Annotated in this window: 463 protein-coding genes, 11 tRNA genes and 1 riboswitch (2 of these 475 cut by a window edge); of the genes, 241 read left to right on the forward strand and 233 right to left on the reverse strand. The window is 64.3% G+C overall.

All coding sequences use genetic code 11. The features are described from left to right. The 3 genes from U1702_RS02910 to U1702_RS02920 form a co-directional block, all read left to right on the forward strand. Positions 1-1,810: the 3' portion of a TonB-dependent receptor plug domain-containing protein gene (locus U1702_RS02910; protein ID WP_332721892.1), read on the forward strand. Its footprint begins 869 nt before the window's first position; the window shows 1,810 of its 2,679 coding nt (coding positions 870-2,679); the start codon falls outside the window, past its left edge; it ends in the stop codon at positions 1,808-1,810. Then, the gene (locus U1702_RS02915) at positions 1,810-3,330 is read left to right on the forward strand and encodes a tannase/feruloyl esterase family alpha/beta hydrolase (RefSeq protein WP_332721894.1); all 1,521 of its coding nucleotides are present in this window, start codon (positions 1,810-1,812) and stop codon (positions 3,328-3,330) included. The genes U1702_RS02910 and U1702_RS02915 overlap by 1 nt, the downstream gene beginning before the upstream one ends. A gap of 74 nt (positions 3,331-3,404) precedes the next feature. After that, complete coding sequence (locus tag U1702_RS02920) at positions 3,405-4,550, forward strand: lipase family protein (protein ID WP_332721896.1); 1,146 nt, start codon at positions 3,405-3,407, stop codon at positions 4,548-4,550. Positions 4,551-4,553: 3 nt separating this feature from the next. Here the strand turns inward: U1702_RS02920 and U1702_RS02925 are convergent, their stop codons facing one another. Genes U1702_RS02925 through U1702_RS02935 form a run of 3 tightly spaced genes read right to left on the reverse strand, consistent with a single transcriptional unit; the run spans position 4,554 to position 8,079 of the window. Further along, positions 4,554-5,330, reverse strand: a complete 777-nt coding sequence (locus U1702_RS02925) for a hypothetical protein (protein ID WP_332721897.1) — start codon at positions 5,328-5,330, stop codon at positions 4,554-4,556. Next, complete coding sequence (locus U1702_RS02930) at positions 5,330-6,811, reverse strand: hypothetical protein (protein WP_332721899.1); 1,482 nt, start codon at positions 6,809-6,811, stop codon at positions 5,330-5,332. Before U1702_RS02930 ends, U1702_RS02925 begins: the two co-directional genes overlap by 1 nt. Further along, positions 6,808-8,079, reverse strand: a complete 1,272-nt coding sequence (locus U1702_RS02935) for an MFS transporter (RefSeq protein ID WP_332721900.1) — start codon at positions 8,077-8,079, stop codon at positions 6,808-6,810. Before U1702_RS02935 ends, U1702_RS02930 begins: the two co-directional genes overlap by 4 nt. An 85-nt stretch (positions 8,080-8,164) precedes the next feature. On the opposite strand from U1702_RS02935, the gene U1702_RS02940 reads away from it, so the two are divergent. Beyond that, positions 8,165-9,358 carry a cytochrome P450 gene (locus U1702_RS02940; protein WP_332721901.1) on the forward strand — a complete coding sequence of 398 codons (1,194 nt, stop codon included), beginning with the start codon at positions 8,165-8,167 and terminating at the stop codon, positions 9,356-9,358. Positions 9,359-9,507: 149 nt separating this feature from the next. Here U1702_RS02940 and U1702_RS02945 read toward each other — a convergent pair whose 3' ends face one another. From U1702_RS02945 to U1702_RS02975, 7 genes are all read right to left on the reverse strand, one after another. After that, entirely contained in the window at positions 9,508-11,826 is a 2,319-nt protein-coding gene (locus U1702_RS02945) for a TonB-dependent receptor (RefSeq protein WP_332721903.1), read from the reverse strand. Between the two features lie 263 nt (positions 11,827-12,089). Further along, the gene (locus tag U1702_RS02950; protein WP_332721904.1) at positions 12,090-12,755 is read right to left on the reverse strand and encodes a GntR family transcriptional regulator; all 666 of its coding nucleotides are present in this window, start codon (positions 12,753-12,755) and stop codon (positions 12,090-12,092) included. A gap of 32 nt (positions 12,756-12,787) precedes the next feature. Further along, entirely contained in the window at positions 12,788-14,074 is a 1,287-nt protein-coding gene (locus U1702_RS02955) for an MFS transporter (RefSeq protein ID WP_332721906.1), read from the reverse strand. 99 nt (positions 14,075-14,173) lie between these two features. Further along, positions 14,174-16,450: a TonB-dependent receptor gene (locus tag U1702_RS02960; protein ID WP_332721908.1), complete on the reverse strand. Its 2,277-nt coding sequence runs from the start codon at positions 16,448-16,450 to the stop codon at positions 14,174-14,176. Then, a complete protein-coding gene (locus U1702_RS02965) occupies positions 16,447-16,938 on the reverse strand; it encodes a MarR family winged helix-turn-helix transcriptional regulator (RefSeq protein ID WP_332721910.1) in 492 nt (163 codons plus the stop codon). The genes U1702_RS02960 and U1702_RS02965 overlap by 4 nt, the downstream gene beginning before the upstream one ends. Before the next feature lie 74 nt (positions 16,939-17,012). Beyond that, a complete protein-coding gene (locus U1702_RS02970; RefSeq protein ID WP_332721912.1) occupies positions 17,013-17,441 on the reverse strand; it encodes a Saro_0803 family transcriptional regulator in 429 nt (142 codons plus the stop codon). Then, complete coding sequence (locus U1702_RS02975) at positions 17,428-18,474, reverse strand: Rieske 2Fe-2S domain-containing protein (protein WP_332721914.1); 1,047 nt, start codon at positions 18,472-18,474, stop codon at positions 17,428-17,430. Before U1702_RS02975 ends, U1702_RS02970 begins: the two co-directional genes overlap by 14 nt. A gap of 80 nt (positions 18,475-18,554) precedes the next feature. Here U1702_RS02975 and U1702_RS02980 point away from each other — a divergent pair, with 80 nt between their 5' ends. Then, a complete protein-coding gene (locus tag U1702_RS02980; protein ID WP_332721915.1) occupies positions 18,555-19,661 on the forward strand; it encodes a 5-methyltetrahydropteroyltriglutamate--homocysteine S-methyltransferase in 1,107 nt (368 codons plus the stop codon). Here U1702_RS02980 and U1702_RS02985 read toward each other — a convergent pair. The 4 genes from U1702_RS02985 to U1702_RS03000 form a co-directional block, all read right to left on the reverse strand. Next, a complete protein-coding gene (locus U1702_RS02985) occupies positions 19,658-20,908 on the reverse strand; it encodes an MFS transporter (RefSeq protein WP_332724549.1) in 1,251 nt (416 codons plus the stop codon). The genes U1702_RS02980 and U1702_RS02985 overlap by 4 nt on opposite strands. Further along, positions 20,841-21,731: an amidohydrolase family protein gene (locus U1702_RS02990; RefSeq protein ID WP_332721917.1), complete on the reverse strand. Its 891-nt coding sequence runs from the start codon at positions 21,729-21,731 to the stop codon at positions 20,841-20,843. Before U1702_RS02990 ends, U1702_RS02985 begins: the two co-directional genes overlap by 68 nt. Further along, on the reverse strand, positions 21,728-22,762 hold the full coding sequence (locus tag U1702_RS02995) for a 4-oxalomesaconate tautomerase (protein ID WP_332721919.1): 1,035 nt from the start codon (positions 22,760-22,762) through the stop codon (positions 21,728-21,730). The genes U1702_RS02990 and U1702_RS02995 overlap by 4 nt, the downstream gene beginning before the upstream one ends. 73 nt (positions 22,763-22,835) lie before the next feature. Continuing rightward, on the reverse strand, positions 22,836-23,510 hold the full coding sequence (locus U1702_RS03000; protein WP_332721920.1) for a 4-carboxy-4-hydroxy-2-oxoadipate aldolase/oxaloacetate decarboxylase: 675 nt from the start codon (positions 23,508-23,510) through the stop codon (positions 22,836-22,838). A gap of 115 nt (positions 23,511-23,625) precedes the next feature. Here U1702_RS03000 and U1702_RS03005 point away from each other — a divergent pair, with 115 nt between their 5' ends. From U1702_RS03005 to U1702_RS03040, 8 genes are all read left to right on the forward strand, one after another. Next, entirely contained in the window at positions 23,626-24,825 is a 1,200-nt protein-coding gene (locus U1702_RS03005) for a LysR family transcriptional regulator (protein WP_332721922.1), read from the forward strand. A gap of 53 nt (positions 24,826-24,878) precedes the next feature. After that, positions 24,879-25,742, forward strand: a complete 864-nt coding sequence (locus U1702_RS03010) for an NAD(P)-dependent oxidoreductase (protein WP_332721924.1) — start codon at positions 24,879-24,881, stop codon at positions 25,740-25,742. After that, complete coding sequence (locus tag U1702_RS03015; protein WP_332721926.1) at positions 25,739-26,758, forward strand: amidohydrolase family protein; 1,020 nt, start codon at positions 25,739-25,741, stop codon at positions 26,756-26,758. The genes U1702_RS03010 and U1702_RS03015 overlap by 4 nt, the downstream gene beginning before the upstream one ends. A 136-nt stretch (positions 26,759-26,894) precedes the next feature. Beyond that, a complete protein-coding gene (gene ligA / locus U1702_RS03020; RefSeq protein ID WP_332721927.1) occupies positions 26,895-27,320 on the forward strand; it encodes a protocatechuate 4,5-dioxygenase subunit alpha in 426 nt (141 codons plus the stop codon). After that, positions 27,320-28,162 carry a class III extradiol dioxygenase subunit beta gene (locus U1702_RS03025; RefSeq protein WP_332721929.1) on the forward strand — a complete coding sequence of 281 codons (843 nt, stop codon included), beginning with the start codon at positions 27,320-27,322 and terminating at the stop codon, positions 28,160-28,162. Before ligA ends, U1702_RS03025 begins: the two co-directional genes overlap by 1 nt. Positions 28,163-28,193: 31 nt before the next feature. Then, positions 28,194-29,141 (forward strand): Gfo/Idh/MocA family oxidoreductase, encoded by a 948-nt coding sequence (locus U1702_RS03030; RefSeq protein ID WP_332721931.1) that lies wholly within the window; start codon positions 28,194-28,196, stop codon positions 29,139-29,141. Continuing rightward, entirely contained in the window at positions 29,138-30,307 is a 1,170-nt protein-coding gene (pobA, locus tag U1702_RS03035) for a 4-hydroxybenzoate 3-monooxygenase (RefSeq protein ID WP_332721933.1), read from the forward strand. Before U1702_RS03030 ends, pobA begins: the two co-directional genes overlap by 4 nt. Next, on the forward strand, positions 30,307-31,311 hold the full coding sequence (locus U1702_RS03040) for an aldo/keto reductase (protein ID WP_332721935.1): 1,005 nt from the start codon (positions 30,307-30,309) through the stop codon (positions 31,309-31,311). Before pobA ends, U1702_RS03040 begins: the two co-directional genes overlap by 1 nt. Positions 31,312-31,467: 156 nt before the next feature. Here U1702_RS03040 and U1702_RS03045 read toward each other — a convergent pair. The 3 genes from U1702_RS03045 to rpsA all read right to left on the reverse strand — a co-directional run bounded on the left by U1702_RS03045 (position 31,468) and on the right by rpsA (position 33,825). Continuing rightward, positions 31,468-31,553, reverse strand: a tRNA-Leu gene (locus U1702_RS03045). Positions 31,554-31,617: 64 nt separating this feature from the next. After that, on the reverse strand, positions 31,618-31,896 hold the full coding sequence (locus U1702_RS03050) for an integration host factor subunit beta (protein WP_332721937.1): 279 nt from the start codon (positions 31,894-31,896) through the stop codon (positions 31,618-31,620). Positions 31,897-32,103: 207 nt separating this feature from the next. Further along, positions 32,104-33,825, reverse strand: coding sequence for a 30S ribosomal protein S1 (rpsA, locus tag U1702_RS03055; protein ID WP_332721939.1), 1,722 nt, complete (start codon positions 33,823-33,825; stop codon positions 32,104-32,106). Positions 33,826-34,055: 230 nt separating this feature from the next. On the opposite strand from rpsA, the gene U1702_RS03060 reads away from it, so the two are divergent. Further along, entirely contained in the window at positions 34,056-35,447 is a 1,392-nt protein-coding gene (locus U1702_RS03060) for a tetratricopeptide repeat protein (protein WP_332721940.1), read from the forward strand. A gap of 54 nt (positions 35,448-35,501) precedes the next feature. On the opposite strand, the gene ald is transcribed toward U1702_RS03060, so the two are convergent. Continuing rightward, positions 35,502-36,608 carry an alanine dehydrogenase gene (ald, locus tag U1702_RS03065; RefSeq protein WP_332721942.1) on the reverse strand — a complete coding sequence of 369 codons (1,107 nt, stop codon included), beginning with the start codon at positions 36,606-36,608 and terminating at the stop codon, positions 35,502-35,504. 136 nt (positions 36,609-36,744) lie between these two features. On the opposite strand from ald, the gene U1702_RS03070 reads away from it, so the two are divergent. The 5 genes from U1702_RS03070 (at position 36,745) to U1702_RS03090 (ending at position 40,321) form a co-directional block, all read left to right on the forward strand. Further along, positions 36,745-37,215, forward strand: coding sequence for an Lrp/AsnC family transcriptional regulator (locus U1702_RS03070; protein WP_332721944.1), 471 nt, complete (start codon positions 36,745-36,747; stop codon positions 37,213-37,215). Between the two features lie 128 nt (positions 37,216-37,343). Next, entirely contained in the window at positions 37,344-39,281 is a 1,938-nt protein-coding gene (locus tag U1702_RS03075; RefSeq protein WP_332721945.1) for a potassium transporter Kup, read from the forward strand. Positions 39,282-39,313: 32 nt separating this feature from the next. Further along, positions 39,314-39,787, forward strand: coding sequence for a 2'-5' RNA ligase family protein (locus U1702_RS03080; RefSeq protein ID WP_332724551.1), 474 nt, complete (start codon positions 39,314-39,316; stop codon positions 39,785-39,787). A 65-nt stretch (positions 39,788-39,852) separates the two neighbouring features. Further along, positions 39,853-39,929 (forward strand) — tRNA-Met (locus U1702_RS03085). A gap of 77 nt (positions 39,930-40,006) precedes the next feature. Then, entirely contained in the window at positions 40,007-40,321 is a 315-nt protein-coding gene (locus U1702_RS03090; protein ID WP_332721947.1) for a hypothetical protein, read from the forward strand. Positions 40,322-40,338: 17 nt separating this feature from the next. Here U1702_RS03090 and U1702_RS03095 read toward each other — a convergent pair whose 3' ends face one another. The 3 genes from U1702_RS03095 to U1702_RS03105 all read right to left on the reverse strand — a co-directional run bounded on the left by U1702_RS03095 (position 40,339) and on the right by U1702_RS03105 (position 41,473). Continuing rightward, positions 40,339-40,536 carry a hypothetical protein gene (locus U1702_RS03095; RefSeq protein WP_332721948.1) on the reverse strand — a complete coding sequence of 66 codons (198 nt, stop codon included), beginning with the start codon at positions 40,534-40,536 and terminating at the stop codon, positions 40,339-40,341. A 71-nt stretch (positions 40,537-40,607) separates the two neighbouring features. After that, positions 40,608-40,817 carry a cold-shock protein gene (locus U1702_RS03100; protein WP_332721950.1) on the reverse strand — a complete coding sequence of 70 codons (210 nt, stop codon included), beginning with the start codon at positions 40,815-40,817 and terminating at the stop codon, positions 40,608-40,610. A 182-nt stretch (positions 40,818-40,999) separates the two neighbouring features. After that, the gene (locus U1702_RS03105) at positions 41,000-41,473 is read right to left on the reverse strand and encodes an Lrp/AsnC family transcriptional regulator (protein WP_332721952.1); all 474 of its coding nucleotides are present in this window, start codon (positions 41,471-41,473) and stop codon (positions 41,000-41,002) included. A gap of 119 nt (positions 41,474-41,592) precedes the next feature. Here U1702_RS03105 and putA point away from each other — a divergent pair, with 119 nt between their 5' ends. Further along, positions 41,593-45,198: a trifunctional transcriptional regulator/proline dehydrogenase/L-glutamate gamma-semialdehyde dehydrogenase gene (putA, locus tag U1702_RS03110; RefSeq protein ID WP_332721954.1), complete on the forward strand. Its 3,606-nt coding sequence runs from the start codon at positions 41,593-41,595 to the stop codon at positions 45,196-45,198. 223 nt (positions 45,199-45,421) lie between these two features. Further along, positions 45,422-46,642 (forward strand): NAD(P)/FAD-dependent oxidoreductase, encoded by a 1,221-nt coding sequence (locus U1702_RS03115; protein WP_332721956.1) that lies wholly within the window; start codon positions 45,422-45,424, stop codon positions 46,640-46,642. Here U1702_RS03115 and U1702_RS03120 read toward each other — a convergent pair whose 3' ends face one another. Further along, entirely contained in the window at positions 46,643-47,770 is a 1,128-nt protein-coding gene (locus U1702_RS03120; RefSeq protein WP_332721958.1) for a zinc-binding dehydrogenase, read from the reverse strand. It abuts the gene before it with no gap. Between the two features lie 152 nt (positions 47,771-47,922). Between U1702_RS03120 and U1702_RS03125 the strand changes: the two genes are divergently transcribed. Genes U1702_RS03125 through U1702_RS03140 form a run of 4 tightly spaced genes read left to right on the forward strand, consistent with a single transcriptional unit; the run spans position 47,923 to position 52,770 of the window. Continuing rightward, positions 47,923-49,302, forward strand: a complete 1,380-nt coding sequence (locus U1702_RS03125) for a TolC family protein (protein WP_332721960.1) — start codon at positions 47,923-47,925, stop codon at positions 49,300-49,302. Beyond that, positions 49,299-51,026, forward strand: coding sequence for a type I secretion system permease/ATPase (locus U1702_RS03130; RefSeq protein WP_332721962.1), 1,728 nt, complete (start codon positions 49,299-49,301; stop codon positions 51,024-51,026). Before U1702_RS03125 ends, U1702_RS03130 begins: the two co-directional genes overlap by 4 nt. Further along, the gene (locus U1702_RS03135) at positions 51,026-52,318 is read left to right on the forward strand and encodes an HlyD family type I secretion periplasmic adaptor subunit (protein WP_332721964.1); all 1,293 of its coding nucleotides are present in this window, start codon (positions 51,026-51,028) and stop codon (positions 52,316-52,318) included. The genes U1702_RS03130 and U1702_RS03135 overlap by 1 nt, the downstream gene beginning before the upstream one ends. A gap of 41 nt (positions 52,319-52,359) precedes the next feature. After that, the gene (locus U1702_RS03140) at positions 52,360-52,770 is read left to right on the forward strand and encodes an acyl-CoA thioesterase (protein ID WP_332721966.1); all 411 of its coding nucleotides are present in this window, start codon (positions 52,360-52,362) and stop codon (positions 52,768-52,770) included. 31 nt (positions 52,771-52,801) lie between these two features. Here U1702_RS03140 and U1702_RS03145 read toward each other — a convergent pair whose 3' ends face one another. Genes U1702_RS03145 through U1702_RS03180 form a run of 8 tightly spaced genes read right to left on the reverse strand, consistent with a single transcriptional unit; the run spans position 52,802 to position 59,579 of the window. Then, a complete protein-coding gene (locus U1702_RS03145) occupies positions 52,802-53,089 on the reverse strand; it encodes a barstar family protein (RefSeq protein ID WP_332721968.1) in 288 nt (95 codons plus the stop codon). 5 nt (positions 53,090-53,094) lie between these two features. Then, positions 53,095-53,586: a methyltransferase family protein gene (locus tag U1702_RS03150; RefSeq protein WP_332721970.1), complete on the reverse strand. Its 492-nt coding sequence runs from the start codon at positions 53,584-53,586 to the stop codon at positions 53,095-53,097. A 9-nt stretch (positions 53,587-53,595) separates the two neighbouring features. Then, the gene (locus U1702_RS03155) at positions 53,596-54,471 is read right to left on the reverse strand and encodes an RDD family protein (protein WP_332721972.1); all 876 of its coding nucleotides are present in this window, start codon (positions 54,469-54,471) and stop codon (positions 53,596-53,598) included. Then, positions 54,464-55,465 (reverse strand): stage II sporulation protein M, encoded by a 1,002-nt coding sequence (locus tag U1702_RS03160; protein ID WP_332721973.1) that lies wholly within the window; start codon positions 55,463-55,465, stop codon positions 54,464-54,466. Before U1702_RS03160 ends, U1702_RS03155 begins: the two co-directional genes overlap by 8 nt. After that, positions 55,462-56,709, reverse strand: a complete 1,248-nt coding sequence (locus tag U1702_RS03165; protein ID WP_332721975.1) for a DUF58 domain-containing protein — start codon at positions 56,707-56,709, stop codon at positions 55,462-55,464. The genes U1702_RS03160 and U1702_RS03165 overlap by 4 nt, the downstream gene beginning before the upstream one ends. 37 nt (positions 56,710-56,746) lie before the next feature. After that, entirely contained in the window at positions 56,747-57,703 is a 957-nt protein-coding gene (locus tag U1702_RS03170; protein WP_332721978.1) for an AAA family ATPase, read from the reverse strand. Further along, complete coding sequence (locus U1702_RS03175; protein ID WP_332721980.1) at positions 57,700-58,896, reverse strand: hypothetical protein; 1,197 nt, start codon at positions 58,894-58,896, stop codon at positions 57,700-57,702. Before U1702_RS03175 ends, U1702_RS03170 begins: the two co-directional genes overlap by 4 nt. Further along, complete coding sequence (locus U1702_RS03180; RefSeq protein WP_332721981.1) at positions 58,893-59,579, reverse strand: hypothetical protein; 687 nt, start codon at positions 59,577-59,579, stop codon at positions 58,893-58,895. Before U1702_RS03180 ends, U1702_RS03175 begins: the two co-directional genes overlap by 4 nt. A gap of 124 nt (positions 59,580-59,703) precedes the next feature. On the opposite strand from U1702_RS03180, the gene U1702_RS03185 reads away from it, so the two are divergent. The 5 genes from U1702_RS03185 to U1702_RS03205 are packed head-to-tail and all read left to right on the forward strand — an operon-like array spanning position 59,704 to position 64,051. Further along, positions 59,704-61,116 (forward strand): amidohydrolase, encoded by a 1,413-nt coding sequence (locus U1702_RS03185; protein WP_443026827.1) that lies wholly within the window; start codon positions 59,704-59,706, stop codon positions 61,114-61,116. Then, entirely contained in the window at positions 61,113-62,414 is a 1,302-nt protein-coding gene (locus tag U1702_RS03190) for an amidohydrolase family protein (protein WP_332721985.1), read from the forward strand. Before U1702_RS03185 ends, U1702_RS03190 begins: the two co-directional genes overlap by 4 nt. Further along, positions 62,411-63,070, forward strand: a complete 660-nt coding sequence (locus U1702_RS03195) for a TetR/AcrR family transcriptional regulator (RefSeq protein ID WP_332721987.1) — start codon at positions 62,411-62,413, stop codon at positions 63,068-63,070. Before U1702_RS03190 ends, U1702_RS03195 begins: the two co-directional genes overlap by 4 nt. A 44-nt stretch (positions 63,071-63,114) precedes the next feature. Further along, positions 63,115-63,459, forward strand: a complete 345-nt coding sequence (locus tag U1702_RS03200) for a hypothetical protein (RefSeq protein WP_332721989.1) — start codon at positions 63,115-63,117, stop codon at positions 63,457-63,459. Between the two features lie 40 nt (positions 63,460-63,499). Then, positions 63,500-64,051, forward strand: a complete 552-nt coding sequence (locus U1702_RS03205) for a hypothetical protein (RefSeq protein WP_332721990.1) — start codon at positions 63,500-63,502, stop codon at positions 64,049-64,051. 55 nt (positions 64,052-64,106) lie between these two features. Here the strand turns inward: U1702_RS03205 and U1702_RS03210 are convergent, their stop codons facing one another. Continuing rightward, positions 64,107-66,590 (reverse strand): PhoX family protein, encoded by a 2,484-nt coding sequence (locus U1702_RS03210; RefSeq protein WP_332721992.1) that lies wholly within the window; start codon positions 66,588-66,590, stop codon positions 64,107-64,109. Positions 66,591-66,758: 168 nt separating this feature from the next. Here U1702_RS03210 and U1702_RS03215 point away from each other — a divergent pair, with 168 nt between their 5' ends. From U1702_RS03215 to U1702_RS03225, 3 genes are read left to right on the forward strand one after another with little or no spacing between them, the layout of a single operon-like run. Next, entirely contained in the window at positions 66,759-67,274 is a 516-nt protein-coding gene (locus U1702_RS03215) for a hypothetical protein (RefSeq protein ID WP_332721994.1), read from the forward strand. Then, positions 67,271-67,738: a hypothetical protein gene (locus U1702_RS03220; RefSeq protein WP_332721996.1), complete on the forward strand. Its 468-nt coding sequence runs from the start codon at positions 67,271-67,273 to the stop codon at positions 67,736-67,738. Before U1702_RS03215 ends, U1702_RS03220 begins: the two co-directional genes overlap by 4 nt. Further along, complete coding sequence (locus U1702_RS03225; protein WP_332721998.1) at positions 67,735-68,184, forward strand: hypothetical protein; 450 nt, start codon at positions 67,735-67,737, stop codon at positions 68,182-68,184. Before U1702_RS03220 ends, U1702_RS03225 begins: the two co-directional genes overlap by 4 nt. 63 nt (positions 68,185-68,247) lie before the next feature. On the opposite strand, the gene gspD is transcribed toward U1702_RS03225, so the two are convergent. From gspD to gspG, 5 genes are read right to left on the reverse strand one after another with little or no spacing between them, the layout of a single operon-like run. After that, the gene (gene gspD, locus U1702_RS03230; protein ID WP_332722000.1) at positions 68,248-70,290 is read right to left on the reverse strand and encodes a type II secretion system secretin GspD; all 2,043 of its coding nucleotides are present in this window, start codon (positions 70,288-70,290) and stop codon (positions 68,248-68,250) included. 9 nt (positions 70,291-70,299) lie between these two features. Continuing rightward, positions 70,300-71,076, reverse strand: coding sequence for a type II secretion system protein N (locus U1702_RS03235; protein WP_332722001.1), 777 nt, complete (start codon positions 71,074-71,076; stop codon positions 70,300-70,302). Beyond that, positions 71,073-71,429 carry a type II secretion system minor pseudopilin GspI gene (gene gspI / locus U1702_RS03240; protein WP_332722003.1) on the reverse strand — a complete coding sequence of 119 codons (357 nt, stop codon included), beginning with the start codon at positions 71,427-71,429 and terminating at the stop codon, positions 71,073-71,075. The genes U1702_RS03235 and gspI overlap by 4 nt, the downstream gene beginning before the upstream one ends. Further along, on the reverse strand, positions 71,426-71,893 hold the full coding sequence (locus tag U1702_RS03245; protein WP_443026798.1) for a prepilin-type N-terminal cleavage/methylation domain-containing protein: 468 nt from the start codon (positions 71,891-71,893) through the stop codon (positions 71,426-71,428). The genes gspI and U1702_RS03245 overlap by 4 nt, the downstream gene beginning before the upstream one ends. A gap of 3 nt (positions 71,894-71,896) precedes the next feature. Continuing rightward, positions 71,897-72,340: a type II secretion system major pseudopilin GspG gene (gene gspG, locus U1702_RS03250; protein WP_332722007.1), complete on the reverse strand. Its 444-nt coding sequence runs from the start codon at positions 72,338-72,340 to the stop codon at positions 71,897-71,899. A gap of 78 nt (positions 72,341-72,418) precedes the next feature. On the opposite strand from gspG, the gene gspL reads away from it, so the two are divergent. Genes gspL through U1702_RS03270 form a run of 4 tightly spaced genes read left to right on the forward strand, consistent with a single transcriptional unit; the run spans position 72,419 to position 76,750 of the window. Then, positions 72,419-73,543, forward strand: a complete 1,125-nt coding sequence (gene gspL / locus U1702_RS03255; RefSeq protein WP_332722009.1) for a type II secretion system protein GspL — start codon at positions 72,419-72,421, stop codon at positions 73,541-73,543. Next, complete coding sequence (locus U1702_RS03260; protein ID WP_332722010.1) at positions 73,540-74,046, forward strand: type II secretion system protein M; 507 nt, start codon at positions 73,540-73,542, stop codon at positions 74,044-74,046. The genes gspL and U1702_RS03260 overlap by 4 nt, the downstream gene beginning before the upstream one ends. After that, positions 74,043-75,527 carry a GspE/PulE family protein gene (locus U1702_RS03265; RefSeq protein ID WP_332722012.1) on the forward strand — a complete coding sequence of 495 codons (1,485 nt, stop codon included), beginning with the start codon at positions 74,043-74,045 and terminating at the stop codon, positions 75,525-75,527. Before U1702_RS03260 ends, U1702_RS03265 begins: the two co-directional genes overlap by 4 nt. Beyond that, the gene (locus tag U1702_RS03270; RefSeq protein WP_332722013.1) at positions 75,527-76,750 is read left to right on the forward strand and encodes a type II secretion system F family protein; all 1,224 of its coding nucleotides are present in this window, start codon (positions 75,527-75,529) and stop codon (positions 76,748-76,750) included. Before U1702_RS03265 ends, U1702_RS03270 begins: the two co-directional genes overlap by 1 nt. A 96-nt stretch (positions 76,751-76,846) precedes the next feature. On the opposite strand, the gene U1702_RS03275 is transcribed toward U1702_RS03270, so the two are convergent. From U1702_RS03275 to gspN, 3 genes are read right to left on the reverse strand one after another with little or no spacing between them, the layout of a single operon-like run. Beyond that, entirely contained in the window at positions 76,847-77,071 is a 225-nt protein-coding gene (locus U1702_RS03275; RefSeq protein ID WP_332722015.1) for a type II toxin-antitoxin system RelE/ParE family toxin, read from the reverse strand. Further along, on the reverse strand, positions 77,064-77,342 hold the full coding sequence (locus U1702_RS03280; RefSeq protein WP_332722017.1) for a ribbon-helix-helix domain-containing protein: 279 nt from the start codon (positions 77,340-77,342) through the stop codon (positions 77,064-77,066). Before U1702_RS03280 ends, U1702_RS03275 begins: the two co-directional genes overlap by 8 nt. Before the next feature lie 53 nt (positions 77,343-77,395). Further along, entirely contained in the window at positions 77,396-78,058 is a 663-nt protein-coding gene (gene gspN, locus U1702_RS03285; protein WP_332722019.1) for a type II secretion system protein N, read from the reverse strand. A 47-nt stretch (positions 78,059-78,105) separates the two neighbouring features. Here gspN and U1702_RS03290 point away from each other — a divergent pair, with 47 nt between their 5' ends. The 4 genes from U1702_RS03290 (at position 78,106) to U1702_RS03305 (ending at position 81,178) form a co-directional block, all read left to right on the forward strand. Continuing rightward, positions 78,106-79,158, forward strand: coding sequence for a penicillin-binding protein activator (locus U1702_RS03290; RefSeq protein ID WP_332722021.1), 1,053 nt, complete (start codon positions 78,106-78,108; stop codon positions 79,156-79,158). Beyond that, a complete protein-coding gene (locus U1702_RS03295; protein WP_332722022.1) occupies positions 79,155-79,694 on the forward strand; it encodes a type II secretion system protein GspJ in 540 nt (179 codons plus the stop codon). The genes U1702_RS03290 and U1702_RS03295 overlap by 4 nt, the downstream gene beginning before the upstream one ends. Continuing rightward, positions 79,691-80,563 (forward strand): type II secretion system minor pseudopilin, encoded by an 873-nt coding sequence (locus U1702_RS03300; protein ID WP_332722024.1) that lies wholly within the window; start codon positions 79,691-79,693, stop codon positions 80,561-80,563. The genes U1702_RS03295 and U1702_RS03300 overlap by 4 nt, the downstream gene beginning before the upstream one ends. 231 nt (positions 80,564-80,794) lie before the next feature. Then, positions 80,795-81,178, forward strand: coding sequence for a MerC domain-containing protein (locus U1702_RS03305; protein ID WP_332722025.1), 384 nt, complete (start codon positions 80,795-80,797; stop codon positions 81,176-81,178). On the opposite strand, the gene U1702_RS03310 is transcribed toward U1702_RS03305, so the two are convergent. The 5 genes from U1702_RS03310 to hutI all read right to left on the reverse strand — a co-directional run bounded on the left by U1702_RS03310 (position 81,175) and on the right by hutI (position 86,708). Then, positions 81,175-81,477 carry a hypothetical protein gene (locus U1702_RS03310; RefSeq protein ID WP_332722027.1) on the reverse strand — a complete coding sequence of 101 codons (303 nt, stop codon included), beginning with the start codon at positions 81,475-81,477 and terminating at the stop codon, positions 81,175-81,177. The two genes, U1702_RS03305 and U1702_RS03310, sit on opposite strands and share 4 nt — an antisense overlap. Before the next feature lie 98 nt (positions 81,478-81,575). Continuing rightward, positions 81,576-83,234, reverse strand: a complete 1,659-nt coding sequence (gene hutU, locus U1702_RS03315) for a urocanate hydratase (protein WP_332722029.1) — start codon at positions 83,232-83,234, stop codon at positions 81,576-81,578. Continuing rightward, positions 83,231-84,031 carry an N-formylglutamate deformylase gene (hutG, locus tag U1702_RS03320; RefSeq protein WP_332722031.1) on the reverse strand — a complete coding sequence of 267 codons (801 nt, stop codon included), beginning with the start codon at positions 84,029-84,031 and terminating at the stop codon, positions 83,231-83,233. The genes hutU and hutG overlap by 4 nt, the downstream gene beginning before the upstream one ends. After that, the gene (gene hutH / locus U1702_RS03325; RefSeq protein WP_332722033.1) at positions 84,028-85,521 is read right to left on the reverse strand and encodes a histidine ammonia-lyase; all 1,494 of its coding nucleotides are present in this window, start codon (positions 85,519-85,521) and stop codon (positions 84,028-84,030) included. The genes hutG and hutH overlap by 4 nt, the downstream gene beginning before the upstream one ends. Beyond that, the gene (gene hutI / locus U1702_RS03330; RefSeq protein WP_332722035.1) at positions 85,518-86,708 is read right to left on the reverse strand and encodes an imidazolonepropionase; all 1,191 of its coding nucleotides are present in this window, start codon (positions 86,706-86,708) and stop codon (positions 85,518-85,520) included. Before hutI ends, hutH begins: the two co-directional genes overlap by 4 nt. Before the next feature lie 47 nt (positions 86,709-86,755). On the opposite strand from hutI, the gene U1702_RS03335 reads away from it, so the two are divergent. The 4 genes from U1702_RS03335 to U1702_RS03350 all read left to right on the forward strand — a co-directional run bounded on the left by U1702_RS03335 (position 86,756) and on the right by U1702_RS03350 (position 90,423). Continuing rightward, positions 86,756-88,093 carry a formimidoylglutamate deiminase gene (locus U1702_RS03335; RefSeq protein ID WP_332722037.1) on the forward strand — a complete coding sequence of 446 codons (1,338 nt, stop codon included), beginning with the start codon at positions 86,756-86,758 and terminating at the stop codon, positions 88,091-88,093. Next, positions 88,090-88,800 (forward strand): histidine utilization transcriptional repressor HutC, encoded by a 711-nt coding sequence (gene hutC, locus U1702_RS03340; protein WP_332722039.1) that lies wholly within the window; start codon positions 88,090-88,092, stop codon positions 88,798-88,800. Before U1702_RS03335 ends, hutC begins: the two co-directional genes overlap by 4 nt. Next, a complete protein-coding gene (locus tag U1702_RS03345; RefSeq protein ID WP_332722040.1) occupies positions 88,797-88,985 on the forward strand; it encodes a DUF6356 family protein in 189 nt (62 codons plus the stop codon). The genes hutC and U1702_RS03345 overlap by 4 nt, the downstream gene beginning before the upstream one ends. A 79-nt stretch (positions 88,986-89,064) precedes the next feature. Continuing rightward, complete coding sequence (locus tag U1702_RS03350; RefSeq protein ID WP_332722042.1) at positions 89,065-90,423, forward strand: FAD/NAD(P)-binding protein; 1,359 nt, start codon at positions 89,065-89,067, stop codon at positions 90,421-90,423. Positions 90,424-90,458: 35 nt separating this feature from the next. On the opposite strand, the gene U1702_RS03355 is transcribed toward U1702_RS03350, so the two are convergent. The 4 genes from U1702_RS03355 to U1702_RS03370 all read right to left on the reverse strand — a co-directional run bounded on the left by U1702_RS03355 (position 90,459) and on the right by U1702_RS03370 (position 93,574). Beyond that, a complete protein-coding gene (locus tag U1702_RS03355) occupies positions 90,459-91,235 on the reverse strand; it encodes a transglutaminase-like domain-containing protein (protein ID WP_332722044.1) in 777 nt (258 codons plus the stop codon). Between the two features lie 75 nt (positions 91,236-91,310). Then, the gene (locus tag U1702_RS03360) at positions 91,311-91,907 is read right to left on the reverse strand and encodes an alpha/beta hydrolase (protein WP_332722046.1); all 597 of its coding nucleotides are present in this window, start codon (positions 91,905-91,907) and stop codon (positions 91,311-91,313) included. Between the two features lie 110 nt (positions 91,908-92,017). Continuing rightward, positions 92,018-92,094, reverse strand: a tRNA-Pro gene (locus tag U1702_RS03365). Between the two features lie 181 nt (positions 92,095-92,275). Then, on the reverse strand, positions 92,276-93,574 hold the full coding sequence (locus U1702_RS03370) for an FAD-dependent oxidoreductase (RefSeq protein ID WP_332722048.1): 1,299 nt from the start codon (positions 93,572-93,574) through the stop codon (positions 92,276-92,278). Positions 93,575-93,794: 220 nt separating this feature from the next. On the opposite strand from U1702_RS03370, the gene pnuC reads away from it, so the two are divergent. Together pnuC and U1702_RS03380 are read left to right on the forward strand one after the other, a co-directional pair. Continuing rightward, positions 93,795-94,364 carry a nicotinamide riboside transporter PnuC gene (gene pnuC, locus U1702_RS03375; protein ID WP_332722050.1) on the forward strand — a complete coding sequence of 190 codons (570 nt, stop codon included), beginning with the start codon at positions 93,795-93,797 and terminating at the stop codon, positions 94,362-94,364. Continuing rightward, positions 94,361-94,867, forward strand: a complete 507-nt coding sequence (locus U1702_RS03380; RefSeq protein WP_332722051.1) for an AAA family ATPase — start codon at positions 94,361-94,363, stop codon at positions 94,865-94,867. Before pnuC ends, U1702_RS03380 begins: the two co-directional genes overlap by 4 nt. Here the strand turns inward: U1702_RS03380 and U1702_RS03385 are convergent. The 3 genes from U1702_RS03385 to U1702_RS03395 form a co-directional block, all read right to left on the reverse strand. Further along, entirely contained in the window at positions 94,859-95,809 is a 951-nt protein-coding gene (locus U1702_RS03385) for a YncE family protein (protein ID WP_332722053.1), read from the reverse strand. The genes U1702_RS03380 and U1702_RS03385 overlap by 9 nt on opposite strands. Before the next feature lie 155 nt (positions 95,810-95,964). After that, positions 95,965-96,807: a CsgG/HfaB family protein gene (locus tag U1702_RS03390; protein ID WP_332722055.1), complete on the reverse strand. Its 843-nt coding sequence runs from the start codon at positions 96,805-96,807 to the stop codon at positions 95,965-95,967. 168 nt (positions 96,808-96,975) lie between these two features. Then, on the reverse strand, positions 96,976-97,443 hold the full coding sequence (locus U1702_RS03395; RefSeq protein WP_332722057.1) for a SixA phosphatase family protein: 468 nt from the start codon (positions 97,441-97,443) through the stop codon (positions 96,976-96,978). 13 nt (positions 97,444-97,456) lie between these two features. Here U1702_RS03395 and U1702_RS03400 point away from each other — a divergent pair, with 13 nt between their 5' ends. Both U1702_RS03400 and lepA read left to right on the forward strand, forming a co-directional pair. After that, positions 97,457-99,694, forward strand: coding sequence for a hypothetical protein (locus U1702_RS03400; RefSeq protein WP_332722059.1), 2,238 nt, complete (start codon positions 97,457-97,459; stop codon positions 99,692-99,694). 12 nt (positions 99,695-99,706) lie between these two features. Continuing rightward, positions 99,707-101,515, forward strand: a complete 1,809-nt coding sequence (lepA, locus tag U1702_RS03405) for a translation elongation factor 4 (RefSeq protein WP_332722061.1) — start codon at positions 99,707-99,709, stop codon at positions 101,513-101,515. Positions 101,516-101,519: 4 nt separating this feature from the next. Here lepA and U1702_RS03410 read toward each other — a convergent pair whose 3' ends face one another. Both U1702_RS03410 and U1702_RS03415 read right to left on the reverse strand, forming a co-directional pair. After that, positions 101,520-103,820: a putative bifunctional diguanylate cyclase/phosphodiesterase gene (locus U1702_RS03410; protein WP_332722063.1), complete on the reverse strand. Its 2,301-nt coding sequence runs from the start codon at positions 103,818-103,820 to the stop codon at positions 101,520-101,522. Then, a complete protein-coding gene (locus U1702_RS03415) occupies positions 103,817-104,380 on the reverse strand; it encodes a methylamine utilization protein (RefSeq protein WP_332722064.1) in 564 nt (187 codons plus the stop codon). The genes U1702_RS03410 and U1702_RS03415 overlap by 4 nt, the downstream gene beginning before the upstream one ends. A 125-nt stretch (positions 104,381-104,505) precedes the next feature. Here U1702_RS03415 and U1702_RS03420 point away from each other — a divergent pair, with 125 nt between their 5' ends. The 5 genes from U1702_RS03420 to U1702_RS03440 all read left to right on the forward strand — a co-directional run bounded on the left by U1702_RS03420 (position 104,506) and on the right by U1702_RS03440 (position 110,570). Next, positions 104,506-105,375 carry a DUF3034 family protein gene (locus U1702_RS03420; protein ID WP_332722065.1) on the forward strand — a complete coding sequence of 290 codons (870 nt, stop codon included), beginning with the start codon at positions 104,506-104,508 and terminating at the stop codon, positions 105,373-105,375. A 21-nt stretch (positions 105,376-105,396) separates the two neighbouring features. Next, the gene (locus tag U1702_RS03425; protein WP_332722067.1) at positions 105,397-105,894 is read left to right on the forward strand and encodes a group I truncated hemoglobin; all 498 of its coding nucleotides are present in this window, start codon (positions 105,397-105,399) and stop codon (positions 105,892-105,894) included. Between the two features lie 246 nt (positions 105,895-106,140). Then, positions 106,141-107,988: a two-component system response regulator gene (locus tag U1702_RS03430; protein ID WP_332724553.1), complete on the forward strand. Its 1,848-nt coding sequence runs from the start codon at positions 106,141-106,143 to the stop codon at positions 107,986-107,988. Further along, positions 107,988-109,853: a sensor histidine kinase gene (locus U1702_RS03435; protein ID WP_332722069.1), complete on the forward strand. Its 1,866-nt coding sequence runs from the start codon at positions 107,988-107,990 to the stop codon at positions 109,851-109,853. The genes U1702_RS03430 and U1702_RS03435 overlap by 1 nt, the downstream gene beginning before the upstream one ends. A gap of 129 nt (positions 109,854-109,982) precedes the next feature. After that, on the forward strand, positions 109,983-110,570 hold the full coding sequence (locus U1702_RS03440) for a hypothetical protein (protein ID WP_332722070.1): 588 nt from the start codon (positions 109,983-109,985) through the stop codon (positions 110,568-110,570). On the opposite strand, the gene U1702_RS03445 is transcribed toward U1702_RS03440, so the two are convergent. From U1702_RS03445 to U1702_RS03470, 6 genes are all read right to left on the reverse strand, one after another. Then, a complete protein-coding gene (locus U1702_RS03445; protein WP_332722072.1) occupies positions 110,567-111,715 on the reverse strand; it encodes an SET domain-containing protein-lysine N-methyltransferase in 1,149 nt (382 codons plus the stop codon). The two genes, U1702_RS03440 and U1702_RS03445, sit on opposite strands and share 4 nt — an antisense overlap. Before the next feature lie 87 nt (positions 111,716-111,802). Beyond that, the gene (locus U1702_RS03450) at positions 111,803-112,531 is read right to left on the reverse strand and encodes a 3'(2'),5'-bisphosphate nucleotidase CysQ (protein WP_332722074.1); all 729 of its coding nucleotides are present in this window, start codon (positions 112,529-112,531) and stop codon (positions 111,803-111,805) included. Further along, on the reverse strand, positions 112,528-114,438 hold the full coding sequence (gene cysN / locus U1702_RS03455) for a sulfate adenylyltransferase subunit CysN (protein WP_332722076.1): 1,911 nt from the start codon (positions 114,436-114,438) through the stop codon (positions 112,528-112,530). Before cysN ends, U1702_RS03450 begins: the two co-directional genes overlap by 4 nt. After that, positions 114,438-115,334 carry a sulfate adenylyltransferase subunit CysD gene (gene cysD / locus U1702_RS03460; RefSeq protein ID WP_332722078.1) on the reverse strand — a complete coding sequence of 299 codons (897 nt, stop codon included), beginning with the start codon at positions 115,332-115,334 and terminating at the stop codon, positions 114,438-114,440. Before cysD ends, cysN begins: the two co-directional genes overlap by 1 nt. Positions 115,335-115,431: 97 nt before the next feature. After that, positions 115,432-115,596 carry a hypothetical protein gene (locus U1702_RS03465; protein ID WP_332722079.1) on the reverse strand — a complete coding sequence of 55 codons (165 nt, stop codon included), beginning with the start codon at positions 115,594-115,596 and terminating at the stop codon, positions 115,432-115,434. Between the two features lie 76 nt (positions 115,597-115,672). Beyond that, positions 115,673-116,998 (reverse strand): UDP-glucose dehydrogenase family protein, encoded by a 1,326-nt coding sequence (locus U1702_RS03470; RefSeq protein ID WP_332722080.1) that lies wholly within the window; start codon positions 116,996-116,998, stop codon positions 115,673-115,675. 517 nt (positions 116,999-117,515) lie between these two features. On the opposite strand from U1702_RS03470, the gene U1702_RS03475 reads away from it, so the two are divergent. The 3 genes from U1702_RS03475 to U1702_RS03485 all read left to right on the forward strand — a co-directional run bounded on the left by U1702_RS03475 (position 117,516) and on the right by U1702_RS03485 (position 121,698). Then, on the forward strand, positions 117,516-118,811 hold the full coding sequence (locus tag U1702_RS03475) for a putative bifunctional diguanylate cyclase/phosphodiesterase (RefSeq protein ID WP_443026799.1): 1,296 nt from the start codon (positions 117,516-117,518) through the stop codon (positions 118,809-118,811). Further along, positions 118,811-121,243 carry an ATP-binding protein gene (locus tag U1702_RS03480; RefSeq protein WP_332722084.1) on the forward strand — a complete coding sequence of 811 codons (2,433 nt, stop codon included), beginning with the start codon at positions 118,811-118,813 and terminating at the stop codon, positions 121,241-121,243. The genes U1702_RS03475 and U1702_RS03480 overlap by 1 nt, the downstream gene beginning before the upstream one ends. A 62-nt stretch (positions 121,244-121,305) precedes the next feature. Further along, on the forward strand, positions 121,306-121,698 hold the full coding sequence (locus U1702_RS03485; RefSeq protein WP_332722085.1) for a response regulator: 393 nt from the start codon (positions 121,306-121,308) through the stop codon (positions 121,696-121,698). Positions 121,699-121,917: 219 nt separating this feature from the next. Here U1702_RS03485 and U1702_RS03490 read toward each other — a convergent pair whose 3' ends face one another. The 8 genes from U1702_RS03490 to U1702_RS03525 all read right to left on the reverse strand — a co-directional run bounded on the left by U1702_RS03490 (position 121,918) and on the right by U1702_RS03525 (position 128,084). Continuing rightward, positions 121,918-122,616, reverse strand: coding sequence for a 2OG-Fe(II) oxygenase (locus U1702_RS03490; protein WP_332722087.1), 699 nt, complete (start codon positions 122,614-122,616; stop codon positions 121,918-121,920). Between the two features lie 100 nt (positions 122,617-122,716). Further along, positions 122,717-123,613, reverse strand: coding sequence for an RcnB family protein (locus tag U1702_RS03495; protein WP_332722088.1), 897 nt, complete (start codon positions 123,611-123,613; stop codon positions 122,717-122,719). 105 nt (positions 123,614-123,718) lie between these two features. Continuing rightward, a complete protein-coding gene (locus U1702_RS03500) occupies positions 123,719-124,258 on the reverse strand; it encodes a (2Fe-2S)-binding protein (protein WP_332722090.1) in 540 nt (179 codons plus the stop codon). Between the two features lie 44 nt (positions 124,259-124,302). Continuing rightward, entirely contained in the window at positions 124,303-124,545 is a 243-nt protein-coding gene (locus tag U1702_RS03505; RefSeq protein ID WP_332722091.1) for a hypothetical protein, read from the reverse strand. 14 nt (positions 124,546-124,559) lie between these two features. Continuing rightward, entirely contained in the window at positions 124,560-126,164 is a 1,605-nt protein-coding gene (locus U1702_RS03510; protein WP_332722093.1) for a pilus assembly protein TadG-related protein, read from the reverse strand. Beyond that, positions 126,161-126,571, reverse strand: coding sequence for a TadE/TadG family type IV pilus assembly protein (locus tag U1702_RS03515; RefSeq protein ID WP_332722095.1), 411 nt, complete (start codon positions 126,569-126,571; stop codon positions 126,161-126,163). The genes U1702_RS03510 and U1702_RS03515 overlap by 4 nt, the downstream gene beginning before the upstream one ends. Before the next feature lie 148 nt (positions 126,572-126,719). Next, the gene (locus U1702_RS03520) at positions 126,720-127,169 is read right to left on the reverse strand and encodes a MaoC family dehydratase (protein WP_332722097.1); all 450 of its coding nucleotides are present in this window, start codon (positions 127,167-127,169) and stop codon (positions 126,720-126,722) included. A 45-nt stretch (positions 127,170-127,214) separates the two neighbouring features. Next, positions 127,215-128,084 carry a LysR family transcriptional regulator gene (locus U1702_RS03525; protein ID WP_332722099.1) on the reverse strand — a complete coding sequence of 290 codons (870 nt, stop codon included), beginning with the start codon at positions 128,082-128,084 and terminating at the stop codon, positions 127,215-127,217. Positions 128,085-128,273: 189 nt separating this feature from the next. Between U1702_RS03525 and U1702_RS03530 the strand changes: the two genes are divergently transcribed. Next, a complete protein-coding gene (locus U1702_RS03530; protein WP_332722100.1) occupies positions 128,274-129,431 on the forward strand; it encodes an isovaleryl-CoA dehydrogenase in 1,158 nt (385 codons plus the stop codon). Further along, positions 129,428-131,044: an AbgT family transporter gene (locus tag U1702_RS03535; protein ID WP_332722102.1), complete on the forward strand. Its 1,617-nt coding sequence runs from the start codon at positions 129,428-129,430 to the stop codon at positions 131,042-131,044. The genes U1702_RS03530 and U1702_RS03535 overlap by 4 nt, the downstream gene beginning before the upstream one ends. 1 nt (position 131,045) lies before the next feature. Here U1702_RS03535 and U1702_RS03540 read toward each other — a convergent pair whose 3' ends face one another. Beyond that, on the reverse strand, positions 131,046-131,384 hold the full coding sequence (locus tag U1702_RS03540) for a DMT family protein (protein ID WP_332722104.1): 339 nt from the start codon (positions 131,382-131,384) through the stop codon (positions 131,046-131,048). 48 nt (positions 131,385-131,432) lie between these two features. Between U1702_RS03540 and U1702_RS03545 the strand changes: the two genes are divergently transcribed. Genes U1702_RS03545 through U1702_RS03560 form a run of 4 tightly spaced genes read left to right on the forward strand, consistent with a single transcriptional unit; the run spans position 131,433 to position 135,574 of the window. Next, a complete protein-coding gene (locus U1702_RS03545; RefSeq protein ID WP_332722106.1) occupies positions 131,433-133,034 on the forward strand; it encodes a carboxyl transferase domain-containing protein in 1,602 nt (533 codons plus the stop codon). Further along, positions 133,034-133,291 (forward strand): hypothetical protein, encoded by a 258-nt coding sequence (locus tag U1702_RS03550; protein ID WP_332722108.1) that lies wholly within the window; start codon positions 133,034-133,036, stop codon positions 133,289-133,291. The genes U1702_RS03545 and U1702_RS03550 overlap by 1 nt, the downstream gene beginning before the upstream one ends. Continuing rightward, the gene (locus tag U1702_RS03555; RefSeq protein ID WP_332722109.1) at positions 133,288-135,219 is read left to right on the forward strand and encodes an acetyl/propionyl/methylcrotonyl-CoA carboxylase subunit alpha; all 1,932 of its coding nucleotides are present in this window, start codon (positions 133,288-133,290) and stop codon (positions 135,217-135,219) included. The genes U1702_RS03550 and U1702_RS03555 overlap by 4 nt, the downstream gene beginning before the upstream one ends. A 4-nt stretch (positions 135,220-135,223) precedes the next feature. Next, entirely contained in the window at positions 135,224-135,574 is a 351-nt protein-coding gene (locus U1702_RS03560; RefSeq protein ID WP_332722111.1) for an iron chaperone, read from the forward strand. 10 nt (positions 135,575-135,584) lie between these two features. On the opposite strand, the gene U1702_RS03565 is transcribed toward U1702_RS03560, so the two are convergent. Continuing rightward, positions 135,585-136,346, reverse strand: coding sequence for a class II aldolase/adducin family protein (locus U1702_RS03565; RefSeq protein ID WP_332722113.1), 762 nt, complete (start codon positions 136,344-136,346; stop codon positions 135,585-135,587). An 88-nt stretch (positions 136,347-136,434) separates the two neighbouring features. Beyond that, positions 136,435-136,637, forward strand: a riboswitch (yybP-ykoY riboswitch). 11 nt (positions 136,638-136,648) lie between these two features. On the opposite strand from U1702_RS03565, the gene U1702_RS03570 reads away from it, so the two are divergent. Together U1702_RS03570 and U1702_RS03575 are read left to right on the forward strand one after the other, a co-directional pair. Further along, positions 136,649-137,218: a TMEM165/GDT1 family protein gene (locus tag U1702_RS03570; RefSeq protein ID WP_332724555.1), complete on the forward strand. Its 570-nt coding sequence runs from the start codon at positions 136,649-136,651 to the stop codon at positions 137,216-137,218. A gap of 10 nt (positions 137,219-137,228) precedes the next feature. Next, positions 137,229-138,101, forward strand: coding sequence for an ROK family protein (locus tag U1702_RS03575; RefSeq protein WP_332722114.1), 873 nt, complete (start codon positions 137,229-137,231; stop codon positions 138,099-138,101). Here the strand turns inward: U1702_RS03575 and U1702_RS03580 are convergent. From U1702_RS03580 to U1702_RS03615, 8 genes are all read right to left on the reverse strand, one after another. Beyond that, complete coding sequence (locus U1702_RS03580) at positions 138,098-138,352, reverse strand: hypothetical protein (protein WP_332722116.1); 255 nt, start codon at positions 138,350-138,352, stop codon at positions 138,098-138,100. The two genes, U1702_RS03575 and U1702_RS03580, sit on opposite strands and share 4 nt — an antisense overlap. A 99-nt stretch (positions 138,353-138,451) precedes the next feature. After that, positions 138,452-139,147, reverse strand: a complete 696-nt coding sequence (locus tag U1702_RS03585; protein ID WP_332722118.1) for a response regulator — start codon at positions 139,145-139,147, stop codon at positions 138,452-138,454. Continuing rightward, positions 139,144-141,819, reverse strand: a complete 2,676-nt coding sequence (locus U1702_RS03590) for a DUF4118 domain-containing protein (protein WP_332722119.1) — start codon at positions 141,817-141,819, stop codon at positions 139,144-139,146. The genes U1702_RS03585 and U1702_RS03590 overlap by 4 nt, the downstream gene beginning before the upstream one ends. Continuing rightward, positions 141,816-142,406 (reverse strand): potassium-transporting ATPase subunit KdpC, encoded by a 591-nt coding sequence (gene kdpC / locus U1702_RS03595; RefSeq protein ID WP_332722121.1) that lies wholly within the window; start codon positions 142,404-142,406, stop codon positions 141,816-141,818. Before kdpC ends, U1702_RS03590 begins: the two co-directional genes overlap by 4 nt. 11 nt (positions 142,407-142,417) lie before the next feature. Further along, positions 142,418-144,454 carry a potassium-transporting ATPase subunit KdpB gene (gene kdpB / locus U1702_RS03600; RefSeq protein ID WP_332722123.1) on the reverse strand — a complete coding sequence of 679 codons (2,037 nt, stop codon included), beginning with the start codon at positions 144,452-144,454 and terminating at the stop codon, positions 142,418-142,420. Positions 144,455-144,468: 14 nt separating this feature from the next. Beyond that, complete coding sequence (kdpA, locus tag U1702_RS03605; protein WP_332722125.1) at positions 144,469-146,172, reverse strand: potassium-transporting ATPase subunit KdpA; 1,704 nt, start codon at positions 146,170-146,172, stop codon at positions 144,469-144,471. Positions 146,173-146,184: 12 nt separating this feature from the next. Continuing rightward, entirely contained in the window at positions 146,185-146,274 is a 90-nt protein-coding gene (gene kdpF / locus U1702_RS03610) for a K(+)-transporting ATPase subunit F (protein ID WP_332722127.1), read from the reverse strand. A 245-nt stretch (positions 146,275-146,519) separates the two neighbouring features. Beyond that, positions 146,520-146,594: transfer RNA gene (locus tag U1702_RS03615), tRNA-Glu, on the reverse strand. Positions 146,595-146,704: 110 nt separating this feature from the next. Between U1702_RS03615 and U1702_RS03620 the strand changes: the two genes are divergently transcribed. From U1702_RS03620 to U1702_RS03640, 5 genes are all read left to right on the forward strand, one after another. Continuing rightward, positions 146,705-147,241 (forward strand): J domain-containing protein, encoded by a 537-nt coding sequence (locus U1702_RS03620; protein WP_332722129.1) that lies wholly within the window; start codon positions 146,705-146,707, stop codon positions 147,239-147,241. Next, complete coding sequence (locus tag U1702_RS03625; RefSeq protein WP_332722131.1) at positions 147,238-147,540, forward strand: (2Fe-2S) ferredoxin domain-containing protein; 303 nt, start codon at positions 147,238-147,240, stop codon at positions 147,538-147,540. Before U1702_RS03620 ends, U1702_RS03625 begins: the two co-directional genes overlap by 4 nt. 42 nt (positions 147,541-147,582) lie before the next feature. Next, a complete protein-coding gene (locus tag U1702_RS03630) occupies positions 147,583-148,155 on the forward strand; it encodes a sigma-70 family RNA polymerase sigma factor (protein WP_332722133.1) in 573 nt (190 codons plus the stop codon). Next, the gene (locus U1702_RS03635) at positions 148,148-148,867 is read left to right on the forward strand and encodes an anti-sigma factor (RefSeq protein ID WP_332722135.1); all 720 of its coding nucleotides are present in this window, start codon (positions 148,148-148,150) and stop codon (positions 148,865-148,867) included. The genes U1702_RS03630 and U1702_RS03635 overlap by 8 nt, the downstream gene beginning before the upstream one ends. 88 nt (positions 148,868-148,955) lie before the next feature. Beyond that, the gene (locus U1702_RS03640; RefSeq protein WP_332724557.1) at positions 148,956-149,489 is read left to right on the forward strand and encodes a fasciclin domain-containing protein; all 534 of its coding nucleotides are present in this window, start codon (positions 148,956-148,958) and stop codon (positions 149,487-149,489) included. Positions 149,490-149,591: 102 nt separating this feature from the next. Here the strand turns inward: U1702_RS03640 and U1702_RS03645 are convergent, their stop codons facing one another. From U1702_RS03645 to U1702_RS03700, 12 genes are all read right to left on the reverse strand, one after another. Then, on the reverse strand, positions 149,592-150,929 hold the full coding sequence (locus U1702_RS03645; RefSeq protein ID WP_332722137.1) for a PepSY-associated TM helix domain-containing protein: 1,338 nt from the start codon (positions 150,927-150,929) through the stop codon (positions 149,592-149,594). Further along, positions 150,926-151,363: a SufE family protein gene (locus U1702_RS03650; protein WP_332722139.1), complete on the reverse strand. Its 438-nt coding sequence runs from the start codon at positions 151,361-151,363 to the stop codon at positions 150,926-150,928. The genes U1702_RS03645 and U1702_RS03650 overlap by 4 nt, the downstream gene beginning before the upstream one ends. Positions 151,364-151,521: 158 nt before the next feature. Beyond that, on the reverse strand, positions 151,522-151,767 hold the full coding sequence (locus U1702_RS03655) for a hypothetical protein (RefSeq protein WP_332722141.1): 246 nt from the start codon (positions 151,765-151,767) through the stop codon (positions 151,522-151,524). Positions 151,768-151,813: 46 nt separating this feature from the next. Then, positions 151,814-152,080, reverse strand: a complete 267-nt coding sequence (locus tag U1702_RS03660; RefSeq protein WP_332722143.1) for a hypothetical protein — start codon at positions 152,078-152,080, stop codon at positions 151,814-151,816. A 31-nt stretch (positions 152,081-152,111) separates the two neighbouring features. Then, on the reverse strand, positions 152,112-152,240 hold the full coding sequence (locus U1702_RS03665; RefSeq protein WP_332722144.1) for a hypothetical protein: 129 nt from the start codon (positions 152,238-152,240) through the stop codon (positions 152,112-152,114). A gap of 11 nt (positions 152,241-152,251) precedes the next feature. Then, on the reverse strand, positions 152,252-152,524 hold the full coding sequence (locus U1702_RS03670) for a hypothetical protein (protein WP_332722146.1): 273 nt from the start codon (positions 152,522-152,524) through the stop codon (positions 152,252-152,254). A gap of 11 nt (positions 152,525-152,535) precedes the next feature. Further along, positions 152,536-152,856: a hypothetical protein gene (locus U1702_RS03675; protein ID WP_332722148.1), complete on the reverse strand. Its 321-nt coding sequence runs from the start codon at positions 152,854-152,856 to the stop codon at positions 152,536-152,538. A gap of 21 nt (positions 152,857-152,877) precedes the next feature. Next, positions 152,878-153,168, reverse strand: coding sequence for a hypothetical protein (locus tag U1702_RS03680; RefSeq protein WP_332722150.1), 291 nt, complete (start codon positions 153,166-153,168; stop codon positions 152,878-152,880). Between the two features lie 28 nt (positions 153,169-153,196). Beyond that, positions 153,197-153,574: an envelope stress response membrane protein PspC gene (pspC, locus tag U1702_RS03685; RefSeq protein WP_332722152.1), complete on the reverse strand. Its 378-nt coding sequence runs from the start codon at positions 153,572-153,574 to the stop codon at positions 153,197-153,199. A gap of 1 nt (position 153,575) precedes the next feature. After that, on the reverse strand, positions 153,576-153,857 hold the full coding sequence (gene pspB, locus U1702_RS03690) for an envelope stress response membrane protein PspB (protein WP_332722154.1): 282 nt from the start codon (positions 153,855-153,857) through the stop codon (positions 153,576-153,578). Positions 153,858-153,861: 4 nt separating this feature from the next. Continuing rightward, positions 153,862-154,530, reverse strand: coding sequence for a phage shock protein PspA (gene pspA, locus U1702_RS03695; protein WP_332722156.1), 669 nt, complete (start codon positions 154,528-154,530; stop codon positions 153,862-153,864). Positions 154,531-154,599: 69 nt separating this feature from the next. Next, complete coding sequence (locus U1702_RS03700) at positions 154,600-154,737, reverse strand: hypothetical protein (protein ID WP_332722157.1); 138 nt, start codon at positions 154,735-154,737, stop codon at positions 154,600-154,602. A 174-nt stretch (positions 154,738-154,911) separates the two neighbouring features. Here U1702_RS03700 and pspF point away from each other — a divergent pair, with 174 nt between their 5' ends. Next, positions 154,912-155,946 carry a phage shock protein operon transcriptional activator gene (gene pspF / locus U1702_RS03705; protein ID WP_332722158.1) on the forward strand — a complete coding sequence of 345 codons (1,035 nt, stop codon included), beginning with the start codon at positions 154,912-154,914 and terminating at the stop codon, positions 155,944-155,946. Between the two features lie 144 nt (positions 155,947-156,090). On the opposite strand, the gene U1702_RS03710 is transcribed toward pspF, so the two are convergent. Beyond that, positions 156,091-156,651, reverse strand: coding sequence for a urate hydroxylase PuuD (locus U1702_RS03710; protein WP_332722160.1), 561 nt, complete (start codon positions 156,649-156,651; stop codon positions 156,091-156,093). A gap of 197 nt (positions 156,652-156,848) precedes the next feature. Between U1702_RS03710 and U1702_RS03715 the strand changes: the two genes are divergently transcribed. Then, positions 156,849-157,466 (forward strand): superoxide dismutase, encoded by a 618-nt coding sequence (locus tag U1702_RS03715; RefSeq protein WP_332722162.1) that lies wholly within the window; start codon positions 156,849-156,851, stop codon positions 157,464-157,466. Between the two features lie 106 nt (positions 157,467-157,572). Then, on the forward strand, positions 157,573-158,271 hold the full coding sequence (locus tag U1702_RS03720) for a DUF899 family protein (RefSeq protein ID WP_332722164.1): 699 nt from the start codon (positions 157,573-157,575) through the stop codon (positions 158,269-158,271). A 3-nt stretch (positions 158,272-158,274) separates the two neighbouring features. On the opposite strand, the gene U1702_RS03725 is transcribed toward U1702_RS03720, so the two are convergent. From U1702_RS03725 to mtaB, 3 genes are read right to left on the reverse strand one after another with little or no spacing between them, the layout of a single operon-like run. Continuing rightward, entirely contained in the window at positions 158,275-158,904 is a 630-nt protein-coding gene (locus tag U1702_RS03725; protein WP_332722167.1) for a septation protein A, read from the reverse strand. A gap of 31 nt (positions 158,905-158,935) precedes the next feature. Then, positions 158,936-159,865, reverse strand: a complete 930-nt coding sequence (gene ftsY, locus U1702_RS03730; RefSeq protein WP_332722170.1) for a signal recognition particle-docking protein FtsY — start codon at positions 159,863-159,865, stop codon at positions 158,936-158,938. Further along, positions 159,862-161,100: a tRNA (N(6)-L-threonylcarbamoyladenosine(37)-C(2))-methylthiotransferase MtaB gene (gene mtaB, locus U1702_RS03735; RefSeq protein WP_332722172.1), complete on the reverse strand. Its 1,239-nt coding sequence runs from the start codon at positions 161,098-161,100 to the stop codon at positions 159,862-159,864. The genes ftsY and mtaB overlap by 4 nt, the downstream gene beginning before the upstream one ends. On the opposite strand from mtaB, the gene U1702_RS03740 reads away from it, so the two are divergent. After that, the gene (locus tag U1702_RS03740) at positions 161,099-161,677 is read left to right on the forward strand and encodes a DUF924 family protein (protein WP_332722174.1); all 579 of its coding nucleotides are present in this window, start codon (positions 161,099-161,101) and stop codon (positions 161,675-161,677) included. The two genes, mtaB and U1702_RS03740, sit on opposite strands and share 2 nt — an antisense overlap. 3 nt (positions 161,678-161,680) lie before the next feature. Here the strand turns inward: U1702_RS03740 and U1702_RS03745 are convergent, their stop codons facing one another. Then, positions 161,681-163,324 carry a putative bifunctional diguanylate cyclase/phosphodiesterase gene (locus U1702_RS03745; protein WP_332722175.1) on the reverse strand — a complete coding sequence of 548 codons (1,644 nt, stop codon included), beginning with the start codon at positions 163,322-163,324 and terminating at the stop codon, positions 161,681-161,683. Positions 163,325-163,454: 130 nt separating this feature from the next. Here U1702_RS03745 and U1702_RS03750 point away from each other — a divergent pair, with 130 nt between their 5' ends. From U1702_RS03750 to U1702_RS03785, 8 genes are all read left to right on the forward strand, one after another. Beyond that, positions 163,455-163,721: a type II toxin-antitoxin system ParD family antitoxin gene (locus U1702_RS03750; RefSeq protein ID WP_332722177.1), complete on the forward strand. Its 267-nt coding sequence runs from the start codon at positions 163,455-163,457 to the stop codon at positions 163,719-163,721. Positions 163,722-163,800: 79 nt separating this feature from the next. Beyond that, on the forward strand, positions 163,801-164,016 hold the full coding sequence (locus U1702_RS03755) for a type II toxin-antitoxin system RelE/ParE family toxin (protein ID WP_332722178.1): 216 nt from the start codon (positions 163,801-163,803) through the stop codon (positions 164,014-164,016). 155 nt (positions 164,017-164,171) lie between these two features. After that, entirely contained in the window at positions 164,172-165,656 is a 1,485-nt protein-coding gene (ffh, locus tag U1702_RS03760) for a signal recognition particle protein (RefSeq protein ID WP_332722179.1), read from the forward strand. Between the two features lie 37 nt (positions 165,657-165,693). After that, the gene (gene rpsP / locus U1702_RS03765) at positions 165,694-166,281 is read left to right on the forward strand and encodes a 30S ribosomal protein S16 (RefSeq protein ID WP_332722181.1); all 588 of its coding nucleotides are present in this window, start codon (positions 165,694-165,696) and stop codon (positions 166,279-166,281) included. Further along, the gene (gene rimM, locus U1702_RS03770) at positions 166,281-166,757 is read left to right on the forward strand and encodes a ribosome maturation factor RimM (RefSeq protein ID WP_332722183.1); all 477 of its coding nucleotides are present in this window, start codon (positions 166,281-166,283) and stop codon (positions 166,755-166,757) included. The genes rpsP and rimM overlap by 1 nt, the downstream gene beginning before the upstream one ends. A gap of 45 nt (positions 166,758-166,802) precedes the next feature. Further along, on the forward strand, positions 166,803-167,138 hold the full coding sequence (locus tag U1702_RS03775; protein WP_332722184.1) for an ArsR/SmtB family transcription factor: 336 nt from the start codon (positions 166,803-166,805) through the stop codon (positions 167,136-167,138). Then, the gene (locus U1702_RS03780) at positions 167,131-167,631 is read left to right on the forward strand and encodes an SRPBCC family protein (RefSeq protein WP_332722186.1); all 501 of its coding nucleotides are present in this window, start codon (positions 167,131-167,133) and stop codon (positions 167,629-167,631) included. The genes U1702_RS03775 and U1702_RS03780 overlap by 8 nt, the downstream gene beginning before the upstream one ends. Positions 167,632-167,749: 118 nt before the next feature. After that, positions 167,750-169,279, forward strand: a complete 1,530-nt coding sequence (locus tag U1702_RS03785; RefSeq protein WP_332722188.1) for a serine hydrolase domain-containing protein — start codon at positions 167,750-167,752, stop codon at positions 169,277-169,279. On the opposite strand, the gene U1702_RS03790 is transcribed toward U1702_RS03785, so the two are convergent. Beyond that, a complete protein-coding gene (locus U1702_RS03790; RefSeq protein WP_332722190.1) occupies positions 169,276-170,181 on the reverse strand; it encodes an NAD(P)/FAD-dependent oxidoreductase in 906 nt (301 codons plus the stop codon). The genes U1702_RS03785 and U1702_RS03790 overlap by 4 nt on opposite strands. A gap of 86 nt (positions 170,182-170,267) precedes the next feature. Between U1702_RS03790 and U1702_RS03795 the strand changes: the two genes are divergently transcribed. The 8 genes from U1702_RS03795 to U1702_RS03830 all read left to right on the forward strand — a co-directional run bounded on the left by U1702_RS03795 (position 170,268) and on the right by U1702_RS03830 (position 175,560). Continuing rightward, complete coding sequence (locus tag U1702_RS03795) at positions 170,268-170,558, forward strand: AbrB/MazE/SpoVT family DNA-binding domain-containing protein (protein ID WP_332722192.1); 291 nt, start codon at positions 170,268-170,270, stop codon at positions 170,556-170,558. Further along, positions 170,555-170,932, forward strand: coding sequence for a type II toxin-antitoxin system VapC family toxin (locus U1702_RS03800; protein WP_332722194.1), 378 nt, complete (start codon positions 170,555-170,557; stop codon positions 170,930-170,932). The genes U1702_RS03795 and U1702_RS03800 overlap by 4 nt, the downstream gene beginning before the upstream one ends. After that, positions 170,929-171,657: a tRNA (guanosine(37)-N1)-methyltransferase TrmD gene (gene trmD, locus U1702_RS03805; RefSeq protein ID WP_332722195.1), complete on the forward strand. Its 729-nt coding sequence runs from the start codon at positions 170,929-170,931 to the stop codon at positions 171,655-171,657. Before U1702_RS03800 ends, trmD begins: the two co-directional genes overlap by 4 nt. A gap of 1 nt (position 171,658) precedes the next feature. Continuing rightward, positions 171,659-172,051: a 50S ribosomal protein L19 gene (rplS, locus tag U1702_RS03810; RefSeq protein WP_332722198.1), complete on the forward strand. Its 393-nt coding sequence runs from the start codon at positions 171,659-171,661 to the stop codon at positions 172,049-172,051. A gap of 114 nt (positions 172,052-172,165) precedes the next feature. Further along, the gene (locus U1702_RS03815) at positions 172,166-172,708 is read left to right on the forward strand and encodes a hypothetical protein (RefSeq protein ID WP_332722200.1); all 543 of its coding nucleotides are present in this window, start codon (positions 172,166-172,168) and stop codon (positions 172,706-172,708) included. 17 nt (positions 172,709-172,725) lie between these two features. Beyond that, positions 172,726-173,268 (forward strand): OmpA family protein, encoded by a 543-nt coding sequence (locus tag U1702_RS03820; protein ID WP_332722202.1) that lies wholly within the window; start codon positions 172,726-172,728, stop codon positions 173,266-173,268. Between the two features lie 51 nt (positions 173,269-173,319). Further along, entirely contained in the window at positions 173,320-173,718 is a 399-nt protein-coding gene (locus tag U1702_RS03825) for a hypothetical protein (protein WP_332722204.1), read from the forward strand. Positions 173,719-173,922: 204 nt separating this feature from the next. Continuing rightward, complete coding sequence (locus tag U1702_RS03830; RefSeq protein WP_332722206.1) at positions 173,923-175,560, forward strand: cation:proton antiporter domain-containing protein; 1,638 nt, start codon at positions 173,923-173,925, stop codon at positions 175,558-175,560. A 144-nt stretch (positions 175,561-175,704) separates the two neighbouring features. Here the strand turns inward: U1702_RS03830 and U1702_RS03835 are convergent, their stop codons facing one another. After that, positions 175,705-176,079, reverse strand: coding sequence for a VOC family protein (locus U1702_RS03835; protein WP_332722208.1), 375 nt, complete (start codon positions 176,077-176,079; stop codon positions 175,705-175,707). Positions 176,080-176,159: 80 nt separating this feature from the next. Here U1702_RS03835 and soxR point away from each other — a divergent pair, with 80 nt between their 5' ends. The 8 genes from soxR to rplQ all read left to right on the forward strand — a co-directional run bounded on the left by soxR (position 176,160) and on the right by rplQ (position 183,532). Then, positions 176,160-176,630 carry a redox-sensitive transcriptional activator SoxR gene (gene soxR, locus U1702_RS03840; RefSeq protein WP_332722210.1) on the forward strand — a complete coding sequence of 157 codons (471 nt, stop codon included), beginning with the start codon at positions 176,160-176,162 and terminating at the stop codon, positions 176,628-176,630. A gap of 81 nt (positions 176,631-176,711) precedes the next feature. Next, a complete protein-coding gene (locus U1702_RS03845) occupies positions 176,712-178,889 on the forward strand; it encodes a S9 family peptidase (protein ID WP_332722212.1) in 2,178 nt (725 codons plus the stop codon). Between the two features lie 61 nt (positions 178,890-178,950). Then, a complete protein-coding gene (locus tag U1702_RS03850; RefSeq protein ID WP_332722214.1) occupies positions 178,951-180,273 on the forward strand; it encodes a DUF418 domain-containing protein in 1,323 nt (440 codons plus the stop codon). A gap of 11 nt (positions 180,274-180,284) precedes the next feature. After that, positions 180,285-180,803: an SRPBCC family protein gene (locus tag U1702_RS03855; protein ID WP_332722215.1), complete on the forward strand. Its 519-nt coding sequence runs from the start codon at positions 180,285-180,287 to the stop codon at positions 180,801-180,803. A 231-nt stretch (positions 180,804-181,034) separates the two neighbouring features. Then, complete coding sequence (rpsM, locus tag U1702_RS03860) at positions 181,035-181,403, forward strand: 30S ribosomal protein S13 (RefSeq protein WP_332722217.1); 369 nt, start codon at positions 181,035-181,037, stop codon at positions 181,401-181,403. Positions 181,404-181,454: 51 nt separating this feature from the next. Next, positions 181,455-181,844 (forward strand): 30S ribosomal protein S11, encoded by a 390-nt coding sequence (rpsK, locus tag U1702_RS03865; RefSeq protein ID WP_332722219.1) that lies wholly within the window; start codon positions 181,455-181,457, stop codon positions 181,842-181,844. Between the two features lie 106 nt (positions 181,845-181,950). Next, the gene (locus U1702_RS03870; RefSeq protein WP_332722221.1) at positions 181,951-183,012 is read left to right on the forward strand and encodes a DNA-directed RNA polymerase subunit alpha; all 1,062 of its coding nucleotides are present in this window, start codon (positions 181,951-181,953) and stop codon (positions 183,010-183,012) included. 97 nt (positions 183,013-183,109) lie between these two features. Continuing rightward, on the forward strand, positions 183,110-183,532 hold the full coding sequence (gene rplQ, locus U1702_RS03875) for a 50S ribosomal protein L17 (RefSeq protein WP_332722222.1): 423 nt from the start codon (positions 183,110-183,112) through the stop codon (positions 183,530-183,532). 55 nt (positions 183,533-183,587) lie between these two features. Here the strand turns inward: rplQ and U1702_RS03880 are convergent, their stop codons facing one another. Together U1702_RS03880 and U1702_RS03885 are read right to left on the reverse strand one after the other, a co-directional pair. Then, positions 183,588-183,953, reverse strand: a complete 366-nt coding sequence (locus tag U1702_RS03880) for a hypothetical protein (RefSeq protein WP_332722224.1) — start codon at positions 183,951-183,953, stop codon at positions 183,588-183,590. A 4-nt stretch (positions 183,954-183,957) separates the two neighbouring features. Next, positions 183,958-184,272: a YdeI/OmpD-associated family protein gene (locus tag U1702_RS03885; protein ID WP_332722226.1), complete on the reverse strand. Its 315-nt coding sequence runs from the start codon at positions 184,270-184,272 to the stop codon at positions 183,958-183,960. 354 nt (positions 184,273-184,626) lie between these two features. Here U1702_RS03885 and U1702_RS03890 point away from each other — a divergent pair, with 354 nt between their 5' ends. Both U1702_RS03890 and U1702_RS03895 read left to right on the forward strand, forming a co-directional pair. Next, positions 184,627-186,774 carry a prolyl oligopeptidase family serine peptidase gene (locus U1702_RS03890; protein WP_332722228.1) on the forward strand — a complete coding sequence of 716 codons (2,148 nt, stop codon included), beginning with the start codon at positions 184,627-184,629 and terminating at the stop codon, positions 186,772-186,774. A 12-nt stretch (positions 186,775-186,786) separates the two neighbouring features. Beyond that, positions 186,787-187,980, forward strand: coding sequence for a dipeptidase (locus U1702_RS03895; RefSeq protein ID WP_332722230.1), 1,194 nt, complete (start codon positions 186,787-186,789; stop codon positions 187,978-187,980). Here the strand turns inward: U1702_RS03895 and U1702_RS03900 are convergent, their stop codons facing one another. After that, positions 187,981-188,598 carry a peptidylprolyl isomerase gene (locus tag U1702_RS03900; protein WP_443026800.1) on the reverse strand — a complete coding sequence of 206 codons (618 nt, stop codon included), beginning with the start codon at positions 188,596-188,598 and terminating at the stop codon, positions 187,981-187,983. Positions 188,599-188,727: 129 nt separating this feature from the next. Between U1702_RS03900 and trxB the strand changes: the two genes are divergently transcribed. The 3 genes from trxB (at position 188,728) to U1702_RS03915 (ending at position 192,181) form a co-directional block, all read left to right on the forward strand. Continuing rightward, a complete protein-coding gene (gene trxB, locus U1702_RS03905; protein ID WP_332722232.1) occupies positions 188,728-189,699 on the forward strand; it encodes a thioredoxin-disulfide reductase in 972 nt (323 codons plus the stop codon). Positions 189,700-190,143: 444 nt separating this feature from the next. Continuing rightward, positions 190,144-191,187: a serine hydrolase domain-containing protein gene (locus tag U1702_RS03910; RefSeq protein WP_332722234.1), complete on the forward strand. Its 1,044-nt coding sequence runs from the start codon at positions 190,144-190,146 to the stop codon at positions 191,185-191,187. A gap of 76 nt (positions 191,188-191,263) precedes the next feature. After that, positions 191,264-192,181: a CPBP family intramembrane glutamic endopeptidase gene (locus U1702_RS03915; protein ID WP_332722236.1), complete on the forward strand. Its 918-nt coding sequence runs from the start codon at positions 191,264-191,266 to the stop codon at positions 192,179-192,181. Here U1702_RS03915 and U1702_RS03920 read toward each other — a convergent pair. The 3 genes from U1702_RS03920 to U1702_RS03930 are packed head-to-tail and all read right to left on the reverse strand — an operon-like array spanning position 192,178 to position 194,019. Next, entirely contained in the window at positions 192,178-192,990 is an 813-nt protein-coding gene (locus U1702_RS03920; RefSeq protein ID WP_332722238.1) for a hydrolase 1, exosortase A system-associated, read from the reverse strand. The genes U1702_RS03915 and U1702_RS03920 overlap by 4 nt on opposite strands. Beyond that, positions 192,978-193,727, reverse strand: coding sequence for a hypothetical protein (locus U1702_RS03925; RefSeq protein WP_332722240.1), 750 nt, complete (start codon positions 193,725-193,727; stop codon positions 192,978-192,980). Before U1702_RS03925 ends, U1702_RS03920 begins: the two co-directional genes overlap by 13 nt. 1 nt (position 193,728) lies before the next feature. Beyond that, complete coding sequence (locus U1702_RS03930; protein ID WP_332722242.1) at positions 193,729-194,019, reverse strand: acyl carrier protein; 291 nt, start codon at positions 194,017-194,019, stop codon at positions 193,729-193,731. Between the two features lie 85 nt (positions 194,020-194,104). On the opposite strand from U1702_RS03930, the gene U1702_RS03935 reads away from it, so the two are divergent. Beyond that, positions 194,105-195,613 carry an acyl-CoA ligase (AMP-forming), exosortase A system-associated gene (locus U1702_RS03935; protein ID WP_332722243.1) on the forward strand — a complete coding sequence of 503 codons (1,509 nt, stop codon included), beginning with the start codon at positions 194,105-194,107 and terminating at the stop codon, positions 195,611-195,613. Beyond that, positions 195,610-196,833, forward strand: a complete 1,224-nt coding sequence (locus U1702_RS03940; RefSeq protein ID WP_332722245.1) for a pyridoxal-dependent decarboxylase, exosortase A system-associated — start codon at positions 195,610-195,612, stop codon at positions 196,831-196,833. Before U1702_RS03935 ends, U1702_RS03940 begins: the two co-directional genes overlap by 4 nt. Here U1702_RS03940 and U1702_RS03945 read toward each other — a convergent pair whose 3' ends face one another. Next, positions 196,834-197,274, reverse strand: coding sequence for a hypothetical protein (locus tag U1702_RS03945; protein ID WP_332722247.1), 441 nt, complete (start codon positions 197,272-197,274; stop codon positions 196,834-196,836). It abuts the gene before it with no gap. A gap of 8 nt (positions 197,275-197,282) precedes the next feature. Next, the gene (locus tag U1702_RS03950) at positions 197,283-197,414 is read right to left on the reverse strand and encodes a hypothetical protein (RefSeq protein ID WP_332722249.1); all 132 of its coding nucleotides are present in this window, start codon (positions 197,412-197,414) and stop codon (positions 197,283-197,285) included. Between the two features lie 186 nt (positions 197,415-197,600). Here U1702_RS03950 and U1702_RS03955 point away from each other — a divergent pair, with 186 nt between their 5' ends. From U1702_RS03955 to U1702_RS04000, 10 genes are all read left to right on the forward strand, one after another. Next, complete coding sequence (locus U1702_RS03955) at positions 197,601-198,248, forward strand: XrtA/PEP-CTERM system exopolysaccharide export protein (RefSeq protein ID WP_332724561.1); 648 nt, start codon at positions 197,601-197,603, stop codon at positions 198,246-198,248. Between the two features lie 13 nt (positions 198,249-198,261). Next, entirely contained in the window at positions 198,262-199,779 is a 1,518-nt protein-coding gene (locus U1702_RS03960; protein WP_332722251.1) for an XrtA system polysaccharide chain length determinant, read from the forward strand. Positions 199,780-199,789: 10 nt separating this feature from the next. Continuing rightward, positions 199,790-200,800 carry an AAA family ATPase gene (locus U1702_RS03965; protein ID WP_332722253.1) on the forward strand — a complete coding sequence of 337 codons (1,011 nt, stop codon included), beginning with the start codon at positions 199,790-199,792 and terminating at the stop codon, positions 200,798-200,800. Beyond that, positions 200,797-202,392 (forward strand): porin family protein, encoded by a 1,596-nt coding sequence (locus U1702_RS03970; protein ID WP_332722255.1) that lies wholly within the window; start codon positions 200,797-200,799, stop codon positions 202,390-202,392. Before U1702_RS03965 ends, U1702_RS03970 begins: the two co-directional genes overlap by 4 nt. A gap of 25 nt (positions 202,393-202,417) precedes the next feature. After that, positions 202,418-203,458: an XrtA/PEP-CTERM system-associated ATPase gene (locus U1702_RS03975; RefSeq protein ID WP_332722257.1), complete on the forward strand. Its 1,041-nt coding sequence runs from the start codon at positions 202,418-202,420 to the stop codon at positions 203,456-203,458. 2 nt (positions 203,459-203,460) lie between these two features. Next, positions 203,461-204,303, forward strand: a complete 843-nt coding sequence (locus tag U1702_RS03980) for an XrtA system polysaccharide deacetylase (RefSeq protein ID WP_332722258.1) — start codon at positions 203,461-203,463, stop codon at positions 204,301-204,303. A gap of 8 nt (positions 204,304-204,311) precedes the next feature. Then, positions 204,312-205,373, forward strand: a complete 1,062-nt coding sequence (locus U1702_RS03985; RefSeq protein WP_332722260.1) for a FemAB family XrtA/PEP-CTERM system-associated protein — start codon at positions 204,312-204,314, stop codon at positions 205,371-205,373. Continuing rightward, positions 205,373-206,593, forward strand: a complete 1,221-nt coding sequence (locus tag U1702_RS03990; RefSeq protein WP_332722262.1) for a TIGR03087 family PEP-CTERM/XrtA system glycosyltransferase — start codon at positions 205,373-205,375, stop codon at positions 206,591-206,593. The genes U1702_RS03985 and U1702_RS03990 overlap by 1 nt, the downstream gene beginning before the upstream one ends. Positions 206,594-206,598: 5 nt before the next feature. Beyond that, positions 206,599-208,137 (forward strand): exosortase A, encoded by a 1,539-nt coding sequence (gene xrtA, locus U1702_RS03995; RefSeq protein WP_332724563.1) that lies wholly within the window; start codon positions 206,599-206,601, stop codon positions 208,135-208,137. Between the two features lie 172 nt (positions 208,138-208,309). Continuing rightward, positions 208,310-210,199 carry an XrtA/PEP-CTERM system amidotransferase gene (locus tag U1702_RS04000; RefSeq protein WP_332722264.1) on the forward strand — a complete coding sequence of 630 codons (1,890 nt, stop codon included), beginning with the start codon at positions 208,310-208,312 and terminating at the stop codon, positions 210,197-210,199. A 37-nt stretch (positions 210,200-210,236) separates the two neighbouring features. Here the strand turns inward: U1702_RS04000 and U1702_RS04005 are convergent, their stop codons facing one another. From U1702_RS04005 to U1702_RS04015, 3 genes are all read right to left on the reverse strand, one after another. Next, positions 210,237-210,500: a hypothetical protein gene (locus U1702_RS04005; RefSeq protein ID WP_332722266.1), complete on the reverse strand. Its 264-nt coding sequence runs from the start codon at positions 210,498-210,500 to the stop codon at positions 210,237-210,239. Between the two features lie 185 nt (positions 210,501-210,685). Then, positions 210,686-211,126, reverse strand: a complete 441-nt coding sequence (locus U1702_RS04010; RefSeq protein WP_332722267.1) for an MAPEG family protein — start codon at positions 211,124-211,126, stop codon at positions 210,686-210,688. A gap of 206 nt (positions 211,127-211,332) precedes the next feature. Then, complete coding sequence (locus U1702_RS04015) at positions 211,333-212,316, reverse strand: alpha/beta hydrolase (RefSeq protein ID WP_332722269.1); 984 nt, start codon at positions 212,314-212,316, stop codon at positions 211,333-211,335. Between the two features lie 90 nt (positions 212,317-212,406). On the opposite strand from U1702_RS04015, the gene U1702_RS04020 reads away from it, so the two are divergent. Then, positions 212,407-213,612, forward strand: coding sequence for a saccharopine dehydrogenase family protein (locus U1702_RS04020; RefSeq protein ID WP_332722271.1), 1,206 nt, complete (start codon positions 212,407-212,409; stop codon positions 213,610-213,612). A 119-nt stretch (positions 213,613-213,731) separates the two neighbouring features. Beyond that, complete coding sequence (locus U1702_RS04025; RefSeq protein ID WP_332722273.1) at positions 213,732-214,901, forward strand: carboxynorspermidine decarboxylase; 1,170 nt, start codon at positions 213,732-213,734, stop codon at positions 214,899-214,901. Here the strand turns inward: U1702_RS04025 and U1702_RS04030 are convergent. Further along, entirely contained in the window at positions 214,871-216,817 is a 1,947-nt protein-coding gene (locus tag U1702_RS04030; RefSeq protein ID WP_332722275.1) for a hypothetical protein, read from the reverse strand. The genes U1702_RS04025 and U1702_RS04030 overlap by 31 nt on opposite strands. A gap of 114 nt (positions 216,818-216,931) precedes the next feature. Here U1702_RS04030 and U1702_RS04035 point away from each other — a divergent pair, with 114 nt between their 5' ends. The 8 genes from U1702_RS04035 to U1702_RS04070 all read left to right on the forward strand — a co-directional run bounded on the left by U1702_RS04035 (position 216,932) and on the right by U1702_RS04070 (position 227,643). Continuing rightward, positions 216,932-218,794 carry an ABC-F family ATP-binding cassette domain-containing protein gene (locus tag U1702_RS04035; protein WP_332722277.1) on the forward strand — a complete coding sequence of 621 codons (1,863 nt, stop codon included), beginning with the start codon at positions 216,932-216,934 and terminating at the stop codon, positions 218,792-218,794. A gap of 20 nt (positions 218,795-218,814) precedes the next feature. After that, on the forward strand, positions 218,815-219,705 hold the full coding sequence (locus U1702_RS04040; RefSeq protein ID WP_332722279.1) for a histone deacetylase family protein: 891 nt from the start codon (positions 218,815-218,817) through the stop codon (positions 219,703-219,705). Positions 219,706-219,812: 107 nt separating this feature from the next. Continuing rightward, positions 219,813-221,804 carry a 2-oxoacid:acceptor oxidoreductase subunit alpha gene (locus tag U1702_RS04045; protein ID WP_332722281.1) on the forward strand — a complete coding sequence of 664 codons (1,992 nt, stop codon included), beginning with the start codon at positions 219,813-219,815 and terminating at the stop codon, positions 221,802-221,804. A 14-nt stretch (positions 221,805-221,818) separates the two neighbouring features. Beyond that, positions 221,819-222,844 (forward strand): 2-oxoacid:ferredoxin oxidoreductase subunit beta, encoded by a 1,026-nt coding sequence (locus tag U1702_RS04050; RefSeq protein ID WP_332722282.1) that lies wholly within the window; start codon positions 221,819-221,821, stop codon positions 222,842-222,844. 9 nt (positions 222,845-222,853) lie between these two features. Next, complete coding sequence (locus U1702_RS04055) at positions 222,854-223,816, forward strand: metal-dependent hydrolase (RefSeq protein WP_332722284.1); 963 nt, start codon at positions 222,854-222,856, stop codon at positions 223,814-223,816. Beyond that, positions 223,813-225,168: a cryptochrome/photolyase family protein gene (locus tag U1702_RS04060; protein ID WP_332722286.1), complete on the forward strand. Its 1,356-nt coding sequence runs from the start codon at positions 223,813-223,815 to the stop codon at positions 225,166-225,168. The genes U1702_RS04055 and U1702_RS04060 overlap by 4 nt, the downstream gene beginning before the upstream one ends. 40 nt (positions 225,169-225,208) lie before the next feature. Beyond that, positions 225,209-226,468, forward strand: a complete 1,260-nt coding sequence (locus U1702_RS04065) for a class I SAM-dependent methyltransferase (protein WP_443026801.1) — start codon at positions 225,209-225,211, stop codon at positions 226,466-226,468. Between the two features lie 11 nt (positions 226,469-226,479). Beyond that, positions 226,480-227,643 carry a serine hydrolase domain-containing protein gene (locus U1702_RS04070; RefSeq protein WP_332722290.1) on the forward strand — a complete coding sequence of 388 codons (1,164 nt, stop codon included), beginning with the start codon at positions 226,480-226,482 and terminating at the stop codon, positions 227,641-227,643. A gap of 65 nt (positions 227,644-227,708) precedes the next feature. On the opposite strand, the gene U1702_RS04075 is transcribed toward U1702_RS04070, so the two are convergent. Then, positions 227,709-228,173: a GyrI-like domain-containing protein gene (locus U1702_RS04075; protein ID WP_332722291.1), complete on the reverse strand. Its 465-nt coding sequence runs from the start codon at positions 228,171-228,173 to the stop codon at positions 227,709-227,711. After that, entirely contained in the window at positions 228,170-230,470 is a 2,301-nt protein-coding gene (locus U1702_RS04080) for a hypothetical protein (protein ID WP_332722293.1), read from the reverse strand. The genes U1702_RS04075 and U1702_RS04080 overlap by 4 nt, the downstream gene beginning before the upstream one ends. An 81-nt stretch (positions 230,471-230,551) precedes the next feature. Between U1702_RS04080 and U1702_RS04085 the strand changes: the two genes are divergently transcribed. Further along, complete coding sequence (locus U1702_RS04085) at positions 230,552-230,845, forward strand: Hpt domain-containing protein (RefSeq protein WP_332722295.1); 294 nt, start codon at positions 230,552-230,554, stop codon at positions 230,843-230,845. 338 nt (positions 230,846-231,183) lie between these two features. Here U1702_RS04085 and U1702_RS04090 read toward each other — a convergent pair whose 3' ends face one another. The 3 genes from U1702_RS04090 to U1702_RS04100 all read right to left on the reverse strand — a co-directional run bounded on the left by U1702_RS04090 (position 231,184) and on the right by U1702_RS04100 (position 233,601). Next, positions 231,184-231,483 carry a GIY-YIG nuclease family protein gene (locus U1702_RS04090; RefSeq protein WP_332722297.1) on the reverse strand — a complete coding sequence of 100 codons (300 nt, stop codon included), beginning with the start codon at positions 231,481-231,483 and terminating at the stop codon, positions 231,184-231,186. A gap of 67 nt (positions 231,484-231,550) precedes the next feature. Beyond that, positions 231,551-232,729, reverse strand: a complete 1,179-nt coding sequence (locus tag U1702_RS04095; protein WP_332722299.1) for a vWA domain-containing protein — start codon at positions 232,727-232,729, stop codon at positions 231,551-231,553. Positions 232,730-233,022: 293 nt separating this feature from the next. Next, positions 233,023-233,601 carry a CHAP domain-containing protein gene (locus tag U1702_RS04100; RefSeq protein WP_332722301.1) on the reverse strand — a complete coding sequence of 193 codons (579 nt, stop codon included), beginning with the start codon at positions 233,599-233,601 and terminating at the stop codon, positions 233,023-233,025. A gap of 248 nt (positions 233,602-233,849) precedes the next feature. On the opposite strand from U1702_RS04100, the gene guaA reads away from it, so the two are divergent. The 5 genes from guaA (at position 233,850) to U1702_RS04125 (ending at position 237,768) form a co-directional block, all read left to right on the forward strand. Continuing rightward, positions 233,850-235,406, forward strand: coding sequence for a glutamine-hydrolyzing GMP synthase (gene guaA, locus U1702_RS04105; RefSeq protein WP_332722302.1), 1,557 nt, complete (start codon positions 233,850-233,852; stop codon positions 235,404-235,406). After that, positions 235,403-236,299, forward strand: coding sequence for a hypothetical protein (locus tag U1702_RS04110; RefSeq protein WP_332722304.1), 897 nt, complete (start codon positions 235,403-235,405; stop codon positions 236,297-236,299). The genes guaA and U1702_RS04110 overlap by 4 nt, the downstream gene beginning before the upstream one ends. A gap of 9 nt (positions 236,300-236,308) precedes the next feature. Beyond that, a complete protein-coding gene (locus U1702_RS04115; protein ID WP_332722305.1) occupies positions 236,309-236,920 on the forward strand; it encodes a hypothetical protein in 612 nt (203 codons plus the stop codon). Beyond that, positions 236,917-237,261 (forward strand): ArsC family reductase, encoded by a 345-nt coding sequence (locus tag U1702_RS04120; RefSeq protein ID WP_332722307.1) that lies wholly within the window; start codon positions 236,917-236,919, stop codon positions 237,259-237,261. Before U1702_RS04115 ends, U1702_RS04120 begins: the two co-directional genes overlap by 4 nt. A 69-nt stretch (positions 237,262-237,330) precedes the next feature. Continuing rightward, a complete protein-coding gene (locus tag U1702_RS04125) occupies positions 237,331-237,768 on the forward strand; it encodes a hypothetical protein (protein WP_332722309.1) in 438 nt (145 codons plus the stop codon). A gap of 86 nt (positions 237,769-237,854) precedes the next feature. Here U1702_RS04125 and U1702_RS04130 read toward each other — a convergent pair whose 3' ends face one another. Genes U1702_RS04130 through U1702_RS04140 form a run of 3 tightly spaced genes read right to left on the reverse strand, consistent with a single transcriptional unit; the run spans position 237,855 to position 238,940 of the window. Beyond that, the gene (locus U1702_RS04130; RefSeq protein ID WP_332722311.1) at positions 237,855-238,070 is read right to left on the reverse strand and encodes a helix-turn-helix transcriptional regulator; all 216 of its coding nucleotides are present in this window, start codon (positions 238,068-238,070) and stop codon (positions 237,855-237,857) included. Next, positions 238,063-238,524, reverse strand: coding sequence for a hypothetical protein (locus U1702_RS04135; RefSeq protein WP_332722312.1), 462 nt, complete (start codon positions 238,522-238,524; stop codon positions 238,063-238,065). Before U1702_RS04135 ends, U1702_RS04130 begins: the two co-directional genes overlap by 8 nt. Beyond that, the gene (locus U1702_RS04140) at positions 238,521-238,940 is read right to left on the reverse strand and encodes a hypothetical protein (RefSeq protein ID WP_332722314.1); all 420 of its coding nucleotides are present in this window, start codon (positions 238,938-238,940) and stop codon (positions 238,521-238,523) included. The genes U1702_RS04135 and U1702_RS04140 overlap by 4 nt, the downstream gene beginning before the upstream one ends. Before the next feature lie 122 nt (positions 238,941-239,062). On the opposite strand from U1702_RS04140, the gene panB reads away from it, so the two are divergent. The 5 genes from panB (at position 239,063) to U1702_RS04165 (ending at position 244,144) form a co-directional block, all read left to right on the forward strand. Then, positions 239,063-239,923, forward strand: a complete 861-nt coding sequence (panB, locus tag U1702_RS04145) for a 3-methyl-2-oxobutanoate hydroxymethyltransferase (protein ID WP_332722316.1) — start codon at positions 239,063-239,065, stop codon at positions 239,921-239,923. 62 nt (positions 239,924-239,985) lie between these two features. Beyond that, entirely contained in the window at positions 239,986-240,690 is a 705-nt protein-coding gene (locus U1702_RS04150) for a tetratricopeptide repeat protein (RefSeq protein WP_332722318.1), read from the forward strand. Continuing rightward, positions 240,687-242,006, forward strand: a complete 1,320-nt coding sequence (locus U1702_RS04155) for a PQQ-like beta-propeller repeat protein (protein WP_332722319.1) — start codon at positions 240,687-240,689, stop codon at positions 242,004-242,006. The genes U1702_RS04150 and U1702_RS04155 overlap by 4 nt, the downstream gene beginning before the upstream one ends. Positions 242,007-242,184: 178 nt before the next feature. After that, a complete protein-coding gene (gene der, locus U1702_RS04160) occupies positions 242,185-243,552 on the forward strand; it encodes a ribosome biogenesis GTPase Der (protein WP_332722321.1) in 1,368 nt (455 codons plus the stop codon). 178 nt (positions 243,553-243,730) lie between these two features. After that, positions 243,731-244,144 (forward strand): Hpt domain-containing protein, encoded by a 414-nt coding sequence (locus tag U1702_RS04165; RefSeq protein WP_332722323.1) that lies wholly within the window; start codon positions 243,731-243,733, stop codon positions 244,142-244,144. Positions 244,145-244,317: 173 nt separating this feature from the next. Here the strand turns inward: U1702_RS04165 and bfr are convergent, their stop codons facing one another. From bfr to purL, 6 genes are all read right to left on the reverse strand, one after another. Beyond that, the gene (gene bfr, locus U1702_RS04170; RefSeq protein WP_332722325.1) at positions 244,318-244,800 is read right to left on the reverse strand and encodes a bacterioferritin; all 483 of its coding nucleotides are present in this window, start codon (positions 244,798-244,800) and stop codon (positions 244,318-244,320) included. A gap of 102 nt (positions 244,801-244,902) precedes the next feature. Then, positions 244,903-245,073: a (2Fe-2S)-binding protein gene (locus U1702_RS04175; RefSeq protein WP_300495269.1), complete on the reverse strand. Its 171-nt coding sequence runs from the start codon at positions 245,071-245,073 to the stop codon at positions 244,903-244,905. A 55-nt stretch (positions 245,074-245,128) separates the two neighbouring features. Beyond that, a complete protein-coding gene (locus U1702_RS04180) occupies positions 245,129-246,403 on the reverse strand; it encodes a DUF418 domain-containing protein (protein ID WP_332722328.1) in 1,275 nt (424 codons plus the stop codon). A 50-nt stretch (positions 246,404-246,453) separates the two neighbouring features. After that, positions 246,454-246,894 carry a hypothetical protein gene (locus U1702_RS04185; RefSeq protein WP_332722330.1) on the reverse strand — a complete coding sequence of 147 codons (441 nt, stop codon included), beginning with the start codon at positions 246,892-246,894 and terminating at the stop codon, positions 246,454-246,456. A gap of 13 nt (positions 246,895-246,907) precedes the next feature. Beyond that, positions 246,908-247,327, reverse strand: coding sequence for a hypothetical protein (locus U1702_RS04190; protein WP_332722332.1), 420 nt, complete (start codon positions 247,325-247,327; stop codon positions 246,908-246,910). A 174-nt stretch (positions 247,328-247,501) separates the two neighbouring features. Continuing rightward, entirely contained in the window at positions 247,502-249,721 is a 2,220-nt protein-coding gene (purL, locus tag U1702_RS04195) for a phosphoribosylformylglycinamidine synthase subunit PurL (protein ID WP_332722334.1), read from the reverse strand. Positions 249,722-249,799: 78 nt separating this feature from the next. On the opposite strand from purL, the gene U1702_RS04200 reads away from it, so the two are divergent. Further along, entirely contained in the window at positions 249,800-250,549 is a 750-nt protein-coding gene (locus U1702_RS04200) for an energy transducer TonB (RefSeq protein ID WP_332722335.1), read from the forward strand. On the opposite strand, the gene U1702_RS04205 is transcribed toward U1702_RS04200, so the two are convergent. Continuing rightward, positions 250,546-252,003, reverse strand: a complete 1,458-nt coding sequence (locus U1702_RS04205; RefSeq protein WP_332722337.1) for a phospholipase D-like domain-containing protein — start codon at positions 252,001-252,003, stop codon at positions 250,546-250,548. The two genes, U1702_RS04200 and U1702_RS04205, sit on opposite strands and share 4 nt — an antisense overlap. Before the next feature lie 113 nt (positions 252,004-252,116). Between U1702_RS04205 and U1702_RS04210 the strand changes: the two genes are divergently transcribed. Beyond that, complete coding sequence (locus U1702_RS04210; protein WP_332722338.1) at positions 252,117-252,476, forward strand: PAS domain-containing protein; 360 nt, start codon at positions 252,117-252,119, stop codon at positions 252,474-252,476. A gap of 41 nt (positions 252,477-252,517) precedes the next feature. On the opposite strand, the gene U1702_RS04215 is transcribed toward U1702_RS04210, so the two are convergent. The 4 genes from U1702_RS04215 to aroQ form a co-directional block, all read right to left on the reverse strand. Further along, positions 252,518-253,090, reverse strand: a complete 573-nt coding sequence (locus tag U1702_RS04215) for a hypothetical protein (protein ID WP_332722340.1) — start codon at positions 253,088-253,090, stop codon at positions 252,518-252,520. Positions 253,091-253,216: 126 nt separating this feature from the next. Continuing rightward, positions 253,217-254,572, reverse strand: coding sequence for an acetyl-CoA carboxylase biotin carboxylase subunit (accC, locus tag U1702_RS04220; RefSeq protein WP_332722342.1), 1,356 nt, complete (start codon positions 254,570-254,572; stop codon positions 253,217-253,219). A 112-nt stretch (positions 254,573-254,684) separates the two neighbouring features. Continuing rightward, positions 254,685-255,170 carry an acetyl-CoA carboxylase biotin carboxyl carrier protein gene (gene accB, locus U1702_RS04225; RefSeq protein WP_332722344.1) on the reverse strand — a complete coding sequence of 162 codons (486 nt, stop codon included), beginning with the start codon at positions 255,168-255,170 and terminating at the stop codon, positions 254,685-254,687. Between the two features lie 66 nt (positions 255,171-255,236). Then, a complete protein-coding gene (aroQ, locus tag U1702_RS04230; protein WP_332722346.1) occupies positions 255,237-255,671 on the reverse strand; it encodes a type II 3-dehydroquinate dehydratase in 435 nt (144 codons plus the stop codon). 77 nt (positions 255,672-255,748) lie between these two features. Here aroQ and thiS point away from each other — a divergent pair, with 77 nt between their 5' ends. Then, a complete protein-coding gene (gene thiS / locus U1702_RS04235; RefSeq protein ID WP_332722348.1) occupies positions 255,749-256,759 on the forward strand; it encodes a sulfur carrier protein ThiS in 1,011 nt (336 codons plus the stop codon). Here thiS and U1702_RS04240 read toward each other — a convergent pair. Together U1702_RS04240 and U1702_RS04245 are read right to left on the reverse strand one after the other, a co-directional pair. Further along, the gene (locus tag U1702_RS04240; protein ID WP_332722349.1) at positions 256,756-257,325 is read right to left on the reverse strand and encodes a hypothetical protein; all 570 of its coding nucleotides are present in this window, start codon (positions 257,323-257,325) and stop codon (positions 256,756-256,758) included. The two genes, thiS and U1702_RS04240, sit on opposite strands and share 4 nt — an antisense overlap. Before the next feature lie 41 nt (positions 257,326-257,366). Further along, entirely contained in the window at positions 257,367-257,963 is a 597-nt protein-coding gene (locus U1702_RS04245; RefSeq protein ID WP_332722352.1) for a class I SAM-dependent DNA methyltransferase, read from the reverse strand. A gap of 91 nt (positions 257,964-258,054) precedes the next feature. Between U1702_RS04245 and U1702_RS04250 the strand changes: the two genes are divergently transcribed. Both U1702_RS04250 and U1702_RS04255 read left to right on the forward strand, forming a co-directional pair. Further along, positions 258,055-258,225: a CsbD family protein gene (locus U1702_RS04250; protein ID WP_332722354.1), complete on the forward strand. Its 171-nt coding sequence runs from the start codon at positions 258,055-258,057 to the stop codon at positions 258,223-258,225. A gap of 152 nt (positions 258,226-258,377) precedes the next feature. After that, on the forward strand, positions 258,378-258,698 hold the full coding sequence (locus tag U1702_RS04255) for a helix-turn-helix domain-containing protein (RefSeq protein ID WP_332722356.1): 321 nt from the start codon (positions 258,378-258,380) through the stop codon (positions 258,696-258,698). On the opposite strand, the gene U1702_RS04260 is transcribed toward U1702_RS04255, so the two are convergent. From U1702_RS04260 to rimO, 4 genes are read right to left on the reverse strand one after another with little or no spacing between them, the layout of a single operon-like run. Further along, positions 258,695-260,350 carry a thiamine pyrophosphate-binding protein gene (locus U1702_RS04260; protein ID WP_332722357.1) on the reverse strand — a complete coding sequence of 552 codons (1,656 nt, stop codon included), beginning with the start codon at positions 260,348-260,350 and terminating at the stop codon, positions 258,695-258,697. The genes U1702_RS04255 and U1702_RS04260 overlap by 4 nt on opposite strands. A 40-nt stretch (positions 260,351-260,390) precedes the next feature. Beyond that, positions 260,391-261,782 carry a leucyl aminopeptidase family protein gene (locus U1702_RS04265; protein ID WP_332722358.1) on the reverse strand — a complete coding sequence of 464 codons (1,392 nt, stop codon included), beginning with the start codon at positions 261,780-261,782 and terminating at the stop codon, positions 260,391-260,393. After that, on the reverse strand, positions 261,779-262,699 hold the full coding sequence (locus U1702_RS04270) for a hypothetical protein (RefSeq protein WP_332722360.1): 921 nt from the start codon (positions 262,697-262,699) through the stop codon (positions 261,779-261,781). The genes U1702_RS04265 and U1702_RS04270 overlap by 4 nt, the downstream gene beginning before the upstream one ends. Continuing rightward, on the reverse strand, positions 262,700-264,025 hold the full coding sequence (gene rimO, locus U1702_RS04275) for a 30S ribosomal protein S12 methylthiotransferase RimO (protein ID WP_332722362.1): 1,326 nt from the start codon (positions 264,023-264,025) through the stop codon (positions 262,700-262,702). It lies immediately after the preceding gene. A 185-nt stretch (positions 264,026-264,210) separates the two neighbouring features. Between rimO and U1702_RS04280 the strand changes: the two genes are divergently transcribed. Beyond that, positions 264,211-265,629, forward strand: a complete 1,419-nt coding sequence (locus tag U1702_RS04280; RefSeq protein ID WP_332722364.1) for a tetratricopeptide repeat protein — start codon at positions 264,211-264,213, stop codon at positions 265,627-265,629. 4 nt (positions 265,630-265,633) lie between these two features. On the opposite strand, the gene U1702_RS04285 is transcribed toward U1702_RS04280, so the two are convergent. From U1702_RS04285 to serS, 4 genes are read right to left on the reverse strand one after another with little or no spacing between them, the layout of a single operon-like run. Then, complete coding sequence (locus U1702_RS04285) at positions 265,634-266,659, reverse strand: potassium channel family protein (RefSeq protein ID WP_332722366.1); 1,026 nt, start codon at positions 266,657-266,659, stop codon at positions 265,634-265,636. Positions 266,660-266,667: 8 nt separating this feature from the next. After that, positions 266,668-267,729, reverse strand: a complete 1,062-nt coding sequence (locus U1702_RS04290; protein WP_332722368.1) for a peptidoglycan DD-metalloendopeptidase family protein — start codon at positions 267,727-267,729, stop codon at positions 266,668-266,670. A gap of 13 nt (positions 267,730-267,742) precedes the next feature. Further along, the gene (surE, locus tag U1702_RS04295) at positions 267,743-268,507 is read right to left on the reverse strand and encodes a 5'/3'-nucleotidase SurE (RefSeq protein WP_332722370.1); all 765 of its coding nucleotides are present in this window, start codon (positions 268,505-268,507) and stop codon (positions 267,743-267,745) included. Further along, positions 268,504-269,781: a serine--tRNA ligase gene (gene serS / locus U1702_RS04300; RefSeq protein WP_332722372.1), complete on the reverse strand. Its 1,278-nt coding sequence runs from the start codon at positions 269,779-269,781 to the stop codon at positions 268,504-268,506. Before serS ends, surE begins: the two co-directional genes overlap by 4 nt. Before the next feature lie 10 nt (positions 269,782-269,791). On the opposite strand from serS, the gene U1702_RS04305 reads away from it, so the two are divergent. From U1702_RS04305 to U1702_RS04325, 5 genes are all read left to right on the forward strand, one after another. Beyond that, positions 269,792-269,917: a hypothetical protein gene (locus U1702_RS04305; RefSeq protein ID WP_332722374.1), complete on the forward strand. Its 126-nt coding sequence runs from the start codon at positions 269,792-269,794 to the stop codon at positions 269,915-269,917. Next, positions 269,917-270,378: a host attachment family protein gene (locus tag U1702_RS04310; RefSeq protein WP_332722376.1), complete on the forward strand. Its 462-nt coding sequence runs from the start codon at positions 269,917-269,919 to the stop codon at positions 270,376-270,378. The genes U1702_RS04305 and U1702_RS04310 overlap by 1 nt, the downstream gene beginning before the upstream one ends. 23 nt (positions 270,379-270,401) lie before the next feature. Further along, positions 270,402-271,241, forward strand: a complete 840-nt coding sequence (locus U1702_RS04315) for a hypothetical protein (RefSeq protein WP_332722378.1) — start codon at positions 270,402-270,404, stop codon at positions 271,239-271,241. Between the two features lie 682 nt (positions 271,242-271,923). Then, on the forward strand, positions 271,924-272,388 hold the full coding sequence (gene dksA / locus U1702_RS04320) for an RNA polymerase-binding protein DksA (protein ID WP_332722379.1): 465 nt from the start codon (positions 271,924-271,926) through the stop codon (positions 272,386-272,388). A gap of 80 nt (positions 272,389-272,468) precedes the next feature. Continuing rightward, positions 272,469-272,852, forward strand: coding sequence for a PilZ domain-containing protein (locus U1702_RS04325; RefSeq protein WP_332722381.1), 384 nt, complete (start codon positions 272,469-272,471; stop codon positions 272,850-272,852). 125 nt (positions 272,853-272,977) lie between these two features. On the opposite strand, the gene U1702_RS04330 is transcribed toward U1702_RS04325, so the two are convergent. Continuing rightward, on the reverse strand, positions 272,978-273,133 hold the full coding sequence (locus U1702_RS04330; protein ID WP_332722383.1) for a YdcH family protein: 156 nt from the start codon (positions 273,131-273,133) through the stop codon (positions 272,978-272,980). A gap of 137 nt (positions 273,134-273,270) precedes the next feature. Here U1702_RS04330 and U1702_RS04335 point away from each other — a divergent pair, with 137 nt between their 5' ends. Together U1702_RS04335 and U1702_RS04340 are read left to right on the forward strand one after the other, a co-directional pair. After that, positions 273,271-273,468 (forward strand): YdcH family protein, encoded by a 198-nt coding sequence (locus U1702_RS04335; protein ID WP_332722385.1) that lies wholly within the window; start codon positions 273,271-273,273, stop codon positions 273,466-273,468. Positions 273,469-273,549: 81 nt separating this feature from the next. Next, on the forward strand, positions 273,550-274,014 hold the full coding sequence (locus tag U1702_RS04340; protein WP_332722387.1) for a DUF1465 family protein: 465 nt from the start codon (positions 273,550-273,552) through the stop codon (positions 274,012-274,014). Here the strand turns inward: U1702_RS04340 and U1702_RS04345 are convergent. Both U1702_RS04345 and U1702_RS04350 read right to left on the reverse strand, forming a co-directional pair. Then, the gene (locus U1702_RS04345; RefSeq protein ID WP_332724565.1) at positions 274,011-274,997 is read right to left on the reverse strand and encodes an NAD(P)H-dependent flavin oxidoreductase; all 987 of its coding nucleotides are present in this window, start codon (positions 274,995-274,997) and stop codon (positions 274,011-274,013) included. The two genes, U1702_RS04340 and U1702_RS04345, sit on opposite strands and share 4 nt — an antisense overlap. Positions 274,998-275,065: 68 nt before the next feature. Then, positions 275,066-275,590 carry a gamma carbonic anhydrase family protein gene (locus tag U1702_RS04350; protein WP_332722389.1) on the reverse strand — a complete coding sequence of 175 codons (525 nt, stop codon included), beginning with the start codon at positions 275,588-275,590 and terminating at the stop codon, positions 275,066-275,068. 102 nt (positions 275,591-275,692) lie between these two features. Here U1702_RS04350 and U1702_RS04355 point away from each other — a divergent pair, with 102 nt between their 5' ends. Continuing rightward, positions 275,693-275,962: a GlsB/YeaQ/YmgE family stress response membrane protein gene (locus U1702_RS04355; RefSeq protein WP_332724567.1), complete on the forward strand. Its 270-nt coding sequence runs from the start codon at positions 275,693-275,695 to the stop codon at positions 275,960-275,962. 55 nt (positions 275,963-276,017) lie between these two features. Here the strand turns inward: U1702_RS04355 and U1702_RS04360 are convergent, their stop codons facing one another. Beyond that, positions 276,018-276,242, reverse strand: coding sequence for a hypothetical protein (locus U1702_RS04360; RefSeq protein WP_332722390.1), 225 nt, complete (start codon positions 276,240-276,242; stop codon positions 276,018-276,020). A 201-nt stretch (positions 276,243-276,443) separates the two neighbouring features. On the opposite strand from U1702_RS04360, the gene U1702_RS04365 reads away from it, so the two are divergent. From U1702_RS04365 to U1702_RS04415, 11 genes are all read left to right on the forward strand, one after another. Then, positions 276,444-277,151, forward strand: a complete 708-nt coding sequence (locus U1702_RS04365) for a CoA transferase subunit A (protein ID WP_332722391.1) — start codon at positions 276,444-276,446, stop codon at positions 277,149-277,151. Between the two features lie 10 nt (positions 277,152-277,161). Then, positions 277,162-277,470, forward strand: a complete 309-nt coding sequence (locus U1702_RS04370; RefSeq protein ID WP_332722393.1) for a DUF5076 domain-containing protein — start codon at positions 277,162-277,164, stop codon at positions 277,468-277,470. After that, positions 277,470-278,639, forward strand: coding sequence for an HAD family acid phosphatase (locus tag U1702_RS04375; protein ID WP_332722394.1), 1,170 nt, complete (start codon positions 277,470-277,472; stop codon positions 278,637-278,639). Before U1702_RS04370 ends, U1702_RS04375 begins: the two co-directional genes overlap by 1 nt. A 16-nt stretch (positions 278,640-278,655) precedes the next feature. Further along, on the forward strand, positions 278,656-279,306 hold the full coding sequence (locus U1702_RS04380; RefSeq protein WP_332722396.1) for a CoA transferase subunit B: 651 nt from the start codon (positions 278,656-278,658) through the stop codon (positions 279,304-279,306). Then, positions 279,306-280,196, forward strand: a complete 891-nt coding sequence (locus tag U1702_RS04385) for an alpha/beta hydrolase (RefSeq protein ID WP_332724569.1) — start codon at positions 279,306-279,308, stop codon at positions 280,194-280,196. The genes U1702_RS04380 and U1702_RS04385 overlap by 1 nt, the downstream gene beginning before the upstream one ends. A 15-nt stretch (positions 280,197-280,211) precedes the next feature. Further along, complete coding sequence (locus U1702_RS04390; protein ID WP_332722397.1) at positions 280,212-280,889, forward strand: ferritin-like domain-containing protein; 678 nt, start codon at positions 280,212-280,214, stop codon at positions 280,887-280,889. Between the two features lie 7 nt (positions 280,890-280,896). Continuing rightward, entirely contained in the window at positions 280,897-281,850 is a 954-nt protein-coding gene (locus U1702_RS04395) for an NAD-dependent epimerase/dehydratase family protein (RefSeq protein ID WP_332722399.1), read from the forward strand. A gap of 70 nt (positions 281,851-281,920) precedes the next feature. Continuing rightward, complete coding sequence (leuC, locus tag U1702_RS04400; RefSeq protein ID WP_332722401.1) at positions 281,921-283,360, forward strand: 3-isopropylmalate dehydratase large subunit; 1,440 nt, start codon at positions 281,921-281,923, stop codon at positions 283,358-283,360. Between the two features lie 12 nt (positions 283,361-283,372). After that, positions 283,373-283,507 (forward strand): hypothetical protein, encoded by a 135-nt coding sequence (locus U1702_RS04405; protein WP_332722403.1) that lies wholly within the window; start codon positions 283,373-283,375, stop codon positions 283,505-283,507. Between the two features lie 106 nt (positions 283,508-283,613). Continuing rightward, positions 283,614-284,243: a 3-isopropylmalate dehydratase small subunit gene (leuD, locus tag U1702_RS04410; protein ID WP_332722405.1), complete on the forward strand. Its 630-nt coding sequence runs from the start codon at positions 283,614-283,616 to the stop codon at positions 284,241-284,243. Next, a complete protein-coding gene (locus U1702_RS04415; protein WP_332722406.1) occupies positions 284,206-285,207 on the forward strand; it encodes an NADPH:quinone oxidoreductase family protein in 1,002 nt (333 codons plus the stop codon). The genes leuD and U1702_RS04415 overlap by 38 nt, the downstream gene beginning before the upstream one ends. Here U1702_RS04415 and U1702_RS04420 read toward each other — a convergent pair. The 6 genes from U1702_RS04420 to U1702_RS04445 all read right to left on the reverse strand — a co-directional run bounded on the left by U1702_RS04420 (position 285,204) and on the right by U1702_RS04445 (position 292,231). Beyond that, on the reverse strand, positions 285,204-286,046 hold the full coding sequence (locus tag U1702_RS04420) for a DUF817 domain-containing protein (RefSeq protein WP_332722408.1): 843 nt from the start codon (positions 286,044-286,046) through the stop codon (positions 285,204-285,206). The two genes, U1702_RS04415 and U1702_RS04420, sit on opposite strands and share 4 nt — an antisense overlap. A gap of 2 nt (positions 286,047-286,048) precedes the next feature. Continuing rightward, positions 286,049-286,897 carry an AAA family ATPase gene (locus U1702_RS04425; RefSeq protein ID WP_332722409.1) on the reverse strand — a complete coding sequence of 283 codons (849 nt, stop codon included), beginning with the start codon at positions 286,895-286,897 and terminating at the stop codon, positions 286,049-286,051. Positions 286,898-286,976: 79 nt separating this feature from the next. Further along, positions 286,977-287,642: a DUF6975 family protein gene (locus tag U1702_RS04430; protein ID WP_332722411.1), complete on the reverse strand. Its 666-nt coding sequence runs from the start codon at positions 287,640-287,642 to the stop codon at positions 286,977-286,979. Positions 287,643-287,844: 202 nt separating this feature from the next. Continuing rightward, positions 287,845-289,869 (reverse strand): RNA polymerase sigma factor RpoD, encoded by a 2,025-nt coding sequence (gene rpoD, locus U1702_RS04435; RefSeq protein ID WP_332722413.1) that lies wholly within the window; start codon positions 289,867-289,869, stop codon positions 287,845-287,847. Positions 289,870-289,920: 51 nt separating this feature from the next. Next, on the reverse strand, positions 289,921-291,777 hold the full coding sequence (gene dnaG / locus U1702_RS04440) for a DNA primase (protein ID WP_332722414.1): 1,857 nt from the start codon (positions 291,775-291,777) through the stop codon (positions 289,921-289,923). A gap of 1 nt (position 291,778) precedes the next feature. Beyond that, positions 291,779-292,231, reverse strand: a complete 453-nt coding sequence (locus U1702_RS04445; RefSeq protein ID WP_332722416.1) for a GatB/YqeY domain-containing protein — start codon at positions 292,229-292,231, stop codon at positions 291,779-291,781. Positions 292,232-292,376: 145 nt separating this feature from the next. On the opposite strand from U1702_RS04445, the gene carA reads away from it, so the two are divergent. The 4 genes from carA to greA all read left to right on the forward strand — a co-directional run bounded on the left by carA (position 292,377) and on the right by greA (position 298,187). Then, complete coding sequence (gene carA / locus U1702_RS04450) at positions 292,377-293,651, forward strand: glutamine-hydrolyzing carbamoyl-phosphate synthase small subunit (protein ID WP_332722417.1); 1,275 nt, start codon at positions 292,377-292,379, stop codon at positions 293,649-293,651. Further along, entirely contained in the window at positions 293,648-294,298 is a 651-nt protein-coding gene (locus tag U1702_RS04455; RefSeq protein ID WP_332722418.1) for a hypothetical protein, read from the forward strand. Before carA ends, U1702_RS04455 begins: the two co-directional genes overlap by 4 nt. Next, positions 294,298-297,630: a carbamoyl-phosphate synthase large subunit gene (gene carB, locus U1702_RS04460; RefSeq protein WP_332722419.1), complete on the forward strand. Its 3,333-nt coding sequence runs from the start codon at positions 294,298-294,300 to the stop codon at positions 297,628-297,630. Before U1702_RS04455 ends, carB begins: the two co-directional genes overlap by 1 nt. A gap of 80 nt (positions 297,631-297,710) precedes the next feature. Then, positions 297,711-298,187: a transcription elongation factor GreA gene (gene greA / locus U1702_RS04465; RefSeq protein WP_332722421.1), complete on the forward strand. Its 477-nt coding sequence runs from the start codon at positions 297,711-297,713 to the stop codon at positions 298,185-298,187. A 46-nt stretch (positions 298,188-298,233) separates the two neighbouring features. Here greA and U1702_RS04470 read toward each other — a convergent pair whose 3' ends face one another. The 5 genes from U1702_RS04470 to U1702_RS04490 form a co-directional block, all read right to left on the reverse strand. Then, complete coding sequence (locus tag U1702_RS04470; RefSeq protein ID WP_332722423.1) at positions 298,234-298,452, reverse strand: DUF4170 domain-containing protein; 219 nt, start codon at positions 298,450-298,452, stop codon at positions 298,234-298,236. A 67-nt stretch (positions 298,453-298,519) separates the two neighbouring features. Continuing rightward, positions 298,520-298,858 carry a hypothetical protein gene (locus tag U1702_RS04475; RefSeq protein ID WP_332722425.1) on the reverse strand — a complete coding sequence of 113 codons (339 nt, stop codon included), beginning with the start codon at positions 298,856-298,858 and terminating at the stop codon, positions 298,520-298,522. Further along, positions 298,855-299,202, reverse strand: a complete 348-nt coding sequence (locus U1702_RS04480) for a phosphatase (protein WP_332722427.1) — start codon at positions 299,200-299,202, stop codon at positions 298,855-298,857. The genes U1702_RS04475 and U1702_RS04480 overlap by 4 nt, the downstream gene beginning before the upstream one ends. After that, entirely contained in the window at positions 299,199-299,549 is a 351-nt protein-coding gene (locus U1702_RS04485) for a hypothetical protein (protein ID WP_332722429.1), read from the reverse strand. The genes U1702_RS04480 and U1702_RS04485 overlap by 4 nt, the downstream gene beginning before the upstream one ends. Before the next feature lie 21 nt (positions 299,550-299,570). Then, positions 299,571-300,086, reverse strand: coding sequence for a hypothetical protein (locus U1702_RS04490; protein ID WP_332722431.1), 516 nt, complete (start codon positions 300,084-300,086; stop codon positions 299,571-299,573). A 141-nt stretch (positions 300,087-300,227) separates the two neighbouring features. Between U1702_RS04490 and eno the strand changes: the two genes are divergently transcribed. The 5 genes from eno to U1702_RS04515 all read left to right on the forward strand — a co-directional run bounded on the left by eno (position 300,228) and on the right by U1702_RS04515 (position 305,278). Beyond that, positions 300,228-301,505: a phosphopyruvate hydratase gene (gene eno / locus U1702_RS04495; RefSeq protein ID WP_332722433.1), complete on the forward strand. Its 1,278-nt coding sequence runs from the start codon at positions 300,228-300,230 to the stop codon at positions 301,503-301,505. Positions 301,506-301,535: 30 nt separating this feature from the next. Next, the gene (locus U1702_RS04500) at positions 301,536-301,847 is read left to right on the forward strand and encodes an FtsB family cell division protein (RefSeq protein ID WP_332722435.1); all 312 of its coding nucleotides are present in this window, start codon (positions 301,536-301,538) and stop codon (positions 301,845-301,847) included. A gap of 176 nt (positions 301,848-302,023) precedes the next feature. Next, a complete protein-coding gene (locus U1702_RS04505; RefSeq protein ID WP_332722437.1) occupies positions 302,024-302,689 on the forward strand; it encodes a hypothetical protein in 666 nt (221 codons plus the stop codon). Positions 302,690-302,832: 143 nt separating this feature from the next. Beyond that, the gene (pdhA, locus tag U1702_RS04510; protein WP_443026802.1) at positions 302,833-303,894 is read left to right on the forward strand and encodes a pyruvate dehydrogenase (acetyl-transferring) E1 component subunit alpha; all 1,062 of its coding nucleotides are present in this window, start codon (positions 302,833-302,835) and stop codon (positions 303,892-303,894) included. A gap of 1 nt (position 303,895) precedes the next feature. Then, positions 303,896-305,278, forward strand: a complete 1,383-nt coding sequence (locus tag U1702_RS04515) for a pyruvate dehydrogenase complex E1 component subunit beta (RefSeq protein WP_332722439.1) — start codon at positions 303,896-303,898, stop codon at positions 305,276-305,278. A gap of 30 nt (positions 305,279-305,308) precedes the next feature. Here the strand turns inward: U1702_RS04515 and U1702_RS04520 are convergent, their stop codons facing one another. Genes U1702_RS04520 through U1702_RS04530 form a run of 3 tightly spaced genes read right to left on the reverse strand, consistent with a single transcriptional unit; the run spans position 305,309 to position 308,747 of the window. Continuing rightward, positions 305,309-305,959, reverse strand: coding sequence for a pilus assembly protein (locus tag U1702_RS04520; protein WP_332722441.1), 651 nt, complete (start codon positions 305,957-305,959; stop codon positions 305,309-305,311). After that, positions 305,956-306,735, reverse strand: coding sequence for a TadE/TadG family type IV pilus assembly protein (locus U1702_RS04525; RefSeq protein WP_332722443.1), 780 nt, complete (start codon positions 306,733-306,735; stop codon positions 305,956-305,958). The genes U1702_RS04520 and U1702_RS04525 overlap by 4 nt, the downstream gene beginning before the upstream one ends. Then, positions 306,732-308,747 (reverse strand): TadE/TadG family type IV pilus assembly protein, encoded by a 2,016-nt coding sequence (locus U1702_RS04530; protein ID WP_443026828.1) that lies wholly within the window; start codon positions 308,745-308,747, stop codon positions 306,732-306,734. Before U1702_RS04530 ends, U1702_RS04525 begins: the two co-directional genes overlap by 4 nt. Positions 308,748-308,858: 111 nt before the next feature. Between U1702_RS04530 and U1702_RS04535 the strand changes: the two genes are divergently transcribed. Both U1702_RS04535 and U1702_RS04540 read left to right on the forward strand, forming a co-directional pair. Then, positions 308,859-309,506: a hypothetical protein gene (locus U1702_RS04535; RefSeq protein WP_332722445.1), complete on the forward strand. Its 648-nt coding sequence runs from the start codon at positions 308,859-308,861 to the stop codon at positions 309,504-309,506. Positions 309,507-309,559: 53 nt separating this feature from the next. Next, positions 309,560-310,039 (forward strand): EF-hand domain-containing protein, encoded by a 480-nt coding sequence (locus U1702_RS04540; RefSeq protein WP_332722446.1) that lies wholly within the window; start codon positions 309,560-309,562, stop codon positions 310,037-310,039. Between the two features lies 1 nt (position 310,040). On the opposite strand, the gene trmFO is transcribed toward U1702_RS04540, so the two are convergent. After that, positions 310,041-311,393: a methylenetetrahydrofolate--tRNA-(uracil(54)-C(5))-methyltransferase (FADH(2)-oxidizing) TrmFO gene (gene trmFO, locus U1702_RS04545; RefSeq protein WP_332722448.1), complete on the reverse strand. Its 1,353-nt coding sequence runs from the start codon at positions 311,391-311,393 to the stop codon at positions 310,041-310,043. Between the two features lie 141 nt (positions 311,394-311,534). Here trmFO and U1702_RS04550 point away from each other — a divergent pair, with 141 nt between their 5' ends. Continuing rightward, positions 311,535-312,197, forward strand: coding sequence for a lysoplasmalogenase family protein (locus U1702_RS04550; RefSeq protein ID WP_332722449.1), 663 nt, complete (start codon positions 311,535-311,537; stop codon positions 312,195-312,197). Here the strand turns inward: U1702_RS04550 and U1702_RS04555 are convergent. The 5 genes from U1702_RS04555 to U1702_RS04575 all read right to left on the reverse strand — a co-directional run bounded on the left by U1702_RS04555 (position 312,194) and on the right by U1702_RS04575 (position 314,643). Then, positions 312,194-312,490, reverse strand: coding sequence for a type II toxin-antitoxin system RelE/ParE family toxin (locus U1702_RS04555; RefSeq protein ID WP_332722451.1), 297 nt, complete (start codon positions 312,488-312,490; stop codon positions 312,194-312,196). The genes U1702_RS04550 and U1702_RS04555 overlap by 4 nt on opposite strands. A 1-nt stretch (position 312,491) precedes the next feature. Then, positions 312,492-312,734 (reverse strand): type II toxin-antitoxin system ParD family antitoxin, encoded by a 243-nt coding sequence (locus U1702_RS04560; protein WP_332722453.1) that lies wholly within the window; start codon positions 312,732-312,734, stop codon positions 312,492-312,494. Positions 312,735-312,803: 69 nt separating this feature from the next. After that, positions 312,804-313,178: a hypothetical protein gene (locus U1702_RS04565; RefSeq protein WP_332722455.1), complete on the reverse strand. Its 375-nt coding sequence runs from the start codon at positions 313,176-313,178 to the stop codon at positions 312,804-312,806. Further along, positions 313,175-314,017: a fatty acid desaturase gene (locus tag U1702_RS04570; RefSeq protein WP_332722457.1), complete on the reverse strand. Its 843-nt coding sequence runs from the start codon at positions 314,015-314,017 to the stop codon at positions 313,175-313,177. Before U1702_RS04570 ends, U1702_RS04565 begins: the two co-directional genes overlap by 4 nt. A gap of 74 nt (positions 314,018-314,091) precedes the next feature. Next, positions 314,092-314,643: a GbsR/MarR family transcriptional regulator gene (locus tag U1702_RS04575; RefSeq protein ID WP_332722459.1), complete on the reverse strand. Its 552-nt coding sequence runs from the start codon at positions 314,641-314,643 to the stop codon at positions 314,092-314,094. A gap of 43 nt (positions 314,644-314,686) precedes the next feature. On the opposite strand from U1702_RS04575, the gene U1702_RS04580 reads away from it, so the two are divergent. Together U1702_RS04580 and U1702_RS04585 are read left to right on the forward strand one after the other, a co-directional pair. After that, positions 314,687-315,076: a VOC family protein gene (locus U1702_RS04580; protein WP_332722461.1), complete on the forward strand. Its 390-nt coding sequence runs from the start codon at positions 314,687-314,689 to the stop codon at positions 315,074-315,076. Between the two features lie 5 nt (positions 315,077-315,081). Further along, a complete protein-coding gene (locus U1702_RS04585) occupies positions 315,082-315,522 on the forward strand; it encodes a DUF488 domain-containing protein (RefSeq protein ID WP_332722463.1) in 441 nt (146 codons plus the stop codon). A 185-nt stretch (positions 315,523-315,707) separates the two neighbouring features. Here the strand turns inward: U1702_RS04585 and U1702_RS04590 are convergent, their stop codons facing one another. Further along, positions 315,708-316,010, reverse strand: a complete 303-nt coding sequence (locus tag U1702_RS04590) for a DUF952 domain-containing protein (protein WP_332724573.1) — start codon at positions 316,008-316,010, stop codon at positions 315,708-315,710. Positions 316,011-316,051: 41 nt separating this feature from the next. Continuing rightward, entirely contained in the window at positions 316,052-318,811 is a 2,760-nt protein-coding gene (gene gyrA / locus U1702_RS04595) for a DNA gyrase subunit A (protein WP_332722465.1), read from the reverse strand. A 252-nt stretch (positions 318,812-319,063) separates the two neighbouring features. Here gyrA and U1702_RS04600 point away from each other — a divergent pair, with 252 nt between their 5' ends. Then, positions 319,064-320,323, forward strand: a complete 1,260-nt coding sequence (locus U1702_RS04600; RefSeq protein ID WP_332722467.1) for a tetratricopeptide repeat protein — start codon at positions 319,064-319,066, stop codon at positions 320,321-320,323. Positions 320,324-320,581: 258 nt separating this feature from the next. Here the strand turns inward: U1702_RS04600 and U1702_RS04605 are convergent, their stop codons facing one another. Further along, positions 320,582-321,046, reverse strand: coding sequence for an Lrp/AsnC family transcriptional regulator (locus tag U1702_RS04605; RefSeq protein ID WP_332722469.1), 465 nt, complete (start codon positions 321,044-321,046; stop codon positions 320,582-320,584). Positions 321,047-321,226: 180 nt separating this feature from the next. Between U1702_RS04605 and U1702_RS04610 the strand changes: the two genes are divergently transcribed. From U1702_RS04610 to U1702_RS04620, 3 genes are all read left to right on the forward strand, one after another. Further along, the gene (locus U1702_RS04610; protein WP_332722471.1) at positions 321,227-323,473 is read left to right on the forward strand and encodes a sensor histidine kinase; all 2,247 of its coding nucleotides are present in this window, start codon (positions 321,227-321,229) and stop codon (positions 323,471-323,473) included. A gap of 10 nt (positions 323,474-323,483) precedes the next feature. Next, a complete protein-coding gene (locus U1702_RS04615) occupies positions 323,484-324,512 on the forward strand; it encodes a polysaccharide deacetylase family protein (protein ID WP_332722472.1) in 1,029 nt (342 codons plus the stop codon). A gap of 46 nt (positions 324,513-324,558) precedes the next feature. After that, a tRNA-Ile gene (locus U1702_RS04620) sits at positions 324,559-324,635 on the forward strand. Positions 324,636-324,639: 4 nt separating this feature from the next. Here the strand turns inward: U1702_RS04620 and U1702_RS04625 are convergent. Beyond that, on the reverse strand, positions 324,640-326,004 hold the full coding sequence (locus tag U1702_RS04625) for a class II 3-deoxy-7-phosphoheptulonate synthase (protein ID WP_332724575.1): 1,365 nt from the start codon (positions 326,002-326,004) through the stop codon (positions 324,640-324,642). Between the two features lie 370 nt (positions 326,005-326,374). Here U1702_RS04625 and U1702_RS04630 point away from each other — a divergent pair, with 370 nt between their 5' ends. Further along, positions 326,375-326,782 (forward strand): hypothetical protein, encoded by a 408-nt coding sequence (locus tag U1702_RS04630; RefSeq protein ID WP_332722473.1) that lies wholly within the window; start codon positions 326,375-326,377, stop codon positions 326,780-326,782. Between the two features lie 3 nt (positions 326,783-326,785). On the opposite strand, the gene U1702_RS04635 is transcribed toward U1702_RS04630, so the two are convergent. Both U1702_RS04635 and U1702_RS04640 read right to left on the reverse strand, forming a co-directional pair. After that, on the reverse strand, positions 326,786-328,297 hold the full coding sequence (locus U1702_RS04635) for an anthranilate synthase component I family protein (RefSeq protein WP_332722475.1): 1,512 nt from the start codon (positions 328,295-328,297) through the stop codon (positions 326,786-326,788). A gap of 11 nt (positions 328,298-328,308) precedes the next feature. Beyond that, positions 328,309-330,258 carry a peptidylprolyl isomerase gene (locus U1702_RS04640; protein ID WP_332722477.1) on the reverse strand — a complete coding sequence of 650 codons (1,950 nt, stop codon included), beginning with the start codon at positions 330,256-330,258 and terminating at the stop codon, positions 328,309-328,311. Positions 330,259-330,386: 128 nt separating this feature from the next. Between U1702_RS04640 and tpiA the strand changes: the two genes are divergently transcribed. The 4 genes from tpiA (at position 330,387) to U1702_RS04660 (ending at position 333,245) form a co-directional block, all read left to right on the forward strand. Next, the gene (tpiA, locus tag U1702_RS04645) at positions 330,387-331,133 is read left to right on the forward strand and encodes a triose-phosphate isomerase (protein ID WP_332722479.1); all 747 of its coding nucleotides are present in this window, start codon (positions 330,387-330,389) and stop codon (positions 331,131-331,133) included. A gap of 80 nt (positions 331,134-331,213) precedes the next feature. Then, a tRNA-Pro gene (locus U1702_RS04650) sits at positions 331,214-331,290 on the forward strand. Between the two features lie 85 nt (positions 331,291-331,375). Further along, a complete protein-coding gene (locus U1702_RS04655) occupies positions 331,376-332,512 on the forward strand; it encodes a sensor histidine kinase (RefSeq protein ID WP_332722481.1) in 1,137 nt (378 codons plus the stop codon). Then, positions 332,502-333,245, forward strand: a complete 744-nt coding sequence (locus tag U1702_RS04660; RefSeq protein ID WP_332722483.1) for a LytR/AlgR family response regulator transcription factor — start codon at positions 332,502-332,504, stop codon at positions 333,243-333,245. The genes U1702_RS04655 and U1702_RS04660 overlap by 11 nt, the downstream gene beginning before the upstream one ends. Positions 333,246-333,418: 173 nt before the next feature. Here the strand turns inward: U1702_RS04660 and U1702_RS04665 are convergent, their stop codons facing one another. The 3 genes from U1702_RS04665 to U1702_RS04675 form a co-directional block, all read right to left on the reverse strand. Beyond that, positions 333,419-333,754 (reverse strand): UrcA family protein, encoded by a 336-nt coding sequence (locus tag U1702_RS04665; protein WP_332722484.1) that lies wholly within the window; start codon positions 333,752-333,754, stop codon positions 333,419-333,421. Positions 333,755-333,992: 238 nt separating this feature from the next. Further along, on the reverse strand, positions 333,993-334,220 hold the full coding sequence (locus tag U1702_RS04670; RefSeq protein WP_332722486.1) for a hypothetical protein: 228 nt from the start codon (positions 334,218-334,220) through the stop codon (positions 333,993-333,995). A gap of 140 nt (positions 334,221-334,360) precedes the next feature. Then, the gene (locus tag U1702_RS04675; RefSeq protein ID WP_332722489.1) at positions 334,361-335,719 is read right to left on the reverse strand and encodes a M28 family peptidase; all 1,359 of its coding nucleotides are present in this window, start codon (positions 335,717-335,719) and stop codon (positions 334,361-334,363) included. A gap of 104 nt (positions 335,720-335,823) precedes the next feature. On the opposite strand from U1702_RS04675, the gene ettA reads away from it, so the two are divergent. Further along, positions 335,824-337,503, forward strand: coding sequence for an energy-dependent translational throttle protein EttA (ettA, locus tag U1702_RS04680; protein ID WP_332722490.1), 1,680 nt, complete (start codon positions 335,824-335,826; stop codon positions 337,501-337,503). A 6-nt stretch (positions 337,504-337,509) separates the two neighbouring features. Here ettA and U1702_RS04685 read toward each other — a convergent pair whose 3' ends face one another. The 13 genes from U1702_RS04685 to U1702_RS04745 all read right to left on the reverse strand — a co-directional run bounded on the left by U1702_RS04685 (position 337,510) and on the right by U1702_RS04745 (position 347,074). Next, positions 337,510-337,713, reverse strand: coding sequence for a hypothetical protein (locus tag U1702_RS04685; RefSeq protein WP_332722492.1), 204 nt, complete (start codon positions 337,711-337,713; stop codon positions 337,510-337,512). A 140-nt stretch (positions 337,714-337,853) separates the two neighbouring features. Beyond that, entirely contained in the window at positions 337,854-338,426 is a 573-nt protein-coding gene (locus U1702_RS04690; RefSeq protein ID WP_332722494.1) for a Uma2 family endonuclease, read from the reverse strand. A 65-nt stretch (positions 338,427-338,491) separates the two neighbouring features. Beyond that, the gene (locus U1702_RS04695; RefSeq protein WP_332722496.1) at positions 338,492-338,872 is read right to left on the reverse strand and encodes a DoxX family protein; all 381 of its coding nucleotides are present in this window, start codon (positions 338,870-338,872) and stop codon (positions 338,492-338,494) included. A gap of 115 nt (positions 338,873-338,987) precedes the next feature. Beyond that, positions 338,988-339,986, reverse strand: a complete 999-nt coding sequence (gene nadA, locus U1702_RS04700; RefSeq protein ID WP_332722498.1) for a quinolinate synthase NadA — start codon at positions 339,984-339,986, stop codon at positions 338,988-338,990. A gap of 49 nt (positions 339,987-340,035) precedes the next feature. Then, entirely contained in the window at positions 340,036-340,803 is a 768-nt protein-coding gene (locus U1702_RS04705) for a hypothetical protein (RefSeq protein WP_332722500.1), read from the reverse strand. Between the two features lie 59 nt (positions 340,804-340,862). Then, positions 340,863-341,597: a DUF4230 domain-containing protein gene (locus U1702_RS04710; RefSeq protein WP_332722502.1), complete on the reverse strand. Its 735-nt coding sequence runs from the start codon at positions 341,595-341,597 to the stop codon at positions 340,863-340,865. Continuing rightward, positions 341,582-342,439, reverse strand: a complete 858-nt coding sequence (locus tag U1702_RS04715; RefSeq protein WP_332722504.1) for an MBL fold metallo-hydrolase — start codon at positions 342,437-342,439, stop codon at positions 341,582-341,584. Before U1702_RS04715 ends, U1702_RS04710 begins: the two co-directional genes overlap by 16 nt. Positions 342,440-342,576: 137 nt before the next feature. Then, entirely contained in the window at positions 342,577-344,175 is a 1,599-nt protein-coding gene (locus U1702_RS04720) for a M56 family metallopeptidase (RefSeq protein WP_332722506.1), read from the reverse strand. Further along, complete coding sequence (locus U1702_RS04725; protein ID WP_332722508.1) at positions 344,172-344,540, reverse strand: BlaI/MecI/CopY family transcriptional regulator; 369 nt, start codon at positions 344,538-344,540, stop codon at positions 344,172-344,174. Before U1702_RS04725 ends, U1702_RS04720 begins: the two co-directional genes overlap by 4 nt. Before the next feature lie 282 nt (positions 344,541-344,822). Further along, entirely contained in the window at positions 344,823-346,133 is a 1,311-nt protein-coding gene (locus tag U1702_RS04730; protein ID WP_332722510.1) for a glycosyltransferase, read from the reverse strand. Positions 346,134-346,162: 29 nt separating this feature from the next. Then, positions 346,163-346,492 carry a Grx4 family monothiol glutaredoxin gene (gene grxD / locus U1702_RS04735; protein ID WP_332724577.1) on the reverse strand — a complete coding sequence of 110 codons (330 nt, stop codon included), beginning with the start codon at positions 346,490-346,492 and terminating at the stop codon, positions 346,163-346,165. A gap of 14 nt (positions 346,493-346,506) precedes the next feature. After that, positions 346,507-346,749, reverse strand: coding sequence for a BolA family protein (locus tag U1702_RS04740; RefSeq protein WP_332722512.1), 243 nt, complete (start codon positions 346,747-346,749; stop codon positions 346,507-346,509). A gap of 1 nt (position 346,750) precedes the next feature. Further along, entirely contained in the window at positions 346,751-347,074 is a 324-nt protein-coding gene (locus tag U1702_RS04745) for a DUF1476 domain-containing protein (RefSeq protein ID WP_332722514.1), read from the reverse strand. 154 nt (positions 347,075-347,228) lie between these two features. Between U1702_RS04745 and nadC the strand changes: the two genes are divergently transcribed. Genes nadC through U1702_RS04760 form a run of 3 tightly spaced genes read left to right on the forward strand, consistent with a single transcriptional unit; the run spans position 347,229 to position 349,284 of the window. Next, positions 347,229-348,074 (forward strand): carboxylating nicotinate-nucleotide diphosphorylase, encoded by an 846-nt coding sequence (nadC, locus tag U1702_RS04750; protein WP_332722516.1) that lies wholly within the window; start codon positions 347,229-347,231, stop codon positions 348,072-348,074. 32 nt (positions 348,075-348,106) lie between these two features. Continuing rightward, complete coding sequence (locus U1702_RS04755) at positions 348,107-348,574, forward strand: hypothetical protein (protein ID WP_332722518.1); 468 nt, start codon at positions 348,107-348,109, stop codon at positions 348,572-348,574. A gap of 5 nt (positions 348,575-348,579) precedes the next feature. Beyond that, entirely contained in the window at positions 348,580-349,284 is a 705-nt protein-coding gene (locus U1702_RS04760; protein ID WP_332722520.1) for a ribonuclease T2 family protein, read from the forward strand. Here U1702_RS04760 and U1702_RS04765 read toward each other — a convergent pair. The 6 genes from U1702_RS04765 to miaA form a co-directional block, all read right to left on the reverse strand. Continuing rightward, entirely contained in the window at positions 349,281-349,691 is a 411-nt protein-coding gene (locus U1702_RS04765; protein ID WP_332722522.1) for a DUF4112 domain-containing protein, read from the reverse strand. The genes U1702_RS04760 and U1702_RS04765 overlap by 4 nt on opposite strands. 30 nt (positions 349,692-349,721) lie before the next feature. Beyond that, positions 349,722-351,182 carry an ABC transporter substrate-binding protein gene (locus U1702_RS04770; RefSeq protein WP_332722524.1) on the reverse strand — a complete coding sequence of 487 codons (1,461 nt, stop codon included), beginning with the start codon at positions 351,180-351,182 and terminating at the stop codon, positions 349,722-349,724. Positions 351,183-351,234: 52 nt separating this feature from the next. After that, positions 351,235-352,254, reverse strand: coding sequence for a ketol-acid reductoisomerase (gene ilvC, locus U1702_RS04775; protein ID WP_332722526.1), 1,020 nt, complete (start codon positions 352,252-352,254; stop codon positions 351,235-351,237). A 117-nt stretch (positions 352,255-352,371) separates the two neighbouring features. After that, entirely contained in the window at positions 352,372-352,887 is a 516-nt protein-coding gene (gene ilvN, locus U1702_RS04780; RefSeq protein WP_332722528.1) for an acetolactate synthase small subunit, read from the reverse strand. Between the two features lie 3 nt (positions 352,888-352,890). Further along, positions 352,891-354,636 carry an acetolactate synthase 3 large subunit gene (locus tag U1702_RS04785; RefSeq protein ID WP_332722529.1) on the reverse strand — a complete coding sequence of 582 codons (1,746 nt, stop codon included), beginning with the start codon at positions 354,634-354,636 and terminating at the stop codon, positions 352,891-352,893. An 86-nt stretch (positions 354,637-354,722) separates the two neighbouring features. Beyond that, positions 354,723-355,664, reverse strand: a complete 942-nt coding sequence (miaA, locus tag U1702_RS04790) for a tRNA (adenosine(37)-N6)-dimethylallyltransferase MiaA (protein ID WP_332722531.1) — start codon at positions 355,662-355,664, stop codon at positions 354,723-354,725. Here miaA and serB point away from each other — a divergent pair. Continuing rightward, positions 355,657-356,538: a phosphoserine phosphatase SerB gene (serB, locus tag U1702_RS04795; protein WP_332722533.1), complete on the forward strand. Its 882-nt coding sequence runs from the start codon at positions 355,657-355,659 to the stop codon at positions 356,536-356,538. The two genes, miaA and serB, sit on opposite strands and share 8 nt — an antisense overlap. Before the next feature lie 31 nt (positions 356,539-356,569). Here the strand turns inward: serB and U1702_RS04800 are convergent, their stop codons facing one another. Then, positions 356,570-357,571, reverse strand: a complete 1,002-nt coding sequence (locus U1702_RS04800) for an SPOR domain-containing protein (protein ID WP_332722534.1) — start codon at positions 357,569-357,571, stop codon at positions 356,570-356,572. A 182-nt stretch (positions 357,572-357,753) separates the two neighbouring features. Between U1702_RS04800 and U1702_RS04805 the strand changes: the two genes are divergently transcribed. From U1702_RS04805 to U1702_RS04815, 3 genes are read left to right on the forward strand one after another with little or no spacing between them, the layout of a single operon-like run. Next, positions 357,754-358,467, forward strand: a complete 714-nt coding sequence (locus U1702_RS04805) for an AAA family ATPase (protein ID WP_332722536.1) — start codon at positions 357,754-357,756, stop codon at positions 358,465-358,467. After that, positions 358,467-358,994 carry a hypothetical protein gene (locus U1702_RS04810; RefSeq protein ID WP_332722538.1) on the forward strand — a complete coding sequence of 176 codons (528 nt, stop codon included), beginning with the start codon at positions 358,467-358,469 and terminating at the stop codon, positions 358,992-358,994. The genes U1702_RS04805 and U1702_RS04810 overlap by 1 nt, the downstream gene beginning before the upstream one ends. Before the next feature lie 17 nt (positions 358,995-359,011). Beyond that, positions 359,012-360,358 carry an SPOR domain-containing protein gene (locus U1702_RS04815; RefSeq protein WP_332722539.1) on the forward strand — a complete coding sequence of 449 codons (1,347 nt, stop codon included), beginning with the start codon at positions 359,012-359,014 and terminating at the stop codon, positions 360,356-360,358. Between the two features lie 71 nt (positions 360,359-360,429). On the opposite strand, the gene U1702_RS04820 is transcribed toward U1702_RS04815, so the two are convergent. The 6 genes from U1702_RS04820 to U1702_RS04845 form a co-directional block, all read right to left on the reverse strand. Next, positions 360,430-361,653, reverse strand: a complete 1,224-nt coding sequence (locus U1702_RS04820; protein ID WP_332722541.1) for a dihydroorotase — start codon at positions 361,651-361,653, stop codon at positions 360,430-360,432. Beyond that, positions 361,650-362,639 carry an aspartate carbamoyltransferase catalytic subunit gene (locus U1702_RS04825; protein WP_332722543.1) on the reverse strand — a complete coding sequence of 330 codons (990 nt, stop codon included), beginning with the start codon at positions 362,637-362,639 and terminating at the stop codon, positions 361,650-361,652. Before U1702_RS04825 ends, U1702_RS04820 begins: the two co-directional genes overlap by 4 nt. Positions 362,640-362,718: 79 nt before the next feature. Beyond that, positions 362,719-363,675, reverse strand: a complete 957-nt coding sequence (locus U1702_RS04830) for a trypsin-like serine peptidase (protein WP_332722544.1) — start codon at positions 363,673-363,675, stop codon at positions 362,719-362,721. Further along, positions 363,672-364,976 carry a hypothetical protein gene (locus tag U1702_RS04835; RefSeq protein ID WP_332722546.1) on the reverse strand — a complete coding sequence of 435 codons (1,305 nt, stop codon included), beginning with the start codon at positions 364,974-364,976 and terminating at the stop codon, positions 363,672-363,674. Before U1702_RS04835 ends, U1702_RS04830 begins: the two co-directional genes overlap by 4 nt. Before the next feature lie 135 nt (positions 364,977-365,111). Beyond that, positions 365,112-365,576, reverse strand: coding sequence for a Holliday junction resolvase RuvX (gene ruvX, locus U1702_RS04840; RefSeq protein ID WP_332722548.1), 465 nt, complete (start codon positions 365,574-365,576; stop codon positions 365,112-365,114). After that, positions 365,573-366,694, reverse strand: coding sequence for a DUF3089 domain-containing protein (locus U1702_RS04845; protein ID WP_332722550.1), 1,122 nt, complete (start codon positions 366,692-366,694; stop codon positions 365,573-365,575). The genes ruvX and U1702_RS04845 overlap by 4 nt, the downstream gene beginning before the upstream one ends. A 97-nt stretch (positions 366,695-366,791) precedes the next feature. Between U1702_RS04845 and U1702_RS04850 the strand changes: the two genes are divergently transcribed. The 4 genes from U1702_RS04850 (at position 366,792) to gatB (ending at position 372,039) form a co-directional block, all read left to right on the forward strand. Next, positions 366,792-368,564 (forward strand): DUF4153 domain-containing protein, encoded by a 1,773-nt coding sequence (locus U1702_RS04850; protein ID WP_332722551.1) that lies wholly within the window; start codon positions 366,792-366,794, stop codon positions 368,562-368,564. Between the two features lie 42 nt (positions 368,565-368,606). Next, positions 368,607-368,894 carry an Asp-tRNA(Asn)/Glu-tRNA(Gln) amidotransferase subunit GatC gene (gatC, locus tag U1702_RS04855; protein ID WP_332722553.1) on the forward strand — a complete coding sequence of 96 codons (288 nt, stop codon included), beginning with the start codon at positions 368,607-368,609 and terminating at the stop codon, positions 368,892-368,894. Then, positions 368,894-370,378: an Asp-tRNA(Asn)/Glu-tRNA(Gln) amidotransferase subunit GatA gene (gene gatA / locus U1702_RS04860; protein WP_332722555.1), complete on the forward strand. Its 1,485-nt coding sequence runs from the start codon at positions 368,894-368,896 to the stop codon at positions 370,376-370,378. The genes gatC and gatA overlap by 1 nt, the downstream gene beginning before the upstream one ends. A gap of 206 nt (positions 370,379-370,584) precedes the next feature. Further along, complete coding sequence (gatB, locus tag U1702_RS04865) at positions 370,585-372,039, forward strand: Asp-tRNA(Asn)/Glu-tRNA(Gln) amidotransferase subunit GatB (RefSeq protein WP_332722557.1); 1,455 nt, start codon at positions 370,585-370,587, stop codon at positions 372,037-372,039. On the opposite strand, the gene U1702_RS04870 is transcribed toward gatB, so the two are convergent. Beyond that, positions 372,036-372,212, reverse strand: coding sequence for a hypothetical protein (locus tag U1702_RS04870; protein WP_332722559.1), 177 nt, complete (start codon positions 372,210-372,212; stop codon positions 372,036-372,038). The genes gatB and U1702_RS04870 overlap by 4 nt on opposite strands. Beyond that, positions 372,209-372,421 (reverse strand): hypothetical protein, encoded by a 213-nt coding sequence (locus U1702_RS04875; RefSeq protein WP_332722561.1) that lies wholly within the window; start codon positions 372,419-372,421, stop codon positions 372,209-372,211. Before U1702_RS04875 ends, U1702_RS04870 begins: the two co-directional genes overlap by 4 nt. 151 nt (positions 372,422-372,572) lie before the next feature. Here U1702_RS04875 and U1702_RS04880 point away from each other — a divergent pair, with 151 nt between their 5' ends. Next, entirely contained in the window at positions 372,573-373,208 is a 636-nt protein-coding gene (locus U1702_RS04880; protein WP_332722563.1) for a hypothetical protein, read from the forward strand. Then, complete coding sequence (locus U1702_RS04885; protein WP_332722565.1) at positions 373,205-374,071, forward strand: hypothetical protein; 867 nt, start codon at positions 373,205-373,207, stop codon at positions 374,069-374,071. The genes U1702_RS04880 and U1702_RS04885 overlap by 4 nt, the downstream gene beginning before the upstream one ends. A gap of 12 nt (positions 374,072-374,083) precedes the next feature. Here the strand turns inward: U1702_RS04885 and U1702_RS04890 are convergent, their stop codons facing one another. Beyond that, a complete protein-coding gene (locus U1702_RS04890) occupies positions 374,084-374,263 on the reverse strand; it encodes a hypothetical protein (RefSeq protein ID WP_332722567.1) in 180 nt (59 codons plus the stop codon). A gap of 172 nt (positions 374,264-374,435) precedes the next feature. On the opposite strand from U1702_RS04890, the gene U1702_RS04895 reads away from it, so the two are divergent. The 4 genes from U1702_RS04895 (at position 374,436) to U1702_RS04910 (ending at position 377,795) form a co-directional block, all read left to right on the forward strand. Continuing rightward, a tRNA-Leu gene (locus U1702_RS04895) sits at positions 374,436-374,520 on the forward strand. A 67-nt stretch (positions 374,521-374,587) separates the two neighbouring features. Further along, positions 374,588-376,189: a trigger factor gene (gene tig / locus U1702_RS04900; protein ID WP_332722568.1), complete on the forward strand. Its 1,602-nt coding sequence runs from the start codon at positions 374,588-374,590 to the stop codon at positions 376,187-376,189. A gap of 158 nt (positions 376,190-376,347) precedes the next feature. After that, complete coding sequence (locus U1702_RS04905) at positions 376,348-377,280, forward strand: glycosyltransferase family 2 protein (RefSeq protein ID WP_332722570.1); 933 nt, start codon at positions 376,348-376,350, stop codon at positions 377,278-377,280. A 98-nt stretch (positions 377,281-377,378) separates the two neighbouring features. Then, the gene (locus U1702_RS04910; protein WP_332722572.1) at positions 377,379-377,795 is read left to right on the forward strand and encodes a hypothetical protein; all 417 of its coding nucleotides are present in this window, start codon (positions 377,379-377,381) and stop codon (positions 377,793-377,795) included. On the opposite strand, the gene U1702_RS04915 is transcribed toward U1702_RS04910, so the two are convergent. Next, positions 377,792-378,328, reverse strand: coding sequence for a hypothetical protein (locus U1702_RS04915; protein WP_332722574.1), 537 nt, complete (start codon positions 378,326-378,328; stop codon positions 377,792-377,794). The genes U1702_RS04910 and U1702_RS04915 overlap by 4 nt on opposite strands. Before the next feature lie 204 nt (positions 378,329-378,532). On the opposite strand from U1702_RS04915, the gene U1702_RS04920 reads away from it, so the two are divergent. The 5 genes from U1702_RS04920 to U1702_RS04940 all read left to right on the forward strand — a co-directional run bounded on the left by U1702_RS04920 (position 378,533) and on the right by U1702_RS04940 (position 383,062). After that, positions 378,533-379,183, forward strand: a complete 651-nt coding sequence (locus tag U1702_RS04920; RefSeq protein ID WP_332722576.1) for an ATP-dependent Clp protease proteolytic subunit — start codon at positions 378,533-378,535, stop codon at positions 379,181-379,183. 123 nt (positions 379,184-379,306) lie between these two features. Then, the gene (clpX, locus tag U1702_RS04925; RefSeq protein ID WP_332722578.1) at positions 379,307-380,572 is read left to right on the forward strand and encodes an ATP-dependent Clp protease ATP-binding subunit ClpX; all 1,266 of its coding nucleotides are present in this window, start codon (positions 379,307-379,309) and stop codon (positions 380,570-380,572) included. A 71-nt stretch (positions 380,573-380,643) separates the two neighbouring features. Further along, complete coding sequence (locus tag U1702_RS04930; RefSeq protein WP_332722580.1) at positions 380,644-381,567, forward strand: DUF808 domain-containing protein; 924 nt, start codon at positions 380,644-380,646, stop codon at positions 381,565-381,567. Continuing rightward, complete coding sequence (locus U1702_RS04935) at positions 381,557-382,132, forward strand: GNAT family N-acetyltransferase (protein ID WP_332722582.1); 576 nt, start codon at positions 381,557-381,559, stop codon at positions 382,130-382,132. The genes U1702_RS04930 and U1702_RS04935 overlap by 11 nt, the downstream gene beginning before the upstream one ends. Positions 382,133-382,210: 78 nt before the next feature. After that, complete coding sequence (locus U1702_RS04940; protein WP_332722584.1) at positions 382,211-383,062, forward strand: GGDEF domain-containing protein; 852 nt, start codon at positions 382,211-382,213, stop codon at positions 383,060-383,062. 32 nt (positions 383,063-383,094) lie between these two features. On the opposite strand, the gene U1702_RS04945 is transcribed toward U1702_RS04940, so the two are convergent. After that, on the reverse strand, positions 383,095-384,687 hold the full coding sequence (locus tag U1702_RS04945; protein WP_332722586.1) for a M1 family metallopeptidase: 1,593 nt from the start codon (positions 384,685-384,687) through the stop codon (positions 383,095-383,097). Between the two features lie 151 nt (positions 384,688-384,838). Between U1702_RS04945 and lon the strand changes: the two genes are divergently transcribed. The 5 genes from lon to U1702_RS04970 all read left to right on the forward strand — a co-directional run bounded on the left by lon (position 384,839) and on the right by U1702_RS04970 (position 392,459). Next, entirely contained in the window at positions 384,839-387,235 is a 2,397-nt protein-coding gene (gene lon, locus U1702_RS04950; protein WP_332722588.1) for an endopeptidase La, read from the forward strand. Positions 387,236-387,393: 158 nt separating this feature from the next. Continuing rightward, the gene (locus tag U1702_RS04955) at positions 387,394-387,666 is read left to right on the forward strand and encodes an HU family DNA-binding protein (protein ID WP_332722590.1); all 273 of its coding nucleotides are present in this window, start codon (positions 387,394-387,396) and stop codon (positions 387,664-387,666) included. Positions 387,667-387,780: 114 nt separating this feature from the next. Continuing rightward, positions 387,781-387,855 (forward strand) — tRNA-Val (locus U1702_RS04960). Positions 387,856-388,092: 237 nt separating this feature from the next. Next, positions 388,093-389,694: a beta-helix domain-containing protein gene (locus U1702_RS04965; RefSeq protein ID WP_332722592.1), complete on the forward strand. Its 1,602-nt coding sequence runs from the start codon at positions 388,093-388,095 to the stop codon at positions 389,692-389,694. A 122-nt stretch (positions 389,695-389,816) separates the two neighbouring features. Beyond that, positions 389,817-392,459, forward strand: coding sequence for a TonB-dependent receptor domain-containing protein (locus tag U1702_RS04970; RefSeq protein WP_332722593.1), 2,643 nt, complete (start codon positions 389,817-389,819; stop codon positions 392,457-392,459). Between the two features lie 76 nt (positions 392,460-392,535). Here U1702_RS04970 and U1702_RS04975 read toward each other — a convergent pair whose 3' ends face one another. Next, positions 392,536-393,201, reverse strand: a complete 666-nt coding sequence (locus U1702_RS04975; RefSeq protein WP_332722594.1) for a prolyl hydroxylase family protein — start codon at positions 393,199-393,201, stop codon at positions 392,536-392,538. A 97-nt stretch (positions 393,202-393,298) separates the two neighbouring features. Between U1702_RS04975 and U1702_RS04980 the strand changes: the two genes are divergently transcribed. From U1702_RS04980 to U1702_RS04995, 4 genes are all read left to right on the forward strand, one after another. Beyond that, entirely contained in the window at positions 393,299-394,402 is a 1,104-nt protein-coding gene (locus U1702_RS04980) for an ATPase, T2SS/T4P/T4SS family (RefSeq protein WP_332722596.1), read from the forward strand. Further along, positions 394,380-394,456, forward strand: a tRNA-His gene (locus U1702_RS04985). Before U1702_RS04980 ends, U1702_RS04985 begins: the two co-directional genes overlap by 23 nt. A gap of 82 nt (positions 394,457-394,538) precedes the next feature. Further along, entirely contained in the window at positions 394,539-395,588 is a 1,050-nt protein-coding gene (locus U1702_RS04990; RefSeq protein ID WP_332722597.1) for a Leu/Phe/Val dehydrogenase, read from the forward strand. A 9-nt stretch (positions 395,589-395,597) separates the two neighbouring features. Continuing rightward, a complete protein-coding gene (locus U1702_RS04995; RefSeq protein WP_332722599.1) occupies positions 395,598-395,795 on the forward strand; it encodes a hypothetical protein in 198 nt (65 codons plus the stop codon). Positions 395,796-395,840: 45 nt separating this feature from the next. Here the strand turns inward: U1702_RS04995 and U1702_RS05000 are convergent, their stop codons facing one another. Next, positions 395,841-396,614 carry an alpha/beta fold hydrolase gene (locus U1702_RS05000; RefSeq protein ID WP_332722601.1) on the reverse strand — a complete coding sequence of 258 codons (774 nt, stop codon included), beginning with the start codon at positions 396,612-396,614 and terminating at the stop codon, positions 395,841-395,843. A 98-nt stretch (positions 396,615-396,712) separates the two neighbouring features. Next, positions 396,713-396,802 (reverse strand) — tRNA-Ser (locus U1702_RS05005). Between the two features lie 91 nt (positions 396,803-396,893). On the opposite strand from U1702_RS05005, the gene U1702_RS05010 reads away from it, so the two are divergent. From U1702_RS05010 to mazG, 10 genes are read left to right on the forward strand one after another with little or no spacing between them, the layout of a single operon-like run. Beyond that, a complete protein-coding gene (locus U1702_RS05010; protein ID WP_443026803.1) occupies positions 396,894-397,943 on the forward strand; it encodes a lytic murein transglycosylase in 1,050 nt (349 codons plus the stop codon). Beyond that, positions 397,927-398,799: an SPOR domain-containing protein gene (locus tag U1702_RS05015; RefSeq protein WP_332722604.1), complete on the forward strand. Its 873-nt coding sequence runs from the start codon at positions 397,927-397,929 to the stop codon at positions 398,797-398,799. The genes U1702_RS05010 and U1702_RS05015 overlap by 17 nt, the downstream gene beginning before the upstream one ends. 27 nt (positions 398,800-398,826) lie before the next feature. After that, on the forward strand, positions 398,827-399,993 hold the full coding sequence (locus U1702_RS05020) for a D-alanyl-D-alanine carboxypeptidase family protein (RefSeq protein WP_332722606.1): 1,167 nt from the start codon (positions 398,827-398,829) through the stop codon (positions 399,991-399,993). Beyond that, positions 399,990-400,613 (forward strand): dTMP kinase, encoded by a 624-nt coding sequence (gene tmk, locus U1702_RS05025; protein ID WP_332722608.1) that lies wholly within the window; start codon positions 399,990-399,992, stop codon positions 400,611-400,613. The genes U1702_RS05020 and tmk overlap by 4 nt, the downstream gene beginning before the upstream one ends. Continuing rightward, positions 400,610-401,593: a DNA polymerase III delta subunit-related protein gene (locus U1702_RS05030; RefSeq protein ID WP_332722610.1), complete on the forward strand. Its 984-nt coding sequence runs from the start codon at positions 400,610-400,612 to the stop codon at positions 401,591-401,593. The genes tmk and U1702_RS05030 overlap by 4 nt, the downstream gene beginning before the upstream one ends. A gap of 39 nt (positions 401,594-401,632) precedes the next feature. After that, positions 401,633-403,186 carry a methionine--tRNA ligase gene (gene metG / locus U1702_RS05035; protein ID WP_332722612.1) on the forward strand — a complete coding sequence of 518 codons (1,554 nt, stop codon included), beginning with the start codon at positions 401,633-401,635 and terminating at the stop codon, positions 403,184-403,186. Continuing rightward, a complete protein-coding gene (locus tag U1702_RS05040; protein WP_332722613.1) occupies positions 403,183-403,962 on the forward strand; it encodes a TatD family hydrolase in 780 nt (259 codons plus the stop codon). Before metG ends, U1702_RS05040 begins: the two co-directional genes overlap by 4 nt. Then, complete coding sequence (locus tag U1702_RS05045; RefSeq protein WP_332722615.1) at positions 403,959-404,723, forward strand: MBL fold metallo-hydrolase; 765 nt, start codon at positions 403,959-403,961, stop codon at positions 404,721-404,723. The genes U1702_RS05040 and U1702_RS05045 overlap by 4 nt, the downstream gene beginning before the upstream one ends. Further along, complete coding sequence (locus U1702_RS05050; protein WP_332722616.1) at positions 404,720-405,337, forward strand: retropepsin-like aspartic protease family protein; 618 nt, start codon at positions 404,720-404,722, stop codon at positions 405,335-405,337. The genes U1702_RS05045 and U1702_RS05050 overlap by 4 nt, the downstream gene beginning before the upstream one ends. A gap of 38 nt (positions 405,338-405,375) precedes the next feature. Beyond that, positions 405,376-406,164, forward strand: coding sequence for a nucleoside triphosphate pyrophosphohydrolase (gene mazG / locus U1702_RS05055; RefSeq protein ID WP_332722618.1), 789 nt, complete (start codon positions 405,376-405,378; stop codon positions 406,162-406,164). A 4-nt stretch (positions 406,165-406,168) separates the two neighbouring features. Here mazG and U1702_RS05060 read toward each other — a convergent pair whose 3' ends face one another. The 4 genes from U1702_RS05060 to hfq all read right to left on the reverse strand — a co-directional run bounded on the left by U1702_RS05060 (position 406,169) and on the right by hfq (position 409,027). Next, positions 406,169-406,516 carry a WYL domain-containing protein gene (locus U1702_RS05060; protein ID WP_332722620.1) on the reverse strand — a complete coding sequence of 116 codons (348 nt, stop codon included), beginning with the start codon at positions 406,514-406,516 and terminating at the stop codon, positions 406,169-406,171. 78 nt (positions 406,517-406,594) lie between these two features. Next, positions 406,595-407,245, reverse strand: a complete 651-nt coding sequence (locus U1702_RS05065; protein WP_332722622.1) for a peptidylprolyl isomerase — start codon at positions 407,243-407,245, stop codon at positions 406,595-406,597. Continuing rightward, a complete protein-coding gene (gene hflX, locus U1702_RS05070; protein ID WP_332722624.1) occupies positions 407,242-408,534 on the reverse strand; it encodes a GTPase HflX in 1,293 nt (430 codons plus the stop codon). The genes U1702_RS05065 and hflX overlap by 4 nt, the downstream gene beginning before the upstream one ends. Positions 408,535-408,544: 10 nt before the next feature. Continuing rightward, entirely contained in the window at positions 408,545-409,027 is a 483-nt protein-coding gene (gene hfq, locus U1702_RS05075) for an RNA chaperone Hfq (protein WP_332722626.1), read from the reverse strand. Between the two features lie 234 nt (positions 409,028-409,261). Between hfq and U1702_RS05080 the strand changes: the two genes are divergently transcribed. Continuing rightward, complete coding sequence (locus U1702_RS05080) at positions 409,262-409,576, forward strand: DMT family transporter (protein ID WP_332722628.1); 315 nt, start codon at positions 409,262-409,264, stop codon at positions 409,574-409,576. Positions 409,577-409,715: 139 nt separating this feature from the next. Here U1702_RS05080 and ntrX read toward each other — a convergent pair whose 3' ends face one another. From ntrX to U1702_RS05120, 8 genes are all read right to left on the reverse strand, one after another. Beyond that, positions 409,716-411,092 carry a nitrogen assimilation response regulator NtrX gene (gene ntrX / locus U1702_RS05085; protein ID WP_332722630.1) on the reverse strand — a complete coding sequence of 459 codons (1,377 nt, stop codon included), beginning with the start codon at positions 411,090-411,092 and terminating at the stop codon, positions 409,716-409,718. Then, positions 411,089-413,344, reverse strand: a complete 2,256-nt coding sequence (locus U1702_RS05090; protein ID WP_332722631.1) for a sensor histidine kinase — start codon at positions 413,342-413,344, stop codon at positions 411,089-411,091. Before U1702_RS05090 ends, ntrX begins: the two co-directional genes overlap by 4 nt. A 60-nt stretch (positions 413,345-413,404) precedes the next feature. Continuing rightward, complete coding sequence (ntrC, locus tag U1702_RS05095; protein WP_332722633.1) at positions 413,405-414,847, reverse strand: nitrogen regulation protein NR(I); 1,443 nt, start codon at positions 414,845-414,847, stop codon at positions 413,405-413,407. Beyond that, entirely contained in the window at positions 414,844-415,092 is a 249-nt protein-coding gene (locus U1702_RS05100; RefSeq protein WP_332722635.1) for a CBU_0592 family membrane protein, read from the reverse strand. The genes ntrC and U1702_RS05100 overlap by 4 nt, the downstream gene beginning before the upstream one ends. A 13-nt stretch (positions 415,093-415,105) precedes the next feature. Beyond that, positions 415,106-416,206, reverse strand: a complete 1,101-nt coding sequence (locus tag U1702_RS05105; protein WP_332722637.1) for a two-component system sensor histidine kinase NtrB — start codon at positions 416,204-416,206, stop codon at positions 415,106-415,108. After that, positions 416,182-417,192 carry a tRNA dihydrouridine synthase DusB gene (dusB, locus tag U1702_RS05110; protein ID WP_332722639.1) on the reverse strand — a complete coding sequence of 337 codons (1,011 nt, stop codon included), beginning with the start codon at positions 417,190-417,192 and terminating at the stop codon, positions 416,182-416,184. Before dusB ends, U1702_RS05105 begins: the two co-directional genes overlap by 25 nt. 160 nt (positions 417,193-417,352) lie before the next feature. Next, on the reverse strand, positions 417,353-417,640 hold the full coding sequence (locus U1702_RS05115) for a type II toxin-antitoxin system RelE/ParE family toxin (RefSeq protein WP_332722641.1): 288 nt from the start codon (positions 417,638-417,640) through the stop codon (positions 417,353-417,355). Next, complete coding sequence (locus tag U1702_RS05120; RefSeq protein ID WP_332722643.1) at positions 417,637-417,885, reverse strand: type II toxin-antitoxin system ParD family antitoxin; 249 nt, start codon at positions 417,883-417,885, stop codon at positions 417,637-417,639. The genes U1702_RS05115 and U1702_RS05120 overlap by 4 nt, the downstream gene beginning before the upstream one ends. Before the next feature lie 444 nt (positions 417,886-418,329). On the opposite strand from U1702_RS05120, the gene U1702_RS05125 reads away from it, so the two are divergent. The 3 genes from U1702_RS05125 to U1702_RS05135 are packed head-to-tail and all read left to right on the forward strand — an operon-like array spanning position 418,330 to position 420,515. After that, a complete protein-coding gene (locus U1702_RS05125) occupies positions 418,330-419,475 on the forward strand; it encodes a bifunctional 2-C-methyl-D-erythritol 4-phosphate cytidylyltransferase/2-C-methyl-D-erythritol 2,4-cyclodiphosphate synthase (protein WP_332722645.1) in 1,146 nt (381 codons plus the stop codon). A 3-nt stretch (positions 419,476-419,478) separates the two neighbouring features. Next, positions 419,479-420,006, forward strand: a complete 528-nt coding sequence (locus U1702_RS05130; RefSeq protein WP_332722647.1) for a hypothetical protein — start codon at positions 419,479-419,481, stop codon at positions 420,004-420,006. After that, positions 420,003-420,515: a CinA family protein gene (locus U1702_RS05135; RefSeq protein ID WP_332722649.1), complete on the forward strand. Its 513-nt coding sequence runs from the start codon at positions 420,003-420,005 to the stop codon at positions 420,513-420,515. The genes U1702_RS05130 and U1702_RS05135 overlap by 4 nt, the downstream gene beginning before the upstream one ends. On the opposite strand, the gene U1702_RS05140 is transcribed toward U1702_RS05135, so the two are convergent. Continuing rightward, positions 420,467-420,937: a type II toxin-antitoxin system RatA family toxin gene (locus U1702_RS05140; protein ID WP_332722651.1), complete on the reverse strand. Its 471-nt coding sequence runs from the start codon at positions 420,935-420,937 to the stop codon at positions 420,467-420,469. The two genes, U1702_RS05135 and U1702_RS05140, sit on opposite strands and share 49 nt — an antisense overlap. Next, positions 420,937-421,869, reverse strand: coding sequence for a lipoyl synthase (lipA, locus tag U1702_RS05145; RefSeq protein WP_332722653.1), 933 nt, complete (start codon positions 421,867-421,869; stop codon positions 420,937-420,939). The genes U1702_RS05140 and lipA overlap by 1 nt, the downstream gene beginning before the upstream one ends. Before the next feature lie 65 nt (positions 421,870-421,934). Between lipA and U1702_RS05150 the strand changes: the two genes are divergently transcribed. Continuing rightward, positions 421,935-422,564, forward strand: a complete 630-nt coding sequence (locus tag U1702_RS05150; protein ID WP_332722654.1) for a carbonic anhydrase — start codon at positions 421,935-421,937, stop codon at positions 422,562-422,564. A gap of 42 nt (positions 422,565-422,606) precedes the next feature. Here the strand turns inward: U1702_RS05150 and U1702_RS05155 are convergent, their stop codons facing one another. After that, entirely contained in the window at positions 422,607-423,491 is an 885-nt protein-coding gene (locus U1702_RS05155) for a class I SAM-dependent methyltransferase (protein WP_332722656.1), read from the reverse strand. Between the two features lie 102 nt (positions 423,492-423,593). Between U1702_RS05155 and U1702_RS05160 the strand changes: the two genes are divergently transcribed. Next, entirely contained in the window at positions 423,594-425,186 is a 1,593-nt protein-coding gene (locus U1702_RS05160) for a winged helix-turn-helix domain-containing tetratricopeptide repeat protein (RefSeq protein WP_332722658.1), read from the forward strand. 6 nt (positions 425,187-425,192) lie between these two features. Here the strand turns inward: U1702_RS05160 and U1702_RS05165 are convergent, their stop codons facing one another. After that, entirely contained in the window at positions 425,193-425,966 is a 774-nt protein-coding gene (locus U1702_RS05165) for a polyphosphate kinase 2 family protein (protein WP_332722659.1), read from the reverse strand. Positions 425,967-426,103: 137 nt separating this feature from the next. Here U1702_RS05165 and U1702_RS05170 point away from each other — a divergent pair, with 137 nt between their 5' ends. After that, entirely contained in the window at positions 426,104-426,379 is a 276-nt protein-coding gene (locus U1702_RS05170; RefSeq protein ID WP_332722661.1) for an acylphosphatase, read from the forward strand. 33 nt (positions 426,380-426,412) lie between these two features. On the opposite strand, the gene U1702_RS05175 is transcribed toward U1702_RS05170, so the two are convergent. Further along, positions 426,413-426,754, reverse strand: coding sequence for a DUF2794 domain-containing protein (locus U1702_RS05175; protein ID WP_332722663.1), 342 nt, complete (start codon positions 426,752-426,754; stop codon positions 426,413-426,415). Beyond that, on the reverse strand, positions 426,751-427,449 hold the full coding sequence (epsC, locus tag U1702_RS05180; protein ID WP_332722664.1) for a serine O-acetyltransferase EpsC: 699 nt from the start codon (positions 427,447-427,449) through the stop codon (positions 426,751-426,753). Before epsC ends, U1702_RS05175 begins: the two co-directional genes overlap by 4 nt. A 159-nt stretch (positions 427,450-427,608) precedes the next feature. Here epsC and U1702_RS05185 point away from each other — a divergent pair, with 159 nt between their 5' ends. From U1702_RS05185 to U1702_RS05200, 4 genes are all read left to right on the forward strand, one after another. Continuing rightward, on the forward strand, positions 427,609-428,376 hold the full coding sequence (locus U1702_RS05185; RefSeq protein WP_332722666.1) for a sulfite exporter TauE/SafE family protein: 768 nt from the start codon (positions 427,609-427,611) through the stop codon (positions 428,374-428,376). Between the two features lie 133 nt (positions 428,377-428,509). Beyond that, positions 428,510-429,073: an alkyl hydroperoxide reductase subunit C gene (ahpC, locus tag U1702_RS05190; protein WP_332722668.1), complete on the forward strand. Its 564-nt coding sequence runs from the start codon at positions 428,510-428,512 to the stop codon at positions 429,071-429,073. Positions 429,074-429,171: 98 nt separating this feature from the next. After that, positions 429,172-430,749, forward strand: a complete 1,578-nt coding sequence (gene ahpF / locus U1702_RS05195) for an alkyl hydroperoxide reductase subunit F (RefSeq protein ID WP_332722670.1) — start codon at positions 429,172-429,174, stop codon at positions 430,747-430,749. 82 nt (positions 430,750-430,831) lie between these two features. Beyond that, positions 430,832-431,743, forward strand: a complete 912-nt coding sequence (locus U1702_RS05200; protein ID WP_332722671.1) for a hydrogen peroxide-inducible genes activator — start codon at positions 430,832-430,834, stop codon at positions 431,741-431,743. Here the strand turns inward: U1702_RS05200 and U1702_RS05205 are convergent. Genes U1702_RS05205 through pgsA form a run of 3 tightly spaced genes read right to left on the reverse strand, consistent with a single transcriptional unit; the run spans position 431,722 to position 432,982 of the window. Next, positions 431,722-432,180 carry a molybdenum cofactor biosynthesis protein MoaE gene (locus tag U1702_RS05205; protein WP_332722673.1) on the reverse strand — a complete coding sequence of 153 codons (459 nt, stop codon included), beginning with the start codon at positions 432,178-432,180 and terminating at the stop codon, positions 431,722-431,724. The two genes, U1702_RS05200 and U1702_RS05205, sit on opposite strands and share 22 nt — an antisense overlap. After that, positions 432,177-432,428, reverse strand: a complete 252-nt coding sequence (gene moaD / locus U1702_RS05210) for a molybdopterin converting factor subunit 1 (protein ID WP_332722674.1) — start codon at positions 432,426-432,428, stop codon at positions 432,177-432,179. Before moaD ends, U1702_RS05205 begins: the two co-directional genes overlap by 4 nt. Further along, positions 432,428-432,982: a CDP-diacylglycerol--glycerol-3-phosphate 3-phosphatidyltransferase gene (gene pgsA / locus U1702_RS05215; RefSeq protein WP_332722676.1), complete on the reverse strand. Its 555-nt coding sequence runs from the start codon at positions 432,980-432,982 to the stop codon at positions 432,428-432,430. The genes moaD and pgsA overlap by 1 nt, the downstream gene beginning before the upstream one ends. A gap of 154 nt (positions 432,983-433,136) precedes the next feature. Between pgsA and U1702_RS05220 the strand changes: the two genes are divergently transcribed. Beyond that, entirely contained in the window at positions 433,137-434,426 is a 1,290-nt protein-coding gene (locus U1702_RS05220; protein WP_332722678.1) for an MFS transporter, read from the forward strand. A gap of 110 nt (positions 434,427-434,536) precedes the next feature. Here the strand turns inward: U1702_RS05220 and U1702_RS05225 are convergent, their stop codons facing one another. The 6 genes from U1702_RS05225 to U1702_RS05250 form a co-directional block, all read right to left on the reverse strand. Next, positions 434,537-434,704, reverse strand: coding sequence for a hypothetical protein (locus U1702_RS05225; RefSeq protein WP_332722680.1), 168 nt, complete (start codon positions 434,702-434,704; stop codon positions 434,537-434,539). Between the two features lie 78 nt (positions 434,705-434,782). Beyond that, a complete protein-coding gene (locus U1702_RS05230; RefSeq protein ID WP_332722682.1) occupies positions 434,783-435,790 on the reverse strand; it encodes a hypothetical protein in 1,008 nt (335 codons plus the stop codon). After that, positions 435,787-439,230 (reverse strand): hypothetical protein, encoded by a 3,444-nt coding sequence (locus U1702_RS05235; protein ID WP_332722684.1) that lies wholly within the window; start codon positions 439,228-439,230, stop codon positions 435,787-435,789. Before U1702_RS05235 ends, U1702_RS05230 begins: the two co-directional genes overlap by 4 nt. Positions 439,231-439,232: 2 nt before the next feature. Next, positions 439,233-440,774 (reverse strand): tubulin-like doman-containing protein, encoded by a 1,542-nt coding sequence (locus U1702_RS05240; protein ID WP_332722685.1) that lies wholly within the window; start codon positions 440,772-440,774, stop codon positions 439,233-439,235. 4 nt (positions 440,775-440,778) lie between these two features. Continuing rightward, entirely contained in the window at positions 440,779-441,342 is a 564-nt protein-coding gene (locus U1702_RS05245; RefSeq protein WP_332722687.1) for a hypothetical protein, read from the reverse strand. Between the two features lie 22 nt (positions 441,343-441,364). Then, positions 441,365-442,828 carry a hypothetical protein gene (locus tag U1702_RS05250; protein ID WP_332722689.1) on the reverse strand — a complete coding sequence of 488 codons (1,464 nt, stop codon included), beginning with the start codon at positions 442,826-442,828 and terminating at the stop codon, positions 441,365-441,367. 108 nt (positions 442,829-442,936) lie between these two features. On the opposite strand from U1702_RS05250, the gene U1702_RS05255 reads away from it, so the two are divergent. The 3 genes from U1702_RS05255 (at position 442,937) to U1702_RS05265 (ending at position 447,012) form a co-directional block, all read left to right on the forward strand. Next, the gene (locus tag U1702_RS05255) at positions 442,937-444,532 is read left to right on the forward strand and encodes a TonB family protein (RefSeq protein ID WP_332722691.1); all 1,596 of its coding nucleotides are present in this window, start codon (positions 442,937-442,939) and stop codon (positions 444,530-444,532) included. Positions 444,533-444,556: 24 nt separating this feature from the next. Next, complete coding sequence (locus U1702_RS05260; protein ID WP_332722692.1) at positions 444,557-445,969, forward strand: SH3 domain-containing protein; 1,413 nt, start codon at positions 444,557-444,559, stop codon at positions 445,967-445,969. A gap of 119 nt (positions 445,970-446,088) precedes the next feature. Then, positions 446,089-447,012, forward strand: coding sequence for an ion channel (locus U1702_RS05265; protein ID WP_332722694.1), 924 nt, complete (start codon positions 446,089-446,091; stop codon positions 447,010-447,012). 32 nt (positions 447,013-447,044) lie between these two features. Here the strand turns inward: U1702_RS05265 and U1702_RS05270 are convergent. Both U1702_RS05270 and U1702_RS05275 read right to left on the reverse strand, forming a co-directional pair. Continuing rightward, a tRNA-Ala gene (locus U1702_RS05270) sits at positions 447,045-447,120 on the reverse strand. Positions 447,121-447,180: 60 nt separating this feature from the next. Beyond that, a protein-coding gene (locus tag U1702_RS05275; RefSeq protein ID WP_332724579.1) for a TIGR02300 family protein crosses the window boundary here: on the reverse strand, positions 447,181-447,250 show its end. Its footprint extends 245 nt past the window's final position; 70 of the gene's 315 nt are visible here — the last part of the coding sequence; its start codon lies off the right edge, out of view; its stop codon occupies positions 447,181-447,183.

Here is a 447,250-nt window from a genome sequence, read left to right on the forward strand (position 1 = left end):
TTGTTTCTATGATGGCGATCTGGAAGTCATCCCGGATCAGGAACGCTATAGCGTCGTCGCCAACGCTAGCCAGGAGATTGGCGACTTCGCCCGTATCTTTGCTGACGGCTTCTGGTCGCGCCGCACTGGTACGATCCCGTTGCTGGCCAGCGTCAATGCGACGGTGCCCAGCAGCAATCCATTCTACGTCGCACCGGTCGGCGTAACGCCGCCCTTGTGCGCGGCCAGCGTCGGCGCACCGGCCGGTTCGCGCTGTGTGACCGTCGCCACCTCGCTCTACCCGGCGATCGGAACGATCTCTCGCCCGATCGAGGCGACCAGCTGGAATGCGACGGCGGGCATCGAGTTCAAGCCGTTCGGCGATTTCCGCGCGACCGTCTATTACGCGCATGGCGAAGCGGAAGAGATCGACAATCGCCGTCGCAGCGGCGTGAATGCGGCGGCGTTGCAGGCGGCGCTCAATGACACCAATCCGGCGACCGCGCTGAACGTGTTCGGTGGAGCGAACAACGCCGCGACGATCGCCACGATCACCGACAATTTGTTTGTCATCACCGGTCGCACGCGGCTCGACGTGGTCAATGCGCAGATGGACGGATCGCTGTTCGAGATGGCGGGTGGCAATGTACGCATCGCGGTCGGCGGCGAGCATCGCGTCGAATACACGTTCACCGATCTGTTGAGCGGTCGCTCGACCGCGCCGGTGCGCGTGACCGATGACGGCAGCCGCAATGTCGATGCCGTGTTCGCCGAACTGTTCGTGCCGCTGGTCGGTGCGGGCAATGCCTCGGCCGGTCTGGAAAAACTGAACCTCAGCCTTGCCGTCCGTTACGAGCATTACAGCGATTTCGGCAGCACCACGAACCCCAAGTTCGGCGTGACCTATCAACCGTTTACCGGCCTGACGCTGAAAGGGACTTACGGCACCTCGTTCCGCGCCCCGACCTTTACCGAGGTGTCGACGATCGCGGGCGGCGCGGGCCTGTATTTCGATACGCTCCCCGGACCCGGCGGCAACCAGACCGGCATCGGCATCGCCGGCGGCAACCCGAACCTGCGGCCCGAACAGGCGGAGACGTGGTCGTTTGGTGTCGAGGCCGCACCGCCGACCTTGCCCGGCTTCACCGCATCCGTGAATTACTTCCGGATCGATTATACCGATCAGATTCAGGCGTTGCGCGGCACCGCCGGCATCCTGACCAACCCGCTCTACGCCAATTTCCGTCAGTTCAATCCGACGGCGGCGGAAGTCAGCGCGCTGGTCGCGTCCGGCCTGCCAATCAATAGCGCGATCAACCAGAGCCTGGTGACGTTCATCGTCGATGGGCGCCGTCAGAACCTCGGAACGTCGCTGTTGCGCGGGCTGGACTTCACCGCAGCCTATCGATGGGACATGGGCGGCGTCGAGTTCGATGCCGGTATCCAAGGGACTTACATCCTGGACTATCTGTTCGAGGCCGTGCCGGGTTCGGGGCTGGTCGATGTGCTCGATACGATCGGCTTCAGTCAGAAATTCCGGACCCAGGCCGATATCGGGGCAAAGGTCGGCGGGGCGAAGGCGCGCCTGACGTGGAACCACCTGAACGGCTACACCAACACCACCTCGACCGTGTTTCGGGAGGTCAGCAATTACGACACGTTCGACCTGCTGATCGGATATGACATCAACGAAAAGATCAGTCTGTCGTTCGATGTGCGCAACCTGTTCAACGAGGATCCGCCCTTCGTCGATACGACCGGCGGTTACGATCCGCAGTCGTCGAACCCGATCCCGCGGCTGTTCGCTATCACGGCCAACGTGAAGTTCTGATGCCCGTAATGCTCGCCAGCGTGCTTGCCGGATGCGCCGCCCTGACCGGCGCGCATCCGGGCGGTGTTACCGTCACCGCCGCGCCGGTGAGCCATTCGCAAGGGTGGGAGGCACCCGACAGTCGCGGCGGCTATCGCGGCGTCCCGGTTAAGGTGCCGTTCTGCCGCGTCGAGGGGAGGATCGAGGGCAATATCGGGTTCGAGCTGTGGTTGCCGTTCGACTGGAACGGGCGGTTGCTGGGCGCGGGCGTCGGCGGCGATGCGGGGGTTTATAATTACACCGATATGAGCCGTCGCATCGGCGAGGGTTTCGCCACCGTCACCACCGATAGCGGGCACAAGGCGACGCAGGCCCGCTGGATGGCCGATCCCAAAGCGCGGGTCGATTACGAGCATCGCGCGGTGCATTTGACTGCCGTCGCGGCGAAGGCGCTGGCGGCGCGGTTTTACAAGCGGTCTGTGAACAAAAGCTATTTCACTGGCTGTTCGGGCGGCGGGCGACAGGCGCTCAAGCAGATGCAGAATTATCCCGGCGACTATGACGGCGTGATCGCCGGGGCACCGGGGCCGTACATGCCGCTGCAATCGGTGCGGATGCTGTGGTTCGCGCTGCAACAGAAATGGACCCCGGCGGGCGCGCTGAGCGATGCCGACTGGTCGCTGTACGAGAGCAAGGCGATAGCGGCGTGCGACGGCAGCGACGGTGTGAAGGACGGCATCATCGCCAACCCGCTCGCGTGTAATTTTCGCTCAGCGACCTTGCTGTGCAAGCCCGGCCAGACCGAGGGCTGCCTGACCGCGCCGAAGCTCCAGATGCTCGACCTGATCCGCGCGCCGATGAAGGACGAGCGGGGCAGGGCAATGGACGGTGGGCTATTTCCCGGCGTTCGCACGCGTCCCGGCCCGCCTTCACCGCTGCTCCGCGCGATGTGGGCGGACGGGGTATATGGCGATGCAAACTGGAACGAGGACTCATTCCAGCGCTCGCGCGACTTGTTAGCCGCGAACAAGGCGATGCCGGAATTGCGCGCGGACAGGCTGGCGATCGCGCCGTTCGTGAAGGCGGGTGGCAAGGCCATCCTGTATCAGGGCTGGGCCGATCCCTCGACCAATGCCGGGCCGACGATCGATTATTATGGCGCACTGGCTCGCGCCAATGGCGGGCTGGCCAGGCTGGACGATCATGTCCGGCTGTTCATGGCACCGGGCGTCTATCACTGCGCGCGCGGGCCGGGTGCCGACCAGTTCGGCGCATCCGGCCATATGACATGGCCGGGTGATGCGGCGCGCGACACCTTGTGGGCGCTGATCCACTGGGTCGAAAAGGGGCAGGCTCCGGCGCGACTGACCGCGACGAAGATTGTGGAGGGGAAAGAGACGTTCACGCGGACGCTGTGTCCCTATCCTCAGGCGGCGCGCTATGACGGGATTGGGCCACAGGATCGGGCGGCGTCCTATGCCTGTGTCGTCGATCCGGCGCTGGTCAAATATATGGGCCGGAAATCGCTGGTCGGGTCTTAACCACCCGAAATTGCGTGTCACGCCGGACAGGGATATGCCGGACCCGGGCCATTCGTGCGCCCGGGAGACGGACCATGTCCAAGTCGTTCACCCGCGTTGCTTTCGGCGCACTGCTCCCGTTTGCCGCGATCGTAGCGATGCCCGCGCTTGCTCAACCGGACGGATCGGCGGGCAGCATCGTGTCAGCCTCGCCCATCACCGGCGCGCCTGCCGGGGCGACGGCTTATCGCATTCTCTATCGTTCGGCGGACAAGGACGGTCGCCCGACCGTGGTCAGCGGCGCGATCGTCATCCCCGATCGCGCGCCGCCGCGTGGGGGACGCCCGGTGGTCGTCTGGTCGCATGGCGCGTCGGGCGTGGCGACAAATTGCGGGCTGTCCGACAAGCCCGGGTTGTTCGCCAACATCGCGGGCCTGAACGGCTTGCTTGCCGCCGGTTATGTCGTGACCGCGCCGGATTATCAGGGGCTGGGAACGCCCGGTCCGCACCCGATGCTGGTCGGCACTGCGGCTGCACACAATCTGTTAGACAGTGTCCGCGCGGCGCGGGCTTTGCCCCAGGCGCGAGCGTCGTCGCGCTTTGCGCTGTGGGGTGAATCACAGGGCGGATTTTCGTCGCTATGGGCGGGCAAATCCGCCGCCAGCTATGCACCGGAACTGCAGCTGGTCGGGGTCGCCGCCGCCGCGCCGCCGACGGACATCAAGGCCAATCTGACGGGTGGCAGCAATGCTGCCGTTCGCGCGTTTCTGACTGCTTATGCCGCCGAAAGCTGGAGCAAGGTGTATCGCCTGCCGCTGACCACGGCAGTGAGGCCGCAGACGGCGACACTCATCAGCCGGATCGCGCGCAATTGCGTGTCGCTCGACGGGTTTTCGCTGGGAACGAAGATCGGCATGTTGCGGCTGGCGCACCAGCTGCGCAATGTCGATCTGGCCGCATCGCCGCGCTGGGCGGCGTTGATGACGCAAAATTCGGTGACCCCCGCCGGACTGACGATGCCGCTGTTGATCACACAGGGTTCGGCGGACGTGATCGTCGCGCCCGCCGTTACCAGCGCGTTCGTCGATCGGCTGTGCGAACGACGCGCAACCGTCACCTTCCACCAGATTGCGGGCGGGGATCATGTGAGCGTGGGCAAGCGAACAGCGGACACTGCATTGCGCTGGTTCGGCGATCGCTTCGCCGGTCGTCCGGCGGGGAGCAGCTGTCGCCGTCGCTGACGATCAGCGTGCGGTGGTTTCCGGGATGATCCGCACATCCACCCGCCGCGCTTCGGGCCATTTCATCCCGTCGAACGCCGCCGCGACGAACGGGCCGGGCAGGGTATCGACGATCTTCACTCGCTCCGGCGCGATGCCGCGCAGGATAAGCGCGCGGCGCACAAGTTCGGCGCGGGTGCGGGCGATGGCGGCGTCCTCGACGATTTCCTGCCCCGACACGGTATCCGGTTTGGTCTGTGCGACCCCGGCGATCTCGATCCGCGCGGGCTGGACGTCGAGCGCATAGTTGATCGTGGCGTCGAGATAATAGTCGGACAGCTGATAGGTGACGAAGCTGCTGCGATAGCCGAAGGGGATGGTGAAGCGGCCCTCGACATAGGGCTTCTCCGGCAATTTTCTCACGTCATAGAGTGGGCGGACGTTGCGGGTGGGTAGGGCGAATTTGCGCCCCTTATACCCCTCGTCCCGGATCAAATGACGCGTACACGGCGCTTCGAGCACCGATACGCGAGCCGGTTCGATGACCGTGCCGCCGCACAGATCGCCGCTATCCTTTGCGACATATCCCTCGACCAGAATCGCGTGGTTCCAGTCGGGCTTGGTCGATGCTGCGGTTACGTCGTATCGGATGCCGGTCGCCGGATCGCTCGCCAGCCAGCAACCCGATTTGCGGCCATTGTCGGTGTCGCGATAGACCGGACAGGTGATGAAGCGGATCGCCTGTTGCACATCCTGTGCGCCGGTCAGCAGCACCGCGCCGAAAAGGAGGGGCGCCTTCATCACAGCGACCGCATCAGGTTTTCGAGGTCCGCCTTTTCCTGTTCGGTATAGCCGATATTGTAGCGCCGCTCGTAATAGTCGATCACGCCGCGAATGTCCTTCGCACTGCCGTTGGAGAAGAAGGGCGCGCGCGCCGACATGCCACGCAGCGATTGCAGCGTGATGCGGCCGACGTCTGAACATTTGCCGGTGGTCAGCGCATAGCCGGGATCGCTTGTCAGGATCGTCTTGCCGTAATGCGGATGTGGCGCACCGGTGCAAATGATGCGGAACAGCGGGAGGTGCGGCGCGGGGTCGGCGAAGGGCTGGTTGGTGGTGCCAAGGTCCACCTGACCGGGGGCGACGTCCATGCCCATATAGGACATGTTGTGGCAGAAAACGCAGCTGTTGCGCACCGGATTGCCGAACCCGATCGGCGAATTGATGCCCGCACTGTCGGTGATGAGGAAGGTCTTGTCGCGGAACACTCGCGCACCGCGTGCAACGGAGTCGCGGAAGGTGCGGACTTCGGCAGGTAGCTTCGCCTTTACGGCGGCGGGCGTTTTCTCCCACGCCTCGAACTCGCTCCACACGGGGATACCGCCATCGCTGCCGAGCATGCCGGCGCGGGAGATTTGCAGCGTTTTGGTGCCGCCCATCGATCCGTCGCCATCAAGCGGCCCGCCCTTTGCGTCGATTTGCTGCGCAGCATAGATGCGTCGCTCGAAATCGATGATGCGGTCGATATCGGCTTTGTCTAGATTCTTGAGGAAGCCGAGATGCGCGCCGGCAGCGTCGCGCATCTGCGCGGTCAGGCTGGGGACGCGCGCGTCGGCCATCAAATTTCCGCTGACCGGCTTGCCGGTTTCGGGATCGATCGGCAGTGGCATCCCGGCCTTGGGATCGTAAGCGAAGCCCATCGCCTCGATATACTTGAAGTTCGCCACCGGGCGCGGGCGGCGGAATACGGAGACCATGCCTGCGCCCTTCAGCCCGTATTTCGGGTCGAGATTGCAGGTGGAGGCGTCGCGGACGACCTCGATCGTGAAGTCCGGCTTCACATCCTTGGGCGGCCAGGGGCGGGCGATACGGATCAGGCCATGGTCGATCAGCAGCGAGTGGGATGCGCGTTCGGATTGCGGCAGACTGGGGCAGTTGGAGCCGTCGCTGGCGGCGAACAGCGGATCTTTGGCACCGTTGCGCTGCCATTGCCGCGCGGCGGAGGCGGCGGACAGGCTCATCGCATCGGCGGGCTGGTGACAGGTGACGCAGGCGCGGCCATTGGGGCCGATGGCGGTAAAGAAGGGGTGGTCTTTCGTGTCCATCGGGCCGTTGTCGAGCAGGAGGCGCAGCGTGCCGTTGGGATTCTTGTAATCGAGCCGCGCAGGGAAGGTGCGACCCTCGTCCGGGCTCCACCACGGGTCTTTTTCACCACCCTGTGCAAAGGCAACGGCAGCAGCGAATGCGGCGACGGCGGTGCCGAGAACAAGCTTGCGGATCATGTCTTTCCTTCCCGCATATTGCCGAGGCGGCTCAGCGGCACGATCAGCAGCGCGCCGAAAAGCATCAACCCGGCGAGCACATAGACCGGCACCGTGATATTGCCCGTGCTCGCCACGATCCAGCCGATCGCGACCGGCATCACCGTGCTGCTGGCATTGCCGCACAGGTTGATCGTGGCGATTGCGCCGGGGTTGCGCGCGCCAACGAACTTGGTGGGGATGGTCCAGAACACCGATTGCGCACCGCCAAGGCCAAAACCGCCCACGACCAGTGCGGCGAGCGCCAGCGGGCCGTTATGGGTGAACATCGCGGCGACGCCGAATGCGACCGCCGCGCCTAGCATCGGCCAGGCGAGGTGGTTGTAACGCTCGCCGGTCCGGTCCGAATGGCGCGCATTCCACACCATGCCTGCACCGATCGCGACCCAGGGGAGGGCGGCGAGGATGCCGATTTCCAGCGGGTCGCTGCGTCCCAGCGACTTGATCGCGATCGGCAGCCAGAAGATGATCGCGTTGGCACCGGTGATGAGCACGAACCACACGCCCGCCGACACCCACAGGATCGGGTCTTTGAGCGCGTCCTTGAGTGCGGCACCCGGCGCGCGCGCATTGGCGACTTCGGCGGCGAGCGTGTCCTCGATCCCCTGTCGCTCTTGATCGGACAGCCAACGCGCCTCCGACGGGCGGTTTACGAACCAGAAGATCGCGGCAATCCCGGCGATGACCGTCGCCAGCCCTTCGACGAAAAACATGACGCGCCACGATGCGATGCTGCCGGTGTCCATCGCCATCAGCGCGCCGCACAGCGGCCCGCCGAAGATGACCGAGATCGGGATCGCGAGCATGGTCCCGGCAATGGCGCGCGCGCGATATTGCTGGGGCAACCACTGGCTGACATACCACACCACGCCCGGCGCGAAGCCGCTTTCGAAGACGCCGAGCAGGAAGCGCAACACATAGAAATGCATCGGCGTCTGGATCGCGGCCATTGCCGTGGCGACGATACCCCAGCCGATCACGCTGCCGGCAATCCACCAGCGCGGGCCGATGCGTTTGAGGATTTCGGAGCTAGGCAGCTGAAACAGCAGATAGCCGACGAAGAAAATGCCGACGCCGAAGCCATAGGCTTTCGGATCGAGTCCGAGATCGGCGTTCATCTCAAGCGCGGCGAAACTGACATTTACGCGGTCGAGCGAACTGAGGATAATGAGGAAGGTGAGCGGTGCGACGACGCGCGCCATCACCTTGCGGTATGTGGTCGGTTCCAAGCCTCTCTCCTCTGTGGAAAAATGCTATGCGATAAAGCATTTTTATGTCAACGAGATTGTCGACAATTTATGAGGGAATGCGGCAATGACGGCGCGGTGGCAGGGGCAGGAATATGATCCGCTGGCGCATGAGAATTTTGACACGCCGCATAAGGTGTTCGCCGATCTTCGCGCCAAATGCCCGGTCGCGCACAGCGATGCGTTTGGCGGTTTTTGGATTGCCACCACCCATGCCGACATCAAGCGCATCCTGGACGACCCGATCGAGTTCACCACCACGGTTCGCAACGTTGTGCCGGGCGCGTCGGCGACCGGACGGCGGCCACCGCTGCACCTCGATCCGCCGGAGCATACCCCCTATCGCCGTGCGATCGACCGCGCGCTGAGTGCCAAGCGGCTGGCGGCGATCGAGCCGGTGATCGAGGGGCATGTCGCGGGCCTGCTGGACGATTACATCGCGGCGGGCGGGGGCGATTTCGTCGAGGGGTTCGGTAGTCCGTTGCCCGCATTGCTGTTTGCCGACTGGTTCCATCTCAGCGAGGCGCAGACCGACCTGTTGTGGCGCACCGCGCAGGAATTCGTAAAGGCGTGGGAGGCGTTCGACGTCGGGACTGTGTCGAAGGCCAGCGAAATCCTCTACGACCTCGCCCGTGAACTAATCGCCGAACGCCGCGTGGCGCCGCTCGACCCGTTGGTCGATCCGGTCAGCAGCCTGATTGCCGAACGCGACGATGCGGGACAGCCGCTTCCCGACGCCATGCTGGTCGGGTGCGTGCGGCAGATCTTGGTCGTCGGCCTCGTCGCGCCGCCGGTGTTTCTGGGCAGCGTCGCGGTGCATTTGTCGCGACACCCCGAACTGGCCGATGAATTGCGCGCGAAGCCCGAAGCGATTGAGGCTGCGGTGGAGGAGTTTCTGCGCCTCTACACCCCCTATCGCGGCTTTGCCCGGACCACGCGCAACGGCGTGGAGATGGGTGGGCGGCGCATTGAGCCGGGCGAGCCGATCGCACTGGCCTATGCCTCCGCCAATCGCGACGAGGCGGTGTTCGAGGCACCCCACGAATTTCGACTGGATCGCGCCAATGTCTACGATCACCTCGCCTTTGGGCGTGGCCCGCATCGCTGCGCCGGCATGGCGATGGCGCGGCTGGAGTTTCGTATCGCGCTGCGCGAATTGCTCGCGCGGACCCGCAGCATCGAACTGGCGGGCGAAGTGCGGATGAGCGGGATGCCGGAGGTAGGGCCGGTGTTCGTGCCGTTGAGGGTAGTGGGGGCGTAAAATCCTCCCCCGCCAGGGGGAGGTGGCAGGCGCAGCCTGACGGAGGGGGAGGAAGGGAATGTCCTCGCGCCTCTTGGTGCGAAGCCGTCCGCCCCCTCCGTCGCCTTCGGCGCCACCTCCCCCTTGCGGGGGAGGATTACCAGTCCTCCTTAGAAGTTGAACCGCACCGTCGCATAGATCTCGCGCGGGGCTGCCGGGATTGCGACATATTCGCCGGTCGGGGGCAGGGTACCCTTGTAATAGGCATAGTCGGTTTCGGTCAGGTTGGTGCCCTCGACCGACAGCTCGACGCCGTCCAAGAACGACGGCTTCCACGCGATCCGTGCGCCGAGCAGCGTATAGCCGTCCTGGAACGAGGTGGCGTCGGCCGGAGTCAGGAATTGCGACCCCTTATGGCTCAAATCGCCGCGCAGCGTGACTTCGCCAGCACCAGTTTCGACCGTATAGGATGCACCGGCGTTGATCGACCAGTCGGGGATCTGCGGGACGCGGTCGCCCAGTTTGAAGCCGGTGGCGATGGCGGATGCAGCGAGCGTGTCGAACTTCGCATCGACATAGCCGATGCCGAGGTTGAGGTTCAGCCCGCGCGTGGGCCGCGCCGCGACTTCGACCTCGAATCCCTTGATGTTCGATCCGCCGGCATTGCGCGTGGTGCGGATATTGGCGTTGGTCACCGGATCGGTCGACTGAACGGTCAGCTGAATATCCCGATATTCGGAATAGAAGCCCGCGACGTTGAAGGTCAGCCGGTTGTTGAACCACGCCGTCTTGGCACCCAGTTCATAGCTGGTCAGCTTCTCCGGATCGTAACGCGGTGTCGGGGTCGAGGCGACGGTGGACGCGCCGAAACCGCCCGATTTGAAGCCCTTGGAGTAGCTGGCATAGAGCAGCATATCCGTGTTGGGTTTGAACTCCAGCGCGACGCGCGGCGTGAAGCTTTCCCACTCCGCCACCGCAGCCGACAGCGGCACCACGACCGTGTTGTTCTGTGGACGGCGGACCGAGGTGGCGTATTCCTTGCGATCCTTGTTGTAGCGCGCGCCCAGCGTGATGCCGAACTGATCGGTGATGTTCAGCGTTTCCTGCGTGAACAGCGCATAGGTGGTCGCCTTCAGGTAAAAGGTGGTGAAGGTGTTGCCCACGTCCGCCGCCGTCGGTGTGCCGCCTGCCGCCACGATCGCCTCGTAAATCCCCTCGAACGATCGCGTAAAGACCGATGAGTCACCCTCTTCCTTGAACGCATAGGCGCCGATCAGGAAGTTGAGCTTGCCGTCCAGCGCGGTGCCGCCGAGCTGGAATTCTTGGCTATATTGCTCTTGGTTCAGCGTCGTGCGTGATTGCTGGAGCGGGTAGGGGGTCTGGTCGCCATCCACCTCGATCAGCGCGTCGATCTTGCGGAAGGCGCTGACCGATTTCAGCGTGACGTTCTCGGCAAGGTCGAAGGTGAGAACGGCGGAGACACCACCGATATCGGCATCATCCTGTTGCGGCTGCAACGAATAGACGCGGTACGGATCAGTCGCTTCCCAGCGCGCATCGTAAATCGATCCGGTCGGCAGACCCAGACCTGGATTCAGAAACGGCGCAGCGAACTGGTTGTAACGCGCGATCTTGGCGACGGTCGCGCCGGCCGGCACGAAATCGATGAGGTAGCCCGAAGGCGGGTTCTGCCGCTGACGGGTGTAGTCGCCAGCGATCTTCAGCGTCACGCTCTCACCCAGCTGCGCCTTGATCGCACCGCGCAGGATGAAGCGGTTTTCGCCCGCGTAGTTCAGCCCGTCCAAGATGCGGCGGCCATAGCCTTCGCTGGTGAGCAACGAGGCGGAAAGTTTGAGGCCCAGCACATCCTCGACCAGCGGGGTGTTGATGAGGGCGGAGACGTCAGCGCGCTTGTAGCTGCCCGCACGGGCCTTCACGAGGCCGGTGGCGGAACCCGAAAGGATCGGATCGACGGTGATGACATTGATCGCGCCACCGATGGTGTTGCGGCCATATAGCGTGCCCTGCGGCCCCTTCAGCACTTCGACCCGCTCGATATCCTCGAGGCTGAGCAGACCGCCGAGCGAGCGGGCGATATAGACGTCGTCGACATACAGGCCGATGCCGGGATCGGTCGGGAACTGAAAATCGCCGGTGCCGACGCCACGGATGTAACCAGCAAATGCCGAGCCACCGCCGGCTGGACGGTTGGTCGGGTGCAGCTCCAGGTTCGGCGCGAAATTGCTGATATCGCCGAGATTGTCGATGCCGCGATCGGTGAGCGAGTCGGCGGACAGCGCGGTGACCGAGACGGGTGCATCCTGCAACCGCTGGTCGCGGCGCTGGGCAGTGACGACGATTTCGGCGACGCCGCCATCATCCTGCGCGGCTGCGTCGGCGGGCGCGTCCTGCGCCAGCGCGGGCGCGGCAAGCATCAGGGCAGAAATGGAAACGCCGGTGGCCAGCGCGGTGAACGGTTGAAACCGCATTTTGAATCCTCCCAACAAAGTCAGCGAGGGTTCGGGTGCCCTCGTTCATCCTGATGGTTATGGATCAATACAATTATTGTCAACAATCTTGTCGGCAACCCACATATGCTGATCGATGTGCGGGTCCGGAATCGGTGGACGGAAATGAAAACGCAGCTCTATTGGTCCGGGGCGAGGGGCATCCTGCCGGTTTGTGCGCTGATATCGCTGTCCGCGCTGTTGCCGAACTGGGCCGCCGCCACAGGCCGTAAAATTGCACCGCGTCAGTGCGGCAGCTGGTCGCCCATTTCCATCACGGCGTTCAGCGCATCCTCGATATGCTGGCGCATCAATCGCTCGGCCTCGTCGCCATTGCCGCGCACGATCGCCTCGGTAATCAGCCGGTGGTCGGCGTTGGCATCGTCGATGCGGTGCGGCTGGTAAAAGGCGGTGAACAGCAACCGGTAGAGCGGCAGGCGCAGGCGATCGACGAAGCCGCGGATATATTCGTTATCCGCGCCGTCGAGAATCAGCGCGTGCCACGCGTCGTTGGCGCGGACGAATGCGGGGTGGTCGCCGGTATGCTCGACGGCGTTGAGTTTTTCCTGAAGGTCGGCCAGCTGGCTTTTGCGTGCGGGATCGTCGGCGACGGCGAAGTCATGCGCAGCCATTCCTTCCAGCGCCATGCGCGTGCGATAGATTTGCCGGATTTCATCGAGGGTGAAGCGACGTACCGACGCGCCGCGAAACTCCTCGATCACGACCAGACCTTCGCTCTCCAGCCGTTGCAGCGCCTCGCGCACGCGGCTGCGCGTCGCGCCGGTGTCGCGGATGATGTCGGCTTCTATCAGCCGCTGGCCCTGCACCGCGCGCCCGGTGCGGATGCGCTCACGCAGCCACGCCGCGACCTCGATCGCGGAGAGGATGCGGTCGGGTTCGTCCTGCGCCATGTGCGAACCTTCGCGGTGCGCACGGGGACTTGTCAACGTGCGGTCTCGGCTTCGACCGGCGCGGACCAGCCGCGCATGCCGAACAATGCCATCGCGGCGACGATCGAACCCAAGCTCATCAGCACCGCGACGCTCTGCAACCCATAGCCCGCCGCGAACAGAAACCCGGCAAGGGCGGGGGCCAGCGCCGATCCGCCGCGTCCGACGCCGATGACAAAGCCGGTGGCGGTGGCGCGCACCCCGGTGGGGAAGGACTGGGCGATCAGCGCATAGAGACCGACCACCCCGGCATTGGTGGCGAACCCGGCCATCGCCGCGACGGTGGACAGCGCCGCCAGATCCGTCTGCGCGCGTCCGAACACGATGACCAAAGCGGTGGACATCAACATTGCGACGATGGTGAGCGCGAGCAGCCGGACCTTGCCGGTCAACAGCCCCAGGATCAGCGATCCGGTCGCCCCGCCGATGCTGGCCCAGACGAGGACAGCGCCAGCCTGTGGCGGCGGAAAGCCCATGTCCTTCACGATTGGCGGGATCCACTTCAGAATGAAGTAGAACGTCATGATGTGAAGCAGATAGGCAAGCGTCAGCAGGATCGTCGCCCGCCGCAGCGCCGGTGAGAACAGATCGACGAGTGGCACCTTGCGCGCACTTTCCGGCGTTGCTTCGGGTAGCGCATCGACCGGCGGATGTCCCATCCGGGCGAGCGTGGCGTTGATCCGCTCCAGCGCGTTCGGCGGGCGCTTGTGCATCAGGAAAGCAACCGATTCCGGCGCGCGCCACAGTACCAGCGGGATGAACATGACCGAGCAGATCGCACCGAACACGAATACCGCGCGCCAATCATAATGGACGAGCAGGATGCCGGAAATCGAACCGCCGATGATCGTCCCGACCGGATAGCCCGCTGCCATCAGCACGACGGCGAGCGAGCGGTGCTTCGCGTTCGCGGCTTCCGCCACCGCCGCATTGGTCGCGGCGAGCATGCCGCCGATGCCCAGCCCGGTGAGGACGCGCCATGCGGAAAGCACTTCGATCCCGTTGGCGGTGGCCGCGCCCAGCATGCCGACCGTCATCGAGGCGAGGCAGGACAGGATCGTGGCACGGCGACCGATGCGATCGGCAACCCCGCCCAGGAACAGCGACCCGATCGCCATGCCGATCAGTTCCATCGACAGCACCAAGCCAAGGCCGGACGGCCCCAACCCCCATTCCTCACGAATGCCGTTCGCGGCGAAGCTGATCGACAACACGTCGAACCCGTCGAGCGCGTTGAGCCCGATCATCGTGGCGACGACGCCCCATTGGAACCGCGACATGGGCCGGGAATCGATCATCACTCTGGGGTCGGTGCTCAACTTCGCTCTCCCGGCATCGGCTTTGTTATCGTCTATAGCGGATGGCGCGGGCGGCGCGAGCTAGAATCGCCAGCTCGCGCTCACCCCCCATTCGCGGGGACGGCCATAGCTTGCCTCGGCCAGCCCGAACGCGCCAGAGACGTTGCCCGACACCAGGGAAAGTTCGTCGGTCAGGTTGGTCCCGAACACCGAAAGCTGAATCGCGCCACCCGGCAGCGTCCACGCCAGCCGCGCATTGACCAGCGTATAACCATCATCGGTGATGATCGGCGAGTTGGCGACATCGTGATAGATGCGGCTGTACATGGTCAGGTCGGTGCGCAGCGACACCTCACCGCCCGAATCGAACCGTTTGGACAGTTCGAGTCCGGTGGTGACGGTCCATTCGGGTGCCTTGACGAACTGGCTGTTCAGCGTGATCGGCAACACTTGCGTCGGGCCGAGACCCTGACCCACTGCCGTGTATTTGGCGTCGAGATAGCCGACCGCGGCGTTGAAGCTCAGCCACGATGCGGGGCGCATCACCGTCTCGAACTCGAACCCGTTGATTTTGCCCGCCGCCGCGTTCGCAACGAAGTTGGTCGGCGTCTGGTTCACCGTCAGCTGGATGTCCTTGTAGGTTGAATGGAAGGCGGCGATGTTGGTGGTGAGCTGTCCGTTCAGCCACTGCGCCTTGATCCCCGCTTCATAGGTTTCCAATTCCTCGGGCGCGTATTGGGTGACCTCCGCTTCATTGACCAGCGGACGCCCGTTGAACCCGCCCTGTTTGAAGCCCTTGGAATAGGAGACGTAGAGCAGCAGATCGTCCTGTGCCTTGAAGTTGATGCCGAAACGCGGCGTGAACTTCTCGAACGTTGCCTCGCGGGTCACATTCGTGAACATCACATTGTCACGCTGGCGAACGTTGATCGACGTGAACTCCTTTTTGTCGCTGGTGTAGCGACCGCCGAGTGTGATCGAGAAGCGCGGGAATATCTCGAAATCGACCTGGCCATAGGCGGCAAGGCTGCTGTTGTTCGTATAGTTCTGGATGAACACGGCGGGGGTGAAGGGCGGCGGCGCGGCAGGTGCCTGAAGCCCGATCGCAAGGTCGGCGGTGGCGATGTCCGACGCCTTTTCCTTGAAATAATAACCGCCGACCACGAAGCTGAGGCGATCGTCGAGCGTCTTGCCGGTCAGCTGCAATTCCTGACTGAACTGCCATTGCTTGTCGCGGTTGGTGGTCTGGCGAAACACGAACGGCGTGTTGTCCCCGTCGCGCGTGAAATACGCCTTCATGTCGCGATAGGCGGTAACCGATTTTAGCGTCACCGCGCCGATCTCATAGCTGACGACGCCCTGCACGCCCCACAAATCGAGGTCGTTCTCGTTCGGGCCGCCGGCCCAAGTCTCGAACGGGCTGGCGGTGATGAAGCTGGGGTTCAGCGTCGGCTGGCCGTTGGGCGCGATGATGCCCCGGCCGGGTGCCACGAACGCATTGTAATTCACCAGGAACGGGATGCCGGTGATACCGGGCTTGTTGCCCACCGCCAACAGATCGGACGGGGCGGAGGTTTCGCGGGCACGAGTATAGTCCGCACCCAAGTCGATCGTCAGGCCGCTGCCGTCGGGCTGGATACGCAGCTTGGCGCGCACCATCTGTGCCGATCGGTCGCCCTGAGTTTCGCCGTCGAACAGGCGTTTGACGTAGCCGTCGCGATTGAGCGTTGCGGCGGAAATCCGCAGCGCGGCGACGCCGGGAACGATCGGCACGCTCACCGCGCCCTTGACGTCGACCCGGTCGAACCGGCCATAGGTGCCTTCAACCCGTCCCGTCACCGTATCCAGATCGGGCTGGGCAGTCGTAATCAGCATCGCGCCGCCGATCGTGTTCTTGCCGAACAACGTGCCCTGCGGCCCGCGCAGCACTTGGACGCTGTCGATATCGACCGCGTCCATCACGCCGCCGATCGAGCGGGCATAATAGACATCGTCGACATAGAAACCGACGCCGGGATCGGAGAAGATCGCAAAGTCGTTCTGACCGACGCCGCGGATGAATACCGTGGCGTTGTAGTTGCCGCCGGACAGCGCGGCGGCACCGTCGAAGCGGATATTGGGGGTGTATTTCGCAACCTCGTCCAATGTTGCGACGTTGCGGTCGAGCAGTGCCTCGGCCCCGAATGCGGTGACCGCAACCGGCACGTCCTGCAAGCGTTCGGACGTGCGGCGGGCAGTCACCAGAATCTCGTTGCCCTCATCGGCGGCAGCCTCAGTTGCCGGTTCGGTCTGTGCCCAGGCCGGTATCGCGCCCAGCACGATAGCGGCACTGGCCGCCAGTCTCGCAAATCCCTTCATTTCACCCTCCTCAAAACCGCTCTTGTCGTTGGTCCGGTGCGCGGAGCGGTCGCGCGATGTTCCGTCCGTAGTTTTTGCAACAGGCGCATCAGATCGGCGCGTTCGGACGCCGAGAGCACGCCAAAGAAATCCTCATCATGATCGTCGGTTACGCGCACGATCTCGTCGTGCAACAAATGTCCGGATTGGGTCAGGTGCAGTGCATTGCTGCGGCGGTCGCGTCCGGGACGCCGCTCGACCAGACCAAGCGTGACCAGTGCATTGACCGCCGACATGGTGCTGGCGCGATTGATGCCCAGAAAGCCGCCCAGTTCGGTCTGATCGCATCCGGGGTGGCGGCTGATATAGGCGATGGCGGTGGCGCGACCCTGGCGGACCCCCATCGTTTCCAGCGTTTCATGTAGGCGGTTCATCGAGAGGACATCGACGCGGCGAAGCTGGTATCCGATCCGGTCCGCGATCGCCCCGATCGCATCATGCTCGTCCACGACAACTCTCCCCCCGTAGCGATTGTTTCGCTATCGAGCATGACTGTATGTCGGCCATACAGTTATAGCAAGGATCAATTATGGATACGTTGCAGAAGGTCGAAAAGCGTGTCGAGTTCGCGGGCGGAGAAGCGGTTGCACAGCCAGGTTTCGTGCTCGGCGATCACCGACTTTGCCCGGGTCAGCAGCGTCACACCCTTGGGCGTCAGGCGCAGTGCGATCCGCCGCCCATCGCTGCGCGAAGGGCTGCGTGAAAGAAGCTCGCGCTTTTCCAGCCCGTGGACCAGCGCCATCGTCGTCGCGCGATCCATGTCCAGCGCCCGCGCCAGATCGGTCTGCGCCAGATCGGGGTGATCGCCCGCCAGCCACAGCACCGACACCTGTTTCTGGGTCAGTCCGAGATCGGCGAAATGATCGGTGAAATGCCGCTGCACCGCGCCATGCGCGCGTCGCAGCCGCAGTCCCAGATTGCGGTCGAGATCGCCGCGCTCAATCCGCGCCATGGAGCGCTTCGGCGGGACGCTCGGCGGCGGAGAGACGGTTGATGATCTGGCGCGCCCGCACGCTGCCCTGATCGATCGAATAGCCGCGCAATTTCATATCCGGATTGGCCTCCATCGATCGTTGTTGCGCCTCCAGCACCTCGACATCTTCATCGAACACCTGGCCTTGCTGCGCCTTGAACCGCGCGGTGAACCCGGCATCATCGATGTCGAAGTTGCGCGCCATCCCCCAGAAATAATGCGTCGTCGTCTCGCTCTCCGGCGTCATGGCATCGACGACGAAGCCGCGCACCCCCGAGTCATGGCTGTCGATCGTATCGCCCGCGCTGGCCGGGGACACGCCGACGTCGATCAGCACCGATGACGGCTGAATGAAATGGCATACCTGCCAGCGATCGACTGGCCCGGCAGAGCGCAACGCGTCACGCCAGAAGGGCGGCGGTTCGATCCCCGGCATCCAGCGGCGCACCCGCACTTCCTCGCCCTCCACCACCGTCTCGATCGGGGCCTCGGTAATCTCGTGCTGCCCGATCGACCCCTGATGCACCCAGGTTTCGTGGCTCAGGTCCATGAGGTTGTCGATGACGAGGCGATAGTCGCAGGCGATGTGGTTATAGCCGCCATCGAACGTCCACCCTGCGGCGCTGCATGGCCAGAAATCGGGGATCAGCGCCGGGTCGGCCTTTGCGGCTTCACCGACCCAGATCCACACGAAGCGATGCTTCTCGACCACCGGGTACAATGTCGCGCACACGCCCCTGGGCACCCGCTCCGTCTTGATCGGCATTTCGGTGGCGCAACCGTCCGGCCCGACCAACAGGCCGTGATAGCGGCAACGGATCGAATCGCCCTCCTTGAACCCCATCGACAGCGGCAACAGGCGGTGGGGACAGGCGTCGCGCATCGCCACGATGCTGCGATCCAGCTTGCGATAGAGCATCACCGGCTCACCACAGATGGTGCGGGCGATTGGGGCGCGATCGACCTCCGAATCCCATGCGGCGACGTACCAGCGGTTGGTGATCCAGGTCATTGCCTCGCGCCTCTCTCTGTCCTATCGATGTTGCAGCATTTTGTATGTAATACTTACAAATAACGCAAGGAGATTTAAGGATGCCCGCAGCCCCGTTTCGTGCCGACCATGTCGGTAGCTTCCTTCGCCCCAAGCCGCTGATCGACGCGCGCGCGGCCTATAAGGCGGGCGAGATCGACGGCGCCGCATTGCGCGCCGTCGAAGACGAAGCGATTCGCGGCGTGGTGAAATTTCAGGAGGATTTGGGGCTTCAGGGCATCACCGACGGCGAATTCCGCCGCACCTATTTCCACACCGATTTCCTGCTCCAGCTGGACGGCGTCGAGGAAGCGGGCGGCACCGCGGTCCACTTCCATCAGCATGGCGGCAAGGAATTGTCCTACGCTCCGCCCGTCATAAAGATCACGGGCAAGGTCGAGCATGCCCGCGACATCCAGCGTGCCGATTACGAGTTTCTTGCGAGTTGCACGTCGCGCACGCCGAAGGTGACGATCCCGTCGCCGACGATGCTGCACTTTCGCGGTGGGCGCGATGCGATCGACGAGGCGGCCTATCCCGACCTCGATGCGTTCTACACCGACCTTGCCGCCGCCTATCGCGCCGAGATCGCCAGTCTGGCCGATGCCGGATGCCGCTACCTTCAGCTCGACGACACCAACCTGGCCTATCTGTGCGACGACACGCAGCGCGAGAATGCGCGGAAGCGCGGCATGGACCCGGACGAGCTGCCGCGCCTCTATGCCCGCATCATCAATGAATCGATCCGCGACAAGCCCGATGACATGACCGTTTGCGTGCATTTGTGCCGGGGCAATTTCCGCTCAAGCTGGGCGGCGGAGGGCGGTTACGAACCGGTCGCCGAGGTGCTGTTCAATGAACTGAAAGTCGACGGCTATTTCCTTGAATATGATGATCCCCGCTCGGGCGACTTCGCGCCGCTGCGGCATGTACCGAAAGGCAAGACGGTCGTCCTCGGCCTCGTCACCACGAAGCTGGGCGAGCTGGAATCGGCGGACGATGTGAAGCGCCGCATCGACGATGCTGCGCAGCATATGCCGCTCGACCAGATGGCGCTGTCGCCGCAATGCGGCTTTTCCTCGACCGTCCACGGCAACGATATCGAGGTCGAGCAGCAGGCGGCGAAGATGCGGCTGGTGATCGACGTGGCGCAGGACGTCTGGGGCTAAACCTCGGTCGGCGCGCCGCCCGCAAGGTGGCGCGCTACCAGTGCCAGCATCACCAGCACCCCGATCAGCGCCAGCTCGACCGGCGGCGACGGCGCTATCCGCACCGCTGCGGTCGAGATCAGCGCCGCGCCGCCCATCTGCATCGTCCCGAACAGGCTCGTCGCCGCGCTCGCCCGATCGCGTTGCCGCTCGAGTGCCTCGGCCAGCAAGGATGGGCCGGTCAGTCCGGCGCCGAAAGCGATCAGCGCCATCGCTACGAACAGTCCGCCCAGATTCGCGCCGGTCGTTGCGACGATAATGACTGTTGTGGCGCCGAGCGCCAGTGCGCTTGATCCCAGCATCTTCAACCGCGTCGGCCAGTGTCGCAGCACAACCGGCACGGTCAGCGTCCCGCCGATGATCGCGCAGGCGACTGCCGAGTAAAACAGCCCCGCCTGCGCCGTGGTCGCCCCCGCCGCGTCCAGCACGAACGGCGACACGGCAAGGAACAGGTAGAAACCGCCGCTTATCATCGCGTTGGCAAAGGCCAGGGGCAGATAGCCGCTGTGCAGCGCGACCTGCCAATAGTTGCGCGCCAGCCGACCGGCGTGCAGCGGCTGGCGGTCGCCGGGGCGGGTTTCCGGTAGCATCCGGATCGCCAGCGCGCCGCCGATCAGCGTGAGCGCGGCGAGGATCCAGAACAGCGATCGCCAGCCGCCCAGACTGGCCAGAGCGCCGCCGATTGCGGGGGCGAGGGCGGGGGAGATCAATGTCACGCTGGTAAGGATCGCCAGCGGCGCCGCTGCCTTGCCCACGGGTGCCTTGTCGGTCGCCATCGCGCGGCCCGTGACCAGCGAGGACGACGCGCCCAGCGACTGAATGACGCGCCCGACCAGCATCGTGCCGAGATCGCTTGCGACAGCGCAGCACAGAGTCCCGACCAGAAACACGACGACCCCGCCCAGCAAGACGGGTCGCCGTCCATAATGGTCCGCGATCGGCGACAACGCCAGTTGCCCCAGCGCCAGCCCGATCAGATAGACCGAGATGATCAGCTGCCCTCCTGCGGGGGACGCGCCGATGCCGCTGGCAAGCAGGGGCAAAGCGGGTACGATGATCTGGATCGCCAGCGATCCCAGCGCGGTGATCGCGCCGAGCAGGATCAGGCGTCCCGTGCCCCCTGTTCCCGCATCCGTGATGTCAGCCTTCCTCGGGCCAGTAAAGCCGCATCGGATTGGCGACGAGCAACTTGTGTTGCAGCTCGGCAGTCGGTGCGATCAGCGGGATGACATCGACCAGCGCGCCATCGTCGGGAATGTTGGTTTCCATATTCGGGTGCGGCCAGTCGGTGCCCCATAGAACGCGGTCGGAATAATCCTCGACCAGCGGGCGGACGGCGCGCACGAAATCGGCATAGGGCGGCCCTGCCGGATCGAGCCGGTCGGGGCAGGTCACCTTGGTCCAGATATCGTCGCGACTGTCGAACAGCGCGCGAAATGCGGTCATGTCGGACCCATCCGGCCCCTGCGACACATCCGGGCGGCCCATATGGTCGATGACGATCGGGGTGGGAATTGCGGCGAGGAAGGGTGTCATCTCTTCAAGGATGTCGGCCTCGAAATAGACGACGACATGCCAGCCGAGTCGCTCGATCCGGCGGGCGACCTCAAGAAATTTGTCCTTGGGGGCGTCGTCCACCAGCCGCTTCAGGAAATTGAACCGCACGCCACGAATACCGCCGGCGTGCAGTGCGTCGAGTTCTTCGTCGCTGATCGCTGGATCGACCACCGCGACGCCGCGACAGGTGCCGTTCGACACGGCGATGCCGTTAAGGGTCGCGGCATTATCGGTGCCGTGGCAGCTCGCCTGCACGATAACGTTGCGCGCAAAACCAAGCTTCTCGCGCAGGGCGAACAGCGCGTCAGGACCTGCATCCTGAGGCAGATATTTGGCCTTCGCGCTGAACGGGAAATCCGCCATCGGGCCGAACACATGGCAATGCGCATCGACTGCGCCGGGGGGCGGGGTAAAGCGTGGCGCGGACGGCTCAAGCGTCCAGCTGCGGATGCGGCCCTCTGCGTCCGTGCTCATGCGAAAACCTCTCCATCCATCAATTTGCGAGCGGTGCGCAGCATGCCCGCCTCGACCGGCTGGCCCGCTTCATCGAGCATAACCACGCATTCCGTGACGCCTGTGGGGTGTTCGACGCCAAGCGTCAGGTTGCGACCATCTGGCACGACGGCGAGCGCGGCGGCGGGCGATCCTTCGATCAGGCATGCGGTAGCGACGCTGACCGCGCCCAGCACGCCGATCGAGGCATGGACGCGGTGCGGGATCAACGAGCGAACGGCAATCGCGCCGCCCTCCTTTGGTGCGGCGACCAGCATCATCTTCGGAACCGATTTTTCGGTGACGTCGCCCAGATTCATCAACGGCCCCGCTCTAAGGCGGATCGCCTCGACCCTGGCCTTCATCGCGCTATCGGCGTCGAGCGTGTCGCGGTCCTCGTACCCGGTGATGCCCATGTCGCTCGCGGCGATGACGACACACGGCATGCCGTTATCGATCAGCGTGACCCTCACCCCGTCGATCTCGTCGACGCCGTTGCCGGTCGGAAGCAGCGCGCCGCACGACGATCCCGCAGTGTCACGAAAGGCGAGCGGGATGGGCGCTGCCGTGCCGGGGACGCCGCTGATCGTCGCATCGCCCGTATAGGTGACATTGCCGCCGGGGGTCTGGACCGTGGCCACCGCGACTTGCCCGGTATTCTCCATGAAGATGGCGACGCGGGTCTCGCCATCCTGCGCCGCGATCAGCCCGCGCTCGATCGCGAATGGCCCAATCCCGGCAAGGATGTTGCCGCAATTCTGGGCGTCGGTGACGATGGCCTGATCGACGAACACCTGCAGGAACAAATAGTCGATATCGACGCCCGCCCGCGCCGATTTGCTCGCGACCGCGACCTTGCTGGTCAGCGGATCGGCCCCGCCCATGCCGTCGATCTGGCGCGGATCGGGTGAGCCCATCACACGCAACAGAAAGGCGTCGCGTGCGGCAATGTCGGCGGGCAAATCGTCCTTCAGAAAATAGCCGCCTTTCGACGAACCTCCGCGCATCCACATGCAGCGGGTGCTTGTTTGTTGAACACCCTTTCCGGAAGGAAAACCGGGACCCCCTTTTCCTGAAAGGGCGTTGTCACTCATACTTCAAACCCATCTCTGCGAGCCGCCCGCGCATGTCGTAGATGTCGAGGCCGAGCTCGCCCGCTGCCAGCCGCTTGCGTTTGGACTCCTCATTCGCCTCGCGGGCGCGGGCCTTCTCCAGCACCGAAGCGGCATCTGCACGCTTGACCACGCACACGCCATCGTCATCCGCCACAATCACATCGCCCGGTTCGATCGCCGCGCCTGCGCAGACGATCGGCACGTTGACCGACCCCAGTGTGTTTTTGACCGTCCCCTGCGCGAACACCGCTTTCGACCAGACCGGGAAGCCCATTTGGGTCAAATCGCGCACGTCGCGGATACCGGCGTCGAGGATCAGCCCGCGACATCCATGCGCGATTGCGGAGGTGGCGAGGAGGTCGCCGAAATAGCCGTCGACGCACGGGCTGGTCGGCGCGAGGACGAGGATGTCGCCTTCCTTCAACTGCTCGATTGCGACGTGCAGCATCCAGTTGTCACCGGGCGGCGCGGAAATGGTGACGGCGTTCCCGGCGACGCGCGCACCGGCGTAAATCGGCCGCATGTAATGGGCGAGCAGGCCGATGCGGCCTTGTGCTTCGTGGACCGTCGCGACGCCGCATTCGCCCAGCGCATCGACAATGTCCAACGCGGTGCGGAGGATGTTTTGAACGACGCGTCCACTCATGGGTGATTGTCCTTGGGCAAATAGAACCGGGGTTGTGACCGATCCGTACATCGGACGCGACATGTTCGCTTTCCGAACTTGCCCTAACCCATAAGATTTTGCGATACATGGCGACGTGATCCAGCCATTCGATCTCAACCTGCGTCATTTGCGCGCGCTCAACGATGTCGTGACACAGCGGACATTGAGCCGCGCGGCGGAGGCGGCGGGACTGTCGCAGCCGGCATTGACTCAGGGGTTGGGCAAGGTTGAGCGGCAGCTGGGCGTGATGCTTTTCGACCGGCATCCGGACGGGGTGACGCCGACCGCAGCGGGTCTGGCGCTGGCCGAGCGGGCGGCACGGGCGTTTGCGTTTCTGGCAGCGGCGCGGCGGACGGGGCGGAGCGGACGCGGCTTCTCGCGGCCCGAGCAATTGATGACCGCGACCCAGCTCGAGGCGTTCCTGCACTTTGCCGATGCACAGGGCTTTGCGGGCGCGGCGGCGGTCAGCGGCCTGTCGCAGCCGGCAATCCACCGCGCGATACGCGAGTTGGAGCAGATTTGCGCGACGCCGCTGGCGGAGCGGCGCGGGCGGGGGATGGTGCTGACGCCAGCCGGTCGCGCGCTGGCGCGCGGCGTGCGGCTGGCGGCGGGCGAGATCGCGGCGGGGATTGCGGAAGCGCGCGGCGACGAGGGCGAGGGCGGGCGCGTTGCGGTCGGCGCGATGCCGCTGAGCCGGGCATTGTTGTTGCCGCGTGCGCTGGCGCTGTTCCTGAAGGAATCGCCGAACGCAGTGGTAGACGTGGTCGAGGGTTCCTGGCGCGAACTGGTCGATCCGTTGCTGGACGGGGTGATCGACGTGATGGTCGGCGCGCTGCGCGATGAAGCCCCGCCGGGGGTCGAGCAAGTGCCGCTGTTTACCGATCGGCTGGCGATATTCGGGCGCCGAGGACATCCATTGGAGGGGCGGGCGGTCGATCTGGCCAGGTTGGCGGCGCAGTCTTGGGTGGTCGGGCCGCATGGAACGCCGCTGCGGTCGCATTGGGAGGCGCTGTTCGGCGACGTGAAGCCCGTGGTGCCGGTCGAGTGCGGGTCGGTGATGGTGATCCGGGGATTGCTCGCGCAGAGCGACCTGCTGACCTTATTGTCGCCCGATCAGGTGGCGCTGGAAGTTCAGGCGGGGATGCTCGTGCGGATTGGCCCCGATCTGCCAGATACGATCCGAACGATCGGCATCAGCACGCGCACCGGCTGGCGTCCGACCGCATCCTGGCAACGCCTGATCGACCTGCTTCATCAAGCGACCATTGAAACCAGACTTCAGGAAAATCGATAGGATTCCCCGCAATTCGATTGGTGACCCGCATGGGATATGGACAAGGTCTGCGGATGGGTCCGATCTATACCTTCATTGGCTTTGGCGAAGCGGGGAATGCGTTTGCCCGACCGGGCGTTCGCGCTTTTGACCGTGATACGACGATCCCGGCTGCGCGGCCCGCCAAGTTGGCGGATTATGAAGCCGCTGGCGTGCGGGGATGTGAGACGGCACGCGAAGCCCTGGACGGCGCGGATGCAGTTCTGTCGCTGGTGACGGCGGATCAGGCGCTGATTGCGGCGCGAGACTATGCCCCGTTGCTGACGACCGGGGCGCTGTGGCTGGATATGAACAGCGTGGCTCCCGGCACCAAGCACGCGGCGGTCGAGGTGATCGAGGCGGTCGGCGGTCGCTATGTCGATGTGGCGGTGATGGCACCCGTGCACCCAGTCCAATTGGATGTGCCGCTGTTGGTGGCGGGGCTACATGCCGACGATGCCGTGGCGATGCTGCGGGAGTATGGGTTCACCAAGGTTTCCATCGCCGGGCCGACCATCGGCGATGCTTCGGCGATCAAGATGATCCGGTCGGTGATGGTCAAGGGCGTCGAAGCGCTGACCGCCGAGTGCATCCTGGCGGCGAGCCGTGCGGGCGTGGCGGATGCCGTGCTGGCGTCGCTGGACGCGAGCTGGAAGGCGCAGGGCTGGGGCGAGCGGGTGGACTATAATCTAGACCGGATGCTGGCGCACGGGACGCGGCGTGCGGCGGAGATGGAAGAGGTAGCGAAGTCGCTCGAAGAACTGGGCGTCGATCCGGTGATGACGCGCGGGACGATCGCGCGGCAGCGGACGCTGGGTGCGCTGGGCGTGGCGGTGCCCGACGGGCTGGCGGCGAAGCTGGCGGTGATAGAACAAGCGAGAGAGGAACGGGCCGCGTGATTATCGACTGTCATGGCCATTATACCGTGCTGCCCACGGCGCACGACGCTTGGCGCGAGGCGCAGGTGGCGGCGTTCAAAGCGGGGACTGCGCCGCCGCCCTATCCCAAGATCAGCGATGCAGAAATCCGCGAGACGATCGAGGCGAACCAGCTGCGTCTCATCAAGGAGCGTGGGGCGGACCTGACGATCTTTTCGCCGCGCGCTTCCGCGATGGCACCGCATGTTGGTGACGCCGATGTGGCGAAGGAATGGGCGATCCGCTGCAACGACCTGATCGCGCGCGTGGTGGGGTTGTTTCCCGAGACGTTCGTCGGCGTGTGCATGCTGCCGCAATCGCCCAAGGCGGACATGGCGAACAGCATTGTCGAGCTGGAGCGTTGCGTCACCGAGCTTGGCTTTATCGGGTGCAATTTGAACCCCGATCCGGGCGGCGGGCATTTCACGCATCCACCGCTGACTGATCGATACTGGTATCCATTGTACGAGAAGATGGTCGAGCTGGACGTGCCGGCGATGATTCATGTGTCGGGCAGCTGTAACCCGGCGATGCACGCGACCGGCGGCTATTACATCGCCGCGGATACGATCGCGTTCATGCAGTTGCTGGAAGGCGATCTGTTCGCCGATTTCCCGACATTGAAGTTCATCATCCCGCATGGCGGCGGGGCGGTGCCATACCATTGGGGGCGGTATCGCGGGCTGGCCGACATGCTGAAAAAGCCGTCGGTGGACGAATATCTGATGAACAACGTGTTCTTCGACACCTGCGTATATCACCAGCCCGGCATCAATCTGCTGGCCGAGGTGATCGAGAACAAGAACATCCTGTTCGGCTCGGAAATGGTCGGTGCGGTGCGCGGGATCGACCCGACCACCGGTTTCTATTTCGACGACACCAAACGCTATGTCGATGCGCTGGATATCAGCGATGAGGCGCGTGCGGCGATCTTCTCCGGCAATGCACGGCGGGTATTTCCGCTGCTGGATGCGAAGTTGCGGGAGCGGGGGCTGTGATGGGACACCTGCTCTCCTCCTTCCACCGTCACCCTGAACTTGTTTCAGGGTCCACCCATCCACAGGCGACTGCGTCGCTGGTGGCACCGTGGATGCTGAAACAAGTTCAGCATGACGGAAGTAAGGGATGTGTGTCGTGAGCGGCTGCGAACCCAAGGCACCGACTGACATCCACGCCTATCTCGCCGAGATGGAGGACATTCCCGGCACGCGCGTGTTTACGGCGGCGCGGGCGCGTCAGGGCTATCAGCTCAACCAGTTTGCGATGAGCCTGATGAAGCCGGAAAACCGCCTGGCGTGGAAGGCGGACGAGACCGCATATCTGGACGAATGGCCGCTGAGCGATGCGCAGAAGGCGGCGGTGCTGGCGCGCGATTACAACGCGCTGCTCGATCTGGGCGGGAATATCTATTTCCTGGCCAAAGTGTTCTCGACTGACGGCCTCAGTTTCTTGCAGGCGGTGAGCACGATGAGCGGCATGTCGACCGAGGATTATCAGGCGATGATGAACGCCGGGGGGCGTTCGCCCGATGGCGTTCGTTCTATAAAGGAGGGCAAATAATGGCCCGGATTACCGCCGGCGTGGCGTCGAGCCATGTGCCGTTGCTGGGCGTGGCGCACGACCAGAAGAAGGACCGCGACGCCTATTTCGATCCGATCTTTGCCGGATATGACTGGACCCGCGAATGGGAGAGGGCGGCGAAGCCCGACGTCGTGATCCTGGTCTATAACGACCATGCGTCGGCATTCGACATGAAGATCATCCCGACCTTCGCGATTGGGTGCGGCGAGCGTTATGCACCGGCCGACGAGGGCTGGGGACCGCGCGTGGTGCCGGACGTCATCGGGCATCCCGACCTGGCGTGGCATATCGCGCAGAGCCTGATCCTCGACGAATTCGATATGACGATCATCAACGAGATGGACGTCGATCACGGGCTGACCGTGCCACTGTCGATGATGTTCGGCGATGTGCAGGAATGGCCGTGCAAGGTCATCCCGCTGGCGGTCAACGTCGTCACCTATCCGCCGCCATCGGGCAATCGCTGCTGGGCGCTGGGCGAGGCGATCGCGCGGGCAGTGGCGAGTTTTCCCGAGGACCTGAACGTTCAGGTATGGGGGACCGGCGGCATGAGCCACCAGTTGCAGGGGCCGCGCGCGGGCCTGATCAACGCCGAATGGGACAATGATTTTCTGGACGGCATGATCGGCGATAGCGACCGGCTGCGCCACATTCCGCACATCGAATATCTGCGTGAGACCGGGTCCGAGGGGATCGAAATGGTGATGTGGCTCATCATGCGTGGGAGCTTGGGCAAGGCCACGCGGGTGTTGCACCGGCATTACCATGTGCCGTGCAGCAATACCGCGATCGGACATCTGGTGCTGGAGCCTGTCGCCTGACGGTGGTTCAAAAGACGAAGTGGAGTTGACCATGAAAATCGCACTCGCGGGCGCAGGCGCCTTTGGTGAAAAGCATCTGGATGGGCTGAAGCTGATCGACGGGGTCGAGGTGATCTCGGTCGTCGGGCGGCGGCTGGAGCCGACACAGGCGGTGGCCGACAAATACGGGATCCCGCACGCGACCACCGAACTGGCCGATGCGCTGGCGCAGCCGGGGCTGGACGCGGTGATCCTGTGTACGCCGACCCAGATGCACGCCGCGCAGGCGATCCAGTGCATGGATGCGGGCAAGCATGTGCAGGTCGAAATTCCGCTGGCCGACAGTCTGGGCGATGCCGAGGCGGTGCTGGCGAAGGCTGAGGCGACCGGCCTTGTCTGCATGGTCGGGCATACGCGGCGGTTCAACCCGTCGCACCAGTATATCCACAACAAGATCGTCGCGGGTGATTTGAACCTCCAGCAGATGGACGTTCAGACCTACTTCTTCCGCCGCAAGAACATGAATGCGAAGGGCGAGGCCCGGTCGTGGACCGACCATCTGTTGTGGCATCACGCCGCGCACACGGTCGACCTGTTCGCCTATCAGGCCGGGCCGATCGTTCAGGCCAATGCGATTGAGGGGCCGCATCATCCTGAGTTGGGCATTGCGATGGATATGTCGATCCAGCTGAAAGCTGAAAGCGGCGCGATCTGCACGCTGTCGCTGTCGTTCAACAATGACGGGCCGCTGGGCACGTTCTTCCGCTATATCGGCGACAATGGCACATGGATCGCGCGTTACGATGATTTGCTGACCGGCAAGGAAGAGCCGATCGACCTGACCGGGGTGACCGTCAGCAACAACGGCATCGAGTTGCAGGACCGCGAGTTCATCGCGGCGATCCGCGAGGGGCGTGAGCCGAATTCGAGCGTGGCGCAGGTACTGCCCTGTTACCGGGTGCTCGACGCGCTGGAGAAGCAGCTGGAAGCCACGCGATGAAGACGAAGGTTGCGATCATCGGGGCCGGGCCGTCGGGGCTGTTGCTCGGGCATTTGCTGAAGGCGGCGGGGGTCGACTGTGTCGTCGTCGAGCGGCAGGCGCGCGATTATGTGCTGGGCCGCATCCGCGCGGGCGTGCTGGAGACGGTGACGACTGGCTTGATGACGCAGCTGGGCATCGACAAGCGGATGAAGGCCGAGGGGCTGATCGAGGAAGGGTTCAACCTTGCCACCAACGACGACCTGATCCGCATCGACATCACCGCTCTGACGGGAAAGCATGTCACCGTCTATGGCCAGACCGAACTGACCCGCGATCTGATGGATGCAGCACCCGAGCGCGGGCTGGACATTGTGTTCGAGGCGAAGGATGTCGCGCTATATGATCTGGAAAGCGATGCACCGTATCTGACCTATGTGAAGGATGGCGAGACGAGGCGGATCGATGCGGCGTTCATTGCCGGGTGCGACGGGTTTCACGGGCCGTCGCGCAAGAGCATTCCGGCGAGCGCGGTGCGTGAATATGAGCGGGAATATCCGTTCGGCTGGCTGGGTATCCTCGCCGATGTGCCGCCGTGCCATGACGAGCTGATCTACGCCAACACCGATCGCGGCTTTGCGCTGGCGTCAATGCGGTCGAAGACGCGCAGTCGATATTATATTCAGGTGCCGCTGACCGACAAAATCGAGGACTGGAGCGAGGACCGGCTGTGGGACGAACTGGCGGCGCGGTTCGACCCGATCAGCACGCATGGGGTGACGCGCGGGCCCGCACTGGAAATGTCGATCGCGCCGCTGCGGAGTTACGTGTTCGAGACGATGCGGCATGGGCGGTTGTTCCTGGCCGGGGACAGCGCGCATATCGTGCCGCCGACGGGGGCCAAGGGGCTGAATCTGGCGGCGTCGGACGTTGCCTATCTGTCGACTGCGCTGATCGCTTGTCTAAAAGCTGGGGATGAGCGCGGGCTGACGGGCTATCAGACCAAGGCGCTGGCGCGGATCTGGAAGGCGGAGCGGTTCAGCTGGTATCTGACCAAGCTGATGCATCGCTTTCCGGAGGATGGCGATTTCGAGCATCGCATGCAGGCGGCGGAGCTTGCTTATGTCGCCGAATCCACGGCAATGCAGACGGCGATTGCCGAGAATTATGTGGGGTTGCCGCTCTGATGCCATTGCCGACACGCGACATCGGTCCGTTGCGGGTTTCCGCAATCGGGTTGGGCTGCATGAATTTGAGCCACGCCTATGGCACGCCGCCGAGCGAGGCCGAGGGCGAGGCGCTGCTGAACCGCGCGCTCGACCTGGGCGTGACGTTCCTCGACACGGCGGCGCTCTATGGCGGCGGGGCAAACGAGCGGCTGGTGGGCAAGGTGATGCACCGCCGCCAAGAGTTCACGCTGGCGAGCAAGTGCGTGCTCGACATGCACGAAGGACGGCGCATTCTGGACGGATCGCCCGAAGCGATTGCGCGGACGCTGGAGGGTGCGCTGACGCGGCTGGGGACCGACCATATCGACCTCTATTATTTGCACCGGCTGGATAAGCGGGTGCCGGTCGAGGACTCGGTCGGCGCGCTGGTGCGGGCGAAGGAAGCGGGCAAGATCGGCGCGATCGGGCTGAGCGAGGTTTCCGCTGAGACGATCGCGCGGGCGCATGCGGTGCATCCGGTTGCGGCGGTGCAGAGCGAGTATTCGCTGGCGGTGCGCAATCCGGAGGTCGCGGTGATCGACGCCTGCCGGCGGCTTGGAATCGGGCTGGTCGCGTTTTCACCGGTCGCGCGGGGGATGCTGGCGGACGGCGTACATGACGATGATTATGTGAAGGGCGATATTCGCGTGACGATGCCGCGTTTCGTCCAGCCGCAACTGTCACGCAATCTGGAACTGGTGGCGAAGTTCAACGCACTGGCCCACCGGGCGGGGATGACCCCGGCGCAGCTGGCGCTGGCGTGGGTGATGGCGCAGGCGCCGTTTATTGTGCCGATCCCGGGAACGCGCAGCATCGCGCATCTGGAGGAGAATGTGGCCGCTGCGGTGATCATACCGAAGCCCGAGCTGCTGGAAGAGCTGGACGCGCTGTTCCCGGCCAATGCGCTGGTTGGGCCGCGCTATGTGGCGGCGATGCAGGCGCAGATCGATACCGAATTTCTGCACGGTGAAGAAATAGCGTAATTTGTGGAGAGTGCGGCACCGGCCAGTGTCCGGTGATTCAGGTCATGCCGGGGGCATGACCGACCGGATACTCCCCCACCCGGCCACTCATGGAATACATTGACGTTGGGTGGCCGGGTGGGGGAGCGGGCCGGTGCCGTCTTACCAAAAGGACACTGGTGCGGGCGGGGGGACTTGAACCCCCACGGGCCAAAGCCCAACGGATTTTAAGTCCGGTGCGTCTACCATTCCGCCACGCCCGCGCGCGGGAGATCGTCTATCGGCGATTGCAGAGGGTGCCAAGCGGATTGGCGCGGTGCGTAACGCTCACACGTTCAGGCGCGCGCGCATTTCCTTGCCGGGCTTGAAATAGGGAACGCGCTTTGCGTTGACATCGACGGTCTCGCCGGTGCGCGGGTTGCGGCCCGTGCGGGCGTCGCGCGCGCGGGTGGAAAACGCCCCGAAGCCACGCAGTTCGACGCGGCCATTGGCGATCAGGCGGCCGGTAACTTCCTCGAAGAATACATCGACGATATTCTCGATCTCACGCACCGACAGGTCGGGATTTTCCACCGACAGCATCTGTACGAGTTCCGAACGGATCATCCCCGCATCCCCAAAAATCGGCACATCGCCGGTACGTGGTCGCGCTCAAAATCGGGCGGACCATGTTTGCGGTCCCGTTTTACGCCCGTTTCCTTACCTGCATCAATCGAATCTTGCGGCTGTGCCCCCGGATTTGGAACGGCCGGGCGCGAAACCGTTGAAATGATTGGCGAGGCGGGCGGAAAAAACCGCCCGCCCCGCACCCAATCACTTCTTCTCTTCGCGTGCCTTGAGGGCTTCGCCGAGAATGTCGCCCAGCGATGCGCCCGAATCGGACGAACCATATTGTGCAACGGCCTGCTTCTCTTCAGCGATCTGCATCGCCTTGATCGAGAAGGTCGGCTTCTTCGAGCGATCGACACCCGTCACCATCGCGTCGAACTTCTGGCCGACCTGATAGCGCTCGGGGCGCTGCTCGTCGCGGTCACGACCCAGGTCGGTACGCTTGATGAAGCCGGTCGCGCCATCGTCGCCGACCTGAACTTCGAGGCCCGCGTCGCGGACTTCGAGGACCGTCACGGTGACAACCTCGTTCTTGTTGACGCGTGCGCCGGCACCGCCAGGAGCGGCTGCCGCCGCGGTCGAAACACCGCCACGCTCAAGCTGCTTCATGCCGAGGCTGATGCGCTCCTTGTCGGCTTCGATCGCCAGGACGACTGCCTTGACCATCTCGCCCTTGCGATGAAGCGCCAGTGCGTCCTCGCCCGAGATGCCCCATGCGATGTCGGACATGTGGACCATGCCGTCGACGTCGCCTTCCAGACCGATGAACAGGCCGAATTCGGTGGCGTTCTTGACTTCGCCCTCGACTTCAGTGCCGACCGGATGCTGGTCGGCGAATGCCTCCCACGGGTTCTGCTGAGCCTGCTTCAGGCCAAGCGAGATGCGACGCTTTTCCTGATCGACTTCGAGCACGATCACTTCGACTTCCTGCGAAGTGCTGACGATCTTGCCAGGATGGACGTTTTTCTTGGTCCAGCTCATTTCGCTGACATGGACGAGGCCTTCGATGCCTGCTTCCAGTTCGACGAACGCACCATATTCGGTGATGTTGGTCACGCGGCCCGACAGCTTTGCGCCGATCGGATATTTGACGCCGGCGCCATCCCACGGATCGCTCTCAAGCTGCTTCATGCCAAGCGAGATACGCTGGGTGTCGCGGTTAATGCGGATGATCTGAACCTTGACGGTGTCGCCGATGTTCAGGACTTCCGAAGGGTGATTGACGCGCTTGTAGCTGAGATCCGTGACGTGCAGCAGGCCATCGATGCCGCCCAGGTCGACGAACGCACCGTAATCGGTGATGTTCTTGACGATACCGTCGATCACCTGGCCCTCGGCCAGCGACAGGATCAGGCCCGAACGCTGCTCGGCACGGTTCTCTTCGAGGACCGCGCGACGCGAAACGACAATGTTGCCGCGCTTGCGATCCATCTTGAGGATCTGGAACGGCTGCGGCAGGTCCATGAGCGGCTGCACGTCGCGCACCGGACGGATATCGACCTGCGAGCCGGGCAGGAATGCCACGGCGCCCGACAGATCGACGGTGAAGCCACCCTTGACGCGACCGAAGATGACGCCCTCGACGCGGTTGCCCTGCGAGAATTCGAGTTCCAGCGTGTCCCATGCGGCTTCGCGGCGAGCGCGGTCGCGGCTGAGCATCGCTTCGCCCTGCGCGTTCTCGACGCGATCGACATAGACCTGAACTTCGTCGCCGACCTTCAGGTCGGCGGCCTGGCCAGGCGCTGCGAACTCGCGCAGCGGCACGCGGCCTTCGCTCTTGAGGCCGACGTCGATGATGGCGAGGTCGTTTTCGATCCCGGTTACGGTGCCGATGACAACGCGGCCTTCAAAGCTTTCTGCGCCGCCGAGGGTCTGTTCGAGAAGGGCCGCGAAATCATCGCGGGTTGGGTTTGCCGAAGTGGCCATAAAGGGTTCAGTCCTGTCTGTCGTTTTTCCGGCCGGCTGGTTGGTTCCAGCGGTCTTGAAAGGCCGAATTGCCGTGGCGACCGAATGTCGATCACGGCATCCGTTGAACAGGCGCGGGTTGGAGGTTCCTTAGCGCTTTGCATGAAAGCGAAAATGGCGCGTGAGAATGAATCTCCGCGCCGCCCTCCGCGAGCACCTGCTCGTCGGACGGGCGCGCCTTACTGCCAAAGGTGGAAAAGAGCAAGCTGCGATGGTGTTTGTCAGTTGTGGTTTGCCGGTCACCGGCGCAGCCTCGCCGCATGCGATTCTGGCTTATAACCGCAGGCGCGATGATTCTGACGCCGGTCGCTGCTACAGCGGCGCAGGTGCCGCTGGACACAGAGGCGTGCGTAACGGTGCAAGATGCGCCGGCGACGTGCCTGTCAACGCTGGTCAAGGCGGCTGGCGATGCGTTCACCAAAGGCGAACCTGCGATTGTCGAGCGCTATGCGGCGCGGGCCATTGCCGTTGCCAAGGCCGCGTCGGTACCCCCCACGATCGAACTGGGGCAAGCCTATAATCTGCTTGGCACTGCGGTTGCCGAGCTGGGGAGCCTGCCGGAAGGCGCGTCCTATTATGCGCGCGCGATCGAAATCTATGATGGACTGGCCAATGCCGATCACGACAAACGGATCGCGCTGCACAATCTGGGCTGGAATCTGTCGGACCGGCGCGAATTCGATGCCGCCGGAAACGCATTCGCCCGCGCGTTGACGATCGCCCGATCGCTCAAGGATCGGGATGGCGAATACCGGGCTTATGAGGGGCTTGGGGTCGTTCAATACAACGCCGGCCGTAATGCTGAGGCCGATGAGACGCTTCGTCGAGCATTGGGCGTCGCGATCCAGCTGTGGGGTGACAATGACGCCGAAACGGGACGCGCCTATCGCATGTTGGGGCTCAACCTGGATGCCCAGGCCCGCTACGACGATGCCGAACCGATTTACCGCAAGGCGTTGTCGATCTTCGTTAAGACGCATGGCGATAAGCATGTCCTTACGCCAATGACCTACTTTAATCTGGCAGGCACGCTCCTCGCTTCGGGAAAGTTTAAGGAGGCGGCCAAGATGTTCGGTCGCTCCCATGTGATGTATGTCGCGCTGAAGGGTGCGGGGCATCCGCAAACCGTGGCCGTGGCGTTTCAGCTGGGGCAGGTGCGGTGGGAACTCGGCGACGAGCGCGGCGGCCTAACGGTCATGGAAGAATCGATGGCAGCGATGGCCAAGGTCAGCGGCAACGAGGACATGACCTATGCTGGCCAGCAAAAGCTGCTCGCAATGTTCCTGCACCAGGTGGGTCGGCATGACGAAGATGAGCGGCTGCGGCGTGAATCGCTGGCAACCTATACCAAACGGTTGTCACCGACCGACGGCAGCCTGATCGGTGCGATGGCGGAGTTCGGAACGCTGCTATTGTTCCATGAAAAACCGGCGGAGGCGCTGGCCTATCATCGACTTGCAGCTACCCGATTGACGAAACGTCTGGCAGATTCTTCGCGCGATTCCATTCTGCTGAACGAGCGGAATCGAAAACGCAGCTATTATCGAATGCTTGTCACGACGCTGTGGTTCGTGGGTCCTTAGGACAGGGTGCCCGCCGCCCCCAAGGGAGGGGGGGAGGGGACGGCGGAACCCCGGTTACGGCTGCCAGGCCGTGAAAGGCAGATCGAGTGCTTCGGCGACGGCTTCGTGGGTGATGCCGCCGCGATAGACGTTGAGACCGTTGGCGAGATGCGGATCGGCGGCCATTGCAGCTTCCGCACCCAGATTGGCCAGACGCATCACGAACGGCAAAGTTGCATTGTTGAGCGCGAATGTGCTGGTGCGCGCGACTGCGCCAGGCATGTTTGCGACGCAGTAATGGATGACGCCGTCGACTTCATAGACCGGGTCGTCATGCGTGGTGGCATGGCTGGATTCGAAACAGCCGCCCTGATCGATCGCAATATCGACCAGCACGCTGCCGCGCTTCATCGTCTTGAGCATCTCGCGGGTGACGAGCTTCGGGGCCGCCGCGCCGGGGACGAGGACCGCGCCGATGACGAGATGCGCGTTCTTGACTGCCGCTGCGATCGCCGACTTGCTGGCATAGGCGGTCTTGATCTGGCTGCCGAAATGCATGTCGAGCTCGGCGAGGCGGGTGTTGTTGATGTCGTAAATGGTGACGTCGGCGCGCAGGCCCGTCGCCATCTGTGCGGCGTTGATGCCGGAGACGCCGCCACCAAGGATAGCAACACGTGCTGGCGCGACACCGGGAACGCCGCCGAGCAAGACGCCGCGACCGCCCTGTTCCTTTTCGAGGTAATGCGCGCCCACTTGGACGGACATGCGGCCGGCGACTTCGCTCATCGGCTTCAGCAGGGGCAGACTGCGGTCGTGGGCGGTGACGGTTTCATAGGCGATGCAGGTCGCGCCGGACTTCATCAGTCCCTCGGCCTGTGCCTTGTCGGCGGCGAGGTGGAGGTAGGTGAACAGCGTGTGGCGCGATTCCAGCAGAGCGATTTCCTGCGGCTGCGGTTCCTTTACCTTCACGATCATGTCGGACTGGGCGAATACCTCGGCTGCGGTGGCGACGATGCGCGCGCCGGCGTCGACATAGTCCGAATCCTCGAAATCGATGCCCATGCCAGCGTTGGTCTCGACGACGACCTCATGCCCGGCGGCGGTCAGTTCGGACACCAGCGGTGGGGTCAGGCCGACGCGATATTCGTGGTTCTTGATTTCCTTTGGCACACCGACGCGCATGACGATCTCTCCGATTTTATTGTGAGCGGCTGATATCCCGAAACATGCCCGTGAATCTGTGCAAAGTTATGTGCTATGAATGGGCTTGAGACATGAATATGCTGAAAATCGAGCAGTAACAGGGATATCATGCAAAATGGACAGGATTGACGCTGCGATCCTCAAATTGCTGTCGGGCAATGCACGTGCTCCCGTCAGCCAGATTGCCGCACAGGTAGGGCTGTCGCAATCGGCCTGTACGCGCCGGATTCAGGCGCTGGAGGCGTCGGGGCATATTCAGGGTTATGGCGCGCGACTGGGGCTGCGGCGGCTGGGGTTCAGCGTAACGGCGATGGTCGACATCACGCTGGGGACCGAGGTGGATGAGGATCTGGCGCGGTTCGAGCGTGCGGTGGCGGAGATCGACGGCGTGGTGGAGTGCGCGCTGGTGTCGGGCGGGTACGATTATCGCCTGAAAGTGCTGTGCCGCGATCTGGACGATTACGAACGGCTTCATCGTGAGAAAATGGGGCGACTTCCGGGCGTGGTGAAGATCAGTTCCAGTTTCGTGCTGCGTTCGGTGCCCACACGCAGCGAGGCAGACGCACTGTTCCAGCCAAGGGGGTAAGGGGACCCGTGCAATGGGTTCAGTTGCGGGCCATTGCTGCGCATGCTAACGGCGCGCCTGTTTCAACGGACAGGCAACCGGTCTGACATGAGGTTTTCGTCACTCGTCATGGTACGTAAAGTCCCCTCATGAGCCCCGATCAGGCCAGCGGCCCGATTCCCGAATCCGAGACAGATCAGCCCCATGCCCATGGCCGCGACAAGGCCATTGCCAAGCTGGTAGTGGGCGCGATCGGCATCGTATTCGGCGATATCGGCACCAGCCCGCTTTACGCGTTTCGGGAGGCCTTTGCCGGGCATCATCCGCTGGCGCTCGACGAACTCCACATCATGGGCGTCATCAGCCTGATGTTCTGGTCGATGCTGCTGATCGTGACGCTGAAATATGTCACGATCATCATGCGCGCGGACAACAAGGGCGAGGGCGGCAGCCTTGCGCTATTGGCGCTTATTAACAGCGTCAGCGGGCAGAAAAGATGGACGGCGGGGATCGTGATCCTGGGCGTGTTCGCAACCGCGCTATTCTATGGCGATTCGATGATTACCCCTGCGGTTTCGGTGCTGTCGGCGGTAGAGGGCATCGCGGTGGCCGCCCCCGCTTTCTCAAACTGGATCATCCCGATCGCGATCGGGCTGCTGGTGCTGTTGTTCTCGATCCAGCGCAGCGGGACCGAGCGCGTAGGGACGCTGTTCGGGCCGATCATGCTGATCTATTTTGCGACGATCGCCACGCTGGGCGTGCTGAGCGCGGCGCAGACGCCGGAAATTCTGTGGGCATTCTCGCCCATATATGCGGTGAACTTCTTCCTGACCGATGGCCTCGCGGCATTTCTGGCGCTGGGTGCGGTCGTGCTGGCGGTGACCGGTGCCGAGGCGCTGTACGCCGATATGGGGCATTTCGGGCGCAAGCCGATCCGCATCTCGTGGCTGTGGTTCGTGCTGCCCGCGCTGATGCTCAACTATATGGGGCAGGGCGCGTTGCTGATGCGCGACGCGACGGCGATCCAGAGTCCATTCTATATGCTTGCCCCCGAATGGCTGCGACTGCCGCTGGTGGGGCTGGCGACGATGGCCGCGATCATCGCATCGCAGGCGGTGATTACCGGGGCTTTTTCGGTGACTCAGCAGGGCATCCAGCTGGGCTTTATCCCGCGTTTGCGGATCACGCACACCAGCGAGTCGACGGCGGGGCAGATTTATATTCCGCTGATAAACTGGCTGTTGCTGGCGATGATTATCATCCTGGTGCTGACCTTCCAGTCCTCGTCCAACCTGACCGCCGCTTATGGTATCGCGGTGACCGGGGCGATGCTGATCGACAATTGCCTTTTGGCGGTGGTGCTGTTCACGCTGTGGAAGTGGAAGAAGCGCTACGCGATCCCGCTGCTTTCGGTGTTTTTCCTGATCGATCTGGCCTATTTCACCGCCAACCTGACCAAGGTGCCGGACGGGGGCTGGTTCCCGCTGTTCGCGGGCGTGGTCATCTTCATCCTGCTGACCACATGGGCCAAGGGTCGCCGGCTGATGGTGGCGCGGATGCGGGAGGGGGCGATGCCGATCAAGGTGTTCATCCAGTCCGCCGCAGGTTCGGCCACGCGCGTACCGGGGACGGCGGTGTTCATGACATCGACGCCGGAAGGGGTGCCGCATGCGCTGCTCCACAACCTCAAGCATAACAAGGTGCTGCACGAGCGGGTGATCCTGCTGACCGTGAAGATCGCCGACGTGCCCTATGTGCCGGAGGAAAAGCGGGTGAAGCTGGATGATCTGGGGCAGGGGTTCCACCGCATGATGATGTATTACGGCTTCATGCAGGAGGCCGATGTGCCGGGCGCGCTGAGCAGTGCCGGGCAGGGCACCGGCGGCGTGTGCGGCGGTGCGTTCAACATGATGGACACCAGCTTCTTCCTCTCGCGCCAGACGCTGTTGCCGTCCGAGCGGCCGGGGATGCGGATCTGGCGCGAGAAGCTGTTCGCGTGGATGCTGCGCAACGCCGAAAGTGCAATGGAGTTTTTCCGGTTGCCGACGAACCGCGTGGTCGAGTTGGGCAGCCAGGTGGAAATTTGAAGGTTCCCGCGCCGATCATCGTGACGGCGCTGATGGGCAGATCGGATCAGGCAGTGTTCGACGCCCTGCGGCGCGAGCATTTTCCGCCCGAGCGTAACGTGCTCGACGCGCATCTGACGCTATTTCATCATTTGCCGCCGTCGGCGGAGCACGAGCTGAAGCACCGGCTGACGGGCCTCACGCGGGGGCTGCGGGCACCGGTTGCGCGCGCCGCAGGGCTGATGTCGCTGGGGCGTGGTGTGGCGGTGCGGATCGAGTCGCCCGGCTTGACCGCGATCCGGCACGAATTATGCGATGCGTTTGCGGGGATGCTGACGCCGCAGGATGCGGGCGGATGGCGGCCGCATGTTACGATCCAGAACAAGGTCGCACCTTCGATGGCAAAGCTGTTGCTAGGTGCACTGGCAAAGGATTTTCGTCCGCGCGAGGTCGAGATCGCCGGACTGGGGGCATGGTGGTATCGCGGCGGACCGTGGGAGCCGATTTCGCGGCACATGTTCGCTTGACCGCCCCGGCAACGCCACTTATGTGCGCCCCTCGCCCGCGCCATTTGGCCGGGCCGCCTTGGTAGGGCGAAGTAGCTCAGTTGGTTAGAGCGGTGGAATCATAATCCATAGGTCGGGGGTTCAAGTCCCTCCTTCGCTACCATTTCAAACAGCAGTTTAGTCGCCCTTGCCGTGCCGGTCCATCCAGCGCCACGAACGATCGTTGCGGATGTCGCGGCTGTGCTGACGGGCGCGGTGCTTGATCAACGCGCGCGTGCAAAGCGCCGCCGCAGCAAGCACGACAATGCAAACCAGCGCTATGAGGATATCGGGGTGGATCAGATTTCTCCCGCTGCAACCGCGCGCCGCAAGAAGCGGGGCGGTGGGGCCGGAGGGTCGGTCCGCGCCGATCGTTGGAAGGGCGCGGAGCGGTTCATGTCGTCAGCCCAGAACTTCGATCGCGGCGGCGCGCGCAATGGCGGCCATGCGGCGATCGGAGACGGGCGAATGGGTCGGTCTGGTCTTCGAGAATCCGTCGAAGCGGCGGTCACGTAACAAAATGCTGTTCAAATTCATGCTGGTTCCTGTTGAGGGGTATTGGTCGATGCCTCGCGCACAGCGCGCGCGCGATCGACGGTTTCCTGTCGCTGCGCCATGGCCAGCCATGCGGCTTCGGCACGCAGCGAGCGATCGCGGACATTGTCTAAAGTGGCCGAGTCAGCTTCTGCGCGGGCGCGTTCGGCATGCTGGCGATAGGTATTCTGGGTCATATGGGCAGCCTCGCTGAAGAAAAGACTGGACGCCGCATCACGCGGCGCCCGGCTTCAAAGCGTGCTGAGTGTCAGGCGCTCTGGATGTTGACGGCGGCCATCTTGCCCTTGCGGTCCGGCTCGAGGTCATAGCTGACGCGCTGGTCCTGCGTCAGTGTGCCCATGCCCGACTGCTCCAACGCCGAAATATGGACAAATGCGTCGCCGCCACCTTCATCAGGTGCGATGAAGCCATAGCCCTTGTCAGCGTTGAAGAATTTGACGGTGCCGGTGATGGCCATGGGATATTCCTTCTTCGGGTCCGGGCCGCTCGTCGGCACCGGGATGCTGCAGGGAATGCAGAAAGAAGGAAGTGGGGGCCGCAAAGCTCCAAAAACCGTCGATTTGCGACTGTAGCGATATCGAAGATACACCTTTGCATCGCTTTATTCAAGGCGGGCGGGATTTTGCCTTGATTTGGCAACTACGTGGCGGCGTCTCGAATCGTCTCCATCGCCACGAATGTGGACGTGCTCGCAACATAGGGAAGGCTTGAGATATGCTCGCCCAGCACCGCACGATAGCGGCGGATATCGGCGGTGCGGACTTTCAGCAGATAGTCGAAGCTGCTGGCGATCATATGGCATTCCTCCACCTCCGGGATTTTGAGGACGGCGCGGCGGAATGCCTCCAGTGCTTCCTCGCGCGTGTCGGACAGTTTGACCTCCGCAAAGGCGACGTGATCGAGACCGAGGCGGACGGGATCGACGATCGCGCGAAAGCCGCGGATCGTACCGTTGGCGATGAGGCGTTTGACGCGGACCTGACACGGCGTTTTGGACAGGCCGACGCGCGCGGCGAGATCGGTGATCGAGATGCGCCCGTCGTGCCGCAGGATATCGACGATCTTGCGGTCGAACAGGTCAAGATCGCTGTGATCGAGGGCTTGTGTGGGCATATTGCCTGTCGATAGTCGAAAATGAGATGCGATTGATACGCCTAAAGCGTTTCAAAAGTCCAATCGCCATGCTGAATGCTGATAGCATGGCGCATTCGCTTCGTTCGACAGGGTGAGCCATGACCTATTTCGCCAGCTTCGCACCGCCCGTCAGCCCACAGACGCCACTGCGCACCGCGATTACCGCCGCCTATCGCCGCCCGGAACCCGAATGTCTGGTCCCTTTGGTCGCGCAGGCAACGCTGCCCGAGGGGACGCGCGAGGCGGCGAAGGCGACGGCTGGGACGCTGATTACAGCGTTGCGGGCGAAGCATAAGGGCACCGGGGTCGAAGGGCTTGTTCAGGAATATGCGCTGTCGAGCCAGGAGGGCGTGGCGCTGATGTGCTTGGCCGAGGCGTTGCTGCGGATTCCCGATGCGGCGACACGCGACGCGCTGATCCGCGACAAGATTTCGGATGGCGACTGGAAAAGCCATGTCGGTGACGGTCGGTCGCTGTTCGTCAATGCCGCGACCTGGGGGCTGGTGGTGACCGGCAAGCTGACCGGGAGCGTCAATGACGCCGGGTTGGGTGCGGCGCTGACGCGGCTGATCGCGCGGGCGGGGGAGCCGGTGATCCGCCGCGGCGTCGACATGGCGATGCGGATGATGGGCGAGCAGTTCGTGACCGGCGAGACGATTGCCGAGGCGCTGAAGCAGGCGCGTCCGCTGGAGGCGCGCGGGTTCCAGTATAGCTATGACATGCTGGGCGAGGCGGCGACGACGATGGCAGACGCCGACCGCTATTACCGCGATTACGAGAATGCCGTGAACGCGATCGGTACGGCGTCAGCGGGGCGCGGTGTGGTCGGCGGGCCGGGGATTTCGATCAAGCTGTCGGCGCTGCACCCGCGTTATGTCCGTGCGCAGGCGGGGCGGGTGATGGCCGAGCTGTTGCCGCGCGTGAAGGCGCTGGCGGTGATCGCCAAGGGCTATGATATCGGGTTCAACATCGATGCGGAGGAAGCGGATCGGCTGGAGCTGTCGCTCGACCTGCTGGAGGCATTGGCGCTCGATCCTGATCTGACGGGCTGGAACGGGTTGGGGTTCGTGGTGCAGGCCTATGGCAAGCGCTGTCCGTTCGTGATCGACTGGATCGTCGATCTGGCGGACCGGGCGGGGCGGCGGATCATGGTTCGGCTGGTCAAGGGCGCCTATTGGGATGCCGAGATCAAGCGGGCGCAGGTGGACGGGTTGCCGGACTTTCCGGTATATACGCGCAAGGTGCATACCGACGTCGCCTACATCGCATGTGCGCGAAAGTTGCTGGCGGCGAAAGACAGGGTTTTTCCGCAGTTTGCGACGCATAATGCGCAGACGCTGGCAACAATTTACGAGATTGCCGGACCCGATTTCGTGGTTGGGGACTATGAGTTTCAGTGCCTGCACGGGATGGGCGAGCCGCTGTATGACGAGGTGGTCGGGGCGGACAAACTCAACCGCCCGTGCCGCATTTATGCGCCGGTGGGGACGCATGAGACGTTGCTGGCCTATCTGGTTCGGCGGTTGCTGGAGAATGGGGCGAACTCGTCCTTCGTCAATCGCATCGCCGATCCCGAGGTTTCGGTGGCGGACCTGGTGGCCGATCCGGTCGATGCGGTGCGGTCGATGGATGTGGTGGGGGCGAAGCATCCGCTGATCGCGCTGCCCCCCGATCTCTATGGCGAACGCGCCAATTCGGCTGGGCTGGACCTGTCGGACGAGACGGTGCTGGCGGCGCTGGGCGAGGCGCTGGAGGCAAGCGCGGCGGCGGGATGGGCGGCGGAGGCGGGGCATCGTCTCGGCACGTCGCGGCCGGTATATAACCCGGCTGACGGCAAGGATGTCGTCGGCACGGTTGTCGAGGTCAGTGCCGATGCGGCGCGGGCGGCGGTGGATGCAGCCGGGGCCGTGGCAGTTGAGTGGGCGGCGGTGTCGCCGGTCGAGCGGGCTGCATGCCTGGATCGCGCGGCCGACCTGATGCAGGACCGCATGCCGATCCTGCTGGGCCTCATCATGCGCGAAGCGGGGAAATCCGCGCCGAATGCGATTGCCGAGGTGCGCGAGGGCATCGATTTCCTGCGTTATTATGCACAGCAGGCGCGGGCGACTTTGGGTGCGGCGCACAAGCCGCTGGGACCGGTGGTGTGCATCAGCCCGTGGAATTTCCCGCTGGCCATTTTCATTGGTCAGGTCGCGGCTGCCTTAGTCGCGGGGAATCCGGTGCTGGCCAAGCCCGCCGAGGAAACGCCGCTGATCGCGGCGCAGGGCGTGGCGATGCTGCATGAGGCGGGGGTTCCGGCTGAGGTGCTTCAGTTCGTGCCGGGCGACGGCGCGATCGGGGCGGCGCTGGTCTCGGCGAGCGGCACGCAGGGGGTGATGTTCACCGGGTCGACCGAGGTCGCGCGGATCATCCAGAAGGAGTTGGCGAAGCGGTTGACGACGGATGGCGCGCCGGTGCCCTTCATTGCGGAGACTGGCGGACAAAATGCGATGATCGTCGATTCATCGGCGCTGGCGGAGCAGGTGGTGGCGGACGTGATCGCGTCGGCGTTCGACAGCGCGGGACAGCGTTGTTCGGCGCTGCGCATATTGTGCGTGCAGGCCGATGTGGCGGATCGCGTGCTGGCGATGCTGAAGGGCGCGCTGCACGAATTGTCGATCGGGCGCACCGATGCGGTAAGCACCGATATCGGCCCGGTCATCACCGCTGAGGCAAAGGGAAATATCGAAAAGCATATCGAACGGATGCGCGGTATGGGCCGCGCGGTCGAGCAGATCGAACTGGCGGGAGAGACCGCGCAGGGGACGTTCGTGCCGCCGACGATCATCGAGCTGGACAGCATCGCCGATCTGGAGCGCGAAGTGTTCGGGCCGGTGTTGCATGTCGTTCGCTACCAGCGCCGCGATCTGGATCGGGTGATCGATGCGATCAACGCGACAGGCTATGGCCTGACGTTCGGGCTGCACACGCGGCTGGACGAGACGATCGAGCATGTGACGCAGCGGGTGGAGGCGGGGAACCTCTACATCAACCGCAACATCATCGGCGCGGTGGTCGGGGTGCAGCCGTTTGGCGGGCGCGGGCTCTCCGGCACCGGGCCAAAGGCGGGCGGACCGCTGTATCTGGGGCGGTTGGTGCAGGCGGCAACCGTGCCGGCGGGGATCGATTCCACCGCCGCCGATCCGGCGTTGCGCGATCTGGCGCTGTGGCTGGACGCGAATGGCGACAGCGATGCGGTGCGCGCGGCGGGCGAAGCTTCGCTGCTGGGCGCGCAGGTCGAATTGCCGGGGCCGGTGGGGGAGACGAACCTCTACACGCTGCACCCGCGTGGACGCATCCTGTTGCTGCCGCAGACGTGGGAAGGGCTGTTACAGCAGATTACGGCGGTGCTGGCGACGGGGAACGAGGCGGTCGTTGGTGGCGCAACTGGGTTGCGTGGCTTGCTGGCGGCACTCCCCGCGCGCGTCGCGGCTCGGGTTCGTGCGGTCGAGGACTGGCAGGCGGCCGGGCCGTATGGCGGCGCGCTGATCGAGGGCGATGCGGCGACGCGGCAGGCGGCGCTGGCGGCGATCGCCGAAATGCCGGGGCCGATCGTGCTGGCGCAGGCGGGCGAGCCGCGGCTCGACTGGTTGCTGGAGGAGGTTTCGACCTCGATCAACACGACGGCGGCGGGGGGCAATGCGAGTTTGATGGCGATGGCTTAGAACATGTTGTCATTCAGCCCTTGCGGGGCTGCAAAGCGCGATTTACTCCGCTCCGGTGCTCACGTGCCTTAAGCACGCTGCGCTCCGGTGCTCGCAAATCACCCTTTTCGCCGCCGCCTGAGCAGAATGACAACATGTTCTGACACGAACCTGCCGCTATTCTTCTTTGCGGCAGGATGTTGCCGCTGCTACCCGCGCTGCCAAAGAGCGTGGGAGCGGACGGATGCACTATGATATCGTGATCGTGGGTGCCGGACATGGCGGGGCGCAGGCGGCGATTGCGCTGCGTCAGGCGAAGTTCGAGGGCACGATCGCAATCGTCGGCGACGAGCCGGAATTGCCCTATGAGCGGCCGCCGCTGTCCAAGGAATATCTGTCGGGCGACAAGGCGTTCGAGCGGATTTTGATCCGGCCCGCAGCGTTCTGGGACGAGCGCGGGGTGGCGATGTTGCTGAACCGGCGCGTGGTGACGGTCGATCCGGAGGCGCACAGTGTCACAACGGCGGATGGCGCAACGATCGGCTACGGCCAACTGATCTGGGCCACCGGCGGGTCGCCGCGCCGGATTGGCTGTGCGGGCAACGACTTGATTGGCGTGCATACGGTGCGCACGCGGGCCGATGCCGACCGCATGACGGCCGAGATGGCGGGTGTGACGCAGGCGGTGGTGATCGGCGGCGGCTATATCGGGCTGGAGGCGGCGGCGGTGCTGGCGAAGTTCGGCAAGAAGGTCGTGCTGCTGGAAGCGCTGGACCGCGTGCTGGCGCGGGTGGCGGGGGAGCCGCTGTCGCGCTTTTACGAGGCAGAGCATCGCGCGCATGGCGTCGACGTGCGGCTGGGCGTGGCGGTCGACTGCATCGAGGGTTCAGGCAGGGTCAGCGGCGTTCGGATGCACGACGGGGAGGTGATCCCTGCGCAAATGGTGATCGTGGGCATCGGCATCATTCCGGCGGTCGAACCGCTGATCGCTGCGGGTGCCGAGGGCGGCAATGGCGTGGCGGTGGATGCGCAGTGCCGCACATCGCTGCCCGATATTTATGCGATCGGGGATTGTGCGCTGCATTCTAACGGCTTTGCCGACGGGATGCCGATCCGGCTGGAATCGGTGCAGAATGCCAACGATCAGGCGACATTGGTGGCCAAGACGATCATGGGCGCGGAATTGGCCTATGACGCGGTGCCGTGGTTCTGGTCGAACCAGTATGACCTGAAATTGCAGACGGTCGGGCTGTCGACCAGGTTCGATGCGACAGTCGTGCGCGGCGATCCGGCGACACGCAGTTTTTCGGTAATCTACCTGAAGGAAGGTCGCGTGATCGCACTCGACTGCGTCAACGCGACCAAGGATTATGTACAGGGGCGCAAGCTGGTGGTCGACCGGCTGTCGCCCGATGTGGCGAAGCTGGCCGACCCCCAGATATTACTCAAGGAACTCGCGGTCTGATCACGCCTGCGGGAGGATCAGATATTTCTCACCGGTCGCGCGACGGTTGTAGGCGGCGATGATGTCGGGCTTGACGGCTTCGTCGAGCGAGATACGGCTGGTGTAGGCGCTGGCGAAGGTGGTGCGGATCTCGGCCGCGACCTTGGTGCGCATGCGGCCGATTTCCTCGGGGCCGGCGAGTTGCAGATACGGCGTCAGCAGCCAACCGCCGATGCCCCATTTCATGCCGAAGCCGCGGTTGATCTCGGTCGGTGCGGTGCTGAGGCCGCCATAGATATAGACCTGCTTCATCTGGGTTGAGCCATAGGGGCCGTTGGCCGGGTTGGTGCGGACCGCAGCGGTTTCCATCGCGGTGAGGATCTGTCCGGCGAGGCGTCCGCCGCCGATCGCGTCGAAGGCCAGATAGGCTTCGGTTTCGGCGATCGCCTCGGTCAGACTGGCCATGAAGTCTGGCGCGCTGCTGTCGATGACATGGGTCGCGCCGAGTTCGCGGAGTAACGTCGCCTGCGTCTCGCTGCGAACGATGTTGACCAACGGCACGCCTTCGCTGCGGGTTAGCTTGACCAGCATTTGCCCGAGATTGGAGGCGGCGGCGGTGTGGACGATCCCCTTATACCCCTCGCGGCGCATCGTGCCGATCATGCCGAGCGTGGTCATCGGATTGACGAAGGACGATGCGCCTTCCTCTGCGCTGACGCCGTCCGGCAGGACGAGGCAGTCGCGGGCGCGGGCGATGCGATATTGCGCGTAGCAGCCGCCACCGGCGACCGCGACGACCTTGCCGAGCAGCGACTGTGCCGCTGGATCGTCACCCGCCGCGACGATGGTTCCGGCCCCTTCGTTGCCGATCGGGATCGGTTTGCCCGCACGCACCGCGACGTGGCGGCGAAGGGCTTCCGGGATTTCGGCGCGGGCACCAACACCGATCGAGGTAAAGGCGTTGGCGTCCGCCACGCTGAGCATCACGGCGAGGTCGGAAGGGTTGATCGGGGTCGCCTCGATGCGGATCAGCACTTCGTCCCCGGCGGGCTGTGGCACGGGGGCGGGGTGAAGGGTAAGTTCGAGCGCGCCATCCTGGGTGACGGTCGAGATCAGCTGACGGGCTTCTGCTGGAAGCGATTGGGTCACGGGCATCCTCCTCTATTTTTCCACGCCATACCGCTTTTTCTAAAAGGCTTTCAACCGTTCGATCTCAAACTGGTGCATAGAGGGCGTAGCCAAAGGTAAAACTGCCAGCTAAGTGCCTGAACGTGTTCCGGGGTTGGGTAAATTTTGGCGCGATGACGCTGGCTGCGACCTGTGCGCTGACCGCCAGCGCTTTGCGCGCGCAGGACCGGCTGCCGCCGCCGCAGGGCCAGCCGCTGTCGATCGACTTTGCGGGCGATCCCGTGCTGGGCCTGAGCGAGCGATTCGCGCCCGAAATCGCGTTTCGGGACAATGTCGAAGCGGCGGTGCGGCGGCACCCCTCGATCGCCGAAGCACTGGCGATCACCGATGAGGCGCGGGCAGGCGTCGACGAGGCGATCTGGGCACGGTTGCCACGCGGCGAGGCGAGCATCAGCAAGTATCGCGTGCTGGCGCGCGAGTTCGACAACCAGCTGGACAATATCGTCGAGCGGTCGCGCCCCGACACGCGCACCGACGCGATTCTGAGCCTGAACCAGACCGCGATCGACTGGGGCGCGGGCGCGGTGCGGATGACGGCGGCTGGGGCGCGGCTGCGCGCGGCATCGGCGGATGCCAAGGCGAGCGCGGATCGCGTCGCGCTGGCGACGGTCGCGTCCTGGTATGACGTGTTCGGCTTTCGCGCGCTGGTCGCGCTGACGCAATCGTTCCGCGAGGGCGAACAGAAGCTGCGCGAGGCACTGCAGGAGCGGGTGAAACAGGGTGTGGCGGCGGAAACCGACATCGCCCGGATCGACAGCGCCATCGCCCAGGCTGAAACGCGTGAAGCGCAGTTTCGCCGACGGCTGGCGAGCGCCGAGGCGCGCTATCGCGAACTGACCGGGGCGGAAGCACCGGACGGGCTGCAACGCGCGCCCGCCGCACCGCGCATGATCGCCTCGCGCGATGCGGCGACGGCCGCGGCCGGGCAGAACCCGGCGGTCGAGAGTGCGAACGAGCTGGCAAAGGCCGCCCGGAAGGAAGCCAGTGCGGTCGTGCGCGACCAGCTGCCGGTGATCGGCGTCGGTATCGACGCGGGCCGCTATGGCCTGTTGGAGGATCGCCGCGATTACGACGTGCGCGCGTCCGTCACGTTGCGTTATCAGCTGTTCGGCGGCGGGCCTGCGCGCGTGCAACAGGCTGCGGCACGATCGCGCGCGCAACAGGCGCGTGCCGACCGCGTGCGCGAAGAGGCCGAGCGCGATGCCGCCATCGCCTATAGCGATGTCGAGGCGCTGGAGGAGCAACTCGCCGCGCTGACGCGATCCTATATGGCGGCGCGGCGTTCGCGCGATGCGATCGTCGAGCGGTTTCGTGCGGCGCGAGGGACATTGTTCGACGTGCTGGCCGCCGAGGACGCCTATTTCGAGAGTGCCACCGCGTACATTCAGGGCCTGTCGGAGCTGGATGCGGCGCGTTACGCGCTATTGTCACGGACGGGCAAGTTGCTGCCGCATCTGCGCATCGACACCGGGCTGTGGGAGAATGGCCGGTGAATGGCGAACATCTGGTCGAAGATCCCAAGCCACGCTTTGCGCCGTGGCTGCTCGAGCCGATGCGGCGGAACTCGGCGACCTATTGGAAAGTCGCGCTGGCGGCGGCGCTGGTCAATATCTTCACGCTGCTGACCTCGCTTTTTTCGATGATCGTCTATGACCGCGTGTTGCCGAACAACGCGATCTCGTCGCTGATCGGGCTAACGATCGGGCTGATCATCATCCTGGTGTTCGACTTCATTCTGAAAATGCTGCGCGCCTATTTCGTGGACATAGCGGGTGCCGATATCGACCGCGACGTTGGCGGCAATGTGTTCGGGCGGCTGCTGGCGATGCGGCTGGAACTGAAAAAAGGATCGACCGGTGCGATGGCCGGGCTGATGCGCGAGCTGGAGGCGATCCGCGATTTCTTCGCGTCGGCGACGCTGCTGGCGGTGGTCGATGTACCCTTCATCCTGCTGACATTGGTGGTGATCGCGCTGATCGGCGGGCCGGTCGCGCTGGTCCCGGCGATCCTGGTGCCGCTGGTGATCCTGGTCGGCTGGTTGACTCAGCCTGCGCTCGACCGGCTGACCGCGCAGTCGATGCGCGAGGGGCTGGTGAAGCAATCGGTGCTGGTCGAGACGATTGGCGGGCTGGAGACGGTGAAGGCGGCGGGCGCGGGTCCGTTGCTCGCGGGACGCTGGATGGATGCGGTCGAGCATCAGTCGGACAGTTCGATGCGACAGCGCATGGTGGCGGCGATCGCCACTACCTTTGCCGGATCGGCGGGGGTGATCGCCTATAGCGGGATCGTCATCGTCGGCGTGTTCGAAATCGGTGCGGGCAACATGACGATGGGTGCGTTGATTGCGTGCTCGATTCTGGGCAGCCGCGCGATCGCGCCGCTGGGACAGATCGCGCAATTGCTGTCGCGCCTGACCGCGACCAAGACCGCCTATCGCCAGATCAAGGCGCTGATGGATCAGCCGGTCGAGGGACCGGTGGGTGAGGGCATCAAGCTGGCGGCCCCGCAGGGCGGGATCGAGCTGCGCAACGTCACCTTCCGCTATCCCGGCGCGGCGGAGCCGTCGTTGAACGAAGTCAGCCTGAAGATCGAGCCGGGCGAGCGCGTTGCGGTGCTGGGCCGGGTGGGGTCGGGCAAGTCGACGCTCGCGCGGCTGATCCTGGGGCTATACCCGCCCGAGGATGGGCTGGTGATGCTGGACGGCACCGATATCCGCCAGCTGGATACGTCATTTCGTCGCGGGATGGGCGCGGCATTGCAGGAAAGCGTGCTGCTGACCGGCACGATCCGCGAGAATATCGTGCTGGGGCGTGAGGGCGTGGACGATGCCGAACTGATGCGCGTGTCCGAATTGTCGGGCGCACACCAGTTCGTCGGGCGCACCGCCAATGGCTATGATCTGCGACTGGCCGATCGCGGCGAAGGGCTGTCAGGCGGGCAGCGGCAGGCGATTGCGCTGGCACGTGCGCTGGTGGGCAAGCCGCAACTGGTGGTGCTCGACGAGCCGACGAGTGCAATGGATTCGCAGTCGGAAAGCGCATTGCTTCAACGGCTGGCAGTGGAGCTGAAGGGGCGGACCCTGGTCCTCATCACCCATCGGCCGCAGTTGATGCAGCTGGTCGACCGCATCATCGTGCTCGATGCTGGCAAGGTGATGATGGACGGACCGCGCGACGCGGTATTGCGCAAGCTCTCACCCCCGAAGGCGGTCGCCTGATGCATCTGGAAGATATTCCCGACCGGCTGAAGCCGCGTGCCGGGTCGAACCTGTTGCTGTGGTTCATCGTCGGATTTTTCGTGCTGTTCACGATCTGGGCGGCGCTGACCGAGCTGGAGCGTACCGTGCGCGGCATGGGCAAGGTGATGCCGAGTTCGCAGTTGCAGGTCGTGTCCAATCTGGAGGGCGGGATCATCGATGCGATCCTGGTGCGTACCGGACAGCGTGTGAAGCGCGGCGATCCGCTAATCCGGCTGGACGCGACGCTGACCGGCGGCGAGCTGGGCAGCGGACAGGCGACGACGGGCGCGCTCGGCATGAAGATCGCGCGGCTGGAGGCGGAGGTGCGTGGGACGTCGCCTAACTACCCCGCCGCGGTGGATGCGACGATGGCACAGCAGCTGCGGATCGAGCAGGCGCTGCACGCATCGCGTATGGCCGATCTGTCGGCGCGGACGGCGGCGGGTAATGCCCGGCTGACACAGGCGCGGCGGATGGTGAGCGAGGCGCAGTCGGCATGGGACGCGCGGCGCGCGGTGGCAGAGGCGCGGCGGTCGGAGGTGACATTGGTGCGGCCGTTGGTCGAGCGTGGCATCGAACCGCGGCTGAGCCTGATCCAGGCGGAAAGCGCGGCGCGATCGGCCGAGGCGGAGACAGCGGGCGCGCTGACCGGGATTTCACGCGCCAGCGCGGCGGTGGCGGAGGCGGCGGCGTCGCTGAACGCGGTGCGGCAGGACTGGCGCGCGACGGCGGCGAACGAGCTGGCGGCGGCGCAGGCCGAGCAGTCGGCGCGCAGCGTGGGGCTGCCGGCGTTGCAAGCGCGGCTGGACCGGACGGTGGTGCGATCACCGCTGAACGGCCAGATCAACCGCGTGCTGGTGACGACGCGCGGCGGAACGGTGCAGCCGGCACAGCCTCTGGTCGAGATCGTTCCCGCCGAGGACGGGTTGCTGATCGAAGTGCAGATCCGGCCCCAGGACATTGCGTTTGTCACGATGGGGCAGAAGGCGCGGGTGTCGGTCACGGCCTATGACCGGGCGGTTTATGGCGCGCTGGACGGGGAGGTCGTGGCGATTTCGCCCGATGCGGTGACCAACGAGCAGGACGGCAGCACCTTCTATATCGCACGCGTGCGGACCACGACCAACATCCTGCGCGATCCACGGGGGCAGCCGCGCGCGATTACGCCGGGCATGGTCGCGGAAGTCGATGTGCTGGGGGACAAGCGCACGATCCTGCAATATATCCTGAACCCGATCACGCGTGTGGGGCGCACCGCGTTCCGCGAATAATCGCGCTCGCGTTCGGCGGTGGTTTACGTTAAGGTCAATTCGTGAACCAGACCGCAGCCCCGTTCGAGTTTCCGATCCCCGTCGATCCGGCGGACATCGATTTCATGGGGCATGTCAACAATGCCAGTTACCTGAAATGGGTACAGGCGGCGGTGTTGGGCCATTGGCAGAAGCTGGCCCCTGCCGAGGAAGTGGCGAGCCATCTGTGGGTCGCGCTGAAGCATGAGATTACGTACCGAAAGCCCGCCTTCCTGAACGACGAGGTCGTGGCGACGGTGCTGCTGGAAAAGGTGCAGGGGGTGCGCGCCTTTTACGAGACGATCATCCGGCGTGGCGACGAAGTGCTGGCCGAGGTGAAGTCGAGCTGGTGCTGCATCGACGCCCAGACGCTGCGCCCGGCGCGGATCGCGGAGCATATCGTCGAGCATTTCTTTGGGAAGCGTGAGGGCTGAGGCTGATTTAGTCGTCGTCAGGACAGTCTAATCAAACCAGTTCAATTTCGGTTTGAGTAGTCTCGCTGGCGATGCGTTGCAGCTCTCCTAGGAACGAAACGCCGCTATCAAGTCGAAGCGCGCTTAAATGGCTCGTGTTTGTGAAGCTTAGCTTCACTTCTCCGGGCCAACCCGGGCCACCACCTTCGATCGCGTCCCAGAACGCATCCAGATTGCGTCCGAAGAAATCTGCACTCTCTGGTTGAACTGCATTTAGGTAACGCTGCCAGAACTCTTGGGTTGAAACGACACCTGTGCAATCGATGTAGATTGTCTGCATCAGGATTACAGCCAGCGCGGGACGCGGTGGGCGTAGTCGATGTACGGCGTGCCGAACTTCGCGGCCATGTAGCGTTCCTCGCGGACGATGACACCGTAGTGGATCGTCATGATGAGCGGGATCAGCAGCCAGAAGACCACGGGCGCGTTCGCCGCGATGCCGAGCGCGATGTAGAGCAGGGTCATGCCGAGATACATCGGGTTGCGGGTGAAGCGGTAGATGCCGGTGACGACCAGCGCCGTGGTCGGTTGCCATGGCGGGGGCGGGGTGCCGGCCTTGCCGAAATTGCGCACGGCGGCGGCGATGAAGGCAGCACCGGCGAGCGCGAACAGCGCCACGGCGGTCCAGCGCAGCGACGCGGGCATATCGAGGCCCTGCGTGCGGACGACGCCATATTCTAGCGCAACTCCAGCAATCAGGAAGGCGAGGAAGATCAGCGGCGGTGGGGCGATGACGCCTGCGGTATCGCGGCCTGAAGTGCTGGGGGTGTCGGTCATGATTGCCCCTTAACTCGCCGAATCGAACTTGTCTCGCTTGCGCTGGCCGAACAGCAGGCGGCGTTCGAGATGGAGCCGCGCGGCGGCGTAATAGGCGTCGAGAAAGGCGCGATCGTCGCCGTCGTCCCTGCGGCCGATCTTGCGGCGGATGACGCCCGCGACGGTGGTGATCGTATCGGGATCGTCGCGGTGGAGGACGTCCTCGAGACGCTGAACCTCGAACTGGCCATAGGTGGCGAGCTCTTCGGCGGTGAAGGCGTAGGCGTCGATCGCGGCACCGTCATTTGCGGCGAGAAGGTCGGGCGCGATCTTCGGGCGCTCATTCTCGACGATCCAGGTTCCGGCAAGCAGATCGCCAGCGCGAAGCCTATCGCGGTTGAACACGGGCATGAACATGAAGATCGCCGTCCAGCCAAAGCCGAACAGTGCGAGCCAGCGGTTGCTGAATCCCTGTGCCTGAGCGGTAGCGATGAAGATCAGGGGGAGGAAGATTTCGACCTCGCGCATCAGATTGCGGGCGAGGATCGCGCCGCCGGTCAATCGCCCGCCATCGCGCGCGACGACGCGTAGCTTGAGCGCACGCTTGCCCGGTGTGGCGGCGCGCGCGCCGCTCTCGAACAGGGTGAAGTAGAAATTCCGCAGCAGGAAGAAGCCGAGCAGCCAGATGATTGCAGCCGGCCCGGCGGCGCTGCTTTCGCCCAGGATCATATAGGCCACGATCGTCAGCGCGATCAGCCCGACGAGCATGATGACCGCGTCGATGGTGAATGCCCCCGCGCGTGCGCCCGCGCCGCCGAGGCGGATGTGCAGCTTCACCCCCTCTGGCGTAACCAGTTCGCGGATGCGGCGCTCCGGTCCCGTGGGCTTCTTCTTACGCTCAGCCATGCCTGCTGCGTCCCACAAGCGCGAAATAGCCGACCCAGATCGCGAACATCGTCGCGGCGATGGCGTAGCGGGCGACATCGGCTGTGATGAGCTGGCGCGCGAACCCTTCGAGCAGGCCCGCGACAAGCAGCATGATGACGACGCCGATCATCACCAGCGCGCCGCGCCGTCCCGCTTCGCCCGCCGCCGCCATGCGGCTGCGGGCGCCGGGGAAGGCGACGGCACGGCCGATATGCAGACCCGCGCCGCCCGCAAGGATGATCGCGGACAATTCGGTCGAGCCGTGGATCAAGAGCCAGCCAGTGAAGCCGAAGGCGAGGCCCTTCGGGATGAAAACCGCATACATCGCGCCGAGCAGCACGCCGTTGGAGGCGATCAGGAACAGGGTCGGGATGCCGAAGGCGAAGCCCAAAGCGAACGCCATGATCGAAATCTGGGCATTGTGGGTGAAGAGATAGGTGGCGAAAATCTCCAGCCCGCCGCTGTTTGGGCGGTCGTAGAGGGTGGAGCGCAGATGATCTGTGGTCGCCGCCATATCGCGGCCACCGGCCATTTCGGGCGGGATGATTGCGGCGAACCAGGCGGGGTCGCCGAGCACGAGAAAATAGCCCGCGATGGCGCTGGCGAAGAACAGCGCGGCGATCAGCAGCGTTTCCGCGAAGATGCCGCGCACGGCGGCCGACCAGCCGCCCGCGAAGAAGCCGCCGATCTGTCGCCACGAGGAGTCGCGGCAACCGTAGAGGATGAAATAGGCGCGGGTGGAGAGGCTCTCCAGATAACCGATCATCGAGGCGTCGAGCGAGGTTTCGCGGGCGATCGAGAGGGCGGAAAGGGTGGCGCGGTAAAGGCGGGGGAGTTCGACCAGATCGTCGTTGGTGAGGCGGCGCGGGGATTTCTTCTCGACCAGATCGAGCAGCGTTTCGAGCCGCTTCCAGTCGGCTTCGCGCTCAGTCCGGAAGTGGCGGACGCCAAAGGCTGGTTGTAGGGCAGTCATGGGCGTTCGCGATCCCGGACATAGCGTTCGGCGAGGGTCAGGGCGACGTCGTCGGGGGCCGCTTCGAGGACGTCGATCCCGAGGCGTTTGAGGCGCTCGATGACGATGCGGCGCTCGCGTTGCAGAGTGTGGGCGACGTTGGTGCGGACGATGTCGTCGCCCTGTTCGGGTCGGGCATCGAGGATCGCGTCGAGTTCGGTGTCGTGGAACAGGACGAAAAGCACGCGGTGGCGTTTGAGCATCCGCGCGGCGGCGGCGATCATCAGTTCGGCGCTGGTCGGGTCGGTGAATTCGGTGAACAGGATGACAAGGCTGCGGCGTTGCAGGCGCTGATCGAGCGAGACTAGCGAAAGGGTGTAGTTGCTCTCCGCGGTGCCGTAATCGATCCCCGCTGCGGTGCGGTGGAGCGTAGCGAAGCCGTTGGTGCCGCTCACGCTGCCGGAATCCGCGCTGGGGCGGCCGGAGAAGCCGAATAGGCGGACATTGTCGCCCGATTTGAGCGCAACAAAGGCGGCGAGCAACGCGGCGGAGACGGCGCGATCGACGCGGGGCAGGCCATCGACCGGCTCGCTCATCGCGCGGCCGCAGTCGATGGCGAAGACGACGGCATTGTCGCGTTCGGTGCGATATTCGCGGGCGTGAAGTGAGAAGTGGCGGGCGGAGGATTTCCAGTCGATCGCGCGGCGCTCCATGCCCGGCTGAAAATCGGTAAGCGACTGAAACTCGGTGCCGTCGCCGCTTTCGGGACGGATGCGGGTGCCGAACTGGCGGCTCTTGAGGAATTGGCGCATGCCCTGCTCGCGTACCGGGCGCAGGTCGGGGAGGACGAGCAGTTCGGCATCGACCGCGCGGCTGCGCTGACGCCAGGCGAGACCAAGCGGGCCGGAAATGCGGCCCCAGATGCGGTTAATCTTCGCCGTGCCACGCCGCGCGGCGGTGAAGGCGAGCGGGCTGTCGGTCGGGTCCAGCGGGGCGGTGACGTCGGCGGCGTAGCGCAGGGCATCGCCGCCCGCCGGGGCCAGCTCGACGCGCTGGCCGACCTCGACCGAGCCGGGAATCGACAGCGCGAGTTCGCCGTCTTGGATCGGGCGCGCCATCATGCCGTCGAGCGCGACCAGCACGCACACGGCAAACACCCACAGCACGGACATCAGCCACCCATCGGGCTGGGTCACGCCCAGCAACAGCCCGACCGGGGCGGCCGCCAGCGCAAGCACCACGGCACGCTGGGTGGGAACGATCAACGCGTTGCCTCGACTGGATCGATGAGCGGCGCGGCGCTCATCGAGGGGCCTCGACCCGGTCGATCAGCTGGGCCACGATATCGTCGGCGCGGCGACCGTCGATCTCGGCAGCTGGCGACAGCACGACGCGGTGGCGCAGCAAGGGCGCGGCGAGCAGCTTGACGTCATCCGGGATGACATAATCGCGCCCCTCAAGCGCGGCGGCAGCACGCGCGGCGGCGGCGAGCGCGGACGCGGCACGCGGCGACGCGCCATTGGCGAGATCAGCATGGCCGCGCGTGGCACGGATCAGTGAGACGACATAGGCGATGACCTCCTCGCTCAGCCGCACGCCGAGTACGGCTTCGCTGGCGGCGGTGAGCGTGGCGCTATCGGCAACCTGTTCGACGCCGCTATCCTCCGGGCGCGGCGAGCCGGTGCGCGTGCCATATTGCGCGACGATCGCGCGTTCGGATTCCTCATCGGGATAGTCGATCGCGAGTTTGAACAGGAAACGGTCGAGCTGTGCCTCGGGCAGGGGATAGACGCCCTGTTGCTCGATCGGGTTTTGCGTGGCGACGACGGTGAAGCGCTCGGACAGTTTTTGCGTTTCGCCGTCGATCGTGACGGCGCGTTCCTGCATCGCCTCAAGCAACGCCGCCTGAGTCTTGGGCGGGGTGCGGTTGATTTCGTCCGCCAGCAGGAGTTCGGTGAAGACCGGGCCGCGCGTCAGCTGGAACGACGAGGTCTGGAAGTTGAACAGGCTGGCCCCGATGATGTCGCCGGGCATCAGATCGGGCGTGAACTGGATGCGCCCGAAATCGAGGCCGAGCGTGCGCGCGAAGCTCTGTGCCAGCAGCGTCTTGGCGGTTCCCGGTGCCCCTTCGAGCAGGACGTGGCCGCCGGAGAGCATGGCGATCGTCAGGTAACGGGTGGCGGTGGACTGGCCGACCACCGCTTTTGCCACCTCACGATCGATCGCCGCGCCTAATGCGCGGACCTCTTCGAGGTTCATGCCTTCACTTCCTTTCGCCAATCGTCGAGTTTCTGTGCCGCATGGAGCAGTTCCGCCTCGCTTGCAGCGGTGCGGGTGCGCGATGCCCATGCGGCATAGGGTGTTTCGGTTTTGAGACTGTCCAGATGCGCGTCGAGTGCCTCGCCTTGAAGCGTGCGGGGGAGGGCGAGATGGCGTGCGGCCCAGTCGCGGATCGTATCGGCATAGGCACCGCCGCCCTCCCGCGTGCGACCGGCTCGACGGGCGAGGCTGACGATATTCTCGATCAATGCGCGCTTGCCGAAGGCGACGGCGCGGGGTTCGCGGCGCGGCGGGCCGAAGCGGGAGAGGGTGGCGAGACCCGCCAACAACGCCGCGACGAACAGCGCGATGGTGACTCCCGCAAAGGGCGGCTCGAACATCAGTTGCACCAGATTGCGGCCGCCCGCGCCGTAAGGGAGCATCGTGTCGAATGTAATCTGCCCGGGATGATCGGGGTCGAGTGCGGCGAGCAGCGCGATCGCCGCGCGGGCGTTCTGGCGGTGGGCGAGGGCGTGATTATTGAGCAGATCCGGGTCGGCGAGGATGTAGGTGTGGGTCCCGCGAATTTCGGCGAGCACGGCGCTGCCATCGGGCGCGGCGATCAGCGTTGCGACCTTGTCCCCCGCGATCGACTGGATCGCTTCGGGGGTTCGAAACGGAGGGAAGTCCAAACTGGTATTGCTGCGAAGTACGCCCTTCCCGGTGTGGCGAACGGCGACCTGCGCGAGCGGGGCGAGCATGTCCTGCAAGGTTTTTGGCGAGACCGTGCCGACGCGCTCCTCCCGCCCCGGCCGCAGTTTTTGCGGGCGCGCCAGCCATTTGGGCAGCACGATCAGCACGGGGGTGCTTTCGCCAGCCGCTTCCCGAAGCGCGGCGGACAGTTCCGCAGGCTTGGTCGCCAGGTTCGGGGTGAGGATGAGCAGCCCGTTGTCGGGGCGGGCGTCGGGATCGCCGGACAGTGTAATCTTACCGCCGGAACGTTCGATCAGCAGGTTGAGCGCGTGGAAGCCGGTGGCGAAACGCGAGGCCGGACTAGGGGCATTGCCGCGTTGACGCTCGACCAGTCCGCCATAGCCGCTGACCAGCAGGAAGCCGAGCATCATGACCAATCCCGCCAGGATCAGCAGCAGGACGGTGCGCGTGCGGAACGGGCTGGCGGGGGTAGCACTCATGCCCGCTTGCCCAGCGCGAACCCGGCATAATCGGCGCGGGCGCGCGTCCAGTCGGATTCGGCCAGCGTGTTCCCCGCAAACAGGCTGCGTTCGACGTCGGCGACGATGCGGGAGAACACATTGCGGGCCGGGTCGGGCAGGCCGTCGAAGCGGGCGATATCGCGGCTGGTGAGCGAGGGACGCAGCGCATCGCCGCGCCAGCGTTCGATATCCTCGATGCTGCGGTGGAGGATCAGTCGGACGGCTTCGGAATAATGGCCGAAAGCGGCCAGCCGGTCAGCCTCGTCCAGCAAAGCGCGTGCGACGCTAGCTTCGGGTTGCCAGCCGACCGGGGTGGCGGTCGCGGCGCGGTGCGGTATGAAGCGTGTTGCGAGCCATTCGCGCGCCGCCGGGAAGATCGCAAGCAGCAGTGCGATGACGGCGGCGGCAATGGCGATCCACATCAGAACGGTCCAGCCATCGCCGACCCATTTGACGAAGCGGTCGAGCAAATCGATCAGTTCGGTCAGCCAGCGTGGCGGTGGATTAGCCTCTGGTTTGTACCAAGGGAGGTCGTACTGGATCGAGCCGTCGGCGCGAACGGTGCGGTGCGCGGCATCGACGGCGGCGGGATCGCCGAATGGCGCGGCGGTGCCGGGCGCGGGGGCGGCACCCTGCGCGGCGGCAGTTGCGCCCGTTGTCATTGCCAAACCCCCATTCATCCCCTTGGAGCAAATCGGCAAATTGCGCGCAACGCTTTTCACCCCTAACGATGTCGAAACACGACCGATCACGGTTGCAACATGGGGATTTCGCGCGTTGATCCGTATCATCATCGGGGCTGCTGCTGCTGCCAGTTTGGCCGCCTGTACGGCGGATGCCGGGAGCAAGCCAAAAAGCGCATCATCAGACGCGCCGTCGCGGGGGCCGGGCAAGGGCAAGGGGTTCGATTACAACCCGTACCCGTCGACCTACAAAACCTATCCCGGCGTGCCGACTCTGCTGACCAACGTCACCATTTTCGACGGTGAAGGCGGGCGGATTGACGGCGGCGCAGTGCTGTTCCGCGACGGCAAGATCGTCGACGTGGGCCAGTCGATTGCGTCACCGCAGGGTGCGACGGTGATCGACGGGCGCGGCAAATATGTGACTCCCGGCGTGATCGACGTGCATAGCCATCTGGGCGACTACCCCTCGCCGGGCGTGCAGGCCCATTCAGACGGCAACGAGGCGACCAGCCCGGTCACTCCCGAAGTATGGGCCGAACATAGCATCTGGCCACAGGACCCGGGTTTCAGCCGCGCGCTGGCCAATGGCGGCGTGACGACATTGCAGATCCTGCCCGGTTCGGCGAATCTGTTCGGTGGACGCAGCGTGACGTTGAAGAACGTCTATGCGCGGACGATGCAGGGGATGAAGTTTCCCGACGCACCCTATGGCCTGAAGATGGCGTGCGGCGAGAACCCGAAGCGCGTCTATGGCGGGAAGGGGCGGATGCCGTCGACGCGGATGGGCAATATTGCGCTGGACCGTGCCACCTGGCTGCGGGCGGTGGACTACAAAAAGCGCTGGGATCGGTACGAGGAGCGCGGGGGCGAAGCGCCGGGGCGCGATGTGGCGATGGACACGCTGCGTGGCGTGCTGAGCGGCGACATCATCGTCCATAACCACTGCTATCGCGCCGACGAAATGGCCGTCGTTCTCGATATGGCGAAGGAGTTCGGGTATAAGGTCGGGACATTCCATCACGCGGTAGAGGCCTACAAGATCGCCGATTTGTTGAAGGCGAACGGGACTTGCGCGGCGGTGTGGGCCGACTGGTGGGGCTTCAAGATGGAATCCTATGACGCGATCGAGGAAAATCTGGCGATCCTGGAGCGCGAGGGGGCGTGCGGGATGATCCATTCGGACGACGCCAACGGCATCCAGCGGCTGAACCAGGAAATCGCCAAGGTGCGCGCGGCGGCGAAGCGGTCGGGCTATGACATTCCGGAAGAGCAGGCGTGGAAATGGGCGGCGATCGCGCCCGCCCGGGCCCTTGGCATCGACAAGGTCACCGGCAGCCTGAAGGCGGGCAAGATGGCGGACGTGGTGCTGTGGAACGGCAATCCGTTCAGCGTCTATACGCGGCCGGAGAAGGTGTGGATCGACGGGGCATTGCTGTACGATGCCTATAACCCCAAATTGCGGCCTGTATCCGATTTCGAGCTGGGCCAGCCAGGCGAGGGAGACGTCAAGTGAAGCATCTCCTGATGACTGCCGCCGCGTTGATCGTGGCGTTTCCGGTGGCGGCGCAGACCGTGGCGGTGACCAATGCGAAGCTGGTGCTGGGCGATGGATCGGCGCCGGTCGAGGGTGGCACGGTGGTGGTGCGCGACGGGCGTGTGGTGGCCGCCGGGGCCGGGGTAGCGGTGCCGGCGGGCGTGACCGTGGTCGATGCGGGCGGCAAATGGGTGACGCCGGGCATCTTTGCCGGGTTTACGCGCATGGGCATCGTTGAGGTCGATGGGGTCGAGGAAACCAACGATGCAGGGGCGGGGAGCTCGCCGTTCAAGGCATCGATCGATGTCGTCCCGGCGGTCAACCCGCGGACCAGCGCGATCACACTCAACCGTGCCGAGGGGATTACGCGCGCGGTGGTGGCACCACAGGCGCGCGGGTCGATCTTTGCCGGGCAGGGCGCGATCATCGATCTGGGCGCGGATATGGACGCGGTGAGCAAGCCGCGCGCCTTCCAGTTCATGGAATATGGCGAGACCGGTGCGGCGCGTGCCGGGGGCAGCCGTCCGGCCGCCTACGCAATGCTGAAGAACATATTGTTCGAGGTGCGCGATTATGTGCGTGCGCCGGGCGGCTTTGCCGATCGCGGCAAGGATGCGTTGCTGACGCGGGCCGATGCGCAAGCTTTGGTGCCGGTGGTCAACGGGACGGTGCCGTTGCTGGTGCATGTCGAGCGGGCGTCGGACATATTGGTCATCATCGGGTTGAAGCGGGACTTGCCCGCGTTGAAGCTGGTGCTGGTTGGGGCGACCGAGGGCTGGACCGTGGCGTCGCAGATTGCGGCGGCGAATGTGCCGGTGCTGGCGTCGGCGCTGGCCGATCTGCCCGCGTCGTTCGAACAGCTGGCGGCGACCCAGTCGAATATCGGGCGATTGAAAAAAGCGGGCGTGACGGTCGGCATTGGCATGATCAACGACGACGAGACCCGACAGGCGCGGCTGGTGAAGCAATATGCCGGCAATCTGGTCGCGCTGAGCAAAATCCCGGGCGCGGCAGGGCTTGATTGGGGACAGGCGTTTGCGACGATCAGCTCGAAACCGGCCGAGGCGATGGGCATGGGCGCGGAGTTCGGGTCGCTGCGGCCTGGACGGCACGGTGACGTGGTGATCTGGGACGGCGACCCGCTGGAGATCGGCAGCGCCGCGGTGCGGGTGTTCATCGATGGCGTCGATCAACCGCTGACGACGCGCCAGGACAAGCTCCGGGACCGCTATTTCGATCCGAAGGAAGGCGTGTTGCCCAAGGCGTATCAGCGTTGAACGTCGCGTTGAAACCCGGCTGGTTCGGATGCGAACCGCGCCGCGCGGGGCGGCCACGCGATCCGGCCAAATATGCCGCGATTGTGGAGGCGGCGCGCGTGGCGTTCTTTGCGCGGGGGTTTCACGCGGCGACGATCGAGGACATTGCGCAGTCCGCCGGGGTATCGAAGGTCACGGTTTATAGCCGCTTCGGCGACAAGGAGACGCTGTTCGAGGAGGTGATCCGCGTGGAGAGCGCGCGGATGGCGGCGACGTTCGAGGAGGTGCTGGCGGCGGGGCACAGCCTGGCGGATCAGCTCAACGCATTCGGCATCGCGCTGGCCGGGTTCAAGTTCAGCGAGGAACATGTCGCTGTCGACCGCGTGCTGATGAACGAGATCGCGCAGATTCCGTCGCTGGCGCAGCGTTTCTATGCGGCGGGTCCACAAATCTGTTTCGACCGGTTGGCGGCGGTGCTGAGCGAGGCTGCCGTGCGTGGTGAGATCGAGATCGACGATCCGATGCGGGCGGCGGAGGATATTTGCGGACTATGGCTGGGCGCTGGCGATCTGGGCATCAAATTGGGGTTGGAGCCGCTGCCCTCGTCCGAGGTGCTGCGGGAGAAGGTCATGCGCGCCACACGGCTGTTTCTGAAAATGGTCGGATCGAAGGCGTGACACCAGACGTTCTTGGCTGCGTTATTCCGTCGAGGTGTAGTTTCATGCGGAAAACCTATCTGGCGATGACGGCGGCGATGCTGCTGACGGCGTGTGGCGGCGGGGAGTCGGCTACCAACAACAGCATCGACAATGTGACGGCGGGCAACGAAGCCGACGCGACCAACTATCAGGCAGAAGTGATCGCGCTGGCGCCGGGGCAGCAGAATGGCGTGTTCCTGCGCGCGGTGCGCGATGCCGGGCTGGAGTGTCAGGAAGTGCGCGAGAGCGAGCGGATCGACCCGGTCAAGGGCAACCCGGCGTGGCGGATTCGTTGCGGCAAGGTGCCGCACATCATCTCGATCACGAAGGACGGGACCGCGAACATCGTCAGCCGGACGGATATGTAGCGGCGATCGCGGACTTCGTCCGCAACAGGGCGGGGGCCGTATGAGTGGGTTCGAGTTTATCTTTTCACTGTTCGGGCTGTTGCTCGGGCTGGCGCTCGCCGAGGGGCTGGGCGGGCTCTCGCGTGCGCTGAAGGCGAGCCACAAGGTTAGGATCGGCTGGTCGACGGCGCTGTTGGGCCTGTTTGTCTCGTGCGACGTCATCACCTTCTGGGGCTATGGCTGGGCGCTGCGCGAACTGTTGCCGATGAGCTGGCCGGCGCTGTTCGGCGGGTTTTTGGTCACAGCGATTTACTACGTCGCGGCTTCGCTGGTGTTTCCGAGTGAGTCCGAGGAATGGAGCGATCTCGACGCCTATTTCGACAAGCATTACCGCAAGGTGCTGGGCGGCGTCCTGGTTTGTAATGTCGTCTTGCTGGCGACTGCCGCCGTTTTGACCGGGCTACCCGGTGCCACGTCGCTCAGGACCATCTTGCTGACCTGGTCGTTCTTTCCGGTCACGCTGCTGGCGATCGCGGTGAAGGACCGCCGGATTGTGATCGGGTGCCTGAGCTGGCTGATCCTGCTCTATCCGCTCTCGGCACTCTGGCATTAAAAAAGGGCGGGGAGGCGGATCGCTCCGCCTCCCCGTTCAGGCTGGGGGCATTTCTTTACAGGCCGACGACACCGCCATCGTTGCGGGTGATCGCCACCACGGCAGAGCGCGGGCGGGTGCCCGCTGGAGCCGTTCCGGTGGCCTGGCTGGCTGGCCAGGCGCTGCTCGGTGCGGTTGCGGTGCCGCCTTCACCCGGATGCTGGATGCCGACGAACAGCGTGCGGCCATCGGGGGTCGAGTCGACGCCGGTGATCTCGCATTCGACCGGACCGATCAGGAAGCGCTTGAGCGTCGCGTCGGTTGCCAGCGCACCACGGCGGGTGGTCTGAGTCGCCGTGGCACCGCCGGTGCCGCGGTTGGTGATGGTCACGGGCTGACCATCGTTGGTGGCACCCGGCATCGCCACCAGCATCTGGTTATTGGTGCGATCCGTGAAGGCACCGTCATCGGTCTGGATCCACAGCAGCGGATTGACGAGGCCGCCTGCATTGCTGGGCCGCGAGAACCACAGCCCGTCCGGGCTGGAGAAGTCGTTGGCGGCGGTCAGGCCCGAGATATTGACGTCGCTGTTCGAGTCCGCCGAATCGGCGCCGAACAGATAGATGTCCCATGCAAAGGTCAGCGCGGCGGGATCGTCGCCGGTTTCGCGCAGGCGCAGGATATGGCCGTTGGGATTGCCATATTGTGCCGAGTTCGCCGGACCGGTGGGGTCGTTATAGTGGCGCGGATTGGCGGCGTCGGTACCCGCCAATGGGCGCAGCGCGGCGTTGTTGTTGGTGAGGGTGAGGTAAATCTCGCCCGTCACCGGGTTGGTCGCGGTCCATTCCGGACGATCCATCTTGGTCGCGCCGACCGCGTCACCGGCGAGGCGCGGGTTGACGAGGATGTCGGCCTGATCCGCAAAGGCATAGGCGACGTCCGCACCCTGAGCAGGACGGTCAGGAACGGTCCCGAACGTCAGCGGTGTCCAGCTGCCGCTGCCATTAGCGGCGAACTTGGCGACGTAAAGCGTGCCGGTGTCGAGATATTTGTCGCCGATCGACAGGCGGTTCGCGTTTTGCGCGTCTGCCGGATCCCAGCTCACGCTTGAGACGAATTTGTAGAAATACTCGCCGCGCGAGTCGTCGCCGAGATAGACCGAAACCTTCTTGCCTGCGGTCAGCTTGCCCAGCCATGCACCTTCATGGCCAAGGCGGCCGAGTGCGGTGCGCTTCCGTGGCGCAGCGGCCTTGTCATAAGGATCGAATTCCAGGCACCAGCCGAGCTGGTTGGGTTCGTTGCGATAATCGTCGGTGGCCGATGCGCCGGTCGCGCGGGCATCCCAGCGCTTGAAGATCGTGCTCGTCGCGTCGGCGGGGACGACCGAGGCCCACCCATAGTTGCCGCTGGTGCTGGTCACGCCATAGCGGCGCAGCGACACCAGTTCGCGCGGGGTGCGCGCGGCATTGTCGGAAGACGGACGGGCGAAATAACCGGCCCAGTTTTCCTCACAAGTGATGTTAGTGCCCCATAAGGTGTGGCCGTTGGCGCAGTTGTTGATCGTCCCGCGACCGGTGGTGCCGTCGTTCGAGAAGGCGGTGCGCAGATATGCGGTGCCGCGCACCGGGCCGTTGAACACGACCGGCGTGTTCGGCGTGATGCGGCGATTGAAGGTCGAACCCTGGACATAGCTCCAGGCGCGGCTTGCACCCTCGACATATTCGGTGACCGACACGCCGTGTGCCTCGATCTCCTTGATCGCTTCCGCTTCGGGACGCGGCAAGGTCAGCGTCGGGCCGGCGGGGTGGAGGTATTGAATGTTCAGATTTTCGTGGTTCTGGACCATCAGGCCGCGCACTGAGCCATTGTCGTCGCGCGCACCGGCGGCGGTTAGGCCGTACCAGTAGAGCGCGTCGCCATGATCGCCGATGCGGTTGGCGAAGCCGGTGTCGGTACCGTCATTCTTGTACGCCGCGACGCCGGTTGCGATCGGATCGCCGAGGCGGGTCATCACGGTGACGGTGTAGCCCGCAGGGACAGTAACGACGTCGTTCTTGTTCTTGGCGAGCGAGGTGAAGCCCAGCGCGGCGGGCGAGACGCCGACCTGCGTGGTGCCGGTCGTGGTCTGACCCGCGCTGTCGATCGCGCTGTACTGAAAGGTCAGGGTCGTGGTCGTGCCGACGCTGGGCGCGATGAAGCTGGCGTTCGGCGTGTTCGCACCGATCAGCGTGACGGCCGGACCGGCGGTCTGCACCCAGGCAGAGGTGATCGCGCCATTGTCGGTGGCGTTCGCGGTCAGCGTGACAACGCGACCCGAGTTGCTGACGCCCGACGAGCCGACCGAGATCAGATTTGGAAACGGATCCTTGGTCCCGCCATCGTCGCAGCCGGCGAGCAGGCTGCCGCCGAACACCGCGACGGCCGCAGCCGATGCGCCCGACCGCAGCGTGGCACGACGCGAGTAGCGCGCCTCGATCATTGCGTTCAGCGTGGGATTGCCGGTGTTGTTGGTGTCGACGTCGCCGTCGCTGTAGCTCAAGGCCAGACCCGTTTCAGTCATTTGCATGTTTACCCCATGTTCCGAATCCCTGACGGATGCGGTTACCTGGCTGGCTGTGGCGACGGCGCTTTACAGCATGATGCAAGCGCAGCGACGGTTACGCGTCAGTACCGGGTCAGTTCGATGACAGGCTGTCCTTTGCTGCGCGGTGGCGGTAGATCGCGGGCGATGACGGATGAGCGCGACAGCTTGATCGATCGTGCGGCGCGGCGGCTTGCGGTGGCGGATGTGCGAGCACCGCGTGCTGCGTGGGCGGGGGTGGACTGGCGGTTTGCGGCGGCGCTGGCCGGGGTGATCGCGCTGGGGCCGCTGGCGACGATCGTGGGGGCCGGGGTCCTGGAAAGATCGGTGCGGGCGGAAGCGGTGCGGCTGGAGACGGCAGCGTCGCCGCGGATGAAGGTGGAGGCGCGCGAGCGGGCGGCGCGCGAGATGCTGCGCACGGCAGCGCGCGATGCGACGGTGGCGGTATGGCTCGACCGGGTAGCGGCGGCGCTGCCATCCGACGTGCGCGTGGTGGGGATGGCGAAGCTGGCGGACGGTGGCATGGCGCTGGAGGTTTCGACGCCGGACCCGGATTTGCTGCGCGGGCGGCTGCGGCGCAATCCGGCACTGGCGGGGCTGCGCGAAACCGGGCAGCGGCGCAGCGGGGCGATGATCGTCGTGACGTTGCGGCAGTTGCCATGAACCGCGCGACGGTGATCGCTGGAGTCGGCGGTGGCGTGCTTGCGCTGGTGTTGCTGGCACCGGTGACGGGGACGGCGCTGGGGCGGCTGGAGCGCGCGCGCGAGGCGCGGGTCGAGGCTGAGGCTTTGGCGAAGGCTGGACCGGAGCGGCGGGTTGCGCTGGTGGCGCCGGGGTTGCGAGTATCGGGCGGTGGCGAGGCGGCGGCTGCCGGAGCGGTCGAGCGTCAGATTCGGCAGCTGGCGGCGCAAGGCGGGGTGCTGGTCGAGCAGGCAGCGCGGGTGCCTGCGGGTGGCGGACTGGTCCGCCTGCGGCTGCGGCTGTCGGGGCCGGACAAGGCCGTCATAGCGCTCGCCGACCGGATCGAGCGTGAGGTGCCGCTGGTGCGGTTTGCGTCGTGGCGGGTCACTGCGCTGTCGGGCGGCGGGTTGCGGCTGGATGGCGAGGCGGTGGCGGCGTGGCGTTGACGCGGCAGCAGGGACTCGCGCTGGGTGCGGCGGCGTGCTTCGCGGTGGCGATGCCGCTGGTGTTATTGTTGTTTGGCGACCCGCTAGTGGTCACCAACACCCGCGAGCCCGACCGCGCGATCATTCCCCCGCCGGTCGCCCCGGTTGCGGCGGTGTATGAACGGGCGTTGTTCGCGCCATTATTGGAAGGGTCCGAGGGCGGCGACGCAGCGCCCGCCGATGCACCGGCGCTGGTCGGGATCGCAGGGCGGCTCAATCGGGATGCGGTGGCGCTGGTGCGGCTGGCCGATGGCGGGTCGCGGAGTATCGCGGTGGGGGAAAGCGTCGAGGGCTGGCGGCTGGAGAGTCTGGCGATCGACGCGGCGTATTTTACGCGCGGCCGTGAACGGGTGCGGGTGGCGATGGCGGCGGCGGATGAGGCTGAGACGGACGGGGCGGAGCGTTAGCGGCGGCTGCCCTCACCCGTCCGCACCGTTGGCGCTCCCTCCCTCTCCCAGAGGGAGAGGGATTTAGTAAATCCCGTCGATTTCCAGCGTCAGGCGCGGCTGAAGCGGGCGCAACAGGAGGTTGCTTGGCGTGTTCTGATCGAGTTCCTCGGCGCGCAGGCGGGCATATTTCTGTTTCGCGATGGCGGCAGCATCCTCACCGTTGCGCAGGATCGTGGGCTTCAGGAAGATGAACAAAGTGCGCTTGTTGCGCGTCTCGCGGCGGCTCTTGAACAGCTCGCCCAGGATCGGGATGTCGCCCAGGATCGGCACCTGGCTCTTGATCTGGCCATAGTCGTCGGAGGTGAGGCCGCCGAGCATGATCGTCTGACCATTGTCGACGAGCACCGTGGTGTTGATCGCGCGGCGGTTGGTGATGAGGTCGGTTGCCTGACTGAGCTGGGTCGGGGCGATCGACGATGCTTCCTGCACCACCTCCAGCCGGATCGTGTCGCCCGCGTTGATGCGCGGCAGGACGCGCAATGTGATGCCGACATCCTTGCGCTCGACCGAGGTATAGGGCGTCACGTCGCTGGAATCGGTGAGGATCGAGCCGGTGATGAACGGCACTTCCTGTGCGACGATGAACTCGCCGACCTTGTTGTCCAGTGTCGTGATCTGGGGCGTGGAGAGCAGGTTCGATTTCGACGAGGTGCCGAGCGCCTGAACGAGGATCGAAAAATTATCGCCGAAGCCGATATTGGCGGTGAGACCAGGTCCGAGCGCGCCCGCGATCGGCACGTCGAGCGCGGCGAGGATCGCGCCGAGCGACGGGCCGGCGGTGGAGAAGGACGTCGCCGCCCCCTCGACTTGCGTCAGCGCCGCGCCGCTGGTGCCGAGCTGGATCGCCAGCGCCTCCGCCTCGTCGCCGGTGATTTCGGCGATGGCGGCCTCGATCAGCACCTGTGGGCGGCGCACGTCGAGATCGCCGATCAGCACTTCGATCGCGGCGACGGCGCTGGGGGTGCCGCGCACGACGATGGCGTTGATATCGGGTGAGGGCTGGACGGTGAGTTCGGGTGTGGTGAAGCCTTGCGGGGTCGACTCCTGCTGCTGCCCCAGTTGTTGCTGCGATTGGGTGGCGGCGGCTGCCGCTGCCGCGCCAACTTGGGCCGGATTGCTGCCGCCCGATGCGATCAGCCCGCCAAGTACGCCGGTCGGGCTGCGCGGGTTGCGCTGCCCCGACAGGCTGCGTGCGACCGGGTTGGTGGTGGTCGCTTCCTGACCCAGGACGCCGCGCAGCACTTCCGTCACCGCTTCGGCATCGGCATAGTTGAGGCGGATCACGCGGGTCTGCGGCGTTGCGCCGCCGGGGGTGTCGAGCGAGGCGATCATGCGGCGGGCATCGGACACGGCCGAGGCCGTGCCGCGCACGATGATGGTGTTGCTGCGCCCGTCGGCTGCGACGCGCGCGCCACCCGCTGCGGCATCGCCCATGACGCTCTGAAGCGCCTGAGCGACTTCGGCGGCATTGCCGTTGCGCAGGGTTACCGTGGCGAAGGTCAGGCCGCCGCCGCCGCCGTCGAGCGAGCGCAGGATGCTTTCGATGCGGCGGACGTTATCGGCATAGTCGGTGACGACGACGGCGTTAGGCCGTTCCAGCGGCTCGACACTGCCGAAGCTGGCGACGAGCGGGCGCACGACGCGTGCGGCCTCTGCCGAGGGAACGTTGGCGAGGCGGATCATGCGGGTGATGAGTTCCTGCCCCGAGGCGCTGCGTGACGAGGTGCCGCCGTCGCGCACGGCGTTACCCTGGGGCACGATTCGCCAAGCGCGGCCGGAGCGGACGGCGGCGAAACCGTTGGCGCGCAGGACGGACTGAAACAACTCCCACACGCCCGCAGGCGAAAGCGGGGTGGCGGAGGTAACGGTGACGGTGCCCTTGACCGACGGGTCGAGGATCAGGGTGCGACCGGTAAGGCGCGAAATCTGATCGGCGACGTCGGCGATCTCGACACCGCGCATGTTGACGACGATGTCGGACGCCTCGTTTTGCGCGAGTACGGGCTGCGCGGCCATGCTGGCGAGCGCGATAGCGAGTAGGCTGGAGCGGATCGGATTCGGCACGGGTGTTACCTAGCGGGTCGGGACGGTCAGCGTCACGGGCTTTCCGTCGCGGGTGATCTGGACTTGTACGGAACCGCGCGCTTGTGCGGCGGTGAAGGCGGATGCGGCGCTGGCCTGACTGGTGATCGGGGTGCCGTTGACCGAGGTGATGACGTCGCCGCTGCGCAGACCGGGCGGGGCGCTGGCACCGACCTGAAGCCCGCCACCGGGGGCCGGGGTCAGGCCGGCCAGCGCGGCGGCAGCGGCGGGCGGCGGCGGTGACGCCGGAGACGTGAAGGGTTGTTGTGGCGGCGCGGGACGCGACAGCGCCGCCGCCTGTTGATCCGCCGTAAGCGTGGGATCGGGGAAAGCAAGAAACTCGATCCGGCCATTGACGCGCAGCAGAACGCGGTCGCGCAGGATACCCTCGATCGTCCCGCCGCCGGGGGCCTCGCCGATGCGGAAGGGTTTGGACGGCTCGCTGCCGACCTCGATATAGGCGACGGACAGCGTGGCGGGGGAGGCGGCGAATACACCGCGCAGCTTGAGCGGGAGCGCGGTCGGCTGTGATGCGTCGGTGATCGCGCCCTTTCCAAACGGGGCGAAGGCGAGCGCGGCGGTGACATCCGTCGGCATTGCGACCGGACGCGCGCCGGAGGGGACCGTGACCGCGCCGGTCCCGGCATGACCCGCGATTCGCCAGGTCAATCCGGCAAGCGCGATGGCGACCGACACCACCACCGCGGCGGTGAAGATGTCGAGCGCGGTGCGTGTCTGGCGCGGGGTCAGGTCGAGGACGCGGATCATGTTCCGCTGCCCTCCACGAAGCCGTCGAGCGATGCAAGCGCGGAGCGTTCCTTCGCGGCGAAGACCTGAATGTTGACCTTGTCGATTGCAGGGTCGCCGGTGCGGGTGCGCTTGACCGCGACGCGCCATTGCTGGCCGAGCAGCGTGGTTTGCGGGGCGTTGGCGGCAGGATCGGCGAGCTGGATTTCGGCGAGACGGTTTTCGGCGACCCACATCGCGGCGGCGCGTCGCTCCATCGCGCGGGTCGAGTCGATATGGCTTTCGACGGCGCGGACGAGGCCAACGGCGGCGATGGCGAGGACTGCGAGCGCAACCAGCGCCTCGATCAGCGAAAAACCCTGCTGGTCTTTCACAGCGCTTCCACCTTGCTGGCGGTCGCGGTCATGCCGTCATAGCGGACGACCCAGCGTTGCTCGCCATTCTCGATCGTGGCGTTGAGCGGCTTGCCGCTGCCATCGACGCCGAGCATCACAGGGGGCGCGGCGTCGATATTGACGACAATGCCGCCGGGCAGCTTGTGGAAAGCAAGCGCGTCGCCGAGCGGGGCCATCTTGCCGTCGCGGCTGACGGCGGCGAAGCCATAGCCGTTACTCTCGACGGTGAAGGCGATGATGCGGTCGCCGAGCATGGCGTCGTCCGCTGCGGCCTGAAGCCTGAGCGCGAGACGACGCGCTTCGGTTTCGACCGAGGGCGCGCGCGTGGCGACGCCGACGCTCAGCGAAACGGCACCTGCCGCGATCCCGATGATGACGAGCACGATCAGCATCTCGATCAGGGTCATGCCGGAATCGGCACTGGTGGCACGCCCCCCCGACAAGCGTTATCCGCCCTTCGCGTCGAGATCGGCGTCGAGACCTTCGCCACCCGGCTTTCCGTCCTTGCCCAGCGACTTCAGCTCGAAGCCGTTGCCGGTGGAGGCATAAACATAGGGATTGCCGAAAGCGTCGATCGGGTTTTCGGAGACATAGCCGCCCTCGGCCCAGGCCGATGGCACCGGCGGGGTCACCGGACGTTCGACCAGTGCCTTCAGCCCCTGTTCGGTGGAGGGATAGGTGCCGTTGTCGAGGCGATACATCTTCAGCGCGCTCGACAGGGTGGCCAGATTGGCCTTTGTCGTCGTGACCTTGGCCTGATCGGGCCGACCGATGACGTTCATGCCGACCACGGTGGCGACGATGGCGATGATGACCAGCACCACGATCATTTCGAGCAGGGTCAGGCCCGCTTCGCTGTTTGGGACGGTGCGGCGCTTGCCCTTCGGCATTGCAACTGGCACTTTGTCATCGAACTGTTTCAAAACTATGCGCATCGGCGTGCCATGCGTCCTTCCCGTGAAAGCAATGTGACAATCGAGGCATACCAACCCGTTGCCGGTCACCCAACGTCCGATGCCCCGGAACGCTCCGGCGAACACGCCGGCGGGGTGTGGACGCTGGCGGGCGGACGACTCATCATAGCCGAGCCGGACGGTCCCGCAACCGTGCTGGTTCCCAGCGAATCGGTGTTGCTGCTTGCAGTCGACCTGCCGCTGGCCAGTCGGGCCAAGCGGCTGGGCGCGCTGCCGTTTGCGATCGAGGACCGAATCGCCGACCCGATCGATGCGGTGCACATAGCACTGGGCGCCGAGCTTTCGCCGAAACGCTATCTGGTCGCGGTGGTGCGGCATGAGCGGATGGCGGACTGGGTCGAGGCGGCGGAAGTGGCGGGGCTGGGCCACGCGGCGTTGGTGCCCGATGCATTGGCATTGCCGGTGCCTGAGGATGGCGAGTGGAGCGCGGAGAGTTTCGACGGGCGCGTGCTGGTGCGCAGCGGCGACGGGACCGGCTTTGCGCTGCCGTCCGCGCTGATAGGATCGGCATGGGAGTCGGCGGGGCAGCCGCGAATCTGGAATATCGGCGCGGCACCGATCGGCGAGTTGCCGCAAGCACCGCGTGCAGCGGGCGGCGGCGGGCTGGCCGAGCGGTTGCTGATGCCGCCACTGGACTTGCGGCAGGGCGCGTATGCGGCGCGGCGGGCGCGTGGTGGGGGCTGGTTGAAGCGGTTTGCGCTGGTCGCGGCGGCGGGGATCGTGGCGCATGTCGTGATATCGGCGGCGGACACGGTGATGCTGCGGGCGATTGCCGAGCGGCGCGCGGCGGATGTGCGGTCGGCAGTGGCGCAAGCGGCACCAGGGGCGAATTTGTCGGGCGATCTGCGGACGAACGTTGCGGACATGCTGCCGGTCGGTGGTGCGGCGGGAAGCGCGTTTGTGCCGCTGATTACGCGGACGTCGCGCGCGCTGGCGCCGCTGTCGAGTGCGGTGACGGCGCGGGCGATGCGGTTCGAGGGGAATGCGCTGGTGCTTGAACTTGATCCGGGTGAGGCGGGGCTGGCCGACCGGGTGCGCGAAGCGATGCGCGCGTCGGGGGTTGCCGCCGACGTGGTCGCGAGTGCCGACGGCGCGATCCGCGTGACGGTGCGGGCATGAGCGTGGTGCGAATCATCCGCGTGTCGGCGCTTGAGGGCTATTGGTTGCGGCTGGAAACATGGTGGAGCGGGCTGTCGGTGCGCGAGCGTTGGCTGGTTGGGACGCTTGGCGCGATCTTGACGCTGCTGATCCTGGTGTTCGGTGTCGTGAAGCCGTTGCAGGCGGCGCGGGCCGAGGCGCTGGCGGATATCCGCACCTATGAGACACTGGCGGCGCGGGTGCGGGCGGCGGGGGTGCTGACGCCGAAGGGTGCGAAGCCGCAATTGCGGGCCGGTGCGCCGGCGGACGCTGCGAGCGCGGCGGCGCGCGACGCTGGGCTGGCGGTGACCTTTGCACCCGGAGCGACCGGGCTGACCGCGCAGGTCGCCGAGGCACCCTATGAGGGCGTGGTCGGCTGGATCGCGGACGTCGAGCGGAGCACGACGCTGCGGGTGCAGCGGGTCGAATTGCTTAAGGGCAACTCGCCGGGACGGGTCAACGCGACGGTGGCATTCGCGCCATGAACGAGACGCTGATCGTAACCGAGACGCGCCCGGTGACTCTGCCGTACAGCTATGCGCGACGCAGCGGCGTGGTGTTGCACCCGGCAGCGGGCGGGCTGGAATGCCTGCATCGGCCAGGTGCGGCGCTGGACGCATTGCTGGAGGTGCAGCGGATTGCGCCGGATGCGCGCTTCGTCGCCGTCAGCGATGCCGAGTTCGATACCGCGCTGGCGGCGTCCTATTCGGGCAGCGGATCGGCTGCGGCTGAGCTGGACATGGGGGGCATGGACCTGGCTGCGCTGGCGGACAGTGCAGCGGCGGTCGACGATCTACTCGACACACGCGACGATTCGCCAGTTATTCGCCTCATCAACGCATTGTTGCTGGAGGCGGTGAGAGAGGGGGCGTCGGACGTCCATATCGAGACGCAGGAAAAGCGCGTCGTGGTGCGGTTCCGCATCGACGGGGTGCTGCGCGACAGATTGGAGCCGCAGCGTGCGCTGGCCCCGATGCTGATCAGCCGGATCAAGGTGATGGCCAAGCTTGACATTGCCGAGAAGCGCGTGCCGCAGGACGGGCGGGTGACGCTGCGCATCGGCGGGCATGACGTGGATGCGCGTGTCTCGACCCTGCCGACGCAGCATGGCGAGCGGGTGGTGATGCGGTTGCTGGAGAAAGGCTCGCTTAAGCTCGATCTTGAGACGCTGGGGATGAGCGAGCGCGACCGGACTGTGTTTGCGCGGTTGCTGGAGCGGCCGCATGGGATGCTGCTGGTCACCGGACCGACCGGATCGGGCAAGACAACGAGCCTGTATGCGGCGCTCCACACGCTGAACGACCGCAAGCGCAATGTGATGACGGTGGAAGATCCGATCGAATATGAGATGCCGGGGATCGGGCAGACGCAGGTCAATTCGCGCACCGGCATGACGTTTGCGCGCGGACTGCGTGCGATTTTGCGGCAGGATCCGGACGTCATCATGGTCGGCGAAATCCGCGATCACGAGACGGCGGAAGTGGCGGTGCGATCGGCGATGACCGGGCATTTCGTGCTGTCGACGCTGCACACGAACAGCGCGGTGGGTTCGGTCACGCGGCTGATCGACATGGGGGTCGAGCGCTATCTGTTGGCCCCGATGCTGGTCGGGCTGGCGGCGCAGCGGCTGGTGCGTCGGCTGTGCACGACGTGTCGGCGTGCGGATGTGGCGAGCGACGGCGATTCGCTGATGCTGAATGGCGCGCTGAAGCCGGGCGAAGCGCTGTGGCGGGCCGTTGGCTGTGACGAATGCACCGATGGTTATCGCGGGCGGGCCGGGCTGTATGAGGTCGTGCCGGTAGACGATGCGTTTCAGGCAATGATCCATGACGGTGCGGCTGAAGCCGATCTGGAAGCGCGTGCGCGGCGCGATAGTCCGAGTTTGCTGGATGACGGGGCGGAAAAGGTTCGCGCGGGACTGACGACGATCGAAGAGGTCGCGCGAGTCGTGAGGGAAGAGGCCTAGTGGCCAATTTCGCCTATCGCGCGGCCGATCGGGCGGGTGCGCAGAAAAAAGGGGTGGTCGAGGCGGCCAGCCCTGCCGCCGCGCGGGCGATGTTGCGCGAACAGGGGTTGCTGCCGCTGGTCGTGGAGATTGCGGGGGAGGCACGGTCGGTGGGGAGCATCAAGCTGCCGACGCTGGGCCGCAAGGGCATGAATGCGCGCGAGCTCGCGACGGCGACGCGGCAGATTTCGACGCTGGTGGGATCGGACATTCCGGTCGAGGAAGCATTGCGGCTGGCGGCGAGCCAGTCGGAGACGCAGCGGGTGCGCGGCATATTGATGGACGTGCGTGCCGCCATTTTGGACGGGCGCAGCTTCGCCAGTGCGCTGAACGCGCATCCAAAGGTTTTTCCGGAATTCTATCGCGCATCGGTGGCGGCGGGGGAGGCATCCGGGAAACTGACCGATGTGCTCAATCACCTAGCCCATTTCGTCGAGAACCGGCAGGCGAACGGGCAGAAATTGCAGCTGGCGTTGATGTATCCGGCACTGCTGGCGACGGTGTCGCTGGGCGTAATCGTGTTGCTGCTGGTCTATGTGATTCCGGACATCGTGAAGGTGTTCGTGTCGCGCGGTACGGATTTGCCGTTGCTGACGCGGGTGTTGATCACGGTGAGCGCGTTTCTGCAGGATTATGGGTTGTACATCCTGCTCGCCGGTCTGGTCGGGTTTCTGGTGTTCGGGCGCTGGGCAGCGGTGCCGGACAATCGGTTGAAGATTGACCGGGCGTTTACCGAGCGCTGGCCGTTCAAGCGTTTCAGCCGCCAGATCAATGCGGCGCGCTTTGCCGGAAGTCTGGCGACATTGGTGTCGAGTGCGGTGCCCTTGGTCGATGCGCTCCATGCCGCCGCCGCCGTGACGCCGAACCGCTGGGTGCGGGACAAGGCGCTGGGCGTGGCGGCGCGGGTGCGCGAGGGGATTTCGCTGCGGTCGGCGATGACCGAGGCGGGGGTGTTCCCGCTGATGCTGACAGCGATCGTGGCGTCGGGCGAGGCGAGCGGGCAGCTGGGCCCGGCGCTGAGCCGCGCGGCGGATGAGCTGGACCGCGAGCTGGATGCGGTGACGAGCACGCTGGTCGCGCTGGTCGAGCCGATGGTGCTGCTGCTGATGGGTGGCATGGTGCTGATGATGGTGCTGGCGATCCTGTTGCCGATCATCAATTTAAACGATCTGGTGACGTTGTAGAGGCGGACCTCAGAACGTCCAATCCGTCAGAACAGTCTGCTCAAATCGCGCATTGCTTCGACGACCGCGACAATCTCAATCGTGTAGATGGTGGCATTATATTCGTACAGGACGAGATAAGCGCCGTGCGTCAGGCTGCGTGCACCCCGGGGCAATCTCTTCGCGCGGCGTGCCGATTTCGGGGAAGATACGAAGCCGTTCGATCTTCGCGTCGATGGCCAGCAACAGCCGGTCGGCGGCCGCTTCGTTATCGAGCGCAATGAACCGATAGATACGTTTGAAGTCGTCGCGTGCTCGCCGAGAAAGGACGATATCAGCCATTTGGCTGTGCGTTATCCGTCTCGCTTCGAGCTTCTCGAATGATCGACTTCATATCGAGTGGACCGGCGACCCCGCTGGCCTTGCCCGAATCCCAAGCCTCGCGCAAAACTTCCAGCTCATCGCGCCGAAATTCGCGGCGGTCGCTCCACAACCGCATCGCATCACGAACGACTTCACTCGTAGAAGCATAGTCGCCAGCAGCGATTGCTGCCCTGATCTTTGCTGCCATCGGTTCGGTCACGACGATCGTCAGCCGCTCAATATCTGCCATAGCGCACATTCCAAGCAAAGTTCATACTTGTTCATACCGCGATCGCGCGACTTTTACAATTCCCCCGCGATCGTCGCGCCCGCTGGCATTCCCACGAACGGCAGCACCCGCGCGCCGTCATCAGTGATGCGCACTGACAATTGCCCGCCTTCGCTGAGCGTCGCGTCGATCAGCGTCTGTCGGCGCTGCGTCGCCGGGGTGATGCGGATGCGGGTGCTGGTCCCGATCTTCTCCGCCGTCAGCAGCAGCGAAGGAACCGCGGCCGGTGCGCCGCCGACCTTGGGCGTGCAGGTGCCGGGGTCGGTGGTGAGCTTGCCGTCGAGTATCTGATCCGATCCGCCGATGGCGATGCGGTCGAACTCGACCTGCATTACCAGATCGCAGGTGAAGGGCAGGTCGGGCTGAAGCGCGGTGAGCAGCGAGGCGTGGGCGCTGCCGCTGACCGCGTCGAGCACGGTGCTGCCAAAGCCCATCAGGCCGCGTCCGCCGAGATCGGTGTCGGGGCCGGTGGCTTTCCAGTCGGCGGCGAAGGCGAGGCTGGTGAGCGAGCGCAGCGGTGCCCAGTTCCATTCGACCTTGCTGCCCCCGGCGACGCCGACTTCGCCGTTCCACACGGTTCCGGCGATGCCTGTGCGCCATGGGCGGTTCTTGAGGAACACGCCCGCTGGCATCGTCGCGATCATCGCGAGCAGATAAGCGGCTATCCCGAGCAGCACGAAGAGCGTAAGACGCCGCCGTGCCGACCATGACGCCCGACTCCATAATGGCGCTCGATCGCCGGAAGCTGCTGCAATCAGGCCTTCTGTTGCCGCTGGCATTGTCGAGTCCCTCTGTTCTGGCGGCCGATTTGAGCCCGTCGTCCAAGATCAAGCGCGACAAGCGTTCGGTGGCGTTGTTGTTGCCACTCAGCGGTCCTCGCGCCGCGCTGGGCCTTAGCATGCGTCAAGCGGCGTTGCTTGCGGATTCTGGGCCGGAAATCACGGCTTATGATACCGGCGGGACGGCGGCGGGGGCGGCGCTGGCGGCGCAGAATGCGCTGAAGGCCAAGGCCGCGATGATACTGGGGCCGGTGACCAGCGAGGAGGTGACTGCGGTTGCTGCGGCGGTGGCGGACCGGATTCCGGTGATCGCGTTCAGCAACAATGGCGTGGTGCGGGCACCGGGGACCTTCGTGTTCGGGCTGACCCCGTCGCAAGTGACCAGCGCGGTGTTGCGTTATGCGCGCTCACGCGGGGTGCGCAATGTCGTGGTGATCGACGACGGTTCGCCGTGGAGCGCTGCCGCAGCGGTGGCGGCGGGGCGGATTCAGGGCGAGATCGGGATCGACGTGCGTGCGCTGACGGTCGTGGCGGGGCAGCCGTTGCCGATGGCGGGGGACGCGCCGGATGCGGTGCTGATTCCGGGGAGTGGTGAAGCGGTGCTGGCGGCGGCGCGGAATTTGAAGGAAACCGGCATTCAGCTGCTGGGCACGGTGCAGGCGCTGGACCATCGTCCCGCCGCGCTGGAAGTGCTGAACGGCGCGTGGATCGCCAGCCTGGACCCGGTGTCGTTCGGGCGGTTTGCGGGCGAATTCCGGGCGCGGCATGGCGGCGATCCGGGGGCGCTGGCGGCACTGGCTTACGATGCCGGGGGCGTGGTGAAGGTGCTGCGCAAGAAGGGTTCGCTGGATGCGGCGGCGTTGCTGGCGGAGACGAGCTATACCTGTGTCACCGGCAACGCGCGGTTCCGCAGCGATGGCAGCGTGGCGCGGGAGATGGCGATCCTGGTGGCGAGTGCCGAAGGCTACCAGCCGGTGGCGGTGAGCCAGGGGGCGTGAAACCTGCACCGGGTGAAGATGGCTTCACTCTATTAGAACTCATTATTTCGCTTGGGCTGTTCGCGCTCATCGCCGTGGCGGGGATGGGGCTCCTCGACAGCGTGTTGAAGGTTCAGGGGCGGACCGAGGCGCGGCTGGGGCGGCTGGCCGATCTGCAACGGGCGATGTTCGTGATCCAGAGCGATCTGGATCAGGTGACGCGCGGCGAGATTTCGGGGGGCGGTAACGGGATTGCGTTTACCCGCGTCGCGGCCGGGATGGGCGGGCCGGCGGTGCCGGTGCGGTATGATGCTGTCGGCGGTGTGCTGGTGCGATCCGCGCCACAGCCACAGGCGATGTTGCAAGGTGTTGGCGGCGCGGTGTGGCGGTTCCGCGACGGGGCGGCGTGGGTGGACCGCTGGCCGCCGAGCGAGGCGCGCAAGGCGGAATGGCCGCGCGCCGTTTCGGTCGAGATGCTGGTCGGCGGGGTGCCGGGGCCACAGGGCGTGCTGCGCCGGGTGGTGGTTCTACCGGCCGTGCCGAAGGACGTTCCATGAAACGCCGCGACGACGAGGCGGGCATGATCCTCATCAACGTACTGATGTTCGTCGCCATCGCCAGCGGGCTGGTGCTGCTGATGATCAGTCGTGAGGAACTGGCGCTGGACCGGGCATTGCGCGGACGGGAAGTGGCGCGGGCGGCGGCGATCGTGCGCGGCGGCGAATTGTCGGCGATCACGGCGCTGGCCAAAGATGCGGTGGATGGGCCGGACGTCGATCATGTCGGGGAACCGTGGGCGAGCATTGGCGCGAACGGCGTGGCGATCGATGGCGGGACGTTCGACCTGGCGGTGAGCGATGCCGAGGGGCGGTTCAACGTCAATTCGCTGCGCAGTGGCGAGGTTTCGCCGGTGGTGCTGTTCCAGAAACTCGCCGGGATCGCCGGGCTGGATGAGACGCAGGTCAATGAGGCAGTCGGCTATGTCCGGGCGATGGGGCCGGTGAGCGATATCCGCCCGATCCGGTTGCTGCCGGGGGCCGATCCGGCGTCGATCGCGCGGCTGGAGCGGATGGTGACGGCACTGCCCGGCAATACGACGATCAACCTGAACAGTGCGGACCCGGAATTGTTGGGCATCCTGTTCGACGATCCGGTGGTCGGTGAGCGGCTGGACGCGATCCGGCGGCGCAATGGGCAGATCACGTTGCGCGACTTGTCCGACCAGAAGGTGAGCCAGCCGCCGGGGACGGGGTTTAGTTCCGATACGTTTTGGGTGCGGGTGCGGGCGACGATTGGCGGGACCGCGCAGGATGGGGCGACGCTGATCCAGCGGCGGGCGCGGGCGGACAAGACAATCGAGGCGGTGCCCGTGGCGCGGTGGCGCAATGCCGCAGTGCCGCCCGAGGCACCGGCGGTTGGGGGCTGACGGGCGAAACGTTGCGAACATTGCCCACAGCGGCGTGCGCGCGGTTGACGAAGTTGACACGTTTGAGGGGTGTCATGCGGAGGTCGACGGGGTCAAAGAGCGGGCGGTTGTTAGGTCGCCTGAAGGTGGATTCAAGCAGATGGAATCCAACATTGCAAGTGGACGTCCTCGTCCTCTTGCATTTCATGATATAAAGTATCATTTGCGCTGCTCGGCAATGAGGTGTGCGTGATGCGGACGGTGATGGGGAAGTGGTTCGACGGGTTTGCGGTGGGGGCGTCGGCTTTGTGTCTGGTGCATTGCCTGGGCCTGCCGCTGTTGATCGCGGCGCTGCCCGCGATGGCCGGGCGGGTCGATCCGGGTGAGGGATTTCATCTGGCCGTGCTGTTGTTCGCGATTCCGACGAGTACGTTCGCGCTGGTCGAGGGGTGGCGGCGGCATCGTGGGGTCGCGCCGCTGTTCGTGGGCGGCGCGGGGCTGGTGCTGATGGCGGCGGGGTTGGCGTTCGGGAATTGGGCTGTCGTGGAGATGGCGGTTACGGTGGCGGGCAGTTTGTTGCTGGCCGGGGCGCATGTGGCGAACTGGCGGGGGCGGCGTCTGCTAGAGGGTGGTTAGCTGCCAGTCTTCTTTTGGTCCCAAGCGCCCGGATGTCGCTGCTGGAACTCGGCCCACAACAAGTCGCTGGCTTGGCGTAGCAGCGCGATGGCCTCGGGGTCGCATTCCGAAGATTCTGCGTCGTCGATCACGCCGAACAGTCCGGTCAGCACAAAGCCGTAATAATCAGCATCGGTGTGGGGCGGGGAATTTTCTTCGGCTGTCGGCATCAAGGCAGCATGATCCTTAGCCGTAATGTCCGCAAGTGGGTCGTTAGCTGCCACTTTTAAACTGCCGTCATGCTGAACTTGTTTCAGCATCCACCCTGCCAGCCGCGACGCCGCTGCTTGTGGCGGGGTGGATGCTGAAACAAGTTCAGCATGACGGGGGTGGGGGAGAGGTATTTGATTGCTAATCCCTACAATATCCCCGGCAAATCCAGCCCCATTTCCCGCGCGCAGTCCTTGGCGATGTCATACCCGGCATCGGCGTGCCGCATCACGCCCATCGCGGGGTCGTTCCACAGCACACGCTCCAGCCGCCGTGCCGCATCCGCCGTGCCGTCCGCGACGATGACCATCCCGCTGTGCTGGGAATAGCCCATGCCGACGCCGCCGCCGTGGTGGAGGGAGACCCAGGTAGCACCGCTGGCGGTGTTGAGGAGGGCGTTCAGGAGCGGCCAGTCGGAGACGGCGTCGCTGCCGTCCAGCATTGCTTCGGTTTCGCGGTTCGGGCTGGCGACGGAGCCGCTGTCGAGGTGGTCGCGGCCGATGACGATGGGGGCTTCGAGTTCGCCCCTCGCGACCATGTCGTTGAAGGCGAGCGCGAGGCGGTGGCGGTCGCCCAGGCCGACCCAGCAAATGCGGGCGGGCAGCCCCTGAAACGCGATGCGTTCGCGCGCCATGTCGAGCCAGTTGTGGAGGTGATGGTTGTCGGGGAGGAGTTCCTTCACCTTCGCATCGGTCTTGTAGATGTCCTCCGGATTGCCCGACAGTGCGGCCCATCGGAACGGGCCGATGCCGCGGCAGAAGAGCGGGCGGATATAGGCGGGGACGAAGCCGGGAAAGGCGAAAGCGTTCTCGACGCCCGCGTCCTTCGCGATCTGACGGATGTTGTTGCCGTAGTCGAGCGTGGGAATGCCCTGCGCGTGGAAATCGAGCATGGCGCGGACGTGGGTGGCCATTGACGCGCGGGCGGCGACCTCCACTTCGTGGGGCGCGGTTTCGCGCTTGGTGAACCACTGGTCGAGGGTCCAGCCTGCGGGGAGGTAGCCGTTGATGGGATCGTGTGCGCTGGTCTGATCGGTCACGACATCGGGGCGGATGCCGCGCCGGACGAGTTCGGGGAGGATTTCCGCCGCGTTGCCGAGCAGGCCGACCGAAACGGGGGTGGGCGAGGTGCGGATGATGTCGAGCGCTTCGTCGATGCTGGTGGCGCTGTGATCGAGATAGCGGGTTTTCAGGCGCATCTCGATCCGGCTGGGCTGGCATTCGATCGCGAGGCACGACGCGCCCGCCATCGTCGCCGCCAACGGTTGTGCGCCGCCCATGCCGCCGAGGCCGGCGCTGAGGATCCATTTGCCGGACAGGTCACCGCCGAAATGCTGGCGACCGACCTCGACGAAGGTTTCGTATGTGCCCTGAACGATGCCCTGTGTGCCGATATAGATCCACGATCCGGCGGTCATCTGGCCGTACATCGCCAGCCCCTTGCGATCGAGTTCGTGGAAATGCTCCCACGTCGCCCATTTGGGGACGAGGTTGGAGTTTGCGATCAGGACGCGCGGGGCGTCGGCATGGGTGCGGAACACGCCAACGGGCTTGCCGGACTGAACGAGCAGGGTCTGATCGTCGTCGAGGTTGCGCAGTGCGGTGACGATGCGGTCATAGCTGTCCCAGTCGCGTGCGGCGCGGCCGATGCCGCCATAGACGACGAGGGATTCGGGCGCTTCGGCAACCTCGGCGTCGAGGTTGTTCATCAGCATGCGCAAGGGGGCTTCGGTGAGCCAGCTTTTGGCGGATAGCGTGGTGCCGGTGGCGGCCTTGATGCGGCGGCTGTTGTCGGTTCTGCTGGTCATAGCTGGGCGCTCGCGAAATTTAGGGCAGCGGTGAGGATCGGGCGGAGCGTCATTTGCGCACCGGCGGCGATGACGGGGTCCCAGGGCGGGGGCCAGTCGGCCTCTGGTACTTCCTCCAGATAGGTGCGCATCGCGAGTTCCATCTGGATCGCGTGGACGCCGGTGGCGGATTGGCCGTAATGGCGCGTGGTCCAGCCGCCCTTGAAGCGGCCATCGACCACGTGGCTGCGTTCCTGCCGGGCACAGATTGCGGCGATGGATTGCGGGAGTTCGGGGGCGCAGGACTGACCGCTGTTGGTGCCGATGTTGAATTCAGCGAGGCGGCCGTCGAACAGGCGCGGGACGGTGCTGCGGATCGAATGGGCTTCGTAGAGGACGATCGCGGCGTGGCGGGATTTGAGGCGCGCGATCTCGGCGGTCAAGGCGGCGTGGTACGGGTCGAAATATGCCGTGCGGCGGCGGGCGATTTCGGCGGCGTCGGGCTCGTGGCCGGGGCGGTAGAGGGGGAGGCCGTCGAAGGTTTCGGTGGGGCAGAGGCCGGTGGTGAACTGGCCGGGATAGAGGGTCACGCCGCTGGGGTCGCGGTTGACGTCGATCGCGGTGCGGGAGGTGGTGGTGCGGACGATGGTCGCGCCGAGCGTGAAGGCGAAGGCGTAGAGTTCGTCGATATAGAGGTCGGCGTCATAGCGGGCGCGTTTCGGCGAGACGAGTTTGGGTGCGATCTCTTCCGGGAGTTCGAGCCCGGCATGGGGGATGCTGACGATCAGCGGGCCGTCGTTGCGGATGGTGAGGATCATGGCAGGAGGTCCGGCAAACCCTCGCCCAGCGCGCCGCTGCGGACGAGCGCGGTGGCGGTGGCGATGTCGGGGGCGAAGTGACGGTCGTCTTCGAGGTGGGGGACTTGTTCGCGGAGCAGGGCGCGCGCGGCTTCGAGCGGCTCGCTGGAGGTGAGCGGGGCGTGGAAGTCACAGCCCTGTGCGGCGGCGAGATATTCGATGCCGATGATGTGGGAGAGGTTGGCGGTCATCTCCAGCAGGCGGCGCGCGCCGTGGCCGGCCATCGAGACGTGATCCTCCTGATTGGCGCTGGTGGGGATCGAATCGACGCTGGCGGGGGTTGCGCGTTGCTTGTTTTCGCTGACCAAGGCGGCGGCGGTGACTTGCGGGATCATGAAGCCGGAGTTGAGACCCGGGCGCGGGGTGAGAAACGCGGGGAGACCGGAGAGGGCGGGATCGACCAGCATGGCGATGCGGCGTTCGGTGATGCTGCCGATCTCGCAGATGGCGAGCGCGAGCATGTCGGCGGCGAAGGCGACGGGTTCGGCGTGGAAATTGCCACCGGACAGGGCCTCACCGGTGTCCGGGAAGATCAGTGGATTGTCGGTGACGCCATTGGATTCGATGGCGAGGGTGGTTGCGGCCTGTCGGATCAGGTCTAGGCACGCGCCCATGACCTGCGGCTGGCAGCGCAGGCAGTAGGGGTCCTGCACGCGTTCGTCGTCGATCGCGTGGCTGGCGCGGATGGCGGAGCCGGACATCAGGGTGGCGAGGGTCTGCGCGACCTCGATCTGGCCGCGATGGCCGCGAAGCGCGTGGATGCGGGGGTCGAAGGGGGTGTCGGAGCCTTTGGCGGCTTCGGTCGCTAGTGCGCCGGTGACAAGCGCGGCGCGGAACATGCGCTCGGTCTCGAACAGCGCGGCGAGGGCGTAGGCGGTGCTGAATTGCGTGCCGTTGAGGAGCGCGAGGCCTTCCTTGGGTCCGAGGGTGAGCGCGCCGAGCATGGTTTTGGCGGGGAGGCGTTGCGGGCCCATATCGACTTCGCCGACGCCGATCATCGCGGCGGCGAGGTGGGCGAGCGGGGCGAGATCGCCGCTGGCACCGACCGATCCCTGTGCCGGGATGACGGGGGTGATGCCGCGGTCGAGCATGTCCTGAAGCATCGCGATGGTCGCGGGCTTCACGCCGCTATGCCCTTGGGCGAGGCTGGCGAGTTTGAGCGCGATCATCAGGCGGACGACCGGGGCGGGCATGGGGTCGCCGACGCCGGCCGCGTGGCTGAGCACGATGTTGCGCTGAAGGGTTTCGAGGTCTTCGTCGCCGATGCGGACGCTGGCGAGTTTTCCGAAGCCGGTGTTGATGCCGTAGACGGGTTCGTGGCGCGACAGGATGGCTTGAACCGCGTCGGCGCTGGCGGCGATCCTGTCGTGGCATGAGAGGTCGAGCGGGGCGGGCTCGCCGCGATAGATGGCGCGCCAGGTGCTGAGCGGAGTGTTGCCGGGAAGGATCATTGGCCTGCGAAGACTCGTACGTGGAGGGGGTTGGCGGCGATGCGATAGACGAGTTCGGAGGGGTCGGTGATGTTCCAGATGGCGAGGTCGGCGGTTTTGCCGACCTCCAATGTGCCTGTATTCTGGAGGCCGAGTGCACTCGCGCCGTTGACGGTGATGCCGCGCAGGCATTCGGTGACAGTCAGGCGGAAGAAGGTCGCGCCCATGTTCGCGGCGAGCAGGAGCGAGGCCATTGGCGAGGTGCCGGGGTTGCAGTCGGTGGCGAGGGCGATGGGCACGCGGGCGGCGCGCAGGGCTTCGATTGGGGGTTTTTGGGTCTCACGGGTGAAGTAGAAGGCGCCGGGGAGCAGGGTGGCGACGGTGCCGGATGCGGCCATCGCCGCGATGCCCGCCGCGTCGAGATATTCGAGATGGTCGGCGGAGAGGGCGTGGTGGCGTGCGGCGAGGGCCGCGCCGTGGAGGTTGGAGAGTTGTTCGGCGTGGAGTTTTACGGGGAGGCCGTGGGTGCGGGCGGCGGTGAAGATGCGGTCGACCTGCTCGACGCTAAAGCCAATCCCCTCGCAATAGGCGTCGACCGCGTCGGCGAGGCCGGTGGCGGCGGGGATGATGTCGTGGACGATCAGGTCGACATAGGCTTCGGCATTGCCGCGATATTCGGGAGGGACAGCGTGGGCGGCGAGGAGGGTGGTGCGGACCTTGACCGTGCGCTCGGTGGCGAGGCGGCGGGCGGCGCGGAGCATTTTTAGTTCGTCTTCAAGCGTGAGACCATAGCCGGACTTGATCTCGACCGTCGTCACGCCTTCCCCGATGAGCTGGTCGAGGCGGGGGAGGGCGGTGGCGACGAGATCGTCCTCGCTGGCGGCGCGGGTGGCGGTGACGGTGGAGAGGATGCCGCCGCCTGCTCGCGCGATTTCCTCATAGGTTGCGCCGTTGAGGCGGGCTTCGAATTCCTTTGCACGGCTCCCGGCGTGGACCAGATGGGTGTGACAGTCGATCAGGCCGGGAGTGATCCAGCGGCCCTCGCAATCGATGATTTCGGCGGCATCGGGGGCGTCCGTGGAGGGGCCGGCATAGCTGATCGTGTCGCCGGTCGCCGCGATTGCGCCGTTCTCGACGATGCCGAGTCCGTCGCCAATCATCGTCGCAAGGCGGGCGTTACGCCATAGTTTGTCAGCCGGAGTCCCCATGCGCATCATGGTTGGACATTGCCGCTTATATGTCTAGACATAATCGTATGACGCTATGGTTCGAGTCTGCGCTGTTGGAGGCCGGTTGGGCTGATCGGGTTCGCCTGACGTTGGCCGGCGGGCAGATCGAGCGGGTCGCAGTCGGGGTTGATCCCGCACCGGGCGATGAGCGGCATTTCGTGGCGCTGCCGGGGATGCCCAATGTCCACAGCCATGCGTTTCAGCGCGCGATGGCGGGGCTGGCAGAAGTGCGCGGGGCCGGGGACGATGATTTCTGGTCGTGGCGCGAGTTGATGTATCGCTTCGTCGCGCGGATTGGGCCGGAGGAATGCGAGGCGATTGCGGCGCAGGCCTATGCCGAGATGCTGGAGGCCGGGTTCACGCGCGTTGGCGAGTTTCATTACCTGCATCATGCGCCGGACGGGTCGCGGTTTGATGACGTTGCGGAGATGTCCGGGCGAGTTGCGGCGGCGGCGGAGATTGCGGGGATCGGGCTGACGCTGCTGCCGGTGTTTTATGCGCATGGCGGGTTTGGCGGGCAGCCTGCGGGCGAGGCGCAGCGGCGGTTCGTGAATGATGTCGACGGGTTTGCAACGCTGGTCGAGCGGGCGGGTGCGATATTGCCGCCGGACGGCGTGATCGGGGTCGCGCCGCACAGTCTGCGCGCGGTGACGGCGGAAGAATTGCGGGCGATCCTGCCGTTGGGAGGCCCGGTGCATATCCATATTGCGGAGCAGGTGCGCGAGGTGGACGATTGCGCCGCCTGGAGCGGCAAGCGCCCCGTGCGGTGGCTGCTCCACGAGATGCCGGTCGATGCGCGCTGGACGCTTGTGCATGCGACGCATGTTGAGGCGATTGAGGTTGCGGGCATCGTGCGCAGCGGCGCGGTCGCCGGGTTGTGTCCGGTGACCGAGGCCAATCTGGGCGATGGCGTGTTTCCAGCATCGCTGTTTCTGGATAGCGGCGGGGCGATCGGGATCGGCAGCGATTCCAACGTGCGAGTCGATGCGGCGGAGGAGCTGCGGTTGCTGGAATATGGGCAAAGGTTGACGCGGCGGGCGCGCAATGTGCTGGCGGGCGCGAATCGTCCGGCGACCGGCGCGCGGCTGTTTGCGGCGGCAGTGGCTGGCGGTGGGCAGTCGCTGGGGGCCGTGACGGGACTGGCCGTCGGGCGTCCGGCGGATATCGTTTCGCTGAACCGTGACGATGTGGCGTTCGCCGACCGCAAGGGTGATGCGCTGATCGATAGCTGGGTGTTCGCCAGCCGCGCAGGTGTGGACTGTGTGTGGCGGGCCGGCGTGAAGCACGTCGAGGGCGGGCGGCATTGGAACGCGCAGGCGATTGCGGCGCGCTATCGGGCGGCGCTGGCGAGGTTGCTGGCATGAGCGTCGAGGCGCGCATTCGCGGCGATATCGAGCAGCGCATCCGATCAGGCGAATGGGCGCCGGGGACGAAGGTGCCGTTCGAGCATGAACTGGTGGCGAGCTATGGCTGTGCGCGGGCTACGGCGAACAAGGCATTGTCGCGGCTGGCGCTGGACGGGCTGATCGAGCGCAAGCGGCGTGCCGGCAGCTTCGTGGCGAAGCCGCAGATCCGCACGGCGGTGGTCGGGGTGCCCGATATCGGCGCGCTGATTGCGGCGCGGGGTGAGGTCTACCGCTGGGAATTGCTGTCGGTCGAGCTGGAGCGCCGCGCACCCGAGGGGTTTCCGGCGCGCGCGGGCGGGTGTTGGCTGGCCCTGTCGGGCGTGCACCATGCCGGGGCAACACCGTTCGGATGGGAAGCCCGCTGGCTCGATCTGGCGGTCGCACCGGGGGCGGAGACCGCCGATTTCGAGGCGGTTGCGCCGGGCGCGTGGCTGCTGGCGAATGTGCCGTGGACCGAGGCGCGGCACCGGATCGCAGCGGTCGGCGCGGAGGGTGTGGCGGCGCGGCATCTGAACATCGCCGCCGGATCGCCCTGCTTGCAGATCGAGCGCTGGACGTGGCGCGGCCCGACGCCCGTCACCATTGCGCGACAGGTTTTTCCGGCTGGCCATTATGAGCTGGTCGAGGATTTTACCCCATCCAATGCTCCAGGAGACGAAGCATGATCGACCGGCTGCTGCTGCGCCACCCGCGTGAGGTGGGGGAGAGCTATGGCGAGCATTTCACGACCGCCGCCGGGTTTGGCGCGCACATGGTGGTTGGTGGCCTCGCGTGCATCGTCCATGCGGTGATCCCGGCGCTGTTCGTGCGGACCGCGAGTGACACGGTGAAGGCGCGTACGGGCGGATGAAGGCGCGGCAACCGGCGTTCGCGGAGAAGCGCCCCGCCTTTGCCGAGCCGGAGTGGCAGATCGAATACGAGATATAAGGGTGGCCGGAATCGAGCATGTCGCGATCATCGGCGCGGGCTTTTCGGGGACGTTGCAGGCGATCAACTTGCTGCGGCACAAGGGGCCGCGCGCGACGCTGATCGAGCGGGGCGCGCAGGCGGGGGAAGGGTTGGCCTATGGCGCGGCGCATCCCAGCCATGTGCTGAACGTGCGCGCTGGCAATATGAGCGCGTTTCCCGACGATCCGGGGCATTTCGTGCGCTGGCTGGAGGCGCGCGGGGTGGTGGATGCGGCGCATGTATTCGCGTCGCGCGTGACATTCGGCGTGTATCTGCGCGAGATTTTGCAGGGCGCGATCGCGCTGAGCGAGGGTCGGCTGACGGTGCACTATGGCGAAGTGGTCGATGCGGTCGAGCATGATGCGGGCGTCGCGCTGACGCTGGCGGATGGCAGCGCGTTGGCGGCGGATGGGGCGGTGTTGGCGGTCGGCAATCTGCCAACACATGATCCGCCGGGGCTGGATGCGGGGGCACTGTCGGACGATCTCTACAAGGGGGATCCGTGGGCTGGAGATGTGGCCGAGGGGCTGACGGCGGATGACACGGTGCTGGTGATCGGCACCGGGTTGACGATGGTGGACGTCGCGCTGATGCTCGACGCATGCGGCTTTACCGGACGGATCGTCGCGCTGTCGCGGCGCGGGCTGCTGCCGCGTCGGCATGCGAGCGGTGGCGAGTGGGAGCGGATCGAGGAGCGGCCTGGGACGGTCGCGTCGGCGCTGTTGGCACAGGTTCGGGCGCGGGCCGATGCGATTGGCTGGCGTGCGGCGGTGGACGAGTTGCGGCCCTTTACCCAGCCGATGTGGGCGAATGCCAGCGAGGCGGAGCGGGGGCGGTTCCTGCGGCATCTGCGCCCGTGGTGGGATGTGCATCGGCACCGGCTGGCACCGCAGGTGGCGGATCGGCTGGCGGCGATGGGCGACAGCGGACGGTTGCGCGTGGTGGCTGGCAAGACGCTCGGCTTTGCGGCGCGTGAGGGCGAGGTAGCCATGAGTTGGCGACCGCGTGGGGCGGATGCGGCGGAGACGATGAACGTGCGGCGGATCGTCAATTGTACCGGGCCGCTGGGCGATTTGTCGCGTACCGCAGATCCGTTGCTGGTGGCGCTGCGCGACCGTGGGGCGATCCGGCCCGATGCGGGTAATCTGGGGATCGACGTCAACGGCGTCGGCGAGGTGATCGACGTGAACGGGCGACCGAGCGAGCGGCTCTATGCACTCGGACCGATGACGCGCGGGGCGTTCTGGGAGATCGTCGCGGTGCCCGATATCCGGCGGCAGACATGGGATGTCGCGCGGCGGCTGTCGAATGCGCAGTGGGTGGGGGGCGAGGGGTTGTAGGCATCAAATCCTCCCCGTGTCGGGGAGGATTTGTTTCAAACCGCCGTCACCTGAACCCACTGGTTGTTGAAATCGGCGTTGCCGTAGGAGGTGAGGAACGACACGTCGGCGGCATCGCGGCCGATGCCGATCTTGGCCATGTTCGCTTCGCTGGCCATGCCGGTGGGATCGACCAGATGCCATTCATTGCCGATGAATACTTCGGCGACGGCATGGAAATCCTGTGGCTCGACACCCAGCGCATAGACGCTGGCGATGCGCGCCGGGATGCCGGAGGCGCGGGCGAGGGTGATGAGGACATGCGCGTAATCGCGGCACACGCCTTCACGCCGGACGAAGGTGTCGAGCGCGGTGGTTTCCGCCGTGCTGCTGCCCGAACTGTAGGTGAAGTTGGTTTCGATCCAGTCGCGCATCGCCATGATCCGTGCGCCGCCGTCGAGATGGTCGAATTCGGCATCGACGAACTTCTCGAACTGGTCGGACGGGCAATAGCGCGACGCCATCAGATACTGGACGGTTTCACCCGGCAGGAAACGCGGCTCGACGCGGGGGAGCGTGCTGCAATCGCGCACCAGCCGTTGAATGCTGACGGTGGCTTCGTAATCCACCGTCAGCTGCCCTTCGGCACGCAGCCAGATGCGTTCGCCGATCGCATCCTGCGCGGGGACACGGGCGAAATGCTCGCAACTGGACAGGTTGAGGTTCGCGGATTCGATGACCTGTTCGGGGATCGCAGCGGCCTCGAGCTGGATCAGGACGTCCGACGGCGTGGCGAAATTATAGTCGAGATGGGCGCGGATATGGAGTTTCATGCGCGCGCAACGAGCGACGCGCAGTTCGGTGCCCGGGTCATCAAAAAATCCTGAAATTAAATCGGTGGGAGCGCGTTAGTCTCTGCGTCCGCGCAACGCCAATGCGCGGTCGACGTCATGCGCGACGACCGCGGCGGTCAGGCGCTCGACCAGCCGCTGCGCGTTGCGCCAGGCCGGCTGGATACGCGATCGCTGGCGGTTTCCGGCGACGAGGCGGCTGCCCCAGCCATCGGCGAGCGGACCGAACGCGGCAGGGTCGCTGCCGGGCAGACGATCCGCGACGACCATCGAGGGAAAGGGCAGGGCGGTGCGGGGCGAGGCGAACTGACCGCGCCGGATATCGGCTTCGTCGGCCATGTCGGGATCGAACAACAGGGCACCCGCGACGCGCGACACATAATGCGACGGCGAGAGGCGTGCCCACCATGACGCGGCGTGACAGCCCAGACCCTCCGCCACGATCAGCACCGCGCGGTCGGCGCGCAGCACGGCGGCGTCGAGCTGCGCCGCCCAGATGCTGCGCTGTCCGGCGCGGTCGAAATCGAATGCCAGATGGCTGTCACCGGCGCTGGGCCAGCCGAATCGGGCGTTCCATGCCGGGGTCGCGCCATTGGCATCGGAAATGGTCAGGATGGAAAAGCGATCAGGCGAAGGCGCGAGAGCAAGCGTCATGGGCGAAATCCTCTTCGGTATCAAAATACGCCGAAGGCACCGGTTCGCGCAAGTTACGAATGCGCAACTTGCGCCTTCCAGTGCGAAAGCTGCGACCGGATCCTTCCAGATGGTCGGGGAGAGAGGATTCGAACCTCCGGCCCCTGCCTCCCGAAGGCAGTGCTCTACCAGGCTGAGCTACTCCCCGACGGAGTGCCGCGTCCTCGAAAAATGCCCCGGGCGGGCGGACCGGCGGTCGCTTGGAGGCGCGCGTATAACGAGGCAGTGACGGGTGTGCAAGCGGGTGGGGAAGGCTGCACTCTATCCATATGCCCTCACCCTTCCGCCGCCGTTGGCGGCTTCCTCCCTCTCCCAAGGGGAGAGGGTTTTCAGGTGCCGCGTGCTGCCAGCATGGCCTCGATGCTGGTGAATTTCTCACGCGGTGCGCCGTCGCGGGCGTTGGCGATTTCGGCGGCTTCGATCTTTTGCCAGTCGCGGAAGGTGACGACGTCCGCGCCGCGCGCCGCCAGCAGCGCGTCGAGGCCGGTGCGGCCGGCCTTGCGGCTGTCGCCGCGCGTGTCCTCGGCGATCTTTTCGATGATGGCGAAGCCGTCGGGGCGGTTGGTGCCGATCGTGCCGGTCGGGCCGCGTCGCGCCCAGCCGACGGCATAGAGGCCGGGCATCACGCGACCTTCGTCATTTGCAAAGCGCCCGGCGCGGTCGTCATAGGGGACACCGTCGATCGGCGGCGTGCGATAGCCGATACAGCTGATGACCAGGCTGGCGGGGAGGGCATAGGTCTCGCCCGTGCCGACCGCCGCGCCGCGCTCGTCCAGCCGGGTGCGTTCGACGATGACGCGCTCGACCTTGCCGTCGCCCTCGACCGCGACCGGCATGGCGAAGAAGTCGAAGACGATATGGACCGGCTTATCGACGGGCGTGGCGGCGAAGTTGCGCAGATGGGTGATCGATTTGCGCTGACCGGGCTCGAGCATCGCATCGTCGAGTTCGGGCGGGAAGTCGTCGGCCTCGACCACCGGGGCGGCGCGTTCGAGGTGGCCGAGCTCGCCCAGTTCCTTGGGCGTCATATTGATCTGATGCGGACCGCGACGGCCCAGCAGCGTGATGGTGGTGACGTGCGACGCGTCGAGCGCGGACAATGCGTGATTGACGATATCCGATCCGGCGAATTCCCCCTGTGTCTTGGCCAGCACGCGGGCGACATCCAGCGCGACATTGCCGTTGCCGATCACCACCGCGCCGGGGCCGTCGAGGGGCGGCGCGAGCGCAGCGAAATCGGGGTGGCCATTATACCAGCCGACGAACGCGGCGGAGCCGACCACGCCGGGTAAATCGGCCCCCGGCACCTCGAGCGCGCGATCGCGCGGAGCGCCGGTGGCGAGGACGACTGCATCGTAGAGTTCGAGCAGTTCTGGAATCGTCACCTGATCGCCGACCGAAATGTTGCCGACGAAGCGGACATTGTCGGTCAACGCGGTCGCTTCGTAGCGGCGTGAGACGCCCTTGATCGACTGATGATCGGGCGCGACCCCGGTGCGGATCAGGCCGAACGGCACGGGCAGGCGGTCGATGATATCGACGCGGACATCGTCCCCAAACTGCTTCTGCGCGGCTTCGGCGGTGTAATAGCCCGCCGGTCCCGATCCGATCACCGCGATATGCCGCATAGTGGCTCCTCTGCCTTTTGTTGGCGCGCCTTGCGGCGCGCGGAGGCGGCACCGGCCCGCTCCCCCACCCGGCCACCCATAGGGTACTGGCGTTGGGTGGCCGGGTGGGGGCGCGGGCCGGTGCCGCACCCTGAAACGGAAGCGTAGCGCGGATCGGGCGAAGGGCAAGCGGGTCGCATCCCTCTCGACCTTGGCGGCATCCTGCGGCAAGGGGCGCGGCGTGAACCCGATCGAGATTCTTGCGGCGCTGTTCGTGCTGACCAACATCGCGTTCGTCGCGCGGCGCAGCGTGTGGAATTATCCGTTCGGGATCGTCGCCGTGGCGCTCTACGCAAGCCTGTTTCTGGACGCGAAGCTGTACAGCGACATGCTGCTGCAGGGGTTTTTCCTGATCCTCAACCTCTATGGCTGGTTCAACTGGCGGCGGTCACAGGCCGATGTGGGTGAGGTGGTCGTGCTGGCCCTGTCATGGCAGATGCGGGCGGCGTGGATCGTCGGGTGCGGTCTGGCGATCTGGGGCTGGGGCGCGCTGATGCACCGCTTTACCGATGCATCCCTGCCGTGGTGGGATGCCGGGGTGGCGATCACCAGCGTCGCCGCGCAATTGCTGTTGTCGCGGCGCTATCTGGAGAATTGGGTGTTGTGGATCGTGGTTGATATCGTCGCGGTGCCGTTGTTCGCGGCGCGCGGGTTGTGGCTGACGTCCGGGGTTTATGCGGTGTTGCTGGGACTGGCGATCTGGGGCCTGATCGACTGGCATCGTGCGTATCGGCGGGGGATGGCGGCGTGACCCTGAAAACCATTTGCCTTCATGGCCCCGAGAGCACCGGCAAGTCCAGCATCGCGCCGCGCCTTGCCGCGCATCTGGGTGGGGAAGTGGTCGAGGAATATGGCCGCGAATATGCCGAGGCGCGTGGGATCGACTTTACGATGCGCGATCTGGTCGAGATTGCGAAGACTCACGATGCCGGAGTGCGCACGATGCTGACGGCGGGGATCGAGCCGCTGATCCTGGACACCGATCCGCTGATGACGGCGGTGTGGGCGGACATGTTGTTCGGGGAACGTGACCCGTGGTTCGACGCTTGGGTCGGGACGGCGGACCTGTATCTGTTGTTCGACATCGACTTGCCATGGGTCGCGGATGGCACGCGGATGTTCGGCACGGTCGAGGCGCGGCAGCGATTTTTCGATCTGTCAAAGGCGGAACTGGAACGGCGCGGGGTGCCGTGGGTGCTGGTGCGCGGTGAAGGCGAGGCGCGGTGGGAGAGCGTGCTGGCGGCGTTAGGGTAAAGTCGTCACCGCCAGCCCGTCGCCATTCTTGCCGACATCGATGCGGCGCAGGACCTTGCCGCTCGCCACATCGATCTCGGCGACCTGATTGCGCGCAGTCTCCGCTGCGTAAAGCTTCTGGCCGTCGTTGGACCAGATCAACGTGACCTGCGCCGTCTGGGGATCGCTGGAGACGGGGAGGGTGCGCAACACCGAATGGGTGGCGACATCGATCAGCGTCACGCTGCCCTTGTCGACATTGCTGGTGGCGACGGTCTTGCCATCGGGGCTGGCGATGACGCGGATCGCATTGCCGCCAACCGCCAGTTCGCCGATCTTCTCATAGGTTGCGGCGTCGAACACGGTCACGCGCGGCGCGGTGAGGTCGCCGACGAAGACTTTGCCGCCGGCGACCGCAATGCCCTCCGGCTTGCCGCCGGTGGTGAGGTCGCGGAGCTTGATATTGGCTTTCAGATCGAGCACGCTGACGGTGCCGGAGCCGATATTGGCGATAAAGGCGCGTTCTTCGCCCAGCAGCGCGACCATGTGCGACCCGACCTGTCCGGTGGCGATCGAGGTTATGCTGCCGTCCGGTTCGACGATGGCGACCGAATTGCTGCCCTCGGTCGTGGCGATCAGGCGCTCGCTTTTTGGCATCCAGAGCAGTCCGTGCGGGCGCTTGTTGGGGGTCAGCTGGATGGTCGCGACCTTGCCCAGCGGTGCCAGGTCGATGATGTCGATCGTCTCGCCGCCATAGGACACCACCGCCGCCTTGGTGCCGTCGCCGATCACCGCGATTTCGTGCGGCTGGGCACCGGTCGGGATTTTGGCAAGCTGTTTGCCGTCGGCGAGGTCGTAGATGCCGAACGTGTCCTCACCCTTGTTGCCGACCAGCAGCAGGTCGCGTGCGGCGGCGGGCAGCACCAGCGACAAAATGGCGGCGGCAAGGATCAGGCGGCGCATGGGTCTTTCCCGGATCGTTTCAGCCATCCTGCCCCGGCGACGCCCGAAACGCCAGACCGTGCAGGGGATTGATGGCGTGTCGTGCAGTCTCAAAGAAAAAGACCCTCCCCAACCCCTCCCGCGAAGGCGGGAGGGGCTGAAGAAAGGATTGCGTCTTACTTGCGCTTGGCGGGCGGGGCCGCAGCGGCTGCACTGTCGGGCAGGCCGCCGAGTTCGTACACCAGCTTCGTATAGGCATCGAGATAGGCGAGTACGATGACCTGGCCGATTTCGGTGTTCTGATAGCCGCCGCCACCGGCTGCGGCGATGCCGCTGCCCCAGCCGGCCGCTGCGCCGCCGCCAAAGCCGACGTCCGTCTTGCGCGCATAACCCTCGGTCAGCGCCTTTTCTTCGGTCGTGCGGGCATCGACCATCGACAGCGTGACGCTGGCTTCCTTCTTGCTGATCTTCATGCCCCCGGCGATCGCGCCGATGCCGCCGAGCACGCCGCCGCGACGGCCGAGCAGACCACCGATCCCGGCACCGACCGCGCTGCCGCCCGAATCCCTGTTACCGGAGACGATGTCGGGTTGCAGGAAATAGTCGGCGGTGCGGACCTGCCCCTTGCCGATATTCTGGCCCTTCTGCATCTCGCCCTGTTCCTGCAGCGCGCGCTCCATCGCGCGACTCTGCATCGCGCGGCCGCGATTGACCATCGTGAAGCAGCCGGACTGCTGAATGAACACCTTCAGGATCGCCTCCGGGCTGCCCAGGTTGAATTCACGCCACCATTGATTGTCCGGCTCGACGATGGCGACGGTGCCGAGGTTGCGGGTGCAGCGCGGAATATCGCGCTGGCCGCGTTCCTGATCGCGGCGGCCCGACGATGCGCCCTTGGTCGTGCCGTCACGATAGGTTTTGCCTGACGACGAGGTCGCGGTCTGTGCCGAAGCAGCGATGGGACCGGCAGCCATTCCGGCAAGCGCGGTGGCGGCGACGAGATTCCGAACGATACGCATGAATATTCCTCCCTTGGCGGGGCGACGCCCCGAAGCCGTGCTGACGATTCTGCCGCAGCAGACACCATCCAACCACTGATACGCTCTGACACTTTGAAGGCTTGCGCCCTCCCCTGAGACGGGTCTTACCAAAACCATTACGGGGACGTCATGCGAAATATGCGGGGGTTAGGGATTGATCTTGGCGCGTTTCGACTTGCCGCCGCGCACGGTCCAGACGTCACCGAAATCCTCGTGCCTCAGATCGGCGGGGCGGGTGCCGCCGAGCTGCTCGACGATATCGGGGACGGTGTTGCTGTGGCCGACGATCAGCACGGGGATTTTAGCGGCCTTTGCGCGCGCGACGATTGCGGGCGAACCCTTGGGATCATAGGTTTCGACGGTGACGCCTTTGGCCGCGGCGAGCGGGGCGGCGGTCTGGCGGGTGCGTTTATAGTCGCTGACATAGATCGCCTTGAGCTTCTTGCCCCTGAACCATTTGGCCAGCTTTTCTGCGCGGGTCTTGCCGGCGGGGAGGAGATTGGGATCACGTTCGCCCGCCGGAGTGTCGAAATGGCGGACGACATAGATTGGCGGGTCCTTTACCAGCGCGGGAGCGGCGATCAGGCAGGCGAGAAGGACGAGGAGAGTAGGCATAGTCGAGGGTGGCGTGCTTATCGATAAGATGCAACTCGATTTCCTGACTGGCATTCGAGCAATGGCGCAGTCGGTTAAAGATAGAGAAAGGGAGTATTCATTGGCCGATCCTTTTACGTTGACGAGTATTGCAGCAGGTTGTGTCTGGGGACTGATCGGCAATCGTGCAGATGCAGCAGCGATGGCCGGCGGGCGCAAACTAGCGAGCGCTTTGAAGCGCACACAGACTCCGAAGAACCATGATGTGCTGCGTGCGACCCATGACGCTTGGCTCAAATCGGTTCAGATCATGGCAGGCTTAGCCAAACGTGCGGCAATGTCTCCAGAAGATTACAGAGCCTTGAAGGCGCTGAAGAAAGCCGTCCGCGATCCGGCGTTGACGGCATTTCGCGTCGAGGGGGATCACTTCCCTGAAGCCGAACTGACGCGTTTGATAGAGAATATCTATTGTGAGGACGCCGATCCAGATGCCGTAGTTGTTGAGCTAGTGATTGAACGAATAGAAGGGGTAATGGGCGAGCCCTTGACCGACGAGCTACGTACAGTGTTTCGTAAAGGCCATGCGAGCAAGCCAGGTTGGGCGGCGACCTTTGTCCTCTTTTTTTCCCGAGAGGTCAGCGACAAGGGCGAAGTGTTTCGTACCCTTGCATTCGAGCGGTTGAACGAGGTAACGGCACTTGCGATGCAACAGTCCATCGTGCTTGCGGAAATGGACGAAGAGCTTGCCGAATTACGGTCCGAAGCTCGAGAAAATCACAGTGAAGTGACGGCGTTATTGCGCCAAGTAATATTAAATCAGGGTGTGGGTGAGCAGGCTTCGTTCGAAGTGTTGCGCTCTCTGGCCGATGCGTATGGTGAGGAGAGCCATATCGACAATATTGAGAATCTCCGGGAGTATTTGCTCAAGAAAGTTACCGAATGGCGAGAGCAGCGCGTTAGGATAGCGGGAATCGAAGCCGATGGTCGAAATGATGATCTGCTTGCTCAAGCAAAGTTTGAAACGGATAAAGGAAATTTTTCCCAAGTAGATATATTATTTGGTGAAATAATCGACAATTTAAAGAAAAAAGATAGAATTATTCAGTCAGAAATTTTATCACATACTGTAGTGCGTGCAGAGAATGCTAAACTATCAGGAAAATATATTGAATCAATTGCATTGTATGACGATGCTACAAAATACTCATCGTCGGAATATGTAACTATCGATCTAAAATTTAGCGCTGCATATATATACTACGAACTTTCTCAAACAAATCTCGACGAAATTATCAGGAAAGAATGCATTTCACGCTGGAGGGATTTGCGTCGGCATTGCTTGAAATATCCTGAAAGGGCGCATGAGGTTGAAAATCAACTTTCAATATGCCTAATGAATACAGGTGGAGTTTCATCACTTTATGAAATTAATGAATCTATTGATATACTGAATAATCTAGAAATTTTATACAAATCGGTAGATTTAAAAAAATGGTGCAATATCAAGGCAAACTTAGGGATTGCGTATAGAAGGCGATCTACCCTGTCATATGACAGGGGTGATTTGCTTGAATCAATACGTAACCTGCGAGAGGCTATTGTAGTTGCAGAAGATGTAGAAAAAACTATTGCAGTTAATAATTACGAGAATTTGGGTAACGCGCTGAGAACGTACGGAGACTATCAAGGCAACTCAGATAGTTTCGTTGAAGCTATGAAATGGTATGAAAAGCTTCTTGCGTCATATGGAGAAAGTGGTCCGCCTAGGAGGCTGTGCTCTCTTTACAATAACATGGGAATCGGATTTTTCTCATTGGGAGAAAAGAGTAATAGCATAATTCTTCTAAGAAAATCAGTGATATGTTTGTCAGAGTCAAGGGCAATTGCTAAATCTATGGGATCAGATCTGTTACAAATGCAGGCTATGTCTAATATGATGATGCCGTGGCGCTCGATTGGATTTTTAAGAAAGAGCAGGAGGTGTCTAGATATTTCTATAGCCTATGGCAGCCACGCTCTGCAATTAGCTGGCCCTGATTCCCGAACTATCAACGTAGGACAGATTTTTGCGATGATTGGGTTAGCGCATTTGCAAATAGCTCAGACTTTCGGGAAAATATTTTCAGCCAAGGAAGCTGAACGAAATTTCAAGGTCGCACTCGATATTTTTCAGGAACATGCGGCAATCGCACACATCGGCCATCAGGAACGTAATCTGCAGCAGGTTCGGGCGCTATTGGGTCATCTAGGCAGCCGCCGTTCCCCCTGCTAACGCGCGCGGTCTATGGCCACCGAACTTTCCCGCATCCGTAACTTTTCGATCATCGCGCATATCGATCACGGCAAATCCACGCTGGCCGACCGGCTGATCCAGCGCACCGGCGGGCTGACCGCGCGTGAAATGTCCGAGCAGGTGCTCGACAATATGGACATCGAGAAGGAACGCGGCATCACGATCAAGGCGCAGACCGTGCGCCTGGACTGGAAGGGGCCGGATGGGCTGGATTATGTCCTCAACCTGATGGACACGCCGGGGCATGTCGATTTCGCGTATGAAGTGAGCCGGTCGCTGGCGGCGTGCGAAGGCGCGCTGCTGGTTGTGGACGCGGCGCAGGGGGTCGAGGCACAGACGTTGGCGAACGTCTATCAGTCGATCGAGCACGACCATGAGATCGTGCCGGTCATCAACAAGATCGACCTGCCGTCGGCCGAGCCGGAAAAGGTGCGGCACGAGATCGAGGAGATCATTGGCATCGACGCATCGGGCGCCGTGCTGGCGAGCGCCAAGTCAGGCATCGGGATCGAGGAGATCCTGAACGCCGTGGTCGAGCGGATTCCGCCGCCCAAGGGCGATATCGACGCGCCGCTGAAGGCGATGCTGGTGGACAGCTGGTATGACCCGTATCTGGGCGTCGTCATCCTGATCCGCGTGATCGACGGGGTCATCAAAAAGGGTCAGCAGGTCAAGTTCATGGCGGCGGGGACGACGCATCTGGTTGATCGCGTCGGTGCGTTTCGGCCGAAGATCGAGAATCTGCCGGACCTCGGCCCCGGCGAGATCGGGTTCATTACGGCGCAGATCAAGGAAGTGGCGCAGGCGCGGGTCGGCGATACGCTGACCGATGCCAAGCGGCCGGCATTGCAGGCGCTGGAGGGCTTCAAGGAAGTCCAGCCGGTCGTTTTCTGTGGCCTGTTCCCGGTCGATGCGGCGGATTTCGAGAAACTGCGGGAGAGCATTTCGCGGCTGCGGCTGAACGACGCCAGCTTCTCGTTCGAGATGGAGACGTCGGCGGCGCTGGGCTTTGGTTTCCGCTGCGGGTTCCTCGGGCTGTTGCATCTTGAGATCATTCAGGAGCGGCTGACGCGCGAATATGACCTCGACCTGATCACCACCGCACCGTCGGTGGTGTACCAGATCGACCTGACGCATGGCGCGGGGCATATCGAGCTGCACAACCCGGCCGACATGCCCGAGCCGAACAAGATCGAGAGCATATCGGAGCCGTGGATTCAGGCGGTGATCTATGTGCCCGACGAGTATCTGGGATCGATCCTGAAGCTGTGCCAGGATCGGCGAGGCATTCAGAAGAACCTGACTTATGTCGGCGGGCGGGCGCAGGCGACGTACGAGCTGCCGCTCAACGAAGTGGTTTTCGACTTCTACGACCGGCTGAAGTCGCTGTCGAAGGGGTATGCCAGCTTCGATTACGAGCAGATCGGCTATCGTGAGGGCGATCTGGTCAAGATGGGCATCCTGGTCAACGAGGAGCCGGTCGATGCGCTGAGCATGATCGTCCACCGCGCTACGGCCGAGGTGCGCGGGCGCGGGATGGTAGAGCGGCTGAAGGAACTGATCCCGCGGCATCTGTTCAAGATCCCGATCCAGGCGGCGATCGGCGGCAAGGTGATCGCGCGCGAGACGATCAGCGCGATGCGTAAGGACGTGACCGCCAAATGCTATGGCGGCGACGCGACGCGCAAGCGCAAGCTGCTGGACAAGCAGAAGAAGGGCAAGGCGAAGATGCGCGAATATGGGAGCGTGAGCATCCCGCAGGAGGCGTTCATCGCGGCGTTACGGATGGGGGAGGAGTAGGGGGCTAGGCCGCCGCCTGTTCCCTTGCCCCGTCCGCCAGCATCGCCGTCACTGCCTCCGGCGTGATCGGGCGGCTGAAGTAGAAGCCCTGGATGTGGCTGCAACCCTGTTCGCGCAGGATATCCATCTGCTCGACATGCTCGACCCCCTCGGCGGTGGTTTCCATGCCGAGCGCTTCGGCGAGGCTGGTGATCGATTTGATGATCGCGGTCGCGCTGTCGCTGCCGAGCAGGTCCATGATGAAGCTGCGGTCGATCTTGATCTTGTCGAACGGGAAGCTGCGCAGATAGCTGAGCGAGGAATAGCCAGTGCCGAAATCGTCGAGCGCCACGCGAACGCCCAGCGCGCGCAGGCTGTGGAGCGAAGACAAAGTCGCCTCGACATTGTCGATGAACAGGCTTTCGGTGATCTCCAGCTCAAGCCGTCCGGGTGGCAGGCCGCTTTCGCTCAGCGCCTGAAGAATCACGCTGTTCAGCCCCGGATTGCGGAACTGGACGGCGGAGACGTTGACCGCGATGCGGACATGGTCGGGCCAACTGCGCGCGGTGCGGCATGCCTCGCGGATCACCCATTCGCCGATCGGGATGATCAGGCCGGTATCCTCGGCCAGCGGGATGAAATCGACCGGCGACACCGACCCACGCACGGGGTGGTTCCAGCGCAACAACGCCTCGAACGCCGACACACGACCCTCGTTGAGGTTGAACAGCGGCTGATACATCAGCGACAATTCGCCGTTCTGGATAGCGTCGTGCAGGTCGAGCTCCATTTGGCGACGCGCCTGTGCCTCGGCATCCATCGCACTCTCGAAGAAGCGGAAGCCGCCGCGCCCGTCATGCTTGGCGCGGTAAAGTGCGAGGTCGGCATTCTTGACCAGCGCAACCGGATCGTTGCCGTCCACGCCGAGCACGGCGATGCCGATGCTGGTGCCCGGCACGATGCGGTGGCCGTTAACGTGGCACGGCTTGGCGACGGCGCGGATCAGTTCGCTGGCGCTGCGGTCGAGCGATCCGGTGCTGTCGTCGATGACGATGGCAAATTCGTCCCCGCCCAGCCGCGCGACGAATCCGCCATTGGCAAAGGCGGTGAGGCGTTCGGCGATCTCGCACAGCAATGCGTCGCCCGTCGGATGGCCGAGCGTGTCGTTGACGACCTTGAAATTGTCGAGATCGAGGCAGAACAGCGCGCGTTTCGTCGATCCGCTGTCCCGCGACAGCACGGTCGTCAGATGTTCGCGCAGCAGCGTGCGGTTGGCGAGGCCGGTCAGCGAATCGTGCAGCGCCATATGCGTGATCTGGCGCTCGCGTTCGCCGATATCGTCGACCATGCGGTTGAAACTGGCGGCGAGGGTGCCGATTTCGTCGGAAGTCTCGACCGCGACCTGCGCATATTCGCCCTGCGACACGCGACGCGCGGCGGCGTCGAGCGCGGCGATCGGGCGGCTGAGGCGGCGGGCGAGCAGCCAGCTGCCCGCGACCGCGATCAGCACGCCGATCAGGCCGCACGCGGCGAGCTGCCACAACATCGGTGTGTAAGCAGCGAGCGCGCGCGTGAGGCTGTGCTCCAGCAACAGGATTTGCGGTGCGGCGGCGTCGAATGACTGGATCGGGCGTGCGCGGATGAGAACGCGCTCCCCGCTCACGCTGCGTTCGGTGGCGGCGGCGGTGGCATGGGGCTGAACACCGGCGGGGAGTTCGGCGGCGGATACGATGCGCGGCTTCAGTTCGATCGCGGAAAGGCGCGAAAGGTTCGCCATCTCGCGCGCGTCGAGCGCGTTGCCCAGCACGAGCCAACCAACGGTAACCGGCACATCGACCGAAGCAGCGGCGGCGTTGAAGCGACGGTCGCCGAGCAGCAGCACGCCGCGCGTCGCGCCATTGTCGAGCGAGGCGCGCAGGGTTTCGGCATCCTTCGCGGAGAGCGTGCCGCGATAGCCCGCGACCTGTCCCTCGCTGCTGACGAAAAACGCCTGACTGAGGCCAAGGCGGCTGCGCAGGCTATCGAGCGCGGATTCGATCGTCGGCTTGTCGTCGGTGGCGATGGCGGAGCGGAAGCCGAAATCGGCGGCGAGCACGCGGCCGGCATCGCCGAGCTGGTCGTAACGGGTTGCGGCGACGCGGTCGAACACCTTGCCGCCCGCCTCCATCTCGCCCGCGATCATGCGTTCGGCATAGCTGGTGATGCCGACCTTCGCGCCACCAAGCACCAGGATTGTCGCCGCGGCGAACAGCGCTGCATAGAACAGCGTCAACTTGGCCGAGAGCGACCCCAGCACGAACCGGCGCAGGCGTGCGATTAGGTTCATTTCAGCGAAACCGTAATCAGCTTGGACAGATCACCGGCGGTGACGTCGAGGTCGAGGGTCGATTCCTGGTCCTTTGCCCGCATCCGGGGATGCCACACCGTGATCCGCGTGCGTCCGGCGGGGACGCTGGCGATCACTGTCGCACCGTCGCCCGCGGTCTTGTTGGCATAGGGCGTGTCGACGACCTTGATGAACCCGGTCATCGCATCGTGGATGTTGCAACCGATGGCGACCGCGCCTGCCGTCTTGAACGTATAGCTGCGGCTCTCGTCGCGGCCGAACAGCTTGATCTCGAACTTCGCCGCCTTTGAGAAGGAATAGACGTGGTGGCGGACCTTGTCGAAATTGGGGAAAGTCACGACGGCCCCGACCGGTATGATCAGCACATGCGGATCGAACTGGACATTGCGCTGCGTCATCGCCGCTGCCCATGGGAATTTGAACGACCCGGCTGCGGCGGGCCGCGCCGTGTGGATCGTGACCACCGCATCCCTGACCGGCGCACCGGTGCCATCGACGATGCGGAGGCGGACATCGCCCGCATGGGCCGGCACAGCCATCAATAGGGCGGTGCAGAATGTAATCGGCAGTTTCATGCGCCGTGTTTGCGCGCCAAGGGGCGAAGACTTCGTAAACTTTATCCGTAATGGACTGATTATTAACCAACTTCGATTAGCCGGGGGGCATGACCAGCATACGCCTTACGCTCACCGCATCCGCCTGCCTGCTCCCCCTCGCCGCACAGGCGCAGGAAATCGGGGAGGGTGGGAAGTTGATCCTGACCAACGGCATCTCGACGATCGAGGGCGCGTCCGGCGGTGGCCTGACCCCATGGGCGACGATCGCGGGCAACGGAACCGAGGACGGGATCGGCGTGCAGGCGTCCGCCACCGTCGCCGAACTGGCCGATTACGACTTTCGTAGCTTCTCCGTCGCGGTCGGCGCGTTCGACCGGGTCGAGCTGAGCTATGCGCGGCAGATTTTCGACACCAACAAAATCGGCGGCGCACTGGGCATCGGTAACGACTATAAATTCGATCAGGATGTTTACGGCATCAAGCTGCGCATCGCGGGCGATGTCGTTTACGGTCCCGAATGGATGCCTGCCATCGTCGTCGGCGCGCAGTACAAGAAGAGCCTCGACGGGGCGCTGGTGCGGGCGCTTGGCGCTGCGGACGACGAGGGCATCGACGTCTATGCCAGCGCGACGAAACTGTTCCTGCGCCATTCGGTGCTCGCCAATGTGACGGTGCGCGCGACCAAAGCCAATCAGCTCGGCCTGCTGGGGCATGGCGGCGACAAAAGCGACAAACATTCGATCCAGGTAGAGGGGTCGCTGGCATATCAACTGTCACGCAAGCTGGTGGTGGGGGCGGAGGTCCGCACCAAGCCCGACAATCTGGGCATCGCGCGCGAGGATGCGTGGTTCGACGGCTTCGTCGCCTATGCAATAAACCGCCACATCACCGCGACCATCGCCTATACCGACCTTGGCTCGATCGCCACGATCAAGGGCCAGCGCGGCGTGCTATTCCAGCTGCAGGGCAGTTTCTGATTCTCTTTCCGGAGCCAATCCATGTCGATCGCCGCGCTGTTGCTTTTCGCCGCACCTCTGACGTCCGTTCAGGAAACCCCGCCGCCCTATGCGGTGCCCGGCGAGGAAGCGGTCGATCCCTATAAGGTCGATCCCGCCAATGCCGGCGCGCGCGCGTTCGAGGGCGATGCGATGGCGAAGGCGTTTGGCGGGCAGCCGGGAATTCGCAAGATCGTCGATCGCCTGCTCGACGCCAGCTTTGCCGACCCGAAGATCGGCGAGGTGTTCAAACCGTTCGATCGCGTCCGGCTGTCGCGCACGCTGTTCGAGCAATTCTGTTTCATCCTCAACGCGGGCTGCGTTTACACCGGCCGCGACATGCGCACGTCGCACAAGGACATGGGCGTGACGCAGGCGAACATGAATCGCCTGGTCGAGCTGCTACAGGATGCGATGAAGGCAGAGGGCGTGCCGTTCGCGGCGCAGAACCGCTTCCTGTCGAAGCTGGCACCCATGCGCGGCGATGTCGTGAAGCAATAGAGTATCTGATTTCGACCGTAGTTCGACCCCATCGATTGCGGCATCAGACGGATGTGCGGTGACGCATTCATCCCCTCCTGAACTCCGGGGCGTCGAGACAAGGTCTCGGCGCCCCTTTTTCGATCCGGAGCGGATCGGTTTTCATTAACCCTTTTACCGGCCCTTAACCCTGTCCGCTTACGCCGGAGTAATGTGGAATTGGGGGATCACGTCTTGCGCATTCTGATCGTGGACGACGAGCCGGGCATGCACGAATCCTATCGCCAGTGCTTCAAGCAGCGCGGCGGCGGGGGCGGTGCCGCGTTAGACGCGATGGCAGCGGAGCTGTTCGGCGACGATGAGCCTGTCGCCGTCGCGGACGAAGCGATCGAATTCAACGCGAAACACTGCATGCAGGGGCTGGACGGCGTCGAGGCGGTTGCCGCGTCGCTGAAGAGCGGCGAGCGGTTCGCGGTCGCATTCATCGACGTGCGCATGCCACCGGGTATTGACGGCAAGGAGACGGCGAAGCGCATCCGCGCGCTCGATCCCGACATCAATCTGGTCATCGTCACTGGCTTTTCCGACTTCTCCCCGATCGAGATCAGCCGCGCGGCCGGTCCCGCCGACAAGATATTCTACATCGCCAAGCCGTTTCAGGCCGAAGAGGTCGTGCAGACCGCGACCGCGCTGAGCCATCGCTGGCAGGTCGACCGCGAGCTGGCGGAGGCGATGGTGTTGTTGCGGGAGCAGAAGGCCGAGCTGGCCGCGAACGAGAGCAAGGCCACGCACCTCGCCAATCACGACAGCCTCACCGATGCGCCCAATCGCTTGGCCTTCATGCGTGCGCTGACCGATTACGTGCGCGGCCCCGAAACCTTTGCGATGGCGATGATGGATCTCGACCGGTTCAAGCTGGTCAACGACACGTTCGGCCATCTGGCTGGCGACGAGCTGATCCGCATGGTGTGCGACAAGATCGAGGGCGCGGTGCCGCCGGGCGGCTTTGTCGCACGGCTGGGCGGAGACGAATTCGCGGTGCTGATGAAGGTGGCCGGCGAAGGCGACGCGGTGGCTGCGACCGAGCGGTTGCTGCTGGCCTGTGCCACGACCTTTACCGTTTTCGGTCATTCGGTGCAGGGATCGGCTTCGGCCGGGCTGGTGGTCGTGCCCCCGGGCATGCAGCACGATCCGATCGACGTGATGCGTCGCGCCGATCTGGCGCTCAACGAGTCCAAGAAATCCGGGCGCGGCGTGGTGCGCGTGTTCGATGAGAGCATGGATGAATCGATCCGCTTTCGCCGCCTGATCGAGGGTGGGCTGAGCCAGGCGATCGCCAATGGCGAGCTGCGGCTGGTCTATCAGCCGATCGTTGCGCGCGACAAACTGGAAGTGGTCGCATTCGAGGCGCTGCTGCGCTGGACCAGCCCGGAATATGGCAATATCTCGCCCGGCCTGTTCATTCCCATCGCCGAGGAATCGAACCTGATCCACGAGCTGGGCGACTGGGTGCTGGACGAGGCGCTGACGATGCTGTCGAAATGGCCGGGGCAATATGTCTCGGTCAACTTCTCGCCGCGCCAGTTTCGCCGTCAGAACTTCGTCGGCCATGTCGTGGAACGCGTGCAGCGTGCGGGGATCGAGCCGCGCCGCGTGCAGATCGAGATCACCGAAACGGCGATCTTCGACAATGCCGAGCATGCCGCGGAGACGCTGTACAAGTTGCGTCAGATGGGGTTCCGCATCGCGCTAGACGATTTCGGCACGGGTTATTCGAGCCTCTACAATATCCGCAAATTCGCGCTGGATTGCCTCAAGATCGACCGCAGCTTCATCGACGGGATGGGCCGCGAGCGGGAGAGCGCCGCGATCGTCCATTCGATCATCCATCTTGGCCGTGCGCTGGGCATGGAAGTGGTGGCGGAGGGCGTCGAGACGGAGGCGCATCTGCAAGCGCTGCGGCTCGCCGGATGCAGCCATTATCAGGGCTATTACCTCGCACGACCGCTGGAGGCCGATGTGGCGACCGATGTCGCGCAGGAACGCTTCATGGCACCCGATGAGGATGTCGTCGCGGTCGAAGCGGCGGTGCCGGGTAACGGCACGCACGGCTGATGCAAGTCCTTCGCGCCGCATTCGCACGGCTGCGTAGCCGCATTCCCGCATCGCTTGGGGCCAAGCTGGTTGCGATCCTGACCGGGATCGGGCTGCTGGGCGCAGGCGCCGTGGCACTGTTGCTGGCACTCGTCATCACGCCCGGATTCGACCAGCTGGAACAGGCGGCGGTCGACGGCCATGTCGAACGCACCCGCGCCGCGCTGTCCGAATATGCGTCCAAGGTCCAGGCGTCAGTGCGCGACTATGGCGACTGGAACGAGAGCTATACCTATATGGCCGCGCCCAACCGCGCGTTCGAGGAGGATAGTTTCGCCACCTCCGCGATGGTCAATCTGGGCGTCAACGGCATGGCCTATGTCACGCCCGCCGGCAAAGTGGTGATCGCGCGCTGGCTGAATATCGACAATGGCCGCGACCAGCCGGCGATGCGCGCGCGGCTGCTGGATGCGATCGGCAAGATCGATTTCGCCAAGGCGCTGGCACAGGACAATTCGGCGAGCTTCTATGTCCGGCTGGGCGATCATATCGCCGCCATCGGCATTGCGCAGGTGCGCCGCACCGACGGCACCGGACCCGCGCGCGGGCATGTCGTCATGGCGCGCCTGATTACCTCGGCGCAGCTATCGACACTGCTTCAGGTCAAGGCGACGCTGGACGTGCCGCATCCGGTGCCAGACGCCACGGTCGTGCGGCACGAGAATACGCTGGCCGTCGCGGTGCCCGTGCGCGGCGCGGATGGCCTGCCGGTGGCGAGTGCGACGTATCAGGTGCCACGCGACCTGTCGGCGCTCGGCCGCAACATGCTGTTGCTCGCGGTGGGGGGCACGACCTTGCTGTTGCTTGTGGTGATGGCGGTGCTGAGCATGATGATCGTGCGGCTGGTGCTGCGTCCGCTAAACCGGGTCGAGCGGCATATGGGCGTGGTGCGCGGATCGGGCAATCTGGTGCCGCTGGCGGAGGCGCCGCGACAGGACGAGATCGGTAGCCTGGTGACCAGCTTCAACGCGATGCTCAGCCAGTTGCGCGACCTGCGCGAACAGGTCGAGGCACAGTCGTTCAAGCTGGGCCAGTCCGAAAGCGCGGTGGCGGTGATGCACAATGTCCGCAACGCGCTCAATCCGATCAGCACGGTGCTCAGCCAGGGGCTTGCACAGGGGCCGTCGGCGGATCGCGCGCTGCTCGACCGGGCACTGGCTGAACTGGCCGATGAGAGCATTCCGGCGGTGCGCCGCCAAAAGCTCGCCGCCTTCCTCGCCGCCGCGTTCGAGGGCGAATTGCGTGCGCGGGAGGATCGCAAGGAACAACTGTCGATAGGCCGCGACGCGCTGCACAATGTGCTGGAGATCATCGGCGGGCAGCAGGAACAGGCGCATGAGCGTCCGCCGCTCGACACCTGCGACGTGACCGATCTGGTGGCCCGCAACGCGACGATCGCACGCTATTCGGGGATCGCGTCGATCGCGTTCAACTTCCCGTCACAGCCGCACTGGGTGCTGGCGAACCGCGTGCTGCTGAGCCAGGTGATCGGCAATCTATTTTCCAACGCGGCTGAGGCAATCGCTGCAACGGGCCGGGACGGGGGCAGTATTTCGGTGACCATCCACGACCTCGACGGCGGGGTCGAGGTGATGATCCGCGACGATGGCGAAGGCTTCGATCCCGAAGGCGCGCCGCAGCTGTTCCAGCGCGGCTTTTCGACGCGGGCGCATAAATCGGGCGGGCTGGGCCTGCACTGGTGCGCCAATTCGATGGTGGCGATGGGTGGCACCCTGACGTTGCGCAGCGAGGGCGTTGGGCATGGCGCACGCGCGATCCTGCATTTGCAGGCGTCGGATGCGATGAAGGCGGGGATGGCGGCGTAAGGTCGAGCCGTGACCGGTTTCGTCACTGTGGCGTTCAGAAATGTGCGCTAATGTGGCGCAATGATCCTACGCCTCACGCTTGCCGCCGCGATTGCGGCCACTGCAGTTCCAGCCGCCGCATGTTCGGTCGTGCCCGGCTATCGCATTCCGACGACGCTTGAACTCGCTGAGACAGCATCTGTCATCGTTCTGGCGCGGGTCGATGGCGGAATTCCTGTCGGACCGCGCGCGAAGGACCAGCCACTTACGCTGTCACCGGTGCTGCTGTTGAAAGGTAGTGCACTGCCCAAGCAGATCCAGATGCCGGGCTGGCTCGAAACGCGCGCTGCTAAAGCGACACGCAGCGATCCTGCGGAACTGGCTGAGGCCAATCCCGATGCCTTCGACGGCGGCTGCAATCGCTATGTCTTTGCCAAAGGAATGACGCTTCTGCTGTTCCTGAACCCAAAAGGGGGGAGGTTGGAGGCGCTCAACTACCCGTTCGCACGCACGGCTGAAGATGTGTCTGCATTCGATGCGCGCTGGGTCAAGGCGGTTCGGGAATATGTGGCGATCGCTGCCCTTCCAAAGCATTTGCGCAAGGCGCGGCTTGCAGCGCGCCGTGATGTGCTGCGATCGAAACCGGATGCGGATTCAAAGGCGATCGCCGCCGATATGGACCGAGAACTCAACGCGCCGCGCAAAGCGCTGCGTGAGCCGTTACCGCCCGCGCCCTAACGCCCCCAACCGACCTTGCGCACCGGCACCGGGTCACTACGCCGCAGGTACGGTGCGACGAGATTGCGGGCGCGGAAATATTCCTGTTCGACTGGCTCCAGCGTGTCGAAATTGCCGATAACGCGGCGGCATTTGTCGCTGCGGCACTGGCAGATCATATGCCAGTTGGATTGCGCGAGGGTGGTTGAATAATCCCATGTCACCTCGTCGCCGCTGGCGATCGGGCGGATTGCGACGAGGATCACCCCGTCCTCGGTGAAGCGCAGTCCGGCATTGGGATCGCAGCTGTGGTTGACGAGATCGTCGAGCTGGCCGGACGGCCCCATATAATGGTCAGGCGTGACCTGAACGAAGCGGTCGTCGCTGCCGCGCATCAGGCTGGGGATTTCATCCGTGTGGAAACGCCGTCCGGTGAAGCGCATCAACTCCGCCCCCTCGGCGAAGCGACAGGTGGCATACACCGCCTTGCCGAGATGGTTCTCACCGACCGCGAACAAATTGCGTGACGGGCGATAGCGATCAAGCACGAGGAAACCGCCGCGTTTCCAGCCGAGCGAGCGCAGCGGGTTGATTGTGGTCAGCCCGATCATGAACCAGATGCTGGCGTGACAGGCGAGTTCGACGAAAATGTAGGTAAACTCATCGGCCCCGCCGCCGCCCGCGCGCACGGCGACCAGCAACGTGGCGAGGTCGCCCAGCGTCCACAGTCCCCAGGCGGGCGAGCGTTCGCGGCTGCGGTCCTTCCACACGCTGGCCCAGGTCGGCCAGAAGCTGACCGGCACGGCGGCGACGACCAGCATATGCGCCCAGAAGGTCTCGCGGAACGCCACCCAGATCAGCAATGCGATCAGGCACGCAGCCATGCACAAAGCCTCGGTGGTGGTCGGCGAGGCCCAGTTCGAGCGCCGCCAGAGTGCTAGCGTTACGAAGATGCAGCAGATGGCGGAGAGCAGGAATACCCAGCTTTGCGGCGCGCCGGGGTTAACCGCGTGATAGGTTAGCGCCTCCGCGGCCGCCGACGCGCTCCAGATCAGCCAGGATGCGCGATTGGGCTGAACGATCTGACGGCGCAGACCGAGCAGATAGACTCCATAGGCGGCGAAGCTGAAGCTCATCGCAATCAGGAACCAGATATCGCCGGTCATTATGCCCCCTGCATGAAGGAGCCGTTTACCTTGTTTATCAGGGTTCGTCAAAGCGCGACTCGTGGTGAATCCACGAGTCGCTTCGAGTCATTTTTCGTGACTCGCAACCAGTTCAAGGACCGATTCCGCGAGTTCACGGCGACAGATCAGCAGGTCGGGAATGCTGGTCGGTTCTTCGTTATAGACGAGCGGCGAGCCGTCGATGCGCGAGGCGTGAAGACCGGCGGCGAGCGCGACGGCGGCGGGGGCGCAATTGTCCCATTGATGCTGGCCGCCGGAATGGAGGTAGATTTCGGCCTCGCCCAAAACCACTGCCATCGCCTTTGCGCCCGCCGATCCCATGCCGATGGTGTCGGCGGGCAAGGTTCTGGAAACCGACGCGCAGAGTTTGCTCGGGCGCGATCGGCTGACGAGCATGCGCGGCGGACTAACGGCAGGCCGGAGCGGGGGCGGGGCATCGGTCGAAAGCGTGATGCCCCGACGCGGCAGCGCCACCGCACCGACCGCCGGTGCGCCGTCGATGGCCAGCGCGATATGCACCGCCCAATCCTCGCGCCCCTCGGCAAATTCGCGCGTACCGTCCAGCGGATCGACGATCCACACGCGGCGCGCGATCAGGCGAACTGGGTCGTCGGCGGATTCCTCAGACAGGATCGGATCGTCGGGCCGCGCGTCGTGAAGCATGTCAAGGATCAGTCGGTTCGCCTCCCGATCGCCCCGATCACCGTCTGCGCCCTCCGTCTGAACGCGCAGCAGCAGTTCGCCCGCCGCATCGGCAATGGCGCGGGCAAGGCGGGCGTCGTCCAACAGGCTCACAGCGTGGGGGACCACACACCCATGATCGCCTCTACGATCTGCTCCGCCGCCTGTTCGGGCGTAATCCGGGTGGTGTCGATGCGAATCTCGGGGTTCAGCGGCGCTTCGTAAGGGCTGGAAATGCCGGTAAAATTGGCGATCTCCCCGGCGCGCGCTTTTTTATACAGGCCCTTCACGTCGCGGCGCTCCGCTTCTTCCAGCGGGGTGTCGATGAAGATCTCGAAGAACTCGCCCTCCGGCATGATCTGACGCACCATTTCGCGTTCGGCGCGGAAGGGGGAGATGAAGGCGGTGAGGACGATCAGGCCGGCATCCGTCATGAGCCGCGCGACTTCGCCGACGCGGCGGATATTCTCGACGCGGTCGGCATCGCTGAAGCTGAGGTCGCGGTTCAGACCATGGCGAACATTGTCGCCGTCGAGCAGGAAGCTGTGCTTGCCGAGCGTATGTAGCCGTTTTTCGACCAGATTGGCGATGGTCGACTTGCCCGAGCCGGACAGGCCGGTGAACCAGAGCAGGCGCGGTTGCTGGCCCTTTTGCGCGGCATGCGCTTCGCGTGTGATTTCGACCGCCTGCCAGTGGACGTTCTGCGCACGGCGGAGCGCGCGGTCGATCATGCCGGCCGCGACGGTCGCGTTGGTCAGCTTGTCGATCAGGATGAACCCGCCAAGATCGTGATTGTCGATATAGGATTCGAACACGATACCGCGATCGGTGGCGACTTCGGCGATGCCGATATCGTTGAGGTTCAGCGTCTTGGCCGATAGCTTTGCCAAAGTATTGACGTCGATAATATGCTCCGGCTCGCGGATCGTCGCGCTGACGGTCTGCGTGCCGAGTTTCAGCCAATAGCTGCGACCGGGCAGCAATGGGGTCGCGTCCATCCACACGATGGTGGCGCTGAACTGGTCGGCGACTTGCGGCGCATCCCCCGCCGCGACGATGACGTCGCCGCGCGAGCAATCGACTTCGTCGGACAGGGTCAGGGTGACCGACTGGTCGCGGCCCGCCTCAGTCAGGTCGCCGTCATAGGTGACGATGCGCGCGGCGGTGGAGGTGCGGCCCGAGGGCAGAATGCGAACGGCGTCGCCGGGTTTGACCGAACCGCTGGCGATGGTGCCCGCAAAGCCGCGAAAGTCGAGATTGGGGCGGTTGACCCATTGCACTGGCATGCGGAACGGGCGCGCTTCGCCGTCGGCTACGGGCACGGTTTCGAGATGCTCAATCAGCGCGGGGCCGGTGTACCAGTCGGTGTTGCCGCTGGGTGCGGTGATATTATCGCCCTTGAATCCGGAGATCGGGATCGCGGTGAATTTGTCGATGCCGATGCTCGTGGCGAATTCGCAATAATCGGCGACGATGCTGTCGAAAATCTCCTGCGAATAGCCGACCAGATCCATCTTGTTCACCGCCAGCACGATGTGACGGATGCCGATCAGATGGGCGAGGAAGCTGTGGCGGCGGGTTTGGGTCAACACGCCCTTGCGCGCGTCGATCAGGATGACGGCGAGGTCGGCGGTCGATGCGCCGGTGACCATGTTGCGGGTATATTGTTCGTGGCCCGGCGTGTCGGCGACGATGAACTTGCGTTTTTCGGTGGCGAAGAAGCGATAGGCGACGTCGATCGTGATACCCTGTTCGCGCTCGGCGGCGAGGCCGTCGACCAGCAGGGCGAAGTCGATTTCCTGCCCTTGCGTGCCGACCCGCTTGCTGTCGGATTCGAGCGCGGCCAGTTGATCCTCGAAAATCTGTTTCGAGTCATAGAGCAGACGGCCGATCAGCGTGGACTTGCCGTCGTCGACGCTGCCGCAGGTAATGAAACGGAGCAGCGACTTCGACTGATGCTGCGCCAGATACGCGCCGATGTCGGACGCGATCAGCTCGTCTGGACGGTAGGAGGAGGTCATCAGAAGTAACCCTCCTGCTTCTTCTTCTCCATGCTGCCCGACTGGTCGTGGTCGATCGCGCGGCCTTGGCGTTCGCTGGTGGTGGTCAACAGCATTTCCTGAATCACGTCGTCCAGCGTTGCAGCCTCGCTCTCGACCGCGCCGGTCAGCGGATAACAGCCGAGCGTGCGAAAACGGATCGAGCGCTCGACGGGGACTTCCCCGTTCAGCGGGAAGCGCTCGTCATCGACCATGATCGTCAACCCGTCGCGCACCACGGTGGGGCGGGGGGCCGCAAAATAGAGCGGCACGATCTCGATCCCCTCGGCGCGGATATATTGCCAGATGTCGAGTTCGGTCCAGTTGCTGATCGGGAAGACGCGCATGCTCTCGCCCTTGGCCTTGCGCGCGTTGTACAGCCGCCACAATTCCGGGCGCTGCGCCTTGGGGTCCCAGCGATGGCTGGCCGAGCGGAAGCTGAACACGCGCTCCTTCGCGCGACTCTTCTCCTCGTCGCGCCGCGCGCCCCCGAACGCGGCGTCGAAGCCGTATTTGTCGAGCGCCTGCTTCAGGCCCTCGGTCTTCCACATGTCGGTGTGCAGCCCGCCATGATCGAACGGGTTTATGCCGCGCGCCTTGGCCTCGGGGTTTTGATAGACGAGCAGTTCCATGCCTGCCTCGGTGGCGGCACGGTCGCGCAGCGTGTACATGTCGCGGAACTTCCACGTCGTATCGACATGGAGCAGCGGGAAGGGGGGTGGGGCGGGAAAGAACGCCTTCTTCGCCAGGTGCAGCATCACCGCGCTGTCCTTGCCGACCGAATAGAGCATCACCGGGCGCTCGGCCTCGGCTACGACTTCACGCATGATATGGATGCTCTCGGCCTCGAGCCGGGCGAGATGGGTAAGCGACTGCATGGCGGCCGATCTAGTCACACGAAGCGGGTGCTGCGATCTAGATAAAGTTTAGGGCGGATCGACATTGGCCCCATGCGAACACGCGAACTCAGTCGAGTCAGGCGGCGTCCTGGCGATCGAGCTCCCACCCGGTGGAGCGTTTGACCATCGGCGCGCGGCACCCTACGCATCGCGCGCGGTGCCACGTGCTGTCGCTGACGACCGTGGAACGGTCGCGCTCATGCTGCCCAAATGCGCAGCGGATGATCTGAACGATCTTCATTTCGGAACCGATCCTAACCCGACGTCAGGGTTCCAATACAGTGCAAATCTTGCAACTTGGGGACAGACGAAGTCGGTCAGATGGTCGGTTCGCGGCGCGGCTTGCCGATCCCGACCAGCTCGAACCCGGCGCGTCCGGCCTCCGCATCGGTATAGATATTGCGCAGGTCGATCAGCAGCGGTGTCGCCAGCGTCCGGGCCATGCGTGGCAGGTCGAGCGCGCGGAATTCGTCCCATTCGGTCACGATGACCAGCGCGTCTGCTCCTTCGGCGGCGGCATAGGGGCTGGCGCAGAACTCGACATCCTTCAGCACCAGCTTTGCCTGCTCGATACCCTCGGGATCGTAAGCTTTTACGATCGCCCCGGCATCCTGCAGCGTTTGGATCACCGCGATCGACGGCGCGTCGCGCATATCGTCGGTATTGGGCTTGAAGGTCAGGCCGAGGATGGCGACGGTCTTGTCACGGACTTCGCCGCCCATCGCCTTGATGACCTTGCGACCCATCGCGCGCTTGCGGCTCTCATTCACCTGCACCGTTGCCTCGACGATGCGCAGCGGCGATTCGGCATCGTCGGCGGTCTTGAGGAGCGCCAGCGTGTCCTTCGGAAAGCACGATCCGCCATAGCCGGGACCGGCGTTGAGGAACTTGCGGCCGATGCGATTGTCCATGCCGATGCCGCGCGACACCTCCTGCACGTCCGCGCCAACCTGTTCGCACAGGTCGGCGATCTCGTTGATGAAGGTGATCTTGACCGCGAGAAAGGCGTTGGCAGCGTATTTGATGAGTTCGGCAGTGCGGCGGCCGGTGAAGACGAGCGGGGCCGACTGGTTGAGCGAGAGCGGGCGATAGATGTCGCGCATGACCTGGCTCGCGCCGTCGTCCTCACTGCCGATGACGACGCGGTCGGGGCGCTTGAAGTCCTCGATCGCCGCGCCCTCGCGCAGGAATTCGGGGTTGGAGACGACCTTGATCCCCTTGTCCGGCGCGATCCGCGCCACGATCCGCTCGACCTCGTCGCCGGTGCCGACCGGGACGGTCGATTTGGTGACGATCACGGCAGGGCCTTCGAGCGCGGCGACGATCTCTTCCGCGGCGGCGAAGACATAGGAAAGGTCGGCATGGCCATCACCGCGACGGCTGGGCGTGCCGACGGCGATGAACACGGCATCGACACCCTTGACCCCCTCGGCCAGATCGGTGGTGAAGGACAGTCGGCCCGAACGGACGTTCGACGCGACCAGTTCGGCCAGGCCCGGCTCATAGATCGGCATCACATTTTGATGCAGCAACTCGATCTTGCGCGCGTCCTTGTCGACGCAAACGACGTCATGCCCGAAATCGGAGAAACACGCCCCGGACACCAAGCCTACATAGCCGGTGCCGATCATCGCAATGCGCACGCCAAAGCCCTTTCGATCGAAGAGAGTGCGCTCTTACCCAAAGCCGGGTTGACGGCAAGTGTATGGCGCGGATGCCACAACGCAGGACATGAAAAAGCGCGCAGCTTCAGTAGAAGTGCGCGCGCGGTATTCTGGAAATGGTAGCCCGGACAAAGCAGCATCACGAAATCGTGATGGCGCCGGTCCGGGCTAGGAACTGGTTACCAGGGGCGAAGCGACTCGCCGTAGGCTTCCCGCAAAAGAAACGCGAACATCAGATATTCTCCCATTGTGCGCAAAGACCGCACCCAATTTGGTTAAACCAAAATTAATCATGAATCAATCCTTTACCATCGGTTGGCGCACGGTTCCCCGGCTCGGTCGTTTCGTCCTTAAGGGTTCCTTCAAGAGTGCAGGCTATCGCGGTGTCATGTCGGAGCGCCTCGAACCCGCAGCTGGACCGGATCCGTACCGCGGAACGCGAGGGCGCGTTGCGCATCGCGCGTCGATTCGAGCGGACGCACCCATCTCGCTCCCGGTGTCGCGCGGTTCGGCAAAGGGCGCTACCCGCAGGTCGAACGAGGTTGCGTCGCCCACCGCGTGGCGAGTCATAACCCTTTGTGAAATCGTCAACTTTCAATCGCTGCGGCGGCATCTCGGTCGCCCGCGCGCCGACACGCTGGTGCGCGATGTCTCGGACCGCGTCAGCGCCATCCAGCCCGATATGCGATTGTCGGTCGCCGGACGGTCACTGCTCGAACTGTCGTTCGAGGCCGAGTCGGTTGAGCAGGCGACCGAGAATGTCGAACGGCTGTGCCGCGCCTTTTCCCGCACGCTCGATCTGGATGGCGAGCGTCATTTGATCCAGCTGCGCTGGGGCATCGCCGCAGCCCCGGCGGGCGACAATGACGAGGTTCGCCTAACCGAAGCCGCCGAATCGGCGCTGGAGCAGGCACGCGCGGAAACACGGGTCGTAACGCTCGATCTGTCGCGCACCGATGTGGCGTTCGATCGTATGGCGTTGATGCGCGAACTGCCGCGTGCGATCACATCGGGCCAGCTGTTCCTGCAATATCAGCCGAAAGTGAACGTCCGGAAGGAGAAGATCGTCGGGTGCGAGGCGTTGGTGCGCTGGCGGCACCCGCTGCGCGGCCTGATCCTGCCCGGCGATTTCATTTCCGCGGCGGAAGAGAGCGGCGAGATTTCGGGCCTGACCTTGTGGACGCTGCGGCAGGTGATTGCCGATCAACAGGTGATGACCGCGCACGGCCACGACATGCCGGTATTCATCAACATTTCGGGCGTGTTGCTGGCTGACACCGCTTTCGTCGCGGAAGCATGCCGTATCGTGACCGATTCGGGCGCGAAGATCGGATTCGAGATCACCGAGACCGCCGTTATCCGCGATCCCGAGTGCGCGATCCGGCATCTAAACATGTTTTCCGACATCGGCATTCCGCTGGCGATCGACGATTACGGCGCAGGGCTGTCGTCGCTGGCCTATCTCAAGCAATTGCCCGCGACCGAGCTGAAGATCGACAAGATGTTCGTGATGCAGCTGACGTCGAGCAACCGCGATCCGCTGATCGTGCGTTCGACCATCGATCTGGCGCACGCGCTGGAGATGGAAGTGACCGCCGAAGGGGTCGAAACCCCGGCCGCGCTGGCGTTGCTCAGCGTGATGGGCTGCGACATGGTTCAGGGCTATCTGATTAGCCGTCCGATCGCGCTCGACGCATTTATCCGCTTTCTGGACGACGAAGGGCACAAGGCGGCATCGGCCATGCGCCCCAGCTTCGCGCGTCCGGAAGGATTCTGGCGCAAGAGCGTTTGATGCGCGGTCTGTTCCTGACGATCGGCATTGCCTGTGCCCTCGGTTTTGCCGTACCCGCCGCCGCGCAGCAAAAGGCGGCCGATACGCTGATCGATCGCGCCAAGGCGACGATGATGACCGAGCCGGCCGAAGCGTTGCGGCTGGCCACCGATGCGGAGCAGCGCGCGGCGGCGATTCCCGATGCGCCGACCCGCGCCACGGTGGCCGCGACCGCATTGTGGCTGCAAAGCGAGGCGCTGATCCGCTCACGCGATGCCAAGGCTGCGGCACCGCGCATAGCACGCGCGTTGAAACTGATCGGCGGAAATCCGGAACCCAGCAAATTGCGCGGCGACCTGTTGCTCGCCCGGGCCGGTGTCCAGCATGAGCAGAACCGCCCGGCCGAGGCGCTCGCGTCGTTGCAGGAAGCGTTCCAGATATTCGGACAGGTTGGCGAAAAGCGCAGCCAGTCGATCGCGCTGCAAACCATCGCCAACCTCTACACCGAGGCCAACGATCTGGTCAGCGCGGACAAATATTTTAAACAGGCAGCCGAGATTTACGAGGGCGATCCGCGGCTGTTGCTGTTCCTGTACAATAATCGCGGCAATGTCCTGATCCGGCTGGAGCGCAATGCTGCGGCGTCGGCGCAATATCAACAGGCGCTGACGGTCGCGCGCAGCCTGCGCAGCGAATCGCTGTTGCCGCCGATCCTGACCAATCTGGCGCGCTCGCTGGTGCTGGAACAGAAATATGATCCAGCGGACGCGCTCATCAGCGAAGCGCTGGCGATCGTGCGTCGGGGCAGCGCCGGCGGCGGCGCGGAGTCGCAGCTTCTGGCAATCTCCGCCGGCTCGGCACTCGCTCGCGGACGCCTTACCCAGGCGCGCTCGCTGATCGAGCGCAGCTTTGCCGGGGTCGATCTTGCCAATACACCGATCGCCTATCGGGACGCGCATCTGACGGCGTACAGCATCTATCGTGAGCTTGGCGAAGGGGCGAAAGCGCTTCCGCATCTGGAGCGCGTGCGCAAGCTGGGCGACGATGCAGCACAGCTGGCGACATCGACCAACATGGCGCTGATGGCGGCGCGGTTCGACTTTGCGGGCCAGGAATTGCGGATCGCCAATCTGAAGGCCGAAGAGCTGCGACGCTCAGCCGAGTTCCAACGCACGATCTTCATCGGGCTGGGCGGCGCGACGCTCATCATCATCACGTTGCTGAGCATCGGCCTGTTCACGATCCGGCGCAGCCGCAATCAGGTGCGCGATGCCAATATCGAACTCAACCAGACCAACACCGCGCTCGAAAAAGCGCTGAAGGCGAAGACCGAATTCCTGGCGACGACCAGCCACGAAATCCGCACGCCGTTGAACGGCATCCTAGGGATGACGCAGATCATGCTGCGAGATCCCGCGATGCGCGATGAAACGCGCGACCGGCTGAGCATCGTCCATGGCGCGGGGATGACGATGCGCGCGCTGGTCGATGATATCCTCGACGTGGCGAAGATGGAGACCGGCAATCTGACGGTCGAAATGGCGGCCACCGACCTGCACGACACGTTGAAGGACGTGACGCGGATGTGGGACGAGCAGGCGCGCGGCAAGGGACTGGGCTTCACCCTCGACCTGAGTGCCGCGCCGCGCTGGGTCGAAACCGATGCCGGACGGTTGCGGCAGATGCTGTTCAACCTGCTGTCCAACGCGCTCAAATTCACCGAGAGCGGGCAGGTCGGGGTCGCGGTCGACGGTGCGGACGGTCGTCTGCGCATCGCGGTTTCGGATTCCGGGATCGGCATTCCGGCGGACAAGCATGACGAAATCTTCGAATCCTTCCGTCAGGTCGATGCCGGTACGACGCGCAAATTCGGTGGAACCGGGCTGGGTCTGGCGATCGTGCGCAACCTCGCAATCGCACTGGGCGGCGAGGTGTCGGTACGCAGCGTCGAAGGCGAGGGGACGACCTTTATCGTCGATCTGCCGCTGATCGAAGCGACCGCCCCTGCCGCTAGCGCGCCGGTTGAGGGCGTGGGCGAGTCGATCGTGGTGCTCGATCGCAACCCGATTGCGCGCGGCATGCTGCGCACATTGCTTGCACCGAAGTTCGACGATGTTCAGTTTGCCGCGTCGCCGGAAGAAGCGCTGGCCGCGATTTCGGAAGGACAGGCCTTTGTCCTGCTTGCCGAAGAAGCCACGCTGAAAGCGGCGGGCGAAGATGCCGTCGCGGTCTTGGCCGATCTCGTCACGGCGGCATCGGCGAAAAATGCGCGAACGGCGGTTTTGTGGGCGAAGCCGGACGGGGCGACGCTCGCCGCGCTGGCGACTACGGGCGTGAAACGGGTGATCGCCAAACCGGTGGCGGGTGCGGCGCTGATCGAAGCGCTGATTGCAGACCGCGAAGAAAATTGTGCGACAAATCGCGCATCGAAGCTTGTTTCACAGGCGGCATAGGACGATAGCACACATATGACATTCTCGTTCCGCACGTCTGGCGACAAGGCCCCGGTCCGCCAATGAATATCCTGTTCATCGAGGACGATCCGATGAACCGGCGGGTGGTGCGCGACATGCTAAACGTGGCGGGCGCGACGATGGCCGAAGCGGAGCATGCCGAGGAGGGGCTCCGCAAGATCGAAGCCGAGGATTACGACGTCATTCTGGTCGATCTGCGCATGCCCGGCATGGACGGGATCGAAGCGATCGAGCGCATCCGTGCGCGCGGCGATGCCAAGGCGGAATTGCCGATCGTCGTGGTGACGGCGGACACGGCAGTCGATCTGCGCGAACGCTGCCTCACCGCAGGGGCGGACGAAGTGTTGTTCAAGCCGGTGGCGATGGACGCGCTGTTCGACACCATCGGCCGCGTGCTGGCGCTGCGCAGCGGCGGCGAAGGCATGTTGCTTTAGGGTTCGATCGCTCACGCGAATGCGGTTTCGGTCGAATGTGAAATCTCCATAGCGTGATGACATCACGCTGATGTTCTCGTCACCCCGGGCTTGACCCGGGGTCCCGCTTCTTCGAACGTTCGCCATTAGCGGGACCCCGGGTCAAGCCCGGGGTGACGGGGTTTGAGCTGAAGTAACCATGGTCTAAATCCTCTCCCTGACGGGAGAGGATTACACGCATCAATACGTCTTGATCGGCATGCTGATCCACGGGTGTTCCCTGAACCATTTCGTGATGATGTATTTCACCCCGGCCACCACCGGTGTTCCTTCGTGCAGGGTCGCCGGGTTGGGTGCGCCGTCGGGCTTCATGTTGTTCCATGCGAGCAGCATCCCGCGCTTGGGCGCGACGCGAATGCCGGCCTGGGGAAACCAGGTCGCGCCGCCCTCTTCGACGTCGTTCAGGTAGATCATTGCGGTCCAGGTGCGCTGGCCGCCCGATGCCTTCATCGCCGCCCAATATTCCTGATTCTCGCTAAACCAGTCATAATGCGCGCGAAATTGCTGGCCGGGCGCATAACGCTGCCCCTGCATCGTCTCGCCATGTTCGGGGGGCGTCCCGATCAGACTGGCCATGCGTTCGTCGATCGCGCGAACTTCGGGTGCCCAGCGGTCGAGGTCGCAGCTTTCGCTGGTCCGGAAATAGGGATCGTCCGATGCCGCGAGCAGCGTCGACGGGCGGCGGTTGACGTCGATCAGGCGGATCAGCGTGTCGCATTCCGCGTCGCTCAGGAAATTCTGATAATAATAGATTTGCGCGGCATCGACCTTGGCCTTGCGCACCGACGGATGGGCTTCGAGCCGTGCGGTAATCGTCTGGGACACGCGCGCGCGGGCCATCGAGGCACCGCCCTGTTTGGGTTTTGCGAAGATACTCATGGGCTGCCAACTTGCCGAGGCGGGCCTGAAACGCAAGAGGCCCGGTCGTTGCCGACCGGGCCTCCCCGTGACGATCTGATCACACGACGATCTGTCTGGGTTACCAGAAGATGTCGTATTCGACGTCGACCACTTCACCGCTGTAAATGTCCACCAACAGCGCGTCGTTGTAATAACGCACCCAGCGATAGTCGCCATAAGCCGGTGGCAGGCGGTAGTAGAACGGATCATTGATCCAGTAGTTCGACGAAAACAGCATCGAACCCAGGGTCAAGCCGATCGAAAAGCGGCGATAGCCATAGTTCCAGCCCGACGGCGCATAATAGCGCGGCAGACGGAAGATGTTGCGGTTCTGGCGGCGGTAATTGCCCCAATTATAGCGGTTGTCGCCGCGCCAGCCGCGGTTCCAGTCGCGGCGATCGCCACGACGGTCCTGACGGTAATCCTGACGATCGCCGCGCCGGTCCTGACGATAGTCCTGACGATCGCCACGACGGTCCTGCCGGAAATCCTGGCGGTCGCCACGACGGTCCTGCTGGTATTGGCGCGGGGTCACCTGACCCTGACGCAGGTCGCGGCGATCCTCACGCCGTTCCTGACGGAAGCCCTGCTGGTCGCCACGCTGTTCCTGACGGAAATCACGACGATCCTCGCGGCGCTCCTGCCGGAAGGCCGGTGCGCCACCCTGCTGGCCGAGCTGGCGGCGTGGAGCCTGTCCCTGTTGCGGTGCCTGATACTGGCGCTGCGGTGCAGCCTGACGCGGCTGCTGCTGGAACTGCCGCGGTGCCGGTGCCGGGGCCTGCTGCTGTGGCTGGGCAACGCGCTGCTGCTGACGTTGCTCGCGGACCTGTTGACGCTGCTCACGAAATTGCTGGCGCTGCTCGCCACCGCCACGTGCCTCGCCACGGCCCTGTCGTTGTCCACGTTCCTGCGCCGTGGCGGCAACGGGGGTCAATATGGTCGCGCCGATCAACGCAGCCAGAATAAACTTCTTCATCTCAGTCCTCCGCTCCCGGCTCACCACCGGCGTTCAGAATAAATGCCTTCTGCACCGAGTCGGCTGACGCGTGTCTGAATTGCGTTGAAAGCATTGCGAAAGGATTCACCTTGCCGCGTCGGGCGCGGGGGCTTGGTCCGCGTCGAGCGCCGGAGCCTGCCCGCTGTCCTCGTCCTGCGCCGATTCTACTTCACCGCGCGCCATCCGCGCGGCGCGTCCGATCGCCTCGATCAGCCGGGGATAGATGCCGCAGCGGCATAAATTGGTGATCGCGGCGGTGATGTCCTCGTCGGACGGGTTGCGATTTTTCCGCAACAGCGCCGCAGCCGCCATCACCATGCCGGGGATGCAGTAACCGCACTGCCCGACATTGGCGGCGAGGAACGCCTGTTGCACCGGATGGCCGCGATTTTCGGACAAACCCTCGATCGTTGTCACGAATGTGCCCTCGATCGATCCGATCGTCACCTGACAGGATCGCACCGCCGCGCCGTCGATATCGACGGTACAGGCCCCGCAATGGCCGGTGCCGCAACCATATTTGGTGCCGGTCAGGTTGGATGCGTCGCGCAGCGCCCACAGCAAGGGCGTGCGGGCGTCGAGCTTGTATTCGACTGGCTGATTGTTGACGGTGAAGCGGGTCATGCGGGAACAGTCTAGCGCGGAAGCCTCCGGAAACCCAAGCTCGATCAGCTTCCCTTCAACCGTTGCAGCATCGCACGCAAGGACGCGGCGAGCGAGCGCGGTTCGTCCGTCGCGTTTCCATCGAGCAAGGCGGCTACGGTTTCATAATGTTCGGCCATTTCGTCATGAATGCGGCGTGCGCGTTCGCTCGCGGCGTGCCGGACGCGGCGGCGTTCGTCGCGGGCGCGAGCGCGGAAATAGCGTGCATCGCTCTCCCGCGCCGCATCATATGCTGCTGGATTGTTCATATTCCCCCCTTGTTTCATAAGACGAGCACCGGCTTGCCGCAGCGATAGCCATCGACCCGGACATGCGCGGTGCCGATGCTGAGCCCGGCAAAGGCGAGCAGCTGGAACAACGCGGTCTCCAGTGCGGGCGCGACCTGCAACAGGCGCGTGGCAATCTGTCCCTGGCCTGGCAGGCCAATGCCCAAGCCGAGGCCGAGGATGTTCACATCGATCTGCGTCGATTGCAGCGTGGTGCCCAGCAAATTGGTGACACCATCGGTGGTGGCGATCGCCTTCATCTGGTGCGCGACAATCTCGGCCCTGGTGAAGCTGAGATTCTGCCAGTTCGACGCTTCGAGGGCGCCAAACGCCTTGGCATCGACCGAGATCAGCGGTGCGCGGATCAGCGGCGCAGGGGTCAGCGCGGCGGCGGACGCCGGGATCGGATCGCCGACGGCGAGATCGGCGATCGCCAGTCGCGCAACCCCGGCGCGGGCACGCACGGCGGCGGTGTCGCGCGGCGCGCATGGCACGGCATCCAGAATCGCGCGGGCGGGTGCGACTTCAGCGGCGAGCGGGAGTTTGACGGCCAGACCAAGCAACGGTCCGACTTCGGCGACGAGGTTGACCCGCGCTTGCGCCGTGCTGACCTCCACCCCGCCGCGATCATTGACGACCATCCACGGGCTGGACTGTATCGTCTCGCCGATCTTGATTTCGGCGCGAACCGACGCGAGGCCGGGGATGCTGCCCGCGAGATCGAGCGCGACAATGTGATCGCGGTTGGCGACCGACAGCATGGCACCCAGCAAGTCGCTGGCGCGAACGCGGGCGAGCAGCGCGGACGCGCCGCCGCTCCCCGTATTGCCCGCGCCGGCCATGTCGAGGCCGATCAGATCGCCGAGCCGCAGCGAGCGTGGCGTGCCGTTGATACCGGCCGCGACCGCGCCCAGCCCGTGACCGCCGCTGGTATCGTCCAGCGCGCGCAGCAACACGGGTAGTGCGATCTGTTGCTCCAGCAGCTGGTCATAGGTCATCACGCCGAGATTCGCGCGCACCGCCACGGCGTCGAGAAAGGTGAACAGGTTCAGATCGACCGTCGCCAGCCCCTGATAGCTCAGCAGCGAGAAGCCGACGCTCGATCCGGTCAGGCCGCGCGTGAGGGTGTTGACCAGCCCGTTATCGAAGCTGGCCAGCCCGGAGCCGATCGAGATCGCGCCGAGATTGCGGCGGCTGGCGACGGCGCTGACGGTCGCATCGTTGAAGCGAAGCCCCAGCGCGCGGAGGAAATAGGCCTGATTGGGATAGGTGGCGGTGACGCGCACGGCGTCGTTCGCGCCCCCGGCGGTAAAGGCCCGGGCGCTGCCACTGCCGCTCACCGATCCCGTGGCGACCTGCGTTGTCGCGGCACCTTCGGCACGGTTGGCCGAGAGAATAGCGTTTGCGCGAACGGTGGCGCTGGCCAGGTCTTGCGCGGCGGAGAGTGCTGCGGCGTCGACCGCGCCCTGCATCCGCCGCCGTTCGAGCGCGACCGCGCCGACATCGACCGCGGCGGCGGTGGCGGCGAGCAGGAAGGGGAGGGCGGATGCGACCATCACGGCCGTTGCGCCGCGACGATCGGTCGAGAGGCGGCGGGTCATGCGCTGCCCTCCAGAATGACGCAATCGCGCGTGATGGTGCTGTCGGGCAGCGGGATGATGCGGGCGAACGAAAAGATCGGCAGCCACGATGCGTCATAGGCGATCCGCACGCGCAACCGCCCGCCTGCCTCGACCGTGGCGCTGACCTGGCTCAGCCGGTTGGCGCGGATCAGGAAATAGGCGGGGCCGTTCGCCGTGACGAAATCGGTGACCAGAGTCTGGCGTTCCGCCGTCGTCTCCCCGGCCACGCTGCGCCGCGCCGCGTCCGCCGCCAGTTGCTGCACCGAATGCGCCGCTCCGAAATAAAGGCCGAACGACAGCACACCGACCAGCAGGGCGAGGATGACCGGCAACAGGATCGCAAACTCCACGATCGCCGTGCCGCGACGGTTTGAAACCAAACGCATGGCAAATAACTCATTGTTCCGACAAAAATCTTTGACGGCACAAGGTTAACGGCGATGAAGGGTCTGGCGGCCGATGGGTCCGATCCGGATGGGTCCGGGCGGCTCCGCGAGCGTCCGAGTGCGGCGGGAATATCCGGAACGGAGGCTTTTACGGCTTTGGCTGGAGCAGCGCACTGCGCAGGGTGCTGCAGACGATCTCGTCACGCTGGTTCAGCATCGTGTGGCGAAACGTGACGATGCCTTGGCCCGGGCGCGATTTGGACGGGCGCAGTTCGATCACTTCGGTCTCGGCGCGCAGCGTGTCGCCGATAAACACCGGCTTTGGCATGCGTACTTCGTCATAGCCGAGATTGGCCACCAATGTGCCGAGCGTCGTGTCGCCGACCGAAATGCCGACCAGCAGCGCGAAGGTGAAAGTGCCATTGACGACGATTCGACCGAACTCGGTCGCGCCCGCATATTCGGCGTCGAGGTGAAGTGGCTGCGGATTGTGGGTAAGGGTGGAGACAAGCAGATTGTCGGTCTCGGTCACCGTACGGCGCAGATCGTGGACGATGCGGTCGCCAACCTGCCATTCGTCGAAATACCGGCCTGCCATCGATACTCTCCCTTTGCCGTTCCCATAGCGAAAGCGGCGCGGGTGTCAGCCCCCGAACTGTTCGCGCAATGCGGTAAGCACCGGTGCCGATGCCTCACGCATGTTCACCGCATCCGGCCCCCATAGCAGCGCCAGCGTGCGGGTCAGGTCGAAGCCGAGCAGGGCAGGGCTGGCGACACCGGGATGGCGATGCGAAGCGGGGACGACGGTGACGCCAAGCCCGGCGGCGACCATGTCCAGCGCGCGGTCGTCATTGGTGGTGCGCAATGCGAAGAAAGGGCGGATGCCGCGTGCGGTGAAATAGCGGCTGGTCTGCGACAGCGCCTCGCAATGGCGGCGCACGATCATCGTCTCGCCCGACAGCGCTTCGCCGGGAATGGCAGCCTCGCCCGCGAGCGGATGTGCGGCGGGGAGCGCCATGACATAGCCCTCGGTTCTCAAGGGTTCGGGGTCCATTGCACCGGCATCGTCGCGTAGCGAGGTCAGCGCAAGGTCGATCCGTCCGCGCGCCAGATTCTGCGCAAGACCGCGCTCATTGCCCTCGACCAGCTCGACGCGAGTACCCGGCGCGCTGACTGCCAGTCGTTCGACCAGCCCCGCCAGTTCCGCCGTGGCGATGGTCGCAAGCACGCCAAGCCGCAGCGTATCGACCAGGACCAGCCCGGCGATCGACGCCTGCGCCAGATTGAACTCCCGCTCGATCCGGCGGGCGTGGACGGCGAGACGCGCGCCCGCCTCTGTCAGTTCGACCCGCTGGCTGTTGCGGCGGAACAGTTTCGCGCCGGTTTCGCGCTCCAGTCGGGCGATTCCGGCGGACAGGCTGGGCTGCGACACGTTGACCTGCGCCGCCGCAGCGGTGAACGTACCGCTATCGACGACGGCGAGGAAATAGCGCAGCAATTGGCGGTCTATCATAGTTTTTGTCTATGCTGTCCCGCGCGGCGTTTCAATTTTTCTCGGGCGTGATGTGCGGCTAGAAGGTGATGTAACAGTTTAAGATCGTCACCCCGGGCTTGACCCGGGGTCCCGCTAACGGCGACCGGTCGAAGAAGCGGGACCCCGGGTCAAGCCCGGGGTGACGACGAAAGGTTGTAGGAGAGCCAGATGAGCCTGCCCCAGATGGATTTCGCGCTGGGCGAAACCGCCGACATGATCCGCGAGACGACCGAGCGCTTCGCGCGCGAGCGGATCGAACCGCTGGCCGCGAAGATCGACGCCGACGACTGGTTTCCGCGCGAGGAGCTATGGCCGGCGATGGGTGAGCTCGGTCTGCACGGGATCACCGTCAGCGAGGAATATGGCGGCCTTGGCCTCGGCTATCTGGAGCATGTCATTGCGTGCGAGGAAGTGTCGCGGGCATCGGCGTCGATCGGCCTGTCCTATGGCGCGCATTCCAATCTGTGCGTTAATCAGATCAGCCGCTGGGCCAGCCCTGAGCAAAAGGCGAAATATCTGCCGAAACTGATCTCCGGCGAGCATGTCGGTTCGCTCGCAATGTCCGAGGCCGGAGCCGGGTCGGACGTCGTCAGCATGAAACTGCGCGCTGAGCATAAGGGCGGCCGTTATGTCCTGAACGGCACCAAATTCTGGATCACCAACGCCGCCTATGCCGACACACTGGTGGTATATGCCAAAACCGGCGAGGGATCGCGCGGCATCACCACTTTCTTGATCGAAAAGGGCATGCCCGGATTCAGCATCGGTCAGAAGATCGACAAGATGGGGATGCGCGGCAGCCCGACTGCCGAATTGGTGTTCGATGACTGCGAAGTGCCGGAAGAGAACGTCATGGGGCCGCTGAACGGCGGTGTCGGCGTGCTGATGTCGGGCCTGGATTACGAACGCACCGTGCTGGCGGGCATTCAGCTCGGCATCATGCAGGCGTGCCTCGACGTCGTCCTGCCCTATTTGCGTGAGCGCAAGCAGTTCGGGCAGGCAATCGGCTCGTTCCAGCTAATGCAGGCCAAGGTTGCGGACATATATGTCGCACTCAATTCCGCCCGCGCCTATGTCTATGCCGTCGCCAAGTCGTGCGACGCGGGCAGGACGACGCGGTTCGACGCGGCGGGCGCGATCCTGCTTGCGAGCGAGAATGCGTTCCGCGTCGCGGGTGAGGCGGTGCAGGCGCTGGGCGGCGCGGGCTATACCAAGGACTGGCCGGTCGAACGCTTCCTGCGTGACGCCAAGCTGCTGGACATCGGTGCCGGGACCAATGAAATTCGCCGGATGCTGATCGGACGCGAATTGATTGGAGCCGCATGACTGACGCGATAGTTTCAGACGACGCTGCCCGACGCCAGCGCGGTTTCTTGGGCTTTGTCGAGCGGGCGGGCAACATGCTGCCCGAACCGACGATGATCTTCGTCTATCTGATCGTCGCCCTCATGTTGGTGTCGGCGGTCGGCGCATGGCTCGGCTGGTCGGCATCGCTGAGTTACACCGGCGAGGAGGCGCCGGAGGGGGCGACGCTGGCCGGGGGCGTGCTGACCTATTCGGCGTCCAGCCTGTTTTCCGAAGCCAATATCGGCAAATTGCTGACTCAGATGCCGCGCACGATGGCCGGATTTGCGCCACTCGGCCTGATCCTGGTCATCATGATGGGCGCGGCGGTGGCGGAGCGCAGCGGCATGTTCTCCGCGCTGATCCGCGCGTCGCTGGGCAATGCGCCGCGTTACATTCTGACGCCCATCGTTGCGGTGATCGGGATGGTGTCGCACCATGCGTCCGACGCGGCCTATGTCGTGTTCATCCCGCTCGCCGCGCTGACCTATGCAGCGGCGGGGCGCCATCCGGTGGCGGGGCTGGCGACGGCGTTTGCAGCGGTGTCCGGCGGCTATGCGGGCAATATCACGCCGGGGCAGATCGACGTGCTGCTGTTCGGCTTTACGCAGGAAGCGGCGCGGATCGTCGAGCCCGGCTGGACGATGAACCCGGTCGGTAACTGGTGGTTCATCCTGTCGATCGTGATCGTGTTCACACCGGCCATCTGGTTCATCACCGACAGGGTGGTCGAGCCGCGCCTGGGCAAATGGGGCGGTGAGGCGGATGATGAGGTCAAGGCCGAACTGGAACGCTCCGAAGTCACAACCGACGAACGGCGCGGTCTGCGTCGCGCTGGCCTTGCGGCGCTGGCGATCGTCGCGCTCTATGCCGCGTTGACGCTGATCCCCGGCTACTCCCCGCTGCTCAACGAAAGCGCGGAGGGGACGGCGCAGCTGCAACCCTTTTACGGCGCGCTGATCGCCGGGTTCTTCCTGATGTTCGTCAGCTGCGGCATCGCGTTCGGCACCGCGGCAGGCACGATCAAGGGTGCGGACGACGTCACCCGAATGATGAAGGAAGGCATCGCCAGCCTCGCCCCCTATATCGTGTTCGTATTCTTCGCCGCGCATTTCGTGGCGATGTTCAACTGGTCGAATGTTGGCCCGATCATCGCGATCAATGGGGCGGAGGTGCTGAAGGGGTTCGCGTTGCCCGCACCATTCCTGCTGGTCAGCGTGCTGCTGCTGTCGTCCTTCCTGGACCTGTTCATCGGCTCGGCCAGCGCCAAGTGGAGCGCGCTCGCGCCGGTCGTGGTGCCGATGTTCATGCTGCTCGGCATCAGCCCGGAAATGACCACGGCGGCGTACCGGATGGGGGACAGCTACACCAATATCATGACCCCGCTGATGAGCTATTTCCCGCTGATCCTGGTGTTCGCGCGGCGCTGGGACAAGTCGTTCGGGGTGGGGTCGCTGCTCGCGCTGATGCTGCCCTATGCGCTGACCTTCATGACGCTGGGCATTTCGATGGTGATCGCGTGGGTGACGCTCGACCTGCCATTGGGGCCGGGCGCGCAGGTGTTCTACACCGCGCCGGGTGCCGTCGTTCCGTGAGTCATTTGCCGACGAACAGAAACGCGACCCCCGCCATGATGCATGCGAACGCTGCGGCGTGGCGCCAGTGCAGCGTCTCGCCTAGCACCGTCACCATGAACACGCCGAACACGATCAGCGCGATTGCCTCCTGCGCGATCTTGAGCTGGCCCGGTGTCCAGCCCGCAAGAAAACCGACACGGTTGGCAGGGACGGCGAAGCAATATTCGACACCCGCGATCAGCCAGCTGATGAGGATGACGGTCAGGATCGGCTTGTTCAGCCCACCCTTTGACAGATGCCAGTACCAGGCGAGGGTCATGAAGATGTTGGACGCGATGAGCAGCAGGATCGTCGGCATGGTTTTCCCTTTTCGCAATCTGTGCGCGAGCGGGGCGGGAGTGACAAGATGAGCGGGCCGGTATTGAAATCCACGTTGTCGGCTGAGGACGAGACGTTTCGCGCCAATGCCGCGCATAATCGCGCGCTGGTGGAGCGCTTGCACGCCGATGTTGCGCGCACCGCGCTGGGTGGGAACGAGAAGTCGCGGGAGCGGCACACGTCGCGCGGCAAATTGCTGCCACGGGAGCGCGTCGAGCGGCTGCTGGACACCGGCGCGCCGTTTCTTGAGATCGGCCAGCTTGCCGCCAACGGCATGTATGACGACGAAGTGCCCGGCGCTGGCCTGATCGCCGGAATCGGGCGCGTGTCGGGGCGGCAGGTGATGATCCTGAGCAACGATGCGACGGTCAAGGGCGGCACCTATTACCCCGCCACGATCAAGAAGCATCTACGCGCGCAGGAGATTGCCGAGGCCAACCGGCTGCCGTGCATCTATCTGGTCGACAGCGGAGGCGCGAACCTGCCCAATCAGGCCGATGTGTTCCCCGACCGCGACCATTTCGGGCGGATTTTCTTCAACCAAGCGAATATGAGCGCCAAGGGCATCCCACAGATTGCGTGCGTGATGGGCAGCTGCACGGCGGGCGGTGCCTATGTCCCGGCGATGAGCGACGAGAGCATCATCGTGCGCAATCAGGGGACGATTTTCCTCGCCGGGCCACCGCTGGTGAAGGCCGCGACAGGCGAGGAGATCAGCGCCGAGGATCTGGGCGGCGGCGACCTGCACGGGCGCAAGTCCGGCGTGGTCGATCATGTCGCGGAGAATGACGCGCACGCGCTGACGATCGTGCGCGATATCGTCTCGACCTTGCCGCGTGACCGCACGCCGGACGTTGCGGTCCTCGATCCGCGCCCGCCGAAGTTCGACGCCGAGGAACTATACGGCGTGGTGCCGAGCGATGTGCGCGCGCCCTATGACGTGCATGAAGTGATCGCGCGGCTGGTCGATGGCAGCGAGTTTCACGAGTTCAAGGCGCTGTACGGCACGACGCTGGTCTGCGGCTTCGCGCATATCTGGGGGATGCCGGTCGCGATACTGGCGAACAATGGCGTGTTGTTCAGCGAGTCCGCGGTCAAGGGCGCGCACTTCATCGAACTGGCGTGCCAGCGGCGCATTCCGTTGCTGTTCCTCCAGAACATTTCCGGCTTCATGGTCGGCGGCAAATATGAGGCGGAGGGCATCGCCAAGCATGGCGCGAAGCTGGTGACGGCGGTGGCGACGGCGAGTGTGCCGAAGGTCACGGTGCTGATCGGCGGATCGTTCGGCGCGGGCAATTACGGGATGTGCGGGCGGGCTTACTCGCCGCGGTTTTTGTTTTCATGGCCGAACTCGCGGATCAGCGTGATGGGCGGGGAGCAGGCGGCATCGGTGCTGGCGACGGTCCATCGCGACGCCGCGACCTGGACGGCGGAAGAGGCCGAGGCGTTCAAGGCGCCGATCCGGCAAAAGTACGAGGATGAGGGCAATCCGTGGTTCGCGACCGCGCGGCTGTGGGACGACGGGATCATCGACCCGGCGCAGACGCGCGACGTGCTGGGGCTGGCGTTCGCGGCGTGTTTGAATGCGCCGGTGGAGGAGGGGGCACGCTTTGGCGTGTTCCGGATGTGATGATGACCGGAACCCTTTCAATCGAGACTGAGCGTGAGCGCCACATGCTGTTCGCGTTGGCGTCAATGGCTAGCCAGTATCTCGAAAACCATGAGACAGGCGTTCTCGATAATTTGTGCATGGGGGCAGGTGAGGAAGCTTTCAAAGTTCTCGCGGCCTTTGGCTTGATTGATGCAGAGGCGCGTTTCGCGAGTTGGACTGAAGCAGGCGAGAAGTTGCTCGATTTACGGCTGAATCAAAAGGCGTTTCCAGCATGATAACCTCCCTCCTCATCGCCAATCGCGGCGAGATCGCGTGCCGGATCATCCGTACCGCGCGGCAACTCGGCATCCGCACCGTTGCGGTCTATTCCGAGGCCGACGCCAAGGCGCTCCACGTCTGCCAAGCCGATCAGGCCGTGCATATCGGCGGGTCGCAGGTGCGGGACTCCTATCTGGTCGGGGCGCGGATCATTGCCGCTGCGCTGGAGACCGGGGCGGAAGCCATCCATCCCGGCTATGGGTTCCTGTCGGAGAACGCCGAGTTTGCCGAGGCGGTGATCGCCGCCGGGCTGATCTGGGTCGGGCCGAACCCGGACAGCATCCGCGCGATGGGGCTGAAGGATGCGGCCAAGCAGTTGATGATGGACGCCGCCGTGCCAGTGACGCCGGGCTATCTGGGCGAGGATCAGGCACCGGAGCGGTTGCAGGCGGAGGCCGACGCGATCGGCTATCCCGTCCTCATCAAGGCGGTCGCGGGCGGCGGGGGCAAAGGGATGCGGCGTGTGGATGACGCCGCCGATTTCCTCGACGCGCTGGGATCGTGCCAGCGTGAGGCAACCTCGTCGTTCGGCAATGCGCAGGTGCTGATCGAGAAATACATCCTGTCGCCACGCCATATCGAGGTGCAGATTTTCGGCGATACGCATGGCAACGTGGTTCACTTGTTCGAGCGCGACTGTTCGATGCAGCGGCGGCACCAGAAGGTGATCGAGGAAGCACCCGCACCCGGCATGACCGACGCGGCGCGCGCGGCCGTGTGCGATGCGGCGGTGAAGGCGGCGCGCGCGGTCAATTATGTCGGGGCGGGGACGGTCGAGTTCATCGCCGATGCCAGCGCGGGCCTGCACGGCGACCGCATCTGGTTCATGGAAATGAACACGCGGCTTCAGGTCGAGCATCCGGTGACCGAGGAAATCACTGGCGTCGATCTGGTTGAGTGGCAGCTGCGCGTGGCGTCAGGCGAAGCATTGCCGTTGCGGCAGGACGAAATCGCGATCAATGGTTGGGCGATGGAAGCGCGGCTCTATGCCGAAGACCCGGCAAAGGGATTTTTGCCAAGCACGGGGCGGCTCGATTATTTCAAGCTGCCACAGCTTCGTCGCACGAAGCGTTGCCGGATCGAGACGGGCGTGCAGCAGGGCGACACCATTTCACCCTTTTACGACCCGATGATCGCCAAGCTTGTGACTCATGCGGCGACGCGGGAGGAGGCGATTGCAAATCTGCGTGACATGACCGAGCGCACGGATTGCTGGCCCGTAAAAACCAATGCGGGCTTCCTTAATCTGCTGTTGTGGGATGAGAATTTCGAGGCTGGCGTGCTCGACACCGGCCTGATCGCGCGCGAGGGCGATGCGCTTATTCCTGACGCGGAGCCGTCCGAGGCCGTGCTTCAGGCGGTGGCGCATCTAGCCGTCGATAATTCGCTGGGTGGTCGTGCGGGCGACATCCGCGAAACGTGGCTTGCGACGGACAAGGGGCCGTGGGGCAATCGCGGCTTTCGTCTGAACCGTGACAAGGCACCCGCCATCGTCCGGCTGAATGATGGCGGGGCGGATTACGAAGTCTTGTTCGCCGATCGCTCGATAGATGATTGTCCGTGGGTGGAACAGATCGACGCAGGGTGGGTCGTCACCGAAGATGGCGTCACCCGCGTTTTTAACGAGGCGCGCGGTGGGGGCGGTGAAGGCTTTGTCGCGGGCGACGGGACGATCCTGTCGCCGATGCCGGGGCGGATTGTGTCGGTCGAAGTGGTCGAGGGTCAGGCTGTGACGGCGGGTCAGCGGCTGCTGGTGCTGGAGGCGATGAAGATGGAGCAGGCGCTGGTCGCGCCGTTCGACGGGGTGGTCGAGGTGCTGACGGCGGTGGCTGGCGCGCAGGTGCAGGTCGATACGCTGCTGGTGACGGTGGCGAAGGAGGCATAGTCCGATGGTTGCCGATCACGACGCCTATATCGCCGAGGCACCCGAGGCGCTCCGCCCGTTGCTGATGCGATTGCGCGCCCAACTCGCTGATGCCATGCCCGACGCCGAAGAAATCATCGCCTACAAGATGCCGGGGTTCAGGATCGAAAAAGCGATCGTCGCGGGTTATGCGGCGTTCAGCAAGCAATGCGGGCTTTACGTTCATCCTTCCGCGATCGCGTCGCATGCCGGTGAGATTGCCGCGGCGGGGCTTAAAGCGACCGCGACGGGCGTGACCTTTTCGCCAGGCCAGCCCATCTCCGACGACCTCGTCCGCAAACTGGCGCTGGCGTCCCGGCAAGCCCACAAGCTCTGAGCCGCGCGGGTTACTCCCGCCAGCTCTTGTCGGTCCGGTCCACCAGCCGCACCATCGCCGCGAAGTCCGCCGCGCCCGGTCCGCCCGGCACCTGCGCCATGTGCAGGTCGCGCTGATGCACGGCAACGACCTCGTCCGGCACCGTCAATGGCGCTCCCATGCTGGCGGTGGCGATCTGAATCTCGCATGCGCGTTGCAGCGCCCAATGCTTGACGAACGCCTCCGGCACCGTCCGCCCCATCACCAAAATGCCGTGGTTGCGCAGCAGCATCATGCGCTTGTCGCCCAGATTGGCGAGCAGCCGTTCGCCCTCTTCGTCGCGCACCGTCACACCCTCGAAATCATGATAGGCGAGCTGGCCGATGAAGTTGCATGCATAGAAATTGACCGGGCGTAGCCCCCCTTCGACGCTGCTCACCGCCATGCCCGCCGTGGTGTGCGTGTGTGCGATGCAGTGCGCGTCGGGGAGGTGCCGGTGGAACAGCGCGTGCTGGACGAACCCGGCGCGGTTGACGGGGTAGGGGCTGTCGTCGAGCTTGTTGCCGTCGATGTCGATCTTGACCAGGTTCGACGCCTTCACCTCGCTGAAGTGAAGCCCGAACGGGTTAATCAGGAACGCGCCCTCCTCGCCCGGAATCTTCAGCGTGATGTGGTTATAGATCATCTCCGACCAGCCGAGATGATCGAACACGCGGTAACAGGCGGCGAGCTGCTGGCGCGCCTCCCACTCCGCTTCGGAAATGCGCGGTTTGTCGGCGATCGCGGTGGCCATGACCCTCTCCATCTGTCGTTTTTTCGATCATGCCACGGGCCGCAGGCGTAACGCAACTTGCGCTGCAGCTGCGAAGTCGTTACGCGCCGCGACAGTCATCTGGGGAGTAGCCAGCTGTCGCCCCCTCGTCTTCGGATCGAGCGCGACGGGCCTTCGCGTCAACATGCTTGGTCGAGAGATCATGGTGCGAAGGGGATGGGAAACCATCCGGGCGAGACCAATGGCGCCATGCTTTCCGCCCCGGCCGGGCGGGGGAGTGTGGCGTTATTGGAACGCTCGCACGCCCGGCCCGGAGACATTCGCTGGAAGCCTTTCTCACCTCCACCGCCGTGGTTGCGCTCGCCGAAATCGGGGACAAGACGCAGTTGCTGGCGATCCTGCTGGCCACGCGGTTTCAGCGGCCGTTGCCGATCATCCTCGGCATCCTTGTCGCCACGCTCGCCAATCATTTCCTTGCCGCTTTGGTTGGGCAACAGGTCGCGTCGATCCTTGAGGGGGTGTGGTTCCGCTATGTCGTCGCCGCGTCGTTCATCGCGATGGCGGTGTGGACGCTGATCCCCGACAAGATCGACGATCTGGAGGACAGGCCGCCGCGCTTCGGCGCGTTCCTGACGACTACCGTCGCCTTCTTTCTGGTGGAAATGGGTGACAAGACTCAGGTCGCCACCGTGGCGCTGGGCGCGCGTTTCGTCGAGCTGTGGTGGGTGACGGCGGGGACGACATTGGGGATGATGATCGCCAATGTTCCGGCGGTGCTGCTCGGCAATCAGCTGTTGAAGCGCGTGTCGCTGCCGATGGTACGAGGGTTTGCGGCGTGGCTGTTTCTGGCGATCGGGCTGTGGCTACTCGCGCAGACCTGGTGGGGGCTGTAAGACGATGGACATGGACAAGCGAAACTGGATGGCGGTCGAGACCGGCGGGACCAAGCTGCTCGCGCGGATCGTGCGCGGTGACACGGTGATGGCGGAGGAACGCTGGCCCACCACGACGCCAGAGGCTGCGGAAGCCGCGCTGGTCGCCTTCGCCGCAGGTGGCGACTTGGACGGCGTCGGCATCGCTGCGTTTGGCCCGATCGTGGTCGATCCCGCTGCCGCCAATTATGGCGAGGTGCTGGCCACCCCCAAACCGGGCTGGACCGGGGCGAATTTGCGCGCCGCGCTGGCGGATCGGCTGGGCGTGCCGGTTGCGGTGGATACCGATGTCAACGCCGCCGCGCTCGCCGAGCAGCTGCTGGGCGCGGGGCAGGGGTGTGCGAGCCTTGCCTACCTCACCGTCGGCACCGGGATCGGCGCTGGCCTCGCGCGCGCAGGGCAGACGTTGAGCGGGGCGCTGCACCCGGAGATGGGGCATGTGTCGGTGATGCGGGTGGCGGGGGATACGACCCCAAGCACCTGCCCATTCCATCCGGGCTGCGCGGAGGGGCTGGCGGCGGGACCGGCGGTGCAGAGGCGGCTGCACGGGCGTGAACTGATCGACTCGCCGGACGATTTCGCGGCGGTTGCCGATTATCTGGGGCAATTGCTGGCGACGATCGTGCTTGCATGGTCGCCGCACCGGATTGTCGCTGGTGGCGGCGTGCTGGGTGTGGCTGGCTTACGCGATGCGGCGACGGCGCGGATGACCGCAGCGCTGGGTGGCTATGGGGTAGGGGCGGCGGCGTCGCAGCCGGGCTTTGTGACCGCGCCCGAACTCGAACACGCCGGGCTGGAGGGCGCATTGATCCTGGCGCGACTGGCAGCGGAGCGAGCGGCCTAGCGGGATCGATAGTCCGCCCATCGAGCCGACACGACCGTCTGCTCCAACAGGCCTGCACCTTCAAACAACATGGCGGCACCAATACTGGCCGTCACGAACGTCAGGCCCGCGAGCAGCAGCGCCAGCGCTTGCGTGCCGGACTGGGCATAGCCGGGCAATAGCCGCGCGAGGCCGAAGGCGGTCACGCCCAACATTGCACCGCAAACCCGCAAGCCGATATCGCGTTTCGTCCGGGTGTAGAGCATGCCCATAACGTCTCCAGTTCGGCACCGGATTTACGGCAGGGCGCATAGCTATTCGAGATTGAGACGGTCGGTTTTGCGTAGTGTTTCCGTAGGATTCCGCAGCAACTAGTCGCCGTCGATCCGCAGCCGATATCCGATTCCGAGCTCATTGGTCACAACCCGCGGCTGTTGCGGGTTCTTCTCGACCTTCTGACGGAGCGAGCGGATCAGGACGCGCAGATATTCGACATGGTGCTCGACCTCGTTGGGCCAGACATGGTCCATGATCTGCTTGTGCGTGATGACGCGTCCCGGGAACCGCGCCAGCTGTGCGAGCACGGCATATTCCTTCGGCGTCAGATGAATCTCGGCGCCGTCCCGCAAGACCGTGCGGTTGAGCAGGTCGATCGCGATTGGTCCTGCCTGGACCCTGGCCGCGCCGCCGTCCTTCACCAGCCGGTTGCGCAGCGCGACGCGCACCCGCGCGAGCAGTTCGTTGGTGTCGAACGGTTTCGTCAAATAATCGTCCGCGCCCAGATCGAGTGCGGCGACCTTCTCGTCGGTGGCGTCGCGTGCGGACACGATAATCAGCGTCGTGTCGGACTGCGCCTTTATCAGCGGGACCAGTTCGAGACCGTCGCGGTCGGGCAGCCCGAGATCGAGCAAGGTGATCGCGGGCCGGCTGTCCGCGATCCGCAGCATCGCTTCCCGTGCGTTCTCCGCCTCCACGGTCGCGTAATCGGCACGTGCCAGCGCCGCACGGATCAGTTTGCGGATCTGCGACTCGTCATCGACGATCAGCACGGTGTGCCGGATGGTCATTCGCGTTCCTTCTCGTCAAGCCCGGTCACGATCGAAGCCGAGGGGATATGGATGGAGAGACGAGCGCCACGCGGTTCGGCGACATTGCTGGCCTCGACGCGCAGGCCCATCGCTTCGGCAAAGCCCTTGACGATGGCAAGGCCCAGACCCGTCCCCCCTTTTGAACGGTCCGATCCTTCGAGCCGGGTGAATGTCTCGAAGACCCTGGTTTCCGTGCCCGGCGGAATACCCGGCCCCTGGTCGATGATCGACAGCGTGAGGCTGTCCACGGACCGGTCGGCGCGGATGGTAATCGGGGTATCGGGATCGGCATAACGTCCGGCATTGTCGAGCAGGTTGATGAGGCAGTGGTGAAAGAGCTGCGCATCCAATCGAACCAGCGGTGCGTCGGGCGGGATGGCGAGCTCGATCGCGTGTCCGGCGAGCGATCGGCGCGTGTCATGCACCGCTGCCGCGACGGCATCGGTAAGGTCGGTCGCCTCGATCCGCAGCGGCATTGCGCCGGCTTCGACCCGCGCCATGTCGAGCAGATTGGCGACAAAGCGCGACAGTCGCTGCGCCTCGCCCTCGATCGTGTCGATCAACGCGCCGGGATGTTCGCGCCGCAGTTCCTGTGCGGCGGACACGATGCTGGTGAGCGGCGTGCGCAGATCGTGGCTGACCGATGACAACAGCGCGGTGCGCAGCCGGTCCCGCTCGCGCAGCTGCCGCGCTTCCTGCATCTCTTCGTCGAGCGCCATCCGGTCGAACGCGATCGCGGCCTGATCGAGGATACTCATCAGCAGCGGAACCTGATCGGAGCGCACGGGGTAACCGGCATCGTCCCGTGCCAGACCGACGACGCCCAGCACGCCGCGCGTGGTGCGTAAGGGGTGAAACAGCCAGTCCGACGCAGTCAGCGTCGACGATCCGCGTCCGGCCGGCTGGTCATTGTCGATCGCCCAGGCGGCCGCCGCCAGCTCGATCTGGTCCAGCCGGTCCTCCGGTGGAAATGCGGCGCGCAATTGCGGTCCGTCGCGCGACGGCAGCAGCAGCACCGTGCGCACATCGAACAGCCGCGCAATCTCGGCGCAGATCGTGTGCATCAGATCGTCCTGGCTCGCGCTAGCCGTGAGATAGCGCGAGAAGCCGGCCAGTGCTGCATTCTGCCGCGCGCTGGACCGCGCCAGATCGGCCTGCGCCCGCACCCGCGCCGCAAACTGGCTGGTCACCACCGCAACACCCAGCAGCACGAAGATCGAGATGACATTTTCGGGATTGCTGACCGTCAGCGTGCCGGTCGGCGGCAGGAAGAAGAAATTATAGGCGAGCGAGGCGGTCAGTCCGGCGAACAGACCGGCACGCAAGCTGAAGCTCGCCGCCGCGAACATCACGGGCACCAGATACAGCAAGGCGATGTTGTTGAGATCGAGAAACTCGACCGCACCGCGCCCGATCAGCGTGCACAATGCGACCGCGGCGAACGTCCACACATAGTCGCGGGGCGCCCCCCAATGATTAACCTGGCTGCGGCGCGGGACCGCGGCGACGGGGGACGGGGTCTGCTCGGCGGGCAGGACATGGACGGCGATATCGCCAACGCCGCGCACCAGTTGATCGACCACCGATCCATGCCGCAGCTCGAACCACCATGGCCGAGCCGATTTGCCGATCACGATCTGGGTCGCGCGCGCCTCAATCGCAAAATCCCTCAGGCCCTTGACGACATGCTCCGCCGGGATGCTGACCGTTTCGGCACCCAGCCGCGATGCCAGCGCCATCGCATCGCTCAGCCGCGCGCGCTCATCGTCGCTCAGCTGTTGCGTGCGCCGGGTTTCGATGTGCACGGCGGTCCATGGCGCGCGCAGGGCATCGGCCAGCCGCTTTGCCGCGCGGACCAGGCCGGGTGCGTTCGCCTGTTCGCTGATCGCCACCACCACCCGCTCGCCCGCCGCGAAACTCCCGGCGAGCGCATGTGCGCGGACATAGTCGAGCATCTGCGCATCGACGGCCTGGGCGGCGCGGCGCAGGGCGAGTTCGCGGAGCGCCGTCAGGTTGGACTTTGAGAAGAAGTGCGCGAGCGCACGGCTGGCTTCGCTGGGGACATAGACCTTGCCGTCCTTGAGCCGCTCGATCAGTTCGTCCGGCGGGATGTCCACTACTTCGATTTCGGCTGCTTCAAGGACCGAGTCGGGCACGGTCTCGCGGACCCGGACGCGCGTGAACGACGCGACGACATCATTGAGGCTTTCGACATGCTGGATGTTGACGGTGGACCAGACGTCGATGCCCGCCGCGAGAAGCTCCTCGATATCCTGATAGCGTTTGGGATGCCGGCTGCCCTCCGCGTTGGTGTGCGCCAGTTCGTCGACCAGCACGAGTTGCGGACGCCGTGCGAGGATCGCGTCGATATCCATCTCACCGGAACCTTGCCGCGCGCCGCCCGGATCCGTTCGGGGAATGATCTCGAGGCCTGCCGTCAACGCCTCGGTCTCGCGCCGACCATGCGTTTCGACCACACCGACGACCACATCCACGCCAGCGGCCAGTCGCTGCCTGCCCTCGGTCAGCATCTCATAGGTCTTGCCGACGCCGGGTGCGGCCCCGAGGAACAGCTTGAGACGCCCACGGCCTTCCTGCGCCGCCGCGCGCAGAAAGGCCTCCGGGCTGGGTCGATCGGGCGTCGTGCTCACCGGGCGGTTGTAGCAGTAATCCGGTCGAGCGCACGGTTGAGTTCGAATACATTGACGCGCGGTTCGCCGATAAACCCGAACAGCGGCTGGTCCGTCGATCGTTCGACCAGCGCCCGGACGGTGGCCACGGGCAGCCCGCGAACGCGTGCGACCCGATCGATCTGATAAAAAGCCGCCTCGGGGCTGATATGGGGATCGAGTCCCGAGGCGGAGGTCGTCACCAGATCGGCGGGAACCGATATTGCTGGTGTCGTTGCCTTGAGTTTCTCGACATCGCCTTTCACGCGATCGCTCAGCGCCTGCGAGGTCGGGCCGAGGTTCGAGCCGGAGGAGGCGAGCCCGTCATAGCCCTTGCCCGCCGCCGAGGGCCGCGACGCGAAATAGCGGTCGCTGGTGAATGCCTGACCCACCACCGACGAGCCGATGACCACGCCCTTATCTTCGATCAGGCTGCCATTGGCCTGAACCGGAAACAGCAACTGGCCGATCGCGGTCAGGGTGAGCGGATAAGCGAGGCCCAGCAAAAGCGCGAAGGCGATCGTCATGGTGAGTGCGGGGCGAAGCGCGCTCTTGATGTCGTTTGTCATCTCAATATTCCTCAAGCGAGACCAAGGCCGCCGACCGCAACGTCGATCAGCTTGATGCCGATGAACGGGGCGATCAGGCCGCCAAGGCCATAGATTGCGAGATTGCGTGCGAGCAGCGGTCCTGCGCCCATCGGCTTGTACGCCACGCCCTTTAGCGCGAGCGGGACGAGCAGCGGGATGATCAGCGCGTTGAAGATGATCGCCGACAGGATGGCGCTTTCGGGCGAGCCGAGGCCCATCACATTGAGCACGCCAAGCCCCGGATAGAGCACCACGAACATCGCCGGAATGATTGCAAAATACTTCGCCACGTCATTGGCGACCGAGAAGGTCGTGAGCGCGCCACGTGTCATCAGCAGCTGCTTGCCGAGTCCGACGACCTCGATCAGCTTGGTCGGGTCGCTGTCGAGATCGACCATGTTGCCGGCCTCGCGCGCAGCCTGCGTCCCGGTGTTCATGGCGACGCCGACGTCCGCTTGGGCAAGTGCAGGCGCATCATTGGTGCCATCGCCGCACATCGCCACCAGGCGCCCACCTTCCTGTTCCTTGCGGATCAGCGCCAGCTTGTCCTCGGGCGTTGCCTGGGCGAGGAAATCGTCCACGCCCGCTTCGGCCGCGATCGAGGCAGCGGTCAGCGGGTTGTCGCCGGTAATCATCACCGTGCGAATGCCCATTTGCCGCAATTCGCCGAAGCGCTCACGGATGCCCGCCTTGACGATATCCTTCAGGAAGATCGCGCCGAGCAACTGGCCACCTTTGGCAACCGCCAGCGGCGTACCACCGGCGCGCGCGATCTCGTCGGTGATGCGGCGCAGTTCGGCTGCCTGCGGGGTGTTGCCCAGGGTCGGATTCGCCTTCAGGATCGAATCGACGGCGCCCTTCTGGATCACGGAGTCGCCGATCTTCACCCCGGAGATACGAGTCTGCGCGGTGAAGGGGATGACTTCCGCACCGGCGGGCAGTGCGTCGGTCGTCTGCCCGAATTTCTCGCGCGCGAGGATCACGATCGAGCGACCTTCGGGCGTTTCGTCGGCAAGGCTGGCAAGTAACGCCGCTTCGGCAAGTTGTGCCGGGGTGACGGTGCCGACAGTGCGAAACTCGCTCGCCTGACGGTCGCCGACCGTGATCGTGCCGGTCTTGTCGAGTAGCAGCACGTCGATATCGCCCGCGGCCTCGACAGCGCGGCCCGACTTGGCGAGCACGTTGAAGCGCACCAGACGGTCCATGCCGGCAATGCCGATCGCGGAGAGCAATGCCGCGATCGTCGTCGGGATCAGCGTTATCAGCAGCGCCGCGAGGACTGCGACCGGAATGCCGCCGCCCGCATAAGTCGCAAAGCTGGGGATGGTGGCGACGGCGATCAGGAAGATGATGGTCAGCCCGACCAGCAGGATCGTCAGCGCAATCTCGTTCGGCGTTTTCTGCCGCTCGGCCCCTTCGACCAGCGCGATCATGCGGTCGAGGAACCCCTGGCCCGGCTCCACCGTCACGCGCACGCGAATCTCGTCGGACAGGACGCGCGTGCCCGCCGTCACCGCCGAACGATCGCCGCCCGCCTCGCGGATTACCGGCGCGCTCTCGCCGGTAATCGCCGCTTCGTTGACCGATGCGACGCCCGCCACGACTTCGCCATCGGACGGGATCAGGTCGCCGGTCTCGACCAGCACGATGTCGCCGACCTTCAACTGGCTGGCGGCGACTTCGTCCCACGCACGACCATCGCCCTTCAGCCGTTTGGCGACGAGGTCGGCCTTTGTCGCGCGCAGCGACGCGGCCTGTGCCTTGCCGCGCCCCTCGGCAAGCGCTTCGGCGAAGGTGCCGAACAACACCGTCAGCCAAAGCCAGACAACGAGCTGGACCTTGAAGCCGAAACTCAGCGCATCGCTGCCGACAAACAGCAGGGCGGTCAGCAGCGTCGCCACGATCGCCGTGGTGAACATCACCGGGTTGCGGATCAGTTCGGCGGGATTGAGCTTGCGGAATGCGTCACCGATCGCGGGTACGATCAGGTCAGCGGTGAACAGGGATTTTTGCTGGGCACGAGCCATGGCTCAGGACCTTTTCAGAAGAGGGTGCCGCGGATCATCGCAAGATGATCGGCGACGGGGCCAAGCGCGAGGCTGGGCAGGAAGGTCAGGCCACCGACGATCAGCACGATGCCGATCAGCAACCCGGTCCATAGCGGCCCGGTTGTCGGGAACGAGCCGGCGGTGGGCGGTGTGTGCTTCTTCGCCGCGAGGCTGCCCGCGATCGCCAGCATCGGCACGATGATGAAGAAGCGGCCGACCCACATCGCGATGCCGAGCAGCGCGTTGTAGAAGGGCGTATTCGCGCTCAGCCCGGCAAAGGCCGACCCGTTATTCCCGGTCGCCGAGGTGAAGGCATAGAGGATCTCCGAAAAGCCGTGCGGTCCCTTGTTCAGCGGACCAGCCAGACCCGCTTCGGTCACCGATGCGATTGCCGTCAGCCCCAGGATCATCAGCGGCAGCACCGCGATTGCCAGCACTGCGAACTTCACCTCGCGCGCCTCCACTTTCTTGCCGACATATTCGGGCGTGCGACCGACCATCAGCCCGGCGACGAACACCGCGAGGATGGCAAACAACAGGAAGCCATAGATGCCGGCACCCACGCCGCCGACCACGACTTCGCCAAGCTGGATGTTGAGCAGCGGGATCATGCCCCCCAATGCGGTGAAGCTGTCATGCATGGCATTGACCGCGCCGCACGAAGCCGCCGTGGTGACGACCGAGAACAACGCGCTGGCGGCAATGCCGAAGCGGACTTCCTTGCCCTCCATATTGCCGCCAGCGACACCCAGATTGTGGAGGATGGGGTTGCCCGCAGCCTCCTGCCAATAGGTGATACCGACGCCGATCAGGAAGATAGCGATCATCGCGGCGAGGATTGCCCAGCCCTGACGCGGGTTCCCAACCGCCTTGCCGAAGGTCCAGGTCAGGCCAAACCCGATTGCAAAGATCGACAGCATCTGAACGAAATTGGTCAGCGCGCTGGGGTTCTCGAACGGATGCGCCGAATTGGCGTTGAAGAAGCCGCCACCATTGGTACCGAGCATCTTGATCGCTTCCTGGCTGGCGACCGGGCCGAGCGCGAGGACTTGCTTCGCGCCCTCGATCGTCGTGACATCGACCGATCCGGCCAGCGTCTGCGGCACGCCGCTGGCGATCAGATAAATCGCGTAAACGATGCACAGGGGCAGCAGCAAATAGAGCGTGACGCGCGTGGCATCCGCCCAGAAATTGCCGATCGTCGATACGCTGCGCCGCGCAAACCCGCGAAACAGGGCAAAGGCGAGCGCGATGCCGGTCGCCGCCGACAGGAAGTTGTGGATCGTCAGCCCCAGCATCTGGCTGAGGTTAGACATCGTCGATTCACCGCCATAGCTCTGCCAGTTGGTGTTGGTGGTGAAGCTGATCGCGGTGTTGAACGCGAGATGCTCGGACACGCCCGAATAGCCCAGCGGATTGAGCGGCAGCACACCCTGCAGCCGCAGAACCGCATAGGTGAAGAACAGCAGCATGACGTTGAACACGATCATGTGCACCGCATAGCGACGCCAGCTTTGTTCGACGGTCGGGTCGATGCCCGCCAACCGGTAAAAGCCGCGCTCTACCGGTGCGAGCACGATATGGAGCGGCGTGCGGCGCCCCTCGTACAGCGCGAACAGCCACAGGCCGAGCGGTTTGGTGAGCGCCAGCAGGATGCCGACGAATGCGAGGATCAATATCCATCCCTGAACGGTCATGACGGGCCTCCGTCAGAATCGTTCGGGGCGCACAAGGGCGACCACGAGATAGAGAAGAAGACCGGTCGCGGTAATCGCCGCGAGCCACAGATCGAGAGTCATCGTTGCCCCCTCAAGCCTGATCGCACAGCCGGACATAGGCGAGCGTCGCGCCCACCAGTCCCAGCGTGGCGAGGATCCACCAAAAATCCTGCATGGCACGAACTCCCACATGGCGCGGGCCGCGATGTGCGGCGCCAATCGTCTGTGGGACGTCAATTAGGGCATGGGGCAATTTGAAAGCGAGACGCGAACCCGGCCCGCCGCATAGTATTTGCGTATGAATCCGGGATGTCGGAACGCGCGGCTGGTGACCCCTACGAGAATCGAACTCGTGTTTTCGCCGTGAGAGGGCGACGTCCTAACCGCTAGACGAAGGGGCCGCGCGAGCGGAAGCGGGCCTTTATCTGGGCGGGGACACAGCGTCAAGCGATGGCGGGAAAAGCGTCGCGCGGGGTGGCCTTTATGGGCTTCGGTGCCTATCTGCACGCCCATGGCGCGCTCGACACGAACGATGGATTGGGGTTTCCCACGCTGGCGCGAATATGGTGCCGACCGTGAAGCGGTGACGGTGCGCCTGTGCGACCGCCACGGGTGCCAGGAAAAGGGCGACCGGCCTGCGCCGAAGTCACCGAACAGCCCGGAACGCTGGTATTTCTGCGAAACGCATGCGGGCGAGTACAACCGCAACTGGAATTACTTCGAGGGGCTGACCGCCGAGGAAGCCGCCGAGCGCGAGGCGCAGGAGCGGCGCGACGCGGGCGATTTTTCGGAAAGCCGCCACAATAAATGGGCCGGACCCGGCGACGGCAGCCGTTCGGGCGACGAGATGCGCGCGCTGGAACTGCTCGATCTGGAGCCCGATGCCGATTTCGAGGCGGTGCGCACGGCATGGCGGCGGATGGCCAAGGAAAACCATCCCGATGTCCGCCCGGGCGATGCAGATGCGGCCAAGCGATTCCAGGCGATTCAGACCGCTTATGAAGTCCTGCGCGCAGCCGAAGAACGGCGCGAGTGGAAGCCGGATTGAAGGCGCGCGTCCGTTCCAACTGGGCGAGCGCCGTCCTCGTATGTGCCAAATGCTCGAAGAAGCTGGGCGGCGGGTTCGGACCAAAGGGCAAGCAGCCGCTGGGCAAGGCACTGCGCAAGCATCTGGACTTGAAGAAGGGGCGTAAGGCCGGGGCAGGCGTGGTCGATGTCAAATGCCTGGGCGTGTGCCCGCGCGGTGCTGTGACGGTGGTGAACGGCGCAGCATCGCGCGAATGGCTGATCGTTCCCGCCGGTGCCGATCTCGATACGCTGGCGCGCGAACTGGGTCTCGACCCGTAACGCGCTCTTGTGCGGTCTGTTTCTGCCTCTACACATCACCCGGTGACCAGCCTGCTTTCCGATCCAGTGACTGCCCGCGACCGGCTGACCGCCGCGTTGATTGCGGCTGGAAATGGCGACCGCGCGGCGCTGGCCGAGGTCTATCGCAACACCTCCCCAAAGCTTTTCGGCATCTGCCTGCGTATCTGTGTGGATCGAGGCGGAGCCGAGGATGTGTTGCAGGACGTGTATGTGAAGGTGTGGCAGCGGGCAGGGCGGTTCGATCCCGAACGCGCCAGCCCGATCACCTGGCTGGCGACGATCGCTCGCAACACCGCGATCGACTGGCGGCGCGCGAAGCGGCCCGGTGCCGACGACGGGATCGACGCCGCCCTGACCGTCGCCGACGATCGCCCGCTGGCCGATGCGGGAATCGAAGCGGGGGAGGAGCGCGCACGCATTTCGATCTGCCTTGAGCAGCTTGAAGCAAGGATCGGCACCGCGATCCGTTCGGCATTCTTCGGCGGTTTCACCTATTCGCAGCTGGCCGAACGGGACAGCGTGCCGCTCGGTACGATGAAAACCTGGATCCGGCGCGGGCTGCTCCAGCTAAAGGCGTGCCTGTCCGATGGATGATCCGGTGCCCGCTCCCGGCGATCGTGAACTGCTGGCGGCCGAGCATGCGCTGGGCGTGCTGGAGGGCGACGCGCTTGCGATGGCGCAGCGGCGGATGCTGGCCGAACCCGGTTTCGCGGCAGAGGTCGAGGCGTGGCGCGAGCGGCTGGCCGGGATTGCGCTTGAGGCGGCGGATCACGAACCCCCCGCCGCAGTCTGGGGCCGGATTTCGGCGGCAATCGATGGACAGGGCGGGGCGGCCGACAATGTCGCAACACTGCGCCAGCTGCGCCGCTGGCGCGCGGGCGCGATCGGTGCGGCGGCGCTGGCGGCGGGCCTTGCCGGCGTGCTGGTCATGCCGCAGCCCGCGATCACACCACCCGCGATCCAGCAACCGGGACCCGCCGTCGTCGCGCAGCTTCGTGGCGAGGGCGACGGGCCGGTCATCGCCGCGCGCTACGATCCGCAGACGGCGGAACTGCGTCTCGTCTCCACCGATATGGGTCAGAACGAACTCGCCCCCGAACTGTGGATCATCCCCGCCGATGGTGTACCGCGTTCGCTTGGCCTGATGCAGCCGACCGGCGATACCCGCATGATCGTGGCGCAGGGGCATCGCACGATGATGGCCGATGGCGCGACGCTGGCGGTGACGATGGAGCCGCGCGACAACGCCCCGCACGCCGCACCCAGCAGCGCACCGGTCGCCAGCGGAAAAATTTTCGGCATCTGAACATCCGCCGAACGGTCGGCCCCGTATCTCCTGCACATCCCCCCGGATGACACAGGAGGAAGCCTTGAAAATCCGTACCCCCCATTTCATGCTCGCACTGGCCGGCGCATCGCTTGCCGTCACCGGCGCCGTCGCCGCGCAGAAGAATCCGATTGTCGGCGGCGCTGCGATGCTCCCCAGCAAGGACATCGTCGACAATGCCGTCAACTCAAAGGATCACACCACGCTGGTGGCTGCGGTGAAGGCCGCCGGACTGGTCCCGACCTTGAAGTCGGCTGGACCATTCACGGTGTTCGCGCCGACCAACGCCGCCTTCGCCAAGCTGCCCGCCGGCACGGTCGAGACGCTGGTGAAGCCAGAGAACAAGGCGACGCTGACCAACATCCTCACCTATCATGTCGTCCCCGGCAAGATGAGTGCGGCGCAGATCGCCGCCGGTGCCAAGGCCAATGGCGGCAAGCTGATGCTCAAGACCGTGCAGGGCGAGCAGATCACGCTGTCGAAGATGGGCAAGCGCTGGATGATTACCGATGCCAAGGGCGGCATGTCGCACATTACCATCGCCGACGTGAACCAGTCGAACGGCGTGATCCACGTCGTCGACACGGTGCTGATGCCGTAATTCAGGTGACGCGGCGGGTTTCCCGGCCCGCTGCGACATGCCTGTCGGCGCGCGTCTCCCTTTCTATGCGCTGACGGGCCAGTACGGCCCGCCCGGTCTGTCTCAGGCCGGGCGGGTTCTATTCAGCCAGATCGCGGCGTGCGGCCATAGTGGCAGCAACAGCCGGTCTATTACGAACAGTGCCAGCAGCGACAGCGCGAGCATCGGCAGCAATATCGCCAGGACCAGCGTGATCGCGGCAACGACGCGCAGCTTCGCATCGGCCGGACGCGGCGGTGCACCCAGTGTGCCACCCGGACGCCGCCACCACCACATCACCACGCCGCTGACAGCGAGAGTCACCAGCGCCAGCGCAGTCAGCAGGCCGATCAACTGGTTGATCCAGCCGAACAACTGCCCCTCATGCCATGCGGTGGTGTAGCCGATGACCCGGTCGATCGGATGCTTGTCGGCGAACCCCGATTGCTCGACGACATCGCCGCTGACGGGATCGTAGCTGACCGAGCGGGCGAGCGGACGGTTTTGGGTACCGGTTGAGACCCGCCAGACATTGCCATTCGGCGGCCCGAACGCCATCGGCGCGCCGGGCGGGGTTATGATAACAGGTTCAGGTAGATTTTCGTCCGCCGCCAGCAGGGCGATGTCGGTCAGCGTCACGTCTGCCGCAGCACGCGGTGCCGCGGCCTGTGCGCGCAGCATTGCCTCATGGTCGTGCTCGGCGTGCAGATCGACGCCGCCCTTCCAGTCCTGCGCGCCTTGCACCCAGCCCAGTTCGGCGCGCACGGTGCGAAAAGCGGTCGCCCAGCCATCGGTCCACGGCAGCCCCGATAGTAAGAGCACCAGCGCGAGGCCGGACACCCAGAAGCCGGTGACGGCATGTAAATCTCGCCAGAACAGTCGCCCGCGCGCGATCCGTGGCCACAGCACCCCGGCCAGCCCGCGCCCGCGCGGCCACCACAGATACAGGCCGGACAGGATCAGCAGGATCGCCCAGCACGCGGCGGTCTCGACCAGCAATCCGCCCCAAAAACCGATCAGCAGCGAGCCATGGATGCGCGAGACGGTCGCTGCGATCCGCGCTTCCGGGTCGGCGATGCCGATGACCTTGCCCTGCGGCGATACCGCGATATCGCGCATCTCACCATCGGGCAGCCCGACATGGATGACGGTGGCGTCGCTTGACCGTTCCGGGAGCCGGTAGTTGTGAAACATCGCACCCGGCACCGCCGTCAGTGCAGCGGCAAGCTGATCGTCGGGTGTGACTGTGAAATCGACCGGCAGGTTGCGCCACGCGCGCTCTTCCCACCGGTCGAGCTGCGGCTTGAACAGATAGATTGCGCCGGTCAGCGACAGCAGCAGGATGAACGGCACCACGAATAGTCCGGCATAGAAATGCCAGCGCCAGATCGCGCGATACAGGCGACCGTCCTCCGCCTTCATGCAGCGTAGCGTTCCGCCGTCGCACGGATCAGCGCGATCATGTTGGGGATGCCCTGCGTCCGGTTGGAGCTGAGCTGATTGCGCAGATCGAACGGGGCGAGCGCGCCCTCGATATCGGCGGCCAATATGTCGGCGGGTGGGCGATCCTGCACGGTCAGCAGAACCAGCGCGATGATCCCCTTCGTGATCGCGGCGTTGCTGTCGGCCAGGAAGTGCAGCACGCCGTCTTCGCCTACGGTCGGATAGACCCACACCGCCGCCGAACAGCCGCGCACGAGTGTCGCATCGGTCTTCAGCGCATCGGGCATCGCCTCCAGCGTCCTGCCCAAATCGATTAGCAGGCGATAGCGGTCGTCGGCGTCGAGGAATTCATATTCGTCGCTCAGGTCGGCGAGGCTGGGGGCGGGGGTCGGCATGCGCGGTGCGATAGCCATATCGTCCGGCGACTTCCACATCTGTATATGTGGGGGCGTTCGTGGTTTTCAGAAGCGCCGTCCCGTCCAACCTTGACGGTGAATAGAAAGGACGGCGCTCCACCCCTGCGAAGTCCCTCCTCGCAGGGGAACGACGCGGGACGAAGCCCCCGCGCTGATTACAAATCCACGCCAGCGGCGATCGCTTCGAGCTTGCGGATGCGTTCCTTCAGGTCCGCGATCTCGATCCGCGCGCCGACATTCGCGGGCGCGGGCTGGGCGGTGTCGCCATGATGGGCAAGGGTCAGTTCCTGCCGCTTGAGCGACAGCCAGCCGCGCCATCCGGCAAGGCCCGCCGCCGTCACCATGCCAAGTCCGGCCAGTGCTGCGGTCGTCATGATAAGGTAGGAATTGGGATCAATCATCACGCCCTCCATCAGACGCGCCAGAGTGAAAAACCGGTCGCAACGGTCAGTTGCGGTCGTCGCGCAGCTTCTCGATCTCGCGATCCAGGTTGCTGCTGCTGTGATTGTCGGTGATGACGCGCTCCAGTACGGAAATACGTTCCTTCAGCGCGCGAACTTCGTCCTGCAGGCGGCGGGCCTCGGCGGTCGGTGCGCCGGTATCGACGCTGGTTTCGTTGCCCCACTTGTCCTTGCGGATGCCCATCTTCGCGCGGACGATGTTGCCGACGGTTACGATCGCCACAATCGCCACCACCATGAAGGCCCAATCCATCGATCTTCTCCTGCTAGTCTTTCGACGCTGTTCAGTTGGCCGCTCCGGCCTGAATGCGCGCCTGCTTCTCCGCGCGGCGCAGTGGGCGGTCGCGCATTTCGCTCAGGGTGACGCCGATCGCGCCGATCACTCCCAGCACCGCGAAAAATCCGATCAACATTTCAATTACTCCTAATTCACCGGGCGATCGTCGCGCAGCCGTTCGATTTCGTCGGCCAAGTCGACACCCTTGTCGGTTACGATCCGCTCCAGCACCCGCACCCGCTGTTCCAGTCGTTCGGTGTGGGCCGCATATTGGGCGGCTTTCTCGGCGGTTTGCGCGTTGAGCGCTTCCCCCATCTTTTCCTTGTGCTTCAGCCAGCGTTTGAACATGTCGCCGCCGATTCCCATGATGACGGGGATGCCGACGACAATCCCGAAGAAGAAGAGCATGCTGGTCGGCATCGTTCGTCCCTTCAGTTCTTGGTCACGCGGAGCGCTTCGATCTCACGATCCAGCGCGTGCGCTTCGTCGGTCACGATCCGCTCGACATTGGCCAGCCGGTCTTTGACCGAACCCAGTTCGGCACGAAGCTGGGCGTTTTCCTGGCTGATGAGCTTGATCCGCTCGATCATCTCCTGATCGGTCTTGGGATAGACCGCCTGGCCCCATGCACCGTCGAGCGGATATCCGTTCTTGATGCGCAGCCAGGTCGTGAACATCCATCCGATCATGCCCGCCACACCGACGATCGCAATCGTGGGAGCGATGATGCCGAGGATCTGAACCTTTTCCATTTTCCCTGTTTCCCTAATTCTTCAGCGCAGCGCGTCGATATCGCGTGCGGTCCGTTCGGCCGGGTCGGTGGCGATGCGTTCGAGCACCGCGATCCGCTCTTCCAGCCGGCTTACCTGTCCCGTCAGCCGCTCATTCTCGCTGCTCAGCAGCTCAATCTTGCGCTCGGCCTTCGGATCGTTCTTCGTCGTCGTGCCGGTCCACTCATTCTCGATCGGATAGCCGTGCTTCGCGCGGATCCAGGTCGATGCGAGCCAGCCGAAGGTGCTGATCGCGATGATCGCGATCACGAAACCCGGTCCACCCCAATGCATGTGTCGTCTCCCGTTGAACGCCGCGCCGTCAGCGCAGGCGTTCGATCTCGTCGGCCAGCTGCGTGTTGCGGCTGGTGTAGAAAGTCTCGATATCGGCCATGCGGCGGTCGATCTCGCGCAGCTTGCTGCGGACTTCCTGGGTCGAGCGGCGCGGGTTGGCCCGCACGCCCTGCCAGAATTTCGCATCCTCATCGTTGCCGTACAGGCCGACCGGCTTTTGCGAGGTGACCATCGCCAAGCCCAGATAGACGAAGAACATCAGCGGGAAGGTGGCGAAGAACAGGACCAGGAAACCCAGTCGGATCCATAGCGGGTCGACCCCGGTATATTCGCCCAGTCCTTCACAAACGCCGAGCCATTTGCCGTTGACCTTGTCGCGGTAGAGTTGCGTGCGGCTGACAGACATTTCAGTTCCTCCGTTCGCGTTCGTAGTCGGTGAGTTCACGCAGGGGCGGCAGTTCCGGGCCACGGATGCGGAAATCGGGATTGTCGGCGGCAATGATGCGTTCGATCGTCTGAAGGCGGTCCTCAAGGCGGCGAGCGGTGTAGTGCAGCTCGTCCAAGAGGTTTTCGTCCTCACCCGTCAGCGTCTTCGCCTGCTTCCACTTGGTGACATAGTGCAGGATCACCCAGGGCATGCCGATGAAGAGCATGCCGACGATGATGATCGGCAGGAAAACGTCTTCCATCGCCTCAGCCCTCCTTATTCAGGCGCGCCTTGAGCGCGGCGAGATCGGCATCGACCTTCTCGGCCGACTGAAGCTCGGCGATTTCCTCTTCGAGCGTCTTTTTCGGTCCGCCCAGCATCATCGCGTCGGCGCGACCCTCGGCGAAGTCGGCGCGGCGCTCGAGCAGGTCGAAGCGGCTGAATGCCTCGCTGACTTTCGACCCGTGGGTCATCTCGCGCAGCTTGACGCGGTTGTTGGCGCTTTCCAGCCGGGTCGTGATCGCGTTCTGGCGGGCACGGGCGTCGCGCAGCTTGGTCTGAAGCTTGGCGATGTCCTCTTCCGAAGCCCGCAATGCGTCATCCAGCACGCCGATCTCGGCCGACAGCTGGCTGCACATATCCGACGCCTTCTGGCGCTCGACGAGTGCGGCCTTGGCCAGATCCTCGCGGTCCTTCGACAGCGCCAGCTCGGCCTTTTCGGTCCAGCTCATCTGGAGATTCTCCAGCTTGGCGATGTGACGGCGCATTTCCTTCTGGTCGGCGATGGTGCGGGCCGCACTTGCGCGCACCTCGACCAAAGTCTCCTCCATTTCGAGGATGATCATGCGGATCATCTTCGCGGGGTCTTCGGCCTTGTCGAGCAGGTCGGTCATGTTGGCGGCGATGATGTCGCGGGTGCGAGAGAAAATGCCCATCTGAAACTTGCTCCTTGGAATTTCGTGCCGCCGGGCGGGTGATAGGGGGCACCCGCCCGGCGGGACCGGTCAGGCGATTGCCTGAACGGAAGCCGTCGCCGTGGTGGCAGGGCCGACCACGCTCGCCAGGCTGGCGGTGCTCACCACCAATGTGCAGACGATTGCTGCGAGGGTGGTGCGAAAGCTCTTGTTGCCCTTGTAAGTCACTGTTCCGTCCCTTGGATCTTGTGTTTGGTGCCGCCCGTTGCGGCTTGCCAGAAACATTGCAGGGGGCGTGCCAAGTTAGAAAACTGGCAGAAATGCGTGGTTTCGCGGCAGTTTCGATGATGGCAAAAACTGCGCACTTGCCAAGGATTGGGAAAATACGCCAAAGGTTCGGCCATGGAGCGCGCGACTCAAGTTATCGGCCAATCGGGGGCCTTTCTCGACGCGCTCGAACTCGCGTCTCGCGCCGCCGCGCTCGACCGTCCGGTCCTGGTGATCGGCGAGCGCGGCACCGGTAAGGAGCTGGTCGCCGAACGTCTCCACCGCCTCTCGCCGCGCTGGGATCAGCCGCTCGTCGTGATGAACTGCGCCGCGCTGCCCGAGACGCTGATCGAGGCTGAATTGTTCGGCCATGAAGCAGGCTCGTTCACTGGCGCCACGAAAGGCCGGGCAGGGCGGTTCGAGGAAGCCGATGGCGGCACACTATTCCTCGACGAGCTCGGCACGCTGTCGATGGCCGCACAGGACCGGCTTCTGCGTGCGGTCGAATATGGAGAGATCACGCGGATCGGTGCGTCCAAGCCGCTGCGCGTCGATGTCCGTATCGTCGCCGCCACCAACGAACATCTGCCCGAACGGGTCGAGAAGGGCACGTTCCGCGCCGATCTGCTCGACCGGCTGAGTTTCGAGGTGGTGACGCTGCCGCCGTTGCGTGCGCGATCGGGCGACATCCTTGTCCTAGCCGACTTTTTCGGACGGCGCATGGCGTCGGAAATCGGGACGGAATGGGAAGGGTTCGGTGCCAACGCACTCGATGCCCTGACCAATCACAGCTGGCCCGGCAATGTCCGCGAACTACGCAACGCGGTTGAGCGCGCGGTCTATCGCTGGGACCGCACCGGGCCGGTCGATGCGATTCAGGTTGATCCCTTCGCTTCCCCCTATCGCCCTGCGCCGATGCCGATGGGGATTCCGGGCAACGCCGCGCCGGTGCAGTTGGTGACGGAAGAGCCGGGGCCGTTACCGCAACAGAACAACGATTTTTCGGGTGACTTCAAGAGCCGCGTTACGCGCTTCGAGCGTGAATTGCTGTCCCGCGCGCTGGCGGAGAACCGCTTCAACCAGCGTTCGACGGCGGAGGCGCTGGGGTTGAGCTATGACCAGCTGCGGCATGCGCTGAAGCGGCACGAGTTGCTGGGGGCAGGAGGCTGAACCGATCCTCCCCCGCCAGGGGGAGGTGGCGCCGAAGGCGACGGAGGGGGAGGACGGCGGCGGACTCAAATCGCTGGTCCACTCCCATCCTCCCCCTCCGTCAGGCTGTGCCTGCCACCTCCCCCTTGCGGGGGAGGATTTAAGTTACCGCGCCGCGACCATGCACAACAGCATTGGCAGCGACAGCATCGTGTTGATCCGCGACGTAATCATCGCCGTCTTTGCCGCCTTTGCCTTGGTCGCGTCGTCGGCGGGGACCAGACCAAGCGCCTTTTGCTGGTTCGGCCAGATGATGAACCACACGTTGAACGCCATGATGAGCGCCAGATACATGCCGATCCCGATCAGGCGGAACGGCTCCTGAAACGTAAATGCCGCGTGCATCGCGCCATAGAGGTATGACAGGATCAGCCCGGTCAGCACCGTGAACGCCGCGGCCCAGCGGAAATAGAACAAGGCGACCGGCGCGATATGCTTCGACACGCCCGGCTTCAGCTCCGCCGGGATCGTCGGCATCGTCGGAATCTGCACGAAGTTGAAATAATAGAGCAGCCCGATCCACACGATCCCGAAGAATACGTGCAGCCACTGGAACAGCCCCAGTGCGACGGTTGGCGGCGCGAAATAGGGCGCGAACATCAGCCCGACCGCGAGCAGCACGCCGACCGCCAGCACCGCATTCAGATTGCCGAAAAACTTATCCATGTCGCGTCCCCTCGCTTGGCGGCACGCCCCCGCGCCGCCCTGTCTCCACCAGCTTAGGACCGCAATTTTCGTTTGTCACACGCAACGATTAATTGGCGGAAATGCGTTGTTTTCGGCACCGCGCCCACCCAAATGACGTGGACCGTTCCGCGCGCCCGTGCGTTACGACCGCAAAATAACAGACCGAGGGTAACCCAATGGCTTTTGAACTCCCCACGCTCCCTTATGCCAAAGACGCGCTGGCCCCGACCATCTCGCCCGAGACGCTCGATTTCCATTACGGCAAGCATCACAAGGCGTATGTCGACAAGACCAACGGATTCGTCGCGGACAAGGGGCTGACGGGGAAGAAACTCTCGGAAGTCATCAAGCACGCCAAGGAAACCGGCGACAAGGCGCTGTTCAACAACAGTGCGCAGATCTGGAACCACAGTTTCTACTGGTTCGGCCTGACGCCGGAGCCGAAAGAGCCGACCGGCGACCTGGCCGACAAGATCGCCGCCACCTTCGGATCAAAGGAAGCTTTGGTCGAGAAGCTGGTCGCGGAATCGACCGCGCATTTCTCGAACGGCTGGGGCTGGCTGGTGCTCGACGGTGACGAGCTCAAGATCACCTCGCTCCACGATGCCGACACGCCGGTCGTCTATGATTACAAGCCATTGCTGACGATCGACGTGTGGGAGCATGCCTATTACATCGACTATCGCAACGCGCGTCCGGCCTATCTCGAGGCGCTGACCAAGATCATCGACTGGGATTTCGTCGCCAAGAACCTCGATGGCGAGGGCGTCAGCCGGGCCGATCAGGACGGTTGATCCGCCAACAAAGCCTCCCAAGCGCGGGCCGGAGGAAACTCCGGCCCGTTTTGGTTCGGGCAACCCATCATCGCGGTTTGCGTTAATCGCGTGAAGGAGTGCCTCGATGCCCGACCTGAAACCCGCCGCCGAACTGGCAGCTTTGCGCAAGCCGCAATTCCCCGGCGAAAGCGCCGACTATGCCGAAGCCCGTGAGAAGCTGCTCGCCGAGGAAATCGAATTTCGCCGCCACCAGACGCACCTGAGCGCCCAGCGTCAAGCGCTGCCGCCCGGCCCGCTGGTCGAGAAGGATTACAGGTTCAAGGACGAACAGGGCTTCGACGCGACCCTGCTCGACCTGTTCGGCGACAAGGATACGCTGGTCACCTATTTCTGGATGTACGGCCCGGAACGCGCGCGGCCATGCCCGATGTGCACCAACACGCTCGGCTCGCTGGAGGGCAATGCGCAGGATATCCGCCAGCGCGTGGCATTCAAGGTCTTTGGCCGCTCACCGGTCGAACGCCAGTATGCCTTTGCGCAGGAACGCGGGTGGCGGCATCTGCAGTTCGTGCAGACCGTCGGTGACGATTATGCCAAGGACCTCGGCCTGATCCGCGACGACGGCAGCGAGGACCCGGCACTGGTCGTTTTCCAGCGCGACGGCGATAAGGTCCGCGTGTTCTACGCCGCCGAAATGCCAATGGAGGCAGCCGATCCCGGCGAAGACCCGCGTACCGCGCCCGATCTTGCCGTATTGTGGAGCGTACTGGACCTCACGCCGGCGGGGCGCGTCGGAGACTGGTATCCAAAGCTGCAATATTGAGCGTCACTGCTCCGGTGGCAGCGCCTTGTCGATGATCTCGTCATCGGTGCTCAGGCCATGGCGCAATAGCATCGGGATATTCCCCGCCGCGAACAGCAATGTCAGCGGCACCACGCCCCACAGCTTGAAGCCGACCCAGAAGTCCCAGCTTTGCGTGCGCCACACGATCTCGTTCAGGATCGCCATCGCCGCGAAAAACACCGCCCAGTTGATCGTCAGCAACCGCCACCCCCTGGCCGTAAGCCCCGGATATGCGCTTTCGAGCAGCATCTGGAGCAGCGGCTTTTTGGCGATCACGCCATAGGCCAGGACGACCGAGAACATCGCGTAAACGATCGTCGGCTTCACCTTGATGAAGGTCTCGTCGCGGAACCACAGGGTCAGGCCGCCGAACACCAGCACCAGCACGCCCGAAATCCACAGCATCGGCGAGATGTGCTTCGTCTTCCACAGCGACAGGCCCATCGCGATGAAAATCGCCACCATGAACGCCGCCGTCGCCATCACCACGCGGGCCAATTGCGGCCCGGGTGCGAAGGTATTGACGAGGAAAAAGATCGCCAGCGGACCGAAATCGATCAGCATGCGCAGGCCGGGTGAAGGGGCGGGGGCGGGGGGCGTCGTTGCAGTCATGCGCTCGCTCTATCCAATTTTTTCACCGTGATCACTTTTGAAACGACTCGACCCCGGCGATGATCCGCGCGACCTCGTTCGGGTCGAACCCGCGCAGATCGTCGATCTTCTCACCGACGCCGATGGCGTGAATGGGCAGGCCGAATTTCTCTGCGGCGGCAACCAGCACGCCACCGCGCGCGGTGCCGTCCAGCTTGGTCATCACCAGCCCGGTGACGCCCGCGACTTCCCTGAACACCTCGATCTGGCTCAGCGCATTCTGCCCGGTGGTGGCGTCGAGCACCAGCACCACATCGTGCGGCGCGGCGGGGTCGAGCCGACCCAGCACGCGGCGGATCTTGGCCAGCTCGTCCATCAGCTCGCGCTTGTTCTGCAGGCGTCCGGCGGTATCGACGATCAACACGTCCGTGCCGCTATCGGTCGCCTGTCGCACCGCCTCGAACACGATGCCCGCCGGATCGCCGCCCTCGGCACCCGAGACGATCGGCACGCCGATGCGCTCGGCCCAGGTCCGCAGCTGCCCGATCGCGGCGGCGCGGAACGTATCGCCGGCCGCGACCATGACCTTCAAGCCCTGATCCTTCAGGATCGAAGCGAGCTTGGCGATGGTCGTGGTCTTGCCCGATCCGTTTACGCCGATCACGAGGATAACCTGTGGCCGGCCTTTGTCGGTCAGCAACGGTTTGGCGACCGGGACCAGCGTCTTCTCGATCTCCTCGGCGACGACCAGCCGGATGCCAAGCTCTTCCATGCCGCGCTCATATTGCCCGTCTGCCAGTCGGCCCCGGATGCGCGCTGCGGTTGCCGGACCAAGGTCGGACGCGATCAGCGCCTCCTCGATATCGTCGAGCGTCCCATCGTCCAGCCGCGCGGCACCCAGACCGGCCAGGTTGCCGACCAGCCGGTCCGACGTCTTCTTGAATCCGCCGAGCAGGCGGTCGCGCCATGAGGTGCCGCTCACGTAGCCGCCCCGACCAGCTTGCCGTCCTGAATTCCCGTAATCTTCACCGTCTCTATCGTCCCGACTTCGCTGTACGGAAGCGTCACCTCCGCGAAATTACCCGCATGCCCGCGCTCACCGGGGCGTTCCACCAATATCTGCTGCGTGCTGCCAACCAGCGATGCCAGCCAGGCCGCGCGTCTTATCGCAGCGCGATCACGCAACGCCGCTGCCCGTGCCTTTGCCACGCCCGGCGCGACCTGCGGCATCCGCGCGGCGGGCGTGCCGTCGCGCGGGCTATAGGGAAAGATATGCGCGTGCACGATGTCGCAATCGTCGATCAGCGCCAGCGTGTTGGCCGCCATCGCGTCATCCTCAGTCGGGAAGCCCGCGATCAGGTCGGCACCGATAGCGATATCGGACCGCGCCGCCTTCAGCCGCTCGACCAGCGCCACCGATTGTGCCCGTGAATGCCGCCGCTTCATCCGTTTCAGCACCATATCGTCGCCCGCCTGCAACGACAGATGCACATGCGGCATCACGCGCCGCTCCTGCGTCAACAGTGCGAACAGGCGGTCGTCGATCTCGATCCCGTCCAGCGACGACAGCCGCAGCCGCTCGACCCCGGTGTGTGCCAACACCCGCTCCACCAACTGCCCCAAGGTTGGCGCGCCGGGCAGGTCAGGGCCATAGCTCGTCAAATCGACGCCCGTCAGCACCACTTCACGATGCCCGGCCGCGACCAGCCCGACAATTCGCTCGAGCACCGCACCGGCGGGCACCGACCGGCTGTTGCCGCGCCCGAACGGGATCGCGCAGAAGGTGCAGCGATGGTCGCACCCGTTCTGCACCTCGACGAACGCGCGCGCATGCGCGGAGAAGCTCGCGGCCAGATGCGGCGATGTTTGCCGCACCGCCATGATATTCTGCACCAGCGCCGGAGCCTCCGACGCCCATGCCGCAGGAAGCAATTTCTCGGCATTGCCGATCACGCGATCGACTTCGGGCATCGCGCTGAAGCTGACCGGGTCGATCTGTGCCGCGCACCCGGTCACCACCAGTTGCGCCGATGGCCGCGCCCGCCGCGCGCGCCGGATTTCCTTGCGCGTCTGGCGGACCGCCTCGTTCGTCACCGCGCAGCTGTTGACCACGACAACATCCTCGGACCCCAGCAGGGCGCGGATCGTTTCGCTTTCGGCAAGGTTGAGCCTACAACCAAGGCTGATAACCTCGGGACCGGCGACGGAGGACGACATGGCAGGCGATCTAGGGTTAGCGGACAGCGAAGTCCATGACGAGGCGCGCGAAGTCCTGACCTTCTGGTTCGATCAACTGACGCCCGAACAGCAATTCGCCAAGGACGACGCGGTGGACGCGACGATCCGTGAGCGGTTCGGCAAGTGCCGCAACGTCCTGCTCGCCATGGGCGCGGCGGGCTGGCGCAACAACCCCGACAATCTCCTCGCCGCCGTAATCCTGCTCGACCAGTTCAGCCGCAATATCCATCGCGGCTCCGCGCAAGCGTTCGCCGCCGATCCACTTGCGCTCGCGTTGACGATGGAAGCGATCGGCCATGGCTGGGACCGCGACATGTCGCCTGAACGTGCCGCCTTTCTATACATGCCGCTGATGCATGCGGAGAATCCGGAGGCGCAGCGGCTGTGCCTCAAGAAGTTTACTGCACTGGGCCGTGCGGAGAACATCCGCTTTGCGATGGAACACGCTGTCGTGATCGAGCAATTCGGCCGCTTCCCCAGCCGCAACGCCGCGCTGGGCCGCGACTCGACGCTGGAAGAGCAGGAATATCTGAAGCGCCCCGACGCGGGCTGGTAAGCTTTAGCCGACCATGCGCTCGTCTACGTCGCCTTCCGGAACTGTCTGAACCACCGGTTGCGGCGTTACATGCTGCACCAGCAGTCGTCTCTCGGCAAGCAGTCGGCGGGCAGCCGATGTCGATAGCGGCTTGCCATAATGCCAGCCCTGCGCCTTGGCACAGCCCAGCGCCTTCAGCCTCGCCTCGATCGCCGCATCCTCGACGCCCTCGGCGGTGATGGGGAGGTTCAGGCTCTCGCCCAGCGACACGATCGCATTGACGATGGCGGCGGAGTCGGCGCTTTCGTTCAATGAGATGACGAAGCTCTTGTCGATCTTGATCCGGTCGAACGGTAGCGCGCGAAGGTGCGCCAGCGACGAATAGCCGGTGCCGAAATCGTCGAGCGCCAGTTGTGCGCCCTGATTCTTCAGGCTGCCGACAATCGATTGCGCCAGCGCCAGATTGTCGAACAACGCGCTTTCGGTGATCTCGATTTCCAGCCGGCTGGCGGGGAAACCGGTCTCGGTCAGCACCTTGATGATCTTCTGCGCCAGCCATGCATCGCGCAGCTGCCACGGCGAGATATTGACCGACAGGCTGAGGCCGGGATCCCAGTCCCGCGCAGCGGTAAACGCCTGACGCATGATCGACAACGACAGGTCGGCGATCATGCCGGTTTCCTCGGCGATCGGGATGAACATGTCGGGGCTTATCAGCCCGCGCGTCGGATGCTCCCAGCGCGCCAGCACCTCGAACCCGTGAAGCTGGCCGGTCTGAAGATTGATCTGCTGCTCGAAATACGGAACGATCTCGCCGCGCGGGATCGCGGTGCGCAGGCCTGATTCCAGCTCGTTGCGGGTCTGAAGTTCGCGCTCCATCGACTGATCGAACCAGGCATAGCGGTTGCGACCGGTTTTCTTTGCGGAATACATTGCGATATCGGCGGAGCGGATCAGCGCGTCGATGCTCTGGCAGTCGAAGTCGGAACGGGCGATGCCGACCGAGCAACTGATATGCAGCCGGAGCCCTTCGACATCGAACGGCTGCGCGATGCGCGCGACCAGCTTTTCCGCGATCCGCTCGATCATCGCGGGCTGATCGGGATCGAACAGGAACCCGCATGCGAATTCGTCTCCGCCGAGTCGGGCGGTGAGGGCGATTGGTGGCATTGCGGCGGCAATCTCGCCGGCCACCGCGCGCAACAGCGCGTCGCCGACGGCATGGCCGTGCATGTCGTTGATCGTCTTGAAATGATCGAGGTCGATAATCATCAGCGCCATCGCCTTGCGTCGGCGCTGGGCGCGCACGAACATCGCGGCACCTTCTTCGGCCAGGCTGCGGCGGTTGAGAAAGCCGGTCAGCGGATCGCGGCTGGCGAGCATATGCGCGCGTTCCTCCGCCGCCGCGCGCACCCGCACCTCATCCGACAGTGCACGATGCCGCCTCCAGCCGAACAGGATCAGCGCGACGTTGAGCAGCAGCGCGACAACCAATGTGCGGTCGGCGGGCTCACCGCCCTCAAAATAATGCTGGAGTGTTTTCGACAGCACCGAACTGCCGGTGCCAACGAACATCAGGATCGCGGCGACGCTGATCGCGCCCGTTATCAGGTCGCCGCCCGCCGCGCCGCGACTTGTTTCATGCTCGTGTTCGACGTCCAGCGCCATGCCCGAAGGCTCCCCGTTCCTGCTCAACGCGACGGTATTTCACGGGGAGGGTATAGATGGAGTTAAATCGGCGAGTGAAATATTGCATCGGTGGCGGCAGATAACTATTATCGGCTCAAGGAGATTTCATATGGCCAGCAGCGTCGAGCTTGGAACTCGTCTGGAAGAAGTTGTGACCGATCTGGTCAAGCGTGGGCGCTATAATTCGCGAAGTGAAGTGCTGCGCGAAGGCGTGCGCATCATCCAGGAGCGTGAGGCGAAGCTGGCGGAACTGGAAGCGTCGATTCGCCGCGGGATCGAGGAAATCGAAGCCGGTGGGGGGCATGATCTGGAAGATGTCACGACGCGCCTCGTCGCGAAATACACTGACATGGCAAAGGGCCAGTCCACAACGTGAAAGTGGTCGTTTCGACGGACGCCGCGCGCGATCTGGAATCAATTGCGGACTACATCGCGGACGACAATCCAGCACGCGCGTGACTTTCGTCATCGAACTGGATCAAAAGGCGCAAGACCTTGTGAATTTTCCGGGTCGATTTCCACTTGTCCCCGAACTGGCCCATCTCGGCATCAGGCGGCGAGCTTATCGCGACTACCTCATCTTTTACAGAGTGACCGATCATGTGGTGATGGTCCTGCGCTATCGGCACGGCGCGCGGGATTATGTCTCACTGTTCTCGTCTGCCGAATAGCTGCCGGTTGCACCGCCGCGAATTTCCCGCTAAGCCCCCACCCGACCGTTCCCTGGAACGCGACGTAATACACCCTATGTGGTGACGCTGGCTGACGAGGTTTCGTCCGCCGGCGTGTTTTGCGTTTTGGGCCAGGGCAACATTTGGAGAAGCGTGTGTTCGATAGTCTGAGCGAACGGCTTGGCGGCGTATTCGACCGTCTGAAGGGCCGTGGCGCGCTGACCGAGGCCGATGTGCGGGCCGCGATGCGCGAAGTGCGGATCGCGCTGCTTGAGGCTGACGTCGCGCTCCCCGTCGCGCGCCAGTTTGTCGAGACCGTTACCGAACAGGCGATCGGTGAGCGGGTGCTCCGCTCGGTCACGCCGGGCCAGCAAGTCGTCAAGATCGTCAACGACGCGCTGATCGAAATGCTCGGCCCGGACACGGCCGAACTCGAACTCGGTGTTACCCCGCCCGCTGTCATCATGCTCGTCGGTCTTCAGGGCTCGGGCAAGACCACGACGACCGCGAAGCTTGCCAAGCTGCTGAAGAAGCAGGGCAAGAAGGTCATCATGGCGTCGCTCGACGTCAATCGCCCCGCTGCGCAGGAACAGCTCGCGATCCTCGGCACGCAGACCGAAGTCGTGACCTTGCCGATCGTCGCCGGACAACAGCCGGTCGATATCGCGCGTCGCTCGCTTCAGGCCGCGAAGCTTCAGGGCTTCGACGTGCTGATGCTCGATACTGCGGGCCGCCTGCACGTCGACCAGCAGCTGATGGACGAGATGAAGGCGGTCGCCGAAATCTCGAAGCCCCAGGAAATCCTGCTCGTCGTCGATGCGCTGACCGGGCAGGACGCGGTCAATGTCGCGCAGAACTTCTCCGATCAGGTGCCGCTGACCGGCGTGATCCTGACTCGCATGGATGGCGATGCACGCGGTGGCGCGGCGCTGTCGATGCGCGCCGTCACCGGCAAGCCGATCAAGTTCGCCGGTGTCGGTGAAAAGCTCGACGCGATCGAGCCGTTCCACCCGCAGCGCGTCGCCGGCCGCATCCTGGGCATGGGCGACGTCGTCTCGCTGGTCGAAAAGGCCGCACAGGCGATCGACGCCGAAGACGCCGAGAAAATGGCGGCGCGGCTGGCCAAGGGTCAGTTCGACATGAACGACCTGCGCGGCCAGTTGGCGCAGATGCGCAAGATGGGCGGCATCGGCGCACTCGCGGGCATGATCCCCGGCATGAAGAAGGCGCAGGCGGCGATGGCCGGCGGCGCGGTCGACGAACGCATCCTGCTGCGCATGGACGCGATGATCACGTCGATGACGCCGAAGGAGCGCGCCAAGCCGGAACTGCTCAACGCCAAGCGCAAGATCCGCATCGCCAAGGGCAGCGGCACCAACGTTCAGGACGTGAACAAGCTGCTGAAAATGCATCAGGAAATGTCCACCGCGATGAAGCGCATCAAGAAGATGGGCGGATTGAAGGGCATGCTGGGGATGCTCGGAAAAGGCGGCATGGGTGGCCTTGGCAATGCGCTGGGCGGTCCCGGAATGGGCGACATGATGGGCAAATTAGGTGGTCCGGGCGGCGGTCTACCCGGCATGCCCGGCGGCGCGGACATTCCGCCCGATCTGGCCAAGCTTTTGAACAACAAGAAATAATTTCAACCGTTTAGAATTAGAAGAAGGAAGAATATCAATGGCACTCAGCATGCGTCTGTCGCGTGGCGGCTCGAAGAAGCGCCCTTATTACCGCATCGTCGTTGCCGATGCGCGTAGCCCGCGCGACGGCAAATTCCTGGAGAAGATCGGCACCTACAACCCGCTGCTCGCCAAGGACGATGAGAACCGCCTGAAGCTCGACACCGATCGCGCAAAGCATTGGCTGAGCGTCGGCGCACAGCCGACCGACCGCGTTGCCCGCTTCCTGGACGTGACCGGCGTCAAGGAGCGCACCGCCAAGAACAACCCGAACAAGGGCAAGCCCGGCGAGAAGGCCGTCGAGCGTCTGGAAGAGCGCGCCGAGAAGCAGAAGGCAGCCGATGAGGCCGCTGCAGCAGCAGCCGCCGCCCCAGCGCCTGAGCCAGAGCCGGAAGTCGTCGAAGAAGCGCCGGTTGTTGAAGAAGCACCGGCCGAGGAAGTCGCTGCAGAAGCACCCGCAGAAGCCGCACCTGAAGCGCCTGCGGAAGAAATCGCGGCCGAAGCACCTGCTGCCGAAGCGCCAGCCGAGGAAGCCGCTGCCGACGCACCGGCTGCCGAAGCCACTGAGGAAAAGGCTGAAGGCTGATGCCAAGCGACACCCCCGTCACGCTTGCCGTCATCATCGGCGCGCATGGTGTGGCGGGGGAGGTCCGGCTGAAGGTCTTTGCCGAAGATCTGTCCGCGCACCGCAGCTTCAATGCCGGTGCGCTGACGCTGAAGACGCTGCGCGATGGCTCCAACGGGGCCATCGCGCGCTTCGCCGAAATTCCAGACCGCACCGCCGCCGAAAAGATGCGTGGCACCGAACTCACCGTGCCCCGCACCGCGCTGCCGCCGTTGGGGGAGGGGGAGTATTACCATGCCGACCTGATCGGGCTGGCGGTAATTGACGAGGCGGGCGGCGCGCTCGGTACCGTCGCCACAATCGACAATTTCGGTGCAGGCGATGTGCTTGAAATCGCCCGTCCAGACGGCAAGCGCTTCATGATCCCGATGCGCCCCGAGGCGGTGCCGCACTGGGATGACGCAAGTTTGACGGTGGCAGACGGCTGGGCGGAATAACAACGACCCATTTATATAACCGAATAGATATATATCTATTCGGTTATGAACGAGTCGCTCGATCTTGCCTTTGCCGCGCTGGCCGACCCCACCCGCCGCGCGATGCTTGCGCAACTGGCGAAAGGCGAGGCGACCGTTTCCCAACTCGCCGCGCCCTTTGCGCTGAGCCAACCGGCGATTTCCAAACACCTCAAGGTGCTCGAACGCGCTGGCCTGATCGAATCCGCCGCCAGCGGCCAGTCGCGCCCACGCCGCCTGAAGCGCGAGGCGATCGCCGAACCCGCCGAATGGCTGGAGCGGTTGGGTGGCGACTGGGACGCGAAGTTCGACCGGCTCGACGCCTATCTTTCGGCATTGTCAGATGGAGAGAAGCATGACTGACGCCCGCATCGCGCCGGTATTCACCATCCAGCGCCGTTTCGCCGCGCCGATCGCGCGCGTGTTCGATGCCTGGGCCGATCCAGCGCAGATGGCGGTGTGGTCCGGTCCGACCGGCTCACAGGTCACCGTCCTCAGCGGCGACATTGCGCCGGGTTCGACGCTGCACTCGCACTTTCGCGCCGCCGACGGAGCGGAGATGCACACGCTGGTGCGCTATCACGATGTCGCGCGTCCGCACCGGCTAATTTATGACCAGAGCTTCGCCGACGAAGCCGCCAACATCGTGAAAGCGCCGTTCTTCGACGTCTGGCCGCACGTCATGCGCACCGATATCGCGTTTGTGGGGGATGATGGCGGCACCCGCATCACACTGACCTGGACGCCGGTCGATGCCACGCCGGAGGAGGAAGCGATGTTCGCCAGCATGATGGAATCAATGAAGGATGGCTGGAGAGGCAGCTTCGACAAGCTCGACGACTATCTGGCGGGCTAGGGCTGCGCCGGGAGCGAAATCCCTTCCAATGTTGGAAAATCTCTGATTGCCTGTGCGGATGCTGAATCAGTCCATCCGCACAGCTTTACGCCGCCCGTTTGCGAAGGCGACAACGCGCGTGACGACCGTTAAAAACGTCAAGTATGTCAAGTGCGCGGCCTTCGCCGCATGGCTTGCGGTACCGGATTCGGCATATGCGCAGGATAAGGCCGAAACCGGTTATGTCCCGCCCACGGCGCTGGTTGAGATCGGCGATGCCTTCGCCAAATTCCGCGAGCGCACGCCCGTTCCCGGCATGGTCTATGCCGTGGTCAAGGACGGCAAGCTGGCGACGCTGTCGATGGTCGGTGTGCAGACGATCGGTGGCGCGCCGGTTCAGCTCGACACCCGCTTTCGCATCGCGTCGATGAGCAAGGCCTTTACCGCGCTCGCCATCCTGAAGCTACGCGACGACGGCAGGCTGGCGCTCGACGATCTCGCCGAGAAACACATTCCCCAGATGCGCGGCTGGAAATATCCGACCAGCGACGCCCCGCGCATCCGCATCCGCGACCTCCTCGCCCATGTCGGCGGCTTCGTCACCGACGATCCCTGGGGCGACCGGCAACAGGTGCTGAGCGAGGCCGAGTTCACCCCCATGATCGCCGCCGGCGTCCCGTGGAGCCGAGTGGGGCAGGGTGCCCATGAATATTCCAATTTCGGCTATGCCCTGCTCGGCCGCATCGTCACCAACGCCTCGGGCAGGCCTTATCAGGCCTATATCCGCGACACGATCATGCGTCCGCTCGACATGGCCAGCACGACCTATGACATTGCAAAGGTGCCGACGGGGAAGCTCGCCATCGGCTATCGGTGGGAGGGCGAGCAATGGGTGGAGGAGCCGTCGATGCGCGACGGCGCGTTCGGCGCGATGGGCGGCGTCATCACCACCGCACCGGATTATGCCAAGTGGTTGAGTTTCCTGCTGTCCGCATGGCCCGCCCGCGACGGGGCGGATATTGGCCCTGTGCGGCGCTCGACCGTGCGCGAAATGGCGCAGGGACTGAATTTCGTCCGCATCGCCCCGCGCAACGGTGCGGCGGCGGGCGACAAATGCGTTCACGCCATCGCCTATGGCATGGGCATGCGCGTCACGCCGGACTGCGACCTGGGCCTGACGCTCAGCCATGGCGGCGGCTATCCCGGCTATGGCAGCTTCGTCGTGCTCGCACCGGAGCGCGGTGTGGCCGCGTTTGGCTTCACCAACCGCACCTATCAGGCCCCGTCCGTCCCGGTGTGGCAAAGCTTGTGGGCGATCGCCAAGACCGACGCGATCGGCCCACGTCCGATACCGCTCAATCCGTTGCTAGGGCAGATGCAGGACGCAGCACGCGCGGCCTATTTAGCAGGCAATCTCAATCCATTGGACGGCAAGCTTGCTATGAACTTTCCGCTCGATCGTTCGTCCGAAAACTGGACGAAGGAGTTTGCGCGGATCAAGGGGGTGGTCGGCGAATGCTCCACGGCAGAGCCGCTCGCCCCGACTGGTAACCTCTCGACCGCGTTCCGCTGGAACTGCGCGAAGGGCAAGATCGACGGCCAGATCTTGCTCGCCCCCACCAACCCGCCGACAATCCAGGCGCTGCGTTTGTTTCCGCAGCCGGATTAGCGCCGGATCGGCTGCTGCGCGTTCAACATGTTGCGGATCGTGGTGGCGGCAACCCCGGCCTGACCCATCGCGTTGCTGATCTGGTCCAGCCCCTTCACCACGTCGCCCGCCGCGAACAGGCCGGGGATCGAGGTGCGCTGATGGTCGTCCACCTCCAGGCACCCGTCGTCAGTCGCCCGCGCGCCGGCTGCTACTGCCAGTTGCGACCGGATCACCGACCCCAGCGCCGGATAGAGCGTGTCGAAATCCATCCGGCCCCGCGCCGTCTCCACGACGATCCGCTCGCCCTCGATCGCATAGCCGCCACACGGCCCATCGACCCGCGCCACCCCGGCATCGTCCAGCGCCTCAGCGCATTTGGTATCCAGCATATGCTCCGCATCCGGCGCGATCAGCGTTACATCCGCGCTATAGGCGCGCAGAAACAACGCCTCCCGCATCCCGTGATCGCCGGTGCCGACGACCGCGATACACTTGTCGGTGACCTCATACCCGTCACAGATCGGACAGTAGCGCAGCAGCCCTCGCTGCAACGCTTCGTCATGGATGTCGTCGATACCGTCGGGCCGGTTATTGACCACCCCGGTGGCCAGCAACACGCTGCGAGCCGAAAATTCACGGCCCTGCACATGGACAACAAAGCCATCGTCCAGCGTTTCGATCCTGGCCACAGTCGTCTGCTCCCGCATCACCCCGAACCGCGCGGCCTGCGCATGCATCGCCGCCAGCAATTCGGTGCCGCGAATCCCCTCCGGATAGCCCGCATGATTGTGCGTCCGCGGGATCAACGCCGCCCGGCTGCTGCCATTGTCGAACAGCCGGATCGACAGGTGATAGCGCGCCAGATAGATCGCAGCGGTCAACCCCGCCGGTCCCGCGCCGATGATGATGCAATCGTCCATTGGGGGCTCCAAATTACGAGGTACAGATGAGTTCCTTGAACTGCTTCGCAAATGTATATACATCACGTATATACTGGAGATATGACATGGGCGAGGAATATCGCGCAAAGATTTTCAAGTCGGGCAATTCATTGGCCCTGCGGTTGCCAAAGGGCCTTGGCCTGAAGGAAGGCACCGAGATGGTGTTACGCGAGGAACGACAGGGGTTTAGTATGGAGCCTGTCGAGCCGACGCCGAGGAAGATCGATATCAGCAAGTTTGCGGGTAAGGCGCCCTGGCTCAAGCCAATCCCGCCAGAATTGCGAGAGTTCGAAGAGCGTCCAAGCACAATCGCCGCGCGGGAAGCGTTGAGTGGTGGAGGCGGTGGCAAAGCGTGACGCGCTATTTCATCGATGCCAATTGCGTCATCCACGCGCTTTCCGGCGCTTACCCGAAACTCGTGGCCCGGCTTGCCGACTGTGCGCCGGGTGAAGTGGCGCTATCTACGATCACGTTCGCGGAGGTCATTCTGGGTACGGCACACGGCAAGCCACCACCGCCCGAGTTGATCGAGGCATTTGTAGAGGCAGTCCCGCTGGCACCATTCGACGAGGCGGCAGCGCGCGCTTACGCCAAATTGCCATTTAAGCGCGCACGGTTTGACCGGTTGCTGGCCGCCCATGCACTCAGCATCGATGCAACGATCGTCACCAACGATGAAGCCGATTTCGCGGACATCCCGGACCTGAAGATCGAGAACTGGAGCCAATGACCTTCGCCGCTACCGTCTTGACCCTTTACCCGGAGATGTTCCCCGGCCCGCTCGGCACGTCCATCGCCGGGCGCGGGCTTTCCGAGGGGAAATGGTCGTTCGACGCGGTGCAAATCCGCGACTTCGCCGCCGACAGGCATCGTACGGTCGACGACACCCCGGCAGGCGGCGGGGCAGGGATGGTGCTCAAACCCGACATCCTCGCAGCCGCCTGTGACAGCGTCGGCTATGACCGCCCAATGCTCGCCATGACGCCACGCGGCGCACCGCTCACACAAGCGCGCATCCGCGACCTCGCCACTGGCCCCGGCGTGTCGATCCTGTGCGGCCGGTTCGAGGGGTTCGACGAGCGCCTGTTCGACGCCCGCTCCATCGAACAGGTGTCGATCGGCGACTATATCCTGTCCGGCGGCGAGATGGGCGCACTGGTCCTGCTCGACGCTTGCATTCGGCTGCTTCCCGGCGTAATGGGCGCGCCTTCCAGCGGAGATGACGAGAGCTTCGAGACGGGGCTGCTCGAATACCCGCAATATACCCGACCCGTTGAGTGGGAAGGGCGAATGATCCCCGAAGTGTTGCGATCGGGGGATCATGCGCGGATCGCGGCGTGGCGAAAGTCGATGGCCGAGACCGATACACGGCTAAGGAGGCCGGATCTTTGGGAGCGCCACGACGGTGCTCGGGTCCAGTCTCCCTCTGGTGCGCACATGAAGAAGGACGAATGAGATGAATCTCATCCAGACGCTAGAAGCCGAGAACATTGCCAAGTTCGTTGAGAACAAGAAAATCCCGGAATTCCGCCCCGGCGACACGCTGAAGGTCGGCGTGAAGGTCGTCGAAGGCGAGCGCACCCGCGTTCAGAATTATGAAGGCGTGTGCATCGCCCGCTCGAACAAGGGCATGGGCAGCAACTTCACCGTTCGCAAAATTTCGTTCGGTGAGGGCGTCGAGCGCGTCTTCCCGCTCTATTCGCCGAACATCGACAGCATCGAAGTCGTCCGCCGCGGCGTCGTGCGTCGTGCGAAGCTCTATTATCTGCGTGGCCGCACCGGCAAGTCGGCCCGCATCGCCGAGCGCCGCGATCCGCGTCCGGCAAAGACGGTTGCCGCAGCCGAATAAGTCGGTCGTCAACACGAACAGCGCGGGGCGCGAAGGGAAACCTTCGCGCCCCGCTTCGTTTCGGAACCCGCGACACGTCCGAAACGTATTTCCCGGGAAACTCGGGAGAAACCCATGCGAATGCTGCTGAAAACCCTGCCTGTCGCCGCGCTCTTGCCGCTGGTCGCCTGCAGTGTGGCGCCAGAAAGCAATCAGACGACGTCCGCAACCACGGCACCGGTCGAAACCAGTGCATCCGGTGTGACTCGCGCCGAAGTGGTGCCGTCGCCGACACCCACAGTCGCTGCGCAAACCGTCATCCAGACCCAGCCGGCGTCGAGTGGCACACAGGTCGCGCTCAACAAGGTCGCGGTTACCGGCGACGTCCTGACCGTTCAGCTCACCTACACTGGCGGCACCGCGTCGCAGGTGATCGCGGCCGATGAAGTCAGCGTGATCGATGACGCCAATGCCCGCCAACTCGGCGTCCTAAAGGACAATGCCGGAAAATGGCTGGCCGCGCCGCTTACCAGCAGCGGCGACCAGTTGATCTTCTCGTCCGGTCGCGCGCCCGTGATTGTATGGTTCAAATTTCCCGCGCCTGCCGGAGACAGCAAGACGGTGTCGATTAACATTCCCGGCACCGCACCCTTTGATGGCGTGCCGGTGACGCGGTGAGGTTGGCGTTAATCGCGGTGATCGCCCTGGCTGGGTGTTCGGACAATGCGCCGATACCGGCTAATGTCACTGCGCCTAGCACGGCGGCCAGCCCTGCAGCGATCGCAACGCCCGCCGCCGGGGCCAACCTGACCGGTTCGACCAGCGCGCTCAACGGCAACATCAGCGGGCTGAGCGTGCATACTAGCGAGACGCGGATCATGATCGATCTGCCGGCCGATACGCTGTTTGAATTCGATCGCGCGGACCTGACCGATGCGGCGTCGACCAATCTCGCCAAGGTCGCCGAGTTGATCCGCCAATCGCCGGCGGGGGCGGTCGAGGTTATCGGCTATACCGATGCCAAGGGCAACGACGCCTATAACCTGACTCTGTCGCAACAACGCGCGCAGTCGGTAGCGGACTGGATGAGCCAGCAGATCGGCGTGCGTCAACGCCAGTTCACGGTAACGGGGAAGGGTAAAGCCGACCCCGTCGCCGCGAACGAGGCGCCAGACGGCAAGGATAACCCGGCGGGGCGTGCGCAGAACCGGCGCGTGGTGGTGTCGATCCCGCGCTGATTTGCCGCTCACGGGTTGAACCGGGGCCGGATCGTCATAGATTGAAGGGGCATGACATTGACCACCCTCTCGCAACGACAGACCGCACGGCTTCGGCTGCCGGTGTTCGTCGTCGCGCTTTGGCTGGCATTGGCGACGGCGCTGCTGTCGTCGCTGATCCCGGGCGGGTTGCCGCGCACGACCGCGCTGGGCTCCGCGTTCCATCCTTCCACTACCGCCGTCGCGCTCCAGCCCACCCGCGCGCAGCCGCGCGTGACGGACGAGACTATGCGCCGAGACGATGGCCCCGCAAGCGGGCAGGGGGGCGGTATTGCGGTAACGCGCACGCCGCCGTCCGTTACGGTTCCCACGATTCCACAGACCGACAACGCGCTTCTCGCACCCGCCGCACCGATTCTGACGTTCCACGCGGTTGTCGATGGCAGCCCGCGCGCACCCCCGCTGAACTGACCTTCCCCTAAACGCGCCGTCCGGTGCCTGAATTGGGAGAATGTCATGGAGACACCACGCAAGAGGCGACCACCCTGGTGGTTCGCGCCCGCCATTTGGGGCGGGATCGGCGGAAGCGCCGCGCTCGCTGCGGCGGTGATCGGCGCAACGACAGAATGATGCTACGTCCGGACCGCAAGGTCCGGACGATACAGGGACAAATGCATGCACCACACGCCGCTCATCGCCACGATCGTCGCTGGCCTCGTCATGGCCTTCATCATGGGTGCCATCGCGCACAAGCTGAAAGTGTCGCCGATCGCGGGCTATTTGCTCGCCGGGATCATGGTGGGACCGTTTACCCCCGGCTTCGTCGCGGACGGCAACCTTGCCGCTGAACTGGCCGAGATTGGCGTCATCCTGCTGATGTTCGGTGTCGGCCTGCACTTTTCGCTGCGCGACCTGCTCGCGGTGCGCAAGGTCGCGGTGCCGGGGGCGATCGTCCAGATCGCCTCCGCCGTGCTGATGGGCATGGGGCTTGCCTGGGTGCTGGGCTGGGATCCACTCGCGGGATTCGTATTCGGCCTTGCGCTGTCGGTTGCCAGCACCGTGGTGCTGCTGCGCGGCCTTCAGGGATTCGGCATCGTCGATACTGAACGCGGACGGATCGCGGTCGGCTGGCTGATCGTCGAGGATCTGGTGATGGTCCTCGCGCTCGTCCTGCTGCCAGCACTCGCCGAAGTGATGAAGAGTGACGGCCCGATGACCTGGTCTGCATTGCTGGTGCCGCTGGCGCAGACGGCGTTCAAGATTACCGGCTTTCTCGTCGTCATGCTGCTGGTCGCGCGTCGGTTGATCCCGCTGGCGCTGCACTGGGTCGTGCATACCGGCTCACGCGAGCTGTTTCGCCTTGCCGTGCTCGCCATCGCGCTCGGCGTTGCGTTCGGTGCCGCCGTCGTGTTCGATGTGTCGTTCGCTCTGGGTGCGTTCTTCGCCGGCATGATTTTGGGCGAAACCCCGCTCAGCCGTCAGGCGACCGAGGAAACGCTGCCACTGCGCGACGCGTTTGCCGTGCTGTTCTTCGTTTCGGTGGGTATGTTGTTCAATCCGGCGGTGCTGATCGAACAGCCACTGCCGCTGATCGTCACCGTCCTCATCATCGTGTTCGGCAAATCGGTCGCGGCCTATTTCATCGTCCGCGCGCTCAAATACACGCATCGCATCGCGATCACCGCCGCTGCCAGTCTGGCGCAGATCGGTGAGTTTTCGTTCATTCTCGTCGGCCTCGGGGTCGGGCTCCAGATCCTGCCGCCGGAGGGACGCGATCTGATCCTGGCCGGTGCGCTGATCTCGATTTTGGTGAATCCCTTCATCTTCACCTGGCTGGTGCCAAAGCGGCAGGAAAAGACCGACCCGATCGAACCGCCGGTCGATACCGGGGACTTTCAGGATCATGTGATTCTGGTCGGCTACGGCCGCGTCGGCAAGTTGATCGCGCGCGACCTGCTGGCGCGCAAACGCCGCTTCATCCTGATCGAGGATCAGGCCGATATCGCCAAGGAAGCGAAAGAGGCCGGGCTGGACGTGGTGCGCGGCAATGCGGTCGATCCGGAAGCGTTAAAAGCCGCCCGTATCGATCGGGCCAGCCGGTTGCTGATCGCGATTCCCGAAGGGTTCGAGGGCGGTGCGGTGGTCGAGGCGGCGAAAGCGCAAAACTCCGCCATCGCCATCGTCGCCCGCGCGCATTCGGATGCCGAGGTCGCGCATCTCGAGGCCAAGGGGGCGGGTGACGTGGTGATGGGCGAACGCGAGATCGCGAGCCGAATGCTCAGCCTGTGCGCGGTGCCGCTGGCGCGTGCTTGACCCGCCTTCTTCTTAAGCCCCTCCCGCCTTCGCAGGAGGGGTTGGGGAGGCCTTCTACTTCTCTTCGCGGCTCCCGAAGATCAGCAGAAGAAGACCCTCACCCAACCCTCTCCCGTGAAGAACGGGAGAGGGCCAAGACCGCGATCACCCGTAACTTACGATCTCATACTCGATCCCATCGAAATCGAGGAAATAGAAACGGCGGCCGGGTTCGTAGTCGCCATGGCTGAACGGCGTCAGCCCCGCCGCGTAAACCTTTGCCTCCACCCCATCCAGATCGTCCACGACGATGCCGACATGATTGAGCGGCTCGCCCTTGGGATAACGCTGCGGGGCGTCTCCCCGCGGCGCGTAGAGTGCGAGATAGGAATTTGCCTCGCCGACGTGGATGGCGCTGCCGCCGTCGCGCGCCGCCCCCTGCCAGCGGATGTGCCAGCCGAACAGATGCTGCATCAGTTTCGCGGTGCGCGCTGGGCTGGTGACGGTGAGGTTGACGTGTTCGATTGCGGTAACGGGCATGACATTTCCTTTCGGTTTGCGTGTGCGTGCCCAACTCCGCTACAACCTCAACATAAGTTGAGATCAAGCGGAAAATTGCGATGCGCGGGAATGAGCTTCTGACGATCGGCGAACTGGCGGCGCGCACCGGCCTGTCGGTTTCGGCAATCCGCTTTTACGAGAGCCGCGGGCTGGTCGAGCCGATCCGGACCAGCGGTAATCAGCGCCGCTTCCTGCGTTCGGATATCCGTCGCCTGTCGTTCGCGCTGATCGCGCAACGCATGGGGCTGACGGTGCAGGAGATTGCTGCACAACTGGCGCAATTGCCGCTCGGCCGCACCCCGACGTTGCAGGACTGGGAACGGATCAGCCGCCATTTCCGCGCAGAGATCGACCGCCGCATCGCCATTCTGGAGCGCACCCGCGACAAGCTCGATGGCTGCATCGGTTGCGGTTGCCTGTCGCTGAAGAAGTGCGGGCTGTACAACCCCGGCGATCAGGCGGGGACAGAAGGGAAGGGGCCACGCTTCGTTCTCGGCGGCATTGACCGCAGCGCTGTCGAAGGTCGATAGCGAATACCTTGTTGTTTATGAGTAAGCAGAATGTTGAAACAGGTTCTTGGAGCGGTCGCGTTGGTGGTGGGTATCGGTACGATGAGCGCTGAAGCACGCGACCCGACGCCCGGCGACCTGACACTCGAACGCGTTTTCGCGAGCCCCGACCTGGCCGGCACCACGCCGCGAATGCTGAAGCTGTCACCCGACGGCAAATACGTCACCGTGCTGCGTAACCGCGACGATGAGCGCGAGCGGTTCGACCTGTGGACGATGGACACCGCCAGCGGCGCGTGGCGCATGCTGGTCGACAGCAAGAAGATCGGGACCGGCGCTGAGATTTCCGAGGCGGAAAAGATGCAGCGCGAACGCGCGCGTATCGGCGATACGCGCGGCATCGTCGCCTATGACTGGGCACCCGATGGCCGGTCGATCCTCGTGCCCCTAGACGGCGACCTCTATCTCGCCACGCTGGCGGGCGATGTCCGACGCCTGACCGCGACCGAGGGCAGTGAGCTCAATCCCGTCATCAGCCCCAAAGGCGGCTATGCCAGCTTTGTCCGCGACCAGAATCTCGTCGTTCTCGACCTCTCGGCGGGCAAGGAGATAAAGGTTACGAGCGAAGGGACCGGCACCGTCCATTTCGGCGAGGCGGAATTCGTCGCGCAGGAGGAAATGGCTCGTCGCACCGGTTACTGGTGGTCGCCCGACGACAAGCGCATCGCCGTCCAGCGCTTCGACGAAGCGCCGGTCGGTGTCGTCAGCCGCACCGCAATCGGCGCGGAAACCACGCGCGTCTATGACCAGCGCTATCCCGAGGCGGGCACCGCCAATGTGCTGGTCGATCTCTACGTCATGAAGCCCGACGGCACGGGTCGCGTGAAAGTCGATCTCGGCAGCGAGACCGATATTTACCTCGCCCGCGTCGACTGGACGCCGGACGGCAAGACCCTGCTCGTCCAGCGCCAGAACCGCGCGCAGACGGTGCTCGACATGCTCGCGGTCGATCCCACAACGGGTAAATCGCGCATCCTGTTCAGCGAGAAATCCGGCGCGAAGAGCTGGATCAACCTGTCCGACGCCTATCGTGCGCTGGGCGACGGCAGCCTGATCTGGTGGTCCGAGCGCGACGGCCACGGTCATCTGTACCGCTTCAAAGGCGGCAAGTGGACGCCACTGACCAAAGGCGACTGGGAAGTCGCCGATCTGGTCGGCGTCGATGAAGCCACGGGCCGCATCACCTTTACCGGCAACAAGGATGGCGTGCTCGAACGCCACCTCTACGTCGTCGATCTGGCCAAACCGGGTGCTGTCACCCGCATCAGCGAGGCGGGATATTGGAACACCGCCAATGCAAACCGCGATGCCAGTCGCATCATCGTCACGCGTTCCAAGGGCGATCAGCCGCCGCAGGTGCTGCTCACCGATGGCGCGGGCAAGCGGCTTGCCTGGGTCAATGAGAACCGGGTCGCGGGCGACCACCCCTATGCCCCGTTCCTCGCCAGCCACCGCCGCAAGCAGTTTGGGACGATCAAGGCGGCGGACGGCACGACGCTGCACTGGGAAATGATTACCCCGCCGCTGGAGCCGGGGCGCAAATACCCGGTTTTCTTCCACCATTATGGCGGCCCGCACTCGCAACAAGTGAGCCGGGCTTGGGGTGGCGCAACCCAGCAGGCGATCGTCGATCGCGGCTATATCTGGTTCGCGCTCGATAATCGCGGCGCCGCCAATCGCGGCAAGGCGTTCGAGGATCATTTGTTTCAGGCGATGGGCGGGGTCGAGGTGACGGACCAGCTTGCCGGGGCCGCATACCTCAAGACCCTCGATTTCGTCGATCCGGGCAAGGTGACGACCTATGGCTGGTCCTATGGCGGCTATATGACACTGAAGATGCTGCAGGCCGCACCGGGCGTGTTTGCGGCTGGCGTGGCAGGCGCGCCGGTCAGCAAATGGGAGCTGTACGACACCCATTACACCGAGCGTTACATGGGCGATCCGCGCCAAGTTCAGGCCGCTTATGACAAGGCCAACACTGTCGCCGACGCGACGAAGATCGCCGATCCGCTGCTTCTGATCCACGGCATGGCCGACGACAATGTCGTGCTGGAGCATTCGACCGTGATGATGGCGCGGATGCAGGCGGGGGCAGTGCCGTTCGAGACGATGCTGTATCCGGGCCAGACCCACCGCGTCGCAGGGCCGGGGATCAGCGTGCATCTGTGGACGACGATCCTCGACTTCCTCGACCGGAATACCAAGACGCCCGCGAAATGAATTGACGCCCTTGTAACCCGCTCGCACCCTGCGCCCCTTACACGGGGTGCGGGGGCGATTCGTGACGGATGAGACGAAACTGGCGCCGGTGTCCGGCACCGCGCGGATCGACATTCTCGACGTGCTGCGCGGCGTTGCGATCCTGCTGATCTTCTACATGAATATCGGGTTTCAGGCATCACCGGTCGCGCATTTGTTCGGCGATTTTCGCCTGATTGGCTGGACCGATGCCGACCGCTTTGCCTGGATCGCGGTTCAGACGCTGCTGGAGGGGACTCAGCGGTGCATGCTGGAGTTCCTGTTCGGAGCAGGCTTCATGGTGCTGACGGCACGGGCGATGCAGCCTGATGGCCCCGTCGCAGTCGCCGACCTTTATATGCGCCGCAATTTGTGGCTGCTCGGCTTCGGGTTGCTCAACATCTTCATCGTGCTTTGGGTCGGCGACATTCTGACCGTCTATGCCCTCGCGGCGCTGTTCCTGTTTCCATTCCGCACGCTGGGGCCGAAATTGCTGCTAGCGCTGGGTTGCGGGTTCGCGCTGTTCACCGCGATCACCGGCACGATCCAATATGCCGAGCGGGTCGATCTGATCGCAAAGGTCGAGGCGGCACAGGCGCACAAGGCGACGGGCAAGCCGGTGAACGCGGAGCAGAAGAAGACGCTCGACGACTGGCAGAAGCGGCTCGACCGCTTCAAGCCGAACGAGAAAGCGAAGAAAGAACTGGCGGCGGAGCGCAAAGCCCATTCCGGCGGTCTGGTCGCCTATGCCGGTGCCTATTGGAACATGTGGACCAGCTTCATGATCGGCAAGGGTTTGCTGATCCAGATGGTGATCGAGGCATTCTTCGCCATGCTGATCGGCGTCGCGCTGTGGAAATGGGGCGTGATCCAGGGGCAGCGCAGTACGCGTTTCTATGCGGTGCTGACGCTGCTCGCTTATGCATTCGGCATCGCCGCCCGCTATGTCGGGGCGCTGGAGATTTCGTCATTCTCCCCCTTGCCGAAAACGATCTGGATTACCCAGGAATTCGCGCGGCTGGCGATGGGGCTTGGCCATATCGCGCTCATCAACCTGATCTTCAAATCCGGTTTGGGCCGGACGATCCTGAGCCCGTTCAAGGCGGCGGGGCGCACGGCATTCTCGGTCTATTTCCTTGAGCAGATCATCGGGCTGCACATTCTGTTTTCGCCTTACGGGTTCAATCTGTGGGATCGGTTTGGCTGGGCGAACCAGTTCTGGATCGCCACCGCCGTGATCGTCGTCTGCCTGATCGCCGCGAACCTGTGGGCGCGCTGGTTCGTCAACGGGCCGATGGAATGGGCGTGGCGAAGCCTGTCCTATCTCAAATGGCAATCGTTCCGGCGGCGCGAACCGGCAGTATGAAGGAGGTCAGGATGAAGTTCGGATTGACGGCGGCGACCCTGGCGTCGCTCACGGCACCGGCGGCGGCGGAGGTGACGAAGTCCGAACCGACCGGGTTTGTCTCCACGCACCAGCTGGTGATCGCAGCCCCGCCGGAGAAAGTGTGGGATACGATTGCAAGACCCGCATCCTGGTGGAGCAAGGACCACACTTATTCCGGCGACAGCGCGAACATCACGCTGGACCCGCGCCCGGGCGGATGCTGGTGCGAGAAGCTTTCCGGCGGCTCGATCGAACATGCGCGCGTGCTCTACGCCGATCGTGGCAAGGTACTGCGCGTGTCCGGCGCGTTCGGCCCGCTTCAAAGTGGCGCGGTGACAGGCACCATCACTTTCGCGCTGAGGGCGGAGGGGCAGGGAACCGTGCTGACCGTTACCTATGTCGTTGGCGGCTACCATCCCGCCGGCCTCTCGAACTTCGCACAGCCGGTCGATGCGGTAATGGGCGCGCAGATGCCGGGCCTGAAGACCGCAGCGGAAGCGGGTGGTTAGGGCAAGGCCGCACTTGGCGACCGCCATGCGATGATGTATAACCGGCTAATCACGAAAACGGACCGGTCCGGCGCTTGACAGCTTCGGTACGACTCCATATGTCGCGCATCTTCCGAAACACCGGTTCACGGCGGCGCCTTTGAGCGTGCGTCGTGCGCATGCGTTTCGGGTCAACGCGACGAGATGGGGCTGCTGCCATGCATGCCCTGTGGAGCTGGGAGAATATAGTTCATGGCACGTATTGCGGGTGTAAACCTCCCGACCAACAAGCGCGTATTGATCGCGCTTCAGTATATCCACGGCATCGGCGCGACCAAGGCCAAGGCGATCACCGAAAAGCTCGGCATCGCCGAGTCTGCCCGTATTCAGGACCTGACCGATCAGGAAGTCCTGCAGATCCGCGAAACGATCGACGCCGATCACACGGTTGAGGGTGACCTTCGCCGTGAGACTGCGATGAACATCAAGCGTCTGATGGATCTGGCCTGCTATCGCGGCCTTCGTCACCGTAAGGGCCTGCCCGTTCGCGGTCAGCGCACGCACACCAATGCCCGCACCCGCAAGGGCAAGGCAAAGGCGATCGCCGGTAAGAAGAAGTAAGGTCGAGCCGCTGCGAGGCGGCTCCCTTCTGAACAAGGTCAGGATATACCAATGGCACAAGCACCACAGCGTATTCGCCGCCGCGAGCGCAAGAACATCACCTCTGGCGTCGCGCATGTGAACGCCAGCTTCAACAACACCATGATCACGATCACCGATGCCCAGGGCAACGCAATCTCGTGGTCGTCGGCCGGCATGATGGGTTTCAAGGGGTCGCGTAAATCGACCCCCTACGCCGCGCAGGTCGCCGCCGAGGATGCGGGCCGCAAGGCTGCCGAGCACGGCGTCCGCACGCTCGAGGTTGAGGTGAAGGGTCCGGGTTCGGGTCGTGAGAGCGCGCTTCGCGCCCTTCAGGCTGTCGGTTTCCAGATCACGTCGATCCGCGACGTGACCTCGATCCCGCACAACGGCGTTCGCCCTTCAAAGCGTCGCCGCGTCTAGTTTACTTTCCGCCCCCGCCGCGGATCCGGGAAGCCGGGTCTGGGCCGGGGGCGGCTCCAATCCTGGCAGGACCGACCCCCCGTCCTGCCCAACTCAGGGGACGCCTGTGTCTGTCAATGCAAAGAACTGGCAGGAACTTAAGAAGCCGAACGGCCTTGAAAAAAAGGGCGGTGACGGCAAGCGGAAGGCGACCTTTGTCGCCGAGCCGCTGGAGCGTGGTTTCGGCCTGACGCTCGGCAACGCGCTGCGCCGCGTGCTGCTTTCTTCGCTGCAGGGTGCTGCAGTGACGTCGATCAAGATCGAAAACGTGCTTCATGAGTTCTCGTCGCTCGCCGGTGTGCGCGAAGACGTCACCGATCTGGTGCTGAACGTTAAGCAGATCGCGCTGCGCATGCAGGGTGAGGGGCCAAAGCGGCTTCAGCTCAGCGCAACCGGCCCTGCCGAAGTCAAGGCTGGCGACATCGCGGTGTCGGGCGATATCGAGGTGATGAACCCCGAACTCGTCCTGTGCCACCTCGACGATGGCGCGACGCTGAACATGGAACTCGTTGCCGACACCGGTAAGGGCTATGTTCCTGCCGGCTCTAACCGTCCGGCCGATGCGCCGATCGGTCTGATCCCGGTCGATGCGCTCTACTCGCCCGTTCGTCAGGTCAGCTACAAGGTCGAGAACACCCGTGTCGGGCAGGAACTCGATTACGACAAGCTGACGCTCTCGGTCGAGACCGACGGCACCGTGACGCCTGAAGATGCCGTGGCCTATGCCGCACGCATCCTTCAGGACCAGCTTGCGCTGTTCGTTCACTTCGACGATTCGGCGGTCGCGCGTTCGGCTCCGATCGGCGTTGCTGCTCCATCGACGTCTTCGGACGGCGGCAGCGATACGGCGACGATCAACCGTTATCTGCTCAAGAAGGTCGACGAGCTCGAACTGTCGGTTCGTTCGGCCAATTGCCTCAAGAACGACAACATCATCTATATCGGCGATCTGGTTCAGAAAACCGAAGCAGAGATGTTGCGCACCCCGAACTTCGGTCGCAAGTCCTTGAACGAAATCAAGGAAGTGCTGTCGTCGATGGGTCTGCGCCTCGGCATGGAAATCCCGGGCTGGCCGCCTGAGAACATCGAAGAGATGGCCAAGAAGCTCGAACAGGAGATTATGGGCTAACGCTCATAGCTTCCTGGGTTTTGGGCGGTGGCCCGTTTTCTGCACCGCCTGCTACGGGGTACCTGATACGGCCCCCTAACGAACGAAGGAAAATACCATGCGCCATCGCGTAGGCGGCCGTAAGCTTCAGCGGACCTCGGCTCACCGCATTGCCCTGTTCCGCAACATGAGCGCCGCGCTCATCAAGCATGAGCAGATCACGACGACCGTCGCCAAGGCGAAGGAACTGCGTCCTTACATCGAAAAGCTGATCACGCTGGCGAAGAAGGGTGGCCTTTCCAACCGTCGCCTGGCACACAGCCGTCTGCTCGACGATGCGCAGCTGGTGAAGCTGTTTGACGTTCTGGCCGTGCGCTATGCCGAACGCAACGGCGGCTATACCCGCGTCATCAAGGCTGGCCCGCGTGCGTCGGACGCTGCGTGGATGGCGGTCATCGAGTTCGTCGACCGCGACGTCGATGCCAAGGGTCAGGATTCCGGCCCGGTGATGATCGACGAGGATTACGACCAGGCGGCCTGATCGCCGAGCTAAAGCAAGTTAAAGGGCGGTCGCACCGAGTGCGGCCGCCCTTTTGCTATTCGCAGCTGCCGCGTAACCCTTTGCCGGCATGATATTTAACCTCACGCGGCAGATATTCGGGAAAGCGGCACGCGAACCAGTGCACCCGTTTCGCCCCGCGCAGGATCGCGGGCGCCTGCCCGCGCGCGGGCAGATCGTAACTGCCGACCTGTCCGCGTGCGCAATCGAAATATCGCGCCACATCCGCGCGCGGCGGCCCGGTGACACAGGCAAACGCAACGACGCGGAAATCGCATTTGTTGGTGAGGATGCCGACCCCTGATTCGGCGGATGCCACGCACTGGGTGGCATTCGGGTTAGCGGCCTTTGGCTGAACCGGGGCAGGGAGCGCCATGGCCGCGATCAGAGTGGAAACCATCATCGGGCTATGCGCTGCCAGTTCGCTTTCCGTTGATTAGCACGGCCTGCTGCCACGGGCTCGGTGCCTTGTCGGTGCGGTGGATGCACCCCGCCCAGCAACAGGGCCGCTTCTTTCCCTCCAGCAATTCCTCACAGGTTCGCTGAATGCGGCGCCGGCGCGTTGCCGCCTGTTTCGCATCGTCGACCCAGCAGATGAACTCGTTCCGGCCGAGCGGTGTCAGGTTCTTCCAAAGCGTGAGGATTTTGGGATCGGAGCGCAGTGCGACCTCAAGGTCTTCGCTCGCCTCATGCACGGTGCCACCAGGAAAAGTGTTAGCCATGCGGCCTCCTTGCAACGGCGGATTCGCATCCGATCTCGTAAAATACACCGAATCATGGCGCCTGCCACCGTCAGCGTCCGCATGAATCAACACGAATCCGCCATTCCCGCAACTGGCACGCTTCCTGCGAACCGCGCGTCAGGAGGAACGACCGTGAAACAGAAATACGGAACAGGGGCGGGCGGGGTGCTTGCGATCATGCTGGCGGCGGTGCCGCTGCTGGTGATGGGCTGGATCAGCTACGAGACGTCGGTGACCGCGTTTGCATGATGGAGAGCATGACGCGCGCCAAGGGTGCTTGACCCGTGGGCGCGCCGCAATAGGGTGCGCCCTTTCTCGTTTCCGGAGATACCAATGCGCCGCGCATCGCTGATCGCCCTGCCACTCCTCTTTGCCGCCCCATTTGCCAACGCCAATCCGGAGTCGCCGACCACGATGCCCGCACCGATCACCTATCCCGAAACCAAGCGTGGCGACGTCGTCGAGGATCAGTTCGGCACGAAGGTCGCCGATCCCTATCGCTGGCTGGAGGACGATGTCCGCAACAATCCTGAGGTTGCGGCATGGGTCGCGGCGCAGAACAAGGTCACCGACGCCTATCTCGCCACCCTGCCGGGCCGCGACGTGTTTCGCAGCCGGCTGAAGGCATTGTTCGATTACGAACGCTTCGGCGCGCCGTACAAGAAGGGCGGGCGCTATTTCTATTTCCGCAATTCGGGTCTGCAAAATCAGGCGGTTCTCTACGTTCGTGACAGCGTGAATGGCGAAGGCCGCGTGCTTATCGACCCGAACACATGGGCCAAGGACGGTGCGACCGCGTTGGCCGAATGGTCCCCGTCGGAGGACGGCACGCGGCTCGCTTATGGCGTGCAGGATGGCGGCACCGACTGGCGCACCGTTCGTGTGCTCGACGTTAACACCGGCGCGGTGCTGGCCGACGAGATCAAATGGGCGAAGTTCACCGGGATCAGCTGGGCCAAGGACGGCTCCGGCTTTTTCTACGCCCGCTTCCCGGAGCCGAAGGAAGGCACGGCTTTCCAGGCGGGAGCGGACAACCACGCCGTCTATTTTCACAAACTCGGGACGCCGCAGAGCGCCGACCGTTTGCTCTATTCGACGCCGGAGAATCCCAAACTGCTCAACGGTGTCGGCATCACCGACGATGGCCGCTATGCCGTGCTCTATTCGACCCCCGGTTCTTCGACCAGCGACCTGAGCGTTATCGACCTGAAGAGCGCCGACTGGAAGCCGCGCAAGCTGGTCACCGGCTTCGACCATGAGTGGGGCGTCGTCGGCAATGTCGGCACGAAGTTCTTCATCTCGACCAACAAGGATGCGGCGCGCAGCAAGCTGATGACGCTGGACATCGCGGCGGCAACCCCGACGATGACCGACCTGATCCCCGAGGGTGAAGCGGTCCTTAACAGCGCGTCGCTGGTCGGCGGGCGGCTGATCCTGTCCTATCTGGTCGATGCCAAGACCGAGGTGCGGCGGTATACCCTCGACGGCAAGGCGGACGGCACGGTCAAGCTGCCCGGCATCGGCACCGCCGGTGGCTTTGGCGGGGATGCGAAGGACAGCGAGACCTTCTTCACCTTCACCAGTTTCAATGCGCCCAGCACCGTTTATCGCTATGACGTCGCCACCAACACGGCCAGCGTGTGGGCCGCGCCCAAGGTTGCGATCGACCTGAGCAACATCGTCGTCGAGCAGAAATTCTACGCATCGAAGGACGGCACCAAGGTTCCGATGTTCATCGTCCGCCGCAAGGACGTGACCGGCCCGGCGCCGACCTTGCTCTATGCCTATGGCGGGTTCAACGTGACGCAGCTGCCCAGCTTCTCGACCTCGCGGCTGGCATGGGTGGAGCAGGGCGGGGTGTTCGTCCTCGCCAACATCCGTGGCGGTGGCGAGTATGGCAAGGCGTGGCATGACGGCGGACGGCTGCTCAACAAGCAGAATGTGTTCGACGATTTCATCGCGGCGGGCGAATATCTGAAGGCACAGGGGATCACGTCGAAGGATGGCCTCGCCATTCAGGGCGGATCAAACGGTGGCCTGCTGGTCGGCGCGGTCGTCAATCAGCGCCCCGATCTGTTCGCGGCGGGGTTGCCGGCGGTGGGCGTGATGGACATGCTGCGCTTCGACAAGTTCACGGCGGGCCGGTACTGGACGAACGATTACGGCGTTCCGGCGAAGGAGGCGGATTTCAAGAACCTCTACAAATATTCGCCCTATCACAACATTCAGGCTGGCAAGACCTATCCGGCGATCCTGGCGACCACGGCGGATACCGACGACCGCGTGGTTCCAGGCCACACCTTCAAATACACTGCGGCGTTGCAGGCGGCGGATGTCGGGCCGAAACCGCATTTGGTGCGCATCGAGACGCGGGCAGGCCATGGCTCCGGCAAGCCGACCGACAAGATCATCGAGGAAACCGCCGATCTGTGGGCGTTTGCCGCGAAGTGGACCGGGCTGGCCGTGACGCCGGTCAAGTAAAGGGATCTGTCGATGCGTAAGTTTTGCCTGCCGGTCCTCGCCCTTGCCGCTGCATCCTGTTCGATGCCGGAGGCGAAGCAGGGTGAGACGCAGGTGCCGCGTTCGCTCCATGACCGGCTGCTGACGCTCGACACGCATCTCGACACGCCGGTGTGGTTTTCCAACCCACACTGGAAGTTCGGCGACAGGCACCAATGGCAGACCGATCTGGCGCAGGTCGATCTGGGGCGGATGGATGCTGCGCTGGATGGCGGGATGTTCGTCATCTACACGCCGTCCGGGCCGATTACGCCAGAGGGTTTTGCCAAGGCTGGCGCTGCGGCGATGAAGCGGCTGGGTGAGATTGAGCGGACGATTGGGGCCTATCCGGGTCGCATTGCGCTGGTGACGACGGCGGATCAGGCGGTGCGGGCTGACCGGGCGGGTAAGCGGTTTGCCTTTATCAGCATCGAGAACAGCTATCCGCTGGGCGAGGATTTGTCGCTGCTGGGCGAATATTATCGCCGCGGCGTTCGGATGGCGGGGCCGGTGCATTCCAAAGATAACCAGTTCGGGGATTCGGCGACGGGGACGAACACCTGGAAGGGCTTGTCGCCGCTGGGGCGGAAATGGGTCGCTGAGATGAACCGGCTGGGGCTGGTTATCGACGGCAGCCATTCGTCGGATGCGACGTTCGACCAGATGCTGGCGCTGTCCAAGACGCCGATCATCCTGTCGCATTCGGGGCCGAAGGCGAAATGGGACCATCCCCGCAACATCGACGATGACCGCATCCGCAAGCTGGCGGCGAAGGGCGGGGCGGTGTGCATGAACAGCGTGTTCCTGACCAAGCTGGTTTATACCGATGAGCGCAACCGGTTGTCAGCGCTGGCCGACAAGATCGGGACGCTGTCGCCCGCCGAGCAGGCCAAGCTGACGGCGGATATCCGGGCGCTGGATAAGGTCGCGCCGGTTCAGGACACCGATTTCGAAACCTTCATGGCCAACCTGTTATATCTTCTCAAAATTGCCGGGCCGGATCATGTCTGCATGGGGGCGGACTGGGACGGCGGCGGCGGGGTGCGTCAGTTCGAGGATATTACCGCGCTGCCCAAGGTGACCGAACGGCTGGTCGCGGCGGGGTATTCGGAGAGCGATATCGCAAAGATCTGGTCTGGCAATGTCCTGCGGCTGATGCGCGCGGCGGATGCGGCCAAAAACAGATAGTTAGGGCAATCTCCTTACACTGGTGATGCGGATTTTCGGGGCGAGCATCGAGCCCTTCATCACGCCTTGCCCGAGTGTCGGCGATGTCGGGGCGTCGAGGATTTTCCAGATGACGTCCATCCCCTCGACCACCTTGCCGAACGCGGCATAGCCGAGATTGTCGCCGGGCTTGCTCGGGTCGGCATCGAGCGAGGTCTGGTCGCCGACGCTGATCGTGAACTCGCCGCGGCCGGTGCCGGGGGCGAGGCGGGCAGTGGAGATCGCGCCGTTGACGTGCTTCACGCCGGTCTTGGTCGTGGGTTCGTGCGCAATCGGGGGGAGGGCGCGTTTCGGGTTCCCTTCGATCCCGAACTGGACGAAGCCGAATTTGTCGGCGACCTTGACCGCGCGGTAGAAAGCGATGCCGTCGAGGCGCTTTTGATCGGCGTAGCGCAGGAAGTTGCGGGCGGTGATCGGCGCGCGCTCGGTTTCCAGTTCCAGCACGATGCGGCCGGCGGTGGTTTCGATCGCCACCTTCGCGGTTTTGGGCGCGACGGGAGGCGTCGGCGGCACCGTCTGGGCCAGTGCGGCGGTGGGGAACAGCGCGAATACGGCGAGCAGGGTGCGGCGGATCATCATGGCGGCAGTCTTGCGCAATCCCCTTTCGTCCACAACAGAATAGCTTGGCTGGACTGCGCCACGCGGTAACCCATGTTGCGGAGAGCGATGCCCTTCCCCTAGATGCGGCAAGCTCCATAGGAAAAGACCATGACCGCCACCCACTCGACCCGCATGCTCATCCTCGGTTCTGGCCCTGCCGGACTTAGCGCCGCCATCTATGGCGCGCGGGCCGGGATGGCGCCGATCGTGGTGCAGGGCATCCAGCCGGGCGGACAGCTGACGACGACCACCGATGTCGAGAATTACCCCGGCTTCCGCGAGGTGATCCAGGGGCCGTGGCTGATGGAGGAAATGCAGGCGCAGGCCGAGCATGTCGGCGCGCAGATGATGTACGATACGATCGTCGAGATCGACCTGAGCCAGCGCCCGTTCCGCCTGATCGGCGATGGCGGCACGGTCTATGTCGGCGACGTGCTGGTGATCGCGACGGGTGCGCAGGCCAAATGGTTGGGGTTGGACAGCGAGGAAGACATGAAGGGCAAGGGGGTTTCCGCCTGCGCCACCTGTGACGGATTTTTCTATCGCGGCAAGAAAGTCGCGGTGATCGGCGGCGGCAACACCGCGGTCGAGGAAGCGCTGTACCTGACCAACCACAGCCATGACGTCACGTTGATCCACCGCCGCGACACCCTGCGCGCCGAGAAGATTTTGCAGGAGCGGCTGTTCGCCAATCCGAAGATTACGGTGCTGTGGAACAAGGGCGTCGAGCGGTTCGTGGATGGCGGCGGCAATGCGGGCCTGGTCGGGATCGAGCTGAAGGACACGGTGACGGGTGCGGTGTCGACGCTGGACGTCGAGGGCGGGTTCGTGGCGATCGGGCATCATCCGGCGACCGAGCTGTTCCGTGGGCATCTGGAGCTGGACGAGGACAGCTATATCGCGGTCGAGACCGGCAGCACGCGGACCAGCGTGCCGGGCGTGTTCGCTTGCGGCGACGTGATGGACAAGGTCTATCGCCAGGCGGTGACGGCGGCGGGGACCGGGTGCATGGCCGCGCTGGACGCCGAGCGGTTTCTGGCCGAAGCGGATTTCGAGAAGGTCGCCGAAGCGGCGGAGTGACGCTGCGGGGTGCGGAAAGTCACGAAGGTCATGGCTGTTATGGGGTCGTGGCGGTGGTGATGTGACGGTTTCCGCGCGGCCCCGTTGACAGTCTTGACGAAAATGCGGGGTTTTGGGGTTGCCGCGACTGCGACCCGGCGGGTTGGCGACGGGTTTGCGCCATGTACGCGACAGGTTTGCGACTGTGACGCGACACCGGGGCGACAGGGAAGTTGACGCTGCGCGGGTTGACGAAGTTAACGGTTTTGACGGGCTGCCCACGCGGTTGACGCGGGTGGGAGTCGCTGGTTGGCGTGGGGAGGGTCCCGGGTTTGGCATGGGACTGGTTAGATATGCTGGAGTGGGGGTTGTAGGAAAGTTGTTTGTGACGGGCATCGCTGAGCCCGCTGCGGATCATGTGGGTGCGTGGGTCGTTTGCAATCACGCCACGAACCCGGAGCTTTCATGCGGCCCATCCTGTTTCTGCCTTTGCTTCTTGTCGGCTGTAATGCGGCCCCGATGCCGCCAGCCCAGAATGTAACCGAAGCACCCTTAGCCACCAAAGGGCTGGACGCGGCGCGGATGGCGCAGACGCTGGCTGCGGCCGAGCGGTTGCCGCGGTTGCGGTCGTTGCTGGTGCTGCGGGACGGACAGACGTTGGCGGAACACCGGTTCAATGGCGGGCCGCCGCTGGACCGGGCGGTCAACATCAAGTCGGCGTCGAAATCGGTGTTGTCGGCGCTGGTCGGCATCGCGATCGCGCGCGGGGTGCTGACGGGAGCGGATCAGCCGGTGGTGTCGGTGCTGCGAGCCGATGCGCCGGCCAATCCCGATCCGCGGTTGGCCCGGCTGACGCTGGGCAATTTGCTGTCGATGCAGGCGGGGCTGGAGCGGACCTCTGGGCCAAACTACGGGCGCTGGGTATCCAGCCCGAATTGGGTGCGCTTCGCGTTGTCGAGGCCATTTGTGGATGAGCCGGGCGGCGGGATGCTTTATTCGACCGGGAGCAGCCACCTCGTCTCTGCGATGCTGACGCGGGCGAGCGGGCGCAGCACGCTGGCGCTGGCGCAGCAATGGCTGGGCGAACCGCTGGGCATTGCGATCCCGCCCTGGCCGCGCGATCCGCAGGGGGTGTATTTCGGCGGCAACGATATGCTGATGAGTCCGCGCGGTCTGGCGCGGTTCGGCGAGCTGTACCGGCTGGGCGGCGTGGTCGATGGCAAGCGCATCCTGCCCGCCGAGTGGATCAAGGCGAGCTGGACGCCACGCGCGACGTCTCCGTGGAGCGGGGGGCAATATGGTTATGGCTGGTTCGTTGGCGATATGGGCGGGCATGCGGTGCGCTATGGCTGGGGCTATGGCGGGCAGATGCTGTATATCGTGCCGAGCTTGAAGCTGACGGTCGTCATGACGTCGCAATCGGATGCCGCGCGCGAGGGTGGGCATATCGATGCGTTGCACCGATTGTTGGCGGAGGGGGTGATTCCGGCGGCCGAGGCGGGGGCCTGAAATCGGGCGGTGGCCCATTGTGAACTTGGAGCAAGCGAGCCACTTTGGCGGCGATCATATCGATAAGGGCTAAATCGTGACCCAGCCGCAGCTTCGCCCTGTGCTCCTGACCGGTGCGACAGACTTTCGTGCTCGGGCGCGAGCGATTGGCAAGGTGGCGCTGTATCTGTTGATCGCATTCCTGTCGGCCTTGCTTTTATCCGCTGTGCTCAAGGCTGCGACGGGGCAGACGCTTCAGGAGCTGATGCGATCGGGACCGGCAAACGCGCTGCTCGCGCACACGGCCCTATTGTTAGCATTGGTGATTGTTCCGACCGCGATCTCGCTGCGTCTCTGGAGAGAGCCGTTTGCCTGGTCGGGCTGGTCCCCTGCCGGTGTCGGGCGACTGGCGGCAATCGGGCTTGGCAGCGGCGCTACGCTGATGGGATTGATCATCTTCATTCTCTGGGCGGCGGGGGCGTGGTCGGGTGTGATGGGGGACGTGTCATGGGGGCAGCTTTTGGAGATAGCGTTGCTCTCTGCGCTGCTGTGGCTGACCCAGGCGGCGCATGAGGAGGGGTTGCACCGGGGCTATGCGTTCGTGCAGCTGTCGCGCGCGATATCCTTCTGGCCGGCGGCGGCGATATTAAGCTTCTGGTTTATATGGGGGCATTTCGGGAATGAAGGCGCGACGACGGTGTCGCTCGCAGTCGCAGGGCTGTTTGCGCTGGTGCTGGCCTATTCGTTGCTTCGCACTGGGTCGCTGTGGTTCGCGCTAGGTTTTCATGCCAGCTGGAATTTCACTCAGAGTTTCGTGTTCGGACTCTATAATAGTGGCAGTGGCAGCCGCGACGCGCTGATGGTGTCGCAGGTGCAGGGGTCGCCTTTGTTGACGGGCGGGAGCGCGGGGCCGGAGGGGAGCGTGCTAAGCCTGGGTGCGATCATGATGCTGGCAGTGCTGGTGCATTTCGGATTGCCGCAGCGGGATTTGTCCGGCCGTGCGATACGCAGTTAAGCCGCCGCCAGCGCATTTAGCACCCGCTCAACCAGCCATGCCTTGTCCTGTGGCCGTGCGAAGCTGTGGCTATCGGTGTTGCATTCGTGGGGGGTGATGCGGGTGCGCGCCTTGGCGAACGGCTGGGCTTTCCAGTGGTCGGCGAAGGCGATGGCGGTGTTGTCGGACTTGGCGAGCAGGATGGTGACGGGGGTGGTGGTGGCCTCCAGCGCCTTGGCGAGGCGGGCGGGTAGGCTGGCGGGGGCTGAGGCTGGTTTGGCGGAGGCTTTGGCGAGGCCGCTGATGAGTTTGCGCAAGTTTACGCCGCCGGTGACGAGGCGGAGCAGCTCGCGGGGGTTTTTGAGTTTTTCGAGGTAGCGCGAGCGGATCGCGGCGGCGGGGGGGAGGTCGTTGCCGCCTTCCTCATTCGGCTCGATCGTCCAGGGGTTGGTGAGGATCAGGGCGTCGATCGCTGCGGCATCGTGGAACAGGATCAGCGCGCTGGCGGCGTCGCAATTGCCGAAGGCGATGACGCGGGTGAGGTGGGGCGCCGCGCGGCGGAAGGCGGTGGCGGCTTCGGAGATGTCCTCAGCTGTGCCCTCGAACCCGTTGTTTTCGCCGGTGGAATCGCCGATGCCGCGGCGGTCGTAGCGGAAGACGGGGTGGCCCGCCGCTGCGATCTGCGCGGCGAGTTCGGCCATGCCGCGATGCGCGCCGATGCGGATTTCATTGCCGCCGGAGACGATCAGCAGGCCGGTTGTTCCGGGGGCTTCGTCGAGCGTGGCGGCGAGGGTTTCGCCTGCGCATTCGAAGGTGGTCAGGCGGCGCATGTGGCAATCCAGGCGGCGATGTCGTCGGCGATGCGGGCCGCGAAGTCGGGGTCGTTGTCCGGCTCGGCGCGGCGCCAGAGTGGGCTGCCCGGGAGTTTGTGGTCAGCGGGTTTGGCTTCGGTCTCTAAGCGGACGGTGCGGGTGTTGTCTGTGGATGGCATTGCGGTGGTGAGCTCGGTCAGGAAGGCGGGGGCGATGAGGTTGCCGGCGAGTTCGATCGGCGCGGTGGCGGTGTCGATGCTGGCGGGGTCGAACGGGGTGCCGGATTCGCGGGCCGAGGCCTGACGCGCGCGGATGAGTTCGCGGCGGAGGTCTGCGCCGTTGGTGGGGGATAGGTGGTAGCGGGCGGTGACGTCTGCGGTGGTGTCGAGGAGGGTGCCGCTGCGGATGGCCAGGGTGAAGATGTTGGTCGCCCTCACCCTTCCGGCGCTTTGCGGCTCCCTCCCTCTCCCGGTGGGAGAGGGATTCAGTGCCGCTGATGCGGCAGCGAAACCTGCACGCAATTTTTTAAGCGTGGTTTCATGCGTGGGGAGGAGGCTTTCGCCCTGGCCGGGGAGGTCGGGAAGGGCGCTGGCGATGCCGCGGTCGGCGAGGGCGCGCAGGATCGTGACGGTGAAGGCGCGGGTGCGATTGGCTTCCTCGAACAGCGGGAGGGCGGCTATCACGACGGGGCCGGTATCGGGGCCGAAGCGGAGCATGGCTTCGCGGCCCCCGGACCAGTCGTAATGGTCGATCACCTCAGGTCAGCGCCTTTGACGCCGCGAACTGGACGAGCGCGCCGAAGGTTTCAAGCATGTCGCCATCGACTTCGTCATCCTCGATGATGATGCCCAGGCGATCCTCGATCTCGGTCAGTACACCGGCGACGGCCATCGAATCGAGTTCGGGGAGTGCGCCGAACAGCGGGGTCGCCTCATCGAATGCCGCCGCGCGATCCGCGCTGATGCCGAGTATGTCGCGCAACACACCGCGCACGGTTTCCTCGACTTCGCTATATCCGTCCGGCTGCAAACGCTTTCCCCCTGCCATTTGGCAAACCCGTTACTCGCTGGGGCCGCGCTAACGCAAGACTTGGCACTTTATCGTTAACGGATCGGCGGTATGGAATCGCATCATGGTTCCGCTCGACCCCACGCCACGCCCGATCGATTCACTCAGCTTGCGGGGTGCGCCCGGCGATGTTGCGCTGGAGGATCGCGCCGGGACGCTGACTTATGCCGAGCTGGAGGCGGCGGTTGGCGCGCTGGCCGGGTGGCTGCGGCGACAGGGGTTTGCCGAGGGTGCGCGGGTGGCAACGTGGTTGCCGAAGACTCGGATGGCGTGCCTCATGCCGCTGGCGGCGGCGCGGGCGGGATTTGTGCATGTGCCGGTCAATCCGGTGCTGAAGCGGGCGCAGGTGGCGCATATTCTTGCCGATAGCGGGGCTTCGTTGCTGCTGACGCAGAACGCGCGGGCGCTGACGCTGGAGAGCGGGGATGTGCCCGCGGGCTGTCGCATCGCGATGGAGGATGAGCCGGATGCGGCGGATGTTCTGCCGGTGTCGGACGCCGATCCCGGTGCGTTGGCGGCGATCCTGTACACGTCGGGATCCACCGGGCGGCCCAAGGGCGTGATGCTGAGCCATGCCAATATGTGGCTGGGGGCGGTGTCGGTTGCGCATTATCTGAAGGTGACGGCGGCGGATCGCGTGCTGGGCGTGCTGCCGCTGAGTTTCGATTATGGGCAGAATCAGTTGTTTTCGAGCTGGGCAGCGGGCGCGCGGGTGATCCCGCTGGACTATCTGACCGCCAAGGATGTGATCAAGGCGGTGGACCGGCATGACGTCACCACGATCGCCGGGGTGCCGCCGCTGTGGGTGCAGGTGCTGGACGCGGAATGGCCGGAGGCGGTGGCGGCGAAGGTGCGGCGGCTGACCAATTCGGGCGGGGCGCTGACCACGCCGATGGTGCGCGGGTTGCGGGCGAAGTTTCCGAATGCCGACCTGTACCCGATGTACGGGCTGACCGAGGCGTTTCGGTCGACTTATCTGGAGCCGGGGTTGGTCGATGCCAATCCGGATTCGATGGGGCGGGCGATCCCGTTTGCGGAGATCATGGTGGTGCGGGCCGACGGCACGCGCGCGGATGCTGGCGAGCCGGGGGAGCTGGTCCATGCCGGGCCGCTGGTGGCACAGGGTTACTGGCAGGATGCGGAGCGGACGGCGTTGCGGTTCAAGCCTGCGCCCGACTTCTCCGAATATGGCGGCATGGCGGTGTTTTCGGGGGATAACGTCGTCGAGGGCGCGGACGGGCTGTTGCGGTTCGTGGGGCGCGACGACGAGATGATCAAGACGGCGGGTAACCGGATCAGCCCGACCGAGGTCGAGGAAGCGGTGCTGGCGGGCGGCGAGGCAAGCGAGGCGGCGGCGTTTGGGGTGAAAGATGCGCGGCTGGGGCAGGCGATCGTCGTGGTAGCCGTGGCGCGGGGGGATTCGGCTGAGGCCGAGGCGAAGTTGCGCGAGCGGTTGCGGCGGGACTTGCCGAGCTTCATGCAGCCGGGGCGGTATGAGTGGCGCGATGCGCTGCCGCGCAACGCCAATGGGAAGTTCGACCGGTCGGGACTGAAAGCGGAGTTGACGTCATGAAGCCGATCGGGCCGATCCCGCCCTATTTTGCGGGGCAAAGCGAGCTGGTGATTGCGGGCAAGACCGCGACCGCGTGGGTAGCGGAGGCGGGGTCGCCGTTGTTCGTTTATGACGTGGAGATCGTGACCGAGCGGCTGACGCGGTTGCGGGCGGTGTTGCCGGATGCGGTCGAGATCCACTTTGCGATCAAGGCCAATCCGTTGCCGGAAATGCTGGCGGCGGTCGCGCCGATGGTCGGCGGGCTGGACGTCGCGTCGGGCGGGGAGCTGGTGAAGGCGCTGGCGGTGAAGGACGCGGCGCAGATCAGCTTTGCCGGGCCGGGGAAGCGCGATGTCGAGCTGGAGGCGGCGATCATTGCGGGCGCAACGCTGAATCTGGAGTCCGAGGGCGAGGCGGAGCGGGCGCTGACGATTGGCGGACGGCTTGGCGTCACGCCGCGGCTGGCGGTGCGGGTGAACCCGGACTTCGAGCTGCGCGGGTCGGGCATGAAGATGGGCGGGCGCGCGTCGCCGTTCGGGATCGACGCGGCGCGGGTCCCGGCGCTGGTGCGGCGAATTATCGACGCGGGCGCGGACTGGCGGGGGTTCCATATCTTTGCCGGGTCGCAGTCGCTGGATACGGCGGCAATCATCGAGACTCAGGCGGCGACGGTGGCGCTGGCGGCACGGCTGGCGGATGAGGCGGGGGCGGTGCCGCCGCTGGTGAATCTGGGCGGCGGGTTCGGGATTCCGTATTTTTCGGGTGACGTCGCGGTGGATATTGCGGCGGTCGGCGCGGCGCTGGGCGAGACGCTGGCGGCGCGGCCCGCGCGGCTGGCGGAGTCGCATTTTGCGATCGAGCTGGGGCGGTGGATCGTGGGCGAATCGGGCGTCTATCTGATGAGCGTGATCGACAAGAAGAAGAGCGGCGAGGAGACGTTCCTGGTGTGCGACGGCGGGCTGCATCATCAGCTGGCGGCGTCGGGCAATTTCGGGACGGTGGTGAAGCGCAATTATCCGGTGGCGGTGGCGGCGCGAATGGATGACGAGCCGACCGAAACCGTGTCCATTGTGGGTCCACTTTGCACGCCGCTGGACCGGCTGGCGGATCGCGTGGCGTTGCCGCATGCGGATGTCGGTGACGTTATCGCAATTTTCCTGGCCGGAGCCTATGGCGCGAGTGCCAGCCCGGCGGCGTTTCTGGGGCATGGCCCGGCGGCGGAGATCGTCGCGGGTGGATAATCAGGCGGAAGGACGACGAATCCGCAGAAAGTCGCGGGTTTCGGGATCGGTATAGCCGTCCCACCCGCCATGCAGCGTGGCCCGCGCCCGGGTGAAATCCATGCCGAGTGGCAGGAATACCAGCTGGGCCAGCGCCGTGCAAAGCAAGCCCCACCATGCCAGCACCTCCTGCTCCTGAATCAGCGCCAGCGCGTCGCAGGCGAGCATCGGCATGAACATAACCCAGGCGGCGATACACCATTCGTTGCGCAGATAGCGGCTGCCGATCACGAACGCGGTCAGATGCTGGGCGAGATTGACCCAGTGAAGCGGCGCGCCCAGCCAATAGCCGAACTCGCCCGCCAGCCAGCTGAGCACGATCACGCGCGCCAGCGGACTGAACGGCGCGACGAACAGCGCGGTCAGCAAAATGCCCAGATAGTAAAGATGCCCCGGACCCATGCGCGCCTCTAAACGTCCGGTTCGGTCGGCGATGGCGGTGGCGGCGGTGGCGGCGGCGAGGGGGATGGCGGGGGCGAAGGCGACGGCGGATACCCGCCATGCTGCCCGTCGTCGATCGTCAGAGCTTGATCTTCGATCATTTCCGTCCTCCTGCTTCACCCCGTCTATACATCGTTTCGGGGGCGTTCGCGCTTCATTTCGATGCGCCGCGCGAGGATCGTTCCTAACGCAATCTTTACCTCTCACACCCCATAGCAAGCCCGATCCTGTGCGAATTTTACCGTTGGTTCGCCAATGGGTTCACATGGTGTGGGAGGTTACGGGTGATGCGTTTTTCACAGGCTGGCCGGGTAATCGCGCTCTCGCTGATGGCGATGGCGACGCTGTCCGGTTGCATGAGCGGCGGCGGTGGCCGTCCCGAATTGCCGCCGACGACGTTCGTCGCCAGCCAGGAAGGGCCGGGCGAGGAATATATCATCGGCCCGCTCGACAGCCTGCAGATCTTCGTCTGGCGCAATCCCGAGCTGTCGGCGAAAGTGCAGGTGCGCCCCGACGGCCGTATCACGACACCGCTCATCAGCGACATGCCCGCAGTCGGCAAGACCCCGGCGATGCTGGCGGACGATCTGAAGATCGCGCTGGGCGAGTATATCAAGGACCCGATCGTATCGGTGATCGTCGAGAGCTTTTCCGGCACGTTCAGCCAGCAGATCCGCGTGGTGGGTGCGACCGAGAAGCCGGCGTCACTGCCGTATCGTGCAAACATGACGTTGCTGGACGCGATGATCACGGTCGGCGGGCTGAGCGAGTTCGCGGCGGGCAATCGCGCGCGTCTGATCCGCTTCGACAAGAATAGCGGGCGGCAGCGCGAATATCGCGTGCGGCTGAACGACCTGCTGAAAAACGGCGATGTGAGTGCGAATGTGCGGCTGGAGCCGGGCGACGTCATCATCATCCCCGAGAGCATGTTCTGAGGGGCCGCGACTGATGGGGGGCCTTTGGGAAGAAATCCGTGCCGCGTTGCACGGCGTGTGGCAGCGGCGCTGGATCGCGGTCGCGGTCGCGTGGGCCTTGTGCCTGATCGGCTGGCTGGTCGTGTCGCAGATTCCGAACCAGTATGAGAGCCGTGCGCGCGTTTTCGTCCAGCTGCGGCAGATTTTGCCGGGCGAGGGGCTGGCGACGCAGCAGGAGCAGCAAAAGGATATCGACCGGGTTCGCCAGACGCTGACCAGTGCGGTCAATCTGGAGAAGGTTGTGCGCAGCACCGCGCTGGCCAACACCGTGGCGACCGACCGCGACGTGGCGGATCGGGTTGCGGGTTTGCAGACCAAGATCAAGGTCACGGCGCAGCAGGACAATCTGTTCGAGATCACGACGACGGCGGCCGACGGCAAGCTGGCGCGGTCGATCGTGCAGAAGCTGATCGACATTTTCGTCGAGGACAATCTGACACAGGGCCGGGACGAGGCGAGCCAGTCGCTCACCTTCCTCGATCAGCAATTGCAGGCGCGTCAGAAAGCGTTGCAGGAATCCGAGGCCAAGAAGGCGGAGTTCCAGGCCAAATACCTGGGTTCGCTGCCCGGTACCGGCACGCTGGCCGAGCGGCTGGCGGCGGCGCGCAGCCAGCTGGCGCAGGTCAATGGCGATCTTTCCGCCGCGCAGAGCAGCCTGGCGGCGGTCAATGGACAGATGGCGGGGACTGCCGCCACGGTGGCCGGTGCTGGCGGCGGTGCCGTCGCAGGACCGGCGCGCGCACGCGTGTCCGCAATTCAGGGACAGATTGCCGAAGCGCGTGGGCGCGGCTGGACCGACAGTCATCCCGATATGATCGCATTGCGCAGCCAGTTGTCGGCGGCACAGGGCGCGGCGCGGGGCGAGCGGGTCTATTCCGGCGGCGGGGGTGCTTCGAGCAACCCGCTCTATCTGAGCCTGCAGGCGATGCAGGCGGACAAGTCGGCGCAGGTCGCGGCACTGGTCAATCGCAAGGCGCAGATCGAGGCGGATATCGCCACGTTTGACCAGAAGATCGCGGGCGATCCGGCGGCGGCGCAGGAACAGGCCGAAATAGACCGCAATTATCAGGTGCTGAAGTCGCAGTACGACAAGCTGCTGACCGACCGTGAGAATGTGAAACTGCGCAGTCAGGCGGCGAGCCAGACCGATGCGGTGAAGTTCAGCGTGATCGACCCGCCGACCGCGCCGGTCACGCCGACCGCGCCGAACCGTCCGCTGTTGCTGACCGGCGTATTGATCGTGGGTCTGGGCGGCGGGGCCGCCGTGGCATTCGGCCTGAGCCAGATCGCGGGGACGTTTTCGACGTCCGGGCGGCTGGAAAAGGCGTCGGGCATGCCGGTGATCGGATCGATCGGGCAAGTGCTGACACAGGCACAGATTTCGATGCGCAAGCGCCGGATGCAGATGTTCGCGGCGGCGATGGGCGGACTCGCGTTTGCCTGGATTGCGTTGCTGGGGCTGGAAATGTTCCAGCGCGGCATGAGCGCGTGAGGGGGAAACGATGAACGATCAGACCCCAAAGCGCTTTCGCGGTTCGCTGCTCGAACGGGCGGCGGAACTGTATGATCTGACGCCGCACGCGCGGCCGGTGCAGCAGGCGTCGATGCCACCGATGCCACCGATGCCTGAGCCGGTGGAACCGCTGACGCTGACCGAGGTCGAGCCGAAGGCACCGGTGTTCGAGCGGGTCGAGGAACCGCGTGCGCCGCTGGTGCGGCCTGCGCCGGTTGCCGAAGCGCCACAGCCCGCGCCAGCAAAGGTTACCGACCGTCGCCGTGTGGTGATCGACCGCAAGCGGCTGGCCGATGAGGGCATGCTGGTGCCCGGCGCCGCCGTGACCGCGCTGGCCGAGGAATTCCGGCTGGTGAAGCGCCAGTTGCTGAATACGTCGCGCGCGATCCGTTCGCGCGACGCGGACAAGGCCCGGATGGTGCTGGTGTGTTCGGCCAAGCCCGACGACGGCAAAACCTTCTGTGCGATCAACCTGGCGCTGTCGCTGGCAGCCGAGAAGAATGTCGAGATTTTGCTGGTCGATGCCGATTTCGCCAAGCCGGACATATTGAACCGGTTGGGCGCGCCCGAGGGGCCGGGGTTGCTCGACGTGCTGGCCGGAACCGTTGCGAGTGCCGAGGATTGCATCCTCGATACCGACGTGCCGCAGCTGTCGGTGCTGCCGGCGGGGACCAAATCCAACGCCGATACCGAGATGCTGGCGAGCGAACAGGCGCATGCGATCCTCGACGGGCTGGCAGCTGCCAATCCGCGCCGCATCGTGATCTTCGATTCGCCGCCTGCGCTGGCCGCGTCGCCCGCTTCCGAGCTGGCCGGGCATGTCGGACAGGTGATGCTGGTGGTGCGGGCCGACCGCACGACCGAGAGCGATTTGCGCGAGGCCGTCGCGCTGCTGGACGGGTGCGAGCAGATTCAGCTCGTTCTCAACAGCGTTTCCTTTCAGCCGGGCGGTCGTCGCTTTGGCAATTATGGCGCCTATTACGGGGAACCGTCGTCATGAAGTTGATCGCCGCGGCACTGGCCGCAACCGCATTGATCGCGCTGCCCGCTATGGCGAAGGAGAAGCGCAAGTCGATCGAGCCGTATATCGACGCGGGTCAGGTGCTGGTCGCCGATCTGGGCGGCGGGGGCGAGGTGCTGACCTATTCCACGCTGGGCGTCGGGGTCGATGCGTCGATCCAGACGCGCCGGGTCGAGGTGCAGCTGAGCTATAAATATGAGCGCCGGTTCGATTATCAAAAGGATGTCGCCGACGGCGACACGCATAGCGGCCTCGCGCGCGCAGCCGTTAAGGTTACGCCGGGCTTCACGGTCGAGGGCGGCGCGCTGGCGACGCGGGCGCGTAGCGATATTCGCGGCGATGCGCCGGGCAATCTGGCGGGCAATGTGCGCAACACGTCGCAGGTCTATACCGCCTATGCCGGGCCGACCTTTCACACCGGCGACGGTCCGGCGAGTCTGAGTGCCGCCTATCGGTTTGGCTATACCAAGGTCGAGCAGCCCGACATTCCGGGCGTCGATCCGACGGCCCCGCCGCTGGACGTGTACGATTCGTCGAAAAGCCATCTGGCGCAGGTGCGCGCGGGCGTGAAGGCGGGGACGATCCTGCCGGTCGGCGTCAGTGCCGCTGCGGCATGGAACCGCGAAGAGGCGAGCCAGCTCGACCAGACCTATGACGGCAAGTTCGGACGCGTGGACGCGGTATTGCCGGTCGGGCGTGGCCTCGCCGTCGTCGGTGGCGTCGGTTACGAAAAGATCGAGATTACCCAGAAAGACGCGCTGCGTGATGGCGGCGGCAATATCGTGCGCGATGGGGCGGGGCGGTTCGTAACCGATCCCGCATCGCCGCCGCGCATCGCCTATGAGGTTGAGGGCATTTTCTGGGATGCGGGCGTAATCTATCAGCCCAATTCGCGCTTCATGGTCGAGGCGCGCGCGGGACGTCGCTATGACACGATGAGCTATACCGGCGCGCTGAACTGGCAGATGTCGCGGCGGTCTTCATTGCAGATCGGCGTTTATGACTCGGTTGAGAGCTTTGGTCGCCAGCTGTCGCGCGACCTGGCGTCGTTGCCGACCAATTTCGAGACGCCGGTCGATCCGTTCGGCGATGCATTCAACGGTTGCGTGTTCACCAGCGCCGGTTCGGCGGCGGGTGCGTGCCTCGACAACGCACTGGGGTCGATCGCCAGCGCGAACTATCGCTCACGCGGCGCCAATCTGGTGCTGTCGATGAATGCCGGGCCGACCAGCTTCGGCTTTGGCGCGGGCTATGCCAACCGCCGCTATCTGGTGCCGGCGGGATCGTCGGTGCTGGCGGGGACGAGCGACGAAACGTGGTTCGCGCAATTTTCCGCCGGGCAGCAGCTGGATGCACGATCGGGCATCAACGGCGTGGTCTATGCGAATTACTTCACGACCACCATAGCGGGTGCGCCCAGCGTGATGGGTGCTGGCGCGAACGGCACTTACTATCGTAACTTCGGGCCGCTGAGCGCGACCGCGTCGCTGGGTATCTATACGTTCGATGTCGAGAGCGAGGGGAGCAGCACGTCTGCCCAGGCGCTGCTCGGCCTGCGTTACGGGTTCTAAACGGGTCCAGTCTTAGGGTGTAAGCATGTACGACGACCATTATGGATTGAGCGGTCGACCGTTCCAGCTGACGCCCGACCCGGCGTTCTGGTTCGACACGACCACGCACCGCAAGGCGATGGCCTATCTGGGCTATGGGCTGAGCCAGGGCGAGGGATTCATCGTCATCACCGGCGATCCCGGCGCGGGCAAGACGACTTTGGTCGGGCATTTGATGGAGACGATCGACCGCGAGCGGCTGAACGTCATCAAGATCGTGACGACTCAGATCGAGGCCGAAGACCTGTTGCACATGGTTGCAGCCGGGCTGGGTGTGGATAGCGCCGGTATGGCCAAGGCGCAGATGCTGGCGGGAATTGAAAAGGGGCTGCACGCGACGGCGCGCGACGGCAAGCGCACGCTGCTGATCGTCGACGAGGCGCAGGCATTGCCGATTGCGAGCCTGGAAGAGCTGCGCATGCTCTCCAATTTTCAGGCGGGCGGCTATCCGCTGTTGCAGATATTCCTGTTGGGGCAGCCCGAATTCCGGTCGCGGCTGGCCGATCCGAAGCTGGAGCAATTGCGCCAGCGCGTGATTGCGATGCATCAGCTCGACCCGATGGGCGCGGAAGAGCTGGAGCCGTATCTGATCCATCGCCTGTCGGTGGTGGGCTGGCGTGGGCGTCCGCGTTTCACCAACGATGCGGTCGCGGCGATCCATCGCTGGTCGGGCGGGGTGCCGCGCAAGGTGAACCAGCTGGCCGGGCGCGTGTTGCTGTTCGGGGCGATCGAGCAGATCGACAGCTTCAGCGGCGCGGATGTCGAGGCGGTGATCGCCGATCTGGATAATGATACGATGGTGGCCGGACGTCCGGTGGCGGCGGCTGCGGCGTTCGAGGCTGCGGCAGCTCCGGTGGTGGCCGAGGTGAAGCCGGTGACCGAGGGTGATCTGGGCGCGCGGATCGGGCGGCTGGAGGCGCGGCTGGAGGAACAGGATGCGGCGTTGCGCCGCGTGCTGACGCTGATGGTCGATTTTATCGAGGCCGAAGAGGGCAAGCACGCGATCCGGCGCGGGACCGCCGCCTGAATATGGTATCGAACGCGCTCTCTGTCGATGTCGAGGACTGGTTCCAGGTCGGCGCCTTTGAAAAGGTGATCGCGCGCGACGATTGGGCGGCGCTTGAACACCGGGTCGAGGCGAATACCGATGCGGTGATCGACCTGTTTGCGGAGGGCGGGGTCAAGGCGACGTTCTTTACGTTGGGCTGGGTCGCGGATCGGCACCCGGCGCTGATGCGGCGGATCGCGGATGCGGGGCATGAGGTCGCCAGCCACGGCTGGGACCATCAGCGCGTGTTCAGCATGGGGCCGGAGCAGTTTCGGGCGGATATCGCGCGGGCGCAGGCGGTGCTGGAAGATGCGACGGGACAGGCCGTGAAGGGCTATCGCGCGCCTAGTTTCTCGATCGACAAGCGGACACCGTGGGCGCACGAAGTGCTGGCGGAGGCGGGCTATGCCTATTCGTCGAGCGTCGCGCCAATCGGGCATGACCATTATGGCTGGGCGGATGCGCCGCGCGCGGCTTTTAGACCGGTTGCGGGGGCCGAGCTGATCGAATTGCCAGTGACGACGGCCAGGTTTTTCGGGCGTGAAGTGACAACCGGGGGTGGCTTTTTCAGGCTGTTGCCGGGGCGCGTGGTGTATCGAGCGATCGACGCATTGAACGGGGCGGGGCAGCCAGCGGTGTTCTATTTTCATCCGTGGGAGATCGATCCCGGCCAGCCGCGTGTCGCAGACGCGCCGCTGAAGTCGAAGCTGCGCCATTACAGTCGGTTGGGCGCGATGGCCGGGAAGATGCGGACGTTGATGGCCGGGCATCGCTGGGATCGCACCGATCGGGTGGCAGCGGCGGAAGCGGAGAAGCTGAATTGAACGCGCCGATGCTTCATCGCCCGCTGACGCTGCGCTTTGCCGATTTGAGCGACCCGATCGACCGGGCGCGGATCGGGGCGTATGTGCATGAGCATAAGGACGGCACGCCGTTTCACTTGCCCGCGTGGAGCGCGGCGGTGGCGAAGGGGTGCGGGCAGGTATCGCATTATCTGATCGCCGAGCGCGGCATGCAGGGGATTGTCGGCGTGATGCCGCTGACCGAATTGCATTCGCCGCTGTTCGGGCGGGTGTTGGCGTCGGCCGGGTTCGGGGTTGGCGGGGGTATCCTTGCCGATCGGCCGGACGTGGTGACGGCGCTGGCCGAGGCGTGCTGGGCGCTGGCGCAGCGGGTGAGTTGCCCGAGCGTGGAGGTGCGCGGCGGGCCGTTGCCGGGGCCGGAATGGACCGTGGACGACAGCCATTATCTGGGCTTTGCGCGCGATCTGGCGGCGGATGACGAAGCCGAATTGCTGGCGATCCCGCGCAAGCAGCGTGCCGAGGTGCGCAAGTCGCTGGGCTATGACCTGAGTGTTTCGACCGGTCAGGAAGCGTCCGACGTCGCAGCGCATTATGCCGTTTATGCGGAATCGGTGCGCAATCTGGGCACGCCGGTGTTTCCGCGCGCCATGTTCACGGAAGTGTTGCAGGAGTTTGGCAAGGCTGCCGACGTGCTTGTCGTGCGGAGTGGCGTAGATGCAGTGGCGGCGGTGTTAAGCCTGTATTGGCGCGGAACGGTTTATCCCTATTGGGGCGGCGGCACGGCGGACGCGCGGCGGCTGCGCGCCAATGACCGGATGTATTTCGAGCTGATGCGGCATGCGCGTGAGCGCGGCTGTTCGCGGTTTGATTTCGGGCGGTCGAAGGTCGGCACCGGGGCGGCGGCGTTCAAGAAGAATTGGGGGTTCGACGCCGAACCGCTGACCTATTACGATCGCGTGGCGGACGGCGCGTCGATCCGCGATGCGAACCCGCTGAACCCGAAATATAAGTTGCAGGTGGCGCTGTGGAGCCGTCTGCCGCTGGCGATCGCCAATCGGGTTGGCCCGTTCATCGCGCGGGGTCTGGGCTGATGGGGGATATCCTGTTTCTGGCGCATCGCGTGCCCTATCCGCCCGACCGGGGGGACAAGATCCGCGCGTTCAATATCCTGAATTATCTGTCGCGCAAGAAGCGCGTCCACCTGATCGCGTTCGCCGACGATCCCGCCGATCTGAAGCGCAAGGGTGCGCTGGCGAAGATCACCGGCAACCGCCAGATCGTGTGGCGCGGCAAACCACAGGCGGTGGCGGGGATGCAGGCGTTGCTGTCGCGCCGACCGATATCGCTGACGGCATTCGACAATGCCGAGCTGCACAAGGCGGTTGAGAGCATTTTGCTGCGGCATGCGATTGACACGATCTACGTCTTTTCCAGCCAGATGGCGCAGTATGTGCCACTGCGTCCGCGCCAGAAGGTGGTGATGGATTTCGTCGACATGGATTCGGCGAAATTCGCGTCCTACGGCAAGGCGACCAAGGGCTTTTCCGGCTGGATGCTGCGGCGCGAGGCCAAGTTGCTGGCGCAATATGAGAAGTCGGTGGCGGCGCGGGTGGATGCCAGCATTTTCGTGAGCGAGGAAGAAGCGGCGCTGTTCCGTGAGCGCACCGGGGCCGAGCGGGTGCATGCCGTGGGCAATGGGATCGACACCGGGATTTTCGACCCGACCGCGCATTTCAAGCGGATCGACACGATGGGCGCGCTGATCGTGTTCACCGGGCAGATGGACTATCGCCCGAATGTCGAGGCGGTGACGTGGTTCGTCGAGACGATCCTGCCACATATCCGGTTGAAACACCCGCAGGCGCGCTTTGCCATTGTCGGGCGCAAGCCGACCGATGCCGTGCTGGCGCTGGCGAAGCAGCCGGGGGTTACGGTGACGGGCGAGGTGTCCGATGTGCGCCCGTGGCTGGCGGCGGCATCGGTGGTCGTCGCGCCGCTGAAGCTGGCCCGCGGGGTGCAGAATAAGGTGCTGGAGGCGATGGCGATGGCGCGGCCCGTGGTCGTGTCGGGCGCGGCGGCGACCGGAATCGACCATGGCGGGACGATCCGCGTCGGCGATACGGTCGGCGAAATTGCCGATGCGGTGACGAAATTGCTGGCCGATCCGACGATGGCGTCCGAGCTGGGTGCATCGGCGCGGCAGCGGGTGATCGACCATTATAGCTGGGACGCGAAGCTGGCGGCGCTGGACGGCATCCTCGGGCTGGGCGGGCGCGGCGATCCGCAGGCGCGGCGGACGGCGGCGGCATGACCGCCATGACTGGCGCCTTGCCGACGCAGGGCAAGGCGGGATTCGATGCGCGGTGGCAGCGGCACGCGATGCTGTTGGGCGGGGTATGGGCGGCGCTGCTGATCCTGTTCCACCGCGATGTCGCGGACCTGACGACGATTTACTGGACCAATACCACGTTCGGGCATTGCCTGTTCATCGCGCCGGTGGTCGGCTGGCTCGTGTGGCAGCGGCGCTTTGGACTGACTCAGGTGGTGCCGGCCGCGTGGTGGCCGGGGCTGGCGATCGTTGGCGGGGGCGGGTTCGCGTGGTTGCTGGGCGATGCGGCGGGCGTTGCGCTGTTCCGGCATCTGGGGCTGGTCGTCATGGCGCAGGGCGCGGTCGTGGCAGTGCTGGGGCCGAATGTGTCGCGCGCGGTGCTGTTTCCGCTTTGCTACATGATTTTTCTGGTGCCGTTCGGCGAAGCGCTGGAGGGGCCGTTACAGGATCTGACGGTCGCCATATTGGTGCCGTTGCTCGACCTGTTCGGAGTGCCCGCGCACATTGATGGCGTGCTGATTACGACGCCGAACGGCTATTTCGAGGTGGCTGAGGCCTGTTCGGGCGCGAAGTTCGTGATCGCGATGATCGCTTACGGCGCGCTGGTGGCCAATGTCTGTTATGTCAGCTGGACGCGGCGCGCGGCGTTCATGGCCGTCGCGCTGATCGTGCCGATCGTCGCCAACGGGTTTCGCGCGTTCGGCACGGTCTATGCCGCTTATCTGACGTCGGTCGAACAGGCGACCGGCTATGACCATATCGTCTATGGCTGGTTCTTCTTTGGCGCGGTGATGGCGGGCGTGCTGGCGATCGGGTGGAAATGGTTTGACCGCGATCCCGATGCGCCGTGGTTCGACCCGGCAAAATTGCAGGGGTGTTGGATCGGCACGGCGCAGATGCCGGCGGTGGTCGCGCTGACCGCGTTGTTCGTCGCCAGCCTGTTCATGGCATGGGGCGGGGCGATTGCAGCGCGCGCGGACACGCTGCCCGCGAAGATCGCGTTGCCGAACGTGCCGGGGTGGACGCAAATTCCGCTGAGCAAGCGCGCGATATGGACGCCGAATTACCCGGGCGCGGATCATTTCCTGATGGCGCGTTATGCCGATGGGATGGGGGCGGAGGTCGATCTGGTGCTGGCGGTTTATGGCAGCCAGCGCGAGGGCAAGGAACTGGTCGGGTTCGGTCAGGGCGCGATCCGCGAGAACGACAAATGGGTGCGGATCGAGAATTTGCCTGCGATGGACGGTGCGAGCGTGCTGCGCATGACGGCGCCCGGTGCCGGTGGCGGACCGGTCGAGCGCGAGGTTGCGACCTGGTATCGCGTGGGCGACCGGCTGACCGCCAGTGAATCGCGGGTGAAGCTGGAGACGCTGACGGCGAAGCTCCTGGGCGGGAAACAGCGTGCGGTGGCGGTGATGGTGTCGGCGGAAAAGGGCGAGTTGCCGGCGGGCGCGGCGATGAAGCGGTTTCTGGGCGCGGTCGGGCCGGTGGATGCACTGGCGGATCGGGCGGCGGGGGTGCGGTAGTTTTTATCCTCCCCCGCCAGGGGGAGGTGGCAGGCGTAGCCTGACGGAGGGGGAGGAGCCCCCAACGCTCGTTCTGGAATCCTCCCCCTCCGGCGCTCCGCGCCACCTCCCCCTGGCGGGGGAGGATTGGTAACCGTTGCTGTTCATTCGCGCACTATTTAGGAGGCAAGTCATGTGTGGAATTGCTGGCCTCTATTACCCCGCCATCGCCAAGCCGGTGGAGCCGCAGCGCATTCGCATGATGACCGATGCGCTGGTGCATCGCGGGCCGGACGGGGCTGGGGTGTGGACGGCACCGGGCGTGGGGCTGGGGCATCGGCGGTTGTCGATCATCGATCTGGCCGGCGGCGCGCAGCCGATGGCGACGCCTGAAGGCGATGTGGTCGTCAGCTACAATGGCGAAATCTATAATTTTCAGGAAGTCCGCGCCGAGCTGGAGGCGAAGGGGGCGCGGTTCGTCAGCAACAGCGATACCGAGGTGATCCTGCATGGCTGGCGCGCGTGGGGGCTGGGCGTGCTGGACAAGATCAACGGCATGTTTGCGATCGCGCTGTACGATGTGCGGAAACGGTCGTTGCTGCTGGCACGCGACCGGCTGGGCGTGAAGCCGCTCCATTATGCCGAATTGTCGGACGGGGCGGTGGCGTTTGCGTCGGAGATCAAGGGGTTGCTGGCGCATCCGCTGTTCCGGCGGAAGCCCGATTTGTGCGCAATCGAGGATTTTCTGGGGTTGGGTTATGTGCCCGACGATGCGAGCGTGCTGGCGGGGGTGAAGAAGCTGCCCGCCGGGCATTATCTGTTGCTGGAGCGGGGGAAGCCAATTCCGGCACCGGTCGAGTGGTGGAATGTCGATTTCTCGAAGCGGGCGGCGGGCAAGGAACGCGATCTGGAGGCCGAGCTGGTCGAGCATCTGCGCGTCGCGGTGCGGTCGCGGATGATTGCGGATGTGCCGTTGGGGGCGTTCCTGTCCGGGGGCGTGGATTCGAGTGCGGTGGTTGCGCTGATGGCGGAGGCGAGCCGCAATGCGGTGAAGACCTGCACCATCGGGTTTGACGAGGCGGGGTATGACGAGACATCCTATGCGTCGCTGATCGCCGAGCGGTTTCGCACCGAGCATCGTGTGAAGACGGTGGCGGCGGATGATTTCGCGCTGATCGACACGCTGGTGCATCATTTCGACGAGCCGTTCGCGGATGCGTCGGCGCTGGCGACGTACCGGGTGTGCGAGCTGGCGCGGGAGACGGTGACGGTGGCGCTGTCGGGCGATGGCGCGGACGAGGCGCTGGCGGGGTATCGGCGGTACAAGTTTCATGCCGCTGAGGAGCGGGTGCGCGGATTGCTGCCGGGGGCGGTGCGCGGGCTGTTCGGGGCGCTGGGGCGGGTCTATCCCAAGGCGGACTGGGCACCGCGACCGTTGCGCGCGAAGACGACGCTGCTGGCGCTGGCCGAGGATGGCGGTGCGGCCTATGCCAAGGCGGTGGGGGTGACGACGCCGGGGGTGCGTGCAGGACTGTACACCGATGCGGCGCGGGCGGCGCTGGGCGGGCATGTGGCGGAGGCGCGCTATGTCGAGACGATGCGGACGGCCCCGGCGCGGGACGGGCTGGACCGGGCGCAGTATGCGGATTTCAAGCATTGGCTGCCCGGCGATATCCTGACCAAGATGGACCGCACCAGCATGGCCGTGAGCCTGGAGGCGCGGGAGCCGTTGCTGGATTACCGGTTCGTCGAGTTCGCCGCGACGCTGCCCACGTCGATGCGGATCAGGGGCGGGCAGGGCAAGTGGCTGATGAAGAAGGCGCTGGAGCCGTATCTGCCGAAGGAGGTGTTGTACCGCCGGAAGATGGGGTTCGTGACGCCGGTGTCGGCGTGGTTCCGTAAAGGTTTGGCGGACGAGGCAGCGGGGCTGGCGCGTTCACGCGTGCTGGCGGGGAGCGGGTGGTTTGAGCCGAAAGCGATCGCGCGGCTGGCGGAGGAGCATCGCAGCGGGCGGGCGGAACATGGGCGGACGTTGTGGCAGCTGATGATGCTGGAGCGGAGTTTGGGGCGGTTGTTTGGGTGAGGGTACTGATCAGTGAAAGCCGACGCTTGACTGCCATTTACGGCTTATTCGGCACATGTTCTCTTGCATCGAGCACATTGCGCAGATCGGTGTAAGCCGAACGCCATGCCGGATCAGCCTTAAACAAGATGAGGTTCTTGGCCGAGGCAATCTCCTCGTCCGACAAATCGCTCCAATCGCGGCTTTCTTCGCACCACCGCAGGCGCTTCAAGCGAGCTAGCAGCGCACCCGTCGGCATTGCTTCGAGTTGCTCGCGATCGACCGGCTGCAACGCGCGCTTTAGCCCATGTCCCTTTTTCATAGCGGTAGGATAGTTCCGAGATGACCGTCCGCAAGTGATTGTCGGCGGGCCTCAAATTTACCCGTCATGCTGAACTTGTTTCAGCATCCACCCATCCTCATGCGACGTCGCCGCTTGTGGTGCGGTGGATGCTGAAACAAGTTCAGCATGACGGTAGTGGGAGGGCGGCGGGGGGCAGCATCGCCTCAGTGAAACCCCACGCCCCAATACGCCATTGCCGCATGTACCGTCAGCATCATCAGCGCGATCGTTGCCAGCACGAATGCCGCGAAGCGGACGATGACGCGGTTGGTGGTGACCTGGATCAGGCTGTGGGCGATGCGCAGGACGACATAGGCCCAGGCGATGGTGGCGTTGAGATTGTCGCCCTGCTCCATCAGCGCGAGGACGATGCAGATGGCGTAGAACAGCACCGGTTGTTCGAGCAGATGGTTATAGTTGTCGGCGGGCCATTGCAGGCGTGGCTCGATCTTGGCGCGCAGGTCTGCGCCGACGCCGCCGCGTAAGGACATCGTGTCGATCTTCGCGGCCTTCATGCCGGGGATGCGGGTGGCGTACATCCACACCCACATGACGAGCGTCCAGCCGATGAGGGCGATGACCGGGCCGAAGACGGCGGGTTGCATATGTGGTTTCCTCCCCTGTTTGGGGGAGGGTGGCGGAATTGTTTCGGGGGTGCAACTTAGGCTCGCTTCATTCCTCCCCCGGAGGGGGAGGGGGACCAGCGAAGCTGGTGGAGGGGTAACTCTCCGCAAGCGAACCGGTAGCTTTTGGAGAGCTACCCCTCCGTCATCGCTGCGCGACGCCACCTCCCCCTCCGGGGGAGGAATGGTTACTTCGCGTGCAGCGCCGTCCATGCGGCGAACCAGTCCATCCATTTGGCTCCGGGATTGTCGGCGGGGAGGAACCGCGCGCCGAAGCCGTGGCCGCCGCGTTCCAGCAAATGCGCTTCGACTGGCACCTTGAAGCGGCGGGCGGCCTCGATCGCGGCGATGCTTTGGGTGACGGGGACGGTGTTGTCGTCCATCGCGTGGAGGATGAAGAGCGGCGGCATTCCGGCGCGCATCCGTGACAGCGCGTCGTGGCGGGCGCTGGCGGCGGGGGTGGGGTTTTCGCCGAGGAGGTTGGCGGACGAGCGGCTGTTGAGGCCTGCCGTGCGGAAGCTGACGACGGGGTAGATCAGGCCGGAGAAAGCGGGGCGGGCGGAGAGGCGGTCGGCGGTGCCGATCGGGTCGTACACCATATCGTCATGGCCAACGGTGAGGATCGCGCCGAGATGGCCGCCGGCGGAGAAGCCGCAGATTCCGAGCTTTTCCGGCACGATGCCGAAGCGGCGGGCGTTGGCGCGGATCAGGCGCATGGCACGCTGCGCATCCTGAAGCGGCACATCGGCGCGGTTGGCCCAGCCTTCGCCGGGCAAGCGATAGGCGAGGACGAAGACGGTGATGCCGTGCGGGGTGAGTGAGCGGGCGACGTTGATGCCTTCATTCTCGAGGCTGACGAAACCATAGCCGCCGCCGGGGATCGCCAGCACCGCGCGACCATTGGGGCGGGCGGGGCGATAGACGCCGATATGCGGGCGGGCGATGCCACGCTCCCAGCGTTCGGGGCGACTGGCGGGGCCGTTCATCGACGGCGCGGTGGCGGGCAGGCGCGGCGGTGCGCCGGGGGGCAGGCCGGGCCATAGCATGAAATGTTCGCGCGGGGGCCAGGTGGTGAGCGGTGCGGTTGGTTGAGTCTGGGCGCGGGCGACGCCGGGAAGGGCGAGGGTTGCGCCGGCGGCGATGAGCGTGCGGCGGTCGAGGGTCGTCGTCATGTCATCTGACTAGCGGATAGCATCGGGCTTTGCATCCCGGACACGCCTCCCATATGGGGGCGCATCCGTTATTTTCAGGAAGGATAAGGCGTGAAGGACGTTCTCGTAATCGGCGCAGGCGGCGTTTCATCGGTCGCGGTGCACAAGATGGCGAAGAACCCCGATTTGTTCGGGAAGATCACGCTGGCGAGCCGCCGCCGCTTCAAATGCGATGCGATCGCCGAGTCGGTGAAGGCGCGGTTTGGCGTGACGATCGATGTGGCGGAAGTGGATGCGGACGATGTGCCGGCGACCAGCGCGCTGATCGAGCGGGTGAAGCCGAACCTGCTGGTCAATCTGGCGCTGCCCTATCAGGACCTCAACCTGATGGACGCGTGCCTGAATACCGGCACCGATTATCTGGACACCGCCAATTACGAGCCGCGCGACGAGGCGCGATTCCATTATGGGTGGCAGTGGGATTATCAGGATCGCTTCAAGGACGCCGGGCTGATGGCGCTGCTGGGGTCGGGCTTCGATCCGGGTGTGACGTCGGTGTTTGCGATGTACATCAAGAAGCATCTGCTCGACACGATCCGCACGCTGGACATTCTGGACTGCAACGGCGGCGATCACGGCCAGCATTTCGCGACCAACTTCAACCCCGAGATCAACATCCGCGAGATCACTGCGCCCGCGCGACATTGGGAGAATGGCGACTGGGTCGAGACGCCTGCGCTGTCGTCGCGTCAGGTGTTCGAGTTCGATCAGGTCGGCGCGAAGAACATGTATCTGATGTACCATGAAGAGCTGGAGAGCCTGGTCAAGTTCCTGCCCGAGCTTCAGCGTGCGCGCTTCTGGATGACGTTTGGCGAGCAGTATCTGACGCATCTGCGCGTGTTGCAGAATGTCGGGCTGACCTCGATCGAGCCGATCATGTACGAAGGGCGCGAGATCGTGCCGTTGCAGTTCCTGAAGGCCGTGCTGCCCGAGCCATCGACGCTGGGCACGACGACCAAGGGCAAGACCAACATCGGCGACATCGCGACGGGTGAGAAGGACGGGGAAGAAAAGACCTTCTACGTCTATAACATCTGCGATCACGAGGATGCGTTCGAGGAAACCGGCAATCAGGCCGTGAGCTATACCACGGGCGTGCCAGCGATGATCGGGGCAGCGTTGATGCTGAACGGCCAGTGGCGCGGTGAGGGTGTTTTCAATATCGAGCAGTTCGATCCCGATCCGTTCATGGACATGCTGAACCAGCACGGGTTGCCGTGGCAGGTGCATGAGCTGGATGGGCCGTTGAAGTTTTAACTCGTCGTCACCCCAGCGAAAGCTGGGGTCTCGCGCCACGAGCCGTGCGCCAAGAGTAGGGAGGCCCCAGCTTTCGCTGGGGTGACGGGGTTATGGAAACTCGCGCTGAACCGCCTGTAATGTCCACCAAGGCTGGCGATCCCGGTGCATTCGCCGGGTTCGACCTGTCGCGTGTGCCGTCGCCTTGCTTCGTTGTGGATTCAGCGGCGGTCGAACGGAATCTCCAGACCATCGCTGACGTACGCGACCGGGCGGGGGTGAAGATCCTGCTCGCGCTCAAGGCGTTTTCGATGTGGTCGCTGGGCGATCTGGTCGGGCGATATCTGGACGGGGTGGCGACGTCGGGGCTGTATGAGGCGAAGCTGGCGGCGGACCATTATCATGGCGAGATCGCGACCTATTGCTCGGGGTACAAGGCCGCGGACATGGCGGAGATCTGCCGGATTTCGGATCATGTGATCTTCAACACGCCGTCGCAGCATGCGGCGATGAAGGGCGAGCTGGCGGCGGCGCGGGCGCGGGGTGAGGTGTTCGACGTGGGGCTGCGGCTCAATCCGATGCATTCGGAGGGCGAGGTCCAGAAATACGACCCGGCGCAACCGCATTCGCGGCTGGGGTTCCCGGCGGATCAGTTGCTGCCCGAGCATCTGGAGGGGGTGGACGGCATCCATGTGCATTCGCTGTGTGAGCAGGATTTTCCGCCGCTGCGGCGGACGTGGGAGGCGCTGCGGCCGCGGATCGCGCCATATTTCGGGCAGCTGAAATGGCTGAATTTCGGCGGCGGGCATCATATCACGCGGGCGGATTACCAGCGTGACGATCTGGTGGCGTTTTTGAAGGAATTGCGCGCCGAAACCGGGTTGGAAGTCGCGCTGGAGCCGGGGGAGGCGATTGCGCTGGATACCGGCATTCTGGTGGGGGAGTTCGTCGACCTGTTCGATAACGGCATGCCGATCGGGGTGGTGGATATTTCGGCGACTTGTCACATGCCCGATGTGATCGAGGCACCCTATCGCCCGGCGATGCTGGACGAAGGGGGCGACGTGCTGGTGCGGCTGGGCGGGCCGTCATGCCTGGCGGGCGATATCCTGGGTGATTACCGTTTCGTGACGCCGCCGGTGCCGGGACAGCGCTTCGCGTTTCTGGATCAGGCGCATTATTCGATGGTCAAGACGACCACGTTCAATGGTGTGCCGCTGCCAGCAATTGCATTGTGGGACAGCCGCGACGACAGCCTGCGCGTGGTGAAAAGCTTCGGTTACGAGGATTTCGCGGGACGGCTTTCCTGAACGGGTTCGACCATCGGTTTGGGTTCGACGCCCCATGATTGCAGGAATGCTACCACCCGGGGCATCCTGAGCAGCATCTCCCAGCTTTGCCCCATATTGGCGGGAAGCTGAATCAGGCCCAGTGCCGCGAGGCCGAACAGGATGGCGTTGGTTCGGCGCTCAGCGTAGCTGCTCTTGAGGTTCGACACGTCCTCGATCAGCGATTCCATCCGGTCGACCATGTCATGCGCATTGCGAAACCGTTCGTCGGTGCCGGTCGCCACCCGTACTTCGGTGAGGGCGTTTTTTTCCTTGGGATAGCGAAAAATGTTTCCCGAGCGATGGATCGAGGTCCAGCGAAACAGTTCGAGCCGCCGACGAAGGTTGGATTCGAGAATGCCGACATCGGTGACGAACCAGTGGTTGGCGCGGTCGAGCACGTCGCGCACATCGGCCATCGGCCGCGAGCGGCTGTGCAGGAAGGGCGAGGGCTGATCCCATGCCCGGCGCCACAGGGTGCGAACCCATTGTCCGGCGCCACGAATGCGCCGCCAGACCGTCTTGGGCGGCGATGCGGCGTAGATCATCCGCTCGATCCGGTTTTCGAGTTCGGTGACGACGAGTTCATCATGCACAGCAACCAGGAAGGTGAGCAGGAGGTAAGGGCAGGTGCCGAGCGCGGGGCGACCACGCTGATACGACCGCCACGCCTTTGCCACCTCCATCATGAAGCGGGGGTGGGTGAACAGCGCCGATTCCACCGAGCGCGCGGTCGGGCGAGTCGAATCATGGACTTCGGATTCGTCCTGCGCCGGGAAGTCGGGCACGCCCTGAGCCATGCCGGCAAAGGTGAGCAGCGGGCGCGAGTAGTGCGCCTTGCCCGCGATGTGGAATGGTGGTCGGACCGGCTTGCCGACATAGCGTTTGCGCCATGCTAGATCGAGCCTTTCCACCAGCGGCACGCCAGGCTCGGCGGTCTGCTCGCCGGGTGCGGCGGACGTGGTGCCGATAACGTTTTCAACCGGTTTGAACATGTCGATCGCATGTTCGGCGACCGCGAGCAGTCGATCGTCCTCCACCCCTATGCACAGTCGTTGAAGATGTGCGCCCTCGATTTTGCGGCGCTCAAGGCCGTCGCCGCCAAGGCCGTAAGGCTTGATGATGTGCCGGATACCGTTGCAAAGCATATCGTCCGGATCGGTTTCGAGCGCGCGTAGCCGTTGTTCGGCGAAGGCGGCGAGCGATACGGACTGTTTTTCGATGCCGCTGAATGAAAAGGCCGCGCAGGCGGTGTCGATCGCGCCGGTTTTGGGCGACAAGGCCAGCTGCTGAAGCTGGATCAGCGCATATTCGTCGATCGGCTGGGGCTGCTTCTCCGGCTGGGTCAGCGTGAGGATGTAGAAGAGCCGCCCGCTTTCAAACGCACAGAAACTGTCGCGCAGACGCAACTCGATGATCCGGTTTTGCTCGGGAACGCGCAGCGATGTCGTGACCCCTTCAAATTCATAGTCCCATTTCGGCTGGCGATGAAAATGGACGGTACGGCTGGCATCGTCGGGCGGCTGGGCGGAGGCGAGGAACAGGAAGGGGCGACCGTTGGTGCCCGGCGGGCCGGTGGTGACGTCGTCGAGGAAGGAGCGGACCGGTTCGACCAGATCGCCGAAAACGTCCGGGCCAAGGTCTGTCCCGGTCGCCTTGTCTGGCATTTTCTTCCGTCGTTCGAGTTCGTCGTCGCGCCGTTTCTTGTCCGCGAGCATGCGGGTCATCAGCGTCTTCAGCCGAAACGCCACCCGTTCGCGCGTGCGATCAGCGGGATAGAGTGCGTCGAGAATGGCGGGGCGTTCGCGTGGGAGATAGCGCAGTTCGAAAGCAAAGCTGAACGATGTCCGCTTCAAGGCGGTAAAGATCGGCGCTTCGTGCCGACTGATCCGTATCATCCCCCGTTACCCCCGCGCCTGTCGCTTCGCAGCGCCATAGACTTAGCACCCGCCCTTCGCATGCCAAGCCCCGGGGGCTTTCGTATGCTGCGCTGCGGTGATAGGGGCGCGCGCATGCTGAATCTTTCCGGAATCACCGTCCGCCTGGGCGGGCGCACGATCATCGACCGCGCCAGTGCCGCGCTGCCCCCGCGCGGGCGCATCGGCCTGATCGGGCGGAACGGCGCGGGCAAGTCGACGCTGGTCAAGGTGATTGCGGGGCAGATCGACCCGGACGAGGGCAGCGCGGACATGCCGAGGGGCGCGCGGCTGGGCTATCTGGCGCAGGAAGCGCCGTCGGGACAGGCGACGCCGTTCGAGAAGGTGCTGGAGGCCGATGTCGAGCGCGCCGCGCTGATGGCGGAGGCCGAGGGGCTGGAAGATCCCGACCGGCTGGGCGAGATTCACGAGCGGCTGGGGGCGATCGACGCCTATACCGCGCCATCGCGGGCGGCGCGGATTCTGGTCGGCCTTGGGTTCGACGAGGATGCGCAGCACCGGCCGCTGGACAGTTTTTCGGGCGGGTGGAAGATGCGCGTCGCGCTCGCGGCGTTGCTGTTCAGCCAGCCCGACCTGCTGCTGCTCGATGAGCCTTCGAATCACCTCGATCTGGAAGCGGTGCTGTGGCTTGAGGATTTCCTGAAATCCTATCCGGCGACGATCGTGATCGTCAGCCATGAGCGCGATTTCCTGAACAATGTGGTCGATCACATCCTGCACCTGGATCGTGGCAAACTGACGCTGTATCCGGGCGGCTATGACGCGTTCGAGCGGCAGCGGGCCGAGCGGCAGGCGCAGCAGGCGGCGGCGCGTGAGAAGCAGCAGGCGGAGCGGGCGAAGCTGCAGGACTTTGTGGCGCGCAATTCCGCACGCGCATCGACCGCGAAACAGGCACAGTCGCGCGCCAAGGCACTGGCGCGGATGCAGCCAATCGCGGCGGTGATGGACGACCCGACACTGGCGTTCGGCTTTCCCGATCCCGATCAGTTACGCCCGCCGCTGATCACGCTGGACATGGCGAGCGTCGGCTATGGCGACACGCCGATCCTGTCGCGGCTGAATTTACGTGTCGATCCCGATGACCGGATCGCGTTGCTGGGCCGCAATGGCAACGGCAAGACCACGCTGGCGCGATTGCTGGCGGCGCAGCTGACGCCGATGGAGGGCGAGAAGGCGGCGTCGACGAAGATGCGGGTGGGCTATTTCACCCAGTATCAGGTCGAGGAACTGCACAGCGACGATACGCCGTTCGACCATATGCAGCGGTTGATGGATGGCGAGAAGCCGTCCTTCGTACGTGCGCAGCTCGGACGGTTCGGCTTCGCTGGCGACAAGGCGATGACGAAGGTCGGCAAGCTGTCCGGCGGTGAGCGCGCGCGGCTGGCGCTGGCGCTGATTACGCGTGACGCGCCGCACATGCTGATCCTCGATGAGCCGACCAACCACCTTGATGTGGATTCGCGTGAGGCGTTGATTCAGGCGCTGACGGCGTATCAGGGCTGTGTCGTGATCGTCAGCCACGACCGGCACATGATCGAGATGACGGCGGACCGGCTGGTGCTGGTCGATAGCGGGACGGCCAAGCCGTTCGAGGGCAATCTGGACGATTATATCGCGTTCGTCCTGTCGAAGGAGCCGAAGACGCCGGAGTCCAAGGCGAACCGCAAGGAGGAGCGACGCGCGGCGGCGGAGGCGCGGGAGAAGGGCAATGCCATGCGCAAGGCAGCGAAGGCAGCGGAGTCGGAGATGGCGAAGCTGAACGAGCAACTGAGCGCGATCGAGCGCGCGATGTTCGATCCCGCGACCGCGTCGGCGGACTTGACCAAGCTGACGATGACCGAGCTGATGAAGCGGCGCGGTGAGGTGCAGAAGGCGATCGGCGCGGCTGAGGTCGTGTGGATGGAGGCGAGCGAGGCGCTGGAGGGAATTGCGGCTTGAGCGCCGGAAGCTGCTGAACTTTGGCAATCGCGGTCGTCCACCACCCGCTCTACGTCGCGCCTGCCCCGGCGCGCAGTGGCTATCAGTGGAACAAGAACGGGCTGGTCCGCGACCTGTTGCGCGATCTGGACGATGCGCTGGAATGGCATGAACCGGAAGCGATGCCGCGCGATTGGATCGAGGCGGTGCATGACCCGGACTATGTTGCCGAGGTGATCGAGTGCCGGGTGCCGCGTGAGAAGGAGCGGCGGATCGGCTTTCCGGTTACCGAAGCGGTGGCGGCGCGGGCGCTGGTGGTGCCGGGTGGCACTTATCTGGCCGCGAAGCTAGCGTGTCAGCGCGGGTTTGCGGCGAACACGGGGGGCGGGAGCCATCATGCGCTCTATGCCACGGGCGCGGGCTATTGCATCTTTAACGATCTGGCGATTGCGGCAAACCGGCTGGCGAGTGAGGGGCAGCGCGTGCTGATCGTCGATTGCGACGTGCATCAGGGGGACGGGACGGCGTCGTTGATGGCGGGGCGGACCGAAGTTGCGACTTATTCGATCCATGCCGAGAAGAATTTTCCGGTGCGAAAGGCCAGGTCCACGCTGGACGTCGGGCTGCCCGATGGTGCGGATGATGTGGCGTATATGGAGGCGCTGACGACGACCTTGCCCCGGCTGGTCGAGGATTTTGCGCCGACGCTGATCCTGTGCCAGGCCGGCGTCGATCCGTGGGCGGGGGACCGGCTGGGGCGGCTGGCGGTCAGTCATGAGGGGCTGCTGGTCCGTGACCGGTGGATAGCGACGATGGCGCGGTCGCGCGGACTGCCGCTGGCGAGCGCGCTGGGCGGGGGATATGGGACCGATGCGATGGAAGTTTCGGCGCGGCATGTCGCGTCGATCTTGGCGCTTGGCGGGACAGGGTAACGAACTGGCTGCAAAGAACGGGTTGCAACGTCCTCCCATCATTCTACCTTCCGCAGTTACCGCCCCGGGCGTAGAGGGCGCAGACCATGATTGCAGGAAGAGACTGAATGGCCAGTGCGGTCCACCAGGTGACGCCGGAGGAGGCTTCGGCCAATCCGCCACCGGAAGCGGTTGTCGTAAGATTTGCCGGGGACTCCGGCGACGGAATGCAGCTGACCGGGGGGCAGTTCACGCTGTCCGCCGCGCTGGCGGGTAACGATCTGGCGACATTCCCTGATTTTCCGGCGGAAATCCGTGCGCCGCAGGGGACGCTGTTCGGGGTTTCTGCATTTCAGATCAATTTCGGATCGGTGGCGATCGAGACTGCGGGCGATGCGCCCGACGTGCTGGTCGCGATGAACCCGGCGGCGCTGAAGACCAATGCGCCCGATTTGAAGCCCGGCGGGCTGATCATCGCGGACGAGGGTGAGTTCAACAAGCGCAATTTGGACAAGGCGAAGTACGACAGCAACCCGCTGGAGGACGACAGCCTGGCCAAGTGGCAGTTGCTGAAGCTCAACATCTCGCAGCTGACGCTGGAAGCGGTGAAGCCGTTCGGCCTTGGCAACAAGGAAGCGCTGCGCTGCAAGAACATGTGGACGCTGGGTCTGGCGCTGTGGATGTTCGACCGCGACCGCGCGCCGTTGATCCAGTGGTTGAAGGACAAGTTTGCCAAGGCACCGGAGTTGGCGGAGGCGAACATCGCCGCGCTGAATGCGGGCCATGCTTATGGCGAGACGGCGGAGCTGGGCGCGCAGGGGATTACGCAGCTGCACGTCGCGGCGGCACCGGTGGAGCCGGGGCTGTATCGGACCGTCACGGGTGCGGAGGCGATTTCGATGGGGCTGGTCGCAGGCGCACAGCTGGCGGATTTGCCGATGTTCTTTGGCGGCTACCCGATCACCCCGGCGTCGGCGATCCTGCATTATCTGAGCCGGTTGAAGGAATTCGGCGTCACGACGTTTCAGGCGGAGGACGAGATTGCGGCGATCGCGTCGGCGCTGGGCGCGTCTTACGCGGGGCAGCTGGGGGTTACGTCGTCATCGGGTCCGGGCATCGCGCTGAAGGGCGAGGCGATGGGGCTGGCGATCATGACCGAGCTGCCGCTGATCATCGTCAATTCGCAGCGCGGCGGGCCATCGACCGGGTTGCCGACCAAGACCGAGCAGTCCGACCTGTATCAGGCGGTTTACGGTCGCAACGGCGATGCGCCGATGCCGGTGCTGGCCGCGCGCTCCGCCGCCGACTGCTTCGACGTGGCGATCGAAGCAGTGCGGATCGCGACGCAATACATGACGCCGGTAATGCTGCTGACCGACGGCTATATCGCCAATGCCGCTGAGCCGTGGAAGGTGCCGGATATGGGCGGTTACGAGCCGTTCCCGGTGACGTTCAAGACCGACGTGCCGGGCGAAGGGGAGAAATTCCTGCCCTATGCGCGCGACGAGAAGCTGGCGCGGCCGTGGGTGAAGCCGGGCACGCCGGGGCTGTTGCATCGCATCGGCGGGATCGAGAAGCAGATCGGCACCGGCAACCTCGATTATTCGGCTGACAATCACCAGGCGATGACCAATATCCGCCGCGACAAGGTAGCCGGGATCGACATTCCCGATCAGGTGGTCGAGCAGGGCGAGGCGGGCGGAAAGCTGGTCGTGGTCGGCTGGGGTTCGACCTATGGACCGATCACGCAGGCGGTGCGACGGGCGCGGCGCAAGGGGCTGGATGTGAGCCACGTTCACATTCGCCATATCTGGCCGATGCCGAAGAATTTGGGTGAATTGTTGAGGGGTTACGAGAATATCCTCGTTCCTGAAATGAACACCGGGCAGTTGAAGACGGTGCTGCGCGATCAGTTTCTGGTGGACGCCAAGCCGCTGAATAAGGTGTCGGGACAGCCGTTCCGGATTGTCGAGATCGAGGACGCCATCGCCAGCTTCTTCGACGACAAGCCCGGCCATGCGGGTGGCGACCTGCCCGCCGACGACACCCAGCTACCTTCGGCGGAATCAGGACATGACGACGGTTCGCTGCGCGGCAAGACTTCGCCGCAATCGGCTTGATCGGGAATAGAATTATGAACGAGATGACCACCATCAAACCGTCGACGCCCAAGGACTGGGAAACCGATCAGGAGGTCCGCTGGTGCCCGGGTTGCGGGGACTATGCGATCCTGAAGGCCGTGCAGCGGACGATGCCGGAGATCGGCGGGACGCCGGAGAATACGGTGTTCGTGAGCGGGATCGGATGTTCGTCGCGCTTTCCCTATTATATGGAGACGTACGGCTTTCACACGATCCACGGGCGTGCCCCGGCGGTGGCGACGGGGGTGAAGCTGGCCAATCCCAAGCTGGACGTGTGGATCATCACCGGGGACGGCGACGGGCTGTCGATCGGTGGCAATCACACGATGCACCTGTTGCGGCGGAACCTGAATTGTCAGGTGCTGCTGTTCAACAACGAGATTTATGGGCTGACCAAGGGACAATATTCGCCGACCTCGCGCGAGGGGACGCGGTCACCCTCGACGCCGTTCGGGTCGGTCGATCATCCGGCCAAGCCGTGCGCGTTCGCGCTGGGTTCGGGTGCGCGGTTCATCGGGCGCGGGATCGACGTGAACAAGAATTTGCCGACGGTGCTGAAGGCGGCGCATGCGCATCAGGGCACTGGCTTTGTCGAGATTTTCCAGAACTGCATCGTTTATAATGCCGATGTGTTCGCGCCGTTCGTGGACAAGGCCAATGCCGGGCATCAATTGTGGGTCGAGCATGGCCAGCCATTGGTGTTCGACAAGGGAACCAAGGGGCTGGCGCTGGATGTCGAGCGGCTGGCGTTGAAAGTGATCGACATTGTCGACGGCGACGTGTCCGGCGTGGTCGTGCACGATCAGACCAACCGAGGCCTGGCGCATATGCTGGTCGAGATGCCGTTCGGCCCGTTTCCGATGGCGCTGGGCGTGATTTACGACGACCCTGCACCGACGTTCGAGAGCGCGGTGGTGGCGCAGAACCGGGCTGCCAGCGACGGCAAGGTCGCGGACCTGCAGAAATTGGTGAGCAAGGGACAGACGTGGCAGGTGGAGAAGGAGCCACGGGCAGAGTAAGTCCGGGGCATGGATAACCTGACCCATAGCCTGGTCGGCGCACTGATCGGACAAACCGGGCTGAAGAAGCTGTCCGGGCTGGGCATGCCGACGCTGATCATCGCGGCGAATATCCCGGATATCGACGCCGCCTGTACCGTCTATGGCATCCCCTCGCTGGCGATGCGGCGCGGGCTGACGCATGGGCCGATCGCGATGATCGTGCTGCCGGTGCTGTTGACCGCAATCATGGTCGCGTTCGACCGCTGGCAGACGCGGCGGGGCAAGCGACCGGCGGCGCGGGCACCGGTGCGCGTGTCGCAATTGCTGCTGCTCGCGCTGGTCGGGACGCTGAGCCACCCGGCGTTCGACTGGCTGAACAGCTATGGCATCCGGCTGCTGGAGCCGTTCTCGCACCAATGGTTCTATGGCGACAGCATCTTCATCATCGATCTGTGGATGTGGGCGCTGCTGATCGGGGGGCTGATCTGGTCGATACGGGCGGCGCGACGCGGCGGCGACTGGCAGCGGCGGGGGCAGATCGTCGCGCTGGCGCTGTCGGCATATGTCCTGGGCAACGGGATCGCGACCGGCGTTGCAGAGCGGCGGACGGCGCAGTGGGTGCGGGCGACCTATGGCATCGAGCCGGATATGGTGGTGGCGAACCCCGTGCCGCTTGCAATCTGGCAGCGCGAGATGCTGTGGCGGGGCGGGGGGCGTTATGGTGGGCGTGACCTCAATCTGGCACAGGGTGTGTTGCCGACATTGTTCGCCAGCGGCGTGACTGAGCCGACGACGATTGGCATGGATGATCCGCACATCGGCGAGGCCACGCGCAACGACGCCAATGTCAAAGCGTTCCTGTTCTGGGCGCGGATGCCGATCGCGCAACGTCAGGCGAATGGCGACATCGTGCTGCGCGACCAGCGTTTCGCCAATCCGCTGATGGGCGATCGGTTCAGCGTGCGGATCGCGCCGGATACCGCGCAGTGACGAGCATCCTGTGGTTTCGTCGCGACCTGCGCCTGGCCGATCAGGCCGCCCTGGTTGCAGCGGCGGCCGAGGGTCCGGTCGTGCCGGTCTATATTCTGGACGACGAGACGCCGAAACATCGCGCGATGGGCGGGGCATCGCGCTGGTGGCTGCACCACAGTCTGCACTCGCTCGACGCCAGTCTGCGGGAGAGGGGATCGCGGCTGATCCTGCGGCGGGGTAAATCGGATGAGGTGCTGGCGGCACTTGCCGAGGAGAGCGGCGCGGATCGGGTGCATTGCATCCGGCATTACGAGCCATGGTGGCGCAATGCCGAGCGCGCGGTCGCGAAGCGCGTGGAACTGGTGTGCCATGACGGGAACTATCTGGCGCCGCCGGGGTCGGTGACCACCGGGGCGGGGGGGATGTACAAGATCTACACGCCGTTCTGGCGCGCGTTGAAGGAGCGGATGCCGCCAGCGAAGCCCGTGCGAGCGCCTAGGGATATTCCGGCACCGCCGCACTGGCCAAAATCCGACAAGCTGGCCGAATGGGGGTTGCTGCCGACCAAGCCCGACTGGGCGACCGGCTTTGCGAAGGAATGGACGCCGGGCGAGGCGGGCGCTCGGGCGCGGGTTGCGGCATTCGTGGATCGGGCGGATCGTTATGACCAGCGGCGAAATTTGCCGTCGGTCGAGGGCAGTTCGCGCATGTCGCCGCATTTGCATTTTGGCGAGGTGTCACCCGGCTATGTATGGAGTCGCGTCGCCGATACGGGCGGGTCGGTCGACGTGTTTCTGAGCGAGCTGGGCTGGCGGGATTATGCGCAGAATGTGATCCTGCAATTCCCCGACTATGGCGCGAAGAATGCCCGCGACAAATTCGACGCGCTGCCGTGGCGGTCGAGCAAGGCCGAACTGCGCGCATGGCAGCAGGGGCGGACCGGCTATCCGATCGTCGATGCCGGGATGCGGCAGCTTTGGACGACGGGGTGGATGCATAATCGCGTGCGGATGATCGCGGCGTCGTTCCTGATCAAGCATCTGTTGATCGACTGGCGCGAGGGCGAGAAATGGTTCTGGGACACGCTGGTCGATGCCGATTACGGGTCGAACGCGGTCAACTGGCAGTGGACGTCGGGGACGGGCGTGGACAGCAACATGTTCGTGCGGATCATGGCCCCGTTGAGCCAGTCGGAGAAGTTCGACGCGGCGGGCTATATCCGTGAATGGGTGCCAGAGCTGGCGAAGCTGAGTGATGGCGTTATCCATGACCCGGACGAGCATGGCTGTCGTCCGCGCGATTATCCGGCCAAGATCATCGGGCATCGTGAGGCGCGGGAGCGCGCGTTGGCGGCGGCGCGGCACGTTTGACCCTTGCCTGACTGAAGCCCGCGTGGTTTGTGCGCGCGGGATGCACGGAACGGCACGAAACAGGGGCCGCCGGGACGGTCGGGGCGACGGCGCGGGGGCGTCAGGACAGGGAGTGCTCGCCGCGCTCCTGAGCCCGTTTCTGCACAAATTGCTCGACCGGATCGATAGCGGATTGGCGGAAGGCGCGATCGAGGCGACGTTGCCGGACGGCGCGCGGCGGCGGCTGGGCGGGCGGGAGCCGGGGCCGGTGGCGATCGTCGAGTTACGCAGCTGGCGGGCACTATGGCGGCTGGCGACGGGCGGATCGGTTGGGTGGTACGAGGCGTGGCAGGCGGGAGAATGGGCGAGTCCCGATCCGGTGCCGCTGTTCGACCTGTTCGTGCGCAACCGCGCGACACTGGGCGATGCGGGGCGAGCGCATGGCGTGACGCGGCTGGCGAAGCGCGTGTGGCACTGGCTGAACCGGAACGATCGCGAGCGGGCGCGGCGCAACATTGCCTATCACTATGACCTCGGGAACGATTTCTACGCGCCGTGGCTGGACCCGAGCATGACCTATTCCAGCGCGATCTTTGCCGCGCCGGACATGTCGATGCAGGCGGGGCAGGACGCGAAGCTGGCGGCGGTACTGGCGCGGACGGCGACCGGGCCGGGGGATCGCATCCTGGAGATCGGGTGCGGTTGGGGTTCGTTTGCGGAGCTGGCAGCGCGCGAAGGGCGTGCGTTGCATGGCATAACCTTGTCGGTCGAGCAGCAGGCGCATGTCGAGGCGCGGATGGCGGCGGCGGGGCTGGACGGGGTGACCGTCGGGCTGACCGATTATCGCGACGTGACCGGCGAATATGACGCGGTGGCGAGCATCGAAATGGTCGAAGCGGTGGGGGAGGCGTATTGGCCGGACTATTTGGCGACGATCGCCCGCGTGCTGAAGCCCGGCGGGCGGGCGGCGATCCAGTATATCGCAATCGACGATGCGATCTTTGAATCCTATGCGCGCAATGTCGATTTCATCCAGACCTATGTGTTTCCGGGCGGGATGCTGCTTTCGGAAAGCCGGTTTCGGGCGATTGCGGCGGAGAATGGTCTGCGCTGGACGGACCGGCACGAGTTCGGGCTGGACTATGCCGAGACGTTGAAGCGGTGGCGCGAGACGTTCGATGCGGCGGTTGCCGAGGGGCGGTTGCCAGCGGAATTCGACCCGCATTTCATCGACTTCTGGCGATATTATCTGATGTATTGCGAAGGCGGGTTTCGCGGTGGCGGGATCTGGGTAGCACAGGTTACGCTGATAAAAGATTAGGGAGAGCGGTGATGCGGGCGATCGGGATTGTGCTAGGCGCGCTGGCGCTGTGGGGATGTGCGCCGACACCGAAGATGACCGCACCGGAAGCTCCCGCCGCGCAGGACGAAGCGCGGTTGCGTCAAGTGGGCGCAGCGGTGTTGTTCTGGTCGCAGGAGGAGCGGCTGCGCAATTTCCCGGCGATGGAGAAGATCTTCCCTGGCAATGTGGTGAAGGCCGGGGGCAGGGTGAAGCCGTTGCCCGATGGCGTGCCATTGCCGATAGCGGCGACCGAGGTTGAGGCGTTCATGGCGGCGCAGAATGTCGCGGGCCTGCTGGTGCTTCAGGACGGCAAGGTACGGCTGGAGCGATACGCGCTGGGCTATTCGCGCGAGGGGCGCTGGACGAGCTTTTCGGTGGCGAAGTCGGTGACGTCGACGCTGGTCGGCGCGGCGATCCGGGACGGGTATATCAAGTCGCTGGACGAGCCGGTAACGAAGTATATCCCCGATCTGGCCGGGGCGGGCTATGACGGGGTGACGATCCGGCAGATCCTGACGATGACGTCCGGCGTGCGCTGGAACGAGGATTATACCGACCCCAACAGCGATGTGGCGCGGATGTTTGCGGAGGCGGTGCTGGCGGGGGCGGACCCGACCGTCGCCTATATGCGCAAGCTGCCACGGATGGACGCGCCGGGGACGAAGTTCGTCTACAAGACCGGCGAGACGAACCTGAGCGGCGTGCTGGTGCGGCGGGCGACGGGCAGGAAGCTGGCCGATTATCTGAGCGAGAAGGTTTGGCAGCGCTATGGCATGGAGCGCGATGCGTTCTGGATGACCGATACCAGCGGTGGCGAAGTCAGCGGGTGCTGCCTGTCGGTGTCGCTGCGGGACTATGCGCGGATCGGGCAGATGGCGCTGGAGGGCGGCGCGGGGATCGTGCCGGACGGGTGGTTTGCCGATGCGACACGGACGCATGCGACGTTCCCCGGCGGCGGCTATGGCTATCAATGGTGGACTATGCCGGGTGGGGTCTATGCGGCACAGGGGATTTTCGGGCAGGTGATTATGGTCGATCCGGCAAGCAAGCTAGTGATGGTGGCGAGCAGCGCGTGGCCGAAGGCGACCGATCGGGCGATGGCGCAGGACCGACAAGCGTTTGCGTTGAAGGTGCTGGCGGCGGCGAAGAAATAAATGCCGACCTGTCCTCACCCTTCCGGCGCTCCGCGCCTCCCTCCCTCTCCCAAGGGGAGAGGGATTTAGTTTGTCGCCACCGGAACCCAGATTTCGACCGGGCCGCTGGCCATGACGGGGTCGAAGCTTTCGCCGTAGCGCTCGAACCGGGGGCCGGGGGCGAGGCGGTTGGCGGGGAGCCAGTCGGTCAGGATTTTCGGCCAGAGCGCGCGCATGTCGCGGACATGGCCGTCATGGGCGAATACGGCATAGTGAGTGGCGGGGATGTCGATGGCATCCCTCCCGCTGGGTAGCGGGTCCGGCAGGGCGATCTCGACGCCGGTGAGGTAGTCGAAGCGGTCCTGCCCCGGATGGGCGTGATCGCCGCAGAACACGCCATATGCCACCTGCGACCGCTGGCCGGGGATCGGGCCGAGTCCGATCAGTTCGATCCATTGCTTCCGCGTCGTCTCAGCAAGCTTGGCGGCGATATGCGTGCGGCGAAGGCCAGCAATGCGCAGCGGTCCACCGCGCTGGAACCGTGGCGTCATGCCCGCAGGCGCTCGATCGCTTGAGCCAGAGCGACGTAGAGCTTGCCCATGTCGGAGGACAGCAGGGTGACGCCGAGCGGGGAGCCGTCACGCAGGGCCAGCACCTGGCGCAACATCGCCTCGAAATCATGGATGTAGCGGTTGACCTGTTCGCGAAACTGAGGGTCGCCGTCGTAGAGCGAGGCGACTTCGCGGGCCTCGCCATTGTCGAGCAGGCGGACGGCGCGGCGGGTGAAGACGCCGCGGTCGCCCTTCAGATACGCGGCCCAGGCGCTGTCGGACACTTCGTGAGCGAAGGATTTGGTGATGTCGATCGAGGCGGAGTTCAGCGCCTCGACAAGCAGCGACACGCGGCGCGCGAAATTGTCGCGGTCGGCGGTTTCGCGCTCGGTGCGCGCTTCCTCGATCCGGCGCTCGACGGTGGCGGAGGCTTCGCCGATGGTGAGCATCTGTTGCGTCAGGCGTTCGGAGGCGCGAGTGGCGGCGTTGACGGCGCCCTCCGCGACTTCGCCAAGTTCGACCAGCTGGTGGCGGACGCTCGCGTCGATGGCGCGGCGCATTGCGGCGGTGCTGGCATCCTCCAGCTGGCGGCTGGCTTCGGGGACGAGGGTGGCGAGTGTGTTCCGCGCCTGATCCGCAGCGGCAGATGCGGTTTCGCGGATGCGGAGCAGGGCGTCGACCAATTGCGGCGCGGCGTCCTCGGCAAAGCGCATGGTGTTGGCGATGGTGCGATCGACGATTGCCTCCAGCTCCTCGGTCTTGTCATGGCCCGAGTCGAGCGTTTCGAGCAACGATGCCTGCGTCTTGGCGAGGGTGTCGCGCTGTTTGGCGACGACGTCGGCGATCGCCTCGATCGCGTCGTGCGTGCTTTCGGCGGCGGTGACGAGGGCGAGGAGTTCGGGCTTGGCCCCGGCGATGACGGTGCGGGTGGTGCCGATGCGCTTTTCGAGCCGGACCAGCGCGTCGGGCATGGTCTCGTCGATTTCGCGGGCCGAGGCGTCGAGCGCGGTGAGCAATTCCTCGGCGGTGGCGATGACCTGACGGGCATTGTGCTCGCCGATCTTGAGCGTTTCGGACATCGCGGTTGCCGATCCGTCAAGCGCGCTGATCGAGGCGGCGAGCGCCTGCGTGCGCTCCATCCCGGCGGTGTGGAGCGACGCCAACTGGCCGTCAGCCTGGGCAATGCCGCCGGTGACGCTGGCCAGCATGATGTCGATGCGGGTTTGTTCTTCACCCAGTCGTTCGGCGATGCGGCCGATTGTGTCCTCGACACTGGCGATGCGGGTGCCGACGGTGTCGATACTGTCGCGCCCGGCCTTGTCCAGAGCGGCCTGATTGGCGGCGAGCATGGCCAGCATCGCTTCGCCCTGAGTCGCGATGCCCTTGCGTGCTTCGTCGACGGCGTTGGCGGTGCGGTCGAGCATGGTGTCGACGGTGGTCGACATCTGGTCGGCGACTGCCTCCAGCCGCGTTCCGGCGGTTTCGCTGGTCGCTTCCATCTTGGCGATGTGCGCGGCGAGGCGTTGCGCGGCACCCCCGGCGACTTCGTCGGCGGTGCGACCGCGTTCGGCGAGGGCGGCAAGCTGGGCGTCGAGGGCCGAGGCGTGCTCACCCGCTTTCAGTCCGGCGCTGTCCAGCGTCGCGGCCATGCCGGACATCTGGTCGTGCGCTTTGGGAAGCGAGGCGAGGATGATGCCGACACTTTTTTCGGCGGTGGTCGCGCTTTCGACGAGGGTTTTCGCGCTGGCGTCGATCGAGCGGGCCTCGGCGGCCATGCCATTGGAGACGGCCTGAAGCCGTTCGGCGGCACCGTCGCCCATCGCCATCAATGCGGTGGTCTGCGCGGCGAGGGCGGCGCGGTTTTCCTCGATCTTGCGCGAGAGCGTGGCGACGACGCGTTCGAGGCTGGCGGCTTCATCGCGCATCGAGCGGGCGGTCGAGCCGAAGCGGCGGGCCTCGGCGCGGCTGCTGCGGCGGGCGAGCAGCCATAGGATGCCGATGAGGGCGGGGGGGACGCACAAAGCGGCGATGAGTTGAACGAGTTCGACGGGAGGCAGGGTGGTGGTCGTCAGGACGGGCTGAAGCAGCCAGCCCATGACGCCGAACCAGGCGACGGTCAGGCCGATAGCGAGGAGGGGGACGCCCCATTCGCGCGGGGCAGGGGCGGGCTCGTCGTTCGCGTCCTCCGCCGGATCATAGGCCGGATGCGCGGCCGATGTCGGCACCGGTTCCTCGACGAGCATAAGCCCGTCATCCTCGACGGCGGTCAGGCCAGTCAGTTTCGTTCCCCCGTTCATTGTCCCGGTTTAGCACGGTTCGCGGCACAAGGAATAGCGCCGCGAAACGAGTCGTTAAGCACGCGATTTTACAAGCGGGGCATGGCGTATGATCCCGGTGCAATCGATGCGACTCTGGCGGCGGCGGTGGGCGATGAGCCCGGCCTGATCGCGGAGCTTCGTGAAGCGTTTCTCGACAGTGCGAAGCGTGGCCTGTCCGCGCTGAACGATGCCGACGACCCCGAGGGGTGGCGCGGCGCGGCATTGCGGCTGAAGGGGCTGGCGGCGAGTTTCGGCGCGGTGCGGCTGATGGCGTTGGCACAGGAAGCGGCGGATGCGCAGGCGGGCGATCGCGGCGTGATGCGCAAGCTGGAGCGGGCGGTCGAGCGGCTGTAGTCGCCGGAAAGTCTCAAAGGTCACACCTGCTTTCGCGGGCTGACGACGTTGACAGTCTTGACATTTATGGCGTGTTGTCACGCGATGGTGTCAAGCGGCGTGGATCGACGGTTTCAAAGAGCGGCGGCGAGTTAAGCGGTTGAAATCCAACATTTCAAGGTGTTGGATTGGTGCTGGTTGATGACACCGCCTTGCCCTTCATTTGATGCGAGGAAGAAGAAGCTGGGTCCCGGGTCAAGCCCGGGATGACGAAGGGTGTGGGTGCGCTGAGAACTTATCGGGTTGCATTGGCATCCCCCTTGTCGTCACCCCGGCCTTGAGCCGGGGCCTAGCTGCCTTCACGCCAGTTCGTCATAGAGATCGCGCCAGTCGGGATTCCCCCGCTTGATCAGCTCGAATTTCCATTCTCGACGCCAGCGTTTCACCCGCTTTTCATGCTCGACGCAGGCGACGATGTCGTCGCCGCGTTCGGCCCAGACGAGGCGAGTCAGGCCGTGTTTCGCGCAAAAGTCGGACCCCTCGCCATTGCGGTGTTGGTGAACACGAGCTGCGATGTGTGAGGTCACACCGACATACATCGTGCCGCGATAGCGGTTGGCCATGATGTAAACCCAGCCGCCCTGTGGTTCCCGATCCATCGGTCGATGGAAGTAGAAGCTGGGTCCCGGGTCAAGCCCGGGATGACGATAGGTTGGGTAAGGTTGACTAGGCCTTCCGCCCCAATTCCCGCATCGCGTCGTCCAGTCCGGCCAGCGTCAGTGGGTACATGCGGTCGTTCACCAGTTCCTTCACGATGCGGACGGATTGGGAATAGCCCCATTGTTCTTCCGGAATCGGGTTCAGCCACACCGTGGCGGGATAGGTGTTGGTCAGGCGTTGCATCCAGCTGCTGCCCGCTTCCTCGTTATAATGTTCGACCGAGCCGCCGGGGTGGGTGATTTCGTAGGGGGACATGGAGGCGTCGCCGACGAAGATCACTTTATAGTCGTGGCCGAATTTGTGGAGCACGTCCCAGGTGGGGGTGCGCTCCTGAAAGCGGCGGCGATTGTCCTTCCACACGCCTTCGTAGAGGCAGTTGTGGAAGTAGAAGAATTCGAGGTTTTTGAATTCTGACGTCGCGGCGCTGAACAATTCTTCGCAGAGCTTGACCCACGGGTCCATCGATCCGCCGACGTCGAGGAAGAGGAGGAGCTTGACCGCATTGTGGCGTTCGGGGCGCATGTGGATGTCGAGCCAGCCCTGGCGCGCGGTGCCGTTGATCGTGGCGTCGATGTCGAGTTCGTCGGCCGCCCCATCACGGGCGAAACGGCGCAGGCGGCGCATCGCGACCTTGATATTGCGGGTGCCGAGTTCGCGGGTTGAGTCGAGGTTCTTGAACTCGCGCTGATCCCAGACTTTGAGGGCGCGTTTGTGCTGGCTTTCGCCGCCGATGCGGACGCCCTCCGGGTTATAGCCTGAATTACCGTAGGGGGATGTGCCGCCGGTACCGACCCATTTGTTGCCGCCCTGATGACGGCCCTGTTGTTCTTCGAGCCGCTTTTTGAGCGTCTCCATGATCTCGTCCCAGTCGCCGAGCGATTTGATTGCGGCCATCTCCTCGGGCGTCAGATATTTTTCGGCGACGGCTTTGAGCCAGTCCTCGGGGATTTCGGCGGTTTGCGTGCCGAAAGTGGTGGCGATGCCGCGAAAGACTTTGGCGAAGACCTGATCGAAGCGGTCGAGCAGGCCTTCGTCCTTCACGAAGGTGGTGCGGGCGAGATAGTAGAAGGCCTCCGGCGTGCGGTCGATGACGTCGCGGTCGAGCGCTTCGAGCAGGACGAGGTGCTCCTTCAGGCTGGCCTGGATGCCGGCGGCGCGGAGTTCGTCGATGAAGGAGAAAAACATGGGCGACCCGCCATTCCACTCATGCGGGCCTGCGAAGCGCGAAATTCTGTGCTCCGGTGCTCAAGTGCCTTAAGCACGCTGCGCTCCGGTGCTCGAATTTCACACTTCTCGGCTCCACCTGAGCGAAATGGCGGGCCACCCATTGTGGGGAGTTTGGCGGGGGTTGGGGCTGACGTCCACCCACTTCCTCCGTCACCCCGGGCTCGACCCGGGGTCCCGCTGCCTTGCCCGGTCGAAGAAGCGGGACCCCGGGTCAAGCCCGGGGTGACGGGAATGGAGGTTGGGGTCGGGTTTTACCGCGCGTAGGCGTCGATCAGGGAGCCTACATAATCCGGGCTGCGGCCCGTCAGCTCGGGGGCGGGGCGGGCGCGCGCCAGTTTGGTGCCGCTGGCCGGGCGGCCATAGATGAAGCCATGGACGGGATAGGTGGTGCTGCCGAGGCCGCGGGTGTCGCGATACCAGACCTTCACTTGCGTCCAGTCGCCGCGCGGGGAGACGTCGTGGAGGGTGACGTCCTGTTCGACTTGCCCGCGCTTGCCGTCGAAGCGCGACCAATTGGCGTGGGTGACCATGACCACGCGCGGTTCGATCACGCGGCTGACGACCGAGACGTGGCCGAGGGGGAGCGGGCGGGATTTGGCGAAGGCGACGACGGCGCCGACTTCAGGGGTGTCGCCGCGCTGATATTTGCTGCCGGCTTGGCTCCACCAGGTCCAGGCGTCACCCCAGATCTGGATGCCGGAAACCTGGCGCGCAAAGGGCACGCATTCACCAACATAGTTCAGGATCGACGCCGATGTCGGTGCCGCGAGGAGGAATGCGGCACCGAGCATCGTGAGTCCGATCCGGCGGGGGGTCCGGTTCGACTTCATGTTGCCGGGATAGCGGGTCAGGCGCTGAGGAATGGTTTGCGGGTGGGGTTAAGGGGGTGGTGACCATGAATGGGTGAGTGACCTTTCCTCCCCCGCCAGGGGGAGGTGGCGCGAAGCGACGGAGGGGGAGGAAGCACAACGCTCGTTCTGGCATCCTCCCCCTCCGTCAGGCTGCGCCTGACACCTCCCCCTGGCGGGGGAGGATTGTGACGCTTTACACACCCCGCACAGCTTCCTATCGACCCGCCATGACAGGCCCCAGCGAATCCATCCTCATCGTCGATTTCGGTAGCCAGGTGACTCAGCTGATCGCGCGGCGCGTGCGGGAGGCGGGGGTCTATAGCGAGATCGCGCCGTTCACGACCGCCGCCGAAGCGTTTGAGCGAATGAAGCCGGGTGGAGTGATCCTGTCGGGGTCGCCGGCATCGGTGCTGGACGACGAATCGCCGCGCGTGCCGGACGTGATCCTGGAGAGCGGGCTGCCACTGTTGGGCATTTGCTATGGGCAGCAAGTGCTGATGCAGCAGTTGGGCGGGGCGGTGAGCAGCGGCGATGGTGGCGAGTTTGGCCGGGCGTTCATCGAGATCGGCGATGATTGCGCGCTGTTCAACGGCATGTGGGCCGAGGGCGAAACGCATCAGGTGTGGATGAGCCATGGCGACAAGGTGACGGCGCTGGCCCCCGGCTTCCGCCCGGTCGCGGCGAGCGCGGGCGCGCCGTACGCCGTGATCGCCGACGACGAGCGGCGCTACTACGCGATGCAGTTCCACCCCGAGGTGGTGCACACCCCCGATGGCGGCAAGCTGCTGGCGAATTTCGTGCGGCATGTCTGTGGCCTCAAGGGCGACTGGACGATGGCGGAGTTCCGCCAGGCGAAGATCGACGAAATCCGCAAGCAGGTGGGTTCGGGTCGCGTGATCTGCGGGTTGTCCGGTGGCGTCGATTCGGCGGTGGCGGCAGTGCTGATCCATGAGGCGATTGGCGAGCAGCTGACCTGCGTGTATGTCGATCACGGGCTGATGCGCGCGGGCGAGAGCGAGCAGGTCGTGTCGCTGTTCCGCGGGCATTACAACATCCCGCTGATCCATGTGAACGCGGAGACGCTGTTCCTGAACGGGCTCGCCGGAGTCACCGATCCCGAGGCGAAGCGGAAGTTCATCGGCAAGACGTTTATCGAGGTGTTCGAGGACGAGGCGAAGAAGATCGGCGGGGCGGATTTCCTGGCGCAGGGGACGCTGTACCCGGATGTGATCGAGAGCGTGTCGTTCACCGGTGGCCCTTCGGTAACGATCAAGAGCCACCATAATGTCGGCGGGCTTCCCGAGCGCATGAACATGAAGCTGGTCGAGCCGCTGCGCGAATTGTTCAAGGACGAGGTGCGTGCGCTAGGGCGCGAATTGGGGCTGCCGGAGATTTTCGTGGGGCGGCATCCGTTCCCCGGACCCGGCCTCGCGATCCGCATTCCGGGCGAAGTGACCAAGGAACGCTGTGACATTCTGCGCAAGGCGGATGCGGTGTATCTGGAGGAAATCCGCAACGCCGGATTGTACGACGCGATCTGGCAGGCGTTCGCGGTGCTGTTGCCGGTCAAGACGGTCGGCGTGATGGGCGACGGGCGGACCTATGAGAGCGTGTGCGGGCTGCGTGCGGTGACATCGACCGATGGGATGACGGCGGATGTCTATCCGTTCGACGCGAGCTTCCTGACCCGCGTGGCGACGCGGATCGTCAACGAGGTGAAGGGGGTCAATCGGGTGGTTTACGATTATACCTCGAAGCCGCCTGGGACGATTGAGTGGGAGTGAACAGCTATTCCTGTTTCGACTTTCGGCTGGAGTCCGAGGTCGAGCTGAAGGAATTGGCTGAGGCTGAGGATGACCGGCCGGCGGTGGCGATCCGGTTGGGCGCGGTGCCCGAAGCGATCGACAGGGCCGAGCGTGGGCCGCACGGGATTCAGGTTGCGGGCGACCGGGTGTTGCTGAGCATTCCGCGGACGGCGCGCTATCTCGTGACCGGCGGGCGTGAGATCGTGGTTGAGCCGATCGCGGGCGGGTCGGAACGTAATTTGCGGTTGTTTTTGCTGGGTTCGGCGCTGGGCATCTTGTGTTTTCAACGCGGGTTGCTGTTGCTCCATGCCAATGCCGTGGTCGTGAATGGCGGGGCGGTGGCGTTTGCCGGGGATTCGGGGGCGGGCAAATCGACGCTGGCGGCGTGGTTTGCGCGCGCGGGCTATCCGGTGCTGTGCGACGATGTGTGCGCGGTGCGGGTCGCCGATGGGCGCGCGGTGACCTGGCCGGGGCTGCCGCGGCTGAAGCTGTGGGGCGAGGCGGCGGTGGCGTTCGGGCATGAGCGCGACGCGCTGGACGTGGCGATCGAGGGGCTGGACAAATATCATGTGCCGGTGGTGGCGCAGGGCAGTGCCGATGCGATCCCGCTGCGGGAGGTGAATTTGCTGGCGCGGGCGGAGGGGGATATTCCTCCCGCGCGCGAGGCGATGAGTGGCGCGGCGGCGATGGCGGCGTTGATGGCGCAGACCTATCGCGGCGAATATCTGGCGACGATGGGGCTGACGCGCTGGCATTTCGAGCAATGCGCGGCGCTGGCGCGGGCGGTGAAGCTGTTCGCGACGCCGCGACTTTGGGGCTATGACCGGATCGACGATGAGGGAAAGCGGCTTGAGGCTGCGATCCGGGGATAGGAGAATATCGTGCGGATAGTGGCGATGATGGCGGGACTGGCGGCGGTGGCCGGCTGTGCCGGGGCGGCTCCGGCGGACAATGCGGAAACGGGGAATTTGACGGTGACGCAGGATGCTCCGAAGATTTCGTCCAAGCCCGTACCGGGTGAACTGCCCGCGCGGCCGTTGCTGAATGTCGCGCCGGGCGCGATCGCGCTGGTCGACGCCAAGAGCGGATCGTCGCGCGAACTGGCGTTCGGGGCGGAGAAGGATGTCGTGCTGACTGCGGTTGGCCGCGCGCTGGATGCGCCGGTCGAGAGCGGGGTCAACCGCGAGTGCGGCGAGGGGGCGATGGACTATGCCAAGTTCAAGGGCGGACCGGCCTTGTGGTTTCAGGAGGGCAAGCTCGTCGGCTGGTTTCTGGACGATGCGAAAAGCCGGGTGACGACCGCGTCGGGCACGGGAATCGGGTCAGTGCGCAGCGAAGTGGCGGATGCGCTGGCGATCAGCGACCAGCCTGACAGCACGCTGGGCCGTGAGTTCAGCACGGAGAATGGGACATTGTCGGGGTTGCTTGATGGGGCAGGCGATCAGGCGAAAGTGACCGCGTTGTGGTCCGGGCAGGTGTGCCTGTTCCGATGATCGCGCTGTACGGCATCCCCAATTGCGACACGGTGAAGAAAGCGCGGGTGTGGCTCGACGCCAACCGCATCGCCTATGAGTTTCACGACTATAAGAAGGAAGGCGCGGACCCGGCACGGCTGGCGCGCTGGGCGGAGCAGGCGGGGTGGGAGAAGCTGCTCAACCGCGCGGGGACGACGTTTCGCAAGCTGAACGAGGCGGACAAGGCCGAGATCGACGCGGCCAAGGCGCTTCGGCTGATGGAGGCGCAGCCGTCGCTGATAAAGCGACCCGTGGCCGAATATCGCGGTGGCGTGCTGGTGGGGTTCAGGCCTGAAGCTTATGCCGAAGCGTTCCTGTAACGAAACGATTGGCAAACACTTCGTTTAGGGTAGGTTGCGCGCCATCGAACGACCGAAGGGAGAGGTCCGATGGCCAATGGTTTCACGCAAAAAGTGCCCGTCTGGTTTACCGTCGTCGCGGTAATCCTGTTGCTGTGGGGGCTGATGGGGTGTGCGTCCTTCTATGCGCATATGGTTTATGGCCCTGCGCTCGATCCAAATGCGACCGACTGGGACCGTGAATATTATGCGGCGGAACAGACGTGGCAGCGGGTTGTCTATGCCATCGCGGTGGTGACCGGGCTGCTCGGGTCGATCGCTTTGCTCGCCAAGTCGAAATGGGCGGTAACACTCTATGCCGTGTCGCTGGTCGCGGTGGTCGTGATGTTCGGTTACATCTTTCTCGCCACTGAGTTGATCGCGGTGAAGGGTGTTTGGACGACCTATTTCCCGGCACTGGTGTTCGTCGTCGGGGCGTTCCAACTGTGGTTTGCTGCGATGGCACGCGGACGCGCCTGGATCGGCTGAGCATATTCGGGGCCACGGGCGGCTGCCCGTGACCCCGAACCCACGCGCCGGCGCGGGATGACCGGATTTGTGACGGCAAGTCCGGTCTATTGCTCCTCCCACTGGAAAACTTCTTCCAGCGGCTTGTCGAACACGCGCGCGATGCGGAAAGCGGTTTCCAGCGTGGGGGAGTATTTGCCCTGCTCGATCGCGGCGATGGTCTGGCGCGTGACGCCGACGCGGTCGCCGAGATCGGCCTGCGTCATTTCGCCCGCCATGAAACGCAGCGTGCGGATCTGGTTGCTGATCGGGGGGTTAGCCATGCCAGCCACGCCGGTAGCTGATGACGGCGACCGCCTCCCGCACGATTTCGGCGATCACGATGGCGGCGAGCGCGGAATTGGCGACTGCCCAACCCGTGTCGATCAACGGCATGACCACGCCGACCCACAGCATCAGCGAAAGCAGGACATAATAGCCGACACTGGCACCGCGTCGGGCGATTGCCCGGTCGCGCTCGTCGGGTCTGGCGCGCGCTTCGCTGCCCATCTGGGCTCGCAGGATCAGCCAGCCGGTGCCGAGGATCAGCAGCCGTGCGATGGTAGCGGCGCCGAACAGGGCGACATAGGTCAGTGTTTCCATTCTGCCCGCGACCGGATCGACGAACCCGACCGCGATGAAATAGCCGCCATAGGCGATCAGCATGCCCGTCAGTTCCAGCCAGGCGAGTCGCTCACGATAGGCCATCGGGTTCTCCTGTGCGGTTGCGAGCATCATGCGGCGCTCCGATAACCGATTGCCTGCGCACCGAAGCGCGCCGCTTCGGCCAGCATGAACACACCGATCAGCGCGAAGACGGTGTTGCGGCCGTGCAGACCGAAGTGCAGCCACACGATCACGCCGACCAGCGCCAGGATGATGACGAGATAGGCGATGCCGGTCGCGCGCTGCGCCACCGCGCGGTCGCGTTCGTCGGGTTTGGCGTTGGCCTCGCCCGGCGCGCGGATCGACCAGATGATCGCGGCGGCCGCCATCAGCACCGCCTGTGCCCCGGTGGCGGCGATGAATAGCCAGAACAGATATGCGCTGTGCGAGGTTTGCCCTGACTGGCTGACGACCACCGCGAAATAGCCACCCCATGCGATCACAGTGGTGATGAACGCCGCCCATGCGATTTTTTCCCTGAATGCCATTCCGGCCTCCTGTTATTCAAACTCGACTCAATGTTAGATATATATAACATGAAGTCAATATGATTTGTCACGGCCTTCGCTTATTGCTGGCGCAGGCCGCTGACGGGCGGTATCGCGCGGCCATGTCCACGACCTTCACGATCGATACCGCCACCAGCCGCGCGACGCCGACCCCGGCACCGATGAAGCGGTTGACTGTTCCTGCGATACAGAACCGCAAGGGGAAGGAGCCGGTGGTGATGCTGACGGCGTACACCGCGCGGATGGCGCAATTGCTTGACCCGCATTGCGACATGCTGCTGGTCGGCGACAGTCTGGGGCAGGTGATTTACGGGCTGCCATCGACGCTGGCGGTGACGCTGGAGATGATGTGCGCGCATGGCGCGGCGGTGGTGCGCGGTAGCTATCACGCGGTGGTCATCATCGACATGCCGTTCGGCAGTTACGAGGCGAGTCCGGAACAGGCGTTCACTTCCGCATCGCGGATCATGGCGGAGACGGGGGCTGCTGGCGTGAAGCTGGAGGGCGGGGAGGCGATGGCGGAGACCGTCGCGTTCCTGACCAAGCGTGGCATTCCGGTGATGGGGCATGTCGGGTTGACGCCACAGGCGGTGAACGCGCTGGGCGGCTATGGCGCGCGGGGGCGGGGCAATGCCGAGTTCGCCAAGATCATCGGCGATGCCAAGGCGATTGCCGAGGCGGGCGCGTTCGGGATCGTTGCCGAGGGCGTGGTCGAGACGCTGGCGAACGAGATCGTCGCGGCGGTGTCGTGCCCCGTGATCGGAATCGGGGCGTCCGCGCAGTGCGACGGACAGGTGCTGGTGACCGAGGACATGCTGGGCCTGTTCGAGCGGACGGCGCGCTTTGTGAAGAAGTATGATGATATGGCGGGCCGCATTTCCGCCGCGGTTGCGACCTATGCGGACGAGGTGCGCAGCCGGAGCTTTCCCGGCGACGAACAGGTCTATAAGCCCAAGGATTGATAGTTTTGTTTCTGCGTGAGCGCGGCTAAGAGGTCGCACCGCTACCCTGACTGGAGTTTCCCTTGGCGCTGAGCCCCAACAGCAACGACGCATTTCTGCGTGAAGTCGATGAAGAGCTTCGCAAGGATCAGGCGCTGCACATCTGGCAGAATTACGGACGCTGGATCATCGCGGCGATCGTCGCCGGGCTGATCGCGTTCGGCGGCTGGCTTTACTGGCAGAGCCATAGCGAAGAGCGGCAGGGTGTGCAGGGCGACAAATATCAGGCGGCGTTCAAATCGCTGACCCAGAACAAGGCGGCCGAGGCGGAAGCGCCGCTGAAGGAACTGGCGGCGTCGGGATCGGCCGGGTTCGGCACGGTGGCGCGCTTTACGCAAGCCGATGTGCTGTTGCAGAAGAACGACCTGAAGGGCGGCGCGGCGATTCTGGGCGCGATCGCGGCCGATAGGAAGGTGCCGCAGGAATTCCGCGACCTGGCGCTGGTTCGCCAGACCAGTGTCGAATATGATTCGCTGAAGCCCGAACAGGTGGTCGAACGCCTGAAAGGGCTGGCGGTGAAGGACAATGCGTGGTTCGGCAGCGCGGGCGAAATGGTCGCCGCAGCCTATCTGCGACAGAATAAACGCACGGACGCCGGCAAGATGTACGGCGAACTGGCGAAGGATGAGGGCGTGCCGCGGGCAATCCGGCAACGCGCGGTTCAGATGGCGGGCGTACTAGGCGTCGATGCGATCGTGGACGAGGGTGAGGACAAGAAGGCGAAATGATGAAGTCGGTTCGGGTTTCCGTCGCGGTCGCGGCGCTGGTTGCGCTTAGCGCGTGCGGTATCTTCAAGGGCGGCAAGAAGACGCCGGTGCTGGGTGAGCGCGTGGCGATCCTGGCGGCGGAGACGAATATCGTCGCCGACAAGACGATCGCCGACGTGCAGGTGGTGCTGCCCGCCGCCGACACCAATGCCGCGTGGAGCCAACCGGGCGGCAATGCGTCCAAGGCGATGGGCCATCTGGCGCTGAGCGAGACACCGTCGCGCGTGTGGACCGCGAAGATCGCGGGCACCAGCGGGCGGGTGCGTCTGGCGGCGGCACCGGTGGTGGCCAGCGGCACGCTGTTCGTGATGGATACCGACGGGGTCGTGCATGCGTTCGACGCCGCGACCGGCGCGTCGCGCTGGCGCCTTGCCACCGCGACCGGCGACGAGAATAAGGGCGCGCGTTTCGGCGGCGGTGTGAGCGTCGATGGCGCGCGCGTCTATGCGACCAACGGGCTGGGCGATGTGGTGGCGATCGACGCCGCAGCCGGCACCGAAGTATGGCGCAAAAAGCCCGGCGGTCCGTTGCGCGGTGCGCCGACGGTGGCCGACGGCAACATCTATATCGTGTCGCAGGACAATCAGCTGTTCGCGCTGTCGCAGGCCGACGGGACGGTTGCATGGACCCAGTCGGGTACGCTGGAATCGCAGGGCGTGTTCGGCGCGGCGGCACCGGCGGCGGCACAGGGTACGATCGTCGCGGGCTTCTCCTCCGGCGAACTGAACGCTTATCGCTATGAAAATGGCCGTTCCTTGTGGTCCGACACGCTGTCGAGCTCGACCATCTCGACATCGGTGTCGAGCCTGGCGGATATCGATGCCGAACCGGTGATCGATCAGGGCCGCGTCTATGCGGTCGGACAGGGCGGGCGCATCGCGGCGGTCGAACTGGCCAGCGGCCAGCGGCTGTGGGAACAGAATATCGCGGGCATCTCGACGCCATGGGTGGCGGGCGAGTGGCTGTTCGTGATGAGCGACGATGCGCGGCTGGTGGCGATTGCGCGCGGCAGCGGCAAGATCCGCTGGATCGCACAGCAGCGCGCGTTCAAGGACGTCGAGGACAAGAAGGGGCCGATCACCTGGGTCGGGCCGGTGCTGGCGGGCAACAAATTGTGGCTGGCCAATTCGCGCGGCGAACTGGTGCCGGTGTCGCCGATCGACGGCAGCGCGGGTACGCCGATCGAATTGAAGGACAGCATCAGCCTGAGCCCGCTGGTCGCGGCGGGCATGTTGTATGTGCTGACCGACAAGGGCGAGATCATCGCATTGCGCTAGGGTGTATCGACATTCAGCCCAGACGGGGCTGCAAAGCGCGATTTTCTGCGCTCCGGTGCTCACGTGCCTTAAGCACGCTGCGCGCCGGTGCTCGAAAGATCCCGCTTTTCGCCGCCGTCTGAACTGAATGTCGACACACCCAGTGGTCCTAAGGCCGCGCATGGGATAGAGGGCGCCCATGTCCCGTGCCACCGTTGCCATTATCGGCCGTCCCAATGTCGGTAAATCGACGCTGTTCAACCGCCTCGTCGGCAAGCGCCTGGCGCTGGTCGATGACCAGCCGGGCGTGACCCGCGACCGGCGCGAGGGCGACGGGCATCTGCTCGGCATCGATTTTCGCGTGATCGACACCGCCGGGTTCGAGGACGAGAATGCCGCGACCCTGCCCGGGCGGATGCGCGTACAGACCGAAATGGCGATCAAGGAAGCCGACGTCGCGCTGTTCATGATCGACGCGCGCGCGGGGATCATGCCGCTGGACGAGGAAGTCGCGCGCTGGGCGCGCAGTTCGGGCACGCCGGTGGTGCTGCTGGCGAACAAGGCCGAAGGGCGGCTAGCCAACCCCGGCATCCTGGAATCCATGGCGCTGGGGCTGGGCGATCCGGTGGCGATTTCGTCCGAACATGGCGAGGGCATTGCGGACCTGTTCGAGGCGCTGTTGCCCTATATCGAGCGGGGCGAGGATGAGGCGGACGATGACGCCACGTCGGAGGGCTATGAGGGGCCGCTGAAACTGGCAGTGGTCGGGCGGCCCAATGCGGGCAAATCGACGCTCATCAACCGGCTGTTGGGGCAGGACCGGCTGATTACCGGGCCGGAGGCGGGCATCACCCGCGATTCCATCGCAATCGACTGGGAGTGGGAGGATCTGGAAGGCAATATGCGCCCTGTCCGCCTGATCGACACCGCCGGCATGCGCAAGCGCGCCAAGGTGCAGGAAAAGCTGGAAAGCATGTCGGTTGCCGACGCGCTGCGCGCGGTCGATTTTGCCGAGGTCGTGGTGCTGTTGCTCGATGCCACACGCGGGCTGGAGGTGCAGGACCTGAAGATCGCCGACAAGGTGCTGCAAGAGGGCCGCGCACTGGTGATCGCGCTCAACAAATGGGACGTGGCCGAAGACGCCTCAAGCCTATTCAATGGCGTGAAGGGTGCGCTCGCCGAGGGACTGGCGCAGGTGAAGGGTGTGCCGTTGCTGACGGTGTCGGCGGAGACGGGCAAGGGCCTGGACAAGCTGATGGAGGTCGCCTTCGAGACGCGCGAGGCGTGGTCGCGGCGGATTACCACCGGGCAGCTCAACCGCTGGTTCGAGCGCGCGATCGAGGCCAACCCGCCGCCCGCGCCCGGCGGCAAACGGATCAAGCCGCGTTACGTGACGCAGGCCAAGACGCGTCCACCGAGCTTCATCCTGTTCGGCACGCGGGTCGACCTGTTGCCGACCAGCTATGAGCGCTATCTGGTGAACAGCATGCGCAAGGAGTTCGATTTCGGCGCGGTGCCAGTGCGGCTGACGATGCGGCCGTCGAAGAACCCGTTCGACAAGGATTGATGCATATTTGTCCGGGCGGTTGCAATTTTCGCACTTAGGCGGCGCAGGATGCTGAAGTCACTTCGTTTTTGTCGATGAGGTCGCGCCGTTTCGGATCGATTAAGCACGCTGCGTCAACGCTCTGTTTACCGACATACCCATATTGACACCGATAGACCGCATAGCGCGGGAGGGTGAAATGGCGTTGCTGGAACAGGACAGACTGGTCGACTGGAATGCATTCTCCCAGACGCGGTCGGAGCTGGGTGCCAATTTCGTTCGGATCTTGGGTTATTTCCACGAGGACGGGGTCAAATCGGTCGCCGCGATCGAGGAGGCGATGCGGTCCGGCAATTCCGCAGCTTTGGTGCTTCCGGCGCACACGCTGAAGGGCGAATCGGCGCAGTTCGGGGCCGAGCCGCTGGCCGAATGTGCCGAGATGATCGAGGCGATCGCGCGCAACTGCGTCGAAAACCGCTATGAGCCGAGCGAGGCGCTACCGCATGTCGTGGAACTGCGGCCGCTGTTCGAGGCGACGCTGGCGTTGCTGGAGCGCGAGGCGAATCCGCTGGTCGAGCGGCGTCCGGCTGCATTTGGGCGGCGGGCGGAGTAGGAGCTACAACAGGCTGGATCATGATGACTTCAGCCTCAACCAACCGCCGTCACCCCGGGCTTGACCCGGGGTCCCGCTTCTTCGACCGGTCGCCGTTAGCGGGACCCCGGGTCAAGCCCGGGGTGACGGGGAAATCAGTGTGATGTCATCATGCTAAAAGGTTGGTTGGTTTCTCAGCTAGCCTCTTCTGGTTTTGAATTGAGTTGGATGTAGTTTTGGATCCCCATGCGTTCGATCATCTCGAACTGGGTTTCCAACGTGTCGACATGCTCTTCCTCGCTGTCGAGGATGCGGCGGAACAGGTCGCGGCTGACATAATCGCGGACCTTTTCGCTGTGCTCGATCGCGTCCTTGAGCACGCCGACGGCTTCATATTCGAGTTCGAGGTCGGATTTCAGCACTTCCTCGACCGTTTCGCCGATGCGCAGGCGGCCGAGCAGCTGGAAGTTGGGCAGGCCGTCGAGGAACAGGATGCGTTCCGCCACCCAATCGGCATGCTTCATCTCGTCGATCGATTCGTGACGCTCGAACTCGGCGAGCTTCTTCACGCCCCAATGATCGAGCATGCGGTAATGCAGCCAATATTGGTTGATCGCGGTCAGCTCGTTCTTGAGCACCTCGTTCAGATAGTCGATGACTTTTGCGTCGCCCTTCATGGCCGTCGTGCCTCCATATTTCGGGCACGGGTATAGCGCGGATCGGCGCGTTCAGACAGCGGAAAAATGGCGGATTTCTGCGGGTTTCAGGACTTGCGAACGCTACGCAGCCGCACGCTCCGCATCGATAATGGCTCGCGCAAACGGGACGCACTGGCCGCATTTCGCCTGACGACCCAATGCGCGATAGGCCTGACATGCGCTGATCGCGCCGTCACGCGCGGCGGCCCGCACATCCTTCTCCCGAATTGCATTGCAGACGCAGACGACCATCGGAACCCTCTCGCTCTTCGCAACAGTTAAGGCGAGTGCGAGTGATTCGCAATGGTTATTGCGTTGCGTTCGCAATTGACCGTGGAAGGGCACCGGCGGACATCGGTTGCAAACTTCCGCGCGACAGGCTGCGCCACAGCCATTCGAGCGGGCCGTAGGCGAAACGGTCGAGCCAGGGTTTCGACCACAGCAGGATCAGCGCCCAGACGGCGAACACGACCCAATAGACTTCGGCGCGCGACATCTCGCCATACCAGCCCAGACCATAGCCGTAGAAGAGGGTGGTGCAGATCAGGCTGGTGGCGAGATAATTGGTGAAGGCCATGCGCCCCGCCGCGGCGATGCGCGTGGTGAGCATGCCGCCGGGGCGCATGAGCAGGACGATCAGGCTGGCCCACGCCATAATCATCAAGGGACGGATCGGAACGGTCAGAACGAGTACGCCCAGGACGATCGAACGCATCGAGAAGTCCGACGCGATCATGAAGGCAGCGAGTGCGGCATAGGCAGGAATGCCGATGCCGAAACCGATCGCGGCCCAGCGGATATAGCGGCGGCGATCCCATGCGCCGGTGAGCATGCCCGAGCGGAACGCGGCCATGCCGAACAGCATATAGGCGAGCGTCTCGGCGCCAAACATGAATAGGCCCGTCAACGGTCCCCATGCGGCGGTCTTGAACCGGTCGCGTGCGATTTCGAGCCAGCTGCCGCGATGGGTGCCGATCGCTTCGGTCAGTGCCGCGTCGCCGGGGATGCCGAAGCCGAGTTTGAAGGCATCCATCATCTCGCGCGACTGGCGCACCACCTCGGCATTGGTGCCAGACAGGCCGGCGCGGGAGAATTCCAGCCCCAGCAACGTGAACAGGCTGAGCAGCAGATGGAGGACGAGCAATGCGATGCCGATGCCGATTAGCCGCTTCACCGGCGCGTTGCGGAAGGCGAAGGCGATCATGCCGATAATGGCATAGTGATTGAGGATATCGCCCCACCAGATTAGCCAGAGGTGGAGCAGGCCGAACACCAGCAGCCAGATCATGCGCGAATAATGGACGCGCGCAGCACTCTCACCCTTGGCCATCGCGCCGTCGATCACCAGCAGGGTCGAGGCACCGAACAGGAACGAGAACAGGCCGCGCATCTTGCCATCGAAAAACACGAAGTTGCTCGCCCAGACCGCGAGGTCGATCCCGTCCGATCCGCCATAGGCGCGGGGGTTCATATAAGCCGCCTGCGGCATGGCGAAGGCGATGATATTGAGCAGCAATATGCCCATCACGGCGACGCCGCGCACGGTGTCGAGCGTCAGAATGCGGTCTGTAGCTGGCGTCATCGGTTAGTCCCCCGTGTTGGGAGCGCAATACAGCAGTCGCGTTCGTCCTGCTAGCGCCGTGCGATCAGGGCGATGGGGATGCCGACCAGCACGATGTGGAAGGCAAGCTGGGTGCCGATGCCGAGCGCCGTGGACGGGAAGATGCCGAAGCGCAGCGGTACGACGATCAGGTTCATCTCGATATAGGTGACGAGGCCGTAGATCGTGCCCCAGGGTATCGGGTGCGCCTTCAGCCGGGGCATGCGGTTGGCGGCAAGGACGAACGCGGCGGCCATCACCGCCATCAGCGCGAAATGGACCGCGAGGCCGAGAATTGCGCCGGACGCGCCCCAACCGGTTGCGCCGGGAAACGGCCCGGACGCGACGTAGCGCAGCATGGCATCGACCGGTCGCCCGTAGAAGAGCGTAAGCCCCATCGCGGCGAGGATATCGAGCGTCCCCGCGACCAGCGTGGCGACGCCAATGCGTCTGGCGGTGGTCCAATTCTGCATATTGCCCCCTTGTCTATTCGCCCCGGCCACGCAGCTCCTTGCGGATCATCAGCTTAAGGCCCGACCAGATCTCGTCCACCGCGCAGACCTTCACATCGACGAGGCCGAGTGGCAGCGCCACCGCGCGGATCACATCCTCGGTGATGTCGGTCGGGACTTTCGACGCCTTTTTGGGCCAGGAAGCCCAGATGAAACCGCTCGGCGAGATCAGCTGGCGCAGCGCCCCTAGCTCGCGGTCGAGCGTGGCCCGATCGGTGACGAATATATGTGCGGCGTCGATCCCGGCGCAGGGGGCGGCAAGCAACTCCAGCCCCAGCGCGTCGAGACCGATCCCGGCCCGCACGTCGGGTGGCATATCGAGGACGAACATACGCATGCCGGGTTTGAGGCCGAGTTTGTCGGCGAGCGGGGTGGTCGAATAGCCGACGGTCACTGGGGTGGTCCTCTCCGACGAGCAGGACCGCAAGGTGGCACAAATCGATGCCACAGGAAATGAAGTGTTGTGGCCGTGACGCGACCAGGCTGTCCGCACAGCCCCGGGGTGCGATAGCGTGCGGCTCCGGACCCGGCTGAGGTTCTTCCCGAAGCCGATATATCCCAAGCCTGACTAGGCGAGGGCGGCGTCGGGACCCATTAGCGCGGGGAAGAAGCCTTCATGCGCTTCCCGCAGATCGGCGATGGTGACGCTCCAGTCGCCTTCGTCGAGTTCGAAGATCAGGCGGTCCTTGATCGTGCGGCCGAGCGGGTCGGCGGGCACGTCGGCGGCGGACGAGGCGGTGAGGAATTCGGTCAATGCTTCGTCGGGGACGGTGACGAGGTAAAGGCCCTGATCCTCACCGAAGAACGACCCGGCAACACCGAAAGGCTGAGCCTGATCGATCGTCACACCTATGCCGGACGCCAGCGCCATTTCGGCGAGGGTCACGGCCATGCCGCCGTCGGATACGTCATGGACGGCGTTGACCAGCCCCTTGTCGATGCAGGCACGGATGAAATCGCCGGTGCGCTTTTCGGCGCGCAGGTCGACGGGTGGTGGTGGACCTTCTTCGCGGCCGTGGATTTCACGGAGCCAGATCGACTGGCCGAGATGGCCGCCGCGCTCACCGACCGCGAAAACGGCGTCGCCGGTGTTCTTGAAGGCGATGGTCATCGACTTCGACCAGTCGGCGAGGATGCCGACGCCGCCGATAGCGGGGGTGGGAAGGATCGCGGAGCCGCCGCCGGTCGCCTTGGATTCATTGTAGAGCGAGACGTTGCCGGAGACGATCGGGTAATTCAGCGCGCGGCAGGCGTCGCCCATGCCCTCAAGGCAGCCGACGATCTGGCCCATGATTTCCGGGCGCTGCGGATTGGCGAAGTTGAGGCAGTTGGTGATCGCGAGCGGGGTCGCGCCGACGGCGGTGAGGTTGCGCCACGTTTCGGCGACCGCCTGCTTGCCGCCCTCGACCGGGTCGGCGAAGCAATAGCGCGGGGTGCAATCGGTGGTGATCGCGAGACCCTTTTGCGTTCCGTGGACGCGGACGACGGCGGCGTCGCCACCGGGGCGCTGGACGGTGTCGGCACCGACCATGTGGTCATACTGCTCCCAGATCCAGCGACGGCTGGCGATATCGGGGGAGGCCATCAGCTTGAGCAGATCGGCGGCGATGTCGGTTGATTCCGGCTCATCGGTCAGGTCGGCGGGCTTGGGTGTAGGCACGTGCGGGCGGTCGTAAAGCGGGGCTTCGTCGGCAAGCGGGGCGAGCGGGATGTCGGCGACCACATCGCCTTTCCATTTGAGCACCATGCGGCCCGTCTCGGTGACGGTGCCGATGACGGCGAAGTCGAGTTCCCATTTGCGGAAGATCGCTTCGGCGAAATCCTCACGTCCGGGTTTCAGGACCATGAGCATGCGTTCCTGACTCTCGGACAGCATCATTTCGTACGGCGTCATGCCGGTTTCGCGTTGCGGCACGTCGTCCATGATCAGTTCGATGCCGACGCCGCCCTTCGACGCCATTTCGACACTGGAGGAGGTCAGGCCCGCCGCGCCCATGTCCTGAATCGCGACGATCGCGTCGGACGCCATCAGCTCAAGGCACGCCTCGATCAGCAGTTTTTCGGTGAAGGGATCGCCGACCTGAACGGTGGGGCGCTTGGCATCGGCGTCCTCGCCGAAATCGGCGCTGGCCATGGTCGCGCCGTGGATGCCGTCGCGACCGGTCTTCGAGCCGACATAGACGATCGAGTTGCCGACGCCGGAGGCGGCGCTGTAGAAAATCTTGTCCTGTTGCGCGACGCCGACCGTCATCGCGTTGACCAGGATGTTGCCGTCATAGGCCTTGTGGAAATTGACTTCGCCGCCGACCGTGGGGACGCCAACGCAATTGCCGTATCCGCCGATGCCGTGGACGACCCCCGCGATCAGGTGCTTCATCTTGGGGTGGTCGGGGCGGCCGAAGCGCAGTGCGTTCATATTGGCGATCGGGCGTGCGCCCATCGTGAACACGTCGCGCAGGATCCCACCGACGCCGGTCGCCGCGCCCTGATAGGGTTCGATGTAGCTCGGGTGGTTGTGGCTCTCCATCTTGAAGATCGCCGCCTGGCCGTCGCCGATGTCGATGACGCCGGCATTCTCGCCGGGACCGCAGATCACCCAGGGGGCTTCGGTGGGCAATTTCTTCAAGTGGATGCGGCTGGATTTATAGCTGCAATGTTCCGACCACATGACCGAGAAGATGCCGAGTTCGGTGATGTTCGGCTCACGCCCCATCGCGTGCAGGACGCGCTCGTATTCCTCTGGGGACAGGCCGTGTTCGGCGACGATCTCTGGCGTGATCTGAGTCATGGCGCGCGCATAGCGGGACGGTGCGGCAACATCAAACGCGCAAGCAGCGGTTCAGCAGGTTTGTGCGTTTAGGCATGCATGACGGCGATGATCCTATCCAACCGGCGGCAACGCATCGGCGGCGCGGCGGCGGCGCTGGCAGTGACGGGCGTGATGGGCGTGGCGCTGGTGCTGGGTCTGGCGGTGCGGTCTGGCGTGCTCGACGATGACGCGGAGATGGCATTGTTCTCGGTCGCGCCGGAGCGGGTGAAGCCGAAGGTGCGGACCGAGCGGATGAAGCAGCGGAACACGCGGCCATCGGGGGCGGCGGCTCCGCCCAATTTGCGATCGCGCGCGACCGAGTTGGAGATCCCGAAACCACTGGTGCCGATCGTGCTGCCATCGCTGATGACGCTGGCGGAGAAGGCGGCGGACGGGGCGCAGGCGACGAGCGGGGCGGCGCTGGTGGCGGGACCGGGGACCGGGGCAGGCGGCGTTGGGGATGGCTTTGGTGGCGGCGGGGACGGCGATGGCGACGGGGCGGGCGATCCCGATGCGGTCGGGCCGCGCCAGACCGGCGGGCGGATTCGCGATTCGGATTATCCCGAGGATCTGTCGGAGGCCGGGATCGGCGGCTTGGTCACTGTCCTGTACGTGGTCGAGGTTAATGGCCGTGTGCCGGAATGCGAGGTGCTGAAATCGAGCGGGACGCCGCGGCTGGATGCGCTGACCTGCCGATTGATCCGCGAGCGGTTCAAGTTCAGGCCCTCCAAAGATGGGCGGGGGCGGGCGGTGCCGTCACGCATTCAGGAAAATCATGAATGGGTGCCGCCAGTGCTGGAGCCCTAGCTGCGACGGAATCGCCGCAACAAGCCGCCCTTGGTCATCGCTTCCACCACGTCCTCGTCGCCCGAATCGAGCACCTGATTTTCCGCCAGCCATTTCTCGACCGCGTCGAGATCGGGCACGGGATAGTCACGCAATGTGCGGCCGCTGGTGCGCAGCGATTCGATCGCGGCGATCAGCGATCCGGTTTCGGCAATGCGGTTGGCGACGGTGAGCGTGTCGGTGCCGAGATGCTCGGCGATCAGGCTGTTGCGGATCGCGGCAATGCGCGCGGCGCTGGCATCGTCAGTCGCGGCGAGTGCGACGTCGCATTCGGTGTCGAGGCCGAGCGAGCGATTGTTGAAATTGGACGATCCGACGCGCAGGAAGCGGTCGTCCACTGCCATGACCTTGGCATGGACATAGATGTCGTCCCCGGCAGCGGTGACCGGGTGGTAGATGCGCAGTCGTTCGTGCGGATCACGGTGCTTGAGCGCCTGAAACAGGCGTGCGCGCGCCGTGTCCATAGCCTGTTGTTCCAGCCAGCCATCGGCATGCGCGGGATTGACGATGACGAATTCGGGGCCCTCGGGCTCAGACAGGCGCTTTTCGATCGCTTCGGCGATGCGGCGCGAGGCGAAATACTGGCTTTCGGCGTAAATGAAGTGGCGGGCGCTGGCGATCAGGTCGAGATACAGCGCCTCGATCTCCTTGACCGGTGCGGAGTCGTCCATCTCCGGCTGGGTTCGGGCGATGGCGACGCGGATGTCGGTGAAATCGGCGGTCAGGCGTTTGGGCCAGCAGTCATGGTCGGCTTGCGGCGCCGCGACCGGCTTGCCGCCCGCGCGGTGCCAGCGTTCGCGGCAGAGTTCACCGAGCGCCCGTGCAGCCGGACCCTGAATCGCGGTGGTGGCGTCGTGCCACGGCATATAGGGTTCGCCATCGGGATCGATGCGCATGTCCGCGCCATCGCCATGCGCGCGCGTGTCCCAGCGTGACAGCGTCATGTCGATGCCGCCGCAAAAGGCGACGCAATCGTCGATTACGACGATCTTCTGGTGATGCGATGCGCCGGGCGGATGCGTGGAATCGAGCTTCAGGTGAACCTGCTTGCCGAAGCGCCATTTGAGCAGGGTGCGGAAGGTTTTACCGCGAAACACGGCCTTCAGCGCGCCGAGATCCCAACGCAGGATATAGACGTTGAGGTCGGGGTTCTGCCTGACCAGCCAGCTGATGAAATCGCCGACTTCGGCGGGTGCGTGGGGATCGTCGGACGGATCGTCGCGGGTGAGCAGGATGCGCGCGTCGAAATCCCAGCCGATCAGCAAAATCTGCTTCTTCGCGCCCAGCATCGCCTGCCTGGCGGCGCGGAAATAATCGTCGGCATCGACCACGACGGAAAGTTTCGTGGCATTCTCGACGCGCCAGCAATTGCGGCCGGGATCGAAGATCAGCGAGTCAGGATGGGGAGAGGCCATGCGCCAGCGATAACGCGCGAAAAGCGCAGCGTCACGCGGCGGTTACTGGACATTGACGAATGCCGGGTTATCCAAGGCGCATGCAGGACCGAAGTGACGGACATTCCGGGATAATGCCGCTCCACGCTTCGTGGCAATGCGACCTGACCGACAATTCGCTGACATGGAGCGAAGGGGTTTACGACCTGTTCGGGCTGCCACGCGATGCGCCGCCCGATCGCGCGCTGACGGTCGGCATGTACCTGCCCGAATCGCGCGCTGAACTGGAACGGCTGCGCAGCGCCGCCATCGCCGAACTGGGCAGCTTCACGTTCGAGGCGCAAATCCAGCGCGCGGATGGCGAGATTCGCTGGATGCGGATTACCGCCGATGTGGTGTGTGAGAATGGCGTGGCGCGGTATCTGTACGGCACAAAGATCGACGTGACCGAAGAGATGGCGGCGCGGACCGAAGCGCCGTCGCAGGCGGCCTAGAGAATTTCGTTGAGTCCGCGAGGAAGCGATAAACGGTCAGGTTAGCCAGGAAGCCACGAGGATATTTTGTCGATCGGCATTTGCATCCAGGCGATCATTCCCGTCGGGTGATCCTTGCAACGCAATTTTTCGGAGCTAGCCGGGTTTGGTTCGCTAGGATACCAGCCATAGGCAACAAGTCTGAAATCCGCCTTAAGTTCAGCGGATGTTGCATAGCTGCTTCCATGTACGGCGACCGAGCGTCCGGCCGGGACGATGAAACTTTCCGTGTATCCGCGACGGTTACCTTTTGAGTACATGACTGTACCATTGCTTCGATATTCCGCGAGGCTTCGAACGCGCATGCACATATCACTTGTACCATGGTTGGTAATGACCGCATTTACCCCGGTATGATACTCTCTGTTATCCTCAACTAGCTCGTTGACGCTATGAGCAATCTCAATCGCGCCATATCGTTGGCTTTCGTCATTATAGTCAAAGGCAGGCGTGGGGGTTCCGTTGTTGAGGCTGGCCCACGCGAGTACGGCTATATGAAATTGTCGCGGCGTAAATTTGGCGGGGAGGCTGTCCGTAACCTTCTGGACTGCCGCCATGAAGGACCACCAAATCATCTTAGTTCCTCACCGTAGAGCGCACGGCTATTCATAAACCCTTCAAAACGGCAATTGCTACTGGATAATGTGGTGCTCGGCGTATGTTCAACCGGTGGACACGAACGTTATTACAAGGCGTAAGGGCTATGCCTCGTGCTGCTTCGCCAGCCACTCTTCCAGCCACTTGATCGTATAATCGCCTTTCTGGAACTCCGGATCGTCGAGCAGCGCCTGATGCAGCGGGATCGTCGTGGTGATGCCGTCGATTACGAACTCCTCCAGCGCGCGGCGCAGGCGGCGCAGGGCGCCCTGGCGGGTTGTGCCATAGACGATCAGCTTGGCGATCATGCTGTCGTAATAGGGTGGCACTTTGTAGCCAGCATACAGCCCGCTATCGACGCGGACGTTCATGCCGCCGGGGGCGTGATAGCCCTTTACCAGGCCCGGTGACGGCGCGAAGGTGCGGGGGTTTTCGGCGTTGATGCGGCATTCGATGGCGTGGCCGCGGAATTGGACGTCCTGCTGGCGTAGCGTCAGCGGATGCCCCTCGGCAATGCGGATCTGTTCGCGGACGAGGTCGAGACCGGTGATCGCCTCGGTCACCGGATGTTCGACCTGAAGCCGGGTGTTCATTTCGATGAAATAGAACTCGCCGTCCTCCCACAGAAATTCGATCGTGCCCGCGCCGCGATAGCCCATGTCGGCCATCGCCTTGGCGCAGATGCCGCCGATGCGCTCGCGGTCTTCCTGACCGAGCACGGGGGAGGGGGCTTCCTCAAGCACCTTTTGATGGCGGCGCTGGAGCGAGCAGTCGCGTTCGCCCAGATGGATGGCGTTGCCATTGCCGTCGCCGAACACCTGAATTTCGATGTGGCGCGGGTTGCCGAGATATTTTTCGAGATAGACGGTGGCGTCGCCGAACGCGGCCTTCGCCTCGCTGCCTGCCTGTTGCATTAGCGTTTCGAGCTCGTCCTCGGACGTGCAGACCTTCATGCCGCGACCGCCGCCACCGGATGCGGCCTTGATGATGACGGGGTAGCCGGCCTTTTTCGCGATTTCCTTGGCTTCGGCCAGATCGCTGATCGCGCCGTCGGACCCGGGGACGAGCGGCAGGCCGAGGGCGCCGGCGGTGCGCTTTGCCTCGATCTTGTCGCCCATCGTGCGGATATGCTCGGGCTTCGGCCCGACGAAGATCAGGTTATGCAGCTCGACGATTTCGGCGAATTTGGCGTTTTCGCTAAGGAAGCCATAGCCGGGATGGATTGCATCCGCGCCGCTGATTTCGGCGGCAGAGATGATGTTGGGGATGTTGAGATAGCTCTCGGCCGCGCTCGGCGGGCCGATGCAGATGGCCTGATCCGCGAGCCGGACATGCATCGCATCGGTATCGGCGGTCGAGTGGACCGCGACCGTCTGAATGCCCATTTCATGGCACGCGCGGTGGATGCGCAGCGCGATCTCACCGCGATTGGCGATGAGGAGCTTTTTTATCGGTTTCATCTCTTGTTCCTAGACCGCACCAGCCCGCTCCCCCACCCGGCCACCCATAGCATATCCTGACTGGGTGGCCGGGTGGGGGAGCGGGCTGGTGCGGTTAGCCATAAAGGGCCGTTTACTCGACGACGACGAGGGGCTGGTCGAATTCGACCGGCTGGCCGCTTTCGATCAGGATCGTCTTGACCGTGCCGGCGTGCGGAGCGGCGATCGGGTTCATCACCTTCATCGCCTCGATAATCAGCAGGGTGTCGCCAGCCTTGACCTGAGCGCCGACCGTCACGAATGGCTTGGCACCGGGTTCAGGGGCGAGATAGGCGGTGCCAACCATCGGGGATTTGACCGCGTCGTCATAGCTGGCGGTGATCGATGCCGGGTCTGACGGCATTGCCAAAGCGGCAGCCGGGGCGGCCGGTGCCGCAGCCGCAACGGGCGCCGGCGCGGCATAGGTGACCGGCGCGACGTTGATCTTTCGCGCGACGCGAACCTTGCGGTCGGCATCCTCGACCTCGATCTCGGTCAGGTTGGTTTCGTCAAGCACTGCGGCTAGCTGGCGAACCAGCTCGATATCCACATGCATGTTCTTTTTGTTATCTTCGCTCATGCGACCTCGAAATTCATAAACGCAGCCTGCCTGTTCGTGCTGGCCCGTCTGGAAACGGGCCGTTTGTCAGAGACGGGCCGCCGCTTCAAGCGCCAGCAGATAGGAAAGCGCGCCAAACCCGGCGATGGTTCCCTTTGCCGCCTGTCCGACATAGCTGAAATGACGGAAATCCTCACGCAGATGCGGGTTCGACAGATGTACCTCGATCACCGGGGTGCGGATCGATTTGATGCAATCGTGCAGCGCGATGGAGGTGTGGGTGAAGGCACCGGCGTTGAGCAGCACCGCCTTTGCCCCGTGCGCCTGCGCCTCGTGCATCCAGTCGACCAGATGCCCTTCGTGATTCGACTGGCGCATGTCGATGGTCAGGTCGAGCGCGCGGGCGCGGTCTTCCAGCATGCCCGCAATGTCGTCGAGCGTGTCCGAGCCATAGATTTCGGGCTCGCGCGTGCCGAGCAAATTCAGGTTCGGGCCGTTGAGAACGTAGATCGTGTCGGTCATTCGGCCCCCCGGCATGTCAGCGCGTGATTGAGCGTTGCGTCGAAGTCCCTATATCGCGCCCAAGCGAAAGGACCAGCATGCAGACTCACAGCGATGGCACGATCACGATCACGGTCAATGGCGAGCATCGCCGGGTGATGGGCGGGATTTCGCTGGCCGGGCTTGCCAACGAGCTGGGGCTGGTGCCGGAGAAGGTCGCGGTCGAGCGCAACCTGGAGGTCGTGCCGCGTTCGACGCTTGGGCAGGTGCTGGTCGAGGACGGTGATGAGATCGAGATCGTGCATTTTGTCGGCGGTGGCGATCATGCGGCGGCGGTGACCGACGACAGCTGGAGCGTGGCGGGCAAGACGTTCCGATCGCGGCTGATCGTCGGGACCGGCAAATACAAGGATTTCGCGCAGAACGCGGCGGCGGTGGAGGCTGCGGGCGCGGAGATCGTGACCGTCGCGGTGCGGCGGGTGAATGTATCCGATCGCAATGCGCCGATGCTGACCGATTTCATCGATCCGAAGAAGATTACGTATCTGCCGAACACCGCCGGGTGTTTCGACGCGGACTCGGCGATCCGCACGTTGCGGCTGGCGCGTGAGGCGGGCGGCTGGGAGCTGGTGAAGCTGGAAGTGCTGGGGGAGGCGAAAACGCTGTATCCGGACATGCGCGAGACGCTGAAGGCGACCGAGATCCTGGCGAACGAGGGGTTCAAGCCGATGGTTTACTGCGTCGACGATCCGATCGGCGCGAAGCAGCTGGAGGATGCGGGCGCGGTCGCGATCATGCCGCTGGGCGCGCCGATCGGGTCGGGGCTGGGTATCCAGAACCGCGTGACGATCCGGCTGATCGTCGAGGGTGCCGGGGTGCCGGTGCTGGTCGATGCCGGGGTCGGTACCGCGAGCGACGCGGCGGTGGCGATGGAGCTGGGTTGCGATGGCGTGCTGATGAACACCGCCATCGCCGAGGCGAAAGACCCGATCCTGATGGCGCGCGCGATGAAGCTGGCGGTGGAGAGCGGGCGGCTGGCTTATCTGTCCGGGCGGATGGGGTTGCGGCGGTACGCGGACCCGTCGAGTCCGCTGGCGGGGCTGATCTAAGGCACGGACTTCGGCGCGGTGACCAGCTTTGCAATTCCGCGACGCGCCGCCGCCCCGTCGAGGAACGTGCAGAGAATACCAGCGTCCTGCTCGCGGGCGAACGCCTGACTTTCAGCGATCTGTTTCGCCTCCGCCGCATCTGCCGCAATTGTCATGCGATCAACTTTGCCCCGGCAAAGCGGCGCGAACGGTGAGTTGAGACATTCCGTCAGCGCCGCCATCGTGGCGACGGAATGATGCTCGGCAAAATGGGATGCGCGAGACTCGCGCGTGATGGCTTTGAAGTCGCGTGCCTCGCGTCGCCGCAGCACCTCGTATCCCCAGTCGGCGGACAACAGGAACGGCACCTTCTCGCTCTGAAGCAAGATAGCTGGATCATAGCCACATGCCCGGATCGGCGCGTAATCAGTCATGATCGTTATTTTGAACCGAAAGCCGTCCTCCCCAGACCGTTGGTGCGTTTCGACCAGCGCACCGGCGACTGCGTAGCGTGCGACATTTGCATTGGCTGAAGTCGCCACCCGATAGCTCGTCATCGCAACCGGACCGCCGATCCAGCCGAGCAAAACCAGAAGCAATGCGCCGAGAAGGCCAAGCAAAAACTTCATCAGACCTTCCCCACCAGCCACACGGTCATACCGCCGCAGGTCGGGTCTTCGATGCGGTGGGCGATCTCGGCCAAGCCGCTCTTGGCGAACAGCGCGCGATATTCGCCGGGAGACAGGCTGGCGTGGAACAGCTCCTCGCCCTCCAACTCGCCGATTGCGATGCCCTTGTCTGGACCGGTATTGAAGAGCGCGACGCCGCCGCGTTTCAGCCAGATGGCCATGCGCTGGATCAGTTTGGCCTGTGCCTCTTCGTCGAGGTGGAACAGGCTGCTCCACGCGACGATGCCGTCATAGGCGGCGGACTCTGCGCCGAACCTGCGCATATCGGCCTCAATCCAGCGCTGGCGGAAGAAGCGCGTACGAGCGAGTTTAATCATGCTCGGCGCGATATCGACGCCGGTCAGGCGGTAACCGCGATCGACCAGATAGCGATCAATCGGTTCGCCGCCGCCACAGCCCAGGTCGAGGATTTCGCCGCCCTTGGGGATGCTGCGCACGAAGCGTTCGAGCCAGGCGCGTTCGGGAAAGCTGCGGCGACGTGCCGCATCGAACGCCAGCGCGTGGCGCTGATAAAGTTCGGCTATCCGGTCGGGCATCGCGCCAAGCTGCGGATTTTCGCGCGAATTTTCGGAACCCCCTCATGCCCCGTCGGTTGGATATCCGAACCGACAATCCAAGGAGGCCATCATGGGCGAACTCGTCGACAAGATCAAAGGCAACGTCAACGAAGCGGTTGGCAAGGCGAAGCAGCAGAGCAACGATCCCGACACGCGTGCCGATGGCGCTGCGCAGGAAGCCAAAGGCAAGGGCCAGCAGCTCGCCGGTAAGGTGAAGGGTGCGTTGGGCGACGATATCTGACGCTGTCGCTCGCGTTAACCAGTGATTAGGGCCGTTTCCTGCGGGAAACGGCCCTTTTTCGTGGGCAGGCAGAGTCGACTCTTCGATTGTCGAGGTGCATTACGTTCTCGCGCGGGATGATCCCGTGTTTGTCAGCCGGGGGGCCGACGTCGATGATCGCCATTGCAGAGCAATCCATCCTTCCCTTCGCGCTGGGCGACTGGCGCATCGAGCCGCGCGGCAGCGTGGGATCGGCATTGTGCGCGGCGCGACTGCGCTGCGCGATGACGATCGAGGATGTCGCCGCGCAAACGCGGGTGCCGATCCGTTATCTGGCCGCGATCGAGGCGGAGCGGTTCGATCTCATCCCCGGTCGGGTGTATATCAAGGGCTTTGTCAGGGCGTTCGCGCGCACGGTGGGGCTGTGCGAGCGCTGGGCAGCGGATGCGATTGGGACAGCGCTGGCCGACAAGCGGGTGTTGGTCGCGGCCTAATTTCCGCGGATCGCGCTGATCGTGGTGCCGGGACTGATAATTTCCACATCGGTTTTGAGATGCAGGACGCGAACGCCGGTCTGCGCGAGCGCGCGGTCGAGCGCGGGGGCGAATTCATCGGTGCGCTCGACGGTTTCGGACCAGCCGCCATAGGCACGGGCGAGCGCGGCGAAATCGGGGTTATGCAGCGTGGTGCCGGACAGGCGCGCGGGGAATTCGCGTTCCTGATGCATGCGGATCGTGCCGTAAGCGCCGTTGTCGATGATGAGCACCAGCATGTTGACGCCGTGCTGGATCGCCGTGGCGAGTTCCTGTCCGTTCATCATGAAATCGCCGTCGCCAGCGAGGGCGATGGCGAGTTTTTCGGGATGGCGCAGGGCTGCCGCAACGGCGGCGGGGGTGCCATAACCCATCGCGCCCGCAGTCGGGGCAAGCTGCGAGGGTTGCGCGCCGTAGTGCCAGTAGCGGTGCCACCAGGCGGAGAAATTGCCCGCGCCGTTGCAGATGATGGCTTCGTCGGGCGCAATCCGCTCGCGCATCGCGGCGACGCATTGGCCGAGGTCCAGGGCGACGCCGTCGCGGGGTTTGGGGGTGGACCAGTCTAGCCACTCGGCATGGGCTTCGGCGCACGCTGGAGGCAGCGTTTCGGGGTGCCCGGCGATGTCTGCGGCCATCGCAAAGGAGACAGTGTCCGAACAGATAGCAAGATCTGCGCGGTAGACGCGGTTTAGCTCATCAGGGTCAGGATAGACGTGGATGAGCTTCTGACCGGGATGATCGGGCGTGATAAGGGTATAGCCATCGGTGGTTGCTTCGCCGAGCCGAGCGCCGACAACCAGCAATAGATCCGCCGCTTTTATTCGCTCCACCAACTTCGGGTTGGGGCCGTAGCCGAGATTCCCAGCCCATTGGCTGGATCCGTTCCGGACAGAATCCTGACGGCGAAACGCGCCTGCGACAGGAATGCCCCAACTCCGCGCGAAACCACCAAACGCGGCTCCAGTCGCTAGATCCCAGCCGGCTCCGCCGACAATAGCTACGGGTCGTTCTGCCGCTCTCACCATCTCCATCATGGCATTGATTTCATGCTGTCCCACCGATTGCCAAAGACGCTCGACCTTTGGCCGATCCACTGCCTCGACCACATCCATCAGCATGTCTTCGGGCAGCGCGATCACCACCGGTCCCGGTCGCCCGCTGATCGCGACATTCCACGCTCGCGCGATGTATTCCGGGATGCGTGCCGCATCCTCGATCCGCGTCGCCCATTTGGCCAGCGGCGCGAACATCGCGGGAAAATCGACTTCCTGGAATCCTTCGCGGTCGCGCATGCCGCGATCGACATCGCCGATGAACAGGATCATCGGCTGCGAATCCTGCATCGCAACGTGAACGCCGATGCTGGCGTTGGTGGCCCCGGGGCCGCGGGTGACGAAGCAGATGCCGGGGCGTCCGGTCATCGTGCCGTCGGCGCAGGCCATGAATGCAGCGCCGCCTTCCTGCCGGCAAGTTACCAGATCGATCGAAGGCGTGTCGTGCAGCGCGTCGAGGACCGCGAGGAAACTCTCGCCGGGGACGTGGAAGATGCGGTCGCAGCCCTGTGCGACGAGGTTGTCGACCAATATGCGGCCGCCGGTGCGGAGTGTCGTCATTCCGGACTTGTGGCGGGGGATGCAGGTAAAGTCGAGGCGGTTACTTGGTGCCGTAGCGCGCCTTCAGCATCGCCCAGCTCGCGCGCAGGGCCATGGCGTCGCCGCCCTTCGGACGGCCGGGCTTGGCGACGGGACGCCACGCGAACAGGTCGAGATGCGCCCAGGCGATGTCTTTCGGCACGAAGCGGCGCAGGAACAAGGCAGCGGTGATCGGCCCGGCGAAGGGGCCGTCGGCGGCGTTGACCATGTCGGCGATGTCGGATTTCAGCATGTCGTCATAGGCATCCCATAACGGCAGTCGCCACAGCGGGTCGTACTCCGCCGTTCCGGCATCGAGATAGGCGGCGGACAGGGCGTCGTCATTGGCAAACAGCGCAGGCAGATCGGGGCCGAGCGCGACACGGGCGGCACCGGTCAGCGTGGCGAAATCAAGGATCAGATCGGGCTTGCCCTCGACCGCCTTTGTTAGCGCGTCGCCGAGAATCAGGCGGCCTTCGGCGTCGGTATTGGTGTTTTCGACGGTCAGACCGAGCCGTGTCCGCAACACGTCGCCTGGGCGGAAGGCGTCGCCCGAAACGGCATTCTCGACCGCGGGGATCAGCAAATGAAGGCGAACCGGCAGCCGCAGCGCGATGATGACCCCGGCCAGCGCCAGTGCGTGCGCCGCGCCGCCCATGTCCTTTTTCATCAGGCGCATGCCGGCGGACGGCTTGATATCGAGCCCGCCGGTGTCGAAGCATACGCCCTTGCCGACCAGCGCGAGGCGGGGATGCGCGGGGTCGCCCCATTCGAGCTCGATCAGGCGCGGCTCGCGCCCGCGTGCGGCGGCCCGGCCGACCGCGTGGATCATCGGATAGCCCTGCTCGAGCGCGTCGCCGCGCGTGACGGTGAGCGTTGCGCCGACGGCATTCGCCAGCGCGGCCGTTTCAGCCTCCAGTTCCGCCGGTCCCATGTCAGACGCGGGCGTGTTGACCAGATTACGGACGCTGAATGTCGCGGCGGCGAGTGCAAACATCTCGCCGATCCGTCCGGGTTCTCCGGTCAGCAGCGTGCGCGGACCGCGCGCATTCTCATCCTTGCGGTAGCGGTCGAAGCGATATTGCGCGAGCATCCAGCCGAGCATCGCAGCGCCCGGTTCGCCGGTGGCGAGACGGTAGGTCCCCTCGGGCAATTGCTCGGCAAGCGAGGCGATGCGGAAGGGCGAGGTTTCCGCTTCGTCGCACACCAGCAGGATCGACCATTCGTCGGCGGAGTCGCCGGGGAAGATCGCGCGGTTTCCGGCCTTGCCGGTCACTTTGTTGGCGGCGATGGCGGTGCGCGTGCGCGGCGGTTGCGCGTTGAGCCAGCTTTCCCAGTCGCGCGGATGGACGACGTGAATCTGGCGGGCGGGCTGGCCGCGATCGGGCTGTAGCAACTGTGAAAGGTCGATCATCGAGGCTCCAGCCGGGTGATGGGCGCAGTGCAGACGGTCATCGCGCGGTCGATCATCGCGATCAAGCGATTGCGCGATTGTGCGAGGGCGGCGGGGTCGAGGCCGCGTTCCTGCGTTTCGAAATTGACGTAGTTCAGGCCGCGCAGCAGGGCGTGGTTGGAGAGCGAACCGTCGCTGACCGTGACCTTCTCGAACACGACGTTGAAATCGGCGAGGGCGAGCGCCTTGCCGCAATAGGCGGAGAAGGGGGAGGTGCCGCTGCGGTGGGCGACATAGGCGAGGCTGTCGTCATCGTCGAATGGCCAGGCGCGCGCCTGTGAGGCGTGGGGTTGCATCACGTCGTCGCAGAAGCGGATCGAGACTTCGCCGCGCCCTTTCGGGTCTGACTGGTTGCAGCGCGAGTAGCCGGGGTCGAAGCCGGGCGAATTGGTGTGCAGCGCGACGATCGGGCGGGCACCGCGCGCATAATCGGCAAGGATGGTGGTTGAATAGAGCGGATAACCGTCGCGGAAATTGCGATTGGGGTCGATCGGGCGACCACGCTCGACCGCTTCGTTGCGGCGCTTGCCGTCGCGATCCTCGGCGACGCCCGAATCCACCACAATGACCACGCCGCCATAAGCGCGGACCCCGGCGAGTGCGGCCTCGAACCCGGCATTTTCGTTATCGTGCGGCACGAACCATAACGGGCCGCGCGGCTTGGCGGTGTTGGCGATGCGGAACAGGCGCCACTGGCCGCGTTCCTCACGGAACTCGATGCGCGAGACGGTCAGACCGCGCCATGTGGCGGGATCGCGGTGGCGGGCGAAGTCGTCGTCCTGCACCGCCAGCGGATCGACCGGCGTGGTGTTGACGCCGTCGGGTGACTGCACGCCGAGCAGGGCGACCAGCGGCAATGTCGCCAGCGCCCGAAGCATTCAGGCAGGCACGCCGTAGAGGTCGTGGTCGTCGGCATCCTCGATCTCGACCGCGACGATATCACCCTGTTTCAGGTGGCCGGCGTCGCGCAGGAAGACGGTGCCGTCGATTTCGGGCGCGTCCGACTGGCTGCGGGCGTTGGCACCGTCGCCTTCGACCTCGTCGATGATGACGTCGAGCGTGCGGCCGATTTTCGCCTGAAGCTTCGCGGCGCTGATCGCGGCGGTCTTTTCCATGATGCGGGCGTAGCGCTCTTCCTTGACCTCTTCCGGCACGGCACCAGGCAGGTCGTTGGCGGCTGCACCGTCGACCGGCTCGAAGCGGAATGCGCCGACGCGGTCGAGCTGGGCTTCGTCGAGCCAGTCGAGAAGGTACTGGAAGTCGGCCTCGGTTTCACCGGGGAAACCGACGACGAAGGTCGAGCGGATGGTGATGTCGGGGGCGATGCTGCGCCAGGTTTTCAGCCGCTCCAGCACCTTTGCTTCGTTCGCCGGGCGCTTCATCGTGCGAAGGACGGCGGGGCTGGCATGCTGAAACGGGATGTCGAGATAGGGGAGGACGAGGCCCTCCGCCATCAGCGGGATGACCTGATCGACATGGGGGTAGGGGTAGACGTAGTGGAGGCGGACCCAGGGGGCGATCTTGCCAAGTTCGCGGGCGAGGTCGGTCATGTGGGGAATGACGGGTTCGCCCTTCCACATCCGCGGTTCCTTGCGGATGTCGACGCCGTAAGCCGAGGTATCCTGGCTGATGACCAGCAGCTCCTTCGTGCCCGCCGCGACCAGCTTTTCGGCTTCGCGCAGGATCGCGTCCGGGCGGCGTGACACGAGGTCGCCGCGGATCGACGGGATGATGCAGAAGGAGCAACGATGGTTGCAGCCCTCTGAAATCTTCAGATAGCTGTAGTGGCGCGGGGTGAGTTTCAGGCCGCTTTCGGGCACGAGGTTCAGGAACGCATTCGGCGGCATCGGGGCCGCTTCGTGGACCGCGCCGACGACTTCCTCATATTGATGCGCACCGGTGACGGCGAGGACGTTCGGGAAACGGGCGCGGATGACCTCGGCTTCCTTTCCCATGCAGCCAGTGACGATAACGCGGCCATTCTCGGCCATCGCTTCGCCGATGGCTTCGAGGCTCTCTTCTTTGGCGGAATCGAGGAAGCCGCAGGTGTTGACCAGCACGATGTCGGCACCGGCATAGTCGGCGGACAAGGCATAGCCGTCGCTGCGGAGTTTGGTCAGGATACGCTCGGAGTCGACCAGATTCTTGGGACAGCCGAGCGACACCATGCCCACCTTGGGGGCTTCGGGAAGTCGCGTTGCCATGATTGGTCGGGCAGATAGGGAATTTTGCAGAAAAAGATAGGGCCGCTAGATGGGACAGCAAGCGCGCGCGCCGCCGGGCCTTTCATAATTTGTCAGTTGTCGGCGATGTTGGGACCGGTCAGATATTCGCGCGATACAGATAAATTCTTGTTGCACCGGGTGCCAGGCTGGGGAGGGCGGAAGCGATGATCGGCAAAGCGTGTCGGGTGGCGGTTCTACGCTGTAGCGGTGCCATTCTGATTGCGGCTGCCGCCGGGTTCGCGCTGCCCGCCGCCGCACAGGAGGCGGCACGCGTTCCGGTGCCGCCGGAGGGGATCGCCGCGTTCGACCGCGGCGACTATGGCAAGGCGGCGGACGCGATCATTCCCGCGTTCGAGAATTGCCGGACGCAGCAGCCACAGGGTACCGTTTGCGCCGATCTGGCGATGGCCAGCGCCATGCTGGTCGCGACGGCCGGCAACATCAAGGTTGAGGACGTCATCCTGCGCGCGCAGGACTATATCGATACGCGCGTCGGGCGGGAGAGTCAGGAGGCGCTGGGCATGCTTGGCGGGTTGACCAGCTATTACGACCGGCTGGTCGCGATGGACAAGTTCGTGCCGGTTGCGGAGCGGCGGCTGGCGCTCGCGCGCAAGTTGCAGGGGCCGACGGGCCGCACGGCGGTGATCGCCGCAGTATCGCTGTGCATCGCGCAGTGGAATTTGGGCAAGGGGCAGGCGGCGGTGGAGCTGTTGTCGCCGCTGGCGGGCAAATTGCCCGAGAAGACTTCGGACGAGATGATGCTGGCCGGGATGGTGCATGAATGCACCGGTACCGCCTATTACTCGATGGATCGCGATCGTGAGGCGGAGCAATCCTTCCGTCAGGCTGTGGCGTTGTTCGAGCGGGCCGAGGGGGAAAAGGGCGTTCGTTCGCTCGACGCCATGGCGGGCCTTGCCAACGCGTTGCGTCGCCAGGGTCGTGACGCCGATGCGCGGGCGATGGCGGTGCGGATCGACCGCCTTGCCAAGCCCGACGCACAGGTCCGCTCGCGGATTGCATGGTGGGCGACCGGGCCCGCCGCCAACCCGATCGAGGCGGCGCGCGCCGAGCTGGCGAAGGCCGAGAAGCAGTTTGGCGCGCAATCGGCGATGGCCGATGTGGCGGCGGCGGGACTGGGCATCGCGCTGATCGATGCAGGACAGACCGGCGAGGCCGAACCCTATCTGGCGCGGCTGGCGGCGGCGACGCGGAACGAGGCCAATCCGGCATCGGTGCGGATCAAGTTGCTGACCGGCCAGATCTTGGCGATCGCCAAACAGGACGGGGGCCGGTTCGACCGCGCGCTGCCGGTGATCGAACAGCTGGTGGCGATCGCCAAGCGCACCGACGCGGGCAGCGACAAGTTGTTGATCAATTTCCAGATGTATGCGGGCGCGATGCTGACCGCCAGCGGGCGGCCGGGTCGCGCCTATCCCTATCTGACCGATGCCGGGAGGCTGTTGCTCGCGCGCCTTGCCAGCTATCGCGATTTCGATGCCGCAGCGCAGAGCGAGACGCGGGAATATTCGCCGATTTTTCGGTTCAAGGTCGCCACGGCCTGGCGGCTGGCACAGGCACGTTGAGAACCTACAGCGCCGCCTTCCCAGGCTGCGACACGATTTCCACGATCACATCGCCCTCACGCAACAGCTTTGCCTCCGGCTGGAAGAACCCGAATGGCGTGCCGTCGCGATACACGCGCACGCCCAAGCCGGTGGCGATGGCGGCGAGGGGCGTGCCGACTTCGCTTGTGCGGACCGCACGCTCGCTCAGCACCACGGGACCGTCGATGCTGGCAAGGTCCATCATGTAGTCCGCGATGTGCTGGCTCTTGCACGAGCTGGCGAGGAGCAGCCCGGCGAAACTGACCGGGTTGATGACGGTGGTCGCCCCGGCGGCGCGGGCGGGAAGTTCATTGTCTTCGGCCTTGACCACCGTGCTGATCTTCAGATCCGGGGCCAGATGACGGGCAGTCAGGGTGATGAGCACTGATGTGTCGTCACGACCGGCGCTGACGATCATCGATGCGGCGCGGGTGATCTTGACGTCTTCCAGCGTCTGATCGCGGGTCGCGTCCGCCTGAAGCACGATGCAGCCGCAATTGCGGGCGCGTTCGAGCGCGTCGGTATTGCCGTCGATCACGACGATGCAGCCGGGATCGGTGCCGCGTGCGATCAGTTCATCGACCGCTTCGGAACCGGTGGTCCCGAACCCCGCGACGATGATGTGGCCTTTGAGATTTTTCTGGATGAGGGCCATGCGCCATTTATCCCAGGTGCGTTGGAGGACGAAATTATAGGCGGTGCCGACGAACAGCAGCACCACGAAGATGCGGATCGGAGTCACGATCAGGCCGTCGAACAGCCGCGCCTGATCGCTGACCGGGGCGATATCGCCATAGCCGGTCGTGGTGATCGAGATCATCGTGAAATAGATGATGTCGAGAAAGCTGATATGGCCGTCATAATTGTCGCGCAGCCCTTCGCGGTCGAACCAGTGGACCGCCACCGCCAGCGCGATCAGCGCGAGCACCGCAAGCACGCGCCAGCCGATCGAGACCCAGACCGGCAGCGTCGATTTTCGTTTCAGCGTTGAGTGAGGGATCAGGCGCATTCAGTCTTTCAGGGGCGTGCCGGGAGCCTTGGAAGCGGATCGACCGGGGTGCGTCCCTGTCGCATTTCGAAATGCAGCTGGGGCCGGGTGGTTCCCGAATCGCCGGACAGCGCGATCATCTGGCCGCGCTTTACCGACTGGCCGCGCTGGACGATCAGCTGACCGGCATGGCCGTAAACCGTGGTCCAGCCGCTGCCGTGCTGGAGGATGACGAGACCGCCGAGCGAGGGAATATCGCTGCCGACATAGGCCACGGTGCCGTCCGCGGCGGCGAGGATCGGGGTGTCGAGCGGGACGGCGATTTTCAGCCCGTCGCTGCGCTCGCCACTGGCGACGGGGCCGAAGCGGCGGATGAGCTGGCCGCGCACGGGCCATTGGAACTGGCCTTTGAGCGAAGCCGGCGGCGCGACGGCGGTGCCGGGGGAGAGGACGCGCGCGGAGGAAGCGGTCGGGCGGGCAGGGCGCTCGCGTTCGCGGATCGCGGGCTGGCTGCCGGTGACGATGTCGTCGATGTCGAGGCGGAAGGCGGCGGCGCGTTCTTCGCGCGTGCGCGGGCGATCTTCGCCGGGGATCAGCACGCGTTGCCCGACGCGCAGGATGTACGGTTCGGCGAGGTCGTTGGTGGTGACGATGCGGCCCCAATCGACGCCGTAAGCGCGGGCGATGGCGATGCCGGTCTCGCCTGCGCGGACAAGGTGGTAACGGCCGCCGGGAATGCTCAGCCGCTGGCCGGCGCGGATGGTGAAGGGCGGTTGCAGGCCGTTGGCGCGGGCGATGGCTTCCGAACCTGCACCCGTCCTGTCGGCAATGCCACGCAAGGTGTCGCCGGACTGGACGACATAGGTCGAATCGGAGACGGCGCGGGCATCGGCGGTGACGGTGCGCGCCTCCCAGGACGGCGGCGGGGCGGGCAAAGCGGGGACGTCCTCGCGGCGCGGCGCGCGGGTCGGGTCCTCGTCGCGGTAGGGCGGACGCGGGCGCGCATCGTCACGACCCTGCGGAATGCACGCGGCAGTCAGCGAGAACATTGCCAGCGTGGCAAGTGAACGAAGGCGGCGTCGTGCGATCATGCCCTCCCCGACATTAACCAAAAGTGCGGGTCAGCATATCAAGCGATTCACGGTGCGTCATGTCGAGATGGAGCGGGGTCACGGTGATATAGCCCAGCTCAATCGCCTCCAGATCGGTATCGACCACCGGCGTGTGCGGGACCTTGCCAAGGCCGAACCAGTAATAGTCGAAACCGCGCGGGTCGGTGCGCTTGTCGAGTTTGAGGCGGCCATAGTCGCGCAGGCCCTGACCGACTGCCTTGATCCCCGCGACATCGGCGGCGGGGACGGGCGGGAAGTTGACGTTCATCAGTGTGCGGGGTGTCCATTCGGCGGCGAGGAGCGGGCGCAGGACGCGCTCGCCCCATGCCTCCGCCGCCTCGAAGCTGACGCGTTCGCCGGGGGCGGACAGGGCATAACGCTGGCTGAGCGCGATTGAGCGGATGCCGGCCAGCGCGCCCTCCATCGCAGCGGCGACGGTGCCGGAATAGCTGACATCCTCACCCAGATTGGCGCCCCGATTGACGCCGGACAGGATCAGGTCGGGTTTGGCGTCCTTCATCACCTCGGCCAGCGCCATCATCACCGCGTCGGTCGGCGTGCCGGTGACGGCAAAGCGACGCTCACCGAACTGGCGCAGACGAACCGGGTCGGTAAGGGTGAGCGAGCGGCCCTTGCCCGACTGTTCCTCGATCGGCGCGACGATGGTGATGTCGTCGGAGAGGGTGCGGGCGACGGCTTCGAGGACGGTCAGGCCATGCGCGTGAACGCCGTCGTCGTTGGTGAGGAGGATTTTCATTTGGGTTCGAGGCGATTGAGGCCGCGCAGATAGGGTTGCAGCACGTCCGGCACCGCGACCGAGCCGTCCGCCTGCTGGTAGTTTTCGAGGACGGCGACGAGCGTCCGCCCAACCGCGAGGCCGGAGCCGTTGAGGGTGTGGACGAACCGCGTCGCCTTTTCCCCCTCGGGGCGGAAGCGGGCGTTCATGCGGCGGGCCTGGAAATCGGTGCAGGTCGAGACGCTGCTGATCTCGCGATAGCGCGCCTGGCCGGGCAGCCACACTTCGAGGTCGTAGGTGCGCGCGGCGCTGAACCCCATGTCGCCCGCGCACAGCTTCATGCGGCGGAAGGCGAGGCCGAGTTTGCTCAGGATATCCTCGGCGCACGCGGTCATGCGCTCATGCTCGGCTTCGGATGCTTCGGGGGTGACGATGGAGACCATCTCGACCTTGTCGAACTGATGCTGCCGGATATAGCCGCGCGTGTCGCGGCCCGCCGCGCCGGCTTCCGAGCGGAAACAGGGGGTCAGGGCGGTAAAGCGCAGCGGCAGTTCGTCGTGCGACAGGATTTTTTCGCGGACGATGTTGGTCAGGCTGACTTCGGCGGTCGGGATCAGCCAGCGGCCGTCGGTGGTGCGGAACAGGTCCTCGGCAAATTTGGGGAGCTGGCCGGTGCCGTAAACGGCTTCGTCGCGGACGAGCAGGGGCGGATTCACTTCCTCGAACCCGTGGTCGACCGTCAGCGTGTCGAGCATGAACTGGCCGAGTGCGCGGGCGAGTTTGGCCGCGTGGCCCCGGACGAGCGTGAAGCGGGCACCGGCGAGGAGTGCGCCGGTCTCGAAATCGAGGCCGAGGGCGGGGCCGAATGCATCGTGCTCCCGTGGCTCGAAGTCGAAGGATGGCAGTGTGCCGTGTTCGTGGACGAGCTGGTTGTCGTCCTCGTCCGCGCCCTCCGGCACATCGGCGGCGGGGAGGTTGGGGAGGGCGGAGAGCGCGGCTTTCAGAGCTTCGTCAGCAGGTCCCTGCTCGGCGGTAAGTCGTTCGAGGTCGTCCTTGAGCGTTGCGACTTCAGCCATCAGCGCCTGCGCCCTGGCTTCGTCCTTCGCGGCCTTGGCTTGGCCAACCTGCTTCGAGAGGTCGTTGCGGCGGGCCTGAACCTCTTGCTGCGCGGTCGTGACCGCGCGGCGCGCTTCGTCGAGGCTGGCAAGGTGGGTGGCTTGGGGAGCCATTCCCCGACGCGCCAAACCAGCGTCGAAGGCTTCGGGGTTTTCGCGGATGAAACGGATGTCGTGCATGGCCGTGGCTATGGCTTTGCGCGTTGCCGCGCGCAAGCCGCCGCGCGCGGCGGCGGTGGGGCTTTGCGCGACGAACCGCGCAACCCGCCGTGCGCGGCGGGCGTTGGGGGTGCATCAGACCAAGGAGAAAAACTGATGCAAGTTCCGCATAACGCCGTTGTCGTCGTTGCCGATGGCCGCAAGATGCTGTTGCTCAGGAACGAAGGCGATGCCGAGTATCCGAACCTTCAGCTTGAGAAGAAGCGCGAGCAGGAGAATCCTTCGACCAGCGAACAGGCGACCGACGTATCGGGGCGTGCGCAATCGACGCGGATGGCGGGCGGGGCGTTCGCGTCAGGCGGCGGCACGATGGACAATGCCGATTTCCACCAGATCGAGGAGGACAAGTTCGCGGTGGAAACGGCGGAATTGCTGAAGAAGCGCGCGTTGAACAATGATTTCGAGACGCTCATCATCATCGCGCCGCCGCGCACGCTGGGCGAATTGCGCAAAAACTATCACAAGGAAGTCGAACAGCGTCTGGCCGGCGAGATCGACAAGGATCTCACCGGCCATACGATTCCCGATATCGAGAAGGCGCTGTTAGCCGCCGATTAAATTACTCGGCGGGCTCGGCCGTCTTGGCCTTGCGGTTCTGGAAGCGTTTGCGCGCGACCAGGGCCGCAGCAGCCGCACCGAACAGCAGGACCATCGGCGGTGCCGGCACCGGCTCCGGACCGCCCGACGAGCTGCTGGTGCCGCTCGACGTGCCGCTGGAGGTGGAGGTGCTGGACGAAGTCGACGTGCTCCACCCGCTCGACGTGCTCCATCCGCTCGACGTGGACGACGAAACGTCGCCGGAAGAGCTGGCAGATGTCGAAGCCGAGGTTGAGCTCGACGTGGATGACGAGACGTCACCCGACGACGATGCCGAGGTCGATGACGAGACATCGCCCGAAGACGAGGCCGACGACGACACGTCGCCCGACGAGGCCGAGGAGACGTTGCCGCTCGATCCGCCCGATGCCGACGAGACGTTACCGCTGGACGACGACGAGACATCGCCTGACGAACCGCCCGAGGCCGAACTGGTCGAAGAGCCGCCGGTTGACGAGGTGCTGGTGCTCGACATGCCGCCGGTGGACGACGACGAGCCGCCGGTCGAGGACGACACGTCGCCGCTCGATCCGCCGCTGGACGAGGTCGAACTGACGCTGCCGCTGGAAGTGGAGGAGCCGCCGGTCGAGGTGGACCCCCCCGATGTGCTGGTCGAGCCGCCGCTGGTGCTGGACGTCGACGAGATCACGATCCCGCCGCTGCCCGATCCGCTGCCGCCACCCGAACCGCCGAAAAAGCCGCCCGCGAAGAAGCCGCCGGAAAATCCGCCGCCACCACCGCCGACCATGCCACCGGCTGCTGCGGAAGCCGCACCGCCGCCACCGCCACCGCCCATGATCGGCATTTCGCCGCTGGAACCATAGCCGGTGGGGGGCAGCGGGATCGCCGCGCCCTGAGTCGTGACGGTCAATACCTGGGGCTGGCACTGTGCCGTGGTCGTCACCGTGCGGCGCACGACGCGCTTGCGCATCGGGCGCTTGACCACCCGCTTGGTGATGACGCGCTTTTTCGCCACGCCCTGTTGCTGGGCATAGCCGCGCTCGGCGCGGGTTTCGGCGACATGCACCGCGCCGCCGCCGATAACGGCACCGCCGCACGCACATGCGCAAAGTTTAGCCAAGGCCATCTTAACCGACATGCTTTGTACTCTCTTGTCCCCAGAGACTGCCCCGATGCTGCGCGATACAGCGTCTTTGCAGGCTCAATGGCCAGAAAGTGCAGAAGAAAGTATTAAGTTCAATCGCGTTAACCATGGTTTGAAGATGGTTGGGACGATTTCACCAATCGATCGTGGACGTTACATGGTTAACGTTCCGTTGAGGGACAGTCGTGGCGTTATTCTTAACCTTTATTTACCATAATCGCCGAATCTGAATGGATCGGTTACGGGCGATTCAGCTTCGTGCAATTTCCCGCATGGCAAGAACGGCTTGGCGCAGGAATCGGCGGATTCGGACGCTTGTGGAGTGCGGCGCGCGCTCGTATAGCGCCCGCGGGCAAAAAGCGGGTTCCGACTGGCAATCGTAACCCGGTGTGGAGAGTGGCATGGCGACCGTTTACGACCATCGTGACGAACCCGAAGGAGTGCCAGTGGCTGCGAATGACCTTCCCGACGGTTATCGCCCCGGCGCCGACGAACCATTTATGAACCCGCGACAATTGCAGTATTTCCGTGAGAAACTGCTGGCGTGGAAAGACGCGATTCATCGTGAGGCGGCGGGGACGCTGTCGCAGTTGCAAGTCGATTCGCTGCGCGAAGCCGATTTGACGGATCGCGCATCGAGCGAGACCGACTGGTCGATCGAACTGCGCACCCGTGACCGTCAACGCAAGCTGATCGCCAAGATCGACGCGGCGATGCGCCGGATCGACGACGGCGAATATGGCTTTTGCGAGGTTTCGGGGGAGCCGATCAGCCTAGGCCGGCTGGAGGCACGTCCGATCGCCACGATGACGGTCGAGGCGCAGGAGCGGCACGAGCGCAACGAGAAGGTTTCGCGCGACGAATAGCGCCAAATCGGACGCGAAACGATTTAGCCCGGTTAACGCTTTAGATAGTCATTGCTGTTCTAATCGCGCGCAGAAGTGAATTGCACGAGCGCCGGATGGACCAGTTTTCGACCGATCCCCTGCACGCCAGTCTCAGCGATGACGCCGCGTTTCAGCGGTCGGGGTCGCGTGACAGTTTGCTGCTGTCCGCAATGCTGCGGATGGCGGGCAGCCCCGATGTGACGGTGCGAGTTCGCAATCTTTCCTCAGGCGGCCTGATGGCCGAATATGCGCAGCCTGTCGTACAGGGTGCGCCGGTCGAGGTCGATGTGCGCGGCGTGGGCTGGATCAACGGCCGCATCGCTTGGGCCGCGGAAGGCCGAATCGGGATCGCGTTCGAACGCGAGATCGATCCGATGGCCGCACGAAAGCCCGTGGGTGCGACGCGACCGACATCATATAAACCGGTCAAACGCGCCCTTTAAGGGCCGTCGTTTACGCGCCGTCTGGTCACTATGATTTCAGAAAGCGATGCGCGCGATCCGTGCCGGTCGCGCGGGTGGCGCCACCCCGGCCGAGAGCCAGGGCGACACCAGGTACACGCGCTTTACTATTGAAGCGCGATTTCCTCCTTTACGCGGAGCTTCCGACGCTTCAGGTCGCCGATGACGACCGGATCGGGTAGAGGCCGTTGCGACTCGGCACTGATCTTCTGATCCAGTGTCGCGTGCTTGGCCACAAGTGCCGACAGATGCGCATTCTGCATGGAAGCAATCCTCCTTCGTGGGTTGGGGGATGCGAAGTAAATCACGATTCGCGGGGCTTGTCGCCCCTTGCGAATCGGCCATTCGACAAGGCAACATCGTTCTGCGACGGGCCGATTCCGGGGGTAATGAGGGGGTGATGGACGAAACCGAGATTCTACGCCGGCTGGAATTGTTGCGCGTGGATCATCGTGACCTGGATGCCGCGATCGATGCGTTGGCGATGGCGGGCGCGCCGGACCAGCTGCAGATCGCCCGACTGAAAAAACGCAAGCTGCGGCTGCGCGACGAGATCGCCATGCTGGAGGATCAGCTGATCCCCGATATCATCGCGTAGCTGGGGTCGGTCCGCTTTGGGACAAATGGCGTGTGCGATTGGCTATTTCGTTAACGGAATGTTTCTGACACCTTCATCGTCATGACAGGGGATGTGGGGACATCGCGGATCCATCGCAGGTTGATCGACTCGCTTTATACCGAGTCGATGCTGCTGGCGGATGAGGCGCGCGGCTATTTCGATGAGATGGGGCGCGACGAGCGCAATTCGCTCGATGCGATGACGCGAGTCGTCTTCTCGTGCGAGTCGCTGAAGGTGACGACCCGGTTGATGCACGTCATCGCGTGGCTGCTGACGCAACGCGCGGTCGATGCGGGAGAGATCGCGGCGCGCGACGCGCTCGATCCGTCGCGGCGGCTGGGCACAGCACCCGCGACCGATGACGCGGCATTCGATTCGATGCCGATGGCGGCACAGGGCCTGATCGCGGCGAGCCAGGATCTGTATCGCCGGGTCGCGCGGATCGATTCGGCGCAGGACGACGAGGTGCTCGTGCAAATGAGCCCGGTCAGGTCGATGCAGGATCGTCTGGCACTCGCCTTTTAGGACGCGCTCCAGCCACCCTGCGACAGCGCACCGATCCGCTCTCGCGCTTCACGATATTCACGGTCGAGCCGATCGACGAATTCGGCGACCGGCATCACGGACTTGATTGCGCCGATGCCTTGACCCGAACCCCAGATATCGCGCCAGGCTTTGACCTTCGTATTGCCGCCCGAGCCGAAATTCATCGTGCTGGGGTCGCTGACCGGCAGATTGTCGGGGTCGAGCCCTGCTGCCACGATCGAGCCGCGCAAATAATTGCCGTGAACCCCGGTGAAGAGGTTGGTATAAACGATATCGGCCGCACTGCTGCCGACGATCCCGTCCTTGTAGTTTTGCTCGGCATTGGCCTCTGTCGTGGCGATGAAGGGTGAGCCGATATAGCCGAGATCGGCGCCCATCGCCTGTGCCGCGAGCACCGCGCCGCCGGTGGCGATCGATCCGGACAGGATGATCGGCCCGTCGAACCAGGCGCGCGTTTCCTGCACGAAGGCGAATGGGCTGAGTACGCCGGCATGGCCGCCCGCGCCGGTGCAGACGAGGATCAGGCCGTCCGCGCTCTTCTCCACTGCCTTGTGTGCGAAGCGGTCGTTGATGACGTCGTGGAGCGCGATGCCGCCCCATGAATGCACCGCCTGATTGACCGCCTCCTGCGCGCCCAGCGAGGTGATGACGATCGGCACCTGCCATTTGGCGCAGGTCGCGAGGTCCGCCTCAAGCCGGTCATTCGAGCGGTGGACGATCTGGTTGACGGCGTAGGGCGCGGCGGGGCGGTCGGGATTGTCGCGGTTCCACGCCGCCAGCTCCTCGGTAATGCGGTGCAGCCATTCGTCGAGCTGGCTCTGCGGTCGTGCGTTCAGCGCCGGGAAGGAGCCGACGATCCCCGCCTTGCACTGGGCGATGACCAGCTCGACGCCGGAGACGATGAAAAGCGGCGATCCGATGACCGGAAGGCGAAGGCGATTGAAGAGTGCGGGTAGGGCCATACCCGTTTCATAACCGAACTGAATTGCCTGTCCAGCAGTGCCGGTCGTTGCCGTACCTGAAATTCGAATCAATCGATGCGGATCAGGCCGGTGCGAAATCGGCGCTGGCGATCGGCGTAATTCTGTGCGGACAGCAGCAATGCGGCGCGCGTCGTGTCGTCAAGCGTGCGGATCGCGCGCGCGGGGCTGCCGACGATCAGGCTGCCGGGCGGAAAGACCTTGCCCTCCGTCACCAATGCCCCCGCGCCGATCAGGCAATCGTCGCCAATTTCGGCGCGGTTGAGGACGATCGCGCCCATGCCGACGAGCACGCGATTGCCGATCGTACAGCCATGCAGGATGGCATGATGGCCGATCGTGCAATCCTGTCCGATCGTCAGCGGCGCGCCGGGGTCGGAGTGGAGCATTGCCCCCTCCTGAACATTGCTGCGTTCGCCGACGACGATCGGGGTGTTGTCGGCGCGGATGACGGCGCCGAACCAGATGCTCGCTCCGGCGGCGAGATGAACGTCGCCGATCACGTCGGCGCTGGGCGCGATCCAGGCGTCGGGATCGATGGCCGGGGCAACGCCCTCGAACGAATAGACCGCCATGTTTCCCCCATGATTTTCGTTACGGGGCGGAACGTCCCGCCTTCTCAACCGTATATCCGACAGACTCGGCAGTGCCGAGGCGTTTTCGGGAGACGGCACGTGATCAACCTTATCATTCTTCTCATCGTCGGTGGTGTACTCGGCTGGCTCGCCAGCATCGTCATGCGCACCGATGCCCAGCAGGGCATTTTCCTCAATATCGTGGTCGGCATTGTCGGCGCGTTGCTTGCAGGCCTGCTGATTGCCCCGCTGATCGGCGGCGGCACGATTACCCAAGGTTCGTTCAGCGCGATGTCGCTGCTGGTTTCGTTCCTGGGTGCAGTCGTTCTGCTTGCGATCGTCAATCTGGTGCGCCGCGGTTCGGTGCGCTGAACGATCTATAACCATCCCAAGCAAACTAAGGGCGGCTTCGGCCGCCCTTTTTTTGTCAGGGCGCGACGAGGTGTGGAATGCCCGGCACATGGATACCGAGTGCGATCGCAAGGGCCACTGCCCCGAACAGGATCGCCAGTATCGACGACATCGAAAACAGTCCCCAGCCGACAGCGACCACCATCGTGGGATTGGGCCGCGACTGACGACGGTTCTGTTCGGCTGACAGCAAGACGAAACCGGCAAGCAGGCCGTACATGAATACTGAAAATTCGATCATTCTATATCCCCGCCCCCAGGAACTGACGATCACGCTAAGGCCGAATGGTTAACGCTTCAATGCACACGCCGGGATTTTTGCCGCAGTGCAGCGTGAATTTTGCTCGGCTTGTCGATCTGCCCGAGAAGCCGCGCGTTGCTTGACCCGCTGGCACCGCCGCGCCTATCGCCACGGCGACAAGCGGAGGAGAGAATCGCGGCGATGAAAAAGCTCTATCCCAATGCCGAGGCCGCCCTCGAAGGTCTGCTGCACGACGGCATGACGATCTGCGCCGGGGGGTTCGGCCTGTGTGGCATTCCCGAGCGACTGATCGATGCGATCCAGGCGGCGGGCACCACCGGCCTGACCATCGCCAGCAATAATGCCGGGATCGATGGCGAGGGGCTGGGCAAGTTGCTGCGCAGCCGTCAGGTCAAGAAGATGATCTCGTCCTATGTCGGCGAGAACAAGGAGTTCGAGCGGCAATATCTGAGCGGCGAGCTGGAGGTCGAGTTCTGCCCGCAAGGCACGCTGGCCGAGCGCTGCCGCGCGGGCGGGGCGGGGATTCCGGGCTTTTACACCCGCACCGGCGTCGGCACGAAAGTGGCCGAGGGCAAGGAAAGCAAGATTTTCGACGGCGAGGAGTTCATCCTGGAGCGCGGCATCCGCGCCGATCTGGCGATCATCAAGGGGTGGAAGGCCGATGAGAGCGGCAATTTGATCTTTCGTAAAACCGCGCGCAATTTCAACCAGCCGATGGCGACCGCCGCGAACATCTGCGTCGCCGAGGTCGAGGAAGTGGTACCGGTCGGCAGCCTCGACCCCGATACGATCCATTTGCCCGGCATCTATGTGAAGCGGATGATTATCGGCGCGCCATACGACAAGAAGATCGAGTTCCGTACCGTCCGGATCCGCGAGGGTGCTTGAGGAGCGTTCGATGAGCCTGCCGCATGAAATCAAGCTCGACCCCAAATTATTGCAGGGCGATGCGCGCGAAATCGCGCGACTGTGGGTAACGCATCGCGGTCCGGCGACGGTGTTCCTCGCCCCGGGTCATTTGGCGGACCCGGCGATGTTCGGCATGTTGCTGGTCGATACCGCGCGCCACGCGGCACGCGCCTATGCCCAGGCGCTTGGGCTGAGCGAGGAAGAGGCGTTGCAACGATTGTTGCTGGGGTTCGATGCGGAACGGGGCACGCCCACCAGCGCGCTGTCCACGCCCGACGATCGCAAGGATCGGCACTGATGGCGCCGGCGCGCTTTCGCACGCTGATTGCGCTGGCGTCGATCCCGGCGCTGGCGGGCGGCTGCGTCGCCGCCGCTATTCCGGCGGGGGCCGCGCTGTTGATCGGCCGTCAGCAATTACGCTCTGAGCGCCCGCCGGGGCTGATCCCCGATCGCAAGGCTGCGGCGCGCGCGATGCAACAGGCCGACAAGCAGGTCGAGGATGCGGGCAAGGCAGCCCCTGTCGGAACGCGGATCGCTTCGCCGGACGAGGCCGCAGCATTCACCAGTCCGCGCGCACCGCAACGCACGGCGTCGCTGCCCGCACCATTTGACGGGCGCACGCCTGCTACGATGCAGTATCTCTATGGATCGGGGGAGGCAGCGGCGCTGTCGATCCAGGCCTATCAGGGGCTGTGGACCTATTTCGCCAAGCCGATCGCCGAACGCCGCGCCGGACGCGCGGTGGATAGCGTGGTTTTGTCGAAGGGGGCGACGCTGGCCTCCCCGGCATTCGACAAATGCGGATACCGTCCGTTGGCGGTGCTGCTCGACATCGACGAGACCGTCATTCTCAACATGGGATATCAGGCGGACGAAGTGCGGCGCGGCGCGCGTTTCGACGAAGAACGCTGGGCGCGCTGGGAGCAGACCGGGGCAGGGCAGGTGGTTGCCGTGCCGGGTGCGGCCGAGACGATCGCGGCGTTGCGGCAGGAGGGGGTGACGGTGATCTTCAACTCCAACCGCGATGCCCGCTTTGCTGCGCAGACGATCGCCGCGCTCAACGGCGCGGGACTGGGGCCGGCCGAGCATGGCAAGACATTGTGGCTGAAGGGTGATTTCGGGGGCGACAGCGGCAAGGACGCGCGGCGCTGGGCAATTTCTGAGAAGTACTGCGTGGTGGCGATGGTCGGCGACCAGCTGGGCGATTTCACCGATCTGTTCAACGCGGGCTATATCGCGCCGGTGCGCCGCAATCTGGCGATGGCGTCGCTGGTCAGCGCAAAATGGGGCAGCGGCTGGTTCCTGCTGCCCAATCCGATTTACGGCACTGCGCTGAAGGGCGAACTCGGCGAAATCGTGCCGAGCGACAAGCAATGGACGGATCCCGGCCCGGGAGCCGTGCCAGCACCCGCGCCCACCCCAGCCCCGGCCCCAGTGCCCGCCGCCACGCCCACACCACAGAATTGAACAGACGGAGCTTTTAATGCCCTGGACCCGTGACGAAATGGCCGCCCGCGCCGCAAAGGAATTGCAGGACGGCTTCTATGTGAATCTGGGCATTGGCATTCCGACGTTGGTCGCCAACCACATCCCGGCGGGGGTCGAGGTCACCTTGCAGTCGGAGAACGGGATGCTGGGCATCGGGCCGTTCCCCTATGAAGGCGAGGAAGACCCCGACCTTATCAACGCGGGCAAGCAGACGATCAGCGAACTGCCGCAATCGGTATATTTCAGTAGCGCCGACAGCTTTGCGATGATCCGTGGCGGCCATATCGACCTGACCGTGCTGGGCGCGATGGAGATCAGTGAGGGCGGCGACATCGCCAACTGGATGATCCCCGGCAAGATGATAAAGGGCATGGGCGGCGCGATGGATCTGGTCGCCGGGGTCAAGAAGATCATCGTGGTGATGGAGCATAATTCCAAGGACGGCGGCGCGAAGTTCATCCCGGAATGCACGCTGCCGCTGACCGGCAAGAATGTCGTCGACATGATCGTCACCGATCTCGCGGTGTTTCAGCGCGTCGATCATGACTCGCCGTTCCGCCTGATCGAACTGGCCCCCGGCGTGACCGAGGACGAGGTCGCGGCGAAGACGACGGCGGCCTATGAGGTGGCGCTGATCGCCGCGTGATGTGGCGCTGGGCGGCGATCGTCGGCCTGATACTGGTGAGCGTGGTGGGAGCGATGGCCTTGTTCGTGTCGCCGCCGCGTCTGCTCTCGATTGCCGATGCCGCGATGGGCGGCGGGGTCGGGGTCGAGCGCGTTGCGACGGGGGTCAGCTTTGGCGCGCATGGTCAGACACTGGATGTGTGGCGGCCAACTGGTGCGGTGACGTCGCGCCCCGTGCTGATCTTCTGGTATGGCGGCGGCTGGGTAAAGGGTGACCGGGGTGCCTATGCGTTCGCCGCGCGCGCCTTTGCCCGTGCCGGCTATGTCGTGGTGGTGCCGAATTACCGGAAGGTCCCGGACGTGCGCTTTCCCGCGTTTTTGCAGGATGGCGCGGCGGCGGTGAAATGGACGCGCGATCATGTGCGCGAGTTCGGCGGCGATCCTGAGCGGATCGCGCTCGCGGGGCATTCGGCCGGAGCGTACACGGTGGCGATGCTGGCGCTCGACAAAAGATGGCTGGAAGCGGAGGGCGTCGATCCAGCGATTGTTCGCGCAGGCGTGGGTCTGAGCGGGCCGTATGATTTCTATCCGTTCGACACGAAGCGTTCGATCGATGCGATGGCGGGCGTGGCCGATCCGATGGCGACGCAGCCGATCCGCTTTGCGCGCGGCGATGCGCCGCCGCTGCTGCTGGTGACATCGACTGACGACACCGTGGTGCGTCCTAAGAATGCGATCAATCTGGAGCGGCTCCTGCGCCAGGCAGGCGCGCCGGTCGAGTTGAAAAACTATGATGGCCTCAGCCATGAAGAGGTCGTGATGGCGCTGTCCAAACCGTTTCGCGGCAAGGCACCGGTGCTGGCCGACAGCCTGTCGTTCCTTGAAAAGGCGCTCGCACCGGACGGGGTTTAGGCGTAGCCTTGGCCCATGTTTGCCGCCCTTCGCCATCGTTATCTGGACCTGCTGGGCTCGATCTACATCTATAACGAGCATCGCGGTTACACGAGCATCGACCGGGTGCTGGAGGCGGTACGAGCGCGCGCGCCGGACGATCACGCGCTGATCGCCGCGGTCGAGCAGCATCGCGCCGACGAGCGCAAACATTATGTGATGTTCAAACGCTGGTTCGAGTTGCGCGGGCAGATGCCGCTGAACGTGAACCGCACCTGCGGCCATATCGACCGCTTTGTCGAGATCATGTTCGGGCGCATGATCGACAATCTGGACACCGACGCGATCATCGCCGAGGATTCGCAGTTCGAGAAATTGTGCCGCGTCATCTCGTTGACCGAGCAGCGCGGGTTCAAGCAGGTCGAAATTCTGCTCAACCACCCGCTGGTCCGCCACGACCGCGCGCTGATCCGCATATTCCAGGTGATCCACCGCGACGAACCGAGTCACTGGGCACCCTATGACGGCTGGCTGAAGGCGAACGGCAAGCGCGACCCCAAATGGTGGGAGCGTGCGGTGGACACCTTCATCCATTCCGAATTGCTGTTCGTGAAACTGCCGTTGTTGTTCCTGAACCCGTGGGTGAAACGCAGGACTGACTGGGCGGATGTCGGCGAACCCGTGCTTGCGAAGCCTGCGCCCGCCATCGCATAAGACGGCAATGCGGATTCTTCTGACAGGTTCGTCCGGCTGGCTCGGCCGCTTTCTTGCGCCGATGCTGCGGGGTGCGGGGCATGATGTGACCGGGCTGGACGTCGCGCCGGGTGCCGATACGGATGTGATCGGCAGCGTCGCAGATCGCGCGCTGATCGAACGGGTGTTCGGTGAGCGCGGGATCGAAGCGGTCATTCATGGCGGCGCGTTGCACAAGCCGGACATTGCGCGATATCCGAAGCAGGCGTTCGTCGATGTCAATGTCACCGGTACGCTCAATCTGCTCGAGACGGCGGTTGCGGCCGGGCATGACCGGTTTGTCTTTACCTCCACCACGTCGCTGATGATCAGCCAGGCGATCCGCGACGAGGCGGGTGAGGCGGCGGTGTGGCTTGATGAGGATAGCGGCCCGATCGAGCCGCGCAACATCTATGGCGTGACGAAGTTCGCCGCGGAGCAACTGTGCCGCCTGTTCCATCTGGAGCACGGACTAAACTGCGTCGTGTTGCGCACGGCGCGATTCTTTCCGGAGGATGACGACACACATGCGTTTCCGCCGAGCGTGAATTTGAAGGCAAACGAGTTTCTCAACCGGCGGCTGACGGTGGAGGACGCGGCGCGCGCGCATCTGGCGGCGCTGGAGCGGGCGGGGGATGTCGGGTTCGGGACCTATATCGTGTCCGCACCAACGCCGTTCGTGCGGGCGGACGCGGCCGAGTTGAAGCGCGACGCGGCGGCGGTGATTGCTCGGTATTTCCCGGATGTGGCGGAGCTTTACGCCGCGCAGGGGTGGGTGCTGCCCGAGCGTATCGGGCGGGTTTACGATAGCGGGCGGATCCAACGTGAGCTGGGCTTTCGGTTCAATACCGGTTTTGCCGAGGTGCTGGCGGCGTTGCGCGAAGACGAACAGCTGCCTTTTGCGCACGACGCCGACTATGTCTCACCCAAGGAGACGGTTTAGTCCAGCTTCGCCTCCGAAAATGTCGCCTGTGTTTGCCCCTGCGCAACAAAGGCGTAAGGGCAGGGCCATTATGGCCAGCAAACCGCTCACCCTTTACGAGAAAATCTGGGCCGCGCATGTCGTGGAGCGCCGCGATGACGGCACGTGCCTGATCTATATCGACCGGCATCTGGTCCATGAAGTGACCAGCCCGCAGGCGTTCGAGGGGCTGCGCGTTGCAGGACGCAGAGTTCGGCGGCCTGACCTGACGCTGGCGGTGCCGGACCATAATCTGCCGACCACGGCGCGGGTGGATGCGGCGGGTAATCGCCTGCCGATCGCCGATATCGAGAGTGCGGCACAGCTTGCCGCGCTGGAGCGCAATGTCGCTGAGTTCGGGATCGATTATTTCGGAGCGACTGCGCCGGAGCAGGGCATCGTGCATGTTGTGGGGCCGGAGCAGGGCTTTACGCTGCCGGGCACGACATTGGTGTGTGGTGACAGCCATACATCGGCGCATGGTGCGCTCGGCGCGCTGGCGTTTGGGATCGGGACGAGCGAGGTCGAGCATGTGCTGGCGACGCAGACGTTGCTGCTGAACCAGTCGAAAACGATGGAAATCCGGGTCGATGGCTCGCTGGGCTATGGCGTCAGCGCGAAGGACGTGGTGCTCGCGATCATCGGCAAGACGGGGGCAGCGGGGGGCACCGGTTATGTCGTCGAATATACAGGCGACGTGATCCGTGGCCTGTCGATCGAGGGGCGGCTGACGATCAGCAACATGTCGATCGAGGGCGGCGCGCGGTCCGGCCTGATTGCGCCGGATGAGACGACCTATACCTATCTGAAGGGGCGTCCGATGGTCCCCGCTGGCGAGGCTTGGGAACAGGCGCTGGCGTGGTGGAAGACGCTGCCGACCGATCCCGGCGCGGTGTATGACAAGGTCGTCCAGTTACATGCGACCGACATTTCGCCATCGCTGACCTGGGGGACGAGCCCCGAGGACGTAGTGCCGATCACTGGCTTCGTGCCCGACCCCGAGAGTTTCGCCGACCCGGCCAAGCGCATCGCGGCGCAGAAGTCGCTGGATTATATGGGGCTGACGGCGGGCACGCGGATGCAGGATATTTCGGTCGAGAATATCTTCATCGGCAGCTGCACCAACAGCCGGATCGAGGATCTGCGCGCCGCTGCTTCGGTGGTGAAGGGGCGGCATGTCGCGGACGGCATTCGGCAGGCGCTGATCGTGCCCGGCTCGGGACTGGTCAAGCGCCAGGCCGAGGCCGAAGGGCTGGACCGTATCTTTATCGAGGCCGGGTTCGACTGGCGCGAGCCGGGCTGTTCCATGTGTCTCGCCATGAACCCGGATAAAGTGCCGCCGGGCGAACGCTGTGCTTCCACTTCCAATCGAAACTTTGTAGGAAGGCAGGGTCCGGGCGCGCGTACCCACCTCGTCTCACCCGCAATGGCGGCGGCGGCGGCGGTGACTGGAAAGCTCACGGACGTTCGGGACCTGATGGGTGCCCAATGAGGGGGATGACCTGTGAAGCGCGTATTGGTGTTATTGGTCGCGGGAACGATCTTGAGCGGTGCGGCGGCAGTTTTCGCCACGGCGAACGCGCGTGCGGTGGCGGCGGACGCAAAGCCGGTTCCGGCAGCGGACCCCGCAGCGCGTTAAGCGCGGGCAACTTCGTTCGACAATTGCGGGTTTTCACGGGCGCTGGTCCGGCGGAGGCGTTTGCCCGTCGGCGACCGACGCCCGTTTTCACATCGGGAGCAGATCGATGGACGCGGTGAAGAAGGTCGAAGGCGGTGCCTATCCCTGGGGCGCCAAGAATATCGACACCGACATTATCATCCCGGCGCACTGGCTGAAGACGATCACCCGTGAGGGGTTGGGCAGGGGCGCGTTCGAGACGGTGCGTGCGCAGCCGGGCAATATCTTCGACGATCCTGCCTATGCCGGATCGCCGATCCTGATCGCGGGCGATAATTTCGGGTGCGGGTCGAGCCGTGAGCATGCCGCCTGGGCGCTGGCCGATATGGGCATCAAGGCGGTGATCGCGCCGAGTTATTCCGACATTTTTTCGGGCAATGCGTTCAAGAACGGCATCGTCGCCGTCGTGTTGCCACAGGAAGCGATCGACCGGTTGATCGAGGTGGCGAAGACCGAGCCAGTGACGATCGACCTGGAGACGATGACCGTCACGACGCCGTTTCAGGACCGGTTCGAGTTCGAGATGGACGCGTTCCGCCGCGACTGTTTGATGCAGGGGCTGGACGAGATCGGCCTGACACTGGCAAGAGATACCGCGATTTCGAATTTCGAATCGACGGTCGGCAACGCACGCCCGTGGATCTATGGGGAGAGCGGACATGCGGGCATTGCTGTCGAAGGCACCGGGCGGACCTGAAACTCTAAGTCTGGACGAACTGCCCGATCCGGTCGCCAAGCCGGGCGAAGTGCTGGTGGCCGTCAAGGCGTGTGCGCTCAACTATCCCGACGTGCTCATCATCGAGGACCGGTATCAGTTCAAACCGCCGCGCCCGTTCGCACCGGGCGGTGAGATTGCCGGTGTGGTCGAGGCAGTCGGGGAGGGTGTCACCGACCTGAAACCCGGCGACCGCGTGCTGGGATCAACCGGCTGGAACGGGCTGGCCGAGAAAGCTGCGGTCGAACGGTGGCGACTGTATAAATTACCCGAGGGGAAGAGCTTCGAGCAGGGTGCGTCGCTGCTGATGACCTATGGCACCAGCATCCATGCGTTGCTGGATCGCGGGCATTTAAAGGCTGGCGATACGCTGCTGGTGCTGGGGGCTGCGGGTGGCATCGGGCTGTCGGTGATCGAGCTGGGCAAGGCGTTCGGCGCGCGTGTCGTGGCGGCGGTGTCGAGCGAGGAAAAGGCGGCGGCGGCGCGGGCGGCGGGCGCGGACGACGTGGTGATCTATGGCCGCGCCCCGTTCGACAAGGACCAGTCCAAGGCGCTGGCCGAACAGTTCAAGGCGGCGGTTGGGCCTAACGGCGCGCAGGTGATTTACGATCCGGTCGGGGGCGATTATGCCGAACCGGCGCTGCGTTCGATCGGCTGGGAAGGGCGGTATCTGGTCGTCGGATTTCCGGCGGGCATCCCGAAGCTGCCGCTCAACCTGACCCTGCTGAAAAGCTGCGATGTCTGCGGCGTATTCTGGGGTGCCTTCGCGGCGCGCGATCCGAAAGCGAATGCGGCGCATGTCGAGCACCTCTTCCGGCTGTGGGAGGAGGGCAAGATCAACCCGCATGTCAGCGAAGTCTTCGCGTTCGAGGATGGCGGCAAGGCAATCGCCAAGCTGGGCGCACGCGGCGCGATTGGCAAGCTGGTGGTGAAAATCGCGGACTAGCGGGTCGGGCGTTCGCGGTGGACGAGCGAGACCAGCACAAACGAGATAATCATCAGCAGGTACCACGCACCCAGCTTTTGCGGGTGGACCATGCTCCACGCGCTTTCCTGCCCCGGATAAAGCCAGGCGCGGGAAAAGGTACCGATATTCTCCGCGAACCAGATGAACAGCGCGACCAGCAGCCAGCCGAACAGCAATGGCATCCAGCGTTCGGTACGAAACGGCGTGAACCACACCTTGGTGCGCCAGAACAGCAGGGCGGTCGCTGCGAACAGGATCAGGCGGATATCGGGCAGCCAATGGTGGGCGAAGAAGTTGACGTAGATCGCCGCCGCCAGCGCATAGCTAGTCCAGCGCGGCGGATAATGATCGAAGCGGAAATGGAAGATGCGCCAGACGCGGGCGATATAGCTGCCGACCGCCGCATACATGAAGCCTGAGAAGAGCGGTACATCGCCGATCCGCAGCACGCTGGGCTCGGGGTAAAGCCATGAACCGTGGGCCGTCTTGAACAACTCCATCACCGTGCCGACGATGTGGAAGGCGAGGATGACTCTGGCCTCGCTCCAGCTTTCGAGGCGGAAGGCGAGCATGGCGAGCTGGATCGCCACCGCGCCGAGGGTGAGGAAATCATAACGCGCGAGGGGAGCGTCGGCCGGGTAGAACAGGTGCGTGGCGAACAGCAGCGCCAGCATCAACGCGCCGAACAGGCAGGCCCAACCCTGTTTGAACCCGAACAGGGCGAATTCGTAAAGCGCACCCTGCCAGCCGGAGGTCGGCTGCGCCGCCTCCAGCCGCGCACGGATGCGGGCAAAGCGGGTCGCGCCCGCTCCGGCCATTGCTACTTCCCTGCTTGCCGCCGCGCCATGAACGCCAGTCGCTCGAACAGCATCACGTCCTGCTCGTTCTTGAGCAGTGCGCCGTGCAGCGGCGGAATCGCCTTGGTCGGATCGCGGTTCTGGAGGACCTCCAGCGGCATGTCCTCGTGCAGCAGCAGTTTCAGCCAGTCGAGCAACTCGCTGGTGCTGGGCTTCTTCTTTAGGCCGGGAACTTCGCGGATGTCGTAGAAGATATCCATCGCCTTGCTCACCAGGATCTTCTGGATGCCGGGGAAGTGGACGTCGATGATCGCCTGCATCGTGCCGCGATCGGGGAATTTGATGTAATGGAAGAAGCAGCGGCGCAGGAACGCGTCGGGCAGTTCCTTCTCGTTGTTGCTGGTGATGACGACGATCGGGCGTTCGACGGCCGTAACGGTTTCGTTGGTCTCATAGACGTGGAATGCCATGCGATCGAGTTCGTGGAGCAGGTCATTCGGAAACTCGATATCGGCCTTGTCGATCTCGTCGATCAATAGGACGGGGAGCTGGGGCGAGGTGAACGCATCCCAGAGCTTGCCCTTGCGAATGTAGTTGGAAATGTCGTGGACACGTTCATCGCCCAGCTGACCGTCGCGCAGTCGGGCGACCGCGTCATATTCGTAAAGGCCCTGATGTGCCTTGGTCGTCGATTTGACGTTCCACTCGATCAGCGGCGCGCCGATCGCCTTGGCGATTTCATAGGCTAGCACGGTCTTGCCGGTGCCGGGTTCGCCCTTGACCAGCAACGGGCGGCGGAGCGTCACGGCGGCGTTGACCGCGACCTTCAGATCGTCGGTGGCGACATAATCCTGCGTGCCTTCAAAGCGCATCCCAGCCCCTCATCATAGTGGCGATCATATTGGAAGATCGGGTATGCGGTAGCGGGATTGCGCGGGCAAGCGCAAGCGGTCAGTCGCCTTGGCGGGCCGATGCGCGGGCTTCGAGCAGATCCCACAGGCCGCGATGCTGCGCCAGCATCTGTTGCGCGCCGAACAGCATTGCGCGCTCGACCGACAGCCGCGCGGTGAGCGCGTCGATGACGGTCGCGGTCTCATAGATCGGGGGGAGGGTCGAATGCGGCGGGTCGATGCCGAGGCGCGTTGCCGCGACGTCCAGCACCTGGCGGATCGCCGGCCAGTCCATCACCAGCGCCAGCGCGGTGCCATCGGCACAGCCGCTGCGGCCGGATTGGGCGAGCATGTCGAGCGCGTGGCGTTGCGCGGCGACGGCGGATTCGGATGCGGCCTGGCCGGGTGTGCTGGGCAGTGGTCCGGCGGCGGCCACGAGGCGAACGACGAATGCGCGCTCTGCGGCAAAGCCGGTCATCGCCTCTGATATCCACGCGGCGGTCGACGATTCGTGCGAATGCGATGCGGCCTGTTCGATGATGTCGGGATGCCGCGCGTGCAGCAGGCAAATCTGGTGGATGGCATCGGTCAGGTCGCGCATCGGCGCGATTCCCGTCGTCAGCCGCGCGACATAACGGTGGCTGGCAGACCCGTCCGCCGCCACGAGCGCCACCAGCGTGCCCGAAGCGCCGCCAAGTCCCGCAGTCTGGACCGAATCGAAAGCCATAGTCCCCCACGATCGAACCGGCGCCGAACTTCCGGCACCGTGCGCACCCCTGTGCACCACAGGGTTATACCGAACCGCGTAAAGACGTGGTGTATGTGGGGTTTACTGTTCGGGAAGGTGTGGACGTGGCGTTCCGGCAAACGGAACGCGCGGCAATGGGCCGAATGCGCAACAAAGCCCGCCGAAGCGGGCTTTGTGCATATTATTGATCCAGAAACGACCGCATCTTCCGCGACCGGCTCGGGTGCTTCAGCTTGCGCAGCGCCTTTGCCTCGATCTGGCGGATGCGTTCGCGGGTGACGCTGAACTGCTGGCCGACTTCTTCCAGCGTGTGATCGGTGTTCATGCCGATGCCGAAACGCATGCGCAGCACGCGCTCCTCGCGCGGGGTGAGCGACGCCAGCACGCGGGTGACGGTTTCCTTGAGGTTCGCCTGGATTGCGGCATCCACCGGGATAATCGCATTCTTGTCCTCGATGAAGTCGCCCAGATGGCTGTCCTCCTCATCGCCAATCGGCGTTTCGAGGGAGATCGGCTCCTTGGCGATCTTCATCACCTTGCGCACCTTCTCCAGCGGCATGGAGAGGCGTTCGGCCATCTCCTCCGGTGTCGGTTCGCGGCCCTGCTCGTGCAGGAACTGGCGGCTGGTGCGGACGAGCTTGTTGATCGTCTCGATCATATGGACCGGGATGCGGATCGTGCGCGCCTGATCCGCGATCGAACGCGTGATAGCCTGGCGAATCCACCACGTCGCATAGGTGCTGAACTTGTAGCCGCGGCGATACTCGAACTTATCGACCGCCTTCATCAGGCCGATATTACCCTCCTGAATCAAATCCAGGAATTGCAGGCCGCGATTGGTGTATTTCTTGGCGATCGAGATGACGAGGCGCAGGTTCGCCTCGACCATTTCCTTTTTCGCAATGCGGGCTTCGCGCTCGCCCTTTTGCACCATGTTGACGATGCGGCGGAATTCGGTGAGCGCCATGCCGGTCTGCTGGCTGATCTCGGCGATCTCGACGCGAATGCGATCGACGGCCGCGCCCTCGTTCGTGGCGAAAGCGGCCCACTTCTTGTCGAGCTTTTCGACCGAGGGGATGAAATTCTCGTCCAGCTCGTGATTGACGTAGCGGTCGAGGAAATCCTTGCGGTTGACCTTGTGACGCTCGGCGAGACGCAGCATCTGGCCGCCCAGCGCGGTCAGGCGGCGGTTGTAGCTGTACAGCTGATCGACCAGATATTCGATCTTCGCATTGTGGAACTGGACGCTCTCGACTTCGGCGGTCAGCTCCTCGCGCAGCTTGTGGTATTTCTTTTCGTCAGCCGCGGTCAGTTCGCCGCCCGCCGCCATCGCGTCGAGCCGGTTCTGCTGAATCTTGCCGAACTTTTTGTAGATCGAGGTGATGTTGGCGAACTTCTCCAGCGCCTGCGGCTTGAGCGTCTCCTCCATCTGCGCGAGGCTGAGGGTGTTGTCCTCCTCCTCGTCATCCGACGGGCGCGGGGTACGACGCTCGGTCAGTTCGTCGTCTTCGTCGTCGGCGGGCGCCTCTTCGGGCTCTTCCTCTTCCTTGAACGAGGCACCGGCGGTTTTTTCGCTGATTTCGCCCGAATCGTCCGCTTCGGCATTCTCGACCTGCTCGGCCGACGGACCCTTGGACAGCATGGCATCGAGATCGAGAATCTCGCGCAGCTGCATCGTGCCTTCATTGAGAGCATTCGACCAGCCGATGATCGCGTTGAAGGTGATCGGCGATTCGCACAGGCCCAGGATCATCGTGTCGCGGCCAGCCTCGATCCGCTTGGCGATGGCGATTTCGCCTTCGCGGCTGAGCAGCTCGACCGCGCCCATTTCGCGCAGGTACATGCGAACGGGATCGTCGGTACGGTCGACGACCTCCTTCTTCTTCGCCATTTCAAAGGCGGGTTCGTCTTCCTTCTCGGCATCGACCTCGTCCGGGGTATCGTCCTCGGGCTGATCGTCGTCACCGACTTCCTCATTCTCGACGACGTTGATGCCCATGTCGCTGAGCGACGACATCACGTCTTCGATCTGATCGGTGGTGAACTGATCCTGCGGCAGCATCTCGTTTAGCTGATCCACGGTGATGTAGCCGCGCTTCTTGGCGCGCGCGACCAGCCGCTTGATCGAACCTTCGTTCATGTCGATCAGGGGCGCGTCGCCCGTTTCCGTGGTATCGCCGCCGTCTGCCATAACTGCCTTTGCCATCGAATGCCTTTGTATCGGATGGCGGCATTATACGCCGCCCTATTCAACGAATTAGTCCTCGTCCGCAAGCATCAGATTCGCGAGCCGCAATTCAAGCTCGGCCTTGCGACGAACCAGCGCCACCTGACGCTCGAACGCTTCGTCGCTGAAACGCGCCTGAACCGCCGCCGTTGCCTCCGCCAGCGCGGCATCGACCTGTGGCTTGGCTGCGAGCACCGCGATCGCCTCACCCAGATCGAGTTCGGCGCGCCCTGCCTCCCATTCCTTCTGCGTGAAGGTGAAGGGCATGGCATCGGCACGAAGCAACTCGGTCGCCACTGAATCAAAGCCGGACGACGCCAATATGGTGCGCAGGCGGTCGCTATCAAGCGCCTGATCTTCCAGCGCAACATCGACCACAGCTTCGAACAGCCGCCCAAGCGCGCCATCAGCCATGCGCAGCGAGGAGAGCGTCTCCATATGGCGGGCGATTTCGGCGGGGTGGCGGATCAGGCCGGCAAGGACGGCCTTGGCCAGCACCGGATCGATGCCGGTGGTGCGGACGCCCTGTGCGGTGGCGCTGGGCGGGCCTTCGGGTGGCTGCCAGCGCTGGCCGGGACGATCCGGGCGGAAGGGGGTGCCGGGCGCGCGGGGAGTGAAGGCGCGGGGGGCGGGGGCGAAGTGATCGTCGAAGCGTCGGCGGAACTCGGCGACATATTCGTGGCGGACATTGCCGTCCTGAATGGTCGCGGCGAGATCGGCGAGGCGACGCTTGAGGCCGGCGCGGGCTTCGGGGGTTTCGAGCGGCTCGGCGGCGAGTTCGTGAGTCCAGATGCGGTCGGCCAAGCCCTGCGCGGACGACAGGAGGGCTTCGAATGCTTGCGGTCCGGCGCTGCGGACGAGGTCGTCGGGGTCCTGCCCCTGCGGGAGCCTGACGAAGGCGAGGCTGCGGCCCGGCTGAATATGCGGTAGCGCGCGGTGGGCGGCGCGGATCGCGGCCTTTTGCCCAGCGCTGTCGCCATCGAACGCGAGATAGGGAACATCGGCCATGCGCCACAGCCGCTCGATCTGCTGCTCGGTCAGCGCGGTGCCGAGCGGGGCGACAGCCTCGCCGAACCCGGCCTGGGCCAGCGCGATGACGTCCATATAGCCCTCGACCGCGATCACGCGCCCGGCTTTCCGCGCGGCGGCCTGGGCGCGATCGAGATTGTAGAGCGTGCGGCCCTTGTCGAAGAGCGGGGTTTCGGGGGAGTTTAGATATTTCGGCTCGCCATCGCCGATGATGCGGCCACCAAAGGCGATGGTGCGGCCACGCGCGTCGTTGATCGGGATCATCAGGCGGCCGCGGAAACGGTCGTACGGTTCCTTGTTCTCGACCTGAATCAACATGCCGGATTCGACCAGCATTGGGTCGCCATAGGTTTTGAGGGCTTCGCGCAGCCGCCCGCGCGAGTCTGGCGCGAAACCCAAGCCGAAGGCGCGGGCGGTGTCGGCGTTGATGCCGCGCTTTTCGAGGATGGCGCGGGCTTCCGCACCGGCGAGGCCGTGGAGCTGATCGGCGAAGAATTTCGCCGCGTCGGCCATCGCCTCGTGCAGGCCCTTGGCGCGTTCCGCCTTCTCCGCCGCGCGCGGGTCGGCTTGCGGGACGTCGAGATTGGCGGCGGCGGCGAGTTCCTTGACCGCATCCATGAACGGCAGCCCGCGCTGATCGGTCAGCCAGCGGATCGCATCACCATGCGCGCCGCAGCCGAAGCAATGGTAGAAACCCTTGTCGTCGTTGATCGTGAACGACGGCGTCTTTTCATTGTGGAACGGGCAGCACGCCTTCCATTCGCGACCGGCGCGGGTGATCTTCACGGTGCGCCCGATCAGGGACGACAGCGTGGTGCGGGCGCGCAGTTCGTCGAGGAAGGCGGGCGTCAGGCTCACTTCAGGAAAGCGCCGCCTTCACCAGTCCGCTGGCCTTGCTCATGTCCAGGCTGCTCGCATGCCGCGCTTTCAGTTCCGCCATCACGCGGCCCATGTCCTTCATGCCGGTCGCGCCGAGTTCGGCCTTGATCGCCTCGATCGCGGCGCTGGTTTCCTCGGCACTCATCTGCGCGGGCAAAAACCGTTCGATGACCGCGACTTCGGCCTTTTCCTTGTCGGCGAGTTCTTGACGGCCGCCTTTCTCGAACATCTCGATCGATTCGCGGCGCTGCTTCACCATTTTCTGGAGGACTTCGACGACCAGCGCGTCATCCTCGACCACGGCGGTTTGCGTGCGCGCCTCGATGTCGCGGTTCTTTACCGCGCTCTGGATCAGGCGGATGGCGCCGGTGGTGGCCTTGTCGCCGCTTTTCATCGCGGTGATGACGGCGGCCTGGATGTCGTCGCGGATCATGTCGTTTTTACCCACAGGTGAAATGAATTTACCGCCCTTAGACCCGCCCGCCGTCCGATGCGAGGGTTGACGGGAGGGGGGGAGGTGCTTAGCGGGCAGCGCTTAGCGACATCGCCGGAAAAACTTAAAGGAGCGCCCTTCTCTGATGGCCGAAGCCACGCCCGTATCTGTGCCTGAAGGGGCGACCGGAGTCCTTGTGCTGTCGACCGGCGAAGTGGTGTGGGGCCGTGGTTTTGGCGCAGAGGGCGCGGCGGTGGGCGAGGTTTGCTTTCACACTGCGATGACCGGTTATCAGGAGATCATGACGGACCCGTCCTTCGCGGGCCAGATGATCTGCTTCACCTTTCCCCATATCGGCAATGTCGGCGCGAACCCGGACGATGTCGAGGCGGACAACCCCCATGCGCTGGGCATGATCGTGCGCGAGGATGTGACCGCGCCGTCGAGCTTCCGCAGTGTCGAGCGGCTGGATGATTGGATGCGCAAGCATGACCGGATCGGGTTGGCGGGCGTGGATACGCGGGCGCTGACGCGGCGGATTCGTGGGAATGGCGCGCCGAACGCGGTGATCGCGCATTCGGCGAGCGGCGAGTTCGATGTTCCGGCGTTGCTGGCGCAGGCGAAGGCGTGGCCGGGACTGGAGGGCATGGACCTGGCGATCACCGTGACGGCGGAGACGCATTTCGGGTGGGAAGGCGGAGTCTGGCGGCTGGGGTTTGGGTATGAGAGTGACAAGTCCCCCTCCCGCTTGCGGGAGGGGCTAGGGGAGGGCGTGTCCTCTGGCGACGTCCTCGACGCAACAGTCCCTCCCCCGACCCCTCCCGCAAGCGGGAGGGGGGAAGAAGACCGTCCTCACGTCGTTGCGATCGACTATGGCTCGAAGCACAACATCTTCCGCAATCTGGTGCAGGCCGGGGCCAAGATCACCGTCCTCCCCGCCACCGCGACCGCCGAACAGGTGCTGAGCTTTGCCCCCGACGGCATTTTCCTGTCCAACGGCCCCGGTGATCCTGCCGCGACCGGCGAATATGCCGTGCCGGTGATCCGCGAGTTGCTGGCAACGAAAATCCCGCTGTTCGGTATCTGCCTGGGCCACCAGTTGCTAGCGCTGGCGGCGGGGGCGCAGACGACCAAGATGTTTCAGGGCCATCGCGGCGCCAACCACCCGGTCAAGCGGCTGAGCGACGGGACGGTTGAGATCACGTCGATGAACCACGGCTTTGCGGTGGACCGCGATACGCTGCCCGCCGGGGTGACCGAGACGCATGTGTCGCTGTTCGACGGCAGCAATTGCGGGATCGAGCTGGACGGCGGGCGGGCGTTTTCGGTGCAGTACCACCCCGAGGCGTCGCCGGGGCCGCAGGATAGTTTCTATCTGTTCGAGCGGTTTGTGGGGATGTTGGATGGTGATCAGGCATGATGTACTCCCAATTTGAGGACATGATGCTTTTGGCGCTATATCAAGAGCATATGTCGTTTGGTGAGAACGACGTTCTTTCCTTTGCCAAAGTTACTGCGAAATACGGTATCGAAGCACGCGAAGGTTGGCTCATTGAAGCTCAGAAAAACCTTCTTCGCAGCGGGATGATTACCGGTCCGAGTAACGCCAGCAATGATTACATGGCGATCGGGAAAATTTCTGCCCGCGGTATGAGGAAGGTGGAGGACCGGTGGGGGACGGACGATGGGGTGGGTACGCCCCTGGCACCTGTGTCCGAAGACGCCGAAATAACTATCGACAACATCGCTGTTCCCGCCGCTGACCGGATCGTCCGCCTCGACCACAATCAAAGTTCGGTCGCTGAAGCATCCGTTGCTGAGATAATCGACGCACTCGATAGCGACAATGGCAATCCCGATGAACCGGGGCTTCGGGAGCGGTTGAGCGGGCAAATCAAAGCGGCTCGAGAACTTATCCGTGCTGGAGAGTACCGCGCCTATTTGATGTACGAGTTGCTCGTCCGCGCTTTGGGCGAGTTGATCAAAAAATACGGTAACCCCACCATCGTCGCATTGGCGAACGCACTTCTAGGTGCGGTGGTATCTCAACTTCTTCAGGCGAACTAATGCCCAAACGCACCGACATCTCCTCCATCCTCGTCATTGGCGCTGGTCCCATCGTGATCGGGCAGGCGTGCGAGTTCGATTATTCGGGCACGCAGGCGATCAAGGCGTTGAAGGAGGAGGGCTATCGCATTGTCCTCGTCAATTCGAACCCCGCGACGATCATGACCGATCCCGAGCTGGCCGACGCGACCTATGTCGAACCGATCACGCCTGCGGTGGTGGCCAAGATCATCGAGAAAGAGCGGCCCGATGCTGTCCTGCCGACGATGGGCGGACAGACCGCGCTCAACACCGCGCTGGCGCTGGCGAATGACGGTACGCTGGAGAAATTCGGCTGCATCATGATCGGCGCGGATGCCGAGGCGATCGACAAGGCCGAGGATAGGCTGAAGTTCAAGGACGCGATGACGAAGATCGGGCTGGAATCGGCTCGTTCGGCGATTGCGCATTCGGAAGCCGACGCGCTGGCGGCGCTGGAGAAGGTGGGGCTGCCCGCGATCATCCGGCCCAGTTTTACGATGGGCGGATCGGGCGGCGGCATCGCGTATAATCGCGAGGAATTTCTGGGGATCGTGCGCAGCGGCCTCGATTTGTCGCCGACGACCGAAGTGCTGATCGAGGAATCGCTCCTCGGCTGGAAAGAATATGAGATGGAGGTCGTTCGGGACAAGAACGACAATTGCATCATCATCTGTTCGATCGAGAATGTCGATGCGATGGGGACGCACACCGGGGATTCGATCACCGTCGCGCCCGCGCTGACGCTGACCGACAAGGAATATCAGATCATGCGCAACGCCAGCATCGCGGTGCTGCGCGAGATCGGCGTGGAGACCGGCGGGTCGAACGTGCAGTTCGCGGTCAATCCGAAGGACGGTCGCTTGATCGTGATCGAGATGAACCCGCGCGTGTCGCGCTCGTCTGCGCTGGCGTCCAAGGCCACGGGCTTTCCGATCGCGAAGGTCGCGGCAAAGCTGGCGGTGGGCTATACGCTGGACGAGATCACCAACGACATCACCGGCGCGACGCCTGCGTCGTTCGAGCCGACGATCGACTATGTCGTGACCAAGATACCCCGGTTTGCGTTCGAGAAGTTCAAGGGCGCGGAAGCGACGCTGGGCACGGCAATGAAGTCGGTCGGCGAAGTGATGGCGATCGGGCGCAACATCCATGAATCGATGCAGAAGGCGCTGCGCGGCCTTGAGACCGGGCTGAGCGGCTTCAACAATGTCGATGCACTGGCAGGGGCGCCGCGCGACGAGATCGAGGCGGCGCTGGCGATCCGTTCGCCCGACCGACTGCTGATCGCGGCGCAGGCGTTGCGCGAGGGCTTTACGGTGGCCGAGGTGTTCGCGCTGACCGCTTATGACCCGTGGTTCCTGGAGCGGATCGCGGAGATCATCGCAGCGGAGACCGAGGTCTGCAAGAACGGGCTCCCGCAGGACACGGCTGGGATGCGCAAGCTGAAGTCGATGGGGTTCAGCGACAAAAGGCTCGCCTGGCTGGCGCTGCAATCGGCGAATCTGCGTGAGGGCGCGGGGCCGATGGCGCGCTCGTCCGGGCTGATCGGCGAAGTCGTCAAGGCGATGACCGGCGGCGTGACCGAGACGGATGTGCGCGCGCTGCGCCACAAATTGGGCGTGCGGCCGGTGTTCAAGCGGATCGACACCTGTGCGGCGGAATTCAACGCCAAGACGCCGTATATGTATTCGACCTATGAAGCGCCGTCCTTCGGTGAGCCGGAGTGCGAGAGCCAGCCGACCGGTCGCAGGAAGATCGTCATCCTGGGCGGTGGGCCGAACCGGATCGGGCAGGGGATCGAGTTCGATTATTGCTGTTGCCATGCGTGTTTTGCGCTGTCGGACGCGGGCTATGAGACGATCATGGTCAACTGCAATCCGGAGACCGTGAGCACCGATTACGACACGTCGGACCGGCTGTATTTCGAGCCGCTGACCGCCGAGGACGTGCTGGAAATCCTGCACACCGAGCAGCAGAATGGCGAGCTGGTCGGGGTGATCGTGCAATTCGGGGGGCAGACGCCGCTCAATCTGGCGCGCGCGCTGGAAGAAGCGGGCATCCCGATTTTGGGGACGTCGCCGGACGCGATCGACCTGGCGGAGGACCGCGAGCAGTTCGCGGCACTGGTCAACAAGCTGGGGCTGAAACAGCCGGCCAATGGCATGGCGCGCAGCCGCGACGAGGCTTTGGCGGTGGCGGAGCGCATCGGTTACCCGGTGCTGACGCGTCCGTCCTTCGTGCTGGGCGGACGGGCGATGGAGATCGTCGATACGCCCGAGCAGCTCGACCATTATATCGCCACCGCCGTACAGGTGTCGGGCGATGCGCCCGTGCTGATCGACCAATATCTGCGCGACGCGGTCGAGGTGGATGTCGACGCGATCTGTGACGGCGACGAGGTCGTGGTCGCAGGCGTATTGCAGCATATCGAGGAAGCGGGCGTCCATTCGGGCGACAGCGCGTGTTCGATCCCGCCTTACTCGCTCTCGAACGACATCATTGCGGAGATCGAGCGGCAGACCGAGGCGCTGGCGCGTGGCCTGAGCGTCAAGGGGCTGATGAACATCCAGTTTGCGGTCAAGGATGGCGAAGTCTATCTGATTGAGGTCAATCCGCGTGCGTCGCGGACGGTGCCATTCGTGGCCAAGGCAATCGGTGCGCCGATCGCCAAAATCGCGGCGCGGGTGATGGCGGGCGAGAAGCTGAAGGACTTGCCGCAGATCGACCGCAACATCGACTATGTCGCGGTGAAGGAAGCGGTGTTCCCGTTCAACAAATTCCCCGGCGTCGATCCGGTGCTGTCGCCGGAAATGAAGTCCACCGGCGAAGTGATGGGGATCGACAATGATTTCGCCATCGCCTTTGCCAAGGCGCAGTTGGGCGCGGGGATGGTGTTGCCGGAGGGCGGCGCGGTGTTCGTAAGCGTCAAGGATGGCGACAAGCCGGTGGTGCTGCCGGGGGTGCAGACGCTGGTGGAGCTGGGCTTCACCATCGTCGCGACGGGCGGCACGGCGGATTATCTGGCGGCGGCGGGCGTGCCGGTCGAGCGCGTGAACAAGGTGGCGCAGGGGCGGCCACATATCGTCGACCGGATCGTCGACGGCGGCATCGCGCTGATTATCAACACGACCGAGGGCTGGCAGTCGCTGAAGGACTCCGAATCGATCCGCGGATCGGCATTGTCGCTGAAGATTCCGTATTTCACCACGGCTCCGGCCAGCGTGGCGGCATCGCGCGCGATCGAGGCGCTTTCACGCCAGTCACTTGAAGTCCGGCCCCTGCAAGCCTATTATTCGCACTCGCACAATTAATCCCCCGGATAATTTGTAAGTGTGCGGGCGGGCCGAATACGGTCCGCTTGGGGAAGGGGTTTTGACGAAGGACGAATGCGATGGCGACGGTCGAAAAGATGCCGATGCTCCAGGAGGGTTATGAAACGCTCACCTCGGAACTGAAGCGCCTGAAAGCCGAACGGCCCCTGATCGTGGATGCGATCGAGGAAGCGCGCGCGCATGGCGACCTGTCGGAAAACGCCGAATATCACGCTGCCAAGGAGCAGCAGGGCCAGAACGAAGCGACGATCAGCGACATCGAGGACAAATTGTCCCGTGCGCAGATCATCGATCCGAAAGAATTGTCGGGCGACAAGGTCGTGTTCGGCGCGACTGTCACGATGCTGGACGAGGACGGCAAGGCCGTGAAGTACCAGATCGTCGGGCAGACCGAGGCGAATGCCAAGACCGGTCGGATCAGCTATAACTCGCCGCTGGGTCGCGCGATGATCGGGCGGGTCGTGGGCGAAGAGGTCGAAGTGACCGTTCCGGCGGGGGACCGCTGGTTCGAGGTCAGCAAGATCGAGTTTATCTGATCTGAAGCCGTCACCCCAGCGTTCGCTGGGGCGACGGCAAACGCGATCAAACCGTCAAATCCGGCTCCAGCAGACGGTGCAAATGCACCACCACATATTTCATCTCGGCATCGTCGACAGTACGCTGCGCAGCGCCGCGCCATGCCTTTTCGGCGCTGGCATAGTCCGGAAACACGCCGACCACGTCAAGATTGGCGGGGTCCTTGAAGTCGAGCGTCATCGGATCGCTTACGCGACCGCCAAAGACGAGGTGCAGCTTGCTCATGAAAACTCCCGGGGATTGGTTATCCCGGATGCCTTAGCGCGCATGCTGCACCGCACTCAAGGCCGGATCAGGCGTCCGCCTTGCTCTTTGTCGCGTCTTTAGCCGCAGTAAAGGCGTTACCGATGATCCGGCCAATCTGCTCCTTGGCGGCTGCGCGCGGCGGGATAAGCGCGTCGATCTCGGCCTTGCCCACGTCGCGGGCAGCGGTCGCAGCGGCGGTCGCGGTTTCGGCGATGCGTTTGCCGACCGGGGCCAGCAACTCCTTTTCCTTTTGCAGACGCGGAATCAGCGCGCCGAGCACCACGCCGAGGGCAACGCCGCCGGCGACAATCGCCAGCGGGTTGGTTTCAATTTGGTTGGCCGCACTTTTACGGCGGCTGGCGGGCGCTTCACGGGGTTCGGTCATTTTCCGGATCCTTTTTTTGGATTTTTTGCGCGAGCCTTCAAACTCGCGGGGACAGTGGTGGTTGCATGTTTCGCACCCTTCCACAGCAGCTTTGCCAGCGGCTTTCGGGCCATGAACAGAATGGCCAGCCCGGCGGCGGCGGTCATTGCCTTGGGTCGGGTGCGCACAGTGTCGATGCCGTCGCGGATCAGGCCGTTTGCTACGGTTCCGACCGCATCCTGGGCCAGCGTGAGCGGGTTCAGTTTCACCTGCACCTCGTCCAGCGTGCCAAACAAGCGCTCACGTGCGCTGCGGCTTCTCGCTTCGGCTTCGATCAGCGCGGGCGGTAGGGTTTCGTTGGTCATGGCGTGTTCCGGGGGCGCGTGGCACGGCGGAAACGGCGGAGCGCAGCGAACGCGAATACCGCCGCCGCCGATCCTGCCACCAGCACGACGATCAATGTGGCCATGCCGGGTCCGACATAGGGGGTGAAGATCATGACCAAACCGACGATGAGCGCGATCGCAGCCGCCTGCGCCAGTAAAAACACGACCATGCCGAAGATCGCGGCAGCGCGGGCGTCGGCCAGCCGACCGAGGGCGAGCGCGCGCCAATAACCGAGTTCCGCCTCGGCATAGGCGCGTCCGTCCGCGAAGGTGCGTGCGATGAGGCTGCCAACGCCGTCGTCACTGTCTTCTTGCCGTTCGTCCACGCTGGTCCCCCGCAGCCTCGATTATGCCTTTGGCGCGTCGCTGCCCGGCGAACCCTTGTCAGCGAGGTCGCCAGCGGCGTCGAGCCCCGATTTGAGCAACCGTGCCAGCACAAAGCCGATACCGGCGGCGATGCCGACCGCGACGGCGGGGCTTTTCTTCACGAAATCGCGCGCGTCATCGACCAGATCGTCGACCTGCTTGCCGCGCAGCGATTCGGCAAAGCCAGACAGCTGATCGGCGGCGGAGCGGGCGTATTGGCCATATTGCTCGCCAAGCTTTTCATCGACCGAACCAGCGGCGTCGCGCATCATGTTCGAGAATTCGTCCAGTGCGCCGGTCGCCTTGTCCTTACCGGTGTCGGCAAAGGCGCGGGCCTTATCGCCGGCCTGACCCATGAATTTGCCGGCCTCCTCGCGCACCGTCTCCGTGGCGCCGCGCTTTCCACCAATGCTCGCGCCGCCGTCGCCGGTCGTCTTGATTGGCTCTGCGGCAACCAGCGTGCCGCCTTCGTTCAGTGCGTTTGTCTCTTCTGCCATTGCTCCAAGCCCTTCCATGCCGTTTCCGGTTCAACCAAGCCGCCGCAGGACGGTTCCCGCCGTATCACGATTTGCCCGATGGCGACGAACGGGATAGAGGCCCGCGCGACGCCTTCAGCTCCAAAATAGGGAGACCATTTCGTGACCGCAATCATCGACATTCATGCACGCCAGATTCTCGACAGCCGCGGCAACCCGACCGTCGAGGTCGATGTGCTGCTGGACGATGGCAGTTTCGGGCGCGCGGCGGTGCCATCCGGTGCCTCGACCGGCGCGCATGAGGCGGTCGAAAAGCGCGACGGCGACAAGTCGGTCTATCAGGGCAAGGGCGTGCTTGAGGCCATCGAGGCGGTGAATGGCGAGATTTCCGAGGCGATTCTGGGGCTGGATGCCGAGGATCAGGCCGACGTCGATTATGCGATGATCGAGCTGGATGGGACCGAAAACAAGGGTCGCATTGGCGCGAACGCGATCCTGGGCGTGTCGTTGGCCGTGGCGAAGGCTGCGGGCGATGCGCGCGGGCTGCCGCTGTATCGCTATGTCGGTGGCGTCGCGGCGCATGTGCTGCCGGTGCCGATGATGAACATCATCAACGGTGGCGAGCATGCCGACAATCCGATCGATTTCCAGGAATTCATGGTGATGCCGGTCGGTGCCGAGAGCCTGGCCGAAGCGGTGCGGTGCGGTGCCGAGATTTTCCACACGTTGAAAAAGGGCCTGCACGACAAGGGCCTGTCGACGTCGGTGGGTGACGAGGGCGGCTTTGCCCCGAACATCGCCAGCACGACTGAAGCACTCGATTTCATCATGCAGAGCGTCGAGAAGGCGGGGTATCGTCCCGGCGAGGACGTGATGCTGGCGCTGGATTGCGCGGCGACCGAGTTCTTCAAGAACGGCAAATACGAGATTTCGGGTGAGGGCCTGTCGCTGTCGCCGGTCGAGATGGCGGATTATCTGGCCGATCTCGCCGCGCGCTACCCGATCCTGTCGATCGAGGATGGCATGAGCGAGGATGATTTCGAGGGCTGGAAGGCGCTGACCGACAAGATCGGCAAGACGGTTCAGCTGGTCGGCGACGATCTGTTCGTGACCAATCCGAAGCGGTTGAAGATGGGCATCGACATGGGGCTGGCCAACTCGTTGCTGGTGAAGGTCAATCAAATCGGTACGTTGACCGAGACGCTGGAGGCGGTGAGCCTGGCGCAGCGTTCGGCCTATACCGCGGTCATGTCGCACCGTTCGGGCGAGACCGAGGATACGACGATCGCCGACCTGGCGGTCGCCACCAATTGCGGGCAGATCAAGACGGGCTCGCTCGCGCGGTCTGACCGGTTGGCCAAGTATAACCAGTTGATCCGGATCGAAGAGGAACTGGGCGACGCCGCAGTTTATGCGGGCCGCTCCATTCTGCGGGCTTGATCGTGGATTCGGTTTGAGCGACAAGCGGTTATGGCGAGTTCCACTTCAGTCAAGGCGATCCTGAGCCGCGCCGGCCTTCCGGCCGTGGCGATCATCTTCATGGGCTTTTTCGCCTATTCGGCCGTGCTCGGGCCGAACGGCGTGCTGGTCTATGGCGATTACAAGCGCCAGCTTGCCCTCAAGGAAGCGGAGCTGGCCAAGCTGGAAAAGGCGCGGTCGGAACTTCGCAACCGCGTTGCGTTGCTCGACCAGAAGGGGGCGGACCCCGACATGGTCGACGAGCTGACCCGCAAGAAGCTCAACGTCGTCCACCCCGATGAAGTGATCGTCCCGCTTAATTGAAGCAGGCAAGGTTTTCGCGCGTGTCGATAGCTATCGACACGCGCGCTCTCATTTTTGAGTAGGCTCGCCGCGTTATTAGTCCGATCGGACTAGTCGAGCCGCATCGACTCTGACTGCCCTCCACCGGATGTTGTTTGCGCCAGAGACTGCCGCAACCGGAAAGAGGGATTATCCTGATGAAGATCGCATATCCAAAAGCGGGCGTCATCGCCGCCGCGCTGGCAATGGTCATGACGACGGCCAGCGCACCGCCGACCGCCCCCGTCCAGGCTGCGGGCAATGCCGGCAGCGTGCGCGCGATATGTTGCAAATGTATCGACGGCAGCCAGCAAAAGGCGTCGCTCAACAGCCGTACTGCACCCTGGCGTGTCGCCACCGGGAACGGCGCACCCGCACCCGTGGTCAATGCAAATCCGGATCCGGGCTGGAGCCCGCTAGCACCCGCCGGGTGGGTCAAGGGCGCGTCGAGCGCTCCCGGAACGTATAACTATACGCTGACTATCGTCGTGCCGCGTTGCGTCATCGGCGGGCGCGTATCGATCAAGGGTCAGTTCGGCGCGGACAACTCCGCCAAGCTGTTCCTAGGCACCACGCAGATCAGCCAGACCAGCGGGGGCATCAACGGGTTCAAGGCACCGAATTTCGGGTCATTCTCGAACGCCGTCCCGGCGGGCACGCACACGCTTCGCCTGGAAGTGAAGAACGAGGGTGGACCCACCGGCATGATTCTGGTGGGCGCGCTGATTACCGAATGCCCGAAATCGACCGAGCTCGGCGCAACTGGGTCCGATCCCAAGGTCGCGGTCGCGTGCAAATGCGACCCCGACGTCGCCAGCACCTGAAATAACGCCCGTAACGAAGAAGGACGGTGCCGCGCTTGCGGTGCCGTCCTTCCTTTTTTGGCGCCGGATATGATGGCTGACGCAGGGGGCGTTGCGCATTGGGCATCAACCGGCCTATAGCGCCGCTTCCGACCTTCCCCAGGATGAGGATAATTGTGGCAAAATCGCCTGCAAAAAGCCGTAAGATCGAACCACCTGTGGTGAACCGCGAGCGTCCAAACGAACCGGAGCGGTTCGCCGCGTCGAAGGAGCAATTGCTGGAATTCTACCGGCAGATGCTGCTTATCCGTCGGTTCGAGGAGAAAGCGGGCCAGCTTTACGGTCTCGGCTTTATCGGTGGTTTCTGTCACCTTTACATCGGGCAAGAAGCGGTCGCGGTCGGGCTGCAATCGGCGCTGGACGGCGACAAGGATTCGGTGATTACCGGGTATCGCGACCACGGGCACATGCTGGCCTATGGCATCGATCCCAAGGAAATCATGGCTGAGCTGACCGGTCGCGCGGCGGGCATTTCGCGCGGCAAGGGCGGGTCGATGCACATGTTCTCGACCGAGAAGAAGTTTTACGGCGGCCATGGCATCGTCGGCGCGCAGGTGTCGCTGGGCACTGGCCTCGCCTTCGCGCACAAATATAATGAGGATGGCGGCGTCGCCATGGCCTATTTCGGCGACGGCGCGTCGAACCAGGGCCAAGTGTATGAAAGCTTCAACATGGCCGAGCTGTGGAAGCTGCCGATCATCTATGTGATCGAAAACAACCAATATGCCATGGGCACCAGCGTCAATCGCTCGTCGGCGGAGGATCAGCTGTATCGCCGCGGCGAGAGTTTCCGCATTCCGGGCATTCAGGTCGACGGCATGGATGTGCTGGCGTGCCGTGGTGCCGCCGAGGAAGCGCTGGCATGGGTGCGCAGCGGCAAGGGGCCGATCATCCTGGAGATGAAAACCTATCGCTATCGCGGCCACTCGATGTCCGATCCGGCGAAATATCGCAGCCGCGACGAAGTTCAGTCGATGCGCGACAACAGCGATCCGATCGAGGGCGTAAAGAAGGAACTCGAGACGGTTGGCGTCACCGAAGCCGAGCTGAAGGCGATCGAGGCGGAAATCCGCAAGGCCGTGAACGACTCGGCGGACTTTGCCGAGCAGACGCCGGAGCCCGATCCGAGCGAACTTTATACCGACGTGCTGGTGGAGACGTACTGAGATGGCGATCGAGCTGAAGATGCCCGCGCTCTCGCCCACGATGGAAGAGGGAACCCTCGCCAAGTGGCTGGTGAAGGAAGGCGATACGGTCAAATCGGGCGACATCATCGCCGAGATCGAGACCGACAAGGCGACGATGGAGTTCGAGGCCGTCGATGAAGGCACGATTGCGTCGATCCTGGTCGCCGAAGGCACCGATGGCGTGAAGGTCGGCACCGTGATCGCAACGATCGCAGGCGAGGGGGAAGATGCTGCGGCTCCTGCGCCAGCCGCTGTGCCTGTCGTCGATGCGCTCAAGGCTGAACCCGAAGCTGCTCCGAAAAAGGCCGATAGCGGCACGAAACAGCTCGTCAGCGACAAGGCTGCGAGCGTTGCCGATCCGGAAGTTCCCGCCGGCACCGAGATGGTCAAAACGACCGTGCGCGAAGCGCTGCGCGATGCGATGGCCGAGGAAATGCGTGCCGATCAGCGCATCTTCGTAATGGGCGAGGAAGTCGCCGAATATCAGGGCGCGTACAAGGTAACGCAGGGCCTGCTCGACGAATTCGGTGCCAAGCGCGTGATCGACACGCCGATCACCGAATATGGCTTTGCCGGCGTCGGCACCGGTGCCGCGATGGGCGGGCTGAAGCCGATCATCGAGTTCATGACGTTCAATTTCGCCATGCAGGCAATCGACCACATCATTAATTCGGCGGCCAAGACGAACTATATGTCCGGCGGCCAGATGCGCTGCCCGATCGTGTTCCGTGGGCCGAACGGTGCCGCAAGCCGCGTCGGCGCGCAGCACAGCCAGAATTATGCGCCATGGTATGCCAGTGTGCCCGGGCTGATCGTGATCGCGCCGTATGACGCGGCGGATGCCAAGGGGCTGTTGAAGGCCGCGATCCGTAGCCAGGACCCGGTCGTGTTTCTTGAAAACGAGCTGCTCTACGGACGCAGCTTCGACGTGCCAAAGCTGGATGACTGGGTGCTGCCGATCGGCAAGGCGCGGATCGTGCGCGAGGGTGCGGACGTGACCATCGTCACCTATTCGATCGGCGTCGGCGTCGCGCTGGAAGCTGCTGAAAAGCTGGCGGGCGAGGGCGTCGATTGCGAAGTCATCGACTTGCGCACGTTGCGTCCGCTCGACACGGCGACGGTGTTGGCGAGCCTAAAAAAGACCAACCGTATGGTGGTGGTCGAGGAAGGCTGGCCGGTCTGTTCGATCGCGTCGGAAATCATCGCGGTGGCAATGGACGAGGGCTTTGACGATCTCGATGCGCCGGTCGTGCGGGTTACCAACGAGGATGTGCCGTTGCCCTATGCGGCGAACCTCGAAAAGCTGGCGCTGATTACGGCGGACAAGGTAGTCGCCGGGGTTAAGCGGGTAACCTATCGGTAGTCTTTGTCCTCCCCGCGCCGGGGAGGGTATTCAGCAGGTGGATGCGGTGACGCCGGTGACGGGATAGACCCCGTTGCTGCCGCCCACCGTATCGCGGCGATCGCGGACCATCATCGACGCTTCCTCACGGAAGCTGGTGTTGGGGGCGAGCGAGCGGCTGAAGATCGGCTGATATTCGTAATAGACTTCGACATACATCGTCACGCCGGCCTCCGGCGCGACGGCGAGCCGCCCGGTCCTGCCCATGCCGTTGAGGTTGGTCGTTCCCGCCGCGCCATAGCTGGAGGTCTGGGTGGTTTTGGCCCCGCGGCACCGTTGCCAGCGGATGCGGTACTTGTTCGTCGTGTTGGGCGTGGCCACCGGTTCCAGGCTCGACACGATCACACGGCCGCGCGTGAACAAATCGAGTTCGCCACCCTGCAGACCCGAGCCGGTGAGCAGATCATTGATATCGGCCTCGTTGATCGTCTTTGCCTGGAGCTGGCTGCCGGAACCGATGCGCGCGGCATTGTCGGCGAGGTGCAGCGAAATCTGGCTGACCCGCATGCGGGTGATGATGTAATTGGTCATCTCCGCCCCGGTCAGGCTGAGGATTAGCAGGATCGGAAGCGACAAGGCGAATTCGATCAGCGCAAGACCGCTGGTCGCATCGCGCAGGGCGGATAACGGATGGCGCCTCATAACAGGCACAGCCCGAACAGCGGGACCGTACAGGGACTTCCACCTGCGCCGGTCGCCGTTGCCGAGGGCGTCGGCGAGGGGGTTGGCGACGCGCTTGCAGACGAGGTCGGCGTGGGTGTCGGCAACGGCGTGGCAGTGACCGCCGCCGGGCAGTTGCGCACCTGAGTCGATGCCGCCGCATTGGCCTGATCGCTATAAGGCTGGTTGCGCAGCACGGTCGCCGCCGTGATCTTCGTCGTGCGCGATCCGCCGATCAGATTGTAGAGCGGGAACATCCGCGGATAACTCATCGTGACGGTGTAGAGCGTCGCGTCTTTCGCGCCGCCCTGACCCTCACGCGCGCCGTCGCGATCCCAACTGCTGTTGTTGTTCGCATCGACATAAGGCTCGCTGCCGTCGCAGGTGCCATTGACGTTGGTGTCGGTCCAGGTTTCGGAGCGCGCCGCCGCCGCTTCTGAAAAGGTGCGGTAATAGCGGCGGGTGACATTGATCGTGGCATTGTTGGCGAGCGCGCGGACTTGCGATTTCACCTTGTTGTCCAGCGCGGTCTGCGCACCGGATTCAAAGCCGCTCTCCAGCGTCGAATCACGCGCGGTCTTTTGCACGATGCCTTGCAATGCGGCGCGTGCGTAAAGCGTGTGGGCGATGTCGAACGCGCCGAGCAGGATCAGGCCGAGTACGGGCGCCACCATCGCAAATTCGATGACGGTGGCGCCCGACTCGTCGCGCAGAAGCGCGCCGGGTGTGACACGGCGGAGGGAGAATCGCCGGTTCACCTGGTCAGCCTGAGCTGGGAAATTTGATCCGCGATCGACTTGAACGTATTTTGCAGGTCGGTCGAATTGCGTGCGGCAAAGAAGCGACCGGAGGTGGCACAAGACGTCATCATCGTCTCGATCGTGCTGTTCGATGCACCGAACCAGATCACCCACAAGGTGATGTTTTTGTTCTTGACTGCCGTGCAGATCGCCGCCGTTCGCGCGTTGACTTGCTGGGTCAGCGTGCCCGTGGTCAGGCAGCCGCCGGTCGGCGCGCTGGATGGATCGGTCGTACGCCGATCAAGCCACGGGAAGCCGTAAGGACCGTAATCGGTGTCGCCGGTACACGCTTCACCGTCGGTCATGAAGATCAGGTGGCGCTCTATTTCCGCGCCCTGTGGCGTGAATTCATTCTCCGAGCGGAAGATGCCGGTCGGCGAGATGAAGCGAGCGCCCCATAGCAGGCCGATGTCGTGGTACGTATTGCCGTTGGGCGTCAGGCCGTCGACGTAGGTTTCAAAGGCAGACGCCGTCGGCCACGCCTGTAGCTTGCGCGCCTCTTCCGGGCAATAATAGGGTACGTTATTGTAGTAATCGGTGGTCGTTAGCGCTTCGCTGCGGTCGAGCTGGTTCCAGTCCGTGGTGACGTCGCGTGCGAAGATGACCTCTCGAAGTGCCGGCCCCCATTGTGTCGTCGAGTCTGCTGTGCTCGGGACCAGATCGATGTCGAGATCCTTCGCTCCTGCCGGGATCGGGCTGTAGCTGGACTGAGAAACCGTCGCCCGCTCCTCGATGCAGCCGTCCCACGTGATGGTGCGAGCGGCTCCGCTTGCTCCAATTGGAAGCGTGATCGTGTTGTTCCAGCTCGTACCGTTTTTTAACCCCGAAACATTGTGCGAAATCAGGGCATAGCGCCAGCGGTTGAATGTCTGGCTGGTGCTGGATACTGGCGTTTGGGTATGAACGACGACGGTATAATTGCCGGTTCCCCGCCGCCGCGTGATGACCACGCAACCCCACCAGCCGCTATAGTCTTCATAGTCAATATTGACCTTGCTATAGGTCCGCGTCGTAGAGGTGCGAACGCCCGCACCATCGGTGCTGACCGCTGAATCAATCGTAAAGCTGCCGTTGACGTTGTTCTGATCGGCCGGTGTGCTGGAGCAGGAATGACCGTTGGAAACGGCCCATTCGGTCCAGCCGCTATCACCCGCCCCCGGGGAGCCGACAGTATCGACGGCCGGGTTGGGATAGGTGTAGGTCGTCGCACCTGTCGTCCATTGCGGTTCGCGTGACTGATACGACCAGTTGTTGGCGATAAAATCGACGGGAAGCAGCTTCCCGACATTCACGTTTGAGGCGTAGGGGACGAAACCGAAGCGGACTTGAACCGAGCCACCCGTGCCGCCTGACGGTGCGCCACCGACGCATGTTTCGGCGGTGTCGAGCCGCGCGACCGTTTCGTAGAAGCATTTTACCGCCGAATGCAGCGCTTCCATCTTGGTCTGCGTATCGGTCGATACCGCCTTGCTCGCCATCGATCCGGTGGTGTCGAGCACGAACATCACATCTGTGTTGGGTAGCCGCATTTCGGCATCGCACGTGACCGTGAGGGTTTCAGTGGTCTTACCGAACACGCGCATGACCGTCATCGGCAGCACCGCCGACGCTGTGCCGGAGACCTTGCCCGCGCTTTCGGTGAATGCTTTGGTGACCGACGACGCGCCATAGGGGCTGGCCTGGATATTCGCGTCGAAGAAGCGGTTCGCCGCGCCTTGCGCCGCATTGTTGTCGAATGCCCAGGTGCCGCCACCCATCTGCTTGCGCCCTGCAAGCGCACCGGCGTCACAGGCATGTTGCAGGCGTGTCTTGACGATGTACATGCGGCTGATGTCGACACCGCCGCCCACCATGCCCGCCAGTGGAATCAGCGATGCCGCGACGATCGCAAGCGTATTGCCGCGCGTGTCGCGTGCTAGTGACGTCAGCCAATTACGGGCGCTGTTCGCTGCCCCTGCACGCGTTATCATCGGTGGATCGTCCCCGGTTCGATCACGCGCTATGCGGGCACTGCGGCTAACGCGCGCTGAAGGCGCATGGTTAACAACGCGTTTGCAATTGCTCCGGAATGGAGACGGCCGATGATTTCTCAACCGGAACGGAGGATGATCCTGTCCTATTCGCCAACAGCGACGGCGGGGCGGGGGCTGGCGGCGCTGCTGACGCTGGACGACCGGCTGGCGGAGACACTGCGGACGACGAGCGAGCCGATGCTGGGGCAGATCCGGCTGCAATGGTGGCATGACGCGCTGATCGCACTCGACACCGCACCGCCGCCGGGGGAGCCGGTGTTGCAGGCGATTGCGCAGGACGTGCTGCGGATGGGGGTCGGCGGGTCGATGATCGCCGGAATTGCCCAAGGCTGGCAGGCGCTGTTGCAGGAGGAGTTGGATGATCTGGCACTGCGGACTTACGGGGCGCGGGGGCGGCGGTTGTTCGAGCTGGCAGGGATATTGGCGGGGGCGTCTCCCGCCGATCCGTTGACGCTGGCTGGGGAAGGCTGGGCGCTGGCCGGTTTGTCGGGGAAGCTGACCGATCCGGGTGAGGCGGCGGCGGCGCGGGCGATTGCGGTGGAATCGCTGAGAGCGGCGACGTCGGCGCGGTGGAGCCGGAATGGGCGGGCTTTAGGGGCGATGGCGCATCTGGCGCGGATGGAACTGGAGGGGGTTTCGGAAGGGTCGCCGCGACGGACGTGGCGGGCATTGCGGCACCGATTTACCGGTCTGTGACGTCTTGCCGTCGGCGGTGCGGGCGTTAGCCTGTGGCGCGAGGGAGACTCGGCATGTGGCGATATTTCGTGGGGGGTCTGGCGGCGTTGCTGATGGCGGGGGCGGGCGTGTTCCTGTTTCAGGGGCGTGCGACGCCCGAGCCGGTGCCGCCGGCACCACCAGCGCCGGTGCAGAGCGAAACGGTCGAGGCGGAGGAAGCGGTTGGCGAAGTGCCCCGGGCAACGCCGAAAACGCGGGAGGAAAAGCGCTTCAACCGCAACGACAAGGACCGCAACGAGATCGTCACGCTGGCGGAACTGTCCATGCCGCGTCGCAAAGCGTTCGCCAAACTCGACAAGAATGGGGACGGCAGACTGTCGTTCGAGGAGTGGGCGGTACGGACGACAACGCGCTTTGCCACGGCGGACAAGGACCGGTCGGGCGGGCTGACCCGCGCGGAGTTTGCGACGACCGCGCCAAAGCGCAGGGCCGCCACCGCGCCAAAATGCGACTGCCGGGAGGCGGTGGCAAAGGCGCTGGCGGACGCGGGCTAGGTCACGCTGCCTTCACCCATTCGGCAAAGGCGGCGCGGGCGCGGGCGGTGTACATCAATTTGCGGTCGGCCTTTTTCGTGCGGCCCTCGATTGGCGGCATAAGGCCGAAATTGACGTTCATCGGTTGATAGGTCTCGACCTCCGCGCCGCCGGTGATGTGGTGCAACAGCGCGCCGAGAGCGGTTTCGACCGGGGGCGGGGTGAGCGTGTGGCCGAGCAGTTCGGCGGCGGCAAAGCGACCAGCCATTAGGCCGATCGCGCTGCTTTCGACATAGCCTTCGCAGCCCGTGATCTGTCCGGCGAAGCGGATATTGGGGCGCGATTTAAGGCGCAGCGTGGGATCCAGCAGTTCGGGCGAGCGGATGAAGGTGTTGCGGTGCAGACCGCCGAGACGGGCGAACTCTGCGTTTTCAAGACCAGGAATCGTCCTGAATAGAGCGACTTGTGCGCCATGCTTCAGTTTGGTCTGGAAGCCGACCATGTTCCACAGCGTGCCGGTGGCGTTGTCCTGTCGCAGTTGCACGACGGCATAGGGCCAACGGCCGTCGGGAAATTCTTCGCAAACGGTTTTGGGATCGTCGAGGCCGACGCCCTTCATCGGGCCGTAGCGCGGGGTGTCGATGCCGCGTTCCGCCATGACCTCAATCGGCATGCAGCCTTCGAAATAGGGGACGTTTTCCCATTCCTTGAACTCGGCCTTTTCGCCGTCGAGCATGCCCTGATGAAAGGCGAGATACTCGTTCTTCGTCATCGGGCAATTGATGTAATCCTTGCCGGAGCCACCGGGACCAACTTTGTTCCAGCGGCTCTGGAACCACGCCTTTTCCATGTCGATGCTCTCGAAATGGACGATTGGCGCAATGGCGTCGAAGAAAGCGAGTGCGTCTTTGCCCGTCTCAGCACCGATGCTGTCGGCTAGGTCGGGGGCGGTGAGCGGGCCGGTGGCGACGATGGCGAGACCTTCGTCGGGGAGGGCGTCGACGCGTTCGCGGACGATGGTGATGTTGGGGTGCGCGGCGAGTGCCGCCGTGACGCCATCGGAGAAGCCGTCGCGATCGACCGCGAGCGCGGAACCGGCGGGGACTTTGTGAATGTCGCCCTGTGCCATGATGAGCGAACCGAGGTCGCGCATCTCCTGATGCAACAGCCCGACCGCGTTGCGTTCGGCATCGTCGCTGCGGAAGCTGTTCGAGCAGACCAGTTCGGCGAGGCCGTCGGTCTGGTGCGCTGGCGTCATGTCGCCGGACCCGCGCATCTCGGAAAGCTTTACGCGGATGCCGGCGTTGGCGAGTTGCCAGGCGGCTTCGGAACCGGCGAGACCGCCGCCGATGATGTGGACTTGATGGTTATTCATGATTGTCGAAGTTGACACACCTTGGAGGGGAGAGGTTGACACTCTTACAGGGTTTCATGCGTGAGGTTGACACCTGCCCGGTGGTGCCGGACGCTTGGGCTCCCTTAGTCGAACCGGGGGGCTGTAGGAAAAGGGAAAGTGATGCGGGGGCTGAATCACGGGCTGTTCTGGATCGCGGTGCTGGCGGGGGCGAGCTATTCGTTGACGGTTTGGGACGTCGTCGAAGCCGGAGCGTGGGCGGCGGCGTGGAAGACCAGCGGTGTGGCGTTGCTGGCGGTGTGGGCGGCGACGCAGGCGCGGGACGCCGAAGGGTGGCTGATCGCGGGAGTGCTGGCGTTGGGCGCTGCGGGTGACTTACTGCTGGAAACGCACGGGTTCACGATCGGTGGCGCAGCGTTCGCGGCGGGGCATATGGCGGCGATCGCGCTGTACTGGCGTAACCGGCGGGTGGCATTGACGCCGAGCCAGAAGGCGCTGGGCTGGGTGATCGCGCCCGCAACCGTGGCGATCTCGGCGATGTTGGCGGCACCGGTGGGGCAGGCGTTGCCGGTGGGAGTCTATGCCGCGTTTCTGGGCGTGATGGCGGCGACGGCGTGGACCAGCCGGTTTCCGCGTTATCGCGTGGGCGTCGGCGCGATGCTGTTCGTGGTGTCGGACCTGCTGATCTTTGCGCGGATGGGGCCGCTGGCAGGGTCGGCGGTGCCGGGGATGTTGATCTGGCCGACCTATTTTGCGGGGCAGGCGCTGATTGCATGGGGCGTGGTTCAGGTGAGCCGATCGACCGAGATAAAGTCCGATCGCTAATCCGCGTCGTTGGTCCAGTCTTCGCGGGCATGGCGGATGCGCAGGATGAAAACCGTGTCTTCGACATCTATTTCATATACAATGAGATGTGCCTTGTACCGGTGTGCGCGGACTGGCGGCGTGATTTCCTCCCGCAACCTCGCGGCACGTGGATATTGAGCCAGAAACTCGAAAGTCGATTCCAGTCCGCCGTGATAATGGTCGGCCTGCGAAAGACCGAAGCGGCCCAGCCCATTTAGATAAATATCGACAAGATCGTCCGCGGCTGTCCGCGCCAGCCGCCATTTCGCCATGTCAGCCTTGCTTGGCTTTCGTCAGCGCCCGGTCGCGGATCGCCGCCATATTCTCGCCGCTCACGCCGCTCTCGCGCGCCTCGTTGACATATTGCTGCATGGCAGCAATCCGATCGGTCCGCTCCTGTTCCCGCTGAATCAGGCTGCGGATGAGATCGCTGCCATCGGCAAATCGGCCACTGCGGGTCTGAGAGTCGATCCAGCGCTCCATTGCTTCGGGAAGCGAGATATTGAGCATCACCATGCGAGGAATATGCAGGGCGGCAACCCATGGCGCAAGATGCGGAGCGCCGTTTCCAGCGCTCCGAAAGGTTCAGGCCGTAACCGGACGTTGCCCGTCGCTGAGCCACTGGTTCACCTTGCGGCCGAACTGGGCGATGGCGCCCATGTTGAAGAAGTGCATCGCGCCCAGCACGATGACCGCAAGGCCGACCTTGCTGCTGAGGAAGCGGATCGCTTCGGGGATCGTTGTCGGTTCGCGGCCCAGGCTGAGCGTCAGCGTGATGAAGCCGATGTTGATGAGGTAGAAGCCGACGACCAGCAGGTGATTGGTCGAGTTCGCCAGCGTGGCGTTCTGTCCGAAACATTGGGTGAGAAAGACGATGCCATTGCGGCTGAGCGTGCGAGCGACCCAGATCGTCAGCGCGATCGTGATCACGAGATACAGGGCATAGACGGTCTCAATCATCTTACTTCTCCTTGCTGATTCAGTTTGCGTGGAAGGGCGACCACCATCCGCATCCGCGAGGCCAACCGGGGTGCCGCCGCGTCGATGCGGGTGGCGAGGGTGGGGAGGCGGCTGACGGGGACGGCGGGGAACAGGTGATGTTCGAGGTGGAAGAACATGTTGTAGCTGACGGCATTGAGCAGCCAGCCGCGTTGCGTGCGAGCGACGATGCCGTCCTCGCAATCGTGATGGGTGATCCAGACGGCGAAGAAGGCGGTCAGGCTTTGCGCCACCAGCATTGCGGCGAGGTGGTAGAGCAGGGGTGGCCATAGCGTTGTAAGCGCGAGGACGGTCATGGCGGCGTTGAGCGCGAGCTCGATGCGCATGCGGCGCCGGAGCTGCGGGCCGCCGTTGCGCCAGCCATAAATATGGGTTTCCAGCGGAAAGCGCGGGCCGAAGCGGAGAACTTGCCATAGCGTCATATGGCCGCAGCGCCCCTCGATATCGTCGTCGGTGCCGACCTTGCTGTGATGGTGGAGGTGGTTGAACGCGACCGAGCTGTTGGAGCCGAGCATCAGCGCGCTCAAGCCGTGAAGGACGAGGCGGTGACCGCGCGGGGTGAAGCCGAGATTATGGTGGATTGCCTCGTGATTCAGGCGCAGCGCGGCGAGGAAGAACAGGAAGGAGGCGAAGGCGGCGAGCGGCCAGATGCCGAATGCGGCGGCGGTGAGGGAAGCGGCGAGCCAGGGGAGCGGGTGGAGGCATTCGATCATGCCGTCACGCGGGCGCATCGCGACCAGATCGCGCCAGGCGACGTGCGCGAGCGCCGGATCGGCGGCGTGGGCGTGATGTCTGGCCATGTCACTGCTCCCTTACTGTTATTTCTGTAAATTCAGAAGGTAATGGGTATGCGGAATCGCGTCTTTGGTCTGGTTCAGTCCTTTGAGGCGCGGGCGCCGGGGATGAAGCGGGCGACCTTGCCGCCAAGCTTCATCAGAGTGACGAGCGTGGGCTTGGGCAGGACGCGCACCTGATCGTACCAGGTGCCGAGCGTGCCAATAAATTCGTGCATGCAGGTGACGCGTTCGCGGACATGCGGCGGGGCATTCTTGTCGGCGGCGAGGCGGGTGGCGAGTTCGCCGAGAAGCTGGACCGTCGGGTCGATCTCGCGCCGTTTGCGTTCGGCGGAAATGCGCATGAGCATTTCCCACAAATCGGTTTCCGCGACGAAATGGTCGCGGCGGTCGCCCTCGACATGGACGCGGCGGACGATGCTGTAGCCTTGCAGTTCTTTCAGGCCGGTGGAGACGTTGGAGCGGGCGAGGCCGAGCGTATCGACGATCTCCTCCGCATGGAGCGGTTTGTCGGACAGATAGAGCAAGGCGTGGACCTGCGCGACGGAGCGGTTGACGCCCCAATGCGTTCCCATCTCGCCCCAGTGGAGGATGAACGCCTTTGCGTCGGGATGGTCTGCGAAGCGGGTCATGTTGTTTATTTCTGTAATTACAGAAATTGAAGGAGTCAATGCCATGATCGATCATATGGGTGTCGCGGTGAGCGACGCGGAACGCTCGAAGGTATTTTATGAGGCGGCGCTGAAGCCGCTGGGCATGAAATGCCTGACATCGGTGCCTGCTGACGAAAATGGGTCGGGCGGTGCGGCCCATGGCTTTGGCGTCGAGGGCGGCGGCGAGTTCTGGGTCGGCGACAATGAGCGGGTGGGCGCGGGGACGCATGTCGCCTTTCGCGCCGAGACGCGCGCGCAGGTCGATGCGTTTTACGAGGCGGCGATTGCGGCGGGCGGGGTCGACCATGGCGCGCCAGGGCTGCGACCGAATTACGGGCCGAACTATTATGCCGCGTTCGTGTTCGATCCGGACGGGATCAATCTCGAAGCGGTATGTTATGCGGCGGAGTGACGGACATGGCGGTGTTCACGATCGGTTATGAAGGCACGACCATGGACGCGTTTCTGGCGGCGCTGACGCGGGCCGGAGTCGAGCAGGTCATCGATGTGCGGCAATTGCCATTGTCGCGGCGACCGGGCTTTTCGAAGTCGTCGCTGGCGGCGGCGCTGGCCGAGCGCGGGATCGACTATGTCCATCTGAAGGCGCTGGGGACGCCAAAGCCGGGGCGGGACGCCGCGAAGAAGGGCGACCGGGCGACGCTGGAGGCGGTGTATTCGGGCCAGTTGGGGCTGCCAGAGGCCCAGGTTGCAGCGGCGCGAATGCGGGCGCTGATCGCTGAGAAGCCGAGCGCGTTGCTGTGTTTCGAGCGCGATCCGTGCATGTGCCACCGGACGCTGTTGCTGGCGGCGGAGGGAGAGGGCGTCGAGATCGTGGATCTGTTTGCCGAGGGCGTGTGAGCTGGAGCTTATAGCATGATGATATCGCCATGAAATATCCGTCGCCCCGGCCTTGAGCCGGCGTCCCGCTTCTTCTAGCGGTCGAAGAAGCGGGACCCCGGCTCAAGGCCGGGGCGACGATATGCAACGCTTAATCCAAACCGTTCTGCTTGGGACGAACGGGTCAGATACGAAGCGCGGTCCTTTTATCCCGTGACTGGCAATTTGACGCTTCCAGCCGCCCCGCGCTCCAGCGGCGAATAGGCGATCACGGCCGAAAGTGGCAGCACGGCGTAGATGTGTGGGAATTCTGCGCCGCCGCGTGAGACTTCCCATTTGATCGCGTCGCCCAGCGCTTCGAGATCGACTGCGGCGACCCAGAGATTATCCTGTCCGGCAAAGTGCTTGTCGACGGTTTCGGTGAGCTGATCCGCCGTTGACATATGTATGTAGCCGTCCGCCAGATCGACCTGAGCTCCGGCGAAGTTGCCGGTTTCCAGCGCGGTCATCTGGTCGGTGGTGAGGACTTTATAAGCGGTGGTGGGACGGCTCACTGGCCGTCCTCTGGTCCTGCTGCGGAATTGTCGTCGGTATCCGCGTCCGGCGTCGGCGCGATTTCGACTTCGCCATCGGCGAGATTGATCTCGGCCTCTTCCTCGCTCTCCTCGATCCGGGCGGCGCTGACGACATGTTCGTCGGCGGCGACGCGAAAGAGGATCACGCCCTGGGTATTGCGACCGGTGACGCGGACCGAGCCAACGGTGGTGCGGATCAGCTTCGCCTGATCGGTGACGAGCATCAGTTGCTCGCCATTATGCGCCGGGAAGCTGGCGACGACCGGGCCATTGCGGTCCGAACTGACGATGTTGGTGATGCCCTGACCGCCCCGATTGGTGCGGCGATATTCATAGGCCGAGGTGCGTTTGCCGTATCCGTTCGCGGTGACGGTGAGGATGAATTCCTCCGCCGCCTCGAACTCGGCCATGCGTTCCGGGCTGAGCGTGATCTCACGGTCGCCTTCCTTCCACGGCGCGGCCTTGAGGTAATCTTCGCGCTCCTGTGGCGTGGCGGCGAAACCGCGCAGGACAGAGAGCGAGATGACCTCGTCACCTTCCGCCAAGCGCGCGCCACGCACGCCGGTCGAATCGCGGCTCTGAAACTCGCGCACATCGGTCGAGGCGAAGCGGATCGCCTTGCCCTGTTTGGTGGCGAGCAGGACGTCGTCGGTTTCGGTGAGCAGCGAGACGCCGATCAGGCGGTCCGCTGACTCATCCTCAAACTTCATCGCAATCTTGCCGTTGGTGCGGATGTTGGCGAAAGCGTCCATCGAGTTGCGGCGCACCGAACCTTTGGCGGTCGCGAACATGACGTGGAGGTTGGCCCATTCGGCTTCGTCCTCCGGCAGCGGCAAGACGGTCGAGATGACTTCACCCGTCGCCAGCGGCAACAGGTTGATCATCGGACGGCCCTTGGTCGCCGGGCCACCCTCGGGCAGGCGCCAGACCTTCATCCGGTAGACCTTGCCGTGGCTGGAGAAGAACAGCACCGGCGTGTGCGTCGAGGTCACGAACAGGTTCGTGATCGCGTCCGCGTCCTTGGTCGCCATGCCGGCGCGGCCCTTGCCGCCCTTGGCCTGGGCGCGGAAGGTTTCAAGCGGCGTGCGCTTGATATAGCCTTCCATCGTCACGGTGACGACCATGTCCTCGCGCTCGATCAGGTCTTCGTCGTCGATGCCATCGGCGGCGGCGGCGATTTCGGTGCGGCGCGGGGTGGCGTATTGATCGCGGATGACGGTGAATTCTTCGCGCATCACTTCATATAGCTTCGCGCGGTCGGCGAGGATGGCGAGCAGCTCGGCGATCGCCTCGGCCAGCTTGGCGAGTTCGTCGCCGATCTCGTCGCGGCCCAGGCCGGTGAGGCGGTGCAGGCGCAGGTCCAGGATCGCGCGGACCTGAAGATCGGACAGGCGATAGACGTCGCCGGTGACTTCGACCTCGGTCGCCTCGACCAGGCGGATATAGGACGCGATTTCGGCGATCGGCCATTCGCGGACGAGCAGGCGTTCGCGCGCGACCACCGGGCTGGGCGAACCGCGGATGATCTTGACGACCTCATCGAGGTTGGTGACCGCGATAACCAGACCGAGCAAGATGTGCGCACGGTCGCGCGCCTTGGCCAGCTCGAACTTCGAGCGGCGGGTGATAACCTCTTCGCGGAAATGCACAAAGGCTTCGACGATGTCGCGCAGGTTGAGGAGTTCGGGGCGGCCACCGCGAATCGCGAGCATGTTGGCGGGGAAGCTTTGCTGCGCCGGGGTGTTGCGCCAGATCTGGTTGAGGACGACTTCGGGCGTGGCGTCGCGCTTCAGGTCGATGACGATGCGCACGCCTTCGCGGTTGGAGAGGTCGCGGATGTCGCTGACCCCCTCGACCCGCGGCGGATTGCTGCCGTCCTTCTTGCACGCCTCCGCGATCAGCTCGACCAGGCGGTTCTTGCCCTGCTGATACGGGATTTCGGTGAGGACGATCGAGCGCTTGTCGCCGCGCTGTTCAGTGACATAGCGGCTGCGCACGATGATCGATCCGCGCCCGGTCTGATAGGCGCTGCGGCAACCGGCGCGGCCCAGGATGATGCCGCCGGTCGGGAAATCGGGGCCGGGGACGATTTCCATCAGCTCCTCGATCGTCACCGCGCCATTGTCCATGTACGCGAGACAGGCGTCGATTACTTCGCCGAGGTTATGTGGCGGAATATTGGTCGCCATGCCGACCGCGATGCCGCCCGCGCCGTTGACCAGCAGGTTCGGATAGCGCGCGGGCAGCACCGTCGGCTCACTTTCGGAGCCGTCGTAATTGTCCTGAAAGTCGACGGTATCCTTGTCGATATCGTCGAGCAGCGCCATCGCCACCTTGGCCAGCCGCGCCTCGGTATAGCGCATGGCCGCTGGCGGATCGGGGTCCATCGACCCGAAATTGCCCTGACCATCGATCAGCGGCACCCGCATCGCCCAGTCCTGCGCCATGCGCGCCATGGCGTCATAAATCGAGCTGTCGCCGTGCGGATGGTATTTACCCATCACGTCACCGACCAGTCGGGCGGACTTGCGATAGGCGCGGCCGGGCAGATAGCCGCCCTCCTGCGCCGCATAGAGGATACGGCGGTGAACGGGTTTCAGGCCGTCGCGGACATCGGGCAGCGCGCGCGCCACGATCACGCTCATCGCGTAATCGAGGTAGCTGGTCTTCATCTCGTCGACGATCGAGATCGGCGTGATATCGGAAGGGTCCGCGAGGACGGTCTCGTCGGTCAAGTCTCAAAGCTTTCGAAGGGTTGTTTCAGTATCGTGACCGCTCTAGCGAACCCCCATGCACCTGCCAACCCCGCGCGCGTGCGCGCACGCGAGGGATATATGGGCGAAATGCGGGAGCCATTGCGTTCAAAATGCGTTCAGCGTGGGAATGCGAGGGGTGGAATGCAGCACGCCGCCTTGACCCCGCGCGGCGGATTACTAGAGCGGTTGTGACCCTGTTTGCTACGCGCGACCGCGTAAGGAGAGACCTGGATGAAATCAGTTTCAAAGGCTGCGATTGCCGCCGCGGTTATATTCGGCGCGCCGATGCTCGCAGGCATCGCTCCTGTCGCTGCGCAGGACAAGAAGGCCGAGGCCGCGCCGTTGAAGGTCAGCGCCAATTTCCGCAAGGCGATCACCGAAGCGGAAGCGGCGGCCAAAGGTACGGATCGTGCCGCTGAGGAGGCGAAGGTCGCGGCGCTCGAAGCGCTGGTTACCAACGCCGATGAGAAGTTTTTCGCCGCCAAGATGCGCTATGATCTTGAAACGAAGAAGCAGAACAATGTCGGTCGCGGCACCGCGCTTGACACGCTGATCGCCAGCGGGCGGATCACCGGCCCCGATCTAGGCAATCTACATTTCGTGCGCGGCCAGTTGCTGGCGCAGGACAAGAAGTACCCGCAGGCGCTGGAGCAATACGCCAAGGCGAAGGCGGCGGGCGGCAATCAGCCCGATCTGCCGTTGCAGCGTGCCGTTGCCCAGCTCCAGACCAAGGACGTGACCGGTGGCGTCGCCTCGCTCGACGAAGCGATCAAGGCGCGCGAAGCGGCTGGGCAGAAGGCACCCGAGACCTGGTACAAGATCGCCGTTTCGGAACTCTACAAGTCGGGCAACAAGGCGGGTGCCGCCGAGTGGCTGAGCCGCCAGCTTGCCGCTTACCCCAGCGCCGATACGTGGCGCTCATCGCTGTTGGTGTTCATCGAACAGGCGAATGCCAAGGGCGTGGCGCTCGACGCGGACCAGCGTCTCGACCTGTTGCGCCTGATGCGCGCGTCGAAGGCGATGGGCGGCGAGAACGACTATTTCGAATATGCCGATGCGGCGCAGCGACGCGGCCTGCCATGGGAGGCCAAGTCGGTGATCGAGGAAGGTCGCGCCAACGGCAAGGTCCCGGCGGGCAGCGCGCGGATGAACCAGCTCTACACCACCGCCGTCGCGCGCGAAAAGGCCGAGGGGCCGCTTGCGCCCGAGGAAAAGCGCGCCGCCGCAGCGCCAAAGGGCGACATCGCCATGCAGACCGGCGACGCGTATCTGGGCACGCGCAATCATGCCAAGGCGGTCGAACTCTATCGACTGGCGCTGCAAAAGGGTGGGGTGGATACCAATCTGGTGAACACCCGTCTGGGCATCGCGCTGGCCATGGCCGGCCAGAAGGCTGAAGCGAAAACGGCGTTTGCCGCCGTGACCGGTTCGCCGCGCGGCGACATCGCGCGCTTCTGGTCCGCATGGCTGGATCAGCCAGCTGCTGCCTGATCGGCCGTGTGACGAAATGAAAAGGGGCGGTCGTAAGGCCGCCCCTTTTTTTGTGGGTGCTTTTCGAACTGGCCCGCGTGCGACCGGGCGCGGACATTCACTTCTAGCCCCTCCCGCCTTCGCGGTAGGGGTTGGGGAGGGTCTTCTTCTTTCGTGAGGTCGCGAGCTGGCCTGACCTGACTGACAAGGTCGGGCAAAAGAAGAAGACCCTCACCCAACCCTCTCCCGTGACGAACGGGAGAGGGCCAAGAAGGCACGCTATGCCTCCACCGGCACACCGGGCAGCGATTTGGACGAGCGGATCGTCAGCGACGTGCGGACATGCGCGACATTGGGGGCGGTGGTGAGGCGGGTGGTGAGGAATTGCTGAAAACTGCTGAGGTCGCGGGCAACGATCTTCAGGATGAAATCGATATCGCCGTTGAGCATATAGCATTCGCGGATCTCGGGAATCTCCGCGACATGCGCCTCGAATGCCTCCAGATCGGTCTCGGCCTGACTTTTCAGGCTGACCATGGCGAATACGGTGATGGTATAGCCAAGCCAGGCAGGGTCCAGGTCGGCATGATAGCCGCGAATCGCGCCTTTTTCCTCCAGCGTGCGCACACGGCGCAGGCAGGGCGGGGCGGTCAGGCCGACGCGATCGGCCAGATCGACATTGGTCATCCGGCCGTCATTCTGCAGATGCGCAATAATCTGCCGGTCGATCTCGTCAAAGGCCATATGGCGCTCCCCTTTTTGCGACAGGATCGAGTCGCATTATGTCGGTTAAGCATAAGATAATTACTCGCCAACGCAATTGTCCCACAATGCGACGTGCCGAAATGCCGGGGTTACGGAACCGGCTGAAGCGGTTAAGGAATCCTTACCGCGCGACTTCCCGCCGGATGGAATGCATGATCGGTGCGGTTCGACGATACTCTCGAAACGGTGCTTGCGGCGGACATCTCGACCGCGTTCGGGAAGGCGTCGGCATGGCGCCAGATCGTCGATCTGATCGGTCGCCGCCGGGTTCCGGCGGATGTGCGCGCGCTGTCTTTGCTCGAATCGATTCGCGCCAATGTACCGGTCGCCGTTCGTGCGGCGAGTGCCCGCGCGCTTGAGCTGGCACAGCCACCGGTAGCGCTGGTGGCGTTGTGCGCGGCGGACGAGATCGCGGTGGCCGCACCGGTCTTGCATTCGGCACGGCTGAATTCGGGCGAGTGGATCGAACTGCTGCCGCGCTTGTCATCGGCGGGGCGAGCGGTGCTGCGCGCGCGGCGTGATTTGCCGCCGGGAATCGAGCGCGCGCTGGAGAGTTTCGGGGCGGTCGACTTTGTGATCGCGGACGGTGTCGTTGCTGCCGTTGCGGACGAACCGGTCGCGCTTGCCACGGTCGAAGAAGCGGCTCCGATAAACGAAACTGTGGACAAGTCGGACGCAATGGTTGCGCCCGAGCCGGTTTGGATCGACTGGGGCGATGTGATCGCGGACAGCCCCGAAATCCCGGTTCCGGCAACGGCACCGGTGGCTATCGCCGAGCCAGTCGAACCGCCGGTGACAGGCATCGATTGGACCGACGTCGTCGCGGCGCGCTCGACTGGCGACATCGAACTGCCCGCCGAAGCCTCGGTGCCCGAGCCGCGCAGGCACATCCGTATCCGGCCGGTGATGGAAGCCGTCGTCGATGTCGTCCCGACGCCGGTCGATGTACCGCCTGTCGTCGATTTCTTGCCGGACGCGGTCGAACCGGCGGAAATCGACACGCCTGTGCTTGCCCCGCCGGTATCGACCTTTGTCTCGATTGGCACCGCCGCGCTGGGGATCCCTGTTGTCGCCGCCGCGCTGCAACAGGCGGCGCACGCCCCGTCCGACCAGGACGATTCCGCGTTGCCCCAAAGCGAGACAGGGGCCGAACCGCTCGCCGCAACGACGCTTGCTGCCGAGTCCGAACTCGCGCACGATTCGGGCATGTCAGGGGAAGAAACCATCCTCGCCGACCGCGAAGACGTGGCGGCGGACGCTGCCGCGCGACCTGCGGAGACGGCGATCGCGGCGGCACCGGAAGGGCCGTTCGAGATCGCCGAAGTGGTTGCGCGCATCGACGCATTCTACACGCTGCGACAGGATCGTCCGGTCGCGCTGCCGATGGAAGCACGCGCCGACGGGTTCCGTTTCGAGACCGACGAACAGGGCGTGATCCGCTGGATCGACGGCGTTTCGCGCGCGCCACTGATCGGCCTGTCGCTTGACATGACCGCGTTGCCCGACGGATCGCGGGTCGATGGCGTTGCTGCCGGCGCGTTCCGGCGTCGTGCGGGGTTTGTCGATGCGCGGTTGTTCGTGGCGGGCGAAAGCGATGCGGCGGGTGACTGGCGCATCTCCGCGAACGCCGCGTTCGACCCGGCCACCGGCCGTTTCAGTGGCTATCGCGGCAGTGCGCGTCGCCCGCGTGTCGAGGAAAGCGCTGCGACGCCGGTCGTGCCGTCCAGCGGGGCGGGGGATTCGCTGCGCCAGTTGATGCATGAGTTGCGCACGCCGACCAACGCCATTGCCGGGTTCGCCGAACTGATAGAGCGCGAGATGCTGGGCGAGGTCGAGCCCGTGTATCGTGAGCGGGCGGCGGCGATCCGCGATCATGCCCGCAATTTGCTGGCGGCGATCGACGATCTCGACATCGCTGCGCGGATCGAGGCTTCGGCGCTGCGGCTCTATCCCGGCGATGTCGCGCTGCGCCCGATGCTGGCGCGGATTGCCGAGGATCTGGGCGTGCTGGCGACGATGCGCGGGGCGTGGATCGCCCTGCCGATCGACAATCTGACCGTCACCGGCGATGTCCGCGCGGTCGAGCGGCTGTTGTCGCGGATGCTCGCCACGCTGATTTCGGCGGCGGGCGAGGGCGAGCGGGTCGCCATCCGGCTGGCGGCTGAAAGCGACGATTCCATCGCCATCGCGTTCGATCGCCCGACGGCGCTGGCGGCGTATAGCGGCGACGCGGTGTATGGGATCGACGATGAGGGCGAGGACAATGCGCTGCTCGGCACCGGTTTCGCGCTGCGGCTGATCCGCAACCTGGCGCGCGAGCTGTCCGGATCGTTCGTGATCGAGGCGGACAGCTTTACGATCCGCCTGCCTGCCGCGGTAACCAAGTCTTTGGAGCAAGTGCGCTAAAGGCTGTTCCGTGAATACGGATCATCAGCCCGCCCCCGGCCGGGGGTATCGCGTCCCTGCGCCCGCGCGGGCCTCGCAAATCGTCTGGCCGGACGCGTTCGGCACGCGCTTTTCGGTGTTTGTGGACACCGAGGAGGAGTTCGACTGGTCGAAGCCGCTTGCCCGCGAGAATCGCTCGACCGAGGCGATGCGGGCGCTGCCCGAGATGCACCGGCTGTTCGTCGATCATGGCGTACCGGCGAGCTATATGATCGATCATCCGATCGTCGATTGCTCGATGTCGGTGGATATTCTGAACGCGTTGCTGACCGACGGCCGCTCGGCGATCGGGTCGCAGCTGCATCCTTGGGTCAATCCGCCGTTCGTGGAGGACGTGACGCCGATCAACAGTTTTGTCGGCAATTTGCCGCGCGAGCTGGAGGCGGCGAAGCTGCATGCGTTGACCGACGCGATCGAGACGACGTTCGGGCGGCGACCGGTGATGATGCGGACCGGGCGCTATGGCATCGGTCCCAACTCGCTCGAACTGCTGGCGGCGGCGGGGTATCGTGTCGATACATCGATGCGGTCGGGCTATGGCTATGCGCACGAGGGCGGGCCGGATTTCGCCGCGATTTCCAACCACGCATTTCGCACCGGGCGTGGCGAGCTGATCGAGCTGCCGCTGACGACGATCTACACCGGCGCATTGGGCGCGGGCGGGGTGCGGCTGTATCGCACGCTGGGCAAGCTGCCAAAGGCGCGCGGGATCGCGTCGCGGCTGAAGCTGATGACCAAGGTTGCGCTGACGCCGGAGGACATGCCGATCGGCCCTGCACTGGAGGCGATCCGCGTGGCGGCGGATTCGGATGTGCGGTTGTTGATGTTCTCCTACCACTCGCCGTCCGCCGCGATCGGCTACACCCCCTATGTCCGCGATGGGGGTGAGTTGCGGGCGTTCCACAACTGGTGGGAACAGGCGTTCGGGTTGCTGGCGAAGCTGGGCATCGCGTCGGCATCGCATGACGAGATATTGGCGGCGCTGGACCGGGCAGGTTGACGCTTGCCGTGATCGCGGTTCGCCCGTAATCGCGGACCCGCTGGAGGGGCCTGTAGCTCAATTGGTTAGAGCTGACCGCTCATAACGGTTAGGTTGCGGGTTCAAGTCCTGCCGGGCCCACCAGCGTTCAAGCGACCTTCCGACGTTCGCTCATCTCGTCATTCAGCATTTCGGCCAGCAGAAATGCCAGTTCCAGCGATTGCCCGGCGTTGAGGCGCGGGTCGCAATGCGTGTGGTAGCGGTCGGCCAGGTCATGCTCGCTGACGTCGATCATGCCGCCGGTGCATTCGGTGACGTTCTGCCCGGTCATTTCGGCGTGTATGCCGCCGGCGATCGTTCCCTCGGCGCGGTGGACGGCGAAGAAGCCGCGCACTTCCTCCAATATGCGCTCGAACGGGCGGGTCTTGTAGCCGTTCGCGGCCTTGACGACGTTGCCGTGCATCGGGTCGCAGCTCCACACGACGCTATGCCCTTCGCGTTTTACGGCGCGAACGAGTTTCGGCAGGCCGGCCTCGATCTGGTCATGGCCATAGCGGGTGATGAGCGTCATGCGGCCCGGCGTGCGCGTGGGGTTCAGCGTGTCGAGTAGCCGCAGCAGTGCATCCGGCTCCAGGCTGGGACCGCATTTCATGCCGATCGGGTTGCCGATGCCGCGCAGGAACTCGACATGCGCGCTGCCGTCGAAGCGGGTGCGGTCACCGATCCACAGCATGTGCGCGCTGGTGTCGTACCAGTCGCCGGTCAGCGAATCCTGTCGCGTCAGCGCTTGCTCATAGGGGAGCAGCAACGCTTCGTGGCTGGTGTAGAAATCGGTCGCCTTGAGCTGTGGCACGCTGTCGGCGTCGATGCCGCACGCCTGCATGAAGTCGAGCGCCTCGCCGATGCGGTCGGCGACATCCGCGAACTTCTTGCTCCACGGTGAGGAGCCGAGGAAGTCGAGCGTCCATTTGTGGACCTGATGCAGGTTCGCATAGCCGCCGCTGGCAAAGGCGCGCAGCAGGTTGAGCGTGGCGGCGGACTGGCTGTAGCCCTGAACCATCCGTTGCGGATCGGGGATGCGCGATTCGGGGGTGAAGGCGATGTCGTTGATATTGTCGCCGCGATAGCTGGGCAAGGTGACGCCATCGATCGTCTCGGTATCGGCGGAGCGCGGCTTGGCGAACTGACCGGCCATGCGCCCGACCTTCACCGTCGGCAGTTTCGACGCAAAGGTCAGGACGACCGCCATCTGAAGGATGACGCGGAAGGTATCGCGGATGTTGTTGGGGTGGAATTCGGCAAAGGATTCGGCGCAGTCGCCCCCCTGCAACAGAAATGCTTCGCCGCGCGACACCTTGGCCAACTCCTGCGTCAGCGCGCGAGCTTCACCGGCGAAGACGAGCGGGGGGTAATTGGCGAGTTGCGACGTTGCGGCGTCGAGCGCGGCCGCATCGGGGTAAGTGGGCAGCTGGCGCGCCTCGGCCTGTTTCCAGCTGTCGGGGGTCCAGCCCATATCCTGCTCCAGATTGCGGACATGGACGTACCAGTCCTGATGATGCGCGATGCCGTTGGCGGCGATCTGATTGAGGACGGCGGCGGAGGCGCGCTTGCCTTCCTCCTCCCAGCCCTGAACCGTCGAACCGGGCGTGTCGAACCACGCGCCGAATGCGGCGCGGGAGAGGGAGCGCTCCTCACGGAAGCGGCGAATTTTGGAACCGGCTAATGTGCTCATGATGCGACGCCCTTACCCGTATGGGGTAAATCAACGCAAGCGATTAATTCACCCCGTGTGGGTAAACCAGGTTGGGCATACCGGTTCAGCGGGCCTTAATGCTGCCGCGTGCGTTAGCTACGCATCGGTCTGATTGTGTTTGGAGTGTCCTATGATCCGGATGTTGTTGCTGACGGCGCTGCTGGCGACACCCGCAATGGCCCAGGAGGCCGCGTCCGGCGAGCCGCCACAGCGCGTCCGCAGCGTCGTGCTGTTTGGCGAGGACAAATGCCCAAAGGCCGAGAGTGCGGACGAGGTGGTGATCTGCTCACGGCCCGGTGATTCGCCGTTTCGTATCCCCAAGGCGTTGCGCAAGACCGAGCCGGGGCCGGGTGGGACCAGCTGGGTCCGGCGCGCCGAACTGGTCGATGAAGTGAACCGCGCGGTGCTACCGGGGAGCTGCAACCCGATCGGCAGCTTCGGCCAGAGCGGCTGCACGATGCAGATGCTGCGTCAGTGGAAGGCCGAGCAGCGCGAGAAGAAGGCGGCCGAAGCGGAAATTCCGGGCGGCGAGGACTAGGCCTTATTGCCCGAAGCCGGACTCGGATGCGCGCGCGACGGCTTCGCGCGCTGCCGCAAATAGTGCGCCCGCCTTGGCCTCGCATTCGCGCTGTTCATAAACCGGATCGCTGTCGGCGACGATGCCTGCGCCTGCGGTCACGTACATGGTCCCGTCCTTGACGATGCCGGTGCGCAGCACGATGCAGCTGTCCATCGATCCGTCGGGCGAGAAATAGCCGACGCCGCCCGCGTAAGGCCCGCGCTGATCGACCTCCAGCTCGGCGATGATCTCGCACGCCCGCACCTTGGGCGCGCCGCTGACCGTTCCTGCCGGGAAACCGGCGAACAGCGCGTCGATCGCGTCGGCATCGGGGCGCAGGCGGCCGACGACGTTCGAGACGATGTGCATGACGTGGCTGTAGAATTCGACGGTGTAGCTGTCGGTGACTTTCACCGTGCCCGCCTCGGCGACGCGGCCGGTATCGTTGCGACCCAGATCGAGCAGCATCAGATGTTCGGCGCGTTCCTTGGCATCGGCGAGCAGGCTGGCCTTGTTCGCCTGATCCTCGGCATCGGATGCGCCGCGCGGGCGGGTCCCGGCGATCGGGCGGATGGTGACTTCGCCGTCGCGCACGCGGACCAGGATTTCCGGGCTGGATCCGGTAAGGGCGAAGCCGGGCAGGTCAAGGAAGTAGAGAAAGGGCGACGGGTTGATGCGCCGGAGCGCGCGGTACAGTTCGATCGGCGGCAGCGGGAAGGGCGTGCTGAAACGTTGCGCGAGGACGACCTGAAACACGTCGCCGGCCGCGATATAATCTTTCGCTCGCGCGACCATCGCGCCGTAATCGGCGGCGGAAATGGCAGGTTCGGCGGCAACCGGGATGGCATCGGCGGTAACGCGCGCGGGAAGCGGCGCGGCGGCGAGACGCGCGGCGGTGGCGTCGAGACGCTCGGTTGCGGTTGCGATCAGCCCATCGGTATCTCGTGTGGCGTCGGGCCACACGGGCGCGACGAGGAACAGCGAATCGGCGAGGCGATCGAAGATCAGGATCACCGTCGGCCGCACGAAGATCATGTCGGGCAGGCCCAGCACATCGTTGGCGGCGCGCGGCAGTTTCTCGACCAGCCCGATCGTCTCGTAACCGAAATAGCCAACGAGGCAGGCAAGCGCGCGGGGCAGTTCGGGCGGCACGTCCATCCGGCAATCGCGGACAAGGTCGCGGAGCGCGTCGAGTGTCGGCTTTGCGGCGGGCACGAAGGCGTTGCGGTCGGTGAGCCAGGCGGCATTGACCTCCGCCGCATGGCCATTTGCCCGGAACACCAGATCGGGGGCGAGGCCGATCAGGCTGTGGCGCCCGCGCACCGCGCCACCCTCGACCGATTCGAGCAGGAAATCGCCGCGCCCCGGCTCGATCAGTTTCAGCGCGGCGGCGACCGGCGTGTCGGTGTCCGCCAGTTGTTTGCGCCACAGCAGGGCAGGGCGACCGTCGGCAAGCGCCGCGCGGGCCGCTTCGACGCCCTCTACCCCCGCCACATCCATCGCGGTCAGTTGCCGCCCGTGCTCTGGCCGCCGAGCTGCGCCTTGAGCCGTGCGATGGCCTGCTCGTTGCGCTTGATGCCGACCGTCTTGCGCACTGCCTTGACGAACTGCTCGACATATTCGCTGCCGATCATCTGGCCGAGCTGGCTGCGCGTCTGGGTCACCAATGGCTGGTTACCACGCGCATTGCCCGCCTGAATTGCGTCGAGCCAGACCACCCAGTACCCGCCGCCATTGGGCGCCTCGGTCAGCTTCGCCTTTTTCGCGGCCATGCTGAACATCAGGCGGACCGGCGGTGGCACCTGTTGCCCCATCTGTCCGATTTCGCCGCGCGATGCGTCGAGCGGCTGGAGCGCGGGCAAAGTGAGACCGGTCTTTTTCATGGCATCCGCGATCGGCGTGCCCTTGTTCACGTCCGCGAGGACCGCGGCCGCGACTTTGCGTGCGCCCTGAAGCTGGCGATCGCGCAGGAAGTCGGCGGTGACGCCTGCACGGATCTGCGCGAGCGGGAGCGGGGCTGCGGCGATGACGCGTTCGGTCTTGATGAGTGCGAAGCCGCCATCCTGACCGATCTGGATCAGCTGGGGATCGTCGCCGGTTTCCATCGCAAAGCCGCCCTGTGCGATCTGTCCGAGCACCGGGTCGGGCTGCGCTTGGGGATCCTGCGTCGCACGACCGTCGGCGAAAACGGGCGGCGTGGCTTCGGCTTTCAATTTTGCGTCGGCAACCGCTTCGTCGAAGGTGGCGTTATTGGCGAGGCCGTTGTCGAGGCGCGCGCGCATATTGGCGAGCGCTTCCGCCTCCTTGCGCGCGGTGATCGCGGTGGCGATTTCGGCGCTCACCTGCGTCAGCGGTTTGGCGGCGATCTGGTCGATCTTTTCGACGCGGACGATGCTCCAGCCGAATTGCGAACGTAGCGGCCCGACGACATCGCCGGCCTTTGCGGCGAAGGCGGCGTCGGCGATAGCCTGGCTGCTCGAGCGCGCAAAGGCGGGCTTTTCGGCGTTTTCGATGGTGGCGGGCTTCAGGCCGATCGCCTGTGCGGCGGCCGCCATCGACATGCCGCCCTTGATCTTCGCGGCGAGTGCATTGGCTGCGGCCTGATCGGCGACGTTCACTTGCGCAAAGGTGCGGCGCGTGCTCGCGGCGTATTTTGCGGCATCCTTGCGATAGGTTTCCGCGATCTCGGCGTCGGTCGCCTTCGCGCTTTCGGCGAACTGGTCGGGCCGGACGATGGCGTAACGGATCACGCGGCGCTCGGGCAGCGTGTAGCGCGCACGGCCGCGATTGTAGAAAGCGGTCAGTTCGGCATCGGTGGGTGCCGCTCCGGGGGCGATTGCGGCGCTGGGAATATAGCCGACCGACCCCTTGCGCCGCTCCAGCAGCAGCGAGGCGTAGGGCGTGGCGAGTTCGACGGGCACGTAGTTGGCGGCGACCGAGGTACCCGCGACCCATTGCGCGAGAATACCCTGACGGATGTCGGCGCGAATCTGTTCGGTGGTGATAGCTTCGCGCGCCAGCACCTGTTCAAAGGCGCGCTGGCTGAACTGGCCGGTGATTGGGTCGGCAAAGGCGGGGCTCGACGCGATCTCGCCGTCGATCGCGGCCTTGGACACCGACATGCCGTTCTTGCGGGCATATTCCTCAAGCGTCAGGCGGTTGACGATATCGTCGAGCACCTGCTCATACCCGCCCGAATTCACGAACTGGGTCATGTCGAGCATCGGCTGCTGCTGACGCACGCGTTCCAGCGCGTTCTTCATCCGCGCCTGAACCTCCGCCTCGTCCACCTTGCGATCGCCAATCTCGATCAGCGCACCGCTGCGGGGTCCCGAACTGCCGGTCAGGTTGGTGATATCGCCCAGCGCGAACGCCACGGCGATGAGGACGAGCAACAGAAGCGCGACAATCTTGCCGACAGTCGAAAAGATGGTGCGCCGAAGGAAGGTGAGCATGGAGACCCGATCAATGGGAAGTGTTGGTGGGTGCTTTAGGGGGGCAATGCCCCGCCATCAAGCTTGTGTGCGTGCTTGGGGGTGCGTATCGGCATGTCCGAAATCAGACAATTGTCAGGGAGAGCGGGATGCGGCGCAAGCGGGTGGCGGGAAACTGGAAGATGTTCGGGCTCAAGGCCGATCTGGTCGAGGTTCGGGGCATCGCGGAGATTGCGGCGGCAAATCCCGGCGTGGATGTTGCGCTGGGCCTGCCTGCGACACTGATCGAGGCGGCGGCCGCGGTTGCGGGGACCGTGGCGATAGGCGGGCAGGATTGCCACGCTGCCGAACAGGGCGCGCATACCGGCAACATCTCCGCCGCGATGCTGGCGGAGGCCGGAGCCAGCTTCGTCATCGTCGGGCATAGCGAACGCCGCGCGCACCAGGGCGAGACCGATGCCGACGTCAAGGGCAAGGCCGAGGCGGCGCACCGCCACGGGCTGAACGCGATCCTGTGCGTCGGCGAAACGCTGGAGCAACGTGACGCGGGCCGGGCCGAGGCTGTGGTGACGGCGCAGGTCGCGGCATCGATGCCCGACGGCGCGGATGCGGCATGGCTGGACATCGCCTATGAGCCGGTCTGGGCGATCGGCACCGGACGCACGCCGACCGAGGGCGACGTGGCGGCGATGCACGGTGCGATCCGGACGAAGCTGGCCGAATTGCTCGGCGCAGATGCGGCGGCGCGGATGCGGATTCTGTATGGCGGATCGGTCAATGGCGCGAATGCGGCGGCGCTGCTGGGCTGTGCCGATGTCGATGGCGCGCTGGTTGGCGGTGCCAGCCTGACCGCCGCGAAGTTTGGGCCGATCATCGAAGCGGCGGCGTCGCTGTAACGGGATTATCGTGGATTATTCGGGTAGATTCTCCCTAGCTTTCCGCGCGGACCCCGCCTAAAGGCCACGCTCCGTTGTGTCGGGGAGTGGCGCAGTCCGGTAGCGCGCCTGCTTTGGGAGCAGGATGTCGCAGGTTCGAATCCTGTCTCCCCGACCATCCCTTTCGACCAATCGCCAATCCCGTTCGACCGGCTGCATGGAATTGCATCGCCTGTTCAACTGTGGTTGCGTTAGGGTCGGAAATGCAACTTCCCAACGGCCCGCAATCCTCGCCCTATCTGGTGCCGCATCGTATCGCGGTGCTGTCGATCGTCGTGTTCTGGCTGTTCTACTATGTCACCGTGTCGCTGCGGTCATGGATCATGGGCTATCCCGGTTTTGCGTGGATGCTCGACAACCGGGCGTGGGTGTCGCTGTTCGGGATCGGGTTCACCTATCTGCTCTATTGGGCGTTACGACTGCTGAACGATCGTGCGTTGGGCGTACGGGTGGGAGCGGCTTTCATATTGTCCGGGGTCGTTGCGACGGCTTACTCGGCGGTGAATTACGCTTCCTTCTATGTTTATGACCCTGCACCGCCCGAGGTGCAGCGCGCCAAGGACGCGGTAGCGGGGACGGCGAAGGCCGTTGCCGAGCCGGAGAAAAAGGATGCGGCGCATCTGATCTCCGAGAATGCGCTGCACTGGTATTTCTTCATCACGTCATGGGCGGTATTCTATCTGGCGATGTCCTATGCCGGCGCGGTGCGCGCGTCCGAGCGGGAGGCGGCGCGGTTGCGCGCGGCGGCGCAGACGGCGGAACTGCGCGCGCTGCGCTACCAGGTGAATCCGCATTTCCTGTTCAACACGCTCAATTCGATTTCGGCGCTGGTGATGTCGGGGAAACGCGGGGATGCAGAGACGATGATCCTGAATCTGGCGACGTTTTTCCGCACCAGCCTGGCCGCGGAGCCGACCGAGGATGTGCCGTTGAGCGATGAGATAGCGGTGCAGCAGCTCTATCTGGAGATTGAGGCGGTGCGCTTTCCCGAGCGGCTGCGTCCGATGTTCGAGATCGACGCCGACGTGCAGGATGCGTGTGTGCCGGGCCTGATCCTGCAGCCCTTGATCGAGAATGCGGTGAAATACGGGGTCGCGCCTGCGCATCGACCGGTACAAATCTGCGTGACCGCAAAGCGTGCAGGCGACAGGCTGGAGGTGACGGTGGCCGATGATGGGGACGGCGTTACGACAGCCAATGGAACCGGGGTCGGTCTGCGCAACGTGCGCGACCGGCTGAGCGCGCGATTCGGCGATGCCGCCACGCTGGTCGCGGGCAAAAGCGACACTGGCGGGTTTGCCGCGACGCTGACGATGCCGCTGGTGCGCGATGGCTGTTGAACGGCTCCGCACGCTGATCGTCGACGACGAACCGCTGGCGGTCGAGCGGATGCAGATATTGTGTGCAGGCATTCCCGCGATCGACCTGATCGGCACGGCGAGCGACGGGGACGCCGCGCTTCGGCTGATCGAGGCCTTGAGACCCGATCTGGTGCTGCTCGACATTGCCATGCCGCAACGCGACGGGATCGGCGTGGCGAGCGCACTGTCGGCAGCGGGGCATCGCCCCGCAGTGATCTTCTGCACCGCGTTCGAGCAGCATGCGGTGGCGGCGTTCGACGTCGCGGCGGTGGATTATGTGTTGAAGCCGGTCAGCGCCGAGCGACTGGCGCGCGCGGTGCAGCGCGCGGTGGAAATGGCGGGGCGGGGGCAGGGGACGTCGGCATCCTTGGCCAGCTCGCGCTGGATCGAGGAATTCTGGGTCCCGCACCGTTCGGAAATGGTGCGCGTGGCCGCCGCCGATATCGAGCGAATCGATGCCGAGCGCGACTATATGCGGCTGAGCCTGGGCGCGCGCAGCTATCTGATCCATCAGACGATCAGCGATCTGGAGCGACGGCTGGACCCGGAGCGCTTTATCCGGCTGCACCGATCGACGATCGTGCGGCGCGACCGGATCGTGAAGCTGCGGCACGACGGACTGGGCGTGTGGCATGCCGAGCTGGCGGACGGTGAGGCGGTGCGGATCGGGCGCACCTATCAGGCCGCGGCGAAGGCGATCATGGCGGGATAAGGTTGTTCGGCTTTGCCGAAGCGGCACCGGCCCGCTCCCCCGCCCGGCCAGCCATCCAGCATGACCCTGTGGGTGGCCGGGTGGGGGAGCGGGTGCCGCAACCGTCCGGCATGCCGTACCAAAAATGACCCCGCCGCCGGTCCCTCCGGCAGGCGGGGCCAGTGGAATGAGCGTCAGGGTGCTACAATGACACTCATGTCGCGCGCCGCAAGCTGGCGGTTGCCGGCGTTGCGGAGCGCGAGGTCGATGGCCGGGGCGGTCGTGGCGAGCACGGCGGCAACGCAGCGATTGTCGGCGGCCTGCATCGCCAGGTCGCGCTGGGGCGCAGCATCGCAGATGCGGCGCGCGGCGGTCGTGATGCGTCGGTCAAAGGCCTGCTTGCCCTTCGCGCTGACCAGATTGAGGTCGGCATAGGACACGGCGATCTTCTTCTCACCACCGGCGAAAGCGGGAACCGCTGCGAGGAGCGCGGCGGCGACGGCGGCCGCGCGGGCGAGATGGCTGTACATGGGGTCTACTCCGGGGTTCGTTGACGCGTTCACACCGAACGCTGACCCCGGCTACGCTTCGGCGGTCGGTACCGCGAACGGTGCTCGACCAGCGCCATTGCCCGCTCCACGGGACGTTTTCGTCTGACCAACGACCGATCGTCGACGACGAACGAAACGGCCCCACAACGAAAAAGGGCGCCCCCGGAGGGACGCCCTTTCGTTCGGCCGGACCCGTGAGGGTCGGGCTAAAGCGCGATTACTCTGCGATGTTCGCCGCAGCGTTGTCGAGCGTGTCGGCAGCGTTCTCGAGAGCTGCTTCAGCAACTTCGTTGGTCGCGTTGTCAGCGGCCAGTTCGAGGTTGTCTGCGCTGTCTTCGAGTGCTTCTGCAACGTTCTCGGCAGTGTTGTTCGCAGCAGGCGTGGTGTTGCAAGCAGCGAGCGACATCAGGCCGGTCGCGGCAGCGACGATGAGAATCTTCTTCATTCGTTTGCTCCCAAGCAAATTTATTCGGTTCGCCCCGGCCCGATTGCCGTGCGAGTTAGTCGGAATAACGCGCCGCGCGCCGCCGTCAATGGTAATTCATCTGGCAGCAATGTTGGCCCGCCCGAAAATGGTGCGCCGCATCATGGCACGGAGCCGATTTCTTCGGGCGCGTTGGCAACCACCGCGAGCATCGCAGTCCATGCCGCGACATTTTGGCGCAACTGTGACCGATCGATCTTGTCGAGCGTGTCGTCGGGTGTGTGGTGCAAGTCGAAATAGCGCGTGCCGTCCTGTTGCAGGTCGATCGCCGCGACACCCGATTTTACGAGGTCGGAGATATCAGCGCCACCGCCCGCGCGTTGCGTGCTGCGACCGACGCCCAGCGGTGCCAGCGCGGCGGTGACGCGGTCGCCCACACCCTTAGCGCTGTCCGGCAGTTTGAAATCGACACGCCAGATACGGTCGGCTCCGAAATCCGATTCGGATGCCAGCGCGTGACGCTCGGCCTTATGCGCCTCGAAATAGGCCTTTCCGCCGAACACGCCGACTTCCTCGGCCCCCGCCCACAGGATACGGATCGTACGGCGCGGCTGGCCTGCATCGAGGATTCGCTTCGCGGCCGCGGCGACAATCCCGCAACCCGCGGCATCGTCGAACGCGCCGGTGCCCAGATCCCAGCTGTCGAGATGACAGGCGATAATGACCATTCCCGCCGCCGGATCGCTGCCCGGCACATCGGCGATGACATTGCCCGATTCGCGGGTGCCGGCCTGGCGCGGGGTGAGGGTGAGCTTTACCTTTACCGGCTGACCGCGCTTGACGATTCGCTCCAGCTGCTCGGCATCGGGCAGGGCGAGTGCGGCGGACGGGATCGGCGTGACGCCGGACTCGAAGCTGGTGCCGCCGGTGTGCGGATTGCGGTGATAATCGGTGCCGATCGACCGGATCAGGACCGCCACCGCGCCTTTCTTTGCGGCGATGTTCGGCCCCTGCCAGCGGGCGGCACCGTAAGCGCTATATTGCGAGCCGTCCTGTGTGCGGGTCATGCCGTGGCTGATAAAGGCGATCTTGCCCCTCAAACTGCCGTCGGGTGCGGCGCGCAGATCGGCGACGGTGGGGAAATAGACGATCTCGGCCTCCAGACCCTTTGCCGGGGTCGCGCCGCTGTTGCCAAGTGCGGTGAGCGTCAGCGGTTGCGGGAAGGGGGCGGTGACCTCCGCCTTTTCCTCGCCGCGCACCCAAACCGGCATCTGGTATGGTTCGCTGCGCACATTGCTGAAACCGAGCGCGGTGAGTTTCTTCACCGCCCAAGCGCGGGCGCGCGCTTCGGCCTCGGTACCCGCCAGGCGCGGGCCGATCTCGGTCGTTAGACCTTCGGTGATGTCCCAGGCGACATCGTCCTTCAGCGCGGCGTCGCGCAGAGCGGCGGGATCCATCTGGGCCAGCGCGGGGAGGGGCAGGGCGAGAGCGGCAACGGCCGCGAGCAGTAATGTACGCATTGACCGGTGCTAACCACCGCCGCCCGGTTTGCCAACCGCCGGGGGCATCGCTACATGCGCGACCAACCTTTCTGCCATCCCAGATATCCAGACGGAGACCACCCGTGGCCGCCCAATATGCGTTCGTCATGAAGGACATGACCAAGACCTTCCCCGGTGCGCCCAAGCCGGTGCTGAGCAACATCAATTTGCAATTCTATCAGGGTGCCAAGATCGGCATCGTCGGCCCCAACGGCGCGGGCAAGTCCACGCTGATGAAGATCATGGCGGGCGTCGACAAGGATTTCACGGGCGAGGCCTGGCCGGGTGAGAACATCACGGTCGGCTATCTGGAACAGGAGCCGGAGCTCGACCCGACCAAGACCGTGCTGGAAAACGTCAAGGACGGCGCGCGCGAGACCGCCGATCTGGTCGAGCGCTTCAACGCGATCTCGGCGGAAATGGGCGAGCCGACCGACGAGACCGATTTCGACGCGCTGATGGAGGAAATGGGGAACCTTCAGACGAAGATCGACGCGGTCGATGGATGGTCGCTCGACAGCCAGCTCGAACTGGCGATGGAGGCGTTGCGCTGCCCGCCGTCCGATTCGCCGGTCACCAGCCTGTCGGGCGGTGAAAAGCGCCGCGTCGCGCTGACGCGATTGCTGATCCAGAAGCCGTCGATCCTGCTGCTCGACGAGCCGACCAACCATCTGGATGCCGAAAGCGTCAAATGGCTGGAAAATCACCTGAAAGAATATGCCGGCGCGGTGCTGATGATTACCCATGACCGCTATTTCCTCGACAACGTCGTCGAGTGGATTCTGGAAATCGATCGCGGCAAATACTTCCCTTACGAAGGCAATTACTCGACCTATCTGGAGAAGAAGTCGAAGCGTCTGGAGCAGGAAGACCGCGAGGAATCGGGCCGCAAGACCGCGATCCGCAACGAGCTGGAATGGATCCGGCAGGGTGCCAAGGCACGCCAGACCAAATCCAAGGCGCGTATCGCCAAGTTCGAGGAACTGGTCGAGCAGCAGAAGAACCGCACGCCGGGCAAGGCACAGATCGTAATCCAGGTGCCGGAACGTCTGGGCGGCAAGGTGATCGAGATGGAGAATATCTCGAAAGCGTATGGCGACAAATTGCTGTTCGAGAATCTGTCCTTCACGCTGCCGGCCGGCGGGATCGTCGGCGTGATCGGACCGAACGGCGCAGGTAAGTCCACGCTGTTCAAGCTGATTATCGGTTCGGAAGAGCCCGACACGGGGACGATCGACAAGGGCAGCACGGTCCGTCTGGGCTATGTCGACCAGAGCCGCGATCACCTCGACCCGACCAAGAATGTCTGGGAGGAAATCTCCGACGGCCTGGATTACATGAAGGTCAACGGCCACGACCAGTCGACCCGCGCCTATGTCGGCGCGTTCAACTTCAAGGGGCAGGACCAGCAGAAGAATGTCGGCAAGCTGTCCGGTGGTGAACGCAACCGCGTGAATATCGCGAAGATGCTGAAAAAGGGCGGCAACGTCCTGCTGCTCGACGAACCGACCAACGATCTCGACGTCGAAACGCTGGGCGCGCTGGAGGAAGCGATCGAGAATTTCGCGGGCTGCGCGGTGGTCATCAGCCATGACCGCTTCTTCCTCGATCGGCTGGCGACGCACATCCTGGCGTTCGAGGGCAATAGCCACGTCGAATGGTTCGAGGGGAATTTCGAGGCTTATGAAGAGGACAAGCGCCGCCGTCTGGGCGATGCGGCGGATCGGCCTACGGCGCTGGCGTATAAGAAGCTGACGCGGTGAAATGGTTCAGCGCGGTCCGGATTCCTCGTCCGGGTCGCGCTGATATTCTTTCGACAGCAACTTGCGTGTGACGAGATTGTAGGTCTTGTCACCTTTTCTGGCCGTGTAGAGCAGCCACTGTCCGAAGCAGAACGCCAGGATCATGCCACTGGCAATAAAGGCAATTGCGCAGCCAATATACCATGCAGTGCTCCCGTGATCCACGATCATGCCCCACACCCATAAGGGGACCAACGGTATCATTGCCAACAGTATAAACTTATTGTCGAAACCAACTGGGTCTCGTCGGATGGTCTTGCGAACTCGTCGACGGATTCGGCAATAAAGCGCTGCTAGCCGATCTCGGTGGATCACAATGTTTTCGTATCGACTGTCAGGTTCGATATTGCCGCAGCCGTTAAAAGGTCGCCAAAAGCTACAATTCGCTGCTCACTGTAGGAAGCACTTACGGGACGCCACATCTGGTAGATCACCGATGCGTTAACGTCGATAACCCAATATTCCGGAACACCTTCGCGCGCATAAATCTTGGCCTTGCGCCCCAGATCGTTCCGCAGCGTTGTGTCTGAAACTTCAATCACCAGCGCCAGCGACGAGAGCGGAATGAGGCCGCTCCCTTCCGGTTCTGACGTGACCGATATGTCCGGTGCCGGTACGTTATAGGGCGGCATGGAAACCGACCCTTCGATCAGCGGCTCCAATCCATCCGAGCGTTTCGCAAGTTCAGCAGCAAGCAGGATAAGAAATCGGGTCTGGATACGCGCATGGGGCCGGTGCAGCGCATTCATATAGACGACTTCTCCCTCGATCAGTTCTGTTCGACCATAGGAATCAAATGCTCCGGCGTCGTCGAGCATGAGATAATCCTCGACACGGAGCTTTACTGGCTTCCATTCGGTCGTGAGGGGAACGGCGTCCGTCATGCGCTCATCCTATCACAGCCACCGCCACCCTCAATCCCCCGTCACTCGCAGGAACCCGAGATCGCTCAGCCCTTGCCCATCGCCCGGTCGGCGCTCCATGCGCCGCCGCCGGCCGCGGCGAGGTAGAGGAAGATGAAGCAGAAGAGCAGGATCGCCTCACCGCCATTGGCTGCGGGGAAGAACCCTTTCGAGGCGTGCGCCATGAAATAGCCGATCGCGCACATGCCCGATGCGATGAACGCAACCGGCCGGGTAAACAGGCCGATGACCAGCAGCGCACCGCCGATGAGTTCGATTGCGCCTGCTGCATAGAGCAACGGATTGAGCGGCATCGGGAAGGGCGGTAGGCCCAGAAGCTTCGAGGTGCCGTGCTGCAGGAACGCCAGTCCTGCGACGATTCGCAGGACGCTGAGCAGCTTGTCGGACCAGCTTGCGGGAATGGGCATGCGGTTTCTCCTTGGGCGCGTCAGGGCGACGTCGCCGTTGCGCAGGTGAAACATTTCATACCGCTTGGGTGAGATCAATCCCGCGAGCTGAAAACGATCGTTTCAGGGAAGGGTTTTAGTCCCCCGTCACCTTCAACGGCCCCAGATCGCCCAGCCCGACTGTCCCGCTGGCCAGCGCCAGCATCCGGTCCAGCGACACTTTCGCCTTCAACCGGATATCGTCCGCAATCTCGATGCGCGGCTCCAGATCACGCAGCGCGACGTAGAGCTTCTCCATCGTGTTCAGCGCCATGTACGGGCAGATGTTGCAGTTGCAGTTCCCGTCCGCTCCCGGCGCACCGATGAAGGTCTTTTCCGGGACCGCCTTCTCCATCTGATGGATGATGTGTGGTTCGGTGGCGACGATCATCGTGTCGCCGTCGAAATCCTTGGCATAGGCCAGGATGCCGCTGGTCGATCCGATATAGTCGGCATGGTCCAGCACATGCGGCGGGCATTCGGGATGCGCGGCGACCGGCGCACCGGGGTGCTGGGCTTTCAGCTTCAGCAGTTCGGTTTCGCTAAATGCCTCGTGCACGATGCACACACCCGGCCATAACAGCATGTCGCGGCCCATCTTCCGGTTGATATAGCCGCCGAGGTGCTTGTCGGGGCCGAAGATGATCTTCTGATCCTTCGGCAACTGGCTCAGGATTTTTTCGGCGGAGGAACTGGTGACGATGATGTCGGACAGCGCCTTCACCTCGACCGAGCAGTTGATATAAGTGAGCGCAATATGATCGGGATGCTGCGCGCGAAACGCCGCGAACTGATCGGGCGGGCATGAGTCCTCAAGGCTGCAACCGGCGTTCATGTCGGGGAGGATCACGATCTTCTGCGGCGACAGGATCTTCGCCGTCTCCGCCATGAAACGCACGCCGCAGAATGCGATGACCTCCGCATTCGTCTCCGCCGCCTTGCGGCTCAGTTCCAGACTGTCACCAACAAAGTCGGCAATGTCCTGAATCTCGGGCTTCTGGTAATAATGCGCCAGGATCACCGCGTTGCGCTCCTTGCGCAGACGATCGATCTCGGTGCGGATGTCGATGCCGGACAGGTTCGTTGGCGCGTTCATTATGGGACCCTTTATCTTTGGTCCCACATGGCCTTGTCCGGCGCGGGGTTCAACCGCCGAAGGGCGGGAATTCATAGGGGGCGAGTGCGCCACCCGGCTGGCCGGTGGTTATCAGCTCAAACAGGGTGAGGCCGAATGCGCTGTTCGCGATCCACTGGCTCACCAGCCGCATCGTCAGGATCGCACCGACACCCCAAAACCACGCGGCATGGATCCGCCCTCGCGTGCGCAAATCCCACAACATACCCGCAAGCGGAAAGAGCAGCAGCAGACAAAGCTCGATTGTGGCCGCATGCGGCATGACGAGTGGCGCGGGGACGAGCCGACCGATACCGGGGCCGGTTAGGATTGCCATGCCACTGAAATGCAGCCTTTTGTGCCAGTCGCTCTGGCGGCGCAACAGGATCGCCGCCGTGGACAGGCCGACGAACACCCATACCCCAAGCGGCGCGTAAATGAGGAAGAAGGCAGGCTCATAAATTGGCGCAGCGCGGCCCAGCCGGATTGCCTCGATCGCCACCAGCGGGCCGACCACCGCCATCACGACCAGCCAGCCCGCGCCAATCCAGCCAAGGCGGCGGTGCAGCGCGATGCTGCCGCGCGTGGCGAGCAGCGTCTGTGCGACATAGATGACGACCCAGCCGAAAAACACCAGTGCATGGGCATGGACGACCGGGGGTGCGTTGAAGCTGGAGATGCCCATGAGGACGAAGAAGACGAACCCGGCGGTGATTACCGCCGCCATCGTCAGCCCGCCCCACAGGAAGAAACCGTCATCGCGCCGCGTGTCGCTGCCCGTATCTGCAATGGTTGCCATAAGACCGCCCCCGATCGATTATGGGCAGTGGCGATATCATGTTTCGAAAACGAATCGAACTACTTCTTCTCGCGCGCCGCGCGTTCTTTCATCACCTGATCGACCGGCTTCGACATGTCCCAGCGTTCGCCGTCGCGCACCGCGCGTTCGGGTGGAAAGGTCACGACGACGCGGACATCGCCCAGGCCCGCCGCCGTTAGCGGTTGCGCGAGCAGGCGGGCGAGCGCGCGGCGACCGTTTTCGCGCGCCTGCGCCATGCGCTCGGGGCTTTTCGCCTCGCGCTCGGCGACGGCGGTGGCGCGGGCGGAGGTGCGCTGGCTGAGCGCTTCGGCGGCATCGCGGGTGACGAACAGGCCGCTGGTTTCGACCAGGGTGCGGCGGCCCTCATCGGTGTTGGCGGGGGCGGCTGTGACATCGGGCGCATCGACGATCAGCGTCCGGGTCTGTGCATTCCATTGCAGATCGCCCGAATCGAGGCCGGCGAGATCGACGAAATAGCCGACCGAATAGGGCATCTTCACGACCTGATCGCTGCGCAACATGCCCAGGCCGCGTGTGTCGGATGCGGTCGCCTGAACCGTGCCGGTCAGTTCGGCGACCTTCAGCGTGCCGGTGCCGGTCAGGCGTGCGGTGATGAGTTGCGTGACCGGCGACCCGCCCTCCTCGGGCAGGGTTTGCATTCGAGTTTCGTTGTAGCGGTCCCACGAAATCCATGCTGCGGCCCCGATCACGGCGAGCGCAGCGGTGATAAGCAGGCCGCGCACCAGACCGTCGCGCTTCATAACGTCCGCCATGCGCCACCTTCCTCACCGATGACCACGCCACGATTTCGCAAGTCGAATAGATGCGCGAGGACCGAACGCCCCGCCGCGCCGGTCAGGCGCGGGTCGAGTCCGATATACATCTTCTCGACCATCGCCGGGATTTCGCCGATCTGCTCACCCAGTAATCGCAATATCTGTCGCTCCCGCTGTTTGCGGTGACCCATCATCCCGCGCACCAGCTGGCGCGGGTTGGTCACCGGATCGCCATGCGCCGGGTAGTAAACGCGGTCCTCGCGCCCCTGCAGTTTGTCGAGGCTCGCCATATAGTCACCCATGTCGCCATCGGGCGGCGCGACCACGCTGGTCGACCAGCCCATGATATGGTCGCCGGTGAACAGCGCCCCGCTTTCCTCCAGCGCGTAGCAAAGGTGATTGGAGGTGTGGCCGGGGGTGGCGACGGCGGTGAGTGTCCAGCCTTTGCCGGAGACCTGCTCGCCATTCGCCAATACGCGATCCGGCGCATAATCGCGGTCGAACGCGGCGTCGGCGCGCGGGCCGTCATCGTCGAGCGCGAGCGGGGCACAACCGATGATCGGCGCGCCGGTCGCGGCCTGCAACTTGCGGCTCGCAGGACTGTGATCGCGGTGGGTATGAGTGCAGAGGATTGCCGTGACCGGGCGCCCGGCAATCGCGCGGACGATGGCATCGACATGCTCGGGCAGATCGGGACCGGGATCGATCACCGCGATATCGGCGATGCCGACGAGATAGGTCTCGGTGCCGGTATAAGTGAAAGGCGAGGGGTTCGCCGCGAGAATGCGCGCAACCAGCGGTTCGAGATGGATTGCTTCACCGGGTGGAAGTTCACTCATCGGGCCGAAATGGCGGTTCGCCGCGCGCGCTACAAGTCCAAACGCAACTTGGGGCCGGCCGCCTGACGGGTGCGGCCGGCCCCGGTTGGAGCATCCCCTCAACGATGGGCAGGCTGGGGGGACCCTTCCGCCCTCCCTCAATCCTTGTCGGCGTCCTCCAGCTCGCGCACCGCGTCGTCGATGCCCCGCAGTGCGGCGGCTTTCTGATCGGGGCTGAGATCGTCCTGCATCTCGATCGACTTGCGCGCCATGCGCAGGCCCATCATCGCATGGCGCTTGCCCATGTCGGCGCTGGCGACGGCGAACACGCGTGCCTGCCGTGCCATACCCTCAGCAGCCTTGGCCTTGCCTGCCGCCCATTCGGCCCGTGCTTCGATCCGGTCGGTGCAGATCACGATCCTGCGCTTGCCGCCGTCCTTGCTCTCGATCTTCAGGTCGCCGTCCTTGGGCGGGCCGCAATTGGACGAGGTGACCGTGTCGATGTCATCGCCGGACACGACGAAAGATTTGCTGTCGGACCAGACGAACTTCTGCCCGTCCTTTGGCGCGCGGATCATGCGTACTTCGCGCTTTTCGCCGTCCTTGCCCTTTCCGACGATAACGATTCGGCGCTCGACCTTGGCCTTTGGTGCATCGGGAGCCTCCGGCGCATCCGGCGCATCCGGTGCTTCGGGGGGCGGCGGCGCGTCGTAAGGCTCGGGCGGCGTCGGCAATTCGGCTGGCGTGGGTGGCGCGGTCTGCAGATCGACGCCGATCGCCTCACCGACATCGGCGCGCAGATTGGCTGCGGCCTGGGTGCCCGATGCGGTGAGCGCCAGCGCGCCCAGTGTCAGCGCGACTGCGCCGGTAACACCCGCAGCGATGCGGCTACGCGATTTGCGGTCATGCTTTGAAAGCATTTTCAACCTCCCTTTGAGTTCATTGATGGTGTGCAGGTGACAAGCTGCCGAGACCGCACCCCCATGCGCGGACTTGACGATGGCGCGGCCATAAGCATGGCGCAGCGCCGGGGCGCGGCCGGCGAGCACCAAGGCATCGCAGGCCATCTCCTGATCGGCACGGAAGGCGCGAAACGCCCGCCATGCGACCGGGTTGAACCAATGGAGCGCGAGCACGATCAGCGCGATCCAGTTGGCGATCAGGTCACCACGAAGATGGTGCCCGAGTTCGTGCGCGAGCGCGAGGTTGCGCTCAAGCGGGTCGTAACGCTCGTTGAAGTCGCGCGGAAAGGCGACGTATTTGCGGAAAATGCCGAAGGCGAGCGGGCCGGTCGCGGCGTCGGTCTCGATCACCCGCACCCGCCCCTCCGCCACCGTGCGGTCGACCCGCGCGCGCTTGAGCAGTTTCGAGCAGAAGCGGCTGTGCGCGATCAGATGCCAGCCGAGGAACGCGGCGGCGCCGATTGCCCAGAGTCCGGCGGCAATGGGAAACCAGTCGATCGGTGCGACGTCCGCAGCGGCCAGCGCGGCTGTCGCATCCGGCCCGGATAGCGGGACAACGATATAGTAGCTGATGACATCGCTTGCCGCCGCGACTGGCATCTCGGCGCTGGCCCGCCAGCTTTCGGGAAGCGGGGGCAGGGCAAGCCGCAGCACCGGGAGTGCCCACAGCGCGTAGGCGATGTTGGGGCCGAAATGGCGGCTGACCGGTTTGCGGATCGCCAGCACCAGCAGCATCAGCAATGTGGTGGCGACGAAGGTTTCCAAGACCCAGCCAGCTGAAAAGGGGCCGATCATGACTTGATCTCCTTCAACAGTGCCTCGATCTCGGCGATATCCTGTTCGGTGAGCGCGTCACGCTCGGCGAGGTGAGCGACCAGCGGCGTCAGCTTGCCGCCGAACAGCCGATCCATCAGGCGGCGCGATTCGCCCTCGACGTAATCACCGCGCTCGACCAGCGGGCGGTATTGATAGCGGCGGCCATCTTCCTCCGCCGCGATGACGTTCTTGGCGAGCAGGCGACCGAGCAACGTCTTGACCGTGTTCGAGCTCCAGCCGCGTTCAGGGTCGACGCGCTCAACGACTTCCTGCGCCGCGAGCGGCGATTCGTCCCACAGCACTTCCATGACGGCGTGCTCGGCATCGCTGATTCGTTCGCTCATCGGCCTCCCTTTCGATTACGCGTGTAATCGTTACGACCACATCTGTAGTCAATAGGCTGAACGCGAAATGAATGAATTGACAGGTGGGTTCCGCTGCTTCTGTCGGAAAGTTTTACATCCGATCCGGCGTCAGGATTTTGCTAACCATTGAAAGCCCGGATTTCCGAGGGTTGCCGATGTTGGCACGCGCTCTGCAACCGATCAAGCACACACCGTTCACAAGGCGTGTAACGCTTCAGAGGCGGGCAGCTTGCATACCGGCGAGCGCCCGCCTCGCCCGTTTTAGGGCCGGGGCATCCGATAGTTCACAGGCTTGCCATCGCGCCGACGTCGTTTGCGGAACAGCTTTGCGCCATCCTCCTCGAGTCGCTCGGCGGCGCGGTCCAGTGCCTTTGGATAGATTTCGCCGAACAGACGCTCGAAGGTGTGGGTCCAGCCGAACTGCTCGACGACCATCGCGCGGGCGCGGGCACCGATCAACGGTGCGCCATCGTGCCAGAGTTTGACGACATTGGCGGCCATTGCAGCGGTGTCGTCCACCGGCCCGAGCAGGCCAAGCCCTGCCGGCACGCGATCGGGCATCGCGCCGCTGGCGACACCGACGACCGGCAGGCCGCACGACTGCGCCTCGAGCACCGAAATACCGAAGGTCTCGTCCGCCATCGCGGAGACATAGATGTCGGACGACGCCAGCGCCCGCGCCAGTTCGGTGCGATCCTTCTCGAACCCCGGAAAGGCGATCGGCAGGTCGGCGGCTTCGGCGGCGAGGCGTTCACGCAGCTTGCCGTCGCCGACCATCACCATCGCCGCGCCCAGACCGGCGGGCAGCTTGCGGAACATATCGACCAGCCGGTCGGCGCGCTTTTCATTGTCGATGCGCCCGGCATAGATCAGCAGCGGGCCGTCCCCCGGCAGACCCAGCGACGCGCGGTAGCCGGGGTCGCGCTTGGACGGTGCGAACATCGTTGTGTCGACGCCAAGCGGCATGACGTCGGTGCGCGTGATCGTCTTGCGCGCCAGCGTCGCCCGCGCATCCTCGCTCAGCGTATAGACGCGGTCGAACTCGCGATAGGTGATCTCGGCATAGCCATAGGACAGCATGCGCATGAACCGTGCCGCAAGCCGCCCCGCCGCCGGTTCGACCACGCGATAGATATGCGCATTGGGGAAATCGGTGCGGTAACCCGCAACCAGCGCGGTCTGCGGATAGTCGCGGCGGTGGCGGATCGCGGTCCATGGCAGCAGCCACGGGCACAGCGATTCGATGATGTCGGGGCGATATTCGGCGAGCAGATCGCGCACCGCCGATGTCCGCGTGATAAAGCGGTAATTGGGGCTGCCGCGCACGGGCTCCGCGCCCATTTCGACGAAGATATGGCGGCCGTTGGTCGTGATGCGATCCTGTGGGCCGGGCACGATCTGGAGCAGCCGGTGCGGGGTGTAGCGCAGCACATAGTCGCGCTTCTCGCGCAGATAGGTGCTGATCCCGCCGCCGCCTGCGGGCGAATAGCTCTGCGTCAGATCGCAGATCAGCAGAGACGCATCGTCCCCGACCGCTGCACCGGGTGCTGCAGTTATCGGTTGAACGAACATGGGACAGGCCAGCCTTTACACCGCGAAAATTACGCGGCGGCGACGCCCTTCTCTTCCAGAAGTTGCGCCAGCTCACCGCTCTCGTACATCTCCATCATGATGTCCGAACCGCCGATGAACTCGCCCTTCACATATAGTTGTGGAATCGTCGGCCAGTCCGAAAATTCCTTGATTCCCTGACGGATGCCCTGATCCTGCAACACGTCGACGCTCTCGAATTCGACGCCGAGATGGCCGAGGATCGAGATCGCGCGATTGGAAAAGCCGCATTGCGGAAACAGCGGCGTCCCCTTCATGAACAGCAGCACGTCATTGCCATCGACCAGGGTCTGAAGGCGGGCCTGGGTATCGTCGGTCATTTCATTCGCTCCGGTCATTCGGTAATTACAGGCGCAGCCGTGGTCAGCTGCAACGCATGGAGCACGCCACCCATCCGCCCGCCGAGTGCGGCATAAACCGCCTGATGCTGCCTGATCCGGGGCATTCCCCGGAAACTCTCACTCACGACACGAGCGGCATAGTGATCGCCGTCGCCGGCCAGGTCGGTGATCTCGACCCGGGCATCGGGAATGCCGGATCGGATCAGCGCCTCGATCTCGTCCGCCGCCATCGCCATGCTATTTGGCTTCCATCAACTGGCGGCGCGCTTCGATCATCTGGGTTTCCAGCGCCTGACGCACCTTCGACTCGTCGGTCTCGACGCCCGCCGCGGTCAGATCGCCGACGACCTTGCGGATCACATCGTCGTCCCCGGCTTCCTCGAAATCGGCCTGCACCACTGCCTTGGCATAAGCGTCGGTCTCTTCCGGCGTCAGGCGCATCAATCCGGCGGCCCACACGCCGAGCAGCTTGTTGCGGCGCGCGGTGACGCGGAACGCCATATCCTCGTCCATCGCATATTTGGTCTCGAATGCGCGTTCACGATCGTCGAAAGTGGTCATCCGGATGTCCCTTAATTGTTCGCCAGCTGCTTGGGTCGAGATAGGAGGGGCGGGGCGGCATGACAACGGGGATCGCAAAACTGTCGCCATGGGCTTCGCGCATGGCCGCCATGCGCTATAGCGCCGCTCCACCACCCCGTGCAGGACATGGCCCATGACCGATTTCCAGCTCGACGGCTTCGACCTTGCCGCCTTTGTCGTCGCCACGCTGGCCGAAGATGTCGGCGCGGGGGACATTACCTCGAACGCGGTGATTCCCGCCGATGCCGTCTTTACCGGCGTGATGGACAGCCGTGACGCGATCGTGGTGGCAGGGCTGCCGATCGCCGCCGCATTCTTCCGCGCGCTCGATCCCGACGTCGAAATCGAGTTGCTGACGGGGGAGGGGGGCCGAGTTCCGGCGGGCAGCGACCTGATGCGCCTGCGTGGGAAGGCACGCGCGCTGCTTACGGCGGAACGCGCCGCGCTGAACACCGTGCAGCATCTGTCGGGCATCGCCACGCTGACGCGCAGCTATGTCGACAAGATCGCGGGGACGGGGGCGACATTGCTGGACACGCGCAAGACGATTCCGGGGCTCAGGCACCTGGAGAAATACGCGACGCGGATGGGCGGCGCGCAGAATCATCGCATGGGCCTGTGGGATGCGGCGATGATCAAGGACAATCATGTCGCGGTCGCCGGATCGGTCGAGGCGGCGGTCGCGCGCGCGGTGGCGGCCGGTATCGAACGGATCATCGTCGAGGTCGACCGGGTCGAGCAGATCGAACCTGCGCTGGCGGCGGGCGCGACGCATCTGTTGCTCGACAACATGACCCCGCCGACGTTGCGCGGCGCAGTGACGCTGATCGGCGGACGCGTGCCGAGCGAGGCATCCGGCGGCGTGCGGCTGGACACGATTCGCGCGATCGCCGAAACCGGTGTGACCTTTGTCAGCGTCGGCCGCCTGACCCAATCTGCACCCGCCGCCGATATCGGGCTGGACTTCACCCCGGCTTGAGTCCTAGCTGGCTGCAACAGGAGGGGAATTACATGCGTCCGGTGTCGATCGTTCGGTTCGAGCAGGCCTATCTGGCCTCGATTATTATATGGGTGGCCAATCTCGCGCTGGGCGGCTGGGCGTTGATGATCGGCCAGTCACAGCGTCAGTTTGAAAAGCACCCGGCCTTTGCCGGCAATCCCCAGATGTTCGATGTCATTGCACCGTCCCTCATGGCACTGCTCGGCGTGCTGGTGTTATTCTGGCTGTTGCTGTGGTTCTTCACGGCACGCCGGGCGAGCGATGTTGCGAAGTGGGTGATCGTCGTGATGACCGGGATCGCGGTCTTGCGACTGCCGCTATTGCTGTTGAGCTATCCGATGACCGGCCTGCTTGGCACCGCGTTGAACGTGGCGGCCACATTGGTGGGCGCCTATGCCGCGTGGCAGTTGTTTCGCCCGGATGCGCGCGCGTGGTTCAAGGGCATCGAAAGCGACGCGACGGTGGTCTCGTCTGAATGAAGCAGATGCGGCGCGTTGTGGCGTCGTTCGCTGGCGCGGTCGCGCTGATTCCTGCGGTCGCGTCGGCACAGTCCGATCGTTGCGCGGTTCCCGAACGCCTGCCCGAAAGCGGTGAGCGTGTCGGCTCGCCCGGCCCGCGTCGCATTGTCCCGGTCGGCGGCTACACGCTCGCGCTGACGTGGAATCCCGGTTTTTGCCGTCAAACCGCCAATCGCTCACGCTTTCAGTGCGATCGGCGCAATCGCTTCGGCTTCGTCCTGCACGGCCTGTGGCCCGACGGGCGCGGCGCAAGCTGGCCGCAATATTGCGCAGCCCCCGCGCGTATTCCGGAGGCGGCGGTGCGGCGCAATTTATGCGCCATGCCGTCACCCGCGCTCCAGCGTTATCAATATGCCAAGCACGGCACCTGTTCGGGCCTTGGTCCTGCCGCCTATCTCGATCGTGCGGCGGCGCTCTATGCCGGGGTGCGCTATCCCGACATGGATATGCTGTCGCGCCGTCCGGGCTTGACCGCCGGTCAGTTCGCCAGCGCCTTTGCCCGCGCCAATCCGGGAATGACGCCAGCGATGCTGCGCGTCGGCGCAGGGCGCGATCGCTGGCTCGATGAAGTCATGCTGTGCCTCGACACGCGGTTTCGCCCGCGTGCCTGTTCCACACATCAGCGCGGCTTGCCTGGGCACATCCCGTTGAAAATCTGGCGCGGAAGCTAACCGTCTATCGTCGCGGTCGACGGGTGGTGTCGGTCGAGATGCTTCTTGATGATCTTCAGATTGCGCGAATTCGAGCGGTAGAAGAAATCGGCGACATCGCCGACGCCGGGGATCAGCCCGAGCAGCCAGTCGAACCCGACATGGCCCGCCATCTTGGCCATCGCACCCTTTGACATACCCAGATTGCGCGCTTCCCAGATCATGTAGAACCCCATGATCGCCGCGACCACGTCACCGCCGACCGGGACCAGCCCGATCAGGGCGTCGAGACCGACGGTCTGGCGCGTGCCGGGAATGGTGAAGGAGCGTTCGAGCAGTTTCTCCATCCCCTCCACCCGGCGGCGCACCGATGCGGGGTCGCGCCCGGTCGGGAATTGTCCGGCGATGCCGCTGGCGGTGTCCCGCATCCGTGTCGCCTTGACCATCCTGCTACCCTCTCACTGTTCCGGCCGGCGCAAATGCGTCAGCGGGTGCCAGGCGCGAACATTGGGCTGCCACGCCCGCAAACGCAGCGCGACCAGCGACCAGCGCAGCGGCTGTGCAATCGGAATATAGGCGGCGTCGTTGGTCAGCGCCATATCGGCATCAGCGATGCGCTGGGCGCGCTGTACCAGCGTCGGGGCATCGCGTGCCGCCTCGATCGTCGCCATTACGTCATCAGGGCACTGGCGGCATGCCGTCACCAGATACCAGCGCCCGCTGTCATAGGGCGCAACCGCGTCGATCAGGCGAAGGTCGGCATCCTCGTCCTCCGCCACCCATGACGGTTGCAGCCCGATTTCGATCAGGTCGCGGGCGATGCGGCTCCACAACAGGGTCGCACCGGGACTGCGCGGCATCGCCAGGCGGATCGTCAGCGGCACATCGGCATTGTTCGCGTGCCACGCCGCGACGCGATTACGCGCGGTAATCAGGCGACCCTCCGGCGGCAGTACCTGCCATTCCGGCACCGCCGGATCGCCTGCGGAATCGAGCCGTGCGGGCAACAGGGTCTCGACCGGTAGCCAGTCTGGGCGGAACAAGGCAGTCAGCGCCGCCCGGTCGATCGCCATCGCAATCGCTGCGCGATTTTCCGCGGTGGCCAGAAACCCCTCGCGCGATACCACCGCCAGCCCGAACAGTCCGGCAGCGGGATCGCTGCGGATATTGGTCGGCGCGACGTCCGCGCGGGTGACCAGCGGCCAGTCACGATAGCTGCCGCCGAGCACCAGATCGGATTCACGGCGGGCAAAGCGCGTGATCGCGCTGGCCGCACGTTCGCCGCGCAACCGGACATTGTCGGCGGGGTCGGGCTCCTCGTCATCCTCGACCACGCGTGCCGGGTCGAGCGTCGGTCGCAACAGCCAGCCGATGCGCTCGCCCGCATCCTCGAACGGGCCGGTTCCAGCCAACCGGGGGCGGCGCAGCACCGCAAACTCGGGTTGCGCGAACAGCTTCAGCATGTCCGGGCGCGGGCGTTTCAGGCGGATTTCAATGATCTGCGGCGTCATCTCGACGATCTCGTCGATCACCGCGACAAAAGGGGCGAGCGAGCTGCGGCTGCGCGGTTCGATCACGCGCTTCAAGCTGGCGACGACCTGAGCGGCGGTGACGGGCGAGCCGTCCGACCATTCGGCGGCGCGCAGGCGGAAAATATAGCTTTGCCCGCCGTCGATGACGATCCAGCGCTCGGCCAGGCCCGGCTCGATCCCGCCGCCGGCGTCGAAGCGGACCAGTCCCTGTGCGGTCGTACCCAGCATGACACGCGCGGGGAAACCGAGTTCAGCCTGTGCAGGATCGCTGAGTTCGACGGGGTCGCCGATCGCGCTGACGACGACCGCGACATCGTCTGGCCGGCGCTCACACCCGCCCGCGATCAGCGCAAGCGCGGCGGCGAGGGGCAGGGCGGGCCGGAACATGCCCCCGTTTATGGAGCCGGGGCGGGGAAGCCAACCCCGCCCCGGTGTTACCTTAGTTCTTTTCCTTGTCGACCAGCTTGTTCGCGCTGATCCACGGCATCATCGCGCGCAATTCGGCCCCGACCTTTTCGATCGGATGTGCCGCGGCAGCCTTGCGCGACGCCTTAAGCTCCGGCTGACCGGCGCGGTTGTCGAGAACGAAATCCTTGACGAAGCGGCCCGACTGGATGTCGGCGAGCACGCGCTTCATTTCGGCCTTGGTCTCGGCGGTGATGATGCGCGGGCCGGTCTTGATGTCGCCGTACTCGGCGGTGTTCGAGATCGAATAGCGCATGTTGGCGATGCCGCCCTCATAGAGCAGGTCGACGATCAGCTTGGTTTCGTGCAGGCACTCGAAATAGGCCATTTCAGGCGCGTAGCCCGCCTCAACCAGCGTCTCGAAGCCCGCCTGAATGAGGTGGGTGACGCCGCCGCACAGCACGGCTTGCTCGCCGAACAGGTCGGTTTCGCATTCCTCGCGGAAGTTGGTCTCGATGATGCCCGAACGGCCACCGCCGACGCCGCTGGCATAGGCCAGTGCGACGTCATGCGCGTTGCCGGTCGCATCCTGATGGATCGCGATCAGGCAGGGGACACCGCCGCCGCGCGCATATTCGCTGCGCACGGTGTGACCCGGACCCTTGGGCGCGATCATGATGACGTCGATGTCCGCCGGCGGCTCGATCAGGCCGAAATGGACGTTGAGGCCGTGCGCGAACGCCAGCGCCGCGCCGGGCTTCATATTGCCCTTCACATCGTTCTCCCAGATCGCGGCCTGATGCTCGTCGGGGGCGAGGATCATCAGGATGTCGGCCCACTGTGCCGCTTCCTTGTTCGACTTGACCGCGAAACCGGCGTCGATCGCCTTCTTGGCGGTGGCGGAGCCTTCGCGCAGCGCGATCGCCACGTCCTTGACGCCGCTGTCGCGCAAATTCTGCGCATGGGCATGGCCCTGCGAGCCATAGCCGATGATCGCGATCTTCTTGTCGCTGATCAGGTTCAGGTCGGCATCACGATCGTAATAGACACGCATTTCTTAGGTTTCCCCTTCGTCGTTCCCGCGCGAACGGCGTCATTCCGCCGCGCCATAGTCGATCCGCCCCGCTATGGGGCGACAGTTAATCTGTAGGCCATTCAATCTCCGGGCAGATCAGGCCGCCTCCCGGCCCCGTCCGATGGCGACGATGCCGGTGCGGGCGACCTCGATCAGCCCGACTTCGCCCATCAGTTCGACAAACTTGTCGATCTTCTCGGTCCCGCCGGTTACCTCGAATACGAAGCTCGACGTTGTCGCATCGACCACGCGGGCGCGGTAGACGTCGGCCAGCCGCAGCGCCTCGATCCGGTGATCGCCGGTCCCGGCGACTTTCACCAGCGCCAGCTCGCGCTCGACATGTTCGCCCTCGGCGGTCAGGTCGCGCACCTTGTGGACCGGCACCAGCCGGTCGAGCTGCGCCACGATCTGCTCCAGCGTCGCCGGGCTGGCCGACGTCACGATGGTAATCCGGCTGACCCCCTTGTCATGGGTGATCTCGCTGACCGTCAGGCTCTCGATATTGTATCCACGCGCGGTGAACAGACCGGCGATCCGGGCGAGGATGCCCGGCTCGTTATCGACGATCACGGCAAGCGTATGCCGCTCGGCTTTTTCTTCCTTGATATGCATGGGTCAGACCAGCGCCTTGGCTTCGTCGTCCATTTCGCCGGAGACTTCGGCGGCCTGGAGCATCATTTCGGTATGGGCGGCACCCGACGGGATCATCGGGAAGCAGTTGGCGAGCTTCGCCACGCGGCAATCGACGATCACCGGCCCGTCATGGGCGAGCATCTCTGCGATGCCATCGTCCAGCGCGGCATTACCCTCGATCCGGATGCCCTTCCAGCCATAGGCTTCGCCCAGCTTCACAAAGTCTGGCAGGGCGTCGCTGTAACTCTCTGAATAACGGCTGCTATAGGTCAGTTCCTGCCACTGGCGGACCATGCCCATATATTCGTTGTTCAGGATGAAGATCTTGACCGGCAGGCGATATTGCGTCGCCGTCGCCAGCTCCTGAATGTTCATCTGGATCGACGCTTCACCGGCAATGTCGATCACCAGCGCGTTGGGATTGCCGAGCTGCGCCCCGATCGCGGCGGGCAGGCCATAACCCATCGTGCCGAGACCCCCGCTCGTCAGCCACTTGTTCGGCGACTCAAAGTGGAAATGCTGTGCCGCCCACATCTGGTGCTGGCCAACCTCGGTCGTGATGATCGGATTCCGGTCGCGCGTTGCCTCCCACAGTGAGCGGATCGCGCGCTGCGGCATGATGTCGCCGCCGACCTCGGGAAAATCGAGGCACTTGACCGCGCGCCAGCCCTCGATCCGCCGCCACCAGTCGGACAGATCGGGCTTGGGAAACTGCCGCCCTTTCCAGATGCGGACCATATCCTCCAGCGCGTGGCCGACATCGGCGACGATCGGCAGGTCCACGCGCACCGTCTTGTTCATCGACGATCGGTCGATATCGATATGGATCTTCCGCGCATGCGGCGCGAATGCGTCCAGCCGCCCGGTCACGCGATCGTCGAACCGCGCGCCCAGCGCGATGATCAGATCGGCCTGATTCATCGCGAAATTGGCTTCATAGGTGCCATGCATGCCCAGCATGCCCAGCCACTGGTCGGATGAGGCGGGCAGGGCGCCCAGCCCCATCAGCGTGGACGTGACCGGCGCACCGGTGATCCGCGCCAGTTCACGCAGCAACTGGCTGGCCTGTGGCCCCGAATTGATGATGCCGCCGCCGGTGTAGAAGATCGGCCGTTCCGCCGCCGCCAGCATTTCGACCGCCGATTCGATCAGCGTCTTGTCGGCTTTTACCTGCGGGCGATAGGTCTTGTGCTGGATCGGGCCAGGCTTGGTGTAGCGCGCGGTGGCGATCTGGACATCCTTGGGGATGTCGATCACGACCGGACCGGGACGGCCGGACGTGGCGATGTGAAACGCCTCATGCACCACGCGGCCCAGATCCGCCGGATCCTTCACCAGATAATTATGCTTCGAGCAGTGGCGCGTGATGCCGACCGTATCGGCTTCCTGAAACGCGTCGCTGCCGATCAGATGCGACGGCACCTGACCCGTGATGACGACCATCGGGATCGAATCCATCAGCGCATCGGTGATGCCGGTAACCGCGTTGGTCGCGCCAGGGCCGGAGGTGACGAGCACGACGCCAGGCTTACCGGTCGAGCGGGCATAGCCCTCCGCGGCATGCGTCGCCGCCTGTTCGTGGCGGACCAGAATGTGCCGAATCTTCTTCTGCTTGAAGATCGCGTCGTAAATCGGGAGCACGGCCCCGCCCGGATAGCCGAAGATGACTTCCACACCGAGGTCGTTGAACGCCTCGATCAGGATGTCTGCTCCGCTCTTCTCGGTCACCAGTCGTCTCCTTCTTGTATTTTGCCGCGCTGCAATAGCAGCAGGGGAAGCGCGCTGCTATGCGTATGAATCATACGTGTCAAGCATCAATGTTGTAATAATCTGTCGAATAAGATCAATTGATTGGATGTTTCTGTCTCGCTAGTGCGTTCCCACGTCTGCGGCATCTGTCTTCTGAACCAGGTATATTGCCGCTTGGCATATTGACGTGTGTCCATTTGTCCGGTGGCGATGGCACAGGGCTTGCCCATGTCGCGAAGGAAGACAGGGTCCAGCACGTGCAGGCCGATCGCGCCCAGCACCGGGCTCTTGATCGGCAGGTTCCGGGCGCGCAACGCGGACGCCTCATCATATGCATCGGAGAACATGCCTTCGAACCGCGCATCGATCCGCGCATAGAGCCAGTCGCGCGGCGGCAACAGAATGAGCGGGGCGAGGCTGATGTCATCGGCGATTCCACCGACGCGAAATCGCTGCCAGTCCTTTAATGTGCGCCCCGTCGACCGCACAACCTCCAAAGCACGCGCCACCCGGGTGGTGTCGGCGGGTGCGAGCCGGGCGGCTGCCTCGCTATCTTCCCCGGTCAGCGCCGCATGGGCGTCGGCAACTGGCAGCGCGCGCACCGCAGCCCGTATGTCCGCATCGATTTCCGGTACCGGCGCGATGCCATCGAGCAGGGTTCGGAAATAGAGCCCGGTGCCGCCGACAAGAATCGGCAAGCGCTCAATGGCATGGGCTTCGGCAATCGCCGCCTTGGCGTCGTTCGCCCATCGCGCCGCCGAACAGGCTTCGGCACCGTCGATATAGCCGAACAGCCGATGCGGATGCCGCGCCTCGTCCTCCACCGATGGCCGCGCGGTCAGGACACGCAGGTCGCTATACACCTGCATCGAATCGGCGTTGATGATCACTGAAGGCGTCCGGTCGGCCAGCGCCATCGCCAAAGCGGACTTGCCGCTGGCGGTCGGCCCTGCAATGAGCGCCACCTTTGGTTTTGGCCTTGGCTCTGGGGAAGACGGCATGTTCATCGCAACGCTGATAGCAGCGGATCGGCTTTTGGCGGGCGATATTTCCTCCGCACAGGACAAGCTGCGCGATGCGTTCTGCGACCCGAAGGGCGTCGCGCCGATCGAGGCGGGGAAGGCGGTAGATATCGCCCTTGCGGGCGGCCCCGATCGCGCCCGTGCTGCGCTTGAAGGGGCATATGACGGGGTCGATATCGTCGTTCAGCCAATCCTCGGCCGGATCAAGTCGCTGCTCGTCGCCGACATGGATTCCACCATGATTACCGTCGAATGTATCGACGAACTCGCCGACTATGCCGGGATCAAGGCGCAGATCGCCGAAGTGACCGAAGCGGCGATGCGCGGCGAGCTGGACTTTGCCGAAGCGCTGGATGCGCGCGTCGCGCTGCTCAAGGGGTTGGGCAAGGATGCGATTGACCGCTGCCTGGCGGAGCGGGTGAAGTTGATGCCGGGCGCGCGGACGCTGGTGCAGACGATGGGGGCAAACGGCGCACGCACGATCCTCGTCTCGGGCGGCTTCACACGGTTCGCGGAGCCAGTGGGCGCGCAGATCGGCTTCGACCGCGTCATCGCCAATGAGTTGCTGATCGAGAACGCCGCATTGACCGGTGCGGTAACCAAGCCGATCGTCGATTCAGCGACCAAGGAAAAGACGCTGCTGGGCGCGATGGCGGAATATGGTCTGCCCGCCAGCGCGACGATGGCGGTGGGCGACGGGGCCAATGATCTGGCGATGATAAAGCAGGCGGGGCTGGGCGTCGCCTATCACGCCAAGCCGATCGTTGCGGCGGCGGCCGGGGCGCGGATCGACCATAATGACCTGACGGCATTGCTCTACGCGCAGGGGATCGGACGGGGCGATTGGGTTACAACTTGATTCTTCCCCCGGAGGGAGAGGAATATCTAATTCACCCCCGCACCGGCACGCACGGGCTGACGCCACGGCACGCACCGCTCGCCTCCGCGCTCGAGCCGAACGGCCCGACCAGAACCTTGGTCAGCCGACCGGCCTTTACGTAAAATACCTGCCGCCCGGAAAACCGTCCGGCATTCTGCGCCCACACTTTCCGCGCATTGGCCGGATCGCCGAACGCGCCGAGCTGAACACGCCAGCCGCCGTCGCGCACGGGTGCGGCTTCGGCGACCTCGACGGGCGCGGCAGGGCGCGGTCGCGGTGTCGGTTTCGGTGCCGGACGCACCATCGGCGGGGCAGGGCGCGCCTCCGCGACTTCAGGCTCGGACCCGCCCGGTATCGGCTGATAGGCGGTCGAGGGCGGCAGCTCGGTCCGCCCGATCGGTCCACTAGGGTTCCGCGATGGCGGCAAGGCGGCGACCTGCGGTCGTCCGGCCTCACGCTCGTAAGCGCGTGCCAGCTCGACGCCCTTTTGGCGGTCCTGCAAGCTGATATAACGATCCATCTGCGCCTGTGCGGTCGATGCCTGGGGCAATCCCTGCGCCGCTGCGCGTGCGGTCAGCGCATAGGCGCGGACCCAGTCCTTCGCCACGCCGTCGCCGTTGAAGTACATCGTGCCCAGCACATATTGCGAGCGCGGTTCACCGCGCGACGCCGATTTCTGCAGCCACTCGACCGCCTGCATGCGCTTGTTGTTCTCGAACAGCGCGAGGCCGTAATTCTCCTCGGCCTGTGGATGCCCCTGCAACGCGGCCTTGCGATACCATTCCTCGGCCTGACCCATGTCGGCGGGTACGCCACGGCCCAGCTTATAGGCTTGACCCATGTTGAACTGCGCATCGGCATCGCCAGCGACGGCGGGGCCGCGCCATTCCGCCACAGCTTTCTTATAGTCGCCGCGCTGCCACGCCTCGACGCCCGTCTTGACGTCGGCCAGCGCAGGCCCGCTCACGAGCGTGGCGGCGGCAAGCAGTACCGCCAAAGCAATTCGATTCATTCCGCCCATCCCCGGTCAGTCCCTTGGATAATGCCAGTTAACCATCGTGTGGCCAACAAATCCTTGCGGTAGCGTTAAGCCCGCGATGGGACGCGCCCCGTGTCATGGCCGCAACATTAACCGCTTCTTAGGGTCCGGCTGTCATCCCGATGCTCGGGTTACCGGGTATTTAAGAGGGGTCGATGCGCGTACTAGCGATGGCATCACAAAAAGGTGGTTCGGGAAAGACCACGCTGAGCGGGCATCTTGCGGTGCAGGCGCAGCGTGCGGGTCATGGCCCGGTCGTGCTGATCGATATCGATCCGCAGGGGTCCTTGTCGGACTGGTGGAATGAGCGGCAGACGGAATTTCCCGCCTTCGCCCAGACCACGGTCGCGCGGCTGGCCGCCGATCTCGAAGTGCTTCGGCAACAGGGCTTCCGCCTCGCCGTGATCGACACGCCCCCCGCCATTACCATGGCGATCCAGAGCGTGATCCAGGTCGCCGAACTCATCGTCATTCCGACACGTCCGTCGCCGCACGATCTGCGCGCGGTCGGTGCTACCGTCGATCTGTGCGACCGCGCGGGCAAGCCATTGCTGTTCGTGGTCAACGCGGCGACGCCCAAGGCCAAGATCACCAGCGAAGCCGCCGTCGCGCTGTCGCAGCATGGCACCGTCGCCCCGGTGACGATCCATCAGCGCACCGATTTCGCATCGTCGATGATCGACGGGCGCACGGTGATGGAGATCGATCCGAACTGCCGCTCCGCCGGCGAAGTCGTCGCTCTGTGGTCGTACATCAACGACCGACTCGAAAAGAACTTCCGCCGCACCGTGTTCACGCCGCCCGCCGCGACGCATGTCGCGTTTGCCGGACGCGCACAGGGTGGCTTCGGCCGCCGGGTGGTGAGCTGATGTTCGGCGCCGCCAAGCCCACCGCGTCGCTGTCCTCGGGCCTGCTCGCCCGCAAGGGTCAGGCGCGCCCCGCGATGCGCCCGCAGGGGTTCGTCGGTCTAAACCCCGGCACGTCGCTCGACGATCTCGGCTGGAATGACATGGGCGTCGATGCTTTCGAGCCCGCGCCCGTCACCGAAGCGGTACCGCCAGTGCTCGCGCAGCGTCTGGCGCTGGCTGAAGAATTCACGCCGCCGCCGCAACCGGTGCTGGCACCCGAGCCTGTGGTCGAAACGCCGGTCGCGGAATCGCGGCCTGTCTCCACCGCCACCGCTGCCCGCATCGGGCGCGAAGTATCGGTGAAAAAGGGCAAGGCGGCGTTCACGCTGCGGCTCGACACCGATCGTCATCTAAAACTGCGCCTCGCCTCCGCGCTTTCGGGCCGTTCGGCCCAGCTTCTCGTGACCGAGGCACTCGACGCATTTCTTGAAACGCTTCCCGAAGTCGGGGCGCTGGCGAGCCAGTGTCCGTCGGGCAAGGCTCGTTAATCAGGGGGATTTGAGCCATGAACGCACGTCGCATCTTCACCATCACCGCATCGGCACTCGTGCTGGGCGCACCCATAATCGGCGGTCCGGCGCTGATCGGCGGCCTTGCCGTCGCCAGCAAGACCGTCATCACCCAGGACGCAAAAAAGGCGTCGAAGGAAGCCCAGGCGGCGCGCAAGGCGCTGAAGGGCGGCAAGGCCCAGCTCGCCGTGACGCATGCCGAGGCAGCGGTGACCTTCGATCCCAAGAACGGCGCATACCGCACGCTGTTGGGTGAGACCTATCTGTTCGCGGGCCGCTTCGTCTCCGCCGCGCAGGCGCTGAACGAAGCGCTGTCGCTCGATCCGGCGAATGGCCGCACCGCGCTCAACCTCGCGCTTGCACAGATCGCGGTCGGCGAGTGGGCGACCGCGCGCCAGACGCTCGAAACGCATGCGGCGACCATTCCGGTTAGCGACCGTGGCCTCGCCTTTGCGCTGGCCGGCGATCCCGCCACCGCCGTGGCGCTGCTCAGCGATGCCGCGCGCAAGCCCGGTGCCGATGCCAAGACACGCCAGAACCTCGCGCTCAGCTTCGCGCTGGGCGGCCAGTGGCAGCAGGCACGCGCCGTTGCCGGCATCGATCTGTCGCCCGATCAGCTCGACGGGCGCATCATGCAATGGGCCAGCTTCTCGCGGCCCCAGAACGCTTATGACCAGGTTTCCGCCCTGCTCGGCGTGACGCCGGTGGCGGACAATGGCCAGCCCGAACGGCTCGCGCTCGCCCAGTCGATGACGACGGCGGTCGCGGCACAGCAGGTCGGCGATCCGGTCGATGCCTATATGCCCGGCAGCGATTCCGCCGCTGCGGCAGCAGCACCTCCGGCCGCCGATGTCGCCATGACCGGCGAAGTCGCCGCGCCCGCGATTACCGCGCCCGGCGGCCGGCAAATCGTCTTCGCCCCGCGTCAGGAAGTCATTCAGGCGATTCCTGCCGCAGTGGTCAAGCCAGCTGCGTTCGTCAAAGCAACCCCGGTCGAAGTCGGCGCGCGCAAGGCGGTGCAGATCGATCTTGCCTCAGTCAAGCCGGCAAAAGGCAGCTGGTTCGTCCAGCTCGGCGCCTATGACAGCAGCGGCATCGCGCGCGATGCATGGGGCCGTTCGGTCAAGCGCATCCCGGCTTTGCAGGGTATGACGCCGTCCAGCGCCAGCGTCTCGACGCGTGCCGGTACCTTCCATCGCCTGTCGGTTGGCGGCTTCGACCGTGCCAGCGCGAACACGCTGTGCGGTCAGGTTCGCGCCACCGGCGGCACTTGCTTCGTGCGCACCGGCGCGGGTGACAAGGTCGCCAGCTGGGGCAAGGGCGCACAGCTCGCCTCGCGCTAAATCAGGGCGCTAAGTAATTCAGAGCTCTCCCAGGCCCCGGTTCGCGCAAACGGACCGGGGCCGAACTTTGTCTAGGCGATCTCCGCGCCGCCCTTGAACAGTCGTACTGCTTTGCCCTGAACCGGCAGGCCGTCGAACGGGGTGTTGCCGGCCTTGCCCGCCAACGTATCCGAACTGATCTGCCACGGCGCATCCGCGTCGATCAGCACCAGATCGGCAGGCGTCCCCGCGGCCAGCGTGCCCGACTTGATCCCCAGCAGTTTTGCCGGATTATGTGCCAGCAGCGCGAACAGACGGTCCAGCGTCAGCCGCTCGTCACGCACCAGCCCCAGACCCAGCGCCAGCAAGGTCTGCGCGCCCGCCATGCCGGGCGTCGCATCGGCGAAGGGCAGGCGCTTTTCCTCCGGCCCGCGCGGGTCGTGCCCCGAACACAGGATATCGATCGTCCCGTCGCTGAGCGCCTCCTGCGCCGCCTGGCGATCCGCTTCGTCACGCAGGGGCGGGGAGAGGCGCGCAAAGGTGCGGAAATCGGTCACGGCGATATCCGACAGCAACAGATGCGCCGGGGTGATCCCGCACGTCACCTGCACGCCGCGCGCCTTGGCCGCACGGATCAGGTCGAACCCTGCCGCCGTCGTGACCTGCCGGAAATGGATCGCCGCGCCGGTTTCCTCGGCCAGCATCAGGTCGCGCGCAATCGCCATCGCCTCGGCAATCGCGGGTGCCGCGGGCAGGCCTAGCCGCGTCGCCGTCTCACCCTCGGTCGCCACCGCAGCGCCCGCAAGGCCCGCATCCTCGGCATGTGCGATCACCGTCAGCCCGCAATCGCGCGCATAGGCCAGCACGCGGCGCATCACCCCCGAATTGGCGATCCAGCCGCGCCCGGTGGCGACGGCGCGCGCACCCGCCTCCGCATTGATGGCGAACTCGGCGAGATCCTTGCCTTCAAGACGCCGCGTTGCAGCGGCGATCGGGTGGACCCACAATTCAGGCTTGCCCATGTCGGCGGCACGCTGGACGATGCCGGGGTCGTCCAGCACTGGCGACTGATCGGGCATCAACCCCACGCGAACAATTCCGCCCGCACGGCACGCCGCCTTGTCCACCGCGAACGCACCCAGATCGGTGAGGGCAGGAGCGAGCAACTTGCCCGTGCAGTCGATCTGGCGCGTGCCGACCAGCAACTCAAACTTGCCGGTCTTCGCGATGACATCGCCATCGACCAGCAGATTGCCCATCGTCATGCCGCCCTCAGGGCAAATCAGCGTGGCGTTCAGGAATGCGATACCACTCATGCCCAGCCCTCCACGCCACGCGCATGGCGGGTCAGCACGTCCAGGCAAGCCATCCGCACCGCCACACCCATCTCGACCTGTTCGGTGATAGCGGATCGGCCCGGCATATCGGCGACGCTCGACGTGATCTCGACACCCCGGTTCATCGGGCCGGGATGCATCACCAGCGCATCGGGCTTGGCCCGCGCCAGCCGCTCGGGTGTCAAACCATAGTTCAAATGATATTCGCGCGTGGACGGAATAAACGCGCCCGACATCCGCTCATTTTGCAGCCGCAGCATCATCACGACGTCCGCGCCTTCAAGCGCCGCGTCGAAATCGGTGAAGGGTGTCACCCCCATCGCCTCGATCGCGGCGGGCATCAGGGTCGATGGCGCGACCACACGAACCTCCGCCGCCAGTGCGGTCAGCGCCAGGATGTTCGACCGCGCCACCCGGCTGTGCAGGATATCGCCACAAATCACGACTCGCTGGTGCGCGATGCTCCCGCGCCGTCGCCGGATCGTCAGCGCATCCAGCAGCGCCTGAGTCGGATGCTCGTGGCTGCCGTCGCCCGCGTTCAAAACCGGGCAATCGACCTTGTCCGCGATCAACTGAACCGCGCCCGACGACATGTGTCGAATCACGATCACGTCGGCGCGCATCGCGTTCAGCGTCATCGCCGTGTCGATCAGCGTCTCGCCCTTCTTCACGCTCGACTGCGCCGCGTGCATGTTGACGACATCCGCGCCCAGCCGCTTTCCGGCGATCTCGAATGACAGCAGCGTGCGGGTAGAGTTCTCGAAAAACGCATTGATCTGCGTCACCCCGTCCAGCCGATGGTCGCTCTTGGCGCGGCTGCGGTTCGCTTCGATCCATTGTTCCGCCTCGTCGAGCAGGAACAATATCTCGTGCGGCTGAAGTCCGGCAATGCCGGTCAGGTGCGCGTGCGGGAACACGGCGCGCCCATTTATCTGGGCGCCGGGGCGGTGATCTGAAGGTTGCATTAAAGGGGTCGGTTAGCGGGCCGGGATCGACGGTGCAAGCGCAAGGCGACAAGTGACCGGGTGTTTGTGCCCGGCCACCTCAGCCATGAAGCCGGAAGAAGTCGAACACGGTATCGTCAATCCGTCGCGCGCGGTTCTCGCTGGTGCCGCCATAGGTATGCACGCCCACCGCGACCCGGCGATTGTCGCTGAACAGGGCAAAGATCGGGGCGCCGCTCATCCCGCCTTCGGTATCGAACGGATAGATCAGGAAATCGTCGGTCACGTCGGTCAGCCGACCGCCGTTATAATATTGCGTCGCCGGGGTCCGGTCGATGCCATAGCCGCTGACATTCACCTGAAGCCCCGCCAGTTGCGGCTCGCTGTAGCTGGCATAGCCGAACCAGCCGAGCTTGCTTCCCGGCTCGTCGGTGTCGAGCAGAAGCACGCCATAGTCATGTTCGAGCCCGCCATGCCCGGCGAGCCATTCCACCGGGCAATGCGCGTCCGCCACATGATAGCTTTTGAACGGCGCCGAATAGCCGTCATAGCCCGGCGTCACGAGGATCCGGCTCGCTTTGCCATAATCCTTGTGAAAGATATTGTGTCCGGCGGTACCCAGCGCCCTGCGCCCCAGGAACCAGGCGGTGCCGGTCGCACGCTTTCCCGAGCTGTAGGTGATGTCGAGATGCGCGATGCAACGCCAGGGCAGGGCGGTGGTGTCGGAGACGGGCACGCGATCGTCCTCACCGATGATCGATTGCGCCACCCAGGTTCGGTCGTCGGGGTCGCGCGGACGCGAATTGGTCTTTGTTGCAAACAGTCCGTTGCTGCGTGCGACATAGGCGTCGAATCCGGGTACATTCTCCAGCGAACTGCCGCCATTGGTTTCCGTCATGAACGGCGCACTGAAGCGCGGCGTGGGCGGCAGGCCTTCGATCAACGGCGGCGCGGCGAGCGCCGCGCCGAGAATCGCCGGCGGGCCGAGCGTAACGCGCGTCGCGTCGCCGTGTTTCGATCCCTTTGCGGATTTTGGCTTTGCCACGTTACGCGTCATTTCGCTGTCTCATTACCGGCGGCATCGCCGTCGCTGCCTTCGCTCTCGCGCGCCTTGTCGGCAGGCGATGGCTGAACCGTGGCCTTTCCGGCTGGCTGGCCGGGATTGACGGTCACCTCTGTCGCGTCCCCGCCAATACCTTGCTTGATCCGGGACAGCCCCGGATAGCCCACGCTTAGCAACGCGTCAGCGCCCTTCAATCCGGCTTCTGCCTTGACCTTCGCCTTGTCCGCCAGATCGGCGCGCGCTTTCTCCAGCGCAATGATCTGATCGATCCGCGACTTGCGCTTGGTCAGAAAGCTGGTGGACTGGTCGAGATAGGCACCGACCAATGTCGCAGGCAGCAGAAACAGCGCCGCCGCCTCAGATTTGCGGGTCACTTCGGTCTTGGTGGCGACGCCGCTGACCAGCGTCACCTTGGTCGAGACATCGGCCAGCCCGGAGCGCGACACCGGGATCACCACCGGATCGGCACCGTTCGTCAACTGGATTACCGCGCTTTGCAGACGCGCGCCCCCGGCGACGATCTCCAGGAATGCCGGTGTCGGCTGGCGCGTGCAAATGCCCCTGCGGCAATCGGTGGCGCGCGCGCGCACCCCGCTTGGCCAGGTGAACGGCCGATAGCCGCGCAACCCGATCGTAAAGGGCTGAAGCTGCCGGTTTAAGTCAAGCTTCTTGATGAACGAATCCTTCGCCGCATCGGCCTGATACTGACGAAGTTGCTCGATTCCCCTGGTCCGGACGGTGGTCTTCAGCAAATCATTGGCGGCCGCCATTTGCGGACAATCGGCGGGATCGACCCAGATGCGCAACAGCACCGCGTCGGTGGTATCCTTTGCGCCGCTCTCCGGCCGCAGCGCGGCGGCGGACTTGGCCAGGTTCCCCAGTGCCTCGGTGGTCTTTTCCTTGGTATCGGAATCGATTGAGGTAAGCAGCGAGTTGGTCTGCTCGACCTTCATCGTATCCTCGTGAAACCCCGAAATCTTGTGCGTGAGAACATAGGGACCCCATTGCTTGCTGGAAACGCAGCCTTGGGTAACGAACTGCGCGCTCTCGATCATCTCCGCGCCGGTGTCCGCCACGAACACGGGCTCGCTCAGTTCGACCTGCAGTCCGTTCGCTGCTGAGGCGACAAGCCGCACCTCGATCAGCCCGCGCGGCAGGTAATAGGCCTGCCCGGTCAGCGCTTGCCGTGACGTTGCCGAACTGCTTCTCACATCGGTGCTGGTCAGCGCCGCCCCGCAAGCAACGTTAAGCAACACCACAGACATGACCAGTGCATTCTTGAATGCTGGAAGCATCGCAGGTCCCCCACATGGTCGCCAAAACCAAAAGATCAGGAAGACGCAAACCCGGCGAAGCGCGAATACTGCCATGCGCGCTCGCAAAGGACAACTGTGACTGTAACCAAAGCGGATAGGTACGGTTTCGCGTGTCTATCCGGCCGTCGCCAGCGCGTCGATCGCCCCTTGCAGGATGTAGCTTGCCGCCAGCTTGTCCACCCGCTCCGCCCGTTTGGCGCGCGACAAGTCTTCGGCGATCATCTGCCGCTCGACCGCCTGAGTCGACCAGCGTTCGTCCCACATGAAGATCGGCAGGCCCAGATCGGCGACATTGCGTGCGAAGGCGCGGGTCGATTGGGTACGCGGCGAATCGGTCCCGTCGAGGTTGAGGGGCAGGCCGATAACCAGCCCCTTCACCTGCTGCGCGGCGATCAGCGCGGCCAGCAGGCCCTTGTCCGCGGTGAACTTGGTACGGCGGACAAGCTCGGCGGGGCTGGCGAACGACCAGCCCGAATCGCACAACGCCGTACCAATCGTCTTGGTGCCGACATCAAGCCCCAACAGCCGCCCGCCGCTCGGCAGCGCATCGCGGAACAGCGCGCGATCCTCGGTAATCATTTCGAACGAGCGGGGGCGAACGCCGCCAGACGCCGCTCCGCATCGGCTCGGACATTGGCCCAGAACAGCGAATAGTCGAACACATGGTAATTGTTGCCGGGGAGAACATAACTGCTCCCCAGTTCGGCGGGCGGGTTGCCGATCAGCAATATTCCGCGTCCCTCGCACCGCGCAGGGATCTCGGTCTTTGTCAGAGTGGCCGTCGCGAAATCGGCGGACGGGACCAGGCTACCGGCATTCACACCGACCCCGACTGCTGCCGCCCCGGGCTTTCCTGTAATCGGGTTGGTACACACCATCGGCGTGTTCGCACGTGGGGTGCCGTTGAAACCCTTTGTCGCGTCGAATGTGTCGAGGATCAGTGCCGGATCGGCGGGCTCGGCAAAGCTCTGCCACGACAGGATGCACCCGGCCTGATCGGCGGTCGCACATTCGGGCAGGCCCAGCAACGGCAGATCGGCGGTCTTGGAGATCGGCCAGCCGACCACGTATGCCGCGACGATCCGCTTCGCCAACGGCTTCCCCGCCACGCGATCGTGCAACAGCCGACTCAGGTGCAGTGCGCCCTGACTATGTCCGGCCAGGATGATCGGTCGGTCGCCCGCCTCCTTCAGAAACTGGTCGAACGCCGCGCCGACATCGCCGTAAGCCAGGTCGAATGCCTTCTTTGCTTCATCCTGTGTCGTCAGGAACGCGCCGAACGCCGCCTGTCGGTAACGCGGTGCCCAGATCGACCCCACGCCGTTAAACGCGCTCGCCTGCCCGCGCAGAAACAAAGCGGCACGGTCATTGGCGACCTTGTCGTCCAGCGGCGCATTCCAGCGTGCGCGTTCGAGGTAGGAAGTGGGGTGGATGAAGAAGACGGCGGCGACCGGCTTCTCCGCCACCGCAAATCCTTCGGGCACCCACAGCGCCGGATTGCCCGGCTTGTCGGGCCGCGCCAGCCACATAGTCGCACTGGCATAACGCTCGCCCGGCAGTGCCGCTTGTGGCTCGAACGCAGCACTCGGCACCATCGTCCGGCGGATCAACTCGATCCCCCAGATGCGATAGGCGAACGCCGCCGCAATCGCGAGTGCGATCAAGAAAGCAATCACATACAGGAATTTGCGCGCCAACCGGCTTCTCCATCGTGCGGACCGGCGCTGCGTTGCGCGATGGTCGCGCAGGATGCAACCATGTAAGGGGCAAGCAAGCGCGCGGGGGAGGGTGACAATGACCGACGAACAGAATGCGGACCGCTGGCCGCTATTGCCGGTCATACTCGCCGCACTCGGCCTTGCCACCGGCGTTGCCGCGCACGCGATTCTCGGCAGTGGCTATCAGCCCGCCCTCAGCGCGATTCGGGTCGCGCTGCTCAGCCTCGTCACAGTCTCTGCGATCCTGTTCGCGTTCATCGCCACGCGCGGCGATCTTTTGCGATCGGCTTTGGTCGCGGGCGGATGCGGCATCATCGCTGCGCTGATCCTGTATTTCAACGGCGCAACGTCGGGCTGGAGCGCGACCGAGGGTTGGCGACTGTTCAGCCTCGCGCTCGCCATCGGCATCGCCGCGCCGCTGTTCCAAGCCGGACGGGAAGGGGGCTTTCGTCCGCTGAACTATGCCGCCGTCCATGACTTTGCGTGGACCAACGTGGTCATCTGGTGCCTCAGCTGGGCATTTGTCGGAATCGTGATGCTGCTGTCATGGCTCCTCGCCGCGCTATTCGACCTGATCGGCATCGAGTTCCTGGGCAGAATGCTGCAAAAGGACTGGGTCTGGCGCCCGCTGGTCGGCCTCGCCTTCGGTCTTGGCGTCGCGTTGCTGCGTGAGCATGTCCGCATCGTCCGGTTGCTTCAGAATGTCGCCATGCTGGTGCTCGGCGTCCTCGCCCCGGTGCTCGCCATCGGACTCGCGCTGTTCCTGCTTGCGCTCCCGTTCACCGGGCTTCAGCCCTTATGGGACGCGACCAAGGCGACGACCCCAATCCTGCTGAGCTGTGCGGCCGGCGCGCTGCTGCTGGTCAACGCCGTGATCGGCAATGGCGGCGACGATCCGAAGCGCAACCGCGTCCTGCGCTGGGCCGCGATGGTGCTCGCGGTCGTTATGCTGCCGCTCACAGTCATCGCCCAGATCGCGACCGCGCTGCGCATCAACCAGTACGGCTTCACGCCGGAGCGGCTTTGGGCGCTCACCTTTGTCATCCTCGCTACCGCCTACGCCACTGCCTATCTGGTCAGCGTCGTGCGCGGTCAGGCGGGCTGGGCCGAGCGGGTGCGCCCCGCCAACCTCAACCTCGCTTTCATTACCTGCGGTGTCGCGTTGCTGCTCGCCACGCCGATCCTCAGCTTCAACGCAATTTCGACCCGCGATCAGGTCGCCCGCCTCGAATCGGGCAAACTCAGCCCAGACAAATTCGACTGGCGCGCGCTGGCCTTCCACTTCGGCGAGCCGGGTCGCAAGGCGCTGGAACGGCTGAAAACCGCCTCCAACCCCGCGATCCGCGCCAAGGCGCTTGCCGCTACGACCGCCAAATCCTCCTACGACGTCTCGGACGGCAGCAACGCCGTTCAGGCCGAGAAGCTCGACAAGACCCTGCGCATCCTGCCAGCCGGAACCCCATTGCCCGTCGACCTGCGTGAGTTGGTTGCCGCCGGTTATCAATGCCGTCGTGAACCCTGCACGCTCGCATTTCTGGACGCGGGCAAGACCGCGATATTGCTGACCAACGCGTGCTTCGCGCCACCCAAGCCCGCGCCTACGCCAACGTCATCCGGCCCGGTCGTCACGACAATGGCAACACCGGGCTGCTACGGAAATGAGCCCGACCGCTACGTGCTGACCGACGGCAAATGGCTTGCCGCAGAGCGGGTCAGGCAGCCCGACATAACGCCAGCCGAACGGGCGAACAGCGCAGCGGGGCTGACCGACGGCAATGTCGAAATCCGCCCGGTCGAGCGCCGTCAGGTTTTCGTCGGCGGCGTCCCTGTCGGCCAACCCTTCGAATAACCACGCTTGAAGGGCAAAGGCGCGACTGTTAGTCGCGCCTGCATGTCCGTAGATACCGCCACCGTCAAAAAGGTCGCCGGCCTCGCGCGCATCGCCATCACCGATGCCGATGCCGAACGCCTTGCGCCCGAACTCAACAACATCCTCGGCTGGATCGAGCAGCTGGGCGAGGTCGATACCTCCTCGGTCGAGCCGATGACTGCCGTCATCCCCAACAAGCTGCGCCTGCGCGACGATGTCGTGACCGAGCCGGACCAGCGCGACGCGGTGCTCGCCAATGCGCCCGTTGCAGAACACGGCTTCTTCGCTGTGCCGAAGGTGATCGAATAATGAGCGACGTCACCAACCTCGGCGTCGCGGCGCTGCGCGACGGCATCCGCCTCGGTGAATTCTCCGCGCGCGAAGTCGCAGACGCCTTCATCGTCAAGGTCAGCCAGGCCAAGCAGCTCAACGCCTTCATCGTCGAGACACCCGACCACGCAATCGCCGCCGCGCGCGAAGCCGACAGCGCGCGCGCCTCGGGTGAGAAGCTCAAGCCGCTCGCGGGTGTGCCGATCGGCATGAAGGATTTGTTCTGCACCAAGGGCGTGCAGACCACCGCCGCCAGCCATATGCTGGAGGGGTTCAAGCCGACCTATGAGTCCACCGTCTCCCAGAAATTATGGGACGCGGGTGCGGGGATGCTCGGCAAGCTTAACCTCGACCAGTTCGCCATGGGGTCGTCGAACGAAACCAGTTATTTCGGCAATGTGATTTCGCCGTGGCGGCGCAAGGACGGCGGCAACGAGGCACTCGCCCCCGGCGGCTCGTCCGGCGGTTCTTCGGCCGCGATCAGCGCGCGGCTCGTGCCCGCCGCGACCGGCACCGACACCGGCGGTTCGATCCGCCAGCCTGCCGCCTTTACCGGCATTTCGGGTATCAAGCCGACCTATGGCCGCTGCTCGCGCTGGGGCGTCGTCGCCTTCGCGTCCAGCCTCGATCAGGCCGGGTCGATGGCCCGCGACGTGCGCGACTGCGCGATCATGCTGGAGGCGATGAGCGGTTTCGACGCCAAGGACGCGACCTCGCTCAACCTCGACGTGCCACGCTGGGAAGAAAATCTCTCCGGCGACCTGCGCGGCAAGAAAATCGGCATTCCGAAGGAATATCGCGTCGACGGCATGCCGAGCGAGATCGAGGCGCTGTGGCAGCAGGGCATCGACTGGCTGAAGGATGCGGGCGCGGAGATCGTCGAAGTCTCGCTCCCCCACACCAAATACGCGCTGCCCGCCTATTACATCATCGCCCCCGCCGAGGCGTCGTCGAACCTCGCCCGCTATGACGGCGTCCGCTTCGGCAACCGCGAATTGCCCGCTGGCGCAGGCCTCCAGGACATGTACGCCGCCACTCGCGCCGCCGGGTTCGGCCCCGAAGTCCAGCGCCGCATCCTGATCGGCACCTATGTGCTGTCGGCGGGCTTCTACGACGCCTATTACACCCAGGCGCAAAAGGTCCGCACCCTCATCGCCCGCGATTTCGAGCGCGCCTGGCTCCAGTGCGACCTGCTGCTGACGCCGACCGCACCGAGCGCCGCGTTCGCGCTGGGCGAGAAGAGCGCCGACCCGCTGGCGATGTATCTCAACGACGTGTTTACCGTTCCGTCTTCGCTGGCAGGCATCCCCGCAATGTCCGTCCCCGGCGGACTGGACGCAGGCGGCCTCCCGCTCGGCCTCCAGATCATCGGCAAGCCGCTGGACGAGCAGGGCGTGCTCAATGCTTCGCTGGCGATTGAGGAGCGAGCGGGGTTCACGGCGAGGCCGGATCAGTGGTGGTAACAAGGAACTGCAGCATATGCAGGCGGCAGCTAGATACTCCGTCCGACCCGCTTTCTGTTGATTGCGGAGGCGATTGCTGGGGTTGCGTCGGAGAGTTTGAACTTGGCGGCGAACTTTCCGCCAAGGTTCAGCAGGAAATTGCCGAGGGCCTGCGAAATCCGGATGGATCGCCTGCCAATCGAGCGTCAGAAGTGCAGGACGATTAAATGAACGAATACCGCATCAAAGGCGAAACCGGCGATTGGGAGGTCGTGATCGGCCTGGAAGTCCACGCCCAGGTCACGTCCAACGCCAAGCTCTTCTCCGGCTCACCCACGACGTTCGGCGCGGAACCGAACACGCAGGTCAGCCTCGTCGACGCCGCCATGCCCGGTATGCTCCCCGTGCCGAACCGCGAATGCGTCCGTCAGGCCGTACGCACCGGCATGGCGATCGAGGCTAAGATCAACAAATGGTCGCGCTTCGACCGCAAGAACTACTTTTACGCCGATCTGCCGCAGGGCTATCAGATCAGCCAGCTCTATCACCCGATCGTGGGGGAGGGCGCAGTCGATATCGAAATCGAGGGTGAAACGAAAACCATCGGCGTCGAACGCATCCATATCGAGCAGGATGCCGGCAAGCTGATGCACGATCAGCATCCGACCCAGTCCTATGTCGATCTCAACCGCTCCGGCGTCGCGCTGATGGAAATCGTCAGCCGCCCGGACATGCGTTCGCCCGCCGAAGCAGGGGCTTACCTCGCAAAGCTGCGATCCATTCTTCGCTATGTCGGCTCGTGCGACGGCAATATGGATCAGGGTTCGATGCGCGCCGACGTCAATGTCAGCGTGCGCAAGCCCGGCGACGAACTCGGCACGCGCACCGAAACCAAGAACGTCAATTCGGTCCGCTTCGTCATGCAGACGGTGGAGATCGAGGCGAAGCGCCAGGTCGATGTCCTCGAAAATGGCGGCCGCATTGTTCAGGAAACGCGCCTGTTCGATCCCGATAAGGGCGAGACGCGGTCGATGCGCTCGAAGGAAGACGCGCACGACTATCGCTATTTCCCGGACCCCGATCTGCTCCCGCTGGAACTGGACGACGCGTTTCTCGACGAATGCCGCGCATCGCTGCCGGAACTGCCAGACGCCAAGCGCGCACGGTACGAAGCACAGGGTGTCACCCCTTATAACGCCGCCGTCCTGACGGCGGAGGTCGAGGCGGCGCGCTATTTCGACACGTTGCTGGAGGCGGGCGTCAACGCCGTTCCCGCCGCCAACTGGGTCACGTCGGAGCTGTTCGGCGCGCTGAACCGGCTGGGGAAGGATATCGAGAACAGCCCGGTCGGCCCCACGCAGGCCGCCGAACTGCTCTCGCTGGTCGGTGATGGCACGCTATCGAACACCCTCGCCAAGCAAGTGTTCGAGATCATGCTCGAAACCGGCGACGCACCGGCCAAGATCGTCGACGAACGCGGCCTGAAACAGACCAGCGACACCGGCGCGATCGAGGCCGAAATCGCCAAGATTCTCGCCGCCAACGCGGACAAGGTCGCTGACTATCGCGGCGGCAAGGACAAATTATTCGGCTTCTTCGTTGGCCAGACGATGAAGGCGATGGCGGGCAAGGCCAACCCCGCCGTCGTCAACGACCTGCTGAAGAAAGCGCTCGACGGCTAGGGTCGAGCGTTCTTCGGTGGGGTCTCCGGCTTTCCGTTCGACCCCGGCGGATAATCGTCCGGCGTGACGCTGCCCTGATTTTTCACGGCGCGGCGATCGTCTGCATCGCGCGGCTCACCATCGCTGTCGATATCGCCGCCGGGCTTGTTGGGCTGAGTGGGGGTGTGGGTCATTGTGCCGTATCGTCCTGATTCTTCGTCACCCCACCGGTCCCGCCGACCGCGCCATCGACGCCATCGGGCGTTTCGGAGGTGATGCCGCTCTCGGGTTCCTCGACATTGGTGATGTCGCGATTGGTGCCGCTCGTCGCCTGCTCGACGTCGATGTGGGTGTCGTGATTGTCCTGCGGCAGGCTGTCGGGATGGGGGTCACGGTCGGGCATCGATTATCTCCTTCGCCCCATCAACGAGCGGCGCTGACCATTGCTCCGGCAAATCTCACTTGCGCCGTCCGCGCCGCGCGATAATTTTGCCGACGGGGCCGACCTCTCTAGCGATTCGCGCGGGAAGTCACTGAATTTGGAGGGGGATTTCATGCTACGTCTGGGTTGGGCGCGCCGAGCGTGCTCGCTGGCTGTCATTGCGTCGCTGACGCTGCCAGCCATCGCGTCCGCGCAGGACCAGGCTGTAGCCGCTGCGCCAGTCTATCTCGAAGATGGGTCGCCCTTCGGCAAGGTCGAGGTGTCGAACGAGGACGCCGCCAAGCTCGAAATGCCGAAGCTCGCCTTTGCCGTGACAGCGGTGGAGGAGAAGGATTTCGACAAATATTACTACTTCCACCGTACCGGCGTCGATTACGCCTCGGCCTATCTCGATATCGTCGAGTGCGACGGTTACGCGCGCGGTTTGTCGAGCGGTGTTGCCTATACGCAGACCCCCTATCCTTATGCCGGGACCCTTGCGGGTGCGGCGGGCGGGGTGATCGCCAATGTGATGATCGCCGCGATCTTCGGATCGGCGGAGAAGCGGCGCCTGCGCCGTGTGAACATGCGTCAGTGCATGAACTTCAAAGGTTATCAGCGTTACGGCCTGAAGAAGGATCTGTGGGAGGACTTCCATTTCGAGGAGGGGCTGTCCGGCATGGAAGAGAAACGGCGCTTCGATTATCTGAAGCGTCAGGCGCTGGTCGCCTCGTCGGCAAAGCCTGAAGGAAAGGAGCTGGGCCTGTGAGGACGCTGCTTATAGCAACCGCCACGCTGGCCCTGTGCGCCACGCCAGCTTTCGCCAAGAAGGACAAGGTCGTGTTCGTTGAGACCTCGGCGGTCAAGGACAAGCCTGTGGTCGCGCTCGACCCGGCCAAGGCCTATGTATTGGTCCGCTCGGACGGCGCGATCCCGCTGCATCTGATGCGCGTACCCAGCGCCGAGGATCAGGTGAAATATGACGAGCTGAAGGCCGAAGCGTTCGCCGAAGCGCGTGAGAAATATATGAAGAAGCAGGCGGCTTACGACAAGGCCAAGGCGGCGAACGACAAGATGTCGAAGAGCGCGCAAAGGCCGCCGCTGCCCGAAAAGCCGGTTGAGCCGACCGAGGCGAATTTCGAATTCACGCCGTTCGGCCTGTTGACCGGCGTATCGGTTGGTCCGTTTAACCGCTTCGCCAAGGGTAAGGACGGCGACAAGACTTCGACCTATTTGCAGGAGATCACGCCCGGCAGCTACCGCATCTATGGCATGATGAGCGTCATTCCAAACGGCGGTGCGTTCGGTAGTTGTTTCTGCATGGGCAGCGTGAAGTTCGAGGCAAAGGCTGGCGAAATTACCGATCTCGGCCGTTTCGCATCGCGCGAGGTTGCCAAGCGAGAGAGTGGCGACAACGCCAAGCCGATCGAAATGGCATTCGATTTCCAGCCCGCCGTGGCCGGACCTGCGCCCGATCCGCGCCTTGGCAGCGCAACGATCCGTCCGGCCCTTCTGAAACCGGTAGGCAAACTGCCCAATTATTTCGGTATGACGATCGACCGGCTCCCACCGGTCGCGGGCGTCATGCGCTACGACCGTGACCGGATCGTCGATCTGACCACGGGTAACTGAGCGCTCGGTCCCTCACCCCACCGGCTGGATCGTCGATGGCGGATCGCCGGCTGGCAGCGGCGACGGCACATCGATATCCGGCCCCGGCGGGTCGACCTCGGGTGAGATCGGTCCGGGCTGACCCGGTTGTTCCGGCGTCGGCGGGGCTTCGGGCTGGGGGGTGGTCGGGGCGATTGGGGGTTCGACGGGCATGGCATGCATCTCCTTTGCCTTGCCCAACGCGCCGGAACGCTGCGGGTTCACGAACGCCGGCGAATGACCGAAGCCGTCTGACCGAAGCCATCTGTCACACGCATGTCGCATCGCGGCTTGCCCCCGGCCCACGCCTTGCTATAGACGCGCCCGACCTGTGATGTCCCAGAATGCGGGCGTGGCGGAATTGGTAGACGCGCTGGTTTTAGGTACCAGTATCGAAAGATGTGGGGGTTCGAGTCCCTTCGCCCGCACCAATCCCGCCCTGCGTGATGGCGATGCCGCGACGATATTCCACTTCCAAAAGCAGGAAGCCTGATTGAAATGCAGACTGTCGAGACGTTGAACGAAGGCCTTAAGCGCGCCTACACCCTGAAGATCACCGCCAAGGATATCGATGCCCGCGTCGATGCCGAGGTGAAGAAGGTCGCGCCGACCATTCGTATGCCCGGCTTCCGCCCCGGCAAGGTGCCCGCCAACCTCGTGCGCAAGATGCACGGCGAGGCGCTGACTCAGGACGCGCTGAACACGACGATTCAGGAAGGCGTGCAGAAGATCATCGCCGACAACCGCCTGCGTCCCGCGATGCAGCCATCGGTCAGCCTGGAGGGCGAGTTTGCCGCCGGTGAGGGCGCCGAAGTCAAGGTCGAGCTGGAAGTCCTGCCGGATGTGCCAGCCCCTTCGATCGAGGGTCTGAAGCTGGAGCGCCTGACGGTTGCGACCGATGAGAGCGCGATCGACGAGCAGCTGACGCAGATCGCCGGCCAGCAAAAGGCGTGGGAAGACGCGAAGCCGACCTATAAGGCGAAGCAGGGCGACCAGGTCGTGATGGACTTTGTCGGCAAGGTTGACGACGTGCCGTTCGAGGGCGGCACCGGCGAAGCGATGGCGGTCGAAATCGGCTCCGGTCGTCTCATCCCGGGCTTCGAGGATCAGATCGTCGGCGTGAAGGCTGGCGACGAGAAGCAGATCAACGTCAATTTCCCAGAGGATTATGGCGTCGACACGCTGGCTGGAAAGCCTGCCACGTTCGACCTCAAGATCATTTCGGTGAAAACCGCCGGCGAGAGCAAGATCGACGACGACTTCGCCAAGACGCTCGGCCTCGAAAGCCTCGAACAGCTGCGCGGCATCCTGAAGGGCCAGATCGAAAACGAGACCGGTGGCCTCACGCGCACCTATATGAAGCGCAAGCTGCTCGACCAGCTCGCCGCCGGCCACGACTTCCCGGTCCCGCCATCGATGGTCGAGGCCGAGTTCCAGCAGATCTGGGCTCAGCTCGAGCATGAAGCGGGCCATGAGGAAGATCCGGAAGCGGCGAAGGCCGAGTTGGAGAGCGAGAAAGACGATTACCGTGCTATCGCCGAGCGTCGCGTGCGCCTTGGCCTGTTGCTGTCGGAAATCGGTCAGGCCAACGGCGTCGACGTGACTCAGGCGGAAATGAACCGCCTGATCGCGCAGGCCGCTCAGCAATATCGCCCGGAAGACCAGCAGCGCTTCTTCCAGTACATTCAGCAGGAGCCGATGGCGGCAGCCCAGCTGCGCGCGCCGCTCTATGAGGACAAGGTCGTCGACTTCCTGTTCGAGAAGGCCGAAATCACCGACCGCGAAGTGACGCGCGAGGAACTGGAAGCCGCGATCGAGAGCGAAGAAGGCGCGGTCCCGCATGTTCACGGCCCCGGTTGTGGCCATGACCATGGCGACGAGAAGCCTGCCAAGAAGGCGAAGGCGAAGAAGGCCGAGCCTGAAGCAGCTGCTGAGGAAGTGAAGCCCGCCAAGAAGGCCAAGGCCAAGGCCGAAGAAGCGCCTGCCGAGGAAGCTGCGCCGAAAAAGGCACCGGCGAAGAAGGCGGCTGCCCAGGCTGACGACGCCGAGGCCGAGGCCGCCCCGAAGAAGAAGGCCCCGGCCAAGAAGCAGGCCGACTAACTGTCCCTCTCCCGGCGGGAGAGGGAGGGAGCCGCGAAGCGGCGGAAGGGTGAGGGCAGGCGGGTTGCGAAACCTCAAGCCCTCATCCAAGCTACGCTAAGCGCCACAGGCGCTAAGCTTTGCTTCCTTTTCCCACCGGGAGAAGGTCTGGGGGATGAATGGCAACGCAAGCGGCTCGCATCGCAGTCATCCTGCCCTGCTATAACGAGGAAGCTGCGATCGCGCAGACGGTCGCTGCCTTCCGCGCCGCGCTGCCGACGGCAGAAATCTACGTCTACGACAACAACAGCAGCGACCGCACGTTGGCGGTAGCAAAAGCCGCTGGCGCGACCGTCCGCACAGAACGCATGCAGGGCAAGGGCAACGTGGTCCGCCGCATGTTCGCCGATGTCGATGCCGACCTCTATGTCATGGCCGATGGCGACGCGACCTATGACGCGACCGCGGCGCCCGCGATGATCGACAAGATGCTGGACGAGGGCCTCGACATGGTCGTGGGCACGCGCATTCATGAGGCAGCAGACGCCTATCGCCGTGGCCACGTCCTTGGCAACCGCGCGATGACCAGCCTGCTCGCACGCCTGTTCGGGCGCAGTTTCACCGACATCTTTTCGGGCTACCGCGTCTTTTCACGCCGCTTCGTGAAGAGCTTTCCGGTGCTGTCTTCGGGGTTCGAGATCGAGACCGAGATCAGCGTCCACGCGCTGGAACTGAAGATGCCGGTGGGGGAAATCGAAACCCGCTATCTCGCTCGGCCCGAGGGGTCGGCGTCGAAACTGTCGACCTATCGTGACGGCTTCCGAATCGCGCGCACGATCGTGACGCTCTATCGCATCGAAAAGCCGATGCTGTTCTTCGGCTGGCTGGCGGCGTTGCTGGCGGCGGTCGCCGTGATCCTCGCGGTGCCGCTGGTGCTGACCTATCTCGACACCAGCCGCGTGCCGCGCTTCCCGACCGCGATCCTCTCGACCGGCTTGGTGATCCTGTCGGCGCTCAGCCTGTTCGCGGGCCTGATCCTCGACACCGTCGTGCGCGGTCGTCGTGAAATGCGCCGCCTCGCCTATCTCGCCCAGCCGGGACCACTTCGTTAGCCTCTTCTTGCGACCGATTTCGTCAGTTTTCACGTCTGACCCGTTTGGTTAGCGTTCCTGTGCGGGCGAATAACGCCGACATCACAGGAGGACACGCAATGCCGCTTCCACTCATTCCGTTCGCTATCAAGGGTGCGTTCGTCCTGGGCAAGTACATGATGGCGAAGGGGGCAGCCGCAAAGGTTGCAGCCGCCACCGTCCAAACCGTCAAAGCCGTCGGCGTGGCGAATACACTGGCTGGTGCCGCAACCGCGCTGGTCGTGGTGGGTGGCGTCAAATGGACGGCGGAGAATTTCGACCGGGCCACGCGCGCCTATCGCGCCGCGAACAATGGCGATCTCGCCGGAGCGGCTCGCGCATTGATCGGTATTGCATCGAGCGTTCATGGCACCGCGTCGAACACGCTGGGCGGCGATCTGTCGGATTGGGCACAAGACGGGTATCCCGTCGATGGCCGTATTATCGGACTGGCGCGCGACGCCTATGATACGGCGATGGACGCAAAGCCGGATTAGGCGGCCAGATCTTCCAGCCTGATCCCCAGTTCGTCGATCAGGAACTCCTCGATCGCGGCGCGGATCATCGCACGGGTGTCCGCATCCGCGGCCTCGACCCAGCCCGCGATGCGCAATACACCCGCGACCGGCCATACCTGCCAGCGGACGTCGCCGTCCTGCACCGTGATCTCGCCGTCATAATCGTGCGCCATGCCCAGTGCGGTCAGCCGCGCCGACAGCCGCGTCACCGCCTGCGCCGAATCGATCCCGTTCCACGCGGCAAAGGCGAACTCGAACCGCTCGCGGTTGGGCGACACCTGCGGTTCGCTCTTCGCCGCGGCGGGGCGCGAGCGACGGACGCGCAATTTCAGTTGCAGGATCATGTTGAGGATGATCGCCGTGATCGGGATCAGCGCGATGCCGGTCACCATCGCGATGCCAAAGGTTCGGTCGCTCAGGCCACCAGTGGCGAAGAGCGGCCCCAGGCACAGCGCAGCCACCACTGCATAGAGTGCGGCAAAGCCGACAATGATCCCCGTTCTCCGGCGCATCGGCGCCCCCTGTCGTTTCATTCCACGACGCTTTTATAACGCAACCGTTCAGATTTGGTTGTCAACCATGACGTTCCGCCACGCCCGTCAAGCATGTCCGTTCACCGCCTTCCCCCCTTGCGCCCGGGCTGGCGAGCGCCGATGTAGCATCCGGGCAAAAACAGATAGACGAGATTCCGCTACATGCACCCCCTTTCCGGTCATATGACCCCAGACGGCTTTACGCGCGACCCCGTCACCGGCGGGCTGGTTCCCATCGTGATCGAACAGTCCAGCCGCGGTGAGCGCAGCTTTGACATCTATTCGCGCTTGCTGCGCGAACGCATCATCTTCGTGACCGGCGGAGTCGAGGACCACATGGCCTCGGTCATCACGGCGCAGCTGCTGTTCCTTGAATCGGAGAACCCGAAAAAGGACATCTGGATGTACATCAACTCGCCGGGTGGCGTGGTGACCGCCGGCATGGCGATCCACGACACCATGCAGTATATCCGCCCGCGCGTCGGCACCGTCTGCATCGGTCAGGCCGCGTCGATGGGCAGCTTCCTGCTCGCCGCCGGTGAGCCGGGCCTGCGGGTTGCGCTGACCAATGCGCGCATCATGATCCACCAGCCCTCGGGCGGGGCACAGGGCATGGCGTCGGACATCCAGATCCAGGCCAAGGAAATTCAGCGGATCAAGGACCGCATGAACGCGCTGTACGTGAAGTACACCGGTCAGCCGCTGGAGCGGATCGAAGCCGCGATGGACCGCGACACCTTTCTCGAAGCGGACGAAGCCAAGAATTTCGGCCTGATCGACGAAGTGTATGAAAAGCGCCCGCAGCCCACCGAAGGCGACGCCGCACCCGTTTGAGATCATGGCGCTTAAGGTGGCGTCAAGCTTGGCCTGATAATAGGCGTTTTTGGATTGCCGGGGCGTATCCCGGGTGTAGGATGCCGGGCTGCGTAACCAGCCTGGCACGCAAAGGATGACTGAATGACGAAGCTTAGCGGCGGCGATTCGAAGAGCACGCTATACTGTTCGTTCTGCGGCAAATCGCAGCACGAAGTGCGCAAGCTGATCGCCGGACCGACCGTGTTCATCTGCGATGAGTGCGTCGAACTGTGCAACGACATCATTCGGGAGGAGACCAAATCGGCGCTCGTCTCGAAGAAGGATGGCGGCGTGCCCACGCCACAGGAAATCTGTGACGTTCTCGACGATTATGTCATCGGTCAGTATCGCGCGAAGCGGGTTCTGTCGGTCGCGGTCCACAACCATTACAAGCGGCTGAATCACGGGGCCAAGGGCGCCGATGTCGAACTGTCCAAGTCGAACATCCTGCTCGTCGGCCCAACCGGCTGCGGCAAGACGTTGCTCGCCCAGACGCTCGCCCGCATCCTCGACGTGCCGTTCACCATGGCCGACGCGACCACGCTGACCGAGGCCGGTTACGTTGGCGAAGACGTCGAGAACATCATCCTGAAGCTGCTCCAGGCGTCCGACTATAATGTCGAGCGCGCCCAGCGCGGCATCGTCTACATCGACGAAATCGACAAGATCAGCCGCAAGGCCGAAAACCCCTCGATCACGCGCGACGTGTCGGGTGAGGGCGTTCAGCAGGCGTTGCTCAAGCTGATGGAAGGCACCACCGCATCGGTGCCCCCACAGGGCGGCCGCAAGCATCCGCAGCAGGAATTCCTGCAGGTCGACACGACCAACATCCTGTTCATCTGCGGTGGCGCGTTCTCGGGTCTCGAAAAGATCATCGGCGATCGTTTGCAGGGCAAGTCGATCGGCTTCGGTGCCTATGTCGCTTCGCCGGAGGAACGCCGCACCGGTGAGACGCTGCGGCAGACCGAACCCGAGGATCTGCTCAAATTCGGCCTGATCCCCGAATTCGTCGGTCGTCTGCCCGTGGTCGCCACGCTGGAAGACCTCGACGTCGAAGCGCTCATCAAGATCCTGACCCAGCCCAAGAACGCGCTGGTGAAACAGTATCAAAAGCTGTTCGAAATGGAGAGCGTGAAGCTCAGCTTCACCGACGACGCGCTGGTGTCGGTCTCCAAAAAGGCGATCGAACGCAAGACCGGCGCGCGCGGCCTCCGCTCGATCCTCGAAGGCATCTTGCTCGACACGATGTTCGACTTGCCCGGTATGGACGGCGTGGACGAAGTGATGATCGACAAGGACGTGGTGCTCGGGTCGAAGGAACCGATCCGCGTCTATGCCGAAAAGAAGAAGACCGGCGACGCGGCCTGACGGCCGCCGTGGGATGAGATGATGGACGGGCGTCGGGCAACCGGCGCCCGTTTCCCTGTAAAGGAACCGAGATGCCCTCTGGCCTTGCCGCGCTGCTCGACGATGTCGCCGCGATCACCAAACTTGCAGCCGCCTCGCTCGACGATGTCGGCGCGGCCGCAGGTAAGGCGGGCAGCAAGGCGATGGGCGTCGTCGTCGACGATGCCGCCGTCACCCCACGCTATGTCACCGGCCTCTCGCCGCAGCGCGAACTCCCGATCATCTGGAAGATCGCCAAGGGATCGCTCAAGAACAAGCTGCTCATCCTGCTGCCCGCCGCGCTGCTGCTCAGCTGGCTCGCACCCTGGGCGATCACGCCGATCCTGATGGTCGGCGGCGCCTATCTGTGTTTCGAGGGCGCGGAAAAGGCGATCGAGGCATTTGGGGGCGGCGCGCATGATGCGGTCGAGGAAGTCATCGCCGACCCTGCGCATCTGGAGGCAAGCAAGGTCGCCGGCGCAATCCGCACCGACCTGATCCTTTCCGCCGAAATCATGGCGATCGCGCTCGCCGATGTCGCGGCCAAGCCGTTGTGGGAACGCGGAATCGTCCTGGCGGTCGTCGGCATCGGCATCACCATCCTCGTCTATGGCGTCGTCGGCTTTATCGTGAAGATGGACGATATCGGCCTGCATCTGGCCCAGCGCGCGTCGAAACTGGCGCAAGCTATCGGGCGCGGGCTGGTCAAGGGCATGCCGGTGGTGATGCAGGCGCTGTCGGTGATCGGCACGGCGGCGATGATCTGGGTCGGCGGCGGCATCCTCGTCCACGGCGCGGCGCAGCTTGGCTGGCACTGGCCGGAAGAAGTGATCCACCACGCCGCCGAGGCTGTCGGGAGCGGGATCGTCGGCTGGTTCGTGACCGCGCTGGCATCCGGCGTGATCGGCTTCGCGCTGGGCGGCCTGATTGCCCTCGTCGTCGGCAAGTTCCTGCACGGCAAGAGCGATGCCCACTGAGGTCCGCGACGCCGTTGATGGCGATCGCGCCGCCATCGCCGCAATGCTCACGCGTGCGTTCGACTACGATCCGGTCTTCGCCTGGATGATCCCGGATCCCGCCGTCCGCGCGCGCCGACTGCCCGCGCTTTTCGACATCTTCTTCACTGGCGATGGCCCGCCCGGCATGCGCCTGACCACAGTCGGCTGCCAAGCCGCGACCTTGTGGCGCGCCCCCGGCGCTGCGGCGGGCGACAATCTCGGCCTGTGGCACGCGTGGCGGCTGCTCGGGACGGGGCTGCTGCGCGGCAAGCGCGTGGGCGAGGCGATCGAGGCGCATTTCCCGCGTGAGCCGTTCTGGTATCTCCACATCGCCGGGTGCGATCCGGCGGCGCAGGGCAGGGGCCTCGGCCGCGCCGTGGTTCAGGCCGGACTCGATCGCACCGGCGGTCTGCCGGTCTATCTGGAGACCGCCAAGGAGCGAAACCTCCCATTCTATCTCGGCCTAGGTTTTCGCGTCACCGACGAATGGAGCGTTCCGGGCGGCGGGCCGCGCTTCTGGTCGATGATTCGTCCACAGCATTAACCATGCCGGTTTTCCTCCGCTTTACCTGACTGCGCCACTTCAAATCGGCCGAAGCGGGTCGGCGGGGTGGAGGTTTTCTTGCGATTCTACCGGGCGACGACGTTCCTGTTTCCGAACAGTTTGCGGATGCGCATGTTCACTGTCTGCTTCATCGGCACGCATTTGCCGCTGCTGACCTTTGCCGCGTGGCAATTCACGACGGGCGCGATCGACTGGCCGGGGCTGGCCGTGCTGCTCGGCGCGACGCTGGTCGGAACAGTCTTTACCCTGCTGGCGATCGACGGTCTGCTCGCCCCTGTCCGCGCGGCAACAGCCGCAGTGGCAACGCTGGAACGCGATCAGATGGCGGCGCTGAAGGCCGTGCAGAGCGGCGATATGCTCGGCGCACTGATCGCGGGCGTCGATCGCGCAGCGGAGGCAACGCGCGCCCGTGTCGCCACGCTCGACAGCGTGGCGCACCGCGATCCGCTGACCGATCTGTGGAATCGCCGCGGTTTCCTGACCCAGACCAGCGCGGTCGGCGGCGGTGCGCTCGCAATACTCGATCTCGACCGCTTCAAGCAGATCAATGACCTGCACGGTCATGCTGCGGGCGACGAGGTGCTGCGCGATTTCGCCACCTTCCTGCGCCGCTGCGTGCGCCGCGATGACATTGTCGGGCGCTGGGGCGGGGAGGAGTTTGCCGTGCTGTTCCCGGGTGCTGGCGAGCATGAGGCCGCCACGATCCTCCACCGCATGTCCCGCCGCCTCGCCGCCGGCGCGGTCGAGGGGCCGGACGAGACGCCGGTGTCCTTCTCCGGCGGCGTGGTCGATCTCGTCGACGACAGCGTCGAGCAAGCCATGACCCGCGCCGACGCCGCTCTATACGCCGCCAAACGCGGCGGCCGCGACCAGGTCCGCGTCGGCGCCGCGCATGAGCGGGTGGGGTAAGTAAAATCCCTGTCCCAAGGGGAGAGGGATTTCTACCGCCCCTGCATCGCCTCGATCGCCACGCTCCGCCGCAGCACCCGTGCCATTGGGTCCACCACGACATGCCCGCCCTCGGCCACGTCGATCGTCGCGCTCCCGCCGGCCATCGCCAGTTTCTGCACGACGCCACCCACTGCAATCTCGACCGGCAGCGGAAATGCCGCCTTGCGTGCAGTCTTCCACGTCAGCGTGAGTTTCCCACCCGTCCGTGTCTCAATCAGCTCGGGCAAGGCCGCGTCGCGCAGATACACGTCGAAGAACCACGACAGATCACGCCCCGCCGCCGCGTTCATCAGCGTCTCGAACTCCGCGGTTGAGGTAAAACGCGTGCTGAAACTGCCCGGCTCGGGATCGGGCCGCCCATAAACCAGCCGCCGCGTCGCATCGAAGAACGCCGCGTCCCCGATCAGATAGCGCAGCGTGTGCAGCACCCACGCGCCCTTGAAATAGATGTCCTGCCCCGGCCCGCCCAGTTGCTCCTGATAGACCTCGTCGGAGGTGCGGACCTTGCCCGATACCAGCGGCTGGCGGTTGAACACGCGCTGCCGCTGCACCGACATCATCGCGGCATAGCGCGCCTCGCCCTCGCGCCACTGGCCATATAGCGGCTGCATATATTGGCCATAGCCCTCGTGGAGCCAGAAATCGTCCCAGTTCGCTGCCGTCATCTGGTTGCCGAACCATTCATGCGCGAGTTCGTGATGGAACAGCCAGTCGAACCCGGTGTCGTCCTTGCGATAATTATTGCCATACGCATTCACCGTCTGGTGCTCCATGCCCATGTGCGGCGTCTCGACCACCCCCAGTTTCTCGTCGGCAAAGGGGTAGGGGCCGATCACGCGCTCGTAGAAATCGAGCGTCGGCGCGAATTCGGCGAACAGCCCGGCGGCCTGCTTGTCCTTGCCGGTCAAATGCCACAGGTGCAGCGGAAACTTGTTCCCGAATTTACTGATATAGCTTCCGCTGATCTCACGATATGGCCCGATGTTGATGGCGACGAGGTACGGGTTGATGTTCTTCGCCACCCAGTTCCAGCGCGTGCCGCCGCCAGCCAGCCGCTCGGTCGATTGCAGCGTGCCGTTGGAGATGGCCTGGACGCCATCGGGTGCGACGATCCCGATCCGGATCGAGGGAATCTCCCCTGCCGGAAAGTCCAGACATGGCCAGAATAGATCGCACCCATAGCCCTGCGCCGTCGTCGCTGCCCATGGCTTGCCGTCATGGTTCGACCAGACGAAGCCATCGTCCCATGGCGCGTTCACTGCCTCGTGCGGCCGCCCGGCATAGGCGATCTTCGCGGTCACCCGCCCGCCCGCCGCAACCGGTTTGGGTAAATCGATCGTCAGCCGCCCCTCGGGATTGCGCCACGCGCCCGCCGCCAGCTTTGTCCCGTCGATCTCGATCGCGCTGACGGTGAAATTCTTGTCGAGGTCGATCAGCAACCGTGTCTGACGCGCGCTTGTAATCAGCCGCAACGTCGCTTCGCCGGAAAGGAATCTGGTTTCGGGCGAAATCCGGAGGTCGAGCTCGACATGTTCCAGTCGCAACGCCGCCCGCTCCGGCTCGATCTCCCCCCCCGAACGCATCGTCAGCGCCGTGATCGGCGGCTCACCCTTCTGCGCAAGCGCTGGAAAACAAAGCAAAAATGCGGCGGTAATCGCAACCCGATTGATGCGACGCCCCCACACCCCATATAACAGTCCGAATCCGTCCCCTGCGGGCGGCACTGGAGTATCCATGAAGTCCACTTACCCCGTCCTTCCGCTGCGCGACATCGTCGTTTTCCCGCATATGATCGTGCCGCTGTTCGTCGGCCGCGACAAGTCGGTCGCCGCACTCGAAGCCGCAATGGCCGACGACAAGGAGATTTTCCTCGTCGCGCAGCTCGACCCGGCACAGGACGATCCCGGCCGTGACGATTTGTACGACACCGGCGTGTCGGCGGAGGTGATGCAGCTGCTGAAACTGCCCGACGGCACCGTGCGCGTGCTGGTCGCGGGGAAGGAACGCGGCACGCTGGCCACGTTGACCGAGGACGGCCCGTTTCTTACCGCCACCGTCGATCCGGTCGAGGAACAGCCGGTCGAAGGCACGGAAACCACGGCGCTGATGCGCTCCGTCGTCGATCAGTTCGAGAATTATGCCAAGCTCAACCGCAAGCTGCCCGCCGAAACTGCGGTTCAGCTGAGCGAGATCGAGGAAGCCTCGCGCCTGGCCGACGCGGTCGCGGGCAACATCGCGGTCAAGGTCGCCGACAAGCAGTCGCTGCTGGTCGAAACCGACCCGCGCAAGCGGCTGGAGATGGTGTTCGCCTTCATGGAGGGCGAACTCGGCGTGCTTCAGGTCGAGAAGAAGATCCGCAGCCGCGTGAAGCGCCAGATGGAGAAGACCCAGCGCGAATATTATCTCAACGAACAGTTGAAGGCGATCCAGCGCGAGCTGGGTAACGAGGGCGAGGAAGGCGAGGGCGATGAGATCGCCGAGCTGACCCAGAAGATCGCTACGCTCAAACTGTCCAAGGAAGCGCGCGGCAAGGCGACGACCGAGCTGAAGAAGCTCAAGACCATGGCGCCGATGAGCGCCGAGGCGACGGTCGTTCGCAACTATCTCGACGTGCTGCTGGGCCTGCCCTGGGGCAAGAAGTCGAAGCTGAAAAAGGATTTGGTGGAGGCACAGGCCGTGCTCGACGCCGACCATTTCGGGTTGGAAAAGGTCAAGGACCGGATCGTCGAATATCTGGCGGTTCAGGCGCGCACCAACAAGCTGAAGGGGCCGATTCTGTGCCTCGTCGGCCCGCCCGGTGTCGGCAAGACCAGCCTCGGCAAGAGCATCGCCAAGGCGACCGGGCGCGAGTTCATCCGCCAGTCGCTGGGTGGCGTGCGCGACGAAGCCGAGATTCGCGGCCACCGTCGCACCTATATCGGCTCGCTGCCGGGCAAGATCGTGTCGAACCTCAAAAAGGCCGGTACCTCGAACCCGTTGTTCCTGCTCGATGAAATCGACAAGCTCGGTCAGGATTTCCGCGGCGATCCGTCGTCGGCGCTGCTCGAGGTGCTCGACCCCGAACAGAATGGCAAGTTCAACGACCATTATCTGGAGATCGATGTCGATCTTTCAGACATCATGTTCGTAACCACCGCCAACTCATTGAATTTGCCGCAACCTTTGCTTGATCGCATGGAGATCATCCGGCTTGAGGGCTATACCGAGGACGAAAAGCTCGAAATCGCCAAGGGCCATTTGCTCGAAAAGCAGATCGATGCGCATGGTCTGAAGGCGGGCGAGTTCGAGCTGACCGATGACGGTCTGCGCGACCTGATCCGCTATTACACGCGAGAGGCGGGCGTTCGCACGCTGGAGCGCGAGATCGCCAAGCTGGCGCGGAAAGCGCTGCGTCGCATTCTCGAAGGCAAAATGACCAGTATCATCGTCACGCCGGATAATCTTCACGACTATGCCGGGGTGCGCAAATACCGCTTCGGTATCGGTGAGGAGGAGCATCAGATCGGTGGCGTCACTGGTCTCGCCTGGACCGAAGTCGGTGGCGAGTTGCTGACGATCGAGAGCGTGACCGTACCCGGCAAGGGCGGGGTCAAGACCACCGGCAAGCTGGGCGACGTCATGAAAGAATCGGTCGAGGCCGCGTTCAGCTTCATCAAGGCGCGCAGTCCGTCCTATGGCATCAAACCCAGCATTTTCGCGCGCAAGGATGTTCACGTCCATCTGCCCGAAGGCGCGGTGCCAAAGGACGGTCCGTCGGCGGGCATCGGCCTGGTCACTTCGATCGTTTCGACGCTGACCGGCGTACCGGTGCGCAAGGACATCGCCATGACCGGCGAAGTCACGCTGCGGGGTCGCGTGCTGCCGATTGGCGGTCTGAAGGAAAAGCTGCTCGCGGCGTTGCGCGGCGGTATCAAGACGGTGCTGATTCCGCAGGAGAATGAGAAGGATCTTGCGGAAATTCCGGCCAATATCTGCGAAGGGCTGGAGATCATTCCCGTCAGCCATGTCGACGAGGTGCTGAAGCTGGCTCTGACCGAACCGCTGACAGCGATCGTGTGGACCGAAGCCGACGATCTGGCCGCCCAGCCACCGACGGCGGTGCCACCCGGCGCGGAATCACTGCGCCACTAGCGTTTACGTAGCGTAAGGCTAGAATTTCGTCGCGTTTTTGCCTGAGCCGATGCTTTCCCCTTTACAGCGGCGACGCGAGTCGGTTTGCTGCTCCACCGGCATTTCGGTGCCGCGAGTCTCCTTTAGGGGCGAGTCATAAAAGCAGGGGTTCCAAGGGCATGAACAAGCAGGAATTGATCGCGACGGTCGCCGACACCGCCGGTCTTAGCAAAGGCGATGCCAGCAAGGCCGTCGAAGCCGTGTTCGACGCGGTCACTGGCGCCCTGAAAAAGGGGGATGAAGTTCGTCTGGTGGGCTTCGGCACTTTCTCGGTCTCGAAGCGCAAAGCATCGACCGGACGCAACCCGCGCACCGGCGAGCCGATGACGATCAAGGCTTCGTCGCAGCCCAAGTTCAAGGCCGGCAAGGGTCTGAAGGACGCGGTCAACTGAATTCCAAAGGGGCGGGACTGGACAAGCCGGTTTCGTCCTTTTAGAGGCACCCGCTCCCCGGCACCCCCGGGGACGCTTTGGTTCGCCAATGCGATCCTGGTCCGCCAGGGTAGGGGGCGCGTAGCTCAGTGGTAGAGCACTGTGTTCACACCGCAGGGGTCGCTGGTTCAATCCCAGCCGCGCCCACCATCCGCAAAAACCCGCCTGGCACCGCCCGGCGGGTTTTTTCGTTCTGGCGCAGGGCCGCATTGGCATCCGTAACGCGTCTGCAACAAACGTCACATCATCGTCACATCACCGTCACTGAAGTTTCTCCGAAATCCCATCTGCGAGTCACGCACGGTCCCTAGCGCGGCCATGCGGTCGGCAGGGGGATGTTTCCGAGTCGATCCCGGGCGCTTGCCCGAATCCAGAACGGAGATTTTCATGGCCGACTTCAAGCGTTTCACCCTCATCCTCATGACGGGCGTCGCCGGTGCGACTCTTGCCGCATGCGATGGCGCATCGAGCGTCGCTTCGCCGGGCGAGGGCGTTATCGTTGTTCCCGCGCCGACTCCGGCACCCTCGCCAGCGCCAACCGGCACACCGACCCCGACTCCGGGTACGCCAGCCGCAAGCTGCCCGAGCGGCACCACCGATGTCGGCGTACTCGGCAGCTTCCGTTCGTGCCGTCTGCCGTCGCTCATCACGACGCTGACACTGAACAAGGTCGCGGGCGTCGCTTACGAGATCAACGGTCGCGTCGATGTCGGCGTGGATCGCGGTGGCGCGGGTGTTGCCGGCACTGCCGGCAACCTGACGATCGCGCCCGGCGTCATCGTCTATGCCAACACCTCGAATGCCGACAACGACCTGCTCGTCGTCAATCGTGGCTCGACGATCGCGGCTGAGGGCACTGCCAGCCAGCCGATCATCTTCACCGCACAACAGAACCTGACCGGCGGCGTGACCGACGAGTCACAGGGTCTGTGGGGCGGCATCATCCTGGCCGGTCGCGCGCCGATCTCGAACTGCAACCTCGCCGGCGTGACCGGTGGCGCGGTGAACTGTGAGAATGTCGTCGAGGGCACCGGCAACGCGCTCTATGGCGGCGCGACCGCGGGCGACAATTCGGGCGTCATGCGTTATGTCCAGGTCCGTTATTCGGGCACGGTCATCAGCCCGAATAACGAGCTTCAGGGTATCACCACCGGTGGCGTCGGCTCGGGCACGCGCCTGGAGTATATTCAGATCCACAACAGCTCGGACGACGGTATCGAGATTTTCGGCGGCACGCATAACGCGCGCTACATGGTCGTTACCGGCGCGGACGACGACAGCCTGGATACCGATGTGGGCTGGAAGGGCTTCATGCAGTTCGTGATCGCCATCCAGAAGCCGTCGAACACCACCGGCGACAACTACGTCATGGAAATCGACTCGAACAATAATGAGGACGCCCTGCCGCGTCAGTTCGGTCGCATCTCGAACTTCACCTTCGTTCACACCTCATCGGCGACGAACGCCGGTCTGCGTCTGCGCGGCGGTGCCGACTTCACCTTCGTCAACGGCATCTTCACCTCGGGTCAGCCTTGCCTCAACGTCATCGCCGGCACGACCGACAATGGCGGTAAGTCGACGATCCGCGCGGCGAATGCGGCGCTCGACGAAGCCGGTCCGCCGGTGTTCAACTCGATCTACTTCGCCTGCGGTGGCGGTACCCTGTCGACCGAGACGGCGCAGAACAGCGTGACGGTCACGAATGCGGAGCAGGCGGCACTGGTTGCGGCCGGCACCAACAACGTCACCAATGGCACCGCCGCAAACGCACTGACCATGGGCTATTTGCCCGGCACGGGTGCGACCGGCGTGACGGCATTCAACGCCGCCTCGCTCAACCCGGCCGGCACGTCGTTCCTGGTCTCGACCAGCTATATCGGCGCGATCAGCGGTCCTGCCGACACCTGGTATCAGGGTTGGACCTGCAACTCGAACCGCGCGAACTTCGGCTCGACCAGCGGCGCCTGCACGACCCTTCCGGTCACCTGATCGGAAGGATCACCCCAACCGGAACCGGCGGAGAAGGGGCCGCCGGTTCCGGTCCCCCCGTGCCGGGACATGCCTCTCAAAACGGACTGCCAACGATGAAAAAGACCACATTATTCGGGAGCATGCTGCTTCTGACATCGCAACTTGTGGCGCCACACGCGCTTGCACAGGCCGCCGCCCAGCCCGGGCCGACCGGTGCGACCGTGCCGCAGGAAGAACCGGCAGCCGAAGAAGAGGTCGAAATCTCGGCACCGGGCGCGGGGGACACGAGCGAGGAAATCGTCGTGATCGGCCGGAATATCCCGAATATCGTCAAGGCGACGCCACAGGTTGTGTCGGTGCTGTCGAGCGAGGATATCGCCCGGACCGGTGAGGGCGATATCGCGGGCGCACTGACCCGCGTCACCGGCCTCAGCGTCGTCGGCAACGGTTTCGTGTTCGTGCGCGGCCTCGGCGATCGCTATTCCTCGTCGCTGCTCAACGGTTTGCCCTTGCCAAGCCCGGAACCGCTGCGCCGCGTGGTGCCGCTCGACCTGTTCCCGACCAACATCATCGCATCGGCACTGGTGCAGAAAAGCTATTCGCCCAATTACCCCGGCGAATTCGGCGGCGGCGCGATCAACCTGACCACTCGCGCCGCGCCGCGCGACAGTTTCCTGCAGATCGAGGGGTCGATCGGTTTCGACACCGTCACCACCAGCGAACTGGGCTATGTCTATGACGGCGGGTCCGCCGACGTGTTCGGCTATGACGATGGCGAGCGCACTGTCCCCGGCTTCATCAAGGCCGCGGGCACCAACGGCACGTCGATCACCGATCCGTCACAGCTGATCCAGATGTCGAACGCGCCGACGACGGTGGTGTTCGAGAACAACCATATCCCGGCCAACTGGTCGGCCAGCACCAGCTTTGGCACCAGCATCGATGTCGGTGCGGTCCGCATCGGCGTGATCGGCGCGGGCGGCATGTCCAACAGCTGGCAGACGCGCGAGCAGAAGCAGCAGGTAGCGATCGGCGCAGACGGTGGTCTTGCCAGCGATTTCAACCAGGTCACGACCGACAACCGCATCATCGCCAATGGCCTGCTCGGTATCGGTATCGAAACCGGTGAACATCGCATCCGCTTCACCAATGTTTATATTCACGACACGCTGAAACAGGCGATCATCGGCCTGGGCGACGAAGAGAATTTCGGCATTCCCGGCCAGTTCGGCGTGCCGTCCTTCTCGACTCAGAACACCAACTGGTTCGAGCGTCAGCTGTTCACCAGCCAGATCGTCGCCGAACTCGATTTCGGACAGTTCGACCTCGATCTGCGCGGGGCCTATGCCAATACCAAGCGCAAGGCACCCTATGAGCGCGCGTTCCGCTATATCTGGAACCCGAACGTCGCCGACTATACCAACTCGCTGAGCAGCCCCAGCGCGGCGACGATCGCGTTCAGCGACCTGAACGAGGATCTGTGGACCGGAGCCGCCGATGTCAGCTACGAGCTGGACACACCGCGTCCGATCACGCTGTCGACCGGCTATGCCTATTCGGACACCAACCGCACGTCATACCGCTATTTCTTCCGCTTCATCGGCCCGAACAACGGACCCGTCGGCACGGCGGTTTCGCAGCAGCGCCCCGATTACCTGCTGTCGGATTATAATATCCAGACTTACGGCATCACGCTGCGCAACGAATCGACCGGTACCGGTGCGTCCGCCTATGACGCATCGCTGAAGGTCCATGCCGGTTACGGACAGGTCGAGGCGGAACTGCTTGACGGTCTGCGCGCCTCGGCGGGTGTGCGTTACGAAACGGCGAAGCAGCAGGTGCTGCCGACCGGTTCGCTCGCCGCGACCAATCTCGGTAATGACTATTGGCTGCCCGCCGCCACGGTGACCTGGAACTTCGCCCAGAATATGCAGCTGCGCCTGCACGGGTCGAAGACCATCGCTCGCCCGCAATTCCGCGAGCTGGCCCCGCAGCTGTACCAAGATTTCGAGAGCAACCGGCAGTTCCTGGGCAACCCGCTGCTGATCGACTCGCAACTGTATAATGCCGAGGCGCGCTACGAATGGTTCTTCGCGCGCGACCAGCGCGTGACGCTGGCGGGCTTCTTCAAGAAGATCGAAAATCCGATCGAGGCGGTGGCGTTCGTCGCGGGCGGATCGACCTCGCTCCAGACCGGCTTTTCCAACGCGCCGAGCGCCAAGCTCTATGGCGCAGAGATCGATGCGCAGAAGTACATTCCGCTCGATACGCTGGGCGGCGGCTTCTTCGCCACCAAGCGGCTGGTACTGATCGGCAACTACACTTTCACCAAGTCGAAGATCGAATCGGGCAACCAGCTGGTGCCAAGCCCGATCCTGGGTGCGCCGCCGGTGCAGTCGTCGCTGTTGTTCGACGACGGCGCGCCGCTGGTCGGCCAGTCGGACCATCTGGTCAATTTCCAGATCGGGTTCGAGGATACGGCGTCGCTGTCGCAGCTGACGGTGCTGTTCAACTATGCCAGCGAGCGCGTGACCAACCGTGGTCCGGTGGTCGAGGGCGTCCGTCTGCCCGACATCATCGAAAAGCCGGGTCTGCGCCTCGACGTGGTGGCGCGACAGGGCTTCAACTTCGCCGGTGCGGAGATGGAATTGAAGTTCGAGGCCCGCAACCTGACCAAGACGCGCTATCAGGAATATCAGATCTTTCCGAGCGACGTGCGGGTGGACACCAACACCTATAACGTCGGTCGCACCTTCACGCTGGGCCTCAGCGCGAAGTTCTGATCGGGGTAGAGGAAAGGGAAGGGGCCGTCCGTCGGGGCGGTCCTTTTTCATTAGAGCGTGATCGTACTACGCTCATTTACCCCCAGGGCCGCTCCCGAAACCATTTCGTGATGACGTATTTGGTCCCCGCGCGCACTTTCATCGCGTGATGAAGCGTCGATGGGTTGGGCGTGCCGTTCGGTCGCAAATTGCTCCACGCCAGCAGTTTGCCGGTCTCCGGCTGGATCAGCTTGTCGATCGCCTTGAACCGCGTCGCGCCGCCCGCCTCGACCTCGTTCAGGTAAATCATCACAGTCCAGGTGCGCTGCCCCGATACCGCGCAGAATTTCTCGAAATCGACGCCTGCCGGCTCGAAATAGTCGGTATGCGCCTTGAACTCCTGCCCCACGGCATAACGCTGGCCCTGTAGCGGCTCGCCATGTGCCGGATCGAGCCCGATGAACGCCGCGATCATCCGCTCGACCTCGGCCACCGCTGGTGCCTGCGCGGGAAGATCACAAGTCTCGCTGGTGCGAAACACCGCATCGCCATTATAATCGGATATCGTCGACGGCCGCCGGTCGATATCGATCAGGCCCATCACCTCCGCGCACAATGCTTGGTCCAGAAACGCTTTGCGCACGAACAGCGTCAGTTTCGGGTTCGGCACTCTCTGAACGCCGGGCTGGCGGGTCAGCTGCTCGATCACCGGTTCAATCGGAAACCCGGATGCGGACCCGGATGTGGATAGGGGCGCGATCATGCCGCTTCTTTGCCAGATCGCCCCCGGCATCGCCAACGTCTTAAAAATGTCACCAAAGTGAAGGCCGATTGTCACGGTCGCGCCATAGCGATGACATGTGGACGCCGCGCAAACCCTGAGCGAACTGATCGATGCAGCGCGGCGGGCGCAGGTGACGGCCTTGCACATTTGCCGCGAACCGGACGGGGATGCGGTCTATGCGCGCTTTCCCGCCGGTTTGACGCGTATCCGTCAGGCCGGACCCGGCGCGAAATGGTATGAGCAGGCGGCAAATGTCACGGGCGCGACTGCGATGGCCGGACGCATCGCCATCGCGATCGAGCGCGAGTCCGCCACCGCGAGCGCGCTGGGCGGGCTGGGCATGCCGGGGCGGATGTGGCGCGCGATCGATGCGCTGGACACCCCCCATGGCGGCGTTTTCGTAGTCGTCTCGCGCGATCCGGCGTCCAGGCAAGCGGTCATGGTCGCACTCGGCCAACCCGCCGAACATCGTTACGTCCCGTGGATCGATCCGGTGCGCGAGCGCGTCGAAACGGCGGCGCGCATGGATTGCGATGCGATCCTGATCGACGGCGTCACGGATCGCGGCACCGCAGCGCTGCTGTTCGATATCGCGCATAGCGGCCGTCGCGTCGTGCTGGGCGTCGAGGCGGCAGACTCGATTGGCGCGATCGCGCAATTGCGGTCGTTGCGGGTGGAGCGCCACATGCTCGGCGCGGCGTTGCGGGCGGTGGTGGCAGTTTGCCCGGCACCCGGCCTGTGTGCGGTGTGCCGGCTCGCCGATCAGACCAGCACGTCCGAATCGGCATTGCTGGGGGTCGATCCCGGTACCGCCATCTATCGTGCGGCGGGATGCGGGGGCTGTGATGGCACCGGGTTCGGCGCGCCGGTGATGGTGTTCGAATCCATCGTCGCGGACGCGCCCCTGCGCCGGCTTCTGGTCGAAGGGGCCGATGCGACGATTATCGCCCGGCACGCCTTTTTAAAGGCACCCAGCCTTGCCGGTTCTGCGCGGTTACTGGTACGCGAGGGTGTCATTCCGCCCGACGCGGCGATTCGGATCGCGCGCGAGGGTGGGGTTTCCCCGGATGCACGGCGCAGGCATCCGCATGTTCTGTCATCTTCCGTGGAGTGGGTTGACGATCCCGCCTCACCCCCGCTAAGCGCGCGGCTTCGCGGCGATCGTAGTTCAATTGGTTAGAGCACCGGCTTGTGATGCCGGAAGTTGCGGGTTCAAGTCCCGTCGGTCGCCCCATTCCCCCATTTTAAGCTGGCGCTCCGCAGCGTAAAATAATATTGCGCGGCCCGGACACTTTCTTAGCATGCTGGAGCGACGCATGGGCGCGGTTTGGGACCTTCCCGATTTTGACGAGCACGAGGGCGTGCATCTCATCAGCGACCCGGCAAGCGGGCTGCGCGCGGTGATTGCGATCCATTCGACCAAGCTGGGTCCCGCTGCCGGCGGCGTTCGCTTCTGGCACTATGCCGATTCGGCCAGGGCGGTCACCGATGCGCTGCGCCTGTCGCGCGGCATGTCGTACAAGAACGCGATGGCCGATCTGCCACTCGGCGGCGGCAAGGGCGTCGTCCTCGCATCCGAACCGGGTGCAACGATCAGCGAGGCACAGCTGATCGCATTCGGCAACGCAGTCGAATCGCTGGGCGGGCGTTACGTCACCGCTGAGGATGTCGGCATGTCCGAGGAGCGGATGAAGGTCATCGCCACCCAGACCCGCCACGTCTCGGGCCTGCCGGTCGAAGGCGGCAATGCTGGCGGCGATCCCGGCCCGTTCACCGCGCTCGGCATCTATCTTGGCGTCAAGGCGGCGGCCAAGCGCGCGCTGGGCGTCGAGAGCATGCGCGGCATACATGTCGCGGTGCAGGGTGTCGGCAGCGTCGGCGGTGGTTTGGCGCGCCTGTTGGCAGCGGACGGCGCGAAGCTCACGCTCGCCGACGTCAATGCCGACAAGGCAGCCGCGCTGGCGCGTGAACTGGGTGCGGATGTCGTCGCCGCAGACGCGGTCCTGCGCGTCTCCGCCGATATCGTCAGCCCCAACGCGCTCGGCGCGATCCTGACCGAAGAGTCGATCGCCGCGCTCGATTGCCGGGTCGTGGCGGGCGGTGCCAACAACCAGCTCGCCACCCGCGCCGACGGCGACCGCATCCACGCGCGCGGCATCCTCTATGCGCCGGATTACGTCATCAACGCGGGCGGCATCATCAATGTCGGCCTGGAATATCTCGGCAAGGGCGACCGCGCCGAAGTCGAAGCCCGCATCGCTCGCATCCCAGATCGCCTGGAGCAGGTCTGGACCGAAAGCGACCGCACCGGTGCCCCCGCCAGCGAAGTCGCGGACATGATCGCACAACGGCTGATTGGGCGCTAAGCTGACAGGATGCGCACAACCTCCGGCACGGCCAGCGTCCGTCTCTATCACCTGAGCGAGCAGGACGCCGCCGCGCAGACCCTCTTCTACGGCCCACTCAATGAAGCGCTGGCGGTGGCGCGGCAGCAGAGTGACGATGTGCAGGCGGGGCTATGGCTGGCGACTGAGAATGACGTCGTGCCGTATCTGGACCTGGAAGAAGGCTGATACTCGCTCAGGGAATCGCGGGCCGATGGAGGTCCGTAACCCTTGTCACTGGGTTGCGGCCAATATCACGGCAACCGTCTCGTCCGGCTGGTCCCACATGGGAAAATGTCCGCTGGCCTCGAACCAGTGAAGATTGGCAGAGGGAAAGGCGGTTTTCGCCCGCGCTGCCTGCCTTGGCAGGCAAAGGCGATCATGGCGGCCCCAACCGACCACGATCCGACGCGCGGGATCGGCTGCTGGACCCGTTTGCTCAGGCCCGCCTGCAAGGTCATGCACCAATGCGTCGAATGTCGGTGTCGTGCTGAGGCTTGCCAACTCCGTCGTAACGACCTGCGGATCGAGCGCCCACGGACGCGCGGACAACTGTGCCAGCAACGCGGTGCGGGAGGCGGCGTTCTTGCTGAGCATCGGCAACATCGGCCGGATTGCTCGAAGCAACTTCCCCGAAACGCCGATGGTAGTTTTGAAGAATGTGCGCTCCCAGCCGCGCCAAAAACCGCCGGGATCAAGCGCCACGACATTGCCGACCCGGCCACGCCGGGCTAGCTCCAAAACGATCCGCGCGCCCATTGAGCTGCCGACGACGTCGATTCCGTCCAGCCCCTTGTCCGCGATATAACGCTCGACGCTGCCGACAAGGCCTTCGAAAGTGCCGCTATCGTGCTCCGCTGGCGTGGCGCCGTGTCCCGGAAGGTCGATTGCGATCACCGTCCGTTCGACGCTGAGGGCGTCAATAATGGTGCTCCACGATTGCCAGCTTCCGCCGAGACCGTGAATCAGTAGCAGCTTGCGGCCGGCACCGCGTTGGACTTCGTTCATTCAGGAATACTCCGATGGCTCGGACCTGAACCATCGGGAGCCGCCTTCGGGGCCAATGAACGCATAGTCTGACCGAAAAGCACACGCCATGGCGGCCCTGGCGGAGAGGGTGGGATTCGAACCCACGGTGAGCTTCCACCCACGGCGGTTTTCAAGACCGCTGCCTTAAACCACTCGGCCACCTCTCCGCGCCGCAGCGCTTTGGCCGTTCGTCGTCTTTTCTGCAAGAGGGCGACGCAGGGGGTTCATGCCTGAACCGGCATGTGGCAGAGAAGGGGAATGCGGGGATTTACTGGCCTTGTGAGGCGTATCGTTTTGGTTGGAACAGCTGTCGCGGCGCTCGGCGTTGCGGGCGCTCCGGCGGTTGCTCAGGACGAGGCGGGGTTTCGCGCCTATATCAACGGGCCGCTGCGGCAACAGGCGGAGCGGGAGGGCGTCAGCCGCCGCACGCTCGACGCGGTGCTGCCGACGCTGACCTTCAACCCGCGCGTGATCGAACTGGACCGCGATCAGCCCGGCGGCGGCGCCTATGCGCCGATTCCCAATTTCGCACCGTACAAGGCGCGCCATGTCGATGCCGCGCGGATCAATCGCGGGCGCAGCACCTACCAACGGCTGCGGCCCCAGCTGGCGCGGGTCGAGCGCGAGACCGGCGTGCCCGAATCGATCATGGTCGCCATTTTCGGGCATGAAACCAATTACGGCAGCTATACCGGGGATTTCGATCTGCCGCGCAGCCTGGCGACGCTCGCCTATGAAGGCCGCCGCCGCAGCCTGTTCGCGGGCGAGTTCATCGCCACGCTGAAGATGGTCGATCGCGGCGTCCCGCGTGAGCGGCTTAAGGGCAGCTGGGCCGGCGCATTCGGCTATCCGCAATTCCTGCCCTCGGTCTATATTCGTCTCGCGCGCGATGGCGATGGCGATGGCGTTGCGAACATCTGGTCGAACGAGGCAGATACGCTGGCGTCGATCGCCAATTATTTCGTCAATGCCGGGTGGCGCGAGGGGCAACCCTGGGGCGTTGCGGTCAATGTGCCCGGATCGCTCGATCGCAGCGCGATTGCCGCCCGCACCACCTCACCACGTTGCCCGCGCGTGTTCGACCGGCATTCGCAGTGGAAGACGATGGCCGAATGGCGCGCGCTGGGCGTCGCCACGCAATCGGGGCGCTGGCCGGATGGCAATATGCTGGCGACGCTGCTGGAGCCGGACGGCCCGGGCAAGACCGCCTATCTGCTGACCCGCAATTATCAGGTCATCCTCGATTATAATTGCTCCAATTTCTATGCGCTCTCGGTGGGATTGCTGGCCGATGAAATCGAAAATTAGCGCCGTTCTGCCGCTGGCCTTGCTCGCGGCGTGCGGCGGGGGCGGGGGCGGCGATTTGCAGGAGTTGCCGCCCGCACCCGTATCCGAAATGCCGGATCGCATGCCACCGCCCGTTCGGGACGACGGCACGCCTCCGCTCGTCACTGACGGCGCACCCCCGCCGTCGCAGGGACCGCAAGGATCGTCGCAGCTCCGCCCGGGTGAGGATCGCTACGACCGCGTCGGCTATGCCGGATATGCGGGCGCGGGGGCGGGCGTGTTCGCCCTCAGCGGCGTGCTGCCGGTGAACAGCTTCGCCGAAGTCACCGCGCTGGATACCGGCAAGACGATGCTGATCCAGATACGCGGGCAGGGGCGCGGCCTGATCGAGTTGTCCGGCGCGGCGGCACGGCAGCTTGGCGTCACCGGCAACCCGGCGGTGCGCGTGCGCCGGACGAGCGTGACGCCACAGGATTCGGCGTTGCTATCTGCCGGACAAGCCGCACCGATGCGTGCCGATGCGCCACAAGCTTTGCTCGTCGGCCTGCGCAAGAAGCTGGGTCAGCGTGGCGCGGATCGGTCGCCCGAGGACACAGCGCCTCCAGTTCGCACACCGCCGCGCATCGCATCGCCGCGTCCAACGACCCTGACACCGCCGTCCCGCGCCACACGCGGCCTGTTCGTTCAGGTCGCAGCCGTCTCCAGCGCGCAGCGCGCCCGCACGCTTGCCGACGAGATCGGCGGCATCGTCCGACCGGGCGGCGGGGTGTATCGCGTCCAGCTCGGCCCGTTCCCCAACAACGCTGCTGCCCAACGCGCCCGCGCCGATATCGCGCGCCGCGGCTATGCTGACGCCCGCGTCATTTCCGTTCCATAACCTCCAGCACCCCGGACCCGACCCGCAATGAAGAAGTTCCTGCTTTCCGCCACCGCCATCAGTCTGGCCGTCACGCCGACCGCTGCGCAGACCCCGCCGTTCCAGACCACGGCACCGGTCGCGTTCATGGAGGATCTGTCGTCCAACGCGATCCTTTATGCCAAGGACGCCGATCGCCGCATGCCGCCCGCGTCGATGGCGAAGATGATGACCGCCTATGTCGCGTTCGACCTCATCAAGCAGGGTAAGCTGAAGCTGACCGACATGGTCGATGTGCGGCCTGAGACTTGGCGGAAATGGCATGGTCCTTCAGCGGGTTCGACCATGTTCCTGTCAGCGGGTCAGAAGGTCAGCGTCGAAAATTTGCTCAACGGCGTGATCGTCGTTTCGGGTAACGATGCCTGCGTCGTGCTGGCCGAACATCTGGCAGGGACCGAGGAAGCCTTTACCGGCCTGATGAACGCAAAGGCCAAGGAGCTTGGCCTGAACAACAGCAATTTCGGCACGTCCAATGGCTGGCCGGACAAGGGCGTGACCTTCGTCACCGCGCGCGATCTGGCCAAGCTGGCCAAGGCGACGATCAACAACCATCCCGACCTCTATAAGCGCTTCTATTCGCGCGAGAGCTTCACCTTCGGCACCACGCTGGGCGGCAAGCCGATTACGCAGGCCAATCGCGACCCGTTGCTGGGCCGCGTGAAGGGCGCCGATGGACTGAAAACGGGTCATACTGATGAAGCGGGCTATGGTTTTACCGGCTCCGCCGAACAAAATGACCGCCGCCTGGTAATGGTCGTTGCAGGCCTGACCAGCTTCAACGGGCGGATCGACGAATCGGTCAAGTTCATGGACTGGGGCTTCCGCGCCTGGGCCTCGCAAAAGATCGTGAGCAAGGGCCGCAAGGTCGAAAGCGCCGCCGTGCAACTCGGCGATCAGTCCGAAGTCGGCCTCGTCGCCCCGCGTGACCTGTCGATCGCCGTGCCAGCGGGCACAAAACCCGATCTGCGCGCCACCGTCGTCTATCAGGGGCCGTTAAAGGCACCGATCAAGGCCGGCACGCATATCGCCGATCTCGTCATCACCTCACCCGGCATGCCTGAGCAGCGCGTGCCTTTGGTCGCCCAGGCCGATGTCGGCGAGGCCGGCTTTTTCGGTCGCGCCTGGGCCGGGCTGATGGCGTTCTTCAGGGCATGAGCGGGCGCTTCCTCAGCCTTGAGGGCGGGGAGGGCACAGGCAAGTCCACGCAGGCGCGGCGGCTGGCCGATGCGCTGGAGGCGCGCGGCGTGCATGTCGTGCTTACTCGCGAACCCGGCGGCACGGAGGGTGCAGAGGCAATTCGCGGCCTGTTGATGCAAGGCGAGGTAACCCGCTGGAGCGCGCATGCCGAGGCCTTGCTGTTCGCCGCCGCGCGCGCCGACCATGTCGAGAAGCTCATTCGCCCTGCGGTAGAAGCGGGCAGCTGGGTGCTTTGCGACCGCTATATCGACTCCACCCGCGCCTATCAGGGGGCGCAGGATATCGACGATGCCGCGATCCTGGCGCTGCACGGGTTCGGCACGCGCGGCCTGTTGCCCGATCGCACGCTGGTGCTGGACCTGCCCGATGGCGACGGTCACGCCCGCTCGCTGGCGCGCGATGGCGGTGCCGCGGATCGTTTCGGCGCGCGTGGTCCGGGCTTTCACGCCGACGTCGCTGCCCAGTTCCGCCGCATTGCCGCTGCCGAGCCGGATCGAGTTCGCCTCATCGACGCGTCGGGTACGATCGATGACGTCACGACGTCACTGCTGGACGCGCTGTCAGACCTGCTGCCATGACGTCATTCGCCGGAAACACCGCCGCAAAGGCAGCGTTGCGCGATGCCATGTCGGGCGAGCAACTGCACCACGCCTGGCTCCTCGCGGGACCGGAGGGGGTGGGGAAAGGCAGCTTTGCCCGCGCGGCCGCCGCGCGGATGCTTGCCGAAGCGGCGGGCGCGACCGGCCTTCCCGGTGATTTCGACGTCCCCGAAGAGCATCACACCGCGCGCATGATCGCGGCGGGGGCGCATCCCGATTACCGTGAGCTGCTGCGCCTGCCCAAGGATCCCGACAAGCCCGACCAGAATATCGCGCGGTCGATCAAGATCGACCAGGTCCGCACGCTCAACCCGATGTTCGCCACCAAACCGAGCATGTCGTCGCGTCGCGTGGTGGTGATCGATGCCATCGACGACGTCGAACGGCCGGGCGCCGCCAATGCGCTGCTCAAAAATCTGGAGGAGCCGCCACAGGGCACGATCTTCCTGCTGGTCAGCCACTCGCCGGGCCGCTTGCTCCCGACGATCCGTTCGCGCTGTCGTCTGTTGCGCTTCGATCCGCTGAGCGATGTCGAGGTTGCATCCGTCCTGCGCGCCGAATTGCCGGAGGCGAGCGCGGCGGAGATCGAGGCGCTGGTCCGCGCCGGTGCCGGTTCCCCCGGCAAGGCGCTGGGCTTCGCCGGTCTCGACCTTGCCACGCTCGACACCGAAATGACCGCGATTGCGGCACGTGGCGACCCCGATAACGCGATCCGTGCCCGTCTCGCCAAAACGCTGGGCGCCAAGGCAGCACAGCCGCGTTACGAAGCGTTCTTGGCTCGCGTCCCCGCCTATATCGCCAGCGAAGCGCGCGCCCGACACGGCAAATCGCTGACCAGCGCGCTCGACGCCTATCAAAGCGCCAGCGAACTCGGCCCGCTCGCGCTCGCCCAATCGCTCGATGCACAGGCGACGGTGTTCGAGATGGGCGGGATATTGGCACGCCTCGCCACGCGCTGAACGCTTCAAACCCGCTCTTCTTTGCTCTAGAGCGCCCGCATGGCCGAACCTTATTACATCACCACCGCGATCCACTACCCCAATGGCAAGCCGCATATCGGCCACGCCTATGAGATGATCGCCGCCGACGCGATCGCCCGGTTTCAGCGTCAGGCGGGGCGCGACGTGCGCTTTCAGACCGGCACCGACGAGCATGGGCTGAAGATCGACCAGACCGCGCGTGCCCGTGGCGTATCCCCACGCGAACTGGCTGATGAAATGTCATCCTATTTCAGTGCGATGGCTGACGATCTGAACATCTCATATGATCGTTTCATCCGCACTGTCGATCCCGATCATTACGCCGCCAGCCAGGCCATCTGGAAGGCGATGGAGGCCAAGGGCGACCTGTATCTCGACCGCTACGAGGGTTGGTATTCGGTCCGCGACGAAGCCTTTTACGAGGAAAAGGAACTTTCCGAGGGGGAGGGCGGCATCAAGCTGTCGCCCCAGGGAACGCCGGTCGAATGGACCGCCGAGGAAACCTGGTTCTTCAAACTATCGAACTATCAGCAGAAACTGCTCGACCTCTACGACGCACAGCCCGATTTCATCAGACCCGATCGTTCGCGCAACGAAGTCGTGAAATTCGTCGAGGGTGGCCTGATCGATCTCTCGATCTCGCGCACCAGTTTCGACTGGGGCGTGCCGGTGCCGGATGCGCTGGGTCACGTGATGTATGTGTGGGTCGATGCGCTGACCAACTACCTGACCGGCATCGGCTATCCCGACGCGAACAGCGATCTGGCGCATTACTGGCCCGCAAACCTGCATCTGATCGGCAAGGACATCACCCGTTTCCACGCGGTGTATTGGCCCGCCTTCCTGATGTCGGCCGACATCCCGCTGCCAAAGGAAGTGTTCGCACACGGCTTTATCCTCAACCGGGGTGAGAAAATGTCGAAATCCACCGGCAATGTCGCCGACCCGATCGAGCTCGTCCGCCTCTACGGCGTCGATGCACTGCGCTATTTCCTGCTCCGCGAAGTCAATTTCGGCGGCGACGGTAGCTTCAGCGACGAGGCCATCGTCGCGCGCGCAAACGCCGATCTGGCTAACAGCTTCGGCAATCTGGCGCAGCGGACGCTGGCTTTCATCGCCAAGAATCTGGAGGGCGTGTTGCCCGAAGCCGGTCGCGCCGACCCCGCCGACGCTGAACTGCTCGCAACCATCGAGGAAGCAGGCCGGGAGTTTCGTGCCGCTTTCGACACCCTTGCGCTCAATCAGGGGCTGGAAGCCTGGATGCGCGCCGTCTTTGCCTGCAACCAGTATATCGACGTCCAGGCACCGTGGGCGCTGCGCAAGACCGACCCCGACCGCATGAATGCCGTCCTCGGCACGCTCGTCCGCGCGATCCGCGATCTCGCCATCCTCGTGCTGCCGGTTATCCCCGAATCCGCCGGCAAGATCCTTGATCAGCTGGGACAGGACGCGCGCGATCACGCCGCGCTGGACGACAAGGGCTGGTACGACACCTTGACGTCATCCGGCTTCCGCCTCGCACCACCGACCGGCGTGTTCCCCCGCCTCGAACTCGCGGCCCCGGCGGCATGAGGCTCGCCGACAGCCATTGCCACCTCAACTATAAGGGGCTGGCCGAGCAGCAGGACGAAGTGCTCGTCCGCGCCCGTGACAGCGGCGTCGTAGCAATGCTCAACATTTCCACGCGCGAGCGCGAATGGGATGACGTGCTGGCCACCGCCGAGCAACAGCCTGACGTGTGGGCCACGGTCGGCATTCACCCGCACGAGGCCGATCAACACGCGCATATCGACACCGCCAAGCTGGTCGAACGCGCCCGCCACCCGCGCGTCGTCGGCATCGGCGAAAGCGGGCTCGACTATTATTACGACCACAGCGACCGCGACCAGCAACGCACCAGTTTCCGCGCGCACATCGCCGCTGCGCGCGAAACCGGCCTGCCGCTGATCGTCCACACCCGCGATGCCGAGGCCGACACGGCGGAGATCATGGCCGAGGAGATGGGGAGGGGGGCCTATCCCGCCGTCATCCACTGCTTCACCGCCAGCGGCGAGTTCGCCGACAAGGCGCTGGCGATGGGCTGCTACATCTCGATCTCGGGCATCGTTACGTTCAAAAATGCCCGTGACTTGCAGGAAACCGCCGCGCGGTTGCCGCTCGACCGGCTGCTGATCGAGACGGACGCCCCCTTCCTCGCCCCTGTGCCGCACCGGGGCAAGACTGGTGAGCCAGCCTTCGTCGCCGACACCTGCCGTTTCCTGGCGCAACTGCGCGGGGAAGACCCGGATATGCTGGCGGACGCCACGCGCGAAAATTTCCACCGTCTTTTCGCCAAGACACTTGCATGAAGGTCCGTATCCTCGGCTCCGGCACTTCGTCCGGTGTGCCGCGGATCGGCAATGACTGGGGCGCGTGCGATCCGGCCGACCCGCGCAACCGCCGTACCCGCGCGTCGATCCTGATCGAAACCGCCACCACCCGCATCCTCGTCGATACCAGCCCCGACATGCGCGAACAGCTGCTCGCCGCCGGTGTCGCGGACGTGGACGCGGTGATCTGGACCCACGACCATGCCGATCATTGTCACGGCATCGACGATCTGCGTCAGTTGATGCACGCACGCGGCGCGCCAGTGCCCGGATTCGCGCGCGCCGCAACTGCCGTCAGTCTGCCCGAACGCTTTCGCTACGTATTCACTGGTGGCGGACCGTATCGCGCTACCGCCACGATCACGCCGCTGGCTGACGTCATGACGGTGGGCGACATCGAAATCCGCACGGTGGATCAGCCGCATGGTGGCATCACCTCGGCCGGCTTGCGGTTCACAGTCGGTGATAAGTCGATTGCCTATGCTACTGATTTTAATGAATTTACAACGAATATGCGACATCTCTACACAGGTCTCGACCTGTTCGTCGTCGATGCACTGCGCCGCGAGCCGCATCCCACTCACCCGCATCTGGCTCAAACGCTGCGATGGGCGCGGGAATGTGGCTCGCCCCGCACGGTTCTCATTCATATGGACACCAGCATGGACTATATGACGCTGAAAGCCGAATTGCCCGCAGGGGTCGAGCCGGGTCATGACGGCATGGAGATCATCGTTTGAGCGAAACACAAATCGTTCAGCTCGTCGCATTGGTCGGGTTTCTGGCGCTGGTGCTGGGTTCGCTCAGCGTCCGGCGGCTGCGCATTGGCTTCATCCTGAAGACGGTGCTTGGCTGGGCCGCCATTGCGTTGGTGATCTGGGTCATCGTTATCAACAAGGATCGCATCGCCGCCCAGTTCGGCACCATCGGCGCGCGGCTGGGCGTCAGCGAACCGGCGCAGGTCGCGCAGGGCGAAACCGTCCGCATTCGCCTGTCGCCCGATGGCCATTTCTGGGCACGCGCGACGATCAACGGGGTCGAGCGTCGCATGCTGATCGACAGCGGCGCGACCGTCAGCGCGATCAGCGAGACGACCGCGCGCGCCGCCAGGATCGATTATGAAAGCGGTATGCCGGTCACGGTGTCGACCGCGAATGGCACGGTGCAGGCGCGTCGCGGACGTGCGCAACGCGTGGATGTCGGGCCGCTCGGCACCGACGACCTTGTCGTGTTCGTCGCGCCCAGCTTTGGCGAGCTCGACGTGCTCGGCATGAACTTTCTGTCGCGGCTCAAAGGCTGGCGGGTGGAGGGGAACGTGTTGATCCTGGAACCGCAGCCGCGCGCAGCAACCTAGGTACAATTTAACATAATGTATATTATCGGACTTACGGAATGAGCGATCGGGAAGGCTCCCCGACACCGGAGGCACCCGCGATCACGCCCCCCGGCATCGAACGCCTGATGGCGATCATGGCGCGGCTCCGCGATCCTGTAGCCGGCTGCGAATGGGATACCGTTCAAACGTTTGAGACGATCGCGCCGTACACGATCGAGGAAGCCTATGAAGTCGCCGACGCCATCCAGCGCGGTGACCTGACCGACCTCAAGGATGAACTCGGCGACCTGCTGCTCCAGGTGATCTTCCACAGCCGCATTGCTGAGGAATCCGGCCATTTCGCGCTGGCCGACGTCGTCACCGGCATTTGCGACAAGATGGAGCGCCGCCACCCGCATATCTTCGGCGATGTCGAAAATGGCGGCCATCATTTGTGGGAACAAATCAAGGCCGATGAACGGGGGAGCAAGGGGGCGGCGGGCGCGCTGGACGGGGTCGCAATTGGCCTCCCCGCCCTGCTCCGCGCCGAAAAGCTTCAGAAACGCGCCGCCCGCACCGGCTTCGACTGGCCCGACCCATCGGGCGCGCGCGCCAAGATCGACGAAGAGATTGCCGAAGTCGAAGCCGCCAGCGACGCGACACGCGAAGAGGAGATCGGCGACCTGCTGTTCTCGGTGGTCAACTGGTCACGCAAACTGGGCGTCGACCCCGAAGCCGCATTGCGCGCTGCCAATGCCAAGTTCGAGCGCCGGTTCAGGGCGATGGAAGCGCAGGCCGGCGACGCATTCGCCGCGCTGGACCTCGATGCGAAAGAAGAATTGTGGGCGAAAGCGAAACGGCGCTAACCGATCACGCCGCTGCCGATTGCGCCTCGACCACCATCAGCGTCTGCCCGTCATATTTCTCGGATTCCGGCAGGAACAACCGGCTGATCTGGAACGACCGGTCGGTCAGCGTCAGGCCTTTCAGCCCATCCAGCTTGAACGTTCCGATCCGCTCCTCACGCGGCATGATAAAATCGCGCGACACCACCTGCGCATCGACATAGAGCGAGCCGCCGCGCGTGTAGAGGATGTGCGGTGCCAGCACCATTCGCGTGCTGTTGTAGATCGCGGACACACACAACTGCCGAACGATCGCTTCCAGCGCGATCGGTGTCGGGTTCACGGGCGAGTCGGTGTCAGCGGTGTCAGCCATCCACCCAATGTGGCAATTATGCTGCGTTGCAGCAAGAGGCATCGTGCTTACCATCGCAAAAAATGCAATGCGCGATGTCTATTTCTTGTGCCACGGCATCACCAACAGCCACGGTTTTGGCCGCCCACTGGGCTTCGCTGTCCCGTTAAGCCGCTCGGCGCGCAGGATTTTGACCGGCTTCAGGATCATCTGTCCGCGCATCACGCCGCGCCCAGCACCCGTGGGCATCGCCAGCATGCGCCGCACCACATCCATCCCCCCAATCACCTTGCCGAACGCGGCAAAGCCCGGATTGCCGGGGCGCGCGTCCAGCGTCGGGTTGTCACCCACCATGATCGAGAAATTACCGCTCGCCGAATTGGGGTTCAGCCCATGCGCCATCGATATCGCGCCACTCAAATGCCTGATCCCGGTGCGACTGGTCGGCTCCAGCGGCAGCGCGGGCAGGATGCGCCGTGCATCGGTGCCGATCCCGCCCTGGACGAATCCATATTTCGGATCGGTCTTGCGCCGTGCCGAGCGATAGAATTCGGTTCCCTCCAGCCGCCCGTCATCGACGTAGAGCATGAAATTGGTGACCGTTTTCGGCGCGCGACGCGCATCGAGCGCCAGCGTCACATTGCCGACTGAGGTGACCAGCCGGACCCGCACGACCGCCGGTTCGGGCGGTGCTGCGGAAACGAGGAGAGCAGCAAGAAACCCGATAAAACAACGCTGAACCAGCATCATGCGCCGCGAACCTCGAACCTCTCATAATCCTTGGGTGACATCCGCACTTCATAGATCGCCAGATCACCCTCGACCCGATGGCCGATCACTTCGCCATGCTGGTGCAGCCAGGCCGCGCCTGCGCCGTCGCCGGAGCCCAGCGTTACATGATAGCGCCGATGTCCCTCGGTCAGCCGCGCCGCGACGGCGGCGATCAGCGTATCGACGCCCTCCCCGCTCAGTGCCGACACTGCGACGACATCCTCGCGCTTGCTCGCTTTTTCCAAAGCAATCGCGCGCGCCTCCTCGTCCAGAAGGTCAAGCTTGTTCCACGCCTCGAACCGCGGGGTGTCGCGGTCCACGCCGATATCGGTCAGCACCTGCTCGACATCGTCGCGCTGCGCCTCGCTGTCGGGATGCGCGATGTCGCGGACATGGATCAGCAGATCGGCCGACACCACTTCCTCCAGCGTCGCCTTGAACGCCGCCACCAGCTGCGTCGGTAGTTCGGACACGAACCCCACCGTGTCCGACAGGATCGCCTTGTCGATCCCGGGCAAAGAAATCTGTCGCAAGGTCGGGTCCAGCGTGGCGAACAACAGATTCTCCGCCATGACGTCGGCACCCGTTACGCGATTGAAAAGCGTCGATTTTCCGGCGTTGGTATAGCCCACCAGCGCGATCACGGGCCACGGCGCCCGCTGCCGCCGCTCACGGTGCAGCCCGCGCGTCCTGCTCACCGAATCCAGCTCACGCTTCAACCGCGCCATCCGGTCGCGGATCAGCCGCCGATCCGCCTCGATCTGCGTCTCGCCCGGCCCGCCCAGAAAGCCAAAGCCGCCACGCTGCCGCTCAAGGTGAGTCCAGCTGCGCACCAGCCGCCCTGCCTGATAGTCCAGATGCGCCAGCTCGACCTGCAACCGCCCTTCGGCGGTGCGTGCCCGTTCGCCAAAAATTTCCAATATAAGGCCAGTGCGGTCGATCACCTTGCACCCCAGCCCGGTCTCCAGATTGCGCTGCTGCACCGGGGTCAACGCGGCGTCGAACACCGCCAGCGTCAATTCCTGAGCCGCCACGATTTCCGCCAGCGCCTCGACCTGACCCGACCCGATCAGCGTCCCCGGCTTCGGCGCACGAATCCGCAGCGCCGACCGCTCGACCACCTGAATGCCGATCGCGAGCGCAAGGCCGGCGGTCTCGTCCAGACGCGCCTCGGCATCGCGCGTGCTCCCGCCCATGTCGGGATAAACGACGATCGCCTTCGCGCCCCGTGCGAACTCATCGGGGTCGCGGTCGAATCCGGTGCTCATGACGTCATGATCAATCGGCGTCGACGTCGTCGGCCAGGTTCAGCGGGTGCGCCGGCTGAATGGTGGACACCGCATGCTTGTAAACCAGCTGGTACGCGCCGTCGCGCTGAAGCAGCATGCAGAACAGGTCGAACGCCGCGATCCCGCCCTGCAGCATCACGCCATTGACCAGGAACATGGTCACGCTTTCCTGCTGACGCTTCACGGCGCCCAGGAAGATTTCCTGCAATACCGGGTTCTTCGACGCCACTTCGGGCACCGCATCGACGATCGACGCGACATCGACCGACCCCGACGGCATGATGGTGGAAATGGCGTGTTTGTAGATCAGCTGCGACTGGCCGTCGCGGCGCAGCAACACGGAAAAATTGTCGAACCAGGTTACGATGCCCTGCAGTTTCACGCCCTTGACCAGGAACATGGTAACCGGAGTCTTGGATTTGCGGAGTGCATTCAGGAACAGGTCCTGAAGAGAAGTATTCTTGTCGGCCATGTTTACGGCTTTCACTGTTTTTGGCGGGATTTACCCGCTTGGCGCCGTTTCCCGGCGTCGGAGACACGCCAACCACGGCGCGTGTCCGCAATGTAGGGTGTCGGCGGGGTGAGGTCCATAGGTTCGGACTTGAACAATTCGGGCCGGTTCATATCTGGACGGTGCGAGGCCACGCCCTCCCCGCTATATGCGGCCCAGCCCGGGACGGCCCGGCTCTTCGTAAAGGAGGGCCATATGGCCTGGATTTATCTGACGCTCGCCGGCTTGCTCGAAATCGTCTGGGCCGGCGCAATGAAACTCTCCGACGGTTTCACTCGTCCCCTCCCCGCGCTTATCACCCTCGTCGCAATGGCGGCGAGCTTCGCGTTACTGGCATTGGCGATGCGCCAGCTGCCACTCGGTACTGCCTATATGATCTGGACCGGTATCGGCGCGATCGGCGCGTTCGTGGTCGGGGTCGTGTGGCTGGGCGAAGGCCTCAGCGCGACCCGCCTGATCGCCGCCGCACTGATCGTATCGGGCATGGCGCTGATGAAATGGGCGTCCTGAGAATCCCTCTCCCATCGGGAGAGGGAGGGAGTGCCGAAGGCGCGGAAGGGTGAGGGCAGCATCGGCGGCGGGCTGCCCTCACCCTCCCACTCGCTGCGCTCGCGGGTCCCTCCCTCTCCCGATGGGAGAGGGAATCAATCTACTCCTCCCGCCCCTCGCTGATGCCCAGCAATTTCAGCTTCCGGTGCAGCGCCGACCGCTCCATCCCGATGAAATGCGCGGTGCGGGAGATATTGCCCGAAAAGCGCCGGATTTGTATCCGCAGATATTCCCGCTCGAACGTCTCGCGCGCTTCCTTCAGCGGCGATCCCATCATCGCGGACGCGCCGGCACCGCCGCCCTCGGCACTGCGGCGGCCCAGCACTTCGGTGGGCAACAGGTCGATATCGATCCGCCCGATCCGGTCGCCCGGTGCCAGGATCACCGTGGCCTCGACCACATTGCGCAGCTGGCGGACATTGCCCGGCCATTCATAGCTTTGCAGCGCGACCATCGCATCCGATGCAACTTCCGGCGTCGGCACGCGGCGGCCGGTCGCATAATGCGCGACGAAATGATCGACCAGCGACGGAATATCCTCGCGCCGATCGGCCAGCGGCGGGATCGCCACCGGCACCACGTTCAGGCGATAGAACAGGTCCTCGCGGAACCGGCCCTCGGCGATTTCGGTCATCAGGTCGCGGGCGGTGGCGGAAACCACCCGCACATCGACCTTTACCTGACGCTGCCCGCCGACCCGGCTGAACTTCTGTTCGGTCAGCACGCGCAGGATGCGGCCCTGCGTCGTCATCGGCATGTCGGCGATCTCGTCCAGGAACAAGGTCCCGCCATGCGCCTGTTCCAACAGGCCGGGATGGACCAGATCGCCATCCTCGACCCCGAAAAGCTCCTCCTCAACGCGCTCGGGCGTCATCCGCGCCGCATTGACGATCACGAACGGCCCGGCCGCACGCAGGCTCCATTCGTGGAGCAACCGCGCGGCGACTTCCTTGCCCGTTCCCGGCCCACCGGTAATCATCACCCGGCTGCCGGTCGCCGCCACGCGTTTCAGCGTCGCGCGCACCGCGTTGATCGCGCCCGAACTCCCCGTCAGGTCGCTCTCGCGCCCCACCGTCGCGCGTAGCGATGCCACTTCACGTCGCAGCCGCTCGGTCTCGGTCGCGCGCTCGACGAGCCACAACAGCCGCTCGGCCTCGAACGGCTTTTCGATAAAGTCCGATGCCCCCCGCCGGATCGCCGCCACCGCCGTATCCAGATTGCCGTGGCCGGAAATGACCAGCACCGGGATCGACGGATCGCGCCGCTTGATCTCATCAAGCAGTTCCAGCCCGTCGAGCCGCGATCCCTGAAGCCATACGTCGAGCAGCACCAGACTCGGCCGCCGCTCGGCAATCGCCTCCAGCGTCGCGTCGCTGTCGGCGGCGGCGCGCGTCTCATAGCCCTCATCCTCCAGCACGCCCGCGACCAGCTCGCGGATGTCCGCCTCGTCATCGACGACCAGGATATCGAGTTTCATGATGCAATTCCGTTCTTTGTACGCGTCAGTACGGCGGGAATCACGCCGCCGGGCGCTTCGTCGGCGTCACCGCCGGTTCCCGCCAGCCGTTCCAGCGTGGCCGTGTCGAAGCACAGCGACACGATCGTGCCGCCACCAGGGCGATCGGCAAATGCCATCGTCCCGAAATGCTCCTCGACGATCTTCTTGACGATCGCCAGCCCAAGGCCGGTGCCGCGGCTGCGCGTCGTCATATAGGGCTCGACGATCCGCTCACGCTCGGCGGGCAGGCCGATGCCATTGTCCGCGATATCGAGCAGCAACTCGCCTTCGTCGCCCTCGCGGATCGTCAGTGCGATTTCGCCCTGCTCCCCGCTTTCCCGCGATTCCACCGCCTCTACCGCATTCTTGATCAAATTGGTCAGCGCCTGCCCCAGCTGTCGGCGGTCGCATACCAAAGTCGGCACTGGATCGGGATGGGTGAAGGCGAAACGGATCTCGGGCTTGGCGACCTCGTGCAGGAACAGGGTCTGCCGCGTGATATCCAGCAGCGATTCTTCGCGGAACACCGGCTTCGGCATCCGCGCGAACGACGAGAACTCATCCACCATCCGCCGCAAATCGCCCACCTGCCGCACGATCGTGTCGGTCAGCTTGGCGAAGGTACCGTCGTCATTCTCGATCTTCTTGCCATAGCGCCGCTGGAGCCTTTCGGCGGCCAGCTGGATCGGCGTCAGCGGGTTCTTGATCTCATGCGCGATACGACGCGCCACGTCTGACCATGCCGCCCGCCGCTGGTCCAGCAACTGCTGTGTAATATCGTCGAACGTCAGCACCTGCCCCGCTTCGTCGCGGGTGATCTTCACCGCCAGCGTGCGGGCCTCACCGCCGCTGGTCAGCTGCACGATATCCTCGCGCGTCTCGCCGCCCAGCACTGCGTCTAGTTCCGGCGCGACATCCGCCAGCAACCGTCCGACAGGCGCCTCCCCCGGCTGCAGCAACGCCATCGCCGAGCTGTTGATAAGGCGGATACGCCGATCCGCGTCGATCGACAGCACGCCCGCTGTCACGCCCGACATCACCGCCTCGATCAGCGCTCGACGGCTTTCGGACTCGGCATTGGTGGCAACCAGCGCGTTGGTCTGTTCCTGCAACCGGTCGGTCATCCGGTTAAACGCCGTCGCCAGCGTGCCGATCTCATCCTGCGACTTGGGCATCGGCACGCGCGTGCCCAGATCGCCCTCGGCTACGTCGCGTGCCGCCTTCACCAGATCCCCGACCGGCCGGACGAGACGGTCGGCAATCTCCAGCGCCACCCACACCGCCAGTCCGACGATCAGCAGTGACAGGATCAACAGCGCGACGTTGAACTGCAACTGCAACGCCCGCGACCGCTCGGTCAGCGTGCGATAGCTGGCGACAACCGATTCCGCCCGGGTTTTACGATCCAGCAGCGTGGGATCGATCACGCGACCGACATACAGATAGGTATCGTTGGATCCGACTAGACGGATCAGCGCGCGCACGCGGCCACCGGCATCCTCGACCACCGCGCCTTGTGCGCCGGCCTTGATCTTGCGCACGGCGGCGCGGCTGATCTGCTGTTCGATCAGCGCTTCATAGGGATTGAGGATAATCAGCGTCTGAAATTCGCCTGAAGGCGCCTCGCGCACGATTGCGGATTCCGACAACTCGCGCTGCTTCGTCTGGTCCGCGAAATATTGCACGAACCGCTGATCGTCGATCGGTACTTCACGCAATGCACCGCTCAGATCGGATCCCATTGCTTCCGCGTTCAGCCCGACCCGATCCTTGATATCGTTGATGCTACCCGCCGCGATCGTCGATGCATTCTCCAGCATCCCGCGCGCACGGTCCGAATACCAGAATTCGACGCCATATTGAAACAATAGCGACGCCACGATCGACACGAAGATCGTCGGCACGCTCGCCAAAATCGAAAAGATCGCCACCAACCGCACATGCAGTCGCGCGCGCCCGCCCAGCGGCGACAAAGCCGCCCGCCGCATCGCCACGCGCCGACCTGCGAGCACGATCAGCGCGACCAAAGGCACGAGGTTGCCGACCAGCAACAGCGCCACCAGCGGCGGCGTCAACAACCGCTGCGATCCGGTATTCCCGCTGATGACGAAATAGCTGGCGATCACCACCGCAACCGCGATGACCAGCACCGCCAGCTCAAGCGGGGGCGTGATTTCCAGCCGCCATTGGCGCTTCTCGGGTTCGACAATCGGCACAGCGACAGCGGTCATCGTTGCATGGTTACAACAAGACCGTTGCCTTGAAAACACACTTATTGCGTCGGCCCGTCGCTAGGCGGGATCGTCCTGCCGCCCGCCGCCGACATCAATCCCCAACGTATCCAGCCGCTTGCGCAGCGTATTCCGGTTGATCCCCAACGCCCGCGCCGCGCGCAGCTGATTCTGACCGTGGCGCGCGAGCATCGCTTCGATCAGCGGGCGCTCGACCTCGCCAATGATGCGATCGTACAGCGTCCCGTCCTCCAGCACCCCCGGCTCCTCGATCGCCAGCCGCTGCAACCGCGCCGCCACCGCCGCCTCGATCCCCTCATCGCGCGCGGCGGGCAGCATCGCCCCCTCGCCCAGCATCGCCCGCACCCCACCGGCGTCGATCCACTCGTCACGGTGCAGCGCGGCCATGCGCCGCATCAAATTCTCCAGCTCGCGGACATTGCCGGGCCAGTCATGCGCCTCCAGCGTGGCGATCGCATCGTCGCCTACCGCCTTGCGCGCCAACCCGTCCTCCACCGCGCGGTCGAGGAAATGCCGCGCCAGCAATGCGATATCCTGCCGCCGCTCCCGCAACGCAGGCAGCGCGATCGGCACCACGTTTAGCCGATAGAACAAATCCTCGCGGAACGCCCCCGCCGTCACCTGGCTCATCAGATCCTTGTTCGTCGCCGCCACGATCCGTACATCCGCCCGGATTGCCCGCGATCCGCCAACCGTCACGAACTCACCCGATTGCAGCACGCGCAACAGCCGCGTCTGCGCATCCATCGGCATGTCGCCAATCTCGTCCAGGAACAATGTCCCGCCCGACGCCTGCTCGAACTTGCCCGCCACCCGCGCTCCGGCCCCGGTAAATGCGCCCTTTTCATGCCCGAACAGCTCGGCTTCGATCAGCTCGCGCGGAATCGCCGCCATGTTGATCGCCACGAACGGCGCACGCCGCCGTGGCCCCAGATCGTGGATCGCCTGCGCCACCAGCTCCTTGCCGGTCCCGCTCTCTCCGGAAATCAGCACGGTCAGCTCGTTCGACACGACGCGTGCAATGACGCGGTAAACCTCCTGCATCGCCGGCGACCGCCCGATCAGCGCGACGGCATGATCCTCGGTCGAGGGCAGATCGTCGACCAGCCGCCGCCCGCGTGCCAGCGCGCTCGCCACCGTCGTCGTCAACGCGTCCAGATCGAACGGCTTGGGCAGATAATCGAACGCCCCCGCCTCGGTCGCGCGCACGGCGGTGGCCAGCGTGTTCTGCGCCGACAGCACGATCACCGGCAGCTCCGGATATTCGCCCGTCAGCGTCGCCACCAGATCCAGCCCATTGCCATCCGGCAGGATCACATCGGTCACCACCACATCGGGCATCGTCAGCGCCATTTCGCGCTTCAACTCGCCCAGCGACGCCGCGGCCGTCACCCGGTGCCCCGCCCGCCGCAGCGCCTGCGTCACCACCGTGCGGATCGCGGCGTCATCGTCACAGATCAGGATGGCACCGGTCACGCTCATGCCGCCCGTCCGCGATATTTCACCAGCACGTAAATCCCGATCCCCATCCACACCAAGTTCAACGCCGCCGACGGCAACGCCCCGCGCACATAGCCATTGATCAGCATCCCCACCGCACCCGCCACGTTCATCGCCTGATAGGCCACGCCCCGTGCGTTCAGCTTCCCCGCCGACAACAGGGCATAGGCGACCAGCACCAGTCCCGCCCCGAACCACCCGACCACATCCACCCACAACAGCGTCATGCGTCGGCGCTCCTCATGCGTCGGCTCTGGGCAAATTCACCCGAAACACCGTCAGCTCCGGATCGCCCGCCCGCGCATATTCGACCACCCCGCCCATATCGCGCACCAGCTTCTCGACCAGCGGCAGCCCCAGCCCCTTGCCCTCTGGCTTGCCGGACACGAACGGCTCGAACAAATGGCCGGCGATATCGGCGGGCGCACCCGGCCCGTTGTCCGACACGCATAGTTCGATGGGCAGCCAGCGGCGCGGCTGGTCCGGCGCGGGCCGCATCGCGACGCCGTGGCGGAACGACGTCGACAGGATGATGCGCGGCTCCGCCACATCCTTCAGCGCCTCGGCGGCATTCTTGAGCAGGTTCAGCACGACCTGCTGAAACGCGTCCTTGTCCATCATCACCGCGGGCAGCGAGGGGTCGAACCGCTCCTCGATCACCATCCCCCGCGCAAACCCGGCCAGCGCCACACGCCGCGCATGATCCAGCAGCGGATAGATATTCTGCGGCGCCAGCTTCGGCGGCCGCGTATCGGTAAAATCCTCCATCCGGTCGATCAGCGCGGCGATGCGATCAACCTCGTCGGTAATCAGCCGCGACAATTCCTCGCGCCCCTCGGCCTCATCGCTCGCCAGCAACTGCGCCGCGCCGCGAATGCCCGACAACGGGTTCTTGATCTCGTGCGCCAGCATTGCCGCCGCCCCGATCGCCGCCCGCGCGCCCGCGCTGCGATCCGTCCCCGCCGACAGTCGCCGCGATGTCGGCGCCTGATGCAATGTCACCACGCGCCAGCCGGGATGCTCGGTAATCGGCTGCTCGATGAAATCCACTCGCGTCCGGGGCGACCGGTTCGGCTCGATCTCCACATCGTAAGCAGAAAAACCATGCCCGTCGCGGCGCGTGGTATAGCCATCGGGCAGCGTCAATATGCGGTCCAGCCGCTGTCCCACCATCGCCTTTTCGCTATGATTGAGCAGATGCTCGCACGCCATGTTCACGCGCGTCACCCGGTCCTGCGGGTCCAGCACGATCGCGGCGACCGGCAGCCCGCCGAACATCTCCGACAGGTCCGGCTCGCCCGGCTGGGGTGGTGGCCTCAGGCCGCTTCTTGGGCCGGCCATGTTTCGATAACGCGGCCATAAAAGTCTTCGAGCATCGCCAGCACGACCTTCGGATCGGCGATCTGATTGACCGTGTTGCGGAACTCGGCGGAGCCATGCAGCCCCTTGGTGTACCACCCGATATGTTTGCGCATCATGTTGACGCCGACCTCGTCGCCATAATGGTCCAGCATCATGATATAATGCTCGACGATCAGCGCATATTGCTCGGCCAGAGTCGGCTCCGCGCGTTCGCCCTTGCCAGACAACGCATCCATCACCTGCCGCAGCACCCAAGGTTTCCCATAAGCGCCACGCCCGATCATCACCCCGTCCGCACCGGATTGCGCCAGCGCGGTCCGCGCATCCTCGACCGTGCAGATATCGCCATTGACGATCACCGGCACCGACACCGCGTCCTTGACCCGACGCACGAACGCCCAGTCGGCGGACCCTTTGTACATTTGGTTGCGCGTGCGCCCGTGCACCGTAATCATCTTCGCGCCGATATCCTCGGCAATCCGCGCCAGCTCCGGCGCGTTCAGGCTGTCATGGTCCCAGCCCATCCGCATCTTCACGGTGACGGGAACATCCACCGCCTTCACGCACGCCTCGATCAGCTGCGCGGCGAGTTCCGGCACGCGCATCAGCGCCGACCCGGCATCGCCATTGGTCACCTTGCGCACCGGACAGCCCATATTGATGTCGATGATCGCCGCCCCCCGGTCGGCATTCAACTTCGCCGCCTCGCCCATTTCATAGGGCGTACAGCCGACCAGCTGCATTGAAACCGGCTCCTCGATCGGATCCCACGCCGCCTTCTGCACCGACTGCCGCGTTTCCCGGATCGCCGCCTGGCTCGCGATCATCTCGGTCACGTTGAGGCCAGACCCATAGCGCCGCACCAACCGTCGAAACGGCAGGTCGGTCACGCCCGTCATGGGCGCGAGAATAACCGGGTTCTCGATCGTCACCGGACCGATCTGGATGGGTTTGAGTAGGGTCATGACTGCCTGAAAATTAGGCAGTAGCGACTAGCGGGGCAAAGGCGGGGATGCAAGGGTGACCACCGATACCCAACCCCTCCGCTTCTTCTTTCTTAGCCCCTCCCGCTCTTCGCGGGAGGGGTTGGGGAAGGTCTTCTTCTGCTTCCTCTCAATGACAAAACTATAAGTGCCGCTCGCTATCCTGCCTGACATGCAGGATGCGGACGATTTCAAGCCGGTCGCCACGCTCGCGAAAATACACGATATGCGATCCGGTCGTCAGCTTCAGATAGCCGGGCCGAACATCGACCACCCTGCCCCGCTTCGCGCCAGACGCCAGCGCCTTGCAAGCATCCCTGATCTCATCGGTATAGCGATCCGCCTGATCCGGCGCCCAATTATCCGCGCTGTAATCCCAGATATCATCCAGATCAGCCTCAGCCGCAGGCGAAAAGACAAGCGTCTTCATTTGGCGTCAAACGCCGCCCGCTTCCGCGCCTTGAACGCCTCGAAATCGAACGGCTGCGGCTCACCGGATTGCTCTCCCGCGATCAGCGCATCCTGCAACGCCCGCACCCGCGCTTCATGCTCTTCCAGCAACCGCAACCCGGCCCGGACCACATCGCTGGCCGAACCATAACGACCGGCATGCACCTGCTCGCCAATGAAACTGGCGAAGTGGTCGCCGATCGTCACGGAGGTATTGCGGGGCATTGGCGGTCCTTTGGCCATCAGGAGCGAAGAGCTTATACCAATAAGTATTACAACGCAATCCGATGTCAAATCAGTCGATATAGACCTCATTTCGCAGGTCCGAGCCTATCTGAGCTTCAACTCGATCCATTGCCTGGCCGTCTGCAAAATCTATTGTCGCCCGACAACGTGGTCAACGATGGATTGACGGCGAAATAAACTGAAGGCTTACGCTCGGCAATCGACCATCAGCACGTGCTCAAAGGCTCAAAAACTTTCCTACACGTGGCCATGTCGCTAGGCAGCCCTGATGCGATCGTCTGCATCACCCCTCTCGCACTACGCGAAACCTGCCTCGCCGGACGGATGCACCGCTTCACCGCCGCGTCACCGCCGCTTCATCGCCACGTCTCCGCTCGAAACAGTCGTCTCACTGCCGCGTCCCTGTCGCCTAGCAGCCGCATCATGACCACCGCCGCCCTAATCGTCGCCGCCGGAAGGGGCGTCCGCGCAGGCGGCACCACACCAAAGCAATTCGCCCCACTGTGCGGAAAACCCATGCTCGCGCATAGCGTTAGCGCCCTCTCCGCACACCCGGCGATAACCGAAACCCTCGTCGTCATCGGCGAAGGACAGGAAGAACAGGCCCGCTCGGCACTCGGTAAAAACGTCAAGACTGTCAACGGCGGGGCCGAACGTCGCGACTCCGTCCGCGCCGGTCTCGAAGCCCTCGCCACCCATGGCGTTACCCGCGTCCTGATCCACGACGCCGCCCGCCCCTTCGTCCCCCCTGTCGTCATCGACGCCCTGCTCGCCGCTCTGGACCATGCCCCCGGTGCCGTCCCGGTCCTCCCCGTCGCCGACACGCTAGCGACCGGCACCGACACCCTCGGCGACAACGTCCCCCGCACCGGCCTCAACCGCATTCAGACGCCGCAAGCCTTCCACCTCGACGCCATCCTCGCCGCCCACCGCGCCTGGCCAGTCGACCAAGAGGCCACCGACGACGCCCAGATGCTCCGCCGCGCGGGCCACAACGTCCTGCTCGTCCCCGGAGACCCCATGCTAGAGAAGATCACCCACCCTGCCGACTTCGCCGCTGCCGAAGCCCGCCATGCCGCCACGCTGATCTCCCGCACGGCAATGGGCTTCGACGTCCACCGCCTCGAATCAGGGCAGGAACTCTGGCTCGGCGGCGTCCTGATCCCGCATGACAAGGGGCTATCGGGCCATAGCGACGCCGATGTCGCACTCCATGCCATCACCGACGCGCTGCTCGGAACGATCGGCGCGGGCGATATCGGCATGCACTTCCCGCCGAGCGATCCCAAATGGCGCGGCGCTGCCTCGGGCCAGTTCTTGCAACACGCCGCCGGGCTCGTCGCCGCACAGGGCGGCATCATCGATTTCATCGACCTGACTTTGATTTGCGAGGCCCCCAAGATCGGTCCGCACCGCGACGCGATCCGCGCCAGCATCGCGGCATTGCTTAACGTCCCGGTCAGCCGCGTCAGCGTAAAAGCCACCACCACCGAACGCCTCGGCTTTACGGGCCGCGGCGAAGGCATGGCGGCACAGGCAATCGCCACCGTCCGCGTCCCGCAGGAGTAACCCATGCGTATCCGTGCCCTCGCCGCCGCCCTGCTCTGGGCAGGCGTCACCGCTTCCACCGCCGCTTCGGCGCAAACCGCGCGCCCCTGCATCAACGAAGCCGAAGCCGAAGCCCTGTTCCAGGTCATGCTCCCCGACATGATCCGCGAAATGGGTCGCGTCTGCGTCGCCCTCCCGCCCCGCGCCTTCCTGCGTCAGCCGCCCGCCGCATTCACCGCCCGCATCAACGCCGGGGTCGCCCCCGCCATGCCAGCTGCCCAAGCCGGGATACGCAAGCTGCTCGGCCCCGACGGCCAGTTCATCGCCGATTCGCAATTCGCCATCCCCGCCGTCCGCGCGATTTTCGCCCCCGCCATCGCGCAACAAATAAAGCCCGCCGACTGCCCCGGCCTCGACAAGATCATCACCAACCTCGCCCCTTTGCCCCCGCGCAATCTCGCCGCCGTGTTCGCGGCGCTGCTGCAACTCAGCCAGAATGACGAAAAGCGCGCGCCACGGCTGCCATTATGCCCTATGGCCCGCCCGCGATGACAGACACCCTCCTCCCGAATGAACTGGTTGAAGCCGCGCGCAAGGTCGTAGAGACCAACCGCGCCGCCGGGCGCACCGTGGCGATTGCGGAGAGCTGCACCGGCGGCCTCGTCGCCGCCGCGGTCACCGAAATCCCCGGCTCGTCCGAAGTGCTGAACGCCGGTTTCGTGACCTACTCCAACGACGCCAAGACGAAGCATCTGAAGGTCAGCCGCGACGTACTCGAAACCTTCGGTTCCGTGTCGATCGCCACCGCATGGAGCATGGCACAGGGCGCGCTTGAGGTCAGCGGCGCGGACGTCGCCGTCGCCATCACTGGCATCGCCGGCCCCGCTGGAGGAACCGAGAAGAAACCGGTCGGCACCGTCGTATTCGCCCGTGCAGAGAAGAATGCCGACCCCGATGTTATCGTTGCCGACATCCGCCATTTCGGCGATCTCGGCCGTGGCGGCATTCGGCTTCAGGCGGCGCTGTGCGCGCTCGAACTGCTGCTGCCCGACGCCCCGTAAAGCGCGGCGGCGCGGGTCTCGAACGCCCCGATCATCATCCTCAGCGCGCGATCGAAAACCTGCCCCGCCAGCATTTCGAACACCCGGCTCTTAAACGCGAAATCGACCTCGAAATCGATCAGCACCCCACCCTCGCCGTCTGGCCGAAAGGTCCAGTCATTGTGCAAATGCTTCAGCGGTCCGTCGAGATAATCGACCCGGATATGGTGGGGCCGCTGCTTCTCGACCTTGGAACTGAACGTTTCCCGCAGCCCCTTGAACCCGACGATCAGGTCCGCAACCATCTCACTCTCGCTGTCCGATCGCACCCGCACCGCACTGACCCACGGCAGAAACTCGCCATAGCGCTCGACATCGGCGACCAAGTCGAACATCTGCTCCGGCGAATAGGGCAGCCGTCGCGTCTCGCTATGCTTCGGCATCAGCCCGAGACCGCCACCTTCGCCAGCTTCGCCGCCCGCGCATCCCGCATCTTCGCAAAGTCATCACCGGCATGATAGCTCGACCGCGTCAGCGGCGACGACGCCACCAGCAGGAAGCCCTTGGCCCGCGCAATCGCCGCATAGGCATCGAACGCTGCCGGGGTCACGAAATCCTGCACCTTGGCGTGGCGCGGCGTGGGTTGCAGATACTGGCCCATCGTCAGGAAATCGATGTCGGCGGAGCGCATGTCGTCCATCACCTGATGCACCTCCAGCCGCTCCTCGCCCAACCCCAGCATCACGCCGGATTTGGTGAAGATCGAGGGGTCGAGCCGCTTGACCGTCTCCAGCAGCCGGATCGACGCATAGTAACGCGCACCTGGCCGGATCGTCGGATACAGCCGCGGCACGGTTTCCAAGTTATGATTATAGACGTCGGGCCGCGCCGCGACGATCATCTCGACCGCTGCATCACGCTTGTTGCGGAAATCGGGGGTCAGGATCTCGATCGTGGTGGTCGGGTTCGACTTGCGGATCGCCTCGATCACCTTGACGAACTGCTTCGCCCCGCCATCGGGCAGGTCATCGCGGTCGACCGAGGTCACCACGATATGCGCCAGTCCCATCTGGGCCGCCGCGTCGGCGACATTGTTCGGCTCCATCGGATCGACGGCGCGCGGCATACCGGTCTTGACGTTGCAGAACGCACAGGCGCGGGTGCAGGTGTCGCCGAGAATCATCACCGTCGCATGCTTCTTCGACCAGCACTCGCCGATGTTCGGGCAAGCCGCTTCTTCGCATACCGTCGTCAGGCTTTTCGACCGCATCAGCGCCCGGGTCGCCGCGAACCCGGCGGAGGTCGGCGCCTTGACGCGAATCCAGTCGGGCTTGCGCTGGCGTTCAGGGCGGATGACGGGCGTAGGATCGTTCATGCCCGCCAGATAGCGATCCCCGCCCCCGCTTGCCAGCCCTTACGGCCTGCGTCATTGGAGGCGGCATGACCCACTTCTCCGACCTCGTTCAGGGCTATCGCCGGTTCCGTGCCGAGGAATGGCCGCAGGAACATGCCCGCTGGGCCGAACTCAGCCAGGGCCAAAGCCCGAAGGTGATGGTGATCGCCTGTTCCGACAGTCGCGTCGATCCCGCCACGATCTTTGGCTCGTCCCCCGGCGAAGTGTTCGTCGTCCGCAACGTCGCCAATCTCGTCCCCCCGTTCGAGCTGGACGGCGGTCGCCATGGCGTCAGCGCCGCGCTGGAATTCGCGGTGACTCAACTTGAAGTGCCGGAGATCGTCGTGCTTGGCCACGGCATGTGCGGCGGCGTCCACGCTGCGCTCTCGCGCCGTTTCGCCGGGGCGGCACCCGGCGAGGGCGGCTTTATCGCGCACTGGGTAGACCTGCTCGACGAGGCCCGCACCCGCATCGTGGCAAAACACGGCCATGGACTCGAGGCAATCCGCGAGCTGGAGCTTGAAACCGTCCGCGTCTCGATCGCCAATCTGCGCACCTTCCCCTGTATCCCCGAGCGCGAAAAAGCAGGATTGTTGAGGATTCATGGCGCCTATTTCGCGATTACCGACGGGGTCCTGCACTTAATGAACGAATCCGGCGACTTCGCCCCGGCCTGATCGGTTGGCCCTCCGCAAAGGGCCAACCGGGGCAACGGGGCATTATTTCCGCACGATTACTTTCAAGAAGGTCGCGGGGATTTCGGTCCGGGACTCGTCGCCGCGATTCTCCGCTTCGAACAGCGCAATCAGCTCGGCCTGCAAAGCCTCGCGCTTGCCGTTCCGTTCCGCCGCTTCGAACGCGTTCATCGTCGGGCCGTAATAGTCGCGGAAAATCGTCAGAAAATCGCGGGCCGGTCCGTCATAGCGGAAGGTGTAGGTGGCGCGCTCGCAGCTGATATTCTCTTCGGCAATGCCGGCGGCAACGAAGCGTTCCCGAACATTCGCCTCCTGCCCCCAGGTGACGGGGCTGACAAACCCCTCGGGCGGCACAGGGGTGTAGCCAGCGCAGATCTGCAGGACCCGCGCGATCAGCGTCGGATCGCCGGGGATCCAGTTACCCATCACGATGCGGCCGCCGGGGCGAGTCACGCGCACCATCTCACGCGCCGTGTCGAAGGGGCGCGCCGCGAACATCGCGCCAAATATAGTGACCACGAGATCGAAGCGGTCGTCGCCCACGACATCGAGACGCGAAGCATCCCCTTCCTCGAAACGAAGGTTCGTGAGGCTTTCCGCCTGCGCCCGGACATTGCCCGCCGCAACGAGGTTGGCGGCGATATCGACGCCGAGCACCTTCGCGCCACGCCGTGCCGAGGGCAATGCGGTGGTCCCGTCGCCACAGCCCAGATCGAGCACTTCCATGCCAGGCTTCACGCCCAGACCGTCGATCAATTCGTCGCCGCTCTCGCGCATCGTCGCGGCGAGACGGGTGAAGTCACCCTTCTCCCACAAGGCCTTGTTCGGATTGATGGCGGCCGATAGGTTCACAGGCTGCGGGGGCGCCGTATCGGCGAGCGTCTGGGGGTCTGCTGTAACGAGTGTCATTTGTTTCTCCTGATGTCGGGGCCGTCAGTCGGTCCGGATGTCGCCGCTCATAGGAATTCCGTGCAGCCATGCTTGAAGACGGCACGGAGAATTCATGGAGAAATGCTGATCTTGTCGTTTGGCACCGCCCTTGTTTACCGGTTCGCGGACTTCGAGCTCGATCCGGGCAAGTTCGAACTTCGTGAGCGCGGGCAGGCCCGGCATCTGGAGCCGCAGGTCCTGTCGCTGCTGATCCTGCTGGCCGGCAATGCCGACCGGCTCCTCAGCAAGGACGAGATTATCGAGAAGATCTGGGGCGGCAGGATCGTCTCGGAGGCCGCAGTGGCTTCGCGGATCAAGGCTGTGCGACAGGCGCTGGGCGACGATGGCAAGCAGCAACGCTATGTGCGGACTGTCCATGGCAAGGGTTTTCGCTTCATAGCCCATGTCGCATTTGGGCATGCCGATGCGTCATCTCCGGCGCGCGCCGCCTCACCCGCTGACGGCAAAACACTAAACCCGGCTCGTAATGATCGTCCGTCCATCGCCGTGTTGCCCTTTCGACTGATCGGTGAACCCGGGCCATTGTCCATTATCGCGGATGCCCTCGCCGACGAGTTGATTACCGATCTGTCACGCTTGCGCTGGCTGTTGGTGATCGCCCGTACCTCCACATTCCGGCTTCGAGATCGTGACGTCGATTGCGCGGCCATCGGCAGCGCGCTGAACGCTCGCTACTGCCTGACCGGAAAGCTGGAAGAAGCGGGACGCCGCATCACCTTGACGGTGGAACTCGCCAGCACGAACGACGGCACGGTGATCTGGGCGGAGCGCTTCGTCGCGGGGCGCGACGAATTGCAACATGTGCGACGGGAAATGCTCGTTGCCATCGTCGCCGCACTGGAAGTGCGGATCGTCCAACATGAAGTGGAACTGGCACGCCGGATTCCCGAGGCCGGGCTGGACGCATGGTCGTCCTATCATCTCGGCCTCGACCTGATGTTCCGCTTCAACAAGACCGATAATGCCAAAGCCGCGACACTTTTCGAACGCGCCCTGACGCTCGACCCGCATTTCTCGCGCGCTTATTCGGGCCTGTCGTTCACCTCCTTTCAGGACAGCTTTCTCCAATATTCCGAAAACGGCGAACGGATGGCGCAGCGGGCGCGGGCGTTGGCCGAATCGGCCCTGCAATGCGACCCGCTCGATCCCTTCGCGCATCTCAATCTGAGCCGGTCGATGTGGTTCGATGACGCCGTCGCGGAAAGCATCGACCGGTTGAGCGAATGTATCGCACTCAGTCCCAACTACGCACAGGCGATCTATTCAAAGGCCTGGGCCGAGATGACACAATGCGCAGTCGGCCAAAGCGACGATAACGCGGCGCTCGCCCTGCGCCTTAGTCCGCTCGATCCGCTTCGATACGCGATGCTAGCCGTGAGATCCGTCAACGCGTTGCTCGCCGGCGATTATGAGAATGCCGCCGACTTGGGGGAACGTGCCGCCCGATCGCCCGGCGCACACAAGCACATCGCCGTCATCGCAGCCGTCGCCAGCCATGCGGCCGGGCGGCGCGAGCGCGCAACACTATGGGTCGGCCGTGCACGGCAACTGGACCCACAGGTGTCGCAAACGACATTCCTGCGCTCATTTCCGTTCATGCCATCGGTCGGCCGCGAGATGATCGAGAAGGCGCTGACCGACGTCCGTCTCTAACGTCGGCTATGCCCCCAATGCCGCCCGCGCCATCTTCTCGAACTCAGGGTCCAGGGCGGGCGGCTCCATCTTCACCCGCGCCTCCAGCGCGTCCGCGATCGCCGTCAGCGCCGCGATCCGCCCTGCCTTGCGGCTGTTGCCATCGATCACCGTCCACGGCGCATGCTTCGTGCTGGTCTTGGCAAACATATCGTGCAGCGCGTCCAGATAGTCCGCGCGCTTCGCCCGGTTGCGATAATCGTCGGCACCCGTTTTCCACCGCTTCCACGGATCGTCGAGCCGCTCCAGCAGCTCCTTGTCCTGCTTTTCCTGGGTGATGTGGACGAACAGTTTGACGATCGTCGCGCCCGCCTCGATCTGCTGCGCCTCGAAATCGTTGATCTCGTCATAGCCGCGCTTCCATTCGGCCTTGGCCGCATAGCCTTCGACGCGTTCGACCAGCACGCGGCCATACCAGCTGCGGTCGAAAATCCCGATATGGCCCTTCGCGGGAAGCCGGGTCCAGAACCGCCACAGGAAATGATGCGCAAGTTCGTCCTCGCTTGGTGCGGAAATCGGCATCACCTCGAAAAAGCGCGGGTCCCAGTCGGCGGTCAGCCGCTTGATGATGCCGCCCTTGCCCGCTGCGTCCCACCCTTCCAGCACGATGATCGCGGGTCGCTTGTGCAGGATATGCGCCACCTGGATACGGTCGAGCCGCGCCTGTAGCGCCGCCAGCGCATCGTCATAATCGCCGTCGAACTTGTCGCCGGATTCGTGATCTTTGAGGTCGATTTTCATGGGGCCAGCCTAGCAGGCCCGAAAGCGCGCTGAAATGCCCTGCATTTGCGCCTGATCGGCCTTCGCGTCCGGCCCTTCCCTGCCCTATGAACAGCTTATGCGCGGCGTAGGGCGCATGTGTATGCGGGGTTATTGAAATGACGGCACAGCGTTTGCTGATCGAGGGGCGCGTTCAGCGCGTCGGCTATCGCGATTGGGCGGTGCGCACGGCGCGCCAGCTTGGGGTGATTGGGTGGGTCCGCAATCTTCAGGACGGGCGGGTCGAGATACTGGCGGATGGCGAGGACATGGCGCTCGACACCTTCGTCGATCGCTGCCGCGAGGGGCCGCTGATGGCGAGCGTCATGAAAGTCGATGCGATGCCGACCGAGGCGGGGAATGTGAAGGGCTTCACGAAGCGGTTCACTGCCTAGATTGAAGAACGGCCGGTGCCGAACATCAGGCGCTCAGTCCTCCACCAGCTTCATCAACCGCCGCTCCACGGGTGCGAGCACCGGCCCCAGTTCGTGCCCGCGCTTCAGCACCGCGCCGCTTTCGTTGACCAGCGCCCACATGCCCTGCCGGTTGCGCAGTGCAGGGCGCTTCTCGATGCGGAACTCCGGGCGTTCGGCCGCGCGGCGAAAGGCGGCGAACACCGCTGCATCCTGGCCCAACTGGATGGCGTAATCCTTCCAGTGTCCGGCCGCCACCATGCGACCGTACAGGTCGAGGATACGGGTCAGTTCAGCGCGCTCGAACCCGATCTGGCTCGCACCGCGCACTGGCAAAGGGGTGACATTGCCCGTCACGCGCGGTCGCGCTGCTCCGTTTCGCCACCGGCCTGCTCACGCTCGGCGAGCAGTTCGTCGAGCCGCTTGCGCATCGCTTCCAGTTCGCACCGCATGATTTCCATCTTCTGCGTGGCGGGGTCGAACATTTCGCTGCACGGCGTGCCATAGGGGACAAAGCCCTTCTGCCACTTGTCCGCCTCAACCAGCGTCGGCTTGGCCGGGATGCCCACCATCACCGCCCCTTCGGGCACTTCCTTGGTCACAACGGCGTTGGCACCGATCCGCGCGCGCGCGCCCACCGTGATCGGCCCCAGCACCTGCGCGCCCGACCCGACGATCACGCCATCGGACAGGGTCGGATGCCGTTTGCCGGTGACGCCATTGTCGGGGCTGGTCCCGCCCAGCGTGACGCATTGATAGATGGTGACGTTGTCGCCGATCACTGCGGTCTCGCCGATCACGACAAAGCCATGATCGATAAAGAAATTGCGGCCGATCACAGCACCCGGATGAATGTCGATCGCGGTCAGCCAGCGCGACAAATGGTTCACCACGCGCGCGAGAAAGAAAAGGTTCAGCCCGTACAGACGGTGCGCCATTCGGTGCCAGAACACCGCCCATACGCCCGGATAGAGCAGAATTTCCGCACGGCTGCGCGGCGCGGGATCGCGCGTGCGAATTGAATCCAGATATGTCGCCAGACCGCCAAACATCCACAGGCCCCTTTTGTCTGCGAGGCTATTTAGGCATGGCGTGCAGCGTTTTCCAGCGTGCCGTGTTTATCGCTTGTCAGGTCTAAACACGATGTATCTTGTAGGAATTGCCGCCGCCCGCCACACCGGGCGTCGTTCGTTCCGGGTGAAAGAGGTTTGATGTTCGAAGGTATCGACTTCCAGGCGCTGCTCCCGTTCATCGCGGTCGGCTTTGCGGCGCAGATCGTTGACGGTGCCCTCGGCATGGCATTTGGTGTGATTTCCAGCACATTGCTCATCAGCGTCCTTGGCGTTCCCCCCGCCACCGCTTCTGCCGGCGTCCATCTGGTCGAATGCTTCACCACCGGCGTTTCGGGCATCAGCCACGCGATCCACAAGAACGTAAACTGGAAGCTGTTCTTCCGGCTGCTGATTCCTGGCGTGATCGGCGGAGTGGCGGGTGCCTATCTGCTGTCGTCGCTGGACGCATCGGCGACGCGGCCGTTCGTGATGACCTATCTCGCACTCATTGGCGTCTATCTGTTGTGGCGCGGGATCAGCTTTCCCACGCGCCATCACAAGGAGCCCAAGATCGTCGAGCCGCTGGGCCTGGCTGGTGGTTTTCTGGATGCTGCGGGCGGTGGCGGATGGGGACCGGTGGTGACCAGCAATTTGCTGATTCAGGGAACGCAGCCGCGCTACACGATCGGGACGGTCAATAGCGTCGAGTTCTTCCTCACCTTGTCGATCTCGATCACCTTCATCCTGCACTTGGGCTTTTCCGCCTTTACCGAAGCTGTCGCCGGATTGCTGATAGGCGGCGTGGTGGCGGCACCATTCGGCGCGATCGTGGCGAAACGCGTGCCGACCAAGACGCTGCTGATCCTTGTCGGTATCGTGCTGACGCTCACCAGCGGGTATAGCGTCTATTCGGCATTGACCAAGTAGGTCGATTAATTTCGCCTGCTTCAGTGATTGTTTCGATCAGGGCGAGCGAGAGTTCCTGTTTCTCCGATGTTGCACCGCACCCTATATGCGGCATTGCACTAGCTGCAACGCACCATAATCGGAGATTCAAGACATGGCGCTCATTGGAAGCACCCTCAAGCCGTTCACCGCAACCGCGTTCAAACAGGGCAAGTTCGTCGAGGTCACCGATGCCGACGTGACCGGCAAATGGGCCGTGTTTTTCTTCTACCCCGCCGATTTCACCTTCGTTTGCCCAACCGAACTAGAGGATCTCGCCGACATTTATCCGACGCTCCAGAAGATGGGCGTCGAGGTGTTCTCGGTCTCGACCGATACGCATTTCAGCCACAAGGCTTGGCACGATACTTCGCCTGCGATCGGTAAGATCAACTATTACATGCTGGGCGATCAGAACCACGTCCTGTCGAAGAATTTCGACGTTCTGCGCGAGGGTCAGGGTTTGGCGGACCGCGGCACGTTTGTGATTGATCCAGAGGGCGTAATCCAGCTGATAGAAGTCACCAGCGAGGGCGTCGGCCGCAACGCCGCCGAGCTGCTGCGCAAGATCAAAGCGGCTCAGTATATTGCAGCGCACCCAGGCGAAGTTTGCCCGGCCAAGTGGGAAGAGGGTGAAACCACGCTTGCCCCGTCGCTCGACCTCGTCGGCAAGATCTAACGTCAAAGGCACCCGTCCCCTCCCTCTTGCGGGTGCCAACGCGGCCCGGGGCGACACCTCGCTCCGGGCCGTTACCCCCAAAATTACAGGAGTTTCCCATGCTCGACGCCCACCTGACACAGCAGCTTGAAGGCTATCTGGTGAACATTCGTCAGCCGATCGAGCTCGTGGCCAGCCTCGGTGACGACGCGAAGTCGCGCGAGCTGGAAACCCTGCTTACCGAAATCGCCGCGCTCAGCGGCAAGATCACAATGATCCGCGCCGATGACAAGCGCCGCCCCAGCTTCATGATCCGCCGCGCTGGCACCGATATCGGCGTGCGCTTCGCCGGCATCCCGATGGGTCACGAATTTACCTCGCTCGTCCTTGCTTTGCTCCAGGTCGGCGGACATCCGTCGAAAGCGGCACAGGACGTGATCGAACAGGTCAAGGGTCTCGACGGCGACCTGCACTTTGAAACCTATTTTTCACTGTCGTGCCAGAACTGCCCGGACGTGGTGCAAGCGCTGAACCTGATGGCCGTCCTCAACCCGGGCATCAGTCATGTTGCGATCGACGGCGCGCTGTTCAAGGACGAAGTCGACAGCCGCAAGATCATGGCCGTCCCCACCGTATTCCTCAATGGCGAACCCTTCGGTTCGGGCCGCATGGAGCTTGAGCAGATCGTCGCAAAGCTCGACACAGGCGCTGACGCCAAGGCGGCGGAGAAGCTGAACGCCAAAGAGCCTTTCGACGTGCTCATCATTGGGGGTGGACCCGCCGGTGCCGCCTCGGCGATCTACACCGCGCGCAAGGGCCTGCGCGTCGGCGTCGCCGCCGAACGCTTCGGCGGTCAGGTGCTGGACACGATGGGCATCGAGAATTTCATCTCGGTCCCTTATACCGAGGGGCCGAAGCTCGCCGCACGGCTGGAGAGCCACGTCCGCGACAACGACGTCGACATCATGAACCTCCAGCGCGCCGACAGGCTGATCCCGGCATCGCACGAAGGCGGTCTCCATCAAGTCGTGCTCGCCAACGGTGCGACGCTCAAGGCAAAGACGATCATCCTCTCCACCGGCGCGCGCTGGCGGCAGATGGGTGTCCCCGGTGAGGAAGAATATCGCAACAAGGGCGTTGCGTACTGCCCGCATTGCGACGGTCCGTTGTTCAAGGGCAAGCGCGTCGCGGTGATCGGTGGCGGCAATTCTGGCGTCGAAGCCGCGATCGACCTCGCTGGCATCGTCGCGCATGTCAAGCTGATCGAGTATGATAGCCAGCTTCGCGCCGATGCAGTGCTCCAGCGCAAGCTCGCCAGTCTGCCGAACGTCAAGGTCCTGACCTCCGCCATGACGACGCGCGTCAACGGTGCGGAGAAGGTCACCGGCCTGACCTACAAGGACCGCAACAGCGGCGACGAACATGACGTCGAATTGGAGGGCATTTTCGTCCAGATCGGCCTCGCCCCCAACACCGAATGGCTTAAGGACAGCATCGCTCTAACCCCGCGCGGCGAGATCGAGATCGACACTCGCGGCGAAACCAGCCAGCCCGGCATCTTCGCGGCGGGAGACGTGACGACGGTGCCGTACAAGCAGATCGTTGTAGCTATGGGCGCGGGTTCGACGGCGGGGCTATCGGCATTCGACTATCTGATCCGCCTGCCTGCCGAGGCCAGTCAGGCGGCTGCGGCCTGATTATGGAGCGTCGCCCTCGCAGTGAGGGTGACGTTTCGGCAAAATCACTTATATCTGGCCCATTCATCGCTTGGATCGATCAATGGCGCAAACCTACCTCCCCACGCTCAAGCAGCTTCAGTATCTGGTCGCGCTCAAGGATCACGGCCATTTCGGCCGCGCGGCCGAGGCCAGCTTCGTCACGCAATCCACCCTGTCCGCCGGCCTGCGCGAACTCGAAACGCTGATCGGGGTCGTCCTCGTCGAGCGCACCCGCCGGGTGGTCCGCTTCACGCCACTGGGCGAGCGCATCGTCGACAAGGCCCGCCGCGTGCTGCGTGAGGCCGACGAACTGTCCGACCTCGCCCGCGCCGCCGGACGTCCGCTGTCGGGTGAAATGCGGATGAGCGTCATCCCCACGATCGCCCCCTTCCTCCTTCCCCACATCCTGCCCCGCCTCCGCCGCGACTATCCCGACCTCAAACTGTTTCTGCGCGAGGAGCCGAGCGGCGCGGCGTGCGAGAGCCTAAACACCGGCCGCACCGATTGCGTGCTGCTCGCACTCCCCTATGCCTGTGGCGATGTGGAGGTCGCGTCGCTGTTCGAGGACCGTCTGTTCGTCGCCTTTCCGGAGGGCGAGTACGAACCCGATCATCAAAGCGTGAGCGCGGGTGAGATCGACGAGACCCGGCTGTTGCTATTGGAGGACGGTCATTGCCTGAAGGATCACATCCTCTCCGCCTGCAACCGCCCCGAACTGCGTGCCGAGGCGACGATGCTCGGCACTTCGCTGCATACCATGGTTCAGATGGTCGATAATGGCCTGGGCGTCACGATGCTGCCCGAAATGGCACTCGACGCCGGCATCCTCGATCACACCAGAGTCATCGCCCGTCCGCTTCAGGCTGACTATCCCTCGCGCAAGATCGCGCTGGTCTGGCGCAAGGCATCGCCGCGCGAACGCGATTTCCGGCTGCTGGCAGAGGTGCTGGCTCAGTCGAAAGCGGCCGCCTGATCGCTCCAGCGTGCCGCCGCCTGATGGTCACCCGCACGCGCTTCCACCCATCCTGCGCCCCCGCCGCGCACCTCCCGCTTCCAGAAGGGTGCCTCGGTCTTCAGCCGGTCGATTAGGCTCGCACAAGCCTCCAGCGCCGCCTGCCGGTGCGCCGCCGCCGTTGCAACTAACACCACTCGCTCACCCGGCACCATCGGCCCGACGCGATGGACGATCACGACCGACAAAAGACTCCAGCGCGCCATCGCCTGTTCGGCCAGATCGCACAGCACCGCCTCGGTCATGCCGGGATAATGTTCCAGTTCCAGACAGGTGACGCCATCGTCGCCCCGCACGATGCCGGTAAAGCTCGCTACCGCCCCCGCCCCGGTTTCCTCGACCCCGGCCAGTTCGATGCCGATATCGATCGGCGCGATGTCGATCGAGACGCGGATCATCCGCCCGTCACCGGCGGAAACAGCGCGACTTCCTTCGCCGCGCCCAGTTCGCAGTCGAGCGGCACGAAACGCTGATCCATCGCCGCTCGCAACTTTGTCAGATCGGCGAACGCCTCGGCATGGCCCGCGCTCCGCCCTTTCAGCCACTCGGCCAGATCGGCCACCGTGCGCACCGCCTCCGGCGGATCAACATCCTCTTCGCCCGCCCCGATGCGTTCTCGAACCCAGGCGAAGTATAGCAGGCGCATCAACTGTCCATATGCTTCAGGCCGACGCGCAGATAGTCCCAGCCGGTAATCAGCGTCAGTGCAGCGGCTGCCCACAGCATCGCCAGGCTGGTCGAATGCACCCATTCCATGTCCGGCACCGCCCCCGCCAGCACCAGCCCGCCCAGCGACGTCAGTTGTAGCGCCGTCTTCCACTTCGACAGCGCCGACACCGGCATCGACACCTGAATGCCGCCCAGAAACTCGCGCAGCCCCGACACCGCGATCTCACGCAACAGGATCACCAGCGCCGCGATCAGGTGCAGGTCCGGAATGATCCCCTTGCCGCACAGGATCAGGATGACCGCCGCGACCATGATCTTGTCGGCGATGGGATCCAGGAACACCCCCAGCTTCGACACCGCCCCACGCGATCGTGCGAGATAGCCGTCGAAATAATCGGTGATCCCCATCAGGCAGTAGATTGCGAAGGCCAGCCCATAGCCGGCGCGCCATTCGGGCCACCACAGGAAGAAGACCAGCAGCGGAACCGTGACGATTCGGGACAGTGTCAGTACATTGGGTAGCGTCAGCATGATCCAGCCTTAGCACCGTGCCACAATGCAATCATCCCCCACGATGCACGCGCCCACCGAAACCACATTGTCACATCCTGGCGATAGCGGTTGCCGCCAGCTATCCCCCCCGGCTATGCCCGGTCACCCAGGACGGACGAAGGCCCGCAATTTCATGATCAACGCGCTCGGATTGCTCAAGGAGCGCCGCTTTCTCCCGCTCTTCACCACACAGTTTCTGGGGGCGTTCAACGACAATCTGTTCAAGACCGCGTTGGTCCTGTTCGCCACTTATTCGGTGTTCAACGACCCCCAGCAGGAAAGCTATTTCAACGCGCTGGCGACGGGCCTTGCGATTCTCCCCTTCTTTCTGCTCTCCGCGCTGTCCGGCCAACTCGCCGACACCTATGACAAGGCGCGCATCATCCGCATCGTGAAGACCGTGGAAATCGGGATCATGATCTTCGGTGCGGCGGGCATCTATGTTGCGAAACAGGGCCACACCAATCTGGGTATCGGCATGATGCTGGGCGCCGTGTTCATGCTCGGCACCCACTCCACCTTTTTTGGCCCGATCAAATACGCGATCCTGCCACAGCATCTGGAGGATGATGAAGTGCTGGCCGGCACGGGGCTGGTCGAGGCGGGCACCTATCTCTCGATCCTGCTCGGCACCGTCGTCGCCGGCTGGGTGACGGTCGAGACAGCCGGGTTCCTGGTCATCGCGGTCGCCGCGATCGGCTGGTTCACAGGTCGCATCGTTCCCCCGGCCCCGCGCGCCGGTCCGATGCTGAAGGTCAATTACAATCCGATCACCTCGTCATGGCGGCTGGTCGGCGCGACGATGCATATCCCGCGCCTGTTCCTCGCCATTTGCGCGATCAGCTTTTTCTGGACGATCGGGTCGGTGTTGATCGTGATCTTCCCGCCACTGGCCAAGAATGTGCTGTCCGCCGACGAGCGCGTTGCCAGCCTGATGATCGCAATCTTCTCAATCGGTGTCGCAATCGGGTCGATCATCATCAACGCGATGCTGAAGGGCAAGATTTCCGCGAAGTACTCACCTATTTCGGTCATCCTGATGGCCGGGATCGTCGTACTGCTCTCGATCGAGGCGCAGCTATGGGTGCCCGCCCCAAATGGCGGTCTCTATGGCTTGGCCGAGTTCATCGTGATGCCGCAGTCATGGATCTTGCTGCTCACGCTGGTCGGTATCTCAATCACCGGCGGCATGTTCGTGGTACCGCTCTATGCCTTCCTCACCACCACCGTGACCAAGGATCAGACAGCGCGCACCGTGGCGGCTAACAACATCGTCAATGCCGGTGCGATGACGATCGGCGCGATCGCGGTGATAGCGATCACCGCTGCGGGCGTCGGCCCCGCTAACATGCTGTTTCTGGTGTCGGCGATGTGCCTGATCTCGGCATGGATCGCGCAAAAGCTCCACCGCGCCTGCGATTGATTTGGTTTCAGTAATGCTGAAACGCGGCGGCACCGGCCCGCTCCCCCACCCGGCTACCCACAGCGTATAATCGAATGGGTGGCCGGGTGGGGAGCAGACCGGTGCCGCACTCAAGCAATAAACGTATAGAAGCACACGAAGAACGCGGTGTAGCTCAGCACGAACAGCTTGATGTCGCTGTCGTCCTCGCGCTTGCGCACCTTGGCGCGCACTTGCGGAAGTGTCGCTCGGAACGGGTGGCCCCGGCGCTGATCGGCGGTGAGTGGACGGCTTCGCATGGCGTGAAGTTAACGCCTTGTTTACGATTCCGCCTATCGCAAAGCGTGGTTAACCAGCGTGCGAAATCGGGACAGCAATCATCGTGTAAAGCCTGCCAACAGTCCCGCCTGCTCAAAATCAAGCTCGCCGTTCGCGCCAGCCCGGGCGAGCGCTGGCACCTCGTAGGAAAGATTGCCCGAGCCATTGATGTCGAGACGAAACGCCATCTGAATCAGCGGCCCGATGTCGAGCGATTCCTTGTACGTCAGGCTGAATTCCATGATGAAATCGGCCGACGGGATCAGCAACACCGTGCCGTCTTCAAACTTGACCCCCGCCAGCAACTCGCCGGGGCCGCCGGTGGCGGCATAGCCAAGGCGCAATCCGTCATTATTCGACGCAACGACTTCCAGCAGCGCGCCATGCCGCGTCATCGCCGCGACAAACGCGCTGCCGCTTAGCTGCGATTGCTGCAACAGGCCTCGATAATCATCGACTGCCGCCTGTACCAGGCGATTGGTGATGGCCTGACCTAAATTGCCTCGGGAAATCAACGGCGCTGGCGCGGGCGAAGGTTGCGGGGTCGGGTTCTCAACGGCCTTCGATCGAGCAATCTTTGCATCACTTGTTCGATTTGAGTTCGACCCGGGCTCGGGATCGTCCGCTTTCAGCTGTTTCCTCTGCTCCGCTTCAAGCCGCTCCATGCGGTTGCTGTGCCCGCTAAGCCGTCCTTCCAGCCGGTCCTCCACCGCCCTGATCTTGCGCCTCGCATAACCCATGCTCAACAACGCGAAAAGCAGTGCAACGGCATAAGGCAGATATCCGCGCCACCCCGTCCCCTGCTGGGGGGGCGCCTCCGGGCCGGGCGTCTCGAAAGCGGCTGCAGGTTTGAAACCATTCTTGTTTGCCTGCTCGTTCGCCTCACTGTCCTGCTCGAATCCCGAGTCCGATGCGCTTTCTCCATCATCGCCCGTTGCGATTTCCGTGTCCGCGGCGTCCGCGGCAATGCCGTCCGCCTTGTTTCCACCCAACTTGCTTGACGCAGTCGCGGGGGCGGTCGCTGCGAACGCCAGCGCCAAAACGAGCGCAAGGCAGCGAGCGATCATGTGCGGAAATCCATCGACAATTGCTTGGCCTGCACATCGGTGGGCAATGCCAATTGATCGACCAGCGTCCGCAACGCCATGATGAAGGGTGGCTCACGCGATTCGGCCGTTTCACCCTCTTGCGTGGCTTTGTCGATCTGCGTGCGAACGGCATTCTGGATCATCCCGAATGCGCCCTGCGCTCGGTCGGGGTACAGGTTGAGTGCGATATCCTCGACCGCTTCGAGCTCTTGCAGAAACTCGGACAGCGGTGCCAGATCGACGGTCTTGACGCGCTCCTTGAACGCCATCTCACCGGTCATGCCGTCCGCTGGCAGCGGATTACCGCCGCGAAACTCAACGCCGACGCCCGCCGGGAGATATTCCCTGGCACCCGCGCGTCCGGACTTTACCGACGCATCGATCAGTCCGCCCCCGACCATCATGCCGCGCACGACCTCGAGCTTGGCATCCGACGTCGTGAACAATTGCGGCATGGGCCTCGTATCCACCCCAGCGGCGCGGCCGAACACCTGAAGGGCGCGGGTCACATCGCTCTCGGCATCGGCTTCGCGGCCGCCATGCATCTTCTTGAAGATACCGGCCCCGCGTCCGCATAGCGCAAAGGCCGGGTTTTCGATCTGTTCGGCGTCGATCACGCCGTCCGCGACCAGCTTGCGAACGATCATGCCGATGTACCAGGCCAGACCTGCGAGGAATACGAGCGCGGTGATCCGCAATTTCTTCCCCGGGCCGATGTTGAGTTTGGTTTCCCAATGCTCGTCGATCGCGCTTTGCAATATCGGACCGCTGAAGAGAATTTCCGCAAGATGCGATTCCAGATCGGTCGCTATCGTCCGCTGCTTTCCATCCGAGGAGCCGAATAGCGAGGCCCAGTCCTCCAGCCCGATCGGCTTCAGGATTTCAGGGTTCTGACTGATCGCCCGGGTGAAGAAATTTTGTCCGGCGATACGGAAAGAGCCCTTCCATACCAGCTGGTCCACGTCCCAGATGGTCACATCGGTCGTCCCGCCACCAATATCGAGCACGATGTTGAGCGACTGAGGATTGAAGCCGGCATCCGCCAGGATGTGCCGCGCCGCGGCAAGACCTTCGGAGTAAAGCGGCGCCAATATCTTTACGCCTTTGCCCTCCTCGACATCGCTGGAGATGCGGCGGGTGATGGCCGACAGGCTGCTCTCAAACTGATCCCGGCGTCGCGGCGATAGCGAGTCAGGTACCGAGAAACGCCACAAAATTTGCCGGGGATCGCGTCCGGCGGCCGCCCCTTCCGCGGCAACCATCGTCATGAAATGCTCGAGATAATCAGTTGCCGCCTGAACATGCGCGGCGTCGTCATTCCATTTCAGGTTGAATTTCGCGTCCTGGATCACGCGCTGAAACTGTTGCAGCTCCTTGCTCTCGCTATTGGCCGCAGGACGCAGGGTCGAGTGGAAATAGACCAGGTTTCGGAACGCCCATATCGCCTCGTTATTCGGGAAAGCTGTTCGGGTCAGGACGACCGTCGGCGTCGGCGTCAACCGCTTTTCGGGGGGCAGAAAGCGGTTGAGAAGCCAGCGTGCGCTGTGCTCGGCGTCGCGTGTCTTGTTCGCGTCCTTGTATTTTATGGGTATTATCCGTCGCGTCTCAAAGGTGATCGGCTTCAGATCCTCGAAGCACGCGACGGTATTGGTGGTTCCGAAATCCATTGCGACCACGGTCGATACGGCCTTGGTTTCAACCTCGGGCAGATCCAGAAACACCATCCCGCCCGCTGCATCCGGTCTGTCGCCGAATGCCTCGACATAATAGATCGCGTCGATCGGGGTGGCGGAATATTGCATGTCCTCATATTCGCCGCCGACGTTGCGTTCGGATCGCAGGAACCGTCCGGATTTCTGCTCGGGCCGCTTTCCGGCGTTCAGTTCGGTAAGCCGGGCGACGGCAGCATCGCCGTCGCCAGCGACAGCGATCTCCGACGCCAATAGCGCGATCGACAGGATCTGCGCCGGACGTGCCATATTGGCCTTGCCGCTGGCGCTGTAGACGAAGCGGGTGAGATAGGTGCCCCACGCCGGCGAGCGAAAGTTCGGCCACACCGACGCGTTGTAAATCCGCCAGTCGGCATCCGGCACGAATAATGGCCGCCCCGACGAAGTATCGCTCGAATAGTTGCGCGTCATGAGATGACGGAAGCCGCCCTCGCTCTCGTCGTCGAGCCGGACGCTCAGCGTTGCCGAGGCCTGAGCGGATGACGACTGGCAGCTGACGATCTGTTTGAGTGGCAGGTCGAGCAGCAAAGCTAGCGGACGAACCGGCAGCAGCATGTCCTGCAACCCCTGGGGGTGGCCCGAAATCATTGGCTGATGATCCAGCCTTACGGCGCGCTCCGTGAAGAAATCTTCAGGCCGAACCAGCAGATAACCAAGGCGCGCCGCGTCCTTGCGCGTCTCCTGAAAAAGATCGTCCGAATTGACCAGTTCGGTCAGCGTGCGCGTGCCCCAGATGAACGTGCGGCGCGGATCGAATTGCGCGTGATTGGCGATATCGGGATCGACCAGGATCACGCCCTTGAGCTCGCCGAAATCGAGCTGGGGGTTGAGCCGCAAGCGCGTGCGCGACAAAGCCGCCGGATCGGTGATCGGCTGCGGCATCGCCGTTGCCCACAGTCCGCGAAACAGGTCGGGCAAATCCTGGTACAGCGATGGGCCGGTATTGATCTCTATTTTGATCGGACCGGCGAGCGTCTCGCATTCGTCGGCGAATTCTCCCAGCAGTGCGCGAATGCGGCTGCTCACATCGCCGCCCACGGAATGCAATTCGAGCTGAAGCCCGCGCAACCACCGCGCCAATACCAGCAATTCGGACACCGAAAGCCCAACCGTGGGGTCCAGCGCAAGCGGATCGGTTGGCCCCGTCTCAGCCCAGGCGATGCCCGGCAATATGGCGGTTGCGGCATTGCGCCCCGGCGAGACCAGGCATGCTGAATTCGTCATCGCCAACGGGAAAGGCTTTTCCCCTTTGACCGTGGCAAGAACCAGCCAGGGCTCTTTCCACAATCCGACCTGGTCACCGATGGCGACCTGCGGTGTCAAATGCACCAGCACGCGATCGAAGATGTGCGCTCCGTCCAGCTTCACGCGGCGCGGCGTCAGCACATAATTCGAGGCACGCAGACCCGCCAGGGCAAAGGTGGCGAGCAGCCCCCGCCATTGCGACAACGCATGGCGGTGCATCGAATGGTGACCGTCGATCAGCGCTTCGGCAAAGGTCCGCGGCTGCGCCCAAGGGTCGGGAATCGCCCGAATCGGCTCGTCGGGATCCTTGAACGCCTCGGCATCCAGCCTGAATGATTTGCCCAACTGGCCCAATGTGCCGTCCGCCTGCGCCCATAGACCGGCATCGGTTGCCGGCGGAAACGGTGCGTCGCGGCCAAAGCTGGGGAGGTTGTAATGTGCCATTTTTACCTCATGCTCGCGGCGGCATAGACGGCTGCCACCGTGCGTCCGATACCGCGATGGTCGCCGGCCGGCGGCTTCGCGCGCGTTAGTTCGTCATGCAGTTCGTGTCCGGCGCGCGGCAGAAATTCGCCGGCATCGGTGCGGATCAGGTGATCGAACGCGTCATGCAGCGCTGTCAGTTGCATCGCCGGACCGCGCAACGCCACCGGCGTCGTGGGGGTCGGTACATGGGAAGGATCTTTCAGGTCAGCGAGCTGCCACGGCCCATTTCTCCAGAACTCGCCGCCAGTGTGTTCGATCGTCATCGCCCATAACAGGATGTCGTCGATCAGCTCGCGCAGAAGATTGAGCGGCACTTCGGAGTCAATCGCGCGGGCGTCGCCAGCGAGTTTCTGCGCCCAGTTCTTGCCGATCAGTTTCTTCTCGCTCAGCGCCGGCTCAACGACAAAGCGCCAGTAGACGGCAAAGCGCAGCATCTGGCCCAGCCGCGCCTCGAGATCGGGATATGGCAGGTCGCGCCAGCGGATTTCGCGATCCTGCCGGGCGGAAACCATCACCGGCGCTTTCGCCTCGCCCTCCTCCTCGCGCGGACGATCGAAGAAGTCGAAGATCGCGGACGCGGCGAAAATCTCGGGAGCCAGTGCCGGGTTTTGCTGCTCGGCGCTGCCCGGCTCGTGATACCCCAGGTTGAACAGCTGTTCCCAGCCCAGCGCATAGAACCGGTCGAACGTCGCCTCATGCGCAAGCAGATTGTTGTAATATTCAAGCGCGAGTTTCGCCTTGGGCAGCAATTCGTCGGACGTCACGACGGCGTCCACCGCGTCGGCCGGCGGCTGGTGGAACTGGAAATAGGGCAACATCAGCATGCCGCCGAGGGAGACCTTGCCGGCATTCTTGAAATCGCTCGCGTTGCGGATGCGATTCAACGCGCGGGCAAGCGTTGGAAACCCTGCAGCGCCGGTACCGCCAAAAGCCGAGCCGACGACAAAGATGTTCACCTGGTTGCGGTTCGCATCTTCCATCAGTTCAGTCAGTCGCTTCAGCAGCACGCTTTCCCCATCGACGAGCGACGCAACCAACGCGGTCGCGCCGACATGGGCACGGCCGCGATAGCCCTTGCTGAGCGGAAGATCCTGCTCTTCCGGGCCTTCCATGAACATCAGGTCAAACAGATGCTCGTGCGCTTCGTCCAGATTCTCGCCGACGATGGACCGCAACGTCCCCTGGGTTCGGGTCGGGCACCACAATGCATTCTTGTCTTGCTTGAAAAGCGGATGCACCTTCACGCTGCCAAACGCGGGCGGAGCGCTCCCGATCCAATCGACGCGGTTCATTTCATTGGCTGACCAGTCGTGCTGGAAATCCACCAGATTGCTCAGCAACTGGCGGGTCCGGGCGACATTGCCGTTGGAGTTATCCTGATCGATCAGGCCGACATGCACGTTACGCGGCCCGACGCCGGCCGCCATCATCATCAGGGCTGCCTCGACCACCTTCGCGCCGGTGCCGCCGACGCCCAGCAGGACATGGACTGTCTTGTTCATCGGCTCAATTCCAGCTGTTCGGAAGCAGGGTGCCCATGGGCACCGATGGCTTCATGGTCATGGTCACCGCGAGGCCGGTTGCGAGATAATAAGCCAGCAAATTCCCCAGCCCGACACAAACCAGCACCAGCACATAGCTTTTTGAAACGAGCGCCCCGGCGACGTCCGCAACCGACACGAACTGCCACCAGCACAGCACAGAGAGCGACAGCGCCACGATCAGCAACGCGATCCAGCGTGCCTTGTATGACCCACCCTCGATTGCATTCCGGGGGCGACGACTCTGCGCAAAGCTGAGGAACAGGCTGGCGCAAATCAGGCTCGCGGCAAGCGAAGTGAGCATCCAATAGACAAGGTGAAGCCGCGCCTGGTCGAGGATCACCATCACGCTTGTCTGGGCGTCCTCGGCATCGGCGAACTGCGCGCGCAGCATCAGGCTGGCGCTTTCAAAATCGCTGGTGAGCCAGAATATTAGCCCCAGCAGGGCCGCACCGATCACCAGATAAATGAGCAACGCCTTTCCGATCCGGATCAGGATGTCGCCGATTTCGTTACGGGCTTCCCTCATACCACCACCTTTTCCCGAGAATTCAGTCCTTCACCTTCACGAGCGCGCTAAAGCCCGCGACGACGTCATTCTGACCATTTTCATGCGAACGCTTCGCCGCCGTCGCCAGCGAGTTCTCCATCAGCCGGGCGACTTCGTCGAGGTTCAGCGTCGGGAACAGGCGCGGAGGGTTCGCGGCGGTCGCGGTTGCCCGTTCGGGAGCAAGGTTCCAGTCGATCATCCAGCGGTTGGTCGGATTAGGGCTGGTAACCGACGTGCGGCGCAGCTCGCCCGATACGAGATAGACCCCGCCCCGCTGGCTCATCTTGGCGCTCAGCCGTTCGGGCGACAGCGACACCCGCTGACGTTGCCCGCTGTCCACCGGCTCTATCCCGTCCTTGCCCGGCGAGAGTTCAAGCCAGGATGCAGGCGTGCATTTGGTGTCGCGCCGCATCCAGACGCGCAGGATCGGCTCGACCGGGCCTTCCCATACGGCATCGGTGATGAACGACGAATCATTGGGTGCCGTCCAGGACGGTGCTTCCGGACGCTTGTCGGTCGGGCGCGGCAGTCCCGGGGAGAGCTCGAACTGCTGGATGTTCACACCGGTCGAGGCCTCGAACACGGTCTGGCGGATGCGCGAATCGCCGCCTGCGGTCAGCGGGCGTTTCACGGCGAAGATCAGCGGCCCCGGATCGACCGTGAAGACTGACCGGTGAATCGTGCCGTTGCGCATGCCGGTTGCAATCAGTTTCGACCCTGAATTCTTGAGCTGATCGTCAAGCGCCAGCACCTGTCCCTTGGACCCGATCACCAGCATGTACAGCGGATGACGACCGCGGAACGGGATCGCACTCGCGCTCTCGCTGACGTCCGGAAGGTCGGAAATGCGCCCGTCGAATGGCGCATCGATTCCATAGAGCGTGACCGTCCGCCCACCCTGCAGGATATCCGCCAGCACCGGCTGCAACGCGGTCCAGCCGCTCGACTTGATATCCGAATTGCTCAGCCACAGGTCGGTGATAATCACCGCCATCTCTGTCGGATTGCTCCGGACGCGCCCGAACACCGCGTCGAGATGCGACTCCTGATTCTCGCACGTGGCCAGATTTCGGCTCGCGCATTGATAATATTGCGTGGTGGTGAGCACGTCCGGCTTGGCGATCGGATCGCTGATCGAGCGGCCGAACCCGCGAAAACTGGTTTTGACGCCGATCTGATTGAGCGCACCGGGAATCGATTCGATCAGATCCTGGAACGGGCGCTCGAAATTGGTCTTGCCCGCAACATAGCCGGTCATGCTGCCAGAGCGATCGACATAGACGGTGGCGGAAACGGCGGCCGACTGCGTCGGCGCGCGTTTCTGATCCGGTTTCACATAAATCCAACGCTGCGCGGCGGCGGGATAGCAGGAGAGTCCCTCTCCGGCCTCACCACCACAGGCGGTCAGTAACAGTGCCAGCGCCAACAACCCGGCAATGCGCGGGTGGCGAAACGCAAGTTGCATCGAATTCTTGCCCCGAAATCCCTGACTACCTTATGCTATTGGTGAATCTATATTGTCCATAGCGCGAGTTCGTGTTTGCTTGCCGGGCATCTCTGTGGGGGAGAGCGTGTGAAGGCTTGGCAATACTCAACGTTGGAACGTGATGGGGATTTAGCGCCAATCACGGACATGGATGTTGCAAAACAGCTTATTAAACAGGGACATCTGTCGAAAGACTCGTTCGTTTACGTGTATGATGAAGATGGTGCGGCAACAGGGGGCAAAGCTTCTTCCTTTGAACAGTTTGCGGCACTTCTCGAGGCTGAGCCAGACGCTGTGGCAGAATCGGTAAAACCGAGGAGTCGGTCCCGCAAAAATAAAGATCAACCCATATTGGATAAATCGCATCCAGGAGATCAGTCCGTTTCGGATATAAATTTATCGGCGGATATGCCTGCGTCGGAAGCAGACGAGCCGGTTTCCGTACAAAATAGTGATTCGGATAAAGGAGAGCGGCAAGCAGCGGTCGAATCATCGGACGCGCTCGCGCAACCTGTGCCCGGCCCATCGAAGCGCAGACAGGCGGCGATGTACGGGGCACTTGCTCTAATTATAGTATTTATTATCGCATTCATCTACGTCGAGCCGCGTGCCTTGGATGAAAAATGGACGATACGCACGACTAAAACCTATCTCGGTCAGGCCGAATCTGGCCTAGCAACCAAGATCCTTCGCGGAACCGCCTTGAAAGTCGTCGAAATCAACGGAACCTGGGCGCGAATAACCGACGGCTATGAACAGTATAGCTTCATAAGGACTGCGGATCTGACCGATACCGTGCCCCCGGAGTTGGACGCCAGCCAGTTTTCCGGGATGCGCCAAGTGCTGTCAGACGGGACTATTCTCACCAAGGCCGATGACGGTTCGCCACCGCTTAAAAATGTTATTCCCCGCGAGAGTGTAGACGTCGTCGGCCGTCTGAAGGACATGGATCAGGGCGGGCAATGGCTTGAAGTCATACTCGTCGATCGGCGGATCGGTTATATCAGGGCGCGACTGGTGCTGGGTGGCGTCGTGCAGGTCGCGCAGCCGACGGTGCCCGAGCCACCGCAGCCGCCCGTGGTTGGCCCATCGCCGCCACCGCCCAATCGCGGACCATGTGACGGCCTTCGCAGCGTGGATTGGGCGCATTGTCGGTGGCCGGAACTGTCCGACCTGCGTGATCAACTGAACCAGGCATATGCCGCCGCGCGCATGCGAAATCCCGAGGTCGGGGAAGCACTCGAGGATTTTCGTGCCCGTCTGACCCGGTGTGGACGGCAACGCACATGTTACGAGGCGGCCTACCGGACGCGCGTCGCTGAACTGGACGCTGTTCGGGCACCGCCGCCTCCGCCACCCCCGCCCATGCCGGAACCCTCCTCCGCAGCATTCGGTCCCATGCCCGCTGATTCTAGGTTCCAGAAGTTTATCGACCCCGACTATCCGGAAGACGCGCGGCGATTGAAGGAAGAAGGCACCGTTTCGGCCAAATTGCGGATCGATCGCAAGGGGCGCGTCAAGAGCTGCACGATCCGGCAAAGCAGCGGCTCCAGGTCACTGGATAAACAGACATGTATTCTGTTGAAAAAAACTCGCTTCAGGCCCGCGCGCGATGCGGCAGGCGTTGCGATCGATGGCGACTACGACACACCAGCGTTTCTGTGGACCATTCCGGACAGGTAAAACGATAAAAGGGGGAATTGGCGCGTGGATGAATTCCGGTTGATGACCTTCGAGGACGCGGGCTTCCCCGAAGAGCTGCACAATGAAGCGGACTGTCGGCGCGCCGTCAAATCGGGCCGCGTCGTCGCCGATACCGAAATCGAGATCTACCCGATGGAGGGCGGTGCCTATCACCGGCCCGCCAGCGAGGCACCGGTCCTGCGCCATTTACTCGCGCCGCCGGTCGTAGAGGAATCCGAGGAGCCCGTAGCGCCGGCCGAAGCTGATCTCGAGCCGGAGCAGGAGGTCGAAGATGCCGCCGTCGCCCCCGACACCGCAGACTCTTCAGTGCCGGCGAGGGAACCGCTCGCAGAGAAGGAATCGCGCGCCGCTCCCCGTTCGCGCCCGACACCCCCGGAACTGCCCGCGCCGCCGGTCGCTCAGCCCATTTCGTCGTCTCGGGATCGGGGCGGGTGGGTCGGCCCGTGGATCGTCTGGCCGATCATCGTCGTGGTGCTGGTCGTCGCGTTTCTTGCCACCCGCGAGGAGTCGCCCAGGCCGGAGGCAGCCACGCCGATCGTTGAGCCCGTGGAAACGCCGCCGCCCGCGCCGGTCGACCCGGAAGCCAATCTGCCGCGGCAGACCTTTTATGCCACGCGTGAGATCAACCTCCAGCCATCGGCAAAGAGCGGAGGGACCGATAACACGCCAAAGCTGGCACGCGGTGCGGTGTTGCGCGGCGTCGTCATTGCTGGTGAAGCCAGTGACGAGCGTTGGCTGCACATTACCGAAGGGCCACATACAGGCCTTTATGTGTGGACCGGAAACCTGTCGAGCACCGAACGCCCCGCGCTCGATACCAGTATTTCGGGTCTGATGGAGATTGGCGCGGACACGCAGGTCCGCACCGCGCCGGACGGCAATAGTCCCGCGATTCCCGGCACGCGATCCGCGCTGAGCCCCGGGCAGAAGGTGCTTGTCGCGGGCGTCGTCAATGGTGCCTGGGCTGAACTGACGCTGGTTGCCGGCGGCGTCGGTTACGTAGAGACGTCCAGCCTTGTCTCGGCGAGCGAGCAACCGGACGCATCGGCCCCCTCGCCGGTACCGGACGTAGCGGCGACATATACACCAAGCCGGTTCCGAGACGTGTATATACGGAACAAGTGCAGCACCAATTTGCGTCTGGCGTTATACTATCTGTCTCCCGGCGGCTGGCGAACCGGCGGCATCTGGAACTTGACCGGGGGTTATACAAACTATGTATTGGCAGATAGTGCGCGCGTATCTGCCCAGACCTCGGAAATCTATTGGGCGGAGTTCAACGCCAGTCACGAGCAGATCGAGGTTCCCGAAAACGGACGCACGGCAACACTCAATGGCCGGTCAATTGTCATGCGAAAGGCACACGTCAAGCTCGCCAGTGACGGCGATTACGAGATCGATTTTACGTGCGGGTGAAACGGGCTGTCGCTGCGAATGGGCAGTCTTCGGGGTGGATGCGCGCGCTGGGCGCACGCCTCGCCGATTGGCGCAGGAAACGGAGCACGCTTGAATGGCTTATCATAACGGCGGCAATCTTGTTGCTCGTCGTTGTGATCGTCCTCAATCGCTTCCGCGGACAATCCTTATCATGGTACTCGCCGCTCTCGCCCTCACTGATCGCGGTCGTGGCAACCGCGTTCCTCATCACATCCTTTTTGCAGGCCTGCGGCAACTGGTTCGAGAAATGGCCTGCGGTTCTGGAAGCACTTGAGGGGTCCCATATCGTCACGACCATCGTGTTCGTGTTCGTGCTGAGCTTTTCCTACATCGCGGCCCCGAATTCGCTGCTGAACGAAACCGCGGTGGCGGTACCGATCGTGCTTGTCATCCACACGGTGCGCTATTGGCTCGACCGGAAGCAGGCCAAATTGTGCGGCACGCCGCCGCGTGGCTGGCGGGAGGCGGTAGAAGCCGTCCGCTATCTTGCGGTGATCCTGTGCGCACTGGTGGGTGCCGCGTCCAAGGACCCGGTACTGGTATGGTGCGCGATTGCTCTTAGCGTCATGCTGATCCTGAAGGAGTTGAAGTTCCGGATCGTCGACGAAATCAATGAGCGGCTCGACCCGGTCAAGGCGCGTGAACGCCTCAAGATTCAGCAGAACGTCACGTTTCCGTTCGCGGTGGCCAAGGTTTTCCTGGGTCATTTTTTCAAGTCGATGATTTATATCGGCGTCGGCTTTGCGCTGCTGTTCGAGAATCTGGCGCTGGTCGACAAGCCGGGCGCGCTGGTCATCAGATCCGAGAGCTCAAGCGGCATCGCCTTTCTCGATTATCTCTATTTCAGCCTGGGGTTGATCCATCACAATGCATATGGCGATGTGACGCCCGTTTCCGCGATCGCCAAGGCGTTGGCCGGACTGGAACAAGTGATTTCCAGCATCATGCTGACGCTGGTCATCGCGCTGCTGATCGAATCGATCAATACGCGGTATCGCAGGGCGGAGACCCTCGCCGGATAACCGGATGCGCGAACAATCGCTTACGGGCGGGATGGTGGAGCCTAGCGGGATCGAACCGCTGACCTCCTGCATGCCATGCAGGCGCTCTCCCAGCTGAGCTAAGGCCCCATCCGTCTCGGGAAGGCGATGGCCTTTAACAGCCATCGCGCCCTTTGCAACGGGGTTTTCTCAGCTTTCTTCGTCGGCGTCCGGCGTTTCAACGCCCAGATCGTCGTCGCCGCCCAGATCGACGTCATCG

Source organism: Sphingomonas sp. LT1P40 (assembly GCF_036663835.1).
In the GTDB taxonomy this organism is placed as follows: Bacteria; Pseudomonadota; Alphaproteobacteria; order Sphingomonadales; family Sphingomonadaceae; genus Sphingomonas.

Excerpts from the sequence above, each read along its gene's own strand:
- U1702_RS02915 (WP_332721894.1), top strand. The coding sequence starts at position 1,810 with ATGCCCGTAATGCTCGCCAGCGTGCTTGCCGGATGCGCCGCCCTGACC.
- U1702_RS02920 (WP_332721896.1), top strand. The coding sequence starts at position 3,405 with ATGTCCAAGTCGTTCACCCGCGTTGCTTTCGGCGCACTGCTCCCGTTT.
- U1702_RS02925 (WP_332721897.1), bottom strand. The coding sequence starts at position 5,330 with ATGAAGGCGCCCCTCCTTTTCGGCGCGGTGCTGCTGACCGGCGCACAG.
- U1702_RS02930 (WP_332721899.1), bottom strand. The coding sequence starts at position 6,811 with ATGATCCGCAAGCTTGTTCTCGGCACCGCCGTCGCCGCATTCGCTGCT.
- U1702_RS02940 (WP_332721901.1), top strand. The coding sequence starts at position 8,165 with ATGACGGCGCGGTGGCAGGGGCAGGAATATGATCCGCTGGCGCATGAG.
- U1702_RS02945 (WP_332721903.1), bottom strand. The coding sequence starts at position 11,826 with ATGCGGTTTCAACCGTTCACCGCGCTGGCCACCGGCGTTTCCATTTCT.
- U1702_RS02950 (WP_332721904.1), bottom strand. The coding sequence starts at position 12,755 with ATGGCGCAGGACGAACCCGACCGCATCCTCTCCGCGATCGAGGTCGCG.
- U1702_RS02955 (WP_332721906.1), bottom strand. The coding sequence starts at position 14,074 with ATGTCGCGGTTCCAATGGGGCGTCGTCGCCACGATGATCGGGCTCAAC.
- U1702_RS02960 (WP_332721908.1), bottom strand. The coding sequence starts at position 16,450 with ATGAAGGGATTTGCGAGACTGGCGGCCAGTGCCGCTATCGTGCTGGGC.
- U1702_RS02970 (WP_332721912.1), bottom strand. The coding sequence starts at position 17,441 with ATGGCGCGGATTGAGCGCGGCGATCTCGACCGCAATCTGGGACTGCGG.
- U1702_RS02975 (WP_332721914.1), bottom strand. The coding sequence starts at position 18,474 with ATGACCTGGATCACCAACCGCTGGTACGTCGCCGCATGGGATTCGGAG.
- U1702_RS02980 (WP_332721915.1), top strand. The coding sequence starts at position 18,555 with ATGCCCGCAGCCCCGTTTCGTGCCGACCATGTCGGTAGCTTCCTTCGC.
- U1702_RS02990 (WP_332721917.1), bottom strand. The coding sequence starts at position 21,731 with ATGAGCACGGACGCAGAGGGCCGCATCCGCAGCTGGACGCTTGAGCCG.
- U1702_RS02995 (WP_332721919.1), bottom strand. The coding sequence starts at position 22,762 with ATGTGGATGCGCGGAGGTTCGTCGAAAGGCGGCTATTTTCTGAAGGAC.
- U1702_RS03000 (WP_332721920.1), bottom strand. The coding sequence starts at position 23,510 with ATGAGTGGACGCGTCGTTCAAAACATCCTCCGCACCGCGTTGGACATT.
- U1702_RS03010 (WP_332721924.1), top strand. The coding sequence starts at position 24,879 with ATGGGTCCGATCTATACCTTCATTGGCTTTGGCGAAGCGGGGAATGCG.
- U1702_RS03025 (WP_332721929.1), top strand. The coding sequence starts at position 27,320 with ATGGCCCGGATTACCGCCGGCGTGGCGTCGAGCCATGTGCCGTTGCTG.
- U1702_RS03030 (WP_332721931.1), top strand. The coding sequence starts at position 28,194 with ATGAAAATCGCACTCGCGGGCGCAGGCGCCTTTGGTGAAAAGCATCTG.
- pobA (WP_332721933.1), top strand. The coding sequence starts at position 29,138 with ATGAAGACGAAGGTTGCGATCATCGGGGCCGGGCCGTCGGGGCTGTTG.
- U1702_RS03040 (WP_332721935.1), top strand. The coding sequence starts at position 30,307 with ATGCCATTGCCGACACGCGACATCGGTCCGTTGCGGGTTTCCGCAATC.
- U1702_RS03050 (WP_332721937.1), bottom strand. The coding sequence starts at position 31,896 with ATGATCCGTTCGGAACTCGTACAGATGCTGTCGGTGGAAAATCCCGAC.
- rpsA (WP_332721939.1), bottom strand. The coding sequence starts at position 33,825 with ATGGCCACTTCGGCAAACCCAACCCGCGATGATTTCGCGGCCCTTCTC.
- ald (WP_332721942.1), bottom strand. The coding sequence starts at position 36,608 with ATGCGCGTCGGTGTGCCAAAGGAAATCAAGAACCACGAATATCGCGTC.
- U1702_RS03070 (WP_332721944.1), top strand. The coding sequence starts at position 36,745 with ATGGACAGGATTGACGCTGCGATCCTCAAATTGCTGTCGGGCAATGCA.
- U1702_RS03075 (WP_332721945.1), top strand. The coding sequence starts at position 37,344 with ATGAGCCCCGATCAGGCCAGCGGCCCGATTCCCGAATCCGAGACAGAT.
- U1702_RS03080 (WP_332724551.1), top strand. The coding sequence starts at position 39,314 with ATGGGCAGATCGGATCAGGCAGTGTTCGACGCCCTGCGGCGCGAGCAT.
- U1702_RS03095 (WP_332721948.1), bottom strand. The coding sequence starts at position 40,536 with ATGACCCAGAATACCTATCGCCAGCATGCCGAACGCGCCCGCGCAGAA.
- U1702_RS03100 (WP_332721950.1), bottom strand. The coding sequence starts at position 40,817 with ATGGCCATCACCGGCACCGTCAAATTCTTCAACGCTGACAAGGGCTAT.
- U1702_RS03105 (WP_332721952.1), bottom strand. The coding sequence starts at position 41,473 with ATGCCCACACAAGCCCTCGATCACAGCGATCTTGACCTGTTCGACCGC.
- putA (WP_332721954.1), top strand. The coding sequence starts at position 41,593 with ATGACCTATTTCGCCAGCTTCGCACCGCCCGTCAGCCCACAGACGCCA.
- U1702_RS03115 (WP_332721956.1), top strand. The coding sequence starts at position 45,422 with ATGCACTATGATATCGTGATCGTGGGTGCCGGACATGGCGGGGCGCAG.
- U1702_RS03125 (WP_332721960.1), top strand. The coding sequence starts at position 47,923 with ATGACGCTGGCTGCGACCTGTGCGCTGACCGCCAGCGCTTTGCGCGCG.
- U1702_RS03135 (WP_332721964.1), top strand. The coding sequence starts at position 51,026 with ATGCATCTGGAAGATATTCCCGACCGGCTGAAGCCGCGTGCCGGGTCG.
- U1702_RS03145 (WP_332721968.1), bottom strand. The coding sequence starts at position 53,089 with ATGCAGACAATCTACATCGATTGCACAGGTGTCGTTTCAACCCAAGAG.
- U1702_RS03150 (WP_332721970.1), bottom strand. The coding sequence starts at position 53,586 with ATGACCGACACCCCCAGCACTTCAGGCCGCGATACCGCAGGCGTCATC.
- U1702_RS03155 (WP_332721972.1), bottom strand. The coding sequence starts at position 54,471 with ATGGCTGAGCGTAAGAAGAAGCCCACGGGACCGGAGCGCCGCATCCGC.
- U1702_RS03160 (WP_332721973.1), bottom strand. The coding sequence starts at position 55,465 with ATGACTGCCCTACAACCAGCCTTTGGCGTCCGCCACTTCCGGACTGAG.
- U1702_RS03170 (WP_332721978.1), bottom strand. The coding sequence starts at position 57,703 with ATGAACCTCGAAGAGGTCCGCGCATTAGGCGCGGCGATCGATCGTGAG.
- U1702_RS03175 (WP_332721980.1), bottom strand. The coding sequence starts at position 58,896 with ATGAGTGCTACCCCCGCCAGCCCGTTCCGCACGCGCACCGTCCTGCTG.
- U1702_RS03180 (WP_332721981.1), bottom strand. The coding sequence starts at position 59,579 with ATGACAACGGGCGCAACTGCCGCCGCGCAGGGTGCCGCCCCCGCGCCC.
- U1702_RS03200 (WP_332721989.1), top strand. The coding sequence starts at position 63,115 with ATGCGGAAAACCTATCTGGCGATGACGGCGGCGATGCTGCTGACGGCG.
- U1702_RS03205 (WP_332721990.1), top strand. The coding sequence starts at position 63,500 with ATGAGTGGGTTCGAGTTTATCTTTTCACTGTTCGGGCTGTTGCTCGGG.
- U1702_RS03210 (WP_332721992.1), bottom strand. The coding sequence starts at position 66,590 with ATGACTGAAACGGGTCTGGCCTTGAGCTACAGCGACGGCGACGTCGAC.
- U1702_RS03215 (WP_332721994.1), top strand. The coding sequence starts at position 66,759 with ATGACGGATGAGCGCGACAGCTTGATCGATCGTGCGGCGCGGCGGCTT.
- U1702_RS03220 (WP_332721996.1), top strand. The coding sequence starts at position 67,271 with ATGAACCGCGCGACGGTGATCGCTGGAGTCGGCGGTGGCGTGCTTGCG.
- U1702_RS03235 (WP_332722001.1), bottom strand. The coding sequence starts at position 71,076 with ATGATCCGCGTCCTCGACCTGACCCCGCGCCAGACACGCACCGCGCTC.
- gspG (WP_332722007.1), bottom strand. The coding sequence starts at position 72,340 with ATGCCGAAGGGCAAGCGCCGCACCGTCCCAAACAGCGAAGCGGGCCTG.
- U1702_RS03260 (WP_332722010.1), top strand. The coding sequence starts at position 73,540 with ATGAGCGTGGTGCGAATCATCCGCGTGTCGGCGCTTGAGGGCTATTGG.
- U1702_RS03265 (WP_332722012.1), top strand. The coding sequence starts at position 74,043 with ATGAACGAGACGCTGATCGTAACCGAGACGCGCCCGGTGACTCTGCCG.
- U1702_RS03275 (WP_332722015.1), bottom strand. The coding sequence starts at position 77,071 with ATGGCTGATATCGTCCTTTCTCGGCGAGCACGCGACGACTTCAAACGT.
- U1702_RS03280 (WP_332722017.1), bottom strand. The coding sequence starts at position 77,342 with ATGGCAGATATTGAGCGGCTGACGATCGTCGTGACCGAACCGATGGCA.
- U1702_RS03290 (WP_332722021.1), top strand. The coding sequence starts at position 78,106 with ATGGCGCTCGATCGCCGGAAGCTGCTGCAATCAGGCCTTCTGTTGCCG.
- U1702_RS03300 (WP_332722024.1), top strand. The coding sequence starts at position 79,691 with ATGAAACGCCGCGACGACGAGGCGGGCATGATCCTCATCAACGTACTG.
- U1702_RS03305 (WP_332722025.1), top strand. The coding sequence starts at position 80,795 with ATGCGGACGGTGATGGGGAAGTGGTTCGACGGGTTTGCGGTGGGGGCG.
- U1702_RS03310 (WP_332722027.1), bottom strand. The coding sequence starts at position 81,477 with ATGCTGAAACAAGTTCAGCATGACGGCAGTTTAAAAGTGGCAGCTAAC.
- hutU (WP_332722029.1), bottom strand. The coding sequence starts at position 83,234 with ATGACCAGCAGAACCGACAACAGCCGCCGCATCAAGGCCGCCACCGGC.
- hutG (WP_332722031.1), bottom strand. The coding sequence starts at position 84,031 with ATGATCCTCACCATCCGCAACGACGGCCCGCTGATCGTCAGCATCCCC.
- hutH (WP_332722033.1), bottom strand. The coding sequence starts at position 85,521 with ATGATCCTTCCCGGCAACACTCCGCTCAGCACCTGGCGCGCCATCTAT.
- hutI (WP_332722035.1), bottom strand. The coding sequence starts at position 86,708 with ATGGGGACTCCGGCTGACAAACTATGGCGTAACGCCCGCCTTGCGACG.
- U1702_RS03335 (WP_332722037.1), top strand. The coding sequence starts at position 86,756 with ATGACGCTATGGTTCGAGTCTGCGCTGTTGGAGGCCGGTTGGGCTGAT.
- hutC (WP_332722039.1), top strand. The coding sequence starts at position 88,090 with ATGAGCGTCGAGGCGCGCATTCGCGGCGATATCGAGCAGCGCATCCGA.
- U1702_RS03345 (WP_332722040.1), top strand. The coding sequence starts at position 88,797 with ATGATCGACCGGCTGCTGCTGCGCCACCCGCGTGAGGTGGGGGAGAGC.
- U1702_RS03355 (WP_332722044.1), bottom strand. The coding sequence starts at position 91,235 with ATGAAACTCCATATCCGCGCCCATCTCGACTATAATTTCGCCACGCCG.
- U1702_RS03360 (WP_332722046.1), bottom strand. The coding sequence starts at position 91,907 with ATGACGCTTGCTCTCGCGCCTTCGCCTGATCGCTTTTCCATCCTGACC.
- U1702_RS03370 (WP_332722048.1), bottom strand. The coding sequence starts at position 93,574 with ATGCGGCATATCGCGGTGATCGGATCGGGACCGGCGGGCTATTACACC.
- U1702_RS03385 (WP_332722053.1), bottom strand. The coding sequence starts at position 95,809 with ATGCGCCGCCTGATCCTTGCCGCCGCCATTTTGTCGCTGGTGCTGCCC.
- U1702_RS03390 (WP_332722055.1), bottom strand. The coding sequence starts at position 96,807 with ATGCGTATCGTTCGGAATCTCGTCGCCGCCACCGCGCTTGCCGGAATG.
- U1702_RS03395 (WP_332722057.1), bottom strand. The coding sequence starts at position 97,443 with ATGCCTACTCTCCTCGTCCTTCTCGCCTGCCTGATCGCCGCTCCCGCG.
- lepA (WP_332722061.1), top strand. The coding sequence starts at position 99,707 with ATGGCCACCGAACTTTCCCGCATCCGTAACTTTTCGATCATCGCGCAT.
- U1702_RS03410 (WP_332722063.1), bottom strand. The coding sequence starts at position 103,820 with ATGAACCTAATCGCACGCCTGCGCCGGTTCGTGCTGGGGTCGCTCTCG.
- U1702_RS03415 (WP_332722064.1), bottom strand. The coding sequence starts at position 104,380 with ATGGCTGTGCCGGCCCATGCGGGCGATGTCCGCCTCCGCATCGTCGAT.
- U1702_RS03420 (WP_332722065.1), top strand. The coding sequence starts at position 104,506 with ATGACCAGCATACGCCTTACGCTCACCGCATCCGCCTGCCTGCTCCCC.
- U1702_RS03425 (WP_332722067.1), top strand. The coding sequence starts at position 105,397 with ATGTCGATCGCCGCGCTGTTGCTTTTCGCCGCACCTCTGACGTCCGTT.
- U1702_RS03430 (WP_332724553.1), top strand. The coding sequence starts at position 106,141 with ATGCACGAATCCTATCGCCAGTGCTTCAAGCAGCGCGGCGGCGGGGGC.
- U1702_RS03435 (WP_332722069.1), top strand. The coding sequence starts at position 107,988 with ATGCAAGTCCTTCGCGCCGCATTCGCACGGCTGCGTAGCCGCATTCCC.
- U1702_RS03445 (WP_332722072.1), bottom strand. The coding sequence starts at position 111,715 with ATGACCGGCGATATCTGGTTCCTGATTGCGATGAGCTTCAGCTTCGCC.
- cysN (WP_332722076.1), bottom strand. The coding sequence starts at position 114,438 with ATGACCTCCTCCTACCGTCCAGACGAGCTGATCGCGTCCGACATCGGC.
- cysD (WP_332722078.1), bottom strand. The coding sequence starts at position 115,334 with ATGCAGTCGCTTACCCATCTCGCCCGGCTCGAGGCCGAGAGCATCCAT.
- U1702_RS03465 (WP_332722079.1), bottom strand. The coding sequence starts at position 115,596 with ATGAAGATCGTTCAGATCATCCGCTGCGCATTTGGGCAGCATGAGCGC.
- U1702_RS03480 (WP_332722084.1), top strand. The coding sequence starts at position 118,811 with ATGCGCGGTCTGTTCCTGACGATCGGCATTGCCTGTGCCCTCGGTTTT.
- U1702_RS03485 (WP_332722085.1), top strand. The coding sequence starts at position 121,306 with ATGAATATCCTGTTCATCGAGGACGATCCGATGAACCGGCGGGTGGTG.
- U1702_RS03490 (WP_332722087.1), bottom strand. The coding sequence starts at position 122,616 with ATGAGTATCTTCGCAAAACCCAAACAGGGCGGTGCCTCGATGGCCCGC.
- U1702_RS03495 (WP_332722088.1), bottom strand. The coding sequence starts at position 123,613 with ATGAAGAAGTTTATTCTGGCTGCGTTGATCGGCGCGACCATATTGACC.
- U1702_RS03500 (WP_332722090.1), bottom strand. The coding sequence starts at position 124,258 with ATGACCCGCTTCACCGTCAACAATCAGCCAGTCGAATACAAGCTCGAC.
- U1702_RS03505 (WP_332722091.1), bottom strand. The coding sequence starts at position 124,545 with ATGAACAATCCAGCAGCATATGATGCGGCGCGGGAGAGCGATGCACGC.
- U1702_RS03510 (WP_332722093.1), bottom strand. The coding sequence starts at position 126,164 with ATGACCCGCCGCCTCTCGACCGATCGTCGCGGCGCAACGGCCGTGATG.
- U1702_RS03515 (WP_332722095.1), bottom strand. The coding sequence starts at position 126,571 with ATGCGTTTGGTTTCAAACCGTCGCGGCACGGCGATCGTGGAGTTTGCG.
- U1702_RS03520 (WP_332722097.1), bottom strand. The coding sequence starts at position 127,169 with ATGGCAGGCCGGTATTTCGACGAATGGCAGGTTGGCGACCGCATCGTC.
- U1702_RS03525 (WP_332722099.1), bottom strand. The coding sequence starts at position 128,084 with ATGATAGACCGCCAATTGCTGCGCTATTTCCTCGCCGTCGTCGATAGC.
- U1702_RS03530 (WP_332722100.1), top strand. The coding sequence starts at position 128,274 with ATGAGCCTGCCCCAGATGGATTTCGCGCTGGGCGAAACCGCCGACATG.
- U1702_RS03535 (WP_332722102.1), top strand. The coding sequence starts at position 129,428 with ATGACTGACGCGATAGTTTCAGACGACGCTGCCCGACGCCAGCGCGGT.
- U1702_RS03540 (WP_332722104.1), bottom strand. The coding sequence starts at position 131,384 with ATGCCGACGATCCTGCTGCTCATCGCGTCCAACATCTTCATGACCCTC.
- U1702_RS03545 (WP_332722106.1), top strand. The coding sequence starts at position 131,433 with ATGAGCGGGCCGGTATTGAAATCCACGTTGTCGGCTGAGGACGAGACG.
- U1702_RS03550 (WP_332722108.1), top strand. The coding sequence starts at position 133,034 with ATGATGACCGGAACCCTTTCAATCGAGACTGAGCGTGAGCGCCACATG.
- U1702_RS03555 (WP_332722109.1), top strand. The coding sequence starts at position 133,288 with ATGATAACCTCCCTCCTCATCGCCAATCGCGGCGAGATCGCGTGCCGG.
- U1702_RS03560 (WP_332722111.1), top strand. The coding sequence starts at position 135,224 with ATGGTTGCCGATCACGACGCCTATATCGCCGAGGCACCCGAGGCGCTC.
- U1702_RS03565 (WP_332722113.1), bottom strand. The coding sequence starts at position 136,346 with ATGGCCACCGCGATCGCCGACAAACCGCGCATTTCCGAAGCGGAGTGG.
- U1702_RS03575 (WP_332722114.1), top strand. The coding sequence starts at position 137,229 with ATGGACAAGCGAAACTGGATGGCGGTCGAGACCGGCGGGACCAAGCTG.
- U1702_RS03580 (WP_332722116.1), bottom strand. The coding sequence starts at position 138,352 with ATGGGCATGCTCTACACCCGGACGAAACGCGATATCGGCTTGCGGGTT.
- U1702_RS03585 (WP_332722118.1), bottom strand. The coding sequence starts at position 139,147 with ATGACCATCCGGCACACCGTGCTGATCGTCGATGACGAGTCGCAGATC.
- kdpC (WP_332722121.1), bottom strand. The coding sequence starts at position 142,406 with ATGACAAACGACATCAAGAGCGCGCTTCGCCCCGCACTCACCATGACG.
- kdpB (WP_332722123.1), bottom strand. The coding sequence starts at position 144,454 with ATGGCTCGTGCCCAGCAAAAATCCCTGTTCACCGCTGACCTGATCGTA.
- kdpA (WP_332722125.1), bottom strand. The coding sequence starts at position 146,172 with ATGACCGTTCAGGGATGGATATTGATCCTCGCATTCGTCGGCATCCTG.
- kdpF (WP_332722127.1), bottom strand. The coding sequence starts at position 146,274 with ATGACTCTCGATCTGTGGCTCGCGGCGATTACCGCGACCGGTCTTCTT.
- U1702_RS03620 (WP_332722129.1), top strand. The coding sequence starts at position 146,705 with ATGGCGCGCTCGACACGAACGATGGATTGGGGTTTCCCACGCTGGCGC.
- U1702_RS03635 (WP_332722135.1), top strand. The coding sequence starts at position 148,148 with ATGGATGATCCGGTGCCCGCTCCCGGCGATCGTGAACTGCTGGCGGCC.
- U1702_RS03640 (WP_332724557.1), top strand. The coding sequence starts at position 148,956 with ATGCTCGCACTGGCCGGCGCATCGCTTGCCGTCACCGGCGCCGTCGCC.
- U1702_RS03645 (WP_332722137.1), bottom strand. The coding sequence starts at position 150,929 with ATGAAGGCGGAGGACGGTCGCCTGTATCGCGCGATCTGGCGCTGGCAT.
- U1702_RS03650 (WP_332722139.1), bottom strand. The coding sequence starts at position 151,363 with ATGGCTATCGCACCGCGCATGCCGACCCCCGCCCCCAGCCTCGCCGAC.
- U1702_RS03655 (WP_332722141.1), bottom strand. The coding sequence starts at position 151,767 with ATGATTGATCCCAATTCCTACCTTATCATGACGACCGCAGCACTGGCC.
- U1702_RS03660 (WP_332722143.1), bottom strand. The coding sequence starts at position 152,080 with ATGGATTGGGCCTTCATGGTGGTGGCGATTGTGGCGATCGTAACCGTC.
- U1702_RS03665 (WP_332722144.1), bottom strand. The coding sequence starts at position 152,240 with ATGTTGATCGGATTTTTCGCGGTGCTGGGAGTGATCGGCGCGATCGGC.
- U1702_RS03670 (WP_332722146.1), bottom strand. The coding sequence starts at position 152,524 with ATGCCGACCAGCATGCTCTTCTTCTTCGGGATTGTCGTCGGCATCCCC.
- U1702_RS03675 (WP_332722148.1), bottom strand. The coding sequence starts at position 152,856 with ATGGAAAAGGTTCAGATCCTCGGCATCATCGCTCCCACGATTGCGATC.
- U1702_RS03680 (WP_332722150.1), bottom strand. The coding sequence starts at position 153,168 with ATGCATTGGGGTGGACCGGGTTTCGTGATCGCGATCATCGCGATCAGC.
- pspC (WP_332722152.1), bottom strand. The coding sequence starts at position 153,574 with ATGTCTGTCAGCCGCACGCAACTCTACCGCGACAAGGTCAACGGCAAA.
- pspB (WP_332722154.1), bottom strand. The coding sequence starts at position 153,857 with ATGGAAGACGTTTTCCTGCCGATCATCATCGTCGGCATGCTCTTCATC.
- pspA (WP_332722156.1), bottom strand. The coding sequence starts at position 154,530 with ATGGGCATTTTCTCTCGCACCCGCGACATCATCGCCGCCAACATGACC.
- pspF (WP_332722158.1), top strand. The coding sequence starts at position 154,912 with ATGGAGCGCGCGACTCAAGTTATCGGCCAATCGGGGGCCTTTCTCGAC.
- U1702_RS03710 (WP_332722160.1), bottom strand. The coding sequence starts at position 156,651 with ATGGATAAGTTTTTCGGCAATCTGAATGCGGTGCTGGCGGTCGGCGTG.
- U1702_RS03715 (WP_332722162.1), top strand. The coding sequence starts at position 156,849 with ATGGCTTTTGAACTCCCCACGCTCCCTTATGCCAAAGACGCGCTGGCC.
- U1702_RS03720 (WP_332722164.1), top strand. The coding sequence starts at position 157,573 with ATGCCCGACCTGAAACCCGCCGCCGAACTGGCAGCTTTGCGCAAGCCG.
- U1702_RS03725 (WP_332722167.1), bottom strand. The coding sequence starts at position 158,904 with ATGACTGCAACGACGCCCCCCGCCCCCGCCCCTTCACCCGGCCTGCGC.
- U1702_RS03740 (WP_332722174.1), top strand. The coding sequence starts at position 161,099 with ATGGCAGGCGATCTAGGGTTAGCGGACAGCGAAGTCCATGACGAGGCG.
- mtaB (WP_332722172.1), bottom strand. The coding sequence starts at position 161,100 with ATGTCGTCCTCCGTCGCCGGTCCCGAGGTTATCAGCCTTGGTTGTAGG.
- U1702_RS03745 (WP_332722175.1), bottom strand. The coding sequence starts at position 163,324 with ATGGCGCTGGACGTCGAACACGAGCATGAAACAAGTCGCGGCGCGGCG.
- U1702_RS03750 (WP_332722177.1), top strand. The coding sequence starts at position 163,455 with ATGGCCAGCAGCGTCGAGCTTGGAACTCGTCTGGAAGAAGTTGTGACC.
- rpsP (WP_332722181.1), top strand. The coding sequence starts at position 165,694 with ATGGCACTCAGCATGCGTCTGTCGCGTGGCGGCTCGAAGAAGCGCCCT.
- rimM (WP_332722183.1), top strand. The coding sequence starts at position 166,281 with ATGCCAAGCGACACCCCCGTCACGCTTGCCGTCATCATCGGCGCGCAT.
- U1702_RS03775 (WP_332722184.1), top strand. The coding sequence starts at position 166,803 with ATGAACGAGTCGCTCGATCTTGCCTTTGCCGCGCTGGCCGACCCCACC.
- U1702_RS03780 (WP_332722186.1), top strand. The coding sequence starts at position 167,131 with ATGACTGACGCCCGCATCGCGCCGGTATTCACCATCCAGCGCCGTTTC.
- U1702_RS03790 (WP_332722190.1), bottom strand. The coding sequence starts at position 170,181 with ATGGACGATTGCATCATCATCGGCGCGGGACCGGCGGGGTTGACCGCT.
- U1702_RS03795 (WP_332722192.1), top strand. The coding sequence starts at position 170,268 with ATGGGCGAGGAATATCGCGCAAAGATTTTCAAGTCGGGCAATTCATTG.
- trmD (WP_332722195.1), top strand. The coding sequence starts at position 170,929 with ATGACCTTCGCCGCTACCGTCTTGACCCTTTACCCGGAGATGTTCCCC.
- rplS (WP_332722198.1), top strand. The coding sequence starts at position 171,659 with ATGAATCTCATCCAGACGCTAGAAGCCGAGAACATTGCCAAGTTCGTT.
- U1702_RS03815 (WP_332722200.1), top strand. The coding sequence starts at position 172,166 with ATGCGAATGCTGCTGAAAACCCTGCCTGTCGCCGCGCTCTTGCCGCTG.
- U1702_RS03825 (WP_332722204.1), top strand. The coding sequence starts at position 173,320 with ATGACATTGACCACCCTCTCGCAACGACAGACCGCACGGCTTCGGCTG.
- U1702_RS03830 (WP_332722206.1), top strand. The coding sequence starts at position 173,923 with ATGCACCACACGCCGCTCATCGCCACGATCGTCGCTGGCCTCGTCATG.
- U1702_RS03835 (WP_332722208.1), bottom strand. The coding sequence starts at position 176,079 with ATGCCCGTTACCGCAATCGAACACGTCAACCTCACCGTCACCAGCCCA.
- soxR (WP_332722210.1), top strand. The coding sequence starts at position 176,160 with ATGCGCGGGAATGAGCTTCTGACGATCGGCGAACTGGCGGCGCGCACC.
- U1702_RS03845 (WP_332722212.1), top strand. The coding sequence starts at position 176,712 with ATGAGCGCTGAAGCACGCGACCCGACGCCCGGCGACCTGACACTCGAA.
- U1702_RS03855 (WP_332722215.1), top strand. The coding sequence starts at position 180,285 with ATGAAGTTCGGATTGACGGCGGCGACCCTGGCGTCGCTCACGGCACCG.
- rpsM (WP_332722217.1), top strand. The coding sequence starts at position 181,035 with ATGGCACGTATTGCGGGTGTAAACCTCCCGACCAACAAGCGCGTATTG.
- rpsK (WP_332722219.1), top strand. The coding sequence starts at position 181,455 with ATGGCACAAGCACCACAGCGTATTCGCCGCCGCGAGCGCAAGAACATC.
- rplQ (WP_332722222.1), top strand. The coding sequence starts at position 183,110 with ATGCGCCATCGCGTAGGCGGCCGTAAGCTTCAGCGGACCTCGGCTCAC.
- U1702_RS03880 (WP_332722224.1), bottom strand. The coding sequence starts at position 183,953 with ATGATGGTTTCCACTCTGATCGCGGCCATGGCGCTCCCTGCCCCGGTT.
- U1702_RS03885 (WP_332722226.1), bottom strand. The coding sequence starts at position 184,272 with ATGGCTAACACTTTTCCTGGTGGCACCGTGCATGAGGCGAGCGAAGAC.
- U1702_RS03890 (WP_332722228.1), top strand. The coding sequence starts at position 184,627 with ATGCGCCGCGCATCGCTGATCGCCCTGCCACTCCTCTTTGCCGCCCCA.
- U1702_RS03895 (WP_332722230.1), top strand. The coding sequence starts at position 186,787 with ATGCGTAAGTTTTGCCTGCCGGTCCTCGCCCTTGCCGCTGCATCCTGT.
- U1702_RS03900 (WP_443026800.1), bottom strand. The coding sequence starts at position 188,598 with ATGATGATCCGCCGCACCCTGCTCGCCGTATTCGCGCTGTTCCCCACC.
- trxB (WP_332722232.1), top strand. The coding sequence starts at position 188,728 with ATGACCGCCACCCACTCGACCCGCATGCTCATCCTCGGTTCTGGCCCT.
- U1702_RS03910 (WP_332722234.1), top strand. The coding sequence starts at position 190,144 with ATGCGGCCCATCCTGTTTCTGCCTTTGCTTCTTGTCGGCTGTAATGCG.
- U1702_RS03920 (WP_332722238.1), bottom strand. The coding sequence starts at position 192,990 with ATGCGCCGCCTGACCACCTTCGAATGCGCAGGCGAAACCCTCGCCGCC.
- U1702_RS03930 (WP_332722242.1), bottom strand. The coding sequence starts at position 194,019 with ATGGCAGGGGGAAAGCGTTTGCAGCCGGACGGATATAGCGAAGTCGAG.
- U1702_RS03935 (WP_332722243.1), top strand. The coding sequence starts at position 194,105 with ATGGTTCCGCTCGACCCCACGCCACGCCCGATCGATTCACTCAGCTTG.
- U1702_RS03940 (WP_332722245.1), top strand. The coding sequence starts at position 195,610 with ATGAAGCCGATCGGGCCGATCCCGCCCTATTTTGCGGGGCAAAGCGAG.
- U1702_RS03945 (WP_332722247.1), bottom strand. The coding sequence starts at position 197,274 with ATGGGTCCGGGGCATCTTTACTATCTGGGCATTTTGCTGACCGCGCTG.
- U1702_RS03950 (WP_332722249.1), bottom strand. The coding sequence starts at position 197,414 with ATGATCGAAGATCAAGCTCTGACGATCGACGACGGGCAGCATGGCGGG.
- U1702_RS03955 (WP_332724561.1), top strand. The coding sequence starts at position 197,601 with ATGCGTTTTTCACAGGCTGGCCGGGTAATCGCGCTCTCGCTGATGGCG.
- U1702_RS03960 (WP_332722251.1), top strand. The coding sequence starts at position 198,262 with ATGGGGGGCCTTTGGGAAGAAATCCGTGCCGCGTTGCACGGCGTGTGG.
- U1702_RS03965 (WP_332722253.1), top strand. The coding sequence starts at position 199,790 with ATGAACGATCAGACCCCAAAGCGCTTTCGCGGTTCGCTGCTCGAACGG.
- U1702_RS03970 (WP_332722255.1), top strand. The coding sequence starts at position 200,797 with ATGAAGTTGATCGCCGCGGCACTGGCCGCAACCGCATTGATCGCGCTG.
- U1702_RS03975 (WP_332722257.1), top strand. The coding sequence starts at position 202,418 with ATGTACGACGACCATTATGGATTGAGCGGTCGACCGTTCCAGCTGACG.
- U1702_RS03980 (WP_332722258.1), top strand. The coding sequence starts at position 203,461 with ATGGTATCGAACGCGCTCTCTGTCGATGTCGAGGACTGGTTCCAGGTC.
- U1702_RS03985 (WP_332722260.1), top strand. The coding sequence starts at position 204,312 with ATGCTTCATCGCCCGCTGACGCTGCGCTTTGCCGATTTGAGCGACCCG.
- U1702_RS03990 (WP_332722262.1), top strand. The coding sequence starts at position 205,373 with ATGGGGGATATCCTGTTTCTGGCGCATCGCGTGCCCTATCCGCCCGAC.
- xrtA (WP_332724563.1), top strand. The coding sequence starts at position 206,599 with ATGACTGGCGCCTTGCCGACGCAGGGCAAGGCGGGATTCGATGCGCGG.
- U1702_RS04000 (WP_332722264.1), top strand. The coding sequence starts at position 208,310 with ATGTGTGGAATTGCTGGCCTCTATTACCCCGCCATCGCCAAGCCGGTG.
- U1702_RS04005 (WP_332722266.1), bottom strand. The coding sequence starts at position 210,500 with ATGAAAAAGGGACATGGGCTAAAGCGCGCGTTGCAGCCGGTCGATCGC.
- U1702_RS04010 (WP_332722267.1), bottom strand. The coding sequence starts at position 211,126 with ATGCAACCCGCCGTCTTCGGCCCGGTCATCGCCCTCATCGGCTGGACG.
- U1702_RS04015 (WP_332722269.1), bottom strand. The coding sequence starts at position 212,316 with ATGACGACGACCCTCGACCGCCGCACGCTCATCGCCGCCGGCGCAACC.
- U1702_RS04025 (WP_332722273.1), top strand. The coding sequence starts at position 213,732 with ATGTCCACCAAGGCTGGCGATCCCGGTGCATTCGCCGGGTTCGACCTG.
- U1702_RS04030 (WP_332722275.1), bottom strand. The coding sequence starts at position 216,817 with ATGATACGGATCAGTCGGCACGAAGCGCCGATCTTTACCGCCTTGAAG.
- U1702_RS04035 (WP_332722277.1), top strand. The coding sequence starts at position 216,932 with ATGCTGAATCTTTCCGGAATCACCGTCCGCCTGGGCGGGCGCACGATC.
- U1702_RS04045 (WP_332722281.1), top strand. The coding sequence starts at position 219,813 with ATGGCCAGTGCGGTCCACCAGGTGACGCCGGAGGAGGCTTCGGCCAAT.
- U1702_RS04050 (WP_332722282.1), top strand. The coding sequence starts at position 221,819 with ATGAACGAGATGACCACCATCAAACCGTCGACGCCCAAGGACTGGGAA.
- U1702_RS04055 (WP_332722284.1), top strand. The coding sequence starts at position 222,854 with ATGGATAACCTGACCCATAGCCTGGTCGGCGCACTGATCGGACAAACC.
- U1702_RS04065 (WP_443026801.1), top strand. The coding sequence starts at position 225,209 with ATGCACGGAACGGCACGAAACAGGGGCCGCCGGGACGGTCGGGGCGAC.
- U1702_RS04070 (WP_332722290.1), top strand. The coding sequence starts at position 226,480 with ATGCGGGCGATCGGGATTGTGCTAGGCGCGCTGGCGCTGTGGGGATGT.
- U1702_RS04075 (WP_332722291.1), bottom strand. The coding sequence starts at position 228,173 with ATGACGCCACGGTTCCAGCGCGGTGGACCGCTGCGCATTGCTGGCCTT.
- U1702_RS04080 (WP_332722293.1), bottom strand. The coding sequence starts at position 230,470 with ATGAACGGGGGAACGAAACTGACTGGCCTGACCGCCGTCGAGGATGAC.
- U1702_RS04085 (WP_332722295.1), top strand. The coding sequence starts at position 230,552 with ATGGCGTATGATCCCGGTGCAATCGATGCGACTCTGGCGGCGGCGGTG.
- U1702_RS04090 (WP_332722297.1), bottom strand. The coding sequence starts at position 231,483 with ATGGATCGGGAACCACAGGGCGGCTGGGTTTACATCATGGCCAACCGC.
- U1702_RS04095 (WP_332722299.1), bottom strand. The coding sequence starts at position 232,729 with ATGTTTTTCTCCTTCATCGACGAACTCCGCGCCGCCGGCATCCAGGCC.
- U1702_RS04100 (WP_332722301.1), bottom strand. The coding sequence starts at position 233,601 with ATGAAGTCGAACCGGACCCCCCGCCGGATCGGACTCACGATGCTCGGT.
- guaA (WP_332722302.1), top strand. The coding sequence starts at position 233,850 with ATGACAGGCCCCAGCGAATCCATCCTCATCGTCGATTTCGGTAGCCAG.
- U1702_RS04120 (WP_332722307.1), top strand. The coding sequence starts at position 236,917 with ATGATCGCGCTGTACGGCATCCCCAATTGCGACACGGTGAAGAAAGCG.
- U1702_RS04125 (WP_332722309.1), top strand. The coding sequence starts at position 237,331 with ATGGCCAATGGTTTCACGCAAAAAGTGCCCGTCTGGTTTACCGTCGTC.
- U1702_RS04130 (WP_332722311.1), bottom strand. The coding sequence starts at position 238,070 with ATGGCTAACCCCCCGATCAGCAACCAGATCCGCACGCTGCGTTTCATG.
- U1702_RS04135 (WP_332722312.1), bottom strand. The coding sequence starts at position 238,524 with ATGATGCTCGCAACCGCACAGGAGAACCCGATGGCCTATCGTGAGCGA.
- U1702_RS04140 (WP_332722314.1), bottom strand. The coding sequence starts at position 238,940 with ATGGCATTCAGGGAAAAAATCGCATGGGCGGCGTTCATCACCACTGTG.
- panB (WP_332722316.1), top strand. The coding sequence starts at position 239,063 with ATGTCCACGACCTTCACGATCGATACCGCCACCAGCCGCGCGACGCCG.
- U1702_RS04155 (WP_332722319.1), top strand. The coding sequence starts at position 240,687 with ATGATGAAGTCGGTTCGGGTTTCCGTCGCGGTCGCGGCGCTGGTTGCG.
- der (WP_332722321.1), top strand. The coding sequence starts at position 242,185 with ATGTCCCGTGCCACCGTTGCCATTATCGGCCGTCCCAATGTCGGTAAA.
- U1702_RS04165 (WP_332722323.1), top strand. The coding sequence starts at position 243,731 with ATGGCGTTGCTGGAACAGGACAGACTGGTCGACTGGAATGCATTCTCC.
- bfr (WP_332722325.1), bottom strand. The coding sequence starts at position 244,800 with ATGAAGGGCGACGCAAAAGTCATCGACTATCTGAACGAGGTGCTCAAG.
- U1702_RS04175 (WP_300495269.1), bottom strand. The coding sequence starts at position 245,073 with ATGGTCGTCTGCGTCTGCAATGCAATTCGGGAGAAGGATGTGCGGGCC.
- U1702_RS04180 (WP_332722328.1), bottom strand. The coding sequence starts at position 246,403 with ATGACGCCAGCTACAGACCGCATTCTGACGCTCGACACCGTGCGCGGC.
- U1702_RS04185 (WP_332722330.1), bottom strand. The coding sequence starts at position 246,894 with ATGCAGAATTGGACCACCGCCAGACGCATTGGCGTCGCCACGCTGGTC.
- purL (WP_332722334.1), bottom strand. The coding sequence starts at position 249,721 with ATGACTCAGATCACGCCAGAGATCGTCGCCGAACACGGCCTGTCCCCA.
- U1702_RS04200 (WP_332722335.1), top strand. The coding sequence starts at position 249,800 with ATGACGGCGATGATCCTATCCAACCGGCGGCAACGCATCGGCGGCGCG.
- U1702_RS04205 (WP_332722337.1), bottom strand. The coding sequence starts at position 252,003 with ATGGCCTCTCCCCATCCTGACTCGCTGATCTTCGATCCCGGCCGCAAT.
- U1702_RS04210 (WP_332722338.1), top strand. The coding sequence starts at position 252,117 with ATGCCGCTCCACGCTTCGTGGCAATGCGACCTGACCGACAATTCGCTG.
- U1702_RS04215 (WP_332722340.1), bottom strand. The coding sequence starts at position 253,090 with ATGATTTGGTGGTCCTTCATGGCGGCAGTCCAGAAGGTTACGGACAGC.
- accC (WP_332722342.1), bottom strand. The coding sequence starts at position 254,572 with ATGAAACCGATAAAAAAGCTCCTCATCGCCAATCGCGGTGAGATCGCG.
- accB (WP_332722344.1), bottom strand. The coding sequence starts at position 255,170 with ATGAGCGAAGATAACAAAAAGAACATGCATGTGGATATCGAGCTGGTT.
- aroQ (WP_332722346.1), bottom strand. The coding sequence starts at position 255,671 with ATGACCGACACGATCTACGTTCTCAACGGCCCGAACCTGAATTTGCTC.
- thiS (WP_332722348.1), top strand. The coding sequence starts at position 255,749 with ATGCAGACTCACAGCGATGGCACGATCACGATCACGGTCAATGGCGAG.
- U1702_RS04245 (WP_332722352.1), bottom strand. The coding sequence starts at position 257,963 with ATGCCCGACCGGATAGCCGAACTTTATCAGCGCCACGCGCTGGCGTTC.
- U1702_RS04250 (WP_332722354.1), top strand. The coding sequence starts at position 258,055 with ATGGGCGAACTCGTCGACAAGATCAAAGGCAACGTCAACGAAGCGGTT.
- U1702_RS04255 (WP_332722356.1), top strand. The coding sequence starts at position 258,378 with ATGATCGCCATTGCAGAGCAATCCATCCTTCCCTTCGCGCTGGGCGAC.
- U1702_RS04260 (WP_332722357.1), bottom strand. The coding sequence starts at position 260,350 with ATGACGACACTCCGCACCGGCGGCCGCATATTGGTCGACAACCTCGTC.
- U1702_RS04265 (WP_332722358.1), bottom strand. The coding sequence starts at position 261,782 with ATGATCGACCTTTCACAGTTGCTACAGCCCGATCGCGGCCAGCCCGCC.
- U1702_RS04270 (WP_332722360.1), bottom strand. The coding sequence starts at position 262,699 with ATGCTTCGGGCGCTGGCGACATTGCCGCTGGTCGCCCTGCTCGGCGTG.
- rimO (WP_332722362.1), bottom strand. The coding sequence starts at position 264,025 with ATGGCAACGCGACTTCCCGAAGCCCCCAAGGTGGGCATGGTGTCGCTC.
- U1702_RS04280 (WP_332722364.1), top strand. The coding sequence starts at position 264,211 with ATGATCGGCAAAGCGTGTCGGGTGGCGGTTCTACGCTGTAGCGGTGCC.
- U1702_RS04285 (WP_332722366.1), bottom strand. The coding sequence starts at position 266,659 with ATGCGCCTGATCCCTCACTCAACGCTGAAACGAAAATCGACGCTGCCG.
- U1702_RS04290 (WP_332722368.1), bottom strand. The coding sequence starts at position 267,729 with ATGATCGCACGACGCCGCCTTCGTTCACTTGCCACGCTGGCAATGTTC.
- surE (WP_332722370.1), bottom strand. The coding sequence starts at position 268,507 with ATGAAAATCCTCCTCACCAACGACGACGGCGTTCACGCGCATGGCCTG.
- serS (WP_332722372.1), bottom strand. The coding sequence starts at position 269,781 with ATGCACGACATCCGTTTCATCCGCGAAAACCCCGAAGCCTTCGACGCT.
- U1702_RS04305 (WP_332722374.1), top strand. The coding sequence starts at position 269,792 with ATGGCTTTGCGCGTTGCCGCGCGCAAGCCGCCGCGCGCGGCGGCGGTG.
- U1702_RS04310 (WP_332722376.1), top strand. The coding sequence starts at position 269,917 with ATGCAAGTTCCGCATAACGCCGTTGTCGTCGTTGCCGATGGCCGCAAG.
- dksA (WP_332722379.1), top strand. The coding sequence starts at position 271,924 with ATGGCGACCGTTTACGACCATCGTGACGAACCCGAAGGAGTGCCAGTG.
- U1702_RS04330 (WP_332722383.1), bottom strand. The coding sequence starts at position 273,133 with ATGCAGAATGCGCATCTGTCGGCACTTGTGGCCAAGCACGCGACACTG.
- U1702_RS04335 (WP_332722385.1), top strand. The coding sequence starts at position 273,271 with ATGGACGAAACCGAGATTCTACGCCGGCTGGAATTGTTGCGCGTGGAT.
- U1702_RS04340 (WP_332722387.1), top strand. The coding sequence starts at position 273,550 with ATGACAGGGGATGTGGGGACATCGCGGATCCATCGCAGGTTGATCGAC.
- U1702_RS04345 (WP_332724565.1), bottom strand. The coding sequence starts at position 274,997 with ATGGCCCTACCCGCACTCTTCAATCGCCTTCGCCTTCCGGTCATCGGA.
- U1702_RS04350 (WP_332722389.1), bottom strand. The coding sequence starts at position 275,590 with ATGGCGGTCTATTCGTTCGAGGGCGTTGCCCCGGCCATCGATCCCGAC.
- U1702_RS04360 (WP_332722390.1), bottom strand. The coding sequence starts at position 276,242 with ATGATCGAATTTTCAGTATTCATGTACGGCCTGCTTGCCGGTTTCGTC.
- U1702_RS04365 (WP_332722391.1), top strand. The coding sequence starts at position 276,444 with ATGAAAAAGCTCTATCCCAATGCCGAGGCCGCCCTCGAAGGTCTGCTG.
- U1702_RS04370 (WP_332722393.1), top strand. The coding sequence starts at position 277,162 with ATGAGCCTGCCGCATGAAATCAAGCTCGACCCCAAATTATTGCAGGGC.
- U1702_RS04375 (WP_332722394.1), top strand. The coding sequence starts at position 277,470 with ATGGCGCCGGCGCGCTTTCGCACGCTGATTGCGCTGGCGTCGATCCCG.
- U1702_RS04380 (WP_332722396.1), top strand. The coding sequence starts at position 278,656 with ATGCCCTGGACCCGTGACGAAATGGCCGCCCGCGCCGCAAAGGAATTG.
- U1702_RS04385 (WP_332724569.1), top strand. The coding sequence starts at position 279,306 with ATGTGGCGCTGGGCGGCGATCGTCGGCCTGATACTGGTGAGCGTGGTG.
- U1702_RS04390 (WP_332722397.1), top strand. The coding sequence starts at position 280,212 with ATGTTTGCCGCCCTTCGCCATCGTTATCTGGACCTGCTGGGCTCGATC.
- U1702_RS04395 (WP_332722399.1), top strand. The coding sequence starts at position 280,897 with ATGCGGATTCTTCTGACAGGTTCGTCCGGCTGGCTCGGCCGCTTTCTT.
- leuC (WP_332722401.1), top strand. The coding sequence starts at position 281,921 with ATGGCCAGCAAACCGCTCACCCTTTACGAGAAAATCTGGGCCGCGCAT.
- leuD (WP_332722405.1), top strand. The coding sequence starts at position 283,614 with ATGGACGCGGTGAAGAAGGTCGAAGGCGGTGCCTATCCCTGGGGCGCC.
- U1702_RS04415 (WP_332722406.1), top strand. The coding sequence starts at position 284,206 with ATGCGGGCATTGCTGTCGAAGGCACCGGGCGGACCTGAAACTCTAAGT.
- U1702_RS04420 (WP_332722408.1), bottom strand. The coding sequence starts at position 286,046 with ATGGCCGGAGCGGGCGCGACCCGCTTTGCCCGCATCCGTGCGCGGCTG.
- U1702_RS04425 (WP_332722409.1), bottom strand. The coding sequence starts at position 286,897 with ATGCGCTTTGAAGGCACGCAGGATTATGTCGCCACCGACGATCTGAAG.
- U1702_RS04430 (WP_332722411.1), bottom strand. The coding sequence starts at position 287,642 with ATGGCTTTCGATTCGGTCCAGACTGCGGGACTTGGCGGCGCTTCGGGC.
- rpoD (WP_332722413.1), bottom strand. The coding sequence starts at position 289,869 with ATGGCAAAGGCAGTTATGGCAGACGGCGGCGATACCACGGAAACGGGC.
- U1702_RS04445 (WP_332722416.1), bottom strand. The coding sequence starts at position 292,231 with ATGATCCGCGACGACATCCAGGCCGCCGTCATCACCGCGATGAAAAGC.
- carA (WP_332722417.1), top strand. The coding sequence starts at position 292,377 with ATGGCCGAAGCCACGCCCGTATCTGTGCCTGAAGGGGCGACCGGAGTC.
- U1702_RS04455 (WP_332722418.1), top strand. The coding sequence starts at position 293,648 with ATGATGTACTCCCAATTTGAGGACATGATGCTTTTGGCGCTATATCAA.
- carB (WP_332722419.1), top strand. The coding sequence starts at position 294,298 with ATGCCCAAACGCACCGACATCTCCTCCATCCTCGTCATTGGCGCTGGT.
- greA (WP_332722421.1), top strand. The coding sequence starts at position 297,711 with ATGGCGACGGTCGAAAAGATGCCGATGCTCCAGGAGGGTTATGAAACG.
- U1702_RS04470 (WP_332722423.1), bottom strand. The coding sequence starts at position 298,452 with ATGAGCAAGCTGCACCTCGTCTTTGGCGGTCGCGTAAGCGATCCGATG.
- U1702_RS04475 (WP_332722425.1), bottom strand. The coding sequence starts at position 298,858 with ATGACCGAACCCCGTGAAGCGCCCGCCAGCCGCCGTAAAAGTGCGGCC.
- U1702_RS04480 (WP_332722427.1), bottom strand. The coding sequence starts at position 299,202 with ATGACCAACGAAACCCTACCGCCCGCGCTGATCGAAGCCGAAGCGAGA.
- U1702_RS04490 (WP_332722431.1), bottom strand. The coding sequence starts at position 300,086 with ATGGCAGAAGAGACAAACGCACTGAACGAAGGCGGCACGCTGGTTGCC.
- U1702_RS04500 (WP_332722435.1), top strand. The coding sequence starts at position 301,536 with ATGGCGAGTTCCACTTCAGTCAAGGCGATCCTGAGCCGCGCCGGCCTT.
- U1702_RS04505 (WP_332722437.1), top strand. The coding sequence starts at position 302,024 with ATGAAGATCGCATATCCAAAAGCGGGCGTCATCGCCGCCGCGCTGGCA.
- pdhA (WP_443026802.1), top strand. The coding sequence starts at position 302,833 with ATGAGGATAATTGTGGCAAAATCGCCTGCAAAAAGCCGTAAGATCGAA.
- U1702_RS04515 (WP_332722439.1), top strand. The coding sequence starts at position 303,896 with ATGGCGATCGAGCTGAAGATGCCCGCGCTCTCGCCCACGATGGAAGAG.
- U1702_RS04520 (WP_332722441.1), bottom strand. The coding sequence starts at position 305,959 with ATGAGGCGCCATCCGTTATCCGCCCTGCGCGATGCGACCAGCGGTCTT.
- U1702_RS04530 (WP_443026828.1), bottom strand. The coding sequence starts at position 308,747 with ATGATAACGCGTGCAGGGGCAGCGAACAGCGCCCGTAATTGGCTGACG.
- U1702_RS04535 (WP_332722445.1), top strand. The coding sequence starts at position 308,859 with ATGATTTCTCAACCGGAACGGAGGATGATCCTGTCCTATTCGCCAACA.
- U1702_RS04540 (WP_332722446.1), top strand. The coding sequence starts at position 309,560 with ATGTGGCGATATTTCGTGGGGGGTCTGGCGGCGTTGCTGATGGCGGGG.
- trmFO (WP_332722448.1), bottom strand. The coding sequence starts at position 311,393 with ATGAATAACCATCAAGTCCACATCATCGGCGGCGGTCTCGCCGGTTCC.
- U1702_RS04550 (WP_332722449.1), top strand. The coding sequence starts at position 311,535 with ATGCGGGGGCTGAATCACGGGCTGTTCTGGATCGCGGTGCTGGCGGGG.
- U1702_RS04555 (WP_332722451.1), bottom strand. The coding sequence starts at position 312,490 with ATGGCGAAATGGCGGCTGGCGCGGACAGCCGCGGACGATCTTGTCGAT.
- U1702_RS04560 (WP_332722453.1), bottom strand. The coding sequence starts at position 312,734 with ATGGTGATGCTCAATATCTCGCTTCCCGAAGCAATGGAGCGCTGGATC.
- U1702_RS04565 (WP_332722455.1), bottom strand. The coding sequence starts at position 313,178 with ATGATTGAGACCGTCTATGCCCTGTATCTCGTGATCACGATCGCGCTG.
- U1702_RS04570 (WP_332722457.1), bottom strand. The coding sequence starts at position 314,017 with ATGGCCAGACATCACGCCCACGCCGCCGATCCGGCGCTCGCGCACGTC.
- U1702_RS04575 (WP_332722459.1), bottom strand. The coding sequence starts at position 314,643 with ATGACCCGCTTCGCAGACCATCCCGACGCAAAGGCGTTCATCCTCCAC.
- U1702_RS04580 (WP_332722461.1), top strand. The coding sequence starts at position 314,687 with ATGATCGATCATATGGGTGTCGCGGTGAGCGACGCGGAACGCTCGAAG.
- U1702_RS04585 (WP_332722463.1), top strand. The coding sequence starts at position 315,082 with ATGGCGGTGTTCACGATCGGTTATGAAGGCACGACCATGGACGCGTTT.
- U1702_RS04590 (WP_332724573.1), bottom strand. The coding sequence starts at position 316,010 with ATGACCGCGCTGGAAACCGGCAACTTCGCCGGAGCTCAGGTCGATCTG.
- U1702_RS04600 (WP_332722467.1), top strand. The coding sequence starts at position 319,064 with ATGAAATCAGTTTCAAAGGCTGCGATTGCCGCCGCGGTTATATTCGGC.
- U1702_RS04605 (WP_332722469.1), bottom strand. The coding sequence starts at position 321,046 with ATGGCCTTTGACGAGATCGACCGGCAGATTATTGCGCATCTGCAGAAT.
- U1702_RS04625 (WP_332724575.1), bottom strand. The coding sequence starts at position 326,004 with ATGGGCTGGACCCCCGACAGCTGGAAACAGGCCGAGGCGCGCCAGCTG.
- U1702_RS04630 (WP_332722473.1), top strand. The coding sequence starts at position 326,375 with ATGATCCGGATGTTGTTGCTGACGGCGCTGCTGGCGACACCCGCAATG.
- U1702_RS04640 (WP_332722477.1), bottom strand. The coding sequence starts at position 330,258 with ATGCTCACCTTCCTTCGGCGCACCATCTTTTCGACTGTCGGCAAGATT.
- tpiA (WP_332722479.1), top strand. The coding sequence starts at position 330,387 with ATGCGGCGCAAGCGGGTGGCGGGAAACTGGAAGATGTTCGGGCTCAAG.
- U1702_RS04655 (WP_332722481.1), top strand. The coding sequence starts at position 331,376 with ATGCAACTTCCCAACGGCCCGCAATCCTCGCCCTATCTGGTGCCGCAT.
- U1702_RS04660 (WP_332722483.1), top strand. The coding sequence starts at position 332,502 with ATGGCTGTTGAACGGCTCCGCACGCTGATCGTCGACGACGAACCGCTG.
- U1702_RS04665 (WP_332722484.1), bottom strand. The coding sequence starts at position 333,754 with ATGTACAGCCATCTCGCCCGCGCGGCCGCCGTCGCCGCCGCGCTCCTC.
- U1702_RS04670 (WP_332722486.1), bottom strand. The coding sequence starts at position 334,220 with ATGAAGAAGATTCTCATCGTCGCTGCCGCGACCGGCCTGATGTCGCTC.
- U1702_RS04675 (WP_332722489.1), bottom strand. The coding sequence starts at position 335,719 with ATGCGTACATTACTGCTCGCGGCCGTTGCCGCTCTCGCCCTGCCCCTC.
- U1702_RS04685 (WP_332722492.1), bottom strand. The coding sequence starts at position 337,713 with ATGATCGTGGATCACGGGAGCACTGCATGGTATATTGGCTGCGCAATT.
- U1702_RS04690 (WP_332722494.1), bottom strand. The coding sequence starts at position 338,426 with ATGACGGACGCCGTTCCCCTCACGACCGAATGGAAGCCAGTAAAGCTC.
- U1702_RS04695 (WP_332722496.1), bottom strand. The coding sequence starts at position 338,872 with ATGCCCATTCCCGCAAGCTGGTCCGACAAGCTGCTCAGCGTCCTGCGA.
- nadA (WP_332722498.1), bottom strand. The coding sequence starts at position 339,986 with ATGAACGCGCCAACGAACCTGTCCGGCATCGACATCCGCACCGAGATC.
- U1702_RS04705 (WP_332722500.1), bottom strand. The coding sequence starts at position 340,803 with ATGGCAACCATTGCAGATACGGGCAGCGACACGCGGCGCGATGACGGT.
- U1702_RS04710 (WP_332722502.1), bottom strand. The coding sequence starts at position 341,597 with ATGGCGGACGTTATGAAGCGCGACGGTCTGGTGCGCGGCCTGCTTATC.
- U1702_RS04715 (WP_332722504.1), bottom strand. The coding sequence starts at position 342,439 with ATGAGTGAACTTCCACCCGGTGAAGCAATCCATCTCGAACCGCTGGTT.
- U1702_RS04720 (WP_332722506.1), bottom strand. The coding sequence starts at position 344,175 with ATGATCGGCCCCTTTTCAGCTGGCTGGGTCTTGGAAACCTTCGTCGCC.
- U1702_RS04725 (WP_332722508.1), bottom strand. The coding sequence starts at position 344,540 with ATGAGCGAACGAATCAGCGATGCCGAGCACGCCGTCATGGAAGTGCTG.
- U1702_RS04730 (WP_332722510.1), bottom strand. The coding sequence starts at position 346,133 with ATGTTCGTTCAACCGATAACTGCAGCACCCGGTGCAGCGGTCGGGGAC.
- grxD (WP_332724577.1), bottom strand. The coding sequence starts at position 346,492 with ATGACCGACGATACCCAGGCCCGCCTTCAGACCCTGGTCGATGGCAAT.
- U1702_RS04740 (WP_332722512.1), bottom strand. The coding sequence starts at position 346,749 with ATGGCGATGGCGGCGGACGAGATCGAGGCGCTGATCCGATCCGGCATT.
- U1702_RS04745 (WP_332722514.1), bottom strand. The coding sequence starts at position 347,074 with ATGACCACTTTCGACGATCGTGAACGCGCATTCGAGACCAAATATGCG.
- nadC (WP_332722516.1), top strand. The coding sequence starts at position 347,229 with ATGACCGATTTCCAGCTCGACGGCTTCGACCTTGCCGCCTTTGTCGTC.
- U1702_RS04755 (WP_332722518.1), top strand. The coding sequence starts at position 348,107 with ATGCGTCCGGTGTCGATCGTTCGGTTCGAGCAGGCCTATCTGGCCTCG.
- U1702_RS04760 (WP_332722520.1), top strand. The coding sequence starts at position 348,580 with ATGCGGCGCGTTGTGGCGTCGTTCGCTGGCGCGGTCGCGCTGATTCCT.
- U1702_RS04765 (WP_332722522.1), bottom strand. The coding sequence starts at position 349,691 with ATGCGGGACACCGCCAGCGGCATCGCCGGACAATTCCCGACCGGGCGC.
- U1702_RS04770 (WP_332722524.1), bottom strand. The coding sequence starts at position 351,182 with ATGTTCCGGCCCGCCCTGCCCCTCGCCGCCGCGCTTGCGCTGATCGCG.
- ilvC (WP_332722526.1), bottom strand. The coding sequence starts at position 352,254 with ATGCGTGTCTATTACGATCGTGATGCCGACCTGAACCTGATCAGCGAC.
- ilvN (WP_332722528.1), bottom strand. The coding sequence starts at position 352,887 with ATGCATATCAAGGAAGAAAAAGCCGAGCGGCATACGCTTGCCGTGATC.
- serB (WP_332722533.1), top strand. The coding sequence starts at position 355,657 with ATGTTCATCGCAACGCTGATAGCAGCGGATCGGCTTTTGGCGGGCGAT.
- miaA (WP_332722531.1), bottom strand. The coding sequence starts at position 355,664 with ATGAACATGCCGTCTTCCCCAGAGCCAAGGCCAAAACCAAAGGTGGCG.
- U1702_RS04800 (WP_332722534.1), bottom strand. The coding sequence starts at position 357,571 with ATGAATCGAATTGCTTTGGCGGTACTGCTTGCCGCCGCCACGCTCGTG.
- U1702_RS04805 (WP_332722536.1), top strand. The coding sequence starts at position 357,754 with ATGCGCGTACTAGCGATGGCATCACAAAAAGGTGGTTCGGGAAAGACC.
- U1702_RS04810 (WP_332722538.1), top strand. The coding sequence starts at position 358,467 with ATGTTCGGCGCCGCCAAGCCCACCGCGTCGCTGTCCTCGGGCCTGCTC.
- U1702_RS04815 (WP_332722539.1), top strand. The coding sequence starts at position 359,012 with ATGAACGCACGTCGCATCTTCACCATCACCGCATCGGCACTCGTGCTG.
- U1702_RS04820 (WP_332722541.1), bottom strand. The coding sequence starts at position 361,653 with ATGAGTGGTATCGCATTCCTGAACGCCACGCTGATTTGCCCTGAGGGC.
- U1702_RS04825 (WP_332722543.1), bottom strand. The coding sequence starts at position 362,639 with ATGCAACCTTCAGATCACCGCCCCGGCGCCCAGATAAATGGGCGCGCC.
- U1702_RS04830 (WP_332722544.1), bottom strand. The coding sequence starts at position 363,675 with ATGACGCGTAACGTGGCAAAGCCAAAATCCGCAAAGGGATCGAAACAC.
- U1702_RS04835 (WP_332722546.1), bottom strand. The coding sequence starts at position 364,976 with ATGCTTCCAGCATTCAAGAATGCACTGGTCATGTCTGTGGTGTTGCTT.
- ruvX (WP_332722548.1), bottom strand. The coding sequence starts at position 365,576 with ATGATTACCGAGGATCGCGCGCTGTTCCGCGATGCGCTGCCGAGCGGC.
- U1702_RS04850 (WP_332722551.1), top strand. The coding sequence starts at position 366,792 with ATGACCGACGAACAGAATGCGGACCGCTGGCCGCTATTGCCGGTCATA.
- gatC (WP_332722553.1), top strand. The coding sequence starts at position 368,607 with ATGTCCGTAGATACCGCCACCGTCAAAAAGGTCGCCGGCCTCGCGCGC.
- gatA (WP_332722555.1), top strand. The coding sequence starts at position 368,894 with ATGAGCGACGTCACCAACCTCGGCGTCGCGGCGCTGCGCGACGGCATC.
- gatB (WP_332722557.1), top strand. The coding sequence starts at position 370,585 with ATGAACGAATACCGCATCAAAGGCGAAACCGGCGATTGGGAGGTCGTG.
- U1702_RS04870 (WP_332722559.1), bottom strand. The coding sequence starts at position 372,212 with ATGACCCACACCCCCACTCAGCCCAACAAGCCCGGCGGCGATATCGAC.
- U1702_RS04875 (WP_332722561.1), bottom strand. The coding sequence starts at position 372,421 with ATGCCCGACCGTGACCCCCATCCCGACAGCCTGCCGCAGGACAATCAC.
- U1702_RS04880 (WP_332722563.1), top strand. The coding sequence starts at position 372,573 with ATGCTACGTCTGGGTTGGGCGCGCCGAGCGTGCTCGCTGGCTGTCATT.
- U1702_RS04890 (WP_332722567.1), bottom strand. The coding sequence starts at position 374,263 with ATGCCCGTCGAACCCCCAATCGCCCCGACCACCCCCCAGCCCGAAGCC.
- tig (WP_332722568.1), top strand. The coding sequence starts at position 374,588 with ATGCAGACTGTCGAGACGTTGAACGAAGGCCTTAAGCGCGCCTACACC.
- U1702_RS04905 (WP_332722570.1), top strand. The coding sequence starts at position 376,348 with ATGGCAACGCAAGCGGCTCGCATCGCAGTCATCCTGCCCTGCTATAAC.
- U1702_RS04910 (WP_332722572.1), top strand. The coding sequence starts at position 377,379 with ATGCCGCTTCCACTCATTCCGTTCGCTATCAAGGGTGCGTTCGTCCTG.
- U1702_RS04915 (WP_332722574.1), bottom strand. The coding sequence starts at position 378,328 with ATGCGCCGGAGAACGGGGATCATTGTCGGCTTTGCCGCACTCTATGCA.
- U1702_RS04920 (WP_332722576.1), top strand. The coding sequence starts at position 378,533 with ATGACCCCAGACGGCTTTACGCGCGACCCCGTCACCGGCGGGCTGGTT.
- clpX (WP_332722578.1), top strand. The coding sequence starts at position 379,307 with ATGACGAAGCTTAGCGGCGGCGATTCGAAGAGCACGCTATACTGTTCG.
- U1702_RS04930 (WP_332722580.1), top strand. The coding sequence starts at position 380,644 with ATGCCCTCTGGCCTTGCCGCGCTGCTCGACGATGTCGCCGCGATCACC.
- U1702_RS04935 (WP_332722582.1), top strand. The coding sequence starts at position 381,557 with ATGCCCACTGAGGTCCGCGACGCCGTTGATGGCGATCGCGCCGCCATC.
- U1702_RS04945 (WP_332722586.1), bottom strand. The coding sequence starts at position 384,687 with ATGCGTTCGGGGGGGGAGATCGAGCCGGAGCGGGCGGCGTTGCGACTG.
- lon (WP_332722588.1), top strand. The coding sequence starts at position 384,839 with ATGAAGTCCACTTACCCCGTCCTTCCGCTGCGCGACATCGTCGTTTTC.
- U1702_RS04955 (WP_332722590.1), top strand. The coding sequence starts at position 387,394 with ATGAACAAGCAGGAATTGATCGCGACGGTCGCCGACACCGCCGGTCTT.
- U1702_RS04965 (WP_332722592.1), top strand. The coding sequence starts at position 388,093 with ATGGCCGACTTCAAGCGTTTCACCCTCATCCTCATGACGGGCGTCGCC.
- U1702_RS04970 (WP_332722593.1), top strand. The coding sequence starts at position 389,817 with ATGCTGCTTCTGACATCGCAACTTGTGGCGCCACACGCGCTTGCACAG.
- U1702_RS04975 (WP_332722594.1), bottom strand. The coding sequence starts at position 393,201 with ATGATCGCGCCCCTATCCACATCCGGGTCCGCATCCGGGTTTCCGATT.
- U1702_RS04990 (WP_332722597.1), top strand. The coding sequence starts at position 394,539 with ATGGGCGCGGTTTGGGACCTTCCCGATTTTGACGAGCACGAGGGCGTG.
- U1702_RS04995 (WP_332722599.1), top strand. The coding sequence starts at position 395,598 with ATGCGCACAACCTCCGGCACGGCCAGCGTCCGTCTCTATCACCTGAGC.
- U1702_RS05000 (WP_332722601.1), bottom strand. The coding sequence starts at position 396,614 with ATGAACGAAGTCCAACGCGGTGCCGGCCGCAAGCTGCTACTGATTCAC.
- U1702_RS05010 (WP_443026803.1), top strand. The coding sequence starts at position 396,894 with ATGCGGGGATTTACTGGCCTTGTGAGGCGTATCGTTTTGGTTGGAACA.
- U1702_RS05015 (WP_332722604.1), top strand. The coding sequence starts at position 397,927 with ATGAAATCGAAAATTAGCGCCGTTCTGCCGCTGGCCTTGCTCGCGGCG.
- U1702_RS05020 (WP_332722606.1), top strand. The coding sequence starts at position 398,827 with ATGAAGAAGTTCCTGCTTTCCGCCACCGCCATCAGTCTGGCCGTCACG.
- tmk (WP_332722608.1), top strand. The coding sequence starts at position 399,990 with ATGAGCGGGCGCTTCCTCAGCCTTGAGGGCGGGGAGGGCACAGGCAAG.
- U1702_RS05030 (WP_332722610.1), top strand. The coding sequence starts at position 400,610 with ATGACGTCATTCGCCGGAAACACCGCCGCAAAGGCAGCGTTGCGCGAT.
- metG (WP_332722612.1), top strand. The coding sequence starts at position 401,633 with ATGGCCGAACCTTATTACATCACCACCGCGATCCACTACCCCAATGGC.
- U1702_RS05040 (WP_332722613.1), top strand. The coding sequence starts at position 403,183 with ATGAGGCTCGCCGACAGCCATTGCCACCTCAACTATAAGGGGCTGGCC.
- U1702_RS05045 (WP_332722615.1), top strand. The coding sequence starts at position 403,959 with ATGAAGGTCCGTATCCTCGGCTCCGGCACTTCGTCCGGTGTGCCGCGG.
- mazG (WP_332722618.1), top strand. The coding sequence starts at position 405,376 with ATGAGCGATCGGGAAGGCTCCCCGACACCGGAGGCACCCGCGATCACG.
- U1702_RS05060 (WP_332722620.1), bottom strand. The coding sequence starts at position 406,516 with ATGGCTGACACCGCTGACACCGACTCGCCCGTGAACCCGACACCGATC.
- U1702_RS05065 (WP_332722622.1), bottom strand. The coding sequence starts at position 407,245 with ATGATGCTGGTTCAGCGTTGTTTTATCGGGTTTCTTGCTGCTCTCCTC.
- hflX (WP_332722624.1), bottom strand. The coding sequence starts at position 408,534 with ATGAGCACCGGATTCGACCGCGACCCCGATGAGTTCGCACGGGGCGCG.
- hfq (WP_332722626.1), bottom strand. The coding sequence starts at position 409,027 with ATGGCCGACAAGAATACTTCTCTTCAGGACCTGTTCCTGAATGCACTC.
- U1702_RS05080 (WP_332722628.1), top strand. The coding sequence starts at position 409,262 with ATGGCCTGGATTTATCTGACGCTCGCCGGCTTGCTCGAAATCGTCTGG.
- ntrX (WP_332722630.1), bottom strand. The coding sequence starts at position 411,092 with ATGAAACTCGATATCCTGGTCGTCGATGACGAGGCGGACATCCGCGAG.
- U1702_RS05090 (WP_332722631.1), bottom strand. The coding sequence starts at position 413,344 with ATGACCGCTGTCGCTGTGCCGATTGTCGAACCCGAGAAGCGCCAATGG.
- ntrC (WP_332722633.1), bottom strand. The coding sequence starts at position 414,847 with ATGAGCGTGACCGGTGCCATCCTGATCTGTGACGATGACGCCGCGATC.
- U1702_RS05100 (WP_332722635.1), bottom strand. The coding sequence starts at position 415,092 with ATGACGCTGTTGTGGGTGGATGTGGTCGGGTGGTTCGGGGCGGGACTG.
- U1702_RS05105 (WP_332722637.1), bottom strand. The coding sequence starts at position 416,206 with ATGGCCGGCCCAAGAAGCGGCCTGAGGCCACCACCCCAGCCGGGCGAG.
- dusB (WP_332722639.1), bottom strand. The coding sequence starts at position 417,192 with ATGACCCTACTCAAACCCATCCAGATCGGTCCGGTGACGATCGAGAAC.
- U1702_RS05115 (WP_332722641.1), bottom strand. The coding sequence starts at position 417,640 with ATGAAGACGCTTGTCTTTTCGCCTGCGGCTGAGGCTGATCTGGATGAT.
- U1702_RS05120 (WP_332722643.1), bottom strand. The coding sequence starts at position 417,885 with ATGCCCCGCAATACCTCCGTGACGATCGGCGACCACTTCGCCAGTTTC.
- U1702_RS05125 (WP_332722645.1), top strand. The coding sequence starts at position 418,330 with ATGACCACCGCCGCCCTAATCGTCGCCGCCGGAAGGGGCGTCCGCGCA.
- U1702_RS05130 (WP_332722647.1), top strand. The coding sequence starts at position 419,479 with ATGCGTATCCGTGCCCTCGCCGCCGCCCTGCTCTGGGCAGGCGTCACC.
- U1702_RS05135 (WP_332722649.1), top strand. The coding sequence starts at position 420,003 with ATGACAGACACCCTCCTCCCGAATGAACTGGTTGAAGCCGCGCGCAAG.
- U1702_RS05140 (WP_332722651.1), bottom strand. The coding sequence starts at position 420,937 with ATGCCGAAGCATAGCGAGACGCGACGGCTGCCCTATTCGCCGGAGCAG.
- lipA (WP_332722653.1), bottom strand. The coding sequence starts at position 421,869 with ATGAACGATCCTACGCCCGTCATCCGCCCTGAACGCCAGCGCAAGCCC.
- U1702_RS05150 (WP_332722654.1), top strand. The coding sequence starts at position 421,935 with ATGACCCACTTCTCCGACCTCGTTCAGGGCTATCGCCGGTTCCGTGCC.
- U1702_RS05155 (WP_332722656.1), bottom strand. The coding sequence starts at position 423,491 with ATGACACTCGTTACAGCAGACCCCCAGACGCTCGCCGATACGGCGCCC.
- U1702_RS05160 (WP_332722658.1), top strand. The coding sequence starts at position 423,594 with ATGCTGATCTTGTCGTTTGGCACCGCCCTTGTTTACCGGTTCGCGGAC.
- U1702_RS05165 (WP_332722659.1), bottom strand. The coding sequence starts at position 425,966 with ATGAAAATCGACCTCAAAGATCACGAATCCGGCGACAAGTTCGACGGC.
- U1702_RS05170 (WP_332722661.1), top strand. The coding sequence starts at position 426,104 with ATGACGGCACAGCGTTTGCTGATCGAGGGGCGCGTTCAGCGCGTCGGC.
- epsC (WP_332722664.1), bottom strand. The coding sequence starts at position 427,449 with ATGTTTGGCGGTCTGGCGACATATCTGGATTCAATTCGCACGCGCGAT.
- U1702_RS05185 (WP_332722666.1), top strand. The coding sequence starts at position 427,609 with ATGTTCGAAGGTATCGACTTCCAGGCGCTGCTCCCGTTCATCGCGGTC.
- ahpC (WP_332722668.1), top strand. The coding sequence starts at position 428,510 with ATGGCGCTCATTGGAAGCACCCTCAAGCCGTTCACCGCAACCGCGTTC.
- ahpF (WP_332722670.1), top strand. The coding sequence starts at position 429,172 with ATGCTCGACGCCCACCTGACACAGCAGCTTGAAGGCTATCTGGTGAAC.
- U1702_RS05200 (WP_332722671.1), top strand. The coding sequence starts at position 430,832 with ATGGCGCAAACCTACCTCCCCACGCTCAAGCAGCTTCAGTATCTGGTC.
- U1702_RS05205 (WP_332722673.1), bottom strand. The coding sequence starts at position 432,180 with ATGATCCGCGTCTCGATCGACATCGCGCCGATCGATATCGGCATCGAA.
- moaD (WP_332722674.1), bottom strand. The coding sequence starts at position 432,428 with ATGCGCCTGCTATACTTCGCCTGGGTTCGAGAACGCATCGGGGCGGGC.
- pgsA (WP_332722676.1), bottom strand. The coding sequence starts at position 432,982 with ATGCTGACGCTACCCAATGTACTGACACTGTCCCGAATCGTCACGGTT.
- U1702_RS05220 (WP_332722678.1), top strand. The coding sequence starts at position 433,137 with ATGATCAACGCGCTCGGATTGCTCAAGGAGCGCCGCTTTCTCCCGCTC.
- U1702_RS05225 (WP_332722680.1), bottom strand. The coding sequence starts at position 434,704 with ATGCGAAGCCGTCCACTCACCGCCGATCAGCGCCGGGGCCACCCGTTC.
- U1702_RS05230 (WP_332722682.1), bottom strand. The coding sequence starts at position 435,790 with ATGATCGCTCGCTGCCTTGCGCTCGTTTTGGCGCTGGCGTTCGCAGCG.
- U1702_RS05235 (WP_332722684.1), bottom strand. The coding sequence starts at position 439,230 with ATGGCACATTACAACCTCCCCAGCTTTGGCCGCGACGCACCGTTTCCG.
- U1702_RS05240 (WP_332722685.1), bottom strand. The coding sequence starts at position 440,774 with ATGAACAAGACAGTCCATGTCCTGCTGGGCGTCGGCGGCACCGGCGCG.
- U1702_RS05245 (WP_332722687.1), bottom strand. The coding sequence starts at position 441,342 with ATGAGGGAAGCCCGTAACGAAATCGGCGACATCCTGATCCGGATCGGA.
- U1702_RS05250 (WP_332722689.1), bottom strand. The coding sequence starts at position 442,828 with ATGCAACTTGCGTTTCGCCACCCGCGCATTGCCGGGTTGTTGGCGCTG.